At 70.9% G+C, this 451,178-nt stretch carries 434 protein-coding genes, 5 tRNA genes and 6 pseudogenes (2 of these 445 cut by a window edge); 212 read left to right on the top strand and 233 right to left on the bottom strand.

What is annotated here, in order from left to right; genetic code table 11:
• Both M8542_RS03660 and M8542_RS03655 read right to left on the bottom strand, forming a co-directional pair.
• Nucleotides 1-1,103: the 5' portion of a glycosyltransferase gene (locus M8542_RS03660; protein WP_257918522.1), read on the bottom strand. The gene continues 94 nt to the left of window position 1, outside the view; the window shows 1,103 of its 1,197 coding nt (coding positions 1-1,103); it begins with the start codon at nt 1,101-1,103; its stop codon lies off the left edge, out of view.
• 81 nt (nt 1,104-1,184) lie between these two features.
• Nucleotides 1,185-1,931, bottom strand: coding sequence for a thioesterase II family protein (locus M8542_RS03655; protein ID WP_257918521.1), 747 nt, complete (start codon nt 1,929-1,931; stop codon nt 1,185-1,187).
• 209 nt (nt 1,932-2,140) lie between these two features.
• Between M8542_RS03655 and M8542_RS03650 the strand changes: the two genes are divergently transcribed.
• The 15 genes and pseudogenes from M8542_RS03650 (at nt 2,141) to M8542_RS03580 (ending at nt 20,222) form a co-directional block, all read left to right on the top strand.
• Entirely contained in the window at nt 2,141-2,353 is a 213-nt protein-coding gene (locus M8542_RS03650) for a DUF5988 family protein (protein WP_257918520.1), read from the top strand.
• 146 nt (nt 2,354-2,499) lie between these two features.
• Nucleotides 2,500-4,191: a flavin monoamine oxidase family protein gene (locus M8542_RS03645; RefSeq protein ID WP_257918519.1), complete on the top strand. Its 1,692-nt coding sequence runs from the start codon at nt 2,500-2,502 to the stop codon at nt 4,189-4,191.
• Between the two features lie 359 nt (nt 4,192-4,550).
• A complete protein-coding gene (locus tag M8542_RS03640; RefSeq protein ID WP_257918518.1) occupies nt 4,551-4,814 on the top strand; it encodes a hypothetical protein in 264 nt (87 codons plus the stop codon).
• Nucleotides 4,815-4,846: 32 nt separating this feature from the next.
• On the top strand, nt 4,847-4,993 hold the full coding sequence (locus M8542_RS03635) for a hypothetical protein (RefSeq protein WP_257918517.1): 147 nt from the start codon (nt 4,847-4,849) through the stop codon (nt 4,991-4,993).
• A 4-nt stretch (nt 4,994-4,997) separates the two neighbouring features.
• The gene (locus M8542_RS03630) at nt 4,998-6,170 is read left to right on the top strand and encodes a sensor histidine kinase (protein ID WP_257918516.1); all 1,173 of its coding nucleotides are present in this window, start codon (nt 4,998-5,000) and stop codon (nt 6,168-6,170) included.
• Entirely contained in the window at nt 6,167-6,844 is a 678-nt protein-coding gene (locus M8542_RS03625) for a response regulator (protein WP_257918515.1), read from the top strand. Before M8542_RS03630 ends, M8542_RS03625 begins: the two co-directional genes overlap by 4 nt.
• Nucleotides 6,845-7,022: 178 nt before the next feature.
• Nucleotides 7,023-7,745 carry a PIG-L deacetylase family protein gene (locus M8542_RS03620; protein WP_257918514.1) on the top strand — a complete coding sequence of 241 codons (723 nt, stop codon included), beginning with the start codon at nt 7,023-7,025 and terminating at the stop codon, nt 7,743-7,745.
• Nucleotides 7,746-7,781: 36 nt separating this feature from the next.
• Nucleotides 7,782-9,029 (top strand): nucleotide sugar dehydrogenase, encoded by a 1,248-nt coding sequence (locus M8542_RS03615; protein ID WP_257918513.1) that lies wholly within the window; start codon nt 7,782-7,784, stop codon nt 9,027-9,029.
• A gap of 1,185 nt (nt 9,030-10,214) precedes the next feature.
• Nucleotides 10,215-12,932 (top strand): ATP-binding protein, encoded by a 2,718-nt coding sequence (locus tag M8542_RS03610; RefSeq protein WP_257918512.1) that lies wholly within the window; start codon nt 10,215-10,217, stop codon nt 12,930-12,932.
• 463 nt (nt 12,933-13,395) lie between these two features.
• Nucleotides 13,396-13,707: pseudogene (locus M8542_RS03605) on the top strand (transposase); the annotation flags it as partial.
• A gap of 302 nt (nt 13,708-14,009) precedes the next feature.
• Nucleotides 14,010-14,681, top strand: coding sequence for an ABC transporter ATP-binding protein (locus M8542_RS03600; protein WP_257918511.1), 672 nt, complete (start codon nt 14,010-14,012; stop codon nt 14,679-14,681).
• Complete coding sequence (locus tag M8542_RS03595; protein ID WP_257918510.1) at nt 14,678-15,841, top strand: ABC transporter permease; 1,164 nt, start codon at nt 14,678-14,680, stop codon at nt 15,839-15,841. Before M8542_RS03600 ends, M8542_RS03595 begins: the two co-directional genes overlap by 4 nt.
• A 53-nt stretch (nt 15,842-15,894) precedes the next feature.
• A complete protein-coding gene (locus tag M8542_RS03590; protein ID WP_257918509.1) occupies nt 15,895-16,440 on the top strand; it encodes a hypothetical protein in 546 nt (181 codons plus the stop codon).
• 38 nt (nt 16,441-16,478) lie between these two features.
• Nucleotides 16,479-16,943 (top strand): VOC family protein, encoded by a 465-nt coding sequence (locus M8542_RS03585; protein ID WP_257918508.1) that lies wholly within the window; start codon nt 16,479-16,481, stop codon nt 16,941-16,943.
• A 75-nt stretch (nt 16,944-17,018) separates the two neighbouring features.
• Complete coding sequence (locus M8542_RS03580) at nt 17,019-20,222, top strand: NACHT domain-containing protein (protein ID WP_257918507.1); 3,204 nt, start codon at nt 17,019-17,021, stop codon at nt 20,220-20,222.
• Here M8542_RS03580 and rdgB read toward each other — a convergent pair.
• From rdgB to M8542_RS03555, 5 genes are read right to left on the bottom strand one after another with little or no spacing between them, the layout of a single operon-like run.
• Nucleotides 20,219-20,827 (bottom strand): RdgB/HAM1 family non-canonical purine NTP pyrophosphatase, encoded by a 609-nt coding sequence (gene rdgB / locus M8542_RS03575; RefSeq protein WP_257918506.1) that lies wholly within the window; start codon nt 20,825-20,827, stop codon nt 20,219-20,221. The two genes, M8542_RS03580 and rdgB, sit on opposite strands and share 4 nt — an antisense overlap.
• Nucleotides 20,824-21,600 carry a ribonuclease PH gene (gene rph / locus M8542_RS03570; RefSeq protein WP_257918505.1) on the bottom strand — a complete coding sequence of 259 codons (777 nt, stop codon included), beginning with the start codon at nt 21,598-21,600 and terminating at the stop codon, nt 20,824-20,826. The genes rdgB and rph overlap by 4 nt, the downstream gene beginning before the upstream one ends.
• Nucleotides 21,601-21,624: 24 nt before the next feature.
• A complete protein-coding gene (locus M8542_RS03565) occupies nt 21,625-22,392 on the bottom strand; it encodes an MBL fold metallo-hydrolase (RefSeq protein WP_257918504.1) in 768 nt (255 codons plus the stop codon).
• A gap of 29 nt (nt 22,393-22,421) precedes the next feature.
• Nucleotides 22,422-23,228: a glutamate racemase gene (murI, locus tag M8542_RS03560; protein WP_257918503.1), complete on the bottom strand. Its 807-nt coding sequence runs from the start codon at nt 23,226-23,228 to the stop codon at nt 22,422-22,424.
• Nucleotides 23,225-23,875, bottom strand: coding sequence for a rhomboid family intramembrane serine protease (locus M8542_RS03555; RefSeq protein ID WP_257918502.1), 651 nt, complete (start codon nt 23,873-23,875; stop codon nt 23,225-23,227). Before M8542_RS03555 ends, murI begins: the two co-directional genes overlap by 4 nt.
• Before the next feature lie 94 nt (nt 23,876-23,969).
• On the opposite strand from M8542_RS03555, the gene M8542_RS03550 reads away from it, so the two are divergent.
• Nucleotides 23,970-24,821 (top strand): arylamine N-acetyltransferase family protein, encoded by an 852-nt coding sequence (locus tag M8542_RS03550; protein ID WP_257918501.1) that lies wholly within the window; start codon nt 23,970-23,972, stop codon nt 24,819-24,821.
• Between the two features lies 1 nt (nt 24,822).
• Here the strand turns inward: M8542_RS03550 and M8542_RS03545 are convergent, their stop codons facing one another.
• Complete coding sequence (locus tag M8542_RS03545; protein ID WP_257918573.1) at nt 24,823-25,539, bottom strand: aspartate/glutamate racemase family protein; 717 nt, start codon at nt 25,537-25,539, stop codon at nt 24,823-24,825.
• Between the two features lie 10 nt (nt 25,540-25,549).
• Here M8542_RS03545 and M8542_RS03540 point away from each other — a divergent pair, with 10 nt between their 5' ends.
• Complete coding sequence (locus M8542_RS03540) at nt 25,550-26,377, top strand: MBL fold metallo-hydrolase (protein WP_257918500.1); 828 nt, start codon at nt 25,550-25,552, stop codon at nt 26,375-26,377.
• 1 nt (nt 26,378) lies between these two features.
• On the opposite strand, the gene M8542_RS03535 is transcribed toward M8542_RS03540, so the two are convergent.
• From M8542_RS03535 to clpS, 6 genes are all read right to left on the bottom strand, one after another.
• On the bottom strand, nt 26,379-27,329 hold the full coding sequence (locus M8542_RS03535) for a PLP-dependent cysteine synthase family protein (protein ID WP_257918499.1): 951 nt from the start codon (nt 27,327-27,329) through the stop codon (nt 26,379-26,381).
• Nucleotides 27,330-27,332: 3 nt separating this feature from the next.
• Nucleotides 27,333-27,605 carry a MoaD/ThiS family protein gene (locus tag M8542_RS03530; RefSeq protein ID WP_257918498.1) on the bottom strand — a complete coding sequence of 91 codons (273 nt, stop codon included), beginning with the start codon at nt 27,603-27,605 and terminating at the stop codon, nt 27,333-27,335.
• A gap of 65 nt (nt 27,606-27,670) precedes the next feature.
• Nucleotides 27,671-28,078 (bottom strand): M67 family metallopeptidase, encoded by a 408-nt coding sequence (locus M8542_RS03525; protein WP_257918497.1) that lies wholly within the window; start codon nt 28,076-28,078, stop codon nt 27,671-27,673.
• A 64-nt stretch (nt 28,079-28,142) separates the two neighbouring features.
• Nucleotides 28,143-29,123, bottom strand: a complete 981-nt coding sequence (locus M8542_RS03520) for a P1 family peptidase (protein WP_257918496.1) — start codon at nt 29,121-29,123, stop codon at nt 28,143-28,145.
• Nucleotides 29,120-29,677: a DUF2017 domain-containing protein gene (locus M8542_RS03515; protein ID WP_125313000.1), complete on the bottom strand. Its 558-nt coding sequence runs from the start codon at nt 29,675-29,677 to the stop codon at nt 29,120-29,122. The genes M8542_RS03520 and M8542_RS03515 overlap by 4 nt, the downstream gene beginning before the upstream one ends.
• The gene (gene clpS / locus M8542_RS03510; RefSeq protein ID WP_257918495.1) at nt 29,674-29,973 is read right to left on the bottom strand and encodes an ATP-dependent Clp protease adapter ClpS; all 300 of its coding nucleotides are present in this window, start codon (nt 29,971-29,973) and stop codon (nt 29,674-29,676) included. The genes M8542_RS03515 and clpS overlap by 4 nt, the downstream gene beginning before the upstream one ends.
• Nucleotides 29,974-30,047: 74 nt before the next feature.
• Here clpS and M8542_RS03505 point away from each other — a divergent pair, with 74 nt between their 5' ends.
• Genes M8542_RS03505 through M8542_RS03495 form a run of 3 tightly spaced genes read left to right on the top strand, consistent with a single transcriptional unit; the run spans nt 30,048 to nt 32,589 of the window.
• The gene (locus M8542_RS03505; protein ID WP_257918494.1) at nt 30,048-31,349 is read left to right on the top strand and encodes a nicotinate phosphoribosyltransferase; all 1,302 of its coding nucleotides are present in this window, start codon (nt 30,048-30,050) and stop codon (nt 31,347-31,349) included.
• Nucleotides 31,350-31,363: 14 nt separating this feature from the next.
• The gene (locus M8542_RS03500) at nt 31,364-31,942 is read left to right on the top strand and encodes an isochorismatase family protein (RefSeq protein ID WP_257918493.1); all 579 of its coding nucleotides are present in this window, start codon (nt 31,364-31,366) and stop codon (nt 31,940-31,942) included.
• Nucleotides 31,939-32,589, top strand: a complete 651-nt coding sequence (locus M8542_RS03495) for a bifunctional 4-hydroxy-2-oxoglutarate aldolase/2-dehydro-3-deoxy-phosphogluconate aldolase (RefSeq protein ID WP_257918492.1) — start codon at nt 31,939-31,941, stop codon at nt 32,587-32,589. Before M8542_RS03500 ends, M8542_RS03495 begins: the two co-directional genes overlap by 4 nt.
• Nucleotides 32,590-32,651: 62 nt before the next feature.
• On the opposite strand, the gene M8542_RS03490 is transcribed toward M8542_RS03495, so the two are convergent.
• Complete coding sequence (locus M8542_RS03490; RefSeq protein WP_308210235.1) at nt 32,652-33,269, bottom strand: choice-of-anchor P family protein; 618 nt, start codon at nt 33,267-33,269, stop codon at nt 32,652-32,654.
• Between the two features lie 208 nt (nt 33,270-33,477).
• Between M8542_RS03490 and M8542_RS03485 the strand changes: the two genes are divergently transcribed.
• The 3 genes from M8542_RS03485 (at nt 33,478) to M8542_RS03475 (ending at nt 36,596) form a co-directional block, all read left to right on the top strand.
• Nucleotides 33,478-34,065, top strand: coding sequence for a biotin transporter BioY (locus M8542_RS03485; RefSeq protein WP_257918490.1), 588 nt, complete (start codon nt 33,478-33,480; stop codon nt 34,063-34,065).
• Between the two features lie 81 nt (nt 34,066-34,146).
• A complete protein-coding gene (locus tag M8542_RS03480; protein ID WP_257918489.1) occupies nt 34,147-36,195 on the top strand; it encodes an ATP-dependent DNA helicase in 2,049 nt (682 codons plus the stop codon).
• Between the two features lie 59 nt (nt 36,196-36,254).
• Entirely contained in the window at nt 36,255-36,596 is a 342-nt protein-coding gene (locus tag M8542_RS03475; protein WP_086672538.1) for a hypothetical protein, read from the top strand.
• Here M8542_RS03475 and M8542_RS03470 read toward each other — a convergent pair.
• From M8542_RS03470 to ctaD, 4 genes are all read right to left on the bottom strand, one after another.
• Nucleotides 36,593-36,997 (bottom strand): OsmC family protein, encoded by a 405-nt coding sequence (locus M8542_RS03470; RefSeq protein ID WP_257918488.1) that lies wholly within the window; start codon nt 36,995-36,997, stop codon nt 36,593-36,595. The genes M8542_RS03475 and M8542_RS03470 overlap by 4 nt on opposite strands.
• Nucleotides 36,998-37,013: 16 nt before the next feature.
• The gene (locus M8542_RS03465) at nt 37,014-37,793 is read right to left on the bottom strand and encodes a peptidyl-tRNA hydrolase (protein ID WP_257918487.1); all 780 of its coding nucleotides are present in this window, start codon (nt 37,791-37,793) and stop codon (nt 37,014-37,016) included.
• The gene (gene serB / locus M8542_RS03460) at nt 37,790-39,019 is read right to left on the bottom strand and encodes a phosphoserine phosphatase SerB (protein ID WP_257918486.1); all 1,230 of its coding nucleotides are present in this window, start codon (nt 39,017-39,019) and stop codon (nt 37,790-37,792) included. Before serB ends, M8542_RS03465 begins: the two co-directional genes overlap by 4 nt.
• Before the next feature lie 116 nt (nt 39,020-39,135).
• Entirely contained in the window at nt 39,136-40,926 is a 1,791-nt protein-coding gene (gene ctaD / locus M8542_RS03455) for an aa3-type cytochrome oxidase subunit I (protein WP_257918485.1), read from the bottom strand.
• Nucleotides 40,927-41,060: 134 nt separating this feature from the next.
• Here ctaD and M8542_RS03450 point away from each other — a divergent pair, with 134 nt between their 5' ends.
• A complete protein-coding gene (locus M8542_RS03450) occupies nt 41,061-41,873 on the top strand; it encodes a phosphotransferase (protein WP_257918484.1) in 813 nt (270 codons plus the stop codon).
• Here M8542_RS03450 and M8542_RS03445 read toward each other — a convergent pair.
• Nucleotides 41,861-42,622: an alpha/beta fold hydrolase gene (locus tag M8542_RS03445; RefSeq protein ID WP_257918483.1), complete on the bottom strand. Its 762-nt coding sequence runs from the start codon at nt 42,620-42,622 to the stop codon at nt 41,861-41,863. The genes M8542_RS03450 and M8542_RS03445 overlap by 13 nt on opposite strands.
• On the opposite strand from M8542_RS03445, the gene M8542_RS03440 reads away from it, so the two are divergent.
• A complete protein-coding gene (locus tag M8542_RS03440; protein WP_257918482.1) occupies nt 42,621-43,163 on the top strand; it encodes a GNAT family N-acetyltransferase in 543 nt (180 codons plus the stop codon). The two genes, M8542_RS03445 and M8542_RS03440, sit on opposite strands and share 2 nt — an antisense overlap.
• On the opposite strand, the pseudogene M8542_RS03435 reads toward M8542_RS03440, so the two are convergent.
• Both M8542_RS03435 and M8542_RS03430 read right to left on the bottom strand, forming a co-directional pair.
• Nucleotides 43,164-43,468: pseudogene (locus tag M8542_RS03435) on the bottom strand (Rv1322 family protein).
• 365 nt (nt 43,469-43,833) lie between these two features.
• A complete protein-coding gene (locus M8542_RS03430) occupies nt 43,834-44,958 on the bottom strand; it encodes an alkaline phosphatase family protein (protein WP_257918481.1) in 1,125 nt (374 codons plus the stop codon).
• 45 nt (nt 44,959-45,003) lie between these two features.
• Between M8542_RS03430 and M8542_RS03425 the strand changes: the two genes are divergently transcribed.
• Nucleotides 45,004-45,216, top strand: coding sequence for an FmdB family zinc ribbon protein (locus tag M8542_RS03425; RefSeq protein WP_257918480.1), 213 nt, complete (start codon nt 45,004-45,006; stop codon nt 45,214-45,216).
• Here M8542_RS03425 and M8542_RS03420 read toward each other — a convergent pair.
• A complete protein-coding gene (locus tag M8542_RS03420) occupies nt 45,213-46,331 on the bottom strand; it encodes a trans-sulfuration enzyme family protein (RefSeq protein WP_257918479.1) in 1,119 nt (372 codons plus the stop codon). The two genes, M8542_RS03425 and M8542_RS03420, sit on opposite strands and share 4 nt — an antisense overlap.
• Before the next feature lie 58 nt (nt 46,332-46,389).
• Between M8542_RS03420 and M8542_RS03415 the strand changes: the two genes are divergently transcribed.
• The gene (locus M8542_RS03415; RefSeq protein ID WP_257918478.1) at nt 46,390-46,863 is read left to right on the top strand and encodes an Lrp/AsnC family transcriptional regulator; all 474 of its coding nucleotides are present in this window, start codon (nt 46,390-46,392) and stop codon (nt 46,861-46,863) included.
• Here the strand turns inward: M8542_RS03415 and M8542_RS03410 are convergent.
• Nucleotides 46,860-47,390, bottom strand: coding sequence for a P-loop NTPase family protein (locus M8542_RS03410; protein WP_257918477.1), 531 nt, complete (start codon nt 47,388-47,390; stop codon nt 46,860-46,862). The genes M8542_RS03415 and M8542_RS03410 overlap by 4 nt on opposite strands.
• Nucleotides 47,374-47,838: an Lrp/AsnC family transcriptional regulator gene (locus M8542_RS03405; protein ID WP_257918476.1), complete on the bottom strand. Its 465-nt coding sequence runs from the start codon at nt 47,836-47,838 to the stop codon at nt 47,374-47,376. The genes M8542_RS03410 and M8542_RS03405 overlap by 17 nt, the downstream gene beginning before the upstream one ends.
• 93 nt (nt 47,839-47,931) lie before the next feature.
• Here M8542_RS03405 and M8542_RS03400 point away from each other — a divergent pair, with 93 nt between their 5' ends.
• From M8542_RS03400 to tsaA, 3 genes are read left to right on the top strand one after another with little or no spacing between them, the layout of a single operon-like run.
• Nucleotides 47,932-48,771, top strand: coding sequence for an LLM class flavin-dependent oxidoreductase (locus M8542_RS03400; protein WP_257918475.1), 840 nt, complete (start codon nt 47,932-47,934; stop codon nt 48,769-48,771).
• Nucleotides 48,768-49,193: a nucleoside deaminase gene (locus M8542_RS03395; protein ID WP_257918474.1), complete on the top strand. Its 426-nt coding sequence runs from the start codon at nt 48,768-48,770 to the stop codon at nt 49,191-49,193. The genes M8542_RS03400 and M8542_RS03395 overlap by 4 nt, the downstream gene beginning before the upstream one ends.
• Nucleotides 49,190-49,600: a tRNA (N6-threonylcarbamoyladenosine(37)-N6)-methyltransferase TrmO gene (gene tsaA / locus M8542_RS03390; RefSeq protein WP_257918473.1), complete on the top strand. Its 411-nt coding sequence runs from the start codon at nt 49,190-49,192 to the stop codon at nt 49,598-49,600. Before M8542_RS03395 ends, tsaA begins: the two co-directional genes overlap by 4 nt.
• On the opposite strand, the gene M8542_RS03385 is transcribed toward tsaA, so the two are convergent.
• From M8542_RS03385 to M8542_RS03350, 8 genes are all read right to left on the bottom strand, one after another.
• Nucleotides 49,601-51,367: a 3-hydroxyacyl-CoA dehydrogenase family protein gene (locus tag M8542_RS03385; RefSeq protein ID WP_257918472.1), complete on the bottom strand. Its 1,767-nt coding sequence runs from the start codon at nt 51,365-51,367 to the stop codon at nt 49,601-49,603.
• Nucleotides 51,368-51,486: 119 nt separating this feature from the next.
• The gene (gene dhaM, locus M8542_RS03380; RefSeq protein ID WP_257918471.1) at nt 51,487-52,158 is read right to left on the bottom strand and encodes a dihydroxyacetone kinase phosphoryl donor subunit DhaM; all 672 of its coding nucleotides are present in this window, start codon (nt 52,156-52,158) and stop codon (nt 51,487-51,489) included.
• Nucleotides 52,155-52,784 carry a dihydroxyacetone kinase subunit DhaL gene (dhaL, locus tag M8542_RS03375; protein WP_257918470.1) on the bottom strand — a complete coding sequence of 210 codons (630 nt, stop codon included), beginning with the start codon at nt 52,782-52,784 and terminating at the stop codon, nt 52,155-52,157. Before dhaL ends, dhaM begins: the two co-directional genes overlap by 4 nt.
• Nucleotides 52,784-53,785 carry a dihydroxyacetone kinase subunit DhaK gene (dhaK, locus tag M8542_RS03370; protein WP_257918469.1) on the bottom strand — a complete coding sequence of 334 codons (1,002 nt, stop codon included), beginning with the start codon at nt 53,783-53,785 and terminating at the stop codon, nt 52,784-52,786. Before dhaK ends, dhaL begins: the two co-directional genes overlap by 1 nt.
• A gap of 67 nt (nt 53,786-53,852) precedes the next feature.
• A complete protein-coding gene (locus M8542_RS03365) occupies nt 53,853-54,860 on the bottom strand; it encodes a DUF3558 domain-containing protein (protein ID WP_257918468.1) in 1,008 nt (335 codons plus the stop codon).
• Between the two features lie 47 nt (nt 54,861-54,907).
• Nucleotides 54,908-55,192 carry a hypothetical protein gene (locus tag M8542_RS03360; RefSeq protein WP_257918467.1) on the bottom strand — a complete coding sequence of 95 codons (285 nt, stop codon included), beginning with the start codon at nt 55,190-55,192 and terminating at the stop codon, nt 54,908-54,910.
• A gap of 10 nt (nt 55,193-55,202) precedes the next feature.
• The gene (locus tag M8542_RS03355) at nt 55,203-56,900 is read right to left on the bottom strand and encodes a sodium:solute symporter family protein (protein ID WP_257918466.1); all 1,698 of its coding nucleotides are present in this window, start codon (nt 56,898-56,900) and stop codon (nt 55,203-55,205) included.
• A 188-nt stretch (nt 56,901-57,088) separates the two neighbouring features.
• Nucleotides 57,089-57,865 carry a hypothetical protein gene (locus tag M8542_RS03350; RefSeq protein WP_257918465.1) on the bottom strand — a complete coding sequence of 259 codons (777 nt, stop codon included), beginning with the start codon at nt 57,863-57,865 and terminating at the stop codon, nt 57,089-57,091.
• 406 nt (nt 57,866-58,271) lie between these two features.
• Between M8542_RS03350 and M8542_RS03345 the strand changes: the two genes are divergently transcribed.
• Nucleotides 58,272-59,102 carry an NmrA family NAD(P)-binding protein gene (locus M8542_RS03345; protein WP_257918464.1) on the top strand — a complete coding sequence of 277 codons (831 nt, stop codon included), beginning with the start codon at nt 58,272-58,274 and terminating at the stop codon, nt 59,100-59,102.
• Here the strand turns inward: M8542_RS03345 and M8542_RS03340 are convergent.
• Both M8542_RS03340 and nucS read right to left on the bottom strand, forming a co-directional pair.
• Nucleotides 59,092-59,286, bottom strand: a complete 195-nt coding sequence (locus M8542_RS03340) for a DUF1653 domain-containing protein (RefSeq protein ID WP_257918463.1) — start codon at nt 59,284-59,286, stop codon at nt 59,092-59,094. The genes M8542_RS03345 and M8542_RS03340 overlap by 11 nt on opposite strands.
• A 1-nt stretch (nt 59,287) precedes the next feature.
• A complete protein-coding gene (gene nucS / locus M8542_RS03335) occupies nt 59,288-59,947 on the bottom strand; it encodes an endonuclease NucS (RefSeq protein ID WP_014467679.1) in 660 nt (219 codons plus the stop codon).
• Nucleotides 59,948-59,983: 36 nt separating this feature from the next.
• Between nucS and M8542_RS03330 the strand changes: the two genes are divergently transcribed.
• Nucleotides 59,984-60,529 (top strand): NUDIX domain-containing protein, encoded by a 546-nt coding sequence (locus M8542_RS03330; RefSeq protein ID WP_257918462.1) that lies wholly within the window; start codon nt 59,984-59,986, stop codon nt 60,527-60,529.
• Here M8542_RS03330 and M8542_RS03325 read toward each other — a convergent pair.
• The 4 genes from M8542_RS03325 to M8542_RS03310 all read right to left on the bottom strand — a co-directional run bounded on the left by M8542_RS03325 (nt 60,501) and on the right by M8542_RS03310 (nt 63,270).
• Nucleotides 60,501-60,965, bottom strand: coding sequence for a DUF2867 domain-containing protein (locus M8542_RS03325; protein ID WP_257918461.1), 465 nt, complete (start codon nt 60,963-60,965; stop codon nt 60,501-60,503). The genes M8542_RS03330 and M8542_RS03325 overlap by 29 nt on opposite strands.
• Nucleotides 60,962-61,462 (bottom strand): TetR/AcrR family transcriptional regulator, encoded by a 501-nt coding sequence (locus M8542_RS03320; protein WP_257918460.1) that lies wholly within the window; start codon nt 61,460-61,462, stop codon nt 60,962-60,964. Before M8542_RS03320 ends, M8542_RS03325 begins: the two co-directional genes overlap by 4 nt.
• Before the next feature lie 75 nt (nt 61,463-61,537).
• On the bottom strand, nt 61,538-62,311 hold the full coding sequence (locus tag M8542_RS03315) for an enoyl-CoA hydratase-related protein (RefSeq protein ID WP_257918459.1): 774 nt from the start codon (nt 62,309-62,311) through the stop codon (nt 61,538-61,540).
• On the bottom strand, nt 62,308-63,270 hold the full coding sequence (locus M8542_RS03310) for a GlxA family transcriptional regulator (protein ID WP_257918458.1): 963 nt from the start codon (nt 63,268-63,270) through the stop codon (nt 62,308-62,310). Before M8542_RS03310 ends, M8542_RS03315 begins: the two co-directional genes overlap by 4 nt.
• Before the next feature lie 72 nt (nt 63,271-63,342).
• On the opposite strand from M8542_RS03310, the gene M8542_RS03305 reads away from it, so the two are divergent.
• Complete coding sequence (locus M8542_RS03305; RefSeq protein WP_257918457.1) at nt 63,343-63,879, top strand: cysteine hydrolase family protein; 537 nt, start codon at nt 63,343-63,345, stop codon at nt 63,877-63,879.
• Here the strand turns inward: M8542_RS03305 and M8542_RS03300 are convergent.
• From M8542_RS03300 to M8542_RS03285, 4 genes are read right to left on the bottom strand one after another with little or no spacing between them, the layout of a single operon-like run.
• Entirely contained in the window at nt 63,872-65,887 is a 2,016-nt protein-coding gene (locus tag M8542_RS03300) for an ethylmalonyl-CoA mutase (RefSeq protein WP_257918456.1), read from the bottom strand. The genes M8542_RS03305 and M8542_RS03300 overlap by 8 nt on opposite strands.
• Nucleotides 65,888-65,935: 48 nt before the next feature.
• On the bottom strand, nt 65,936-66,484 hold the full coding sequence (locus M8542_RS03295; RefSeq protein ID WP_257918455.1) for a hypothetical protein: 549 nt from the start codon (nt 66,482-66,484) through the stop codon (nt 65,936-65,938).
• Complete coding sequence (locus tag M8542_RS03290; protein WP_257918454.1) at nt 66,477-67,046, bottom strand: hypothetical protein; 570 nt, start codon at nt 67,044-67,046, stop codon at nt 66,477-66,479. The genes M8542_RS03295 and M8542_RS03290 overlap by 8 nt, the downstream gene beginning before the upstream one ends.
• A 56-nt stretch (nt 67,047-67,102) precedes the next feature.
• Nucleotides 67,103-67,624: a PH domain-containing protein gene (locus tag M8542_RS03285; protein WP_257918453.1), complete on the bottom strand. Its 522-nt coding sequence runs from the start codon at nt 67,622-67,624 to the stop codon at nt 67,103-67,105.
• A 71-nt stretch (nt 67,625-67,695) separates the two neighbouring features.
• Between M8542_RS03285 and M8542_RS03280 the strand changes: the two genes are divergently transcribed.
• From M8542_RS03280 to M8542_RS03265, 4 genes are all read left to right on the top strand, one after another.
• Complete coding sequence (locus tag M8542_RS03280) at nt 67,696-67,965, top strand: hypothetical protein (RefSeq protein ID WP_257918452.1); 270 nt, start codon at nt 67,696-67,698, stop codon at nt 67,963-67,965.
• Nucleotides 67,966-68,066: 101 nt separating this feature from the next.
• On the top strand, nt 68,067-68,690 hold the full coding sequence (locus M8542_RS03275; RefSeq protein WP_257918451.1) for a LysE family translocator: 624 nt from the start codon (nt 68,067-68,069) through the stop codon (nt 68,688-68,690).
• Nucleotides 68,690-69,313: a LysE family translocator gene (locus tag M8542_RS03270; RefSeq protein ID WP_257918450.1), complete on the top strand. Its 624-nt coding sequence runs from the start codon at nt 68,690-68,692 to the stop codon at nt 69,311-69,313. Before M8542_RS03275 ends, M8542_RS03270 begins: the two co-directional genes overlap by 1 nt.
• Before the next feature lie 32 nt (nt 69,314-69,345).
• On the top strand, nt 69,346-69,960 hold the full coding sequence (locus M8542_RS03265) for a LysE family translocator (protein WP_257918449.1): 615 nt from the start codon (nt 69,346-69,348) through the stop codon (nt 69,958-69,960).
• Here M8542_RS03265 and M8542_RS03260 read toward each other — a convergent pair.
• Genes M8542_RS03260 through M8542_RS03250 form a run of 3 tightly spaced genes read right to left on the bottom strand, consistent with a single transcriptional unit; the run spans nt 69,957 to nt 72,380 of the window.
• A complete protein-coding gene (locus M8542_RS03260; RefSeq protein ID WP_257918448.1) occupies nt 69,957-71,147 on the bottom strand; it encodes an alpha/beta hydrolase family protein in 1,191 nt (396 codons plus the stop codon). The genes M8542_RS03265 and M8542_RS03260 overlap by 4 nt on opposite strands.
• Nucleotides 71,144-71,962 (bottom strand): NmrA family NAD(P)-binding protein, encoded by an 819-nt coding sequence (locus M8542_RS03255; protein ID WP_257918447.1) that lies wholly within the window; start codon nt 71,960-71,962, stop codon nt 71,144-71,146. Before M8542_RS03255 ends, M8542_RS03260 begins: the two co-directional genes overlap by 4 nt.
• Entirely contained in the window at nt 71,955-72,380 is a 426-nt protein-coding gene (locus M8542_RS03250; protein ID WP_372508465.1) for a nuclear transport factor 2 family protein, read from the bottom strand. The genes M8542_RS03255 and M8542_RS03250 overlap by 8 nt, the downstream gene beginning before the upstream one ends.
• A gap of 94 nt (nt 72,381-72,474) precedes the next feature.
• On the opposite strand from M8542_RS03250, the gene M8542_RS03245 reads away from it, so the two are divergent.
• The gene (locus M8542_RS03245; protein WP_257918446.1) at nt 72,475-73,068 is read left to right on the top strand and encodes a TetR/AcrR family transcriptional regulator; all 594 of its coding nucleotides are present in this window, start codon (nt 72,475-72,477) and stop codon (nt 73,066-73,068) included.
• A gap of 1 nt (nt 73,069) precedes the next feature.
• Here the strand turns inward: M8542_RS03245 and murA are convergent, their stop codons facing one another.
• Nucleotides 73,070-74,344 (bottom strand): UDP-N-acetylglucosamine 1-carboxyvinyltransferase, encoded by a 1,275-nt coding sequence (gene murA / locus M8542_RS03240; protein ID WP_257918445.1) that lies wholly within the window; start codon nt 74,342-74,344, stop codon nt 73,070-73,072.
• Between the two features lie 61 nt (nt 74,345-74,405).
• Between murA and M8542_RS03235 the strand changes: the two genes are divergently transcribed.
• Nucleotides 74,406-74,981 carry a cob(I)yrinic acid a,c-diamide adenosyltransferase gene (locus tag M8542_RS03235; protein WP_257918444.1) on the top strand — a complete coding sequence of 192 codons (576 nt, stop codon included), beginning with the start codon at nt 74,406-74,408 and terminating at the stop codon, nt 74,979-74,981.
• Here M8542_RS03235 and aroA read toward each other — a convergent pair.
• The 14 genes from aroA to M8542_RS03165 form a co-directional block, all read right to left on the bottom strand.
• Complete coding sequence (gene aroA / locus M8542_RS03230; RefSeq protein WP_257918443.1) at nt 74,978-76,216, bottom strand: 3-phosphoshikimate 1-carboxyvinyltransferase; 1,239 nt, start codon at nt 76,214-76,216, stop codon at nt 74,978-74,980. The two genes, M8542_RS03235 and aroA, sit on opposite strands and share 4 nt — an antisense overlap.
• A gap of 10 nt (nt 76,217-76,226) precedes the next feature.
• Complete coding sequence (locus M8542_RS03225; protein ID WP_257918442.1) at nt 76,227-76,547, bottom strand: putative quinol monooxygenase; 321 nt, start codon at nt 76,545-76,547, stop codon at nt 76,227-76,229.
• Between the two features lie 52 nt (nt 76,548-76,599).
• Nucleotides 76,600-77,034: a DUF2550 domain-containing protein gene (locus M8542_RS03220; RefSeq protein ID WP_257918441.1), complete on the bottom strand. Its 435-nt coding sequence runs from the start codon at nt 77,032-77,034 to the stop codon at nt 76,600-76,602.
• 25 nt (nt 77,035-77,059) lie between these two features.
• A complete protein-coding gene (locus M8542_RS03215) occupies nt 77,060-77,425 on the bottom strand; it encodes a F0F1 ATP synthase subunit epsilon (RefSeq protein ID WP_257918440.1) in 366 nt (121 codons plus the stop codon).
• Between the two features lie 114 nt (nt 77,426-77,539).
• Nucleotides 77,540-78,967 (bottom strand): F0F1 ATP synthase subunit beta, encoded by a 1,428-nt coding sequence (atpD, locus tag M8542_RS03210; RefSeq protein WP_086672640.1) that lies wholly within the window; start codon nt 78,965-78,967, stop codon nt 77,540-77,542.
• Nucleotides 78,967-79,908: a F0F1 ATP synthase subunit gamma gene (locus M8542_RS03205; RefSeq protein ID WP_257918439.1), complete on the bottom strand. Its 942-nt coding sequence runs from the start codon at nt 79,906-79,908 to the stop codon at nt 78,967-78,969. Before M8542_RS03205 ends, atpD begins: the two co-directional genes overlap by 1 nt.
• Nucleotides 79,909-79,919: 11 nt before the next feature.
• Nucleotides 79,920-81,560, bottom strand: a complete 1,641-nt coding sequence (gene atpA / locus M8542_RS03200; RefSeq protein ID WP_257918438.1) for a F0F1 ATP synthase subunit alpha — start codon at nt 81,558-81,560, stop codon at nt 79,920-79,922.
• A 57-nt stretch (nt 81,561-81,617) separates the two neighbouring features.
• Nucleotides 81,618-82,442, bottom strand: a complete 825-nt coding sequence (locus M8542_RS03195; protein WP_257918437.1) for a F0F1 ATP synthase subunit delta — start codon at nt 82,440-82,442, stop codon at nt 81,618-81,620.
• A 6-nt stretch (nt 82,443-82,448) separates the two neighbouring features.
• Entirely contained in the window at nt 82,449-83,009 is a 561-nt protein-coding gene (locus M8542_RS03190) for a F0F1 ATP synthase subunit B (protein WP_257918436.1), read from the bottom strand.
• A gap of 30 nt (nt 83,010-83,039) precedes the next feature.
• A complete protein-coding gene (locus tag M8542_RS03185; RefSeq protein ID WP_257918435.1) occupies nt 83,040-83,297 on the bottom strand; it encodes an ATP synthase subunit C-like protein in 258 nt (85 codons plus the stop codon).
• A 55-nt stretch (nt 83,298-83,352) separates the two neighbouring features.
• A complete protein-coding gene (gene atpB, locus M8542_RS03180) occupies nt 83,353-84,138 on the bottom strand; it encodes a F0F1 ATP synthase subunit A (RefSeq protein WP_257918434.1) in 786 nt (261 codons plus the stop codon).
• A gap of 511 nt (nt 84,139-84,649) precedes the next feature.
• The gene (locus M8542_RS03175; RefSeq protein ID WP_257918433.1) at nt 84,650-85,087 is read right to left on the bottom strand and encodes a Cg1360 family ATP-synthase-associated protein; all 438 of its coding nucleotides are present in this window, start codon (nt 85,085-85,087) and stop codon (nt 84,650-84,652) included.
• A gap of 49 nt (nt 85,088-85,136) precedes the next feature.
• Entirely contained in the window at nt 85,137-86,294 is a 1,158-nt protein-coding gene (locus M8542_RS03170) for a glycosyltransferase family 4 protein (protein ID WP_257918432.1), read from the bottom strand.
• Nucleotides 86,295-86,367: 73 nt separating this feature from the next.
• On the bottom strand, nt 86,368-87,018 hold the full coding sequence (locus tag M8542_RS03165) for an L-threonylcarbamoyladenylate synthase (RefSeq protein WP_257918431.1): 651 nt from the start codon (nt 87,016-87,018) through the stop codon (nt 86,368-86,370).
• Between the two features lie 764 nt (nt 87,019-87,782).
• Here M8542_RS03165 and M8542_RS03160 point away from each other — a divergent pair.
• A complete protein-coding gene (locus tag M8542_RS03160) occupies nt 87,783-89,756 on the top strand; it encodes a M6 family metalloprotease domain-containing protein (protein WP_257918430.1) in 1,974 nt (657 codons plus the stop codon).
• A 40-nt stretch (nt 89,757-89,796) separates the two neighbouring features.
• Here M8542_RS03160 and M8542_RS03155 read toward each other — a convergent pair whose 3' ends face one another.
• On the bottom strand, nt 89,797-90,138 hold the full coding sequence (locus tag M8542_RS03155) for a hypothetical protein (RefSeq protein ID WP_257918429.1): 342 nt from the start codon (nt 90,136-90,138) through the stop codon (nt 89,797-89,799).
• A gap of 185 nt (nt 90,139-90,323) precedes the next feature.
• A complete protein-coding gene (prmC, locus tag M8542_RS03150; RefSeq protein ID WP_257918428.1) occupies nt 90,324-91,190 on the bottom strand; it encodes a peptide chain release factor N(5)-glutamine methyltransferase in 867 nt (288 codons plus the stop codon).
• 231 nt (nt 91,191-91,421) lie between these two features.
• On the opposite strand from prmC, the gene M8542_RS03145 reads away from it, so the two are divergent.
• Genes M8542_RS03145 through wsfD form a run of 3 tightly spaced genes read left to right on the top strand, consistent with a single transcriptional unit; the run spans nt 91,422 to nt 94,324 of the window.
• Entirely contained in the window at nt 91,422-92,414 is a 993-nt protein-coding gene (locus M8542_RS03145; RefSeq protein ID WP_257918427.1) for a glycosyltransferase, read from the top strand.
• On the top strand, nt 92,411-92,842 hold the full coding sequence (locus tag M8542_RS03140) for a GtrA family protein (RefSeq protein ID WP_257918426.1): 432 nt from the start codon (nt 92,411-92,413) through the stop codon (nt 92,840-92,842). Before M8542_RS03145 ends, M8542_RS03140 begins: the two co-directional genes overlap by 4 nt.
• Nucleotides 92,843-92,860: 18 nt before the next feature.
• Nucleotides 92,861-94,324, top strand: a complete 1,464-nt coding sequence (gene wsfD / locus M8542_RS03135; protein WP_257918425.1) for a glycan biosynthesis hexose transferase WsfD — start codon at nt 92,861-92,863, stop codon at nt 94,322-94,324.
• A 16-nt stretch (nt 94,325-94,340) separates the two neighbouring features.
• Here the strand turns inward: wsfD and prfA are convergent, their stop codons facing one another.
• Together prfA and rpmE are read right to left on the bottom strand one after the other, a co-directional pair.
• Nucleotides 94,341-95,411 carry a peptide chain release factor 1 gene (gene prfA / locus M8542_RS03130; protein WP_257918424.1) on the bottom strand — a complete coding sequence of 357 codons (1,071 nt, stop codon included), beginning with the start codon at nt 95,409-95,411 and terminating at the stop codon, nt 94,341-94,343.
• Between the two features lie 79 nt (nt 95,412-95,490).
• Nucleotides 95,491-95,721, bottom strand: coding sequence for a 50S ribosomal protein L31 (rpmE, locus tag M8542_RS03125; RefSeq protein ID WP_086840656.1), 231 nt, complete (start codon nt 95,719-95,721; stop codon nt 95,491-95,493).
• Nucleotides 95,722-95,940: 219 nt separating this feature from the next.
• Here rpmE and M8542_RS03120 point away from each other — a divergent pair, with 219 nt between their 5' ends.
• Nucleotides 95,941-96,444, top strand: coding sequence for a CHAP domain-containing protein (locus M8542_RS03120; protein WP_257918423.1), 504 nt, complete (start codon nt 95,941-95,943; stop codon nt 96,442-96,444).
• A gap of 53 nt (nt 96,445-96,497) precedes the next feature.
• On the opposite strand, the gene rho is transcribed toward M8542_RS03120, so the two are convergent.
• The 6 genes from rho to argS all read right to left on the bottom strand — a co-directional run bounded on the left by rho (nt 96,498) and on the right by argS (nt 105,301).
• On the bottom strand, nt 96,498-98,450 hold the full coding sequence (rho, locus tag M8542_RS03115) for a transcription termination factor Rho (RefSeq protein WP_257918422.1): 1,953 nt from the start codon (nt 98,448-98,450) through the stop codon (nt 96,498-96,500).
• A 401-nt stretch (nt 98,451-98,851) separates the two neighbouring features.
• A complete protein-coding gene (gene thrB, locus M8542_RS03110) occupies nt 98,852-99,736 on the bottom strand; it encodes a homoserine kinase (RefSeq protein WP_257918421.1) in 885 nt (294 codons plus the stop codon).
• Nucleotides 99,737-99,839: 103 nt separating this feature from the next.
• Nucleotides 99,840-100,898, bottom strand: a complete 1,059-nt coding sequence (gene thrC / locus M8542_RS03105; RefSeq protein ID WP_257918420.1) for a threonine synthase — start codon at nt 100,896-100,898, stop codon at nt 99,840-99,842.
• Nucleotides 100,895-102,205 carry a homoserine dehydrogenase gene (locus M8542_RS03100; protein WP_257918419.1) on the bottom strand — a complete coding sequence of 437 codons (1,311 nt, stop codon included), beginning with the start codon at nt 102,203-102,205 and terminating at the stop codon, nt 100,895-100,897. Before M8542_RS03100 ends, thrC begins: the two co-directional genes overlap by 4 nt.
• Before the next feature lie 6 nt (nt 102,206-102,211).
• Nucleotides 102,212-103,642, bottom strand: coding sequence for a diaminopimelate decarboxylase (lysA, locus tag M8542_RS03095; protein WP_257918418.1), 1,431 nt, complete (start codon nt 103,640-103,642; stop codon nt 102,212-102,214).
• A 3-nt stretch (nt 103,643-103,645) separates the two neighbouring features.
• Nucleotides 103,646-105,301, bottom strand: a complete 1,656-nt coding sequence (gene argS, locus M8542_RS03090; protein WP_257918417.1) for an arginine--tRNA ligase — start codon at nt 105,299-105,301, stop codon at nt 103,646-103,648.
• A gap of 254 nt (nt 105,302-105,555) precedes the next feature.
• Between argS and M8542_RS03085 the strand changes: the two genes are divergently transcribed.
• Together M8542_RS03085 and M8542_RS03080 are read left to right on the top strand one after the other, a co-directional pair.
• Nucleotides 105,556-106,359 (top strand): thioredoxin-like domain-containing protein, encoded by an 804-nt coding sequence (locus M8542_RS03085; RefSeq protein ID WP_257918416.1) that lies wholly within the window; start codon nt 105,556-105,558, stop codon nt 106,357-106,359.
• A complete protein-coding gene (locus M8542_RS03080; protein ID WP_257918415.1) occupies nt 106,356-107,069 on the top strand; it encodes a DUF305 domain-containing protein in 714 nt (237 codons plus the stop codon). The genes M8542_RS03085 and M8542_RS03080 overlap by 4 nt, the downstream gene beginning before the upstream one ends.
• Here the strand turns inward: M8542_RS03080 and fxsT (M8542_RS03075) are convergent.
• From fxsT (M8542_RS03075) to M8542_RS03060, 4 genes are all read right to left on the bottom strand, one after another.
• Nucleotides 107,066-109,483 (bottom strand): FxSxx-COOH system tetratricopeptide repeat protein, encoded by a 2,418-nt coding sequence (gene fxsT / locus M8542_RS03075; RefSeq protein WP_257918414.1) that lies wholly within the window; start codon nt 109,481-109,483, stop codon nt 107,066-107,068. The two genes, M8542_RS03080 and fxsT (M8542_RS03075), sit on opposite strands and share 4 nt — an antisense overlap.
• Before the next feature lies 1 nt (nt 109,484).
• Nucleotides 109,485-109,823 (bottom strand): RIP homotypic interaction motif-containing protein, encoded by a 339-nt coding sequence (locus tag M8542_RS03070; protein WP_257918413.1) that lies wholly within the window; start codon nt 109,821-109,823, stop codon nt 109,485-109,487.
• Between the two features lie 69 nt (nt 109,824-109,892).
• On the bottom strand, nt 109,893-110,813 hold the full coding sequence (locus M8542_RS03065) for a cation diffusion facilitator family transporter (RefSeq protein WP_257918412.1): 921 nt from the start codon (nt 110,811-110,813) through the stop codon (nt 109,893-109,895).
• Between the two features lie 154 nt (nt 110,814-110,967).
• A complete protein-coding gene (locus tag M8542_RS03060; protein ID WP_257918411.1) occupies nt 110,968-111,387 on the bottom strand; it encodes a MarR family winged helix-turn-helix transcriptional regulator in 420 nt (139 codons plus the stop codon).
• A 106-nt stretch (nt 111,388-111,493) separates the two neighbouring features.
• On the opposite strand from M8542_RS03060, the gene M8542_RS03055 reads away from it, so the two are divergent.
• Nucleotides 111,494-112,330, top strand: coding sequence for an SDR family oxidoreductase (locus tag M8542_RS03055; RefSeq protein WP_257918410.1), 837 nt, complete (start codon nt 111,494-111,496; stop codon nt 112,328-112,330).
• Here the strand turns inward: M8542_RS03055 and M8542_RS03050 are convergent.
• The gene (locus M8542_RS03050; protein ID WP_257918409.1) at nt 112,327-113,433 is read right to left on the bottom strand and encodes an epoxide hydrolase family protein; all 1,107 of its coding nucleotides are present in this window, start codon (nt 113,431-113,433) and stop codon (nt 112,327-112,329) included. The two genes, M8542_RS03055 and M8542_RS03050, sit on opposite strands and share 4 nt — an antisense overlap.
• A gap of 150 nt (nt 113,434-113,583) precedes the next feature.
• Between M8542_RS03050 and M8542_RS03045 the strand changes: the two genes are divergently transcribed.
• Nucleotides 113,584-113,656, top strand: a tRNA-Arg gene (locus M8542_RS03045).
• Nucleotides 113,657-114,335: 679 nt separating this feature from the next.
• Here M8542_RS03045 and M8542_RS50565 read toward each other — a convergent pair.
• Nucleotides 114,336-114,980: pseudogene (locus M8542_RS50565) on the bottom strand (recombinase family protein); the annotation flags it as partial.
• Nucleotides 114,981-115,331: 351 nt separating this feature from the next.
• Nucleotides 115,332-115,802: an NsdA family TPR-like regulatory protein gene (locus M8542_RS50790; RefSeq protein WP_504970524.1), complete on the bottom strand. Its 471-nt coding sequence runs from the start codon at nt 115,800-115,802 to the stop codon at nt 115,332-115,334.
• A gap of 401 nt (nt 115,803-116,203) precedes the next feature.
• Between M8542_RS50790 and M8542_RS03035 the strand changes: the two genes are divergently transcribed.
• Nucleotides 116,204-116,803, top strand: coding sequence for a hypothetical protein (locus M8542_RS03035; RefSeq protein WP_257918408.1), 600 nt, complete (start codon nt 116,204-116,206; stop codon nt 116,801-116,803).
• Between the two features lie 18 nt (nt 116,804-116,821).
• Nucleotides 116,822-117,385: a sigma-70 family RNA polymerase sigma factor gene (locus tag M8542_RS03030; RefSeq protein WP_257918407.1), complete on the top strand. Its 564-nt coding sequence runs from the start codon at nt 116,822-116,824 to the stop codon at nt 117,383-117,385.
• A 105-nt stretch (nt 117,386-117,490) separates the two neighbouring features.
• On the opposite strand, the gene M8542_RS03025 is transcribed toward M8542_RS03030, so the two are convergent.
• From M8542_RS03025 to M8542_RS03000, 5 genes are all read right to left on the bottom strand, one after another.
• The gene (locus M8542_RS03025; protein ID WP_257918406.1) at nt 117,491-117,865 is read right to left on the bottom strand and encodes an STAS domain-containing protein; all 375 of its coding nucleotides are present in this window, start codon (nt 117,863-117,865) and stop codon (nt 117,491-117,493) included.
• A gap of 51 nt (nt 117,866-117,916) precedes the next feature.
• Complete coding sequence (locus M8542_RS03020) at nt 117,917-118,660, bottom strand: ATP-binding protein (protein ID WP_257918405.1); 744 nt, start codon at nt 118,658-118,660, stop codon at nt 117,917-117,919.
• Nucleotides 118,661-118,703: 43 nt separating this feature from the next.
• On the bottom strand, nt 118,704-119,498 hold the full coding sequence (locus M8542_RS03015) for an ATP-binding protein (protein WP_257918404.1): 795 nt from the start codon (nt 119,496-119,498) through the stop codon (nt 118,704-118,706).
• Between the two features lie 299 nt (nt 119,499-119,797).
• Nucleotides 119,798-119,944: a DUF6307 family protein gene (locus M8542_RS03005; protein WP_257918402.1), complete on the bottom strand. Its 147-nt coding sequence runs from the start codon at nt 119,942-119,944 to the stop codon at nt 119,798-119,800.
• A 90-nt stretch (nt 119,945-120,034) separates the two neighbouring features.
• Nucleotides 120,035-120,247: a hypothetical protein gene (locus M8542_RS03000; RefSeq protein WP_257918401.1), complete on the bottom strand. Its 213-nt coding sequence runs from the start codon at nt 120,245-120,247 to the stop codon at nt 120,035-120,037.
• 316 nt (nt 120,248-120,563) lie between these two features.
• Here M8542_RS03000 and M8542_RS02995 point away from each other — a divergent pair, with 316 nt between their 5' ends.
• Nucleotides 120,564-121,739 (top strand): N(5)-(carboxyethyl)ornithine synthase, encoded by a 1,176-nt coding sequence (locus M8542_RS02995; protein WP_257918400.1) that lies wholly within the window; start codon nt 120,564-120,566, stop codon nt 121,737-121,739.
• On the opposite strand, the gene M8542_RS02990 is transcribed toward M8542_RS02995, so the two are convergent.
• Complete coding sequence (locus M8542_RS02990) at nt 121,714-123,189, bottom strand: sensor histidine kinase (RefSeq protein ID WP_257918399.1); 1,476 nt, start codon at nt 123,187-123,189, stop codon at nt 121,714-121,716. The two genes, M8542_RS02995 and M8542_RS02990, sit on opposite strands and share 26 nt — an antisense overlap.
• A 171-nt stretch (nt 123,190-123,360) precedes the next feature.
• On the opposite strand from M8542_RS02990, the gene M8542_RS02985 reads away from it, so the two are divergent.
• A complete protein-coding gene (locus tag M8542_RS02985; protein WP_257918398.1) occupies nt 123,361-124,227 on the top strand; it encodes a nitroreductase family protein in 867 nt (288 codons plus the stop codon).
• On the opposite strand, the gene M8542_RS02980 is transcribed toward M8542_RS02985, so the two are convergent.
• Nucleotides 124,224-124,904, bottom strand: coding sequence for a response regulator (locus M8542_RS02980; RefSeq protein ID WP_308210232.1), 681 nt, complete (start codon nt 124,902-124,904; stop codon nt 124,224-124,226). The genes M8542_RS02985 and M8542_RS02980 overlap by 4 nt on opposite strands.
• Nucleotides 124,905-124,996: 92 nt before the next feature.
• Here M8542_RS02980 and M8542_RS02975 point away from each other — a divergent pair, with 92 nt between their 5' ends.
• Complete coding sequence (locus tag M8542_RS02975) at nt 124,997-125,671, top strand: BON domain-containing protein (RefSeq protein WP_257918397.1); 675 nt, start codon at nt 124,997-124,999, stop codon at nt 125,669-125,671.
• 346 nt (nt 125,672-126,017) lie between these two features.
• Here the strand turns inward: M8542_RS02975 and M8542_RS02970 are convergent, their stop codons facing one another.
• The 5 genes from M8542_RS02970 to M8542_RS02950 all read right to left on the bottom strand — a co-directional run bounded on the left by M8542_RS02970 (nt 126,018) and on the right by M8542_RS02950 (nt 129,963).
• Nucleotides 126,018-126,674 (bottom strand): phosphoribosyltransferase, encoded by a 657-nt coding sequence (locus M8542_RS02970; RefSeq protein WP_257918396.1) that lies wholly within the window; start codon nt 126,672-126,674, stop codon nt 126,018-126,020.
• A gap of 134 nt (nt 126,675-126,808) precedes the next feature.
• Nucleotides 126,809-127,555 (bottom strand): GAF and ANTAR domain-containing protein, encoded by a 747-nt coding sequence (locus tag M8542_RS02965; protein WP_257918395.1) that lies wholly within the window; start codon nt 127,553-127,555, stop codon nt 126,809-126,811.
• 42 nt (nt 127,556-127,597) lie between these two features.
• Nucleotides 127,598-128,323 carry a GAF domain-containing protein gene (locus M8542_RS02960; RefSeq protein ID WP_257918394.1) on the bottom strand — a complete coding sequence of 242 codons (726 nt, stop codon included), beginning with the start codon at nt 128,321-128,323 and terminating at the stop codon, nt 127,598-127,600.
• Nucleotides 128,324-128,506: 183 nt separating this feature from the next.
• Nucleotides 128,507-128,953 (bottom strand): DUF5994 family protein, encoded by a 447-nt coding sequence (locus M8542_RS02955; protein ID WP_257918393.1) that lies wholly within the window; start codon nt 128,951-128,953, stop codon nt 128,507-128,509.
• Nucleotides 128,950-129,963, bottom strand: a complete 1,014-nt coding sequence (locus M8542_RS02950; RefSeq protein WP_257918392.1) for an acyl-CoA desaturase — start codon at nt 129,961-129,963, stop codon at nt 128,950-128,952. Before M8542_RS02950 ends, M8542_RS02955 begins: the two co-directional genes overlap by 4 nt.
• Nucleotides 129,964-130,215: 252 nt before the next feature.
• Between M8542_RS02950 and M8542_RS02945 the strand changes: the two genes are divergently transcribed.
• A complete protein-coding gene (locus M8542_RS02945; protein ID WP_257918391.1) occupies nt 130,216-130,641 on the top strand; it encodes a DUF6292 family protein in 426 nt (141 codons plus the stop codon).
• A gap of 193 nt (nt 130,642-130,834) precedes the next feature.
• Nucleotides 130,835-131,935, top strand: a complete 1,101-nt coding sequence (locus tag M8542_RS02940; RefSeq protein ID WP_257918390.1) for an AI-2E family transporter — start codon at nt 130,835-130,837, stop codon at nt 131,933-131,935.
• Nucleotides 131,936-132,278: 343 nt separating this feature from the next.
• Here the strand turns inward: M8542_RS02940 and M8542_RS02935 are convergent, their stop codons facing one another.
• Entirely contained in the window at nt 132,279-133,004 is a 726-nt protein-coding gene (locus M8542_RS02935) for a hypothetical protein (protein ID WP_257918389.1), read from the bottom strand.
• Nucleotides 133,001-133,636, bottom strand: a complete 636-nt coding sequence (locus tag M8542_RS02930; protein ID WP_257918388.1) for a RapZ C-terminal domain-containing protein — start codon at nt 133,634-133,636, stop codon at nt 133,001-133,003. Before M8542_RS02930 ends, M8542_RS02935 begins: the two co-directional genes overlap by 4 nt.
• 296 nt (nt 133,637-133,932) lie before the next feature.
• Here M8542_RS02930 and M8542_RS02925 point away from each other — a divergent pair, with 296 nt between their 5' ends.
• From M8542_RS02925 to M8542_RS02895, 7 genes are all read left to right on the top strand, one after another.
• Entirely contained in the window at nt 133,933-134,655 is a 723-nt protein-coding gene (locus tag M8542_RS02925) for a zinc ribbon domain-containing protein (protein WP_257918387.1), read from the top strand.
• Nucleotides 134,656-134,695: 40 nt separating this feature from the next.
• Nucleotides 134,696-135,301 (top strand): toll/interleukin-1 receptor domain-containing protein, encoded by a 606-nt coding sequence (locus tag M8542_RS02920; protein WP_257918386.1) that lies wholly within the window; start codon nt 134,696-134,698, stop codon nt 135,299-135,301.
• Nucleotides 135,302-135,340: 39 nt separating this feature from the next.
• Nucleotides 135,341-137,521: a hypothetical protein gene (locus M8542_RS02915; protein WP_257918385.1), complete on the top strand. Its 2,181-nt coding sequence runs from the start codon at nt 135,341-135,343 to the stop codon at nt 137,519-137,521.
• Entirely contained in the window at nt 137,518-138,525 is a 1,008-nt protein-coding gene (locus M8542_RS02910) for a hypothetical protein (RefSeq protein ID WP_257918384.1), read from the top strand. Before M8542_RS02915 ends, M8542_RS02910 begins: the two co-directional genes overlap by 4 nt.
• Nucleotides 138,526-138,843: 318 nt before the next feature.
• On the top strand, nt 138,844-139,485 hold the full coding sequence (locus M8542_RS02905; RefSeq protein WP_257918383.1) for a tetratricopeptide repeat protein: 642 nt from the start codon (nt 138,844-138,846) through the stop codon (nt 139,483-139,485).
• A gap of 248 nt (nt 139,486-139,733) precedes the next feature.
• Nucleotides 139,734-139,904, top strand: a complete 171-nt coding sequence (locus tag M8542_RS02900; RefSeq protein ID WP_257918382.1) for a hypothetical protein — start codon at nt 139,734-139,736, stop codon at nt 139,902-139,904.
• A 53-nt stretch (nt 139,905-139,957) separates the two neighbouring features.
• Nucleotides 139,958-141,724 carry an HEXXH motif domain-containing protein gene (locus M8542_RS02895; protein ID WP_257918381.1) on the top strand — a complete coding sequence of 589 codons (1,767 nt, stop codon included), beginning with the start codon at nt 139,958-139,960 and terminating at the stop codon, nt 141,722-141,724.
• A 304-nt stretch (nt 141,725-142,028) separates the two neighbouring features.
• Here the strand turns inward: M8542_RS02895 and fxsT (M8542_RS02890) are convergent, their stop codons facing one another.
• Genes fxsT (M8542_RS02890) through M8542_RS02880 form a run of 3 tightly spaced genes read right to left on the bottom strand, consistent with a single transcriptional unit; the run spans nt 142,029 to nt 148,962 of the window.
• Complete coding sequence (fxsT, locus tag M8542_RS02890; RefSeq protein WP_257918380.1) at nt 142,029-146,432, bottom strand: FxSxx-COOH system tetratricopeptide repeat protein; 4,404 nt, start codon at nt 146,430-146,432, stop codon at nt 142,029-142,031.
• Complete coding sequence (locus tag M8542_RS02885) at nt 146,429-147,469, bottom strand: AAA family ATPase (protein WP_257918379.1); 1,041 nt, start codon at nt 147,467-147,469, stop codon at nt 146,429-146,431. The genes fxsT (M8542_RS02890) and M8542_RS02885 overlap by 4 nt, the downstream gene beginning before the upstream one ends.
• Nucleotides 147,466-148,962: a VMAP-C domain-containing protein gene (locus tag M8542_RS02880; RefSeq protein WP_257918378.1), complete on the bottom strand. Its 1,497-nt coding sequence runs from the start codon at nt 148,960-148,962 to the stop codon at nt 147,466-147,468. Before M8542_RS02880 ends, M8542_RS02885 begins: the two co-directional genes overlap by 4 nt.
• A gap of 374 nt (nt 148,963-149,336) precedes the next feature.
• On the opposite strand from M8542_RS02880, the gene M8542_RS02875 reads away from it, so the two are divergent.
• Nucleotides 149,337-149,612: a YggT family protein gene (locus M8542_RS02875; RefSeq protein WP_257918377.1), complete on the top strand. Its 276-nt coding sequence runs from the start codon at nt 149,337-149,339 to the stop codon at nt 149,610-149,612.
• Here M8542_RS02875 and M8542_RS50235 read toward each other — a convergent pair.
• Nucleotides 149,609-150,253, bottom strand: coding sequence for a TetR/AcrR family transcriptional regulator (locus tag M8542_RS50235; protein WP_257918376.1), 645 nt, complete (start codon nt 150,251-150,253; stop codon nt 149,609-149,611). The two genes, M8542_RS02875 and M8542_RS50235, sit on opposite strands and share 4 nt — an antisense overlap.
• A 121-nt stretch (nt 150,254-150,374) precedes the next feature.
• Between M8542_RS50235 and M8542_RS02865 the strand changes: the two genes are divergently transcribed.
• The 3 genes from M8542_RS02865 (at nt 150,375) to M8542_RS02855 (ending at nt 152,983) form a co-directional block, all read left to right on the top strand.
• Nucleotides 150,375-151,565, top strand: coding sequence for an FAD-dependent monooxygenase (locus M8542_RS02865; RefSeq protein ID WP_257918375.1), 1,191 nt, complete (start codon nt 150,375-150,377; stop codon nt 151,563-151,565).
• Between the two features lie 69 nt (nt 151,566-151,634).
• Nucleotides 151,635-152,621 (top strand): MCE family protein, encoded by a 987-nt coding sequence (locus M8542_RS02860; protein WP_257918374.1) that lies wholly within the window; start codon nt 151,635-151,637, stop codon nt 152,619-152,621.
• 23 nt (nt 152,622-152,644) lie between these two features.
• Nucleotides 152,645-152,983 (top strand): YciI family protein, encoded by a 339-nt coding sequence (locus M8542_RS02855; protein WP_257918373.1) that lies wholly within the window; start codon nt 152,645-152,647, stop codon nt 152,981-152,983.
• Nucleotides 152,984-152,992: 9 nt separating this feature from the next.
• Here the strand turns inward: M8542_RS02855 and M8542_RS02850 are convergent, their stop codons facing one another.
• A complete protein-coding gene (locus tag M8542_RS02850; RefSeq protein WP_257918372.1) occupies nt 152,993-153,724 on the bottom strand; it encodes a class I SAM-dependent methyltransferase in 732 nt (243 codons plus the stop codon).
• Nucleotides 153,724-154,641 (bottom strand): proteasome assembly chaperone family protein, encoded by a 918-nt coding sequence (locus tag M8542_RS02845; RefSeq protein ID WP_257918371.1) that lies wholly within the window; start codon nt 154,639-154,641, stop codon nt 153,724-153,726. The genes M8542_RS02850 and M8542_RS02845 overlap by 1 nt, the downstream gene beginning before the upstream one ends.
• Nucleotides 154,642-154,818: 177 nt before the next feature.
• Here M8542_RS02845 and M8542_RS02840 point away from each other — a divergent pair, with 177 nt between their 5' ends.
• The 7 genes from M8542_RS02840 (at nt 154,819) to M8542_RS02810 (ending at nt 159,816) form a co-directional block, all read left to right on the top strand.
• Nucleotides 154,819-155,331: a PH domain-containing protein gene (locus M8542_RS02840; RefSeq protein ID WP_257918370.1), complete on the top strand. Its 513-nt coding sequence runs from the start codon at nt 154,819-154,821 to the stop codon at nt 155,329-155,331.
• Between the two features lie 74 nt (nt 155,332-155,405).
• Nucleotides 155,406-156,866, top strand: coding sequence for a PH domain-containing protein (locus M8542_RS02835; protein WP_257918570.1), 1,461 nt, complete (start codon nt 155,406-155,408; stop codon nt 156,864-156,866).
• Nucleotides 156,867-156,947: 81 nt separating this feature from the next.
• Entirely contained in the window at nt 156,948-157,643 is a 696-nt protein-coding gene (locus tag M8542_RS02830) for a 3-keto-alpha-glucoside-1,2-lyase-like domain-containing protein (RefSeq protein ID WP_257918369.1), read from the top strand.
• A gap of 110 nt (nt 157,644-157,753) precedes the next feature.
• Nucleotides 157,754-158,539, top strand: a complete 786-nt coding sequence (locus M8542_RS02825; RefSeq protein ID WP_308210234.1) for an IclR family transcriptional regulator — start codon at nt 157,754-157,756, stop codon at nt 158,537-158,539.
• Between the two features lie 31 nt (nt 158,540-158,570).
• Nucleotides 158,571-159,074: a GNAT family N-acetyltransferase gene (locus tag M8542_RS02820; RefSeq protein ID WP_257918367.1), complete on the top strand. Its 504-nt coding sequence runs from the start codon at nt 158,571-158,573 to the stop codon at nt 159,072-159,074.
• A 119-nt stretch (nt 159,075-159,193) separates the two neighbouring features.
• Complete coding sequence (locus M8542_RS02815) at nt 159,194-159,400, top strand: hypothetical protein (RefSeq protein ID WP_257918366.1); 207 nt, start codon at nt 159,194-159,196, stop codon at nt 159,398-159,400.
• Nucleotides 159,400-159,816 (top strand): VOC family protein, encoded by a 417-nt coding sequence (locus M8542_RS02810; RefSeq protein ID WP_308210233.1) that lies wholly within the window; start codon nt 159,400-159,402, stop codon nt 159,814-159,816. The genes M8542_RS02815 and M8542_RS02810 overlap by 1 nt, the downstream gene beginning before the upstream one ends.
• A gap of 168 nt (nt 159,817-159,984) precedes the next feature.
• Here the strand turns inward: M8542_RS02810 and M8542_RS02805 are convergent, their stop codons facing one another.
• Nucleotides 159,985-161,253: an aminotransferase family protein gene (locus tag M8542_RS02805; protein WP_257918364.1), complete on the bottom strand. Its 1,269-nt coding sequence runs from the start codon at nt 161,251-161,253 to the stop codon at nt 159,985-159,987.
• Nucleotides 161,254-161,513: 260 nt separating this feature from the next.
• Between M8542_RS02805 and M8542_RS02800 the strand changes: the two genes are divergently transcribed.
• On the top strand, nt 161,514-163,481 hold the full coding sequence (locus tag M8542_RS02800) for an NPCBM/NEW2 domain-containing protein (protein ID WP_257918363.1): 1,968 nt from the start codon (nt 161,514-161,516) through the stop codon (nt 163,479-163,481).
• Here M8542_RS02800 and M8542_RS02795 read toward each other — a convergent pair.
• From M8542_RS02795 to M8542_RS02770, 6 genes are read right to left on the bottom strand one after another with little or no spacing between them, the layout of a single operon-like run.
• A complete protein-coding gene (locus tag M8542_RS02795; RefSeq protein ID WP_257918362.1) occupies nt 163,471-164,148 on the bottom strand; it encodes a GntR family transcriptional regulator in 678 nt (225 codons plus the stop codon). The two genes, M8542_RS02800 and M8542_RS02795, sit on opposite strands and share 11 nt — an antisense overlap.
• A gap of 4 nt (nt 164,149-164,152) precedes the next feature.
• Nucleotides 164,153-164,938 (bottom strand): SDR family NAD(P)-dependent oxidoreductase, encoded by a 786-nt coding sequence (locus tag M8542_RS02790; protein WP_257918361.1) that lies wholly within the window; start codon nt 164,936-164,938, stop codon nt 164,153-164,155.
• A 1-nt stretch (nt 164,939) separates the two neighbouring features.
• Nucleotides 164,940-166,640 carry a hydantoinase B/oxoprolinase family protein gene (locus M8542_RS02785; protein ID WP_257918360.1) on the bottom strand — a complete coding sequence of 567 codons (1,701 nt, stop codon included), beginning with the start codon at nt 166,638-166,640 and terminating at the stop codon, nt 164,940-164,942.
• The gene (locus tag M8542_RS02780) at nt 166,637-168,658 is read right to left on the bottom strand and encodes a hydantoinase/oxoprolinase family protein (RefSeq protein ID WP_257918359.1); all 2,022 of its coding nucleotides are present in this window, start codon (nt 168,656-168,658) and stop codon (nt 166,637-166,639) included. The genes M8542_RS02785 and M8542_RS02780 overlap by 4 nt, the downstream gene beginning before the upstream one ends.
• On the bottom strand, nt 168,655-170,277 hold the full coding sequence (locus M8542_RS02775; protein WP_257918358.1) for a thiamine pyrophosphate-binding protein: 1,623 nt from the start codon (nt 170,275-170,277) through the stop codon (nt 168,655-168,657). Before M8542_RS02775 ends, M8542_RS02780 begins: the two co-directional genes overlap by 4 nt.
• A 44-nt stretch (nt 170,278-170,321) precedes the next feature.
• Nucleotides 170,322-171,500: an NAD(P)/FAD-dependent oxidoreductase gene (locus M8542_RS02770; RefSeq protein WP_257918357.1), complete on the bottom strand. Its 1,179-nt coding sequence runs from the start codon at nt 171,498-171,500 to the stop codon at nt 170,322-170,324.
• A gap of 80 nt (nt 171,501-171,580) precedes the next feature.
• Between M8542_RS02770 and M8542_RS02765 the strand changes: the two genes are divergently transcribed.
• The 6 genes from M8542_RS02765 (at nt 171,581) to pqqB (ending at nt 175,969) form a co-directional block, all read left to right on the top strand.
• Complete coding sequence (locus M8542_RS02765) at nt 171,581-172,945, top strand: WS/DGAT/MGAT family O-acyltransferase (RefSeq protein ID WP_257918356.1); 1,365 nt, start codon at nt 171,581-171,583, stop codon at nt 172,943-172,945.
• An 81-nt stretch (nt 172,946-173,026) separates the two neighbouring features.
• Complete coding sequence (gene pqqA / locus M8542_RS02760) at nt 173,027-173,140, top strand: pyrroloquinoline quinone precursor peptide PqqA (protein WP_372508461.1); 114 nt, start codon at nt 173,027-173,029, stop codon at nt 173,138-173,140.
• Between the two features lie 3 nt (nt 173,141-173,143).
• Nucleotides 173,144-173,827: a pyrroloquinoline-quinone synthase PqqC gene (gene pqqC, locus M8542_RS02755; protein WP_257918355.1), complete on the top strand. Its 684-nt coding sequence runs from the start codon at nt 173,144-173,146 to the stop codon at nt 173,825-173,827.
• Nucleotides 173,824-174,090 (top strand): pyrroloquinoline quinone biosynthesis peptide chaperone PqqD, encoded by a 267-nt coding sequence (gene pqqD / locus M8542_RS02750; RefSeq protein WP_257918354.1) that lies wholly within the window; start codon nt 173,824-173,826, stop codon nt 174,088-174,090. The genes pqqC and pqqD overlap by 4 nt, the downstream gene beginning before the upstream one ends.
• Nucleotides 174,081-175,145, top strand: a complete 1,065-nt coding sequence (gene pqqE / locus M8542_RS02745; RefSeq protein WP_257918353.1) for a pyrroloquinoline quinone biosynthesis protein PqqE — start codon at nt 174,081-174,083, stop codon at nt 175,143-175,145. Before pqqD ends, pqqE begins: the two co-directional genes overlap by 10 nt.
• Nucleotides 175,142-175,969 (top strand): pyrroloquinoline quinone biosynthesis protein PqqB, encoded by an 828-nt coding sequence (gene pqqB / locus M8542_RS02740; protein WP_257918352.1) that lies wholly within the window; start codon nt 175,142-175,144, stop codon nt 175,967-175,969. The genes pqqE and pqqB overlap by 4 nt, the downstream gene beginning before the upstream one ends.
• Here pqqB and M8542_RS02735 read toward each other — a convergent pair.
• On the bottom strand, nt 175,966-176,910 hold the full coding sequence (locus tag M8542_RS02735) for an aldo/keto reductase (RefSeq protein ID WP_257918351.1): 945 nt from the start codon (nt 176,908-176,910) through the stop codon (nt 175,966-175,968). The two genes, pqqB and M8542_RS02735, sit on opposite strands and share 4 nt — an antisense overlap.
• 102 nt (nt 176,911-177,012) lie before the next feature.
• Between M8542_RS02735 and M8542_RS02730 the strand changes: the two genes are divergently transcribed.
• Together M8542_RS02730 and M8542_RS02725 are read left to right on the top strand one after the other, a co-directional pair.
• The gene (locus M8542_RS02730) at nt 177,013-177,522 is read left to right on the top strand and encodes an ArsR/SmtB family transcription factor (protein ID WP_257918350.1); all 510 of its coding nucleotides are present in this window, start codon (nt 177,013-177,015) and stop codon (nt 177,520-177,522) included.
• A 35-nt stretch (nt 177,523-177,557) separates the two neighbouring features.
• The gene (locus M8542_RS02725) at nt 177,558-178,790 is read left to right on the top strand and encodes an MFS transporter (RefSeq protein ID WP_257918349.1); all 1,233 of its coding nucleotides are present in this window, start codon (nt 177,558-177,560) and stop codon (nt 178,788-178,790) included.
• Here the strand turns inward: M8542_RS02725 and M8542_RS02720 are convergent.
• Genes M8542_RS02720 through M8542_RS02705 form a run of 4 tightly spaced genes read right to left on the bottom strand, consistent with a single transcriptional unit; the run spans nt 178,768 to nt 181,862 of the window.
• Nucleotides 178,768-179,214 (bottom strand): MaoC family dehydratase, encoded by a 447-nt coding sequence (locus tag M8542_RS02720; RefSeq protein ID WP_257918348.1) that lies wholly within the window; start codon nt 179,212-179,214, stop codon nt 178,768-178,770. The genes M8542_RS02725 and M8542_RS02720 overlap by 23 nt on opposite strands.
• A gap of 23 nt (nt 179,215-179,237) precedes the next feature.
• Nucleotides 179,238-179,495, bottom strand: coding sequence for a hypothetical protein (locus M8542_RS02715; RefSeq protein WP_257918347.1), 258 nt, complete (start codon nt 179,493-179,495; stop codon nt 179,238-179,240).
• 58 nt (nt 179,496-179,553) lie between these two features.
• On the bottom strand, nt 179,554-180,936 hold the full coding sequence (locus M8542_RS02710; protein ID WP_257918346.1) for an amidase: 1,383 nt from the start codon (nt 180,934-180,936) through the stop codon (nt 179,554-179,556).
• Nucleotides 180,933-181,862, bottom strand: coding sequence for a D-2-hydroxyacid dehydrogenase (locus tag M8542_RS02705; RefSeq protein WP_276585891.1), 930 nt, complete (start codon nt 181,860-181,862; stop codon nt 180,933-180,935). The genes M8542_RS02710 and M8542_RS02705 overlap by 4 nt, the downstream gene beginning before the upstream one ends.
• Before the next feature lie 173 nt (nt 181,863-182,035).
• Between M8542_RS02705 and M8542_RS02700 the strand changes: the two genes are divergently transcribed.
• The 3 genes from M8542_RS02700 to M8542_RS02690 are packed head-to-tail and all read left to right on the top strand — an operon-like array spanning nt 182,036 to nt 184,303.
• On the top strand, nt 182,036-182,776 hold the full coding sequence (locus M8542_RS02700; RefSeq protein ID WP_257918344.1) for a maleate cis-trans isomerase family protein: 741 nt from the start codon (nt 182,036-182,038) through the stop codon (nt 182,774-182,776).
• 59 nt (nt 182,777-182,835) lie between these two features.
• Nucleotides 182,836-183,582: a maleate cis-trans isomerase family protein gene (locus tag M8542_RS02695; RefSeq protein WP_257918343.1), complete on the top strand. Its 747-nt coding sequence runs from the start codon at nt 182,836-182,838 to the stop codon at nt 183,580-183,582.
• 1 nt (nt 183,583) lies between these two features.
• On the top strand, nt 183,584-184,303 hold the full coding sequence (locus M8542_RS02690; protein ID WP_257918342.1) for a GntR family transcriptional regulator: 720 nt from the start codon (nt 183,584-183,586) through the stop codon (nt 184,301-184,303).
• A 202-nt stretch (nt 184,304-184,505) separates the two neighbouring features.
• Here the strand turns inward: M8542_RS02690 and M8542_RS02685 are convergent, their stop codons facing one another.
• From M8542_RS02685 to M8542_RS02675, 3 genes are all read right to left on the bottom strand, one after another.
• Nucleotides 184,506-184,961 carry a DUF4262 domain-containing protein gene (locus M8542_RS02685; RefSeq protein ID WP_257918341.1) on the bottom strand — a complete coding sequence of 152 codons (456 nt, stop codon included), beginning with the start codon at nt 184,959-184,961 and terminating at the stop codon, nt 184,506-184,508.
• 61 nt (nt 184,962-185,022) lie between these two features.
• Nucleotides 185,023-186,081 (bottom strand): tartrate dehydrogenase, encoded by a 1,059-nt coding sequence (locus tag M8542_RS02680; RefSeq protein WP_257918340.1) that lies wholly within the window; start codon nt 186,079-186,081, stop codon nt 185,023-185,025.
• The gene (locus tag M8542_RS02675) at nt 186,078-187,541 is read right to left on the bottom strand and encodes an NAD-dependent succinate-semialdehyde dehydrogenase (protein ID WP_257918339.1); all 1,464 of its coding nucleotides are present in this window, start codon (nt 187,539-187,541) and stop codon (nt 186,078-186,080) included. The genes M8542_RS02680 and M8542_RS02675 overlap by 4 nt, the downstream gene beginning before the upstream one ends.
• Before the next feature lie 92 nt (nt 187,542-187,633).
• Between M8542_RS02675 and M8542_RS02670 the strand changes: the two genes are divergently transcribed.
• Nucleotides 187,634-188,890 carry an aspartate aminotransferase family protein gene (locus M8542_RS02670; RefSeq protein ID WP_257918338.1) on the top strand — a complete coding sequence of 419 codons (1,257 nt, stop codon included), beginning with the start codon at nt 187,634-187,636 and terminating at the stop codon, nt 188,888-188,890.
• Nucleotides 188,891-188,892: 2 nt separating this feature from the next.
• Entirely contained in the window at nt 188,893-189,390 is a 498-nt protein-coding gene (locus M8542_RS02665; RefSeq protein ID WP_257918337.1) for a DUF3830 family protein, read from the top strand.
• 541 nt (nt 189,391-189,931) lie between these two features.
• Here the strand turns inward: M8542_RS02665 and M8542_RS02660 are convergent.
• Nucleotides 189,932-190,753 carry an aldo/keto reductase gene (locus M8542_RS02660; protein ID WP_257918336.1) on the bottom strand — a complete coding sequence of 274 codons (822 nt, stop codon included), beginning with the start codon at nt 190,751-190,753 and terminating at the stop codon, nt 189,932-189,934.
• Between the two features lie 154 nt (nt 190,754-190,907).
• Between M8542_RS02660 and M8542_RS02655 the strand changes: the two genes are divergently transcribed.
• Together M8542_RS02655 and M8542_RS02650 are read left to right on the top strand one after the other, a co-directional pair.
• Nucleotides 190,908-191,339 carry a hypothetical protein gene (locus M8542_RS02655; RefSeq protein WP_257918335.1) on the top strand — a complete coding sequence of 144 codons (432 nt, stop codon included), beginning with the start codon at nt 190,908-190,910 and terminating at the stop codon, nt 191,337-191,339.
• 142 nt (nt 191,340-191,481) lie between these two features.
• Nucleotides 191,482-192,663, top strand: a complete 1,182-nt coding sequence (locus M8542_RS02650; RefSeq protein ID WP_257918334.1) for a hypothetical protein — start codon at nt 191,482-191,484, stop codon at nt 192,661-192,663.
• A 322-nt stretch (nt 192,664-192,985) separates the two neighbouring features.
• On the opposite strand, the gene M8542_RS02645 is transcribed toward M8542_RS02650, so the two are convergent.
• A complete protein-coding gene (locus M8542_RS02645) occupies nt 192,986-193,672 on the bottom strand; it encodes a hypothetical protein (protein ID WP_257918333.1) in 687 nt (228 codons plus the stop codon).
• A 29-nt stretch (nt 193,673-193,701) separates the two neighbouring features.
• Between M8542_RS02645 and M8542_RS02640 the strand changes: the two are divergent.
• Nucleotides 193,702-194,086 (top strand): annotated as a pseudogene (locus M8542_RS02640) (alpha/beta hydrolase family protein); the annotation flags it as partial.
• Nucleotides 194,087-194,090: 4 nt separating this feature from the next.
• Here M8542_RS02640 and M8542_RS02635 read toward each other — a convergent pair.
• Nucleotides 194,091-194,966 carry a LysR family transcriptional regulator gene (locus tag M8542_RS02635; protein WP_257918331.1) on the bottom strand — a complete coding sequence of 292 codons (876 nt, stop codon included), beginning with the start codon at nt 194,964-194,966 and terminating at the stop codon, nt 194,091-194,093.
• A 76-nt stretch (nt 194,967-195,042) separates the two neighbouring features.
• On the opposite strand from M8542_RS02635, the gene M8542_RS02630 reads away from it, so the two are divergent.
• The 8 genes from M8542_RS02630 to M8542_RS02595 all read left to right on the top strand — a co-directional run bounded on the left by M8542_RS02630 (nt 195,043) and on the right by M8542_RS02595 (nt 203,125).
• Nucleotides 195,043-195,393 (top strand): hypothetical protein, encoded by a 351-nt coding sequence (locus M8542_RS02630; protein ID WP_257918330.1) that lies wholly within the window; start codon nt 195,043-195,045, stop codon nt 195,391-195,393.
• The gene (locus M8542_RS02625) at nt 195,390-196,949 is read left to right on the top strand and encodes a multicopper oxidase family protein (RefSeq protein ID WP_257918329.1); all 1,560 of its coding nucleotides are present in this window, start codon (nt 195,390-195,392) and stop codon (nt 196,947-196,949) included. Before M8542_RS02630 ends, M8542_RS02625 begins: the two co-directional genes overlap by 4 nt.
• Nucleotides 196,950-197,038: 89 nt before the next feature.
• Nucleotides 197,039-198,424: an FAD-binding oxidoreductase gene (locus M8542_RS02620; RefSeq protein ID WP_257918328.1), complete on the top strand. Its 1,386-nt coding sequence runs from the start codon at nt 197,039-197,041 to the stop codon at nt 198,422-198,424.
• Nucleotides 198,421-199,980 (top strand): acetolactate synthase large subunit, encoded by a 1,560-nt coding sequence (locus tag M8542_RS02615; RefSeq protein WP_257918327.1) that lies wholly within the window; start codon nt 198,421-198,423, stop codon nt 199,978-199,980. The genes M8542_RS02620 and M8542_RS02615 overlap by 4 nt, the downstream gene beginning before the upstream one ends.
• 43 nt (nt 199,981-200,023) lie before the next feature.
• A complete protein-coding gene (locus tag M8542_RS02610) occupies nt 200,024-200,830 on the top strand; it encodes an SAM-dependent methyltransferase (protein WP_257918326.1) in 807 nt (268 codons plus the stop codon).
• Entirely contained in the window at nt 200,827-201,630 is an 804-nt protein-coding gene (locus M8542_RS02605) for an SAM-dependent methyltransferase (protein WP_257918325.1), read from the top strand. The genes M8542_RS02610 and M8542_RS02605 overlap by 4 nt, the downstream gene beginning before the upstream one ends.
• 2 nt (nt 201,631-201,632) lie before the next feature.
• Nucleotides 201,633-202,322 carry a histidine phosphatase family protein gene (locus M8542_RS02600; RefSeq protein ID WP_257918324.1) on the top strand — a complete coding sequence of 230 codons (690 nt, stop codon included), beginning with the start codon at nt 201,633-201,635 and terminating at the stop codon, nt 202,320-202,322.
• The gene (locus M8542_RS02595; protein WP_257918323.1) at nt 202,319-203,125 is read left to right on the top strand and encodes an SAM-dependent methyltransferase; all 807 of its coding nucleotides are present in this window, start codon (nt 202,319-202,321) and stop codon (nt 203,123-203,125) included. Before M8542_RS02600 ends, M8542_RS02595 begins: the two co-directional genes overlap by 4 nt.
• On the opposite strand, the gene M8542_RS02590 is transcribed toward M8542_RS02595, so the two are convergent.
• Together M8542_RS02590 and M8542_RS02585 are read right to left on the bottom strand one after the other, a co-directional pair.
• Nucleotides 203,122-204,537, bottom strand: a complete 1,416-nt coding sequence (locus tag M8542_RS02590) for an MFS transporter (protein ID WP_257918322.1) — start codon at nt 204,535-204,537, stop codon at nt 203,122-203,124. The genes M8542_RS02595 and M8542_RS02590 overlap by 4 nt on opposite strands.
• 101 nt (nt 204,538-204,638) lie before the next feature.
• Nucleotides 204,639-205,106, bottom strand: coding sequence for a DUF3761 domain-containing protein (locus M8542_RS02585; protein WP_257918321.1), 468 nt, complete (start codon nt 205,104-205,106; stop codon nt 204,639-204,641).
• Nucleotides 205,107-205,187: 81 nt separating this feature from the next.
• On the opposite strand from M8542_RS02585, the gene M8542_RS02580 reads away from it, so the two are divergent.
• From M8542_RS02580 to M8542_RS02565, 4 genes and pseudogenes are all read left to right on the top strand, one after another.
• Nucleotides 205,188-206,243 (top strand): sensor histidine kinase, encoded by a 1,056-nt coding sequence (locus tag M8542_RS02580; protein WP_257918320.1) that lies wholly within the window; start codon nt 205,188-205,190, stop codon nt 206,241-206,243.
• A 7-nt stretch (nt 206,244-206,250) separates the two neighbouring features.
• A complete protein-coding gene (locus M8542_RS02575; RefSeq protein WP_257918319.1) occupies nt 206,251-206,916 on the top strand; it encodes a response regulator in 666 nt (221 codons plus the stop codon).
• 113 nt (nt 206,917-207,029) lie between these two features.
• Entirely contained in the window at nt 207,030-209,081 is a 2,052-nt protein-coding gene (locus M8542_RS02570; protein ID WP_257918318.1) for an MMPL family transporter, read from the top strand.
• Nucleotides 209,082-209,129: 48 nt separating this feature from the next.
• Nucleotides 209,130-209,261, top strand: a pseudogene (locus M8542_RS02565) (IS481 family transposase); the annotation flags it as partial.
• A 57-nt stretch (nt 209,262-209,318) separates the two neighbouring features.
• Here M8542_RS02565 and M8542_RS02560 read toward each other — a convergent pair.
• The 4 genes from M8542_RS02560 to M8542_RS02545 form a co-directional block, all read right to left on the bottom strand.
• Complete coding sequence (locus M8542_RS02560; protein WP_257918317.1) at nt 209,319-210,503, bottom strand: RNA polymerase sigma factor; 1,185 nt, start codon at nt 210,501-210,503, stop codon at nt 209,319-209,321.
• Nucleotides 210,503-210,862 (bottom strand): YciI family protein, encoded by a 360-nt coding sequence (locus M8542_RS02555; protein ID WP_257918316.1) that lies wholly within the window; start codon nt 210,860-210,862, stop codon nt 210,503-210,505. Before M8542_RS02555 ends, M8542_RS02560 begins: the two co-directional genes overlap by 1 nt.
• 22 nt (nt 210,863-210,884) lie before the next feature.
• Nucleotides 210,885-211,280 (bottom strand): DUF6069 family protein, encoded by a 396-nt coding sequence (locus M8542_RS02550; protein WP_257918315.1) that lies wholly within the window; start codon nt 211,278-211,280, stop codon nt 210,885-210,887.
• A 92-nt stretch (nt 211,281-211,372) separates the two neighbouring features.
• On the bottom strand, nt 211,373-213,706 hold the full coding sequence (locus M8542_RS02545) for a GH92 family glycosyl hydrolase (RefSeq protein ID WP_257918314.1): 2,334 nt from the start codon (nt 213,704-213,706) through the stop codon (nt 211,373-211,375).
• Between the two features lie 104 nt (nt 213,707-213,810).
• Between M8542_RS02545 and M8542_RS02540 the strand changes: the two genes are divergently transcribed.
• Nucleotides 213,811-214,398, top strand: coding sequence for a flavin reductase family protein (locus tag M8542_RS02540; protein WP_257918313.1), 588 nt, complete (start codon nt 213,811-213,813; stop codon nt 214,396-214,398).
• An 88-nt stretch (nt 214,399-214,486) separates the two neighbouring features.
• Here M8542_RS02540 and M8542_RS02535 read toward each other — a convergent pair whose 3' ends face one another.
• Together M8542_RS02535 and M8542_RS02530 are read right to left on the bottom strand one after the other, a co-directional pair.
• Nucleotides 214,487-216,673, bottom strand: a complete 2,187-nt coding sequence (locus M8542_RS02535) for a 3-hydroxyacyl-CoA dehydrogenase NAD-binding domain-containing protein (RefSeq protein ID WP_257918312.1) — start codon at nt 216,671-216,673, stop codon at nt 214,487-214,489.
• Between the two features lie 8 nt (nt 216,674-216,681).
• Complete coding sequence (locus tag M8542_RS02530; protein ID WP_257918311.1) at nt 216,682-217,893, bottom strand: acetyl-CoA C-acetyltransferase; 1,212 nt, start codon at nt 217,891-217,893, stop codon at nt 216,682-216,684.
• 149 nt (nt 217,894-218,042) lie between these two features.
• Between M8542_RS02530 and M8542_RS02525 the strand changes: the two genes are divergently transcribed.
• On the top strand, nt 218,043-219,221 hold the full coding sequence (locus M8542_RS02525; protein WP_257918310.1) for a TetR/AcrR family transcriptional regulator: 1,179 nt from the start codon (nt 218,043-218,045) through the stop codon (nt 219,219-219,221).
• Here the strand turns inward: M8542_RS02525 and fxsT (M8542_RS02520) are convergent, their stop codons facing one another.
• Entirely contained in the window at nt 219,222-221,714 is a 2,493-nt protein-coding gene (gene fxsT / locus M8542_RS02520) for an FxSxx-COOH system tetratricopeptide repeat protein (RefSeq protein ID WP_257918309.1), read from the bottom strand.
• Between the two features lie 574 nt (nt 221,715-222,288).
• Here fxsT (M8542_RS02520) and M8542_RS02515 point away from each other — a divergent pair.
• Together M8542_RS02515 and M8542_RS02510 are read left to right on the top strand one after the other, a co-directional pair.
• Nucleotides 222,289-224,121, top strand: coding sequence for an HEXXH motif domain-containing protein (locus tag M8542_RS02515; protein WP_257918308.1), 1,833 nt, complete (start codon nt 222,289-222,291; stop codon nt 224,119-224,121).
• A 64-nt stretch (nt 224,122-224,185) separates the two neighbouring features.
• Nucleotides 224,186-224,917 carry a hypothetical protein gene (locus M8542_RS02510; RefSeq protein WP_257918307.1) on the top strand — a complete coding sequence of 244 codons (732 nt, stop codon included), beginning with the start codon at nt 224,186-224,188 and terminating at the stop codon, nt 224,915-224,917.
• Between the two features lie 6 nt (nt 224,918-224,923).
• Here M8542_RS02510 and fxsT (M8542_RS02505) read toward each other — a convergent pair whose 3' ends face one another.
• The 4 genes from fxsT (M8542_RS02505) to M8542_RS02490 form a co-directional block, all read right to left on the bottom strand.
• Nucleotides 224,924-229,135 (bottom strand): FxSxx-COOH system tetratricopeptide repeat protein, encoded by a 4,212-nt coding sequence (gene fxsT, locus M8542_RS02505; protein WP_257918306.1) that lies wholly within the window; start codon nt 229,133-229,135, stop codon nt 224,924-224,926.
• 1 nt (nt 229,136) lies between these two features.
• The gene (locus M8542_RS02500; protein ID WP_257918305.1) at nt 229,137-230,186 is read right to left on the bottom strand and encodes an AAA family ATPase; all 1,050 of its coding nucleotides are present in this window, start codon (nt 230,184-230,186) and stop codon (nt 229,137-229,139) included.
• Nucleotides 230,170-231,672 (bottom strand): VMAP-C domain-containing protein, encoded by a 1,503-nt coding sequence (locus tag M8542_RS02495; RefSeq protein ID WP_257918304.1) that lies wholly within the window; start codon nt 231,670-231,672, stop codon nt 230,170-230,172. The genes M8542_RS02500 and M8542_RS02495 overlap by 17 nt, the downstream gene beginning before the upstream one ends.
• A gap of 95 nt (nt 231,673-231,767) precedes the next feature.
• On the bottom strand, nt 231,768-232,685 hold the full coding sequence (locus M8542_RS02490) for an effector-associated domain 2-containing protein (protein WP_257918303.1): 918 nt from the start codon (nt 232,683-232,685) through the stop codon (nt 231,768-231,770).
• 118 nt (nt 232,686-232,803) lie between these two features.
• Between M8542_RS02490 and M8542_RS02485 the strand changes: the two genes are divergently transcribed.
• From M8542_RS02485 to M8542_RS02475, 3 genes are all read left to right on the top strand, one after another.
• Nucleotides 232,804-234,009: a low temperature requirement protein A gene (locus M8542_RS02485; protein ID WP_257918302.1), complete on the top strand. Its 1,206-nt coding sequence runs from the start codon at nt 232,804-232,806 to the stop codon at nt 234,007-234,009.
• A 100-nt stretch (nt 234,010-234,109) separates the two neighbouring features.
• Nucleotides 234,110-235,405, top strand: coding sequence for an acyl-CoA dehydrogenase family protein (locus tag M8542_RS02480; protein WP_257918568.1), 1,296 nt, complete (start codon nt 234,110-234,112; stop codon nt 235,403-235,405).
• A gap of 18 nt (nt 235,406-235,423) precedes the next feature.
• Entirely contained in the window at nt 235,424-236,629 is a 1,206-nt protein-coding gene (locus tag M8542_RS02475; protein WP_257918301.1) for an acyl-CoA dehydrogenase family protein, read from the top strand.
• Between the two features lie 93 nt (nt 236,630-236,722).
• Here M8542_RS02475 and M8542_RS02470 read toward each other — a convergent pair whose 3' ends face one another.
• The gene (locus tag M8542_RS02470) at nt 236,723-237,337 is read right to left on the bottom strand and encodes a hypothetical protein (protein WP_257918300.1); all 615 of its coding nucleotides are present in this window, start codon (nt 237,335-237,337) and stop codon (nt 236,723-236,725) included.
• A 215-nt stretch (nt 237,338-237,552) separates the two neighbouring features.
• Here M8542_RS02470 and M8542_RS02465 point away from each other — a divergent pair, with 215 nt between their 5' ends.
• Nucleotides 237,553-237,750: a hypothetical protein gene (locus tag M8542_RS02465; protein ID WP_257918299.1), complete on the top strand. Its 198-nt coding sequence runs from the start codon at nt 237,553-237,555 to the stop codon at nt 237,748-237,750.
• Between the two features lie 3 nt (nt 237,751-237,753).
• Complete coding sequence (locus M8542_RS02460) at nt 237,754-238,614, top strand: peptidoglycan recognition protein family protein (protein ID WP_257918298.1); 861 nt, start codon at nt 237,754-237,756, stop codon at nt 238,612-238,614.
• Here M8542_RS02460 and M8542_RS02455 read toward each other — a convergent pair.
• The 3 genes from M8542_RS02455 to M8542_RS02445 form a co-directional block, all read right to left on the bottom strand.
• Nucleotides 238,603-239,664, bottom strand: coding sequence for an alpha/beta fold hydrolase (locus tag M8542_RS02455; protein WP_257918297.1), 1,062 nt, complete (start codon nt 239,662-239,664; stop codon nt 238,603-238,605). The two genes, M8542_RS02460 and M8542_RS02455, sit on opposite strands and share 12 nt — an antisense overlap.
• A gap of 112 nt (nt 239,665-239,776) precedes the next feature.
• The gene (locus tag M8542_RS02450) at nt 239,777-240,622 is read right to left on the bottom strand and encodes an SDR family oxidoreductase (RefSeq protein ID WP_257918296.1); all 846 of its coding nucleotides are present in this window, start codon (nt 240,620-240,622) and stop codon (nt 239,777-239,779) included.
• A 59-nt stretch (nt 240,623-240,681) separates the two neighbouring features.
• Nucleotides 240,682-241,194 carry a GNAT family N-acetyltransferase gene (locus M8542_RS02445; RefSeq protein ID WP_257918295.1) on the bottom strand — a complete coding sequence of 171 codons (513 nt, stop codon included), beginning with the start codon at nt 241,192-241,194 and terminating at the stop codon, nt 240,682-240,684.
• Between the two features lie 147 nt (nt 241,195-241,341).
• Between M8542_RS02445 and M8542_RS02440 the strand changes: the two genes are divergently transcribed.
• The 3 genes from M8542_RS02440 to M8542_RS02430 are packed head-to-tail and all read left to right on the top strand — an operon-like array spanning nt 241,342 to nt 243,560.
• Nucleotides 241,342-241,872 carry a YbaB/EbfC family nucleoid-associated protein gene (locus tag M8542_RS02440; protein WP_257918294.1) on the top strand — a complete coding sequence of 177 codons (531 nt, stop codon included), beginning with the start codon at nt 241,342-241,344 and terminating at the stop codon, nt 241,870-241,872.
• A 15-nt stretch (nt 241,873-241,887) separates the two neighbouring features.
• Nucleotides 241,888-242,223 (top strand): hypothetical protein, encoded by a 336-nt coding sequence (locus tag M8542_RS02435; RefSeq protein WP_257918293.1) that lies wholly within the window; start codon nt 241,888-241,890, stop codon nt 242,221-242,223.
• Nucleotides 242,220-243,560, top strand: coding sequence for a hypothetical protein (locus M8542_RS02430; protein WP_257918292.1), 1,341 nt, complete (start codon nt 242,220-242,222; stop codon nt 243,558-243,560). Before M8542_RS02435 ends, M8542_RS02430 begins: the two co-directional genes overlap by 4 nt.
• A gap of 1 nt (nt 243,561) precedes the next feature.
• Here M8542_RS02430 and M8542_RS02425 read toward each other — a convergent pair whose 3' ends face one another.
• The 4 genes from M8542_RS02425 to M8542_RS02410 form a co-directional block, all read right to left on the bottom strand.
• Nucleotides 243,562-244,716: an acyl-CoA dehydrogenase family protein gene (locus M8542_RS02425; RefSeq protein ID WP_257918291.1), complete on the bottom strand. Its 1,155-nt coding sequence runs from the start codon at nt 244,714-244,716 to the stop codon at nt 243,562-243,564.
• Nucleotides 244,713-246,698, bottom strand: coding sequence for an acetyl-CoA carboxylase biotin carboxylase subunit (locus tag M8542_RS02420; protein ID WP_257918290.1), 1,986 nt, complete (start codon nt 246,696-246,698; stop codon nt 244,713-244,715). The genes M8542_RS02425 and M8542_RS02420 overlap by 4 nt, the downstream gene beginning before the upstream one ends.
• A 5-nt stretch (nt 246,699-246,703) precedes the next feature.
• A complete protein-coding gene (locus M8542_RS02415) occupies nt 246,704-248,317 on the bottom strand; it encodes a carboxyl transferase domain-containing protein (protein WP_257918289.1) in 1,614 nt (537 codons plus the stop codon).
• 127 nt (nt 248,318-248,444) lie between these two features.
• A complete protein-coding gene (locus tag M8542_RS02410; protein WP_257918288.1) occupies nt 248,445-249,257 on the bottom strand; it encodes an SGNH/GDSL hydrolase family protein in 813 nt (270 codons plus the stop codon).
• Between the two features lie 267 nt (nt 249,258-249,524).
• Between M8542_RS02410 and M8542_RS02405 the strand changes: the two genes are divergently transcribed.
• Nucleotides 249,525-250,115 (top strand): SACE_7040 family transcriptional regulator, encoded by a 591-nt coding sequence (locus M8542_RS02405; RefSeq protein ID WP_257918287.1) that lies wholly within the window; start codon nt 249,525-249,527, stop codon nt 250,113-250,115.
• A 46-nt stretch (nt 250,116-250,161) separates the two neighbouring features.
• The gene (locus tag M8542_RS02400) at nt 250,162-250,659 is read left to right on the top strand and encodes a hypothetical protein (RefSeq protein ID WP_257918286.1); all 498 of its coding nucleotides are present in this window, start codon (nt 250,162-250,164) and stop codon (nt 250,657-250,659) included.
• Here the strand turns inward: M8542_RS02400 and M8542_RS02395 are convergent.
• A complete protein-coding gene (locus M8542_RS02395) occupies nt 250,656-251,297 on the bottom strand; it encodes a TetR/AcrR family transcriptional regulator (RefSeq protein WP_257918285.1) in 642 nt (213 codons plus the stop codon). The two genes, M8542_RS02400 and M8542_RS02395, sit on opposite strands and share 4 nt — an antisense overlap.
• A gap of 69 nt (nt 251,298-251,366) precedes the next feature.
• Here M8542_RS02395 and M8542_RS02390 point away from each other — a divergent pair, with 69 nt between their 5' ends.
• The gene (locus M8542_RS02390; RefSeq protein WP_257918284.1) at nt 251,367-252,269 is read left to right on the top strand and encodes an AurF N-oxygenase family protein; all 903 of its coding nucleotides are present in this window, start codon (nt 251,367-251,369) and stop codon (nt 252,267-252,269) included.
• Nucleotides 252,260-252,478 carry a hypothetical protein gene (locus M8542_RS02385; RefSeq protein WP_257918283.1) on the top strand — a complete coding sequence of 73 codons (219 nt, stop codon included), beginning with the start codon at nt 252,260-252,262 and terminating at the stop codon, nt 252,476-252,478. The genes M8542_RS02390 and M8542_RS02385 overlap by 10 nt, the downstream gene beginning before the upstream one ends.
• Here the strand turns inward: M8542_RS02385 and M8542_RS02380 are convergent.
• The 3 genes from M8542_RS02380 to M8542_RS02370 form a co-directional block, all read right to left on the bottom strand.
• On the bottom strand, nt 252,406-253,065 hold the full coding sequence (locus M8542_RS02380; RefSeq protein ID WP_257918282.1) for a DUF2306 domain-containing protein: 660 nt from the start codon (nt 253,063-253,065) through the stop codon (nt 252,406-252,408). The genes M8542_RS02385 and M8542_RS02380 overlap by 73 nt on opposite strands.
• 76 nt (nt 253,066-253,141) lie before the next feature.
• Complete coding sequence (gene metX / locus M8542_RS02375; RefSeq protein ID WP_257918281.1) at nt 253,142-254,248, bottom strand: homoserine O-acetyltransferase MetX; 1,107 nt, start codon at nt 254,246-254,248, stop codon at nt 253,142-253,144.
• Nucleotides 254,245-255,555, bottom strand: a complete 1,311-nt coding sequence (locus tag M8542_RS02370; protein WP_257918280.1) for a bifunctional o-acetylhomoserine/o-acetylserine sulfhydrylase — start codon at nt 255,553-255,555, stop codon at nt 254,245-254,247. The genes metX and M8542_RS02370 overlap by 4 nt, the downstream gene beginning before the upstream one ends.
• Nucleotides 255,556-255,715: 160 nt before the next feature.
• Between M8542_RS02370 and rdmE the strand changes: the two genes are divergently transcribed.
• The gene (rdmE, locus tag M8542_RS02365; RefSeq protein WP_257918279.1) at nt 255,716-257,242 is read left to right on the top strand and encodes an aklavinone 12-hydroxylase RdmE; all 1,527 of its coding nucleotides are present in this window, start codon (nt 255,716-255,718) and stop codon (nt 257,240-257,242) included.
• On the opposite strand, the gene M8542_RS02360 is transcribed toward rdmE, so the two are convergent.
• Nucleotides 257,239-257,859, bottom strand: coding sequence for a class I SAM-dependent methyltransferase (locus M8542_RS02360; protein ID WP_257918278.1), 621 nt, complete (start codon nt 257,857-257,859; stop codon nt 257,239-257,241). The genes rdmE and M8542_RS02360 overlap by 4 nt on opposite strands.
• 51 nt (nt 257,860-257,910) lie before the next feature.
• Between M8542_RS02360 and M8542_RS02355 the strand changes: the two genes are divergently transcribed.
• Nucleotides 257,911-259,458 carry a PucR family transcriptional regulator gene (locus M8542_RS02355; RefSeq protein ID WP_257918277.1) on the top strand — a complete coding sequence of 516 codons (1,548 nt, stop codon included), beginning with the start codon at nt 257,911-257,913 and terminating at the stop codon, nt 259,456-259,458.
• Between the two features lie 151 nt (nt 259,459-259,609).
• Complete coding sequence (locus tag M8542_RS02350) at nt 259,610-260,521, top strand: zinc metalloprotease (protein WP_257918276.1); 912 nt, start codon at nt 259,610-259,612, stop codon at nt 260,519-260,521.
• A 402-nt stretch (nt 260,522-260,923) separates the two neighbouring features.
• On the opposite strand, the gene M8542_RS02345 is transcribed toward M8542_RS02350, so the two are convergent.
• Nucleotides 260,924-261,859, bottom strand: coding sequence for a zinc-binding dehydrogenase (locus M8542_RS02345; RefSeq protein ID WP_257918275.1), 936 nt, complete (start codon nt 261,857-261,859; stop codon nt 260,924-260,926).
• Nucleotides 261,860-262,032: 173 nt separating this feature from the next.
• Here M8542_RS02345 and ald point away from each other — a divergent pair, with 173 nt between their 5' ends.
• Nucleotides 262,033-263,148: an alanine dehydrogenase gene (gene ald, locus M8542_RS02340; RefSeq protein WP_257918274.1), complete on the top strand. Its 1,116-nt coding sequence runs from the start codon at nt 262,033-262,035 to the stop codon at nt 263,146-263,148.
• 1 nt (nt 263,149) lies between these two features.
• On the opposite strand, the gene M8542_RS02335 is transcribed toward ald, so the two are convergent.
• From M8542_RS02335 to M8542_RS02325, 3 genes are read right to left on the bottom strand one after another with little or no spacing between them, the layout of a single operon-like run.
• A complete protein-coding gene (locus M8542_RS02335) occupies nt 263,150-264,262 on the bottom strand; it encodes an acyltransferase family protein (protein ID WP_257918273.1) in 1,113 nt (370 codons plus the stop codon).
• Between the two features lie 45 nt (nt 264,263-264,307).
• Nucleotides 264,308-265,663 carry a sensor histidine kinase gene (locus M8542_RS02330; RefSeq protein WP_257918272.1) on the bottom strand — a complete coding sequence of 452 codons (1,356 nt, stop codon included), beginning with the start codon at nt 265,661-265,663 and terminating at the stop codon, nt 264,308-264,310.
• On the bottom strand, nt 265,656-266,321 hold the full coding sequence (locus M8542_RS02325) for a response regulator transcription factor (RefSeq protein WP_257918271.1): 666 nt from the start codon (nt 266,319-266,321) through the stop codon (nt 265,656-265,658). Before M8542_RS02325 ends, M8542_RS02330 begins: the two co-directional genes overlap by 8 nt.
• 341 nt (nt 266,322-266,662) lie before the next feature.
• Here M8542_RS02325 and M8542_RS02320 point away from each other — a divergent pair, with 341 nt between their 5' ends.
• From M8542_RS02320 to M8542_RS02305, 4 genes are all read left to right on the top strand, one after another.
• Nucleotides 266,663-267,685: an ABC transporter ATP-binding protein gene (locus M8542_RS02320; RefSeq protein WP_257918270.1), complete on the top strand. Its 1,023-nt coding sequence runs from the start codon at nt 266,663-266,665 to the stop codon at nt 267,683-267,685.
• The gene (locus M8542_RS02315; protein ID WP_257918269.1) at nt 267,685-268,572 is read left to right on the top strand and encodes an ABC transporter permease subunit; all 888 of its coding nucleotides are present in this window, start codon (nt 267,685-267,687) and stop codon (nt 268,570-268,572) included. Before M8542_RS02320 ends, M8542_RS02315 begins: the two co-directional genes overlap by 1 nt.
• A 94-nt stretch (nt 268,573-268,666) precedes the next feature.
• On the top strand, nt 268,667-272,413 hold the full coding sequence (locus tag M8542_RS02310) for an ABC transporter ATP-binding protein (RefSeq protein WP_257918268.1): 3,747 nt from the start codon (nt 268,667-268,669) through the stop codon (nt 272,411-272,413).
• 212 nt (nt 272,414-272,625) lie between these two features.
• A complete protein-coding gene (locus M8542_RS02305) occupies nt 272,626-273,129 on the top strand; it encodes a DUF4291 family protein (protein ID WP_257918267.1) in 504 nt (167 codons plus the stop codon).
• On the opposite strand, the gene M8542_RS02300 is transcribed toward M8542_RS02305, so the two are convergent.
• A complete protein-coding gene (locus M8542_RS02300; protein ID WP_257918266.1) occupies nt 273,126-273,398 on the bottom strand; it encodes a hypothetical protein in 273 nt (90 codons plus the stop codon). The two genes, M8542_RS02305 and M8542_RS02300, sit on opposite strands and share 4 nt — an antisense overlap.
• A 258-nt stretch (nt 273,399-273,656) precedes the next feature.
• Here M8542_RS02300 and M8542_RS02295 point away from each other — a divergent pair, with 258 nt between their 5' ends.
• Nucleotides 273,657-277,355 carry a multifunctional oxoglutarate decarboxylase/oxoglutarate dehydrogenase thiamine pyrophosphate-binding subunit/dihydrolipoyllysine-residue succinyltransferase subunit gene (locus tag M8542_RS02295; protein ID WP_257918265.1) on the top strand — a complete coding sequence of 1,233 codons (3,699 nt, stop codon included), beginning with the start codon at nt 273,657-273,659 and terminating at the stop codon, nt 277,353-277,355.
• A 52-nt stretch (nt 277,356-277,407) separates the two neighbouring features.
• Here M8542_RS02295 and M8542_RS02290 read toward each other — a convergent pair whose 3' ends face one another.
• Nucleotides 277,408-278,022, bottom strand: a complete 615-nt coding sequence (locus tag M8542_RS02290) for a hypothetical protein (RefSeq protein WP_257918264.1) — start codon at nt 278,020-278,022, stop codon at nt 277,408-277,410.
• Between the two features lie 83 nt (nt 278,023-278,105).
• On the opposite strand from M8542_RS02290, the gene M8542_RS02285 reads away from it, so the two are divergent.
• The 3 genes from M8542_RS02285 to M8542_RS02275 are packed head-to-tail and all read left to right on the top strand — an operon-like array spanning nt 278,106 to nt 280,259.
• Entirely contained in the window at nt 278,106-278,624 is a 519-nt protein-coding gene (locus M8542_RS02285) for a GNAT family N-acetyltransferase (RefSeq protein WP_257918263.1), read from the top strand.
• Between the two features lie 10 nt (nt 278,625-278,634).
• Nucleotides 278,635-279,615 carry an LLM class flavin-dependent oxidoreductase gene (locus tag M8542_RS02280; protein ID WP_257918262.1) on the top strand — a complete coding sequence of 327 codons (981 nt, stop codon included), beginning with the start codon at nt 278,635-278,637 and terminating at the stop codon, nt 279,613-279,615.
• 41 nt (nt 279,616-279,656) lie between these two features.
• Complete coding sequence (locus tag M8542_RS02275; protein WP_257918261.1) at nt 279,657-280,259, top strand: LysE family translocator; 603 nt, start codon at nt 279,657-279,659, stop codon at nt 280,257-280,259.
• On the opposite strand, the gene M8542_RS02270 is transcribed toward M8542_RS02275, so the two are convergent.
• The 4 genes from M8542_RS02270 to M8542_RS02255 are packed head-to-tail and all read right to left on the bottom strand — an operon-like array spanning nt 280,256 to nt 283,555.
• Entirely contained in the window at nt 280,256-281,128 is an 873-nt protein-coding gene (locus M8542_RS02270; RefSeq protein ID WP_257918260.1) for an ABC transporter substrate-binding protein, read from the bottom strand. The two genes, M8542_RS02275 and M8542_RS02270, sit on opposite strands and share 4 nt — an antisense overlap.
• Nucleotides 281,125-281,808, bottom strand: coding sequence for an ABC transporter permease (locus tag M8542_RS02265; RefSeq protein WP_257918259.1), 684 nt, complete (start codon nt 281,806-281,808; stop codon nt 281,125-281,127). The genes M8542_RS02270 and M8542_RS02265 overlap by 4 nt, the downstream gene beginning before the upstream one ends.
• Nucleotides 281,805-282,473, bottom strand: coding sequence for an ABC transporter permease (locus M8542_RS02260; protein WP_257918258.1), 669 nt, complete (start codon nt 282,471-282,473; stop codon nt 281,805-281,807). Before M8542_RS02260 ends, M8542_RS02265 begins: the two co-directional genes overlap by 4 nt.
• Nucleotides 282,470-283,555, bottom strand: coding sequence for an ABC transporter ATP-binding protein (locus M8542_RS02255; RefSeq protein ID WP_257918257.1), 1,086 nt, complete (start codon nt 283,553-283,555; stop codon nt 282,470-282,472). Before M8542_RS02255 ends, M8542_RS02260 begins: the two co-directional genes overlap by 4 nt.
• Nucleotides 283,556-283,647: 92 nt before the next feature.
• Here M8542_RS02255 and M8542_RS02250 point away from each other — a divergent pair, with 92 nt between their 5' ends.
• The gene (locus tag M8542_RS02250; RefSeq protein ID WP_257918256.1) at nt 283,648-285,054 is read left to right on the top strand and encodes a bis-aminopropyl spermidine synthase family protein; all 1,407 of its coding nucleotides are present in this window, start codon (nt 283,648-283,650) and stop codon (nt 285,052-285,054) included.
• Nucleotides 285,055-285,102: 48 nt separating this feature from the next.
• On the opposite strand, the gene M8542_RS02245 is transcribed toward M8542_RS02250, so the two are convergent.
• Nucleotides 285,103-286,284 (bottom strand): NAD(P)-dependent malic enzyme, encoded by a 1,182-nt coding sequence (locus M8542_RS02245; protein ID WP_257918255.1) that lies wholly within the window; start codon nt 286,282-286,284, stop codon nt 285,103-285,105.
• Nucleotides 286,285-286,640: 356 nt separating this feature from the next.
• Between M8542_RS02245 and M8542_RS02240 the strand changes: the two genes are divergently transcribed.
• The 3 genes from M8542_RS02240 to M8542_RS02230 all read left to right on the top strand — a co-directional run bounded on the left by M8542_RS02240 (nt 286,641) and on the right by M8542_RS02230 (nt 288,217).
• Nucleotides 286,641-287,246, top strand: coding sequence for a dTDP-4-dehydrorhamnose 3,5-epimerase family protein (locus M8542_RS02240; protein WP_257918254.1), 606 nt, complete (start codon nt 286,641-286,643; stop codon nt 287,244-287,246).
• A 63-nt stretch (nt 287,247-287,309) separates the two neighbouring features.
• Nucleotides 287,310-287,786: an SRPBCC family protein gene (locus M8542_RS02235; protein WP_257918253.1), complete on the top strand. Its 477-nt coding sequence runs from the start codon at nt 287,310-287,312 to the stop codon at nt 287,784-287,786.
• Nucleotides 287,783-288,217 carry a MarR family winged helix-turn-helix transcriptional regulator gene (locus tag M8542_RS02230; protein WP_257918252.1) on the top strand — a complete coding sequence of 145 codons (435 nt, stop codon included), beginning with the start codon at nt 287,783-287,785 and terminating at the stop codon, nt 288,215-288,217. Before M8542_RS02235 ends, M8542_RS02230 begins: the two co-directional genes overlap by 4 nt.
• Here the strand turns inward: M8542_RS02230 and M8542_RS02225 are convergent.
• Entirely contained in the window at nt 288,207-289,817 is a 1,611-nt protein-coding gene (locus M8542_RS02225) for a GMC oxidoreductase (protein ID WP_257918251.1), read from the bottom strand. The genes M8542_RS02230 and M8542_RS02225 overlap by 11 nt on opposite strands.
• A gap of 137 nt (nt 289,818-289,954) precedes the next feature.
• Here M8542_RS02225 and M8542_RS02220 point away from each other — a divergent pair, with 137 nt between their 5' ends.
• Nucleotides 289,955-290,623 (top strand): hypothetical protein, encoded by a 669-nt coding sequence (locus tag M8542_RS02220; protein ID WP_257918250.1) that lies wholly within the window; start codon nt 289,955-289,957, stop codon nt 290,621-290,623.
• Here the strand turns inward: M8542_RS02220 and M8542_RS02215 are convergent.
• Nucleotides 290,620-291,093: a hotdog fold domain-containing protein gene (locus tag M8542_RS02215; RefSeq protein ID WP_257918249.1), complete on the bottom strand. Its 474-nt coding sequence runs from the start codon at nt 291,091-291,093 to the stop codon at nt 290,620-290,622. The two genes, M8542_RS02220 and M8542_RS02215, sit on opposite strands and share 4 nt — an antisense overlap.
• 82 nt (nt 291,094-291,175) lie before the next feature.
• Between M8542_RS02215 and M8542_RS02210 the strand changes: the two genes are divergently transcribed.
• The gene (locus M8542_RS02210) at nt 291,176-291,766 is read left to right on the top strand and encodes an acid phosphatase (protein ID WP_257918248.1); all 591 of its coding nucleotides are present in this window, start codon (nt 291,176-291,178) and stop codon (nt 291,764-291,766) included.
• 1 nt (nt 291,767) lies between these two features.
• Nucleotides 291,768-292,250 carry a GNAT family N-acetyltransferase gene (locus tag M8542_RS02205; protein WP_257918247.1) on the top strand — a complete coding sequence of 161 codons (483 nt, stop codon included), beginning with the start codon at nt 291,768-291,770 and terminating at the stop codon, nt 292,248-292,250.
• A gap of 142 nt (nt 292,251-292,392) precedes the next feature.
• Here M8542_RS02205 and M8542_RS02200 read toward each other — a convergent pair whose 3' ends face one another.
• Nucleotides 292,393-292,863 carry a hypothetical protein gene (locus tag M8542_RS02200; protein WP_257918246.1) on the bottom strand — a complete coding sequence of 157 codons (471 nt, stop codon included), beginning with the start codon at nt 292,861-292,863 and terminating at the stop codon, nt 292,393-292,395.
• Between the two features lie 312 nt (nt 292,864-293,175).
• Between M8542_RS02200 and M8542_RS02195 the strand changes: the two genes are divergently transcribed.
• A complete protein-coding gene (locus M8542_RS02195) occupies nt 293,176-294,102 on the top strand; it encodes a diacylglycerol/lipid kinase family protein (RefSeq protein WP_257918245.1) in 927 nt (308 codons plus the stop codon).
• A 274-nt stretch (nt 294,103-294,376) separates the two neighbouring features.
• A complete protein-coding gene (locus M8542_RS02190; RefSeq protein ID WP_072481920.1) occupies nt 294,377-294,631 on the top strand; it encodes a WhiB family transcriptional regulator in 255 nt (84 codons plus the stop codon).
• A gap of 319 nt (nt 294,632-294,950) precedes the next feature.
• Here the strand turns inward: M8542_RS02190 and M8542_RS02185 are convergent, their stop codons facing one another.
• Both M8542_RS02185 and M8542_RS02180 read right to left on the bottom strand, forming a co-directional pair.
• Nucleotides 294,951-296,471 (bottom strand): sensor histidine kinase, encoded by a 1,521-nt coding sequence (locus tag M8542_RS02185; protein WP_257918244.1) that lies wholly within the window; start codon nt 296,469-296,471, stop codon nt 294,951-294,953.
• A 4-nt stretch (nt 296,472-296,475) separates the two neighbouring features.
• Nucleotides 296,476-296,688 (bottom strand): biotin/lipoyl-binding carrier protein, encoded by a 213-nt coding sequence (locus M8542_RS02180; protein WP_257918243.1) that lies wholly within the window; start codon nt 296,686-296,688, stop codon nt 296,476-296,478.
• Nucleotides 296,689-296,788: 100 nt separating this feature from the next.
• On the opposite strand from M8542_RS02180, the gene M8542_RS50560 reads away from it, so the two are divergent.
• Entirely contained in the window at nt 296,789-296,863 is a 75-nt protein-coding gene (locus tag M8542_RS50560; RefSeq protein ID WP_370444718.1) for a 50S ribosomal protein bL37, read from the top strand.
• Nucleotides 296,864-296,926: 63 nt separating this feature from the next.
• Here M8542_RS50560 and rsrA read toward each other — a convergent pair whose 3' ends face one another.
• A complete protein-coding gene (gene rsrA, locus M8542_RS02175; protein ID WP_257918242.1) occupies nt 296,927-297,247 on the bottom strand; it encodes a mycothiol system anti-sigma-R factor in 321 nt (106 codons plus the stop codon).
• Complete coding sequence (locus tag M8542_RS02170) at nt 297,244-297,867, bottom strand: sigma-70 family RNA polymerase sigma factor (protein WP_257918241.1); 624 nt, start codon at nt 297,865-297,867, stop codon at nt 297,244-297,246. Before M8542_RS02170 ends, rsrA begins: the two co-directional genes overlap by 4 nt.
• A gap of 193 nt (nt 297,868-298,060) precedes the next feature.
• Between M8542_RS02170 and ybaK the strand changes: the two genes are divergently transcribed.
• On the top strand, nt 298,061-298,537 hold the full coding sequence (gene ybaK / locus M8542_RS02165) for a Cys-tRNA(Pro) deacylase (protein WP_257918240.1): 477 nt from the start codon (nt 298,061-298,063) through the stop codon (nt 298,535-298,537).
• Nucleotides 298,538-298,676: 139 nt separating this feature from the next.
• Here the strand turns inward: ybaK and M8542_RS02160 are convergent, their stop codons facing one another.
• Both M8542_RS02160 and M8542_RS02155 read right to left on the bottom strand, forming a co-directional pair.
• Nucleotides 298,677-299,285 (bottom strand): alpha/beta hydrolase family protein, encoded by a 609-nt coding sequence (locus M8542_RS02160; protein ID WP_257918239.1) that lies wholly within the window; start codon nt 299,283-299,285, stop codon nt 298,677-298,679.
• Nucleotides 299,282-300,040, bottom strand: coding sequence for an SOS response-associated peptidase (locus M8542_RS02155; protein WP_257918238.1), 759 nt, complete (start codon nt 300,038-300,040; stop codon nt 299,282-299,284). Before M8542_RS02155 ends, M8542_RS02160 begins: the two co-directional genes overlap by 4 nt.
• Before the next feature lie 109 nt (nt 300,041-300,149).
• Here M8542_RS02155 and rsgA point away from each other — a divergent pair, with 109 nt between their 5' ends.
• The 3 genes from rsgA to M8542_RS02140 all read left to right on the top strand — a co-directional run bounded on the left by rsgA (nt 300,150) and on the right by M8542_RS02140 (nt 302,970).
• Nucleotides 300,150-301,172 carry a ribosome small subunit-dependent GTPase A gene (gene rsgA / locus M8542_RS02150; RefSeq protein WP_257918237.1) on the top strand — a complete coding sequence of 341 codons (1,023 nt, stop codon included), beginning with the start codon at nt 300,150-300,152 and terminating at the stop codon, nt 301,170-301,172.
• 102 nt (nt 301,173-301,274) lie between these two features.
• Nucleotides 301,275-302,165, top strand: coding sequence for an SCO4651 family lipoprotein (locus M8542_RS02145; protein ID WP_257918236.1), 891 nt, complete (start codon nt 301,275-301,277; stop codon nt 302,163-302,165).
• A 70-nt stretch (nt 302,166-302,235) separates the two neighbouring features.
• A complete protein-coding gene (locus M8542_RS02140; protein ID WP_257918235.1) occupies nt 302,236-302,970 on the top strand; it encodes an SCO4651 family lipoprotein in 735 nt (244 codons plus the stop codon).
• Between the two features lie 485 nt (nt 302,971-303,455).
• Here M8542_RS02140 and M8542_RS02135 read toward each other — a convergent pair whose 3' ends face one another.
• Together M8542_RS02135 and M8542_RS02130 are read right to left on the bottom strand one after the other, a co-directional pair.
• Nucleotides 303,456-303,947 carry a DUF6912 family protein gene (locus M8542_RS02135; RefSeq protein ID WP_257918234.1) on the bottom strand — a complete coding sequence of 164 codons (492 nt, stop codon included), beginning with the start codon at nt 303,945-303,947 and terminating at the stop codon, nt 303,456-303,458.
• Entirely contained in the window at nt 303,944-305,350 is a 1,407-nt protein-coding gene (locus M8542_RS02130) for a WS/DGAT/MGAT family O-acyltransferase (protein WP_257918233.1), read from the bottom strand. Before M8542_RS02130 ends, M8542_RS02135 begins: the two co-directional genes overlap by 4 nt.
• Before the next feature lie 34 nt (nt 305,351-305,384).
• Between M8542_RS02130 and M8542_RS02125 the strand changes: the two genes are divergently transcribed.
• Nucleotides 305,385-306,146, top strand: a complete 762-nt coding sequence (locus tag M8542_RS02125; RefSeq protein WP_257918232.1) for a TrmH family RNA methyltransferase — start codon at nt 305,385-305,387, stop codon at nt 306,144-306,146.
• Nucleotides 306,147-306,152: 6 nt separating this feature from the next.
• On the opposite strand, the gene M8542_RS02120 is transcribed toward M8542_RS02125, so the two are convergent.
• Nucleotides 306,153-306,527: an HAD-IA family hydrolase gene (locus M8542_RS02120; RefSeq protein WP_257918567.1), complete on the bottom strand. Its 375-nt coding sequence runs from the start codon at nt 306,525-306,527 to the stop codon at nt 306,153-306,155.
• A 199-nt stretch (nt 306,528-306,726) separates the two neighbouring features.
• Here M8542_RS02120 and M8542_RS02115 point away from each other — a divergent pair, with 199 nt between their 5' ends.
• Nucleotides 306,727-307,182 (top strand): Rv3235 family protein, encoded by a 456-nt coding sequence (locus tag M8542_RS02115; RefSeq protein WP_257918231.1) that lies wholly within the window; start codon nt 306,727-306,729, stop codon nt 307,180-307,182.
• A 177-nt stretch (nt 307,183-307,359) separates the two neighbouring features.
• Here the strand turns inward: M8542_RS02115 and M8542_RS02110 are convergent, their stop codons facing one another.
• From M8542_RS02110 to mtrA, 7 genes and pseudogenes are all read right to left on the bottom strand, one after another.
• Complete coding sequence (locus M8542_RS02110; RefSeq protein ID WP_257918230.1) at nt 307,360-308,562, bottom strand: cytochrome P450; 1,203 nt, start codon at nt 308,560-308,562, stop codon at nt 307,360-307,362.
• 424 nt (nt 308,563-308,986) lie between these two features.
• Nucleotides 308,987-311,539, bottom strand: a pseudogene (secA, locus tag M8542_RS02105) (preprotein translocase subunit SecA); the annotation flags it as partial.
• Nucleotides 311,540-311,744: 205 nt separating this feature from the next.
• The gene (gene hpf, locus M8542_RS02100) at nt 311,745-312,431 is read right to left on the bottom strand and encodes a ribosome hibernation-promoting factor, HPF/YfiA family (protein ID WP_257918228.1); all 687 of its coding nucleotides are present in this window, start codon (nt 312,429-312,431) and stop codon (nt 311,745-311,747) included.
• A 984-nt stretch (nt 312,432-313,415) separates the two neighbouring features.
• Nucleotides 313,416-313,781 (bottom strand): ComF family protein, encoded by a 366-nt coding sequence (locus tag M8542_RS50555; RefSeq protein ID WP_372508457.1) that lies wholly within the window; start codon nt 313,779-313,781, stop codon nt 313,416-313,418.
• 594 nt (nt 313,782-314,375) lie between these two features.
• Nucleotides 314,376-316,085 carry an LpqB family beta-propeller domain-containing protein gene (locus M8542_RS02090; RefSeq protein WP_276585760.1) on the bottom strand — a complete coding sequence of 570 codons (1,710 nt, stop codon included), beginning with the start codon at nt 316,083-316,085 and terminating at the stop codon, nt 314,376-314,378.
• A gap of 59 nt (nt 316,086-316,144) precedes the next feature.
• Nucleotides 316,145-317,869 carry an MtrAB system histidine kinase MtrB gene (mtrB, locus tag M8542_RS02085; protein ID WP_257918226.1) on the bottom strand — a complete coding sequence of 575 codons (1,725 nt, stop codon included), beginning with the start codon at nt 317,867-317,869 and terminating at the stop codon, nt 316,145-316,147.
• Between the two features lie 7 nt (nt 317,870-317,876).
• Nucleotides 317,877-318,554, bottom strand: a complete 678-nt coding sequence (mtrA, locus tag M8542_RS02080) for an MtrAB system response regulator MtrA (protein ID WP_005150760.1) — start codon at nt 318,552-318,554, stop codon at nt 317,877-317,879.
• Nucleotides 318,555-318,843: 289 nt separating this feature from the next.
• Here mtrA and M8542_RS02075 point away from each other — a divergent pair, with 289 nt between their 5' ends.
• From M8542_RS02075 to M8542_RS02065, 3 genes are read left to right on the top strand one after another with little or no spacing between them, the layout of a single operon-like run.
• Entirely contained in the window at nt 318,844-319,629 is a 786-nt protein-coding gene (locus tag M8542_RS02075; protein WP_257918225.1) for an IclR family transcriptional regulator, read from the top strand.
• A gap of 33 nt (nt 319,630-319,662) precedes the next feature.
• The gene (locus M8542_RS02070; RefSeq protein WP_257918224.1) at nt 319,663-320,502 is read left to right on the top strand and encodes a hypothetical protein; all 840 of its coding nucleotides are present in this window, start codon (nt 319,663-319,665) and stop codon (nt 320,500-320,502) included.
• Nucleotides 320,499-320,810 carry an ArsR/SmtB family transcription factor gene (locus M8542_RS02065; RefSeq protein WP_257918223.1) on the top strand — a complete coding sequence of 104 codons (312 nt, stop codon included), beginning with the start codon at nt 320,499-320,501 and terminating at the stop codon, nt 320,808-320,810. Before M8542_RS02070 ends, M8542_RS02065 begins: the two co-directional genes overlap by 4 nt.
• On the opposite strand, the gene M8542_RS02060 is transcribed toward M8542_RS02065, so the two are convergent.
• Nucleotides 320,807-321,775 (bottom strand): helix-turn-helix transcriptional regulator, encoded by a 969-nt coding sequence (locus M8542_RS02060; RefSeq protein WP_257918222.1) that lies wholly within the window; start codon nt 321,773-321,775, stop codon nt 320,807-320,809. The two genes, M8542_RS02065 and M8542_RS02060, sit on opposite strands and share 4 nt — an antisense overlap.
• 64 nt (nt 321,776-321,839) lie before the next feature.
• Here M8542_RS02060 and M8542_RS02055 point away from each other — a divergent pair, with 64 nt between their 5' ends.
• The 3 genes from M8542_RS02055 to solA all read left to right on the top strand — a co-directional run bounded on the left by M8542_RS02055 (nt 321,840) and on the right by solA (nt 325,525).
• Nucleotides 321,840-322,289, top strand: coding sequence for a hypothetical protein (locus tag M8542_RS02055; protein ID WP_257918221.1), 450 nt, complete (start codon nt 321,840-321,842; stop codon nt 322,287-322,289).
• Between the two features lie 84 nt (nt 322,290-322,373).
• Entirely contained in the window at nt 322,374-324,398 is a 2,025-nt protein-coding gene (locus tag M8542_RS02050; protein ID WP_257918220.1) for an FAD-dependent oxidoreductase, read from the top strand.
• The gene (solA, locus tag M8542_RS02045; protein ID WP_257918219.1) at nt 324,395-325,525 is read left to right on the top strand and encodes an N-methyl-L-tryptophan oxidase; all 1,131 of its coding nucleotides are present in this window, start codon (nt 324,395-324,397) and stop codon (nt 325,523-325,525) included. The genes M8542_RS02050 and solA overlap by 4 nt, the downstream gene beginning before the upstream one ends.
• Here solA and M8542_RS02040 read toward each other — a convergent pair.
• The 3 genes from M8542_RS02040 to M8542_RS02030 all read right to left on the bottom strand — a co-directional run bounded on the left by M8542_RS02040 (nt 325,514) and on the right by M8542_RS02030 (nt 327,563).
• Nucleotides 325,514-326,146 (bottom strand): dTMP kinase, encoded by a 633-nt coding sequence (locus M8542_RS02040; protein WP_257918565.1) that lies wholly within the window; start codon nt 326,144-326,146, stop codon nt 325,514-325,516. The genes solA and M8542_RS02040 overlap by 12 nt on opposite strands.
• Nucleotides 326,147-326,235: 89 nt before the next feature.
• On the bottom strand, nt 326,236-326,991 hold the full coding sequence (locus M8542_RS02035; protein WP_257918218.1) for a hypothetical protein: 756 nt from the start codon (nt 326,989-326,991) through the stop codon (nt 326,236-326,238).
• Nucleotides 326,988-327,563 carry a papain-like cysteine protease family protein gene (locus tag M8542_RS02030; RefSeq protein WP_257918217.1) on the bottom strand — a complete coding sequence of 192 codons (576 nt, stop codon included), beginning with the start codon at nt 327,561-327,563 and terminating at the stop codon, nt 326,988-326,990. The genes M8542_RS02035 and M8542_RS02030 overlap by 4 nt, the downstream gene beginning before the upstream one ends.
• 247 nt (nt 327,564-327,810) lie before the next feature.
• Between M8542_RS02030 and M8542_RS02025 the strand changes: the two genes are divergently transcribed.
• Nucleotides 327,811-328,809, top strand: coding sequence for a hypothetical protein (locus tag M8542_RS02025; RefSeq protein WP_257918216.1), 999 nt, complete (start codon nt 327,811-327,813; stop codon nt 328,807-328,809).
• Nucleotides 328,810-328,834: 25 nt separating this feature from the next.
• Here the strand turns inward: M8542_RS02025 and M8542_RS02020 are convergent, their stop codons facing one another.
• The 5 genes from M8542_RS02020 to ahcY all read right to left on the bottom strand — a co-directional run bounded on the left by M8542_RS02020 (nt 328,835) and on the right by ahcY (nt 331,998).
• Nucleotides 328,835-329,215, bottom strand: a complete 381-nt coding sequence (locus M8542_RS02020) for a YjdF family protein (RefSeq protein WP_257918215.1) — start codon at nt 329,213-329,215, stop codon at nt 328,835-328,837.
• Between the two features lie 131 nt (nt 329,216-329,346).
• Entirely contained in the window at nt 329,347-329,688 is a 342-nt protein-coding gene (locus M8542_RS02015) for a VOC family protein (protein WP_257918214.1), read from the bottom strand.
• Nucleotides 329,685-330,134 carry a type II toxin-antitoxin system VapC family toxin gene (locus M8542_RS02010; protein WP_308210231.1) on the bottom strand — a complete coding sequence of 150 codons (450 nt, stop codon included), beginning with the start codon at nt 330,132-330,134 and terminating at the stop codon, nt 329,685-329,687. Before M8542_RS02010 ends, M8542_RS02015 begins: the two co-directional genes overlap by 4 nt.
• Entirely contained in the window at nt 330,128-330,415 is a 288-nt protein-coding gene (locus M8542_RS02005; protein WP_086677687.1) for a FitA-like ribbon-helix-helix domain-containing protein, read from the bottom strand. Before M8542_RS02005 ends, M8542_RS02010 begins: the two co-directional genes overlap by 7 nt.
• A gap of 110 nt (nt 330,416-330,525) precedes the next feature.
• Nucleotides 330,526-331,998: an adenosylhomocysteinase gene (gene ahcY, locus M8542_RS02000; protein WP_257918212.1), complete on the bottom strand. Its 1,473-nt coding sequence runs from the start codon at nt 331,996-331,998 to the stop codon at nt 330,526-330,528.
• 92 nt (nt 331,999-332,090) lie between these two features.
• Here ahcY and M8542_RS01995 point away from each other — a divergent pair, with 92 nt between their 5' ends.
• Nucleotides 332,091-334,349: a hypothetical protein gene (locus tag M8542_RS01995; protein WP_257918564.1), complete on the top strand. Its 2,259-nt coding sequence runs from the start codon at nt 332,091-332,093 to the stop codon at nt 334,347-334,349.
• 42 nt (nt 334,350-334,391) lie between these two features.
• Here the strand turns inward: M8542_RS01995 and M8542_RS01990 are convergent, their stop codons facing one another.
• From M8542_RS01990 to M8542_RS01980, 3 genes are all read right to left on the bottom strand, one after another.
• Nucleotides 334,392-335,048: an LPXTG cell wall anchor domain-containing protein gene (locus M8542_RS01990; RefSeq protein ID WP_257918211.1), complete on the bottom strand. Its 657-nt coding sequence runs from the start codon at nt 335,046-335,048 to the stop codon at nt 334,392-334,394.
• A gap of 261 nt (nt 335,049-335,309) precedes the next feature.
• Entirely contained in the window at nt 335,310-336,836 is a 1,527-nt protein-coding gene (locus tag M8542_RS01985; protein WP_257918210.1) for an amino acid permease, read from the bottom strand.
• Nucleotides 336,837-336,938: 102 nt separating this feature from the next.
• Nucleotides 336,939-337,856: a cation diffusion facilitator family transporter gene (locus M8542_RS01980; protein ID WP_257918209.1), complete on the bottom strand. Its 918-nt coding sequence runs from the start codon at nt 337,854-337,856 to the stop codon at nt 336,939-336,941.
• A gap of 135 nt (nt 337,857-337,991) precedes the next feature.
• Between M8542_RS01980 and M8542_RS01975 the strand changes: the two genes are divergently transcribed.
• Entirely contained in the window at nt 337,992-340,913 is a 2,922-nt protein-coding gene (locus tag M8542_RS01975) for an AfsR/SARP family transcriptional regulator (protein ID WP_257918208.1), read from the top strand.
• 632 nt (nt 340,914-341,545) lie between these two features.
• Here M8542_RS01975 and M8542_RS01970 read toward each other — a convergent pair.
• The 6 genes from M8542_RS01970 to M8542_RS01945 all read right to left on the bottom strand — a co-directional run bounded on the left by M8542_RS01970 (nt 341,546) and on the right by M8542_RS01945 (nt 346,652).
• Entirely contained in the window at nt 341,546-342,022 is a 477-nt protein-coding gene (locus tag M8542_RS01970; RefSeq protein ID WP_257918207.1) for a hypothetical protein, read from the bottom strand.
• Between the two features lie 180 nt (nt 342,023-342,202).
• Nucleotides 342,203-343,432, bottom strand: coding sequence for a mannose-6-phosphate isomerase, class I (gene manA / locus M8542_RS01965; protein WP_257918563.1), 1,230 nt, complete (start codon nt 343,430-343,432; stop codon nt 342,203-342,205).
• Between the two features lie 54 nt (nt 343,433-343,486).
• Nucleotides 343,487-344,581, bottom strand: a complete 1,095-nt coding sequence (locus tag M8542_RS01960) for a serine/threonine-protein kinase (protein WP_257918206.1) — start codon at nt 344,579-344,581, stop codon at nt 343,487-343,489.
• On the bottom strand, nt 344,565-344,786 hold the full coding sequence (locus M8542_RS01955) for a Trm112 family protein (RefSeq protein ID WP_257918205.1): 222 nt from the start codon (nt 344,784-344,786) through the stop codon (nt 344,565-344,567). Before M8542_RS01955 ends, M8542_RS01960 begins: the two co-directional genes overlap by 17 nt.
• 76 nt (nt 344,787-344,862) lie before the next feature.
• Nucleotides 344,863-346,218: a phosphomannomutase/phosphoglucomutase gene (locus M8542_RS01950; protein ID WP_257918204.1), complete on the bottom strand. Its 1,356-nt coding sequence runs from the start codon at nt 346,216-346,218 to the stop codon at nt 344,863-344,865.
• An 80-nt stretch (nt 346,219-346,298) separates the two neighbouring features.
• Nucleotides 346,299-346,652: a DUF3499 domain-containing protein gene (locus M8542_RS01945; RefSeq protein WP_033261311.1), complete on the bottom strand. Its 354-nt coding sequence runs from the start codon at nt 346,650-346,652 to the stop codon at nt 346,299-346,301.
• Nucleotides 346,653-346,731: 79 nt separating this feature from the next.
• Here M8542_RS01945 and M8542_RS01940 point away from each other — a divergent pair, with 79 nt between their 5' ends.
• Nucleotides 346,732-347,196 (top strand): metallopeptidase family protein, encoded by a 465-nt coding sequence (locus tag M8542_RS01940; protein WP_257918203.1) that lies wholly within the window; start codon nt 346,732-346,734, stop codon nt 347,194-347,196.
• A 264-nt stretch (nt 347,197-347,460) separates the two neighbouring features.
• Here M8542_RS01940 and M8542_RS01935 read toward each other — a convergent pair whose 3' ends face one another.
• Both M8542_RS01935 and M8542_RS01930 read right to left on the bottom strand, forming a co-directional pair.
• Nucleotides 347,461-350,733: a glycosyltransferase family 2 protein gene (locus tag M8542_RS01935; protein ID WP_257918202.1), complete on the bottom strand. Its 3,273-nt coding sequence runs from the start codon at nt 350,731-350,733 to the stop codon at nt 347,461-347,463.
• Nucleotides 350,734-350,867: 134 nt separating this feature from the next.
• On the bottom strand, nt 350,868-351,155 hold the full coding sequence (locus M8542_RS01930) for a WhiB family transcriptional regulator (protein WP_257918562.1): 288 nt from the start codon (nt 351,153-351,155) through the stop codon (nt 350,868-350,870).
• Nucleotides 351,156-351,416: 261 nt separating this feature from the next.
• Between M8542_RS01930 and M8542_RS01925 the strand changes: the two genes are divergently transcribed.
• Nucleotides 351,417-352,178 (top strand): site-2 protease family protein, encoded by a 762-nt coding sequence (locus M8542_RS01925; RefSeq protein ID WP_257918561.1) that lies wholly within the window; start codon nt 351,417-351,419, stop codon nt 352,176-352,178.
• Between the two features lie 28 nt (nt 352,179-352,206).
• Here the strand turns inward: M8542_RS01925 and M8542_RS01920 are convergent, their stop codons facing one another.
• The 3 genes from M8542_RS01920 to mshB are packed head-to-tail and all read right to left on the bottom strand — an operon-like array spanning nt 352,207 to nt 354,207.
• Nucleotides 352,207-352,986 carry a hypothetical protein gene (locus M8542_RS01920; protein ID WP_257918201.1) on the bottom strand — a complete coding sequence of 260 codons (780 nt, stop codon included), beginning with the start codon at nt 352,984-352,986 and terminating at the stop codon, nt 352,207-352,209.
• Entirely contained in the window at nt 352,979-353,368 is a 390-nt protein-coding gene (locus tag M8542_RS01915; protein ID WP_257918200.1) for a hypothetical protein, read from the bottom strand. The genes M8542_RS01920 and M8542_RS01915 overlap by 8 nt, the downstream gene beginning before the upstream one ends.
• Nucleotides 353,365-354,207 carry an N-acetyl-1-D-myo-inositol-2-amino-2-deoxy-alpha-D-glucopyranoside deacetylase gene (gene mshB, locus M8542_RS01910; RefSeq protein ID WP_257918199.1) on the bottom strand — a complete coding sequence of 281 codons (843 nt, stop codon included), beginning with the start codon at nt 354,205-354,207 and terminating at the stop codon, nt 353,365-353,367. The genes M8542_RS01915 and mshB overlap by 4 nt, the downstream gene beginning before the upstream one ends.
• 125 nt (nt 354,208-354,332) lie before the next feature.
• Between mshB and M8542_RS01905 the strand changes: the two genes are divergently transcribed.
• Nucleotides 354,333-356,114 carry an ABC transporter ATP-binding protein gene (locus M8542_RS01905; RefSeq protein WP_257918198.1) on the top strand — a complete coding sequence of 594 codons (1,782 nt, stop codon included), beginning with the start codon at nt 354,333-354,335 and terminating at the stop codon, nt 356,112-356,114.
• A 266-nt stretch (nt 356,115-356,380) separates the two neighbouring features.
• On the opposite strand, the gene M8542_RS01900 is transcribed toward M8542_RS01905, so the two are convergent.
• The 7 genes from M8542_RS01900 to M8542_RS01870 all read right to left on the bottom strand — a co-directional run bounded on the left by M8542_RS01900 (nt 356,381) and on the right by M8542_RS01870 (nt 363,198).
• Nucleotides 356,381-356,983 carry a DUF4232 domain-containing protein gene (locus tag M8542_RS01900; protein ID WP_257918197.1) on the bottom strand — a complete coding sequence of 201 codons (603 nt, stop codon included), beginning with the start codon at nt 356,981-356,983 and terminating at the stop codon, nt 356,381-356,383.
• Nucleotides 356,984-357,009: 26 nt separating this feature from the next.
• Nucleotides 357,010-357,498 (bottom strand): DUF4232 domain-containing protein, encoded by a 489-nt coding sequence (locus tag M8542_RS01895; protein ID WP_257918196.1) that lies wholly within the window; start codon nt 357,496-357,498, stop codon nt 357,010-357,012.
• Between the two features lie 131 nt (nt 357,499-357,629).
• Complete coding sequence (locus M8542_RS01890; protein ID WP_257918195.1) at nt 357,630-360,179, bottom strand: CHAT domain-containing protein; 2,550 nt, start codon at nt 360,177-360,179, stop codon at nt 357,630-357,632.
• Nucleotides 360,180-360,228: 49 nt separating this feature from the next.
• A complete protein-coding gene (locus M8542_RS01885) occupies nt 360,229-360,492 on the bottom strand; it encodes an Imm1 family immunity protein (protein WP_257918194.1) in 264 nt (87 codons plus the stop codon).
• Between the two features lie 32 nt (nt 360,493-360,524).
• Nucleotides 360,525-361,010, bottom strand: coding sequence for a hypothetical protein (locus M8542_RS01880; RefSeq protein WP_257918193.1), 486 nt, complete (start codon nt 361,008-361,010; stop codon nt 360,525-360,527).
• The gene (locus M8542_RS01875) at nt 361,007-361,582 is read right to left on the bottom strand and encodes an RNA polymerase sigma factor (RefSeq protein WP_308210230.1); all 576 of its coding nucleotides are present in this window, start codon (nt 361,580-361,582) and stop codon (nt 361,007-361,009) included. Before M8542_RS01875 ends, M8542_RS01880 begins: the two co-directional genes overlap by 4 nt.
• Nucleotides 361,579-363,198 carry a S8 family serine peptidase gene (locus tag M8542_RS01870; RefSeq protein WP_257918191.1) on the bottom strand — a complete coding sequence of 540 codons (1,620 nt, stop codon included), beginning with the start codon at nt 363,196-363,198 and terminating at the stop codon, nt 361,579-361,581. The genes M8542_RS01875 and M8542_RS01870 overlap by 4 nt, the downstream gene beginning before the upstream one ends.
• Before the next feature lie 185 nt (nt 363,199-363,383).
• Here M8542_RS01870 and M8542_RS01865 point away from each other — a divergent pair, with 185 nt between their 5' ends.
• On the top strand, nt 363,384-366,536 hold the full coding sequence (locus tag M8542_RS01865; protein WP_257918190.1) for a SpvB/TcaC N-terminal domain-containing protein: 3,153 nt from the start codon (nt 363,384-363,386) through the stop codon (nt 366,534-366,536).
• Between the two features lie 63 nt (nt 366,537-366,599).
• On the opposite strand, the gene M8542_RS01860 is transcribed toward M8542_RS01865, so the two are convergent.
• Nucleotides 366,600-367,481 carry a sigma-70 family RNA polymerase sigma factor gene (locus M8542_RS01860; protein ID WP_257918189.1) on the bottom strand — a complete coding sequence of 294 codons (882 nt, stop codon included), beginning with the start codon at nt 367,479-367,481 and terminating at the stop codon, nt 366,600-366,602.
• Nucleotides 367,482-367,636: 155 nt separating this feature from the next.
• Here M8542_RS01860 and M8542_RS01855 point away from each other — a divergent pair, with 155 nt between their 5' ends.
• Nucleotides 367,637-370,429, top strand: coding sequence for an alpha-L-fucosidase (locus M8542_RS01855; RefSeq protein WP_257918188.1), 2,793 nt, complete (start codon nt 367,637-367,639; stop codon nt 370,427-370,429).
• Here M8542_RS01855 and M8542_RS01850 read toward each other — a convergent pair.
• On the bottom strand, nt 370,418-371,038 hold the full coding sequence (locus M8542_RS01850) for a hypothetical protein (RefSeq protein ID WP_257918187.1): 621 nt from the start codon (nt 371,036-371,038) through the stop codon (nt 370,418-370,420). The genes M8542_RS01855 and M8542_RS01850 overlap by 12 nt on opposite strands.
• Before the next feature lie 67 nt (nt 371,039-371,105).
• Between M8542_RS01850 and M8542_RS01845 the strand changes: the two genes are divergently transcribed.
• Nucleotides 371,106-372,281: a DUF2716 domain-containing protein gene (locus M8542_RS01845; protein ID WP_257918186.1), complete on the top strand. Its 1,176-nt coding sequence runs from the start codon at nt 371,106-371,108 to the stop codon at nt 372,279-372,281.
• Here M8542_RS01845 and M8542_RS01840 read toward each other — a convergent pair.
• Nucleotides 372,270-373,502, bottom strand: a complete 1,233-nt coding sequence (locus tag M8542_RS01840) for a S53 family peptidase (RefSeq protein WP_257918185.1) — start codon at nt 373,500-373,502, stop codon at nt 372,270-372,272. The genes M8542_RS01845 and M8542_RS01840 overlap by 12 nt on opposite strands.
• 267 nt (nt 373,503-373,769) lie before the next feature.
• On the opposite strand from M8542_RS01840, the gene M8542_RS01835 reads away from it, so the two are divergent.
• Nucleotides 373,770-376,094: a chitobiase/beta-hexosaminidase C-terminal domain-containing protein gene (locus M8542_RS01835; RefSeq protein WP_257918184.1), complete on the top strand. Its 2,325-nt coding sequence runs from the start codon at nt 373,770-373,772 to the stop codon at nt 376,092-376,094.
• 72 nt (nt 376,095-376,166) lie between these two features.
• On the opposite strand, the gene M8542_RS01830 is transcribed toward M8542_RS01835, so the two are convergent.
• Entirely contained in the window at nt 376,167-377,132 is a 966-nt protein-coding gene (locus tag M8542_RS01830) for an erythromycin esterase family protein (RefSeq protein WP_257918183.1), read from the bottom strand.
• Between the two features lie 29 nt (nt 377,133-377,161).
• Between M8542_RS01830 and M8542_RS01825 the strand changes: the two genes are divergently transcribed.
• Nucleotides 377,162-377,848, top strand: a complete 687-nt coding sequence (locus M8542_RS01825; RefSeq protein ID WP_257918182.1) for a TioE family transcriptional regulator — start codon at nt 377,162-377,164, stop codon at nt 377,846-377,848.
• On the opposite strand, the gene M8542_RS01820 is transcribed toward M8542_RS01825, so the two are convergent.
• The gene (locus tag M8542_RS01820; RefSeq protein WP_257918181.1) at nt 377,837-378,691 is read right to left on the bottom strand and encodes an ion transporter; all 855 of its coding nucleotides are present in this window, start codon (nt 378,689-378,691) and stop codon (nt 377,837-377,839) included. The two genes, M8542_RS01825 and M8542_RS01820, sit on opposite strands and share 12 nt — an antisense overlap.
• A 157-nt stretch (nt 378,692-378,848) precedes the next feature.
• On the opposite strand from M8542_RS01820, the gene M8542_RS01815 reads away from it, so the two are divergent.
• The gene (locus tag M8542_RS01815; protein ID WP_257918180.1) at nt 378,849-379,640 is read left to right on the top strand and encodes an SMODS-associated NUDIX domain-containing protein; all 792 of its coding nucleotides are present in this window, start codon (nt 378,849-378,851) and stop codon (nt 379,638-379,640) included.
• Here M8542_RS01815 and M8542_RS01810 read toward each other — a convergent pair.
• The 5 genes from M8542_RS01810 to M8542_RS01790 form a co-directional block, all read right to left on the bottom strand.
• Complete coding sequence (locus M8542_RS01810; protein ID WP_257918179.1) at nt 379,635-381,362, bottom strand: reverse transcriptase domain-containing protein; 1,728 nt, start codon at nt 381,360-381,362, stop codon at nt 379,635-379,637. The two genes, M8542_RS01815 and M8542_RS01810, sit on opposite strands and share 6 nt — an antisense overlap.
• Before the next feature lie 145 nt (nt 381,363-381,507).
• Nucleotides 381,508-382,374: an alpha/beta fold hydrolase gene (locus tag M8542_RS01805; protein WP_257918178.1), complete on the bottom strand. Its 867-nt coding sequence runs from the start codon at nt 382,372-382,374 to the stop codon at nt 381,508-381,510.
• A gap of 145 nt (nt 382,375-382,519) precedes the next feature.
• Nucleotides 382,520-382,596 (bottom strand) — tRNA-His (locus M8542_RS01800).
• Between the two features lie 76 nt (nt 382,597-382,672).
• Nucleotides 382,673-382,744, bottom strand: a tRNA-Glu gene (locus M8542_RS01795).
• A 5-nt stretch (nt 382,745-382,749) separates the two neighbouring features.
• Nucleotides 382,750-382,823: transfer RNA gene (locus M8542_RS01790), tRNA-Arg, on the bottom strand.
• 424 nt (nt 382,824-383,247) lie between these two features.
• Here M8542_RS01790 and M8542_RS01785 point away from each other — a divergent pair.
• The 3 genes from M8542_RS01785 to M8542_RS01775 all read left to right on the top strand — a co-directional run bounded on the left by M8542_RS01785 (nt 383,248) and on the right by M8542_RS01775 (nt 387,122).
• Nucleotides 383,248-385,215 (top strand): hypothetical protein, encoded by a 1,968-nt coding sequence (locus M8542_RS01785; RefSeq protein ID WP_257918177.1) that lies wholly within the window; start codon nt 383,248-383,250, stop codon nt 385,213-385,215.
• Nucleotides 385,216-385,323: 108 nt separating this feature from the next.
• Nucleotides 385,324-386,190, top strand: coding sequence for a type IV toxin-antitoxin system AbiEi family antitoxin domain-containing protein (locus tag M8542_RS01780; RefSeq protein ID WP_257918176.1), 867 nt, complete (start codon nt 385,324-385,326; stop codon nt 386,188-386,190).
• Complete coding sequence (locus M8542_RS01775) at nt 386,187-387,122, top strand: nucleotidyl transferase AbiEii/AbiGii toxin family protein (RefSeq protein WP_257918175.1); 936 nt, start codon at nt 386,187-386,189, stop codon at nt 387,120-387,122. Before M8542_RS01780 ends, M8542_RS01775 begins: the two co-directional genes overlap by 4 nt.
• Nucleotides 387,123-387,164: 42 nt before the next feature.
• On the opposite strand, the gene M8542_RS01770 is transcribed toward M8542_RS01775, so the two are convergent.
• A tRNA-Thr gene (locus M8542_RS01770) sits at nt 387,165-387,237 on the bottom strand.
• Nucleotides 387,238-387,407: 170 nt separating this feature from the next.
• On the opposite strand from M8542_RS01770, the gene M8542_RS01765 reads away from it, so the two are divergent.
• From M8542_RS01765 to M8542_RS01750, 4 genes are all read left to right on the top strand, one after another.
• Nucleotides 387,408-388,907 (top strand): threonine/serine exporter family protein, encoded by a 1,500-nt coding sequence (locus tag M8542_RS01765; protein ID WP_372508456.1) that lies wholly within the window; start codon nt 387,408-387,410, stop codon nt 388,905-388,907.
• A gap of 82 nt (nt 388,908-388,989) precedes the next feature.
• The gene (locus M8542_RS01760; protein ID WP_257918173.1) at nt 388,990-390,429 is read left to right on the top strand and encodes an alpha,alpha-trehalose-phosphate synthase (UDP-forming); all 1,440 of its coding nucleotides are present in this window, start codon (nt 388,990-388,992) and stop codon (nt 390,427-390,429) included.
• Between the two features lie 38 nt (nt 390,430-390,467).
• Complete coding sequence (otsB, locus tag M8542_RS01755; protein ID WP_257918172.1) at nt 390,468-392,999, top strand: trehalose-phosphatase; 2,532 nt, start codon at nt 390,468-390,470, stop codon at nt 392,997-392,999.
• An 85-nt stretch (nt 393,000-393,084) separates the two neighbouring features.
• On the top strand, nt 393,085-393,612 hold the full coding sequence (locus M8542_RS01750; RefSeq protein WP_257918171.1) for a hypothetical protein: 528 nt from the start codon (nt 393,085-393,087) through the stop codon (nt 393,610-393,612).
• Here the strand turns inward: M8542_RS01750 and M8542_RS01745 are convergent.
• Together M8542_RS01745 and M8542_RS01740 are read right to left on the bottom strand one after the other, a co-directional pair.
• The gene (locus M8542_RS01745; protein ID WP_257918170.1) at nt 393,590-393,826 is read right to left on the bottom strand and encodes a DUF397 domain-containing protein; all 237 of its coding nucleotides are present in this window, start codon (nt 393,824-393,826) and stop codon (nt 393,590-393,592) included. The two genes, M8542_RS01750 and M8542_RS01745, sit on opposite strands and share 23 nt — an antisense overlap.
• A 13-nt stretch (nt 393,827-393,839) precedes the next feature.
• Nucleotides 393,840-394,658 (bottom strand): helix-turn-helix domain-containing protein, encoded by an 819-nt coding sequence (locus tag M8542_RS01740; RefSeq protein ID WP_257918169.1) that lies wholly within the window; start codon nt 394,656-394,658, stop codon nt 393,840-393,842.
• Between the two features lie 119 nt (nt 394,659-394,777).
• Between M8542_RS01740 and M8542_RS01735 the strand changes: the two genes are divergently transcribed.
• Both M8542_RS01735 and M8542_RS01730 read left to right on the top strand, forming a co-directional pair.
• A complete protein-coding gene (locus M8542_RS01735; RefSeq protein ID WP_257918168.1) occupies nt 394,778-395,344 on the top strand; it encodes an ArsR/SmtB family transcription factor in 567 nt (188 codons plus the stop codon).
• Nucleotides 395,345-395,363: 19 nt separating this feature from the next.
• On the top strand, nt 395,364-396,638 hold the full coding sequence (locus M8542_RS01730) for an alpha/beta hydrolase family protein (RefSeq protein WP_257918167.1): 1,275 nt from the start codon (nt 395,364-395,366) through the stop codon (nt 396,636-396,638).
• Here M8542_RS01730 and M8542_RS01725 read toward each other — a convergent pair.
• Together M8542_RS01725 and M8542_RS01720 are read right to left on the bottom strand one after the other, a co-directional pair.
• Entirely contained in the window at nt 396,635-397,228 is a 594-nt protein-coding gene (locus M8542_RS01725) for a C39 family peptidase (RefSeq protein ID WP_257918166.1), read from the bottom strand. The genes M8542_RS01730 and M8542_RS01725 overlap by 4 nt on opposite strands.
• Nucleotides 397,229-397,324: 96 nt before the next feature.
• A complete protein-coding gene (locus M8542_RS01720) occupies nt 397,325-398,002 on the bottom strand; it encodes a contact-dependent growth inhibition system immunity protein (RefSeq protein WP_257918165.1) in 678 nt (225 codons plus the stop codon).
• A 56-nt stretch (nt 398,003-398,058) separates the two neighbouring features.
• On the opposite strand from M8542_RS01720, the gene M8542_RS01715 reads away from it, so the two are divergent.
• Both M8542_RS01715 and M8542_RS01710 read left to right on the top strand, forming a co-directional pair.
• Complete coding sequence (locus tag M8542_RS01715) at nt 398,059-398,652, top strand: RNA polymerase sigma factor (RefSeq protein WP_257918164.1); 594 nt, start codon at nt 398,059-398,061, stop codon at nt 398,650-398,652.
• On the top strand, nt 398,645-399,694 hold the full coding sequence (locus M8542_RS01710) for a hypothetical protein (protein WP_257918163.1): 1,050 nt from the start codon (nt 398,645-398,647) through the stop codon (nt 399,692-399,694). Before M8542_RS01715 ends, M8542_RS01710 begins: the two co-directional genes overlap by 8 nt.
• On the opposite strand, the gene radA is transcribed toward M8542_RS01710, so the two are convergent.
• Nucleotides 399,695-401,053, bottom strand: a complete 1,359-nt coding sequence (gene radA / locus M8542_RS01705; RefSeq protein WP_257918162.1) for a DNA repair protein RadA — start codon at nt 401,051-401,053, stop codon at nt 399,695-399,697.
• 39 nt (nt 401,054-401,092) lie between these two features.
• Nucleotides 401,093-401,749, bottom strand: coding sequence for a hypothetical protein (locus tag M8542_RS01700; RefSeq protein WP_257918161.1), 657 nt, complete (start codon nt 401,747-401,749; stop codon nt 401,093-401,095).
• A 275-nt stretch (nt 401,750-402,024) separates the two neighbouring features.
• On the opposite strand from M8542_RS01700, the gene M8542_RS01695 reads away from it, so the two are divergent.
• From M8542_RS01695 to M8542_RS01620, 16 genes are all read left to right on the top strand, one after another.
• Nucleotides 402,025-402,516 carry a CarD family transcriptional regulator gene (locus M8542_RS01695; RefSeq protein WP_004559016.1) on the top strand — a complete coding sequence of 164 codons (492 nt, stop codon included), beginning with the start codon at nt 402,025-402,027 and terminating at the stop codon, nt 402,514-402,516.
• A gap of 53 nt (nt 402,517-402,569) precedes the next feature.
• Nucleotides 402,570-403,175 (top strand): IspD/TarI family cytidylyltransferase, encoded by a 606-nt coding sequence (locus tag M8542_RS01690; protein ID WP_257918160.1) that lies wholly within the window; start codon nt 402,570-402,572, stop codon nt 403,173-403,175.
• Complete coding sequence (ispF, locus tag M8542_RS01685) at nt 403,172-403,639, top strand: 2-C-methyl-D-erythritol 2,4-cyclodiphosphate synthase (RefSeq protein WP_257918159.1); 468 nt, start codon at nt 403,172-403,174, stop codon at nt 403,637-403,639. The genes M8542_RS01690 and ispF overlap by 4 nt, the downstream gene beginning before the upstream one ends.
• Nucleotides 403,640-403,667: 28 nt before the next feature.
• Nucleotides 403,668-404,063 carry a PPOX class F420-dependent oxidoreductase gene (locus M8542_RS01680; RefSeq protein ID WP_257918158.1) on the top strand — a complete coding sequence of 132 codons (396 nt, stop codon included), beginning with the start codon at nt 403,668-403,670 and terminating at the stop codon, nt 404,061-404,063.
• A 10-nt stretch (nt 404,064-404,073) separates the two neighbouring features.
• The gene (locus M8542_RS01675; protein WP_257918157.1) at nt 404,074-404,460 is read left to right on the top strand and encodes a PPOX class F420-dependent oxidoreductase; all 387 of its coding nucleotides are present in this window, start codon (nt 404,074-404,076) and stop codon (nt 404,458-404,460) included.
• 22 nt (nt 404,461-404,482) lie between these two features.
• Nucleotides 404,483-405,169 (top strand): HAD family hydrolase, encoded by a 687-nt coding sequence (locus M8542_RS01670; RefSeq protein ID WP_257918156.1) that lies wholly within the window; start codon nt 404,483-404,485, stop codon nt 405,167-405,169.
• A gap of 43 nt (nt 405,170-405,212) precedes the next feature.
• A complete protein-coding gene (gene cysS / locus M8542_RS01665; RefSeq protein ID WP_257918155.1) occupies nt 405,213-406,601 on the top strand; it encodes a cysteine--tRNA ligase in 1,389 nt (462 codons plus the stop codon).
• 28 nt (nt 406,602-406,629) lie between these two features.
• Complete coding sequence (rlmB, locus tag M8542_RS01660; protein WP_257918154.1) at nt 406,630-407,586, top strand: 23S rRNA (guanosine(2251)-2'-O)-methyltransferase RlmB; 957 nt, start codon at nt 406,630-406,632, stop codon at nt 407,584-407,586.
• A gap of 53 nt (nt 407,587-407,639) precedes the next feature.
• The gene (locus tag M8542_RS01655; protein ID WP_257918153.1) at nt 407,640-409,076 is read left to right on the top strand and encodes an MBOAT family O-acyltransferase; all 1,437 of its coding nucleotides are present in this window, start codon (nt 407,640-407,642) and stop codon (nt 409,074-409,076) included.
• A 20-nt stretch (nt 409,077-409,096) separates the two neighbouring features.
• Complete coding sequence (locus tag M8542_RS01650) at nt 409,097-409,459, top strand: hypothetical protein (RefSeq protein ID WP_257918152.1); 363 nt, start codon at nt 409,097-409,099, stop codon at nt 409,457-409,459.
• 4 nt (nt 409,460-409,463) lie between these two features.
• A complete protein-coding gene (locus M8542_RS01645; protein WP_257918151.1) occupies nt 409,464-410,069 on the top strand; it encodes a histidine phosphatase family protein in 606 nt (201 codons plus the stop codon).
• A 73-nt stretch (nt 410,070-410,142) separates the two neighbouring features.
• On the top strand, nt 410,143-410,715 hold the full coding sequence (locus tag M8542_RS01640) for a transglutaminase domain-containing protein (RefSeq protein ID WP_257918150.1): 573 nt from the start codon (nt 410,143-410,145) through the stop codon (nt 410,713-410,715).
• Between the two features lie 183 nt (nt 410,716-410,898).
• Entirely contained in the window at nt 410,899-411,912 is a 1,014-nt protein-coding gene (locus tag M8542_RS01635; protein ID WP_257918149.1) for a hypothetical protein, read from the top strand.
• A 2-nt stretch (nt 411,913-411,914) separates the two neighbouring features.
• Nucleotides 411,915-412,553 (top strand): hypothetical protein, encoded by a 639-nt coding sequence (locus tag M8542_RS01630; RefSeq protein WP_257918148.1) that lies wholly within the window; start codon nt 411,915-411,917, stop codon nt 412,551-412,553.
• Between the two features lie 73 nt (nt 412,554-412,626).
• Nucleotides 412,627-413,298 carry an HD domain-containing protein gene (locus M8542_RS01625; protein WP_257918147.1) on the top strand — a complete coding sequence of 224 codons (672 nt, stop codon included), beginning with the start codon at nt 412,627-412,629 and terminating at the stop codon, nt 413,296-413,298.
• Between the two features lie 76 nt (nt 413,299-413,374).
• Nucleotides 413,375-413,761: a hypothetical protein gene (locus tag M8542_RS01620; RefSeq protein WP_257918146.1), complete on the top strand. Its 387-nt coding sequence runs from the start codon at nt 413,375-413,377 to the stop codon at nt 413,759-413,761.
• Here M8542_RS01620 and M8542_RS01615 read toward each other — a convergent pair.
• Nucleotides 413,758-414,408, bottom strand: a complete 651-nt coding sequence (locus M8542_RS01615) for a class II aldolase/adducin family protein (protein WP_257918145.1) — start codon at nt 414,406-414,408, stop codon at nt 413,758-413,760. The genes M8542_RS01620 and M8542_RS01615 overlap by 4 nt on opposite strands.
• Before the next feature lie 178 nt (nt 414,409-414,586).
• On the opposite strand from M8542_RS01615, the gene M8542_RS01610 reads away from it, so the two are divergent.
• Complete coding sequence (locus tag M8542_RS01610; protein ID WP_257918144.1) at nt 414,587-414,805, top strand: hypothetical protein; 219 nt, start codon at nt 414,587-414,589, stop codon at nt 414,803-414,805.
• Nucleotides 414,806-414,900: 95 nt separating this feature from the next.
• On the opposite strand, the gene M8542_RS01605 is transcribed toward M8542_RS01610, so the two are convergent.
• Nucleotides 414,901-415,827, bottom strand: coding sequence for a coiled-coil domain-containing protein (locus M8542_RS01605; RefSeq protein WP_257918143.1), 927 nt, complete (start codon nt 415,825-415,827; stop codon nt 414,901-414,903).
• Nucleotides 415,828-416,002: 175 nt separating this feature from the next.
• Between M8542_RS01605 and M8542_RS01600 the strand changes: the two genes are divergently transcribed.
• The 3 genes from M8542_RS01600 to M8542_RS01590 are packed head-to-tail and all read left to right on the top strand — an operon-like array spanning nt 416,003 to nt 419,653.
• Nucleotides 416,003-417,175, top strand: a complete 1,173-nt coding sequence (locus tag M8542_RS01600; protein ID WP_257918560.1) for a DUF445 family protein — start codon at nt 416,003-416,005, stop codon at nt 417,173-417,175.
• 59 nt (nt 417,176-417,234) lie between these two features.
• Nucleotides 417,235-418,407, top strand: a complete 1,173-nt coding sequence (locus M8542_RS01595) for a DUF445 domain-containing protein (protein ID WP_257918559.1) — start codon at nt 417,235-417,237, stop codon at nt 418,405-418,407.
• A gap of 37 nt (nt 418,408-418,444) precedes the next feature.
• A complete protein-coding gene (locus M8542_RS01590; protein ID WP_257918142.1) occupies nt 418,445-419,653 on the top strand; it encodes a DUF445 domain-containing protein in 1,209 nt (402 codons plus the stop codon).
• A 446-nt stretch (nt 419,654-420,099) separates the two neighbouring features.
• Here the strand turns inward: M8542_RS01590 and M8542_RS01585 are convergent, their stop codons facing one another.
• From M8542_RS01585 to M8542_RS01575, 3 genes are read right to left on the bottom strand one after another with little or no spacing between them, the layout of a single operon-like run.
• Nucleotides 420,100-420,975 (bottom strand): metal ABC transporter permease, encoded by an 876-nt coding sequence (locus tag M8542_RS01585; protein ID WP_257918141.1) that lies wholly within the window; start codon nt 420,973-420,975, stop codon nt 420,100-420,102.
• A gap of 3 nt (nt 420,976-420,978) precedes the next feature.
• Nucleotides 420,979-421,824, bottom strand: coding sequence for a metal ABC transporter ATP-binding protein (locus M8542_RS01580; protein WP_257918140.1), 846 nt, complete (start codon nt 421,822-421,824; stop codon nt 420,979-420,981).
• A gap of 2 nt (nt 421,825-421,826) precedes the next feature.
• Nucleotides 421,827-422,732: a metal ABC transporter solute-binding protein, Zn/Mn family gene (locus M8542_RS01575; protein ID WP_257918139.1), complete on the bottom strand. Its 906-nt coding sequence runs from the start codon at nt 422,730-422,732 to the stop codon at nt 421,827-421,829.
• A 177-nt stretch (nt 422,733-422,909) separates the two neighbouring features.
• Between M8542_RS01575 and M8542_RS01570 the strand changes: the two genes are divergently transcribed.
• The 5 genes from M8542_RS01570 to M8542_RS01550 all read left to right on the top strand — a co-directional run bounded on the left by M8542_RS01570 (nt 422,910) and on the right by M8542_RS01550 (nt 427,062).
• Complete coding sequence (locus tag M8542_RS01570) at nt 422,910-424,010, top strand: LacI family DNA-binding transcriptional regulator (RefSeq protein ID WP_257918138.1); 1,101 nt, start codon at nt 422,910-422,912, stop codon at nt 424,008-424,010.
• 89 nt (nt 424,011-424,099) lie between these two features.
• On the top strand, nt 424,100-424,591 hold the full coding sequence (locus M8542_RS01565; protein WP_257918137.1) for a beta-class carbonic anhydrase: 492 nt from the start codon (nt 424,100-424,102) through the stop codon (nt 424,589-424,591).
• Between the two features lie 236 nt (nt 424,592-424,827).
• Nucleotides 424,828-425,157: an aldo/keto reductase gene (locus tag M8542_RS01560; RefSeq protein ID WP_257918136.1), complete on the top strand. Its 330-nt coding sequence runs from the start codon at nt 424,828-424,830 to the stop codon at nt 425,155-425,157.
• A gap of 9 nt (nt 425,158-425,166) precedes the next feature.
• A complete protein-coding gene (locus M8542_RS01555; protein WP_257918135.1) occupies nt 425,167-426,042 on the top strand; it encodes an iron-sulfur binding domain-containing protein in 876 nt (291 codons plus the stop codon).
• A 63-nt stretch (nt 426,043-426,105) separates the two neighbouring features.
• The gene (locus tag M8542_RS01550) at nt 426,106-427,062 is read left to right on the top strand and encodes a peptidoglycan recognition protein family protein (protein ID WP_257918134.1); all 957 of its coding nucleotides are present in this window, start codon (nt 426,106-426,108) and stop codon (nt 427,060-427,062) included.
• 28 nt (nt 427,063-427,090) lie between these two features.
• Here M8542_RS01550 and M8542_RS01545 read toward each other — a convergent pair whose 3' ends face one another.
• Nucleotides 427,091-427,837: an alpha/beta fold hydrolase gene (locus M8542_RS01545; protein ID WP_257918133.1), complete on the bottom strand. Its 747-nt coding sequence runs from the start codon at nt 427,835-427,837 to the stop codon at nt 427,091-427,093.
• A 75-nt stretch (nt 427,838-427,912) separates the two neighbouring features.
• Between M8542_RS01545 and M8542_RS01540 the strand changes: the two genes are divergently transcribed.
• Nucleotides 427,913-429,319, top strand: coding sequence for a M1 family metallopeptidase (locus M8542_RS01540; protein WP_257918132.1), 1,407 nt, complete (start codon nt 427,913-427,915; stop codon nt 429,317-429,319).
• Here M8542_RS01540 and M8542_RS01535 read toward each other — a convergent pair.
• Nucleotides 429,305-430,687 (bottom strand): AAA family ATPase, encoded by a 1,383-nt coding sequence (locus M8542_RS01535; protein WP_257918131.1) that lies wholly within the window; start codon nt 430,685-430,687, stop codon nt 429,305-429,307. The two genes, M8542_RS01540 and M8542_RS01535, sit on opposite strands and share 15 nt — an antisense overlap.
• 51 nt (nt 430,688-430,738) lie before the next feature.
• On the opposite strand from M8542_RS01535, the gene M8542_RS01530 reads away from it, so the two are divergent.
• Both M8542_RS01530 and M8542_RS01525 read left to right on the top strand, forming a co-directional pair.
• Nucleotides 430,739-431,050, top strand: a complete 312-nt coding sequence (locus M8542_RS01530; protein WP_257918130.1) for an antibiotic biosynthesis monooxygenase family protein — start codon at nt 430,739-430,741, stop codon at nt 431,048-431,050.
• A complete protein-coding gene (locus M8542_RS01525; protein ID WP_257918129.1) occupies nt 431,043-431,861 on the top strand; it encodes an SIR2 family NAD-dependent protein deacylase in 819 nt (272 codons plus the stop codon). The genes M8542_RS01530 and M8542_RS01525 overlap by 8 nt, the downstream gene beginning before the upstream one ends.
• On the opposite strand, the gene M8542_RS01520 is transcribed toward M8542_RS01525, so the two are convergent.
• Together M8542_RS01520 and M8542_RS01515 are read right to left on the bottom strand one after the other, a co-directional pair.
• A complete protein-coding gene (locus tag M8542_RS01520; protein WP_257918128.1) occupies nt 431,815-432,909 on the bottom strand; it encodes a hypothetical protein in 1,095 nt (364 codons plus the stop codon). The genes M8542_RS01525 and M8542_RS01520 overlap by 47 nt on opposite strands.
• Nucleotides 432,910-432,934: 25 nt before the next feature.
• A complete protein-coding gene (locus M8542_RS01515; RefSeq protein WP_257918127.1) occupies nt 432,935-433,894 on the bottom strand; it encodes an endonuclease/exonuclease/phosphatase family protein in 960 nt (319 codons plus the stop codon).
• 228 nt (nt 433,895-434,122) lie between these two features.
• Here M8542_RS01515 and M8542_RS01510 point away from each other — a divergent pair, with 228 nt between their 5' ends.
• A complete protein-coding gene (locus tag M8542_RS01510) occupies nt 434,123-435,100 on the top strand; it encodes an ATP-binding cassette domain-containing protein (protein WP_257918126.1) in 978 nt (325 codons plus the stop codon).
• Nucleotides 435,097-435,903: an ABC transporter permease gene (locus M8542_RS01505; RefSeq protein WP_257918125.1), complete on the top strand. Its 807-nt coding sequence runs from the start codon at nt 435,097-435,099 to the stop codon at nt 435,901-435,903. The genes M8542_RS01510 and M8542_RS01505 overlap by 4 nt, the downstream gene beginning before the upstream one ends.
• A 95-nt stretch (nt 435,904-435,998) precedes the next feature.
• Here the strand turns inward: M8542_RS01505 and M8542_RS01500 are convergent, their stop codons facing one another.
• The gene (locus M8542_RS01500; RefSeq protein WP_257918124.1) at nt 435,999-439,163 is read right to left on the bottom strand and encodes an AfsR/SARP family transcriptional regulator; all 3,165 of its coding nucleotides are present in this window, start codon (nt 439,161-439,163) and stop codon (nt 435,999-436,001) included.
• A gap of 150 nt (nt 439,164-439,313) precedes the next feature.
• Between M8542_RS01500 and M8542_RS01495 the strand changes: the two genes are divergently transcribed.
• The gene (locus tag M8542_RS01495) at nt 439,314-440,747 is read left to right on the top strand and encodes a M1 family metallopeptidase (protein WP_257918123.1); all 1,434 of its coding nucleotides are present in this window, start codon (nt 439,314-439,316) and stop codon (nt 440,745-440,747) included.
• An 86-nt stretch (nt 440,748-440,833) separates the two neighbouring features.
• Nucleotides 440,834-441,463: a pyroglutamyl-peptidase I gene (gene pcp / locus M8542_RS01490; protein WP_257918122.1), complete on the top strand. Its 630-nt coding sequence runs from the start codon at nt 440,834-440,836 to the stop codon at nt 441,461-441,463.
• A gap of 279 nt (nt 441,464-441,742) precedes the next feature.
• On the opposite strand, the gene M8542_RS01485 is transcribed toward pcp, so the two are convergent.
• Nucleotides 441,743-442,411: an Ig-like domain-containing protein gene (locus M8542_RS01485; protein WP_257918121.1), complete on the bottom strand. Its 669-nt coding sequence runs from the start codon at nt 442,409-442,411 to the stop codon at nt 441,743-441,745.
• A 160-nt stretch (nt 442,412-442,571) separates the two neighbouring features.
• Between M8542_RS01485 and M8542_RS01480 the strand changes: the two genes are divergently transcribed.
• From M8542_RS01480 to M8542_RS01470, 3 genes are read left to right on the top strand one after another with little or no spacing between them, the layout of a single operon-like run.
• On the top strand, nt 442,572-442,955 hold the full coding sequence (locus M8542_RS01480; protein ID WP_257918120.1) for a hypothetical protein: 384 nt from the start codon (nt 442,572-442,574) through the stop codon (nt 442,953-442,955).
• Between the two features lie 4 nt (nt 442,956-442,959).
• Nucleotides 442,960-444,021 (top strand): hypothetical protein, encoded by a 1,062-nt coding sequence (locus M8542_RS01475; protein WP_257918119.1) that lies wholly within the window; start codon nt 442,960-442,962, stop codon nt 444,019-444,021.
• Nucleotides 444,014-444,481: a YbaB/EbfC family nucleoid-associated protein gene (locus M8542_RS01470; RefSeq protein ID WP_257918118.1), complete on the top strand. Its 468-nt coding sequence runs from the start codon at nt 444,014-444,016 to the stop codon at nt 444,479-444,481. Before M8542_RS01475 ends, M8542_RS01470 begins: the two co-directional genes overlap by 8 nt.
• Nucleotides 444,482-444,485: 4 nt before the next feature.
• Here the strand turns inward: M8542_RS01470 and M8542_RS01465 are convergent, their stop codons facing one another.
• Nucleotides 444,486-446,198: an Hsp70 family protein gene (locus tag M8542_RS01465; RefSeq protein ID WP_257918117.1), complete on the bottom strand. Its 1,713-nt coding sequence runs from the start codon at nt 446,196-446,198 to the stop codon at nt 444,486-444,488.
• A gap of 167 nt (nt 446,199-446,365) precedes the next feature.
• Nucleotides 446,366-448,924, bottom strand: a complete 2,559-nt coding sequence (locus M8542_RS01460; RefSeq protein WP_257918116.1) for an ATP-dependent Clp protease ATP-binding subunit — start codon at nt 448,922-448,924, stop codon at nt 446,366-446,368.
• Nucleotides 448,925-449,276: 352 nt separating this feature from the next.
• Between M8542_RS01460 and M8542_RS01455 the strand changes: the two genes are divergently transcribed.
• Nucleotides 449,277-450,125, top strand: coding sequence for a (2Fe-2S)-binding protein (locus M8542_RS01455; RefSeq protein ID WP_257918115.1), 849 nt, complete (start codon nt 449,277-449,279; stop codon nt 450,123-450,125).
• Here the strand turns inward: M8542_RS01455 and M8542_RS01450 are convergent.
• Complete coding sequence (locus M8542_RS01450; protein WP_257918114.1) at nt 450,035-450,604, bottom strand: TIGR03086 family metal-binding protein; 570 nt, start codon at nt 450,602-450,604, stop codon at nt 450,035-450,037. The genes M8542_RS01455 and M8542_RS01450 overlap by 91 nt on opposite strands.
• On the opposite strand from M8542_RS01450, the gene M8542_RS50230 reads away from it, so the two are divergent.
• A protein-coding gene (locus M8542_RS50230; RefSeq protein WP_257918113.1) for a helix-turn-helix domain-containing protein crosses the window boundary here: on the top strand, nt 450,551-451,178 show its 5' portion. Its footprint extends 323 nt past the window's final position; the window shows 628 of its 951 coding nt (coding positions 1-628); it begins with the start codon at nt 450,551-450,553; its stop codon lies beyond the right edge, outside the window. The genes M8542_RS01450 and M8542_RS50230 overlap by 54 nt on opposite strands.

Raw genomic sequence — 451,178 nt, 5'->3', positions numbered from 1 at the left:
GCCTGGACCGCGCCGTCGCCGAGCAACGCCGTGACGGTCTCCGCGATAGCCTCGCCGCTCTCCTGCGGCACCTTCTTGCCCAGGCCCATCTTCTCGGCGCGCGTCGCGTGGTACTCCTGGTCGCCCATCAGCGGCAGCCCGGCCATCGGGACACCGGCGCCGACCGCTTCGCGGGTGCTGTTGTAGCCGCAGTGGGTCAGGAACGCCTGCGCGCACTGCAGCAGCAGCGGCTGCGGGATCCAGTCGTAGAGGTGGACGTTGGCGCCCACCGGCACCTCGACCGGGTAGCCGCCGGTGGCGACGACCGCGTGACAGTCCACTTCGGACAGTCCGGCGACGATCGCGGCCAGCGGCGTCGCGGCTTCGGGCGAGTGCTCGTCGGCCGCCACACCCTGTTCGCGGATCGTCTTGACCATGCCGAGCGTGGTGCCGATCGACGCGATCACCAGCGGCTTGTCGCCGGAGAGCGCGGCGACCTCTTCGGGCAGCCGCAGGTTGCGCTTGACGTCGAGGGGCTGCCGGTAGGCGAACGCCTGCGGCGGACCGTAGTTCGCGAACGAGTAGCGGTGCGGCATGCAGTCGATGCGGCCGTTGCGGTAGATGGCGTCGCGATCGGTGCTTTCGGGCAGGCCGACCTCGCGGCGGCGCTCGTTCAGCAGCGGCAGCAGGCCGTCCGGGTCGAGGGTGTTGCCCGCGCCCGAGGGCACCGACAACAGCGGGACGTCGAGGGCCTCGGCGATCAGGCAGCCCGACAGCTCCGAGCCGTCCCGCAGCACGAGATCCGGGGCGAAGTCCTTGGCGAGCGGGAACGTCTTCTCGTAGGCGTTCGTCACGTGCTTCTCGCCGGCGAAGGAGATCATGTCGAGGCGCTCGTCCGGCACCCCGCCGTTGTGCCGCTCGGAGTACGCGCGGATGTTGAGGATGACCTCGCCGAGGTCCGGCATGGTCACCCGGACGTCCACGGGCTCGCCGTCGTAGGTCTTCACCAGGTAGTCCGAGGTGGCGACGAGGACTTCGTGCCCCGCCTCCACCAGGCCCCTGGCGATCGGGAGCATCGCCCTGGCGTGCGAGGGCGAGCCGGTCACTGTGCACAGAACTCGCACGGTCAACACCTTCCATTGTGGATCGCCGGATGCTTCGGACACTAGGGAGGCGGCGACCGCGGCGACAACCCTTAGCCACCCCTAGGCGGCAGCGCGTTCCCGCAGGCCGGGGCGCAGAAGCGCGACGATCCCGGTGCGGTGGTGGTCGAGGTAGAAGTGCCCGCCGCGGAAGGTGTGGAGCGTGAACTCCCGGCGCGTGTGCTGCTCCCACGCGGCGATCTCGGCCACCGTGACGCGCGGGTCTTCGGTGCCGGTCAGCGCGACGATCGGCACGTCGACCGCGGCGCCCGGGGTCGGCTCGTACGTCTCGACCGCGCGGTAGTCGGCCCGGATCGCCGGCAGCACCATGCGCAGCAGCTCGTCGTCGCCGAAGAGCGTGGCGTCGGTGCCGGCCAGCGCCCGGACCTCGCGGATCAGCTGGTCGTCGCCGAGCAGGTGCGACGTGCCGCCGCGGTGCGCCGACGGCGCGGCCCGGCCGGAGACGACCAGCGCGGCCGGCGGCACCCGGCGCGCCACTTCGAAGGCGATCGTCGCGCCCATGCTGTGCCCGAAGAACGTCATCGGGCGGTCGCCGCCGGCCAGCACGGCGGCGATCTTCTCGGCCAGCTCCTCGATACCCGCGGCAAACGGTTCGGCCCGCCGGTCCTGCCGGCCCGGGTACTGCACGGCGACGACTTCCGCCGGGCCGCCCGGTTCGGCCGCGAACGCCTTCGCGAGCGGGTAGAAGTAGCTCGCGGAGCCCCCGGCGTGCGGGAAGCACACCAGCCGGTGGCCGTCGCCGGGCCGGTCGTGGAACGTGCGGAGCCAGCTGCTTTCGGGCACGGTCATCCCCTTCTCCCAAGGCCTTTCGGAGCAGATTCGCAAAGCCCGCACACCGGGGACAACCCCTATCGCACCCTGCGCGACCCCTGTCCGGCGCCATTCCGGAATAGGAGCCGCCCACCTTGACACGACGATCGGCCGTCCGGCACATTCGAGAGACGCAGAACACATTCCGCGTTTCATTCCCGGTACCGAAACGACACGGAGGACGACTCATGTCGAAAATAAAGGTCACGCTTTCCGGCGGCCCCACCGAGCTGATCGAGCGGCACCGCGAGTGGACGGTCGGCGACATCGCCGACGTCGCGAAGGTGAGCTTCGGCGCGGGCTACGAGCACTTCACCCACGAGGGCGAGTTCACCACCACGACCGGCGGCGCCACCCAGCCGGTGTTCACCTGGTGCGGCCGCACGCGGGTCGCCGAGTGATCCGCTAGGGGTGCCCAGGGGTATCCGGCCAACGGCGTCCGCGATTACCTTCGGCACGGGCACGATGTATCCGTCCGTTCTCATCGCAATTGTCTCGTGCTCGGCCACCGCATTCGACCCCGGCCCGCAGAAAGGCACGATCGCGCATGACCACATTTCCACTCGAGCGTCCGCGGGAGAACGGGACGCTGTCCGGTCCGCTGACCATGTTCGGGCCGGACTTCCCGTTCGCCTACGACGACTGGATCGGCCACCCGGCCGGGCTCGGCACCCTGCCGCCCGCGGTCCACGGCACCGAGGTGGCCGTGGTCGGCGGCGGCATCGCGGGCCTCGTCGCCGCACACGAGCTGCTCCGGCTGGGCCTGCGCCCGGTCGTCTACGAAGCCGAACAGCAGCTCGGCGGCCGGATGCGGTCGGCGGCCTTCGACGGCCACCCCGGTTCGGTCGCCGAGCTCGGCGCCATGCGGTTCCCGGTGTCGGCGACCGCGCTCTACCACTACATCGCCGAAGCGGGCCTGAGCACCAAGGCGTTCCCGAACCCGCTCGGCCCGGACACCCCGAGCACGGTCGTCGACCTCGAAGGCGAACGCCACTGGGCCCGCACCGCCGCCGACCTGCCGTCGATCTACCAGCAGGTGTCCGACGCCTGGGACAAGGCACTGCAGGAGAACGCGGAGCGCTCCGCGATCGAGGACGCCATCCGCCGCCGCGACGTCGGGACCATCAAGGCCATCTGGAACAACCTGGTCTCCCGGCTCGACGACCAGTCCTTCTACGAGTTCCTGGCGAACTCGACGTCGTTCTCCTCCTTCCGCCACCGCGAGATCTTCGGCCAGGTCGGGTTCGGCACCGGCGGCTGGGACACCGACTTCCCCAACTCGATCCTGGAGATCCTGCGGGTGGTGTTCAGCGGCGCGGACGACGACCAGCGCAGCATCACCGGCGGCTGCCAGCAGCTGCCGGAACGGCTCTGGACCCACCGCCACCACGGCGTCCCGCACTGGCCGGCCGGCACGTCGCTGGCCGACCTGCACGGCGGCCACCCACGGCCGGGCGTGGCGCGCCTCGAGCGCGACGGCGACGAGATCGTCGTCCGCGACACCTGCGGAGACGTCCGGCGGTACCCGGCGGTCGTGTTCACCCCGCACGTGCGGCTCCTGCTGACCCGCGTGCGCACCGACGAACGCCTGCTTCCTAGTCCACTGTGGACGGCGGTCGAGCGCACGCACTACATGGGCTCGTCCAAGGTGTTCGTGCTCACCGACCGGCCGTTCTGGCGGGACACCGACCCCGGCACCGGCCGCGACACGCTGAGCATGACGCTCACCGACCGGGGCCCGCGCAGCGTCTACCTGATGGACGACGGCCCGGACCGCCCCGGCGTGATGTGCTTGTCCTACACCTGGAACGACGACTCGGCCAAGCAGGCCACCCTCGACGACGACGAGCGGATGGACAGCATCCTGGCCGCGCTCGAGCGCATCTACCCCGGCGTCGACATCCGCGCCCGGCTCGTCGGCCCGCCGATCACCGTGACGTGGGAGAACGAGCCGAACTTCAACGGCGCGTTCAAGGCCAACCTGCCCGGCCACTACCGCTACCAACGGCGGTTGTACACCCATTTCATGCAGCAGGAGATGTCCCCCGAACAGCGGGGTTTCTTTCTCGCCGGAGATGACATATCGTGGACAGGCGGTTTCGCGGAAGGCGCGGTGACGACGGCGCTGAACGCGGTCTGGGGCGTTTTGAACCACCTCGGCGGCACCACGGTTCCGGGCAATCCGGGACCGGGCGACCTCTTTTCCGAACTGGCCCCGGTCGACCTGCCGATGGACTGATTTTCGAGCAAGAACGCAGCGAGAACACAGCCACCCCGGAGCAGGCGCTCACTCCCCCGGCGCCCGGTCCAGGGAGTATGACAGCGGCCGGGCACGCCACGCGCGTGCTCGGCCGCTGTCTTTGCGTCCAGCCCAGCATATGCGCAGGTCAGCGCGGTTCGAGTGGACCGGCTCCACCCGACGGACGAGGCCGGCCGGGCCCCACCCGGGCACCGGACCTCCACCCGGATCTCCACCGTGCGGAGGTCCTGCTCCACCCGGGTGGACCACTAGTGTTCCTCCTGTCGGAAGCAGTCGGAACCGGCGCGGAGAACACCCGGAAAACGGGTAGGACACAGTTATCACGGAGGTAATTCGCCATGGGTGAAGTCATCGGTTTCATGCTGCTCCGGTTCGCCATGATCGGCGGCGGAATCCTGTTGCTGCTGCTGGTGCTGGGCGTTGTCGTGATGGCCCTCAAGAAGACGGGCCGGTTCGACCAGGCGAAGTCGATGGTCGAGCCCGTCGTGCGCAACAAGCTCAACAAGAGCAGCGGTTACAAGGGCGCGCTCGGCACCAAGGCGCTCGACTACCTGAGCGAGCGCGAAAAGCAGGGCAACGTCAAGCACAAAGACGCGGACTGACCAGAAGAACCGGTTGATCGGAGATTTTCACGATGGACACCACGACCGTGCTCGCGGACACGAGCTTGAGCGACGTCATGGACATCATGCTGCACCGCTACCTGATCATCGGCGGGATCGCCCTGCTCGCGATCCTGTTCCTGGGCGTCATCGTCCTGATGTTCAAGAAGAAGAGCTAGGACCATGGCGGGGCCGGGCGACGAGGACACCGAACTGGGGCTGGCCGAACGGGTCGCGCCGGGGTGGCTCGTCGTCCAGGTGGTCAGCACGCTGCTGCTGTTCGGCGCGCTGCTCACCGCGCGGGCGACACCGCTGGTGTGGACGGTCTGCGGCGCGAGCTTCCTGTGCTGGCTGGTCTTCGCGCTGACCGATCGTTCGATGCCGAGGCTGTCGACCGCCTCGCTGGCCCTCAGCTCGTTCCTGCCCGCCCTCGTGGTCGGGTGGAGCACGGACGGCACGGCCATCCTGATGGCCGGCGTCCCGCTCGGGGTCTTCGCCGCCCTCGCCGGGGTGAGCGCGAACCTCATCATCGCCTTCGCCGGGTTCGAGATCGCCGTGGAGGTGGCCGGCTGCGCGCTGGCCCGCGAATCCTGGGTGACCATGCTCGGCTACGCCGTCGTGATGCTGATCTCGACCCTGTTCGGGTTGAACCGGCGGCAGTACCAGGTCCAGGCGCACCAGGCGGAACTGCTGCTGGAGCAGACCCGCCTGATGCACGACGAACACGCCAAAGCCGCGGCGCTGCAGGAACGCACCCGCATCGCGAGGGAGATCCACGACGTGCTGGCCCATTCCCTCGGTGCGCTGAGCGTGCAGCTGGACCTCGCCGAGGGCCTGCTGAGCGTCAAAGGCGACCGCGAAGCCGCGCTCGAACGGCTGCGCCGGTCCCGGCGCCTGGCCAACGAAGGGCTCAACGAAGCCCGGCGCGCGGTGGCCGCACTGCGCCGCAACGCCCCGCCGCTGCCGGAGTCGCTGCGGGAGATGGCCACCGAGCACGAACACGACCACGGCGTCCCGGTCACGTTCGAGACCACGGGCGAGCCGCGGCCGATCCGGCCGGAGACCGCGATTTCCCTGCTGCGCGCGGGTCGCGAGGCCCTGACGAACGCGGCGAAGCACGCGCCCGGCGCCCCCATCGGCATGGTGCTCGGCTTCTCGGCGGCGAAGGTGACCCTGTGCGTCCACAACGAACAGGTGCCGTCGCCGCGCGAACCCGTGGCCGACTCCCCGCCGTCGGGCTACGGGCTCGTCGGGATGGGTGAACGGCTGGCGCTGGTCAGCGGCTCCCTGGTCGCCGGGCAGCCGGAAGACCCGGCCCGCGGCGGCTGGCTGGTCACCGCCGAGGTCCCGGAATGAGCGCACCGGCGATCCGCGTGATCGTGGCGGACGACCAGCAGATCATGCGCGAAGGCCTGGTCGCGTTGCTCGACCTGATGGACGGCATCGAGGTCATCGGCAACGTCAGCAACGGCGAAGAGGCGTTGCGCGTCATCGCCCAGGACCCGCCGGACGCCGTCCTGATGGACCTGCGCATGCCGGTCCTCGACGGCATCGAGACCACCCGGCGCATCGCCGCCGAGCACCCCTCGGTCGCGGTGCTGGTGCTCACCACCTACGTCGACGACGAGTCGATCGCCGCCGCGCTGCACGCCGGGGCCAAAGGGTACGTCACCAAGGACGCCGGCCGCGAGCAGATCGCGGCCGCGTTGCGCGCGGCCGCGGCGGGTCAGATCACCTTCGACGCCGCGGTTTCGCAGCGGCTGGTGGCCGCGCTCACGCAAGACACACCGACGATTCCCGCGGCGCGGGGCAATCCCTCTTCCCGCACCGGCGCTCCCGGCCTGACGACACGCGAGTCCGAAGTGCTCTCGCTCATCGCCCGCGGCCTGAGCAACGCCGAGATCGCGGCGGCCATGCTGATCGGCGAAGCGACCGTGAAAACGCACGCCAACAATGTTTTCATGAAAATCGGCGTGCGCAACCGCAGTGAAGCCGTGCGGTACGTCTACCAGCACGGACTCGCCGACTGAATAAGGGGCCCGCTAGGGGTCACCGAAACGCGGCAGGGGTTGTCCGCCCACCAGCGCCTAACTAGCCTTTCGATCGAACGGTTTCCCGGAATTCCCGGAAATCGCACCGACCGCGTTCCCGCATTCGAAGCCGGGACGAAACACGGGGTGCGTCCGCGAGACGAAAGAGTCGGCGCAGATGAGCAACGAGAGTTCAGCACATCCCTTCGGGCTGGCGGCGGGCGACCAGGTGCTCGTCGTCGCCCCGCACCCGGACGACGAGACCATCGGCCCCGGCGGCACCCTCGCGCGGCTCGCCGCCGCCGGCATCGGCGTGCACGTCCTGTGCGTGACCGTGCGCGCCGCCAAGATGTGGGGCTCCCACAGCGACCCGAACACGCGCCTGGCCGAGTTCGAAACCGCGTGCAAGGCACTCGGCGTCACCACGCAGACCATCGCGTGGGTCGACGAAACCGGTGAGCTGGACATCACGAGCAAGCAGCGTGACCTGGTCAACCTCATCGAGTCCCACGACGAGTGCTCGCTGTCCGCAGTGCGCCCGGAAGCGCTCGTCATCCCGGCCGCCGGCGGCTACCACCAGGACCACCAGGCGGTGTTCCGGGCCGCGTTCGCCGCCGCGCGCATCCACGGCCCCGGCCTCAAGCCGACGCCGCGGATGGTGCTCGGCTACCGCGGCGTCGAGGACCGCTGGTCGGCCGACTCGGAACCGTGGTGGGTGCACGTCGACATCTCCGCTCACTGGGGCGACAAAGAAGAAGCGCTGCGTGCGTACGGCACGCAGATGCGCCCGGGCCGCCAGCCCCGCTCCCTCGCCCACGTCCGGACCATCGACGCCGCCACCGGCGGTTCGCACTGCTGGGAATACGGCGAGTCGTTCGTCCCGTACCGGCTGTCCTGGTAACCGACCTCAACACAGAAAGAATCCGAGGATATCGCCATGGCTGACACCGATCGGCATATCGTAATTCTGGGGATCGGGTACACCGGTCTGCCCTTGGCTGTCGCGCAGGCGCGCCTCGGCCGTCAGGTCACCGGCTTCGACATCAGCGCCGAGCGCGTCGAAGCCGTCAACGCGCGACGGTCCCCTGTGGACACCGTGCTGGACGCCGAACTGTCTGAAGTGGCCGGGAACCTCCGCGCCACCCTCGACCCGGCCGCACTGGCCGAGGCCGACGTCGTCGTCGTGTGCGCGCCGACGCCGGTCAAGGAGGACGACCAGCCCGACCTGGCGCCGCTGGAGTCCGCGGTCGCCACCGTGCGGGACCACCTGAAGCCGGGCCAGCTGGTGATCGTGGAGTCCACGACCTACCCGGGCACGACCGACGCGTTGCTGCTGCCCATCCTGGAGGAGTCGGGCCTGGTCGCCGGTGTCGACTTCGACCTCGCCTACTCCCCCGAGCGCATCGACCCGGGCAACGCGAAGTTCGACCTGAGCAACACCCCGCGGCTCGTCGGCGGGCTGACCGAGCGTTCGCGCGACCGCGCCGCGGAGTTCTACCGCGGCGTCACCCTGGTGCACCTGACCAAGGGCATGCGCGAGGCCGAGGCCGCGAAGATCCTCGAGAACACCTTCCGCCAGGTGAACATCGCGCTGGTGAACGAGTTCGCCCAGCTGTGCCACAGCATGGAGCTCGACGTCTGGGACACGATCCGTGCCGCGGCCACGAAACCGTACGGCTTCAAGGTGTTCTGGCCGGGGCCGGGCGTCGGCGGGCACTGCATCCCGGCCGACCCGCTGTACCTGGTGCACCACGCCACCACGCTCGGCCTGCGGTTCCGGATGGCGGAGACGGCCAACGACGTGAACAAGGGCCAGCCGCTGTGGGTGGCCGACCGGGTGTGCAAGCACCTGGAGAACAGCTCCATCGCGGTCGACGGCGCCAAGGTGCTGGTGCTGGGCGTCACCTACAAGCCCGACATCGCCGACACCCGCGAGACGCCGGCCGAGCCGATCATCGCGCAGTTCCGCGACCGCGGCGCCGAGGTTTCCTTCCACGACCCGTACATCGACGTGTTCGCCGGCCTGCAGTGCGTCCCGGACCTGGCGGCGGCGCTCGCCGGCGCCGACCTCGTCGTGCTGCTGCAGCCGCACCGGGAGTACAGCGCCGACGTGCTGGCCGGGGCGGCCCGGCTCTTCGACACGACCGGCGCGGCCGCGACCGGCGCCGCGGTGACCAGCCTGTAGCCCGTTTCCCCCGGAAGACCGTCTTGACAGCGTCGAACGCTGTTCAAGGCGGTCTTTTCGCGTTCGCGGCCGGTGTTTCGCGTTCCGACGACACGGTCCGGTGACCGGGATGCGCCCTCGACCGGCCCGAAACGCGGCACCGGCCCTTTTGACCTGGCGCGACCGGCGGGCCCGGCCGGCCCCGGGTGGAATTCCGATCGGCCTATAGGTATAGACCTTCCCGCCCAGTGGGCCACGGGGCCATTCCGGCGCCTTTTCCCACCGTTCTCTTTCCGGTCACCCGGTCGTGACACCGCCCCGCCGGACGTCACCGGAAAACCGGCCGCCATTCCGCCGTGCGGGTGGAGACACCCCGAGGGCCTCGCCGAGCCGGTACCCGTTTTGCCCGGTTCAGGGGGGTCCGTGCGGACCGGAACCCCTACTCGACCCCTATCGTCCACGGCTGTTGACGGGGGAGACCCACTTCATCCCAACCCGTGCGGGGTGGAGACCCCCGGACCGCCCCGCCGGGCCAGGTGGAGCGCGGTTCTAGTCCGATCAGGTGACGGCACATGACACCCAGTCAGAGATCCGCCTCCGACGGTGACCGCACATGTGGCCTCCGACCTGGAGATCATCTCGCTTTCGGCTGACCGCGGCCGCTTTCCACCTCTGCTCGCCTGCCGGCCGCCACCACTCTGCGTGGTCTTCGCCGGAGCGTCGACCACGGAGCGCGCCAGTTTAGGCCGAACGAGTTAGACCCTCAATCGATTCCGACCCGATGTCCGATTTAGCCCATTCATGCGGCGTGCCCCGGTCGTGCGATCTGCATCCCTCCGTGACGGAGCTGCCACCAACCGTCAGAATCCGGGCCGGACTGACGCTCCGGAACCGGTTTTTCACTCGTATGGGTGATTGAGGGCCTGGGTCGCGCTTCGAGAACCGAGCGAAAATCGAATGGTTTTCACCCTGGTGAATGCGGTGCGCGAGGGGTCCCGACCCCGGCTCTCCACTCCTCCACCTGCGCTGGTCAACCCGTGCCGGGGCGGCTACGTTTGTTTTTGCCGAAGAGCACACGGTTGATGGTGACCGGCTCTTCGTCACCGGAAGTAACTGGGGATAGCAAGCTACGCCGAAGGGTCGTCACTGGGGTGGTCACACACCTTCGGCGGGGAACATCACTGGGGTGATAGACAGATGGCTTTGGTGGAACGAGAAAAGGTTCTAGACAGTCTGATCGAGCTCCTCGACGAAAGCCGCGGCGGCAACGGGGTCGTCGCCCTCCTGACCGGGGGCGTCGGCAGCGGGAAGACCAGCCTGCTCCGCCGGTTCTCCGAACGGGCCGCGGACTCCGGGGCGCTGGTGCTGAGCGCCTGCGGGTCCTTCGCGGAAGAAGACGTCCACCTGGGGATGCTGGACCAGCTGTTCGGCAACCCCCTGCTGCCGCCGGAGACGGTGACGCAGGCCCACCGGATCATGGCTTCGGCCGCCGACGCGGATTCCAGCAGCGGCCTGCGCTTCGACGCGCGCGTCGCCCACGGCATCTGCGTGGCGCTGCTGGAGCTGTCGAAGGAGCGGCCGCTGGTCGTCCTGGTCGACGACATGCAGTTCGCGGACCGCGCGTCGCTGCGGACGCTGCTCTACATCCAGCACCGCATCGGCGTCTCGCGCGTGCTGATGATCCTGACCGAGTCCGCCAGCGCGCGGCCGGCCCGCTCGCGGCTGCACTCGGAGATCATCCGGCAGCCGCACGCGCGGCACCTGACCCTGCCGCCGCTGTCGGTCGGCGGCGTCGCGCAGGTGCTCGCCGAGCGGCTCGGCGCGGACACGGCCGCCCGGCTGGCCGGGGCGTGCCACCGGCTCACCGGCGGCAACCCGCTGCTCACGCACGCCCTCGCGGAAGACTGCGACCAGGCGGGCGCCACGGAGCTCACCGCCGGCGTCGCGTACGAACACGCGGTGCTGAGCTGCCTGCACCGCAGCCCGGCGCACCTGGTGCGGACGGCACGGGCGGTCGCGGTCCTCGACGGCCACGGCGGTGCCGAGGACCTGGCGCAGATCCTGCGGATGGACCAGGCCAAGGTGACCGCGGCGCTGAACACGCTCGAGCACAGCGGCCTGATCGAGCACCACCGGTTCCGCCACGAGCGGGCCGCGCGGGTTGTGCGGGGCGAGCTGCCCGAGGACGAGGCGCGGGCGTTGAACCTCGAGGTCGCCCTCCGGCTGCAGCAGCAGGGCAAGCCGGACACCGTCGTCGCGAACTACCTGCTGCGCGGCGGGACGACCGAGTCGTGGGCCCTGCCGGTGCTCTGGGGCGCCGCGCAGGAAGCGTTGCGCGACGACCGCGTCGACGACGCGGTGGCGTACCTGACCCTGCCGAAGCAGGAGAGCATGACGCCGCGCGAGGCGGCCGCGTTCACCGCGCGGCTGGTCCAGATCCAGCACCGCACGAACCCGGCGGCCGCGGCGATGCGGCTCGGCGCGCTCGGCGAGTCGTTCGACCAGGGGCACCTGAGCACGCCGAACACCGCCGACTACCTCTATTCGCTGCTGTGGCACGGCCGGCTCGACCGGGCCACCGCGGTGCTGGCCGAGCCGAGCGCGGAGTGCTTCGCGGGCAGCCAGTGGGTGCGCGTCTGGTACCCGGGGGTGGCGGGCGAACGCCCGGCTTCGGGCCGCTACGAGAGCACGTGCTCGAGCCAGGCCCTGGCGCTCTCGCTGTCGTCGAAGTACCGCGAGGAAGCGCTCGCGGCGGCCGAGCAGGTGCTGGAGAGCTGCTGGCTGATCGAGGTGCCGCAGCTGGAGGAGGTCGTCGCGGCACTGCAGGCGTTGATCCTGGCCGGCGAGCCGCACCGGGCGGACCGCTGGTGCGACGAGCTGCTGAAGATGAAGGCGGTGCACACGTCGCCGACGTTGCGGGCGGTGATCACCGACGTCAAGGCCGGTGTCGCGCTGCGGCTGGGTGACCTGAACGCGGCCGAGCGGTGCGCGCGGCAGGCGTTGTCGATCCTGCCGGCGCAGAGCTGGGGCACGATGGTGGGGCTGCCGCTGGCGCACCTGGTGGACGCGCTGACCCGGATGGGCCGCTACGAAGAGGCGGCGGCCGAGCTCAAGCGCGACATCCCGGTGGCGGTGCGGCGCACGGCGTTCTGGCTGCAGTACCTGACCGCCCGCGGCAACCACTACCTGGCGACCGACCGGCTCCACGCGGCGCTGGAGGACTTCGCGACGGTCCGTACCTTGGCGATCCGGTGGGACCTCGACCACCCGGAGCTGGTGCCGTGGCGCTTGAGCGCGGCGAAGGCCCACGCCCGCCTCGGGCACGCCGACCAGGCCCGCAAGCTGTTGCGGGAGCAGCTGGAGCGGTGCGGCGAGGAGCGCGTCCGGGCGTACGCGGTGTGCCTGCGGGCGCTGGCGGAGGTGAGCGAGTTCAAGGAACGTCTCCCGATGCTCCGCAGGGCGGCAGAGCAGCTCCAGACCTGCGACGACCGGTTCGAGCTGGCGCACGTGTTCGCGTCGCTCAGCGAGTGCGCCCAGATGCTGGGCGACTACAACCGGGCCCGCACGGCCCAGCGTCGCGCGGTCCAGCTGGCCAAGTCCTGCGGCGCCGAGCCGCTGTGGCGAAGCCTGACGCCGGCGGGCGCCCCGGCGGTCACGGACGCGCCTTCGCCGCCCTCAGATGATTCTTCGTCCGCGTTGAGCGCGGCGGAGCAGCGGGTGGCGTCGCTGGCCTCGCTGGGGCACACGAACCGCGAGATCGGGCGGAAGCTGTACATCACGGTGTCCACTGTGGAGCAGCACCTGACCAGGGTGTACCGCAAGCTGAACATCAACCGCCGGACAGAGCTGCCGAGTGGCCACCGCTGGCTGTCCCACGCCGGCGACGTCGACCAGATGCCGCGCCACGAAGTAGCTTCCTGGTAGTCCCGCACCGAAAGACAGGCCCGCAGCTCCCGTAGCTGCGGGCCTGTCCCGCTTCACCGCCCGCAAGTCCCGCCCAATCACACGTGATGCCCCGCCAATCACGCGAGATGCCCGCCGAATCACGCGAGATGCCCCGCCAATCACGCGAGGTACCCGCCTGCTCACGCGAGTTCCGCCCCCAATCACGCGAGACTCGGCTCTGATCACGCGAGTCCCGGCCCCGATCACGCGAGTCCCGGCCCTGCTCACGCGAATTCCGTACGGAAGCACCGGAACTCGCCCGCCCGAGCCGAACCTCGCGCCATCCGCGCCCAATCTCGCCCGCCCCGCGGGCGAACCACGCGCACTTCTAGGCCAAAGCCACGTGATCGGAACCGAGACTCGCGTGTTTGAGGCCGGAACTCGCTCTCCCCGGGGGACTGTAAAACGAGCGGTGTAACTCCCGATCATGGAAGTGCACCTGATGACCGACATGATGTCCGGCGTGGAGAACGCTGAGGACTCGAAGTCCGAGACGGGGCTGGACGGCCTGGACGAGCAGCTCGTCGCGCAACTGGTCAGCCGCGCGAAGGCCAGCGGACTGCAGCTGACCGGCGAGGGCGGGGTGCTGGCGCAGCTGACCAAACGGCTGCTCGAGTCCGCGCTCGAGGGTGAGATCACCGACCACCTCGGCTATGACAAGCACGACCCGGCCGGCCGCGGGACCGGCAACTCACGCAACGGCACCCGCGCCAAGACGGTGCTCACCGACGTCGGCCCGGTGAGCACCGACGTGGCCGGGACACCGGAGGGCGGACCGCAGGGGCCGCCCAAGGTGAACGTCACGATCACCCCGGACGACCCGAAGTCCGTCGCGGACCTCGACTCCGCGTCGGTCCAGGTGCGGATCGCCACCGAGACGCACGCGGGCGTGCTCGCGGTGCCGGTCGGCGCGCTGCTGGCGCTGCGCGAAGGCGGGTACGCCGTGCAGCTGCCGGACGGCACGCTTCGCGCGGTCAAAACCGGGATGTTCGCGCGCGATCTGGTCGAGATCAGCGGCGCGGGGATCACCGAAGGCCTGACCGTGGTGACGACGTCGTGACACCGGTCCTGGCCCTGCGCGGGGTGAGCAAGCGCTATCCCGGGGACGTCGTCGCGCTCGACGACGTCACCCTGACCGTGGCCGACGGCGAGCTGCTGGCCATCGTGGGCCCGTCCGGCTCCGGGAAGTCGACGTTGCTGCACATCGCCGGCACGCTCGACCGGCCGACGTCCGGGACGGTGGTCGTGGGCGGCGACGACGTCACGACGTTGTCCGACCGGCAGCTGTCCGCGCTGCGCGGCCGCCGGCTCGGGTTCGTGTTCCAGCAGTTCCACCTCACCGACGGGCTGTCCGCCGTGGACAACGTGGCCACCGGCCTGCTGTACGCGGGCGTGCCGCGCCGCCGCCGTCGGCCGATGGCGGTGGAGGCGCTGGGCCGGGTCGGGCTCGCGCACCGCGTGGCGCACCGGCCGCACGAGCTGTCCGGCGGGGAACGCCAGCGCGTCGCGATCGCCCGGGCCGTGGTCAACGACCCGGCGCTGGTGCTGGCCGACGAGCCGACCGGCGCGCTCGACACCGCGACCGGCCACGCCGTGCTGGACCTGCTGACCGGGCTGCACGCCGAGGGCACGACGATCGCCGTCATCACCCACGACCGGGACATCGCGGCCGGGCTGCCCCGGCGCGTCGAGTTCCGCGACGGCCGGATCGTCGGGGATTCGGCGTGACGCCCGCCGACGTGCTCGGCGTGGGCCTGCTCGGCATCCGGACCCGGCCACTGCGGGCGGTGCTCTCGGCGCTGGGGATCGCGCTCGGCATCGCCACGTTGATCGTGGTCACCGGGATCCCGGCGTCGAGCCAGGCGGCGCTGCTGGACCGGCTGACCGCGCTCGGCACGAACACGCTGCGCGCCGAACCGCAGCCGAACCAGACACCGCCGGTGGTGCTGCCGGAGTCGGCGCTGGGAAGCGTGCGGCGGATCGGCCCGGTGACGACGTCCGCGGTGGTGGCGAACACGCACGCCGTCGTCCGGCGCTCCGACCGCGTCGACCCGCAGGACGGCTCCGGGCTTTCGGTGCTGGCCGCCTCACCGGACCTCCTGGCCGCGCTCAACGGCACCGTCCAATCAGGACGGTTCAGCCCGGCGGACCTCCCGGTGGTGACCCTGGGCTACGTCGCCGCGGCCCGGCTCGGCATCCCGCGGGTGGTGCCGGGACAGCCGCCGCCGGTCGTCCTGATCGGCACGACCTGGTACACGGTCACCGGCGTGCTCGCGCCGATGCCCTTGGCGCCGGACGTCGAACGCGCGGTGCTGGTCGGCTGGGGCTCGGCGAAACGGTTCCTGGGCTTCGACGGCCACCCGACGGTGGTGTACGTGAAGGCGCGCGAGGACGCGATCGACGACGTCCGGGCCGTGCTGCCGGCGACGCTGAATCCGTCGTTCCCGGGGCTGGTGCAGGTGTCACGGCCGTCGGACGCGCTGGCCGCGAAACAGGCGACGCAGACGGCGTTCTCCGCGTTGTTCCTCGGGCTGGCCGGGGTCGCCCTGCTGGTCGGCGGGGTCGGCGTCGCCAACACGATGTTCGTCTCGGTGCTGGAACGCCGTCGCGAAATCGGCCTGCGGCGGGCGCTGGGCGCGACGCGCGGGCACATCCGCGACCAGTTCCTCACCGAAGCGGTGGCGCTTTCGGGCCTCGGCGGGCTCGCCGGGACGGCGCTCGGCGTGCTCGTGACCTTGGGCTACGTGACCTACCAGGGCTGGCCACCGGTGCTCCCGCCCGCCGCGGTGGCGGGCGGCGTGGCCGGGGCGCTGGTGGTGGGGGTGCTGGCGGGGCTGCACCCGGCGCTGCGAGCCGCGCGGATGCCGCCGACGCAGGCGCTGGCATGAGTCGCTCACGGCGTCCTGACGAGTTCCTGAAAAGCGGCGGTCATGCTTCCGTCATGGCTCTTCGCTGGTTGGTGCTTCCCGTCATGGCCTTGGGTTTGGCCGCGTGCTCGTCCCCGCCTCCGGCTCCGCCGCAGGTGGCTTCGCTTTCCACGCCTGCGTCTTCTTCCTCTTCTGCGGCTGCACCTTCGACGGACGCGGACGGCGGCCGCCCCCGCCACCGCGTCGACGAGACGGCGGGGGAGTCCCAGCGCCTGATCGAGCCGTGGCGGACGTGCATGAAGGACCACGGCGCGGACGTCGACACGCAGCCGAACTCCATCGAGGGCGCGAAGAAGTGGAGCGCGGACCACAAGGACGCGGGCGACGCGTGCCGGTCGAAGCTGCCGCTGCTGCCGTGGGGCATGGACCGCGAGAACCCCGCGTACCAGGACAACATGCACAAGTGGGTGCAGTGCATGAACGACAAGGGCATGCACGTGGTGGAGACCCCGGACAACGACGAGTCCCCATGGACGTACGGCAGCGACTCCCAACCGCCGAACGCGGACAAGATCGAGCACGACTGCGAAGTGGCGATCCTCGGCCCGAGCGACAAGTGACTTGACCTCCAGCAACCTGGAGGTTCCAGCATGGGGACATGACCGATTTGACGAGGGGCGTCACCGAGCTGGTGCTGGAAGCCCGCGACCTCGAGGCGTCCGAACGCTTCTACACCGAAGTCCTGGGCCTGCCGGTGGTCCTGCGCTGGGAAGGCCCGGCGTGGCAAGGTCGCGAAGCGGTGTGGGTCCAGTCCGGCGAGCAGACGCGGATCGGGCTCTGGAAGCCGTTCACGGGCATCGCCGGCGCCCGTCCGGGAACGCACGTCCACTTCGCGATGACGGTGGCGGAGGACGACTACGCGGCGGCGGTGGCCAGAGCCCGCGCCGCCGGAGCCGGAGTGGACGAGGTGTACTTCGGCGACGACCCGGCGGCCCCGGGCCAGCGCTCGGCGTACGTCACGGACCCGGACGGCCACGTGGTGGAGCTGTGGACCCGCGACGTCGCCACCCAGGTCGACGCGGGCCCGCCGCACGCCGTGACGCCCGGCGTCTTCGGGGTCTAGGTTCCACCCGCTTGCAGGCTTGCCCCCGCTCCGCCCGCCCGGAAACATCCGGCGGTCTGAGGGTGGGAGGACGCCGTGACGAGCCTGGAAGGCCCGGCCCTGAAGCTGGGCGGGAAGATAGCCACATCCGCGGCAAAATCGTGGTTGCAACGGCGGAAGGCGACGTTCGAACGATCCGCCGACCTGAGCGAGCTGGCCGCCGCGGAGCTGAAGGGCCCGCTCGAACAGCGGAAGCTGGAGAACCTCGTCCAGCACATCGGGACGCAGGTCGCCGAGCAGCTGGAGCAGGTCCTGGCGGACCGGTTCGCGACGCTGCCGCGGAACGAGATCGACGCGGCCTTCCTCGCTGTCGAAGACGCGTTGACGAAGACCGACCTGTCGGACGAGGCGTTCCTGGCCACGGACGCGGACCCGGAGCAGCTGGCCAGGAAGATCCGCGGCGAGCTCCCCGACCTCGCGGCCGAGCGGGAGCTCGCGCCCAAGGCGGCGGCGCTGTACGAGCTGGCGCTCGACCAGGCGTGCCGCCACCTCGTGCAGGTGGTCCGGCATCTGCCGTCGTTCCAGCCGCGGGCGCTCGCCGAGGTACTGGCCCGGCTCGGCCGGCAGAGTGACCAGCTCGAAGAGCTGCTGGCCCGGGTGCCGAAGACGAGCCTGGCGGCCCCCGAGGGCGTCGACCACGACGCCGAGTTCGAGACGAGCTACCTGAACCTCCTCGCCCACGACCTCGACCGGCTCGAGCTGCTGGGCCTGACGATGGACGACCAGCCCGCGTTGCCCCTGACGGTCGCGTATCTGAGCCTGAGCGTCTCTCCCGAAGGCGAGCCGCGGCGGGCCGAGCGCCGGATGGACGAACTGTGGTTCGAGAAGCGGCAGAACCGGATGGGCAGCGCGAACATGCGCGTCGAAGCCGCGCTCGGCGGGACGAGCCGGGTGCTGGTGCGCGGCGAGGCCGGTTCGGGCAAGACGACGCTGCTGGACTGGCTGGCGGTGACGGCGGCGCGCCGCGGGTTCACCGGCAAGCTCGACGGCTGGAACGGCCGCGTGCCGTTCCCGATCCGCCTGCGCAGTTTCGCCGCCGAGCCGTTGCCGCGGCCGGAGGAGTTCGTCGGGCACATCGCGCCGGTGCTGGCCCCACCGGAGGGCTGGGCCCGCCGGGTGCTGACGGCCGGCCGGGCCATGGTCCTGGTCGACGGCGTCGACGAGGTCGGCGCCGGGCACCGCCGCGAGGTCAAGGCCTGGCTGCGGGAGCTGGCACTGGCGTTCGAGGGCACGTTGTTCGTGGTGACGTCCCGAACGGCGGCGGCGGACCAGCGCTGGCTCGCCCAGGAGGGCTTCGACTGCGTCCTGCTGGAGTCGATGAGCGCGGACGACATCGAGGCCCTGGTGACCCGCTGGCACAAGGCGGCGACGGCGGGCGGCACGGTCCGCCCGGGTACCGACCTGCCGTCGATCCAGCGGCGGCTGCTCAACCAGCTCGACAGCCGGCCGCACTTGCGGACGTTGGCGGCCAGCCCGTTGCTGTGCGCGATGCTGTGCGCGTTGAACCTGGCTCATCGGTCGGAGCTGCCGCGCGATCGGATGGATCTGTACCGCAAGGCGTTGTCGATGTTGCTGCACCTGCGGGACGCCGAGCGGCACATCGGCGTGCTCCTCACCCAAGCGCAGAAAGAAGTCCTGCTGGGCGACCTGGCTTGGCGGCTCACCCTGGCGTCGAAGGTGGAGCTGCCGAAGGACCGGGTGCTGTCCCACATCACGCGCCGGCTGCCTTCGCTGCCGCACGTCGACCACACGCCTCAGGAGGTGCTGGACCACCTGCTGGAACGCAGCGGAGTGCTACGCGAACCGGTCCGTGACCGGGTCGACTTCGTGCACCGGACGTTCCAGGAATGCCTGGCCGCCAACGAAGCCACCGAGCAGGACCACCTGGAGACGTTGATCGCGAAGGCCCACCTGGACACGTGGTGGGAGACGTTCGTGATGGCGTGCGGCCACGGCAAACACCACCAGGTGGGAACGTTGCTGACCGGGATCCTGGACCGGGCGGACGACGAGCCCCGCCACGCCCGCCACCTTCGTCTGCTGGCAGCGGCGTGCTTGGAGACGGTCAGCAACACTTCTCCGGACGTGCTCGCCCGGGTCGAGGCGGTGATCCGGGAGCAGCTGACGCCGCCGCGGAGCCTGCGGGAGACGCGGTCCTTGGCGTCGATCGGGCATCGGGTGTTGCGGTATTTGCCGGAGAGTCTGGAAGGGTTGTCGGACGCTGTGGCGGCGGCGTCGGTGCGGGCAGCCGCGCTCACTGCCGGAGACGATGCGCTGGGGCTGTTGCGCAGTTATGCGCAGGACTCACGCGCGGCCGTGCAGGAGCAACTGAGCCAAGCTTGGCAGTACTTCGATCCGGAACGTTATGCCGCCGATGTCTTGGCCGACTCACCGCTGGTGCACGGCAAGATCCGGGTGGAGGCGGTGCGATTCCTGCCTCACGTCGGTCACCTGAAGAACCTGACCAGGCTGAATGTCAACCTGCCTTCCTCGGAAAAACAGGCCGACCTCAGCGCGTTCACCGGCCTGCCGTGCTTGACCGCCATCCAGCTCGACTGCCATTCCGACAGCATCATCGACGTCACCCCTCTCGACGAACACCGGCGACTCACCACTGTCTCCCTCTTCTTCGCCGGCGGGTTCACCCACGTTCGACGTCTGAAGAGCTTGGAACACTTGACTTATCTCAGCCTTCTGGCCGGTGTTCCCGCCGAGTGCGACGTCGATGCGCTCGGAGAGCTGACCAAGTTGGAAGGGCTTTCCATCAACCAGTTGTACGGCGTGCACGACTTGGCACCGCTCGCCGCACTGACCGAGCTTCGAGCACTCAATATCGGATCGTTTCCCGCGGACCTGCTGGTCGACTCGGCTCCGCTGAGCACCCCGACCCGCGTCTCGCTCTACTGCCCGCAACGGGAAGACGGCAAGGAAGTCACCACCGCAGCAGTGCGCAACTGCTTCCCTGGGGTAACCGAACTGAAACTCTACGGTCAGGCGAGAGCGGATCTACAACCGTTGTCCGACCTGCCGCTCGAGACGATCAAGCTCGTGCTGACGGAGGTGCCCGACCTCCGCCCGCTCACGGCCATCACCAGCCTCCGGGCCGTCGTGCTCGACCGGCTCACCACTGCCGTCGACCTCAGTCCGCTGGCCGACCTGAACCTCACCATCGAGTCGACCGACACCCGGCTCCTCGGCACCGAAAAGCTCGGCCCGGGAGTCAAGCTGATCGTCCGCTAACCCTCCGCCAGCTCCCGCAACGCCGGCAGCAGCGCCCGCAGCGCGAGCCCCCGGTGCGACTGGGCGTCCTTTTCGGACGGCTCCATCTCCGCCGACGTCCGGGACTCGCCGTCCGGGACGAAGATCGGGTCGTACCCGAACCCGTTCACACCGCGCCGCGAGCGCACCAACGACCCGCGCCACTCACCACGAACCACAGTCTCTTCACCAGACACCAGCACCAAAGCCGCAGCACAAACGAACTGCGCCCCGCGCCGCTCGTCCGGGACATCCCCGAGCTGGGCCAGCACGAGGTCCAGGTTCGCCTCGTCGTCGCCGTGGCCACCCGACCAGCGCGCCGACAGCACCCCCGGCATCCCGTTCAACGCGTCGACCGCGATCCCCGAGTCGTCGGCGATGGCCGGCAGCCCGCACGCCGCCACCGCGTCGCGGGCCTTGGCGACCGCGTTGCCCTCGAAATCAGGCGCGGTCTCCGGGGCCTCCGGAAACGCGGGAACATCCGACAGCCCGATGACCTCCAGACCGGAGATCCCCTCCGAAGCCAGGATCCGCCGAAGCTCGCCGAGCTTCTTCGCGTTACGAGTAGCCAGAAGCAGCTTCGTCACTTCGAGCCCTTCTTCTTGTCCGGACGCGGCTCCGGCAGCTCGCCGGGGTACGGCAGCGCCAGCGCCTCGTTCTGCAGCCGCGTCAGCTCCGCACAACCCGCCAGCGCGATGTCCAGCATCTGGTCCAAAGTGGACCGTGCGAAGGTCGCGCCCTCGCCGGTGCCCTGGACCTCGATCAGCGTGCCCGCGTCGGTCGCGACGACGTTCATGTCGACCTCCGCGCGCGAGTCCTCTTCGTAGGGCAGGTCGAGCCGCACGCGGCCGTCGACCACGCCGACGCTCACCGCCGCCACCGAAGACGACAGCGGCTGCGGGTCGTTGAGCCGGTTCGCCGCGCCCAGCCACGTGATCGCGTCCGCCAGCGCCACGTACCCGCCGGTCACCGCGGCCGTGCGGGTGCCGCCGTCGGCCTGGATGACGTCGCAGTCGATGACGATCGTGTTCTCGCCCAGCGCGGCCAGGTCGATGCAGGCCCGCAGCGAACGGCCGATCAGCCGGGAGATCTCGTGCGTGCGGCCGCCGATCCGGCCCTTGACCGACTCGCGGTCACCACGCGTGTTGGTCGCCGACGGCAGCATCGCGTACTCGGCCGTCACCCAGCCGAGGCCGGAGCCGGCCCGCCAGCGCGGCACGCCTTCGGTGACGCTCGCCGCGCACAGCACCCGCGTGTTGCCGAATTCGACCAGCACCGACCCCGCCGGCCACTGCTGGAACCCCCGGGTGATCTTGATGTCACGGAGCTGGTCGTCGTTCCTGCCATCTTTTCGAGCCACGGGGAGCACTCTAGAACCGGGGGTTCACACGTCGTAGACGGCACCCTGCTTGACGACCTCGGCCCCCGGGAACTCGACCGACGCCTCACCCAGAACCGCGCCCGCGTCCGTCCACGGCGCGATGTGCGTCAGCAGCAGCCGCCCGACACCGGCGTCGCGCGCCAGCTCACCGGCCTGCTTGCCCGACAGGTGCACGCCGGCCGGCCGTTCCGCCGAATCCGTCCACGACGCTTCGGCGAGCAGCAGGTCGACGCCGTCGGCGAGCTCGTTCAGCGCCCGGCACGGCCCGGTGTCGCCGGTGAACGCCAGGATCCGGCCGCCGTAGGAGATGCGCAGGCCGTAGGCCGGGGTCGGGTGGTCGACCTCGAGCGCGAGCACGTCGAACGGGCCGATCCGGAACGGCTCGGGCCGCAGCGGCAGGAAGTCGTAGACGTCGGAGAGGTCGGTGACGGCCCGCTCGGTCTCGTTGGGCGCGTATGCGTTCGCCAGGCGGGTCGGCGCGTCCGGCGGCGCGTAGAGCGGCAGCAGCCGCGGGCGCGCCGGGTAGGGCTTCGCCGGGTGGTAGCGCCGCAGGACGGTGAGTGCGCTGACGTCGGCGCAGTGGTCCGGGTGCAGGTGCGTGAGCACCAGGGCGTCGAGGTCGAACGGGTCGGCCACGGCCTGCAGCTGCGCCAGCGTCCCGTTGCCGAGCTCGAGGCCGAGCAGGAACCCTTCGGCCTCGACCAGGTAGCCGGACGCGGCGGTGTTCGGCCCGGGGATGCTGCCGGAGCACCCGAGGATGGTCAGTCGCACTTCGACACCCTAAGCGCCCGTTGTCCCGATCACGCGGTGGTGGGAGTCAGAACACCCGGGGCGAACCCCATGAACCGCGCGGCGAGCCGGGCGAACGGCTCGGCCGACCCGGTGGCCAGGAACTCGTGCCGCGGCGGGGTGTCCCGGGCCGTCAGCAGGTCCCGTTCGGTGAGCACCCGCACGAGGTCTTTCGCGGTCTCCTCGGCGCTGGAGACGAGCGTGACCTCCTGGCCCATCACGATCTGCAGCACGCCCTGCAGGAGCGGGTAGTGCGTGCAGCCGAGCACGACCGTGTCGACCTCGGCGTCGAGCAGCGGCTGCAGGTAGCCCTGCGCCAGCCCGAGCACCTGCCGCCCCGAGGTGATGCCGCGCTCGACGAAGTCCACGAACCGCGGGCAGGCGACGCTGGTGAGCGTGATGCCGGGCGCCGCGGTGAAAGCGTCTTCGTAGGCGCGCGAGCGCACCGTGCCCTCGGTGCCGATCACGCCGACCCGGCCGGTGTGCGTCGCGATGACCGCGCGCCGCGTGGCGGGCAGGACGACCTCGATCACCGGGACGTCGTAGCGCTCGCGGGCGTCGCGCAGGCAGGCCGCGGACGCCGTGTTGCAGGCGATGACCAACGCCTTCACGCCGCTTTCGACGATCTCGTCGAGCGCCGCCAGCGCGTAGCTGCGGGCGGTGGCGATCGGGAGCGGGCCGTACGGGTTGTGCGCCGTGTCGCCGACGTAGCGGAGCTGTTCGGCGGGCAGCTGCTCGAGGATCGCCCTCGCGACCGTCAGCCCGCCGACGCCGGAATCGAACACGCCGATCGGGGCATCAGCGGGCGGAGACGTCACACCCCGAGGTTACCCGGGGTCGCCGGCTCGGCTTTCCGGGACTTCCCGGTGCGGCTCGTCAGCCACGCCGCGAGGACACCGGCCAGCGCGCCGAAGACGTGCCCCTGCCAGGAGACGCCGGGGTTGCCCGGCAGCAGCCCGGCGAGCATCCCGCTCCACACGCCCAGCAGGACGACGGCGACCAGGATCTGCCCGGCCGCGCGGTTGAAGATGCCGCGCACCAGCAGGTAGGCGAGCCAGCCGAAGGCCAGCCCGGACGCGCCGACGGTGACCGTGTTCGCCGGCCCGATCAGCCACACGCCGAGCCCGGAGACCACCCAGATGATGGCCGTGACCAGCGCGAACCGGCCGATCCCGGCGGCCATCGCGAGGAAGGAGAACAGCAGCACCGGCACCGTGTTGGCGAACAGGTGCGACCAACCGGCGTGCAGGACCGGCGCGAACAGCACGCCGTCGAGGCCGGAGAGCCTGCGGGAGACGATGCCACCCTGGTCGAGGTCGCCGGGCAGGATCACGTCGACCAGCTCGACCAGGTACAGCAGCAGGGTGAACGAGAGCGCCACGATCGCGGCCGCCTTGGGTTTCGGCGGCAGCACGCGCTTGGCGGCGTCGGTTTCCGGGGCGGGACTCACGGGCGAAGTGCTCACGCCATCGACGCTACGTCAGCTCCCCGGCGCCGCGCCTCGGGTGAAATCCCTGATCCGGCGTTTTTGTCGGTGCCCGCCGCTAACGTTTCCGGCCATGGGGAACTTGGACGTCACGGGATACCTGGCGCGGCTCGGGCTCGAGGCCGAGCCGCCGAGCGCGGCCGCGCTGCGGCGGCTGCACGCGGCACACGTCGAGCGCGTGCCGTACGAAGCGCTGGAGATCCAGCTCGGCCGGCCGACGCCGCTGGCGCCGTCGGCGTCGCTGGCGCGGATCCTGCGCGGCCGCGGCGGGTACTGCTACCACCTCAACGGCGCGTTTTCGGAGCTGCTGCGCGAGCTCGGCTACCCCGTCACGAGGCACCTCGGCGGGGTGCAGGGCGGCGCGGGTGACGCGCCGAACCTCGACCGCAACCACCTGGCGCTGACCGTCGCGGCGCTGCCGGACGAGCCGGCGACACCGTGGCTGGTCGACGCCGGGCTGGGCGACGGCTTCCACGAGCCGCTCCCCCTACGGGAAGGCACCTACGTCCAGGGCCCGCACACCTACCGGCTGCGGCGCTCGGAGGTGGCGCCGGGCGGCTGGCGCTTCGACCACGACCCGGCAGGCAGCTTCGTGGGCTTCGACTTCGCGCCCGGGGTGGCGGAGCTGCCCGACTTCGCGGAGAAGCACGCGTGGCTGTCGACCTCGCCGGAGTCCGGCTTCGTCCGCGTCTGCGTGATCCAGCGGCGCGACGCGGCGGGCGTCGACACGCTGCGGGCGCTGACGCTGAACCGCCATGGCGCCAAGGAGCTGGTGGAGTCCCCCGAAGCCTGGTGGACGGCCGCGGCGGACGTCTTCGGCATCACTCCGGACCTGTTCACGGCCGAGGAGCGGGCGCGGCTGTGGCGGCAGGTCGTCGCGCAGCACGAGGCGCACACGAGCGAGGGGCCGGTGGTCGCGGTGTGACTCAGGCGGGCGGCCGGGGCAGCTCGGCGGCGCCCAGCGCGAAGTCGACGGCGGCCTCGGCGTGCAGGCGGGTGGTGGGGAAGGTCGGCACCGGGCTGTCCTCGGGGCCGACCAGCAGCTCGATCTCGGTGCAGCCGTAGATCACGCCCTCGGCGCCCGCTTCGGCCAGCCGGGCAATCACCCCGCGGTAGGCCTCGCGCGACTCGGGCTTCACCACGCCGAGCACCAGCTCGTCGTAGATGACGCGGTGGACGAGGTCGCGGTCCTCCTCACCGGGCACGAGCACGTCGAGGCCGTGCGCGGCGAGCCGGTCGCGGTAGAAGGGCTGCGCCATGGTGAACCCGGTGCCGAGCAGCCCGATCCGCCGGATCCCGGCGGCCGTGACCGCGGCGGCGGTGGCGTCGGCCAGGTGCAGCAGGGGGATGCCGAGCCCGTCCTCGAGCCGGTCGGCGACCTTGTGCATGGTGTTGGTGCAGAGCACGACGAAGTCGGCGCCGGCGGCTTCCAGCGCGCGAGCGGCCCGGTTCAGCTCGGCGCCGGCCTCGTCCCACCGGCCGTCGGCCTGCATCGCCTCGATGGCGGCGAAGTCGACGGAGTAGAGCACGGTGTGCGCGGAGTGGAACCCGCCGAGGGCGTCCTTCACCCGTTCGTTCACGAGCCGGTAGTACTCGGCGGACGACTCCCAGCTCATGCCGCCCAGCAACCCGATGACCTTCATAGTGGTCAGCATGCCCGAACTCCGCACGGCCTTCGCCGGGGTGTCGACCGTCCTGGTCACCGACGGCACCTCGAGCGTGCTGGCCGACGGCTTCTTCTCCCGGCCGTCACTGCTGAAGATGGCGACCCGCGTGGCGCCGGACCGCGGCCGGATCGACGACGCCCTGCACCGGCTCGGCGTCACGAAGCTGGACGCCGTCCTGGTGGCGCACTCCCACGTCGACCACGTCCTCGACGCTCCCGTGGTCGCCCAGGCGACCGGCGCCACGCTGGCCGGCTCGTCCTCGACGCGGAAGGTCCAGGAGGGCTACGGCCTGGCCGCCGAGCCGTTCGAGGAGCTGGTGCCGGGCCGGCCCGTGGAGTTCGGCGCCTTCACCGTCACGCCGGTCGACGCACTCCACAGCGCCGGCGACCGCGTCCCCGGCGAAATCACCGAGCCCGTCCGGCTGCCGGCCAGGGCCAAGGCGTTCAAGACCGGCCGCTGCTACTCGTTCCACCTCGCCCACGCGGCGGGGAAAGTCCTGGTCCACGCGTCGGCGAACTTCGTGCCCGGCGCGCTGGCCGGCTACCGCGCGGACGTCGTCTACCTCGGCATCGGCGCCGTCGGCAAGCAAACCGAGCGGTGGCGCGAAGAATACTGGCGCGAGACGGTCGGCGCGGTCCGGCCGAAACGGGTCCGCCTGATCCACTGGGACGTCTTCTGGCGCCCGCTGAGCAAGCCGCTGAAGCGGCTGCCCAAGATGTTCGACGACCTGGGCGAGACGATGGCCACCTTCGAGCGGCTGGCCGAGGCCGACGGTGTCGACCTCGCCCGGCCCGAACTCTGGAAAGCGGAGTGACTCAGGCCCAGAGCTGCCCGTCGAGCCGCTCGGCGGCTTCGTCGAGCGAGCCCGCGTAAGCCCCCGTCGACAGGTACTTCCACCCGGCGTCCGCGACGACGAAAGCCACGTCGGCGGTCTCGCCGCGAGCCGCGGCCTTCTCCGCGACGGCCAGCGCCGCATGCAGCACCGCGCCCGTCGAGATGCCCGCGAAGATGCCTTCGTGCTCCAGCAGTTCCCGGGTCCGGCGCAGCGCGTCGTAAGCGCCCACGGAGTACCGGCCGTTCAACACCGAGGCGTCGTACAGCTCCGGGACGAACCCCTCGTCGAGGTTGCGCAGGCCGTACACCAGCTCGCCGTAGCGCGGTTCGGCCGCGATGACCTGGACCTCGGGCTTCGCCTCGTGCAGGTACCGGCCGACCCCCACCAGCGTGCCGGTCGTGCCGAGGCCGCCGACGAAGTGCGTCAGCGTCGGCAGGTCCTTGAGCAGCTCGGGCCCGGTGCCGCGGTAGTGCGCGTCGGCGTTGGCCGGGTTGCCGTACTGGTAGAGCATCACCCACTCGGGGTTCGCCTCGGCCAGCTCCTTCGCCCGCCGGACGGCCTCGTTCGAGCCGCCCGCGGCCGGGGAGAACACGATCCGCGCGCCGTAGGCCTGCAGCAGCTGCTTGCGCTCGGTCGAGGTGTTCTCCGGCATCACGCAGACCAGCCCGTAGCCCTTGAGCTTGGCGGCCATGGCCAGCGAGATGCCGGTGTTGCCCGACGTCGGCTCCAGGATCGTGGAGCCGCGGCGGAGCTTGCCTTCACGCTCGGCGGCTTCGATCATGGCCAGCGCGGGGCGGTCCTTGATCGAGCCAGTCGGGTTGCGGTCCTCCAGCTTCGCCCACAGCCGCACGTCGTGCGTGGGCGAGAGCCGGGGCAGCCCGACCAGCGGGGTGCCGCCGAGCGCGTCGAGCAGGGACTCGAAGCGAGCCATCGATCAGCCACCGGCCACGGCGGGGAGGATGGTCAGGGTGTCGCCGTCCTTGACCTCGGCCTCGAGCCCACCGGAGAAGCGGACGTCCTCGTCGTTGACGTAGACGTTGATGAAGCGGTGCAGCTTCTCCTCCTTCACCAGGCGGCCCTTGATGCCGGCGTGGCGGGACTCGACGTCGTCGATGACCTCGAGGACGGTCGCGCCCTTCGCCTCGACGGACTTCTCGCCGCCGGTGTGGGTGCGCAGGATCGTCGGGATGGAGACGGTCACGGCCATGGGTTTCTACCTCCGGTGGGTTCTTAAACGCAGACGCCGATGGCGCGGCGGTTTATTCCGAGGGGTCAGTCGACGATCTCGACCGGCTCCTCGGTGATCTCGGCGTCCACGATCCGGTACGAGCGGAACTCGTGCACTTCGGGGTCGCGGGTGGAGACGAGCACGTAGTGCGCGCCCGGCTCGGCCGCGATGTTCGCGTCGGTCCGCGACGGGTAGGCCTCGGTCGCGGTGTGCGAGTGGTAGATCACCACCGGCACTTCGTCGTTCGCGTCCATTTCGCGGTAGAGCTTCAGCAGGTCGCCGCTGTCGAACTCGTAGAACGTGGGTGAGCGCGCGGCGTTCAGCATGGGGATGAACCGCTCGGGCGAGTCGGACCCGTCGGGCCCGGCGATCACGCCACAGGCCTCGTCGGGGTGGTCACGACGGGCATGGGCGACGATCTCGTCGACGAGGTCACGGCGGATCCGGAGCACATCCACATCTTAGGTGGTGGACACAAGCTGTCCAGATCGTGAGACATAGCGCTCACCAGGGAATTCAGGCGAAAGCTTCCGGCCACACGTCCCGGTACGCCGGCACCCCGCCGGCCGTGGTCGCCGCGAGCAGCCCGTGCACCATCGCCCGCGCGAACACCCGCGCCGCCGCCGAGCACAGCGCGTCCAGCCCCGCCGCGCGCGCCGCCGGGCCGAACGGACCGCTCGCCTCCGGCAGCGCACGCGCGCCCGTGGCCAGCGCGAACACCGTGTCGCCGTCGAACATCGTGTGCGCCGGGCGCACCGCGCGCGCCAGCCCGTCCTGGGCCGCGACCGCGATCCGCCGGGCCTCGGCCTTCGACAGCGCCGCGTCCACCGCGACCACGCCGATCGTCGTGTTCAGGTCGGTCGCGCGAGACGGCAGGTCCGCGGGCCGCGAAGGCCACGTGACGCCGAAGTCGCCGTGGTCGGCCGCGAAAGCGCGCCCCGTCGAGAGGTCGACGGCCTCGCCCGCCGCGTTGACCGCCGCGATCGCCCCGACGGTGTACTCGCCGACGACCTCGCCGGCCGAGCCGATGCCGCCCTTCAAGGACCCGACAGCGGCACCCGCGCCCGCCCCGACCGTCCCCGAGGCGAAGGACTCCGAAGCCGCTTCGCACGCCGCGTACCCGAAGGACGCGTCCGGCCGGTTGCCCCACTCGCTGCGCGGCAGGTCGAACAGCACCGCCGCGGGCACGATCGGCACGACCTCGTGCGGTTGCGTGCCCACCGGGAAGCCCAGGTTCCGCTCCGCGAGCCACCGCATGACGCCGTCGGCCGCGGCCAGCCCGTAGGCCGAGCCACCCGACAAGCAGACCGCGTTGACCCGCTGCACCAGGTTCTCCGGCTCCAGCAGGTTCGTCTCGCGGGTGCCGGGCGCGCCGCCGCGCTGGTCGACCGCGCCGACCGCGCCTTCGGGCACCAGGACCACCGTCGTGCCGGTGGCCCAGCCGTCCCCGACCCGCTCGTGGTGCCCGACCAGCACGCCGGGGACGTCGGTGATCATCCGGTCAGCGCCTGGATCAGCGTCTCCTGCACCCAGGTCAGCCAGTGGTAGACGCCCAGGTGCGGCGCCCGCGGGTCGTCCTCGGGCAGCTCGTCGGGCATGTCCTCGGTGACGTCGAGCGCGGTGCCCAGGGCCAGCCGGACGTCGTTGAGCGCGCCCAGCCAGGCGTCGGCCTGCTCCTCGGTCAGCCGGACGTGACCACCGTCGCGGGGCAGCGTGTCGAGCACGATCTTCGCCACGCCGACCTTGATGTCGAGCAGCTCCGGCTCGTGCAGCGAGCGCATCGCCGACGCCGAGTCGAGGTCTTCGCGGGTCGGGTTGTCCGGGTCGAGCTTGTGGAAGTCCGGGAGCAGCCGCGAGAGCACCGGGTCGTCCGGCGACTCGGTGGGCCCGGTGCGGATGCCGGTCAGCTCGGCGAGCTCGTCCTGCGGCGCCTCCTCGGCGCGCGCGGTGAGCATGTCCTCGAGCTGGCTGACCAGCCCGCGCAGCACCGCGGCTTCCTGCTGTTCGAACCCGGCGTGGATGACCGCGCCCTTGCGCCGCCACCCGTTCACGAGGTCTGCTCCATCGTGGCCCACAGGCCCGCCGCGTGGAGTTTCGCCACGTCGGTCTCCACCTTCTCCTTCGAGCCGGACGAGACGATCGCCTTGCCCTTGTGGTGCACGTCGAGCATCAGCTTGGTGGCGTGGTCACGGCCGTAGCCGAACAGCTTCTGGAAGACGTACGTCACGTACGACATCAGGTTGACCGGGTCGTTCCACACCACGGTCCGCCAGGGTGTGTCCGACTCGGCGACCTCGGCTCCGGCCGGCTCGACCTGTGTCTGCTCGGCTGCGACAGGCAAGGACATGCACCCCATGGTGTCACGGAGCCGACAGGGTACGCCGCGCCAGGTCCGGCCATGTGGGTGAATAGGCTGACCCCATGGGTTCACCGGAGCCGGCCACGACCAGCACTGCGCTGCTCACCGACCACTACGAGCTGACCATGCTGGGCAGCGCGCTCGCCGACGGCACGGCCGACCGGCCCTGCGTCTTCGAGGTGTTCGCCAGGAGACTGCCGGACGGGCGCCGCTACGGCGTCGTCGCGGGCACCGCCCGCGTCCTCGACGCGATCGCGGACTTCCGCTTCACCGACGCCGAACTGGCGCAGCTGGAGGCCACCGCGGTCGTCGACGACACGACGCTGTCCTGGCTCGCCGGCTACGAGTTCTCCGGCGACATCGACGGCTACGCCGAGGGTGAGCTGTACTTCCCCGGCTCGCCACTGCTCACCGTCACCGGCTCGTTCGGCGAGTGCGTGCTGCTGGAGACGCTGGTCCTGTCGATCCTCAACCACGACAGCGCCATCGCGTCCGCGGCCGCCCGGATGTCCGGCGCCGCGCACGGCCGGCCGATCATCGAGATGGGCGGGCGCCGCACGCACGAGTACGCCGCCGTCGCCGCCGCGCGCGCCGCCTACCTGGCCGGCTTCGCGACGACGTCGAACCTCGAAGCCGGCCGCCGCTACGGCATCCCGACCCGCGGCACCGTCGCGCACGCCTTCATGCTGCTGCACGACAGCGAGGAGGCCGCCTTCCGCGCCCAGGTCGAGAAGATGGGCGCGGACACGACGCTGCTGGTCGACACCTACGACATCACCGCCGGCATCGACGCCGCGGTCCGCGTCGCCGGACCGGAGCTCGGTGCGATCCGGATCGACTCGGGCGACGTCGGCCCGCTCGCCCGCCGCGCCCGCGAGCAGCTGGACGCCCTGGGCGCGAAGGACACCCGGATCGTCGTGTCCGGCGACCTCGACGAGCACGCCATCGCGGCGTTGCGCGCGGAGCCCGTCGACGCGTACGGCGTCGGGACGTCGGTGGTCACCGGCTCGGGCGCGCCGACCGCCGGGATGGTCTACAAGCTGGTCGAGGTGGACGGCAGGCCGGTCGCCAAGCGCAGCGCGCACAAGGAGTCCCGCGGCGGGCGCAAGTCCGCGCTGCGGCGCCACCGCGGCACCGGGACGGCGGTCGAGGAGGTCGTCTGGACCACGGCCGGGAAGGCGCCGGAGCCGGAGGCCAACGACCGCCCGCTGCAGATCCCGCTGATCCGCGCTGGCCGCGCGGAGGCGGACCTGCCTACGCTCGACGACGCGAGGCAGCGGCTGCGCCGCGGCCTGGTCAGCCTGCCGTGGGAGGGCCTGAAGCTCTCGCACGGCGAGCCCGCTATCCCGACCCTGTTTCTCTGAGAGGGAGTTCGACCATGGGGACCGCCCTGATCGTGGTGGACGTGCAGAACGACTTCTGCGAAGGAGGTTCGCTCGGCCTGCCGGGCGGGGCCGCCGCGGCCGCCGCCATCTCGAAGCAGGCCGCCGAGGGCGGGTACAGCCACGTCGTGGCCACCCGGGACAACCACATCGACCCGGGCGACCACTTCAGCGACACCCCCGACTTCAAGGACAGCTGGCCCGTGCACTGCGTCGCCGGCACGCCGGGCGCGTCGTTCCACCCCGCGCTCGACGTCGTCCCGATCGGCGAGGTGTTCTCCAAGGGCGAGTACAGCGCGGCGTACTCCGGCTTCGAGGGCGCGGCCCGCGACGGGAAGTCCCTGGAAGCGTGGCTGCGCGAGCACGACGTGACCGACGTCGACGTCGTCGGCATCGCGACCGACTTCTGCGTCCGCGCGACGGCGCTCGACGCGGCGAAGGCGGGCTTCGGCGTGCGCGTGCTGCTGGACCTGACGGTCGGTGGCTCGCAGCCGACGGTGGACGCGACGGTCGAGGACTTCGACAAGGCCGGCGTCACCCACACCGGCACGGCGTTCGTCGGCTCGCCCGCGTGAAGGACATCCGGGCCGCGCTGGCGGAACACCGGCTGGTCGCGATCCTGCGCGCCGCCGACGCGGGGCGGTTCGCCGACGCGGCGATGGTGCTGCACGCCGCGGGCATCCGCCTCCTCGAAGCGACCCTGACGACGCCCGGAGCACCGGCCGCGATCACCGCGCTGCGGCTGGCGCTGGGCGAAGACGCTCTGGTCGGCGCGGGCAGCGTCCGCGAACCGTCCGATGTGGACGTCGCGGTCGACGCCGGCGCGGCGTACCTGATCACGCCGACGGTCAACCCGGCGGTGCTGGAGCGCGCGGCGGAGCTGGACACGCCGGTGATCTGCGGCGCGCTGACGCCGACGGAGATCGACCAGGCGTGGCGCCTCGGCGCGGCGGCGGTCAAGGTGTTCCCGGTGGCGGCGGTCGGCGGCGTCGCGTACTTGCGCGCGGTGCGGGCCCCGCTGCCGGACGTCCCGCTGGTCCCGACCGGCGGCGTCCACCTGGCCGACGTCGAGAGCTACCTGCGCTCGGGCGCGATCGCGGTGGCGGCGGCGACGCCGTTGCTGGGCGACGCGCTCTCGCCGAGCGGCAGCCTCCCGGACCTCGCGGCCCGCGCGGGCGAGTTCGTCGCGGCGGCCGCGCGCTTCAAGACCGCCAAAGCGTAACTTTCCCTACGAAAGCTCCGCTTTGCGCCGCAAAGCGGAGCTTTCGTAGGGAAAGTGCCGCGCTACTTCTTGCCGAACGGGTCGCAGGCCGCCGTGCCCAGGTAGATGTCCCCGCTCGCGGGGCCGCCCTGGGGGAACAGCACGATGTGCAGTGCGTGCGTCACCATGCTGCCGTCAGGTGGCTGGGGCGTCACCGTCTCGTTGAGGATCACCGTCGCCAGCGCGGTGCCCGCCGGGCCGCCGGGGATGACGATCCGGTCGTTCGGCGGGATCTGCGCCGGCACCGCGATCCCCTCGACCGCGCCGATCGACACTTCACCGCCGCTGCCGGTCGCGTTGGTCGCGCACTTCGCCGAATAGGTGCGGACAGTGAGCACCGGGCCGCCGAAGCGCTTGAGCACGGTGGCCTCGAACCGGTGCCCGGACGCCTGCGCGACCGACACGTCGCCGGTCCGCCCGCACCCGGTCTCCCCGGTGCCGAACGTGGCGATGTCGCCCGTCGCACCTCCAGGCGTCCGATCGCCGTACGGGCCGTCCGCGGTGCATTTCGCCAGCTCACCGGTGACGACGTGCTCATTGTCGAGCAGCACGTCGAGCGAGCCGGAAGACGCCCATCCGGTGGACGTCACCGGCGCCGCGGCGACCAGGAGCGGGGCCGCGAGCGTCGTCACCGCCAGCACCCGGAATGTCCTCTTCCTGGCGTTTCGCATGCACCGGCCTCCACGGTTGTCGTGACAGTTCGTAGTTACCCTCTTCGTCATCGGCAGGCGCGCCGGAACCCCTGATCGGGTCCACCCGGACGAGTGGCCGGTGACGAAGGCAACTTCCCGGGTTCGCGGCGTGGTAACGAGCGTTAACGTCGATCGTCCGCACACCCAGGGAGGTTTCGTGTCTTCGCTGTCCTTCGCCGGCAAGCGGCCGGTGCTGGCCGATCTCGTGCCCGGCTCGCTCGTCCGGGACATCGCGCTCGTCGCCGGCGGCGCCGTGCTCACCGGCGCCGCCGCGCAGCTGACCATCCCGGTGCCGGGCAGCCCGGTGCCGATGACCGGCCAGACGTTCGCCGCGCTGCTCGTCGGCGCGTCGCTCGGCATGTCGCGCGGTGCCGCGTCGATGCTCGTCTACCTGCTCGTCGGAGCGGTTGGTGTGCCGTGGTTCCAGCACGGCACCGCGGGCCTGTCCGGCGCGAGCGCCGGCTACATCGTCGGGTTCGTCTTCGCCGGCGCGCTCGTGGGCGCCCTGGCCGGCCGCGGCGGCGACCGGACGCCGGTGCGCACCGCGGGCACCATGGTGCTCGGCAACCTCGTCATCTACGCCTTCGGCGTGCCGTGGCTGATGGCGTCGACCGGCTTCGACCTGTCGACGGCGTTCGCCAAGGGCGTCACGCCGTTCCTGGTCGGGGACGCGATCAAGATCGTCGTCGCCGCCGGGTTGCTGCCGCTGACCTGGAAGCTGGTTTCGGGCCGCACCGAAGACTGACGGCCTCGGTGATCCGGCGCGAGTGGCCCGTTCGCGACGGATCACCGATCCTGTCGGCCCCGGCGGCTAATGTGTGTCGCTGTGCCCGCCCGAACTGATTTCCCCGGCGTCCTCGAACTCCTCACCCACGCGGTGGAGTCCGTCGGTGGTGCCGAACGCCCAGGGCAGGTCGAGATGGCCGACGCCGTCGGCCGCGCCATCCGCACCGGCGAGCACCTGGCCGTGCAGGCCGGCACCGGCACCGGCAAGTCGCTGGCCTACCTCGTCCCCGCGATCCGCCACGCCGTCGAGAAGGAAGCCACCGTCGTCGTCTCCACGGCGACGATCGCGCTGCAGCGCCAGCTCGTCGACCGCGACCTCCCTCGCCTGGCGAAGGCGCTGAAGAAGCCACTCGGCCGCGAGCCGACCTTCGCGATCCTCAAGGGCCGTCGCAACTACATGTGCCTGCACCGGCTGGATTCCGGCGCGCCCGACGAGCCGGAGGACGCCCAGCTCTTCGACCCGTTCGCGGTGTCGCGCCTCGGCAAGGAGGTCACGCGGCTGCGGGAATGGGCGTCCGACACCGAAACCGGCGACCGCGACGAGCTGGTTCCCGGTGTCACCGACCAGGCGTGGCGCCAGGTGTCGGTGACCGCGCGCGAATGCCTCGGCGCGTCCCGCTGCCCGATCGGCACGGACTGCTTCGCGGAGAAGGCCCGCGCCGAGGCCGGCCGCGCCGACGTCATCATCACCAACCACGCGCTGCTCGCGATCGACGCCCTGCAGGGCTACCAGGTCCTGCCGGACCACGACGTCGTGATCATCGACGAGGCGCACGACCTGGTCGACCGGGTCACCTCGGTCGCCACCGGCGAGCTGACCAGCGCGATGTGCGCGTCGGCCGCGCGCCGCTGCGGCAAGCTGATCGACGCCGACGTCGCCGACGGCCTGCTGGAGGCGGGTGACGGGCTGGCGCTGATCGTCGACGACCTGCCCCCGGGCCGGATGGACGAGCTGCCGAGGCCGCTGAAGGGCGCGATCCCGGCGGTCCGCGACGCCGCGCACGCGTGCATCACGGCGCTGGGCTCGGACCGCAAGGAAGACGTCGAAGGGGCCACCGCGCGCAAGCTGGCGCGCTCGCTGCTCGACGAGGTGCACGACACCGCGGTCCGGCTGCTGGAGGCGTTCGACGACGACCAGGCCCACCAGCGCGACGTCGTCTGGCTCTCGGGCGACAAGTACTCCTCGAACCCGCGGCCGCCGGCGCTGAAGGTGGCGCCGCTGGGCGTCGCCGGGCTGCTGCGCGAGCGCGTGTTCAACCAGCACACGACGATCCTGACGTCGGCGACGCTCACCCTGGGCGGCACGTTCGACACCATGGCGCGCCAGTGGGGGCTCCCGCCGGGCGCGACCCGCGTCGAGAAGGCGCCGGGCGCGGCGACGGACAAGGAAGCGCCGTCGGACGACTCCGGCCCGAAGTGGACCGGCCTGGACGTCGGCTCGCCGTTCGACCACAAGCGCAACGGCATCCTCTACCTGGCCAAGCACCTGCCGCCGCCGGGCCGCGACGGCCTCGCTTCGTCCACAATGGACGAACTGGCCGAGCTGATCGAGGCCGCGGGCGGGCGCACGCTGGGCCTGTTCTCCTCGATGCGGGCGGCCAAGCAGGCGGCCGAGGAGATGCGCGGGCGCCTCGACTTCCCGATCCTCTGCCAGGGCGAAGACGCGACGTCGCTGCTGGTCCAGAAGTTCTCCGAGGACGTCCGCACGTGCCTGTTCGGCACGCTGAGCCTGTGGCAGGGCGTGGACGTGCCGGGGCCGTCACTGCAGCTGGTGGTGGTCGACCGGATCCCGTTCCCGCGCCCGGACGACCCGGTGTCCTCGGCCCGGCAGCGCGCGGTGGAAGCCCGCGGCGGCAACGGGTTCCTCACCGTGGCGGCCACGCACGCGGCGCTGCTGCTGGCGCAGGGCACCGGCCGGCTGCACCGCTCGGTCAGCGACCGCGGGGTGGTCGCGGTGCTGGATTCGCGGCTCGCGAACGCCCGCTACGGCGGATTCCTCCGCGCGTCACTGCCGCCGTTCTGGCCGACGATGGACCCGAAGGTGGCCCGCGACGCCCTGCGCCGGCTCGACGCAGCCGCGCCCGCGTGACGCGGTCCACAACACCGACCGGTACGGTGAAGCAACCGAAGCAATAAAGGGAGCACCGGTTGACCCAGGATTCGTCCAGCGCACAGTCCCGGACCGTCAGCGTCGACGACACCGGCGTGCGGCGGCGGCTCGCGGACGGCAGCGAAGAAGCTGTCACGTGGGCCGGCCTGTCGTCGGTGATGGTCCGGGTGATCCCCGACGGCCCGTGGAACGAAGACGTGTTCTTCATGCTGGTGGGCACCGACGGCAAGGGCACGGCGGTGCCGAGCGGAGACCCGGCGGCCGACGCGCTGATCGAGCGGCTGCAGGCCCTGCCCGGCTTCGACAACGAGAAGTTCATCGAGGCCATGACGACCGACGCCGACCAGGCGTACGTCGTCTGGGAATCCAGCGAGAACTAGGCCTCCGGGAAGCTCTCCGTCACCGGAATCCCCTTCTTGAGCGTCCGGCTCACCGTGCACAGCCGCTCGATCGCGCGGTCCACGGCGCCGGCCAGCGCCTCCCGCTGATCCGCCGCCAAAGTCGACACGTCGACATCGAAAGCCACGTGCATGGCGTCCAGCTCCGAAGCATCCTCACGCCGGTCGGCTGTCACGGTCACGCGGAACTTCGCGTCTTCGCCGATCCGCCGGGTGATCAGCTGCTCTGCGGTCACCGCGCTGCAGCCCGCGGCCGCGATCTGCAGCAGCTCGGCGGGTGAGAACGCCCCCTCGGCGTCCTTTCGGCCCAGCCGGACCTCGGCGCCGCGGTCGTTGCGCCCGACGAACGTGTGCTCGCCCTCGCGCTCCACTTCCAGTCCCATGCCCGCTCCAACCGGCTCAGGAAGCCCCTTGTTCCGGCTCCCACTGCGCGAGCACGGTGAGCGTGCCCGGGTCGACTTCGGTGAACCCGGCGTCCCGCACGGCGACGACGCGGTCGCGCCGCCACGCCCCTTCGGGATCGTCGCCCGGATGCAGTTCCTTCCACCGCGCGACGCTCGGGGTGCGCACGGCCGTCCGGTAGCCGTTGGCGGCCCACTCGGTCCGCTCGGCGTCGCCCAGCAGCGCGGCGAGGATCATCGTGGCGTGGCCGACCTGCGCGGCGGCCTTGCCGACGGTCATCGGCACGTGCGGGTTGAGCAGCAGCAGCGGCACCCCGCCGGGCACCGGGCCCGGCTCGTCGGGCGGCAGCTCGCTGCCCGAGATCTGCAGCCGCGAGACCTCTTTGGGCGTCTCGACGACCAGACCGGGCACGAGGGCACGTGCCTGCGCACCCTCGACCTCCACGGTGATTCCCGGCAGGTCCTGGACGGCGGCCCAGTGCGTGCCCCGCGCCCGCCGCGCGACCTTGCGGATCCGGTTGTCGAGCCACGCGTGCATCGGCTCGGCCCACTCGCCGCCGGGCTCGGCGCGCTCGTCGAGGCAGACCGCCAGCGCCGCGGTCGCCGCCGCCTCCAGCAGCGGCGTGCGGCCCGGCGGCTCGGCCCGTTCGATGCGCAGGATGACCGGCATCGCCCGGACTTCCTCCGGAAGCTCGTCCGAGGTGTCCGACGTGTCTTCGGCCGGGAGGCCCAGCCAGTAGGCGTAGCGGGCGCCCAGGGGGTCGAGAACGCTGCTCACGGACGCATCAGCTCGAGGCCGTCGGCCGCGTCGGCCGCCTCGACCTCGCCGCGGGTCAGGCCGAGCACGAACAGCACGGCGTCGAGGTACGGGTGCGACAGCGCGGTGTCGGCCACCTCGCGCAGCGCGGGCTTGGCGTTGAACGCGACGCCCATGCCGGCCGCGGAGAGCATGTCGATGTCGTTGGCGCCGTCCCCGACCGCGACGCACTGCTCGAGCGGGATGTCGTACTCCGTGGCGACGCGGCGAAGCACCTTCGCTTTACCCGCGCGGTCGACGACCTCGCCGATCACCTTCCCGGTGAGCTTGCCGTCCACGATCTCCAGCTCGTTCGCCGCCGCGAAGTCGAGCCCGAGCTCCTCCACCAGGCTGCCGATGACCTGGGTGAACCCGCCGGAGACCACCCCGGTCTTGAAGCCCATCCGCTTGAGCGTGCGGATCGTCGTGCGGGCGCCCGGCGTCAGCTCGATCGACGCGGCGACCTCGTCGATCGCCGTGGCGGGCAGCCCTTCCAGCAGCGCGACCCGGCGTTCGAGCGACTCCGCGAAGTTGAGCTCCCCCCGCATGGCGGCCTCGGTGATCTCGCGGATCTCCGGTTCGACGCCGGCGTGCGCACCCAGCATCTCGATGACCTCGCCCTGGATGAGCGTCGAGTCGACGTCGAAGACGACCAGCCGCTTCGCCCGGCGCGTGATCCCGGCCCGCTCGACGGCGATGTCGACCCCCGCCTCGACGGCGGCGTCGGCCAGCTCGGAGCGCAGTGCGGTGTCGGCTTCGGGCGTGTCCCGCTCGACCGAGACGTACAGCTCCAGCCCGGTGACCGGGTAGTCGGCGACGCTGCGGATCGCGTCGATGTTGACCCCGAGCGACGCGAGCCGGCGCGCGACCTCCGAGAAGCCGCGCGCGGTGACCGGGCGGCCCAGGATGACCAGCACGTGCGAGGAGTCGCGGCGGCCCAGCGCGAACGGGTCGTCGCCGATCGCCGCGCCGATCTTGACGTCGACCTGCATGCCGACGGACGCCATCGCCTGCTCGACCGACTCCTGCAGGCCCTCGGGATCGCGGTACACCCCGGCGAGCACACCGAGCACGAGCTGCCCGCGGATGACGACCTGCTCGACGTCGAGCACGTCGACGTCGTGGCGGGTCAGCACGGCGAACAGCACGGACGAGACACCCGGCTTGTCAGGGCCGGTCGTCGTGATCAGGACGGGGGTCTGGGTCACTGGTCATCCCTCGTTCGGCAACGCTGCACGATCAGTCTGCCGGTCCGGACGCGGACATAAGTAGAGCGCGTGCCCGGCTTCACAAAAGCCGGGCACGCGCTCACTCGATCAGGTTCCTACTTGTCGTCGCCCTGCTCGCTCGCGTTGTCCCTGGAGTGGTCTCCCGGGATCACCGCTTCGGTGAGCACCTGCGACGGCGCCGCGTGGCTGAGCTCCTTCTGCTTGCCGAAGAAGCCGATCTCGCCCTCGCTGTGGATGCGCTCGATCATGTGCGGGTAGTGCAGCTCGAACGCGGGCCGCTCGGAGCGGATCCGGGGCAGCTCGGTGAAGTTGTGCCGCGGCGGCGGGCAGGACGTCGCCCACTCGAGCGAGTTGCCGTAACCCCACGGGTCGTCGACCGAGACGATCTCGCCGTACCGGTAGCTCTTGAAGACGTTCCAGATGAACGGCAGCGTCGAGGCGCCGAGGATGTACGCGCCGATCGTGGAGATCGTGTTCAGCGTCGTGAAGCCGTCACTGGTCAGGTAGTCCGCGTACCGCCGCGGCATGCCCTCCGCGCCCAGCCAGTGCTGGACGAGGAACGTGCCGTGGAAGCCGATGAACGTGGTCCAGAAGTGCCACTTGCCGAGCTTCTCGTCCATCATCCGGCCGGTGATCTTCGGGAACCAGAAGTAGATGCCGGCGAAGGTGGCGAACACGATCGTGCCGTAGAGCACGTAGTGGAAGTGCGCGACGACGAAGTAGCTGTCCGACACGTGGAAGTCGATCGCCGGCGCGGCCAGCATGATGCCGGTCAGGCCGCCGAAGAGGAACGTGACGATGAAGCCCATCGAGAAGATCATCGGCGTCTCGAAGGACAGCTGGCCCTTCCACATCGTGCCGATCCAGTTGAAGAACTTCACGCCGGTCGGGACCGCGATCAGGAACGTCATGAAGGAGAAGAACGGCAGCAGCACGGCGCCGGTGGCGTACATGTGGTGCGCCCACACCGCGACCGACAGCGCCGCGATGGCCAGCGTCGCGAAGACCAGGCTCTTGTAGCCGAACATCGGCTTGCGGCTGAAGACCGGGAAGATCTCCGACACGATCCCGAAGAACGGTAGCGCGACGATGTAGACCTCGGGATGGCCGAAGAACCAGAAGAGGTGCTGCCAGAGGATCACGCCGCCGTTTTCGGGGTCGAACACGTGCGCCCCGAGGTGCCGGTCCGCCAGCAGGCCCATCAGGGCCGCGGTCAGGATCGGGAAGGCGAGCAGGATCAGGATCGACGTCACCAGGATGTTCCAGGTGAAGATCGGCATCCGGAACATCGTCATGCCGGGCGCGCGCAGGCAGACCACGGTGGTGACCATGTTGACCGCGCCGAGGATGGTGCCGAGACCCGAGACCACCAGGCCGGAGATCCACAGGTCCGCGCCGACGCCCGGCGAGTGGATCGCGTCCGACAGCGGGGTGTAGGCGAACCAGCCGAAGTCGGCGGCGCCACCCGGGGTCAGGAAGCCCGAGAGCACGATCAGGCCACCGAAGAGGTACAGCCAGTACGAGAACGCGTTCAGCCGCGGGAACGCGACGTCCGGCGAGCCGATCTGCAGCGGGAGCACGAAGTTCGCGAAGCCGAAGAGGATCGGCGTCGCGTACAGCAGCAGCATCACCGTGCCGTGCATGGTGAACAGCTGGTTGTACTGCTCCTGGGAAAGGAACTGCTGCCCGGGCCGCGCCAGCTCGGTGCGGATCAGCATGGCCATCGCGCCGCCCGCCATGAAGAAGGCGAACGACGTGACCAGGTACATGATCCCGATCTGCTTGTGGTCCGTGGTGCGGAACAACCGCAGCAGGTACGAACCCTTGACCGACTCGTGCGCGGGGTACGGGCGCGTCGCGATCGGCTTGGGGGCTACGGCCGTCACTCCTGCCTCCAACACTGAAACCTCGTGGTGGTCATCGTCCGGCCGCCGAGGTGGGCGGAGCCCGGTTCAGCGGTCATGGAGGATCGTAGCCCTCGTCACCGACAGTCGCGCGCACCGGCTGGCAAGATCGGGCCGTGGCCGACGAATACACGCGGACCGCGGTCCGCGCGGCACTGGCCGTGACCGCCCGGCTGGGCCTGCCCACCCGGGCGCCCGCGGTGCTGCACGAACGCTCGAACGTGCTGGTGAGGCTGGGTCCGCTGGTCGCCAGGGTGCCCGGTACCACCCGCCTGGCACGCCCCGGTCCGGCCTGGCAGGAACGGGACCTGGCGGTCTCCCGGTTCCTCACGGAACGTGGTGTGCGCGTCGTTACACCGGCCACGGATCCCCCGGCCGGACCGCATTTCGCCGAGGGTCTCCCGGTCACGCTCTGGAACTGGACGCCGCACGATCCGGACCACCGGTACGCACCGGACGTCGTCGCGCGCTCGCTCGCGGGGGTGCACGCGGCACTGCGGGAGTTCCCCGGCGAGCTGCCCCGGCGCGGCCCGCTCGACGACCTGGCGCGCATCTTCGACCGGCACGACCTCGACCCCCGGTTGCGCGCCGAGGCGGACCGCCTCGGCGCGCTGCTGCCGGACGTCGCCGTACAGCCGCTGCACGGCGACGCGCACCCGGGGAACCTGATCGCCACGCCCGAGGGCCCGTGCTGGCTCGACTTCGAGGACACCTGGCGGGGTCCGCTGACCTGGGACATCGGGATCCTCGCCCGCCAAGGTGGTCCCGAGTACCTGGCCGCGTACCCGGCTTCCGTGGACGAAGACGCCCTTCGCGTGTGTACGCGACTGAGGGAGCTGTACTCGGTCGTGTGGCACCACGTCATCGCGATCAGGTTCCCGGACCGCCTCGACGGCGCCCGCTCGGCGCTCGCCGCCTACTTCTCGTGAGTGGCGGGGTACCAGGACAGGATCGCCTCGACCACGCCCGCCGGGTCCTCCAGCGGGGTCAGGTGGCCGACCCCGGGGAGCACCACGAGCGTCGCGCCGGCCACGGCTTCGACCATCTCGCTCGCTGCCGTCACCGGCGTGATCGGGTCCTCTTCGCCGACGACGACCAGCGTCGGGACCTTCGCGTCGCGAAGCAGCTCGAGTGAATCAGGGCGCGTGCGCAGCGCGAGAGCCGTCCAGGAGATCCCCTCGGGCGGCTGCGACTCGATGATCTCCCGGACGGTTTCGACGATGTCCGGGCGCTGCTCACGGGTCGACCCGGCCAGCAGGTTCGGCAGGTTGGCCTCGGCCAGCCAGCCCTGGATGCCTTCGTCGTCGACGCGCTTGGCGACGTCCAGCCGGCTCTGCGCGGCTTCGGGGGTGTCGGGGGTCGCCTTGGTGTCGATGAGCACGAGCCCGCCGACCCGCTCGGGCGCCAGCCGCAGCACGGCCATCGCCAGGTAGCCGCCCATCGAGCAGCCGCCGAGCACGACCCGGTCGAGCTCCAGGCGGTCGAGCAGGGCGAGGACGTCCCGCGCGGCGTCTTCGAGGCTCGGCTCGCGGCCGGACTCCGGCAGCGGCGAGCGACCGAGCCCGCGCTGGTCCGGTGTGATCACCCGAAGGTGTGAAGCGAGGGGCTCGCGCACCGCGTTCCACATGCGGGCGTCCAGGGGAAAGGCGTGGAGGAGGACCAGCGGCAGTTCGGTCATGCGGGCCATTTTGTCGGACCCCCGCGCTAGCTTCGCCTCCGTGTTCACCGACATCGAAACCGACCGGCTGCTGCTGCGCCCGCTCCACGAGGCGGACCGGCAGGCGATGGTCGACATCCACACCGATCCCCGCACCAACCGCTTCCACCCGGACCCGCCCGACGTCCCGCGCGCGTCGGCGATGTTCTCGGACTGGCTGGCGCACTGGGCCGAGCACGGCTTCGGCTACCCGGCGGTGACCGAGCGCGGCGGCGCCGCCGAAGTGCTCGGCATGTGCGGCGTGCGGGTGCGGGAGTTCCACGGCGAGAAGGTGCTCAACCTCGGCTACCGGTTCCGGCCGTCGGCGTGGGGCAAGGGCTACGCGGTCGAGGCCGGCCTGGCGGTCCTCGAGTGGTGCGCTCGCGAGCTGCCGTCCGTGCCGGTGCTGGCGAGCGTGAGCGTCGACAACAAGCCGTCGCTGCGGGTGGCGGAGCGGCTCGGCTTCACCGACTACACGGAGGAGGTGTACGAGGGCGCGCTGTCCCGGCACTACCGGCGCTGATCAGCGGCGGCGCTGCGGCCGCCGGCGGGCGCGGGCTTCCCAGCAGGCCCGGTGCCAGTGCCGCCGGTCGGCGACGGACCCGGTCTCGTCGGCGGGCCAGACGACCAGGTGCGGCGTGCCCGGCCGGATCTCGTGGTCGCAGCCGGGCAGCGGTAGGTCTTGGTGGCCTGCGACCCGGGCACGGTCCGCACGAGCCAGTCCCCGTCGGCCCCGGCCTCGGCGCGGGCCCACCCGGTGGCGGCGCCGAGCGCACGGTCGGCCGGCCCACCGGCCTCCCGCCGGCCGGGACGATTACGTCGAGGCACCCCCGAACGGTATCTGCCCACCCACCCAAGCCGACCCGCCAGGCACGCAACCCGACCGCCCAGGCACGCGAACCGACCGTCCGGGCACGCGAGTCGACCGTCCGGGCACGCGAACCGAACCTCCAGGCACGCAAGCCGACCGTCCGGGCACGCGAACCGAACCTCCAGGCACGCAAGCCGACCGTCCGGGCACGCGAACCGAACCTCCAGGCACGCAAGCCGACCGTCCGGGCACGCGAGTCGACCCGCCAATCACGCGTGATGCCTCCCCGATCACACGCGATGCCCCTCCAATCACGTGTGATGCCCCTCCAGACACACGTGATGCCCGCCGGGGCCGGGCCCGCGCGACCCGCGACCGGCACCTACCCCTGCGCTAGGGCCAGCGGGACCAGCTGCTCGGCGGTGGTCAGCGACCCGTGCTGCCCGACCAGCGACGTCTCGATGGCCTCGGCGAGCCCCCGCACCATCCCGAACCGCCCGCGGGCCGCCGCGACGACGTCGCCGATCCGCGGGCGCACCCGGTCGCTCACCGTGGGCCCGAACCAGCCCTCGGCGACGGCTTCCTCCCGCGACCGCACCCAGGCCCGCTCGCCCAGCACCGCCCGCCAGGCCGCGAGGACGTCCGCGGCCGCGCCCGGCTCGGCGTAGACGTGCCGGGCGCGCACCTCTCCCCCGAACGCCCGGACCCCGGACAGCAGCTCGGGGACGTCCTCGAGGTCGAGCTTGTCCTCGACGGTCACCATCCCGTGGTCGGCCACCACGGCGAGCAGCGCGCCCGGCGGCAGACCGTCCACAAGGGACTCGACGAGCCGGTCCACCTGGCGCAGCTGCATCCGCCACGCCGGGGTGCCGGGGCCGTAGACGTGCCCGAGCAGGTCGAGTTCACTGTGGTAGGCGTAGCAGAACGCGCGCCCGTCGAGCACCGACAACGTCCGCGCGGCGAGGTCGCCCAGCGCGTGCACACCGGCGTACCGCGCACCACCCTGGGTGGCCGAGGTCAGGGCCGTGTCGCGGAACTTGGCCGAAGACACCACCACGGCGTCGACGCCCGCCGCGGCGGCTCGCTCGAACGTCGTCGGCAGCGGCTGGACCTCGCGGGGCGGCAGGGCGCCGCGGAGGTCGGCGCCGTCGTCGTGGCTGCACCAGCGCAACGCGTTGAGCACGCCCGTGCCCGGAACTTCGAAGGTGTAGCCGACCATCCCGTGCTCACCGGAGGCGAGCCCGGTGCCGATCGCGGCCACGCCGGCCGCCGTCGTCGACGGGAAGCCCACGCGCAGCGACTCCCGGGCGAGCTCGGTCAGCACCGGGGCGTCCGCGGCGTGCTCGGCGAGCAGCTCCCAGCCGAGCCCGTCGACGAGCAGCACCGCGGCACTGCGCGCCTCCGGCAGCGCCAGGGTGTTCGCGAAGCCGGGCACCCCCAGTGCGGCGAGCAGGGACGGGACGACCTGGCCGAGGTGCGCGACGTCGGCGAGTGAAGGCGGCTGCACCTGCCCACCTTCCCATCCACCCCGCGCAATGGCGATAATCGCGGCATGCCGACCTACGCCTACCGCTGCCGCGAGTGCACCGAGACCTTCGAGCTCCTGCGCCCGATGAGCGAATCGAGCGCGCCGGCGGCCTGCCCGGACGGCCACACCGACACCGTCAAGCTGCTGACCACGGTCGCCCTCACCGGGGCCGCGAGCGGTCCCGCGGTCCCGGCGGGCGGCGGCGGTGGCTGCTGTGGTGGCGGCTGCTGCGGCTAAACCGCTTTCAGCGCCTGCTCCAGGTCGGCCCACAGGTCCTCGACGTCCTCGAGGCCGGCCGACAACCGGATCAGCTGGTCGGACACGCCGGCGTCGCGGCGGTCGTCCGCGTCGACGATCCGGTGGCTGATCGAACCCGGGTGCTGGATCAGCGTGTCGACGCTGCCGAGGCTGACGGCCGGCGTGATCAGCCGGACGGCGCCGATCAAGGCGTGCGGGTCGCCGTCGACCTCGAACGCCACCAGCGGCCCGCCGACGCGCGGGTAGTGCACGGCGGTCACAGCCGGGTGCTCGGCGAGGCGCGCGGCCAGCGTCGCCGCGGTCGCCGAAGCGGCGTTCACCCGCAGCGGCAGCGTGGAAAGCCCGCGCAGCAACAGGTATCCGGCGAGCGGGTGCAGCACGCCGCCGGTGGCGAAGCGGATCTGGCGCAGCCGCGCGGCTTCCGGCGCGTCGCAGGCGACGATCCCGCCCATCACGTCGCCGTGGCCGCCGAGGAACTTCGTCGCGCTGTGCAGCACGATCCGCGCGCCGTGGCGGCCCGGGCGCTGGAGCACCGGCGTGGCGAACGTGTTGTCCACCAACAGCGGCACCTCGCCGCAGGCCGCCGCCAGCGAGGCGATGTCGGCCTCGGCGAGCGTCGGGTTGGCCGGCGTCTCGACGAACACCAGGCCCGTGTCCGGCCGGATCGCGGCGGCGACCGCGTCCGGCGCGGCCCAGGTGACCTCGGTGCCGAGCAGCCCGGACTCGAGCAGGTGGTCACTGCAGCCGTACAGCGGGCGCACGGCGACGACATGCCGCTTCCCCTGCGCCACCGCGGAAAGCAGGCAGGCCGACACGGCGGCCATGCCACTGGCGAACGCGACGCCGTGCTCGAAGCCCTCGAGCTCGGCGAGCGCCCGCTCGAAGCGTTCCACGGTGGGGTTGCCCACCCGGCCGTAGATCGGCGGGCCGTCGAGCTCGCCCCCGGCGGCGAACTCGTCGATCCGGGCGGCTTCGGCGGCGCTGTCGCGTGACGGGTAGGTCGTGGACAGGTCGAGCGGAGCCGCGTGCACGCCGAGGTCCGTGAGATCGTCACGGCCGGCGTGGACAGCTCGGGTGCGCAGCGAGGAAGTCATGACGGCATCGTCGAGCTTTCACCGGATGCGGGGCAACAGTCTCGGATATCATTCGCCGATGGCCGATTCCGTCGAACTCAGTCCGGTGGACCTCAAGATTCTGCGCCTGCTGCAGAACGATGCCCGGGTCACCAACAAGGACCTCGCGGCCGCGATCGGCATCGCGCCGTCGACGTGCCTGGACCGGGTGGCGCGGCTGCGCGAAACCGGCGTGATCACCGGGCAGCACGCCTCGGTCGACGCGGCGAAGCTCGGGCGGCCGCTGGAGGCGTTCCTGTTCGTCCAGGTCCGCCCGCACCGGCGGCCGCTGGTCGACCCGTTCGTCGAGCACCTGCTGTCCCTGCCGGAGGTGCGCGCGGTCTACCACCTGACCGGGCCGGACGACTTCCTCGCGCACGTGGCGACCAGCTCCGCCGGCGAACTGCAGCGCCTGGTCCTCGACGAGCTGACGGCACGCGACGAGGTCGCCCGGGTGCACACGAACCTGGTGTTCCAGCACTGGAGCGGCGGCCCGCTGCTGCCGCCGGGCTAGCCTCCCAACGTCGCGAGCCAGCGGCGGGTCTCCCGCGCCGACGTCAGCCGGACGACCGCGGGCCCCGGCGGCGAGGCGGCCCACTCCCGGATCCGCGCCCGCTTCCGCGCGAAGGACGCGAAGTGCCACCGGATGATCGAGTCCGCGGAGAACATCTGGCGGAACGACTCGACGTTGCCGTTGCAGATCCGCTCCCGGGTCAGCGAGCGCAGGGCGGTCCGGCGCACCAGCCGGCCGAGCGAAAGCCAGCGCGGGTAGTCGAGCCCCACGATGAGCTCCGCGCGGGGCAGCACGATGTCCTTCCACCTGCTGTACGCGGCGTCGAGGACCCACCGCTCCCCGGCGCACACTTCGGCGATCCGGCGGGCCTGCTCCTCGTCCGGCACCGCGACCCAGCCCGGCAGCCAGGTGAGGTCGTCGGCCGAGACGTAGGGCAGGCCCGTGCGCTCGGCGATCCGGGCGGCGAGCGTCGACTTGCCCGAGCCGGTCACGCCGTAGACGAGGACGCGGTCAGGCACCGAGGTCACCGGCGGGCTCCCGCGGGCCCCGGTAGGGCAGGGTCTGGCTGTAGACGACGTTGGTGGTCGTGCTGCCGAACTGGGCCAGCTCGTCCATCGTGTGCTCGAGGTGTGCCATGGACGCGGCCGCGATCTTGAGCGTGTAGCAGTCGTCTCCGGTGGTGCGCAGGCATTCGAGGATCTCGAGGCGGTCGGCGAGCAGCTTGTGCAGCGGCTCGTGCCGGCTGCCCGGGTACTTGAGCCGGACGACGGCGAGCACCGGGTAGCCGACCTTGCCGAGGTCGACGTCGGCGCGGTAGCCGGTGATCACGCCCGCCGCCTCGAGCCGGCGGAGCCGTTCGGTCGCGGCGGAGGCGCTGAGGTTCACGCGGCGGCCGAGCTCGGTGAGCGGCAGCCGGGCGTCGCGCTGGAGCTCCACCAGGATGGCCCAGTCCGTCTGATCGAGACTCTCGGTCATGAGGCGAATCTACCGCGAGATCCACGGCCCAAGCCGTCGAACGCCGTGATCGTTCCCTTCCGATCAGGGCTGCGGCCTCGATAGCCTTGCCCGGTGAAGATCGGCGTGAACGTCCCCAACTTCGGCCCCGGCACCGACCCGGGCGTGCTGCGCGCGTGGGCGCGGACGGTGGAGGGCCTCGGCTTCGACCTGCTGATGGTGTCCGACCACGTCGCGATCACGCCGGACGTCGCCGGTCAGTACCCGGCGCCGTTCTACGAGCCGTTCACGACGCTCTCGTGGCTGGCCGGCGTCACCGAGCGGGTGCGGCTGGGCACCACCGTGCTGGTGGTGCCGTACCGGCATCCCCTGCTGGTGGCGCGGATGGCGGCGAACCTGAACGCGCTGAGCGGCGGCCGGCTGGTGCTCGGCGCCGGCATCGGCTGGGCCAAGCAGGAGTTCGACGCACTGGGCGTGCCGTTCGAGAAGCGCGGCAAGCTCACCACCGAGCACCTCCGCACGATCCGCGCGGCCTGGGCCGACCAGGACGACTACCGCGCGGGCCCGATCCCCCTGTGGCTCGGCGGCCACAGCGACGCCGGGCTGAGGCGGGCCCTGGAGCTCGGCGACGCGTGGCACCCGCTCCGGCTCACCCTCGACGGCTTCCGGGAAGGCCTGACCCGCCTGGAAAAGCTCGCCGGCGACCGGCCGGTGCCGTCGTTCGCGCCGCGGATCCTCCTGCGGGTGACCGAAGCCCCGGTGACCGGGCCGGCGCGCCGGGCCGGTGAAGGCACGCTCGACCAGGTCCTCGACGACCTGGCCCGGCTGCGGGCGATGGGCGCGGAGACCGTCGTGCTCGACCCGTTCGACTCGGACCCGGCCGAAACCCTCCACCCGGAGGTGGCGTGGCGGGACCTCGCGGCGGTGGCCGCGTCCTGGAAGGAGATCCGGTGAAGGACACCGAAGAAGCCCTGCTGCGCCGCGCGATCGAGCTGGCCCGCGAGGCCCGCGAGGAGCACGGCAACCCGCCGTTCGGCTCGTTGCTGGCCGACGCCGACGGCAACGTCCTCGCCGAGGACCGCAACACGTCGTTGACCGACAACGACATCACGGCGCACCCGGAGCTCAAGCTGGCCCGCTGGGCAGCACAGCACCTGACTCCGGAGACCGCGGCGGCGACCACGATGTTCACCAGCACCCAGCCGTGCGGGATGTGCACCGGCGCGATCGAACGCTCCGGGCTGGGCCGGGTCGTGTACGCGCTCTCGTCCGAGCAGTTCCTCACCCTGCGCCCGCCGGTCACCTGGGGCTACGAGCAGGACGGCCCGGCACTGTTCGACGAGGCCCGCGTCCCGGTCGAGGGCTACTACCAGTGACGAGCTACGAGGTGCGTCCCGTCGCCCGCGTGGTGTCGCCGCTGACCGACCGCGGCACGGCGCCGAAGCAGGGCGACGAGGGCGCGCCCCCGGCTCGCGTGGTGTTCGCCCCGGAGTACCGAGCGGCGGCGGCCGACCTCCGCCCGGGCGATCGCCTGGTCCTGCTGACCTGGTTGCACGAAGCCGACCGCGAAGTCCAGGCGGTGCACCCGCGCGGCGACCCGGACCGCCCCAGCACCGGGGTGTTCTCGACGCGCTCGCCGGACCGCCCGAACCCGATCGGCCTCCACACGGTCACGGTGACGGCGGTCGCGGACGGCACCCTGACGGTGACCGGTCTGGAGGCGATCGACGGCACGCCGATCCTGGACGTCAAGCCCGTCCTCGGTGCGGTGCGCGACCGCTGATCAGTAGTCCTTGAACCCCTTGCCGGTCTTCCGCCCCAGCCGGCCCGCCGTCACCAGGTGCTCCAGCAGCGGCGCCGGCGCGAAGCCCTCCTCGCGGAATTCGTTGTACAGCGTCCGCTGGATGGCCAGCGACACGTCCAGGCCGACGACGTCCAGCAGCGCGAACGGGCCCATCGGCAGGCCGCAGCCCACCTTCATCGCGGTGTCGATGTCGTCCGCGCCCGCGTAGTGGGCCTCCAGCATCTTCACCGCGTCGTTCAGGTACGGGAACAGCAGCGCGTTGACGATGAAGCCCGCGCGGTCTCCACAGTGGACAGCGTGCTTGCCGACCGCGGCGCAGACCGCGCTCGCGGTGGCCACCACGTCCGGGGCCGTCGCGATCGTCGAGACCACCTCGACCAGCTTCATCACCGGCGCCGGGTTGAAGAAGTGCAACCCGATCACGTCGGACGGCCGGGACGTCGCCGCCGCGCATTCGATCACCGGCAGCGAAGACGTCGTCGTCGCCAGCACCGCGCCCGGGCGGACCACCTCGTCCAGCGCCGCGAACACCGCCTGCTTCACCGACAGCTCCTCGGCCACCGCTTCGACGACCAGGTCGACGTCGGCCAGCGCTTCGAAGTCGGTCACCGGGGTGATCCGCGCCAGCGCCGCGGCGGCGTCCTCTTCGGACAGTTTGCCCTTGACCACGGCCTTGTCGAACGACTTCTTGACGCGAGCCACCGACGCCTGCGCCTTCTCCAGGCTCCGGGCGCGCAGCACGACGTCGAGACCCCGCTTCGCGAACACCTCCGCGATGCCGGTGGCCATCGTGCCCGTGCCGACCACGCCGACGCGGGCAACCGGCCGCGCGCCCGATGCGTCCACAGTGGACGCGACGTCGGCGGCGACGACGTTCGGCGAGTCCGGGCCGTCGTAGGTGTAGAAGCCGCGGCCGGTCTTGCGGCCGAGCAGCCCGGCCGTGATCATCTGCTTGAGCAGCGGCGCCGGCGCGTGCAGGCGGTTGCGCGACTGGTGGTACATCGTGTCGAGGATTTCGTACGCGGTGTCGAGCCCGATCAGGTCGAGCAGCGCGAGCGGGCCCATCGGGTAGCCGCAGCCGTAGCGCATCGCGGCGTCGAGGTCCTCGCGCGTGGCGTAGCGCTGCTCGTACATCCGCACCGCGTGGTTGAGGTACCCGAACAGCAGCGCGTTCGCGATGAACCCGGCGCGGTCGCCGATCACCACCGGCACCTTGCCCAGCCGCTCGGCGAACGCGACCACCTCGGTGACCACCTCCGGCTCGGTCACCACCGTCTTCACGATCTCGACGAGCTTCTGCACCGGCGCCGGGTTGAAGAAGTGCATGCCGACGACCTTGCCGGGCCGCGTGGTGTGCACGCCGATCTCGGTGATCGACAGCGACGACGTGTTCGACGCGAACACGACCTCGGGCCGGGTGATCTTGTCCAGCTCGGTGAAGACGTCGGCCTTCAGCCCCAGGCTTTCCGGGATCGCCTCGATCACCAGGTCCACATCGGACAGATCGGAAAGCGAGGTGCCGTACCGGATCCGGCCCAGCAGGGCGTCACGCCCCGGCGCGTCCAGCTTTCCGCCCGCCAGCGCGCGCTCGGTCGAGTGCTCCAGGTGCCCCCGGCCCCGGGCGACCCCCGCCTCGTCGAGCTCGACCGTGACGACGTCGAGCCCGCTGCGCGCGAGCACTTCGGCGATCCCGGCCCCCATCGTGCCCAGGCCGACCACACCGACCGTCGAGATGTCCCGCGCCATCGAGGCCTCCAGAGATGTTACTCGCTGGTAATTGGCCACGACTCTGCCACACGGAACCGCCGGAAGCCCAGACGGAATCGAGTCAGTACCGCGCAAGTCACCCGGTCGGCGACCCCGGTTCACTCGCCGAAATTGCCGTCCACCAGCTCTTTCGCCTTGTCCAGCGCGGCGGACGCCTGCGGCCCGCGCGCCCGCACGCGGATCCGGTCACCCTGGCGGGCGCCCAGCGACATGAGGGCCAGCACGCTGTGCCCGTCCGCCTCCTGGTCGCCGAGCCGCACGCTGACTTCGGCGTCGAACGCGCTCAGCGCGCGCACCAGCACCGCGGCCGGCCGCGCGTGCAGCCCGACTTCGTTGTGCAGCACCAGTTCGACCTCGTCGCCCCCGGCGGTCGCCTCCGCCGGCTCGAGGTCCTCGGGCAGCCCGGCCGCCGCGGCGGCCTCCGCCACGGCCTTGCGGTCCTGCCCCGCCTGGGCCGCGACCGCCGCCGCGATCGCGCCCTCCACCAGCGGCCCGTCCGCGACCACCGCCGCCGACGGGTCGGCCAGCGACTCGACGGCCAGCTCGGCGGTCATCTGCGCGCTGCCGAGGTCGTAGAGCAGCACGACGCCGGCGCCGGAGTCCGCGCGCTGGGTGGCCGCGACGACCTCGTCGTAGTCCGTGCCGATCGACCCGTCGGAGAGGCCGCCGGCCGCCACGATGGTGACGTCCGGCGCCATCTGGGCGGCCAGCTCGGCCAGGCCTTCCGCGAGCTTCGAGCTGTGCGAAACGAGCACGATGCCGACGCTCACCGGGCGGCCTCCGCGAACGCGCGCAGCAGCAGCGCCGACGACCGCGCACCGGGGTCCATGTGCCCGACCGCGCGCTCGCCCAGGTAGGACGCGCGGCCCTTGCGCGGCACCAGGTCCACTGTGGACTCCGCGCCGCGGTCGGCCGCGTCGGCCGCCGCGGTCAGCACCGCGGCGACGTCGCCGCCGTCCTCGGCCGCCTTCTCCGCGGCCGAGACCGCGGGGATCAGGGCGTCGACCATGGTCGCGTCGCCGCCCACGGCCTTGCCGCGGGCCTGGACGCCTTCGAGCCCGGCGCGCAGCGCGTCCAGCAGCGCCGGGACGTCGAGATCGGCTGCGGTGCCGAGCTTGGCCGAGGCACGCAGGAAAGCCGTGCCGTACAACGGGCCCGCCGCCCCGCCGACCTTGGAGATCAACGTCGTCGCGACGAGCTTCAGCACCCCGCCGGGGGTGTCCGGAACCGCGGTGTCGAGCGCGGCGACGACGGCGGTGAACCCGCGGTTGAGGTTCTCGCCGTGGTCACCGTCACCGATCGCGCGGTCGAGGTCGACCAGCTCGGCGCGGTGCTCGGCGACCACGGCCGCCGCGGCGCGCACGGCGGCCGCGACCCCGTCGGACTTGCAGGTCATCAGAGCCCCCACCGCAGGGCCGCGGTGTTGACCGGTGCGTCCCAGAGCTCGGTCAGCTCGTCGTCCAGTTTGAGCAACGTCAGACTCATCCCCTGCATCTCGAGGCTGGTGATGTAGGGCCCGACCAGCCGGCGTTCGACCACGATCCCACGCTCGGCGAGCAAGCGCTCAGCGATGCCGTGGGCCAGGTACAGCTCGACGAGCGGGGTGGCGCCCATCGAGTTGGTGAACAGCAGCACGCGGTCGCCGCTCTCGAACGGCAGGTCCGAGGCGACGGCCTCGACCAGGCGCGCCACCAGCGCGTCGGCCGGCTCGAGCGGGATCCGCTCGCGGCCGGGCTCGCCGTGGATGCCGATGCCGAACTCGATCTCGCCGTCGCCGAGGTCGAAGCTCGGGGTGCCGGCGTGCGGCACCGTCGGCGCGGTCAGCGCGACGCCGATCGAGCGCACCTGCCCGATCACCTTCTCCGCCAGCGCGGTCACGGCGTCGAGCGAGTCGCCGCGCTCGGCGGCGGCGCCGGTGATCTTCTCCAGCAGGACGGTGCCGCCGACCCCGCGGCGGCCCGCGGTGTAGGTCGAGTCCTTGACCGCGACGTCGTCGTCGATCACGACGCTGCGCACCTCGAGGCCCTCGGCGGCGGCCAGCTCGGCGGCCGTCTCGAAGTTGAGCACGTCCCCGGTGTAGTTCTTCACGATGAGCAGGGCGCCCGCTTCACCGGTGGTCGCGGTGACCGCGGCCTGCACGGCGTCGGGCGTCGGCGAGGTGAACACGGCACCCGGCACGGCGGCCGCGAGCATCCCCCGGCCGACGAACCCGCCGTGCAGCGGCTCGTGCCCGGACCCGCCGCCGGAGATGACGGCGACCTTCCCCGCGACCGGCGCGTCGGCGCGGACCACGACGTCGGGATCGGTCTGGACGCGGAGGATGTCGGCGTGCGCGGCGGCCAGGCCCCGCAGCGACTCCGCGACCACGTTCGCCGGATCGTTGATGATCTTCTTCACGGCAGCCTCCGGCACATCGGCGGGTGGGGTGTCACCTTCCTACCTCGCCGCGCGGGCGGGCGCCAGGTCAGGCTTTCGGCAGCTTCGTGACCACGTTCTTCGCGACGGTGACGGCCTTGCCGCACGGGTCGTCGGCGTCCGGGTTCCCGCTGGTGTTCCGGTAGTCCACTTGGGCCAGCTCGACGTCGTCGCCCTGCCACGGCCGGTGCTGCCACTCGACCTGGCACTCCGACGCGCTCCCGGTCCCCTTCTTCTGGAACCCGGTGACGCCGCCGCCGAGGTCCACCTTGGAGTATCCGTCGCCGACGATCGGGGGCAGGCCCGGCAGGAACTCGACCGTCACGGTCGGGTTCCGCCCGCGGTCACCCGTCCAGTCGCACGAATGCAGGCCGGACGGCGCGGCCTTCGGCGACGGCGCCGCCTGGGCGACCGTCGCGGAGTCGGCCATCGCGCACGGGTCCGCGACGAGCACCGTGCCCGGCGGCGTCGAGTACTTCTCCGGGGAGCTGTGCAGCTTCTGCACGATGGCGTCCATCAGGGTCTGCCCGGCCCGGCAGGGGTCACCGGCGTAGGCGACCGTCAGTGTCAGGGCGCTGTCGGGGTTCAGCGACGTCATCGCCGCGACCGTGCAGTCGGTGTCGTCGGTCTTGTCCACGCGCAGCGGCAGCCCGCCGACCTGCCCGGTCGTCTTCTCGGCGTTCGGCAGCAGCGTGTCGCCGAGCTCGAAGTCGAACCGGATCTCCTTGCCCCCGGGGTCCTTCGCCTTGTTCGAGCACTTGCCGAAGGAGATCGACGACGGCGACGGGTCGTCCTCGGCGGTCCCGATGCCCAGCGCGCCGAGGGCTTCCTTGCTCAGGAACGGGCACGGCTTGACCGTGCGCAGCACGTTCGCCGCCACGGCGGCGTCGGTGATCGGGCCGTCGGAGACCTGGCCGGTGCCGGCCGCGGCGGGCACCGTCGTGCGCGCGAAGTTGGACCGGCCGAGGTCCTGCCCGCACGCGGTCAGCGGCAGCGCGAGGGCGGTGACCAGCAGGAACAGCTTCGGGAGACGGCGTCGCCGAACATCAAGGAGCACGCGGAGCACGGTAGCCGCACCCGCGCTCCGCTGTCCGGACAACCCGGCTATTCGGCCGCGGCCGCGGCTGTGTCGTCGCTCTCGGGCTCGGCCGGCACGACCAGCGGCCGCGCCTTCGCCCAGATGATGAACAACGCGGCCACGACCAGCATGCCGATGCCGGCCCACAGGTTGATGTTGACGTCCGCGGCCTTCTTGATCTCCTCGTCGGAGGTGAAGGCGGCGCCCATGACGGTCAGGATGACGCCGTAGACGCCGATGAGCAGGGCGATGATCAGCCGGATGTCGAAAGCGCCCGCCTTCCGCGGCCGCGCGCCGGACTCGGTAGCCATGACGGACCTCCTAGAAGATGGCGTTGAGGGCGATGGTCAGGATGAGCACGATGCCCGCGAGCAGGCCCGGCTTGCGGTACCAGCCCGCGTTCTCGCCGGTGTCGTCGTGCTTGCGCGACTCCTTCGGCGTCAGCGAGTAGACCAGCCCCACCAGCTCTTCGTCCGGCTTCGGCTTGGTCGCCAGCGACACCAGGACGCTCACCAGGATGTCGACGACGAACGCGGTGCCCGCGGCGACGAAGCTCGTGCCCTGGCCTTCGAGGCCGAGCACCCCGGCCTGCGACAGGCCCCAGACGGTGATCGCGGACGCGGTGCCCAGCACCAGGCCGCTCCAGCCGGCCTGCGGGGTCATCCGCTTCCAGAACATGCCCAGGATGAACGTCGCGAACAGCGGCGCGTTGAAGAACGAGAACAGGTCCTGCAGGTAGTTCAGGATGTTGCCGGAGTTCGACGCGATGAACGCGGTGCCGATGGCGAGCACCGTGCCGACCGAGGTCACCACGCGCCCGAGGCGCAGGTAGTAGCCGTCCGGCTTGTCCTTCTTCACGTACGTCTGCCAGATGTCGTAGGTGAAGACGGTGTTGAACGAGCTCAGGTTCGCCGCCATGCCGGCCATGAAGGACGCCAGCAGACCGGCGATCGCGATGCCGAGCATGCCGTTCGGGAGCAGGTCGCGCATCAGCAGCAGGAGCGCGTTGTTGAAGGTGACGCCGCTTTCCGCCGTGCCGCCGTCGAGCAGGACCTGCTTGTCCTGCACGTACTCGTGCACGCTGACCGCGGCGATCATGCCGGGGATGATCACGATGAACGGGATCAGCATCTTCGGGAACGCGCCGATGATCGGGGTGCGCCGCGCGGCGGACATGCTCTTCGACGCCATCGCGCGCTGGACCTCGACGAAGTTCGTCGTCCAGTAGCCGAACGACAGCACGAAGCCCAGACCGAACACGATGCCGAGAATCGACAGGAGGTTGTTGCCGAAGCCGGTCAGGTTGTCACCGGGCCACGAGTGCAGCTGCGCGGTGCCGCCCGGGCTGTTGGTGACCTTGTCGACCAGGCCTTCCCAGCCGCCGACCTTCACCAGGCCGATGATCGTCAGCGGCACCAGCGCGATCACGATCACGAAGAACTGCAGGACCTCGTTGTAGATCGCGGCGGAGAGGCCGCCGAGCGCGGTGTAGGAGAGCACGATCACCGCGGCGATGATGATCGACACCCAGATCGGCCAGCCCAGCAGCAGGTTGACCACGCTGGCCAGCAGGAACAGGTTCGCGCCCGCGATCAGGATCTGAGCGGCGGCGAAGCTGATGCCGTTGACGAGGTGGGCCGGCTTGCCGAAGCGCCGCCGCATGAACTCGGGGACGCTGCGGACCTTGGAGCCGTAGTAGAACGGCATCATCACGATGCCGAGGAACAGCATCGCCGGGATGGCACCGATCCAGAAGTAGTGGAACGTCGGCAGGCCGTACTGGGCGCCGTTGGCCGACATGCCCATGACTTCGACCGCGCCGAGGTTCGCCGAGATGAACGCCAGGCCGGTGACCCAGGCGGGCAGCGAGCGGCCCGACAGGAAGAAGTCGAGACTGCTGGACACCTGACGTCGTGCCAGGTACCCGATGCCGAGTACGAGCACGAAGTAGAACGCCAACTCGATGTAGTCGATCGCGCTCGCGTCGAGTCGCAGGTTCGCATCGGCTAGGACGAGCACCCGACCCACCTCTTTTCAAACTGGACAACAACCCACAGGAATCACCACTGTCCTGTCGGATCCGGACAGTACTGCATGGATTCAGGGTCGGCACGCTGACCTGTCCAAAGTGGTCAGAAGGCGCGTCTCCCCGGCCCTTGAGCTGGGGAAACGCGCCCTCTGTCACACGCCGCGGGAGCGGGAGTGGATCACCGGTCGGTCGGCACCGCGATCTCGCCTTCTTCTTCGATCAGCTTCGCGAGCACCGCGTCGGGCAGGTACGTGCGGTGCGGGAAGCCCGGGCCCCACGAGTTGAGCAGCGGCACGGCGCCGAGCTCGTCGGCCCGCGGGTTGGCGAGCACGGCGTGCACGTCTTCGACCGACTTCGCCCAGCGGAACGCCTTGATGCCCTGCTTGGCCTCGGGCACGTACTTCTCGCGGGCCTGCCAGTCGTCGTCCTTGTGCGCCTCGTCCCACACGACGTGCCCGGACTCCTTGAGCACCTCCGCGGCAGCGCGTACCGACGTGCCGTTGTCGTCGCCGGGGTTGGTCTCGGGCCACTCGTCGCGCTTCTTGGCCGTGTCCCACAGCCAGCGGGCGGTGTACTCACTGCCGTTGAAGATCGACATGCACCGCGACCAGCCGAAGCCGACGCAGGCGCCTTCGCGGCCCTGGTCGTAGAAGGCGTACCAGGCGTCGGTGTCCGGGGTGCCACCCGGCTCGAGGCAGACGCAGTGCCCGCCGCGGATCCGCCCGAGCTGGGCGACGCCGCCCTTGGCGATGAAGAACTCGCCGGAGGTCTCGTCCTGCTCCGGGGTGTCGAAGGCGGAGTACCAGTTGACCCCGATGACCACGGGCGCCCGGGTGGGCCGGTCTTCGTCGGCCAGCGCGCTCAGCGGATATCTTTCGACATGCCGCCAGTCGTCGGGAATGAACCGGCCGAGCCGCGGGTCCGCCGGATCGGAACCGAGTGGGCGATAACGCATGAGATCCTCCTTCGTGCAGGCGAAAAAGCGCGCACACCGGCCGGCTGGCACACGCACACCGAGCTCGAAGGCGGACTGAAAACGTTGGCACGACGAAGAAAGACGGCCGAGCGCACCACCCTCCGGCCACACCGGAAGCACCGGCGGAACCCCTCGGAATAAGTGTGCCACGACTGCGCCCACCGAGATCCCGAACTCACCCGAACAGCGCATAACGGCAGGTCAGAAAGGATCCGATCACTGCGCGACGACGTATCGGGTCAACGATTTCCTTGCGGAGGAATCAGCGGGGAATGAGATACGGAAATCCGGCATCGATTCGGTATCGGCCGGCTCGGCGCCCGCCGCGGCCGGTTTCTGTCGGTGGTACCTGGCAGACTCCGGCCCGACGACCGGAGGAGGCTGGATGATCCTGGTGACCGGCGCGAGCGGCACCGTCGGCTCGGCCCTGCTCGCCGAGCTGCGTGCACTCGGCGCACCCGCGCGGCCCGCGTACCGCGACCCCGCCCGGGCGGGTGACGGCGCGGTGGTCCTGGACCTCGCCGACCCGGCGGGCTTCCCCGCCGCGCTCGAGGGCGTCGACGCGATGTTCCTGCTGGCGCCGACGAACCCCGCGCAGACGGCGCTGGAGCTCAGCGCGGTCGCGGCCGCCCGCGCGGCCGGGGTGCGCGTGGTCAAGCTGTCGGTCTGGCGGGCCGACGAGGGCCTGACCCCGATCGCGCGGCTGCACCGGCCGGCCGAGGAGGCGCTGGCCGCGTCCGGCCTGCGCTGGACGTTGCTGCGCCCGAACTTCTACCTGCAGAACTTCCTCCGGCAGCCCACGATCCGCACCGAAGGCGTCTTCTCGCTGCCGCGGATCGAAGCCCCCATCAGCTTCGCCGACACCGGCGACATCGCCCGCGTCGCGGCCCGCGTCCTGACCACCGACGGCCACGACGGCCGGGTCTACGACATCACCGGTCCCGAAGCCCTCACCTATGCCGAGGCCGCCGACCGGTTCTCGGCGGTGCTCGGCAAGCCGGTCCGCTACCTCGGACCGCCGGACGAAGAAGCCCGCGCGGCGATGCTCGCGCGCGGCCTGCCGGAGTTCCAGGCGGACGCGCTGATCGAGGTCGCCCGCGCCTACCGCCACGGCGGCGCGGAGCGGGTCACGCCGGTGGTCGGCGAGCTCACCGGCCGCCCGGCCACCACGTTCGAGGAGTTCGTCCGCGCGAACCGGGCGGTCTTCAGTCCGTGACGCGCCGGAAGCGGGGCACCCCGCCGACCTTCTCGGCGAACATCGCGAGCGGACGCACCCACAGCCCCCGGGCGCCGTACAGCGCGCGGTACACCACGAGCTCTTCCTCGGTTTCGCTGTGCCGGGCCACGCCCAGCACCTCGTACTCGCCGCCCTTGTAGTGGACGTACCGGCCGGGCTCCACGTCAGAACAGCCGGAACTCGTCGGACTCGATGCCGCGCAGCTCGTCGTAGTCCAGCGTCAGGCAGCGAATCCCGCGGTCCTCGGCCAGCGTCCGGGCCTGCGGCTTGATGATCTGCGCCGCGAACACACCCTGCACCGGCGCCAGCAGCGGGTCGCGGTTCAGCAGCTCCAGGTACCGCGTCAGCTGCTCGACGCCGTCGATCTCGCCGCGGCGCTTGATCTCCACCGCCACCGACTTGCCGTCGGCGTCGCGGGCCATGATGTCCACCGGGCCGATCGCCGTCGGGAACTCGCGGCGGACCAGCGTGTAGCCGTCGCCGAGGGTCTTGATGTGCTCCGCCAGCAGCTCCTGCAGGTGCGCCTCGACGCCGTCCTTCTGCAGGCCCGGCTCCGCGCCCAGCGCCTGCGAGTAGTCGTGGAAGACCTCCTCGATGGAGATCACCAGCTTCTCGCCCTGCTTGTTCTCGACGATCCAGAGCTTGCCGTCCTCGATCAGCCAGCAGGGCGGGCTCATCCAGTTCAACGGCTTGTACGCGCGGTCGTCGGAGTGCACCGACACCGAGCCGTCGGACTTGACGAGCAGCAGGCGGGTGGCCATCGGCAGGTGGGCGGTGAGCCGGCCGGCGTAGTCGACCTGGCACCGCGCGATCACGAGACGCACCCGAGGAGGGTAGGACAGGTTGGGGATACTGGACGGGTGGACCCCATTCAGCGTGTCGCGTCCCGCGAGGTGTACCGGAACAACTGGATGACCGTGCGGGAGGACGACATCCGCCGCCCTGACGGCTCGGCCGGCATCTTCGGCGTGATCGACAAGCCGCCGTACGCGCTCGTCATCGCCCAGGACGGCGACCGGTTCCGGTTGGTCGAGCAGTTCCGCTATCCGCTCGGCGAACGGCGCTGGGAGTTCCCGCAGGGCACCGCGCCCGACCGCGAAGAGCTGCCGCCCGCCGAGCTCGCCGCCCGCGAGCTGCGCGAGGAAACCGGGCTGAGCGCCGGTTCGATGGTCGCGCTCGGCCGGCTCGACGTCGCCGCCGGGATGAGCAGCCAGCGCGGCTGGGTGTTCCTCGCGACCGAGCTCACCGAGGGCGAGCCCGAGCGCGAGCAGGAGGAGCAGGACATGCGCAGTGCCTGGTTCCCCCGCGCGGACGTCGAGAAGATGATCCTGGCCGGCGACATCACCGACGCGCAGTCGATCGCCGCGTGGGCGCAGCTCATGCTCCTCGAGCGGCACCGGCCCTGAGCATGCTTCTTATCCCCAGGTGGTGGAACGGCTTGATCAGCGCGAGGTAGGCCCGCCCGACGCGGTTGTGGAAGTGCACGATCGTGCCGAGCCGGAAACCCCGGGGCACCGCTTCGACCGTCAGGTAGCCGTTCAGGTGGTTGTCGTCGATGCCGAGGACGAGGTACCGCTCCGGCTCACCGGCCCGGACGGTGAAGAACGCGACCCGGTCGCCGGGCGCGAACCCGACGTCGTCCGGCCGAAGCTTGCCGAAGCGCGGGACGGCCGCCGTCCGCAGCCGCAGCGCCTTCGCGAGCAGGACGCGGACGCCGAACAGGGCCTTCATCCAGGCCGGCGACCAGCTGAACATGCCCGCGACGAACTCACGCAGGCTGTTCTCGCTTTCGATCTCCTTGAATTCGACGTAGTCGGCGCCTTCGGCGAACGGCTCGGTCATTTCCTTCTCCCCAGTACGAGTTCCAACGCGTTCTTGAGCTGCCGGCCGGACGGCGGCGGCAGCACCTGCCCCGCGCCGACGACGACCAGGAACAACGCCAGCGCCAGGTCGGCGTCGCCGCTGATCTCGGTCAGGTAGGCCAGCCGGGTCCGGTCGACGCGCTCCTGGACCGCCCGCGCTTCGGCGTCCTGCAGGGCCCACGCCCGCACGGCGATCTCCAGCTCCAGCCACCGTCCCGGCGCGAGGACGAGCTTCAGCAGCGCGTCCAGCCGATCACCGCCCGCCGCTTCGGCCTGCTCGACGAACCGTGTCGTGCGTTCGGCTTCGAAGTGCTCCAGCAGGGCCGTGCGGAAGCCGGTCATGCCCTTGAAGTGGTGGTAGAAGGAGCCCTTCGACAGGCCGAGCCCGTCGGCCAGCCGCTCGATCGTCACCGCCGGCGCACCCTGCTCCGCCAGCAGCGCCAACCCCGCGTCCAACCAGTCCCGCTTGCCCGCCATGCCTCGACCGTACCATACGGTATGGTATGGCGAGCGGGCAGCGCAAAGCGGAACTTTCCCTAGGAAAGTGCCGCCTCAGTCGGGCCAGGAGGGCTTGCGCTTCTCCAGGAAGGCCGCCATGCCCTCGCGGGCGCCGGGCAGCTGCGACGCCGAGGCCATGACCTCCAGCGCGATCGCGTACGCGTCGGCCTCGGGCCGGTCGAGCTGGGCGTACAGCGTGACCTTGCCCATCGTCTTGCTGGCCCGGCTGCCGCGCGTGGCCCGGCCCAGCAGCTCCGCGACGGCGTCGTCGAGCTGCTCGTCCGGGACGACGCGGTTGACCAGGCCCCAGTCGAGCGCGGTGGGCGCGTCGACGACGTCGCCGGTCAGCGCCAGCTCCATCAGCCGCTTGCGGCCGATCGAGCGTGCCACCGGGACCGCCGGGGTGTGGCAGAACCAGCCACCCTTGCCGCCGGGCAGGGCGAAGCCCGCGGACTCGGCCGCGACGGCGAGGTCGCACGACGCCACCAGCTGGCAGCCCGCCGCCGTGGCCAGGCCGTGCACCCGCGCGACGACGACCTGCGGCACCGACTGCATGGTCTTCATCAGGTCGGTGCAGAGCGTCAGCAGCTCGCGCACGCCCATCAGGTCCCGCGCGGCGACGTCACCGAAGTCGTGCCCGGCGGAGAACACCGGCCCGGCGCCGGCCAGCACGATGCCGGTCGCGTCGGACGTCCCCGCCTCGTGGAACGCGGCGAGCAGCTCGGCCAGGTGGTCCGCGGACAGCGAGTTGCGCCGCGCCGCGCGGTTCATGGTGATCGTGACGGTGTCGCCGTCGCGCTTGACCAGGATGTGCTCGTACTCGGTCATGCCTCGACGGTAACTCTTCGGAACGTGCGCCGATAGCTGTCCGGCCCGACGCCGACTTCGGCGTGCATCCGGCGGCGCAGGTTCGCGGCCGTGCCCAGGCCGGAGCGCTGCGCGACGCGCTCGACCGGCAGCTCCGTCGTCTCCAGCAGCCGTTGCGCCAGCCGGACGCGCTGCACGCGCAGCCACCGTCCCGGCGTGCTGCCGGTGGCCGCGGCGAACTCGCGGTGGAAGGTCCGCTCGCTCATCCGGGCGTGCCCGACCAGGTCTTCGACGCCGATGTCGTCGCCCAACCGGGCCAGCGCCCAGTCCATTGTGGACGCCATGCCGGGCTGCGCGGCCGCCGGCGGCACCGGGGTGTCGACGTACTGGCGCTGCCCGCCCTCCCGCACCGGCGGCATCACCAGGCGGCGGGCGAGCGCGGCGGCGACGTCCGCGCCGTGGTCGCGCCGCACCAGGTGCAGGCACAGGTCGAGGCCGCCGACGACGCCCGCCGACGTCAGGACGCCGCCGTCGTCGGTGTAGAGCACGTCGCGCCGCAGGTCCGCCAGCGGCGCGACGCGGGCGAGCGCGTCGAGGTCGCGCCAGTGCGTGGTCGCCGGGCGGCCGTCGAGCAGCCCGGCGGCGGCGAGGGTGAACGCGCCGGAGCACAACCCGGCGACGGTCCGGCCGTCCCGGTGCGCCCGCCGCAGCGCGGTCACCGCCGCCGGGGGCACCGCGGCCAGGGGGTCGTCGCGGCCCGGCGCCAGCACGAGGTCGCAGCCGTCGAGCCCGGTGAGCCCGTGCGTCGCCGCGACGTCCCCGAACGGCGACACGGGTGTGCGCACCCGGCCCGCACTGCACAACCGGACCGTGAACGGGCCGATCCCGCTGTCGGTGCGGTCCTGGGCCCAGACCTCGCCGATCACCGCGAGGTCGAACATCCGGGTGCCCGGCAGGAGCAGAACGCCGATGGTGCGCATGGCAGAAAAGTATCGCATCGCGCGTCTTCTGCCACTCCCCCGAGACCCCGCACGCGCGCGAAACTCGAGACCATGACGGCACTCATCCTGATCGACGTCCAGCGCGGGTTCGACGACCCGGACCACTGGGGCCCGCGCAACAACCCCGGCGCCGAAGCGAACATGAAGGCACTGCTCGACGCGTGGCAGGAGCGGCGGCTGCCGGTCGTGCTCGTGCACCACGACTCCACGAAACCGGACTCGCCGCTGCGGCCGGGACAGCCGGGCAACGACTTCAAGCCCGAACTCGACGGCGCACGCCCGGATCTGGTCTTCGGCAAGCAGGTCAACTCGGCGTTCCTCGGCGATGTCGACCTCGACGCGTGGCTGCGCAAGCGCGGCATCACGAGCTTCGTCGTGGCCGGCATCCAGACAAACTTCTGCTGCGAAACCACCGCGCGGATGGGCGGAAACCTCGGCTACGACGTGACTTTCGCCCTCGACGCGACGTTCACCTTCGACCTGCCGGAGGTGACCGCCGACGAGCTGTACCGCGTCACGGCGGCGAACCTGGCCAACCAGTTCGCCACCGTGAAGTCCACGAAGGACATCCTGGCCGGGCTCAGCTGAGCCCGTTGCGCTCCCGGACCAGCGCGACGATGCCGGCCATGATGTCGGTCAGCTCGTAGTCCTTGGGCGTGAACACCCGCGCGATGCCGCGCTCGGTCAGCAGCGCGGCGTCGTCGGGCGGGATGATCCCGCCGACGATCACCGGGACGTCCCCGGCGCCCGCCGCGCGCAGGCCGTCGACGACGTGCGGGACGACCTCGAGGTGCGAGCCGGAGAGCACCGAAAGCCCGACGACGTGCACGCCCTCCTGCACCGCGGCCGCGACGATCTGTTCGGGCGTGAGCCGGATGCCCTGGTAGACGACCTCGAAGCCGACGTCGCGCGCCCGGACGGCGACCTGCTCGGCGCCGTTGGAGTGCCCGTCGAGGCCCGGCTTGCCGACGAGGATCCGCAGCCGTTCGCCGAGTTCCGCTTCGGTGGCGCGGACGAGCTCCCGGACGCGCTCGATCTGCGGGTCGCCACCACCACCAGGGGCGGCGGAAACCCCGGTGGGCGCCCGGTATTCGCCGAACACCTCGCGCAGCGCGCCGGACCACTCGCCGGTGGTCACGCCGGCCCGCGCACAGTCCACAGTGGCCTCGAACAGGTTTTCCGTGGTGCCCGCGCGCTCCTTGAGCGTGGCCAGCGCCCGCTCGACGGCATCGCTGTCGCGCTGGGTCCGCCACTCCTCGATCGCGGAGACGGCGGCCTTCTCGACGGCGGGGTCGATCGTCTCGATCGCCTTCGCGCCCTCGGCCTGCAGTGGCGACGGCTCGGTCGTGTCGAACTTGTTGACGCCAACCAGGATCCGCTCGCCGTTCTCCATCCCGCGGCGGTACTCGGCCAGCGACGCGACGAGCTGCGACTTCATGTAGCCGCTCTCGACCGCGGCGACCGCGCCGCCGAGATCCTGCACTCGGGCGATCTCCTCGCGCGCGCCGGACATGATCTCGTCGACCTTGGCCTGGATGACGTGCGAGCCGTCGAAGATGTCCTCGTACTCGAGCAAGTCCGTCTCGAAGGCGAGCACCTGCTGCATGCGCAGAGCCCACTGCTGGTCCCACGGCCGGGGCAGGCCGAGCGCCTCGTTCCAGGCCGGCAGCTGGATCGCGCGGGCGCGCGCGCCGCGGGAGAGCGACACCGCGAGCATCTCCAGCACGATCCGCTGGACGTTGTTCTCGGGCTGGGCTTCGGTGAGGCCGAGCGAGTTCACCTGGACGCCGTAGCGCAGGCGGCGCGCCTTCGGATCCGTCACGCCGTACCGGTCCCGCGTGATTTCGTCCCAGAGCGCGGTGAACGCGCGCATCTTGGACATCTCCTCGACGAACCGCACACCGGCGTTGACGAAGAACGAGATCCGCGCGACGACCTTGGCCATGTCGGCCTGGTCCACCTGCCCGGAGTCGCGGACGGCGTCGAGCACGGCGATCGCGGTGCACAGCGCGTACGCGACTTCCTGCGTCGGCGTCGCCCCGGCTTCCTGCAGGTGGTAGCTGCAGATGTTGATCGGGTTCCACTTCGGCACGTGGTGCACGGTCCACGCGATCATGTCGGTGATCAGCCGCAGGCTCGGCCCCGGCGGGAAGATGTAGGTCCCGCGGGACAGGTACTCCTTGATGATGTCGTTCTGCGTGGTGCCGGCGAGCTTCGCCAGCACCTCGTCGACGTCCCGGCCTTCGGCTTCGGCCTGCTCGCGCGCCACGGAGACGTACAGCGCGAGCAGCCACATGGCCGGCGCGTTGATCGTCATCGACGTGTTGGCTTCCGCGAGCGGGATGCCGTCGAAGAGCCGGCGCATGTCCCCGATGTGTGACACCGGCACGCCGACCTTGCCGACCTCACCGCGCGAGAGCTGGTGGTCCGGGTCGTAGCCGGTCTGGGTGGGCAGGTCGAAGGCGACCGAGAGACCGGTCTGCCCCTTGGCGAGGTTGCGCCGGTAGAGCTCGTTCGACGCGGCCGCGGAGGAGTGCCCCGCGTACGTACGCATCACCCAGGGGCGATCCCGCTCGTGGTCGGATGGGTACGGCACTGGGCACCTCCGGCGGTGGACGTTTCGTCGAGTGTACCGGCCGGTAACTTACGGTGGCAGTGGAATCGAACACGTCCGGGTGGTCTGGCGGGCCCGCGAGTCGGCGATGAGGCCGGCGACGCGCTCGGCGTCCGGGAGGAGTTCGAGGCACGGGACGAACCTGGTCAGCACGCGCGCGTGGAGCGCCCAGCGGAATCGCTCGCGCCGACGGTGGATCATCGCCGCGACCTCGCTGAAGACGATCGTGTCGAGGTGACGCGGGCCGGGGACGAGCAGTGGGCGCCCGAGCGCGCCCAGGTAGTGGGCGCGCTCGCGGCGCCACGGCCAGGTGCGCGCGACCAGCAGGCGCCGGCTGGTCACGCGGTAGCTCGTCGAACGCCGGACCAGCCGGGTGACGACCAGCGTCGTGAACCAGAGCAGGCCCACCATCGGGAAGATGATCGTCCACCCGGGGCTTGCCGGGGTCAGCGCGATCGGCAGGCCGATCAGCTCGAAAACCGTCCCCCAGATGACGAGAGACCACTCGCCGTAGGTGAGCTTGGGGCGAGCGGGCGCGCCGGACCAGCGCAGCTGTTCGCCCGGCAGCAGGTCAAGCATCGAGGGGCCGGCCTTGGGCCTCGGCGATCAGCTCGCGCACCTGACCGGCGTCGGGGATGCCGCGGAACTCCACGCGCCGCGGGGACAGCGAGCCGTCCGACGGCGGCGTTCCCGGCAGTGGCCGGGAGAACACCGCCATGACGCGCGCCGCCGGATCGGGCCAGCCGAAGGACAACGTGCCGGTTCCCTCCCGGCCCTCGCGCAGGGACGGGACCGGCACCAGCGCCAGGTAGTCCCACCGCACCCGGCGCCACGGCCGTTCGTGCACCGCCAGCACCCGCAGGGTGGTGACGAAGTAGGTGGTCGAGCGCGCCATCCGCTGGCGTCCCAGGAGCAGCGCAGCGGCGGGCAGCAGGCTGAACACGAGCAGCACCGGCAGGAAGTACACCATCGGGTTCTGCCGGGCGAGCGTCGCGGCGAACAGCACGCACAGCAGCGCCGTCCACACCCCGAGCACGCCCAGGATGAACCATTCTTCGAAACGCAGGGGGTGCCGGCGTGGCCGTCCCGACCACAGCACCCGCTCACCCGGCATCAGGACATTCGTCGGCAGGTCCAACACGCCTCCGCTCCCCCATGTGGACAAAGGGGACACGCGTGGTGGAGCCGGGTGGTTGCCTAAGCGGCCGAAGTGTCCGGCTCCGGAGGTGCCTGACGGGCCTTCGCCTCGTCGATGGCCTTGGTGAGCAGGTCGCGGACGCGCTTCGGCTCGCCGACGCCCATCAGCGTCACCGAGCCGGACTCCGCGAAGGTGAGGGTGCCGGTGCGCGACGGCCCGGGCTTGAGCACCGGCGCCGACAGGCCGGCCAGCTCGCTGGCGCGTTCCTTCTGGCGGAACAGCCCCGTGCGCGCGATGACCCGGCTGTCGGTCACGGCGTACGTCGTGCGCCCGAGCGCGAGGTAGCGGACGGCTTCGCGGCCGACGGCGCCGTAGAGGCCGATCACGAGAACCACGACGGCGGCGGCCATCGCGGGCCCGGCGGGTTCGGTCGTGAGCAGGAACCAGAGCGCGGCGACGGCGAGGACGAGTCCGGCAGGGGCGATCACCCCGTCGGCGGCGACGTAGAGCGGACGCTGGACCGGCTCTCCCGCCCAGAGCACGCGCTCACCGGGTAGAAGATCGATTTCCCCTGCTGACATGGCCGAACACTACTCCGCGGGGGTGCCCTCCGCCGAGCCCCGAGCGCGCTGCACGTGCTCGAACACCCTCTGTGCGTGATCGATCGCGCGGAGCGTGGGACCGCCCCTCCTCGTCGCTGTGGACGACGATCCGCCGGTCGGTCACGAAGCACTCGACGAGGTCGGCCTGCCGCCGCCGCGAGTACTCGGACCAGCCCGCCGACGCGATGCCGGCCACCGCGAGCACCGCGGCCGGGGTCGACTGCCCGAGCGCCACGAACACGACGATCGCGACGACCCAGCCGAACGTCAGCGACACCAGGACGGCCGTGTTCCGCCAGAGCAGGTTTTCGCCGTCCTGAAGGGCGAGTTCCCCTCGGTGCACGGCCACGAGCCACGCGGCGAACGGTGTGACGGAAATCCGCGAGACCGGACCGATATCCGTCGGTTAGCGTGGGCAGCCGTGACGTGGAGTGTGTACGGGAGTTACCTGGTCATCGTGGTGCTGATCGTGCTGGCGCCGGGACCGGACACGATGGTGATGCTGAAGAACGCGCTCTCCGGCGGGTTCCGCGGCGGGCTGCTCGCGTCGCTCGGCATCTTCGCGGGCAACGCGGTGCAGGGCAGCGCCGCGGCGCTCGGGCTGGGCGTGCTCATCGCGAAGTCGCAGCCGGTGTTCCTGGCGCTGAAGTGGGTCGGCGCGGCGTACCTCGTGTTCCTCGGGTTCCAGGCACTGCGCGGGGCGTTCCGCGGCAACTACGACGTCGTCGAGCAGGCCCAGCGCCGCCGCGGCGGCGGGTTCCGCCGGTTCCGCGAGGGGTTCCTCTCGAACATCACGAACCCGAAGGTGCTGGTGCTGTACCTGTCGGTGCTGCCGCAGTTCCTCACCCCGGCCTCCACGCTCGGCGACTCGCTGGTGCTGGCGTACACGGTCGCGGTCCTGGGCGGGGCGTGGCTGCTGGTGCTGCTGCTGTTCGTGCACCGGGTCCGGGCGTGGCTGGGCCGCCGCCGCGTCCGCCGCACCCTCGACGGCGTCACGGGCACGGCCCTGCTCGGCTTCGGCGCGGCGTTGGCCCTGGAGTCCTGATGACGTGGAGCACGTACGCGGCGTTCGCCGGGATGATGGGGTTCCTGGCGATGATGCCGGGCCCGGACACGATGGTGGTCCTGAAGAACGCCCTGACCGGCGGCGCCCGCGGCGGCGGCTGGGCGTGCGCGGGCATCAGCGTCGCGAACTTCCTCCAGGGCACCGCGGTGGCGTTCGGGCTGGGCGCGGTGATCACGCGATACCAGCCGTTGTTCCTCACGGTGAAGTGGCTCGGCGCGGCTTACCTGGTGTTCCTGGGTTTCCAGGCGTTGCGGGGAGCTTGGCGCGGGGACTACGAAGCGTTGGACGGCGTTCGCCAGGCGCGCGGCTCCCACGGGCGGCGGTTCCGCGAAGGCTTCCTCTCCAACATCACCAATCCCAAGGTGATCGTGCTGTACCTGTCGGTGCTGCCCCAGTTCTTGACCCCGGCGTCGACGTTCGGCGATTCGCTGCTGCTGGCGTACACGGTGGCGGCGCTCGGGGTGGTGTGGCAGGTGCTGTTACTGCTGTTCGTGCGCCGCGTGCGGGGCTGGCTGCAGCGCCGCCGGGTCCGGCGGGCCATGGACGGCGCGACGGGGATGGCGTTGGTGGGTTTCGGCGCGGCGCTGGCTCTCGAAGGCTGAGACCGCCGCCGCTCCCGGCCTAACCTGGCGTCATGACCTGGGGAACCTATGGCGCGTACGTGCTCTTCGTCGTGCTCGTGCTGATCGTGCCGGGACCGGACACGGCCCTCGTGCTCAAGAACTCGCTCGCCGGCGGCCGGCGGGGCGGGGTGCTGACCGCGCTGGGCATCGGCTCCGGGAACCTCGTCCAAGGCGTCGCCGCCGCGCTGGGGCTCAGTGCCCTCGTCGTGCGGTCCGAGCCCGTTTTCCTCGCCCTGAAGTGGGCCGGCGCCGCGTACCTCGGCTACCTCGGGGGCAAAGCCCTCGTCGCCGCGTGGCGCGGGAACTACCGCGCCCTCGAGCGGGCCGCACCCACCGGCGGCCGCCGGTGGCGCGAAGGCTTCCTCGGCAACCTCACTAACCCGAAGGTCCTCGTCTTCTACCTCTCGATGCTCCCGCAGTTCCTCACGCCGGACTCGACGCTCGCGGAATCCCTGCTGCTCGCCGGTACCGTCGGGGTCCTCGCCACGCTCTGGCAGCTCGTCATCGTCGCCGGCGTGCACCGGATCCGCCACTGGCTGCGGCGGCGCCGGGTCCGCCGGACGATGGACGGCGTCACCGGCGCCGCCCTGCTCGGGTTCGGCGCGGCGTTGGTGGTCGAAGGCTAGAGCGTGCGGTCCAGCCAGTCGTAGATCCGGCCGGCCGCCAGGCGCTGGGCTCCGACGTGGCAGTGCGCGTCCGCGCCTTCCTCCGCCGTGAAGGTCAGCAGCGTCTTCGGGGCGTTCAGGTGGTCGTACAGCCGGCGCGGCTCGGTCTCCGTCTCGCCGGCGAAGAACAGGTCGTCCGCCGCTTCGCAGACCAGCGTCGGGCACGTGATCTTCTCCGCGACGCCGCCCTCCAGCGTGTACTCGAGGTACTTCGCGACGAACTCGCGGTCGGTCGCCGCGCCCAGGACGTAGCGGCCGTGGTCGCACGCCCAGCGCAACGTCGAGTTCGCCTCGCGGCCCGCCGCCAGCAAGGCGTCGAACTCCGGGTCCTCCGGGGCGTTCGCGCGGCGGACGATTTCCGTGCGGTCCCACGGCAGGGCGCCGGTCACCGCGGCGCCGGCGTCGTAGACACCGTCGACCGCGACGACGGCCGCCAGCCGGGGCTCGAACGCCGCCGCGCGCGGAGCCAGCATGCCGCCGAGGCTCACGCCCAGCAGCGCGATCCGCGAACTGTCGACGCCGTCGAGGCCGAGCGCGAAGTCGACCACCGGGGTGACGACGTGCTCCCAGTCCGGGCGGAACACGAGCTCGTCGTGCCGGATCGCGCTCGGCTGGCCGGGGCCGTCGAACGTCAGCACGTGGTAGCCGTGCTCGGCGCCGGCCGCCGCGCCCATGTAGTGGCATTCCTCGGCGCTGCCGTCGAACCCGTTGTGCATGATCAGCAGCGGCTTCGGGCCCGCGCCCGGCGCGCGGTAGAAGTAACCGCGCAGAACCGTTCCCCCGTACGGGATTTCGACCGGCTCGGCGACGCCCGCACGCCGGAAGCACTCGACACTGCGGTCGTACGCCGACGCGATCCGCGGGTCCGCCGGGTCGCCGTGCAGGAAGAACTCCGACGAGAAGTAGTACGTCGACGCGCGCAGCAGCAGGTCCCGCGCCGTGACCGGGCCGGCGTCGGCCGCCTCGGCGTAGAGCCGGTCCGCCATCGCGCGGTAGGCGTCGTGCCAGCTGTCGTAGTCGCCCGGCGTCACCGTCGACGCCGCCGCGACGACCTCGCCGAAGTCCGAGCCGCCGTAGGACGCGTGGCCGAACAGGCGCAGGGTCTCGAACCAGAACTGCGGGTCCTCGGTGAACATGATCTGCTTCATCGGATTTCCTCCTCGACGAACGTGGTGAACGAGCGGGCGGGCCGGCCGGTGAGCTGCTCGACGGCCGGGGTGACGCGGTCTTCGGTGCCGCGGCGGATGTCCTCGTCGAGCGCGGCGAGCACCGCGGCGAACTCCGCCGGAACCCCCGACGCGGCCACGCGGGCCGCGAAGTCCGCGGTGCTCACCGCGCGGTGCCGCACCGGGCGCCCGGTGTGCGCGGCGATGATCGACGCGGCTTCGGCGTAGCTCACGGCCGAGGGACCGGTCAGGACGTGTTCGGTGTTGTGCGGTTCGGGATCGGTCAGCGCGCGGACGGCGACCGCCGCGATGTCGCCGGCGTCGACGAACGCGATCCGCGCGTCGCCGGTGGCCGTGACGATCTCGCCGTCCCGCACCCCCTGGGCGACCAGGTGCTCGCCGGTGAAGTTCTGCATGAACCACGACGGCTTCAGCACGGCCCACTCCGGCGCGGCGCGCACGAGCCGTTGCAGCTCGCCGAGCCCGGGCGTGTCCGCCGTGACGGCCGACGAGCTGAGCAGGACGAACCGGCGGACACCCGCCGCCAGCGCGTCGGCGAGGAACGGCGACACCAGCCCGGCCGGCTCGGCCTCGCCGATCGGGGCGACAATGTATACAGCGGATACATTGCGTACTGCGTCGCCATGGGATGCGCGGTCGGCCCAGTCGAACCGGACCTGACCGGGCTCGCCGGGCTTGCGCGTGGCCGCGCGTGCCGCGAATCCCGCGTCGCGCAGGCCCGCGACCACGCGGCTCCCGGTGGTGCCGGTGCCGCCGAGGACCAGGACGTCAGCCACCGAAAGCCGCCGTCAGCTCTTCGACGCCACCCAGGATCTCCGCCGCGGCGAGTGGGCTCCAGTAGTCGCGGTAGTGCCGGATCTCGCCGTTCCCGCCGGTGATCACCGCGACGTAGGAGAGCTCGTACGGCTTCCCCGAAGCCACCACGACCCCGGCGACCGTGAACTCGGCGACGACCACGGCCGGGTCGGTCGTCTCGTGCACGGTCTTCGCGACGACCTCCCGGATGTCCAGCAGGTTCGGGTAGTCGCGCAGGTATTCGGTGATCGCTTCGCGCCCCTCGACGCGCTTCGGGTAGCCCGGGCCGGCGAAGGGGAACTCGAGGACGCCGTCGGTGGCCCACAGCCCGGCGAACCCGGCCATGTCGTGCTTCAGCAGCAGGTCGATCCCGTGATCGACGAGGTCTCGCAGCTCCATCGGAGCCTCCTTGAACGTTTGGACGAGACGGTGCCGTCCCGACGTCAATATAGACGGGACGGTACCGTTCCGTCCACCCGCTACACTGCTGTCCATGGCACGCACCCCGACCGGCGCCGCGGTCCTCCAGCCCGAGGTCACGCAGGCGATCACCGACGCCGTCCTCCACGAGCTCGCCGAGCAGGGCTACGGGCGGCTGTCGATGGAGGCCGTCGCGAAACGCGCCGGCGTCGGCAAAAGCGCGCTCTACCGGCGGTGGCGGTCGAAGGACGAGATGATCGCGGCGGTGGTCACGGAGTTCAGCGTGACGCGCGCGGCGGAGGCGGACACCGGCTCACTGCGCGGTGACCTGCGCCAGACGATGCAGTCACTGATCGACTGGCTGACGCACCCGCTGTTCTCGCGGATCCTGCCGGACCTGGTCGCGGAGGACGCGCGCAACCCGGACCACGGGCGCGACACGCGCGAGAACATCGGCGGGCCGCGGCGCGAGGTCGGCGAAGCGATGCTGCGCCGCGCGATCACACGCGGCGAGCTGCCCGAGGACCTGGACATGGAAATGGCGCTCGACGTGCTGGCGGCGCCGATCTACTGGCGCCTCGTGGTCCGCCGCGCCGAAGCGGAGCCGGACTACGTCGAGCGGCTGGTGGCCTACGCCCTGCGCGCGCTCAGCGCGCAGGGCGGGTGATTCACGTCCGGTCGGGCTCGCCGCTGACCCGCTCGATGCGGGCGCCCAGGCGGTTCAGGTTCTCGACGAAGTGCGGGTAGCCGCGGTCGATGTGGAAGACGTCCCAGACCTCGGTGACGCCGTCCGCGCACAGCCCGGCCAGCACCAGCCCCGCGCCGGCGCGGATGTCGGACGCCCAGACCGGGGCGCTGGACAGCCGGGAGACGCCGCGGACCACCGCGTGGTGGCCGTCCGTGCGTGCGTCGCCCGACAGGCGGATCATCTCCTCGATGAACCGGAACCGCGCCTCGTAGACGTTCTCCGTGATCATCGACGTGCCTTCGGACACCGCCGAGAGCGCGACCGCGAACGGCTGGAGGTCGGTCGCGAAGCCGGGGTAGGGCAGCGTCACCCAGTCGACCGCCTTGGGGCGCTCGGGCTGGACCACGCGGAAGCCCTTGTCGCCGAACGTCTCGACGTCCGCGCCGGCCAGCTGCAGCTTGTTCAGCACCAGGTCGAGGTGGTGCGGGTTGACCCCGCGCACGGTGACGTCGCCACGGGTCATCGACGCCGCGAACGCCCAGGTCGCGCCCACGATCCGGTCGCCGATGACGCTGTGGGTGGTCGGGTGCAGCTGCTCCACGCCGTGCACGGTCAACGTCGACGTGCCGGCGCCGTCGATCTTCGCGCCCATCTCGGTGAGCATCGTGCAGATGTCGACGATCTCGGGCTCGCGCGCGCAGTTGTCGATGACCGTGGTGCCCTCGGCCAGCACGGCCGCCATCAGGATGTTCTCGGTCGCGCCGACGCTCGGGAAGTCCAGCCAGATCTGCGCGCCGACCAGCGTCTCGGCCTTCGCGACGACGCAGCCGTGCTCGATCGTGCTCGTCGCGCCCAGCTTGCGCAGGCCGTTCTGGTGCATGTCCAGCGGGCGCGAGCCGATCGCGTCGCCGCCCGGCAGCGCCACGACGGCCTGCTTCAGCCGGCCGACCAGCGGGCCCAGCACGCAGACGGACGCGCGCAGCTTGCCCATCGCCGCCGAGTCCGCGCGGTGCGACAGCTCGGCCGGGGTGGTGATGGTGGCGGTGTCGCCCTCGATGACGACCTCGCAGCCGACGCTCCGCAGCACGTCGCCCATCAGCGGGACGTCGAGGATCTGCGGGCAGTTCGTGATGGTCGTCGTGCCTTCCGCGAGGAGGGCCGCGGCCATCAGCTTCAGCACGCTGTTCTTGGCGCCGACCACGTCGACCTCGCCGACCAGCCGGGCTCCGCCATGCACGTCGAAGTGCTCGCTCATGGCCGCCAATCATGCCCTCTCGCCCGGATTCGGCCCGGGCGGGGGCCGCTATGGTGGGTTCATGGTCGTTCGCATCAACCGCGTCTACACGAAGGTCGGCGACAGCGGCACGACCGCGCTCGGCGACGGGTCCCGCGTGCCCAAGACGTCCCCGCGCCTGGGCGCGTACGCCGACACCGACGAAGCCAACTCGGTGCTGGGCCTGGCGATCGCGATGGGCGGTCTCCCCGGCGAAATCGCGGACGTGCTGCGTACGGTGCAGAACGATCTCTTCGACGTCGGCGCGGACCTCTGCCTGCCGATCTCCGACGACCCGCCGTACCCGCCGCTGCGGATCACGGAGAAGTACGTCGAACGGCTCGAAGGCTGGTGCGACGAGTTCAACGAGCGCCTGCCGAAGCTGACGTCGTTCATCCTGCCGGGCGGCACGCCGGGCGCGGCGTTCCTGCACCAGGCGCGCACGGTGTCGCGGCGGGCGGAGCGCAGCGCGTGGGCGCTGCACGAAGCCGAGCCGGAGACGACGAACCCGGTCGCGGTGAAGTACCTCAACCGGCTCTCGGACCTGCTGTTCATCCTCGCCCGGCTGGCGAACCCCGAGGGTGACGTGCTGTGGCAGCCGGGCGGGCAGCCCGCCTAGATCCCCCAGCTCTCCCGCAGCGACCGCAGGGCCTGGTGGAAGCCCGGGAACGTCTTCTTCACGCAGTCCGGATCGTCCAGCGTGATGCCCTCGGTCAGCAGGCCGGTGATGCTGAACGCCATCGCGATCCGGTGGTCGCGGCGGCACTTGACCTCCGCGCCGGTGGGCGTGCCCGGCTGGATCTCGATCCAGTCCCGGCCCGTCTCGACCTCGATGCCGAGCGCGAGCAGGTTCTCCTCGCACGCGTCGAGGCGGTCGCACTCCTTGATGCGCGTGTTGTAGACGTCCTCGATGCGCACCGGCCCGGACGCGAACGGTGCGATCGCGGCCAGCGTCGGGACGGTGTCGGAGATGTCGCGCATGTTCACCGTGACGCCGCGCAGGCCGTCCGACGGGCCCGCGACCGTCACCGAGTCCTCGGCCAGCTCGACGTGCGCGCCCATCTCACGCAGCACGTCGGCGAAGCGCACATCGCCCTGCAGGGCCGACGAGCCGAGGCCGGGGATCGTCACCGTGCGGCCGGTGACGGCCGCCGCGGCCAGGAAGTAGCTCGCCGTCGACGCGTCGGGCTCCACCGGGTAGTCGCAGGCCTGGTACGGCTGCGGCGGGACGACGAACGTCTTGCCCTCGCGCCGGACGTCGACGCCGAAGCGCCGCATCATCTCCAACGTGATCTCGACGTACGGCACCGACACCAGGTCGGTCACCGTGATCCGCAGGCCTTCCGCGGTCAGCGGCCCGACCAGCAGCAACGCCGTCAGGAACTGCGACGACAGCCCCGCGTCCAGCGTCAGCGAGCCGCCCTTGACGCCGTTCGCGCGGACGGTCAGCGGGTGGTGGCCCGGCTCGCCGTGGAAGGTCAGGTCGACGCCCAGCTCGGCCAGGGCGTCGGTCAGCGGGCCGAGCGGGCGGCGGCGCATCTGGTCGGAGGCGTCGAAGTGGAACGTCCCGGCGCCGGCCGCGGCCAGCGCGGGCAGGAACCGGGCCGTCGTGGCGCCGTCGCGGCAGAAGACGTCGGCTTCGGCGACGCCGGGACCGGCCGGGCGGCCCTCGATGGTCCACGCGCCCGGCTGCCGGTCGACGCGGTAACCCAGCTTGACGAGCCCCTCGGCAAAGCCCTCGGTGTCGTCCGAATGCAGGGGACGGCCGAGGGTCGTGGTGCCGTGCGCGGCGGCGGCCAGGAACAGGCCGCGGGCGGTGACAGACTTGGAGCCGGGGATCTCGACGAGGGTCACGGACCCCAGTTTAGTGGGGCTGGATCTCGGCCATCGGGCCCCAGTCGGAGGCGTCCTGGACGTTGATGATCTGCGGGTGGTCGCTGATGTAGGCACCCAGGTTGGCGACGGCCCACTTGAAGTGGTCGGACCCGACGTGCGCGACCGCGGCGTCCTGGCCCTCGAAGCCCTCGACCAGCACGTAGGTGTTCTTGTCCTCGAGGCTGCGGGACCATTCGAAGAACCGGTTGCCCGCTTCGGCACGGGTGTTCTTGGTGTAGTCCGCGACGATGTCCGGCCAGTTTTCCGCGTGCTCCGGCTTGACCGGGAACTTGACCACGATGAAGATCATGCGCTCAACCGTAGGCCAGATCAGCGGGCGTGGCTGTCCCAGTTTGAGACATTCAAGAGGCGCGCGGGAGGCGTCGCCCGGGTGGGGCGGATTCGAGCCAGGAGAGAAACCCGGTGAGCGCGCCTGGCCCCATGGCGATCTCGATCGCCTCCTGGGTCTCGGACTCGCAGCGCAGCACCGTCGAGCCCTCGGGCACCGCGTACGCCTCGCTGCCGGACGGGTCACGGCGGTCGGCGATCTGCATGCTTTCGCGCTGGAAGACGCGGTCCGGCCCGGTGCGCAGGCTCCACACCCGGTACCAGACGAACTCGTCACCCTCGTAGCGGCCCAGCCCCAGGTGCCAGCTGGACCGCGCGGCGTCCGGACGCCACCGCAGCGCGACACTCACGCCGCCACCGCGGCGCATCCGGATCCACCGCTGGCCGTACCAGGCGACCAGCACGGCGAGCACGATCAGGAGCCCGACTACCACCACGGTGATCTTCACGGCCCGGCTCCTGCCCGTCTCCCGCTCAGGCCGACTGACCTGCCGCGCGGAGCTGGGCCGAGGCCCTTGCCCGCTCGGTCTCGTCGTCGGCGCTCAGTGCCGCCTTCGCCGCGTCGACGTCGATCTCGTCGGACAGTTCGGCGCTCTCGGCGAGGACGCTCACCCCGGTGCCGGTCACGGAGAGGAACCCGCCGTGGACGGCCGCGCAGACCGTCTCACCGTCGGTGGTCGTCACCTTGACCACGCCACCCTCGACGAGCTGCCCGAGCACGGGTTCGTGGCCGGCCATGATGCCGATCTCGCCCTCGGTGGTCTGGGCCACCACGAATGTGGCGGTACCCGACCAGAGACGGCGCTCGACGGCCACCAGCTCCACGGACATCTCAGCCACGTAGCACTCCTTAGCTCGGGGTGTTACTCCCGAGTGTAATAGGTCTGTCTGGAGCTATGAGAACGGCGGGGGCGCGAGTCCACAATGGACACTGCCCCCGCCGTCGTCAGGACATCACTTCTTGGTGATTTCCTTGTACTTCTTCTCGAGGTCTTCGAGGCCACCGATACCCAGGAACGCCTGCTCCGGGTAGTGGTCGAAGTCACCCTTGGTGATGCGGTCGAACGACTCGATGGTCTCCGACAGCGGCACCGTCGAGCCCGGGATCTGCGTGAACGCCTCGGCGACCAGCATGTTCTGCGACAGGAACCGCTCGATGCGGCGCGCGCGCTGAACGGTCAGCTTGTCCTCTTCCGAGAGCTCGTCCATACCGAGGATCGCGATGATGTCCTGCAGCTCCTTGTACTTCTGCAGGATCCGGATGACCTCGGAGGCCACGCGGTAGTGGTCCTCACCGACGATGGCCGGGTCGAGGATCGTCGACGTCGACGCCAGCGGGTCCACCGCCGGGAAGATGCCCTTCTGGAACACCGACCGGGAGAGCTCGGTGGTGGCGTCCAGGTGGGCGAACGTCGCGGCCGGGGCCGGGTCGGTGTAGTCGTCCGCGGGGACGTAGATCGCCTGCATCGAGGTGATCGAACGGCCTCGGGTCGAGGTGATCCGCTCCTGCAGCTGCCCCATCTCGTCGGCCAGCGTCGGCTGGTAACCCACGGCCGACGGCATGCGGCCCAGCAGGGTCGACACCTCCGAGCCGGCCTGGGTGAACCGGAAGATGTTGTCGATGAACAGCAGCACGTCCTGGTTCTGGACGTCGCGGAAGTACTCCGCCATGGTCAGCGCGGACAGCGCGACGCGCATGCGGGTGCCCGGCGGCTCGTCCATCTGGCCGAAGATGAGGGCGGTGTCGTTGATGACGCCGTCCTCGGACATCTCCAGGAAGAGGTCGTTGCCCTCACGGGTGCGCTCGCCGACGCCGGCGAACACCGAGGTGCCACCGAAGTTCCGGGCGACGCGGGTGATCATCTCCTTGATGAGCACCGTCTTGCCGACGCCGGCACCGCCGAACAGGCCGATCTTGCCGCCCTGGACGTACGGGGTCAGCAGGTCGACGACCTTGAGGCCGGTCTCCAGCATCTCCGTCTTGCCTTCGAGCTGGTCGAAGGACGGCGCGCTGCGGTGGATGCCCCAGCGCTCGAGGTCGTCGCCGTAGCCGGGCTCGTCGAGGCACTCGCCGAGCGCGTTGTAGACGTGACCCTTGACCTTGTCGCCCACCGGGACGGTGATCGGCTTGCCGGTGTCGGTGACCTCGGCGCCCCGGACCAGGCCGTCCTGCGGCTGGAGCGAAATGGTGCGGACGAGGTTGTCACCCAGGTGGGAGGCGACCTCGAGCGTCACGGTCTTGCGCAGCTGCTCGAACTCGATCTCGACCTTGAGCGCGTTGAACTGGTCGGGCACGGAACCGCGCGGGAACTCGACGTCGACGACCGGACCGGTCACCGACACGATGCGCCCCTTGGCGCGCGGGGCTTCAGTACTGGTCATCAATCATCACTTCCTGCTGCGGTGAGCGCGTTCGCGCCACCGACGATTTCGGAGATCTCCTGGGTGATCTGCGCCTGGCGGGCCTGGTTCATCTCCCGCGTCAGGTTGCCCACCAGTTCGTTCGCGTTGTCCGACGCGGCCTTCATCGCGGTCCGGCGGGCGGCCAGCTCGGACGCCGCGGACTCGAGGAACGCCGCGTAGAGCCGCGTGTTGATGTACTTCGGCAGGAGCGCGTCCAGCAGCTTGTCGGCACTCGGCTCGAACTCGTAGCTGGGGAGGAGCTCACCCGCGGGCTTCTCCTCCTCGCCGTCGGTGTACTCGACCTCGAGCGGCGCGACGCGCTTGGCGACCGGCCGCTGGGTCAGCATCGACACGAACTCGGTGTAGACGATGTGGATCTCGTCGACACCCGTGATGCCGTCGGCGTTGCCGTGCGCGTCGTCCGCGCCGAGCATGAACGACTCCACCAGGGCGTCACCGGCGGCGACCGCGTCGGTGTACCCGGGCTGGTCGGAGAAGCCCGTCCAGCTGTCCACGACCGGGCGGTCGCGGAACCGGTAGTAGTTCAGGCCCTTGTTGCCGGTGACGTAGACCTCGGGCTCCTTGCCCTCGTCACGGAGGAGGGCGAGCAGCTCTTCGGTCGCGCGCAGCACGTTGGAGTTGTAGCCACCGCACTGACCCTTGTCACTGGTCACGACCAGGACGGCGGCCCGCGTCGGGTTCGGGCGCTCGACCAGCATGGGGTGGTCGAGGTTGGCCGCCGCACCGGCCAGCGCCGAGAGCACCTTGGTGATCTCGTCCGCGTACGGCCGGGAAGCGGCGACCTTCGCCCGCGCCTTGGTGATGCGCGCGGTGGCGATGAGCTCCATCGCCTTGGTGATCTTGCCGATCGACTTGGTCGCCTTGATGCGCGACCGGAGTTCCCGGAGTTGTGCGGCCATGAGCTATCAGCTCACTTCTTCGGGGCGGGCTTGTTGACCTTGACGGTCTCGTGCCCGACCTTGTCGGCGTCCATCGCGTCGGCGTCCGCCTCGACCAGGGCCTTGCCCTCGGAGGTGGTGAACTCCTTCTTGAACTCGTTCACCGCGTCGACGACGGCTTCGCGGGTCTCCTGCGGGAACTTGCCCGACTCGCGGATGCCCTTGATCAGGTCGGCGTGCTTGCGGCGGGCCGAGTCGATGAACTCGTGGTTGAACCGGCGCACGTCCTCGGTCGGGACCGAGTCGTAGTGCCCGTTCGTGCCCAGGTACACCGTGAGGACCTGCTCCTCGACCGGGATCGGCGAGTACTGCGGCTGCTTGAGCACCTCGTACAGCCGGGCACCGCGCTCGAGCTGCGCCTTCGACGCGTCGTCGAGGTCCGAGGCGAAGGCCGCGAAGGCCTCCAGCTCGCGGTACTGCGACAGGTCGATCCGGAGCGAGCCCGCGACGTCCTTCATCGCCTTGACCTGCGCGGCGCCACCCACGCGGGACACCGAGATGCCCACGTCGATGGCCGGGCGCTGGCCTGCGTTGAACAGGTCCGACTGGAAGAAGCACTGGCCGTCGGTGATCGAGATGACGTTCGTCGGGATGTAGGCCGACACGTCGTTGGCCTTCGTCTCGATGATCGGCAGCCCGGTCAGCGAGCCGGCGCCCAGCTCGTCCGAGAGCTTCGCGCAGCGCTCGAGGAGACGGGAGTGCAAGTAGAAGACGTCGCCCGGGAAGGCTTCACGGCCCGGCGGGCGGCGCAGCAGCAGCGAGATCGCGCGGTAGGCGTCGGCCTGCTTGGTCAGGTCGTCGAACACGATGAGGACGTGCTTGCCCTCGTACATCCAGTGCTGGCCGATGGCCGAGCCGGTGTACGGCGCGATCCACTTGAAGCCGGCGGAGTCGGACGCGGGGGCCGCGACGATGGTGGTGTACTCCAGCGCGCCGGCGTCCTCGAGGGACTTCTTCACGGCGGCGATCGTGGAGCCCTTCTGGCCGACCGCGACGTAGATGCAGCGAACCTGCTTCTTCGGGTCGCCGGTCTCCCAGTTGGCCTTCTGGTTGATGATCGTGTCCACGGCGACGGCGGTCTTGCCCGTCTTGCGGTCACCGATGATCAGCTGGCGCTGGCCGCGGCCGATCGGCGTCATCGCGTCGATGGCGGTGATGCCGGTCTGCAGCGGCTCCGAAACCGGCTGGCGCTCGACCACCGAAGCGGCCTTGAGCTCCAGCGCGCGGCGGTCGGAGGTCTCGATGTCGCCGAGGCCGTCGATCGCCTGGCCCAGCGGGTTCACGACGCGGCCGAGGTAGCCGTCGCCGACCGGCACCGACAGGACCTGGCCGGTGCGCTTGACCTGCTGGCCCTCTTCGATGCTTTCGAAGTCACCGAGGATCGCGGCACCGATGGAACGCGCGTCCAGGTTCAGCGCGACGCCGAGGACGCCGCCGGGGAACTCGAGCAGCTCGTTGGCCATGGCCGAGGGCAGGCCCTCGACGTGGGCGATGCCGTCACCGGCGTCCACCACGATGCCAACTTCTTCCCGGCTCACGTCCGGGGCGTAACTCGAGACGTAGTTCTCGATCGCGCTACGGATCTCATCCGAGGAGATCGTCAGCTCGGCCATGTCTTTCCCGCTCTCGCTTCGTTCTTGCCAGTATGCAAAGTCTTGTGTGACCTGGGGCTATGCCCGGGCCAGCCGCCTGCGCAACGCGGCCAGCTGACCTGCCGCGCTCCCGTCGATGACCTCGTCGCCGACGCGGACGACGAGCCCGCCGCCGAGCTGCGGGTCGACCTCGACGTGCAGCGCGATCGGCCGCCCGTAGATGTCGTTGAGCTTCGCCGCCAGCTGGGCGGTCTGCTCGTCGGACAGAACGTTCGCGCTGGTCACGTAGGCGACCGACCGCTGACGGCGTTCCGCGGCCAGCTTGACCAGGTGGTCGAGCCCGACGCCGACGCCGCGGCCCTTGGCCCGGCGCACGACCTGCTCGACGAGGGTCTCGGTGACCACGTCCACCTTGTCGGCGAACAGCCCGCGCACCAGGGTGCGCTTGGCGTCGGCGGGACCGGTCAGGTCCGACAGCGCGGTCTCGAGCTCGGGGTGGTTGGCCACGACCCGGGCGACCTGGAAGAGCTGGGCCTCGACGGTGTCGACGTTCCCGGTCTTCTCGGCCGCGGTGAGCAGCGCCGAGCGACCGACCGACTCGAGCCCGTCGGTCAGCTCACGGGGGCTGGACCAGCGGCTGCCCGCCACGGAGTCGAGCACCTTCAGGGCCGGTTCGGAGAGCTTGCCCTCGAACAGCCGGCGCACCAGCGCGGTGCGCGCCTCCGGCGTCGTCGAGGCGTCGCTCACCGCCCGGCGCAGGCCGATTTCCCGGTCCAGCAGGTCGACGACCGAGAGCAGCTCGTCGCCGACCGTGGCCGCGTCGGCTCCCGCGTCGGCCAGAACCTCGCCGAGGCGTTCCTCGGCGAGGCCGAGCGCTTCACGGCTCGCAGCATGCAGCGTCATCTCTGGTTACTTCCCCGCTCCGTTGGAGGCACCGGCGGTGTCCAGCTCCGCGAGGAACCGGTCGACGGTGCCACGACGGCGCGCCTCGTCTTCGAGCGACTCACCGACGATGCGGCTGGCCAGCTCCACGGCGTTGCGGCCCATGTCGGCCCGCAGCTCGGCGATGATCTGCGCCTTCTGGGCCTGCAGCTGAGCCTGGCCCTGGGCGACGATCCGCTGGGACTCGGCTTCGGCGTCGGCCCGCAGCTCCGCCTTGATCTGCTCGGCTTCGAGCCGGGCGTCGTCGCGGATCTTCGCGGCTTCGGACCGGGCTTCGGCCAGCTGGGCCCGGTACTTGGCCAGGGCCTCTTCCGCCTCGGCCTGGGCCTTCTCGGCCTTCTCGATGCCACCCTCGATCTTCTGCGCACGCTCTTCGTACGCGGCCTCGAAGCGAGGGACGACGTACTTCTTGAGGATGAACAGCAGGATGAGGAAGGCGACGATGCCGAGGATCACTTCCGAGATTTCGGGAATGATCGGGTTGTGCGTTTCACCCTCTGCGGCGAGGACCAAAGCACTGTTCAGCACGGCGTCTCCTTAAAGCGATGAGCCGAGGACTCAGGCGGCGGAGGCGATGAAGTAGATGACGATGCCGATCAGGGCGAGCACCTCGGTAAGCACGAAGGTGGCGTAACCGATGCCCTGGAGCTTGCTCTGCGCCTCCGGCTGACGCGCGGTGCCGTTGATGACGGCGGCGAAGATCAGACCCACACCGATGCCCGGGCCGATCGCGCCCAGGCCGTAACCGATGGCGGCGAGACCGGGGTTGATGTTGACGGCCTGCTCCGCGGCCTGGGCCAGAACGATGTTGCTCACGTGCATTTCCCTTCACTTCGGTCCACGCGCTCGCGTGGATCGGGGGCTTGTGTTCTCAGTGCTCCGACGCCAGCGCGGCGCCGATGTACCCGGCCGACAGCAGGGCGAAGATGTAGGCCTGCAACACCTGGATGAAGGCCTCGAGGAAGGTCAACCCGATGGCGAACAGCCACGCCACCAGCGAAACCGGCTTCAGCGCCCAGCTCGACGTCTCGGTCAGCAGGAAGGTGCCGCCGAGGGTGAACACCGCCAGGATCAGGTGACCCGCGAACATGGCGGCGAAAACACGGATGGCGAGCGTGATCGGGTTGAGGAAGAACTTCTCGGCGAACTCGATCAGCGCGAAGAGCGGGAGCACCGGGCCCGGCACACCGGGCGGGGCGAGCTCCTTCTTGAGGTAGCCGCCCAGGCCGTGCCGCCGGATGCCGACGGAGTGGTACACCGGGTAGACCACGAGGACCGACAAGGCGATCGGGAAACCGAACCGCGCCATGGTCGGGAACTGCAGGACGGGAATGACCCCGTAGAGGTTGTTCACCAGGATGAAGGTGAACAGCGCGAAGATGACCGGGACGAACCGCTTGAAGTCCTTGCTACCGATCTGTTCGCGCGCGATGTTGTTGCGACTGAAGTCGTAGATCGACTCGGCGACGAACTGCCCCTTGCCCGGCACGACCTTCAGCTTGCGGGTCGCGAGCAGGAAGTACGTCGCGATGATCACAACCGAAAGCACGACGAGCAGCATCGGCTTGGTGACGATGCCGAACAACGGCGGCAACTCGAAGCTTTCGGCGCCGGGCGGCGCGAACACCGCGCCCTCGGCCAAAACCAGCGCGCCCACTGGGCTCCTTCCGGTTCTCCCGGCCGGCGTTCACTCCGCCGGGGGAATCGTCACGATCTGGACTTAACGTACCCGATACGCATCGGGCCGCTGGAGGCGGCTACCCCACCGTCCGCAGAACACGCCTTCACGTTCTGCACACGGGGTTGTCTCGCGTGAACACTGCCCTGCGGTCTACTTCGGACCAGCGGCGGAAGAGGCGGAACTACACGGTCGCCACACTGCTGATCGCGGTTCGTCTTAGGGAGCGTGCGGCCGAGGCCGCCACCCTTGACGCGGACCATACCAGCAGGTCAATCCGTGCCGTACAGGCGTACTCCATACCAACCGATCAGCCCAGGACTTAGGTCCCGGGTGGTCCCGGGACCCAGGTCCGGAACCGGTCGGGACCAGTCCCGGATCGGTGCAGGCGGGCCCACCCGAGGGGTCCCGGCGCCCCGTTCGCGAACCACGGGACGTGACGCCGGTCACACTCGTCCGGCCGTACCTCGGCTCACCGTGGGTAGCGGCGTCAGGAGGGGACGATCGTCGGGATCTTGGTCTTCCGGAAGGCCGCGAACTCGGCCCCGGCGGCCACCAGGATGGCGACGATCATGGTGATCCCGAGCGACATCGGGTGCAGGGCGGTGACGCCCTTCAGGAGGGTCAGCGCGCCGAAGAGGACGATGACCTTCACGACGTACCCGGTGAGCGCGACCACCATGACGAACATCGGGTCGAGCCCGGCGCTGAAGCGCATCATGCCCAGCGTCGAGAGCGACGCGAGCATCGCCAGCACGGCGCCGACGAGCGAGCCGAGGAAGCCGTGCAGGCCGTTGAGGATGCTGAAGAGCACGATGCACAGGAGCACGGCGGGCGTGGTCACCAGCAGCGAAGCCCGCGTCATCGCCCGTGCGGCCTCGATGACCGGCTTGGCGTGCGGGTTTTCCTGGGTTTCGGTCTCGCTCACAGCTGGCTCCCTGCTCGGTTCGACTCCCGAGTGTAGAGAACGCGGCGCGTCAGGTCCCCGGCTGGTTGCGGGAGCGCAGCCGCGGCACGATCGACACGAGCACCGCGAACACCAGCCCGGCCCCGATGATCCACAGCGCGGCGGCGTCGTCGAAGAGCGTCACCGACACCGCGCCGAACGCGAGGATCCCGGCCCACAAGTAGATGAGCAGCACCGCGCGGCGCTGCGAATGCCCGATCTCCAGCAGCCGGTGGTGCAGGTGCATCTTGTCGGCCGCGAACGGGCTTTCGCCGCGGCGAGTGCGCCGGATGACCGCCATGATCAGGTCCAGCAGCGGCACGAACAGCACCGCCGCGACGACCACCAGCGGCGAGAGCAGCGCGATCGCGTCCTTGCCGCTGAACTGCGGGTACGGCACGCGCCCGGACGCCGACGTCGTCGCGCCCGCGAGCATCAGGCCGATCATCATCGACCCGGAGTCGCCCATGAATATCTTGGCGGGCTGGAAGTTGTAGGGCAGGAAACCCAGACACGCTCCCGCGAGCGTGGCCGCGATCAGCGCGGGCGGGTAGGTGCCGACGTCACCGCCGGAGCTGTCGAGCAGGCCGAGCGAGAACGCGCACGTCGCGGCCGCGGCGATGAAGCCGAGGCCGCCGGCGAGCCCGTCGAGGCCGTCGACGAAGTTCATCGCGTTGACCATCACCACGACCATCACGACGGTGAGCAGCGCGCCCTGGTTCTTGTCGAGCACCAGCACCGAGCCGAACGAGCCGCCGGTGCCGCCCCATGGCACCCAGAACGACACCCACTGCACGCCGAAGATGACCAGGATCCCCGCGCACATGACCTGGCCGGCCAGCTTCGTCCAGGCGTCCAGCTCGAAGCGGTCGTCGAGCGCGCCGATGAGCGAGATGACCCCGGCGGCCAGCAGCACGCCGACCGAGTCGAAGGAGGCGTCGAAGCCGTGCGACAGCGCGGGCAGCTGGTGCGCCAGCCCCATCGCGCCGGCGACGCCGAGGAAGATGCCGATGCCGCCCATCCGCGGGATCGGGGCGACGTGGACGTCACGCGCCCGCGGGTTGGCGATCGCGCCGACGCGGATCGCGAGCCGGCGCACGACGCCGGTGAGCAGGTAGGTCACGGCCGTCGCGGTCAGCGCGACGAGGATGTATTCCCGGATGGGGAGGAGACCGGATGTGGGCGGCACGGGGTGTCACGCTCGCGGGGTCGGGGTCACCCGCGACACGCTATCGTGCCGCGGATCTTGCCGTGATCCGGCTTCAGGCCAACGATTCCGCGGGCACACCGAGCACCTCCGCGACCGCCGCCTTGCTCACCGCGCCCTCGCGCAGCACCACCGGCTCGGCGCCGGTGAGGTCCACGATGGTCGACGCGACGGGCTCGCCGCTCGACCCGCCGTCGAGGTACACCGCGACGGAGTCGCCGAGCTGTTCCTGCGCCTCCTGCGCGGTGCTGGCCGGCGGCCGCCCGGAGACGTTCGCACTCGAGACGGCCATCGGGCCGACGTCGCGCAGCAGTTCGAGGGCCACCGGGTGCAGCGGCATCCGCAGCATCACGGTGCCGCGGGCGTCGCCGAGGTTCCACTGCAGACTCGGCGCGTGCGGGAGCACGATCGAAAGGTCGCCCGGCCAGAAGGCTTCGACGAGCGCCCGAGCCTGCGGCGGCACGCCGAGCACGAGGCCGTCCACAGTGGACCAGGAGCCGACGAGCACACCGACCGGCATGTCCGGGCCGCGGTTCTTCGCACGCAGCAGCGCCTGGACCGCGCCGGCGTCGAAGGCGTCGGCGCCGATGCCGTAGACCGTGTCGGTCGGCAGGACGACCAGCCTGCTCGACCGCACCGCGCCCGCGGCCGCCGCCAGTCCGTCGGCCCGGGACTCCCGCTTGCTGCAGTCGTAGACCACGCTCATGGTGGCCAAGAGTAGTCCGGCCGCCGGAGCGGGCGTTCGCCGCGTCACACCGGGTCGGCCTGGCTCGGTCCTGGGTCGGCGCGGCTCGGTCCAGGGGTGCGCGGCTCGGCGCGGGGTCGCTCCATGGTGGGCGCGGCTCGGTCCCAGGTAGAGCGCGGGTGAGCGCGGCTCGGCCCGGGTCGGCCCAGCGTGAGCGCCAGCCAGCCCCGGTGAAGCGCGGCTCGGTCCCGGATGAGCGCGCGCCGGCGCGGGTCTATCCCGGTGAAGTGATGCCCCTCCAGACACACGCAAGTCCCGCCCAATCACACGCGATGCCCCGCGCGGCTCGCTCCCGGGTGAGCGCGGCTCGCTCCCGGGTGAGCGCGGCTCGGTCCGGATGGGCGCGGCTCGCTCCCGGGTGAGCGCGGCTCGGTCCGGATGGGCGCGGCTCGCTCCCGGGTGAGCGCGGCTCGGTCCCGCGCGAGCGCGATGGCGCGGGCCTCACGGTGGCGGCGGGCGGCTCGCCAGACCTGTCAGCCGCCGCCGGGCCCGCGGGGGCGCCCCCGTTTTCCACGCTACCGGCGCGCACCGACGGTTTCCGGCGTTCCCGGCGCGCGTGACCGGAGTTGTCCACAACACCGCTCACCGGTGGACAAACCGGCCAGACTTTCGTCGTGGGGCAAGCGGGTAAACCTCGCCGCGAGGCAGAACCGGGACAGCGTGGCTCAATACGGTCGATCACCGGGAACCACCATCCCCGTGGGTTCCCAGTGAAGGAGCCGCAGATGCGCCCCAGAACCCCGAAAGCGCTCGCCCTGCTCGCCGCGGTCACCGTTCTCACCGGGCTCGGCGCCGGCACCGCCGCCGCCGAGCCGCTGACCCGTGGCTGGCCGGCCCCGATCGACGCCGCGCACTGGGAGAACCAGGACCACATGACCTGGTCCGACTACAAGAAGGTGCCCGGCACCAACTGGGCGGACCCGAACCTGAAGCCGACGCAGCGCACCTTCAAGGGCGCCGTCGTCCTCGCCGACTACCCGGACCAGGACTTCGTCGTCACGCAACCGGCGAACTCGACGGTGTTCGGCAACCCCGCGCCGAGCGCCGCGAACATCCCGCGGGCCGGTGTCGCGCAGTACTACCAGGACTTCCTCAACAAGCCCGAGGCCCTCAACAACGGGCACACCATCAACGAGTACTGGATGGAGGACTCCGGCGGCCGCTTCGGCGTGCAGCTGACCGCGTTCGGGCCGTACCGGATGCCCGGGCAGTCCTACGAGTACGGCATGGAGTTCCAGCCGAGCGCGTGCCCGCCCGGCGCGAACTGCGACCGGGACATCCGCAAGGACGCCGGCGACGCCTGGCGTGCCGACGTCGGCGACACCGCGAACCAGTTCGACTTCGTCTTCTACCTCTCCGCCGGCCAGGACGAGAGCTCGACCTGGCAGGAGTTCGGCGAGATGAAGTTCGGGACCAAGGAGAGCGTGCCGGACGCGTTCGGCCCGCCGAAGCACGACCTGCCCAACTACGCGGCGACGCGGTACGTGCCATGGACGTCCTGGAAGTCGGCCGCCAGCATCTGGCCGAACGCCGAGGACGGCAGCTCGGTGCAGGCCGAGAGCTCGGGCCAGTCGACCTACGCCCACGAGTTCAGCCACATCCTGGGCATCGGCGACAACTACAACAACCCGTTCGGGAACCCGCCGTCGCGCAGCTACAGCGGGCCGTGGGACATGCTCTCGCGCGGGACGTTCAACGGGCCCGGCGGCCCGCACACCCGCTGGCAGATCCCGGCGACGCAGGGCAGTTCGATGGGTGCCCAGCACCAGCTCCGCAACAAGCTGAAGCTCGGCATCGTCGACCCGGCGGACGTCCTGCAGCTGGACCGCGACGCGCTGGCGACCACCGGCCCGGTCTCGGCCCGGCTCACCGCACGGGAGACCGAGGCCCAGCCGGGAGCGTTCACCGGGCTGAACATCAAGCTCACCGGCGGGGACAAGGCGCCGAAGTGCGACCGGGCGAAGGACCCGTTCTGCGACGGCGGCGGCTACGACAACTACACGCTCGAGGTCGTCGACCGGATGGGCTCGGACTCCTTCGCGCCGGACTCCGGCGTGCTGATCACCAAGACGAAGAACAAGGACAACGCCCCCTTCGACTGGGTGATCGACGCGAACCCGCAGGACATCGGCATCACCGACTACACGAAGCCGGACGGCACGCCGGTCAAGATCACCATCGGTGACTACCGGCAGCTCAACGACGCCCTGTTCAAGGCGGGCACGGAGGCGTCGAGCCCGTACGAGTACACCGACCAGGCGAACCGGCTGAAGTTCCTGATCACCGACCTCGCCCGGGACCGCCACGGCGTCCTGTCGTACACGGTGACGGTGGCTTCGCTGGACGGCTCGGGCAGCCAGGCACGCGGCGCGGCGCTGACCCCGGCGCTGCCGGCGTTCGCCCGCGGCGGCCTCGCGACCTGCGACTTCGGCCTGCTCAACACCGGTTCGGCCCGAGGCGCGCAGGCGCCGTACGACACCGACACCTACCGGCTGAGCGTGTCGACCGACGCCCGCGGCTGGCAGGTCCGCCTGCCGAACGAGCTGGCGACGGCGAAGTTCGGCGGGCGCGTGAAGGTGCCGGCCTTCGCCCTGCGGAAACGCGGCGCGGACTTCACTGCCCGGGTGAAGCTGACGGCGACATCGGTGAGCGACCCGTCGAAGACCGCGACGGCGACCTGCACGGCGTTCGGCTTCTGACGTGAAACCGGCGGGGGCCGCGGCCCCCGCCGGCTTCCGGTCACTCCGAAGGGGCGGCTTCAGCTTCTTCGACCATCTCGACGAGCTCGGCGATGTTTTGCCGCGCGCCCTCGTCGCCGGGGAACCACTCTTCGACCGCGGCCGGCAGCTTCTCCCGGATCACCCTCATGATCTCGGCGCCCTGCGCTTCGGAATAGCTGCTCAGCGAGAGGAACGCGTAGTTCCCGGCCACGAAATCCCGTAGGTCCGCGGCCAGCTCGGGGTCCTCGACCTCGTCCGCGACGAACTCGAGGACCCGGTGCAGCATGCCCCGGGAGGGCGACCAGTCGAGGAAGCCCAGGTCGCGCTTGCCCCGCGGGTCGATTATGAAGTCACCGGACACGACTCACCTCAGGATGAACACGAACGGCTCGAAGGGCTGGTGAACCCCCTCTTGACGCGGGTCTCCGCGCTCGATCGACCTCGGGAGCCGGACTCGGAAACCGGCCGCTCGTTCTACCCGGCGATCAACTACGCCACCAGAGCCGTTCGGGGTAGCGAGCCCCCGGCCCGGCGAAGATCACACGCTCAGCCGAGCCTGCGTGCCGTCACGAACCGGGCCCGGCCGGTCAGGTCCGCGTGGTCCTCGACGCCCGTCAACACCCGCCGCGCCCGCACCAGCGCCGGCACGGCCGAACCGTGCGTGTCGTCGTGCTCGATCGCCAGCCCTCCCCCCGGCCGCAGCAGACGTGCGCCCGCCGCGATCGCGTGGCGGATCACCGCCAGTCCGCTCTCCTCCGCGAACACCGCTCGCGGGGGGTCGTGCTCCGCGACCTCCGGCGGGACCGGTGTGCCCTCCGGGACGTAGGGCGGGTTGCACAGCACCAGGTCGACGAGGCCGTCGAGCTCGGCGAACATCGTCGGGTCGCCGATGTCGCCCGAGTACAGCCGGATCGGCGTGTTGCCCGCGTCGGCGTGCACGTCCGCGTTGTGCCGCGCCCAGGCCAGGGCCTGCGGGTCGACGTCGACGGCGTACACCACCGCGTCGGGACGTGCCTGCGCGACCGCGAGCGCGAGCGCCCCGGAGCCGGTGCAGAGGTCGACCACGACCGGGAACTCCCGGCCCTGCAGGAACTTGACGCCCCACTCGAGCAGCAGCTCGGTCTCCGGCCGCGGCACGAACACCCCGGCGCCGACCGCGACCGTGATTTCGCCGAGCGCGGCCCAGCCGGTCAGGTACTGGAGCGGGATCCGCTTCGCGCGCTGCTGGACGAGCTGGCCGATGGCCTCGATCACCGGCGGGTCGACCAGGGGCACCATCGGCAGCCGCCCGCGTTCGACGCCCAGCACGTGCGCCGCGATCACCTCGGCGTCGAACCTCGGTGAGGCGACGCCGGCGCGCTCGAGAATCCGGGTGGCCTCGATGATGGCCAGGCGCAGCGGCTGCCGATTCACTCGTCGTCCTTCACCTCGTCGAGCCTGGCACACCAGGCGGAACTCCCCCGTCAGGACACGCGCCGGTCCTACGCCGTCCAGCGTATCGAGGTGGTCTGCCCGGCCCGGAGCTGACACGTGTGACAAACACCCGCGAAACAGCTGTCACGGCCAGAATGGAACCCGCAACCGTGGTGGCGAGGTCGCGCCCGGTTCCTAAGATGACGGTGACACCGACCCCCGGGAGTGCCAGTGCCGACCGAGCCGACCGAGCGCCGCCGGGTCGCGTTCATCTTCCCGATCTACGACGAGGAGGGGAACGTCGACCTGCTGCACAAGACGGTCGACCAGGTCACCGCGCCGCTGGCCGGCCGGTACGAGTTCAGCTTCGTCTACGTCGACGACGGCAGCCGCGACGACTCCCTGGCCCGGCTCACCGAGCTGGGCGAGCGCGACCCGCGGGTCACCGTCGTCGAGCTCTCCCGCAACTTCGGCCACCAGATGGCCGTCACCGCCGGGCTCGACCTGGTCGACGCGGACGCCGCGATCATCATGGACAGCGACCTGCAGGACCCGCCGCGGGTGGCGCTCGAGCTGATCGAGAAGTGGGAGCAGGGCTACGACGTCGTCTACGCGCAGCGGCGGTCGCGCCGGGACTCGGCGTTCAAGCGGTTCACCGCGAGCGCGTTCTACTGGTTCCTGCGGAAGATGGCCGCGGTCGACATCCCGAAGAACACCGGCGACTTCCGGCTGATCGACCGCAAGGTCGTCGACGAGCTGCGCAAGTACCGCGAACGCGACCGGTTCCTGCGCGGCCTCGTCAGCTACGTCGGCTTCAAGCAGACAGCGGTGCTGTTCGACCGCGACCAGCGCCACTCCGGCGCCACCGGCTACCCCCTGACGAAGATGCTGCGCTTCGCCGCCGACGGCATCCTCGGGTTCTCGACCACGCCGCTGCGGATGATCACGCGGATGGGGTACCTGATCTCGATGCTGAGCTTCCTCGGCGTGCTCTACGTCGTCGGGGTGAAGCTGTTCGCGCCGGAGACCGCGGTGCCCGGCTGGGCGTTCATCACCATCGCGATGTTCTTCCTCGGCGGCATCCAGATCATCATGCTCGGCGTGCTCGGCAGCTACATCGGCCGCACGTACTCCCAGGTGCAGAACCGGCCTTTGTATACAGTGTCGTCAGTGCGTACCGGAGTCCCCGAGTCCGCCGATGACCGCCGGAGCGCCACGCGATGAGACTCGTGACAGCCACCCAGGTGCGCTTCGGGATCGTCGGGATCGCGAACACGCTCGTCGACGCGCTGGGCTACGTGCTCCTGGCGACGCTGGGCGTGCCGATGTTCGTCGCCAACTTCATCTCGACCACCGCGGGCATGCTGCTGTCGTTCACGCTGAACCGGAACTTCACGTTCCGCGCGAAGGACGGCGACATCCGGCGTCAAGCGCTGCTGTTCTTCGGGGTGACCGCGTTCGGGCTGTGGGTGGTGCAGTTCTTCGTCATCTGGCTGGTCGGGCGGCTGTTCCCGGGGATCAACCTGCTCGTGCCGAAGGGCGCCGCCATCGTCGTCGGGCTGTTCTGGAACTACCTGCTCTACCACTACGTCGTGTTCCGGCACCGGCCCGTTTCGCCCGTTCCCGGTGCAGCACCCGCCGACTCTGCGTGATCTCGTACGCTGTTCCGAGTGCGATTCCGTGAACTGCGCTTCGGCTTGGGCGTCTTCGTCCTTTCCCTGGGCGTCCTGCTGGTCCGGTTCCTCGTACCGAGGCCGGTCGGGATGGCGGACAACGGCGACGGCTGGCGCCTGCTGTGCGACCTCGGCGGCCGGCACCCGGAGCTCAAGTCCGAGTTCTTCGTCCACTTCAGCTACGGCCCCGGTTCGGCGTGCAAGAGCGACTACATCTCGAGCCAGGCGTGGCTCGACTGGGCGGCGAGCAAGCTCGGCAAGGTGCTCGGCTCGTCGGCGGAGTTCAACCTGCTGGTGCTGGGCGTGATCACGTGCGTGCTGGTCGCGGTCGGGGTCGCGGCGACGGTGCTCGGCCTGGAGCTGAGCCGCCGCAACCGCGTCATCGCGGCGGTGTTGCTGCTGCTGGTGATGGCCGACTCGGCGTTCTTCGGCTACTTCGCGTCGGTGCTGAGCGAGGGCGCGGGGTTCCTGGGGATGCTGCTGACGGCCGGCGGCCTGCTGCTGATGCACCGCACCGGCGCGTGGCGCTATTGGGGCGCGGCGCTGACCGTGGTGGGCGCGTTGATCGGCCTCAACGCGAAGTCGCAGACGCTGCTGCTGATCCCGCTGTTCGTGCTGGCGCTGGCACTGGTCAAGCCGCTCGGCAAGCGCGGCTGGGCGCGGTGGCTGCTGCCGCTGGGTGTGCTGGTGATCGTCGGCGCGGGCACGGCGGCGGTGCAGTCCCACGGCGACCCGGCGAACGCCGAGTACCGCGAAGCGAACATGTACCACGTGGTGTTCGACAGCATCGTGGACGGCAAGCACGACACGGATGCCGACTTGGCGGCGCTGGGCCTGCCGCAGAGCGCGAAGAAGTTCATCGGCACGGGCTGGTGGGCGGCGAGCCCGTGGACGGACGCGGACTACAACGGCTTCCGCGACAAGATCAGCCGCCGCAACGTGGTCAAGTACTACGCGGGCCACCCGGAGCGCACGCTGCAGATCCTCCAGCAGGGCGCGGTGGACACGCTCACGGCCCGCCCCGCGCGTCTGGGCAGCTTCGCCGAGTCGGCCGGGTTCCCGCAGATGGCCCAGGAGTACCGCGTGCCGGTGTTCTCGGGGCTGTCCGCGCTGGCGGCGCCGCTGGGGCTGTACCTGCTGGTGCCGTTCTGGCTGCTGCTCGCCTGGGCGGGCGTGCGCGCGTTCCGCCGTCAGCGGCGCGAGTACGGGATCCTGGTGTTCTTCCTGCTGCTGTTCGCCGTCGGGCAGTTCGGGCTGTCCGCGCTGGGCGAGGGCGTCGAGGGCGTGAAGCACCAGCTGCTGACGCTGTTCCCGACCGTGCTGGCGTTCGTGTTCGCGGTGCTGAGCTTCTTCCCGAAGCCGGCGCGGCCCGAACCCGAGCCGGCCGAGGTCCCGGACGAAGAGCCGGTGACCGAGGTGTTCGACGCGTTCCGGGAGCCGGAGAAGCCCGCCGTCCGCTGAGACGGCGGGCTCGGCGTCAGCCGGCCGACTCGGCCAGGCGCTCCTCGCGGTCGGCGTTGGCCAGCGCGTCCAGGACCCCGTCGAGCTCGCCGTCCAGGACCTGGTCCAGGTTGTACGCCTTGTAGTTCACCCGGTGGTCCGAGATGCGGTTCTCCGGGAAGTTGTACGTCCGGATCCGCTCCGACCGGTCGACCGTGCGGATCTGCGACTTGCGCGCGTCGGACGCCTTCGCCGCCGCCTCTTCCTCCGCGATCGCCTGCAACCGGGCCTGCAGCACCTGCAGCGCCCGGGCGCGGTTCTGGATCTGGGACTTCTCGTTCTGGCACGACACGACGATGCCGGTCGGCAGGTGGGTGATCCGGACCGCCGAGTCCGTCGTGTTCACGCTCTGGCCGCCCGGGCCCGAAGACCGGAACACGTCGATGCGCAGGTCGTTCGGGTCGATCTCGACCTCGACCTCCTCCGGCTCCGGGTAGATCAGCACCCCGGACGCCGACGTGTGGATGCGGCCCTGGGACTCCGTCGCCGGCACGCGCTGGACGCGGTGCACGCCGCCCTCGAACTTCAGGCGCGACCACACGCCGTCGACCACCGCTGACTTCGTCTTGATCGACACCGTGACGTCCTTGAAGCCGCCCAGGTCGGAGTCGACCGAGTCGAGGACCTCCGCCTTCCAGCCGTGGCGCTCGGCGTAGCGCAGGTACATCCGCAGCAGGTCGCCGGCGAACAGGGCCGACTCCTCGCCGCCCTCGCCGGACTTGATCTCCATCACGACGTCGGAGCCGTCGTACGGGTCGCGCGGGAGCAGCAGCTCGGTGAGCTTCGACTCCAGCTCCGGGATCTTCGCCGACAGCTCTTCGGCTTCCGCCGCGAACCCGGCGTCCTCGGAGGCCAGCTCGCGAGCGGCGGCGAGGTCCTCGCGGACCGTGTCGAGCTCCTGGACCGCGCGGACGACCGGCGTCAGCTCGGCGTAGCGGCGGCCGAGCTTGCGGGCGATCGCCTGGTCGGCGTGCACCGCCGGGTCGGCGAGCTGCGTCTCCAGGTCCGCGTGTTCGGCGAGCAGCCCCGCGAGCGAGCTCGAATCCACCTCAGTCACCTCTCAGCCCAGGATGAAACACAAAGAACGGCGCCCACCCGGAAGTACCGGATGGGCGCCGTGGAAAGAGCTACTTGGCGTCGGCGTCCTTCTTCTGCCGCTTGCCGTAGCGAGCCTCGAAGCGCGCGACCCGGCCACCGGTGTCCATGATCTTCTGCTTGCCCGTGTAGAACGGGTGGCAGTTCGAGCAGATCTCGACGTGGATGTTGCCGCTGGTCTTGGTGCTGCGCGTGGTGAAGCTGTTGCCGCAGTCGCAGTTCACGTTGGTGACCACGTACTCGGGGTGAATACCGCTCTTCATGGTGTCCTCTCTCGTTGGCTCCGGGTCCCCAGTCGATCCCACGGGGTGAACCGGCGCCGGACTTCAGCGGGTAATTCTGCCAGACGGGCAGACGGTGACTGGAACGCACCCCGCTGACCAGCTATTCCCAGTGGTTGAACCGTCAAGTTTGTATGGATCTTGTACACCGGTGACGCACCCTGGCGAGCCTTCGTGATTCTCTCACCGCCAGGAGGAGCAATGCGAAAGGTTTTCACAACGCTGGCCGCGGCCGCCGCCCTCGGCACGGCCGCGCTGGTGGCGGCGCCCGTCGCGAACGCCGACGTCACCACCGCCGACACCCATCCCGAGCTCGCGACCTTCACCACCGCGCCCGCCGCGTCGATCCAGGCCGCGGGCGACGGCACCCCGGCCGGCGCGGTCCAGTGGTACAAGAACCACCAGGGCAGCACCGCCTACCAGGGCCTCTGCGAGAAGGCCGCCGAGAACGCCTACGGCACCACCGGCGTCTGGGCCTCGGCGAACGCGCACTGGAACGGCGCGAGCCCGAAGCACACCACCGGCACCCCGCCGGCCGGCTCGTTCGTCTACTGGAACATCAGCGCCTACGGCCACGTCGGGATCGCCGACGGCAACGGCGGCTTCTACGCCTCCAGCGTCGGCGGCGCGATCGGCCACGGCTCCAGCGTCAGCTACTTCACCAACTACCGCGGCTGGACACCCGGCGCGGTCCCGCACCAGTAACGACGAAAAGGCCCTCCCGGCGAACCGGGAGGGCCTTTTTCGCGGAACGAGACTCAGTCGTCTTCGCCGCCGCCGAGGGCGGTCTTCGAGACCTGCATGAGGAACTCGACGTTCGTCTTCGTCTTGCGCAGCCGCGAGATCAGCAGGTCGATCGCCTGCTGCGAGTCGAGCGCGTGCAGCACCCGGCTCAGCTTCACGGTCACGGCCAGCTCGTCCGGCGAGAGCAGCAGCTCGTCCTTGCGGGTGCCCGACGGGTTGACGTCGACGGCCGGGAACACGCGGCGCTCGGCGATCTTCCGGTCCAGCTTGAGCTCCGCGTTACCGGTGCCCTTGAACTCCTCGAAGATGACCGTGTCCATCGTCGACCCGGTCTCCACCATCGCCGTGGCGAAGATGGTCAGCGAGCCGCCGTTCTCGATGTTGCGCGCCGCGCCCAGGAACCGCTTCGGCGGGTACAGCGCGGTCGAGTCGACACCACCGGACAGGATCCGGCCGGACGCCGGGGCCGCCAGGTTGTACGCGCGGCCGAGACGCGTGATCGAGTCGAGCAGCACGACGACGTCGTGGCCCATCTCGACCAGGCGCTTGGCCCGCTCGATCGACAGCTCCGCGACCGAGGTGTGGTCCGACGGCGGCCGGTCGAAGGTCGAGGCGATGACCTCGCCCTTCACCGAGCGCTGCATGTCGGTGACCTCTTCCGGACGCTCGTCGACCAGGACGACCATCAGGTGGCACTCGGGGTTGTTCGTCGAGATCGCGTTCGCGATGTCCTGCATGATCGTGGTCTTACCGGCCTTCGGCGGCGACACGATCAGGGCACGCTGCCCCTTGCCGACCGGCATGATCAGGTCGATCACGCGGGTGGTGAGCTTGTGCGACTCGGTCTCGAGGCGCAGCCGCTCGTTCGGGTACAGCGGGGTCAGCTTGGTGAAGTCCGGACGCCGCTTGGCCTCGTCCGGCTCCAGGCCGTTGATCGAGTCGACGCGCACCAGCGGGTTGAACTTCTGCCGCTGCTGCTCGCCCTCGCGCGGCTGGCGCACGACGCCGGTGATGGCGTCACCGCGGCGCAGGCCGTACTTGCGGACCAGCGACAGCGAGACGTACACGTCGTTCGGGCCGGCGAGGTAGCCGGAGGTGCGCACGAACGCGTAGTTGTCGAGCACGTCCAGGATGCCCGCGACGGGCAGCAGGACGTCGTCCTCGCGGATCTCGGTGTCCGGCGAACCGCCGTCACGCTGGCCGCCGCCACTGCCCCGGCGACGGCGGTCGCGGAAGCGACGGCCGCGACGGCCGCCTTCCTCGTCGTCGTCCGGCTGCTGGTTGCGGTTGTCCTGGCCGCCGCGGTTGCCGCCGTCCTGCTGCTGGTTGCGCTGGCGGTTGCCGTCCTGGCGGTTGTCGTTGCGACCGCCGCCCTGGCCCTGCTGACGGTCGCGGTTGCCGCCGCCCTGGCCCTGCTGGCGGTCGCCGCTCTGCTGGCGGTCACCGCCGCCCTGGCCACCCTGGCCGTCGGGCGACCCGGCGGCGCGGTTCGAGCCGCGGCGACGCCGGCTGCGGCCGCCTTCCTCGGGCTGACCGTCCTGGCCCTGCTGGCCGTCCTGCTTGTCCGAACGGTCCTGCTGCGGGCGCTCGGCCTGCGGCTGGGTGTCGGCCGGCGCGGGAGCGGCGGCCTTCGGCTCCGGCTTGGTCTCGACCGGGGCGGCGGGCGCCTCGGCCTTGGGCTCGGCCTTCGGGGCCGACGCCTTCACCGGCTCGCCGACGCCCTCGAGGGGCAGCGTCTCGGCGGCCGGACGCTTGCGGGACTTGCCCTGACGCTCACGGATCGCGGCGATCAGGTCGCCCTTGCGCATGCCCGTCGTCTCGCCGACGCCGAGCTCCCCAGCCAGCGAACGCAGTTCCGCCACGGTCTTCCCGGTCAACCCGCCGACCGTCTTCTTGGGAGCGGGGGTGGTGCCGTTCGACTCCGCGGCGCTGCTACCCACGTCGCTCAAAAGATCGGTGTTGCTCACACATGTCCTTCCTGACCGATCCACGCCTCCAGGCGGATCAGCGGACTGCCGCTCGCTTCTGATCGCGAACCGGCGTAACTGCCCCCCGATACGGGAGATGAGCTCTTCGGCCGTGCGGAACACAGCTGGAGCGCCTCCACCACAGGGGTTTGCGTCCTCCATTCGGAGGATGCGGAATCCGACACCGCCGAGACCGGAAACCCGCCTACGTCGCTCCGCGTTACCCCGCTTGCCAGGCGGTGCGGATTCGGCGGATCAACGAAGGATGCGATCCCAGAGGACCGGCATCGGGTGCGGAAACGCACGGTGATCGAACGCCCCCGAGGGTAGACCGCGCGGGTGCCGGGTGCAACAACCACCCCCCGCGTGGCGGCCCCTACCGCGGGCACGTGACCCAGCCTTTACTGAGCCGCAACCTGCACACCCGCCAGATCCACGGGCAGTTCGAGGACGTCGAAAGCTTCAACGCCGGGCACTGGCGGCAATATTCCCGTCGTGGTCAGCGCGAGCACCGTCGGTCCGGCGCCGGAGACCGCGGCGGCCACGCCCTGTGCACGGAGCGTCGCCACCAGCTCGGTGCTCGCCGGGTAGGCGGGCGCGCGGTAGTGCTGGTGGAGGCGGTCTTTGGTGGCTGCGAGCAGCAGCCGGGGCTCGGCGGTCAGCGCGTGCACGGCGAGCGCGGCGCGCCCGGCGTTGTGCGCCGCGTCGGCGTGCGGCACGGTCGGCGGCAGCAGGCCGCGCGTCATCGCGGTGGCCGAGCGCTCCGCCGGCACGGCGACGACCGGCCGGATCGACGGGTGCGGCGTGAGCCGCTCGGCGTGGAACTCCGCGCCTTCGCACCAGGCCAGGACGAGCCCGCCGAACAGGCTCGCCGCGGCGTTGTCGGCGTGGCCTTCGAAGCCGGCGGCCAGCTGCAGCGCGCCGAACGGGTCGAGGTCGCGGCCCGCCAGCGCGTACCCGGCGGCGACGCCGGACACCACCGCGGCCGCGGACGAGCCGAGGCCCCGCGCGTGCGGGATCGCGTTGGCGCAGCGCAGGTGCAGGCCCGGTGGCTCGACGCCGAGGTGCGCGCAGGTCCTGCGGATGGCGCGCACGACGAGGTGCGTCTCGTCGGTGGGCACGTCGGCGACCCCGCCCGCGCCGGCGTCGATCACCTCGACCTTGAGCCCGCCGTCGGTGACCTGCACCTCGACGACGTCGTACAGGCTCAGCGCCATGCCGAAGGCGTCGAAGCCCGGCCCGAGGTTCGCGGTGGAAGCGGGAACGGTGATCTTGAACGCGGTCACCGGAGCGCCCCAATGTGGCCTTCGGTGCGTGAGACGCACCCAAGGTGGCCTTCGGTGCGCAAGACGCAACCAAGGCCACATTGGGGCGCTTGCGAGCCGGGGGTCACCGCAGGTCCAGGGCCGCCGCGACCGCCGACGGGTCGACGGCCAGCGGCTCGACCTCGACGTTGCCCGCCAGCGCCGTCTGCGGGTCCTTCAGGCCGTGCCCGGTCACCGTGCAGACCACGCGGGACCCGCGCGGCAGCCTGCCGTCGGCGGCCGTGGCCAGCAGGCCGGCCACGCTGGTGGCCGACGCCGGCTCGACGAACACGCCCTCCCGCCCGGCCAGCAGCCGGTAGGCCTCGAGGATCTTCTCGTCGGTGACGGCTTCGAAAAGCCCCTCCGACGCGTCCTTCGCCGCCACCGCGGCGGTCCACGAGGCCGGGCTGCCGATCCGGATCGCGGTCGCGATGGTGTCCGGGTCGCGCACCGGCTCGCCGTGCACGAGCGGCGCCGCGCCGGCCGCCTGGAAGCCGAACATCCGCGGCGTGTTCTTCACCACACCGTCGGCCGCGTACTCCGAATAGCCCGCCCAGTAGGCGGTGATGTTGCCCGCGTTGCCGACCGGCAGGCAGTGGATGTCCGGCGCTTCGCCGAGCACGTCGCAGATCTCGAACGCCGCGGTCTTCTGCCCCGCGATGCGCACCGGGTTCACCGAGTTGACCAGGGTGACCGGGTAGTCGTTCGCGGTCTTGCGGGCCAGCTCGAGGCAGTCGTCGAAGTTGCCGTCGACCTGCAGGATCCGCGCGCCGTGCAGCACCGCCTGGGCGAGCTTGCCCATCGCGATCTTCCCCTGCGGCACCAGCACCGCGCAGGTGAGCCCGGCGCGGGCGGCGTAGGCGGCGGCCGAGGCCGACGTGTTGCCGGTCGACGCGCAGATCACCGCCTTGAGCCCGCTGGCCAGCGCGTGCGTGATGGCCACGGTCATCCCGCGGTCCTTGAACGAGCCGGTCGGGTTCGCGCCCTCGACCTTGAGATGGACGTCGCAGCCGGTCACCTCGGACAGGTGCCGCGCGGGCAGCAGTGGCGTGTTGCCTTCCCCGAGCGTGACGACCTGCGCCCCGTCCGGGACCGGGACGCGGTCCCGGTACGCCTCGATGATCCCCGGCCAAGCGTTGCTCACTGGTCTTCGCCTTCCACGCGCATGACGCTGACAACTTCGTGGACGACGTCGAGCTTCGCGATCTCGTCCACAGTGGACTGCAGGGCCGCGTCCGGCGCCTGGTGGGTCACCACGACCAGGCTCGCGCGGTCGCCGACGTCGCTCTGGCGCACGGCCGCGATGCTCACACCGTGCCCGGCGAACGCCTGCGCCACCTGCGCGAGCACACCGGCGCGGTCGGCCACGGAAAGGCTTACGTGGTAACGGGTCGGCGTCTGCCCCATCGGCCGCACCGGCAGCGCCGCGTGCGCGGACTCCCGCGGGCCGCGCCCGCCGGCGACGAGGTTGCGGGCCACCGCGACGAGGTCGCCGAGCACCGCGCTCGCGGTCGGCGCGCCGCCCGCGCCCTGGCCGTAGAACATCAGCTCGCCCGCCGCGTCCGCTTCGACGTAGACGGCGTTGAACGCGCCGCCGACGCCTGCGAGCTGGTGGCTGCGCGGGATCATCACCGGGTGCACGCGGGCGGAGACCGACTCGACGCCTTCGTCGTCGGTCACGCGTTCGCAGATGGCCAGCAGCTTCACCGTGCGGCCGAGCATGCGGGCCGCGGCGAGGTCGGCCGCGGTGACGTCGGCGATGCCCTCGCGGTGCACGTCCGACGCCGTCACGCGGGTGTGGAAGGCCAGTGACGCCAGGATCGCGGCCTTGGACGCGGCGTCGTAGCCGTCGACGTCCGCGGTCGGGTCGGCCTCGGCGTACCCGAGCCGGCTGGCCTCGTCGAGCGTCTCGGCGTAGCCGGCGCCCGTGGAGTCCATCGCGGACAGGATGTAGTTGGTGGTGCCGTTGACGATGCCCATCACGCGGGTGATCCGGTCCCCCGCCAGCGACTCGCGCAGCGGGCGCAGGAGCGGGATGGCGCCGGCCACCGCGGCCTCGAAGTACAGGTCGACGCTCGCCGCGTCGGCCGCTTCGAAGAGGTCGGCGGAGTGCTCGGCCAGCAGCGCCTTGTTGGCGGTGACGACCGACTTGCCGGCCTTCAGCGCGGCGAGCAGCCAGCCGCGCACCGGCTCGATGCCGCCGACCAGCTCGACCACGACGTCGACGTCGTCGGACGTGACGAGCTGCTCGGCGTCGGCGGTCAGCAGCTCGGGCGGCAGCTCCGGGTGCTTGTCCGGGCGGCGGACCGCGATGCCGGCCAGCTCGACCGGCGCGCCCGCCCGCGCGGCCAGCTCGCCGGCCTGCTCGGTGAGCAGGCGGGCGACCTCGCCGCCGACGGTTCCGCAGCCGAGCAGCGCGACCCTGATCGGATTCCGTTCCGGTGCAGACACTGTTGCTCAGACCTCCAGGCGCAGCATGTCGTCGGTCGTCTCCCGCCGCAGCAGCAGCCGCGAGCTGCCGTTGCGCACGGCGACCACGGCCGGGCGCGGCTGCCGGTTGTACGTGCTCGCCATCGAGTAGCAGTAGGCGCCGGTCGCCGCGACCGCCAGCAGGTCGCCGGGAGCCAGCGTGTCGGGCAGCCAGCAGTCTCGTACGACGATGTCGCCGGACTCACAGTGTTTTCCCACGACCCGGGACAGCACGGCCTGCACCGGCTGCTCGTTGTCGCCCGCGGAGCGGGAAACCAGCCGGACGTCGTAGACCGCGTCGTAGAGCGCGGTGCGGATGTTGTCGCTCATCCCGCCGTCGACGCTGACGTACCGGCGGACCGCGTCGTCACCGAGCGAGACGTCCTTGATGGTGCCGACCTCGTACAGCGTGACCGTGCCGGGCCCGGCGATCGCGCGGCCGGGCTCGCCGGCGATCCGCGGCACCGGGAGGCCCGCGTACGCGCACTCCTTGCGGACGATCTCGCGGATCTGCGTGATCATCTGCGCGGGTGGCGGCGGGTTGTCCTTCTCGGTGTAGGCGATGCCGAAGCCACCGCCGAGGTCGACCAGGCTGAGCTGGTCGAGCAGCTCCGTGCCGTGCTCCTTGGCCAGGTCGGCGAGCAGTCCGACGACGCGGCGGGCGGCGACCTCGAAGCCGTCGGCGTCGAAGATCTGCGAGCCGATGTGGCTGTGCAGGCCGACGAGCTTGAGCGACCGCGCGTTGAGCACGCGGCGCACCGCCTCGGCGGCGTCGCCCGACGCCAGGGAGAACCCGAACTTCTGGTCCTCGTGCGCGGTCGCGATGAACTCGTGGGTGTGCGCCTCGACGCCGACCGTGACCCGGATCAGCACCGGCTGCACGACGTCGTGGCGGGCGGCGAGGTCGGCCAGCCGGGCGATCTCGTAGTAGGAGTCGAGCACGATCGTGCCGACCCCGGCGACGACCGCGGCCTCGAGCTCCGCGGGCGACTTGTTGTTGCCGTGGAAGGTGATCCGCTCGGCCGGGAAGTTCGCGCGCTGCGCCACGGCGAGCTCGCCGCCGCTGCAGACGTCGAGGCTCAGCCCCTGCTCGGCCACCCAGCGGGCGATCTCGATCGAGAGGAACGCCTTCGACGCGTAGTGCACGAGCGCCGGGTCGTCGAACGCCTCGGCGTAGTCCGCGCAGCGCGACTTGAAGTCGGCTTCGTCGACCACGAACAGGGGTGTGCCGTGCTTTTCGGCGAGTTCTCGGACGTCGACGCCGGCGATCCGGACGACGCCGTCGCCGCCGCGGAAGGTGTTGCGGGGCCACACCTTCGCGGGCAGCTTGTCGAGCTCTTCGGCCCCCGACGGCTGGAGCCCGGAGGTGTCGGCGTGGGGGTAGACGTCGGCGTGCCTGGGGCCCGCGGGGTGCGCCATTTCTTACATCCGTTCCGGAGCGGAGACACCGAGGAGCGCGAGGCCGTTCGCCAGCACCTGGCTGGCGGCTTCGCAGAGCGCGAGCCGGGCGTGCGTCAGAGGGGTCGCCTCTTCGTCGCCCATGGGCAGCACGCGGCCCACGGTGTAGAACTTGTGGTAAGCGCCCGCGAGTTCTTCGAGGTAGCGCGCGATCCGGTGCGGCTCCCGCATTTCGGCGGCGCGGCGCACGGTTTCCGGGAACTCGCCGATGGTGCGGATCAGGTCGCCCTCGGCGGGCAGGGTCAGCAGTCCGAAATCGACGTCCGAACCGGACTTGATGCCGAGATCGGCGGCGTTGCGCTGCAGGGACGCCAGCCGCGCGTGGGCGTACTGGACGTAGTAGACCGGGTTGTCGTTGGAGTGCTTGCGCAGCAGGTCCAGGTCGACGTCCAAAGTGGAGTCCACGGAGTAGCGGATCAGCTCGTAGCGGGCCGGGTCGACGCCGACGGCCTCGACCAGGTCCTCCATGGTGATCACGGTGCCCGCGCGCTTGGACATCCGCACCGGCTTGCCGTCGCTGACCAGGTTGACCATCTGGCCGATCAGCACCTCGACCGTGGCCGGGTCGTCGCCGAACGCGGCGGCGGCGGCCTTGAGGCGGGCGATGTAGCCGTGGTGGTCCGCGCCGAGCATGTAGATGCACAGGTCGAAGCCGCGGTTGCGCTTGTCCTTGAAGTAGGCCAGGTCGCCGGCGATGTAGGCCGGGTTGCCGTCCTGCTTGATGACGACGCGGTCCTTGTCGTCGCCGTACTCCTTCGACTTCAGCCACCAGGCGCCGTCTTCGAAGTAGAGGTTCCCGGAGTCCTTCAGCTCCTGGACGGCGGCGGCGACCGCGCCGGACTCGTGGAGCGAGTTCTCGTGGAAGAAGACGTCGAAGTCGGTGCCGAACTCGTGCAGGCTCTGCTTGATCTCGCCGAACATCAGGTTGATGCCGATCCGGCGGAACGTCTCGTGGCGCTGCTCTTCGGGCAGCGACAGCGCGCTCGGCTCGGCCTTGATGACCTCGGCGGCGATGTCGTTGATGTAGCCGCCCGCGTAGCCGTCCTCCGGCGCGGGCTCGCCCTTCGCGGCGGCGATCAGGGACCGGACGAACCGGTCGATCTGGGCGCCGGCGTCGTTGAAGTAGTACTCGCGGGTGACCTCGCCGCCCTGCGCGCCGAGCACGCGGCCCAGCGCGTCGCCGACCGCGGCCCAGCGGGTGCCGCCCAGGTGGATCGGGCCGGTCGGGTTCGCCGAGACGAACTCGAGGTTGATCTTCGTGCCGGCCAGCGCGTCACCGCGGCCGAACGCGGCGCCGGCGTCGAGCACCTGGCGCACGATGTCGCCCTGCGCGGCGGCGGCCAGGCGAAAGTTGAGGAAGCCGGGGCCGGCCACCTCGGCGGAGGCGACGCCGTCGTCGGCCGAAACCGCTTCGGCGAGCGCCTCGGCGAAGTCGCGCGGTTTGAGGCCGGCCTTCTTGGCCACCTGCAGGGCCAGGTTCGTCGCGTAGTCGCCGTGGTCGGGGTTGCGCGGGCGTTCGATGGTCACCTGCTCCGGCAGCACGGCGTCGTCGATGCCGCGTGCGGCGAGCACCTGCACGGCGGAGCTGCGGACCAGGTCGGCGAGAGCGGCGGGAGTCACTCGTCGAATTCTAGGTGTGCCCTGGTGGGGCGCTCGCAGCGGTCTCGGCAAGGTCACGACACCCGCTCTTCGGGGGTCCGGGTGGCGGAGCCCCCGGCCCGAGGCGAAGCCTCGGTTGACACAGCATCCGCGTGAGGCGTTAACGGTGATCAGACGGCCGGTCTCTACACTGGCCCGGGCGGGAATCCGTCCGCAGCCACCAGAGGGAGAACGCGGGAGCCATGGCGAACGGGACAACTCGGAAAAAGGGTGCGGTGAAGGCGGCCCGCGGCTCCGTGGTGAGCAAGAAGGGCACGCCCTGGGGCACGATCATCGCCGTCGTGGCCATCGTCGCCCTGCTCGGCGCCGTGATCACCTACTACATGGTGAAGTCCGCGCCGAAGCGTGACCAGGCCGGCCGCGAGGCGGCGGCCGCCTCGTTCGCGCCGACCGCGTCCGACCCGGACCCGTCCAAGCGCATCCCCGGCGTGGTGACGGCCAACTACACCGGCAGCGTGCACGTGCTGCCGACCGAGCGCGTCGCCTACGACAAGACCCCGCCGTTCGGCGGCCCGCACGACCAGACGTGGGCCACCTGCACCGGCGTCGTGTACCCGACCGCGGTCCGCACCGAGAACATGGTGCACGCGCTCGAGCACGGCTCCGTCTGGATCGCCTACAACCCGCAGCAGGTCACCGGCGACGCGCTGAACCTGCTGAGCGTGCGCGTCAAGGACAAGCCGTTCACGATGATGTCGCCGTACCCGGGCCTCGACAAGCCGATCTCGCTGCAGTCGTGGGGGCACCAGCTGAAGCTGGACGACGCCAACGACGCCCGCATCGACGAGTTCATCGCGGCGCTGCGGAGCAACCCGAACGGGGTGTACCCGGAGGTCGGCGCGTCCTGCGACGCGGTCCCGGGCTCGTTCGACCCGGACAACCCGCCGCCGTTCGACCCGTCGAAGCCGGGTCCGGACGCGAAGCCGATGGACTACAAGGGCAGCGCCCAGGCCCAGGGTGAGCAGGGCATGCCGCAGTCGGCCCCGGCGTCCGCCCCTTCGGCCACTCCGACCAAGTGACGTCCGAAGCCGACCTCGACACCGAAGAGGTCCCCGAGCAGCCGACGTGGTCCCGCTGGGTGATCATCGGCGGCGCGCTGCTGGCGGTCCTGCTCATCGGCGGCGCGGCGGGCATGTTCCTCACCCGCGCCGTCGACGACCCGGGGTCCACCGCGACCCCGGCCCGCGGTTCGGTCGAGGTCGGCTTCGCCCAGGACATGTCGACGCACCACCTGCAGGCGGTCACGATGGCGGGCATCGCCCGCGACCGCACGACCGACCCGCAGATCAAGCAGCTGGCGTTCGACATCGAGCGCACGCAGCTCGAGCAGGTCGGCCGCATGAAGGGCTGGCTCATGCTGTGGGACCAGCCGGAGCAGGCGATCGGCGCCCCGATGGGCTGGATGACGGAGCCGATGCAGGGCCACGGCGGCATGTCGGCGCCGTCGTCGGTGAACCCTTCCGGTGGAGCGCTGATGCCGGGCATGGCGACTGACAAGGAGCTGTCGAAGCTGCGCTCGTTGTCCGGGCGGGAGTTCGACGTGTACTTCCTGCAGTTGATGCTGCGGCATCATGAGGGTGGGACGTCGATGGCTCAGTATGCCGCGGCGCATTCTTCGCTGCCGGCGTTGAAGGCGTTGGTGAACAGTATTCTGATTTCGCAGGGTGCGGAGATGGACCAGATCAAGCTGATGCTTTCCGGGCGCGGAGCCCAGCCACTGCCGGCTTAGGTTTCCTCTTCGACGGCGGCAAGCGCCACGGCGGATTTGCGAGTATCAGGGTGGTCCTCGCCAAGCACTCGTTCGCGACGGGCGAGAACATCTTGGTGTATTTCGCGGGAACGCTCGTTTTCACCGAGATTCTCGAGGCTGACACCGAGGTTGTAGCCCGAAGCGAGTGTATAGGGATGGTCCTCGCCCAAGATGCGTTTGCGCCGGGCTAAGGTGTCTTTGTCGATCTCGTAGGCCGCTTGGTGTTCGCCCAGCTCAGCCAAGCAGATCGCGAGATTGTTGGCCGAGACGAGCGTATCGGGATGGTCCTCGCCGAGAACACGTTTACGACGAGCGAGGATGTCTTCGCCGAGCACATGAGCACGCTGCAGATCGCCCAGATGTGTGAGGACGGCAACGACGCCGTTGGCCGCGGCCAGGGTGGCACGGTGGTCCTGCCCGAAAAGCCGCCTGCGGCGTCTGAAATTGTCTTCGATCAGCTCAAGGGCCTGCTGGTATCGGCCGAGATCGGCGAGCAAGGCCGCGAAGTTGCTGGCGGAGATCAGGGTGCTGAGGTGATCATCCCCATTCAGGTCCCGGCTTGACTCGTAGCTCCGTTTGCTTAAGGGCAGCGCACTTCGGCAGTCACCTCGGCTGCGAAAGTAGGAAGACGTGCAGTCGAGGATTTCGACGACTGTTCCAGTCGCGGCTTGAACATCGCGCGAAGCATCGGTCACAGCGAGGAAATGAGGCAGCAACGATCGCCAAAGCGGCCATGACGGCGGGTTGTTCCAGGGATCTTCGGGGCGCCCCGCATTCATCGCTCGGACAACTGTCGCGGACCAGCCATCATCCTTGGTGCGGGCCCGCAGCAACGCCGCCGGAACCCGGTGCAGCTGCACCGTGGTGGCCGTGACATCAGCCATGCCACGCACCCTCAACACACCCATCACATCCGCGAACGCCAGCGGATCACCCACGACAGCCGCCAGCTCATCAGGCCCGTGCTTCAACAAAGTCAGCGGCACAGGCTCCGGAGCCAACCAAGCGACAAACGTCAACGCAAGCAACGCCGCAGGATGATCCTGCCCCAACTGCTCGAACGACAAAGTCCAAGCCGCAGCCACCGAAGTCGGATACCCGTTGGTCTCCTCATGCCGATCCAGCAACTCCTCGGTCCGCTGCGCCAGCAATCCGAGATACGTATCCGCCGACCAGCCGTTCCCGGCGAGCAGCCAAGCCGCCTGGTCGACAGCCAGCGGCAGGTCACCGAGCGCGTCGGCCATCCGATCGGCGTCCGCGTCCCCCAGCGAGGGCAGCCGCGACTGCAGCAGCTGCACCGACTCCGACCGCGCGAACTCCCGCACCGGCAACGCCGTCGCGATCCCCGCCCAGTTCGGGTTGCGCGACGTGATGATCACGTGCCCGTCCCCGCCCGGCAGGAACGGCTGCAGCGCCGCCGCGTTCACGGCGTTGTCGAAGACCAGCAGCCACCGCCCCCGCGTGCGCAGCACGCCCCGCAGCCGGGCCAGTGCCGTGTCGGTCGAGTCCTGGTCCGTCGTCAGGTCGAGCGTGCGGGCCAGGTCGGCGAGCCGGCCCGCGATCAGGTCCGGGTCCTCCGACGGGACCCACCACGCGACGTCGTAGTCCCCGCTGAACCGGTCGGCGTACACCGACGCCACCGTCGTCTTGCCGACGCCGCCCATGCCGTGCACCACCGCCGGCTCACCGGCGCACAACGCCGAGCGCAGCCCCGACAGCAGCTGCTCCCGCCCGGTGAACTCCACCGTCCGCGCCGGGATGCCCCAGATCCGGCCGGCCGGCATCGACGCCTGCTGCGACCGCGGCAGCTCGGTCAGCGCCTGCAGGAGCGCCGTCTCCAGCTGGTCGGGCGAACACACCGTGGTGACGGTGAGCCCGCTCTCCAGCAACCGCTGCCGGAACGCCTCCTGCCGGGGCCCGTGCCGCAGGTCCCGGAACAACGCGGCCGGCCCCACCGTCTCCTCACCGACGACGAACACCAGCCGCGGCATGCCGTGGTCGGTCGCCGTCTGGAACTCCTGCTCCGTGTAGGAGACGTCGCGCACCAGGCTGCCGTAGTGGAACCCGGCGATCAGCACGTAGACGTCCGCCTCCGCCAGTTTCTCCTGGTCCACCTGCTCCGGCGAGACGTTCCGGGCCGTGAAGTAGGCCATGTCGGCCACCGCGTCACCGGCCCGCGCGACCGCCGACTCCGCCGCCGCCACGAACGAGCGTGGCTCCGGCAACGCGCGCAGCTCGCTCGTGTGGCTCAGGAACACCCGCCGCGCCGACGGTTCGCGTTCCGGCCACAGCGACCCCCACGCGACCCGCGGGTGGACGTGCAGGGTGTTGCCGTCGCCGATCTGGACACCGCGGCTCCCGGTGACGTGGATCCGCGGCGCGTCCGGGGGCACGTCAGAAGTTCAGGTTCATCGTGTTGCCGTCACCGATCTGCACACCCTTCGAATCGGTGACCGTGACGTTGTACTTCCCCGCGCGAGCGCCGTCCGGGTCCACCTCGCGCAGCACGGCCCGCGCGGCCTCGACCACCTCTTCGGTCACCTCGGCCGAGGACAGCTCCTCCGCCAGCTCGTCGGGGTCTTCCGGCAGCTCGTCACGCCCGACGAGGCGCAGCACGCCGGACTTCAAGCCCGCGTACGCGTCCTTCACCGCCGCTGTCGCCGTTTCCTTCGCACCCGCGGCCGCGCCCGCCGCCAGCGCGGTCACCACCAGCTCCACAGCCTCGATCGCCACCGCACACTCCCGCCGTCGTTTCCCCGGAGGAGTCTCCCGGAGCCGGACCGGTGTTACCGATCCGGCGGGTCACCACGAGAGCTCTTGGCACCGCCGGGCGCACTGCGGCGCCTCGACCTGCAGCGTCGCGTGCTCGATCGCGTAGCGCGACGCCAGCAGGTTCTGCGCTTCGGTGAGCACGTCCGACTGCTGCGCGGGCGGCGCGAGGGTCAGGTGCGCCGAAGCCACCTCCATGCCCGACGTCAGCGTCCAGACGTGCAGGTCGTGCACGTCCGCGACGCCCGGCAGCGCGGCCAGCTCGGCGTTGATCGCGCCGACGTCGACGCCCTGCGGCGCGTGCTGGAAGAGGATGCGCAGCGCGCGGCGGGCCAGCGTCCACGTGCGGGGCAGCACGAACAGCCCGATCGCGACACCGATGATCGGGTCGGCGTAGCGCCAGCCCGTCAGCAGCGTCAGCGCGCCGCTGACCAGCACACCGACCGAACCGATCAGGTCGGCCAGCACCTCGAGGTACGCGCCGCGGACGTTGAGGCTCTCCTTCGCGCCCGAGCGCAGCACCGCGAACGACACGATGTTGGCCGCGAGGCCGGCGGTCGCGGCGAGCAGCACCGGCAGGCCGGGCACCGCCGGCGGGTCGCTGATCCGGCCGATCGCCTCGAACAGCACGTACCCCGCGACGCCGAACAGCAGGACGGCGTTGGCCAGCGCGGCCAGCACCTCGGCGCGGTAGAGCCCGAAGGTGCGGCTGACCGTGGGGCCGGAGCGCCGCGCCAGGACGATCGCGGCCAGCGCCATGCCGACCCCGAGCACGTCGGTGAACATGTGGGCCGCGTCCGAGATCAGGGCCAGCGAGCCGGTCGTGAAGCCGACGACGAACTCGAGCACCATGAAGCCGGCGCCGATGGCCAGGGCGATGGTCAGGCTCCGCACGTACCGGCCCGACGCGCTCGCCGGCGCGCTCGTGTGCCCGTGTCCGTGGCCGTGTCCCATTCCGCCTCCGTTCGCGGTGCGCTGTCGAGGCCAAACATATAGTCGGATGCGCATATGTGCAATAGAGGGCAGCCTAAGTTCACTCTCCCGAAAGCTACTCCGCGGGCGAACGGCGACCAATCCACCAGGCGGGGTTTCCCGCCAGGCGGACCTGTCACGCTTCGACGTCGACCATGCGCGTCAGCAGGTCGCGCAGCTGAACGCGGTCCGCGGGGTCGAGCGCGGCCAGCGGCTCGGCGGCGAAGCCCAGCGACCGCCGGAAGTTCCGGCCCAGCACGGCGCCCGCGGGCGTGGCCACGATGTTCTTGATCCGCCGGTCCCGCTGGTCCGCCCGGCGCTCGACGAGCCCACGCGCTTCGAGCCGGTCGATGATCCCCGTCACGTTGGACCGCTCGGAGTTCAGCTTCTCGGCGATCCGGTGCATCGGCAGCGGCTCGTCCAGCGCCTGGAGCACCTTGGCCTGGACCGTCGTCAGCCCCTGCGCGGCCGCCGCGGACTCGTAGGAGTCGACGAACCGGTCGACGATCCGCGCGAGCAGGGCGACGACCTCGTCGGTGATCGGGTCAATGGTCATCGACCTAGTGTAAGCCGATAGTTGACTGCATGAACCATCCATGCCTATAGTCGTTTTAGTTCACTACATTAACCATAACCCACCTGAACCACATCGAGGTCCCGCCATGAGCAGCACCCGCGTCGCCCTGATCACCGGCACGTCCACGGGCATCGGCCTCGCCACGGCCGTCCAGGCCGCCCGCGCGGGCTTCACCACGGTCGCCACGCTGCGCGATCCCGCCCGGGCCGACCGCCTGCGCGAAGCGGCCGCCGAAGCCGGCGTCGAGCTGGACATCCGCCCGCTGGACGTCACCGACGCCGCGTCGGTGCGGGCTGCCTTCGAGGGCGTCCTGGCCGACTACGGCCGGCTCGACGTCCTGGTCAACAACGCCGGGGCGGGCCACGTCGGCACGATCGAGCAGGAGCCGGTCTCCGCGGTACGCGCGACCATGGAGGTCAACTTCTTCGGCGTCGTCGAGACGACGAAGGCCGCGATGCCGGCGTTGCGCGCGAGCGGCGGCCGCGTGCTCACGGTGACCAGCATCGGCGGCGCCGTCGGCCAGCCCTTCAACGAGGCCTACTGCGCGGCGAAGTTCGCCGTCGAGGGCATGATGGAGTCCCTCGCGCCGGTCGCGGCGGCCCAGGGCGTCACGGTGTCGGTCATCGAGCCCGGCGCGGTCGCGACCGAGTTCGTCAGCAACATCGGCGTCGACGAACGGCTCTTCGCCGAAGCGGGCCCCTACGCGGAGTCCCTGCGGAAGTACATCGCGAACGTCTCGAACTCGTTCGAGGGCGCGCAGACGGCCGACGAGGTCGCTGCGGTGATCCTGGCCGCGATGACGGCGGACACGCCCGCGTTCCGCATCCAGACGTCGAAGCAGGCCGAGGAGTTCACGGGGCTCAAGTTCGCCGACCGCGACGGCTCGGCCGTGCAGCGCCTGACCACCGGCTGGCTCGCCTAGCGCACCAGCCGGAAGAACCCGCGCACCTGGTCGACGAACAGCCCCGGCTGTTCGAGCGCGGCGAAGTGCCCGCCGACGGGCAGCTCCTCGAACCAGCGCAGGTCGGTGTAGCGCTGTTCGGCCTGCCGCCGCGACGGGCGCACGATCTCCTTGGGGAACACCGAAACCCCGGCCGGGACGTCCACAGTGGACTGGACGGTTTCCCGGTTCTCCCAGTACATCCGCGCCGACGAGGCCGCCGTGGCGGTGAACCAGTAGACGGAGATGTCGTCGAGGATCTTCCGGCGGTCGACGGCGTCTTCGGGGTGGCCCTTGTTGTCGGTCCAGGCCCAGAACTTCTCGGCGATCCAGGCGGCCTGGCCGGCCGGCGAGTCGGTCAGGCCGTAGCCGAGCGTCTGCGGCCGGGTGCCCTGCTGACCGGAGTAGCCGCTGCCGGTGCGCCGGAACTCCTCGAGGTCGGCGAGGGCCTGACGCTCCCGCGGCGTCGCGTCGTCCCGGTCCAGCCGCACGGGCGCGAAGTTGACGTGCACGCCGGCGAGCCGCTCGGGCGCGACGGAGGCGAGGGCGTTGGTGATGGCGGCGCCCCAGTCGCCGCCCTGCGCGCCGTAGCGGTCGTAGCCGAGCTCCCGCATGAGCTGGTCCCACAGCGAAGCGACGCGCGGGATCTTCAGCACGGGCTTGTCACTCCACCCGAACCCGGGCAGCGACGGCACGACGACGTGGAAGGCGTCGGCGGGGTCGCCACCGTGCGCGGCGGGGTCGGTGAGCGGGCCGAGGACGTCGAGGAACTCGAGCACGGACCCGGGCCAGCCATGGGTGAGCACGAGCGGCAGCGCCCCGGGTTCAGGCGAGGTGAGGTGCACGAAGTGCAGCCCGACCCCGTCGATTTCGGCCCGGAACTGCGGGAAGGCGTTGAGCCGCGCGGCGAACCCGAAGTCGTACTCCTCACCCCAGTCCCGGCAGAGCTCCCGGACGTAGGCGAGCGGCACCCCCTGAGACCAGTCCCCGACGGTCTCGCGCTCGGGCCACCGAGTCCGCCGAAGCCGCTCCCGCAGGTCGGCGACGTCGAGCTCGTCGAGAGACACCTGGAACGGCTTGACCATCTCGGCTCCTTCGGGCGGGGCCCACCACGCTAGCGACGCCCCCGCGAAAGGATCAACTTCATCGCCTTGACCTGCGGGTTCGTGGATGTGACCACCTGCGCGCGGGGGTGCCGGGAGATGCGCTAAGCTTTCGGAGTCGCCCAGCGATGGGCCCTCGTAGCTCAGGGGATAGAGCACTGCCCTCCGGAGGCAGGTGTCGCAGGTTCGAATCCTGCCGAGGGCACCGCAAGGATGGGAACGGGAGAGATGTCGGACATGACATCCTCCCCCTTCTTGTTTTCACGGTTTCGCCGTTCGAGCCGCCTGTCTCGGTCGAACGGCAAGATGGTGGCTTCGTGGGCAGCCTGGCGTGCCGCCGCGACAGTCGGTCCGAGCAAGGTGACCGTGCACTTCACCCGGTTGGTGCTCTTGCAGTAGCGGAGTTCGAGCCGGAGCGCTTCGAACAGCCGCCGGGCGACGTCCTCCGGTAGCTCCTCTACCTGAACCTCCCCCATTGGCAAGGCGTCAAGCAGGTCGGGGTTGACTGTCTGCTGATTCTGCTCTTCGGCTTCGGCGAGCTGAGCTTCGAGCTGACCTTTGCGTTTGTGAAGAGTGTCGCGCTCGTCGTTGACCTCGTCGACGAGGTCCTTGGTCGGCCTGTCGAACAGAGCCAAGCTGCGGACGAGGTTCTTGATCATGCGCGTGGTGTCATCGATCTCCCGGCGCAAGGCGTCGATGCGCTGCTGCCGCTCCTGCTTCGCGGCGGCACCGAGTTCTCGGGCGGTGTCGCCCAGCAGACTGCGACGGTAGCTCCCGAAGATGTGAGCCGACAGGAACTCGTTGAGCTTGGCGACGATCGCGTCTTCGCGGATCCAGAAGCTGCCCGCGGCGGGGTGCCCCTCCGGGACGTAGCCCTTCTTCGGCGCGCACACGTAGTAGGCGTGCCCACGGCGGGTCTTGCCGTTCATGCGTCGGCCGCAGCCGCCGCAGAACAGGTAGGTGCGCAACAAGTAGCTGCGTTTGGTCTGAGGATGCTTGACGTTGGTGTTGCTGGTGCTGCGGGACCCGAACCGGTGTTTGCTGATTTCCTGGGCCTGCAGCCAATCCTCCAACGTGACGAGAGCTTCGTGAACCGGCTGCGCGGACCAGATCCACTCCTCGACAGGATTGAACTGGTTGCCGCGGGACTTGCGGCCGCGCACGTTCCACACCATGTGCCCGGTGTACTTCGGATTGGTGAGGACGTCGCGCACGTTCGAGGAAGTCCAGTGGCCGACAGCGCGTTTCGGGTCGACCGGAACCGGCGGTGGGTAGGTGGCGGGGTCGCGGTTGAGCCGGTCCGCGATCGCCTGGTAGCCGAGGCGTTCAGTGATCCGCCAGTGGTACGCCTTCCGCACCGCGGGCGCCTGCGCGGAGTCGACTTCGAGGAACGTCTTCTTGGCGCCCTTGGCACGCTTGGCAGGGACCGGGTGCGGGACGTGCCGGGCGCGGTAGCCGTAGCAGGGCTTGCCGATGTTGTAGCCGGCCTCGGTGTGGACGGCGTAGCCGTCCCACGACTTCTCCAGCATGTCGACGACGTAGAACTCGGACAGGGTCTGCTTCACGCGCCGCGTGAGCAGCTGGGTGGCCCGCTTGGGTTTGCGTCCGTCCACCAGCCCGAGCTGGAACGGTTCGTCGGAGGCCAGGAGGCGCACTCCGGCCTGTTCCAAGCGGTGCTCGATGGTGGTGCTGTAGTACATGTGCCGGGCAGCTTCGCTGCGACGACCTCGCGGATGTCGCGTACGGCAGGCACCGTAGCGAACGCCCCTGCTTCCCGGTGGAAGTCCCGGAGCTTGACTCGACTCGGCCGTACGTCCACGGCGCAACGTCAGGCAGGGCCATGCCGATCAGCTCGGCGGCGCGTTCCGGCTCGCGGGTGATCAGGTGGGCGCGAGCGAGCCCCACGAGGTCGAAGGCGCGGTTGCGGACCCGATCGGGATCGCGCAGGGCGATCGCGCAGCCGATGCAGTCCTGGGCGTGGGCCGCGTGCAGGGGGCGTGTCGGGATAGGTCGCGGTGGCGGGCGCCGATGACACCCATCAGCTCGGCTTCGTCCAAGCTCCGGACCGAGGGGGTTGCTGCGTCGCCGTCCCGGAGCCCCTCGCTGAAATAGTCCTCGGCAAGCCGGACGGACCGCCGGAACGCGGGCGCGTCACCGAGTTGGGCGTGCGCCCATGCCTCGCGGGTGGCCAGGACAGCGCGCAGCCGTGGGCTGGCCGTCCGGCGCGTGGCGTACTGCGCCAGCTGCACGACCTCGAGACCGTCGGCCGGCCGGTCGAGGGCAAAGCACTGCCTGGCCAGCGAGGCGAGAGCGACCGCGGCCAGGGCGTCATCGCCGGCGACGTGGGCCAGCTGAGCCGCCAGCTTGAAGTAGCGCCGCGCCGTACGCAGCTTCCTCCGGCCGAGCCGAGCAGCGGATGTGGGCGTACTGCGTGACCGAGCGGGCCAAGAGCCCCACGCCGACCGGCGCGGAGCTGGATCGGATCGCGGGCACGAACAACCACAGCCGCAAGGTACTGCGCAGGTGGAGGCAGGCCGGGCACCTGGTGCCCGTCCGGTCCGGTGCTCACTTCCCGGCTACCCCGCCGGAACCCCGGCCCGGCCCCGGCTGCGGCAACCGAAGAGACCAAGCTCGTTTTCCTCCCGGGGCGTAGACTGCCTGCGGCGCCCCAGCCCCCGGCGATCCTGTTTCCCCGTTACCGGCTGCGTCAGCCGGCGACCGAACCGGACATGAGGGCACGATGGTGGGGCGCGTGGCGGCGGTCGGTCTGCTCGGTCCTGCTTGCGCCTTGGCCACGATCGGTGCGCTGGCCCTGCCGTGGGACGTCCTGGCCGGCTGGCTGCTGCTCGGCGGCAGCGCCGGGCTGCTCGTGGCTTTCGTCGTCCCGCTGCTCGCGCGCGGCGATGCCGGGAGGAGCGGGCCTGAGCTGCCGGTGGGCCTGGCGACCGCCGCGGCGTTCGTTCTGTTTTGGCTGATCGTCGCCGGCCTGCGGACAATCGTGGGTGGTGGCCTCACGGTGGCGATCGTGGTCCTGTTCGTCGTGGCCGGCTTGGGTGCCGGTTACCGTTACCTGGCCACGTTGCCCGCTGCGGCCGAGCCGGCCGGATCTTCGGTACCACGGGCCGTCCCGGTGGCCGAGATGGCGACCGACGAGTTGTGCCTGGCTTGGCGGCGCAGCTACTTCCTCCTGCTCCTCGCCGCCGATCTGCAGGCGCGTCGGCTCGTCGTCGAGCGCCGGCAGGTCTTCCTCGACGAAATCGAACGACGGGACCGCAGCGGGTTTCTCCGCTGGCTGGCCGACGGCGCCCGGGCCGGCGGTGATCCCGCTCCGTACCTGACCACCCGGACCTGACCGACCGAAAGGCTCACCATGGCGATGGTCGACGGCGCGCTTCTCGCTTCGGCGATGTCAGGTGATCGCGCCGCGACCGAGGCGCTGCTGGGCTGGCTGCGCCCGGGTGTGCTGCGGTACTGCCGGGCGCGCCTGGGAAGCCGGTGCTACCGGGACAGCGACGCGGACGACTGCGCGCAGGAGGTGCTGCTCGGTGTGCTCGGTGCGCTGCCGGGTTATCGCTACGGTGCTGCCCAGTTCATGAGCTTCGTCTACGGCGTCGCGTCGCACAAGGTCGTCGACGCTCACCGCCGCCGGGAAAGCGATGCGAGCCGCCCGGTTTCGCAGTTCGCCCCGCTGACTTCCGACCGGCCGGGGCCGTTGCGCCAAGTCGAACACCTCGAACTGTGTCAGCGGATCGGCTTCCTGCTGGCCCTGCTGGGGCCGGAACAGCGCGATATCGTGGTGCTACGGGTCATGCTCGGCCTGTCCGCCCGGGAGACGGCTGCCACGCTCGGCGTCGCCAGTTCGGGCGCCGTACGCGTGAGCCAGCACCGCGCTCTCACCACGTTGCGCCAGCATCTTGCCGCACCGATCCGGTGACGCGTTCACCCGGCAACGGTGTCGCTTTCAGGACACCTTCGGCAAAAGCCGCTCTCTCGTCGAGATCGTGGCCGGGCGGCTGAAATCGCCCGGGCCGGCCTCCGCTCAGCGGCCGGTCCCATCCGGCAGGGCCGGGTAGACCGCCAGCACCTGGTCCGCTTTGGTGAGAGTGATCATTCGCAAAGGCTCGCCGGCTGCGAGCACTCTCAACCTTGTGCGGTCCTCGGCGGCGCGCCGGGCATCGAGCAGGACGTGCAGGCCGGTCACGGACAGGAAGCCCACCCCCGTCAAGTCGATGACGACGTCGGCCGGCTGCTGGGCGACGGCGGCCGTGATCACGTGGGCCAGTTGTGGCCCCGTGCGCAGGTCGACGGTGCCCTCGGCGATCACCACCGGCACTACGCCGAACCGGCGCACCGACAGCACCAGGTCTTCCCGGAGGCCGTCCGGTCCGCCGGGATCGGAATCGCGACGTGTCACGCGGATATTTTCGCCCGGGCACACGGTGTGGCGCACCCCCGACGCGAGGTTTTAAATGCGGCTTGCGGAGGCGAGTGTCGCCCACACCACCTTTCCGCCCGACCAGCGCCGGCTGCTTCCCCACGCCGTCGCGGTTTGGGTGACGATCCGCAGGCCGATGCCCGGGTCGCGCAGGCCGGATCGCTCCAGGAGGATCGCCGGACCGGCGTGCTCGTCGGCGACAGCGATGGTGAACAGGCCCCGGCGCAGATCGAGCCGCACGTCAGGTGCGGACCTGGTGTGCCGGAGCGTGTTGTCGACGAGCTCGCCCACGACCAGGAGCCCGTCGTAGGCCAGCTCGGGCACGCCCCAATCCGTGATGCGGTCCCGGAGGAACGTGCGAGCGAGCTCCGGCGCGTCCTCGGTGCGGGGGAACTTCCGCTGGGCCCATCGGCGGGTGGGGATCTCCTGGCTGTTTTCGGCGGTCTCGACGTCGTCACAGACCGCGACAAGGCGGTCGGTGCCGTGGCCGTGGAAGGCGTGCAGATGCACCCGCTGACGGGTGACCAGGGTGAACGGGATGCCAGGCCAGTGCCCGATCCGGCGGGCGACCAGGGGGAAGACGGCGGCGGGGGACAGTGCGTCGATGACCAGCCCGTCGACGTCGGCGATCAGCCCGGGCGGGCCGTCGGCGGCCACCTTCAGCAGGCCGTCACGCAGAAACCGGTAACCGGAGAGGTCGAGTTCCCCGGTGACGGTGACCAGGGTGCTGGCGAGCCGAGGAGCAGGCGCCAGGGTGATGCCGACGGCGATCACGGCACCGGTTCGGCGGCACGCCCCCGCCGCTTCCGATTACCCGTCACGGGTGGCGCCGCCATACCGGCCCGGACTCCCGGGGATCGCGCACTTCGGCGATCGGGTGTCCCCGCCGGTTCGGCAGCAGGACGGCCCAGACGACCTTGCCGCCGGCCCAAGACGGGCTGCATCCCCAGCAGTGTGCGGTCTGGGCGACCAGCCGGAGTCCGAGACCGTTCTCTCTGGGGCGCTCGCGCAGGACTGCCCGCCGCGGGTCGTCGTCGGCGACCGCGATGGTGAAGGTGTCCGGGCGCAGCTCGAGCCGCAGCCGGGGGTGCGATGTCGTGTGCAGGATCGCGTTCTCCACCAGCTCGGTCGCGACCAGGAGAGCGTCGTCGACGTGCCGGCGCACGTTCCACTGCGCGCAAGTCCGGCCGACGAACGCCCGGGCGATCGCGGAGGCGTGCGGCGATGCGGCCAGCAGCTGCACCGCCCGCCGGCGGGAAGGGCGCTCGCGTGCCTGTTCGGCCGCGAGGACGTCGGCGTGGACCGGCACCTCCGCTCCGCGCGCCGCCAGCTGGGCCACGTGATCCGCGCGGTCGGTGACCACCGCGAACGGAAGCCCGGGCCAGTCGCCGATCCGCAGCGCGATGACGGTGAACACACTCATGAGGCTGTCGTCGTCGACGTCGAGACCGTGAATGTCGGCGATGACGCTCTCCGGCGCGTCCGTGGCCAGCTTGAGCACGCCGTCACGCAGCTCCCGATAGCCGGCCTCGGTCAAGGCGCCGGTCAAGGTCGCCACGGTCGACTCCGCCCGGTAATGCGGCACCAGGTGCAACCCGGTTTCACCGGTCATGTACCCGCCTCGCTCCCGCGACGCCACCCGCGGTCATCGGCCCGGGAGCGATGCTCTCCCGACACGCCGTCGGCGGCTTCCAGGCCGAGCACGGCGAGCAGCGAAGCGCAATCTTCGGCGTCGCTTGCGGCTGAGGCGACCAGCCGGGCACCGCGATACCGCTGTTCGGGCGTGAGCGCCATGGCGCCGGTCTCTTCGGGTGGTATCGCGACGCGCCTCATCGGTTGCGCAACAGACACTGAGGCGCCGGTACCCCTGAATTCGTGGCGGTCACCAGTCACCACCACGAACGAGTGCGTTCACCGGATCTTCTCGGGGATCTCTTCGAGCGTCCGCAGCAAGCGGATCGCCAGCTTGCGGGCTTCTTCGGCCGACAGCGGCGAATTCTCCTTCACCGTGTTCTCGACGAGGTTCACCCGCTGCTCGTAACGGGACACGAAGTCCATGTCTGACCTTCTTCTCTCTCGATGACATCCGGTGGTGGGAGGTCCGGCTCGATCAGATCGGGAAAAGCACTTCGTCCCGAAGGACCGATGTCACCGCCGGGCGCGGCCGGACGGGTCGTACGCCCGCTTGCCGGGCGCGGCGGACCGGCGCTGCGGCAAGCGTTCGGTCTCGTCTCCGGAAGCGGGGGCCGGGGTGTACACCGGCTGGCGGAACAAGCTCCCGTACCGGCTGTCCTGGGGTGTGGTGAGCGTTCCGGGACGGGGTTGTTCCGCGATGGGATGGCTGAACAACGAGCTGTCCATGGTGGGAGTACTGATCAGGAAATCCTTTCGGGTACGCCGCCGGAGGGCGGCGTCGGAAGTGCGAGCGGCGGGCCGGGCCGCGGAACAGCTCACCGAGCGACGTGCCCGGGCTTCAGCGCGGCAGTAGTTCGGCGAGGGTGGCTTTCGGGTCCGACGGCATGTCGGTGCTCCCGTCCCCGGCCGCTGGCAGCGCCGGATTGGGGCCGAGGACGGCGCAGGTTCGACCACTTGCGCGCGAAATGCTCTCGGTCAACACCCAGCGTACATGACGGCCGCGCTGGGTGTGTTAAGACTGGGTTCTAGCAAAGGGGCCCTCGTGGACCAGCTCAGTCTCGGCGTCGTCGCGCGTTCCCGCAAGGAGAACGAACGGCGGCTACCGATCCACCCACACCACCTGGACCGGATCGACGCCGATCTCCGGAAGACCATCTACCTCGAACACGGGTACGGCGTACCTTTCGGGGTGCCCGATGAGCAGCTGGCGCGCGCGGTCGCGGGACTGCGCACGCGCGAGCAGCTCATCGCCGAGTGCGAGGTGGTCCTGTTGGCCAAACCGCTGCGGGAGGACGTCGCGGAACTCCGGGAAGGCCAGGTGCTGTGGGGCTGGCCGCACTGCGTGCAGGACGCCGAGCTGACCCAGCTGGCCATCGACCGGCGGCTGACCGTGATCGCGTTCGAAGCCATGAACCACTGGCGGAGTGACGGCTCGTTCGGGCTGCACGTCTTCCACAAGAACAACGAACTGGCCGGCTACTGCTCGGTCCTGCACGCCCTGCAGCTGATCGGCTCGACCGGCGACTACGGCCGCCGCTTGCGGGCGGTGGTGATCGGCTTCGGCGCGACCGCGCGCGGCGCGGTGACCGCGCTGAACGCCCACGGAGTCCACGACGTCGAAGTCCTCACCGCCCGCGGCCTCAGCGCGGTCGGCTCACCGATCCATTCCGCGACGATGGTCCACTTCGACCACGACAAGAACCACCCGGGCGACCCTCGCCGCAGCCACGCACACACCAGCCACGGCCGGGTGCCGCTGGCCGGGTTCCTCGCCGAGCACGACATCGTCGTCAACTGCGTGCTCCAGGACACCGAAGCGCCGCTGACCTTCCTCATCGAGGACGACCTCGCCGCGTTCACCCCCGGCAGCCTCATCGTGGACGTCTCCTGTGACGAAGGCATGGGCTTCAGCTGGGCGCGGCCCACCACGTTCACCCGGCCGACCTTCCAGGTCGGCCACGGCGTCACCTACTACGCCGTCGACCACAGTCCCTCCTACCTGTGGAACTCGGCGACCTGGGAAATCAGCGAAGCGCTGCTGCCGCACCTGCGGACAGTCCTTTCCAGACAGTCCACTTGGGACGAAGACGAAACGGTGGGACGGGCCGTCGAGATCCGGGACGGCACGATCCGGAACCCCGCGATCCTCTCTTTCCAGCAACGCGCCACGGAATACCCGCACGTGCTGCGGCTCAAGGCACCGGAACCGTCCACCTGAGACAGGTACCACCGTCGGCCGGGCGTTCGAGCCGCAACGACCCGCCCGCTTCCGCGGCCCGCCGCTCGAGGTTGCGCAGCCCGCTGCGCGCCACGGCTTCCGGTATCCCGATCCCGGTGTCGTAGACCTCGACGACCAGGTCCCCGGCCACGGACACGGTGACCGCCAGCTCCGCGGCACGCGCGTGCCGCAGGACATTGCTGACCGCTTCGCGCACCACCGCCTCGGCGTGCTCGGCCAATCCGGCGGGCACCCGGTCGAACGCTCCGGACAGCCGCACTGTCGTGCGGATCGCCGAGTCGGCGGTCGTCTCGGTGATCGCGTTCTGCAGGCGGGCCCGCAGGCCCCACCCGGCTCCCGGCCGGGCGTGCAGGGCGAAGATCGCGCTGCGGATCTCTTCGATGACGTCCTGGAGCTGGTCGATGTGCTGGGTGAGCCGGGCGGTGACCGCGGGCGAGTCCGTCCGGCGGCGGGTGCCCTCGATGCCCATGCCGACCGCGAACAGCCGCTGGATGACGTGGTCGTGCAGGTCCCGGGCGATCCGTTCGCGGTCCACCACGACGTCGAGCTCGCGGCGGGCGGCCTGGCTTTCGGCGTCCCGCAACGCCAGCGCGGCCTGGTCGGCGAAGGCGGACACGAGCTGGAGCTCGTGCTCGTCGAAACCCGGTGCGCCGGAAGCGCGGATCGTCAGGAGCACGCCCGCGGTGGACTCGCCGGAGCGCAACCGCACCGCCAGCGCCGGCCCGAGGTCCGTGCCCAGGCCGTACGCCAGGTTCGGGACGTTGCGCGGGACGTGATCGCGCAGCACCGCACCCGAGGTCGACTCGTCGAGCGGGATCCGGCGGCCGGTCAGTTCCTCGGCGTCGGGGCCGGCGCACACCGTGACGACCAGTGCCCCATCGGGCGGCACGGGCAGTGCGATGAGCGCGTCCTCGGCGCCGGTGAGTTCGGCGGCCCGGCTCGCGACCAGGCGCAGCACCGTGTGGACGTCGGTGCCGCCCAGGAGCTCGGCGGAGATCTCCCCGGTCGCTTCCAGCCACCGCTGCCTGCTCCGGCTCTCCTCGTAAAGCCGCGCGTTGTCCACCGCGATCCCGGCCGCCGCCGCCAGCGCGACGATCGCCCGTTCGTCGTCGGCGGTGAAGGCCTGCTCGCGGCCGAGGTGCAGCCGGCCGAGGACCGCGCCCCGGACCACGAGCGGGACGTCGAGGACAGCCGGCATCGGCGGGAGGCGGCGCGGGATGGCGTCGTCGATGCCCGTGGCGGCGAACCCGGTGGTCCGGCCGTCCTCGTCGAGCAGGGTCAGCGCGCCGCAGCGGACGCCGACCAGGCCGGCGGCGGCGGTGACGATCCGGTGCAGCGTGGTCTCGAGCTCCAGACCGGCGGAGAAGGCGAGCATGGCCGCCGGCAGCGCGTCCATCCGGTCCCGGCCCGACGTCGTTTCCCCGGGCATGCCACCACAGTGGCACGCCCGCCCGGCCCGTGGCGGGATCCGGGGGAACCGAACCACGTTCGCAACCGGCGACCTTCGCCCGGCCACGGGTGCCGTTCGGCCCTTGGCCCGCGCCGGTGTCCGGGCGGACGGTGGCGGGACAGCCAGGAACCCAGCAGTTCGGAGCCGTCCATGAAGACCGGTGTCATGCCCGTCGGGCACCTCAGCGCGAGCCAGATGCGATCCGTGCTCCTCGCGGCCACGGCTCCGCCGCCGCTGCGCCGCGGGCGGCCTTGGCGGTTCCAGTGCACGCCGGATGGTGTCGAGCTGTACGCGGATTCGCTCTCCACCGGTACCGACAGCGACCAACGGGAACGCATGCTGGACTGCGGGGCCGCCCTGCTGAACCTGCGGCTGGCGATCAAGGCGGAAGGCAGCCACGCCGACGTGCGGCTGTTCCCCACCGCGGACCGGCCCGATCTGCTCGCCGTCGTGCGGCCGAACGGCTACGAGACGATCGCCCCGGAAGACCGGGAACTCGTGGGGGCCATCGCCGGCCGGCAGAGCAACCGGCGCCCGTTCACCGCCGCCCTCGTCCCCGACGCGGTGCAGCGGGAGCTCCGGCGGGCGGCCGAAATGGAACGCGCGTGGCTGGCCACCATCACCGACGACCAGGTGCCCCAGCTGCGCGACATCATGCACCGCATCGAAGTCCCTCCGGCGCGGCCCGGCCCCGGTGGTGGGAACGACCTCGACGTCGAACCGGGCCGGCTGGTCGTGGTCATCGGCTCGCTGCGCGACACCACGCTCGGCCGGCTCCAGGCCGGCCAAGCCCTGCAGCGGGTTCTGCTGACCGCCACCGCCGCCGGGCTCTCGGCGGCGCTCTCCTCGCAGGTGATGGCGGTCCCGGCGACCCGGCGCGAGCTGCGGCAGCTGCTCGGCGGCGGGCTGTGGCCGCAGATCATGCTGCGTCTCGGTCACGGCACCGCCGTTCCGTCCCCCACGCAGACACAGCTCGAAGACGTCGTGATCAGCGACGCGCACCCGTTCGGCCGTTAACCGGCCGGACGCCGCTGCGCGCCGTGGATCCCGGTGACCAGAACCGCCGCCTGGGACCGGCGCTCCAGCCCGAGCTTCGCCAGCAGGCGGGACACGTAGTTCTTGACGGTCTTCTCGGCCAGAAACATCCGCTCGGCGATCTGCCGGTTCGTCAGGCTCTCCCCCAGCAGGTCCAGCAGCACCAGCTCCTGCTCGCTCAACCCCGCCAGCGGACCCGGTTCCCCGGTCTTCGCGCGCAGCTCGGCCACCAGCGCGGCGACCGCCCGGCCGTCCAGCAGGGTCTCACCCGATCCCACCCGGCGAATGGCGTCGACCAGCTGCAACCCCTTCACGTCCTTGATCACATAACCCTCGGCACCGGCCAGGACCGCGTCGACCATCGAATCCGAGTCGGTGAAGGAGGTCAGCATCAGGCACCGCAGGCCAGGCAGTAGCGCGCGCAGGTCGCGGCACAATTGCACCCCGTTGCCGTCGGGGAGCCGGACGTCCAGCACCGCCACGTCGGGGCGCAGCGCGGGCACCCTGGCCAGGGCTTCGGCCACCGACGAAGCCTGCCCGACGACGCTCAGGCCGGGTTCGTCGCCGACGAGTTCGGCAACCCCGCGCCGCACGAGTTCGTGGTCGTCGACCAGGAAGACCGTGATGACGGGCAGAGCGCGCTGCGGGCTGTCATCCACCACCCCAGGCTACGCCCGTCGCGCCGAAGGGCCCCCGGACAGAGGTCCCGCGACTCTAGGCCGCGGGGCGCCGGGCGGACCACGGTGGAGGAATGACACAGATCCAGCACCGGCCCGATCACCACCTCAAGACGGCCGTCACCGACGAACTCGCCTGGACCCCCAGTGTCAACGCCGAAGGAATCGCGGTGAGCGTCGACGGCGGTGCCGCGACGCTGGCCGGACACGTCGGCACCTATCCCGAGAAGGAAGCGGCCCTGCGCGCCGCGACCCGGGTGCACGGCGTGACCACGACCGTGGACCGGATCCTCGTCCGGCACGGCCACGCGACTCCGGCCGACGTGGATCTCGCCCGCGAAGCCATGGCCGTGTTCGACCGCCGCACGGTTCTCGTGCCGAAGAACTCGGTGCAGGTCGACGTGCGCGACCAGGTGATCACCCTGCGCGGGTCGGTGGACTGGCACCACGAGCGCGAAGCCGCCCGCCGGGCGGTGGCCGCGCTCCCCGGCGTCAGCGGAGTGCGGAACCTGATCACCCTGCGGCCCGCAACGGGAGTGACCGCGGCCGAGACCAAGGCACAGATCCTCGCGGCGCTGGCCCGGCACGCGCCGGGGTCCGCGCAGCACGTCGAGGTCGCCATCGACGACGGCCAGGTCACCCTGACCGGTGCCGTCCGCACCCCGGCCGAACGCCGGTCGGCCGAGCACACCGCGTGGTTCGCCCCCGGCGTGACCGCGGTCGACAACCAGGTGCAGCTCTCCGGCTGAGCCTCCGCCCCGGCACGAGTCGCGAATTCTGGAGCACGCCGAAGGCGAATCTCTCGCCGCCGCGGTCCAGCCGAAACCGGCCACCGCCGCGACCGGTCCCCGGACTCCGCGGTGTTCTGTCCGAAAAGGACAGCACACTGTGGACCCGGACCGCGCACCGGATCCGTGAGGAGACGTCATGACCACCGCCAGCCCGCCGGTACGACTCCTGCTCCCGGACGGCGAAGTCGCTCTCGACGCAGCTGTCCCACAGCTCCGGCGTTGAGGTGTGCGTGCAGCCGTTCCCGGATCCCGTCGTTCCCGGCGTGCGATCACCACCCCGGTCGCGGCGACTCCACCGTCGACGTCACCGCGGCACCTCGGTCGGCAGGCGGGGTTCGCGGTGCAGGAGTTCGAGCGCGTCGGTGTCCGCGACCGCCGGGAACTTCCGGTAGCTGTTGCGCACCGCGTGCAGCCAGGGCAGCGGGCGCAGGCAGACGAACTGGTCGACCTCGCGGGCGAGCCGGTCGAGGACGGGCGCCGGGGCGACCGGAACCGCCAGCACGATCCGGCGCACCTGGCGGGCGCGCAGGACGCGGATCGCCGTGTGCGCGGTCGTGCCGGTGGCGGCGCCGTCGTCGGCGAGTACCACCGTCCGGCCCGCGATCGGCACCGGCGCGACGTCACGCCGGTAGACGGCGACCCGCCGGGCCAAGCCGTCCCGTGCCCGGTCGGCGAGCCGGGTGAGCCCGTCCGCCGAGATGTCGAACCGGCGGATGGCGCCGTGGTCCCAGACGACCAGGCCGCCCTCTCCGACGGCGCCGAGCAGCACCGGTGGCGGTCCGGCGGCCTCGATCCGTGAGGTGAGCAGGATGTCCAGCGGCGCCCCGAGGACGTCGGCGATCTCGGCGGCGACCACGAGGCCGCCCTCGGACAGGCCGAGGACCACGGCGCGGTCGCCGCGCAGCGGGCGCAGGCGAAGGGCCAGTCGTTCGCCCGCCTCCCGGCGATCACGGAACCGCATAGGGCACTCCTGCCGTCGGGAGCCGGTCGGCCGTCTCCCAGCATGTCCGCACCGCGTCCGCGGGCGGGAGGGCTGTTGGTCACTCACCAGCGGACCGTTCGGCACCTTTCGCTCGACAGTCCACAAAGGATTGCTCAGCGCGGGCGGCTCACCGTCGAGGGCGCCAGCACGACCGTGGGTGCGAGGTCGCGGTCGGCCAGGGCGCGGGCCACGTCGCTGAGCCGGCGGTTGTTCCGCCGGGCGTAGCCGCGCAAGGCCGTGAACGCCGCGTCCATGCTCAGCTGCCCGCTGACGGCGAGCACGCCCTTGGCCTGCTCGATGATCACCCGGCTGTTCAACGCGGTCTGCAGCTGCTCGGAGAGGAGCTCGCCCTGGCGGAAGGCCCGTTCGTGGAGGATGCCGATGGTCGCGGTGTCGGCCAGCCCTTGCGCCAGTGCCACGTCGTCGGCCGACAGCTCACCCGGGGAGTGCCCGAAGAGGTTCAGCGCCCCTACCGTCTGCCGGCGCAGCCGCATCGGTACCGCGTGCACCGACGCGAACCCGTCCCTGGCCGCCTCGGCCGCGAACCGCGGCCACCGTGCCGCCGCCGCGGCGATGTCGGCCACCAGGACCGGAGTGCTGGTGGTGAAGCACTCGACGCACGGCCCCTCGTCGATGTCGAGCTGGAACAGCTCCAGCAGCCGTGCCTGTTCGGTGGACGAGGCCAGCACCTGCAGCCCGCCCCGCTCGTCGGCCAGCGTCAGCCCGGCCGCCGCGACGTCGAGCAGCTCCACGCACTGCACCACCAGCGTGTGCAGCAGATCCGCGACGTCGTAGTCGTCGACCAGCGTGTCCGCGAGTGCGACGAACGCCCGCGTCACCTGTCGTTCACGGTCGGGCATGCCCACCATCTCCTGAATCGTCAGCTGCCTTCATGGTGATCCTCACCGGAACTCCTCGTCCAATCGCAGCCGCCCGCCGACGATGTCGGCCGCAACTTCCCCCAGGGAACGCCCGTGGCCGAACGCGTAGGCCCGCAACCGGGCCAGCGCGGCCGAGGCGGGCAGGTCCAGGTGCGCGATCAGCATCCCGGTCGCCTGGTGCACCTCCCGGAACCGCATCCCCGCGCCTTCCATCCACCGCCCGTCACCGTCCAGCCAGCGCTCGCCCCCGTCCCGCAGCCCCGACAAGGCGAGCGCCGCGATGTCGGCCACCTGCAACGCCGTCGACAGGTCGGTGGCGTCAAGCGAGCCCGGTGTCGAGCGGTAGGTGTCGAGGGTCGCCACCCGCACCGCCCCGATCTGCACCGGGAACGTGAACAACGCGGCCACCGGCTGCGCCGCCGCCTCCGCGGCGAACACCGGCCACGCCGGCGGCGGCCCGGCGGCCAGATCGGGCACCAGAACCGGCCCGCCCGAGGTCTGGGCCTCGAAACACGGTCCTTCGCCGAGGGAAAACTGCAGCTCCGCCAGCGCCATGCTCACCGCGTCACTGGCGTAGACGATCTCGCGGTGCCCGGCGCCGGCCACCACCGACACCGCCGCTCCGTTGACCGGTAACAAGCGCACACACGCCCGGCACACCCGGCCGACGACGTCGACCCCGCTGCCGGGCCCAGCCTCACCCAGGGCGGCCAGCACGCTCGCGCGCAGGTCCTCGACCTCAGCCACCGCGAACCCACCACCGGCGAGCTCCGCGTTCCGGCATCCGGTTCCTTCCGGGTCGGTGCTCGTGATCGCCACACCAACACGGACACCGAGTCCGGATCAGCGCCGCTGCCGCGGCTGCGTGCACCGAGCGTACCCACCCGGCCATCAGGGCACCCGGCGAGCGGACCGGGTGCCCTGATGGCTTCACGTGGTCAGGGACGGCGCGGCATCGCGGCCGGCGTGCCTCGCCCCGGCGAGAATGTCCTCGGCACTGGCGTTGGTGTCCGGGTCAGCGGCCGTCCGCAGGGCGGCGGTGGCGTCGTCGCGTGCGGTGTCCGGCGCCACGACGAGCAGGATCAGGCGCCGCTGTTGCGTGCCGATGAGCGCGAGGGTGTCCGCCTGCATCGAGTGGAACCCTTCCAACCGGACGATACGGCCGTCCACCACAAGCTTGCGGTGGGCGATCTCCCAGCCGTCGCCCAGCGCGTAGCTGATCCGCTCGACGTCGCCCACCTGCTCGTGCACCGCCGCGAGGACGCCGGGGAACTCGGCGACGGCGTCGCGGGAGCGCGGCCACCACGCGCCGTCGACGTACCCGCCGCCGGCGGCCGGTTTCAGCTGCAGACGGACCTCGTCACCAACGGCGGTCACGACCGGCTCCGGTCCGGGGTCTCGACGAGCAGACCGCGTTCCGGCTTGCCGAACCCGCGGGGCGCCACGGAGTAGCCGGGGTTGAGCTTGCGGGCCAGGCGTTCGGGCTTGGGCCAGCGGACATCGTTGGCCCAGCTGACCTTTTCGAACAGCCAGATCAGGCGCGCGGACATGTCGAGCTGGCCGCGGCGGACGCCGTGGCGGGCGCCGGTCGGGTCGGCGTGGTGGGAGTTGTGCCACGACTCACCCATGGAGGCGATGGCCAGCGGCCAGAAGTTCGCGGACTTGTCGCGGGCGGCGTAGGGCCGGTCACCGATCAGGTGGCACAAGGAGTTCACCGACCAGGTGACGTGGTGCAGCACGGCCACCCGCACGAGGCTCGCCCAGAAGAACGCGGTCAGCGCGCCCCACCAGGACATCGTCACCAGGCCGCCGAGCACGGCCGGGGCCAGCAAGGTGACGACGGTCAGCGCCGGGAACCAGCGGTCGATCCGGGCGATGTCGCGGTCGGCGAGCAGGTCGGGGGCGAACCGCCGCGCATTGGTCTTCTCCCGGTCGAACAGCCAGCCCATGTGGGCGTGCCAGAAACCCTTCGCGAGCGCGGCGGCCGAAGTGCCGTAACGCCACGGGGAATGGGGATCACCCTCGCGGTCGGCGAAGGCGTGGTGGCGGCGGTGGTCGGCGACCCAGCCGATCACCGGCCCCTGCATGGCCATGCTGCCGGTGACGGCGAGCGCGATCCGCAGGCCGCGGTTCGCCTTGAAGGCGCCGTGGGTGAAGTAGCGGTGGAAGCCGATGGTGACACCCAGGCCGGTCAGGAAGTAGAACCCGATGGCCAGGGCAACGTCGGTCCAGCCGAGGCCCCAGCCCCACGCGAACGGCACCGCGGCGGCCAGCGCCAGCAGCGGCACGACCGCGAACAGCTTGACCAGGAAGGTTTCGGTGCGGGACTTTTCGCCCGCGAGCATCGGCTCCGCGGTGTTGGGTGGCCGTTGCAGCGTCTGTGTCATATCGATCGCTCTTTTCCGTGACGTATCTGGCCGCCAAGGTCCGGGGCGATCAAATTCCGGGTAGCCCGCTGACGGCGGCCTAAACCGGGGATGGTGGAGGTTGCCGGAACGTCCTGCCCGCCGCATGAGCGGAGCAACCAATATCTATAACGCACGAGCCGCCGGAATCGTTCCCGTACAGGTGCCCTTTCGAAGGCCGACCGGCCCGGGCCCATCCGGCACGCCCATTGGCGGCCCTCTAGCGTGGCGGTCATGGAACACCCCGAACCCGACGCCCGAACGCTCGAGCGCGCCCTCGGCGAGTACGTGCGGGCGGTGGCGTCCGTGGTCGGTGTCCCGGACGAAAGCACCACGGTGGAGATCAGCGACACCGCCACCGCCTACCTCGGGCTGCCGCTGCGGTGGCCCGACCGGCCCGGTCACGACGTCATGCTGGTTTGGAACGAACGCCGGGGGTGGTCCCTCGCGGTGGAAACCGACCCCGGCGCGGCCGCGGTCGTCCTCGCGCACCACGGCGACGACCTCGTCCCCACCCCGGACGCGGTGGCCCGGTTCGTCGCCGACACCGCCGCCGGCCGTCCCCCCGGCCAGGCGTCGGCCGGACCGGCTGCAGACGTGTCCCGCCGCGTGCTGGCCGAGCGGCTGCGGCCCTACCTCGGCGACGCCCCGAACGGCTGACCGCGGTCCGGCTCCCGTGGTTCTCCGCCGGCCCGCGGGGGGCATCCGCCCGGCGGTATGCTCGGAAAACAGCGCCCAGACCCCGCTCTCACCTCGACCGGCCTCATGCCCGGTCATCGCCAGGAGCAGGTTCTTCATGAATTCCCCCTCATCACCACGCGCTGATCCGCAGAGCGGCCCCGGGGCTTTTCCGGTGCCGTACGGGCTCCGCGTCGCGGCCGCGGTCTCGTGGCGCCTGCTGGTCGTGGCGGCGGCCCTGACCGTCCTCGGTTTCGTGGCCACCCGGCTGGCCTCGGTGGTCGTCCCGGTCGCGGTGGCATTGCTGCTCGCCGGGCTGTTCTCGCCCGCCGTCACCTGGCTCGCGGCCAGGAAGGTCCCGCGCGCACTGGCCACCGCGATCGTGCTGATCGTGGGCATCGCGCTGGCCGGCGGGATCGTGACGTTCGTCGTCATCACCGTCACCGTGGGCATGCCCGCGCTGATCGACCAGATCACCGTGAGCCTGACCGACCTGCACACCTGGCTGCGGACCGGCCCGCTGCACTTGAGCCAGGGTCAGCTCGACGACATGCTCGGCAACCTGACCGCCATGCTCGGCCGGAACAAGTCCGTGATCGCCTCGGGCGCCCTCACCACCGCGGTCACCGTCGGGGAGCTGCTCGCCGAAGCCCTGCTCACGGTGTTCTGCCTGATCTTCTTCCTCGCCCAGGGAAACCCGATCTGGGCGTTCCTCGTCCGGGGCGTACCCGCTCGGCTGCGCGAGCGCGTCGACATCGCCGGGCGCAGCGGGTTCACCACCCTGGCCCACTACGTCCGCGGCACAGCCGCCGTCGCGTTCGTCGACGCCGCCGGCATCGGCCTCGGTCTGGTGATCCTCGGGGTCCCTTTGGCGGCTCCGCTGAGCACGCTCGTCTTCCTCGGCGCGTTCATCCCCGTCATCGGCTCGGTGATCGCCGGCGGGATCGCCGTCCTCGTGGCCCTGGTTGCCAACGGAGTCTGGACGGCCGTCATCGTGCTCGCCGTCGTCGTCGGTGTGATGCAGGTGGAAAGCCATGTCCTGCAACCGCTGCTGCTCGGGCGGGCCGTCCGGCTGCACCCCCTGGCCGTCGTCCTCGCCCTCGCCGTCGGGCTCGTCACCGCCGGGATCGTCGGCGCCCTGCTGGCCGTCCCGCTGCTCGCCGTCTTCAGCTCGGGCGTGCGCAGCCTGACCACCCGGCCGGAGAACCGCTCGCCTGCGGGAGCCGACCATCCTGCCGATCCGGAGGACCATGCCCTGGGTTCCGGCGACCGATGACGTGCACGCCGCCGGGCGGGTGGTCTATTGAGGACAGTCAGAAGCCGGCGGCTTGGCCTGGCGCCGGACGGAGTCTCCCACCCCTGGGCAGCCGGTCGATGCCCGTCCGCCGAGCCTCCCTCCGGGGACAAGCGACGAGGTGGTGACTGATCAGCAACAGTGCTCGCCACGCCGGGCCTGCCTCGACCGCGGTTATCCCGTCGAACAGGAAGCGACCATCCGAGCGGCGCTCAACGCAATCCTCGGATCATGACTGCCGTCCTCGACACCTGGGATCGACAGCGGGCGCCACCAGCGGTTCGGCGTACACCGGGACACCGATCCGAGACCTCCCGGTAACCAATCACGGATGGCAAGTCGCACCTGCCGGCGCGTTCTCCAGCCGCACCACCGCAACAAGATCCCGCGACGTCACCGCGCCGACCCGAAGCTGCTTCCGCAGATTCTCCGCGGAGATCGGGCGCCGGTAACGCCGCCAGTGTTCGGCGTCCGCCTGCCGGGCGCGCTCGACGAGTTCCCCGCGGAGGTCGGCGCCTCCGCGTGCCATCGGTGCCTCGTGCTTGTCGCATTGCGGGTGTGCCGAATCCGGTACGTCCTGCTCGAGGCTGCCATTCACCAGGCTTCTGGGAGAAGACCCGGCTACCGGCGACGATCGCAGATCGGCACTCGCCGCGGCCAGCGCACGAAGGAGGCCCGGACCAGCTTCTGCCCAACCGATCAGCAGGAGCGGGCCGACCGAGTCGAACGCGGCCTTACCCCACTGACCAGCGAACACCGGGTCGGCGACGTTCAACAGCAGGGTCACGGCGCTCGCTGCTAGCAGCAGCCGCCGCGCCGACCGCAACACATCATCGCCGGCCCCGGACAGGGCCAGATGCCGCGTACCGACGAGCAAACCCAGCACCGTCAAGTCGACAGCGGGTGCCACCAGCGGCGCCACGAACACCGGCACCTGCAGCTTCAATGCCAGGTTCAACACATTCCCGAACCCGAATAGAAAGGTGAGGCCGATGACCAGCCCCATCGTGGTCGTGACGAACCTGGCAACTGCCTGCGAGCTGGCGTTCACGTCGAACTCCCGCCGGTGGCCGGAAGCTCGAAGCTCGCCTCGACCACCAGAGTGCCTACGTAAAGTCCCTGGTCAGACCCGTTCCCATCCTTCGGCAATCCTGCCGAGGGCACACTTACTTCTCGTTCCTCATCGGCGCGGCCGATTGTTCTCGACACCACCGGGCGGCGAATGTCGCGGTGGTAGACCCCGGCAGCGACGTCCCGCTGGGCCAGCACCAACGCCAGCGCTTCGGCGACGACCACCGATCGGTGCCGCCCACCCGAGCAACCCACCGTCACCTTGACCGTGTCGGGCCTCGCCACGATGACCAACGCCGCGATGGCCGCAGCCTGCGCTCTCACGAACTCGATCGCGCCCGGCCGCGTCAGGACGTTCACACGGACCGCGTGGTCACGGCCGGTTCCGTAGCGCAGTGCCGGGGGCACGTGGGGATCCCGCAGCAGCTCCCGCAGGTCGATCACCAGGTGCGGCGTGTCGACGACGAGTGGCCGGGCCGGCCGGTGGAGGAAGCCGAAGCTCTCGATCACCACCTGGGTGCGGACCATCGGCTCGGCCGGGACCGCCCGGAGACCGAACTCGCCCGCCGGCTCGGTGCCCGGCCAGCGGACGTCGAACAGGGTCAAGTCCAATTCGCACTCCTTGCCGGCACCGAGCGATATAGGTCGCTCGGCGAACTGTGAACGTAACCGCTCATCGCCTTTTGTCCAAGAAATTTCCAAGATCTGTCAACTTTTCATTTCCCGAGATCGAACCGTTGCCGATAAATCCTGTCACAATGGTCGCGAGCGGTAACGCCGCAAATGGCTGATGAGACTTCGAACGTGGCAACGTACTCAGTGAAGGGCGAGCACACCATGGCTGTCACCTGCTGGTCCGGGCAGCGCGCCGCGAGGACCGCGGACCGGTTGCGGCGGCCGGTTCGGCCATGATCCTCGAATTCCCCGCCGAACACCCCGTCCTCGAAGACCTCTCGCTGGAAGCGCTGCCTCCCGCGCCCGCGCCGGTCCTGATGCCGAGCGCGCCACCGCCTCCCGAGCCGGCGCCGGCGCGCCCGAAGCCGAACGAAGCACCCCAGTTCAAGACGGCGGCCGGGATCATCGCGGCGGCCGTCGTCGTCACCATCGTCCTGGTCGTCACCATCGTCGCGACCACCAAACGCACGCCGCCCGGCGGAACCGGCGACGTCGCCGCTCCCGGCACGACGACCTCGGTCGAGACCGCGACGGCAGCCGACCCGACGACGACCACCGCTGAGGCGACGACCGAAGATTCGGCCCGCAGTCTGCTCGAAGCCGAGGTCGCCCAAGATCGCCCGCAGGTCGAAGCGCTCGTCGAGTCCTGGGTGCCCCAGCTCTCCTCGAAGCGGCTCGGCCTCGTCGCGGACGGGACCAGCTACGACAACCGGGCGATCTGGGCGAACTTCACGAACCTGCGGGCGCAGCACCCCGGCGCGCTCCTGCTGTGGTCCGGCGACTACAGCAGCTTCCGCCAGCCGGACTTCTGGGTCACGGTCGTGCCGCAGTCCTACGGCAGCGGAGAGGCCGCGAACAGCTGGTGCGACAGCACCGGAATCGGCAAAGACGACTGCTACGCGAAACGCATCACCCACACCGGCGGATCCGCGGGCAGCACCGTCCTCCGGAAATAACGGCCGCCGATTTCCCGGCAAGAAACGGAGCGAGTGTCCGGTGACCCAGGTCTTCCTCAGTTATCGCACCACTGACGAGCCCTTCGCCGTGGCTTTTCTCGACCACGAGCTGACGCGCGAGTTCGGCCCGGGCGCGGTGTTCTTCGCCTCCCGGTCGATCGACCTCGGCGCCGACTGGGAACCGGCGATGTTCGCGGCCGTGACCGCCTCCGACGCCGTCCTGGTGATCATCGGGCCGCGCTGGCTGACGGCGGCCGACAAGAACGGCCGGCGACGTCTCGACGACCCGGACGACTTCGTCCGCCGGGAAGTCGAGCTGGGGCTCCGGCTGAACAAGCAGGTCATCCCGGTGCACCTCGAACGCCGCCACCCGCTCGACCGCACCACGCTGCCGGAACCCCTGTGGGACCTCGCCGCCAAGCAGAGCACGGTCGTCGCGTTCCGCAACAGCGAACCCGACATCGGACGGCTCGTCACCCGGTTGCGCCGGCAGATCCCGGGGCTCCGCCCGGCGCGGCCCGCCACCAGCCCGGCGAACGACCACAGCACGCACAACACGGTTCACGGCCCGGTCCACGGCACCGTCTTCCAGACCGGCAAGCAGATCGGGGGCATCTTCTTCGGTGGCCCGCCCGCCGGCACCTGACCGATCTCCACGCCTGCGTGAAGCCAGAGGAGTGACCGCATGGTCGACGAAAAGCCGCCCAGCCCACCGGACAAGCCGCCTGCCCAGCCCCCGCCCGCGGCCGCGGGAACGCCCGCCGCGCCCAAACCCGGCGAGAGCCCGGCGGCCAAGACCGAAGAGAAGCCCGACGACAAGGCGCAGGCCCGGCAGCCGGACGCCGAGCGAGACTCGGCGGTGCGGAACCTCCAGGCCGAGGCCGCCAAGCTGTCCCAGACCGAGATGGGCCGGTACCTCGCCCGCGGGATCACCCAGTTCAACGCCGAGACGATCACCATCTTCGCGGGTCCCTCCGAGGAAGCACCCGCCGACGGGCAGCGGTCCAGGCGCCGGCCGGGGCGGCTGCGCTACACCGAGCGGGACCTCGAAGAGGCGACGACGTCGTTCGTCGAACCGCCCGGCTTCCGGGACGAGCTGGACCTGCTCGCCGACCGGAACCTGGTCGTCCTGGCCGGCCCCGTCCACACCGGCAAGCGGACCCGGGCCCTGCAGCTGCTCAAGACGAGCATGCGGGACGCCGGCCTCGACCAGGCCGTCGAGGAGGTCCCCGCGTCGGTGCTCACCAACCCGATGTGGCGGGTCCCGCGCAAGGACACCGGGTTCGTCGTGTTCGACGAACCAGGCCGCAAGGACGCCTTCACCGCCGCCAAGATCAGCGAGGAGTGGCTGCGGAACACCGCGCAACGGCTGCACGAAGCGAACAGCTACCTGGTCGTGGTGACCGGCCCGCCGGCCGGATCGCTCGCCGAGGCCCCCAACCGCGCCGAGTTCGTCCTGGACGAGTGGGAGCTGCCCGACTCCGTCGAGATCCTGCAGCGCCGCCTGCGCGACACGGTGCCGTCCGAAGCCGACGAGCTGATCGAGCGGCTCGCCGGCACCGAGCTGCCCGAAGTGCTCGCCGAGCGGGACAACCCCGCGTTCGCGGTCCGCGCGGCGACGGAGGTGCTCGAGAGCCATCGAGCCGGCCGCAGTCTCGAAGAGACCGCGGCGAAGCTGGGCAACGCCGAAGGCCTGGTGCACGAATGGCTCAGCCGCGACCCGGAAGCGAAGGACCTCTCGCTGGTGGTGGCCACCGCGGTGCTGGACGACACCGGGTACCTCAAGGTGGCGGACGCGGCGGTTTCGCTCTACCAGCGGCTCAGCGGCGGCGGCAACGCGCCGATCTCCTTGCGGTACACCCAACGGCTGCTGGCCGACCACACCTGGCTCCAGCTCGTGCCCGCCGAGGACCGGCGGCGCGCCCCGGTGATCCGGTTCCGGCACCCGCGGGTCCGGCCGGCGGTGCTCGGCATCGTCTGGTGCGGCTACGACGGGGCCCGCGCCAAGATCCTCGACTGGCTCAAGGAGCTGGCCACCCACGCCGACGTCGAAGTCCGCGCGGGGGCCGCGCAGGCCATCGGGGTCCTGGCGCAGCAGGACTTCCAGCACGGCGTGCACGAGTACCTGCAGCCGTGGGGGCGGGAGAGCTCGACGCTGCTGCGGCAGACGGCGGCACAGGGGTTGAACGTCGCCGGCGCGCTCGGGGACGAGCAGACGGCCTGGTCGGTGCTCGAGGACTGGGCGTCGGCCGCGTACTCCGAGAACACGGAAAACCTGTGCACCACAGCGGCTCTCGCGGCCGGTGGCCCCCTCGGCATCCGGAAACCGTGGCGGGCACTCGGCGTGCTGCGCGATTTCGTCGTCTGCGAGGGCAAGTGGGACGTGCTGTGGGCGGTGGCCGCCAGCGCCCGCGCCGTCTTCGGCGCCGGTCGCGGCCGTGAGGTGCTGGAAGCGCTGTACGAGTGGACGGAGCCGGGCACCGAGACGGACACGCTCGTCAAGGCCCTGCTCGTGTTCACCTGCGTCGTCCAGCCCGACACCGACGAAAGCTGGCCGGTGGTGCTGCGCACGGCGGACGAGAACCGCGACCTCGTGTCCCTGATGTGGAGCCGGGCGATGGCGAACCGGTTCGTCCGCGAGGCGGCTCTCGACGGACTGCGTGCCTGGGTGCGGCGGGCCGACGACCACCCGGACGACCACGCGGTCGTGCTCGGGCTCGTCGCGGACATCTCGGACGAGAGCCCGGGCGACAAGAACCGCGTCCGCCACGCGCTCAGCCAGTGGGCGCAGGACCGTTACCGGCCTTCGGTCGCCGCGGCGACGTTCTACGACTTGATGGACGAGGCGGAAGAAGAGGTGTCATGAACCTGACCTACAACCCGATTCTCGGGCGCACCGAGGTGGCCCGGCGCTGGTTCCGCTCGGCGTCGCCGTCGCCCGAGCTGGGCACGGCACACGTGCTCATCCGCACGGCGGCGGAGCCGATCGTGGTGTGGCACGGGCACCCCGGCCCGGTCGAACGGCTCGGTGAGCACCGCCGGTACGTGATCGACGTCGCCAACCACCGCCTCTCGTTCACGGTGCGGGCGGCGAGCGCCGAGGCGGTGTTCCCGTTCGCGGTGCGGGTGGACCTGGCGTGCCGGGTGCTCAACCCGCTCACCATCGCGCGGGACAACGTCCAGGACATGACCGCGGCGCTGCTCCCCTCGCTCTCCCGCGAGATCCGGGACACCGCGGCCCGGTTCGCGGTGCTACGCCCCACGGACGCGGCGCGGGCGATCGAGATGCGCCTGAGCTCGGCCCACCCGTCTCCGGACGTGGAGCTCGGCGGGTACTCGGTCACGGTGGAGCCGGTGAACACGCAGGGCGTGGTCGAGGCCAAGCAGGAGCTGGGCGTCCAGGAGCTGCGGCGCAAGGAGATGCGGGACGTCTCGCACGGCAGCCCGGAGGAGCAGATCGCCCAGCTGCTCGCCACGAACAACGGCGACGTCCGCGAGGTGCTCGAGTACCTGAGCAGCGAACGCAACACCGAAGCCGAGATCAAGCTCAAGGCGCTGCAGATCGCGATGGGCGGGAACCTGGAGGACATGGACGTCGCCGAGGTGCACCGCACCGCGTTCGGCAACCTGTTCGGCGGGAAGCACACCGGCTTCGACGGCAAGCGGGAGAGCATGCGCGAACGCGTCGAGCGGCGGACGAAGGCGGCCATCGAAAGCCGTCCGGTCGTTTCCGAGGCGGCCGAGCCGGCTTCGAACGACAAGCCGGCGGGAGCCCTGCCGGACAACGCACCGGCGGACAAGGCACCGGCGGACAAGGCGCCGTCCGCGGCCAACGGGTCGTCCGGTGCCGAGCCGTCCGGCGACGCCTGACCACGGGAGCGACGTAAATCGCCTGGTCAGGCCCGTTCCCGTCCGCTGGTGGCCCGGCCGGGGGCACCCCCGTTCGACCAGCCCCTGCCGGCGAGCTGCCGCAGGGGCTGGTTCACGTCCACGGCGGAACGCGGCATTCGCATAATCCGAGTCACCCGGAATTCGGCTTGTCACCCATTCGTGGTGATCGGCAAGCGGCTATCCTCCCATTCGCGCGAAGCGTCCGGCATCGAATAGGCCGGGGTGCCGTCGCGGACTGGGGTCGCCGGGATTCGCCGGCTGCGTGAAGGGGGTCGTGCCATGCTGAACGGACCACGGGTGGATCTCACCGAATTCATCAGCGGGCTGATCGGACCGGGACGAGGTCAGGACGCCTACGAACGCGGTGACTACACGGCGGCCGCTCATCAGTTCGAAGCCATCGCGCGAGCCACCGCGGAACGGGAATCGGCGGCCTATTACGGACTCGCCGCGCGGTGCTGGATTCGCTGCGAAAAGAAGGACCACGCGGTGCGGGTGTTGCGAATGGCCCGCGGCGAAGCGGACGTGCTGGCCCCCTTGATCGTTTTCCAGCTCGGCCTGCAGGGGGACGAAAACTCCCCGCTCTCCGGGCCGCGGACGGTGTCCCGGGACACCGAACAGCGCCTGGCCTACGAAGCCCTCGTGGAGGCCGGGCACCACGACTTCGGCCCCCGGGCGACCGTCAACCTCGCCGCGCTGGAATACCGGATGGGGAACCGGGCCCTCGCGCAGCAGCTTTTCGAACGGGCACTCGCCGGCACCTCCCGCATCGCGCGCGTTCAGGCGGCTTACAACTTGGGCGCCTTGGCGGACGAACGCGGACACCGCGCACAGGCGAGACGCTATTACCTGAGAGCGGTTTTCTCGGGCGGCGACCGCGGCTTTTCCCAGCGCGCCTTGCGCAAGCTCGTCCGGAAACCGGCGAACCGGCGGAAGTAACCGGGAGAACTCCGCCCGACTCGGACATTTCCCACGAGAGCGGACCGGCGGAGGTCGTCGCAGCCCGGCCGTGGCCGGCTGTCCCGTGCTCGACGCCCCGGGCGGCCGCGGCCACCCCCGCACGTACCACGAACTGTGACCACCGCCACTGCGGCCGGCGCCACCACCCCCTACGCCCGGCGGTTCCCGCGGGGGCTGATCGTCGGGCATAATGGAACACTGCGTCCGCGATAGGGAGGCTGGTCGACGTGCGGTCAACCGATTCAGAGGTCCCCACGGAATTGCTCGATCTCACCCGTGTTTCCCTGCGGGACCTTCCCACGCTCCGCACCCCGTCGCTGAACACGGCAATCAGAAAAGTGTTCGACCACTCGAAAAACATCGACGTCGACGAGGTGCAGGGGCAGATTTCCTCCTGATCCGGGCGAATGAGCCCGCGGCTGGAATTCGCAGCAGAAGGAGCACGCACCGGATGCAGGCCGAACTACTCCGGCACCAGCTGCCACTGCCGTTCTTCGCCCAGCTCTCCGCCGGGCCGGCGTCGCCGGCGGTCCTCGGGCGGCTGCGGGCCGGGCAGCTCAGCCGGCGGAAGCTGCAGCTGCGTGCGCTGACGGAGTTGCTCGACCTCGAGCCCGACGCCGGCGAAGGGCCGGAAACCCCGGCGCACGCCTGGTCCGTGCTGGTCACCGCGGAGCGCCGGCACCCCGAAATCGTCGAAGAGCTGCTGCTGCACCCATCGGCCGGGGTGTGGCTGACCCGCACGCTCCGGACGCTGTCCGGCGCCGCCGTCGACAGCACGCCGCTGAGAACCGACCTCGGCTACCTCTCCTCGATCGCCGCCGCGGCGGCCCTGCGCTGCGGCGTGGCCTGCACCATCAGCGTCCCGGTCGTGCACGGCGTGGCCACTTTCCCGACGGTCGGCCAGGCGAAACCGCCGTCGAGCCTGCCGGTCGGCAGCGCGAACCTCGAAGTGACGCCGGGCGGAACGGGCACCTTGCGCGCACGCTCGGCGATCACCTTCTCGCCGGCTGAGGCGAGCCCCGGGTTCGTCCCGGTCAACCGGCACACCGTCGAGTCGGGCGGGCTCCGGCTGTCGGTGGAGATCGACGACCGGGGGCCGTACCGGACCTTTTCGACGCCGATCGCCCCGCGGCCACTCGATCCGCTCGAATACGCCGAATGGACCAAGCTGCTCGACGAGGCCTGGCAGATCCTCACGTCGGACCACCGCGGGTTCGCCCGGGAACTGTCGAGCGGAATGACGACTCTCGTGCCGCTCGAAAACGACGCTTCGTTCGCCGGCGCGTCTTCGTCCGTCGCGTTCGGGGCGATCGCGATGACCGCCAAGTTTTCCGCGGTCGATCTGGCGGAAGCACTCGTCCACGAATTGCAGCATTCGAAGCTGAACGCCCTTTTCGACCTAGTCGAACTGCTGGACCCGGATTTCGGCGAGCTCCTGCACGCGCCATGGCGCGAAGATCCACGCCCCGCGAGCGGGCTCCTGCACGGCATCTTCGCCTTCGTGACCGCCGTGGAGTTCTGGCGGGTCCGGCTCGCGAAGGACGAGGACGACAGCCGGTACGCCCAGTTCCACTACGCCCAGCGGCGTCGGCAGGTCCGGCACACGGCCACCGTGCTGCTGGGTTCCCGGGCGCTGACCGGGCTGGGCCGCAGCTTCGTCGAATCGCTGTCCGACCGGCTCGCCGCGGCCGAAGGGGCGCCGGTCGCCGCCGAGATCCAGGACGCGGTGACCATGGTGGCCGACGAGCAGCTGGCCACCTGGCGCCTGCGGCACCTGCGTCCCGACGACGACTGGGTGAGCGCCGCCGCCGAGGCCTGGCTGGCGGGCGAAGAGCCGCCGCGGGCCGGTCCCGCGTCTGTCACGCCGTGGCGGCGGTCGCTGACCGGGTCCGCCCGCGTCGACCTGGTGAAGCTGCGGCACCTGGGCTACCCGGTGCGGCCCGCCCGCCGGCGCGAGCTTTCCGCGGCGGATCTGGCGTACGTGCACGGCGAGTGGCACGAGGCCCAAACCGCGTACGTGACGACGATCCGCGCGACACCCCAGGACGACCAGGCGTGGCTCGGCCTGGGCCTCGCCGCGGCGATCGGGCCCGGCGGGCACCGGAACGCGATGCTGACGGCGCCGCACCTGGTGCTGGCCGTGCGGGACCGGCTGCTGAGCCGGAACCACCCTTGCGATCGGCCGGTGGAGCTGGTCGCGTGGCTGGGCCGCGCCTGAGTCCGTCGGATCAAGTCGGCTCGCCGCGACCGAACCACACCACCCGGGCCCGCCGGGTGGAGTCGGCCGCTGGGCGTGGCTGGGCTGCGCCTGCCGGGTGAGGCCGGCGCGCTGGGCGTGGCCGAACCACACCACCCGGCCCACCGGGTCAGCGGCGAACGCGGGCAAAGAGTCGGCCCGACGAACGCGACCGGACCGCACAGCCCGCCAACCGAACCGCGGACCCGGCAAGGTCAACCCACCGCGACCGGCCGAACCACACCACCCGGGCCCGCCGCTCAGCGACGGACCCGGGCGAACCAGCTCAGAGCTGCATGGTGTCGGTGTCGCAGTTGGCCCGCTCCGACTTGACCGCCGCGGCAACAGCCTGGTGCCGGTCGCCGAGGGCCTTGCGCAGACCGGCCAGGGTGTTCGTGTGGAGGATTGCCGCTTCGTCGTCGCGGCCCATTGCGCGCAGGTCGATCGACAGGTTCACCGCGATCGCCAGCGTGGCCGGGTGGTCCTTGCCGAGCACCCGCCCGGACCGCTCCAGGTTGGCGACGTCGAGCTCGTGCGCCCGGGTCGTGTCCCCGAGGGCCGCGAAGTCGCTCGCCAGGTTGGTGACGCACACCATCGTGGACGGGTGGTCGTCGCCGAACACCTTGCGCAGCGCGGCCGCCGACCGGTCGTCGAGGTCCCTGGCCTGCTCGACGTGGCCCATCAGCCGCAGCGTGATGCCCAGGTTGATCGCCGCCACCAGGGTGAACGGGTGCTCCTCGCCGTGGGTTTCGACGAACAGCCGGTGGCTCGACTCGCCGAGCTTGCGGGCCTCGGTCAGGTCGCCGAGGTGCCGCAGGTCGGCCGCCATGCACGTCTCCGACGTGATGGTGTCCAGGTGCTCGTCGCCGTGGCGGCGCCGGTAGCGCTCGACGCACTCCTTGGACAGAACGAACGCGCCGTCGTGGTCACCCGCCTTGCGCCGGGCGACCGCCAGGTTGCGCATCGCGCCGATCGTGCGGGGGTGGTCGGCGCCGACGACCTCGCGCTGCCGGATCAACGTCTCTTCCTGCAGCTGGCACGCTTCGACGTACTGACCGCACTCGCGCAGGTCCATCGCCAGCGCGTTCAGGGTCATGAAGGTGTCGATGTGCTCCTCGCCGAGCACGATCTTCTTGCGCCGCCAGACGTCTTCGTCGATGTCCTTGGCCTGGAAGAACCGGCCCACGAGCCGCAGCGTGCTCGCGAGGTTGTTGCCCGCGGCCAGTGTCGCCGGGTCGTCCTCGCCGAGGACCCGCCGCGAGCGCTCGAGGATGTCCTCGCCCATCTCCAGCTCGCGGTCGAACCGGCCGAGTGACCGCATGTCCTGGCGCACGGTGTTGGCCACGCTGAGGAAGAGCTCGTTCTCCTCCCCCAGCGTCTCCTTCACCAGCTGGTAGGTCCGGCTGTTGAGCTCCCGCGCCTCCTCCATGCGGCCGAGCCGCCAGAGGGAGACACCCTGCAACCGGGCCATCGACAGCGTGTCGGGGTCGCTCTCGCCGAACATGGCCTGCCACTTGGTCAACGCCTGCTTCGACGTCTCGCGGGCCTGTTCGTAGTCGCCGTAGCTGACGAGGTAGCGGACCAGGTTGACCATCATCCGGCGGACCCACGCGTCGGACTGGCACTCCATCATCCGCGACACCATCGCGTGCGGGAGCAGCTCCGAGTAGGTCTTCCAGTTGGCCGAGTTCTCCGGGTCGTTCGGGTCGCCGTGCACCAGCAGGATGTGCACGGCGTGCCGCAGCTCGTCCTGCTCGGCCTCGTTCAGCTGGTTCTTCAGCACGGTCTGGACCAGCCGGTGCAGCTGGAGGGTGTTGCTGCGGTGGTCCAGCCGCGCCAGGCTGTACCGGCTGATTTCGCGGATCGCGAGGTTGAGCCGGATCGGCTGGCTGAGCGCGTTGCCGAGGTCCTCGGGCACGGGTGCGTTGCGGACCGCCGTGAACAGGCTGCGGGAAATCGGCTCGGGGCCGAAGAACGCGCAGACCTGGAGCAGCTGCAGCGCCGCGGGGTGCGACGCGCGGAGCTTCGCCAGCGGGACGTTCCACGCCGCGGCCACCGAACGCTGGTAGTCCGAGGAGACCTCGAACTCGGTCAGCTCGGCCAGGTTCTGGTCCAGCAGCTGGAGGTATTCGACGACCGGCATGCCCGTCTGCGCCCGCCAGGCCGCGGCCTGCTCGATGGCCAGCGGCAGGTCGCCGAGCGCTTCGGCGAGCTCGTTGGCGTCTTCTTCGGTGATTTCCCCGCCGGCCCGCCGGAGCAGTTCCTTGCTTTCTTCGCGGGTGAAGAGGTCGACCTCGACCGTCCGGGCGACACCGGACCACTGCGAGTTCCGCGAAGTGACGACGATGTGCCCGGTGTGCCCGGAAATGGCCGGGAAGAACGGGCTCACGACGTCCGGGCGGTCCGCGTTGTCGAACACCAGCAGCCAGCGCCCGTACGGTTCGCCCTTGCGCAGTGCTTCGAGCACGCTCGGCACCGCCGCGTCCGCCGTGCCGGGGACCTGCAGCCCGAGGCGCTTGGCCAGTTCGACGAGGCTGCTCGAAATCTGGGACGTGTGCTCGGCCGGGATCCACCAGATCACGTCGTACTCGGTGGCGTGCCGGTAGATGTATTCGACGACCGTCTGGGACTTGCCGACACCGCCCATGCCGTGCAGTGCCTCGGGTAGCACCGCCGTCGCCCCGCCGGCCTGCACGAGCCGGTCCCGGAGCTGCTCCAGGAGGTCGACGCGGCCGACGAAGTCGGGGTTGCGCAACGGGATCGTTCCCCAGATCTGCGGCCGTACCCGCGGCTGCGGACCCGCGGCCGAAATCGGCGAAGCAGGAGTGGTCACGGCGTCGTCTCCTCCGGAAGGGGCGGTGGTACCCGCGGGTTCACCCGGCGAAGTGCGGGTGTCGGTCGTGGTCAAGTTCTGGTCCTCGCGATCGTGGCGGCCGTTCTGAATTGATCCAGAAACAGTGTTTCGCACCACAGTAGAGCCTGGGCCCGAAGGCGCAAGATCCGCCTCGAGCTTCTTCGCGCGCCGCGCGTAGCGGCCCGAGAGCGCCCGGAAAACCGCTTCCTGAACGCGCAGGTAAGGCAGGTTTTCCGGCGATGCCTCAAGTCGGGACGTCGCGTCCGGATCGTCGACGGCGTCGCGGTAGTTCCGCAACGCGGCGATGCGGGCGCCCGCGTAGTTGCCGAGAACACGCGCGACGCGCACGGTCGTGTCCCGCCGTTCACCCGAAAGGAGCTCCGCCCGAATTCCGTCGCGGAATTCGAACGTCACTTCGGAGGGATCCGCGGAATCGGCGTTGCGCGAAACCCGCTGGAGCAAGCCGCCGAGCAGGACTTCGGCCAGCGCCGGCAGGCCGGAGCCCGGCAGGAGCACCCGCTGGACCAGCCGCATGATCGGCAGGTTCAGCGGCGCGGCGGCGAGCAGGCCGGCCAGCTGGAACGCCTGGGCGGAGGCGTAGGTCCGGAAGCGGAGCACCTGGCTGCGCGGGGTCAGCTCCTCCGGCGGCTCGGCGGGACCGCCGGCCGCCAGCCGCTTGCGGTGGTCGCGGTGCGCGAGCACCGCCGTCGTTTCGATCGTGGTCGCCGTCGAAACGAGCTTCGCCCAGTCGCCGAGCCAGGATTCGGACAACGTCAGCACGGGCACCGGGACCGCGCCCTCGGCCACCGCCGGCGCGACGTCGCCGCCCGCCTCGCGGGGTCGCACGCGCAGCCGCCGGTTGGGCACGCCGGGCGCTGTCGCCGACAGCCGGAGCCGGCTGGGCGAAAGCCCGCCCCATGTCCACAGCCGTTGCGGCAGCATGTGCGCGACCGCCACCGGCATCTGCTCCGACCAGCGCGCCAGCATCTCGTGGGCCACGCCGTCGTGCCAGTTCGCGCCGATCGCGTCGGTCAGCACGATGACCATCCGGCGGCCGGTGGGGTCGGCCAGGTCCCGGGCGCGGTAAGCGGCGCCGCCGGGCCCTTCCGCGCGCAGCACGGGATCGCCGGTCGACGGCGCCGAGCTGTCCAGCAGGTGCACCCGGACGTCCCGGAAGGCGCCCTGCCGGCGCGCGAGGTTCCGGAACTCGCCGACCGTGTGCTGCCAGATCTCCATGGACGGCGCGGTGTCCACCACCAGCGACAGCTCGAAGCGGTGCCACCGGTCGGGTTTCCACACCGGCAACCACAGACCGTCGTCGGCCGCTTGGACCGCGGTCCGCTCTTCGTCGAGCACAGTGGCCCACGGCGAAGGCGAAGCCCGCATCAGCGGCCGCAGCGCCCGGCTGATCTCCCGGGCGTGCGGCAACGCGGGCGCGGTCGGCCAGTTCAGCGGCGCCGCCTCGCGGCCGTCGTCGGCCGTCACCCCTGCGGCGCGGACGAACCGGGTGGGCCCCGGCAGCCAGTCCTGCCAGCCGAGCGGCGGCACGTCGGCCTCCGCCAGGTCGCCGGGTTCGGGCCGGACAGCGCCGGCCGGCTCGTCGGTCGCGGGGCGATCGGACCCGGGCGGCGGCTGGTCCGCGTCGTCGAGCACCGGCTTCTTCTTCGCCGGCTTCGGGGGCTTGGCGGGTTTGGCGGGTTCCCTGGCCGAGCGCGGCGTCCCGAGCCGGGTGGCCAGCCACAGGACGTCACGCAGCTCCCGGAACGTCAGGTCGCGGCTGCGCAGGGAAGGCTCGGGGGTTCCGGGCGCCGGCGGCTCGTCGGCGGGCGTGGTCATTCCGACTCCAGCGACGACAGCGGGTGCCAGATCGCCTCGAGCAGGTCCTTCCAGTCGTCGTCGGTCTGGTACGCGCCGGACGTCGCGAGCCGCGCGGCGAGGTGGACCGCGTTCAGCAGCTGGTCGGACGCCAGGCCGCCGACGCGTTCGCTGCGCTCGAGGAACTGGTCGATGATCAGCCGGATGTCGAGGCCGTCGGTGTCGCCGAACTGGGCCGCCACCATCAGGCCCAGTTGCTCGAACGTCGGCGGGCGCATTTCCAACCGCAGGCACCGGCGCAGGAAAGCGGGCGGGAACTCCCGTTCGCCATTGCTCGTGAGAATGACGATCGGAAACGCGTTCGGCCGGACCCGGCCGTCTTTCACGGTCGCCGATCCGCCGCGATCGTGCGTGAGCACCGTGACTTCCGGCTGCTGTTTCGCGAGCCGCACGAGTTCCGCGATTTCGTATTCGCCGTCCTCGAAGACGTTGAGCAGATCGTTCGGCAGGTCGATATCGCTCTTGTCCAGTTCGTCGATCAGCAGGACGCGCGGTTTTTCGAACGGCAGCAATGCGGTGCCGAGCGGGCCGAGGCGGATGTAGTCCCCGATGTTCGTCCGTTCGGCGAGGTGCGCGCCCGCGGCCTGGACGCGGCCGATGGCGTCGTAGAGGTAGAGGCCGTCCTTGAGCGTGGACCGGCTCGAAATCGGCCATTTCAGCACCGGGCCGAGCCCCAGTTCGGTGGCCACCAGATAGGCCAGGCTCGACTTCCCGGTGCCCGGGCGGCCGGTCACGAGCAACGGCCGGCGCAGGTGGATCGCCGCGTTGACCATGGCGACTTCCTGCTGGTCCGCGACGCGCGGCTGGGCGCGCAGCCGCCCGATGCGGCGGCTGCCGTCACCGCCGTCGTCGTCCGGGCGGGTGACCGGGCCCTCGCCGTCGAACTCGCGCCAGGGCGGCGGGCTCGGCAGCGAAACCGCCGCCGGGTCCGCCGGGAGCCCGGTGCCGCGGTAGACCCGCCAGTCTTCGGCCTCGTTCGCCGATTCGGCATTCGTCATGCGGTGGGCACCGCCTCGGGCGCGGCCGGGCGCTGGGGCACGACGATGCGTTCCGGATCGTCGTAGAGAATCGCCAGCCTGCTGCCGACGTGGGTGCCCTCCGGTCCTTCGGCGAAAGCGGACAGCCTGATCAGCCGCAGGCGCTCCAGCAGGTGGTGCGGGTCCTCGGCGTGCAATAACTCTTTCACGGTGTGGGAAAATTCCTCCGAACGGCAGTCTTCACGATGCCAGACCATGATGGGAAACCCCGCGCGGAGCCCGACCGCGATTTCGTCGCTTTCCACGGTGAACGGCCGGGGCGGCTCGCTCAGCACGAAGGCGACGAGGTTCGGTCTCGCTTCGAAACGGGACGTGAGTTCACGCAGGTTCCGCGTCTCGCCGCGCAGGCTCCAGAACCCGGAGTCGAGCGCGATCGGGCCGCCGCCACCCGCCTGTGCCTTGAGCTCCTTCCACCGGACGAACCAGGCGCGGTGCCACTTGCGCGCCTTCATGCGTTCCAGACTGCGCACGCCCAGCGGGAAATGGCAACCGAGTGGTTCGGGCATCGTCGTGTCCGCCTCCCACTGCCACTGGTCGACGTCCAAATGGAGCAGGTCCCGCGAAAGGATGAAGTCCAGCCGGATGTCCGGGTCGTAGGGCGCCCATTCTCCTTCGACCTGTTCGGCCAGCACGGCGACCTGGTACTTCACCTCGTCGAACCGGCCGACGAAGTCGCGGCCGCGCTCCGGGAACCAGCCTCCGGAAACGTCGAGCTGGCGCCAGTGCGAGAGCCGGTAGCGATCACCTGTCGGCCCTTCGGGCTGCAAGAGGAAAACCAGGTACGCCTCGGCTCGCGGCTTCGGCGGATCGACCGATCGGGCCACTCCCTTGACCCGGCCGCGAAACGCGCGGAGCTCGGCGGTCAGGTTCATCCGATCGGTTTTGTCCTCGACCCAGCGGCGGATCTCGGAAGCCAGGTCGAACCGGACGCGGGCCGCGATCAGTTCGACGAACATCAGGCTCTTCGGCAACCCGTCCGGGCCGGCGTTCAGCGTCTCGAGGCGCAGGAACGCTTCCTCGAGCGACGCTTCGGGCGGCAACGGCAGCGCGCCGTCGCCACCGACCAGGCCGTGCAGCTCCGCGACGTCGGCGACCGCGACCCCGGACAGCAGGCCGAACAGCTGCCGCCGTTCCTCGGCCGACCAGCCTTCCAGCGAGCTCATGTCGCCGATGAGCTGCCGCACGGACGTCATCGCGATGGTGCCCGGCTCGATTTTCTCGAGCACGGCCAGCAGGGCGGTCAACCCGTCCGGCCGCTGGCGGCACGCCTCCACGATTGCGAACAAATGGAGGTTCGTCTGCGGGTATTCGGTAACCGGCAACGAATAGCCGAGTTCGTCGGAAAGGATCTGGAGCACGAGCCGCCTGCTGTTCAGATCGACCAGGCACGAGACCCGGTGCAATGCTTCGACGAGTGACCACAGGACACCCCCACCCGGTGCCTCACCCGCCATCGCAAGCCCTCCGCCGCACTATGGGGACAGGCCGACCATGGTAGCGAGGTTCGGTAACGGCTCATAGCGCGGACAACGCATCCGACCGGGCGAACCCGGAAATCGTCGCTGACCAGCGACGATTCACCGGTTCGGGGCAATACGCCGAATGCGTGACGGCCTTTGTCCGCTCCCATTCCCCGCGTGGATGATCATTTTCCGGACTCGGCGGACAACGCTTCGAATGCGCTGTCGACCGCGGGGCCAGGGCCGTTGGGTCGGTGCCCACGGACCGGGCTGTGCGCCCTCGTTCCTGTCGAAAGGCTGTGAATCGGACAGACCCGGCACTCTCCGCGACGCTCGCGCGTTGTCCGGGCAGGGAGAACGGAGGAACCATGGGTGCGTTGGGGACACTGCTCGGCTTCGCGCTGAGCCTCTACCTGCTCGTGCTGATCGCGCGGATGGTGCTCGACTGGGTCGGGATGCTGGCCGACAGCCCGCCGTGGGCGCGGCGCGCCCGCAGCCTCGCCTACTCGGCCACCGAGCCGGTGATCGGGCCGGTGCGGCGCGTGGTGCGACCGGTGCGGATCGGCGGGATCTCGCTCGACCTGGCCTTCACGCTGGTCTTCATCGGGGTCGTCGTGCTGCGTGGGATCGTCTTCGCCCTCTAGGCGCGGAAGCCAGCGGACAGCCGGTCGATGCCGCGTTCGAGCTCCGCGCGCACGCCGCGCAGGTCGATGCCGTCGGGGTCGACGAGCGCCTGGATCGAGATCCCGCGCAGCTGGGCGAGCAGCGCCGAGGCGTAGGCGTCCGCGTCGCGGACACCGGTGATGGTCCCGTCCGCGACGCCGCTGGCCACGGTCTGCGCGATGGCGAACCGGAACCGGCGGTCGGCCTCGGTCAGCGCGCCGCGCATGGCCGAGCTTTCGGCCGCCGCGTCGCCCCAGAGCGCCAGGAACGCCTGGTTGAGCGTCGGCATCGTCTCGATGAGCTCGAAGATGATGTCGAGCAGGGCGCGCAGCATGTCCATCGGCGTCGCGGTCGCCGCGCCGGTGCGGGCCGCGACCGCTTCGCTGTAGGCGTTGGTGAACTCCTCGACGGCGTGCTCGACGAGCCGCTGCCCGAGCCCGTCCTTGTCGCCGAAGTGCTGGTAGATCACCGATCGCGCGTAGCCGGAGCGGGCGCAGACGCTGCCGAGCTTCAGCCGGCCGAAGCCGTCCTCGGCGATGAGGTGCGCGGCGGCGTTGAGGATGCGCGCCTCGACGTGCTCGTCGCCATCCTGCTGGATCCGGCCTGCGGCGGACTGGTCCACCGCGTCATGCTAACCACTCGAAACCCCCACCACCGGCCGAACGGTCAGCGAACCGTGCGAGAACCGTCAGCGCCGCCGCGCAGTCTCGGGTCAGCCACCACCGACCCGAGAGGAACCTCCGATGACCGCCAAGACCGTGCTCGTGTCCGGAGCCAGCATCGCCGGCCCTTCCGCGGCCTACTGGCTGCACCGCCACGGCTACCGCGTGACCGTCGTCGAAACCGCGCCCGAGCTGCGGCCCGGCGGCCAGGCCGTCGACTTCCGCGGCGAGCAGGTGAAGCTCCTGCGGGCCATGGGCGTCCTCGACGACATCCGGCGGCACGAGACCGCCATGGGCGACCAGACCGTGCTCGGCCTCGACACGCGCCCGGCGCTGACCGTGCCCGGCGCCGCCTGGAGCGGCGAGGTCGAGATCCTGCGCGGCGACCTCGCGCGGATCCTCTACGACCACACGAAGGACTACACCGAATACGTCTTCGGCGACCGCGTCACGAGCCTCACCGAGACCGCGGACGGCGTCGAGGTCACCTTCCGCCGCGGCGCGCCGCGCAAGTTCGACCTGGTCGTCGGGGCCGACGGCGTGCACTCCGGGGTGCGGGCCGCCGCCTTCGGACCCGAAGAAGACTTCCGGCACGACCTCGGTTTCGGCATCGCCGGGTTCACCGCGCCCAACCACCTCGGCCTCGACCACACCAGCGTCATGTACAACGAGCCGGGCCGCGGCCTGACCGTGGGCAGCCACCGGCTGCCGGACAAGCTGCACGTCGCGCTGGTCTTCGCGGCCGACGGCGTCGAGTTCCGCCGCCGCGGCGCCGACGAGCAGCGCGCCTTGGTCGCGCAGCTGTTCGCGGACACCGGCTGGGAGACCCCGCGGCTGCTCCAGGCCTTGCCGGCGGCGGACGACCTCTACGTCGACTCGATCAGCCAGATCCACCTCGACCGCTGGTCGACGGGCCGGGTCGTGCTGCTCGGCGACGCCGCGTGGTGCGCGGGGCCGGGCGGGTCCGGCACCGGGCTCGCGATGATGGGCGCCCAGGTGCTGGCCGGCGAGCTCGCCGCGGCCGGCGGCGACCACGTCACGGCGTTCGCGAAGTACGAACAGCGGCTGCTCAAGCCGGCCACCGTCGGGCAGAAGAACGGCAAGGGCTCGGGCAACTTCCTCGCGCCGCGCACGGCCGCGAAGATCCGCAGCCGCAACCGCGCCTACAAGATGATCAGCACGCGACTGTTCGGCCGGGTGTTCAGCTGGATGACCGACCGGGCGGCCAACGCGCTGGAGTACCGCGAGTACCCGGCGCTGACCGCCGCGTGAGGCTAAGATCTTCGTCTCATCGGGGGACTCGGGTGGCGGCCCGGCGTGACGTGCGTCACTCTTGACGCCATGTCAATACGCCGGGCCCCGGAAACCGCGGTCAGGACGGCGCTCGCCGGGCTGACCGTGCTGACCCTGGCCGTGGTCACGGCGCTCAACGTCCGCGCGCTGCCGGTGATCGGCGACGGCACGACGTACTCCGCGGAGTTCACCGAGGCGGCCGGCGTGTTCGAGGGCAACGACGTCCGCGTCGCCGGGGTCGAGGTCGGCCGGGTTTCGGACGTGCGCCTGAGCGGCGACCACGTGCTGATTTCGTTCCGGGTCAAGGGCGCCTGGCTCGGCGACACGACCGGCGCGGCGATCCGGCTGAAGACCGTGCTCGGCCAGAAGTACCTCGCGCTCGACCCGCAGGGGAATGGGACGCTCGACCCGGTAAAGCCGATCCCGCGGTCGCGCACCACCGTTCCCTACGACATCCTCGAAGCGTTCGGGCAGCTTTCGTCCACTGTGGACAAGATCGACACCGCGCGGCTGGCGAAGAGCTTCGACACGCTGTCGGCGACGCTGGCGAACACCCCGCAGAGCGTCCGCGCCGCTCTGACCGGGTTGTCCCGGCTCTCCGACACGCTCGCCACGCGCGACAGTCAGCTCGCCACCTTGCTCGGCAACACGCGGGTTGTCTCGCAGACGCTCGTCGACCGCGACGCCGCCGTCCAACGGCTCCTGACCGACGGGAACCAGCTCCTGGCCGAGGTGAGCGACCGCGAACAGGCGATCACCAGCCTGCTCGACGGCTCGCGGCGCCTCGCCACCGAGCTGTCCGGGCTGATCGACGACAACACCGCCCAGGTCGGCCCGCTGCTCACCCAGCTCGACCAGCTGACCTCGATGCTGCAGCGCAACCAGAACTCCCTCGCGGACGGGATCCGGAAGTTCGCGCCGTTCATCCGGCTGGGGGTCAACATCGCCGGCAACGGCCGGTGGATCGACGGCTACCTGTGCGGCCTGCTCCTGCCGTCGTTCGGCCCGCTCAACGAGGAAGGCTGCCACGGCTGAGCCGCGCGTGGCATGCTCGCGCCATGCGATACCTGCTCCTGCTGTGCGGCGACGAAACCGCCGCGGCGGCGGCCGGGCCGGAGATGGCGCGGCGCTGTCACGGTTGGGCGGAAGAGGCCGAGCGCCAGGGCGTCCGGCAGGCCGGCACGGGCCTGGCCCCGCCCGCCGAAGCGAAGACGATCCGGGTGCGGGACGGCGAAGTGCTGCTGACCGACGGCCCGTTCGCCGAGACCAAGGAGCAGATCGGCGGCTACAACGTCCTCGAGTGCGCGGACCGCTCGACGGCCGTCGAGGTCGCTTCGCGGCACCCGTGGGCCGAGGTCGGCACGCTCGAGCTGCGCGAGATCCCGGACGTTCCGTGATCTCCACCGTCAGGACAGGATGAGCCGGAACCCCGCGTCCCACTCCGGAAGGTCGAGCAGCTCCGCGTGCTCGGCTTGCCAGCGACCGGAGTCCAGATCCGCCCGCAGCCGCGCGATCCCCCGGTCGACCGCGACCGGAGACGTCTGCGCCAGCGCCGAGCACGACTGCCGCACCGCCGGATCCAGATAGGCCTCCGGCCGGCGCCAGTACGCCGGGAAGACGCCGTCGGTGAAGTCCCACGGCACCGGCAGCTCGATCACTGAAGACGCGCCCAGGAAGGCCGCGATTTCCGGCGCCGACGGACGCGCGGACTCCAGCGCCGCGACCTCCGGCACGTACTCCCGCACGAGCCAGAAGTCGTTGTGCAGTGCGGTGTCGTAGGCCAGGACGACCTGGCGGGCCGACACCCGGCGCAGCTCGTCGAGGCCGCGACGCCAGTCACCCCAGTGGTGCACCGTCAGGACGGCCAACGCGGCGTCGAACGCCGAAGCGGCGAACGGCAGCGCCTCCGCGACCGCCCGCACGACCGGCGCCGCGCCGGGACGCCGTTGCCGGATCATCTCCGCCGACGGCTCCACCGCGACGACCCGCCGGCCGGGCGGCTCGTAGGACCCCGTCCCGGAGCCGACGTCGAGCACGGACCCCGCGGTGCCCAGCGCGTCGAGCACCGGGGTCAGCCAGCGCGGGTCGGTGCGCCTGCCCAGCGCGTAGCCGACGCCGATCTCGTCGTAGCGCGTCATCAGCGCTCGGGACCGTCGCCGCCGTTCTGCTCGGCCAGGAACCGCTCGAACTGCGAGCCCAGCTCCTCGGCCGTCGGCATGTGCTCCACCGATTCCGCCAGCAGCGAACCGCGCTCGGAGGCCTCGATGAACGTGTCGTACTGCCGCTCCAGCGCGCGGACGACGTCGGCGACCTCGTCGGACTCGGCGACCTGCCGGTTGATCTCGGCGTCGGCCAGCTCGGCCGCCGCGCGCAGCTCGCCCTCGGCCAGGCTCAGCCCGGTCGAGCGGCCCAGCGCGTCGAGCACCACCAGCGACGCGGCCGGGTACGTCGACTGCGCGAGGTAGTGGGGCACGTGCGCGGCGAACCCGAGCGCGTCGTGGCCCCATTCGCCGAGCCGGTACTCCAGCAGCGCGGCGACGCTGCCCGGCACCTGCAGCCGGTTGGGCAGCGGCTGGTGCTCGCCGACGAGGTCCTTGCGGGTGGCGTGCGCGGTGACGCCGAGCGGGCGCGTGTGCGGTGCGCCCATCGGGATGCCGTGGAAGCCGGCGGTCAGCCGGACACCCCAGCGTTCGACGAGGTTGCGGACCGCGGCGCAGAACCGCTCCCAGTCGTGGTCCGGCTCCGGGCCGGAAAGCAGCAGGTACGGCGTGTCGTCGGTGTCGTGCAGCAGGTGCACCACCAGCTCCGGCGCGTCGTAGTCCTCCCAGTGGTCGACCGCGTAGGTCATCGTCGGGCGCCGCGAGCGGTAGTCGATGAGCCGGTCGACGTCGAAGCGGGCGACCACCCGGTGGTCACCGCCCAGGAGGTGCTCCGCCAGCAGACGGCCCGTCGAGCCGGCGTCCATGAACCCTTCGAAGTGGTGCAGCAGCACCGCCCCCGTCAGGTCGGGGACGTCCGAGTCCACCTCGTACAGGTCGTCGGGATCGAATCCCACCGGATCCTCCAGCTTTCCGACACGTATGTGAATCCTTCAAGCACAACACACCCCGACGGCGAATCCATTCCTCCGACGGTGTGGCCGATCGTAACGGCTCGCGATCGAAGCCGGACCGGATCGGCATCGTGACACTTGTCGTGGGCGGACAAGCCGCCGATCGGGCACGCTTGAGGCGTGAGCGAACACAGCACGAACACAGTGGCGTTGCGGTTGCGGCCGCCCGCGCACCGGGTCAGCCGCCGGGCCATCGGCTACTGGACGGCGACCGCCGCGATCCTCTGGGTCGTGCTGATCGGGATCCAGTCGGTCATCGTCGCGACCAGCGACGACGCGCCGGCGTTCCTCACCGTGACGCTGGTGGTCTCCTGCGTGCTCGGGCCGCTGCACCTCGTCGTGATGCCGCAGTGGCGCTACCGCGTGCACCGCTGGGAGGTCACCGGCGAAGCCGTCTACACGCAGGCGGGCTGGCTGAAGCAGCAGTGGCGGATCGCGCCGGTCTCGCGGATCCAGACCGTCGACATCGAGCGCGACCCCTTCGAGCAGCTCTTCGGGCTGGCGAAGATCACCGTGACCACGGCGTCCGCGGCGGGCCCGCTGCGCATCTCGGGACTCGCCCACGACCACGCGCTGGCGCTGGCCGACGAGCTGACGAAGACGACCCAGGCGGTCCGAGGGGACGCGACGTGAGCAGCCCCCAAGCCGTCGTGACCTCGCCCGGCGAAGGCACGCAGGACGCGCCGTGGCACCACCTCGACCGGCGCATGCTGCTCATCCGGCCGGTGCTGGACCTGGTGCGGTCGCTGCCGGTGCTGCTGGGCGCGCTGCTGTTCGGCCACGGCGAGCCGTGGCAGTGGATCGGCCTGGTCTTCACCGCGATCGCCGTGTTCACGGGTGTCTCGCACGTGCTGACCTCGCGCTACCGGATCACCGCGACGCAGGTCGAGTGGCACACCGGGGTGCTGCTGCGCAAGCAGCGGGCCATCCCCCGCGACCGGATCCGCACGGTCGACGTCACCTCCGAGCCGAAGCACCGCCTGTTCTCCCTGGCCGCGGCGCGGATCGGCACCGGGCGGCACTCGCACGGCAAGGGGCCGGGCAAGGACGAGCTGGTCCTCGACGCCGTCACCGTCACGGAGGCGCAGCGGCTGCGGACCCTTCTGCTGCACCGCAAGGCGGAAGTGGTCTCGGAGGAGGCCGCCGCGCCGCCCGAGCAGCTCGTCGCCGCCGTGGACAAGAAGTGGCTGCGGTACGCGCCGTTCACGCTGTCCGGGCTGGCGGTGGTCGGCGCCGCCGTCGGCACCGTCTACCACTTCGCGCACGAACTGCACTTCGACCCGGTCCAGTTCTCGCTGGTCCGCACGGTCGTCGGGCACTTCGCCGACACCCCGACCTGGCTGAGCCTGGTGCTGGCCGCCGCCGGGTTGCTGGTGCTCGTCTCGCTGCTGTCGGTCGGCGGGTACGTGCTGTCGTTCTGGAACTTCCGGCTCACCCGCGAACCCGCGGGCACGCTGCACATCCGGCGCGGGCTGATCACGACCCGCTCGGTGTCGATCGAAGAGGACCGGCTGCGCGGTGTGGAGATCCGCGAACCGCTGCCGCTGCGGCTGGCCGGCGGCGCCCGCTGCGTCGCCATCGCCGGCGGCCTGCGCGAGGGCAAGGGCGCGGACAAGAGCGGCGGGCTGCTGCTCCCGCCCGCGCCACTGGCGAAGGCGCACGAAGTCGTCGCGGAGGTCCTCGGCGAAGACCCGGTCGCGACGCCGCTGACGCGGCACCCGCGCCGGGCGTTGTACCGCCGGATCTCCCGCGCGGTCACCGGGGTGCTGCTCCTGGCTGCCGCGCTTTACGGCCTGGCGTGGCTCGGCGCGCTGCCGGACTGGCCGTGGCAGGTCGCGCTGGTGCTGCTGCCCTTCGCCGCGCTCGTCGGCTGGGACCGTTACCGCGGCCTGGGCCACGCGTTGACCGGCCGCTACCTGGTGACCCGCTCGGGTTCGCTGGACCGCGGCACGGCGGCCGTCCGCTGCGACGGGATGACCGGCGTCGTCGTCGAGCGCTCGTACTTCCAGCGCCGGGCCGGGCTGGTCACGATCATCGCGCCGGTCGCCGCGGGCAAGGGGCACTACCGGGTCCTGGACGTCGGCGAGTCCGCCGGGCTCGCGCTCGCCGACCAGGCCGTGCCCGGTCTGCTGACGCCGTTCCTGACCGGTCAGCGGGACCGCGGTTGACGCCTGACCCGCGCCGCTCGTAGCGTGAAATCCGCCGTCCGAACGTAGCTGCCCATCACGTTCGTCGAGAGGACGGCAGGAATGTTCCGGAAGCTCCTTGGTGTGCTGGCCGCGGGAATCGTCGTGGCTTCGGGGTTCGCCCCGGCCGCGCAGGCGGCGGACAACCCTTACGGTGACCCGAATCTGGTGCCGATGTTCGACGGCACGTCGTTGAGCGCTTGGACGTCGTCCAAGGCCGGCTTGTGGTCGGCGAAGAACGGCGTCATCCACGGGAATGGCACCGCGCGCGGCTGGTTGTACTACACCAAACAGCAGGTCGGCACGTTTCGGTGGATATTCAATGTCCGGCAGGTCAAGGGCAACCACAAACCGACCGTGCTGATCTGGGGCACCACCGACCCGATCCGCGACGCGCTGAGCGCCATCCAGTTCCAGCCGCCGAACGGCGGCCACTGGGACTACCGGCCGGGCCACAACGACGGCGGCGGGAAACTGTTCACCCAGCTGCCGCACAGCACCATCGACATCAAGAAGTGGGCGCAGTGCGAGCTGATCGGCAACGCGACCACCGGCGTCGCCCGGATGGCGTGCTGCCCGCTCACCGGAACGGCCGTGACCTGCAAGGGCGTCGAAGTGCTGCGGTTCACCGACCGGACCGCCGGCCGCGTCGGCCCGCTCGCGCTGCAGGTGCACAACTCCGGGATCCAGGACGAGTACCGCGGGCTCTACGTCGAGTCACCGGTCGTGACGAAACCGGACGAGTTCCTCACGCTGTGACCCGCGATTCCGCTCGAATGGCGGAATGCTGGCCTTCCTTTCACGCAACGTGCTAATTTATTCACCCCGTGTGATAGCGAAGGTCGTTTTTGTCTCACCGAGAGGTCATGATGACGCCTGCCGTCAGTGCCGTCGACGGTTCCGCCACCACTTCCCCGCGCCGCACTCCCGGAGCCAGCAGTTCCCGGAAGGTCCTCCAGCTGCTGCTCGCCTTTTCCGAAAGACGCTGGGAAGCCAGCGTGGCCGAGCTCGCCGCGACGATCGGCACCCCGGTCGCGACGACCTACCGCTACGTCGCACTGCTGAAGGAGCTGCAGCTGCTCGAGGAGGGCCGCGCCGGGCACTACCACCTGACGAGCCAGGTGATGCCGCTGGCGCGGGCCGCCCAGCTGGCGAACGACCTCGTCCGGCTCGCGAAGCCCGCCATGGAAGAGGCGGCTCGCGAGCTCGGCGAGACGGTGATGCTGTTCCAGCAGTTCGGCGACGCCGCCGTGTGCGCCGACCGCGTCGAGTGCGACCGCGCCATGCGGTTCACCTTCGAACCGGGGCATTCGCTGCCGCTCGGCCTCGGCGCGTCCGGGAAGATGCTGCTCGCGCTGCTGCCCGAGATCGAACGCGACCGGCGGCTGCAGCCGATCGTCGAGCAGCGCGGCCCCATCGTGCGGGACGAGCTGAAGCACGCGCTGGAGAACCGGTATTCGGTCAGCTCCGGGGAGATCGACGAGGGTGTCTGGGCGTGTTCGGTGCCGGTGCTCGCCTACGGCAGGCGGCCGACGGTGCTGACCATGGCCGGCCCGGCGGCCCGGATCACCGATGAGGCGCGGGACGGCGCGATCACCGCCCTGCAGGAGTACGCGATCCGCATCCAGCGCACGATTTCGTCTTATTCGCTGTGAAAACCGCGCGCGGGCGCGTACGAATGCGTTCGTGATCCGGCTCGCGCGCCCCGACGACCTGCCCGCGTTGCTCGACATCGAGCGCGAAGCGGGTGAGACCTTCCGCGCGCTCGACATGGCGGCGATCGCGGACGACGACCCGGGCTCGGTGGCGGAGCTGGCGGTGTACCAGGCCGACGGGCGCGCCTGGGTCGACGTCGACGACACCGACCGGCCGGTGGCGTACCTCATCGCCGAGGTCGTCGACGGGCACGCGCACGTCGAGCAGGTCTCGGTGCGGCCTTCGCACGCGCGACGCGGGATCGGCGGCGCGTTGATCGACACGCTCGCCGAGTGGGCGGCTTCTCGCGGGTTGCGGGCCCTGACGCTGACGACGTTCGCGGCCGTGCCGTGGAACGCGCCGTACTACGAGCGGCTGCGGTTCCGTGTCCTGGCGGACGTCGAGCTCGGCGCCGGGCTGCGGGCGATCCGCCGCGCGGAGGCCGCCCGCGGCCTGGACGCCTGGCCGCGGGTGGCGATGATCCGGCCACTCTGAGTGGCTCTCACCTGCGCGGGGGATCCGGTGGCGCAGCCTGTCGAACATGTGTTCTACTGTGCTCGCCGGCCTCGGAGGGGGAAGCTCCTGGGCCGGCCCACAGACTTCGGGAGGTTGATGTGGCGGTCAAGATCACCCACCTGACGAACGGCCAGCAGGTGCGGTTCGCCAACGCCGACGGCGCCCGCCGGTACGCCGAGATCATGGGCGGCGGCGTGGACAAGTGGCGGTTCACGGTCGTCCCGGTCGCCGTCGAGGACCCGATGGCGCGAAAAATGTCGGACTCGGTCGTTAACGTGCCCGTATGGCGCATGACTTCCAGGTAGTGGTGGACACAGCCGACCCGCATGTGCTCGCGGACTGGTGGGCGGAGACGCTCGGCTGGCCGGTGGAGCCGACCGACGAGGACTTCGTCCGCGAGATGGTCGCGAAGGGGTACGCGAAGGAGGAAGAGACCCGGACGTATGGCGGGAAGCTCGTGTGGCGCACGGGAGCGGCGATCCGCCACCCGGACTCGCCACCGGAGGGTCCACCCCGGCGCGTCCTGTTCCAGGAGGTCCCGGAGCCGAAGACGGTGAAGAACCGCCTCCACCTCGACGTGTGGGTGGGCGCGGACAACGTCGAGGCAACGCTGGAAAAGCTCAAGTCCCGCGGGGCAACGTACTTGTGGCGCGGCCGGCAGGGCCCGCACAGCTGGGTGACGATGGCCGACCCGGAGGGCAACGAGTTCTGCATCTCATGAGCCGAACCCAGTGAGTTCCGGCTCGAATCACGCGAGTTCCGGCCTCGATCACGCGAGTTCCGGCTCCGATCACGCCGGGCTCGTGTGGTCCGCGGCGCGGTGCACGTCCGGAACGACCCTTTCCTGCCGTCGGAGGACAGGAAAGGGTCGTTCCGGCCGTCGGCAGCCTCAGCGGTCGGCGGCCAGCCGGTCCAACGCTCGCGGCAGCGCCGCGGCCAGCAGGTCCAGCTCCGGCTCGGCCGCGACCAGCGGCGGCGACACCGCGACACCGCGGCCCAGGTTCCGCACGATCACGCCCTCGTCCCGGCACGCGCGCTGCAGCTTCACCGGCGCGCCCGGGTCGGCGTCCATGACCTCCGCCGTCAGCTCCACCGCGGCCAGAAAGCCCAGGCCCGCCCGGACTTCGGCGACCAGCGGGTGGCCGGCGACCCCGGAAACCGCGTCGGCCAGTGGCTTCTCCAGCTCGCGCCCGCGTGGGATCAGGCCGTCGCGCTCGTAGATGTCCAGCGTCGCCAGGCCGGCGGCGCAGGCCACCGGGTGCCCGGCGTAGGTCGCGCCGTGGCGGAAGATCGGGGCGCCCGGCTTGCCGGTGAAGAACGGCTCGGCCACCCGCGGCGCCACGATCAGCGCGCCGAGCGGGATCGTGCCGCCGGTGATGCCCTTCGCCGTCGTGATCATGTCGGGCTGGACCGTCCAGCGGTCGATGCCGAACCACGTGCCGAGCCGGCCCCACGCCGCGATCACGCAGTCGGCGACGAACAGCACGTCGTGGCGGCGGCAGATTTCCGCGACGGCCTCGATGTACCCGTCCGGCGGCAGCAGCACGCCACCCGCGCCGATCACCGGCTCGCAGAAGAACGCCGCGACGCGCGACGCGCCCACCCGCTCGATCTCGGCTTCCAGCGCCGACGCGCTGTCGTAGGGAACGTGCGAGAACTCCGGCGGCTGCGGGCCGACCCCGGCGGCGTTGGCCGGGATCCCGCCGACGGCCGTGCCGAAGCCGTGGGTGCCGTGGTAGCCCTGCGACCGGCCGATGACGTGCACCTTCTCCGGCCGTCCGGTCTGCGCGAAGTACGCCCGCGCGAGCTTCACGGCGGTGTCGATGACGTCCCCGCCGCCCGAACCGAAGAAGACCTTCGACCCCGGGGTCGGCGCCAGGCCGGCGACGCGGTCGGCGAGCTCGAGCGCCGGTTCGTTGGCGTTGTAGCCGAACAGGTTGTACGAGTCGAGCGTCTGAAGCTGCTTGGTGACGGCTTCGGTGATCTCGGGGCGCCCGTGGCCGAAGTTGGCGTACCAGAGCGACGCGGTGGCGTCGAAGTAGCGGCGGCCCGCGTCGTCCCAGACGTAGGAGCCCTCGCCGCGGGTGATGACCATCCGGTCCCCGTCGACCGCGCCCATGTCGGCGAACGGGTGCCACAGGGCGTGCTGTGCTGACATCGGTCCTCCTCAGTGCCTCCCCCATCCCTACCAGGGCGTCGCGGCGAGCGCGAACACTCCATCGTGCACAGTCCGCGGTTCCGCCCACGCCGGTCCGGCCAACGGGACTGCCTCTCACCCACCGCCAGACATCGGAGGGATTCCCGCTCACCGGCACGCGAACCGCGGGTAGTTCCTACTAACGGACGTAGACATCCGACCTCTCTCGGGTGTTTGTTGTTGAGTGAGTTTGTGCAGAGTTGCGCACTCCTGGAGGGATCATGCGTTTTCTCGTCGGGCTGGCGGCCGCCGTCGTGGTCGCCGCGATCGCCACTCCCCCACCCGCCCGAGCCGCCGAGCCGGCCCCGGCCACCGACGCGCAGCAGCCGGGGCAGCTGCCGCCGATGGGCTGGAACAGCTGGAACAAGTTCCACTGCGACATCAACGAAGAGCTCATCCGCGAGACGGCGGACGCCATGGTGAGCTCCGGCCTCGAGGCGGCCGGCTACCAGTACGTCAACATCGACGACTGCTGGGCCGAGCAGAACCGCACCGCCGACGGCAAGCTCGAGGCCAGCCACACCCGCTTCCCCAGCGGCATCAAGGCACTCGCCGACTACGTCCACGACCGCGGCCTCAAGCTCGGCATCTACACCAGCGCCGGCACGCTGACCTGCCAGAAGACCATGCCCGGCGGCCTGGACCACGAGGACGTCGACGCGCAGACGTTCGCGGACTGGGGTGTCGACTACCTCAAGTACGACAACTGCAACAACCAGAACCGCCCGGCGATCGAGCGCTACACGAAGATGGGCGAGGCGATCAAGAAGACCGGCCGGCCGATCCTCTACGCGCTCTGCGAGTGGGGTCAGAACCAGCCGTGGCTGTGGGGCAAGGACGCCGGCGCGCAGGTCTGGCGCACGACCGGCGACATCAGCGACAGCTGGAGCAGCATGACCGGGATCCTCGACAAGCAGGTCCCGCTCGTGGGCTACTCGGGCCCGGGCGGCTGGAACGACCCGGACATGCTCGAAGTCGGCAACGGCAAGATGACGACCACCGAGTACCAGGCGCACTTCGCGTTGTGGGCGTTGCTGAACGCGCCGCTGCTCGCCGGCAACGACCTGCGCTCGATGTCCGACACGACGAAGAAGATCCTGGCGAACAAGGACATCGTCGCCCTGGACCAGGACTGGGCGGGCAAGCAGGGGTACCAGCTGCGCGACGACGGCGACACCGAGGTCTGGACCAAGCCGATGTCGGACGGCTCGGCGGCGGTCGTGCTGTTCAACCGCGGCCTCGCCGCCGCGCCGATGTCCGCGACCACGACCGAGCTCGGCCTCGGCAAGGCCCGCGACTACCGCGTGCGCGACCTGTGGAGCGGCGCCGAAACGGAGACCACCGGCACGCTCCGGGCGTCGGTCCCGAGCCACGGCGCCGCGGTGTTCCGCGTCTGGCCCGCGAAGTTCCCGAACGCGGCGCCGCTGTCGACGCTCACCGTGCAGGCGCCCGACTTCGCCGACGCGGCCAGGCCGTTCACCGCGACGCTGAAGCTGACCAACGACGGCAGCACCCCGCTGGTCGCCGCGCAGGTGAAGCTCACCGCGCCGGCCGGCTGGCGGCTCGACGGCCGCGGCGACACCCTCGTCCCGGCGGTGGCGCCCGGCCGGTCGTGGCAACGGTCGTGGACCGTGCGGCCGGCCGCACCGAGCGGCGACCACGTGACCCTGACCGCGACGGCGAGCTACTGGACGGCTTGGGGAAAGCGTTCTCTCGCGGCCGACGGCGGCGCGCCGGTCGTCACCCCACCGGCACCCGGGGTGACACCGCTGTCGAAAGCGACGTGGCTCTCCGCGGAGAACGGCTACGGCCCGGTCGAACGCGGCACGAGCAACGGCGAGTCCAAGGCAGGAGACGGACACAAGATCACCATCGGCAAGGTTGCCTACGAAGACGGCCTGGGTGTCCACGCGCCATCGCGCATCCGGTTCTACCTCGGCGGCGGCTGCACGACGTTCGGGGCGTTCGTCGGCCACGACGACGAAAAGGCCAAGGGCAGCGTCGCGTTCCAGGTCCTCGGCGACGGCAAGGAACTCACGGCGACCGGCGTCCTGACGGCGGGCCTGCCCGCGCAGCAGCTGACGGCGAACCTGGCCGGGGTGCGGGTGCTCGACCTCGTGGTCACCGACGGCGGGGACACCAACGACTCCGACCACGCCGACTGGGCGGACGCCACGATCACCTGCTGAGCTTCAGCAGCAAGGTCTCGGCCTCGCGGAGGTAGCGGTCCAACGCCGTCTCCGCGAGGTCGAACCGGCCGCGGCGCAGGTCGGCCAGGATCCGCTCGTGGCTGTCGAGGAACGGCTCGTAGAACTCGCGGGTGTTCTCGTTGAGGACGAAGAACAACCGGGTCTCGGCGAGCACCTGGCGCATCGTCGCGGAGATGCGCTCGCTGCCCGCCAGGTCGGCCAGCGCCTGGTGGAAGTGGATGCTCGCGGTGCCGACCGCCGGCCAGTCCTCGTGCCGTGCGGCCGCACGGCCGTCTTCGAGCGCTCGCTCCACAGCGGACAGTTCCACTGTGGACAGTTCCGCCGCGCGCCGCAGCGCGCCGCATTCGGTGGCGCGCCGGACGACGTAGAGGTCTTCGATGTCCTCTGTGGTCAGTTCGCGCACGAACACGCCGCGGTTCAGCTCGTGCACCGCCAGCCGCTCGTGGGCCAGCAGCTGGAACGACTCGCGCAGCGTGTTGCGCGAGACGCCGAGCGCCGAGCTGATCACCGGCTCCGAGAGGCGCTCACCGGGGGCGAAGACGCCGTCGGTGATGTACTGGCGCAGGATCGCGGCGACCCGCTCGGCCGTCCCGCTGCGTTCCAGCTGGTGCCGCTCGCTCGAAAGCCCCGAGGCGTCGACGGACACGGCGCTACCTGACGCCGAGTTCGAAGTCGAGGCTGTAGCGGTTGCCCGGCATCGCGCCCGCGGCCTTCGCCCCGTCGATCGGCAGCACGACGCCGTTGATGAACCGGGACTCGTCGCTCGCCAGGAACACCACGGCCTTCGCGACCTCCCACGCCTCGCCGACGCGCGCGGCGGGCGTGCTCGCGACCAGCTGGTGCTGCTTGGTCTCGAACTCCTCCGGCGAGTTCAGGGTGCTGCGCAGCATGTCGGTGTCGATCGCGCCCGGGTTCACCGTGTTCGCGCGGATGCCCTGGTGCGCGTGCGCGACCGCGATCGACTTCGTCAGCCCGACCAGCGCGTGCTTGGTGGCGTTGTACACCGGGTCGCCGGGGCGGCCCATCACACCGCCGTTGGACGACGTCGTGACGATGCTGCCGGCCTTGCGCTCGATCATGTGCGGCAGCACGGCACGCGTGCCGAGGAACGCGGCACGCACGTTGAGCGCGAAGATGTTGTCGAACTCGGCCAGCGTGGTGTCGGCCAGCGGCTTGCCGAGGTGGATTCCGACGTTGTTGAACAGCACGTCGATCCGGCCGGCTTCGGCGATGACACCGTCGACGAACGCCGCCACGGCATCCTCGTCCGTGGCGTCGACGATGGCGTGCCGGTAGCCCTCGATCGCTTCGGCGGGCTCGCGGATGTCGGAGGCGAACACCGTCGCGCCCTCGGCGAGGAACTCCTTCACCGTGGCGAGGCCGATGCCCCGCGCGCCGCCGAAGACGACCGCCACCTTGCCGGCCAACCGACTCATGTCACTTCCCCGCTCTCAGTCGTGCTGTCTGCGCTTCGTCCACCGCGTAGTCCTCGGGCAGCCGGACCAGCGCGTCCGGTGCGCCGAGGTACCGCACGGCGACTTTGTATACATTGGATGCCGTGTCGACCGAGACGTAACCGTCGACGACGTCGGCGAGCACCGCCGCCACCGGACGTTCGGACGGCGTCCCGTACCCGCCGCCACCGGGCAGCGTCACGTCCACGACGGCGTTCCGCGCGAGCGTCACCCGGCTCTTGGCGGGCAGGTCGTCCCCTTCGCGCAGGCCGAACCGCCCCGCCGAGCCCGGGCCGCCACCGGCGACGCCGGACGCCGCGGCCCGCACGCGGTCGACGTTCCCGTTGACGCTCCAGGACTCCCCGTCGCGCAACGCCATGGTCGTCACCTGGCCGAGGCCGCCGCGCCACCGGCCGGCGCCGCCGGAGTCGGCGCGCAGCTCTCGCGAGCACTGGATCAGCGGCGCCATCGTCTCGATGACCTCGGTCGGTGTCGAGCGCAGGCCGCTCGGGAACCCCGTGGTGTTCAGGCCGTCCTTGTCCGCCCGCGCGCCCATGCCGCCGGTCTGGAAGACGTTGAGCATGAACCCCGGACCGCGCCAGATGGTCATCCACAGCGCGTCCGCGCTCGGCGCGATCGCGGCCCCCGGCAGCGCGCCGATCAGCAGCGACGGCAGGAAGTGCCCGATCAGGTGCCGCGACGCGACCGGCGCGGGCGGCAGGCAGTTCAGCACGGAACCTTCGGGCGCGCTGACGCGCACCGGCCGGAACGATCCCGCGTTGTGCGGCACCTCCGGCGAGATCGCGGCCTTGACCGCGAACGACGCGTACGCCCGCGTGTAGTTCAGCACGACGTTGATCCCGCGCCGGCTCTGCGGCGACGAGCCCGCGAAGTCGAGGTGGATCTCGTCCCCGGTCACCGTGGCCGTCACGCGCAGGACGACCTCTTCGTCGTCGAAGCCGTCGGTGACGATCTCGTTGGTGTAGACGCCGTCCGGCAGCTCCCGCAGCGCGTCGCGCAGCGCCTTCTCGGAGCGGTTCATGATCTCGGCGGCGATGGCGTCGAGCGAGTCGAGACCGAACTCGTCCAGCAGCTCCAGCAGGCTGGCCGCGCCGACCTCGTTGCCGGTGACCTGCGCGTACAGGTCGCCGATGGTCTCCTCCGGCGTCCGGACGTTGGCCCGGACGAGCCGTTCCAGGTCAGCGTTGACGACGCCCGCGTTCAGGAACTTCATGATCGGCAGGCGCAGGCCCTCTTCGAAGACCTCGTGCGCCTCGGCGGACACCAGCCGGCCGCCGATGTCCGGCGCGTGGCAGCACGAGGCGAACCACGCGACGAGCCTGCCGCGCAGGAACACCGGGGTCGCCACCGTGATGTCGTTGATCTGCCCGGCGGTCTGCCACGGGTCGTTGGTGAGCAGCACATCGCCGGGTGCCAGGGTCTCCGGTGGGTAAGCGGCGACGAAGTGGTGCATGCCGGTGGCCATCGCGTTGATGTGGCCGGGCGTGCCGCCGACGGACTGGCCGATCATCTCGCCACGCGAGTCGAACACCGCGCACGCGAGGTCGAGCGACTCCCGCACGACGGCCGAAAAGGCCGTGTTGACCAGCGCGTTCTGCTGCTCGGCGAGGATCGAGTGCAGCCGGTTGCCGAACAACCCGACGACGATGGGATCGGTGCTCACACCGTCACCTCGAGCGCTGCGTCTTCCCGGACGACGCAGCGCGCGCCCGGCGGAACGACCACAGTGGACTCGCGTTCCTCCACGATGGCCGGTCCCGCTACGCGCGCACCCGGCGTCAGGAGGTACCGGTCGAACACGGCCGTGTCGACAAATCCCCCTGCCGAGGGGAAGTAGGCCGGGCGGGTGCCCTTGCGTGCGTCACCACCGGCGGCCTGCGTGGTCAGCCGCAGCGTGACGGCCGGCGCGGGCCCGCTCGAGACGACCCGCCAGTTCAGCACCTCGACCCCGACCTCGGGTCCGGTGCGCTGGTAGAGCGCGCGGTAGGTGGCGGTGAACTCGTCGATCAGGGTCTCGGGCCAGCGGCCGCCGCGCACCGGCACGCGGATCTCGTAACCCTGCCCCGCGTACCGCATCTCGGCGATCCGCCGGTGCGTCACGTCGTCCACTCCGGACTTCGCGAGCAGCGCGGCGCCCTCGGCTTCCATCTCGGCGAAGAGCGCGTCGACCTGCTCCCACGCCAGATCGTGCACGGCCGCGCGGGCCGAGCGGACGAAGTCGAACGCGAGCGGCGCGGTCAGGAACCCGGCCGCGCTGAGCACTCCGGCCGCGGGCGGCGCGACGACCGACGGCGCGCCGAGCGCCCGCGCGACCCCGACGCCGTGCACCGGGCCCGCGCCGCCGAAGGTGTACATCGGCAGCTTCGCCGGATCCTGCCCGCGCTCGACGGCGTGCACCCGGGCGGCGTTGGCCATGTCCTCGTTGACGCTCGTGTGGATGCCCCACGCGGCCTCTTCGACGCTCACCCCGAGCGGCCCGGCGATCCGGTCGCGGATGGCGTCGCGGGCGGCCGCCGCGTCGAGTTCCATGCCGCCGCCGAGGAAGTAGCCGGGGTCGAGGTAACCGAGCACGAGGTCGGCGTCGGTCACGGTCGGCTCGGCGCCGCCGCGGCCGTAACAGGCCGGGCCGGGCTCCGAGCCTGCCGAGTCGGGGCCGACGGTGAGCAGCCCGAGCGCGTCGATCCGGGCGATCGACCCGCCGCCGACGCCGATCTCGATCAGGTCGATGACCGGCACCTGCACCGGCAGCCCGGACCCGGGGAGCAGCCGGTACTTGCGGTCCACCTCGAACTGGTGCGTCACCAGCGGCGCGCCGCCGGCGATCAGGCACAGCTTCGCCGTGGTGCCGCCCATGTCGAAGGCCAGCAGGTCGGGCGGTCCGATCGCGGCCGCCGCCAACGCACCGCCGGCCGGACCGGACTCGAGGATGCGGATCGGGTGCCGGGCCGCGGTGTCCACCGTGGCCAGACCGCCGTTGGACAGCATGATGTGCGGCGCCCCCGGGATGCCCAGCCGACGCAGCCGCTGTTCGAGATCGTGCAGGTAACGCTCGGTCAGGCCCTGGACGTATACATTGGATACGGTCGTCGACATCCGCTCGAACTCGCGGATCTCCGGGACGACGTCGGACGACAACGCGACCCGCAGTCCGGGCGCCACTTCGGCCAGGATCTCGGCCACGCGCCGCTCGTGCGCGGGGTTGGTGAACGAGTGCAGGAAGCAGACGGCGACCGCCTCGATCCCGCGTTCGGCGAGCTCACGGCCCAGCCTCGAGACGTACGGCTCGTCGAGTGCGGTGCCGACCGACCCGTCGGCGAGGACGCGCTCGGGAACGTCGAAGCGCAGGTGCCGCGGAACCAGTGGTGCGGGCAGCTCGATGTGCAGGTCGTAGAGCTCGTACCGGTGTTCGCGGCGCATCTCCAGGACGTCGCGGAAGCCGGCGGTCGCGAGCAACGCGGTCCGCGCACCCTTGCGCTCGATCAGCGCGTTCGTCACCAGCGTCGTCCCGTGCACCACCTGCTCGACGACAGCCGGGTCCGTGAGCAGCGCGGCCAGGCCCTCCTCGACCGCGCGGGCCGGCTCGTCGTGCGTGGTCAGCACCTTGCCGACGGCGGCGATCCCGGTGGCGTCCACCGCGCAGAGGTCGGTGAACGTGCCACCGATGTCGACCCCGATCCTCACTTGCGGTACCACCGCGGCGAAGTGTTCAGCGGCGGCTTCAGCTTGGCCTTCACGACCAGGACGTTCGGCTCGTCCGACTCGACGAACTCGCCGAGCAGCCGCCGGAACGCGCGCCCGAACCCGGACACACGGTCCGCGTGCACGCCGAAGGACCGGGCCAGCCCGACGAAGTCCGGGCTGTCCCAGTCGACGCCGCGGTGCGGCAGGCCCTCGCGGTCCTGGTCGTAGCGCAGCATCCCGTAGCCGCCGTCGTCGACGAGGACGACCGTGACCGGCAGCTGCTCCTGCGCGAGCGTCGCCAGATCACCGGCGGCGTAGAGGAACCCGCCGTCGCCGGTGATGCAGATGGCCCGGCCGGCGCCGGCCGCGGCGGCGCCGAGCGACGCCGGGAAGCCGTAGCCGAGGGTGCCCCAGCCCATCGGGTAGGCGAGCTTGCGCGGCGCGCGCACCCGGTGGAAGCCGCCGACCCAGTACCCGGCGACGCACATGTCGGACACCACCACGGCGTCGCGCGGCAGCACCTCGTCCAAAGTGGACAGGAAGTCGAGCGCCTGCGGCTCCTCCTCGCGGATGCGCTGGCGCACCTTGCGGCCGATCGCGGCCAGGCGGGTCGCCGTGTCGTGCAGGCCCGGCCGTTCCTTGGGCAGCAGCCGTTCGACGATCGCGCGCGCGTCGCCGACCAGCGTCAGGTCGGGCGGGTAGTTCTTCGCCGCGTCGTCGGCGTCGACGTTGACCGCGATCAGCGTCGGCGGCTTCGGCATGGCCCAGTTCTGCGTCATCAGCCCGTCGAAGTCCGTGCCGACCGCGAGGACGACGTCGGCTTCGTCCCACAGCTGGCCGACTTCGGGAGTGTGCACCGGGTTCGGCGCCAGGCAGGGGTGATCGAGCGGCAGCAGGCCGCGGGCGGCGAACGTGGTGAGCACCGGCGCGGCCAGCTTGTCCGCGAGCACGCCGATCGCCTCGCCCGCGCCCGAGCGCAGCGCGCCGCCGCCCGCCCAGATCAGCGGGTGCTTCGCGTCGGACAGCAGCGCTTCGGCGCGCGCGAGGTCGGGGACGTCGCCGTCGGGCTTGCGGTGCGGCGCGGGCGGCCGCCGGTGCGGCACGGTCTCGCGCAGGTAGTCGGTGGGAACGCCGAAGTAGACCGGGCCGCTCTGCGGCTCCAGCGCGAGCCGCGCGGCGCGGTGCACGGTGGTGCCGATCTGGTCGGCGGCCCGCACGGTGAAGACCCCTTTGGTCACCGGCGCGAACATCGCCTGCTGGTCGGACGTCTCGTGCAGCACACCGCGGACGACACCCGGGCGCCGCATCTTCGACGGGATGTCGGTGGCGATGATCAGCACGGGCGCCGCGGAGGCCATCGCCTCGCCGACCGCGCCGAGGGTGTTCGCCGCGCCGGGACCGGTGGTGACGAGTGCGACGCCGAGCTTCCCGGTGGCGCGCGCGTAGCCGTCGGCGGCGTAGCCCGCGGTCTGCTCGTGCCGGACCCCGACCACCTTGATGTCCGTCTGGGCGAGCGCCTCCCACAACGGCAGGTTGTGCACTCCCGGGAGCCCGAAGACGATCTCCGTCCCGAGCGCTTCCAGCGCGTCCACCAGCTCCCGAGCACCACTCACAGCCACGGCGCGGATACTGCCAGATCGTTCAACGATCTGGCAATCAACCCCTAGACGATGTGCCGCTCCACCGGTGCGGTATCGACGGTTTCGAACCGCCGGACGTCCAGCGCCGCGATGTCCACGGCGGTCGGACGGCCCAGGTAGAGGTCCCGGACCAGCTCGCCGGCGGCCGGGCCCATCTGGAAGCCGTGTCCCGAGAAGCCGGTCGCGTAGAAGAACCGCGACACCAGGACGCTTTCCCCGATGATCTGGTTGCGGTCCGGCGTCGTTTCGTACAGCCCGGCCCACGTCGCGCGGATGCCGGCGTCGAGCACCGCGGGGATCCGCCGGCCGGCCAGCTCGGCCAGCCGCGGCAGCCAGTCGCCGGCTTCGTAGCGCGTGTCGAAGCCCGGGAAGCCGTCGTCCTCGCTGAAGGACATCGCCAGGCCCGGACCTTCGCGGTGGCAGTAGAACGCCGACGGCAGCTCGATGGTGAGCGGGACCCGCTCGGGCAGCCCGGCCACCGGCCCGGTGAACACGACCTGCCGCCGGAAGGGCCGGACCGGCAGGTCGAGCCCGGCCAGCTCGCCGACCTTCCCCGACCACGCGCCCGCCGCGCACACGACCGCGCCGGTCCGGACGAACCCCGCCGTCGTGTTAACGCCCGCTAACGTGTCCCCGTCGCGCTCGATGCCGGTGACCTCGACGCCGGTACGCAGCTTCGCGCCGCACGCGCGGGCCGCCTTCGCATACCCCTGGACGACCGCGTCCGGCGTCGCCTTCGCGTCGTCCGGCGACCAGAGAGCGGCCACGATCCCGTCCGTTCGGAGCAGCGGGAGGACGCCGGCCGCCTCCGCGGGATCGAGCAGGTGGCTGCGGACGCCGTACTCGCGCTGCAGCTCCGCGGAATGTCCGATTGCGGTCACGTCCGCCGGGTCGGTGAGCAGGTAGAGGTAGCCGTCGCGGCGGAAGTCGATCTCGACGCCGAAGTCGCGCGAGAAAGCGCTGTACGCGGCGAGCCCGCGCAGGCCGAGCTCGACGTTCACACGGCTGGTGAACGACGACCGGATGCCGCCCGCGGCCTTCGCCGTCGAGCCTTCGCCGAGCCCGCCGCGCTCCAGCAGCAGGACGTCGACCCCGGCTTCCGCCAAGCGGAACGCGCAGCTCACGCCGATCACACCGCCGCCGATCACGACGCACTCGGCCATCGGTGGCAAGGACGTTTCCCCGGGCCCGCGGACGGTCATACTCGCCAATGTAGAACGTGATCCACCCACGGCCGTCGAGCGCGTACAGTCGGCGTGCCGAGTGCGGAAGGTGATGTCCCATGGCGATGATGCCCGTGACCGACTCGATGTTCCTCCTGGTCGAAACGCGCGAGCATCCGATGCACGTGGGCGGCCTGCAGCTGTTCAAGAAACCCGACGGCGCCGGCGACGACTACCTGCGCGACGTCCGTCGTTCGCTGCTCGAGTCGGACAACATGCGCTCGGTGTTCCGGCGCCGCCCGGCCCGCCCGGTCAACACGATGGGGCACGTGGCCTGGCGAGCCGAAACCGACCTCGAGCTCGACTACCACTTCCGGCACTCCGCGCTGCCGCAGCCGGGCCGCATCCGCGAGCTGCTCGAACTGACCTCGCGCTGGCACAGCACGCTGCTCGACCGGCACCGCCCGCTCTGGGAGACGCACCTCATCGAGGGGCTCGCCGACGGCCGGTTCGCGGTCTACACCAAGGTCCACCACGCGCTGATGGACGGCGTCTCGGCGTTGCGGCAGCTGCAGGGCACGCTGTCGGACGACCCGGGCGACCTGGACTGCCCGCCGTGGTGGGGCACCCGCCGCAAGCCCGGCGGAGGCCGCGTCAAGAGCCCCCGCTCGTTCCTGGAGACCGCCGGCAAGACCGTCAACCAGCTCGCCGGGCTGGCGCCGGCCGCGATGAAGGTCGCGCGGGAGGCGTTCAGCGAGCACACCGTGACCCTGCCGGGGCAGGCGCCGCGGACGATGTTGAACGTGCCGATCGGCGGCGCGCGGCGGTTCGCGGCGCAGTCGTGGTCGCTCGACCGCGTCCGCAAGGTGGCGACGGCCGGCGGGGTGTCGCGCAACGACGTCGTGCTCGCGATGTGCTCGGGCGCGCTGCGGGACTACCTCATCGAGCAGCGCGCGCTGCCGGACGCGCCGCTGATCGCGATGGTGCCGGTGTCGCTGCGCCGGCAGAACGACCCGGGTGAGGCGGCGGGCAACAACATCGGCGCGCTGCTGTGCAACCTGGCCACCGACCTGCCGGACGCGGGCAAGCGGCTCGTCACGATCCACCAGTCGATGCGCAACGGCAAGCGGCTGTTCTCGGAGCTGACGCCGTTGCAGACGCTGCTGCTGTCCGGGATCAACGTGGCGCAGCTCGGCATCTCGCCGATCCCGGGCGTCGTCAACAACACGCGGCCGCCGTTCAACCTGGTGATCTCCAACGTGCCCGGGCCGCGCAAGCAGATGTACTGGAACGGCGCGCAGCTCGACGGCATCTACCCGGCGTCGGTGCTGCTCGACGGCCAGGCCGTGAACATCACGCTGACCAGCAACGGCGACAACCTCGACTTCGGCGTCACCGGCTGCCGCCGCAGCGTGCCGCACCTGCAGCGGATCCTGACCCACCTCGACACCGCGCTGGTGGAGCTGGAAGCCGCCGTCAAGTAGCCCGCTGACCGGCACCGCACTGCGCCATCGGAAGGAAACTTTCCGAATTGGACTGGCCAGCCCGATCACCTCGCTCCTACCGTGGCGGTTCACGGAAAGGAGCACGACATGACCGAGGTGTGGACGACTCCCGACTTCGTCGAATACGAAACTCCCATGGAGGTGACCGCCTACGCGGCTCGCCTGGCGGACTGACCGATGCCCGTCGAGCCGCTCGCGGAAAGCGCATTCATCGGGGCCCTGCGCGGTCTTTCGGACCGGTACTGGGGCACGCACCCGTTCCACCGCCGGCTGCACGCGGGCGAGCTCGACGAGCACGAGCTGCGGGTCTGGGCGGCCAACCGCTGGTACTACCAGAGCCGGCTGCCGCAGAAGGACGCCGCGATCATCAGCAACTGCCCGCTGCCGGAGATCCGCCGCCAGTGGCTGGACCGGATCGTCTACCACGACGGCGCGCACGCCGGCACCGGCGGGATCGAGCGGTGGCTGCGGCTCTGCGAAGCCGTCGGCCTGGCGCGGGACGAGGTCCTGGCCGAGCGGCACGTCGCACCCGGCGTCCGGTTCGCCGTCGACGCGTATGTGAGCTTCGCGCGCACGAAACCGTGGTGGGAGGCGGTCGCGTCCGGGCTCACCGAGATGTTCGCCGGGCACCTGATGCAGCAGCGCGTCGCGGACATGCTCGCCCACTACTCGTGGATCGCCCGCGAAGACCTCGCCTACTTCACCAACCGGATCGACAAGGTTTCCGGCGAAGGCAAGGACACCTTGGACATCGTCGTCCGCCACTGCGTCACGCGCGAACAGCAGGACCGCGCGATCGCCGCGCTGTCGTTCAAGTGCGACGTGCTGTGGTCGATGCTCGACGCGATCGAGCGCGGATGATCGCCGTCGGCTCGGTGCCCCGGCTGCGGCGCGGCGTCCGGCTGAGCTTCGACCACGTCCGGGAAACGCACGTGCTGCTGTTCCCCGAGGGAGTCCTGGTGCCGAACACGACGGCGGCCGCGGTGCTCGAGCTCTGCGACGGCGCGCGGACCGTCACCGACATCACCGAGATCCTGGGAAAGCGCTTCACCGGCGTCCGCGAGCAGGACGTCCTCGACGTGCTGGCCCGGCTGGGCGAGCGGCAGGTGGTCGCGTGGACGTGACCCCGCCGCTCGGGCTGCTGGCCGAGCTGACCCACCGGTGCCCGCTGCACTGTCCTTATTGCTCGAACCCGCTCGAGCTCGTCTCGCGGGCCGCGGAGTTGTCCACTTCGGACTGGATCTCCGTGTTGTCGCAAGCGCGTGAGCTGGGTGTGCTGCAGGTGCACATGTCCGGTGGCGAGCCGTTGGCGCGGCCGGACCTGCCTTCGTTGGTCGAGCACGCGAGCTCGCTCGGTTGCTACGTCAACCTCGTCACCTCCGGGCTCGGGCTGACCGAAGCACGGCTCGACGACCTGGTTTCCCGCGGTCTCGCGCACGTCCAGCTGTCGGCGCAGGGCGCGACGCGGGAGCGTGCCGACCTGCTGGCCGGCGCGAAGGCGTTCGACCGGAAGCTGGCCGCGGCCGCGCTGGTCAAGGAATCGGGGCTGCCGCTGTCGCTGAACGTCGTGCTGCACCGGCGCAACCACGACCAGCTCGCCGCGATCATCGAGCTGGCCGAGCGGATGGGCGCGGACCGCCTGGAGCTGGCGAACACCCAGTACTACGGCTGGGCGTTGCGCAACCGCGAGGCGCTGATGCCGACGCCCGCCCAGCTCGCCGCCGCCGAGCCGGTGGTGCGCGCGGCCGTCTCGCGGTTGCGGGGCACGATGGAGATCGTCTACGTCGTCGCCGACTACCACGAGCCGTACCCGAAGCCGTGCATGTACGGGTGGGGCGCGCGGCAGCTGACCGTGGCGCCGGACGGGACCGTGCTGCCGTGCCCGGCGGCGTCGGCGATTTCGACGCTCTCGCTGTCCAACGTCCGCGACACCCCGCTCGCCGAGATCTGGTACTCCTCGTCGTCGTTCAACGCCTACCGCGGCGAGGACTGGATGGCCGAGCCGTGCCGGACGTGCGACCGCCGCGGCGTCGACTTCGGTGGCTGCCGCTGCCAGGCGTTCCTGCTCACCGGCGACGCCGCGGCGACCGACCCGGTGTGCTCCCGGTCGCCGCAGCGGTCGGTCGTCGACCTGGTTCTGGCGCGGCCGCCCGAGTCCGAGCTGGTGATGCGCCGGTGAAGGTGATCCTGCTCGGCACCGCGGCGGGCGGCGGGTGTCCACAGTGGAACTGTGCGTGCCGCCTGTGCACGGCCGGGCTCCCGCCGCGCACGCAGGACTGCGTCGCGGTCAGCGCGGACGGCGCCGGCTGGTACCTGCTCAACTGCTCACCGGACATCCGGGCGCAGATCCTCTCGACGCCGGCGTTGCGCGCGGGGCCGGGGCCGCGCGAGATCCCGGTGCGCGGGGTGCTGCTCACCGACGCCGAGCTCGACCACTCGATGGGCCTGCTGATGCTCCGCGAGGCCGGCAGGCTGCCGGTGTTCGCGCCGGACGCGGTGTCCGACGCGTTGTCGCCCTTCCGCGCGATCGTCGACGGCTACGGCGGCTGGACGGCTCTCACGGACTTTCCCGGGCTGGCGGTCTCTTCGCTGCCGGTGAGCGACAAGCGGCCGAAGTACGTTTCGGCCACCGGGCCCGGTCCGTGGGTGGTCGCCTACCGGATCACGGATCTCTCGACCGGCGGTTCGCTGGTGTACGCGCCGTGCCTCGCGAGCTGGCCGGCCGGGTTCGACGACTTCGTCGCGGGTGCTTCGCTCGTGTTGCTGGACGGAACGTTCTACGCGCCGGACGAGATGGCGGGCGTCGGCGGCCCGGACCAGCTCGCGATGGGGCACCTGCCGATCACCGCGAGCCTGTCCCGGCTCGCCGGCCGGCCCGGCCGCTGGGCGTTCACGCACCTGAACAACACGAACCCGGTGCTCGACCCGGCGTCGCCCGAGCACGCGGCCGTGCTTTCCGCCGGCGGGCTGCTCCCGGTGGACGGCACCACGTTCGAGTTCTAGGCGATCCCTTCCGGCGCGGCGCCGGCGACCTGGACGGCGTCGGCGGTGATCCGGTCGATTTCGGCCAGGTCATCGGATGTCAGCTCGACGTCCGCGGCCGCGAGACTCGCCTCGATGTGCCTCGGCTGCCGCGCGCCGACGATCGCGGCGTGCACTCCGGGCCGGGCGAGCGTCCAGGCGATCGCGAGCTGGCCGACCGCGAGCCCGCGCTGGGCGGCGAACGCTTTGAGCTCGTCGACGATCTTGAGGTTGCGGCGCAGGTTGTCGCCCTGGAAGGCGCTCGACTTGGAGCGCCAGTCGGTGGTCTCGAACGTCGTGTCCGGGGTGAGCGCGCCCGTGAGCAGGCCACTGCCGAGCGGACTGTATACAAAAACGCCGATGTCGTGGTTCTTTGCATACGGCAGTGGATCGGTCTCGATCCCGCGGCGGAACAGGTGGTAGGGCGGCTGCAGGGTCTCCGCCGCGCCGAAGTCCGCGAGCTGTTCCGCGTTGTAGTTCGAGACGCCGACGTGCCGGATCTTGCCGGCGTCGACGAACTCCCGCAGCAGCCCGGCGACGTCCGCGGCCGGGGTGTCCGGGTCGGGCCAGTGCACCTGGTAGAGGTCGATGTGGTCGACGTCGAGGTTGCGCAGGCTCTGGTCGAGCCCCTGGGTGAGCCAGGCGCGGCGCGAGTCGCGGGGCCGCTGCGCGCGCGGGTTGATGCCGCCCTTGGTGGCGAGAACGACGTCGCCCTGGTTCTTGAGAGCGCGCCCCAGCAGCACCTCGGCCCGGCCGCGGCCGTAGGCCTGGGCGGTGTCGAAGAAGTTCACGCCGAGGTCGCGCGCGTGGTGGACGGCCGCGATCGCGGTGTCCTCGTCGAACGCGCCCCAGTCGCCGCCGAGCTGCCAGGTGCCGAAGGCGATCTTCGACACTTCCAGGCCGCTGCGGCCCAAGATCGTCATACGCATACGTCCAGCACAGCACAGACATCGGACGACCGGGGCGATCTTCCCGTCCAACGAGACCCCCAAATAACTCTTTGACGGTCGTGGCAGACTGGCCGCATGCCCCACGATCACCTGCGCGTTCTGGCGCACCCGCTCCGCATGCGAATGCTGTCGCTGTTGACGGGCACGGCGATGAGCGCGGCCGAGGCCGCGCGCGAGCTGGGCGAAACGCAGGCGAACATCAGCTACCACCTGCGGCGCCTGCACGAAGCGGGCCTGGTGGAGGTGGCGGAGGAAGTCCACATCCGCGGTGGCCGCGCAAAGCGCTACCGCCACGACCCGGACTCGGGCCGCCGCGTGACGAGCCGCGACCCGGTCGAGAAGCAGCTGCTGACGAAGGCCATCGCGGGCGAGCTGCTGCGCCGGGCGTCGCAGCGCGCACCGGACCGGCCGGCCTCGCTGACGGACGCCGAGCTCTGGGTGGACCCGGAGGTGTGGGCCCGGCTGCTGAAGCAGGCATCGGCACTGAGCCAGGAGCTGCACGACGCGGCGCGGGCACCGCGAACACCGGGGACGGTGCGGGTCAGCGCGAGCATGGCGCTGTTCGAGCTGGCCGAATCCCCCTGAGCACTCTTCCCGTCCCCCCGAACCCGGAGCCGCCCATGGCCACCCCACTGCTCGTGCCGCTGCGAGAACCCCGCTTCCGCGCCCTGGTCACCGGGCGCACCTTCGCCGACTTCGCCAACGCCGTCGCGCCCTTCGCGCTGGCCTTCGCCGTCCTCGACCTCACCGGTTCCGCCGTGGACCTCGGGATCGTCGTCGGGGCGCGGTCGATCGCCAACGTGCTGCTCGTGCTCTTCGGCGGGATGCTGGCCGACCGGCTGCCCCGCTCGGTCATCCTGCAGGGCACCGAAACCGCAGCCGCCCTCACGCAGGCCGCGATCGCCGTCAGTGTCCTCGGTGGCTTCGCTTCCGTTCCGCTGCTGGTCGGGCTCAGCCTGGTCAACGGCGCCGTCTCGGCGATCTCGCTGCCCGCGGCCGCGTCGCTCACACCGTTGACCGTGCCCGCGCGGCTGCTCACGCCGGCGAACGCGCTGGTCCGGCTGCTGTCCAACACCGGCCGCATCGCCGGCGCCGGGCTTGCCGGCGTCCTCGTCGCCTTCGCCGGGTCGGGCTGGGCACTCGCCGGCAACGCCGTACTCTTCCTCGCCGCCGCCGTGTCCTACCACCGCATCCGCCTGCCGCGCGGCGAGCGGATCCCGGGCCGCCGCCCGCTCGGCGAGCTCGCCGAAGGCTGGCGGGAGTTCAGCTCCCGGCCTTGGGTGTGGCTCGTGGTGCTGCAGTTCATGGTCGTGAACGCTGTGACCGCCGGCGCGCTGAGGGTGCTCGGCCCGCTCGTCGCCGACGACACCTTCGGCCGCACCGGCTGGGGCCTCGCCCTCGCCGGGCAGACAGCCGGCTCCCTGCTCGGCGGCGTCATCGCCGCACACTGGCAACCCCGGCGGATGCTGCTGATCGGCGTCGCGCTCGTGACGGTCGACGCGCTGCCGATGCTGGTCCTCGGCGAAACGCCCTACCTGCTGCCGCTGCTGTTCGCGATGTTCCTCACCGGTATCGCGATCGAGCAGTTCGCGGTCGCGTGGGACGTCTCGCTGCAGGAGCACATCCCGCCGGAGAAGCTCGCCCGCGTCTACTCCTACGACATGCTCGGCTCGTTCGTCGCGATGCCGCTCGGCCAGATCGCCGCGGGCCCGCTGGCCGAGCACGCCGGCCGCGAGGCGACGCTGCTCGGCGGCGCGGCCCTGGTCATCGGCGCGACCGTGCTCGTCGCGAGCCACCCGCAGGTGCGGCGCCTGGTGCGCCGCGAACCCGTCAGCCCGGGCGCACCAGGATGAGGTTCAGCAGGCTCGCGCTGAACACGACCGCGTCCTCGGCGCCGACGAACTCGACGCGCGTGCGCACCAGCCCCCGGTCGGGCTTCGACCGCGATAGCCGCGCCTCGGTGACGGTGGCGCGCAACCGCAGCACGTCACCCGGCCGCACGGGCCGCGGCCAGCGCAGCTCGTCGACACCCGGACTGCCCAAACTGGACACAGTGGACAGGTAGTTGTCGGCGTAGAGCCTCATCATCAGGCTCGCGGTGTGCCAGCCGCTGGCGATCAGCCCACCGAACGGGCCGTCCGCCGCCGCGACCGGGTCGGTGTGGAAGACCTGCGGGTCGTAGCGCCGGCCGAACTCCAGGATGTCGGCCTCGGTGACCTCGACGGTCCCGCAGTCGTGGGTCGCGTCCGGGACGTAGTCCTCGAAGTACTTCGTCATGGCCGCAGCGTGCCACCCGCGCGCTACCGGCCGACGCGGGGCTCCGGGGTCAGGTCGCGGCTGCCGTCGAGGCGCCACCAGCTCTCGAGCGTCTCGCGCAGTGCCTTGAGCAGCTCGCCGCCCATCTCCAACGGGACCATGACCGCTTTGCCGTCGTCCACCCGGAGCGCCGCCGTGAGCCGGTCACCCCGCTCGACCAGGCCCACCACCACGCGGGTCGGCTCGCCGGTCACGTCGACGGTCGGAATGGCGCGCTCGTACCGCCAGCCTTCAGCGTTCACCCGGCCGAGGTTGGCACAGCTTTCCCCGCCGCGGCCGGGGTTTCACCCTCACGTGTGGTCAGGCGGGCGCCCAGGGCCGGACTTCCTCCAGCAGCTTCGCCACCGCCAGCACGAGGTCGTCCGAGTGCCGCGGCCCGACGATCTGCAGGCCCACCGGCAGCCCGGTCGACGTCGTCCCGGCCGGCACGCTGATCGCCGGCTGCTGGGTCATGTTGAACGGGTAGGTGAACGGCGTCCACTCCGGCCACTCGCTCAGCCCGCTGCCGGGCGGGACGTCGTGCCCGGCCTCGAACGCGGGGATCGGGATGGTCGGCGTGATCAGCACGTCGTAGCGCGTGTGGAAGTCGCCCATCAGGATGCCCAGCGCAGCGCGCTCGGCGGTCGCGTCGAGGTAGTCGCTCGCCGACCACTTCCGGCCGAGCTCCCAGACCTTCCGCAGGCCCGGGTCGGTGTGCTCTTCGGACCCGGGCGGGAACGAGCCGAGCAGCTTCGCCGCGCCTGAGGACCAGAGGATGTCGAACGCCGGCTTCGGGTCGGCGAAGCCGGGGTCGGTCTCCTCGATGCGCAGTCCGGCGTCGCCGAGCGCACGCACCGCCGCCGCGACGACCTCGGCCACCTCCGGGTCGACGTCGACGTAGCCGAGCGTCGGCGAGAACGCGGCGATCAGCCCGCGCACGTCGCGGCGGACCGCCTCCCGGAACGAGCCGACCGGCGGCGCCAGCGCGGCCGGGTCCCGGTGGTCCGGGATCGACAGCACGTCCAGCAGCAGCGCGGTGTCGTCCACCGACCGCGCCATCGGGCCGGCGTGCGACAGCGGCCCGAACGGGCTCGCCGGGAAGAGCGGGATCCGGCCGTGCGTCGGCTTGAGCCCGACGATCCCGCAGAACGACGCCGGGATCCGCACCGAGCCACCGCCGTCGGTCCCGACGGACAGCTCCCCCATCCCCGCCGCGACGGCCGCGGCGCTGCCGCCGCTCGAACCTCCCGCGGTCTTCGACGGGTCGACGGGGTTGCGCGTGATGCCGCACAGCGGGCTGTCGGTGACGCCCTTCCAGGCGATCTCGGGCGTGGTCGTCTTGCCCAGCACCACCAGGCCGGCTTCGCGCATCCGCGCGGCGACCGGGCTGTCGACGTCCCACGGCTGGTCCGGGCTGATGCTCTTCGAGCCCCGGACGGTCGGCCACCCCTGCGTCAGGAACATGTCCTTGATCGACGACGGCACGCCGTCGAGCCAGCCGATCGGGTTGCCGTCCCGCCAGCGCACCTCGGACGCCTTGGCCTGCTCCAGCGCACGGTCGGCGTCGACGAGGCAGTACGCGTTGCACTCGCCGTCGCGGTCTTCGATGGCCTGCAGCGCGTTCTGCGTCGCCTCGATCGGTGAAAGCTCACCGGTCGCGTAGGCGGCGACGAGCTCGCTGGCGGTCAGCATCCTGTCGTTCATCCGGCTCCCTGGTTCCCCGACGGCACGTAGCCGAGCGACTTGTCGACGACATTGCGCAGCGGCTCCCCAGCCTGCCAGCGGCGGAAGTTTTCGGTGAACACCTCGACCAGTGTGTTCCGCCAGCCGAGGAAGTCCCCGGACATGTGCGGCGAGAGCAGCACGTCCGGCATGGTCCACAGCGGGTGGTCCGACGGCAGCGGCTCGGTGTCGAACACGTCGAGCGCGGCGCCGGCGATGGCCCGGTTCTCGAGCGCCGCGACCAGGTCGGACGTCACGACCAGCTCACCCCGGCCCACGTTCACGAACCGCGCCGACGGCTTCATCGCGGCGAACGCGCGCGCGTCGAACATGCCCTTGGTGTGCTCGGTCAGCGGCGCGACGGCGACGACGTAGTCGGCGTCCGGCAGGAACTCGGACAGGCGCGCGGACTCGTGCACGACACCGAAGTCCGGGTCGCCGGTGCGCGCCCGGCGCCCGGCGCCACTCACCCGCAGCCCGGCGGCGCGCAACAGCCGCGCGATGGCCCGCCCGATCGGCCCGGTGCCGACGACCACCACCTCGCGCCCGGCGACCCGCTCGGTTTCGCGGTGCAGCCAGCGGCCTTCGCGCTGCAGGTCGTGCGACCGCGCGAAGTCCTTCGCGAAGGCGAGGACGACACCAAGCACGTACTCCGCGATGGCGCCGTCGAAGACCCCGCGCGAGTTGGTCAGGACCACTTCGCTCTCGATCAGCCCGGGGAACAGCACCGGGTCGACGCCCGCACTCGCGATGTGCAGCCAGCGCAGGCGATCGGCGGCGTGCCAGGCGCCCGGCACGGCCGTGGAGAGGAAGTCGTAGACGAAGAGCGCGTCGGCTCCGGACAGCGCTTCGGGCAGTCCCGCCGCGTCCGTGTAACGCACGACCGCCCCGGATTCGACAGCACGCATGTCCGGTGGGCGGTGCTCGCCACAGAGCACCGCCAGGACCGGGGCTTCCTGGATTTCCGCGGCGACCACGTTGACACGGTAAAAGTCACTCGTATGATTGTCAACAATCCGAGGAACGACCCCCGGAGCACCGGACGTGTCATCAAGTACAGACGTATTCCGGAGGCTGAGCCTTGGATTTCGACTTCCTGGCGTTCGACGGCCCGCTGGCGCAACGCGGCATCGGGGTGATCGCGCCGTTCGACCTCGCCCTGGAGCGCGAGCTCTGGCGCTGGGTGCCGATGGAGGTGTCCCTCCACCTCGCCCGGACGCCGTACGAGCCGGTGCCGGTCAGCATGGAGATGGCGCGCCTGGTCAGCGACAGCCACCACCTGGCCAGCGCGACCCGCGACGTGCTGCACGTCGAACCCGAGGTCGTCGCCTACCTCTGCACGTCGGGCAGCTTCGTCAACGGCGTCGACTACGAGCGCTCGCTGACCAAGGCGATCTGCGACGCCGGCGCGCCGGACGCCGTCACCACCTCGGGCGCGCTGGCCGAGGTGCTGCACCAGCTCGACCTGCACCGCGTCTCGGTGCTGACGCCCTACGACGGCGACCTCACCCAGGCACTGCACGACTTCCTCGCCGAGCTGAACGTCCGGACCGTCGCCAGCGATCACCTCGGGCTGGGCGGCGGGATCTGGAAGGTCAGCTACCGGACCATCGCCGAGCGCATCCTCGCCGCCGACCACGGTGAGGCCGAAGCGATCTTCGTCAGCTGCACCAACCTCCCCACCTACGACCTGATCGAGCCCCTGGAAGCCGCGCTCGGCAAGCCGGTGCTCACCGCCAACCAGCTGACCATGTGGGCGTGCCTGCGCCGCATGAACCTGCCCATCGTCGGACCCGGAAGGTGGCTTCGTGACGTGTCGTGAAGGTAGTCCTTGACCATCCCTCTAGGATTGTCGACAATTTGCGTCTCTCCGGAGGTTCCGTGACCACGATCGGCTTCATCTACCCCGACCACGCGGCCGAAGACGACTACCCGCTGGCCGAGCAGCTACTCGGCGGCGCGGCCGTCGACGAGGGCGACATCCGGCTGGCGGTCGAGCACATCTACGGCACCGACAAGCACGCGGTCGCCGAACTGCTCGACCTCGGCAGCGAAACCCGCCTCGCCGACGGCGCCACCCTGCTGGGCAAGCACGAGCCGGACGCGGTGGTCTGGGCGTGCACCAGCGGCAGCTTCGTCTACGGCTGGGAGGGCGCCCGCGAGCAAGCCGACCGCCTCGCCGCCGTCGCCGGGGTGCCGGCCTCCAGCACCTCCTTCGCGTTCGTGCACGCCGCGCACGCCTTGGGTGTCAAGCGGGTCGCCGTGGCCGCCAGCTACCCGGACGACATCGCCCGGCTCTTCGTCGACTTCCTCAAGGCCGGTGGCATCGAGGTGGTCGCGATGGCCAGCGCCGACATCATCACGGCCGCCGAGGTGGGCGCGATGTCGTCGGAAGCCGTCGTCGAGCTCGCCGTGCGCCACGATCACCCGGACGCCGACGCGGTGCTGGTGCCGGACACCGCGATGCGGACGCTCCAGGAGATCAACATCGTCGAAGCCGCGCTGCGGAAGCCCGTGCTGACCGCGAACCAGGTGACCGTCTGGGAGGGCCTGCGCCTGACCGGGCAGCACCGGCTCGTCCGCTCGCTCGGCGCGTTGTTCCGGCAGCTGCCGGACGGGAGCGCCTGAGATGGCGATGCCCCCGGGCATGCTGCCCGAGATCGAACCCGTCAGCCGCGAGTCGACGGCCGCGGTCATCGCGCGCCAGCTTCGGGACGCGATCATGACCGGCGCCCTCCCGCCCGGGACCCAGCTCGGCGAAACCGAGCTGGCGTCCCGGTTCCAGGTGTCACGGGGGCCGCTCCGGGAAGCGATGCAGCATCTCGTCTCCGAAGGGCTCCTCCGGAGCGAGCGGCACCGCGGGCTCTTCGTCATCGACCTCGAGCCCGGGGACGTCTACGACATCTACGCCGCCCGCTGGGCCATCGAGCGGGCCGCCATGCTGCGGGCCCTCCGTGGCGGGGACCGGGACCGGATCGCCGACGTCCTCGAGCGGACCGTCGCCGAGATGGCGACCGCCGCCAGCGAGGACGACCCCACCGCGCTCTCCACCGCCGACCTCAGGTTCCACGAGGCCCTCATCGACGCTTCCGGCAGCAAGCGGCTCGTCCGGATGGCCCGGACCCTCCTCATCGAGACCCGGATGTGCCTCACCGCGCTTCAGAGCACTTACCAACGGGTCGAGGAGCGCGTCGACGAGCACACAAAGCTCATCCAAGCGCTTCGCGACGGCGACGAGGAGACCGCGCTCGTCCTCCTCGAGGCCCACATGGAGGACGCTGTCCAGCGGCTCGCGCCGGGGACGAGCCTCACCGGAGGTCACGCTCCGCCAGTGCCGGGCAACGCGTGAGCGGAGTTCCGGCAGCCGTTTCTTGAGGCCCGACACGCGTTCCCGGAGCTCCGACACGCGTGACGGCCCGATCCGCACCCGGATCCGCCGGAACCGTTCGCGCACCTCTTCGGACGGCTCGGGTATCCGCAAGGACGACACGCGAGCGTGCACGGCAGGCACCGGGATCGGGAAGCAGTTCGCCGGCCTGGTGCACCCACAGCTAATCGCCATGGCGCACCCCCAGCACCGGCTGGCCGCCACGGTGGTCGGCGGACCACGGGAAGCGACCCTGCGCGTCCGCGTGGACCAGTTGCAGCGCAGAGATTTCCTCGCCGTACAACGCCGCCGCGAACAGCAGATGCGCCGACGGCTCCGCGAGCGGGACGGCCTCGATCAGCGGGCCGCCCCGCAACGGGATGCGTTCGCCGGGCGTGGGTGGTGACTCCTGCAACGAGTGCGCAGCCAGGTTGTTGAGCAGCTTCGCCGCCACGAGCACGGGTAAGCCCGTGACGACCAGCTCCGGCTTGCCGTACTCGCTCAGGCCGATCGTGTAGGCCCACGGCGGGTCCACCCCCTCGCCGTCGACGCCCTGCACGAGCCAGCCACGCTCGGCCACGCCTTCGCGCAGCCGGGCCAGGTACCCGGGTCTGTCCGGGTTTTCGCACTGCCGGCACATCGGTGCCTCCTCCCCCTCGGTGGGTTCGTGAGCCACCGTGCCGGAGGGCACCGACAAAAACTCAGCCCAGCGTTTCGGCCACCGCCGTCCCGAGCCGTTCTGTGCTATCCGTGCCGCCGAGGTCCGGGGTGCGCACGCGGCCGTCGTCGAGCACGCGGTCCACCGCGGTGCGGATCGCTTGCGCCGCAACGGTTTCGCCGAGGTGTTCGACGAGCATCGCGGCCGCCAGGATCTGCGCCACGGGGTTGGCGATCCCCTGCCCGGCGATGTCCGGGGCGCTCCCGTGGACCGCCTCGAACATCGACGGATGTTCACCCGATGGGTTGATGTTGCCGGACGGCGCCATACCGAGCCCGCCGGTGATCGCGGCCGCCAGGTCGCTCAGGATGTCGCCGAAGAGGTTCGACCCGACGATGACGTCGAGCCGGTCCGGCGCCTGAACCATCCGCGCGGCCAACGCATCCACGTGCATCTGTTCACTGTGGACATCCGGGTACCCGGCCGCGACCTCGGCGAAGATCTCGTCCCAGAACGGCATCGAGTGGATGAGCCCGTTGGACTTCGTCGCCGAGCAGACGCGCGAAGACCGCGTCCGCGCCAGTTCGAACGCGTACCGGATGATCCGTTCGACGCCGACGCGCGTGAAAACCGACTCCTGCAGCACGAACTCGTCCGGCCGGCCGGCGTTGTGCCGCCCGCCGATCGCGGAGTACTCCCCTTCGGAGTTCTCCCGGACGATGACCAGCTCCAGCTCCTCGGCCTTGCGCCCGGCCAGCACGGACGTCGTGCCCGGCAGCAGCCGCACCGGGCGCAGGTTGACGTACTGCTGGAACGCGCGCCGCAGCGGGATCAGCAGGCCCCACAGCGAAACGTGGTCCGGGACGCCCGGGAAGCCGACCGCGCCGAGCAGGATCCCGTCGAACGCCGAGAGCTGCTCGACGCCGTCGTCCGGCATCATCGAGCCGAGCTGCGCGTAGCGCTCGCAGCTCCAGTCGAACTCCGTCCACTCCAGCGAGAAGCCGAAGCGCGCGGCCGCGCGGTCGAGGACCTTGTGGGCCTCGACCGTGACGTCCACGCCGATCCCGTCGCCCGGGATGCTCGCGATGCGGTAGGCCGTCACAGGGCCACCGCGATGTACTTGGTCTCCAGGAACTCTTCGATGCCGACCGTGCCGCCTTCGCGGCCGAGGCCGGACGCCTTGATCCCGCCGAACGGCGCCGCCGGGTTCGACACGATGCCCTGGTTGAGCCCGATCATCCCCGCCTCCAAGGCTTCGGAGACCCGCAGCGCGCGCTTGAGATCACTGGTGAAGACGTAGGAAACGAGGCCGAACTCGGTGTCGTTGGCCTTCGCGACCGCCTCTTCCTCGGTGTCGAACGGCGTGATCGGGGCGACCGGCCCGAAGATCTCTTCGTGCGTCAGCCGCGCCTCCTGCGGGACGTCGGTGAGCACGGTGGCCTGGTAGAAGTGGCCCGGCCCGTCGACGCCCGCGCCGCCGGTGAGCACGCGCGCACCGCGGTCGGTGGCGTCCTTGACCAGTTCGGTGACCTTGTCGACGGCCTTGTCGTCGATCAGCGGGCCGACCACGACGTCCTTCTCGGTGCCGCGGCCCATCGGCAGCGCCTGCATGCGCTCGGTCAGCCGCCGCGAGAACTCCTCGACGACGCCGCGCTGCACGTAGAACCGGTTGGCCGCGGTGCACGCCTCGCCGATGTTGCGCATCTTCGCCTGCATCGCGCCGTCGATCGCCGCGTCCATGTCGGCGTCGTCGAAGACCAGGAAGGGCGCGTTGCCGCCCAGTTCCATCGACGTCCGGAGGATCTTGTCGGCGCACTGTTCCAGCAGCTTCCGGCCGACGCCGGTGGAGCCGGTGAAGGAGAGCTTGCGGGCGCGGCCGTCGCGGATCAGCGGCTCCATCACGCCGCCGGAGTCGCTGGTCGTGATGACGTTGAGCACGCCTTCGGGCAGTCCCGCCTCGGCCAGGATGCCGGCCAGCGCGAGCATCGACAGCGGCGTCTGCGCGGCCGGCTTGATCACCGACGTGCAGCCCGCGGCGATCGCCGGCCCGATCTTGCGGGTGCCCATCGCCATCGGGAAGTTCCACGGCGTGATCAGCAGCGTCGGGCCGACCGGCTGCTTCGTGATGAGGAACCGGCCCACGCCGTTCGGAGCGGTCGCGAAGCCGCCGTCGATGCGGACGGCCTCCTCGGCGAACCAGCGGAAGAACTCCGCGGCGTAGGCGATCTCACCCTTCGACTCGGCGAGCGGCTTGCCCATCTCGAGGGTCATGAGCAGGCCGAGCTCTTCCTGGCGCTGCATCAGCAGCTCGTAGGCCCGGCGCAGGATCTCGCCACGCTCGCGGGGCGCCATCTTCGCGAAGTCCGCCTGCGCGGCGACGGCGGCGTCCAGCGCGGCGACGCCGTCCGCCGGGGAGGCGTCGGCGACCTGGCACAGCTCCTTGCCGGTGGCCGGGTCGACCACCGGGAACGTCTTCCCGGACCGGGCGGCGACCCACTTGCCGCCGATGAACAGTTCCTTGCCGACCGCGTCGACGACGCCGGACTCGGTGCTCGCGCTCATCCCGACTGCTCCTCACGTGTTGTCCCGAGGGCCATGCTATGGATATTGTCAACAATCGACAACCCGCTCAACCGACCTAGGAGCACGCTGCCATGGCCCAGCTATCTCCGCTGCTCAAGCAGGCAACGCCCGTCGTGGTCGACCACGGTGAAGGGGTTTACCTCTACGACGTCGACGGCAAACGCCACCTCGACTTCACCGCCGGCATCGGCGTCACGAGCACCGGGCACTGTCATCCCCACGTCGTGGCGGCCGCGCAGGAGCAGATCGGCAAGCTCGTCCACGGGCAGTACACGACGGTGATGCACCAGCCCCTGCTCGAGCTCACCAAGCGCCTCGGCGACGTCCTGCCGAGCGGCTTGGACTCGCTCTTCTACTCGAACTCCGGCAGTGAAGCCGTCGAAGCGGCGTTGCGGCTTTCGCGGCAGGCGACGAAGCGCCCGAACGTCATCGTCATGCAGGGCGGCTTCCACGGCCGGACGGTCGCGGCGGCGTCCATGACGACGTCCGGGACGCGGTTCAGCGCCGGCATCGGCCCGCTGATGGCGGGGGTGCACGTCGCGCCGTTCCCGTACGCCTACCACTACGGCTGGGACGAGCAGACCGCGACGAAGTTCGCGCTGCGCGAGCTCGACTACCTGTTCCAGACGGTCAGCGCGCCGAACGAGACCGCCGCGATCTTCGTCGAGCCGGTGCTCGGCGAGGGCGGCTACGTCCCGGCGAACACCGAGTTCATGGCCGGCCTGCGCGAGCGCGCCGACCGGCATGGCATCCTGCTCGTCCTCGACGAGATCCAGACCGGCTTCGGCCGCACCGGGAAGTTCTGGGGCCACGACCACTTCGACGTCCGCCCCGACATCGTTCTCATCGCGAAGGGCCTGGCGAGTGGCTTCCCGCTGTCCGGCATCGCCGCTTCGCAGGAGCTGATGGCGAAGGCGCTCCCGGGTTCGCAGGGCGGCACGTACGGCGGCAACGCCGTCTCGTGCGCCGCGGCGATCGCGACGCTCGAGGTCATCCAGCGGGAGAACCTCGTCGAGAACGCCGCCGAGCGCGGCCGGCAGCTGCTCGAAGGCGCGCGGGTGATCGCGGACAAGACGCCGGCGATCGGCGAGGTGCGCGGGCTCGGCCTGCTGGTCGGCTCGGAGTTCACCACCGCCGACGGCGAGCCGGACGCGGCCACCGCGGCCGCCGCGCAGCAGACGGCGTCGAAGAACGGGCTGCTGCTGCTCACCTGCGGGCCGTACATGAACGTGGTCCGGATGGTGCCGCCGCTGATCGTCAACGCCGAGCAGGTCGACGACGCGCTGCGCACCTGGGGAGACGTCGTCGCCTCGGTCACGGGGAGCTGAGCATGGCCCGGTACATCACGATCACCCTCGACAAGCGCGGGGTGTCCTGCCGCGCCCGGCTGCTCGACGACGAGGCGCCGCGCACCTGCAAGGCGGTGTGGGACGCGTTGCCGCAGAGCGGTTCGGCCTACCACGCGAAGTACGCGCGCAACGAGGTCTACACGCTCGTGCCGCCCTTCGCGGAGCCGAAGCCCGGGCGGGAGAACCCGACGATCACGCCGATCCCCGGCGACGTCGTGTACTTCGGCTTCGAAGCCTGGGAGATCGGCAACCCCGCGTACGGCTACGAGGACGACAGCGAGGCGCACGGCGACCAGGGCGCGACCGACCTCGCCATCTTCTACGGGCGCAACAACCTGCTGATCAACGGCGACGCGGGCTGGGTGCCCGGCAACGTGTTCGCCACGATCGAGGAGGGCCTGGCCGAGATGGCGGCCGCCGCGCAGGACCTCTGGCTGCGGGGTGTCGAGGGCGAGACGCTCTCCTTCGCCCGAGCCTGAATCCCTTGTCCGGCAACGGGACGCCGGGTGCGATCACGCACCCGGCGTCCCGTTTTTCGTGTCCCGAGCCACTCGAAAGAGTGATCGTCGGGAGTTCACCTTTCGTAGCCGGTGATCACCGGATCGAGCTACGCGATTACCCGGGATGCCGGATCAAGGTCGAAATCACCCACAGTGACTTTTTCCCTTCTCGCTACCCAGAGTGGCTGACCGTCGAAACGGGCACCCCGGCGTCGAACACGAAGGGATTACGTGTTTAGCATGGGAAGATTCCGCGGTGCCCGATTCGCCGGGAAATGGCTCTTTGACAGGCCGCCAGCACGGTGAAAACCTGATCCCGCTCCCCACCCGGGAGCATCTCCAGGGAATCACGAAGTAATCATCAAGGAGCCCTTCCATGCAGATGTTCGCTCAGCACGCCCACTACTGCCACGACATCATCTCCGGCGCGCTGGCGCACCTGGCGCACGTTCTCGGCTGGCTCGTCTGATCCAGCGCGGAACTACGGGCCCGGCCGCGGGAAACCGCGGCCGGGCCGTTTTCACGCCAGCTCGGACAACCGCGTGAAATCGTCTTCGGAAAGCGCGACTTCGGACGCCGCGCAGTTTTCTTCGAGGTGTGCGAGCGAAGACGTGCCGGGAATGGGAACCACCACCGGCGACCGGCGCAGCAACCACGCGAGGGACACCTGAGCGGGTGTCGCGCCGAGACCGGCCGCGACCTTGCCGAGCACTCCACCGGCCGTCGCGTGGTCACCCCGCGCGATCGGCAGCCACGGGACGAACGCGATCCCCTCGCGCTCGCAGTGATCCAGGACGTCGTCCGACGCGCGGTCGGTCAGGTTGTAGCGGTTCTGCACGCTCGCGATGGGCGCGATCGCCCGCGCTTCGGCCAGCTGCGCGACGCTGACCTCGGACAACCCGATCCGCGCGACCTTGCCCTCGTCCCGCAGCCGGGCGAGCGCGCCGATCTGGTCGGCGAGCGGCACCAGCGGGTCGAGCCGGTGCAGCTGCAGCAGGTCGAGGCGGTCGACGCGCAGCCGTCGCAGCGAAAGCTCTACCTGCTGCCGCAGGTATTCGGGACGGCCGAGCGGCACCCACTCGCCACGGCTCGGACGCGCGTGGCCGCACTTCGTCGCGATGAACAGCCCGTCGTACGGGTGCAGCGCGTCGGCGAGCAGTTCCTCGTTCAACCCCAGGTCGTAGGCGTCGGCGGTGTCGAAGAAGGTCACCCCGAGCTCGGCCGCGCGCCGGGCGACCGCGGCGGCGCCGGGGCGCACGTGGTCCCATTCGGTGAGCCGCATGGCGCCGAATCCCAGCCGCCGCACGGAAACGCCGTCTTCGAACGTGTACGTCGATGTCATGGCGACAGCTTCACCCCGGCCGGCATCACCCACCAGAGATTTAGCCTGAGCTAAATCCTGCTGTGTAATCGCCTGATCACAGGTTTCACCCGGATTTCATCGCCCCTCCCTAACGTCCTCGACGCAGTGATCAACTGACGGAGGGGACTGCGCAATGAAGAACCTGAAACGGCTTTCGCTGATCGGCGCGGCGGTGGCCGCGCTCGTCACGGGGTTCGCCGGGGCGCCGGCCGCGCACGCCGAGGGCGCGCACTACTACATCCTGATCGGCGGCACCTGCAACGGGAACGCCGACCAGTACCAGGAAGCGTGGCTGCGGGGCGGGATCCGCAAGGTGGTGAACTACCCGGCCGGCGCGTCCGGGCTGCCGGGACCGTGCGGGCAGACGCCGATGGACCAGAGCGTCGCGATCGGCCGGGAGGAGGCCAAGCGCGTCGTCCAGGAGTCGTTCGACGCGGACCCCGGCGGCGAATTCTTGTCTGCGCCTGGAACTGGCTGGCGCTCGGGGTGTCATCCTGACTGCTCCTGCTGGTCAGCGGCTCGGCGGAGGGCTTGTGCCGAGGTCGTTGGCGGGTTGCTCGTTTAGCCCTGGGATGTCGCGCGCGATGTTCGGGGCAAGTCGATGCCCTGGTCCCAGGGACGTGCATTGATCGTCTAGGCGCCCGAGGCCTGCTGTGGCAGTTGATGTTTCGGGCCCAGTCCCGTCTTGGTCAGTGTAACCTGCACGCATGGCGGACAGCTATGACTTCCAGCCCTCTATTCAGCTGGTCGAACAGGCCATACGCGCGTGGATCGTGGATTCGGAGACGTCCCGGCTCAAGCAGCTCCTGCGAGTTGACACAGCCGAGGTCAGCGTGCCGGACGAGCTGTTTGCACAGTACGCCAGAGATGCGCCGGACGATCGCGTCTTGAGCGAGATCTTGCGTAGTGCGACTGCCAAGGCGCGAGCCGACTGGCATGCGGCGGCACCGACATTCTGCGACGAGATGGTGGCACAGCCCGACTATGACGTGCCCTTTATGTGGCTGGCGAAATTCTTGAAGCAGAGTGGTGATACCGAGCTTGCGGTCGCACTGCTCAGGTATGCGGCGACGAGATGTCGCCGTAAGTCCATCCTGCTGTCGCGTGCGGGCGAGTATCTGCTTTTTGCGGGCAGGACACGGGAATCCGTGCATGCTTACGCGCAGTCGATCGCGGGGATGGTGGCGCCGCCTCAGCCTGGTCAGTTCGAGCAGCAGCGGTCGTTCTTGTGCATGGCTGAGTTGCTCGAGGTGTTTGAGGACGTCCGGGGGTGGCGCTGGATACGACGCCAAATCCAGGAAACCGTCCTCGGCGAGGAATTCGCGCGCACCTTTCGCGACGCCGCCTTCCAGACATCGACGTCGGAACGGGAGCAGCTTCTCCGCGAAGTTCCGTTGATCAGCCGTCGACTTAGGCAGTTGTTTCCACGTGAGCCACTGGCCGTTGTCCCGGAAATTCGCCAGCCAGCTTCGTGGCTCCGTGACCGCCGTGAGCAGCGCACACGGCAACTGATGGTCCGAAGCTGGGCGGGGCGGATCGCGGCGAAGCGTGACGCCAACCCGCCGCTGCCGACAGGATTGGAGTCCGCGGCCCAACGCGTCGCCGAGTTGGCGGTCGCCGATCACCGCGCCCACCTCGCCTTGACAGATAAGCAGCGGAAACAGTGGCACGATCGGCAATATCTCGATCACCTCGCAGGCAGTGGGGAGCAACCGGAGAAGCATCTGCGGGCAGTGGTCGAACTTCGCGCGATAGGACATCAATTGGACAAGGGCGGTGGCATCAATTTGATGATCGCGGTCGCCGAGCGCGCCGAGGTCCTGGCCGGCGCAAACATTCTCCGAGACATCGAAATCTGTTGGGACGGAATCGGCGACTGGATGGGCTGACGTCCTCGCGACATCGTCGGTTCGACGCATGGCAGGGTGCGGGTGGTCGTCTGCCGATCGGAATGAAGAGCCTGCGGCGGCGGTCGGCCGAACTGGGTGGATGGCGAACGCGGCCGCCGATGCGCCCACGATTCCTCGGCGCGTAATCCCATGCGATTCAGCGCACGGGACGAATAGCGCGAATCGTGGAACTCGCTGACGAGTGGCGTGATAGTTTTCTTTGGTGGTTCCTCGTACCTCGATACTGAAGCCTATTCGCAGTTCGATAAGTCGAACGTTCGAGGTCGTCATTTCGGAACCTTCCGACGGTCAGCGGCTCGCGTCAGAGCTGGGATGCCGAGGCTGACGGCGGGTCGTCGGAGCTGGCGTTGGGTGTCGTCGCGCTTGGCTCGTAGGAAGGTGAGGCAGCCGTGCCCTGCCCGTTACCGGCTTGGGTTCCAACGGGCTCAAGTGGGCCAGCGCGCGACGGCGTTGCGGCGAGGACGGCACCGGATTGACCACCGGTCCGCGACCGTGATGGCCGTGGTATTCGTAGAACCCGCTCACCGAGGACAAGGCGTGGTTGATCGTCGTGCGGGCATAGCCCGGCCGCCAGCGTCGGCTTGCCGGTCCTCGGATTGATCCCGCCAGGCCCGCTGGTACCTGGTGCGCTCCGTCGGCGCTGCGGGTTCGGCGCGGTACGCAGCCAGCCGACCAGCACGGCAACCTCTGCCTCGGTCGCCTTCTCCCAGGTCACGCCGAGCAGCCACAGCATGCGGAACCACCGCAGCAGGCCGAACGCGTAGCTGCGGCCGCTCAATGGGCTGGCGTCGCCCAGAGCCAGGTCGCGCAGGTACTCCGTGACGTCGACGATCTCGACGCCCGCCGAGTCCAGGACGACGAACGGTGGGTGGATTCGCTCCACTTTGGTTACTGATCCGACTAGGGGCACGGACGCACGGCCTTCCATGAGCTGACGACGAAGGTCCACTGGCTTCTCCTTGATCACGACGTGAAGCGCCATGATCAACCAGTGGGAGATGGTGCAGATAACTGAGCACCATCGTCGGGTACTCGCAGGGCGCGATCGTCGCGAACTTCGTGCTGAACGACGTCGCGGACGTCGTGAACGTCGACCGCAGCCACTTCAACGCCAAGCTGTACGCCGACCCGATGCAGCCGGTCGGCCCGCCCGGACGCGGGATCAGCGCGGTCGTCCCGCAGGGCGCGGGCGCGCCGTCGCCGTTCGGCGGGTACGTCTCGTTCGGGCCCGGCCGGACGGACTTCGGTGGCATCCCGTACATCCGCTACTGCATCCAGACCGACGGCGTGTGCTACGTCGAACGCCCGATCATGGCCGACACCCGTCGCCGACGGGGTCTACACGAACTCGTCGATCGAGCTGCCGCGCCAGGACTGCCGTCCGCCGTGGCCGATCGGCTGAGCTCCTACAGCCGGCCGAAGTGGCCGGCCGCGAAGTCGGACAGCCGTCGCGCCGCGACCGACAGGTAGGCGTCCTCGCGCCAGACCAGGTTCAGGATGCGGTGACAGTCCGGGACGTCGAGGTGCAGCCAGACACCCGGGATGTGGGTGACGGAACGCGAGAACGCGGGCACCAGGCCGATGCCGAGGCCCGCGCTGATGAGGTCCCCGGTCGCGCCTGGCTCGTCGCTCTCGCAGGTGTAGTAGGGACGCAGGCCGGCCGCCGCGAACAGGCGGTCGGCCAGCTCCCGCGGCCAGTAGCCGGGGCGGGTGGTGACGAACGGTTCGCCCGCGAGGTCCGCCATCCCCGCCCGCTTCCGCCCGGCGAGCCGGTGCCCGACCGGCACGGCGAGCAGCACCTCTTCGCGCAGCAGCTCCCGCGAGCGCAGGTCCGGCCCGGGCAGGGGCTGGGACGCGAAGCAGAGGTCGACCTCGCCGGCGCGCAGCTGGTTCGCCATCTCCGTGGCCGAGGACTGGTAGAGCCGGATGTCGACGCCCGAGTGCGCGGCGCGGAACTCGGTGATCAGCCCGGTGAGCGTGAGCAGGGTTTCCGCGGCGACGGCGACGCTGCCGTGCTCGAGCCCCGCGGCATCGGCGAGCTCACGGCGGGCGTCGTCCAGCTCGGCCAGCACCCGGTCGACGCGGCGGAGGAAGCCGGCGCCGAACCGGTTGAGCCGCAACCCGCGGCCTACCCGGTCGAACAGCGGGACGCCGAGGTCGGCCTCGAGCCGGGCGATCGCGCGGCTCAGCGAGGGCTGCGCGACGCGGAGTTCCGCGGCCGCCTGGCTGAGGTGCTCGCGACGGGCGACGGCCTGGAAGTAGCGAAGCTGAAGCAGGTCCATTCATAGCCCTGACGTCATGACTCGATGTCGATTCCGGTCTTGGACAGCATAGAACGACGGTCCTAGCGTCGATCGTGTGATCAAGACAGAAGGGGTGGTGCGCGGGTTCGTCACCCTGCACGCCATCGCGATCTTCGGCCAGCCGGTCTTCGCGGGCAGTTACCTGGTCGGCGACTACGGCATGCTGGCGCTGCACCGCTTCGGCGCGAACCTCGTCTTCGCCGTCGGGCTGGCGCAGCTGCTGCCGACGGCGTGGCTGTGGTGGCGCGGCGGGCCGCGCTGGCCGTTCCTGGCGAGCCTGCTGCTGGTGCTCGGCGAGACCGCGCAGTACTTCGCCGGGATGGCCGGCGCGCTGGACCTGCACGTCCCGCTCGGGGTCGCCCTGGTGACCTCGGCCGTGGTCATGCTGATCGCGGTGTGGCGATGAGCGGACTGTCCCGGCGCCGGTTCCTGGGCCTGACCGGCGGCGCGGGGGTGGTCCTCGCGGCCGGGCTCGCCGGGCCGCGGCTGCTCGGCCGCGCCGCGGCCACCGGGGAACTGCTCACCAGCGAAGTGCCCCTGCCCGCGCCGTTCCAGGTCCCGCTGCCGCTCCCCGCCGTGCTGCGGCCGGTCGCCCGCGACTCCGGCGCCGACCACTACGAGATCGTCCAGCGGCCGGCCACCGCGGAGATCCTCCCCGGCCTGCGCACGCCGATCTGGGGTTATCAGGGGACCTTCCCGGGGCCCACGATCGAGTCCCGACGCGGCCGGACGGCGATCGTCCGGCACCGGAACGAGCTCCTGGTCCCGACCGTGGTGCACCTGCACGGCGGCCGCACACCCCCGGAGTCCGACGGCTACACCACCGACCTCGTGCTGCCGGCGGGCGGCTGGCGCGCGACGCACTCGGGCATGCTCGACCCGGACGCGAAAGTCACCCGCGGCGTGCGCGACTACGTCTATCCACTGCGGCAGCGCGCCGCGACGCTCTGGTACCACGACCACCGGATGGACTTCACCGGCCCGGCCGTCCACCGCGGCCTGGCCGGGTTCCACATCGTGCGCGACGCCGAAGAGGACGCGTTGCCGCTGCCGCGTGGTGAGCGGGAGCTGCCGCTGATGATCACCGACCGCGCGTTCGCCGCGGACGGTTCGATGCGCTACCCCTCGCGCGACTCGACGTTGAGCACCGTGCCCGGGGTCGAGGAGCCCTACGTCGCGGGCGTGCTCGGCGACGTCGTCCTGGTGAACGGCGCGCCGTGGCCGATCGCCGAGGTGTCCGCGACACGGCATCGGCTGCGCGTGCTCAACGCGTCCAACGCGCGCCGCTACGACCTCGCGCTCGACCCGCCGCCACCCGGCGGCCCGGCGTTCACGCAGATCGGCTCGGACCAGGGCCTGCTCGACGCGCCGCGCGCGCACGACCACCTGCCGATCGCGCCGGCCGAGCGATACGACCTGGTCGTCGACTTCGGCCGCTATCCCGTGGGCACCGAAGTCACGCTGCTCAATCGGACAGGCTCGGGGAGCACCGCGTACGTCATGCGGTTCCGCGTCGCGCGTCGCGGCGCCGAGGACAGCCACATCCCGGACCGGCTGAGCGTGCTCGAACCGCTCAATCGGACACAGGCGGGAGTGACGCGGGAGTTCTCCTTCCGCGGCGCGCCGTCCGGGGACGGGCACGGCTGGCTGATCGGCGGGCAGCCGTACTCGCCGTCCCGGATCGACGCGCGGCCGCGGCTCGGCGACGTCGAGGTCTGGCGGTTCGTCGCGGACCTGCACCACCCGATCCACCTGCACCTCGTGCAGTTCCGGGTGCTTTCGCGCGGCGGCCGCGAGCCCGGGCCGTTCGACGCCGGGCTCAAGGACACCGTCGATCTGCGGCCGGGCGAAGCCGTGGAGGTGATCGCGCGCTTCGACGGGTACCGGGGGCGCTACATGTTCCACTGCCACAACGCGGAGCACGAAGACATGGGCATGATGGCCAACTTCGAGACCCTCTGAGCCGAATGTGAAAAACCTTCATGGCGGCGTACCGGCGGTACGTACTACGCTGCGGTAACCACAGCAACGGCGCGGAGGAGAGGCTGTCGATGGGCGACGTGGCGGCACGGCTGGCCGAGATCGTCGGGGACAAGAACCTGCTGACCGGCGAGGCGATTTCCGAGGACTACGCGCACGACGAAGCGTTGACCGCGGAGCCGCAGAAGCCCGCGTACGTCGCGAAGCCGGCAACCCCCGAAGAAGTCGCGGAGCTGCTTAAGGCCGCTTCGGAGTTCAACGTCCCCGTCACCGCGCGAGGCTCCGGAAGCGGCTTGTCCGGCGCCGCGCGGCCGCGCGCGGACGGCCTGGTGATCTCCTTCGAGCGGATGAACGCGGTGCTCGAAGTCGACACCGGGAACCACGTCGCCGTCGTGCAGCCGGGCGTCACGCTCGCCGAGCTCGACGCCAAGACCGCCGAAGCGGGCCTCTCCTACACCGTCTACCCCGGCGAGCTGAGCGCGAGCGTCGGCGGGAACGTCGGCACCAACGCCGGCGGGATGCGCGCGGTGAAGTACGGCGTCACCCGCAACAACGTCCTGGGCCTGCAGGCCGTGCTGCCGACCGGCGAGATCCTCCGCACCGGCGGCAAGACGTCGAAGGTATCCACCGGATACGACCTCACCCAGCTGATCATCGGCTCCGAAGGCACCCTCGCGCTGGCCACCGAGATCACCGTCAAGCTGCACCCGCGGCTCACGCACGGCGCCACGGTGCTCGCCCCGTTCGGCGACCTCGCCCAGGTGATGGCCGCTGTGCCGGCGATCCTCTCCAGCGGGCTCGCGCCGCACATCCTCGAGTACATCGACAACCTGACGATGGCCGCCATCGTCTACAACGAGAAGCTCGAGCTCGGCGTCCCGGACAAGATCCGCGAAACGTGCGAGGCCTACCTGGTCGTCGCGCTGGAAAATCGCGAGGGCGAACGGCTCACGGAGGACGTCGAGACCGTCGGCGAGCTGCTCGGCGAACTCGGCGCGGTCGATGTCTACGTCCTCGAAGGGCCCGCCGCGCGCAAGCTGATCGAAGCGCGTGAAAAAGCCTTCTGGACCGCGAAGGCGGCCGGCGCCGACGACATCATCGACGTCGTCGTGCCGCGCACCGCGATGCCGGAGTTCATCGCGAAGTCGCGCGAACGGGCGATGGCCGCGGGCGGCGGCGCGCTCGGCTGCGGCCACGCCGGCGACGGCAACGTCCACTTCGGCATCTTCTGCAAGGACGCGGGCAAGCGGAAGCAGCTGCTCACCGACATCTTCGCCCACGCCATGGAGCTCGGCGGCGCGATCTCCGGCGAACACGGCCTCGGCCGCACCAAGGCGCCGTACCACCAGGACCTCGAAGATCCGGCGAAGCTCGAATTGATGCGCCGGATCAAGCAGAGCTTCGACCCCGCCGGGATCCTCAACCCCGGCGTTCTCTTCCCCGAAGGAACCGCATGAGCGAGCTGAACGGCGCCCAGTCCCTGATCCGCACGCTGGTCGACGCCGATGTCGAAGTGTGCTTCGCGAACCCCGGCACGTCGGAGATGCACTTCGTCGCCGCCCTCGACTCCGTGCCCGAGATGCGGGGTGTGCTCGCGCTGTTCGAGGGTGTCGTCACCGGCGCCGCGGACGGGTACGCGCGCATCGCGGACAAGCCGGCCGCGACACTGCTGCACCTCGGCCCGGGCCTCGGCAACGGCTTGGCGAACCTGCACAACGCGCGCCGCGCGAACACGCCGATCGTCAACGTCGTCGGCGACCACGCGACCTACCACAAGCAGTACGACGCGCCGCTGGAGTCGGACATCGAGGCCGTCGCGGGCTCGCTGGAAGGCTGGGTGCGCCGCTCGGAGCACACGAAGGACGTCGGCGCGGACGCCGCCGCCGCGGTCGCCGCCGCGCAGGACGCGCCCGGCCGCGTCGCGACGCTGATCCTGCCGGCCGATGCTTCGTGGGGTGAGGGCGGCGAGACGTGCGCGCCGATCCCGCCGCGGGTGCCGCAGGCCGTCGACGCCACCACCGTCAAGGACGTCGCCGCGGTGTTCGGCGCCGGCGAGCCGGTGGCGCTGCTCGTCGGCGGGAGCGCGTGCCGCGAGGAGGGCCTGCGCGCGGCGAGCCGGATCGCGGCCGCGACCGGCGCGAAGGTGTTCGTCGAGACGTTCCCGTCCCGGCTCGAGCGCGGCGCGGGCCTGCCGGCGATCGAGCGGCTCGGGTACCTCGCCGAGCAGGTGACCTACCAGCTCGACGGGATCAAGCACGTCGTCGTCGCGGGGACGAAGGCGCCGGTGTCGTTCTTCGCCTACCCGGGCAAGCCGAGTGATCTCGTGCCCGAAGGCGCGCAGGTGCACACGCTTGCGTCCGTCGGCAAGGACGTCACGCGCGCGCTGAACGAGGTCGCGGACCTCGTCGCCGCGGACACCGAGCCGGTGCTGCAGGAGGCGTCCCGGCCCGCGCTGCCGAGCGGCCCCCTGACGCCGCAGAACTGGGTCGACGTCATCGGCGCGCTGCTGCCGGAGAACGCGATCATCGCCGACGAGGCCAACACGTCCGGCCTGCTGCTCCCGACCGCGACGGCCGGCGCCCCGCGCCACGACGTCCTGACGCTCACCGGTGGCGCCATCGGCTACGGCATGCCGGTGGCGACCGGAGCTGCCGTCGCGGCGCCAGACCGGCCGGTGCTGAACCTCCAGTCGGACGGCAGCGCGCTGTACACGATCTCCGCGCTGTGGACGCAGGCTCGGGAGAACCTGAACGTCACGACGGTGCTGCTCAACAACCGCGCGTACGCGATCCTGCGGCTGGAGCTGCAGCGCGTCGGGGCGCAGGGCGGGCCGAAGGCGAACGAGCTGCTCGACCTTTCGCGCCCGGACATGGACTTCGTGAATATCGCGGAGGGCATGGGCGTCCCGGCGACGCGCGCGACGACCGCCGAGGAGCTCGCGGAGCAGCTGCAGCGGGCGTTCGCCGAGCCCGGCCCGCACCTCATCGACGCGGTGGTGCCGCCCCTGCTCTGAATCGGACTATTCTCCCCGCACACCCTCGACCCGGGAGCGGCGGATGAGCGAAGACGAACACGCGAAGCGGGGCATCGACCTCGAGAGACCGAACGCGGCGCGCGTGTACGACTACATGATCGGCGGCGAGCTGAACTACGCCGTCGACCGGATGTTCGCCGACCGGATCCTGGGGGTGCTGCCGAACGCGCGGCACATGGCGCTGGTCAACCGGGCGTGGTTGCGCCGCGCGGCGAAGTTCGCCGCGGAGCAGGGCGTCCGGCAGTTCCTCGACATCGGCTCCGGGATGCCGACGGTCGGGCACGTGCACGAGGTCGTCCAGGCCGTCGACGCCACTGCACACGTTGTATACGTCGACAACGAACCGATCGCGGTCGCGCACAGCGAGATCGTGCTGGAGGACAACGACAACGCGGCGATGGTGCAGGCCGACGCCGAGTATCCGGACGAGGTGCTGGAGCACCCGACCACCCGGGCGATGCTGGACTTCAGCGAGCCGGTGATGGTGATCATGGCGGCGTTCGTGCACTTCATCCCGGATTCACGGGACCCGGCCGGCCTGATCGGCGCCTACCGCGACGTCCTCGCGCCGGGCAGCTACCTCGCGCTGTCGTCGGGCACGTGGGAAGGCCAGGGCGAGGAGTCGCAGCGTTCGGTTTCGCTGTACGAGAAGAGCGGCACGCCCCTGACCCTGCGGTCACCCGACGAGCTGCGGGCGCTGGTGAAGGGTTTCGAGATCCTGCCGCCGGGAGTGGTGTTCACACCCGAGTGGCGTCCGGACGAGCCGCTCGAGGACCCGCCGGAGCTGTCGGGCGGGCTGGCGCTGGTGGCGCGCAAGGAGCGCGGATGACCGACGAGCACGCGCCGCGCGGGATCGACTTCGACAAGCCGAATGCGGCGCGCGTCTACGACTACCTGATCGGCGGCAAGCTGAACTACGCCATCGACCGGATGTTCGCCGAACAGATCCTGGCCGTGCGGCCGGAGTCGCGCGACCTGGCGCTGCTGAACCGGCGCTGGCTGCGCCGGGCCGTGCGCTTCGGCGCCGAGCAGGGAATCCGCCAGTTCCTCGACATCGGCTCCGGGATGCCGACGGTCGGGCACGTGCACGAGGTCGTCCAAGCCATTGACGCCACTGCACACGTTGTATACGTCGACAACGAACCCGTCGCGGTCGCGCACAGCGAGATCGTGCTGAAGGGCAACGACAACGCCGAGATGGTCCAGGCCGACGCCGAGATCCCCGCGGACGTGCTCGAACACCCGACGACCGAGCGGCTGCTGGACTTCGACCGGCCGCTGATGGTGATCATGGCCGCGTTCATCCACTTCGTCCCGGACTCGCGCGACCCCGCCGGCCTGGTCGCGGCCTACCGGGACGTGCTCGCGCCGGGCAGCTACCTGGCGCTGTCGTCGGGCACGTTCGAGGGGCAGGGCGAGGAGGTCCGCCGCGCGGCGGAGATGTACCAGAAGAGCGGGACCGAGGTCGTGGCGCGGTCGAAGGCGGAGCTGGCGGCCCTGCTGGACGGCTTCGAGCTGGTGCCGCCGGGGATCGTCTTCACCCCGCAGTGGCGGCCGGACGACCCGGCCGAAGTGGGTGCGCACCCGGAGCTGGCGAGCCAGCTGGCGCTGGTGGCGCGGAAGGTCTAGCGATGCGCTGGGTGTACGTCGTCGCTCATCCGGAGGCCACGCACCACGTCGAGCGCCGGGTCGGCGGGTGGTTCGACTCGGCGTTGACCACGCGTGGCCGGGTCGACGCGCAGGCGATCGCGGAGCGGCTGCGGGAGCTGATCCCGCCCGCGGCGCGCGTCGAGCTGTACAGCTCCGACCTCCGGCGCACGGTCGAGACCGCTTCGCCGATCGCGAGCGTCTTCGGGGTCGACGCCGTGCTCCTGCCCGAACTGCGGGAGAAGTCCTACGGCATCGCGGGCGGACTACCGCAGTCCTGGCTCGACGAGCGGTTCGTCCCGCCGCCGGCCACGGGCGAGCGGCTCGACCACGACGAGGGGATCGAGGGCGCCGAGACCAAGCTCGAGTGGGTGACGCGCGTGTACCGCGGCATGGACCGCGTCCGGGCCGGGACCGCCGAGCACCAGGTGATCGTCACCCACGGCGGCTCGCTGAGCTGGGTCGTCGCGGCGTGGCTCGGCCTGCCCGTCGCGGCGTGCGCGCACGCCGCGTTCCGCTCGAGCGCCGGGGGCATCACGGTGCTGGGCGAGGACGACCGCTTCCACAACCGCACGCTGCACACGCTGAACGACGTCGATCATCTGGTGACGACGCCGCTGCCCTGGGTGTCCGGCTATTCTCGCGGCAGACCTGACTCCGGGAGCGGCGGATGAGCGAAGACGAGTACGCGCGGCGGGGCATCGACCTCGACAAGCCCAACCCCGCGCGGGTGTACGACTACATCCTCGGCGGCGAGCTCAACTACGCCGTGGACCGGATGTTCGCCGAGCAGGTGCTCGCCGCGCAGCCGAACGCCCGCGAACGCGCGCAGCTCAACCGCCAGTGGCTGCGCCGGGCGATCCGGTTCGGGATGGACCACGGCATCCGGCAGTTCCTCGACATCGGCTCGGGCATGCCGACCGTCGGGCACGTCCACGAGGTCGCGCAGGCGATCGACCCGACCGCGCGGGTCGTGTACGTCGACAACGAGCCCGTCGCGGTGGCACACAGCGAGATCGTGCTGGAGGACAACGAAAACGCGGCGATGGTGCACGCCGACGCCGAGTTCCCGGACGACGTCCTCGAGCACGACACCACCGAGACGATGCTGGACCTGGACCAGCCGGTGATGGTCGTGATGGCGTTGTTCGTGCACTTCATCCCGGACGAGCGCGACCCGGCCCGGCTGGTCGCCGCCTACCGCGACGCGCTCGCGCCCGGCAGCTTCCTCGCGCTGTCGTCGGCGACGCCGGAGCAGCAGAGCGACGGCACCGCCCGCGCGGTCGCGATGTACCAGAAGAGCGCGAACCCCGTGACGCCGCGCACCGCGGACGAGCTGCGCGCGCTCGTCGACGGCTTCGAGATCCTCGACCCGGGCGTCGTGTTCATCCCGCAGTGGCGGCCCGACGACCCCGCGGACGTGCCGGCGAACCCGGCGGAGTGCGGCGGGCTCGCGCTGGTGGCGCGCAAGAACTAGCCGACACCCACCAGCTCGGGCGCCACCTTCGTCTTCGGGACCAGCGCCGCCAGCAGCACGCCCGTCAGCGCGGCGAGCGCCGCGACCGCGAACGTCGCGCGGAAGCCGAACAAGGACGGCACCGACAGCCCGCCGACGGTGATCGTCAGCTGGGCCAGCATCGCCGCCATCACCGCGCTCGAAATCGCCGTGCCGACCGAGCGCATGAGGGAGTTCAGGCCGTTCGCGGACGCGGTTTCGGTGACCGGCACCGAGCCCATGATCAGCGCGGGCATCGCCGCGTAGGCGATGCCGACACCGGCGCCGATGATGACCGACGCCGTGATGAGCTCGAACGCGTTGTCCATCAGCACGATCGCGAACACGTACCCGACGGCGATCACCAGCGCGCCGCTCATCAGCGTCGGGCGCGGGCCGAGCCGGGTGATGAGGCGCGCCGACACCGGCGAGAGCAGCATCATCACGAGGCCGTTCGGCGCGAGGGACAGCCCGGACTCCACCATGGTCTGGCCGAGCCCGTACCCGGTCGACGCCGACGCCTGCAGCAGCTGCGGGAACGACAACGCCATCGCGTACATCGAGAACCCGACCATGATCGACGCGAGGTTCGTGAACAGCACCGGCCGGCGCGACGACACCCGCAGGTCGACCAGCGGGTCGCGGCGCCGCAGCTGGTAGGCGCCCCAGCCGAGCAGGATGACGACGGCCGCCGCGGCGAGCCCGAGCGTCGGCGCGCTGGTCCAGCCCCACGTCGCGCCCTTGACCACCGGCAGCAGCAGGCAGAGCAGCCCGGCGGCCAGCCCGAACGCGCCGAAGTAGTCGAACGGCGCGGGCGTGCGCACCGGCGACTCGGGCACGAACTTGGCGATCAGCAGCACGAAGACGAGCCCGAGGCCGGCGGCCATCCAGAAGAGGACGTGCCAGTCGGCGTTCTCCGCGACGACGGCCGCGACCGGCAGCCCGATCGCGCCGCCGACGCCGAGCGTCGCGCTCATCAGCGAGATCGCGCCGCCGACGCGTTCGGGCGGCAGCTCGTCGCGCATGATGCTGATGCCGAGCGGGATGACGCCCATCGCGCAGCCCTGCAGGCCGCGGCCGAGGATGTGCAGCGCCAGCTCGCTCGACGTCGCGGACACGACGGAACCGGCGATGAGCAGCGCGAGGCTGACGAGGATCATCCGCCGTTTGCCGTAGAGGTCACCGAGCCGCCCGCTGACCGGCGTGATGACCGACGCGGCCAGCAGCGTCACGGTGACCACCCACGACGCGTCGGCCGGCGAAGCGTTCAGCAGCCGCGGGAACACCGGGATCAGCGGCACGACCAGCGTCTGCATGAACGAAGCGACGAGCCCACACGCCGCGAGCACCACGACGATCGCCCGCGCGGACCGCCCGGGACCGGACACCAGCACACCCCCAGTGTGAAATCAGTGCAGTGTGAAATTAGTACGCATCATGCAACTTCATGCACTGTACCTACGGGATGGCGGGTTTCCGACCGATCGGGGATTCGTCACAACCAGGTGCGGACCCCGCCGTGGCCGGAGCAGGTGCCCGAGCGGTGCTGGCTGTAGCTGTAGGTGCCGTCCTTGCACTGCGCGGTGGCGCCGGCCGGGTTGTCGCTGGGCCGGTGGACGCAGTTGCCGCTCGAGTTGACGTAGTAGTCGCCGCCGCACGTCGCGGGCTTCGGCGCGGCCTGCGCAGTGGTCTTCGGCGCGGCCTTCGGCTTGGCGACCGCGGTCGTCTTCGGTGCGACGGCCTGCGCCTGCGTCGAGGTGACCGGCGCTTCGGAAGTGGTGACAGGTGCTTCGGTCGTGACCGGGGCGGCCGAGGTGGGCGTTGTAGAAGTGGGCGTTGTATACGAAGTCGACGGTGCATCCAGAACCCCGACATTGCCCGGCGCCTTCGACGGCACCGTGCCGACGCCGCAGCCCGCGACCAGCAGGCCCGCGGCCAGGATCCACCCCAGTTTCTTGCTCACGAGAACTCCTTAGCAACACGAATCAATGCCGCCGTAGTCGCTGGCCCGGAAGCGTTTGTTACGCCACTTAGACTCGGACGTATGCGGCGTTACCTACCCGAGTCCGCGGTCACCGTCGCGGTGCTCGTCGGGTCGTTGTTCGCCGTGCTCAACGACGGGGCCAAGCCTCCGCACCACGCCGTCGCCGGGTGGGTGCTGACCGTTCTCGCGTGTGCCGCGATCTTCTTCCGGCGGCGGTACCCGCTGAGCGTCGCCGGGTTCACGCTGGCCTGCTGCGCCCTCTACTACCCGCTCACCGATCCCGACGGGCTCGTCCTGCTCGCCTTCGCGTATGCGTTGTATACAGCCGCGGCGGCGGGGCGGATCCGGGGTGCCGCGCTGCTCGTCGTCGCCGCGATGGCCGGGGTTGCCGTCGGAGAAATCAGCTCGCGGAGCGGGCGGCACGTCGACAACTTCGCGTTCTTCCTGATGACCGGCTGGTTCGTCGCGCTCGTCGCCGGGGGCGCCGTCGCGCACTACCGCGCCGAGGCCGAGCGCACCAAGGAGGCCGAGGCGCGGGCGCGCGCCACCGACGAACGCCTGCGCATCGCCCGCGAGCTGCACGACGCGCTCGGGCACCACCTGGCGCTGATCAACGTCCAGGCCGGCGCCGCGCTGCACCGGCGTGATCCCGGGCAGGCCGAGGAAGCCCTCGGCGCCATCAAGGACGCCAGCAAGACCGCGCTCCAAGAGCTGCGCGCGACACTCGGCATGCTCCGCCAGACCGAGCCGGGCCTGTCGCGGGTGGCCGAGCTGGCCGAGTCGGTGGGCGCGTCCGGGCTCACCGTGCGCACCGAGATCGACGGCGTCGCGCGGGAGCTGCCGCCGGACGTCGAGCACGCCGCCTTCCGGGTGGTCCAGGAGGCACTGACGAACGTCGCGAAGCACGCGGCCGCGAAGACCGTCGTCGTCCGGCTCGGCTACCGCGCCGACGAACTGTCCGTGCAGGTCGACGACGACGGCCGCGGTGGCGACGCCCCGCAGGGCAACGGCATCCGCGGCATGGCCGAACGCGCGCGGGCGCTCGGCGGCGAGGTGACCGCGTCGCCGCTGGAAAACGGCGGCTTCCGCGTGCGCGCGCGGCTGCCGGTGCGATGATGAGCCGATGATCCGGGTCCTGCTCGTCGACGACCAGCGGCTGGTCCGCGCCGGCTTCCGGTCCATTTTGGACGGCGAGGAGGACATCACGGTCGTCGCCGAGGCCGCTGACGGGCGCGAGGCGCTGCAGGCCGCGCACGAGCACCGGCCGGACGTCGTGCTGATGGACATCCGGATGCCGGTGCTCGACGGCCTCGCCGCCACCCGGCACCTCCTCGAAGACCCGGGCGTGCGCACCAAGGTCGTCATCCTCACGACGTTCGACCTGGACGAGGACGTCTACGGCGCGCTGCGCGCGGGCGCCAGCGGGTTCCTGGTCAAGAACACCGAGCCCGAAGAACTGATCCACGCCGTACGCGTTGTATACCGTGGCGACGCACTGCTCGCGCCGTCGATCACGCGGCGGCTGATCTCGGAGTTCGCCGCGCGGGTCACCCGGCCGTCGCCGCCGGCGGCGCTCGACCGGCTCACCGACCGCGAACGCGAGGTGCTGTCCCTGGTCGCGGCGGGCCTGTCGAACGACGAGATCGCGCGGGAGCTCACCCTCAGCCCGGCGACGGCGAAAACGCACGTCAGCCGCATCATGACCAAGACCGGCGTGCGTGACCGCGCCCAGCTCGTCGTGCTCGCTTACGAGTCCGGCGCGGTCACGCCGCGCTGGCTGACCCCCTAGCCGTACTCCCCCGGCAGTACGGGAAACGCCTTAGGGGACAACGCCGGGAGCACGGCAAGTGTCCTCCGCCGCGCGACGCGCGGTAGTGCCCTCGCCGCGAATCCTTGTCCCCCATGGACACCATCACTCGCCCCACCGGGGGAAGCCTGGCGAGACTGGCCTGGTGGGCGCAACGCCACCGCTGGCTAGCCGTCGCGCTCTGGGCCCTGGTCCTCATCGGCGTCACGTTCACCGCCCGCCTCACCGGCGACGCGTTCCACGACGACAACTCGCTGCCCGGCACCGAATCCCAGCAGGTCGTCGATCTGCTGGCGGGCACCGCGCAGTCCGGCGCGAGCGCGCAGATCGTGCTGAAGGCCGACGGCGGGCTCCCCACGCAGCGCGCCGCGGTCGAAAACATCCTGGGAAATGTCCGATTGCAGCCGCACGTGCGGTCGGTGACCGAGCCGACGCTGTCGTTTGACGGCCGGATCGGCTACGCCACCGTCACCTTCGACGCGGCCTCGACCGACCTCCCGTACGACGACATCGTGAAGTTCGCCGACGCCGCGAAGCCGGCAGGTCCGGTCGAAGTGGCGCTCGCCGGGGCTCCGGTCGAACGGATTTCCGGGGGCGGCGGGCCCGCGGAAGGCGTCGGGCTGCTGGCCGCGCTGGTCATCCTCGTGTTCCTGTTCCGCTCGCTGCTCGCGGCCGGGCTGCCGGTGATCACCGCGGTGTTCGCGGTGGGCAGCACGCTCGGCGTGATCACGGTCGTCTCGCACTACGTCGACATCGCCAGCTACACCTCGCCGCTGATGATGCTGGTCGGGTTCGGCGTCGGCGTCGACTACGCCCTGCTGATCTTTTCCCGCTACCGCACCGAAATCCTCGCCGGCCACGACCGCGACGCGGCCGCCCGGCGCGCCCTCGACACCGCCGGCCGCTCGGTGCTGTTCGCCGGCACGACGGTGATCATCGCGCTGCTCGGCCTGCTGGCGCTCGGGCTCGGCGGGTTGCGCGGGGTGGCCGTGGCGGTCGCGCTCACCGTCCTGATGACGATGCTGGCTTCGGTGACGCTCCTGCCCGCGCTGCTGTCGTTGTTCGGCAGGCGGCTCGAACGCGGGATCCGCAAGCACGCCGCGCGGCGAGAGCACGGCAAGGCGTGGCGACGCCTCGCCGACGCCGTCCAGAAGCGGCCCGCGGCTCCGCTCGCGATCGGGCTGCTCGTCCTCATCGGGCTCTCGCTGCCGGCCGCGGGCCTGCGGCTCGGGTTCGCCGACGCGGGCACCGACCCGGCGGGATCGACGACGCGGCAGGCGTACGACCTGCTGGCCGAGGGCTTCGGGCCGGGCTTCAGCGGCCCGCTCGCGGTCGTCACCGAAGACGGCGACCCCGGCGCGCTGCAGCAGAAGCTCGCGTCGACACCCGGGATCGCGCAGGCGTTGCCGCCGATGGGCCGGACCGTCCTCGCGTTCCCGACGACGTCGCCGCAGGACACCGCGACCGCCGACCTCGTCACGCGCCTGCGGACCGACGTCCTGCCCACGCTGCCCGGCCACTACCTCGTCGGCGGCTCGGTGGCGGCCGCCACGGACTTCGCCGGCGCCGTCGCCGACCGGCTGCCGCTGTTCGTGCTGGTCGTCGTCGGCTTGTCGGCGCTGCTGCTGATGGTCGTGTTCCGGTCGATCCTCATCCCGCTGAAGGCGGCGCTGCTGAACCTGCTGAGCATCGGCGCCTCGCTCGGCGTCATGACGCTGGTGTTCGGCGACGGCTGGTTCGGCGCGCAGCCCGGCCCGATCGAGGCGTTCGTGCCGGTGATGATCTTCGCGATCGTCTTCGGGCTGTCGATGGACTACGAGGTGTTCCTGGTGTCCCGGATGCACGAGGAGTGGCGGCGCACCGGCGACGCGCGGCTGGCGGTGCGCGAAGGCCTCGCCTCGACCGGCGGCGTGATCACCGCGGCCGGCGCGATCATGGTGCTGGTGTTCGGCGCGTTCCTCCTCGATCCGTCGCGGATGCTCGCGCAGTTCGGGCTGGGCCTGGCGGTCGCGGTGCTGCTGGACGCGCTGGTGATCCGCTGCCTGGTCGTCCCGGCGATCATGCGGCTGCTCGGCGCGCGGGCGTGGTGGCTGCCGCGGTGGCTGGACCGCCGGCTGCCGCACGTCGCGCTGGAACCCCAGGTGTAAGGCCTGATCCCACGAACGCGGTTGGCTCGCCTGATCGTCGAGCAGGGCGGTCGGCAGCAGGGAGCCCGCAACAAACGAGCCACTCCCGGCTTGCCGCGCAACGCCTATCGCAGCCCACGCACCGGCACCGCGTTCGTGCGCACGGTGCTCGACGACCACTCCCGCGTCGCCTGCGCCGAATCCACGCGGACGAAACCGCCGCCACCGGTCATCCGGCTGACCAACGTCGCTGGAACCCTAGGTCAGGCGCGCCCGCCGCGTTTCCAGGAACGTCCGTTCGGCGTCGTTGGTAGCCAAGGTGATCGCCTCGGTGTAGGCGGCCTCGGCCTCCGGCGTGCGGCCGAGGCGGGCGAGCAGGTCCGCGCGGGTGGCGGGCAGCAGGTGGTAGCCCGGCAGGTCCAGGTCTTCGATCGTGGCGAGCGCGAGCGCCGGGCCGTGCACCTCGGCGACGGCGACCGCGCGGTTGAGCGCCACGATCGGGGTCGGGGTGTGCCGGAGCAGCTGGTCGTAGAGCGCCAGCACCTGCGTCCAGTCGGTCGCCGGGCCGTCGGTGTGGACGGCGTTGATCGCGGCCTGCAGCTGGTAGGGCCCGGGCTGGTTGCGGCGCAGGCACCGGCGCACCAGCTCGTGCCCTTCGGCGATCAGCTCCCGGTTCCACCGCGTCCGGTCCTGCTCGGTGAGCACCACCAGCTCGCCACCGGGCCCCACCCGCGCCGGCCGCCGGGCTTCGGTGAGCAGGAGCAGCGCCAGCAGCCCGAGCACCTCCGGCTCGTCCGGCATCAGCTCGGCGAGCGCCCGCGCCAACCGGACTGCCTCCAGGCACAGGTCCGTCCGCAGCAGCTCCCCCGACGTCGACGTGTACCCCTCGTTGAACACGAGGTAGAGCACGGTGAGCACCGAGCTCAGCCGGTCGGGCAGCTCGGCGGCGGCCGGCACACGGTACGGGATGCCGGCGTCGCGGATCTTCTTCTTCGCGCGGACGATCCGCTGCGAGATCGTCGCTTCCGGGACCAGGTAGGCGCGCGCGATCTCCGGCACCTCAAGCCCGCCGAGCAGGCGGAGGGTCAGCGCGGTCCGCGCGAGCGGCGACAGCGCCGGGTGGCAGCAGGTGAAGATCAGGCGGAGCTGGTCGTCGCGCACGGGTCCCACCTCCTGGGGTTCGTCGGGTTGCTGCAGCAGCAGCGCCTGCGCGTGCCGGGCCTCGCGGGTGGACTCCCGGCGCAGGCGGTCGATCGCCCGGTTGCGGGCGGTGGTGACGATCCACGCGCCGGGGTTGGGCGGCAGCGCGTCGTCCCACTTCGTGACGGCGACGGCGAACGCGTCCTGCACGGCCTCCTCGGCGAGCCCGATGTCCCCGAGGAGGCGCGTCAGCGTGGCCACGCACCGGCCGTACTCGGCGCGGTAGATGCGGTCCAGGTCCATCAGCGCCGGCGCGAGCCGTCGTCGAACGGGCGGACCTCGATCGGCTGCCCGCAGGCGGCCGCGCACTTCCCGGCCCAGGCCAGCGCCTGGTCGAGGTCCTCGACCCGGATCACCCAGAACCCGCCGAGCTGTTCCTTCGTCTCGGCGAAGGGTCCGTCGGTGAGCGTGGTCGAGCCGTTGTCCACCCGGACGACGGTGGACGCGTCCGAGTGCTCCAGGCCGCCGACGAACACCCACGAACCGGCGGCCTTCATCTCCTCGGTGACCCGGCCGGTCCGCGCCATCTGCGCCCGGACCTCTTCTTCCGGTTCCGGCGGGGCGCTCTCGTCGAACTGGACGGCGAGCAGGTACTGCTTCATGGCGGAGCTCCTTCGAGGCGGATCAGGCGGGCAGGCGGCGGGCGAGGGCCGGGATCACGATCGTGGCAGCGACCAGGTGCGTCAACACCAGCAGCCCCTTCGTGGTCACGGTCGCGTCGGCGAGCGCGTCCGGGACGAGGGACAGCGCGGTGAGCACGAGCGTGGTGCGGACGAACGCGGGACGCGGGTGGCGGGCCACGCGGGCCAGGACCAGGGCGAGCACCAGGCCGGCCACGGCGCAGATCGCGGTGAGCACGGCGAACCCGGACGCCGGGATCGGCGCGCCGTCGACGACGGCGCCGATCCCGGCGAAGTCACCCGCCGCGGCGATGGCCGCGGTCGCGGCGGCGGCGCCGGCCGTGGCGGCCAGACCCCGGGTGATCAGCGGTTTCGCGGGAGCGTGGGTGATGACGGACATCGGAGTCCTCCGGTGCGTGACGACCGGCCCGGTGCCGGTCTCTCACCTGGGCTACGAACGAGCCCGGCGCCGTTCGACACCCCGCGGAAAATTCAGCTCCCCCAGGTCGTCGGGGTCTCGGACAGGCGGACGTCGAGACGCCCGCCGTGCAGGAAGGAGGCGTCGAGCTTCCAGTCCCGCTGCGGGCGGCCGTCCCGCCGGACGTCCCGGACGTACGTTCCGCTGCCCGACGTCGTGATCCGGATCGGCGCGCCCGCGGCCGGGCGGATCACCGCGGCCGGGAACAGCGGGCTCGACAGCAGCAGCTCCCCCGAGCCCGGCGTGCGCGGGTAGATCCCGAGGGCGGCGAAGACGTACCAGGCGGACATCGTGCCGAGGTCGTCGTTGCCGGGCAGGCCGGCCGGGCCGGTTTTGTATACATTGGATACGAGCTGCCGGACGGTCTCCTGCGTCTTCCACGGCTGCCCGAGCTCGTTGTACAGCCAGGGTGCGTGGATGTCGGGCTCGTTCGTCGGGTCGTACTTGAGCGGGCCGCCGCCCTTGAGCTGCCAGTTGCCGCTCGCGTCGTGGAAGAACCCGTCGAGGCGCGTGACGGCGGCCGCCTTGCCGCCCATCGCGTCGGCGAGGCCGGAGACGTCCTGCGGGACCATCCAGGTGTAGGCCGCCGCGCTGCCCTGCGCGAAGCCGCGGTCGCTCGCCGGGTCGAACGGCGTCACCCAGCTGCCGTCGACGTTGCGGGCCTGCGTGTACCCGGTGGCCGGGTTGAACACGTTGCGCCAGTACGCGCCCCGGGCCCGCAGCTCCGCAGCCTCGCGAGTGCGGCCCAGCTGCTCCGCCCAATGTCCGATTGCGGAGTCCGCGACGGCGTCTTCGAGCGTCTCGGCGGCGCCGCCCCAGCAGTGGCAGACGTCGTTGGGCGCGTAGTGGGACGTCAGGTACTGCGCGAGGTTCGGCCGCTGGCCGACGCACTGGCCGGGACAGCCGCCGTCCTGCAGCCCTTCGGGACGCGGGACCGTCGCCTGCCGGTAGAGCGAGTCGAACGCGCCGCGGTAGTCGAAGTTGCGGACGCCCATGGCGTAGAAGGTCGCGAGCGTCGCGGCCGACGGGTCGCCGGTCATCACGTGCGTCGCGCCGTTGACGTGCACCCAGCGGTCCCAGACGCCGTCGTTCTGCTTCGCGTAGTTGTAGAGCGACTGCGCGAAGTTCCCGGCGACGCGGGGTTCGAGCAGCGCCAGCAGCTGCACCTGCGCGCGGTACTGGTCCCAGCCGGAGAAGTTCGAGTACTGCGCGTCCTGGCCGCGCTCGACGCGGTGCGGCTGCCGGTCCATCCCGAGGTACTGGCCGTCGACGTCGCTGACGAGGTTGGGCTGCTGCAGGCTGTGATAAAGCGCGGTGGTGAAGGTGATCCGCTGGTTGGCCGTGCCGCCGGCGACGTCGATCCGGCTCAGCTCGGTGTTCCAGGCTTTCTTCGTCCGATCGGCGACTTTGTATACATTGGATCCCACCGGCTGCTCGGCGCGCAGGTTGCGTTCCGCGCCTTCGAGCGACACGTAGGAGATCGCGAGCCGCAGCGTGACTTTGCTGCCGGGGGCGAAGGAGACGTAACCGCCGGAGCCGCGGCCGGCGCGGTCCTTGCCGGTCGCGTAGCCCTCGCCGCCGGTCTGGTCGGTGCCGCCGGGCTGCAGGGTCGCGTCCTTCCACGTCCCCGTGCCGGTGACGGGCCGGTCGAACTGCGCGGTGAAGTACAGGCGGTAGTACGACTTGCGGTTGTTGACGCCGCCGTTCGCGCGGCGGCCGCAGAACGCGCCGGTGAGGACCGACCCGGTGACCCGTCCGTGTGCGGCGTCGATGTGGGTCTCGGCGTCCTCGCTGCCGTTGAGGGAGTTGGACGTCCGGAAGAGCAGGTTCGCGGGCTTGCCTTGCGGGAAGGCCAGCGTGCCGAGGGCGGTCCGTTCGGTGGCCGCGACGTCGGTCGTGACGCCGTTGGCCAGGCCGAGGCGGTAGCGCCCCGGCGTCGCCGCCTCGTCGGCGTGGCTGAAGTCGCTCGCGTAGATCGCGTCGGTGGTGTCCGCGCTCGGTGAGGAGGTGACGTCGCCGGTGAACGGGAGAATCGGCACGTCCCCCGCCGCGCCGGGGTTGCAGCCCGCGCCGTTGACGTGGGTGAGGCCGAAGCCGCGCAGGCGGGTGGTGTCGTACTGGTAGCCGTTGGCCGCGCCGGTCGACGTCTGGTCGCCGCGGGTGCTCGTCGGGCTCCAGGAGAGCATGCCGAACGGCGCGGTGGCGCCGGGATAGGTGTTGCCGTCCCCGGCGGAGCCGATCAACGGATCGACGAAGTCGGCAGGGGTCAGATCGGCGGCGGTTGACATCGTTGTCAACGCGGAGGCGAACAGGGCGGCGGCCACTGCCACCGTGACGGGACGGCGCATGGGCGGAGATTAACCGGCTCCAGTGGCTTTCCGGCGAACTCGAGTGGACAGGCTGCCGGACACTTCGGCGCCCGGCGAACCCTCCGGCTCCTAGTTTCGCGGTCATGGAGATCAAGCCGCGCATCCTGTACATCGGCACCCCGGTGGTGCTGCTGAGCACCGAGAACGACGACGGCAGCCCGAACCTGGCGCCGATGTCGTCGGCGTGGGCGCTCGGCTGGACGGTCGTGCTCGGCCTGGGCGTCGACGGCCAGACCGCGCACAACCTCCGCGCGCGCCCGGACGTCGTGGTCAACCTGCCCGGCCCGGACCAGTGGGAGGCGGTGGAGCGCCTGGCGCCCCTGACGGGCCGCGACCCGGTCCCGGCGGCCAAGCCGGCGTTCCGCCACGAGCGCGCGAAGTTCGAGGCCGCGGGGTTGACGCCGCTGCCGTCGCGGAGCGTGCGCCCGCCGCGAGTGGCGGAGTGCCCGCTGCAGCTGGAGGCGCGGGCGTCGACCGTGCAATCGGACACCGCCGGGGAGTTCCTGATCGTCGAGGCGCGGGTGCTGGCGGTGCACGCGGACCCGGCGCTGGTCGTCCCCGGCACCGAGCACGTCGACCCCGGGGCGTGGAGTCCGCTGGTCTACAACTTCCGGCATTACTTCGGCCTCGGCGCGGAGCTCGGGCACAGCTTCCGGTCGGAAACGCCGTGAGGAGGCGCCGCACACCCGAGAGGCGGCTCGTCGTGAAATGACGAAAGCCGTCACCGGACTCCCGGTGACGGCTTTCGTCAGTCAGCCCTTATTCGTAGATCTCGCCCTTGGCGGCCTTCTCCACCAGCGACGCCGGCGGCTCGAAGTGGTCGCCGTACCGGGCGGCCAGCTCGCGCGACCGGTCCACGAAGCCCTGCAGGCCACCCTCGTACTGGTTGATGTACTGGATGACACCGCCGGTCCACGCCGGGAAGCCGATGCCGAAGATCGAGCCGATGTTGGCGTCCGCCACCGACGTCAGCACGCCTTCGTCGAAGCACTTCACCGTCTCGAGCGCCTCCGCGAAGAGCATCCGCTCCTTGAGGTCCTCGAACGGCACCTCGGTCGAGCCGGACTTGAACGCGTCGCGCAGGCCCGGCCACAAGCCGGTCCGCTTGCCGTCTTCTCCGTAGGAGTAGAAGCCCGCGCCGGTCGAGCGGCCCTTGCGGTCGTACTCGTCCAGCATCCGGTCGATCACGGCCTCGGACGCGTGCGCCTTCCACGTGCCGCCCGCGGCCTCGATCGCCTCGCGGGTCTCCTTGCGGATCTTGCGCGGCAGGGTCAGCGTCAGCTCGTCCATCAGCTGCAGCGGCGGCGCCGGGTAGCCGGCCTGCGAACCCGCCTGCTCGATCGACGCCGGCTCGACGCCCTCGCCCAGCGCGGCGACGGCCTCGTTGATGAACGTGCCGATGACGCGCGAGGTGAAGAAGCCGCGGCTGTCATTGACGACGATCGGGGTCTTCTTGATCTGCAGCGTGTAGTCGAAGACCTTCGCCAGCGTCGCCGGCGACGTCTTCTCGCCGCAGATGATCTCGACCAGCGGCATCTTGTCCACCGGCGAGAAGAAGTGGATCCCGATGAAGTCCTCGGTGCGCTGCACGCCCTCGGCGAGCGTGGTGATCGGCAGCGTCGAGGTGTTGGAGCCCAGCACCGCGTCGGCGTTGACGACGCTCTCGATCTCGCCGAACACCTTGTGCTTCAGCTCGACGCTCTCGAACACGGCCTCGATGACGAAGTCGACGCCCGCGAAGTCGGCCGGGTCACCGGTCGGCTTGATCTTCGCCAGCAGCGCGTCCGACTTCTCCTGCGTGGTCTTGCCGCGCGAGAGGGCCTTCTGCTCCAGCTTCTCCGCGTAGCCCTTGCCCTTCTCGGCCGCCTCCTGCGAGACGTCCTTGAGGACGACGTCGATGCCGGCCTTCGCCGACACGTACGCGATCGCGGCACCCATCATCCCGGCGCCGAGCACACCGACCTTCTTAGCGGTGTACTTCTCGAAGCCGTCCGGCCGCGAACCACCCGAGTTGATCGTCTGCAGGTCGAAGAAGAACGCCTTCGTCATGTTCTTCGAGACCTGGCCGGTGGCGAGGCTGATGAAGTAGCGCGTCTCGATCAGGATCGCGGTGTCGAAGTCCACCTGCGCGCCCTCGATCGCGGCGGCCAGGATCGCCCGCGGCGCCGGCATGTTCGCGCCCTTGATCTGCTTGCGCAGGTTGGCCGGGAACGCGGGCAGGTTGGCCGCGAAGCTCGGGTTGGACGGCGTGCCACCCGGGATCTTGTAGCCCTTGACGTCCCACGGCTGAACGCCGCCTTCGGGGTTCGCCTTGATCCACGCCTTCGCGGCGGGGACGAGCTCCTCGACGGTGTCGACGACCTCGTGCACCAGGCCCAGCTCCAGCGCCTTGCGCGGACGGTGGCGCTGGCCCTGCAGCAGGACGTTCAGCAGCGCGCTCTGGATGCCGAGCAATCGGACAGTGCGCACGACACCGCCGCCGCCGGGCAGCAGGCCCAGCGTCACCTCGGGCAGGCCGATCTGGCTGCCCTTGGCGTCGGCGGCGATGCGGTGGTGCGTCGCCAGCGCGATCTCGAGGCCGCCGCCGAGCGCGGCGCCGTTGATCGCCGCGACGACCGGCTTGCCGAGCTGCTCGATCCGCCGCATCTGCCCCTTCATGAGGCTGGACGACTCGGTGAACTCGACCGCGTTCTCCGGCTTGGCCTGGATGAGGTCGTTCAGGTCGCCGCCGGCGAAGAACGTCTTCTTGGCGGACGTGATGACGACGCCGGTGATGGCGTCCTTCTCGGCCTCCAGGCGGTCGACCGTGACACCGAGCGACTCGCGGAAGTCGGCGTTCATCGTGTTCGCCGACTGCTTCGGGTCGTCCAGGGTCAGGGTGACGATGCCGTCGGCGTCCTGCTCCCAGCGGATGGTCTTGCTCTCGGCCGCGTTTTCGTTAGACACAGTGGTCCTCACACCCGCTCGATGATGGTCGCGACGCCCATGCCGCCGCCGATGCACAGGGTCACCAGGGCGCGGCGCGCCTGGCGGCGTTCCAGCTCGTCGACCACGGTGCCGACCAGCATCGCGCCGGTGGCGCCGAGCGGGTGGCCCATGGCGATCGCGCCGCCGTTGACGTTGACCTTGTCCTCGTCGAGGTGCAGGTCCTTGATCCACTTGAGCACGACGGACGCGAACGCCTCGTTGAGCTCCCACAGGTCGATGTCCTCGGGCTTGAGGCCCGCGGTCTTGAGGACCTTCTCGGTGGCCGGCGTCGGGCCGGTGAGCATGATCGTCGGCTCGGAGCCGATCGACGCGGTCGCCACGATCCGGGCGCGGGGCGTCAGCCCGAAGGTCTTGCCGATCTGCTCGGAGCCGACGAGCACCAGCGCGGCGCCGTCGACGATGCCCGAGGAGTTGCCGCCGGTGTGGACGTGGTTGATGCGCTCGACCGAGTGGTACTTCTGCAGCGCGACGGCGTCGAAGCCGCCCAGCTCGCCGATGCCCGCGAAGGCCGGCTTGAGCTTGCCGAGGCCCTCGACGGTGGAGCCGGGGCGGCGGTGCTCGTCGTGGTCGAGGACCGTGACGCCGTTGATGTCCTTGACCGGGACGACGGACTTGGCGAAGTAGCCGCCGGACCAGGCCGCCTCGGCGCGCTCCTGCGAGCGGACGGCCCAGCGGTCGACGTCCTCGCGGGAGAAGCCCTCGATGGTCGCGATCAGGTCGGCGCCGGTGCCCTGCGGGACGATGTAGTTGTCGTACGCGGTGGCCGGGTCCATGAACAGCGCGCCGCCGTCGGAGCCCATCGGCACGCGCGACATCGACTCGACGCCGCCGGCGATGACCAGGTTGTCCCAGCCGGAGCGGATCTTCTGGGCGGCGGTGTTGGTGGCCTCCAGGCCGGAGGCGCAGAAGCGGTTGAGCTGCACGCCGGCGACGGTCTCGGGGAGACCGGCGTTCAGCGCGGCGGTGCGCGCGATGACCGCGCCCTGCTCGCCGACCGGGGAGACGACGCCGAGTACGACGTCGTCGATCACCGCGGGGTCGAGGTTCGGGTGGCGGACCTTGAGCTCTTCGATCAGGCCGACCACCAGGTCGACCGGCTTGGTGCCGTGCAGGGCACCGCCCTTGTTCTTGCCGCGAGGCGTGCGGATCGCCTCGTAGATGTAGGCCTCGCTACTCACAGAACAACTCCTCGCGAGCGTGTGGGACGTCTTCGTACCGTGACCGACGATACCGGCCAGTAGTGCTAATGGCCATTAACATATCGTCGGATAACCCCAAGGTGTCAATGGGTTGCGAGTGTGCCGTTAGCCGCTATCGTCGACTCACCATGACCGACTCTGTGCGAAGTGCGCGCCCTCGCGACCGCAAGGCCCAGCTGGCCGCGGTGGCGGCGGAGCTGTTCCGCGCCCGCGGCTTCCCCGGGGTCGGCATCAAGGACATCGCGGACGCGGCGGGCGTCACCGGCCCGGCGTTGTACCGGCACTTCGCGGACAAGCAAGCGATCCTGGCCTACGTCGTCCTGAGCGGCTTCGAAGACCTGGAAGCGGCGACGGCGGAAGCCCTGTCGGATGGAATTCCCCCCGCCGACCAGCTGGAATCCCTGCTGGGCCGGCTGGCGACGCAGGCCGTCGAGCGCCGGGAGATCGCGGCGCTGTGGCGCTGGGAAGGCCGTCACCTCCCGAAGGAGGACCAGCGGGAGATCGCCCGCCGCTCGACGCTGGCGCTGACCGCGTGGTCGAAGGCGCTGCTCAGCCGGCGCCCCGAGCTGGCCGCCGAGGACGCCGAACTGCTGTGCTGGGCGGCGCTGTCGGTGTTCGGCAGCGTGTCGGTCCACCACACGTCCGTGGCCCGCCGCCGGTTCGCCGCGCTGCTGGTCGAGCTGGCCCTCGATGTGCTCAACGCCACACTGCCGACACCGGCGCCGCGCACGGAACCACCTTCGCTCCGCCTCGGCACGCCGTCACGCCGCGAGCAGGTCCTGGCGGAGGCGACGGCGCTGTTCGCCCAGCGTGGCTTCCACGACGTGAGCATGGAGGACATCGGCGCGGCGGCGGGCATCGCGGGCCCGAGCGTCTACCGCCACTTCCCGAGCAAGGCGGCCCTGATGGTGGCGATCGGCCACCGGGCCGCGGACCGGCTGGCCCTGGCCGCGGAGCGAGCGCTGCAGGCCGCGGACGAGCGTTCGGCGCTGTGCCGCCTGGCGGCGTCGTACGTGCACACGATCCTGAACACCCCGGAGCTGCTGGTGTCGTTCTCGGCGGACCGGGTGACGATGCCGGACCGCGACAAGGCGGACCTGCTGCGCGTCCAGCGCGACTACGTGGCCCAGTGGGTGACGCTGCTGTCCTCGGTGCGCCCATCGCTGCCGGCGCGCGAAGCGAAGATCACGGTCCACGCGGCGCTGACCATCGCGAACGACCTGGCCCGCACGCGCCGGCTGGCGAGCAGGCCCTGCTTCGAAGCCGAGCTGACGACGTTGCTGCAGACGGTGCTGGGCGTCGGGTAGTCACAGGGGCAGTGGATCGATGTCGCAGTCGGCGCGGACCTCCCGCGCCGCCTGGGCCGTGGCCGGATGGGTGTCACCGAGCATCAGCCGATAACGCATCAGCACGTCTTCGTACAGCCGATCGGCGTCTTGGCCGAGGGCTCGCAGGTCCAGGCACCGGTTCAGCTGGACGGCCAACGTGGTCGGGTGGTCAGGACCCAGCACCCGCCGCGCCCGCTCCAGCGCCTCCTCGTCACGCGCGGCGGCCTCCTCGACCCGCCCGAGCGCGAACAGATCACTGGCGACGTCGATGGCGCACACGATGGTGTGCGGATGATCCGGGCCGAGGTGCGCGCGGAACCGTTCGAGCGACCGTTCGTCCAGCCGCAACGCGCTGGCCGGGTCACCTGACAGCCGAAGGGTGACACCGAGATCGACCGCGGCGGCCAGCGTGTGGGGGTGGGTCTCACCCAGGCTGTCGTCGTAGTGGTCGAAGACGTCCTCGCCCAGCGCACGCGCCTTGTCGAACTGCCGTGAGTGGCGCAGGTCGATCGAGTGCCCGAGCGCGCAGGCCAACGAGAGCGGGTGGCGGTCGCCGTAACGCGTCCGCAGCCGCCGCATCGCATCGACGGACAGCTCACGGGCCCTCTCGTGGTCGCCGTCCTTGCGGGTCGCGACGGCCAAGTGGTGGTAGCACAGAAGCGTGCCGGCACTGTCGCTGCCGCGGATCTGTTCGATTCGCCTCGCGATGTTCTCCTGTTCGATCCGTGCCCAGGGGTAGTCGCCGAGCTCCCGCTGAGCGACTACCAGCAGCACCTGGGTGGCGATGGTCGCGGCGTTGTCGGAGCCGAGAACCTCGCCCCGCCGGGTGTAAGTCTCGTCGGCAAGGTCCCGCGCCCGGTCGTACTCACCGGTGAGCAGCAGTGCGTTGACGCACTCGTGCGCGACCGCGAGCGTGATCGGGTCGTCCTGGCCCAGCAGTTCCTGTGCCTTGCGGTGAAGCTCCTCCGCCAGTCCGCGGGAGGCCTTGAAGTCACCTTCGGCGACCAGGATCTTCACTTTGGTCAGCCGCGCGTGCAGCGTTTCTTCGTCGTCCGGGCCCAGCACCTCCGAATACCGGGTCAACGTGCGCTCACTCGTGATGGCGGCATCGGCGTACCGGCCCACCGACCACAGGTAGCCGGCCAGCCGCTCGGACATCCGCAGTTCCGGCGGTGAGTACTCATCCCGCTCTTGCCGGTCCTGTTCCCAGCTGTGAACGGCGTGCTCGGCCAGGTCCAGCGCCCCCTGGTGATCACCCCAGTGGTGCAGGAACTCGGCCATGTTGACGACCAGGTTCCGCACCCACTGGTCGGCGCACTCGACCAGTTCCGCGGCGTAGACGTGCGGCAGCACCTCCAGGTAGCTCGGCCAATGCCGGGGAGCTGTCGGATCGTTGGGATCCCGGTACGCCAGCAGCACGTGCACGCCGTGGCGCAGCTCGCGCCGGCGCGGCTCGCTCATGCGGTTGCGCAGCATCAGCCGGACGAGCCGATGCAGAAGCAGCGTGTCGTTGCCGTGGTCGATCTTCGCGAGGCCGAAGCGGTTGATCGCCCGGATCGCCCGTCCGAGCCGAAGGGGGTCCTTCAGAGCGGCATCGAGTTCGGGAGCCACCAAGACGCCGCGGGCCCCGATCAACAGGCCACGAGCAATCGGCTTCGGCGCGAAGAACGCGCAAAGCTGCAGCAGCTGGTGGGCGGCCGGGTCGGCTGACGCGAGCGCGTCGAACGACACGTTCCACGCCGCGGCGACCGCGACTTCGTAGTCCAGCGGCGTAGCCGATTCGAGGAACTCCACGACCCGCTTGTCGAACAGCCGCAGGTACTCCGCGGCCGGCATGCCGATCTCGGCCAGCCACGCCGCGGCTTGTTCGATCGCGAGGGGGAGGTCACCGAGCTTCTCGGCGATCCGGTCGGCGTCTTCCTCGGTCAGCTTCGGACCGCGCCGGCTGAGCAGCAGCGTGCTTTCTTCCCGTGCGAAGACGCCGACTTCGAGTGGCCGGGCGACGCCGGCCCAGCCGGGGTTGCGGGACGTCACCAGGATCTCGCCGACGTTGGAGGCCGGGAAGAACGGCCGGACGAGATCCGGGTCCTCGGCCGAATCGAACACCAGAAGCCAGCGGCGGTACGGCCTGCCGACCCGCAGCGCCTCGAGCGCGGCAGGCACCGCGGTGATCGCTTCGTCGGCACCGGAGAGGCTCAGGCGCTGGGCGAGTTCCGTCAGGGACGCGCGGATCTCCGACTGGTGCACTGCCCGGATCCACCAGACGATGTCATAGTCGGCGAGGTGCCGGTAGATGTGCTCGACGGCCAGTTGTGTCTTGCCGATCCCGCCCATGCCGTGCAAGGCAGTGGCCCCCGGTGCGAGGTACTCCGACAATCGGGCGAGCACGTCGAAGCGACCGGTGAAGTTGGGGTTGCGCGGCGGAACCGCCCCCCAAACGGGCGGCGCGTCCACGTGGCGGTCCTCGGGCATGATTCGATGCTACGGAAGATCGGTGGTCCGACCATCCACCGAAATTGTGTTTTCGACGCCGGTGTCCGCTTACTCAGCGGTCAAGTTGCGAATTCACCGAATACCGGCCACTCGGCAAACCGGTAGCGCTTCGATGAAGTGCCCGCTACAGAGCGTGTCTTGCTTCTCGAATGCCGAACACCACCGATCACGGGATCGAACAGGGGTACGATGAACCTTCTGGGGCTCACCGACACCCGCAATACCCGCACCACCAGGCCAAACCGCGAATCCGAAGGTGACACGACCGGGCGAGCCGCCACCGTGATAACTTACGCCCGCCTCCAACCGGGCACTCCTATGACGAGGGGAAAAATTCGCGATGCGATCGCCGGGTGGCAGCGGACAGCCGGGGATCAAATCCGAACTCCTGGACGTGAGTGCCGTGCCGCTGTCAGAACTGCGGGTACTCGACGCCGCCACGCTGCGCTCTTCGTTGCAGTACGTCGTCGAGCGGACCGGGCACATCACCGTGACCGCAAGTGGGAGCCAGGGCGCCAAAAGGGTGGAATGACCCTGCTCCGGAAGGGTTCCCATGTCCCCATCGCGTAGCACCCCAGCCGAACTCACCGTGCACACGCTGTCCTGGCCGGACTTCGATTCACTGGCCCAGGGCGCGAGCGGTGCCGACGGTGTCCGCGCACTCCGAGCCGCTGAGCGCAGCCGTCGGCTGCTCCTGCTGCGTGGCCTGGTCGACGACAGCCTCGATCCTCGGCTCCATGCGCCACTGGCCTCACCGGATGGGGCGTGGGACCTGCTCGCGAGGGCAGAGGAAGCCGCGCCCGAAGCGGTCGAAACCGTCATCGCGCACCCGTACACCGGAAGCTGGGCGGGGTACACCACCAGGCTGATCCACCAGGGTCTCACCGGAACGTGTCCACTGTGGATGCACGTCGGGCACCTCCACGCACTGGCGGCGGCCGCCGCGGTTCGCGCCGGCCTCGAATTCCACGCCCGGGTCCCCATGTGGAAAGGGCACGTCTCGCTGCCCTCACTGGGTTCCGCCCATTTCCCCGGCGCGCCGGAATTCGATTCCGCCGAAATCCGCGGCCACTCCGGCACGGCCGAAATCCGCTGGCACGACGCGGTCGTCCGGATTCCGTTCCCGTCGCGGGAGGAAACGGCCGGGTGGTCGCCGCTCAGGACGTGGGACTTCGAAGCCGACGGCAAACGGCTGACGCTGACGATCGACGACCTCGACCCCTACCGCGGCCTCTTCACCCCGCTGACGCCCGACCGGCTCGGCGACGAGGACCTCACGATCTGGCACGGCAAGCTCACCGAAGCGTGGCGGCTGATCGCCACGCACACCCCGGAATTCGCCGACGCTCTTTCGGCCGGCCTCGACACGATCGTGCCGGAGCCCCCGTTCCCGTTCCGCCTGCCGAGCGCGTCCACGGGAGAAGCGTTCGGCAGCGCGATCATCTGCCGTCCCGAAGACGCGGTCACCCTGGCCGCTGCGCTCGTGCACGAGTTCCAGCACATCCGGCTCGGCGGGCTGCTGCAGCTCGTCCGCCTGCACGACGACGACCGCACCGAACGGCTTTACGCGCCGTGGCGCGATGATCCGCGTCCCCTCGGCGGGGTCGTGCACGGGGTTTACGCGTTCTTCGGCGTTTCGGTGTTTTATCGCGCGTACTGCGCGGCCAACCCGGACGACGAGGCGTCGGCGTTCGAGTACGCGCACTGGCGGGGCCAGGTCTGGCGCACGCTCGAAACCATCCGCGAAGACGCGGCGTTGACCGACGCGGGACGCCGGTTCCTCGACCGGATCGCCGCGGAAATGCGCGAGTGGCACGACGAACCGGTGCCGGCGGCCGCGCGCCGCCGAGCCGACACGTTGGCCGCCGACCACTACGCGGGCTGGCGGTCGCGGCACCTGCGTCCGGCCGAGGAGACGGTCACGACGCTGCTCCGGGCTTGGCGATCGGGCACACCGTGCCCACCGGTGTCCCCGACCGGACACGAAACCCTGGACACCAAACCGGACGGCGACTGGTCGGACGCCCGCTCCGACCTGATGCGCGTCCGCCTCGGCAAGGACGGCGAAGCCGCCGTGCGAAAGGCCTGGCCCCGAATCGAGGGCGGCCTCGAGCCGGACGCGGCGTTCATCAACGACGACGCCGAGAGCGCGGTGTCCGGGTACCGGGCGGAGCTGAGCCACGACCCGGACAGCCCGTCGGCGTTGGTCGGCTTGGGCCTGGCGTTGCGTGACGTCGATCCGTTGGCGGCAGAGGCGTTGGTGACGGTGCCGGAGCTGGTCCGCACGGTGCACCGCGCCGCTCGCACGTCGGCGACCGCGGTGCCTTCTGTGGAGGAACTCGCACGCTGGCTGCGAAGTGGGGTCACCACCATCCCTCCGAAGTGAGCGGTGCTACTGTCCGGGCCAGCCGAGTTCGGCCTTGTGACTGATTAGCCATTAGGAGCAAGCAATGCCGGTAATCCGCGAAGGCAAAGGCGAGAGCCGTCAAAAGGTTTGGTCCGGCACCATGGCTGACCTCAAGAGGACCGGCACCGAGGTGAATCGAGTTTGCCAAGACGTCTCGGAAATAATCCGCGTGCCGTCAGCCAGCGTGGAAAACAAGTTGGTTCCGCCATTCGAGGTGGAAATAGAGCTCGACACCGAGACTCTCCGAGGGACTCTCGACGAGGTCTTCGATGAGGCGGACCCGAAGCGGATGCAGGCGGTCCGGTTCGTCGGCAGGTCACCCGCGATCGAAGCAACGCTCGTCGAGCTTTCGATCGAGATGCGAGGCCGGCGCGAGGATGCGGTCGAACTGTCGGTCAAGCCGATGAACGCCGTCACGGCCGAACTGATCCGCACCAGGCTCGAAGGCCGGATCAAGGCCCACAAGCCGAGATGGTCGTTCATGCTGAAGCCGATCGGGTGGGTCCTGTTCGCCATCTACTGGATATTGCTCCCCGCCGGCACCGTTTCCGTGGCATTCGCGCAAAGCGCAACCCTTCTCACCACGGCGACGGCGGGTACCATCACGACTGTCTTTTTCAGCGCGACTCTGGTTCACGCCCACAATTACATTTTTCCGCAGTTCCACCTCAAGGGGAACGACGGCTTCTCGCGCGTCAACCGGATATTTCTTGAGATGTTTCCGCTCGGAATCTCCATCGTGAGTGTGCTCTTCAGCGTCCTGCACAAAGGCTGAAGCCGGTCAAAGCGGCGTCGGATCGATGTCGCAGCCGGCCCTCGTAGCCTGTTCCGCCGCCGTTGCCGCCGGGTGGCCTGCCCGCAACGCTCGTCGGTAACGCGCCACCGCGTCCTGGTGCAGTGACAACGCCTCCCTGATCCGGCCGAGCCGCTGGAGGTCCAACGCGCGGTTCAGCTGGGCCGCCAACGTGATCGGGTGGTCCTCGCCGAGGACGCGCCGGGCGCGGTCGACGCTGTCCGTGTCTCGCATCAACGCCCGCTGGACCTCGCCGAGTGCGAACCAGTCGTTCGCCAGCTCGATCCCGGCCGCCACCGTGTGCGGGTGGTCGGGGCCCAGCAGGTTGCGCAGCCGCCGGAACGCGCTTTCGCCGCACTCGTGGGCCGCGACCGAATCACCCAGCTGCCGCAGCGTGACGCCGAGGCCGACCTCGGCGACCACCGTGTGCGGGTGCCCGGGGCCCAGGCTGCCCCGGTAGAGGTCGACGGCCTGCTGGCCCAGCTGCCGGGCCGCGGCCAGGTCGCCCGCGTGGCGGAGGTCGATCGCGTGGGCCAGCGCGCACGGCAACGTGTTCGGATGGCTTTGCCCGTACCGGAACCGGAACCTGTCCAGCGCGCTGCGTGAAAGCGCGTACGCCAGCGTGTGGTAGCCGTCCTTCCGCTGGGCCACCGCGAGGTGGTACTCGCGGCGGACGACCCCGGCGTTGTCTTCGCTGAACAATCGCCGGACGCGTTCCACCGTCTTCTGCAGCTCGATCCGCGCGAAGGTGTAGTCACCGAGCTCGCGGCGGCAGATCGCCAGGATGTTCAACGTGCTGATGGTGGCGGTGTTGTCGTAGCCGAGCACTGCCGTGCACCGCTCGTACGTTTCCTCTCCGATCCGGTGCGCTTCGGCGTACTCACCCGTCAGCAGCAGGGAAACGACGAGGTCGTGCGCGGCCGTGAGCGTCTTCGGCTCGCCGGGACCCAACGCCCGCGAGGCCTCGTAGTAGGTCGCCAGGTTCAGTTCCTTCGCACCCGCGAAATCCCCGCGCGCCTTCAGCACCACGGCGACCGAAAGCTGCGCGTTGAGCGTCTGCTCCGACCGCTTGCCGCCCGCGTCCTTCTGCTGGTACAGCAGCAAAGTCCGATTGTTGATCTTCTCGGCTTCTTCGTACCGGCCGAGCACCCACAGGAAGAACCCGAGCCGTTCCGACGCCTCCAAGGTCAGCGCGTTCTCTTCGCCGAACTTGACCGACCACGCCTGGACCACCTTCTCCGCCAGCGCCGTCGCGCCGCTGTGGTCCCCCCAGTGGTAAAGGAACTTCAGGAGGTTGATGACCAGCTCGCGGACCCAGTCCTCGTCGCAGCCGATCAGCTCGGCGGCGTAGATGTGCGGCAGCACCAGCTGGTACTGCGGCCACAGCCGCGCCGACGCCGGGTCTCCGGGGTCGCGGTTGGCCAGCAGCAGGTGCGCCCGGTGCCGCATTTCCTCGCGGTGGGTTTCGCTCATCCGGTTGCGCAGCACCAGCTGCACGAGCCAGTGCAGCAACAGCGTGTCGTTGCTGTAGTCGAGCCGGGCCAGCCCGAGCCGGTTGACGTCCCGCAGCGCCTGCTCCAGCAGCGTCGGGTCGTGCATCGCGGCGTCCAGCTCCGGCGCGACCGACACCCGGTGGACACCGGTGAACAGGCTCCTCGAGATCGGCTCGGGCGCGAAGAAAGCACAGATCTGCAGCAGCTGGTGCGCGGCCGGGTTGCGCGTGCCGAGCTCGTCGAACGACACGTTCCACGCCGCCGCGATCGCGACCTCGTACTCGGTCGGCGCGGCCGTGGCGAGGATTTCCGCGACCTTCTGGTCGAACAGCTCCAGGTAGTCCTCGACCGGCATCCCGGTCTCCGCGCGCAGCACCGCGGCCTGCGCCAGCGCGAGCGGCAGGTCACCCAGCTTCTCCGCCAGCCGGTTGACTTCCTCGTCGCCGAGCCCGGGATCGCGGTTGCGCAGCAGCTCGATGCTTTCGGCGTGGTCGAACAGCCCGACCTCGACCGGCTCCTCGACGACCGCGCGCCACCCGGGATCCCGGGAGGTGACGATGATTTCGCCCGGCCCACCGGTCGGGAAGAACGGCAGGATGCTCTCCGGCCCCTCCGCGGAGTCGAAGACCACCAGCCACCGCCGGTACGGCCGGCCCTCCCGGAGCGCGTCGACCGCCGCGGGCACGGCGGTGACGGTCTCGCCCGCGCCCGGCAGCCGCAGCTGCCGCGCCAGTTCCGTGAGCGACGCGCGGATCTGCGTCTCCTGCGCGGCACTGATCCACCACACGAGGTCGTACTGACGCAGGTGCCGGTAGAGGTACTCGGTGGCGATCTGCGTCTTGCCCAGCCCGCCCATGCCGTGCAGCACCGCGATGCCGACTTCACCGAGCCCGTCTTCGAGGGCCTGCAACAGGGCCTGCCGGCCGATGAACGCCGGGTTGCGCGCCGGCACCGCACCCCAGACGGCGGGCGAGTCCGTCGTCAGCTCCCGGACCCGCCGGAGCGAGTCGGCGGCCTCCTCGCGGACGTTCGCGACCATCGACTCGCTCGCCGTGCGCGGGGCGGGCTCGGCCCCGGCTCGCGCGGTGCCGGACAACTGGCGCTCCAAGCCCTGCAACCGCTCGGCACGCGCCGCATACGGGCCGGACAGGGCCCGCATCACCACGCGCTCGAGGACGACTTCGCCGGCGAGGCCGGGGTCCGGGATCGGCGTGCGCTCGGGGTCCTCCAGCGCGTCGCTGATCCGCAGCAGCACCGGGTGCCGGTCCCCGAACTCCCGCCGGGCCGCGACGACGACCTGGGCGGTTTCCGAGCGGCGGCCGGCCGCGAGCAGGGCTTCCCGGACCGCCGCGGAGAACTCGAAGACGACGTCTTCCCCGTCCTGGTCGCCGTCGAAGGTCGACGGGGTCTGCAGCAGGCCGCTGGTGAGGACCTCGGCCAGGTCCGCGCTCCCCGCTTCCGGCACCAGCTCGGCCTGGACGAACCGGGCGATGGGCAGGCTCACGGGCACCGCGGCCAGCAGCGTCGCCAGCCGGAAGGCCGGTTGCGATGCGACCCCGTGGAAGAGCTTCACCCGTTCCTGGGCCGTCGGCTGCGTCCCCGTCTCTTCCCACCACGAAACCGCGGGCTCCGGGTGGTCCCGCGCCAGCAGGACCATGGCGGGCACCGGATCCGGCTGCGCCCGGGTGACCAGCCGGGCCCACCAGCCGAGCCAGCGCGCGTCCAGCTCCACCACCGGCACCGGCACCACGCCCGCGGGCTCGGGATCCTCACCGGTCACCCAAGCGTCCGGCAGCTCCACGCCGTAGCGACGGTTGGGCCGGAACGGCCCCGGTGTCGTCAGCCTCGCCTGGTGCAGGGGCAGACCGCCGCGGCCCCACAGCCGCCGCGGCAGCATGTGCACGACGGCGACCGGCATCACCCGGGCCCACTGCGCGAGCAGCGGCGAGACGAGGTCTTGGCGCCACGACTCGCTCGCGCCGTCGGTCAGCACGAGCAGCACCCGGTTCCCCGACCGGTCGAGCAGCTCCCCCGGACGCCGTTCCGACGCCCCTGGTGTCCCGCCGCGCAACACGGGAACGCGGATCCCGTCTTCGGCGCGGCCTTCCGTCTCCAGCAAGCGGATCTGGACGGAGCGGAACGCGCCGAGCTGCCGGAGCACGGCGAGGAACCCGCCGACCGTCGGCTGCCACAGCGCCATCGACGGGCTCGAGTCGACCACGACCGTCAGGTCGAGCCGGCGGACCAGCCCCGGTTTGGTGGCCGGCAGCCACAGCTGGTCGTGCATCGCGCGTTCGGCGGTCAGGTCTTCGTCGAGGACGACGTCGTCCTCGTGGAGCGAGCGGCGGGTGAGCTTGAGGGGCCGGAGCGCGCGCACGATGTCGGCCGCCCCGTGCAACACACCTGTCGCACCCACGCGGCTCCCGGGCCCCGATGTGTGCAAGGTCCCCGCCTCGCGGGAGAACCCGGCGACGAACCGTTCGGCCGGTTCCCCGGTGGCCGCCGGATCCGCGGCCGGGAGGTCCGGCGGGGGTTCCGGTGGTGGGCCGGCGTCCTCGTCCTCGTCGCCGGGGGCGCCGGGCGAGCCGGCATCCGGGCGGGCACCCGGCTCGGCGCCGTCGATCACCGCGGCGAGCCAGAGCGCGTCGGCCAGCTCGCTCCAGCTCAGCCCCCGCACGACCGGCACGTCCGGCGGTTCCGCCGCCATGTCAGGGGACCGTGGGGTTGATCTGCCGCCAGAGCGCGTCCAAGAGCCGGTTCCAGGACGGGCCGTTCTCCTGGTAGGCGCCGGAAGTCGCCAAGTGGACCGCCTCCATCAGCTTGTCCGAGGGGAGACCACCCGTCGCCACGCTGCGCAGCGAGAACTCCTCGATGATCCGCGAGCGCAGCTCGTCGGCGGGGTCGGGCAGGTGGGCGGCGACCATCGCGGTCAGCTGCTCGATGTCCGGCGCCTTGGTTTCGTAGTGCAGGCAGCGGCGCAGGAAGGCGGGCGGGAAGTCGCGTTCGCCGTTGCTGGTGATGACCACGATCGGGAAGGCGGAGCAACGCACGCGGCCGTTCTCGATTTCGGCCGTGCCCTCCGGATCGGCCGTGAAGACCTCGATCGTCGACGTCCGGCGGGCCAGCCGGACGAGCTCCGGGATGCTGAACTCGCCGTCCTCGAACAAGCTGAGCAGGTCGTTGGGGAGATCAGCTTCGGACTTGTCGAGCTCGTCGATCAGCAGCACCCGGGGTGCGCGCCGCGGCAGGAACGCGGTGCCCAGCTCACCGAGCCGCACGAACTCGCCGATGGCTGGCTCGGTCCCCTGTTCCCCGGCCATGGCCGCCCGCGCGCCGGCCGCCGCCTGGGCGCGGCCGATGGCGTCGTAGCCGTACAACCCGGTTTTGACGGTGGTGTGCGAGGCGATCGGCCACTGCAGCACCCGGCCGAGGCCGAGTTCCCGGGCGATCTTGAAGGCGAGCGTCGACTTCCCGCTGCCGGGCCGCCCGGTGACCAGGAGCGGGCGCCTCAGGTAGATGGCCGCGTTGACCATATTGACTTCGTCGGGATCCGGACGCGGCACGGAAAACGCGCTCCGGCCGCCGAGCCGCCGTTCCATCTCGCCGTCGTCCGGCGGCACCACGTCGGTTTCGGGGCGCCTTTCGCTGCGGAAGTTCCGCCACGGCGGCGACACCGGCACCTCCACCGTTCCCGAGGCCGGGGGAATTCCGGTGCCGTGGTAGATCCACCACTGCGGTGGGTCAAGAGGCTCGTTCATCGGGGGTCCCCGGCCGGTACGGCGCGCCGTCGAGGAAAACGAGCCGGCTCGGGTCGTCCCAAAGGATCACGAGATTCCGGGCGATGCGCAGATCGACGGGGATCGTGGTATTCCGGAATGCGGCTCGCCGCGAATCCTGGACGCGCGCCGGAAGATCGCCGAGACCACCGTTGCCGACGAGCCACGTGACCACCTCACGTAAGAGATCCAGCGAAGCCTCGGGGTGCCATAGTAGTGCGGGCAGACCCGAGCGCAATCCCGCGGCGAGCTCGTCTTCCCCGGGCCGGGGCCGTGATGGCGGCGCCGCGGCGAGCACCATCATCACCCATTGGACATCACTGAGGATGGCGTCGAGCCGATGCCGTTCACCGGTGTCTTCGGTCCGGCAGAAATACACCCGATCAGCCGAGGGATCGGTCATCAGCGCTTCCCAGCGTATTCGCCAAGCCCGGTGCCATTGCCGCGAACGCATCCGTTCCAGCGAACGGACGACGATCGGGTAATCGAGGAAAAGCGGCCGCGGATCACCGGTTTCGTGTTCCTTGCACCAAAGGTGCACGGGCAGGTTCAGCAGCGGACGCGGGAGCACGAACTCGAGCGCGACCTCGCCGGGGAATTCCGACCACGCGCGCTCGGCGTCGACGATCAGCGCGTCGACGTGGTGCTCGAGCTGGTCCCCCTGGACCGTGACGGTGCCGCCGCGGGCCGGCGGCCATTCGGCCGGGTCCTCTTGGCGCCAATGCGAAACGACGTGCAGGTCCGCGTCGATCGCGTCCTGCTGCACGACGATCATCAGGTGCAGCCGCGAAACCGCGGCCCGGTCCGGCTCCCGGTCCGCGCGCAGCTCGGCGAGCCCGGCCTCGGCCTGCAGCCGGCGCGCCTGCGCGGTGTTCCAGTCCCGCAGCTCGTCACCGATGGTGCCACCGCAGTCGGCGGCGACGAATTCGACGAACGCCAACGCCGGCGGCAGGCCGTTCGCCGGGGTGTTGAAATCGAGGAAAGCGCAGAACGCGCCCCACGCGTCCCGGACTTCCCGTGGCGGGACCGCGGTTCCCGCAGCGCGGCGGGTGAGCACGGCCAGCCGCGCGGGCACCAGCCCGGACAGGATCGAGCGGAGCCGCATGAGCTCCGTTTCCGGGAGCAGGTCGTGGGTGCGCGGTTGGTGGACCAGCCGCCGCACCCAGTCCGATTCCGGGGACTCGGGCCGCATCAGGCGCACCGCGTCGGCGAGCGCGTTCAGCCCGCCGTCGGTTTTCGCGCAGGCGTTGATCACCTCGATGAGCTGGTCACGCCCGGTCGCCTGTTCCGGAATCGTCAACGGGAAACCGAGGTTGTCGTGGATCAGGTCGAGCAACAGCGCCCGGCTGGCCGGTTCGATCCCCAGTCCAGCGGCGGCCAGGACGTTCACGAGCGCTTCGCGGACCGCGAGCCGGGTCCCCGGCCAAGCCCGGAATTCCCGCCCGTGCGGATTCTCGCCCGACAACACGACGAACCACCTCCCCCGCCGCGGTGTGCCCGGGAGTCGTGAGTTTACCTATCCGCGGTCGCCACCGAGGGGCCAAAAACTGGACACCGCGGATTTCAGGACCAGCTCCCCGTGCCCGGCGGCCAGTTTTCGACGATCTCGGCCAGGTGGGCGACTTCAGGGGATTCCGGATCGATGGTCCGGACCACATCGAGCAGGCAGTCCAGCCCGCCGTCGAACCGGAGGCACGTCCTGGCCAGCGCGATCACGTGCAGCCGGTCCTGGGCCTGGTGGGGCACCTGGTCGGCGATCTCCCGGCGCGGGAACATCTCCAACAGCAGCCGGCGGCTTTCCGCGTCACGCAGGCAGGGCACGGCCATCATGGCGTTGACCAGCGCGAGGAAATCCGCCGCGGGGCGGCGGACGTGCGGGAGCTCCGGCGGCGCCGCGCCCAGCAGCGCGGCGCCCAGCAGCCGCAGCCAGGCGACCGTGGTGGTCTCCTTGACCGCGACCTCGATCCGCCGGTAGTCACCGGGGGCCGCCGCCGGGTCCTGGAGCACGACGTCCTGGAAGAACGTGTCGGACGCGATCAGCGCGAGGTTCGCGCCGGTGGCTTTCTGCGCGGCCTTGGCCGCCGGCGCGTCGAGGACGCGGAAGGTGAAGCTCACCGCCTTGCTGACCGAGCCGTGGCTTGCCTGCTGCACTTCGCCGGCGTTCAGGGCCAGGCGCAGCTGGATCCGCGCGGGCCGGGAGTGGACGGCGTTGTAGCGGCGCAGTTCGGCGTGCATCCGCTCGGGCAGCTGCGCGACGAGGTCCGCCTTCGCGATCTCGGGCGGCAGGAGGATCATCGCGCCGTCGCCGGTGTTCTCCACGAAGCACACGTCCCACGGGATGCCGGTCTCGGCGAACGTGCCTTTGAGGACCGACCACAGACCCTCGTGCATCTCGTGCAGGTGAGCCATCGTGCGGCCCGGGTCGTTGTAGCCGGCGATGTCGACGGCCATGATCGTCCGGTGCTGCGCAGAGGAATGCACGAACCACCTCCCCACGTCCCGGCTCCATTGTCCCAGACACATGCACGCTCGGCCATGTTCGCGCAGGGCGTTACGGCGAACCGGGAACTCTCTGACCTGCTTTCGTCCATAATTCGGCGTGCCCACGAGACGCCTGCACCTGGTGAGCGCGGATGAGGACCACCGCGTTTCGACCATCGAACTGTTCTTCGACCTCGTCTTCGTCTACGCCATCACCCAGACCACCCAGCTGATGGCCGACCACCTGAGCCCCGCGGGGGTGGGGCAGGGGCTGGCCATGCTCGCCGTCCTGTGGTGGTGCTGGTGCAGCTACGCCTGGCTCGGGAACACCATCCACGTCGACCACGGGGTCGCGCGGCTGGCGATGTTCGGGGCGATGGGCGTGATGTTCCTGGTCTCGCTGACCATCCCCGAGGCTTTCACCGACTTCCCTGGAGGGCTGTTCGCGCCGGTCTTCTTCGTCGTCTGCTACGCGCTCGTGCGGCTGCTGCACCTGGTCGCCTACCTCGGCGCCGCGCGGCACGACGCCGGGTTGCGGCGGGTGCTGCTCAAGATGTTCGCCGGCCTGCTGCCGAGCGTCGCGCTGCTCGGGCTGGCCGCGTTCCTCAGCGGGCCGTGGCAGCTCGGGCTGTGGGTCGTCGCGCTGCTCGCCGACTACCTCAACGTCTACTTCACCGGGCCCGAGGGCTGGCGGCTGAACTCGCCCGCGCACTTCGCCGAACGGTTCGGGCTGATCGTGATCATCGCGCTCGGCGAGTCGATCGTCGCCATCGGGATCGGGATCGGCGCGCTGCCGATGTCGTGGCTCGTCGCCGGGGCCGCCGTGTGCGGGCTGGCGCTCGCCGCCGGGATGTGGTGGACCTACTTCGACGTCGTCGCGCGCGTGTCCGAGCACCGGCTCACCCAGGCCACCGGCATCGAGCGCGCGAAGCTCGCCACCGACTCCTACACCTTCCTGCACCTGTCGCTGATCGCCGGGATCGTGCTCGTCGCCCTCGGCCTGAAGAAGTCGTTTGTATACATTGCCGACACTGCACACCATTCGCCGGGCGAAGCACTGCACGGCGTGCCGATCTGGACGTTGACCGGCGGGCTCGCGGTGTACCTGATCGGGCTGAGCGCGCTGCGCAAGCGCAACCTCGGCAGCTGGAACCACCAACGGCTGGTCGTCGCGGTGCTGCTGGTCGCCGCGACACCGCTGCTCGAGCACGTGCCCGCCGCCGCGCTGCTGCTCATCGTCGCCGGGCTCGTGCTCGGGCTCATCACTTTCGAGCGGCTTCGGTTCGCCGAATGGCGCAGAAAAGTGCACACCGCGCACTCGTAAGAGACCCCACACTGGCGCGTTGCCGTCTCCCGGGTTAACCTACTGACGAGTAGGTAACGGGATGGAGGGCCACATGGCTGCGCCAAGGAAACGGGACGCGATGGGCTGGGGACTGTCCGCGCTGACCCGGCTGGCCGGGAGCAAGGTCGTCGACCGGTCAGGGCTGCGCAAGCCCATCGAAGGCCTGGTCACGGCGGGGACCCGCAACGGCTTCCGCGTCGCCGGCGCGGCGACCCGGTCGTTCAAGTCGGCGCGGAAGCTGGGCCAGCCCGCCCGGCTCGCGCCCGCCGAGGACACCGGGCTGTTCGACCTCACCCCGAGCGAAGACCAGCAGCTCATCGTCGAGACGGTGACCGAGTTCGCCGCCGAGCAGCTGCGCCCGGCCGCCGCGGACGCCGACGCCAAGCTCGAGGCGCCCGAAGGCCTGCTGAGCCGGGCCGCCGAGCTGGGCATCAGCCTGGTCGGCATCCCCGAGGAGCTCGGCGGCGTCGGCGCCGAGCGCTCGGTCGTGACCAACGCGCTCGTCGCGGAGGCGCTCGCGCACGGCGACCTGGGCCTGGCCGTCGCCGTGCTCGCGCCGTCCGCCGTCAGCACCGCGCTGGTCAGCTGGGGCGACGAGCAGCAGCAGGCCGACTACCTGCCCGCGTTCGTCGGCGAGAACGTGCCCGCCGCGGCACTCGCGCTGCAGGAGCAGAAAGCGCTCTACGACCCGTTCAAGCCCGCGACGAAGGCGCGTCGCACGCCGAAGGGCTACCAGCTCGACGGCGTGAAGTCGCTGGTCCCGCGCGCGGCGCAGGCCGAGCTGTTCATCGTCTCGGCCGACCTCGAAGGCCGCGGCCCGGCGCTGTTCCTGGTCGAGTCGTCGAACGCCGGGGTGACCATCGAGGGCGAGCCGGCGATGGGCCTGCGCGGCGCCGCGACCGGCAAGCTGCACCTTTCGAACGTCGCGCTGCCCGCGGGCGCGCTGCTGGGCGGCGGCAAGCTCGACGTCTTCACCGACCTCGTCCGGCTCTCGCGGCTGGGCTGGGCGGCGCTGGCCGCCGGCACCGCGAAGGCCGTCCTCGACTACGTCGTGCCGTACGTGAACGAGCGCGTCGCGTTCGGCGAGCCGATCAGCCACCGGCAGGCCGTGGCGTTCTCCGTCGCGGACATCGCGATCGAGCTGGAGGGCCTGCGGCTGGTGACACTGCGTGCCGCGGCGCGGGCCGAGCAGGGCAAGCCGTATGCGCGGGAGGTCGCGCTGGCGCGCAAGCTGGCCACGGACAAGGGCATGCAGATCGGCAGCGCGGGTGTGCAGCTGCTGGGCGGGCACGGCTTCGTCAAGGAGCACCCGGTCGAGCGCTGGTACCGCGACCTGCGCGCCATCGGCGTCATGGAAGGCGCCGTCCTTCTCTAGGCTTCGGAAAGGCCACTCATGATCAACCTGGAAGCTCCCAAGAAGGCCGGCGCCCTGATCAACCAGGCGTACCAGGCCGCGGCCGAGGTGTTCCGGCCGATCTCGCGCAAGTACGACCGCGCGGAGCACACGTACCCGAGCGAGCTGGACATGTTCGCGGCGCTGCTGGACGGCTTGAATTCGTCCGGCGAGGGCGGCGCGGGCGCGGCGGGCGTCCGTCGTTCCGGTTCCGACAACGCCGCCAAGGGAAACCGCAACGGTGCCAACCTGAACGTCGTCCTCGGCACGATCGAGATGTGCTGGGGTGACGTCGGCCTGCTGCTGTCGATGCCGCGCCAGGGCCTCGGCAACGCGGCGATCGGCTCGGTGGCGACGGACGAGCAGCTCGAGCGCTTTTCCGGCATGTGGGCGGCGATGGCGATCACCGAGCCGTCGTTCGGTTCGGACTCGGCGGCGGTCAGCACGACGGCTCGCCTCGACGGCGACCACTACGTGCTCAACGGCGAGAAGATCTTCGTGACGTCGGGCGAGCGCGCGGACGCGGTGGTCGTGTGGGCGACGCTGGACAAGTCGAAGGGCCGCGCGGCGATCAAGTCGTTCGTGGTGGAGAAGGGAACGCCGGGCTTCGAGGTGGTGCGCGTCGAGCACAAGCTCGGCATCCGCGCCTCGGACACGGCGGTGCTGCGCTTCGAGAACTGCCGCGTGCCGGCGGAGAACCTCCTGGGCACCCCGGAAATCGACACGGCCAAGGGCTTCGCGGGCGTCATGCAGACGTTCGACAACACCCGACCGCTGGTGGCGGCAATGGCGATCGGCGTCGCGCGGGCGGCTCTCGACGAGACACGTCGGATCTTGACTGACGCCGGCGTCACGATAGATTACGACCGCCCGGCCAATTCGCAGCACGCTGCTGCGGCTGAGTTCCTTCGGCTCGAGGCGGACTACGAGTCGGCGTACCTGCTGACGCTGGAGTCCGCGTGGATGGCGGACAACCGCAAGCCGAACTCACTGCAGGCTTCGATGGCGAAGGCCAAGGCGGGGCGGTCGGTGGTGGAGATCGCGCTTAAGTGCGTCGAGCTGACTGGGGCTTATGGTGAGGAGTCCTTGCTCGAGAAGTGGGCTCGGGATGCCAAGATTCTCGATATTTTCGAGGGGACGCAGCAGATTCAGCAGCTGATCGTGGCCCGCCGGATTCTCGGGAAGTCGAGCGCCGAGCTGAAGTAGTTGTGAAGTAACGGAAAGCCGCCCGGTTGCTTGCCCTTCTCGGGGCTCTGCGACCGGGCAGCTTTCGTGTCGACGGGGGGCGGCGTCCTCGCCTTATTCGAACAGGCTGGGCGGGTTCCCCTTCCGCTCGACGACGGTACGAACATGATGCTCCCACCTCTTGACAATCCTATCCCACTCGACAGAATCCAAGTAAGACGAAGAGTCGTCGTCCAGATCGAACTCCGGGGCATAAAGCCCGGTGACACCTTTTTCCAGGATCCCGTCGGCCGCGACACCGCTCTCGCGCATGATCAGGATCGGAAGACCCAGCTGATACGCCATTGCCGGCTCGATGTGGACCCAAGGGGTACTCAGCCACACACCTTCCAGAGGAACTTCCGATATCCCCTCGACATCTGCGCGGAAGTTTCCAGTACCCGAATCCACATAAATCCTCCTGAAAGCCACCGCCAAAAGACCGTGAGACTCGAACATCAGACGCCGCACAGCCTTCAGGGGCGCATCCATGTCATAGTCGGTCACACCCAGGGTTCTCGGGAAGAATCCACGCCTTTTGAGATCTCGCGACAGATCTCGGATGAAATCCATCTGCCTGGAGTTGTACGGCTTCGGATAACTGAAGAAGACAGAGGTGCCGAATCCCGCATCCGGCTCGAGATAACGCGAGCGGCCATCGCCACTGAAATTGCCTTGGTTCTCGATCATCGATCAGCCCACCGAGCCGATCCAGCACGCTGCAACGTGCGCCCCACTCGATGCGCGATTTCTTCCGGACAGTCGGCCACCAGGTAACACTAGCAACAAGACACAGCACATCTCTTCGCCTCGATCCAGTTCGGCGGAGGGCGTCCCGAGCACCAGCCACGATGAGCTGCTGAAGCAGGTCACCCACGGTACCCTCGGGGACAGGGAGGCCGACCGTGACCGACTTCATCGTTCACCAGCCCGACGACTCCACCCCCATCAAGACGCCTGAAGAATGGGCCGCCGCGAGATGGGACAAAGACCGGCAAAACCCGAAGACCCTCGACGAAGCGCGCGCAGCCCTAGCCGCCCGGATCGCCGCTCACGACGAACCCGAAGCCGACACTGGTGCCTACGACGCGCTGGAGGGCTGACCCGTGTATGTCCCCTGGCTGGTCGATGCCGCACGCAGCACCGGGTATCCCGTGGTCGAGGTGCCCGGGTGGCAGACCCGCGGCCACGGCGGCATGCGCGTGGTCGAAGGCGTTGTCGGGCACCACACCGCCACCGCCGACTCCGCTCCGGGCGACTACCCCTCACTCGACGTCGTCACCAACGGGCGGCCGGATCTTGCCGGGCCCCTCTGCAACCTCGGGCTTGGCCGGAGCGGCACCGTATACATTGTCGCCGCTGGATGCGCTTATCACGCCGGTGCTTCGCGGTGGCTCGGGTTTCTCGACCTCAACGACGAGTTCCTCGGCATCGAAGCCGAGTCCGCCGGCGCCGGGAGCTGGACCGCCGCGCAGCTCGACGCCTATCCGAAGCTCGTCGGCGCCCTGCTGCGGTACATGGGCCGCGGTGTCGAGCGCTACGCCGGCCACAAGGACGTCTGCGTCCCCGCCGGGCGCAAGATCGACCCCGTCGGCATCGACACCTCCTGGCTGCGTGCGCGCGCGGCCGGTGCCGGAAACCCAGTGGGTGTCGAAATCCTCGAACGCGTCACCATCACACCGTCGGACGCCGGTGAGCACGTCGCCCGCGTGTTCCTCTCCGGCAGCCCCGGCAGTGCCATCGTGGTCCGGCCCCGGCTGGCCGGTGATGGCTCCGCGCGGCCGATGTGGGTGTCGAACATCTTCGCCTGGGGTTCGGACCATGTGGGGGTCGGCCGCAACCCCGGGCAGCTCCCGGGATACGACCCGAAGCTGACGTCGCACCGGCGCTACGAGGTGCCGGGCGCCGTGTGGGCGGACATCCGCTACAGCGCGGCGGAACCGTTCGACATCGACCTAGTCGGCTGAGGCTTGGTCGTCGAGGAACTCGTCCAGGTACCGCCACGTCGTGCCGCGGGCCTTGCGGCCCGTCAGCACGCCCAGGTGACCACCCGGCGCCGTCTTGAAGCGGACTTCCGGGGCCTTGTCCAGCAGCTCCACCACGCGCTCCACCGACGGCCGCGGCGCGATCGTGTCGTTCTCGCCCGCCACCACCAGCGTCGGGACCCGGACCGACGACAGCGAGATGATGCGGCCGTTCAGGTCCACCTTGCCCTCCGCCAGGTCGTTCGTGCGGAACAACCGGTGGTACAGCTGACCGAACGTGCGGCCCGGGTAGGCGTACATGTTGCCCATGAAGTGGTCGACCGCCTCGATCTGCGCCAGGTAGTCCCGGTCGTCGAGGTGCGACAGGATCGCGATCGGCTTCGTGATCTCCTTGCTGATGCCCGTCGCGCGGAACACGCGACTGACCAAATAGGACGGTGCGCCGCCGAACGCGCGGTAGATGGGGGTCAGCAGGTGGCCGTTCGTCAGGTCCACCAGCGGGCGGAACGGCGCGACGATCGGGATCGCCGTGAAGTCCACCGGGGAGCCGATCGCCGTGATCGACGCGATCGGGAGGTCCGGCTGGTCGGCGTTCACCAGCAGCGAGAAGATCCCGCCCAGCGACCACGACACCAGGTGCACGCCCTGGCCGCCGTTGTCGGCGCTCACCTTGCGGATCGCGCGCGGCAGCACCTCGTCGATCCAGTGCTCGATGCCCAGGCGCCGGTCCGAAAACGCCACCATGCCGTAGTCGACCAGGTACGCGTTGCGGCCGCCGTCGACCAGGTGCTCGATGAGGCTGCAGCCGCGGCGCAGGTCGAAGCAGATCGCCGGCGCGGCCAGCGGCGGCACCAGCAGGATCGGCGGCCCGGACACCGGACGGCTGCTGTGCGTCATCCGGTACACCGAGCGGTTGGGTCCCTGGTCGATCAGCACCCGCGGCATCGGGCGCAGGTCGGCGACACCGCCGTGCAGCACCTTGCCGACCACGTTCGACGCGGCGGCGGCCAGCCGTGCGGGCGGTGAAACCATTTCGAAAGCCTCCTGCGACGTCCCCCGGGCACTTCCGGTCAATCTTGCCCGGTCACGCCGGTGGACTCAACACCGCCCACGTCCAAATCGGACAGTCGCTAGGCCGTCCGAGTTACTCCTGGGACGCCCCGGGCGCGCTTTCCGCCGCGCGCGCCTCGTAGTCCGCGCGGGCCGGGGAATGGGCCGCTGAAGCCAAAAGCCGGTCGGCTTTCAGCGCGCGGGCCAGCGCTTCACCGGCCCGGCGCGGCAGCAGCCGGGTGAGCTTGCCCATAGTTCCCACGGACCGGGGCACGAAGACCTCGAAACGAGGCTTGCGCAGCGTGGATACGATGGCGTCGGCCACATCTTCCGGGCGCGAGGACTTGAACAGCTTCGCCTCGCCGAGGCCGCTGGCCAGCTCCGTCCGGACGATCGCGGGCATCACACACGAGACGTGCACCCCGGACCCGTGCAGCTCGAGGTGCACCGCTTCGGACAGCCCGACGACGGCGTGCTTGGTCGCGCAGTAGGTGGCCGCGCCGGGGAAACCGGCCTTGCCCGCGAACGAAGCGACGTTGACGATGTGCCCGGACCGCCGCGGCCGCATCCGCTTCACCGCCTCGCGCGTGCCGTGGATGACGGCGTGCAAGTTGATCTCCAGCTGACGCCGGGTCGTGGCGTCGCTTTCCTCTTCGAGGAGAGCGAGCGGCATGATCCCGGCGTTGTTGACCAGCACGTCGATCCGGCCGTGCCGGCGCTCGACCTCGTCGAGGAACTCCGTGAAGCCGCGGATGTCGGTGACGTCCAGCGGCAGCGCCTCGGCGTCCAGCTCGCCGGCCGTTTTCTCGGCCCGGACCTGGTCGAGGTCGCCGATCACCACCTTCGCGCCCAGCCGGGCCAGCGCCGACGCGGTCGCCGCGCCGATCCCCTGCCCGCCGCCGGTGATGACGACGACCTTGCCCGCGAGCTCCTCGGCCATGGCGACTCCTTCGTCTGTTGGCACCGCGTCAACAGTGTCACCCCTGGCTCGCGATCGCGCTACCCCACGCGTTGCTCGAGGACCTGCCCGACCCACTCTTCGACGCGGAACTGGACGGTCGGCTCGAAGCCCTGGCTCTCGTAATAACGCTGCAGGTCACCGTCGCCGCCGGCCCAGCAGTCCACGCGCACGAGGTCGATGCCGCGCCGCCGCGCCTCGTCGAGCGCGTACTCGATCAGCCGCGCGCCGACGCGCTGCCCGGTGAACCGACGCGACGTGATCAGCAGCCGGACGTACAGCTCACGCTCATCGACCGGCGGCACGTGCGGGTCGTGCTCCTCCGAAACGATCAACGCGCCGGCCGCTTCGCCGTCGACCACCGCGACGCGCAGCCCGGGGTCGGCGGCCATGCCCTTGACCCGCTCGACGCGCTTCGGGACGCCGCTCCACGGCTCGGTCCCCCACTGCTTCGAGCTGCCGCGGGCGACCAGCCATTCGACGGCTTCGTCGAAGAAGCCCAGCAGGATGTCGACGTCCCCGGAATCACCCGATCGGATGACGATGTTGTCCATGCCCTTGTTTACCGCACCGCGAGTACGCGCGGGCCGTCTTCGCCGATCCACACCGCGTTCAGCCCGCGGCTCGGTTCGTGTCATCCGAACTTCAGGGAGCGCTGATTGACTTCGTCCGTTCCCCACCTCTCTCGCGACGAGGACCAAGTGACACAGTCAGTGCCCCCGGGCGATCCGTTGGCCGCGTTCACCGTCGAACTCGAGGAAATCCAGGCAAAAGCCGCAGCCGCACAGGAAGCGCTCCGCGCCGCCACGGCCAGCGTGCAGTCGCCGGACGGCGCGGTCTCGGTGACCGTCGGCCCCAGCGGCGTGCTGCAGGACCTCCGGTTCGGCCCCCGCGCGTACGAACGCCCGCCGCAAGCCTTGTCCGGCTTGGTGATGCAGCTGATCGGCCGCGCGCAGCAGAAGGTCTCGGCCCAGGTCGCCAGTGCGTTCGACGGCATGGTCGGCGAGAGCTCGGCCGCCCGCGAACTGCTGGACGAGTTCCTGCCCGCGCCCGAACCGGACGCGGGACCGCCGCCTGACAAGAGCGACGTGTTCATGCCGGAGCAGGAAGCCGAAGACCGGCCGCCCGCGCCCCCGCACCGGCAGCCGCCGCCCCCGCCGCAGCACGGTCCGCCGCGGCGTCGTCCCCGGCCCGACCCGGCCGAGGACGACGGCGAAAGCAACCCCTGGTAGCACGGAGGAGAACCGGTGGTTTCCGGAGAAGGTTTCTCGGTCGACCCGGCCGAGCTGCAGAAGTTCAGCCAGTTCCTGTCCGGCACGACGCAACCGGCGGTGCAGGACGCCGCGAACCGGATGCAGGCCGCGAACGGGTTCGACAACGCCGCGTTCGGCATCCTGCTCGCCCAGGTGCTCGCCGTGCCCTCGCGGATCACGATGGGTGTCATCACCGGTGAGATCACCAAGCTCGTCGGGGACATCGGAAAGTCGGCCGACGACGTGAAGAAGGCCGCCGACACCTACGCGACCCACGACTCGAACACGGCCAAGGGTTTGAGCACCTTCGAGACGGAGCTGGGCAAATGACCGTCCCCATCACGTCCGCGAACTCGACGACCGGCGCCGGCGTCTTCGACAGCTGGAAGCAGGTCGGCGACTCGATCGGCAAGGTCCAGACCGAGCACGGCGGCGACCTCGCCGCCGTGAGCGTCGAGCTGGGCATCAACGTCGTCAGCGCGGTGCTCGACACCGTCGCGTTCGCCATGGACCCGCTGGCCAAGCTGATCGCGGCGGGCCTGGGCTGGCTGATCGAGCACGTCTCGTTCCTGAAGTGGCCGCTCGACCAGGTCGCGGGCAACCCCGCGGAGGTCACGAAGGTCGCCAACGAGCTGCACAAGATCGGCGAGTCGCTGCGCAACACCGGCACTTCGCTCGACGACACGCTCAAGGCCACGATCACCCAGTGGCACGGCCAGGGTTACGACAGCTTCAAGAAGTCGATCGACGACCGGAAGGGCTGGATCGACGCCAACGGCAAGGCCGCCGACGTCGCCGGCTACATGGTCGAGACCACCGGGGCGCTGATCGGCGCGGTCCGTTCGCTGCTGCGCGACATCATCACGACGATCCTCGGCGACATCATCTCCACGATGCTGATCGCGCTCGCGCTCGCCATCCCCACCTTCGGCGCGTCGATCGCCGTCGGGGTGACCAAGTGCGTCGCGACGGTCTCGGTGCAGGTCGCGGCGATGATGGCGAAGCTCGCCAAGGTAGTCTCCTACGCCGGGCGCACGCTGGCCCGGCTCACCGGGCTGTCGAAGCTGGTCAAGGGAAAGCCGAGCACCTCGGGCGCGGGCCACGAGCTGACGCCGATGCCGCCGCCGGGCACCGCGATCACCCACGACCGTCCCGGCGGCGGTGCCACGCCGAGCACCCGGCCCCCCGGCGACGGCACGACCCCCAACTTCTCGCGGCCGCTGCCCCCACCGGGCACGGCCGTCACGCACGACGGTCCCGGCGGTGGCGCCACCCCGAGCACCCGGCCGCCGGGCGACGGCACCACGCCGAACTTCTCGCGGCCGCTGCCGAAGCCGCCGGAGCCGGCCCCCGCGCCCAAGCCGCCGTCGCCGAAGTCGCACCTGAGCGACCACGACATCTCGACGATCAAGAAGCACGAGGACTGGCTGAAGACCAAGTTCGGCGACAGCTACAAGAAGATGAAGTTCGTCGACGACTGGCTCAAGGCCAAGGCCCCGGACTACTACCCGATGCTGAAGGCGCTGTCCGACGCGAAGAGCTCGAAGAACTTCGTGGGCTGGGCGGGCAAGGACATCGTGCAGGTCGACCGCGGCCTGACCGACATCCAGATGCAGGCGGAAGCGGCCTGGGCCGAGGAAGACAAGAAGCAGCAGCAGCCGCAGTAGGTCAGGCGACGCCGAGGTGCCGGGAGATCAGCATCTTCTGCACCTCGCTCGTCCCCTCGCCGATCTCGAGGATCTTGGCGTCGCGGTAGAAGCGGCTCACCGGGAACTCGTTCATGAAGCCGTACCCGCCGAAGATCTGGGTCGCGTCGCGCGCGTTGTCCATCGCCGCGTTCGACGCGACCAGCTTCGCGATCGACGCCTCCTTCTTGAACGGCTCGCCGCGCAGCATCTTCGACGCCGCCTGGTAGTACGCCAGGCGTGCGGTGTGCGTGCGGACCTCCATGTCGGCGACCTTGAACTGGATCGCCTGGTACTCGCCGATCCGCTTGCCGAACGCGACGCGGTCCTTCACGTACTGCAGGCACTCGTCGACGCACCCCTGCGCCAGGCCCACCGACAGCGCGGCGATCGCGACGCGGCCTTCGTCCAGAATGGACAGGAACTGGGCGTAGCCGCGGCCACGCGTGCCGACCAGGTTCTCCGCCGGGACGCGGACGTCCGAAAAGGACAGCTCGTGCGTGTCCGAGCAGTTCCAGCCGACCTTGGAGTACTTCGGCGCGACCGCGAAGCCCGGCGTGCCCGACGGGACGATGATAGCCGAGATCTCCTTGCGGCCGTTCTCCATCACGTCCGTCACCGCGGTGACCGTGACCAGGCGCGTGATGTCCGTTCCCGAGTTCGTGATGAACGCCTTGCTGCCGTTGATGACCCAGCTGTCACCGTCCAAAGTGGCGCGGGTGCGGGTCGCGCCCGCGTCCGAGCCGCCACCCGGCTCGGTCAGGCCGAAGCCACCCAGCGCGGTGCCCGCGCACAGCTCGGGCAACCACTTCTCCTTCTGCTCCTGGGAGCCGAAGCGGAAGATCGGCATCGCGCCGAGCGAAACCCCGGCCTCCAGGGTGATCGCGACCGACGAGTCGACCCGCGCCAGCTCTTCCAGGGCCAGGCACAGCGCGAAGTAGTCGCCGCCCATGCCGCCGAACTCCTCGGGGAAGGGCAGGCCGAACAGGCCCATCTCCCCCATCTTCGCGACGATCTCGTACGGGAACTGCTCCTTCTCGTACAGCTCGCCGATGACCGGCGCGACCTCGGCGTGCGCGAAGTCCTCGACGGTCTTGCGGAGGGCTTCGTACTCCTCGTCCAGGCGGAAGTCGATCACTGCTGCTCCTCTTGGGGCTTCACTACGGCAAGGGTTTCGTCCAGCGCGACCTGTTGGCCGGCCCGGACGGGGAGTTCGCTGACCACGCCGTCGATCGGCGCGGTGACGGTGTGCTCCATCTTCATCGCCTCGACGACCAGCAAGGGCGTCCCGGCCTTCACGACGTCGCCCGCGGCGACCTTGACCACGAGCACGGTGCCCGGCATCGGGCTGGTGACTGGTCCGGCGCCCGCGGCCTCACCGCGCGACGAAAGCACGAATTCCTGCTCCCCGAAGGGGAAGCTCAGCCCGTCGCGCGCGAGCCAGACCGTCCGGTCCGGACCGCAGGCCTGGCGGTAGCGGTCGAACCCGCCGGCGTGCCGGATCTCCAGGACGTCGCCGTCGCGGCGGGCCGAGACCTCGACCGGCTCGCTGTCGTCGACCTGGACGGCGGCCGCGGACGGCGTGCCCTGCACCCGGACCACCGCGCGCGCCTGGCCGGACTTCAGCCGGAAGACGACCCCGCCGGAGCCGCCCATCCGCCAGCCGTCCGGCACGTCCCACGGGTCCACAGTGGACCCCGACGGCTGCAGCTCCAGGAACCGGTCGAGCGCGGCCGCGACGAAGAACTCCGCGGGCACGTCGGCGGAGACCAGCTCGGCCAGCCGGCGGTCGACCAGCTCGGTGTCGAGCCGGCCTTCCCGGACGTCGGGGTCGGCCAGCAGCCCGCGCAGGAACGCCGTGTTGGTGCCGACGCCCAGCAACGCCGTGTCGGCCAGCGCCAGGTCCAGCCGGTGCAGGGCCGCCGACCGGTCGGGCCCCCACGCGATCACCTTGGCGAGCATCGGGTCATAGTTCGAACCGATCACCGCCCCCGGTGTCATCCACGAGTCGACGCGGACGCCGTCGCCCGCCGGCTCGTGCACCGCCAGCACCGTCCCGCCGGTCGGGATGAACCCGCGCGCCGGGTCCTCGGCGTACACGCGCGCTTCGACCGCGTGTCCGTTGAGGACGACGTCTTCCTGCTGGACGGCAAGGGGTTCCCCGGCCGCGACCCGGACCTGCCACTCGACGAGGTCGAGGCCGGTGACCAGCTCGGTGACCGGGTGCTCGACCTGCAGCCGGGTGTTCATCTCCATGAAGAAGAACTCGTCGGGGTTCTTCGCCGACATGATGAACTCGACGGTGCCCGCGCCGACGTACCCGACCGAGCGCGCGGCTTCGGCGGCCGCCGAGCCCATCTTCTCGCGGGTGGCCTCGTCCAGCAGCACCGACGGCGCTTCCTCGATGATCTTCTGGTGCCGCCGCTGCAGGCTGCACTCGCGCTCGCCGAGGTGGATGACGTGGCCGTGCTTGTCGGCCATGACCTGGATCTCGATGTGCCGCGGGGTCATGACGAACCGCTCCATCAGCAGCGTGTCGTCACCGAAGGAACCCTTGGCCTCGCGACGCGCGGACTCGATCGCCGCGTCCAGCTCTTCGGGCGCCTGGACGAGCCGCATGCCCTTGCCACCGCCACCGGCGGACGGCTTGAGCAGCAGCGGGTAGCCCACCTTCGCGGCGGCGGAAGCGAAGTCCCCGTCCGGAATGTCCACATCGGACGCGCCGGGCACGACCGGGACGCCGGCCTTCGAGACCGTCGCCTTGGCGCGGATCTTGTCGCCCATCGCGTCGATCGCGGCGACCGGCGGGCCGATGAACACGAGCCCGGCGGCCTCGCAGGCGCGCGCGAACTCCGCGTTCTCCGCCAGGAAGCCGTAACCCGGGTGCACGGCCTGTGCACCCGACGTCACGGCGGCGTCCACAATGGCCGGAATGGACAGGTAGCTGCGCGCGGCCTCCGCCGGGCCGATGCGCACGGCGGTGTGCGCCTCCCGGACGTGCCGCGCGTCGGCGTCGGCGTCGCTGTACACCGCGACCGCGCGGATGCCGAGGTCCCGCAGCGTGCGGATGACCCGGACGGCGATCTCGCCCCGGTTCGCGACGAGCACTGAGTCGAACATCTGCCTCACATCCGGAAGACGCCGTAGTTGACATCGGCCAAGGGCGCGTTGGCCGCGGTCGAGAGGGCGAGGCCGAGCACCGTGCGGGTGTCCGCCGGGTCGATCACGCCGTCGTCCCACAGCCGCGCCGTCGAGTAGTACGGGCTGCCCTGCGCCTCGTACTGCTCGCGGATCGGGTCCTTGAACGCTTCTTCGTCCTCAGTGGACCACTCGCCGCCGCGGGCCTCGATGGAGTCGCGGCGGACCGTCGAGAGCACCGACGCCGCCTGCTCGCCACCCATCACCGAGATCCGCGCGTTCGGCCACATCCAGAGGAACCGCGGCGAGTACGCCCGGCCGCACATCGAGTAGTTGCCGGCGCCGAAGGACCCGCCGATGACGACGGTCAGCTTCGGCACGCGCGCGCAGGCCACCGCGGTGACCATCTTCGCGCCGTGCTTGGCGATGCCGCCGGCCTCGTACGCGCGCCCGACCATGAAGCCGGTGATGTTCTGCAGGAACAGCAGCGGGATCGAGCGTTTGTCGCACAGCTCGATGAAGTGCGCGCCCTTCATCGCGGACTCGGCGAAGAGCACGCCGTTGTTGGCGACGATGCCGACCGGGTGGCCGTGGATCCGGGCGAACCCGGTGACCAGCGTCGAGCCGTACTCCTTCTTGAACTCGCCGAAGCGGCTGCCGTCGACGATCCGCGCGATCACCTCGCGCACGTCGTAGGGCGTGCGCGGGTCGGTCGGGACGACGCCGTACAGCTCGGCGGGGTCGACGGCCGGGGCCTCGGTCGGCCGGACGTCCCACGGGCGCGGCGTGCGCGGCCCGAGCGTCGAGACGATCTGGCGGACGATCCGCAGGGCGTGCGCGTCGTCGTCGGCCAGGTGGTCGGTGACGCCGGACTGGCGCGAGTGCACGTCGCCGCCGCCGAGCTCCTCCGCCGTGACGACCTCGCCGGTCGCCGCCTTCACCAGCGGCGGGCCGCCGAGGAAGATCGTGCCCTGGTTCCGGACGATCACGGCCTCGTCGCTCATCGCCGGGACGTACGCGCCGCCCGCGGTGCACGAGCCGAGCACCGCCGCGATCTGCGGGATGCCGCGCGCCGACATCGTCGCCTGGTTGTAGAAGATGCGGCCGAAGTGTTCACGATCCGGGAAGACCTCGTCCTGCCTGGGCAGGAACGCGCCGCCGGAGTCCACCAGGTAGACGCACGGCAGGTTGTTGTGCAGCGCGACCTCCTGGGCGCGCAGGTGCTTCTTCACCGTCATCGGGTAGTACGTGCCGCCCTTGACGGTGGCGTCGTTCGCGACGACCACGCACTCACGGCCGGAGACGCGCCCGATCCCGGTGATGATCCCGGCGGACGGCGCCTCGTCGTCATACAGTCCGTTCGCCGCCAGGGGCGAGAGCTCCAGGAACGGCGAGCCCGGGTCCAGCAGCGTGTCGACGCGGTCGCGCGGCAGCAGCTTGCCGCGTTCGACGTGGCGGGTGCGTGACTTCTCCGGCCCGCCGAGCCGGGCGCTCGCCAACCGTTTGCGGAGGTCCTCGACCAGCTCCGCGTGGGATGTGGCGTTGCGGGCGTAGGCCTCGCTGTCCGGGGCAGCGGTGGTCCCCAGTGCCGGCGTGTCCATGGGCTCCCTCGAAGTTAGCGGTCGTTAACCTCCGCCTCGATGTTAGCGACCGCTAACGTGGGTGTCCAGTCGCCGGAACGCCGGAGAGGCCACCCCGGCGCACCGGGCTGGCCTCTCCGGACGTGCTTCAGCCGATCGCCGCGCGCAGCGGGGCGTAGTAACCGCCCGACTGCCCGGCCACGGTCGGGTGGTAGGACTCGACCACCGGCCAGGTCAGGCTGTGCAGGTAGTCGTCGGCCGACGAGCAGATGTTGTGCCCGGCGAACGACGGCCGGACGTCGACGAACGTCGCCCCGGCGGCCGCGGCGCGCTGCTGGATGACCGACGCGAGCGTGTCCGCGCCGGAGTTGATCGCCGAGCGCTTGGTGTCGCTCAGCCCGACCCAGCAGGAGCCGGGCACGGTGTAGAAGCGCGGGTAGGACAGGACGACCAGGCGCGCGCCCGGCGCCTTCGCCTTGATCGCGTTGTAGGTGTTGGTGAGCAACGCCGGGAGGGTGTTGTTCACGTACGTCTTGGCCGTGTTGACCCGGTTCACGCAGGCCGAGTCGCTGTTGAGCGTGCAGGTGGTGATGACGTCGGTGAAGCCGGCGTCGTTGCCGCCGACCGTCACGGTGACGAGGTTGGTCCCCGAGGGGATCGAGTTGGCCTGGTTGATCACGTCGCCGGTCTTCGCCCCGGAGCAGGCGAGGAACGAGAACGACGTGCCGCTGTGGGCGTTGGCCCACAGCTGCGAGTACGCCTTGGCGCTGCGGTAGCAGCTCCCGGAACTGCCGTAGCTGCCGGCTCCGGTCCCGGAGGAGTAGGAGTCGCCGAGCGCGGCGTAGACGGTCCCGGCGGCGTGCGAGACGCCGGCGACCGCGAAGGTGGACAGGACGACAGCCCCCAGGGCTGTGCCGAACCGTTGGAGAAGACGCAGGGATTTACCGGTGGGAACAGCCATGGTCACTCCTTTGTGACAGAGCCGACCCGAATAGGACAGCAGGTGGAGACCCCACAAGGAACCCCTGGTTACCCGTAAGTAACCCACACGGCCCACACCGGAAGGCGGGAACAGTGTCAGCGGTCGCCGACCCGGGAACCCCGACGCCTTTCGGCGAGGCTGGAGCACTCGGCGTTGCCGCGGTCGCAACCCGGCTCAACCGGCCCGAAAGCGACGAACACGGGAACGGTGTTAGCGGTCGCTAACTTCCCGCTCTAATATGGCCGGATGCCGGCCAACTCCACGCCACTCGTGACGGGCGAGAAGGCGAACAGACGCGAACAGATCCTCGCCGCGGCCGCCGAGCTGTTCGCCCACCACGGCTTCCACGGCGTCGGGATCGACGACATCGGCGCCGCGGTCGGCATCTCCGGCCCGGCGCTCTACCGGCACTTCCGCAGCAAGGACGCGATCCTCGGCGAGATGCTGAACTCGATCAGCCGCTACCTGCTCGACGGCGGCACGGCGTGGGCGAGCAGGCCCGGCTCGCCGGACGACACGCTGACCGGGCTCGTGGCGTTCCACGTCGGGTTCGCGCTCGCGCACCCGGCGCTGATCACCGTCCAGGAGCGCAACCTCGCGAACCTCACCGACGCCGACCGCAAGCAGGTGCGCGCGCTGCAGCGCCAGTACGTCGAGGTGTGGGTCAACGCGATCCGCGAAGCCATGCCGGAGCTGGAAGAACGGCAGGCGCGATCGGCGGCACACGCCGTGTTCGGCTTGATCAACTCGACCCCGTACAACCGCCATCTCGGTGATGGCGAACTCGCCGAACTGCTCAGCCGGCTCGCGCTGGGTGCCCTCCGCGCGGCCGGATGACCGACCCGGATCAAGGTATCCCCACGACCGCCGTCGCTGGTGTTTGATGGGGCACGTGGATGCGGACTGGAACGAGCGGCTCGTCGAGAAGGCCCAGCGCGCGCTGACCGCGCTGAGCGTCGGTGACGACGCCGAGGCCCTCGTCGAGATCGCCCCGACGGCCGTCGAACCGCAGGCCCGCGCGGACGAGACGAAGGCGCTGATGCTGCTGCTGTTCGGCGAGTGCAGCGCGATGGTCTCCACCCTCGGCGACGGGGGCAGCGCGCCGGTCAAGGTCCAGGTCTTCGACGAAGACGGCGAAGAGGTCTCGATCGACCAGGCGGACCCGCCGGTGCGCACCGCGGTGCGGACGCTGCTGGCGGAGGTCCACGGCAACACCGAGGCCGCCCAGGAGCAGGTGGAGATCGCCCTGGCCAACGCGGCGCCGGACGAGGTCGACAGCCTGGTGCTGCAGGCGCTGCGCTGGACGATCCGGCTGTCGGTCGAATGCCTGGACCGCGACCTGCCGGTGGCCCCTTGGATCTCCGAAGCGGTCTCCGACTAGCGCCCCGGACCAGCCGGCCGCAAGGAGCGGACGATCGGGGCCAGGTACAGCTCGGCCACCCGGCGGCGCTCGACGTCGTCGTCGACCGGCAGGACCGTCTCCGGGGTCAGGACCAGCGACACCACGATGCGGATCAGCAGCTCCGCCATCCCGTCGACGTCCTCGGCGGGCAGGCTCAGCCGGCCCGCCGCGATCTCCGCGTGGAAGTGCGCGCCGATGCGGGTGCGCGCCGCCGCGAACAGGCCGCCCGCCTGCACCGTCAGCTGCGGCAGGATCAGCTCCGGCTCGGTGCGCAGCAGCCGGTTGAGCAGCCGGTGCCCGCGCAGGTACCCCAGGGAGAAGCTCAACCCCTCGATGAGCTTCTCCTCCGGGGACCCCTGCGCCTCGACGACGTCGTCGACCTTCGTCAAGAACCGCTTCATCTCCCGCAGCACCAGCGCGTTGAGCAGCTGGTCCTTCTTCGGGAAGTACCGGTAGATCGTCACCCGCGAGAGGCCGACGCGGCGTGCCACGTCGTCGACGGTGAACCGGCGCAGCCCGAAGTCCTCTGCCTGGGTCAGCGCCGCGCCCATGATCCGTTCCGCGGTCTCGTCACCGGGGAGGTCGGCTTCGAGGGCGTGCTTCAGGAGATCGCGCATGCGGTGACTTTACAACTTGACGAAGATTGTTTCATGCGTTCTAGTGTTACACGACACAGGGAGGTTCGCATGGGCGACCGTGAGGCGACGGCCGAGAGGCTGCTCAAGTCGAGCGCCCGGCTCTCCTACGACCCGGACGTCGACGTCCACTGGGCCGCGCCGCTGAACGAGGACCAGTTCTTCATCCCCGAAAAGCTCGTCTCGCTCTACGGCACGCCGGTGTGGGACACGCTGAGCCGCGCGCAGCGGATCGAGCTGTCGCGCCAGGAGCTCGTGAACACTGTCAGCGTCGGGATCTGGTTCGAGCTGATCCTCATGCAGATGCTGCTGCGCGCGTCCTACCGCCAGGACCCGACGACCCGGCACGTGCACTACGCGCTGACCGAGGTCGCCGACGAATGCCGGCACTCCACGATGTTCGCGACGCTGATCGAGCGCGTCGACGGCCGGCCGTACCGCAACAACCGCTGGCTGCAGCTGAGCGCCCAGGCCCTCCCGGTGATCCTGCGCGGGCCCGCGATGTGGGTCGCGACGCTGATCGGCGAGGAGATCTTCGACGCGCTGCAGCGCGAGCACCTCGACGACGAGTCGGTGCAGCCGGTGGTGCGCGCGGTGATGCGGATCCACGTCACCGAAGAGGCGCGGCACGTCAAGTACGCGCGCGACGACCTCGTCCGGGAGCTCGCGAAGGCGCCGTGGTGGCGCAAGGAGTTCGCGCGGGTCGTGGTCGCGGTCGGCGCGCTGCTGATGTCGCGGCTGCTCTCGCGGCCCCGGCAGTACCTGCGCGCGGGGATCGACCCGGGTGTCGCGGTGCGGGCGGCGCGCCACAGCGCGCACCGGCGGGAGACGCTCACCTTCGGCGCCCGGAAACTGGTGCGGTTCCTGCGGGACAACGACCTGATCGGCGGGCCGAGCGCGGTGCTGTGGCGCCGGGCCGGGATGCTCGAGGCGGAGGGGAAGTCATGGCACTGAAGGATCTGCTCGCCGTCGGCACCGGGCGGCTCGCCGACCGGATCACCACCGCAGGCGACGAAGCCGGCGAGCGCGCCGACGACGTCGCCTGGCGGCTGGCGAAGCTGTCCGACCGGGCGGCCGAACGCGTCGGTGACTACGCCGCCGGCGCGTCCCGCCGGGTCGCGAACCGCTTGGTGCGCCTGGGCGAGCGGGTCGCCGGCCGCTGACGCAGCAGGATTTCGACGACGGCCAGGTTCACGACCCAGCCGAGCGTCTGGCCGATCGGGATCAACGTCGGCGCGCTCGCCGGGTCGACCCCGCCGAACGGGACCTGGACCAGCAGGAGCACCGGCACGAGTACCCGTGACGTGACGGCGAGGAACGTCAGCGCGTAGTTCCGCAGCATCCAGGCCCGGTGCGCGGCGAAGTCGCGCCGCCGCGCCGCCCGGTACGCGAGAGCGCCGGTGACCAGCCACAGGACGCCCGCGGTGGTCAGGCCGAGCTGCGTGACGAGCCGGCCCGACCAGAGCGCGACCGGGATCGTGGCCAGCCCCGAGGGCAGCACCCCGGCGAAGAGGTAGAGCCGGCCCAGGGTGCGGTGGACCCGCCGGCGCGCCCGGATCTTCGGCACGAACTGCAGCGGGCCGAGCACCAGCGCCACCGCGGCCGTGAAGATGTGCGCCACCAGGACCGCGTACTGCAGGCTGCTGCGCACCGAGAGCCGGCTGTCGTCGATGTCGAGGCCCAGGTACGGGTAGACGAGCACCGCGCCGAACCCGAGCGCGACGGCGAACACCAGCCAGGTTTTCCGCATGCCGCCACGATCCCGCGGCGACCCGGTCGCGGTCATCCGCCGGAGAGCGGCGCGTGGCCGTACGCCCGGGGACGTACTAACCCAGCAGCGCCTTGACCAGCGCCGCGATCTGGCCGGTCTCGATGAGGAACGAGTCGTGGCCGTAGGGCGAGGAAACCACCGACGGCTCCGGCGTTCCCGGGATCCCGGCCGCGATCTCCGCCGACTGGTACAGCGGGTAGAGCCGGTCGCTGTCGACGCCGCCGATCACCGCCCGGGCCGTCACCCGGCCCAGCGCCGCCGCCACGCCGCCGCGGTCGCGGCCGACGTCGTGGGTGTTCATCGACTCCGTCAGCACCAGGTAGCTGTTCGCGTCGAACCGGCTGGCCAGCTTGGCCGCGTGGTGGTCCAAATAGGACTCGACGGCGAACCGCCCGCCCCGCAACGGGTCCTCGTCGCCCTGGTACGCCCGGCCGAACCGCTCGGCCAGCTCCGGCTCGCTGCGGTAGGTGACGTGCGCGATCCGCCGCGCGACGCCGAGCCCGGCGTGCGGCCCCGCCGGCGCGGCGTAGTAGTCACCGCCGTGGAAGAACGGGTCCGCCCGGATCGCGTGCAGCTGCGGCGCCGCCCAGGCGATCTGCTCGGCCGACGCCCGCGCGGTCGAGGCCAGCACCAGCACCGACGCCACCCGCGGGGGCAACGTCACCGCCCATTCCAGCGCACGCATCCCGCCCATGGACCCGCCGACGACGGCAGCCCAGCGCTCGATGCCCAGGTGATCGGCCAGCACCGCTTCCGAGGCCACCTGGTCCCGCACGGTCACGACCGGGAACCGGCTGCCCCACGGCTTGCCGTCGAAGTCCGACGAGGGGCCGGTCGAGCCCTGGCAGCCGCCCAGCACGTTCGGCACCACAACGAAGAACTCGCTGGTGTCCAAGGCTTTCCCGGGCCCGATCAGCCCGTCCCACCAGCCCGCGCTGGGGTGACCCGGCTCGGCCGGCCCGGCCGCGTGGCTGTCGCCGGTCAGCGCGTGCTCGACCAGGACGGCGTTGGACGCGTCGGAGTTCAGCGTCCCCCACGTTTCGTAGGCGAGGGTGAACGACGGCAGCACGCCACCGGCCTCCAGCGCGAGCGCGCCGGGGCCGGTGACGAACTCCCGGCGGCCTGGCGGGTCCCCGACCCGCCAGGCACCGGTAACGGTCACAGTTCGGCCTTCGCCGCCCGGAATCCGGCTTCCAGGTCGGCCTTGAGGTCCTCGATCCCTTCCAGCCCGACGGCGATCCGGACCAGGCCCGGCGTGACGCCGCTGGCGAGCTGCTCCTCGGCCGAGAGCTGGCTGTGGGTGGTCGAGGCCGGGTGCACGATCAGGCTGCGGACGTCGCCGAGGTTCACCAGCTGGCTGTGCAGCTCGGTGCCGTCGACGAACTTCCGGCCCGCCTCGACACCGCCGCGCAGGTCGAACGACAGGACGGCGCCCGCGCCGCGCGGCAGGTACTTCTGCCCGGCCTCGTAGAAGGGGCTCGACGGCAGGCCGGCGTAGTAGACCTTCTCGACCTCGTCCCGCTGCTCCAGCCACTCGGCGAGCGCCTGCGCGTTCTGGACGTGCCGCTCGATGCGCAGCGACAGCGTCTCGATGCCCTGCAGGATCAGGAAGCTGTTCAGCGGCGCGATCGCCGCGCCGGTGTCACGCAGGATCTGGACGCGGGCCTTCGCCGCGTACGCGCCGGGGCCGAGCGCCTCCCAGTACTTCAGGCCGTGGTAGCTCGGGTCGGGCTCGGTGAAGCCCGGGAACTTCGCCGGGTCCTTGCCGAAGTCGAACGTGCCGCCGTCGACCAGCACGCCGGCGATCGTCGTGCCGTGGCCGCCGAGGTACTTCGTGGCCGAGTGGATCACGACGTCGGCGCCGTGCTCGATCGGGCGCACCAGGTACGGCGTCGGGATGGTGTTGTCGACCAGCAGCGGGACGCCGGCCTCGTGCGCGGCGTCGGCGACGCCGCGGATGTCGAGGACGTTGCTGCCAGGGTTGGCGAGCGTCTCGGCGAAGAAGAACTTGGTGTTCGGCCGGACCGCGGCCCGCCACTGCTCGAGGTCGTCCTGGTCGTCGATGAAGGTGACCTCGACGCCGAGCTTCGGCAGCGTGTAGTGGAAGAGGTTGTAGGTGCCGCCGTAGAGCGACTGGCTCGAGACGAAGTGGTCACCCGCGCCCGCGAGGTTGAGGATCGCCGCGGTGGTGGCGGCCGAGCCGGACGCGAACGCCAGCGCCGCGACACCGCCTTCGAGCGAGGCGACGCGCTGCTCCAGCACGTCCTGCGTCGGGTTCATGATCCGCGTGTAGATGTTGCCGGGCTCGGCGAGGCTGAACAGGTCGGCGCCGTGCTGGCTGTCCCGGAAGACGTACGACGTCGTCTGGTAGATCGGGGTGGCCCGCGCGCCCGTGGCCGGATCCGGCGCGGCGCCCGCGTGGATCTGCCTGGTCTCGAAGGACCACGCCGAGGTGTCGTCCGCGCTCATCGGTTTCTCCTTGCGGCTCAAGGGGTCTGTTGGTCCGAAGTTACTTCGGCCGAACGGAGTACCCAACCGTTCTCAAGTCCTGGGAGCCTACCTCCTTGCTCCACGGATATCTCTGTGGCTAAGATATCTTATCAGGGAGATTCACAGACAGGGAGGAATCATGGAGGAGCGGACTCAGGTCCTGGTCGTGGGGGCCGGGCTGGGCGGGTTGTCGGCGTCGTTGTTCTTGGCTCGCGAGGGAGTGGACGTCCTGACCGTCGAACGGCACGCCGGGACGTCGGTCCACTCGCGGGCCGCCGGGCAGAACTGGCGCACGATGGAGTTGTTCCACTGGGCAGGAATCGACCGCGAGGTCCTCGAGGTGAGCCCGCGGGCGTCGCAGGGGCTGCGGATCACCGTCGCGACCAGCCTCGCCGGGCGCGTGCTGCACCGGCTGCTGGAGGACGGCAGCGAGTACGACATCTCGGCCTCGACGACGATGCCCGCCGGCATGGCCGGGCAGGACGTCGTCGAGCCGATCCTGCTGGCGCACGCGGAGAAGGCCGGTGCGCGGGTGCGGTTCCGGACCGAGCTCGTCGACCTGACGCAGGACGACGACGGCGTCACCGCGACGCTGCGGCACCGCGACTCCGGCGAGGAGACGGTGGTGCGCGCGGACTACGTCGTCGCCGCCGACGGCGGCCGCAGCGGCATCCGGGGCCGCCTCGGCATCGGGACCACCGGGATGGACGCGCTGAGCCACTGCCTCGGCGTGGTGTTCGACGCCGACCTCGGCGACCGCGTCCGGCCCGGCGTGACGGACCTGTTCTACCTGCAGCACCCGGACTTCACGGCCGGGCTGGTCAACACCGACGTGCCGAACCGGTACGTCTTCGCGCCGGACTACTTCCCCGCTCGCGGCGAGTCCCCGGCGGACTTCCCGCACGACCGGCTGGTCGCGATGATCCGCAGCGCCACCGACCTGCCGGACCTCGAGCCGCGGATCGTGTGGACGGGTTCGTGGGAGGTCGCCGCCCGGCTGGCCGACCGGTTCCGGGAAGGCCGCGTCTTCCTGGTCGGCGACGCGGCGAAGGTGACCCCGCCGACCGGCGGCCAGGGCGGCAACACGGCGGTCGGCGACGGCGCGGACATCGCGTGGAAGCTCGCCGCGGTGCTGCGCGGCGACGCGGGCCCGGCACTGCTCGACACGTACGAGGCCGAGCGGCGGCCGATCGCGCGGATGATCATCGACACCTCGCTGCACAACATGAAGCAGCGGATGCACCCCGGCCTGGACGTTTCGGGGATCACCCCCGCCGAGGACCCGCTGAACGCCGTCCTCGGGTTCCGGTACCGCTCGTCGGCGGTGCTTTCGGAGGAGCCCGACGACGGCGCGCGCGTCGAGGACATCCACGCGCCGACCGGCCGTCCCGGCTTCCGCGCGCCGGGACTGGCGTCCACTTTGGACCTGCTGGGGCGGTCGTGGGTGCTGCTGTGCGCGGGCGACGGCTGGGGCCCGGCCGCGGCCGAGGCGGGCATCGACTGCCACGTCGTCGACGACCAGCTGTTCGCCGCCCGCTACGGGCTTTCGACGGGCGGCGCGTCGCTGGTGCGTCCGGACGGCGTGGTGGCGTGGCGGGCGCCGATGTCGGTCGACGACCCGGCGGGCGAGCTGCGGCGGGTGCTGGACGCGGTGTTGTCGCGCTAGGCGCGGCCGAGCACCCAGTGGAAGGTGGCGTCGCCTTCGGGCTCGCGGATCGTCACCGGCTCGTCGACGACCAGCGTGAAACCGGCGGCTTCGAGGAGCCGCCGGTTCTCCGCCGGCGCGTGGCTGCTGAAGAACATCGGCGTCCCCAGCCAGTCGTCCTCGACGCCGTTCGCCTCACTGCACCCCAGCGCCGCCAGGAACCACCCGCCGGGGCGCAGCCAGCGCGCGATCCGGCCGAAGAGCGCGCCCTGCTCCTCGCGCGGGACGTGCAGCACCGAGTAGAACGCCGTGACGGCGTCGAAGCTGCCGTCCGGAAAGGACACCGCGGTCATGTCCGCCTGCTCGAACCGCGCGCCCGGGACGTGGCGCCGCGCGAGGGCGAGCTGCGTCGCCGACACGTCGACGCCGAGGACGTCGTGGTGCTCGGCCAGCAGCGCTGTGCTGGGCACGCCCGCGCCGCAGCCGAGGTCGAGCACCCGCGCGCCGTCGGTGAGGCGGCCGCTCAGCTCGGCGAGGAAGCGCTGCCGCGGGTCGTCCGTGATCCGGGCGCTCCACTCGAGGTACCGCTGCGCCGAGCTGTCGTAGCCGGCCTCGACGATCTTGCGTGCGTCGCTCACCGTTTCGACCCTAGGCGAGCCGTCCAGCGGTTTCTCGGCCAGAATGACGTCGTGGTCTCGGTGCGCAATGTGGTCGACCGGGTGGGGCCGACGCTGCTCCACGCACTCCAGGTGCCCGAGGACCCGCCCGCCGTCGCCGACGTCGTGATCGCCGAGCCCGGCGGGGCCGTCGCCGCCGGGGACCTCGTGCTCGGCGTCGCCACCACCGGTCCCGAAGACGCCGTCCAGCTCGTGAAGCAGAGTGCCGAGCAGGGCGCTGCCGCCGTGCTGCTCAAGCCGCCGCTCGCCGCGAAGCCGGCCGTCAAGCGGGCCGCGAAGGCCAGCGGGATCGCGCTCGTCCAGGTGCACGCCGCGACGTCGTGGGCCCAGCTCGTGTGGCTGCTGCGGACCGTCCTCGACGCCCTCGCCGACGAGTCCGAAGACCTCGACCCGGGCTCCGGTGACCTGTTCCGGCTGGCCGACGCCGTCGCGTCCGTCGTGGACGCGCCGGTGACCATCGAGGACACCAACTCGCGCGTGCTCGCCTACTCCGCGCGTCAGGACCTCACCGACCCCGCACGCGTCGCCACGATCATGGGCCGGCGCATCCCGGACGACGTGCTCGCGCGGTTCCGCTCGCGCGGGGTGTTCCGCGAGCTGTCGCGCGGCCGGCAGACGATCTTCGTCCCCGCGCAGCGCGACGGCACGCTGCCGCGGCTGATCGTGCCGATCCGGATGGGGGGCGAGCTGCTCGGGTCGATGTGGGCGGTCGTCGCCGGGCCGGTGTCCGACGAGCGCGCGGCCGCCTTCGCCGACGCCGCCCCGGTCGTCGCGCTGCACCTGCTGCGCCGTCGCGCGCACACCGACGCGCAGCGCCGCGCGTCCGCCGAGCTGCTGCGCGGGGTGCTCGAAGGCCGGGCGAACCCGCGCAAGGCGATGGCCGAGCTGGACCTGTCCGACGAACCGCACCGCGTGGTCGTCATCGAGGTGACCGGCGGCGACGGGCGCGACGCCGAGGGCCTGCGGCTGGCCCTGCTCGAGCGGATCTCCCAGGGCATCGGGCGCCGTCCGGTGGCGACCGAGCTGGGCGGGCTGCTCTACGCGGTGGTCCCGGACCGGCCGGGCCCCGGCGGCTGGACGGAGCTGCGCGACGCGCTGGCGACGACGGCCACCCGCCGCGGCGGCGCCCCGCGAGCCGCGGCCGGGGCGCCCGGCGAGATCGGCGACCTCTCCGCGTCGCGCCTCCAGGCCGACGAAGCCCTCGGCCTGCTGCGTGCCGAGCTCCTCGAGGAGCGGGTGATCACGTTCGACGAAGCCTGGACGGCGTTGACGCTGCACCGCGGCGCGACGGCGGCGGCCGGCGCGAGGGTGGCGGAGCTCGGCCCGCTGGGCGCCCTGCGCGCGCACGACGAATCGGGCAAGGCCGGTTACGTCGAGACGCTCTACGAATGGCTGCGCCACCCCGGCGACCCGCGCGCGGCGGCGCGCGAGCTGCGGATCCACCCGAACACGTTGCGGTACCGGATGCGCAAGCTCCTCGAGCTGGTGCCGCTGGACCTCGACGACCCCGACGTCCGGCTGGCGTTGCTCACCCAGCTGGTGGCGCTGCGCTGGAGCTGACTGCGCCGTTCGCCGCATGCGCTGCTCCGCATGGATCGCGCCGATCGTTCGGATTGTCCTTTCCCGCCGAAAGAGGGTGGATTCCGGTGATCGCCTGACGCATTTTTCTTCGCAGCACCCGGGGTAGCCGGGTCGGTGCAGAGGAGTGTCCATGAGCAGTTCGGAGCGGTTTCGCAGGGCCGTCAAGCTGGGTGCGGTGTCCGCGCTCTCCCTCGTCGCCCTGGTCGTCCCGGGCACCACGGCCGGGAGCGCGGTCGCCGCGCCGTCGGGCGACTGCTTCACCCCCACCCAGTCCGCGGACCGCAGCAAGGACGGTCACGCCGACAGCCTTTCGCCGGCCGAAGCGGCCCGCGTCGAGGCGGACATGCAGGGCAGGCTGGCCGGCAAGCGCACCGCGCTCGCCGCGGCGGCGGTGTCGATCCCGGTCTACTTCCACGTGATCACCAGCGGCTCGACCGGCAACCTCCCGGCTGCGACGATCACCAAGCAGATCTCGGTGCTCAACAGCGCGTACGCGAAGAGCGGCTACAGCTTCTCGCTGGTGAGCACTGACTACACGAACAACTCCAGCTGGTACAACGGCATCACCGACGGCACGTCCGCCGAGCGCAACATGAAGAACGCGCTGCACAAGGGCGGCAAGAACGCGCTGAACATCTACACGGCCAACCTCGGCGACGACCTCCTCGGCTGGGCCACGTTCCCGTGGAACTACACCTCCGCGCCGAAGATGGACGGCGTGGTGATCCTCGACGAGTCCCTCCCGGGCCGCTCGGCGACGAACTACAACGAGGGTGACACCGCCACCCACGAAATCGGCCACTGGATGGGGCTGTACCACACGTTCCAGGGCGGCTGCTCCGGTTCGGGCGACTACGTGTCGGACACGCCGGCCGAGGCAACGGCGACGTCGGGCTGCCCGGCGAGCAAGAACACCTGCTCGGCGGCGGGCAACGACCCGATCCACAACTTCATGGACTACAGCTACGACTCCTGCATGTACGAGTTCACCGCGGGCCAGACCACGCGGATGAACAGCTCCTGGTCGGCCTACCGGGCCTGATGCTTTCGCCGTGGAGGGCACTGGCGCCCTCCACGGCTTTCAGCCGGCCTCGTAGCTGAGGTCCGTCGCGACCAGCCGCGCCGGGCGCAGGTGCACCCAGAGCGTGTCGGCGTTGTCGTGCGGGTACACGATCTCCGCGTTGTCCACAGCCCGCGCCGAATGTGGACAGATCTCTTTCCCTCACCCGTATATCGGCCGAACTGTCGGGCACCGGCGATAGACTGAGCGGGGCTCGTCCCCCAGGGATGGGTGGGGCGCGGTGTTCCGGCTCCGCGGCCCACAGCTGGGCGACGACACCGTCGGGCCAGTCTTCGAGCGCCGTCGTACCCGGTGGGTCGCACGGTCGGTCCGTCCGTCGCGACCCGCGCGGTCAGGGGCCCCGCAGAACCCCGTCGAACCCGCTCATGCCACCAGCAGCGTCTTTCCCACCGTGGCACGGGATTCGATCACCGCGTGGGCGTCCGCCGCCTGCTCCAGCGGGAAGCGCTGCCCGATCACCGGGACCAGCCGGCCCGCCGCGGCCTCCGCCAGCGCCGACTCCGTGAACCCCCGCAGCTCCGCCGGGCTGCCGATCGAGCGCACCAGGGAAACCCCGCGCGCCGCGGCGTCCACTTCGGACACTTCCGCCCACGAACCGCCGGCCAGGCCGTAGCTCGCCATCCGGCCGCCCGGACGCAGCAGCCCGAACGCCGTCGTGCCGATCGCCCCGCCCACGCCGTCGAAGACGACGTCCACCTCGCCGACCGAAGCCGCCCAGTCGGCGCGTAGGTAGTCGACGACGTCATCCGCGCCCACCACCGAAGCCACCTTCGCCGGCCCGCCCGCCGCACCGACCACCGACGCGCCCGCCGCCTTCGCCAGCTGCACCAGCAGGCCGCCGACACCGCCCGCCGCCGCCTCCACGAGGACCCGGTCGCCGGGGCGCACCCCCGTCGCGTGCACCAGGCCCGTCGCGGTGCGGCCGTCCGCGAGCAACGCCGCCGCCGCGTCGAGCGACAACGCGTCCGGCACCGCGAACACCGACTCCGCCGCGACCGCGACCCGCTGGGCGTACCCGCCGGACCCGCCCGTCGACGTCACCACCCGCTGCCCGGTCAGCGCCGGATCGACCCCTTCGCCGACCCTGCTGACCACGCCGCCGACGCCGTTGCCCGGGATCATCGGCGGTGTCGCCCGGAACGGGCCGGGAGCGCCCGCCCGGAACTGCGTCTCCACGAACGTGATGTTCGCGAACACCACCTCGACCAGCACCTGGCCGGGCCCGGCGACCGGATCCGGCGCCTCCCCCGGCACGAGCACCTCGGGCCCGCCGAACTCCCGCAACCACACAGCTCTCATGGCGCCACGCTGCAACCTCGAGTGGGATCGAGGTCAACACACTTGTTCGCACGGAACTACGAATACGGCCGAGAAATGTCCGCGCAGCACGATGACACCGCCGTCCGGGTGGCTCACCGTGAGTGGCACCACCGCACCGATTTTTCGACGCAGACCGACCCAGGAGGCCGTCCGTGCGCATCGCTGTTCCCCGTGAAATCAAGAGGCACGAGTACCGGGTCGCGCTGACCCCGGCCGGGGTCCACGAGCTGGTCGGCCGCGGGCACGACGTCTTCGTCGAGACCGGTGCGGGTGTCGGCTCGTCCATCACCGACGACGAGTACGTCGCCGCCGGCGCGAAGATCCTCGCCACCGCCGACGAGACCTGGGCCGAGGGCGAGCTCGTCCTCAAGGTCAAGGAGCCCATCGCCGAGGAGTACCCGCGGCTGCGGCGCGACCAGGTCCTCTTCACCTACCTGCACATCGCCGCCGACCGGCCGCTGACCGACGCGCTGCTCGCCGCCGGCACCACCGCGATCGCGTACGAGACGGTGCAGACCGCGAACGGCGCGCTGCCGCTGCTCGCCCCGATGTCCGAGGTCGCGGGCCGGCTGGCCCCGCAGGTCGGCGCGTTCTCGCTGATGAAGCCCAGCGGCGGCCGCGGTGTCCTGCCCGGCGGCATCCCCGGTGTCCACCCGGCGCGCGTCGTCGTCATCGGCGGTGGCGTGGCCGGCCTGAACGCCGCCCGCGTCGCGCTGGGCCTCGGCTCGGACGTCGAGATCCTGGACACCAACGTCGACCGCCTCCGCCAGATCGACAACGACTTCGGCGGCCGCATCCGCACGGTGACGTCGAACCGGCTGTCGGTCGAGGAGTCCGTGCTGCAGGCCGACCTGGTGATCGGCGCGGTGCTGGTCCCGGGCGCGAAGGCGCCGAAGCTGGTCTCGAACGAGCTCGTGTCCCGCATGAAGCCGGGCAGCGTGCTCGTCGACATCGCGATCGACCAGGGCGGCTGCTTCGCCGACTCGCGCCCGACCACGCACGACGAGCCGACCTACACCGTGCACGAGTCCGTCTTCTACTGCGTCGCGAACATGCCGGGCGCGGTGCCGCGGACGTCGACCTACGGCCTCACGAACGTCACGCTGCCGTACGCGGTCCAGCTGGCCGAGCACGGCTGGAAGGCCGCGCTGCAGGCCGACGCCGCGCTGGCCAAGGGCCTCAACACCCACGACGGCAAGCTGACCAACGGCCCGGTCGCGGTGGCCCACGAGCTGCCGCACACCCCGCTGGACACCGTCCTCGCCTGAGCTATCCCACCCGAGCGGGCCCCTGTCGTTCCACGGCAGGGGCCCGCTCCCCTTTCGCCACCAGCCGCCGCCCGAACGCGATCGCGGGCTGCTCGACCCACTTGCGCAGGGCGCACGCGAAGAGCAGCGCGACCGCGGACGTCGCGGCGGCCTTCACCAGACCGGTCGGGAACAGCAGGCCGGTCACGCCCGCCGCGCCGGTCTGCGCGAGGTAGAGCGCGTAGGACCGGTCCCCGACGAAGGCGAGCGGCCGGCTCGAGAGCAGCCGCCGCACCGGCCCCTGGCCGAGCACGGCCACGAGCAGCAGCGCCGCGCCCACCGCGTAGACCGGCACGACGAACTGCCAGTTCCCGCCGAGCGCCTGCCCCAGCGGCTTGACCGACAGCTGCAGGGCGACGAACCCCAGCGCGACCAGCACCGCCGCGGCCGGGCTGGTCAGCGGGCGCAGCACCGCGAACCCGCGCGGGTGGTGCAGGGCGAGCGCGAGCAGGCAGCCGACGACCAGCGAGCCGTAGTGCACGCTCAGGCTCGCCCACTGGTGCGCGGGCGCCAGCGGCAGCACGCCGAGCACGAACCCCAGCGCGCCCGCGCCGATCAGCACCCGCAGCGCGGTCCTGCCGGACTTCGCGAACGACGTCAGCACGAGCAGCGCGGGCCAGACCAGGTAGAACTTCTCCTCCACGCCGAGCGACCACGACGTCGGGTACGGCGTGTTGAAGTCGACGACCTCGTTGAAGAACGTCAGGTAGTACGGCATCGCGTCCGACAACCGGCTGCTGCCGTAGGTACCGGCGAGCGTGACCGCCACCGCGGTGAGCCCGAGCAGCAGGAAGTACACCGGCATGATCCGGAAGACGCGCCGGACGTAGAAGCCCCGCAGCGAGATCCGCCCGGTGCGGTCTTCTTCGCGCAGCGCCAGCGTGGTGATGAGGAAGCCGGACAACACGAAGAACAGCTGGACGGCGATCCAGCCCTGCAGCCGGTCGACGACCGGGCCGCCGTAGTGGAAGAACACGACGGCGAGCGCGGCGAGCGCGCGCAGTCCGGTCAGGCCGGGGAACCACGACGACGAACGGTAGGCGGCGTGGTCGAGGGGCCGCCAGGAGATGATCATGCGCGCAGCGTCGGATCCGGACGCTGAACGCAGCCTGAAGCCGGCTTAAGAAGTCTTCAGCTCCGGGAGCCGGACGACGAACCGGCTGGCGCCCTCGAGCGCGGCCGTGCCGCCGTGGGCGCGTGCGATGTCCGCGACGATCGCCAGGCCCAGGCCCGATCCGCCGTCGTCGCGGGCACGGGCGTCGTCGAGGCGGACGAACCGGTCGAAGACGCGCTCGCGGTCCGCCTCGGGCACGCCGGGCCCGTCGTCGGTGACCGAGAGCACGACCCAGCCGTCCACAGCGGACACCTCGACGGCCACCCAGGACACCGCGTGCCGCCGGGCGTTGTCGACGAGGTTGCGGACGAGCCGTTCGAGCCGCGAGCGGTGGCCGCGCACCACGGGCGTCCCGCGCACCTCGACGTCGACGGCTCGCCCCGCCACGGCCGCGTCGACCACTTCGGACAGTGCGACGGGTTCGAGGCGGTCCGGCCCGGCGTGGTCGAGCTTGCCGAGCAGCACGAGGTCGGCGACGAGGTCCTGGAGCCGGGTGACGTCGAGCAGCGCGTTCTCGCACGAGTGCCGCCAGTCGAGGCGGTCGGGGTGGGCCAGCAGCACTTCGAGCTGCGTCCGCAGGGAGGCGAGCGGGGTGCGCAGCTCGTGCGACGCGTCGGAGGTGAACCGGCTCTGCCGCGTGACGGCCTCGTCGAGGCGCGCGAGCATGGTGTTCATCGTGCCGGCGAGGCGGGCGATCTCGTCGCCGGTGCGCGGGTCCGGGACGCGGCGGCTCAGGTCGTGCGCACCGATCTCGGCGACCTCGCCGCGGATGGCCTCGACCGGGCGCAGCGAGCGCCGGACGGCGAGCCACGCGATGACCCCGATGAGCAGCGCGACCGCCGGGACCCCGAAGGTGAGCACGGTGCGGACGGAGTCGACGGCGGCCTGGCCTTCGGTGTCGATCGCGGCGCCCGCGTAGACGTCGTACTTGCTGTCACCGCTGTTCGCGTGGACGACGTGCACGGTGACGTACTCGTCGACGTCCCGCAGCTCGGGAGCGCAGCCGACGGACGCCTGGTCGGCCCGGTCGATCTGGTACGGCGCGAGCGTGACATCCACGTCGTAGGCGGCGAGGGTGCCCTCGCGCAGGACCGGGCAGGACACGACGCTCTTGCCGGTGCGGTCCTTGACCTCGTAGATCGAGTCGCGCACGAGCAGCGTCAGGTCGGCGGGCTTCGCGCCGGTGTTCAGGAGCTGGACGATCGCGTCGGCGTGGGCGTCGGCGAGCTGCGTGGCGGCGCTCTCGAGCCGGCCCTGCGCCTGGAGGACGAACCACACGGAGACCGCACCGAGCGCCGCGGCCGAAGCGGCGAACGCCGTCACCGCGACGCGGAAGCGGGTGGTGCGCAGGAAGCTAGGCACCGGAGGTCGCCACGAGGTACCCGGCGCCGCGGACGGTCCGGATGGTTTCGGTGCCGAGCTTGCGCCGCAGCGCGCTGACGTGCACCTCGACCAGGTTGGCGGTCGCGGAGGCGGCGAAGTCCCAGAGGTTGTCGAGCAGCTCGGCCTTGGTGACGACCTGCCCCGGCCGTTGCATGAGGTAGGCGAGCAGAGCGAACTCCTTGCCGGTGAGGGCGATGTCGGCGGTCCCGCGCCGGCAGGTCCGGCCGGCCTGGTCGAGCTCGAGGTCCCCCAGTCTGAGGACCCCCGGCCGGGTGGCCCCGCCGCGGCGGATGAGGGCGCGCAGGCGGGAGAGCAGGACGCCGTAGGAGAAGGGCTTGGGGAGGAAGTCGTCGGCGCCGGTGTCGAGGGCCTCGATCTCGTCGTCCTCGCCGTCCTTGGCGGTGAGCATGAGGATGGGGGTGCTGTCGCCCTGGTCGCGCAGCCGCCGGCAGACGCGGTAGCCGTTGAGGCCGGGCAGCATGATGTCGAGGATGATCGCGGCGTAGGGGTGTTCGGAGGCGTGCCACAGCGCGTCCCGCCCGTTGTGCGCGACATCGACGGCGTAGCCCTCGGCACTGAGCCCGGCCCGCAGCGCTTCGGCCAGCCGCCGCTCATCCTCGACGAGCAAGATCCGCATCGCGTCACGATGCCACAGGCCCGGGAACGTAAGCGGCGACCCGCTCAACCAGCCTGGGGGTCACTGGGAGCGGGTCGCCACTTACTAGCTTAGAGGTGTCAGCCGGACTTTGCGCCACCGGGTCGGCAAGTCGAATGAATTCTTTACCGAGTTGATCTGCCACTGACAGCTCGCCCGGCCGAAATCCTCAGGTCAGCGCACTTTCGACACCACGCAGAGCCACGACGACCCGTAGCGGAAAGTGACGAAGGTCGCTCCCCGCGGGTTCGGCCGTTCCCTGCGCGCGGGCGGCGTCGGTAGGGCAGGATGACGCCGCATCAGCGGGAACGTTAGGGGACGGTATGCACGACGGCAGTGGCCGGATAGTGGTGCAGAACCTGAGCAAGCAGTTCGGCGCGGTGAACGCGGTGCAGAACCTCAGCTTCACGGTCGAACCGGGTTCGGTGACGGGCTTCCTGGGCCCGAACGGCGCCGGCAAGACGACGACGTTGCGCATGCTGCTCGGCTTGGTGACGCCCACGTCCGGCGCCGCGACGATCAACGGACGGCCGCACTCGCAGCTGGGGAACCCGGCGCGCGTGGTGGGCTCGGTGCTGGAGAACGAGGGGTTCCACCCGAGCCGCACGGCGCGCAACCACCTCCGGGTGTACGCGGCGGCCATCGGCGTCCCGGACCGGCGCGCCGACGAGGTGCTCGGCCTGGTGGGCCTGGGCAGCGCCGCGGACCGCAAGGCCGGCGGGTTCTCCCTCGGCATGCGGCAGCGGCTCGCGCTCGCGACGGCGTTGCTCGGTGACCCGCAGGTCCTGGTGCTCGACGAGCCGACGAACGGCCTCGACCCCGAGGGCATCCTGTGGCTGCGGAACTTCCTGCGTTCCTACGCGCGCGAGCAGCGGCGCACGGTGCTCGTGTCGAGCCACCTGCTGAACGAGGTCGAGCAGCTGATCGACCAGGTCGTCATCATCAGCCAGGGGATCACCCGGTACTACGGCCCGCTCGACCAGCTGCGCAAGAGCCAGCAGTCGCGCGTGCTGGTGCAGCCGGCGGACCCGGCCGCGCTCGTGAAGACGTTGCAGGAGAACGGCATCCAGCAGGTTTCGCCGACGCCGGACGGCCGGGTCGCGGTCGCCGGGTCGAGCGTCCAGCAGATCGGTGACCTGGCCGCGAAGGCCGGCATCGCGGTCTACGGCATGCAGGAGGACCACGCCGACCTGGAGCGGATGTTCTTCCAGCTGACGCAGGGCCAGTACACCGGCGGGCCGGGTTACCAGCCGCAGCCGCAGTACCAAGGTCCGCCACCGCCGGGGTACCCGCCGTCGGGGCCGCAGCAGCAACAGCAGCAGCACTGGGGAGGTCCGCAGCGGTGATGGGGAACCTGATCAAGGCGGAGTTCCGCAAGACGCTCTCGCTGAAGACCTGGTGGGTGCTGCTGATCCCGCTGGTGCTGGTGGCGTTCTGGCTGACCTTCGCGTGGGGCAGCCTCACGAACGACTTCGCGGACTTCCTCGGCGGCAAGGACGCCCGGCAGGTCAGCGACATGATCGGCCTCGACCCGAACAAGATCCCGGTGGGGCTGCTGGCGCTGGCGCACGGCGTGAACATCGCGCAGCTCGTGCCGGCGCTGTTCGGCGTCTTCGCGCTGGCCGGCGAGTACCGCAGCAAGACGATCACGACGACCTTCCTCACCGCGCCGAACCGGATTTCGGCGCTGACCGCGAAGATGCTCACCTACGCCGCGTGGGGTGCCATCTACGGCCTGGTCAGCTTCGGCGTCTCGGCGGTCGCGGTGATGACCTCGGTCGACTCGGGCCGCTGGCCCAGCACGGGGCAGTGGCTGGCCGCGCTCGGCGGGACGGTGCTGGCCGCGGTGCTCGTGACGTTGTTCGGCATCGGGTTCGGCGCGGTGCTGCGCAGCGTGCCGCTGGCCGTCGTGCTGCTGGTCGTGTGGTTCCTGATCCTGGAGAACGTCCTGGTGATCGCGTTCTGGGCCTGGGGCGATGTCCGCATCCTCGGCGGGATCCTGCCGAACGGCACCGCGAACGGGATCGTCGGCGGCATCGCGGCGGACGCCTTCGGGTTCAACTCGCTGGACCTGCCGAGCAGCGTGGACTCCGGCTCGCAGCTGGTGCTGCAGCTCACCGCGAGCGCGCCCGGCGTGCTTTCGTGGTGGGCTTCGGCGCTGATCTTCTTCGCGTGGACGATGGTGTTCTTCGGCCTCGGCTGGGCGGGCAACCAGCGTCGCGACATCACGTAGTCCGGCCCGTCCGAGAAGGCCATCCCGCAGCTCGGGGTGGCCTTTTCGGCGTTATGGGAAATAAATTGTCGGTGGCGGCGCTTAGTGTTGGAACGTGACCATCGCTCCGCCCCGCTCCCGTCAAGAGCTCCCACCCGCCGAGACCGTCGGCTGGGTCCGCCGGCTGTCCGCCGCGGCGTGGGAGCATCGCGCGCTCGTCGTGCTGTCGCTGCTCGCCGCCGTGCTCAGCGTCGGTGTGCAGGCCGCCAGCCCCCTGCTGGTGCGCTCGGCGGTCGACGACGCCGTGGCGGGGCAGACGGGCGCGCTGCCCGGCATCGCCGTCTTCCTGGTCGCCCTGCAGCTGGTGGCGTTCGGCACCGCGTTCATGCGCCGGTACTTCGGCGGGAAGCTGGCGCTCGACGTCCAGCACGACCTGCGCCAGCGCGTGTTCAACGCGGTTTCGCGGCTGGATGGTGGCAAGCAGGACGCGCTGCGCACCGGCCAGGTGGTCTCGCGCGCGATCTCCGACCTGCAGCTGGTCGTCGGGATCCTCATGCAGATCCCGCTGTCGTTCGGCTCGGTGATCTTCGCGGTGCTGTCGTTCGCGGCGATGCTGTGGATGTCGCCGGTGCTGACGCTGATCGCCCTGGTCGTCACCCCCGCGGTCGGCATCGTCATCGCCCGCAGCCGCAAGCGCCTCTTCCCGGCCACCTGGTCGGCGCAGCAGCGCGCGGCGGACGTCGCGCAGCAGGTCGAGGAGACCGTCACCGGTGTCCGCGTGGTCAAGGGCTTCGGCCAGGAGACGCGGGAGGTGTCGAAGCTCGAAGGGACAGCGCGCACGCTGTTCGCAGAGCGGCTTCGCGCGGCGAAGCTGGCCGCGGTGCCGACGGCGACCACGGCGGCGCTGCCCGCCGCCGGGCAGGTCGCGGTGCTCGGCATCGGCGGTGTCCTCGCGCTGAACGGCTCCATCACGCTCGGCACCTTCCTCGCCTTCGCGACCTACCTCGCGACGCTGATCGGCCCGGCCCGGATGCTGTCCGGCCTGGTCGTGCAGGCCCAGCTGACCCGCGCCGGCGCCGAGCGCGTGTACGAGCTGATCGACGCCCAGCCGGAGGTCGTCGACTCCCCCGACGCGCGGCTGCTGCCGAGCGGGCCGCTGGGCGTCGAGCTCGAAGACGTCCGGTTCGGCTACACCCGCAGCGAACCGGTGCTGTCCGGCCTTTCGGTCACCGCGAACCCGGGCGAGACGCTGGCGCTGGTCGGCACCGCGGGCTCGGGGAAGTCGACGATCTCGTTGCTGCTGCCCCGGTTCTACGACGTGCACGCGGGCTCGGTGCGCGTCGGCGGCCTCGACGTCCGGGACGTGCCGCTGCGGCAGCTGCGCCAGGCGATCGGCGTGGTGTTCGAAGAGGCGTTCCTGTTCTCCTCCTCGATCCGGGACAACATCGCGTACGGCCGTCCCGACGCGAGCGACGAGGAGATCTTCGCGGCGGCGCGCGCGGCGGAAGCGGACGAGTTCATCCGTGACCTGCCCGAGGGGTACGACACGCTGGTCGGCGAGCGCGGGCTCACGCTCTCGGGTGGTCAGCGGCAACGGCTCGGGCTGGCCAGGGCCCTGATCACCGACCCGCGGATCCTGATCCTGGACGACGCGACCTCGGCCATCGACACGGTCACCGAGGCGGCGATCCACGACACCCTGCGCTCGGTCACCGCGAGCCGCACGACCCTGCTGATCGCGCACCGGCGCTCGACCTTGGCGCTGGCCGACCGGATCGCGGTGCTCGACGAGGGCCGCGTCGTCGACGTGGGCACCGAGGCCGAGCTGATGGCGCGCTGCCCGCTGTTCCGCGAGCTGGTCGCCGGCCCGGGCGACGACGTCGAAGAAAAGCACCGCTGCGAGGGCCTCGACTGCGGCCCGGCCGGCGTCACACCGGCGCTGTGGCCGCGTGACGAGAGCCGCGACGAGGTCGACGACCTGGCCGACGCCGCCCGCCTGCGCAGCGGCAACGTCAACAGCAGCGGGTTCGTCGGCGGGGGCGGCGGCCTCGACGTGCCGCCGACGCCGGAGCTGATCGAGGGCGTCCGGAAGCTGCCAGCCGCCGACGACGAGCCGCGGCTGTCCGATGTGGACGTCACCGCGCCCGACCCGGAGTTCCGGCTGGCCCGGCTGCTGCGGCCGGTCCGCTGGCCGCTGGCGGTGGTCATCGGGCTGGTGGCGGCCGACGCGCTGGCGTCGATCGCGCTGCCGGGGCTCTACCAGTTCGGCGTCGACCACGGCGTCCGCGCGGGCGTGGAGTGGATGATCTGGCTGGCCGCCGGGATCGGCGCGGCGGTGATCGCGGCCGACTGGGCGGTGGTGTTCGCGCAGACGCGGCTGACCTCGCGGGTCGGTGAAACAGTCCTGTACGCGCTGCGCGTCCGCAGCTACGCGCACCTGCAGCGGCTCGGGCTCGACTACTACGAGCGGGAGCTGTCCGGAAAGATCATGACCCGGATGACCACGGACGTCGACGCGCTGTCGACGTTCCTGCAGACCGGCCTGGCCACCGCGGTGGTCAGCGCGCTGACGCTGGCGGGCATCACGGTGGCGCTGCTGGTCACCGACGCGGGGCTGGCGCTGTACGCGCTGGCGATGGTGCCGGTGCTGGCGGTCGCGACGGTGATCTTCCGGCGGGCGGCGTCGAAGGCGTACAACGAGGCCCGCGAGCGGGTCAGCCTGGTCAACGCGGACATGCAGGAGAACATGAGCGGTCTGCGCGTCGCCCAGGCGTACACGCGTGAAGACCGCTCGGCGGCGGCGTTCGCCTCACGCAGTGACGACTACCGCCGCTCGCGGCTGCGGGCGCAGCGGTACGTCGCGACGTACTTCCCGCTGGTCGCGCTGATGTCCGACCTGGCGACCACGACGGTGCTGGTGGCGGGCGCGAACCGCGTCTCGGCGGGCACGCTTTCGGCCGGTGTGCTGCTCGCGTTCCTGCTGTACCTGCAGCAGTTCTTCTCGCCGATCCAGCAGCTGTCGGCGGTGTTCGACGGCTACCAGCAGGCGCGCGTCGGCCTGAACCGGATCGGCGACCTGCTGCGCACCCCGACGTCGGTGCCGGCGGCGGAAAACGCCGTGGCGGTGCCGGCGCGGCTGCGCGGCGAAGTCTCCTTCAAGGAGGTCGAGTTCTCCTACACCGGCGCGGAGGCGAAGGCGCTGGCGGAGTTCTCGCTGGACGTCGAGGCGGGCGAGACGGTCGCGCTGGTCGGCGCGACGGGCGCGGGCAAGTCGACGGCGGTGAAGCTGGTGGCGCGCTACTACGACGTCACGGGCGGCGAGGTCCGGATCGACGGCACGGACGTCCGCGAGTACGAGCTGGCCGGGCTGCGGCGCCGGATGGGCGTGGTGCCGCAGGAGGCGCACCTGTTCTCGGGCACGGTGGCCGACAACGTCCGCTACGGCCGCCCGGCGGCGTCCGACGCGGAGGTGGAGGCGGCGGTCCGGGCGGTGGGCGCGTTCGACGGCGTCGCGGCCCTGCCGGCAGGCTTCCTGCAGCCGGTGGGCGAACGCGGCCGGTCGCTGTCGGCCGGTCAGCGCCAGCTGGTGGCGCTGGCCCGCGCGGAGCTGGTGGACCCGGACATCCTGCTGCTCGACGAGGCAACCGCCGCCCTCGATCCCTCCACCGAAGCGGCCGTCCTGCGCGCGACGGAGACGGTCTCCCGCCGCCGCACGACATTCGTGGTGGCCCACCGCCTCGCGACCGCGGCCCGCGCGGACCGAATAGTGGTCCTGGACCACGGCGGCATCGTGGAAACCGGAACCCACGAAGAGCTAGTGGCCGCCAACGGCCACTACGCCCGCCTCTGGGCCCTGGGCTGACCGTGCTTGAAGGGTCGACACGCGTGATCAGGAGGTCGACACGCGTGTTTGAGAGGTCGACACGCCGGCCCGGCCCGGCTCCGCCGTGTCGACCCTCCAATCACGCGAGTTGACCCTCCAATCACGTGTGATGCCTCTCTGATCACGGGTGATGCCCTCTTGCGCACGAAAGTTCGTGGCCGGGCGGCTGGGGCGCTGGGAGCATGGCGGGCATGTTCGAAGAGAAGCGGGTGCCCGACCGGCAGGTGCGTGCCGCGCAGACCGAGACGACCGTCCGGGTCTACCAGGCCTGCTCTCCCGCGGTCGCCGACGCCGCGCTCGACAAACAGACCTTCGCCGACCTCGACGGCACCGTCTGGCTCGACCCGTCCTTCCGCCTGGCCGCCTACCACAGCGGCAACGGGAGCAAGCCCGGCCACGAGCGCGTCCTGGCCGTCGACCTCACCCGCGACGGCTTCGAGTGGGCCTTCTCGCACGAGGGCCCGGTCCTCATCCAGTGGGACGCCGAGCGAGACCTCGACCACACGGCGCTGAACTTCCAGGCCGTCCGCCTCGGCCTCACCGGCGAAGCCCTCGACCGCTACGCCGGCGGGTGGATCACCGCCATCACCGACGTCACCCCGGTCATCCGGGACATCGCCGGTCTCCTGGCCACCGACCAGCTGCACAAGGCGGTCAAGCTCGTCCCCCATGAGCCGCCGTACCCGCTCGGCTAGGGCAGCGCCCGCCACTTCAGCGAGCCCAGCCCCGCCGCCTCGACGTCGGACCGCGAGGCCCACCGGAACGTCCCCGGCCGCACGTGGACGCCGGCGCCGACGAGCCAATCCGGCTCGTCGGGCTCGACCCACTCCATCTCCTCGAAGTCGGCCAGGGTGGGCCACACGGCCGCGCACGAGTCGCACCTCAGGACGACCGTGCCGGACTCCGTCACCAGCGGCCGCACCAGGCCCTGGTCCCAGAACGAAGGACATTCGACCAGCCACATCCACCCAGGAGAACCCGCCGCGGTGAACGCCCGACGGCAACCCCGGGAACCCCCGAAAAAGAGCCCGCGAACCCTGTACCGGGTCCAGTGCTTAAGGTTCCCTTAGCACATCTTGATCGAGTCAGTGACCGATCCCCTAGTGCGCCACGCCTCACACAGGCCGGTTCCATCACATCGCGGTCACCGAGGGGGTTAGCCTGGTAGGCGCATCAGCGGATTCATGATCGAGATCGAGACGGATAGAGGCGAGCCCCAGCCGTGTCCAGCAGCAGCCCTGCGTCACAGTTCGGCCCCAACGAGTGGCTGGTCGAAGAGATGTACGACCAGTTCCTCGCCGACCCTTCTTCAGTCGATGCCGCATGGCACGACTTCTTCGCGGACTTCAAGCCGACGCAGAGCGCCCAGGCCAAGGCGGACACCGCCCGGCAGCAGGCCGACGCCAAGCCCGCCACCAACGGCCAGGCCTCGCAGCCGTCGCCGAAGGCGGTGCAGAACGCCGAGTCGGCGGCCAAGCAGGCGGCGACCAAGCCCGCCCCCGCGAAGCCGGCGCCGGCCAAGGCGGCTCCCGCGAAGCCGGCCGCCAAGGCCGAGCCGAAGGCCGAAGCGAAGAAGGACGAGCCGGAGTCGAAGCAGCTGCGCGGCGCCGCGGCGGCCATCGCGAAGAACATGGACGCCTCGCTGAGCGTCCCGACCGCCACCAGCGTGCGCGCGGTCCCGGCGAAGCTGATGGCCGACAACCGCATCGTCATCAACAACCACCTCAAGCGCACCCGCGGCGGCAAGATCTCCTTCACGCACCTCATCGGCTACGCCATGGTGCGGGCGCTGAAGAACTACCCGAACATGAACCGGCACTACCAGCTGATCGACGGCAAGCCGTTCGCGATCACGCCGGAGCACGTGAACTTCGGGCTCGCGATCGACATGAAGGGCAAGGACAACTCCCGCACGCTCGTCGTGGCCTCGATCAAGGGCTGCGAGGACATGACGTTCCTGCAGTTCTGGCAGGCGTACGAGGACATCGTCAAGAAGGCCCGCAACAACAAGCTCACCGCGGACGACTTCTCCGGCACCACGATCTCGCTGACCAACCCGGGCGGCATCGGCACCAACCACTCGGTGCCGCGCCTGCAGGCCGGCCAGGGCGCCATCATCGGCGTCGGCGCCATGCAGTACCCGGCGGCGTTCGAGGGCACCAGCGAGAAGACGCTGGTCGACCTCGGCATCAGCAAGATCATGACGCTGACCTCGACGTATGACCACCGCATCATCCAGGGCGCGGAGTCCGGCGAGTTCCTCAAGCGCATCCACCAGCTGTTGCTCGGCGAAGACGGCTTCTACGACGACGTCTTCACCAGCCTGCGCCTGCCGTACGAGCCGATCCGCTGGGTCGCCGACATCCCCGAGGGCCCGGTCGACAAGACCGCCCGCGTGATCGAGCTCATCGACGCGTTCCGGATGCGCGGTCACCTGATGGCCGACACCGACCCGCTGAACTACCGCCAGCGCAGCCACGCCGACCTGGACGTCCTGTCCCACGGCCTGACGCTCTGGGACCTCGACCGCGAGTTCCCGGTCGGCGGCTTCGCCGGCCAGGAGCGGATGAAGCTGCGCGACATCCTCGGCGTGCTGCGCAACTCGTACTGCCGCACGGTCGGCATCGAGTACACGCACATCCTCGACCCCGAGGAGCGCCGCTGGATCCAGGAGCGCGTCGAGATCCCGCACGAGAAGCCGGACCCCGCGGTCCAGAAGTACGTGCTCTCGAAGCTGAACGCCGCCGAGGCGTTCGAGACGTTCCTGCAGACCAAGTACGTCGGCCAGAAGCGCTTCTCGCTCGAGGGCGGCGAGACCGCGATCCCGCTGCTCGACACCCTGCTGGACAAGGCCGCCGAGCACGAGCTCGACGAGGTCGTCATCGGCATGCCGCACCGCGGCCGGCTGAACGTCCTGGCCAACATCGTCGGCAAGCCGATCAGCCAGATCTTCCAGGAGTTCGAGGGCAACCTCGACCCGGGCCAGGCACACGGCTCCGGTGACGTGAAGTACCACCTCGGCGCCGAGGGCAAGTACTTCCGCATGTTCGGCGACGGCGAGACGAAGGTGTCGCTGACCGCGAACCCGTCGCACCTGGAGACCGTGGACCCGGTGCTCGAGGGCATCGTCCGCGCGAAGCAGGACCTCCTGGACAAGGGCGGCGAGGGCTACACCGTGCTGCCGGTCCTGATGCACGGCGACGCGGCCTTCGCGGGCCAGGGCGTCGTCGCCGAGACGCTGAACCTGTCGCTGCTGCGCGGGTACCGCACCGGCGGCACCGTGCACGTGATCGTCAACAACCAGGTCGGCTTCACCACCGCGCCGGAGCACTCGCGCTCCTCGCAGTACGCCACCGACGTCGCGAAGATGATCGGCTCGCCGATCTTCCACGTGAACGGCGACGACCCCGAAGCCGCGCACTGGGTGGCCAAGCTGGCCGTCGAGTACCGGCAGGCGTTCCACAAGGACGTCGTCATCGACCTGATCTGCTACCGCCGCCGCGGCCACAACGAGGGTGACGACCCCTCGATGACGCAGCCGGCGATGTACGACATCATCGACACGAAGCGCTCGACGAGGAAGACCTACACCGAGTCGCTGATCGGCCGCGGGGACATCTCCGTCGAAGAGGCCGAAGCCGCGTTGCGCGACTTCTCGAGCCAGCTGGAGCACGTCTTCAACGAGGTCCGGGAGCTGGAGAAGCACCCGGCGAAGGCGAGCCCCTCGGTCGAGGAGGAGCAGCAGGTCCCGGCCAAGGTCGCGACGGCGATCACGAGCGAGACGCTGGAGCACATCGGCGACGCGTTCGTGAACGTGCCGGAGGGCTTCACGCCGCACCCGCGCGTCAAGCCGGTCATGGAGCGCCGTCACAAGATGTCCCGCGAGGGCGACATCGACTGGGCGTTCGGCGAGCTGCTCGCGTTCGGGTCGCTGGCGATCGAGGGCCGCCTGGTGCGGCTGTCCGGCCAGGACTCCCGGCGCGGCACGTTCACCCAGCGGCACTCGGTGTTCATCGACCGCAAGACCGGCCAGGAGTACTCGCCGCTGCAGAACCTGGCCGAGGGCCAGGGCCGCGTGATGATCTACGACTCGGCGCTGTCGGAGTACGCGGCCGTCGGCTTCGAGTACGGCTACTCGGTGGCCAACCCCGAGTCGCTGGTCATGTGGGAAGCGCAGTTCGGTGACTTCGTCAACGGCGCGCAGACCGTCATCGACGAGTACATCTCCTCGGGCGAGGCCAAGTGGGGCCAGCGCTCGGACGTCGTGCTGCTGCTGCCGCACGGCCACGAGGGCCAGGGCCCGGACCACACGTCCGGCCGCATCGAGCGGTTCCTCTCGCTGTGCGCGGAGGGCTCGATGACGGTGGCGGTGCCGTCGACCCCGGCGAACTACTTCCACCTGCTGCGCCGGCACGCCCTCGACGGCATCCAGCGCCCGCTGGTCGTCTTCACGCCGAAGTCGATGCTGCGCAACAAGGCCGCGACGTCCCCGACGGACGACTTCACCGGCCAGAGCCGGTTCATGTCGGTCATCGACGACGTCACGCCGGACCCGTCGAAGATCCGCAAGGTGCTGCTGACCTCCGGGAAGCTGTACTGGGAGCTGGTGGCGGAGCGGACCAAGCGCGAGGCGCACGACGTCGCGATCGTGCGGATCGAGCAGTACTACCCGCTGCCGAAGAAGAAGCTGGCGGCGGCGCTCGAGCGCTACACGAACGCGGCCGAGGTCGCGTGGGTCCAGGAGGAGCCGGAAAACCAGGGCGCGTGGCCGTTCTTCGGCCTGAACCTGCCCCGGAAGTTCCCGGAGCTGCTCTCGGGCCTGCAGGTCGTGTCGCGCCGTCCGATGGCGGCGCCGTCGGCCGGCTCGTCGAAGGTGCACGAGGTGGAGCAGAAGGCGCTGATCTCGAAGGCGTTCGACTGATCGCTTGACCACGAAGGCCCCCGCGCTGCCGGCGTGGGGGCCTTCGTCGTTCTCACCGCAGGGACGCCGAAGCCGCCTCCGCGAGGCTGCGCGCGGTCCGGCGGCACTGGTCGGGCACGTCCAGGGTGACGAGCACGGTCACGTCGACGTTGCCCTGGTAGAAGTGCACACCGCAGCGCGGAGCGGCGAGCTCGACGTCGGCCGCTTTCGTCGCCCGCCCCAGCCCGGTGGTGATCGGCTTGCCGCCCACCGCGACAGCCCGGTCGTAAGCCGCGGCGGCGTACCGGGTGCCCGCGCCCGGCTCGTCCGACTTCGCCAGGTCCATCGTCACTTCCGCGGCCGGCGCCCAGGCACAGCTCACGCGGACGAGTTCGAGCTCGTCGTCCGAGGCGGTGCCGGGGGTCGGTGGGCCGTCGCGCACGAGCGGCGGCGGGTCGGGCACGTGGCCGCCGACTTCGGCGCAGCCCGGCAGCGCCGTGTACCGGTCCGGCTCACCCGACACGAGTTCGTCGTCCTTGGCCGTCAGCAGGAAGACCGCGCCGATCCCCAGCCCGGCCAGCACGAGGATCCCGACGGCCACGAGCACCACGAGCAGCACCGTCTTCCCGGACCTCGGCGGCGGGTAGCCGGGGTAGTCGGGAAACGGATACTGCGGTCCTTGCTGCACGAATCGGACACTAGGCCATCTCCGGGGGCAAGGCACCCGAAACCGATTGCCGACCGGCGCCGGTTCGCGGCAAGGTGTCGACCATGCTGATCCGCCGCGAAACCCCCGCCGACCGGAAGGCCATCCACACGATCCACAGCGAAGCCTTCCGGCGCGAACCCGGCGTCACCCCGGTCGAGGCGCCGCTGGTGGACGAGCTGCGCGCCGACGGCGACCTCGTCGACGCGCTGTCGCTGGTGGCGGTCCGCGGCGGCGAGCTGGTCGGGCACGTCTGCTGCAGCCGGGCCCGCGTCGGCGAAGACACATCGGCCGCGACCGGCCTGGGTCCGCTCGGCGTGCTGCCCGCGCAGCAGGCGACGGGCGTCGGCTCGGCGCTGGTGCACGCGGTGCTCGGCGCGGCGGACGCGCTGGGCTTCGGCGTCGTCGTCCTGCTCGGCAACCCGGCGTACTACTCGCGGTTCGGCTTCGTCACGGCGTCGACGCTCTCGATCGCGGCGCCGGACCCCGCCTGGGGCGAGCACTTCCAGGCGCGCACGCTCACCGGCTACAAACCCACGCAGGCGGGCGCGTTCGAGTACGCGCCGGCGTTCTCCCGGATCTGAGGAGCCTCGTTTGTATACACCGCATACGTCCGTCGGCGTCCGCATCAACCGCGAGCAGCACCCGTCCCGCCTGGTCGAGCTGGCGAGGCAGGCCGAGGCCGCGGGCCTCGACGAGGTCTGGCTGGTCGAGGACTGTTTCTGGGCGGCCGGGATCGCGACGGTCGCGACGGCGCTGGCGGTGACGTCGACGATCAAGGTGGGCATCGGCGTGCTGCCGGCGGTGGCCCGCAACCCGGCGATCGCGGCGATGGAGCTGTCGGCACTGGCGGAGCTGCACCCGGGCCGCCTGATCGGCGGCTTCGGCCACGGCGTGCCGTCGTGGATGCGCCAGATCGGCGCGTACCCGGCGTCCCCGCTGGCGGCGCTGGAGGAGACGCTGGTGGCGGTCCGCCGTCTGCTGGCGGGTGATCGCGTGTCGGTGGCGGGCCGGCACGTCGACCTGGACGAGGTGGAGCTGGTGTTCCCGCCGGCGTCGGTGCCCCCGCTCCTGGCGGGCGTCCGCCGCCCGAAGTCCCTGGCGGTGGCGGGCGCGTCGGCGGACGGCACGATCCTGGCTGAGCCGTCACCGCCGGAGTACGTCCGGACGGCTTTGGCGGGCATCGCGCCGGGTCGCGCGGTGGAGGGCGCGCCACCGCACCACGCGGTGGTGACGTACAACTGGCTGGCGCTGGGTGACGTCGAGCGGGCACGGTTGACGGTGGCGGAGTCGCTGACTCCGGGGGCGCGCGTGCAGGTGGCGGATCTGCCATTCGCTTCGGAGCTGCTGGCACTGGTGGATTCGGCGTCCACTGTGGACGAACTGGCGGCGGGGCTGCGTCCCGAGTGGATCTCGCGGCTGGCGATCTGCGGGGAGCTGGCCGAGTGCGTGGCTTCGGTGCGGGCACTGCACGAGGCCGGGAGCGGGTCGGTGGTGCTGCTGCCGTTGCCGGAGGAGCCGCCGGAGCGGGGCATCGAGGACGCCGCCCGCGTGGCGGCGGCCCTGCGCGGCTAAAAGGAGTGTGTGCGGGCCCGGCCGCGTGTCAGGATCGGCTCATGCCGGTCGACCCGCACCTTCTCCTCGCCTTCGTTCTCACCACGATCGTCGCGATGGTCACTCCGGGGCCCGACATGCTTTTCATCCTCGGCTGCGGCATGCGTGGCGGCCCGAAGGCCGGGCTGCTCGCCACCGCCGGGGTCGCCACCAGTGAAGCCATCCACGTCGCCGTCGCCGCCGCTGGGCTGGCCGCCCTCTTCGCCGCCGTGCCGGTCGCCTTCACCGTTGTCCGCATCGCCGGCGCCGGGTATCTCATCTACCTCGGCGTGCAAGCCATCCGGAACCGCAAGCCGCTCGTCGAACGGCGCAGTGACCGTGCCTACCTCAGTGGCCTGCTCACCAACCTGCTCAACCCCAAGATGGTCACCTTCACCATCGCCTTCCTCCCGCAGTTCATCGACCCCGCGCGCGGGCACGTCTGGCTGCAGTTCGCGATCCTCGGCGCCATCATGATCGTCTTCGAGTTCCTCGTCGACGGCGCCGTCGGGGTCCTCGCCGGGCGCGTCGGCGGGTGGGTGCGGCGCAAGCGGAACCAGCGCCGGATCGAGATCGCCACCGGCGGCGTCTTCATCGGCCTCGGCGTGAAGCTCGCCCTCGACTAGCTGCGGGCCAGGAAGTCCTCGGCGATGTCCAGCGGGTTGCGCTTCTTCTCGGTGAACTCGACGTTCAGCTGCGTCAGCCGCTCGGTGGTCAGCGCCGCCGAAACCCGGTTCAGCGCCGCCGCTTCAGCCGGCGACAGCGTCCCGCGCGCCACCAGCGGCACGATGTTCTGCGCCGGGAACATGTTCTTGTCGTCCACCAACGGCACGAACCCGTTCGCGGCGATCGTCGACGACGTGCTGAACAAGTCCGCCACCTGGACGTCACCCGACTTCAGCGCCGCCACCGTCACCGGGCCGCCTGTGTCCGTCGTGCGGATCTCCTTGAACTCGCAGCCGTAGAGCTTCTTGATCTGGTCCTTCCAGCGGCTGCTCCACTGGCCCGGCCCGCCGAACACCAGCTCGCCGCAACGCTTTCCCAGGTCCGAGAACGTCTTGACACCCGAGGCGGCCAGCTGCGGCCCGACCACCAGCAGGTCCTTGTCCTCCGCCGGCGCCTGGTCCAGCACCTCGAACCCGGCCGGGACCTTCTGCCGAAGCTGCGCGTAGACGTCCTGCGACGTCGTCGCGGACGTCTCCTTGTCGAAGTACCGCAACAGGTTCCCGCTGTAGTCCGGCACCACCGACAGCGACTTGTCCTGCAGGGCCTTGACGACGACCTCGCGGCTGCCGACCGGCGGCCGGACGGTCACGTTCGACGCACCGGCGTTGCGCAGCGCGCCGGCGTAGATCTGGGCCAGCAGCAGGCTTTCCCCGACGTCGGACGCGCCGATGATGATGTCGCCGTTCGACCCGCCCTCGCCGCCGCCCGCCAGCGGGTTGCCGCAGCCCGCGGCCAAGAGCAGCACAGCGGCCGCCAGAAAACGCTTCACGCCGTCACCTTCTTCACGGCCGCCGCGAGCCGGACGCCCCGGGGCACCAGCGCGCGGTTCAGCAGCGCGAACAGAACGTCGAGCACGATGGCGAGCAACGTCGTCAGCAACGCGCCCGCGATCACTTCGGAATAGTCCAAAATGGCCAGTCCGTCGAGCAGGAACCGGCCCAGGCCACCGAGTCCGACGTACGCGGCCACCGCGGCGGTCGCCACGAGCTGCAGCACGGCGTTGCGGATGCCACCCAGCACGAGCGGCAGCGAGATCGGCACCTCGACCTTCCAGAGCCGCTGCCAGCCGGTCATCCCGATGCCCTGCGCGGCGTCGACGACACCGTGGTCGGTCGCCTGCAGCCCGGCGTAGGTGCCGGCCAGGACCGGCGGCACCGCCAGCACCACGAGACCGATGATCGTCGAGGTGACGCTTTCGGTGAAGAGTAGGAACAGGAACGTCACGAGCCCGAGCGTCGGCAGCGCGCGGATCACGTTGCCCGCCCCGACCAGCACGACACCGCCGCGGCCGGTGTGACCGACGAACAGTCCCAGCGGGACCGCGATGACAAGAGCGATCACCAGCGACAACGCGACGTAGCCGAGGTGCTCCAGCAGCCGCTGCGGGATGCCGTCGGGCCCGGACCAGTGCGCCGGGTCGCCGAACCAGTGGAAGAGGTCGGTGATCATGCGGCGCTCACCCGTTCCCACGGCGTCAGGAGGTTCCGGATCCCGACCAGGATCAGGTCGACGACCAAGGCCAGCACCAGGGTCAGGACGATGCCGACGACGATCGGCGAGAAGTATTCGCGTTGGAAGCCGTCGGTGAACAGCACGCCGAGGCCGCCGGTGCCGATCAGCGCGCCGACGCTGACCAGGCTGATGTTGCTGACCGACGCCACCCGCACGCCGGCCGCGAGCACCGGCACGGAAAGCGGCAGCTCGACGGCGAAGAACCGCCGCACCGGCTTGTACCCGACCGCGGTCGCGGCGGCGATCACCGGCGGCGCCACCGCGTCCAGCGCGTCGAGCACCGGGCGGACCAGCAGCGCCGTGGTGTAGATCGTCAGCGCGACGACGACGTTGACGCTGTCCAGGATCTTCGACCCGATCAGGCCCGGGATGACGACGAACAACGCGAGCGACGGGATCGTGTAGAGCAGGTTGGCCAGCACCATCAGCACCTGCCGGGCGGGCGGCCAGCGGTGCCCGAGCCAGCCGGCCGCGACCGCGAGCACGATGCCCAGCACCAGCGGGAGCAGCGCCAGGTAGACGTGGTCACCCAGGTCGCCGAGGATTTCGGCACGCGTGTTCCCGCTGCTCAGGTACTGCCCGAGCTCGTCGAAGAAGCTCATGACGCCTGCGGGGTCGCCTCGATCACGTCCAGCACTTGCCTCGCGACCACCCCGCCGAGCACGCGGTGCTCTTCGTCGACGACCACGCCGAGGCTGGCCGGCGAAGACAGCGCGGCATCGAGCGCGCCGCGGATCGGCGTGCCGTGGATCCACAGCGAACCGCCGGCGACGAGGTCGTCTTCGGACAGTGCGCCGTCCACAGTGGAGTTCGGGGGCAGCCAGCCGCGGGGCTGCTTGTCCGCGTTGACCGCGAGCCGCCAGCCGTCGGTCGCGGAGACCGTGGCGCCGATCTCGACCAGCGCCAGCTCCTTCACCTCGACGCCGTCCGCGGAGAGGAAGGACAGGCCGCGGTAGCCGCGGTCGCGGCCGACGAACGACGCGACGAAGTCGTCGACCGGGTGGCGCAGCACGTCGGCGGGGGTGCCGTACTGGGCGAGCTTGCCGCCGACGCGCATCACCGCGACCTTGTCGCCGAGCCGGACGGCCTCGTCGATGTCGTGGGTGACGAACACGATCGTCTTGCCCAGCTGCGACTGCAGCCGCAGCAGCTCGTTCTGCAGGTCCTCGCGCACGATCGGGTCGACGGCGGAGAACGGCTCGTCCATCAGCAGCACCGGCGAGTCGGCGGCCAGCGCGCGGGCGACGCCGACGCGCTGCTGCTGGCCGCCCGAGAGCTGCGCCGGGTACCGCTTGCCGAGCTCGGCCGGCAGGCCGATGGTCTCCAGCAGCTCGGCCGCCCGCTTGCGCGCCTTCGCCTTGTCCCAGCCCGAGAGCAGGGGCACGGTGGCGATGTTGTCGAGCACTGTCCTGTGTGGAAAGAGACCGGCGTGCTGGATGACGTAGCCGATGCCGCGGCGCAGCAGCGCCGGGTCGCCCTCGGCGACGTCCTTGCCGTCGAGCAGCACCTGGCCGCCGGTCGGCTCGACCATCCGGTTGATCATCCGCAGCGACGTCGTCTTCCCGCAGCCGGACGGGCCGACGAACACGGTGATCGTGCCGTCTTCGACCGTCATGTTCAGCTTGTCGACGGCGACCGTCCCATCCGGATACTGCTTGGTCACGTCGCGGAATTCGATGGTCACTGCCCACTCCCCATGTCCGGTGCAACCGACCGTAGCCCAGTCGGCAGCCGTTGGCACGGTGTTCCGAACGGTGGTGACTAGGCTCAAGGCCCGTGAAGTCCCTCGACGACGTCCTCGCCGCGCACGGTGTCGGCGTCCGCCCGTTGTACCGCGTCATCGACCTCCTGCGCACCGGCGACCACGACCTCGCCGAGCTGGTGCGGCTGTCCACGGCGCCGCGGCGCAGCGTGGAGGACGTCCTGAACGCCCTCGGCGACGACCTCGACCGCAGCGGCGACCGGCTGCGGATCGCCCCCGGCGTCGCCGCGTCGTACCTGCAGTACAGCGCGCCGCGCTACGCCGACCCGCTCGACGAGGCCGTCGCGGGCCACGAGCTGCTGCCGAAGGTCGCCGAGTGGGTGGCCGAGGTACCGTCGCCGCTGGCCGCGCTCGACCACGTGCAGGCGACGCCGGAGACGGTGCTGCGCCGCGCGCTGTGGCTCGACGCGCACTACGACCTCGCGTCGGCGCGGCTGCTGTTCCTCGGCGACCACGACCTGACGTCGCTGGCGGTGCGCGCGGTCTGCCCGGCGGCCTCCTTGACGGTCGTCGACCTCGATGAGCGCGTCCTCGCCTACCTGGACGACCGCGGCGGGCGCGAGATCGCGACCGCGCACACGGACCTGCGCGTCGGGCTGCCACCGGCCCTCGCCGGCCGCTTCGACCTGGTGTTCAGCGATCCGCCGTACACCCCGGAAGGCATGGGCCTGTTCGCCGCGCGCGGCGTGCAGGCACTGCGGGAGCCCTCCGAGGGCCGGCTGTTGTTCGCCTACGGCTACAGCCCGCGGCACCCGGCGCTGGGCGCGCAGGTGCAGCGCTCGCTGGCGACGCTCGGGCTGACGTTCGAGGCGATCCTGCCCGGCTTCAACCGGTACTTCGGCGCGCAGGCGATCGGCAGCGCGGCGGACCTGTACGTCTGCCAGCCGACGGCGAAGGCCAAGAAGGTGCGCAGCGGCAAGGCGATCTACACGCACGGCCCGCAGTCGGTGGAGGCGGCCGGGACGAAACCGGCGTTGCTGGAGAAGCTGAAGGAAATCGCCGTCGCGGGCGGGCTTTCGCTGGAGTCGCGGCCGGTGGACTGGTCGATCTCCGGACCCGAGGGCGACGCGGTCGCGATGGACCTCTCGGCGGACCCGGGCCCGTGGCTGCTGCGGACGCTGCTGGGCACGAACGCCCGGCGGCTGGCGCTGCTGGTGCCGAACGCGCACCCGGACCTCGCGGACCAGGCGTCCCAGGAGGCGCTGGCGTCCCTCATCCGGGGCAAGTACGCGCTGCGTTACCTGCGCAGCACACCGGACAACCGGCACGCGGTGGTCGTCGCGGACGCGGTGGAGCAGCAGGACGAGGTCCTCACCCGGGCGCATGCCCGCCTGGCGAACGTCTCCCTCGACGTCCCCGACGACCTGGTGGACCTGCGCCTGGTCGACGTCCCCCGCCACCGCCTGACTGAGCTCCTCTGAGACGCCGAAAGCGGCACTTTCACGTGAAAGTGCCGCTTTGGCGCCGGGTCAGTCGGTGACGCCGTCGGCCTGAGCGGCCTTCGCCACCGCGGCCGCGACCTCGGGGGCCACGCGCGGGTCGAGCGGGGACGGGACGATCCGGTCCGGACCCAGGTCGTCCATCGCCACCGAGACGATCGCCTCGGCCGCGGCCAGCTTCATGCCCTCCGTGATCGCGCGGGCGCCGGAGTCCAGCGCGCCGCGGAACACGCCGGGGAACGCCAGCACGTTGTTGATCTGGTTCGGGAAGTCGCTGCGGCCGGTGGCCACGATCGACGCGTACCGCGCGGCCACGTCCGGGTGAACTTCCGGGTCCGGGTTGGACAGTGCGAACACGATGCCGCCGCCCGACATCCGGCCCAGCAGGGCCTCGTCGATCGTCGCGCCGGACAGGCCGAGGAACACGTCCGCGCCCTCGAGCGCCTCCGCGAGCCCGCCCTTCAGGCCGGCCTTGTTCGTGGTCGCGGCCAGGCGTTGCTTGACCGGGTTCAGGCCCTCGCGGCCTTCGTGGATGATGCCGCGCGAGTCGAGGACGGTGACGTCCCCGATGCCGGCTTCCTGCAGGATCCGGGCGCAGGCGACCCCCGCCGCGCCGGCCCCGGAGACGACCACGCGCTGGTCGGCGATCGCCCGGTCGAGCACCAGGTTGGCGCCGCGCAGGGCGGCCAGCGTGACGATCGCCGTGCCGTGCTGGTCGTCGTGCATGACCGGGCAGTCCAGCGCCTCCTTGAGCTTGTCCTCCAGCTCGAAGCAGCGCGGCGCGGAGACGTCCTCGAGGTTGACCGCGCCGTAGGACGGCCGCAGCCGCACCATCGTCTCGACGATCTCGTCGACGTCGGTGGTGTCGAGCACCAGCGGGATCGAGTCGAGCCCGCCGAAGGTCTTGAACAGGACCGACTTGCCCTCCATGACCGGCAGCGACGCGCTCGCGCCGATGTCGCCGAGGCCGAGCACCGCCGTCCCGTCGCTCACCACGACGACGAGCCGGTCCGCCCACGTGTACCGCTTGGCCTTGGCGGCGTCCTCGGCGATCGCACGGCTCACCTTCGCCACCCCGGGGGTGTACGCGATCGAAAGGTCACGCGGGCTGGAAATGGGGCGGGTGGCCGCCACCGAGAGCTTGCCGCCCTCGTGCCCGGTGAAGATCTCTTCGTCGGTGACCGGCGCGCCGGCGCCGGTGGGGTCGCTCATGGGCTTTCCTGTCGTCGTTTCCGGCATTCGTCCTGAGGGAATGACAGAACTCGCGGTTCGAACCTGTGTCACGTGAATTACTCCTGGGCATGCGAGCTGGGACCACGGCTACAGGGGACACCGTGGTGATTCCCGGCACGGCAGCCCAGCGCGGTAGCGCCGGCCTGTCGGCGAGGCGTCACGTCGGCCATCGGTGCCGTGGGTCTGGCGATGGCCGCGGACGCGGCGGTCCGTTCATTGTGACAGGTCTTGTCCGGCAGGTGACCCCTCGGTGCGGTTCATGTCACATCCCCCGACATTTCCGGCAATTCCCAAGACGTCCGTCCGGTTTTGTTGGCGGCGGATATGGTGACGGCATGCAATTCCGGCAGCTGAGCGTCCCGGACGCCTTCGAGTTCTTCCCCCGGGCGTTCCCCGACGATCGGGGCCTGTTCGTCGCCCCCTTTCAGGAGGACACCTTCCGCGAAGCGGCCGGGCACCCCCTGCGGCTCGGGCAGTCCAACCACAGCGTTTCGCGGCGCGGCACGATCCGCGGCATCCACTTCGCCGACACCCCGCCCGGCCAGGCCAAGTACGTCTACTGCCCGCGCGGCGTCCTGCTCGACGTCGTCGTCGACCTGCGCGTCGGCTCGCCGACGTTCGGCGCGTTCGAGGCGGTCACGCTCGACTCCAGCGAGTACCGCGCCGTCTACCTCGCCGAGGGCCTCGGCCACGCCTTCGTCGCCCTCGAAGACGACACCGTGATGGCCTACCTCTGCTCCGAGCCGTACAACCCGACGGGTGAGCACGCGATCACCCCGCTCGACCCGGCGCTGAACCTGCCGTGGCCCGCCGACATCGAGCTGATCCTGTCCGACAAGGACCGCGACGCGCCCACCCTGGCGGAGGCTCGCGAGCAGGGCTTGCTGCCGACCTACGCGGACTGCGTCGCGTACTACGACAAGCTGCACCTGGCGAACTGACCACCACCGCCCCGGTCGTCCGACTGCTTGCGAATTTACTAAGCGTGCATATAGTCTGCCCGCATGACACTTTACGAGTACGAGCACACCGAGACCTCCACCGCGCCCGCCGCCGCGATCTGGCCGCTCTGGGCCGACACCGCCCGCTGGCCGGAGTGGGACGCGGGCGTCCGCTCGGTGGTCCTGGCGGGGGCGTTCACCGCCGGGACCAGCGGGACGATGACGATGGCCGGGATGCCGCCGATCCCGTTCACGCTGACCGAGGTCACCGACGGCCGGAGCTTCACCGACGAGACCCGGCTGCCCGACGCGTTCCTGCGCTTCGAGCACGTCCTGACCGACGTCGAGGGCGGCACGCGGATCACCTACCGCGTCACCGTCGACGGGCCGGAGGGGTTCGGCCCGCAGGTCACGTCGGACACTCCCGACGCCATGCAAGCGCTTGCGCGACTGGCCGAGGCAAGCACCTCCGGGGGTCCGGGTGGCGGAGCCCCCGGCCGGGGCGAAGCCCCGTATGACGAGGCAAGCTTGCGAGCATGACCGCCCCGGAGTCCCGCCTGCCCGGCCCCGAACGCAGCCCCGGCTTCCTGCTGTGGCGCGTGACACTGGCCTGGCAGCGGGCGATGCGGGCCGCGCTGGCGCCGCACGACCTCACGCACGTCCAGTTCGTGCTGCTGACCACCACGTGGTGGCTCACCCGCTCGGGCGAGCCGCCGACCCAGCGGCAGCTCGCCGAGCAGGCCGGCACGGACACGATGATGACCAGCCAGGTCGTCCGCAAGCTGGCCGATCGCGGCCTGCTCGCCCGTGCCGACGACCCGGCCGACGCCCGCGCGAAGCGGCTGGAGGTCACGAAGGCCGGACTGGACCTGGTCGCGAAGGCGCTGAAGGACGTCGAAGCCGCCGACGCGTCCTTCTTCGCCGCCACCGACGACGGCTTCGTCGAGTCGCTCGCCAGGCTCAGCCCGTGAAGTCCTCGGCCAGGACGCGCTCGATGTTGCGCTCGGCCAGCGCCGTGATCGTCACGAACGGGTTGACGCCGGTGCTGCCCGGGATCAGCGAGCCGTCCGTGACGTACAGGTTGCGGTAGCCCTCGACCCGGCCGTAGTCGTCCGTCGCTTCGCCGAGCACCAGCCCGCCCAGTGGGTGGTAGGTGAAGCGGTTCTCGAACGGGCGCGTGTCGCCGAACAGGTCGTGGCGGTAGATCGTCCGGTTCGCCCGGTTGATCTTGTCGAACAGCGCCTTCGCGGCGTCGATCGACGGCTGCCCCTGCGACGCCGCCCAGTGCAGCTTCGCCGAGTCGGTCGCCGCGTCGTAGGTGAAGTGCCCGCGTTCGGGGTTCTTCGTGATCGCGAGGTACAGGCTGACCCACGTCTCGAGCCCGGCCGGCACCGGCGCGATCTCGGCGAAGGCCGGGTGCACCGGGTCGGCCCAGTTGTCGATGCCGAGCGCGGGCATGCCCGACTGCAGGCTGCCGGTGGTGTCCCAGACGTGGTTGGCGCGCCCGCACATGACGTTCCCGTTCGTCCCCCAGCCCTGTCCGATTGCGGCGTTCAGCCTGGGCAGGCGCCCGGTGTCGCGGGCGCGGAGCAGCAGCTCGGTCGAGCCGACGCTGCCCGCGCCGAGGAACAGCGACTTCGTGGTGACGTGCTGGGTGCCCAGGACCGTGCCGCGCTCGTCGATCTCCCGCACCACCAGCGTGAACGTGCCGTCCGGCTGCCGGAGGATCTCGCGGACCTCGGACAGCGCCCGGATGGTCACGTTCCCGGTGCCGAGCGCGGCGGCCAGGTAGGACTGGTCGAGCGAGCGCTTCCCGTGGTTGTTGCCGTAGATGACCTCGGACGCGTCCGCCGAGCGCGGCACCTCGCCCGCTTCCTCGCGCCGTAGGTAGTCGACATTGTATACAGTGGATACGAACGTGGTGGCGAACCCGGCTTTGCGCGCGGCCTTCCGCGAGACGCGCGCGTACTGGTAGGAGCGGCACGTCTCGAACCAGTCCGGGTCCACGACGTCCACGCCGAGTTCGGCCCGGGCTCGCGGGAAGTAGCGGCCGTACATCTCGTCGGCGTCGACCCGCGGCAGGATCTCCTCGAAGTAGGACCGCTTCGGCGTCACCGCCATCGCGCCGTTGACCAGCGAGCCGCCGCCGACGCCGCGGCCGAGGTAAACCCCCATGTCGCCGTAGCCGACCCGGTCGAGCACGCCGGCGTGGCGCGGGATGTCGCGGTTGGCCAGGTCGAGCCAGAGGAACGACGCCAGCGGCGCCTCGGTGCGGCCCTTGAACCACATCGCCCGCTCGTCGGGCGCGAGCATCGAGCAGAACACCTTGCCGTCGGCGCCGGGGCTGTTCCACAGCTTGCCCATCTCGAGCATCAGCGTCGGGATCCCGGCCTCGCCGAGCCGCAACGCCGTGACGGCGGCGCCGTAGCCGGTGCCGATGACCACTGCCGGCGAGTACGCCGGGAGCGGCGTGGCGGCCGCGGGCCGCGTCGAGACCGTGGTCAGCCCGAGGGCGGCGGCGGAGTTCAGGGCGGCGAGGCCGAGGAACCGGCGGCGGGAGAAGGCAGACATGGACCCGAGCATGCCCGAGTTCAGTAAACGGCGTTAACTAAATGAAACGTGTCTCACCCGGTTGAGGGAAATCCGAGGGCTTCCCCTGGGGGCGATCCCGGATGTCCGCGGCCCGCGGCGCGAGCAAGCTCACCGGCATGAAACTTCTCGCACTGGGGGCAGCCGCGGTCGCCGCGGCCGCACTGGGGGTCGCGCCCGGGACGGCGTCCGCGGAAGAGCTGCCGGTCTTCGACTTCACCGACTGCCCGGCGCCGCCCGCGAACGCCGACCCGGGCACGTGGCGCTGCGAAGCCTTTGTCTCCCAAGGAAAGCTGACGATCGGCGACCGGGTGATCCCGCTCGGCGAACTGCGACTCACGTTCAGCGAAGGCCGCGTGAACGGCGAGTACGCGCAGGTGTTCGGCTCGCTGCGACACGCGCCCGCGCGCGTCCCCGGCCTGGCCGGCGCGACGATCCAGCTGCGCTACGGCGGGTACTCCGACTTCCACAGCGACGACGTGCGCCGCGGCGAGCTCGACGTCTACGCCGTGCTGCGGCACCCGTTGCTGCGCAAGGGCTGCAGCATCGGCACCGCGGCGAAGCCGCTGCACACCGTCGTGCACGACGACCCGGCCGTCCCGCCGCGGATCATCTCGGAGAACCCGCGGACGGCGTTCTCCGGCGTCGTCGACCCGGACCTCGCGCTGCCCGGGACCACCGGCTGCGGTGCCCTCGGCAAGCTCGCCGACCGGCGCCTCGGCCTGCCGTCACCAGCCGGCGAGAACGCGTTCCACCAGGCGTCGTACGTGCGGTACAAGCAGCTCTAACGCTTCTTCGGCGTCACCCAGATCGTGATCGTCCCGGTGACCACCGGTTTGCCGTTCGTGTCCGAAATGGTCACCGGGACGTCCAGTTCGACACCCTCGTCGCCGAACTCGGGCAGCCCGGGCAGCGACGCCACCGCGCGCAGGCCCGTCTCGGCCTTCGCGACGTACTGGACGTTCATGCCCTTCGGCAGCCAGCGGTGCGTCGGCGGGACGGTCGCCTCGGCGAGCATGCCCATCGCGATCTCGGCGAGGTTGCAGGCGGCGATGGCGTGGAACGTGCGGATGTGGTTGTAGACACCCCACCACTTCGGCGCGGTGACCTCGCAGTGGCCCGGCCGCAGCTCCCGCACCGACGGCAGCACCGTGCGGAAGTACGGCACGCGCACGCACATCGCGGCGCTGAACAGCTGTTTTCCGCCCGGCTTCGCGGCCAGCTTGTGCCACAGCGCGAACGTCGGCGTCTCGGTCATCGCCCCTCCTTGAACTAAGCTACTGGCCAGTAGCTAAGCAGGCGACCTGCCGCCGCGCAAACGGCCGGTTATATTCGCCCGCGTGGCGAACCGTCTCTTCCTCCTCCGGCACGGCCAGACCGAATGGTCGCTGAACGGGCGGCACACCGGCCGCACGGACATCCCGCTGACCCCGGCAGGCGAGGGCCAGGCGCTCGCCGCGGGCGGCACGCTCCGGACGCTGGTCGGCGGGCCGTCGCTGGTGCTCTCGAGCCCGCGCTCCCGCGCGCTGCGGACCGCCGCGCTGGCCGGGCTGCGCGTGGACGAAGTCACCGAGGACCTCGCCGAGTGGGACTACGGCGACTACGAGGGCGTCACCACGCCGAAGATCCGCGAGACCGTGCCGGGCTGGACGGTCTGGACGCACCCGATGCCGGGTGGCGAAAGCGTTTCCGACGTCTTCGACCGCGCGGACCGCGTGCTTTCGCGAGCGCGTCAGGACATCGAAGCCGGCGACGTGATCCTGGTCGGGCACGGGCACTTCAGCCGCGTGCTGGTGGCGCGCTGGCTCGGCCTCCCCGCCACGGCCGGGGTCCACTTCGGACTGGACGCGGCCGGCATCGCGGTGCTCGGCGACGAGCGCGGCGAGCCCCAGATCGAACACCTCAACCTGCCGCCCGCCCTGGAGGACTGAAGTGCCCGACGACCGCATCCGCCGGATCCGGCCCGACGACGTCGAGGCCGCCGTCGCCCTGGCGTACGCGCTCGCGGACTACGAACGCGCGCCGGACGAGTGCCACCTGACCGCGCCGCAGCTGCACGAGGCACTGTTCGGCGACGCGCCGAAGCTGTTCGGGCACGTGGCCGAGGTGGACGGCGAGGTCGTCGGCTTCGCGGTGTGGTTCCTCAACTACTCGACCTGGCGCGGCGTGCACGGGATCTACCTGGAGGACCTGTTCGTCCTGCCGTCCCACCGCGGCTCCGGCCTGGGCAAGGCCCTGCTGGCGGCGCTGGCGGCGGAGTGCGTCGCGAACGGCTACGCCCGGCTCGAGTGGTCGGTCCTCGACTGGAACCCGGCAACCCAGTTCTACAAGGCACTGGGCGCGGTCCCGATGGACGAGTGGACCGTGAACCGCCTCACCGACGAACCCCTGAAGGCCCTGGCCGCGGAGGCGTAACCCGCGTGATCGGAGCCGTCATCCGCGTGATCAGAGCCGGATCTCGCGTGATCGAGGCCGTAACTCGCGAGATCCGGCGCTGATCACGCGAGTTACGGCTTCGATCACGCGAGTTACGGGCCTGATCACGCGAGTCCCGGGTTCAGTCTTCTTCGTGGCCTTCGCGCTCGGCGCGGCGGCCGGCCAGGCCGCCGCGTTCGGCGGCTTCCGTTTCCGTCTCGCCCTCGCGCAGGCCCAGCGCCCACTCTCGCGACGGGCGCCGGAACAGCAGCACCAGCGCGACGATCCCGAGCAGCGCGACCGGCACGCCCCAGACCGGCTCGCCCGACGGGCCGAGCAGGTACCAGCCGAGGCCGATCACGATCAGCGCGATCACCACCCCGGGCGAGCGGGCCCACGTGTGCCCCAGCACCAGCCCGGCCGACGCGGCCAGGAACGCCAGCGCCACCACGATGAACGTGCCCGACTCGACGAAGACGTTGTTGCCCGGCTGAGCCGGCGCGCCCAGGCCCTTGACCAGCACGATCACGCCCAGCACCAGCAGGGCGAGCGACGGCACCGCGGTGACCGCGCCGGCCAGCCGGACCTCACGGGGTGCGGGCGAGAGCTTCACAGCGGGCCTTCCGGGAGATCTTTCGCGGGGACACAGTGGACCCCCACCAGGGCGGGTCACCGTGCGTGAGCTGATTCGATCGTATGCCACCCGGTCGGCCGTTTTCCCGGGGCCGCCCGGGCCCTGAGAATCAAGGTGTCGTCGATGAGCGGGCGGTCGGCCCGGGTGCACTTGTCACGACGCGCGGACACCCGCACGTGAAGGAGGACCGCCCGCCACAGGGTCTCGAAGGTGCTGTTCCCCGGGGTTGCGCCCGTCACCATGGGCCGCCGGAAGGTTCTCGGACCGCCGGAAGTCACCTACTCTGCGGTGGTGCGCGCAATCCTCGTCGTGAACCCTCAGGCCACCTCGACCACCGCCGGTGGCCGGGACGTCCTGGCGCACGCGCTCGCCAGCCAGGTGAAGCTCGACGTGGTCGAAACCGACTACCGCGGGCACGCCATGGCCGTCGCGCGCTCGGCGGCGCGGGACGGGATCGACCTGGTCGTGGCCCACGGCGGCGACGGCACGGTCAACGAGGTCGTCAACGGCCTGCTGGCCGATTCCGACGGCGATCCCACGCAGATCGGACGTGTCCCGGCGCTCGGTGTCGTCCCCGGCGGCTCGGCCAACGTCTTCGCACGCGCCCTCGGCATCTCCTCGGACCCCGTCGAGGCCACCCACCAGCTGCTGCACGCGCTGGAGCACGAACGCTCCCGCCGGGTCGGGCTCGGCCTGGCCGACGGGCACTGGTTCACCTTCAACGCCGGCCTCGGCTGGGACGCCGACGTCGTCGGCCGCGTCGCCAAGCGCCGCGGCAAGCAGACGACCGCCGGCCTCTACATGCGGGCCGCCGTCCGCTCCTACTTCCGGCCGCCGCTGGGCCGGCCGGCCCTCACGATCCGCATCCCGGGTGAGGAACCCGCCGAAGCGCTGACCGCTTTCGTGTCGAACACCGATCCGTGGAGCTACCTGGGCGAGCGTCCGGTCCACCTCAACCCGGGTTGCTCGTTCGAGACGGGATTGGGTTTGTTCGCGTTGAACGGTCTGGGGTTGCCCACGGTGTTCAAGCATGTACGCCGTGCTTTGGCTACGAAGAGCAACCAAAAAGGCAAGCGTCTCGTGCGTCACGATGACCTGCCGATGATCCGCATCGACGCAGCTGAACCGGTAAACTTCCAGGTGGACGGCGACCTCGTCGGCCAGCGGACCCGAGTGGAGTTCTTCAGCGTCCCGAGTGCACTCACAGTAATCGTGTGACGACTGAGCCTCTGATCGCTTGCGGCAAAGTGCAACCTGCCGTTCGTCGACGCAGAAGCTCCACTCAGCGCATCAGCCTTCCGTCAGGCGGGCTGTTTCGGAGAGAAACCGCAGGTCAGAAGCGTCGCTCGGCCGGGTGAGCTGACTCACCGATCTTCAGGAAACCCTTGTCGAAAGCAGTGCTTCGTGAAAGCATTCACAAGCACCCGAAAACACGACCGCCATTGACGACTGTGGCGCGGCCCTCCCGCGCCATATGAAGGAGCTCACGAACATGGACTGGCGCCACGACGCGGCCTGCCGAGACGAGGACCCCGAGCTGTTCTTCCCGGTGGGAACCAGCGGTCCTGCTCTGTCGCAGGTAGCTCAGGCGAAGGCCGTGTGCCACCGCTGCACCGTCGCTTCCGACTGCTTGGCCTGGGCTTTGGCCAGCGGCCAGGACGCGGGCGTGTGGGGCGGCATGAGCGAGGACGAGCGACGCGCGCTCAAGCGCCGCCGTACGCACATCGGCACGCGTACCAACGCCTGAAGTTCTACACAGATCCACCGTTTCACCCGAGCCGAGTAGGAACTTCACCCGGCGGGCATTCCTGTGCCCACGCCGTCTGTGGTGATACCTACCTGACTCAAGTTTAACAACCGAGGCGAAACCACCCGAACACGGGTGCGCTGAAACCTCACCGGGACTTGCTTTCCGAAGCAGGACAGTCCTCCGCAAAACGTTGAACGGCCCGGCACCGCATGCACCAGGTGCCGGGCCTTCAGCGTGTTCACCCCTCCGCGACCGCACCCGATCACGTTCACCACAACGGGAATGCCCGGCGGTGATCGAGTCCAAACGCGACTGTCTACAAGCGACGCGAAAGAGGGATGCGCAGCGCGGCTTCGGTTCCGGTCACCCGGGTCGACGACGCCTCGGTGCGCACCTTCCGCAGCGACAGCGAGCCGCGCAGTTCGGACTCCACCAGCGTCCGCACGATCTGCAGGCCGAGGCCGTCCGAACGCTCCAGCGAGAAGCCCGACGGCAGGCCGCGCCCGTTGTCGCGGATGACGACGTCGAGCCAGCGCGCCGAGCGCTCCACGATCAGCTCGACCTTGCCGGACCGGCCGGCCGGGAAGGCGTGCTCGACGGCGTTCTGCACCAGCTCGGCCAGCACCATCACCAGCGGCGTCGCGATCTCCGCGACGACCACCCCGAACGAGCCCGTCCGCTTCAACCCGACCTGCGACTCCGCCGTGGCGACCTCGCCGACCATCGGCAGCACGTTGTCGAGCAGCTTGTCGAGGTCGACGCGCTCGTCGACGGAGATCGACAGCGCCTCGTGCACCAGTGCGATCGACGTCACCCGGCGCACCGACTCGGCCAGCGCGAGCCGCGCCTCCTCCGACGTCGTCCGCCGGGACTGCAGGCGCAGCAGCGCCGCCACCGTCTGCAGGTTGTTCTTCACCCGGTGGTGGATCTCGCGGATCGTCGCGTCCTTCGACAGCAGCGCGCGGTCGCGCCGCTTCACCTCGGTGACGTCGCGGACCAGCACCAGCGCGCCCGCCGCCTGCCCGGCCGGCCGGAGCGGCAGTGCGCGGAACAGCACGACGGCGCCGCGTCGCGAGTCAGCCTCCGTGCGGCTCGACGGCTTCCCGTCGAGGGCCTCGATGATCCGGTGCGACACCTCGGTCGCGTCGAACGGGTCGCGGATCAGCGACCGCGTCAGCGGCGCCAGGCGCGTGCCGACCAGGTCGGACTCGTGGCCCATCCGGTGGTAGGCGGACAGGCCGTTCGGGCTGGCGAACACCACGGTGCCGCTCGAGTCGAGCCGGATCAGCCCGTCGCCCACCCGCGGCGAGGTGTGCGTGTCGGTCGCGTTGCTGCCGTTCGGCGGGAACGTGCCGTCGACGATCATCTGGCACAGGTCGCCGGCGCTGCCCAGGTAGGCGATCTCCAGCGGCGACGGCACGCGCGGCGCGGCCAGGTTCGTCTCGCGGCTCATCACGGCGATGACGGTGTCGTGGAAGCGCACCGGGATCGCCTCGCGCCGCATCGGCAGGTCGCGGTACCAGTGCGGGTCTTCCTCACGGCAGATCCGCACCTCGCGCATGGCCTTCGCCAGCTGCGGATGCTCCTCCACGGTGAACCGGGTGCCGACGACGTCCTCGGGGTGCGCGGTGGGCGCCGTCGTCGGGCGTGCGTGCGCGACGCAGACGAAGTCGCCGCCGTCGGGCTGCAGCTCCTCGGTCACCGGGACCCAGAGCAGGAAGTCGGCGAAGGACAGGTCGGCCAGCAGCTGCCACTCCGCGACGACGGTCTGCAGGTGGTCGGCGGCCTCCCCGGGGAGGCCGGTGTTGTCGGCGAGCAGTTCGGCGAGCGTGGACACGGGACTACTCGACCACCCCGAGCAGGTCACCCTGCTGGACGAGGTCGCCCTGGCGGACGGCGAGGCGCGCGAGCGTGCCCGCACCCTCGGTGACCACCGGCAGCTCCATCTTCATCGACTCCAGGACGAGCACGGTGTCACCCGCGGCCAGCGCGGCGCCGGGCTCGGCGACGACCTGCAGCACGGTGCCGACCATTTCGGCTCTGATCTCGGCCATCGACACCCTCCTCGCGCTCGCCCGGACCACCCCATCCAACCAGAACGGGACGTCATGACACACTTGAGAGGTTGACCAGCTTTGACGACGAGGAGTGAACATGTCGAAGCGCGCCCGCAAGCGTCGCAGCCGGAAGAAGAACGCCGCGAACCACGGTGGCAAGCCCAACTCCTGAGCCGGCGCCGGCACGCAAAAGGCCCCCGCACCGAAGTGCGGGGGCCTTCGTCGTGCTCAGGCGCTACTCGGACCGCTGCTCGAGCGTGATCTCGGTGCGTTCCACCGTGACACCGCCGCGCGTGGCGACGGTCTGGCGGATCGACGCGCGCAGCCGGCTCTTCAGCTCGGCCGGGGCGTGGTCGCCGCCGCACTTGCGGGCCAGGAGCTGCTTGATGTGCTCGTCGATGCCGTACTCCTCGAGGCACGGCGGGCAGTCGTCGATGTGGGCGCGCAGGGCGGCGTCCCGCTCGGGGCTGCACTCGCGGTCGAGCAGCAGGTAGATGTCGGCGAGCGCCTCTTCGCAGCGGACCTTGTCGGACGCGCCCTCGCACATGTCGTTCATCGCCCCGCCACCTCCTCCTTGGCGCCGCGGATGAAGCCACGCTCGCGGGCGACGTCGGCGAGCAGGTCGCGCAGCTGGGCGCGGCCGCGGTGCAGGCGGGACATCACGGTGCCGATGGGGGTGTCCATGATCTCGGCGATCTCCTTGTAGGCGAAGCCCTCGACGTCGGCCAGGTAGACGGCCAGCCGGAACTCCTCGGGCAGCTTCTGCAGCGCGGCCTTGACGTCGGTGTCGGGCAGGTTGTCCATCGCCTCGACCTCGGCCGAACGCAGCCCGCTGGAGGTGTGGCTCTCCGCCTTGGCGATCTGCCAGTCGGTGATCTCCTCGGTGGGCTGCTGCACCGGCTGCCGCTGCCGCTTGCGGTAGCCGTTGATGTAGGTGTTGGTGAGGATGCGGTACATCCACGCCTTGAGGTTCGTGCCGGCCTTGAACGACGCGAAGGCGGCATACGCCTTGAGGTAGGTCTCCTGGACCAGGTCCTCGGCATCGGCGGGGTTGCGGGTCATCCGCATCGCGGCCGAGTACAGCTGGTCGAGCAGCGGCATCGCGTCCCGCTCGAAGCGCTCGGCGCGCTCGGCCTCGGTCGCTTCTTCCGACGCTGGGTTCTGCGTGCTCGGCAAACCGGTCCCTTCCCGCTCGGCGTCGATGCGCGTGCGCGCATACGGCGACGTCGAGTTTACGCGGGGGCCGGGCACACCGCGGTTCGCCGGTGCCTCAGGGCGGCGACGGCTGCGAGAGCGTGTGGTGGCGAGCGTTGTGGTCACGACCCGTACAACCGATCGGGTGGGGCGCGCATTCCCTAGACTGCGGCGCATGGCTGGCAAGGGCACCCCGGCGACGGCGGTTCTGACGAAGCAGAAAGTGCCGCACACGCTGCACGCCTACGACCACGACCCGCGCGCGGAGTCGTACGGCCTGGAGGCGGTGGAGGCCCTGGGACTGGACCGGGCCCGGGTGTTCAAGACGCTGGTCGCGGAGGTGGACGGCCGGCTCGTGGTGGGTGTGGTCCCGGTCACGGGCCAGCTGGACCTGAAGGGTCTGGCGGCCGCGGCAGGCGGCAAGAAGGCGAAGATGGCCGACCCGGCGGCGGCGCAGCGAGCCACCGGGTACGTGCTGGGCGGGATCTCGCCGCTGGGCCATCGGAGCCGGCTCCCGGTGGTGATCGACGCGTCGGCGCCGACGTTCGAAACGGTGTTCTGCTCGGCCGGGCGGCGGGGGTTGGAGATGGAGCTGGCTCCGGGTGATCTGGTCCGGCTGGCTTCGGCAGTGGTGGCGCCGATCGCCGCCTGAGCTGGGGAAATGCGGCCCAGGGCCACCCCGGACAGCCCCCGCCCATCCCGGGGGGCGTCCCTAGTCCAGCGTATCGGGCCTGGGGCCGAAAAAACCCAGCCGCGCGAATCTGTGGACAACCGAAGCCGATGTGGACAACTCAGGCCAGCGGACGCAGCACCCGAGACAGCCACTCGGTAGCCGCCCGCGACACCGTCTCCAAATCTTTCGACAGGCTGTGGTCCCCATCCACCAGCACGATCTCGTGGTGCGGCCCGGCCGCCGGCCGCCCGAACGGGTCCCGCTCCCCCTGCACCACCAGCACCGGGACCTCGACCGCATCCAGTTCCGGCTGGCGGGTCTTCTCCGGCCTGCCCGGCGGGTGCTCCGGGAACGCCAGGCACAGCACCGCCACCGCCTGCCCGGCCGACGCTGTCCGGCAGGCCACCCGGGCGCCCGACGAGCGGCCGCCGAAGACGAACGGCAGGGAGTCGAAGCGCTCCGACAGCTCGTCCGCGATCGTCAGCCAGGCCGTGTCCAGCTGGTTCGCCGGGGCCGGCGCGCGGCGGCCCGCCACCCGGTAGGGCTGCTCGACCAGCGCCACGTGCACGCCAGCCATCCGGGCCGCGCGCGTCACCGCCACCAGGTCCTTCGCCCCGAGGCCGCCGCCCGCGCCGTGGCCGAGCATCAGCACCGCCTCGCCCTCCTCGGCGCAGTGCAGGTACACCCGGGCCGGGCCGTACGCGGTGTCGATCGCCAGGGCCGTCATGACTTCGGCACGTCGAACAGCGCGTCTTCGTTCGCCGGGTCGACGCGCTCCAGCAGCTCGGGCCCGTTGTTGCGGACGTTGTTGACCAGCGTCGAGATCGGCCGCAGCTCCAGCGACTCGACGATGTCGTCCGGCGTCGGCACCAGCAGGTCCTTGACGTCCTCGCGGTCCGGGTCCAGCCAGCCGTCCCAGTGCGCCTTGGGCACGATCAGCGGCATCCGGTGGTGGACGTCGGTGAGCTGCCCGGCGGCGTCGGTCGTGATGATCGAGAACGTGATCAGCGGCGACGCGTTGTCGTCGTCCTTCGGCCGCCAGCTCTCCCAGATGCCGCCGAACGCGATCGAGGAGCCATCCGGCTCCGTCATGTAGAACGGCTCCTTCTCCTTGCCCGTGCGGCGCCACTCGAACCAGCCGTCGGCGGGCACCAGGCAGCGGCGCGACACCAGCGCGCGGCGGAAGGCGGGCTTCTCGGCGGCGGTCTCGGCGCGCGTGTTGATCATCCGCGAGCCGACCGACGGGTCCTTCGCCCAGAACGGCACCAGGCCCCACTTCATCATCCGCAGCGACCGCTGGGCGGGCTCGTCCTCGAGGACTTCGCCGTCGTCGTCGCGTGGGTGCCGCTGCACGACCGTGACGACGTTCTTGGTCGGCGCGACGTTGTGGTCCGCACGCGCGTGGCCCTCGGTGAGGTCGATCGCCTCGAACTCCTCGATCAGCTTCGCCGGGTCCTTCGTAGCGGCGTAGCGGCCGCACATGAGCAACCTCCTCTGCCGGACAGGACGCCATCGTTACACGCAGGCCAGGGCCCTGGCGAGCGGCGTGGGATCATTCGGGTGGACACCGGAGCACGGGAGGACGGCGGGGTTGGCGCGCAACGACTGGAGCAAGCTGGACGAGTCCGACGTCCGCGTGCGTCCGGGGAAGGGCACCCGCCCCCGCAGCAAGCGCCGTCCCGAGCACGCCGACGCGGTCAACGCCATGGTCATCGGCAAGGACCGCGGCCGCTGGACCTGCGCGATCGACGCCGATCCCGACCGGGTGATCACCGCGATGCGGGCCCGGGAGATGGGCCGGACACCGGTGGTCGTCGGCGACCGGGTCGGCGTGGTCGGCGACGTCTCGGGCAAGCCCGACACCCTCGCGCGGATCATCCGCGTCGACGAGCGCACCAGCTCCCTGCTGCGCACGGCCGACGACACCGATCCGTACGAACGGCTGGTCGTGGCCAACGCGGAGCGCCTGCTGATCGTCACCGCCCTCGCCGACCCGCCGCCGCGCACCGGGTTCATCGACCGCTGCCTGGTCGCCTGCTACGCGGGTGGTGTCGAGCCCGTGCTGTGCCTGACGAAAGCCGACCTCGCCAGCCCGGACGAGCTGCTCGCGGGCTACGCCGGCCTCGACATCCCGGCGATCGTGACCCGCTACGACGAAGAGCCCGAAGGCCTCGCGGAGATGCTGAAGGACCGCGTGACGGCACTGGTCGGCCACTCCGGTGTCGGCAAGTCGACATTGGTCAACCGCCTGGTCCCGGACGCCGACCTGGCCGTCGGCGTGGTGAGCGGGGTCGGCAAGGGACGGCACACGTCCGTCGCGGCGGTGGCGCTGCCGCTGCCGGACGGCGGCTGGGTGATCGACACGCCGGGTGTGCGCTCGTTCGGGCTGGCCCACGTCACCGCGGACGACATCGTCGACGCCTTCGAGGAGTTCGCCGAAGCCGCCGAGGAGTGCCCGTCGGGCTGCGGGCACCTGGGCCCGCCGGAAGACCCGGACTGCGCGCTCGACGACGTCGTCACCGAGGGCCGCGCCGGCGCCGAGCGGCTCACGTCGCTGCGGCGCCTGCTGGCCTCGCGCGGCGGCCACGACGTGACCCGGGCCACGGACGCCTGAGGCAACCGGGAACCGACTCCGCATCGTCACCGTCCCAGAGGTAACCATTCGCCCGATCGGGCGATAGTCCGAGCGGAAGATCCAACTCCTGAGGGGATTTCGATGCGCAAGACCACCCTGGTCGCCGCGAGCGCCGCGGCGTTGGCCCTGACGCTGTCGGCATGCAGTGGCAACACGTCCGGCACCGCCGAGCCGGCCGCCGCGGGCAGCCAGACCCAGGCCGGCGGCAGCGGCCTCGCCTCGCCGTTCACCGACGCGATCCAGCTGGCGTCGGCGTCCAAGCAGGGCACCGAGAAGTCCAAGTCGGCGAAGTTCACCATGGAGGGCTCCGCCGCCGGTCAGAGCATGAGCGCGACCGGCGCGATGGCCATCGACGGCGCGAACACCAAGTTCTCGATGACCAGCACCGCGGCGGGCCAGACCACCGAGATGCGCCTGGTCGACCAGGTCATGTACATCAAGCTGCCCGCCGACCAGCAGGCGCAGATGGGCACCGACAAGTCGTGGGCGAAGATCTCGTCCGAGGGCACCGACCCGATCTCGCAGGCCATGGGCAGCGCGCTGACGCAGACGGCCGACCAGAGCGACCCGAGCAAGATGCTCGAGCAGATCTCGAAGGCGGGCCGGATCATCTCGTCCGACCAGACCGAGCTGAACGGCAAGCAGGTCAACCACTACAAGGTCGAGCTGGACGTGGCCAAGGCCGTCGACCAGTTCGCCGGTTCCGCGCCGGCCGCGACCCGGGACAAGGTCGCCGGGATGCTCAAGGGCAAGGACATCAAGATCCCGGCCGAGCTGTGGCTGGACAAGGACAACCTGCCGGTGCAGGTGACCATGGACCAGGGCCCGATGATGCAGGCGCTGGGCGCGCCGGCGGGCGACGCGAAGTTCACGATGAAGTACAGCGACTGGGGCACCCAGGTCGACGTGACGGCCCCGCCGGCCGACCAGGTCGTCGACCTCGGCGAGCTGATGAAGAAGGCCGGTCGCTGACCGGACGACGCTGAGTAGCAGCGGCTCCCCCGAACGGGTTCGGGGGAGCCGCTGTGTTTTTGTTGGCGCCATGCGCAAAGCCGTCGTGCTGCTGCTCGTCCTGCTCGCCGGCTGTTCCGGCGCGCCACCCCCACCGGCGTTCCCGGACGCGCGGGCCCTGGCCGACGCCGCCACAGCGGCCACGACGAGCGCCGGCTCGGCGAAGTTCGGCACGGACGTCGCGGTGGGGTCCGTCCGCTCGAAGGGCCAGGGCCAGGCCCGCTTCGGCGCGGGCGGAACGGCACAGGTGATGACGACGGACTTCCTCGGCGACCCGCTGGAGCTGCGGCAGGTGGCGGGCAAGCTGTACGCGAAGGTCCCGGAGGGCTCGCGCGACGAGGTGGGCACGGGCAAGCCGTGGGTGGCGGTCTCCCCGGACGGTAACGACCCGTTCTCCCAGGTCCTGGGCGGCAGCTTGACGCAGCTGGCGGCCCAGAACGACCCGGCGCACACCCTGGGCGAGATCCGCACGGCGGGCACGATCGTCTCGTCGGAGCGCACGGAGCTGAGCGGGGTGGCCGCGGAGCACTACCGGGTGGAGCTGGACCTCGCCCGGCTGGGCGGCGACCTGCCGGCGGGGCTGCCCCCGGAGTCGACGGGCAAGTTCCCGGTGGAGCTGTGGCTCGACGACACGCACCGGCCGTTGCAGGTGGTGCTGGATCTTTCGCCGATTCTTCAGGGGGCGGAGGCTCGGATCACCACGCGGTACAGCGAGTGGGGTGGGCCGGTGGACGTGCAGGCGCCGCCTCCGGGTGAGGTGGGGTAGTCAGGTCCGCCTTCGTTCGAACGGCGACGGATTTGCGGTGTCGGTGATCGGGACGACGGGGCGCGCAGGCTTTTGGCGGCGGGCACGAGGTGCGTGGGCCGGCCTGGGATGCCTCACGCGCACCCGTCCGTCGAGGCGGCGAAGTGCGCCGGTGGAGCCGGGTGACTTGCCCTCTGATCCCGCCCTCTGGGCCTACACGGCCACGGCCGGCGCTGAAGGGTGAGCTGGGAGGGCCCTGCCGAAGTGGCTGGTTCGCGGATGCCGCTGACGTGGTCAGCGGATGCCCACGACCAAGCCGATGCCGCTGTAGCGGGGCGAACGCGCGTCCCCGAACCCGGACGGGTTCACTGCGGGCCGGCCCCCAGCCCCAAAAGACATCCCCCGCCCATCCCCGGGGGGCGTCCCCAGTCCAGTCTACCGGCCACCCCCCACGCGAACCCGCACTCAAGCCGAGTTGTCCACAGGTTGACCCACCTGTGGACAACTCAGAGGAGCTCCAGCAAGAACGGCAGTTCCTGCGGCGCATACCAAGCCAGTTCATGATCCTCGGCATCCCCGAGCGTGAACTCCGCATCGGGGTCACCTAGATCCGCCGCGTCGATCACCGCCGCGGCCGCCGACACGGCCTCGGCCGCCTCCGAAGCGTCCACGTGGATCGCCGCGACCAGTTTCAGCGGGATCGGGCCGCCGATTCGGACCACCGGGGCGTCCAGGTCCGGGCGCAGCGTCACGCCTTCCACGTCCGCCGAGACCACCACCCGGCGGGGCTCGCCCTTCTCCTCCGCCGCGATCAAGCGCAGCGACGCCCGGGCCGCGTCCAGCAACGCCGCGTACTCCAGCTCCTCGTCCGAGCCCGACGAGTACGCCTCGCGCAACGCCGGTGTCAACGCGAACGCCGTTCCGCTGCGGGCGCGGAACTCCCCCGACGATTCGAGGTCGCGAAGCATCGCGATGGTCGCAGGCAGATAAACCCTCACCAGTGCGCACCCTTCAGCTCTTCCAAGGACTCTTCGATCATCCCGGCCACCAGATCGACGTCGAACGCGGCCTTGCGGTCGCCGTTGAGTCCGAAGTAGACGCCGCCGTGGTAGGACGTCACCCCGATCGCCAGGGCCTGGGTGCGCATCAGCGGCATCACCGGGAACATCTCGACCAGTCTGGCCTCTCCCGCGTACATCGGCATCTGCGGGCCCGGCGAATTGGTCACCATCACGTTGAAGATGCGCCCGGACAGCGACCCCGCCGCCCGCGCGCCCAGCGAATGGAGGGTGGCCGGCGCGAAGCCGCCCACCTTGAGCAGCCCGCGCGCCGCCACCGAGCGGCCCGAGTCCAGGTGCTCGGCCATCGCGTGGCCGATGTGCTGCAGCCGCAGCACCGCGTTCGGCTCGCCGACCGGCAGGTCCACCAGGTATGCCGCCACCTGGTTGCCGACCAGCGCCGGCGTCGAGTACTCCGCCGTCTCCGCGTCGCGCACCGCCAGCGGCACCAGCGCGCGGACCGTCGTGTTCGGGGTCAGCGTCTCCTCGCGCGACAGCAGCCATTCGCGCAACGCGCCGGTGACCGCCGCGAGCACGACGTCGTTGACCGTGCCGCCGTGCGCCGCGCGGATCTTGCGGAAGTCCTCCAGCCGCGTGCGCACCGCCGCGAACACCCGGCCGCCGGACACCCGGACGTTCAGCGGGCCGGACGGCGCCGGGCGCACCAGCGTGCGCAGCGTCGACGCCACGCCGCCGACGGTGTCGGCGAGCTTGCCCGCCGCCGCGACCGCGTCGTTCGCCGCCGACCGGACGTTCTCCACCACCTCGCCCGGCCGCTGGACGCCCTCGCTGACCGCGTCCAGCACCAGCTGGGTGCGGCTCGGCTCGCGCCGCGGCGTCCAGATGTCCTCGAACGGCTCGGGCTCGGCCGGCGTCGGGTCGAGGATGAGCTGGCCGAGCTCGATCGTGCCGACACCGTCCACAACGGACTGGTGGGTCTTCGTCACCAGCGCCACCCGGTCGCCGGCCAGCCCCTCGATGAAGTAGGCCTCCCACAGCGGCCGCTCGGGCGCCAGGCGCCGCGACATCAGCCGCGCGACCAGGTCGAACAGCTGCTCGTCGCTGCCCGGCTGGGGCAGCGCCGAGCGCCGGACGTGGTAGTTCAGGTCGAAGTCGACGTCGTCCACCCACACCGGCCGCGCCAGGTGCCCCGGCACCTCGAGGACGCGCTGCCGGTACCGCGGCAGGTACGCCAGCCGCGCCCCGACGAGGTCGAGCAGCTGCGCGTAGCTGAACCCGGACCGCGGCCGTTCGAAGATCGCCACCCCGCCGACGTGCATCGGGGTCGCGTGGTCCTCGACGTAGCGGAACGAGGCGTCCAGCGCGGACAGGCGGTCGGGCATGAGCCGATCCTTACACAGTGCGAGACTGCCCGGTGTGGGTGATGACTCGACGATTTCGCCGAAGGACCGCTTCCTGACCGTCTACGGCCGGAAGCCGGTGCTGGAGGCGCTGGCGGACGACGGCCTGCGCGTCGACAAGGTGATCCTGGCCGACACCGCCCGCGGCCCCGGCGCGACCGAGATCCAGCGCGCGGCGAAGGCCGCCGGCGTCCAGGTGCAGCGCGCGAGCGCCCATCGGGTCAAGGTGCTCGCCGGCAACGGCAAGCAGGACCAGGGCGTGCTCGCCGACGTCGTCGCGCCGCGGATGCGCTCGCTCGCCGCCGCGCTGGCCGACCGGCGGCCGCCGTCGCGGGTGCTGCTGCTCGACGGCATCACCACGCCCGCGAACGTCGGGATGATCCTGCGGACGGCGACGGCCGCCGGGCTCGACGGCGTGATCGTGCCGCGCCGGGGCGTCGCGGCGCTGGACCCGCTGGTGGTCAAGGCTTCGGCCGGGGTGGCGTTCCGCGCCCCGGTGCTGCGCTGCGGTTCGGCGCGCGAGGCCGCCGAGATGCTCACCGAGGCCGGCTACGGCCTGTACGCGCTGGGAGCGTCGGCGCGCACCACGGTGTTCGACGTCGACCTGCCGCAGCGCGCGGCGTTCGTGCTCGGGGGCGAAACGGCCGGCGTCGGCGCCGAAGTCGGCGAGCTCGTCACCGACTGGGTTTCCATTCCCATGCCGGGTGACGTCGAGTCGCTGAATGTCTCGGCCGCGGCGGCCGTCCTGTCGTTCGAACTGGTCCGCCGCGCGCGCTGAGGCGTTTCACGAGTCCGGGAACAACACGCCGAGTTCGGTGAGCGTCTCCTCGACCGACCGGTGGTGCACCCCGACCATGCCCGCTTCGACGGCGCCGCGGACGTTCGCGCCGGAGTCGTCGACGAACGCGCAGCGCGTGGCGGGCAGGCCGAGCCGGTCGGCCGCGATCCGGTAGACCTCGGGATCCGGCTTGGCGACGCCGACTTCACCGGAAAACACCAGCGCGTCGAAATAGTCGAACATGGTCTTCTTGATCTCGGCCGACGCCCCGGGAGCGTTGGACAGCAGCGCGGTGCGGACGCCTCGCTCACGCGCGGTCAGCAGGTAGTCGTACAACCGGCCGGCGTCCGGATCGGTGAGAACTCCGGCGAAATCGACCAGCAACCCTTTCAGCACCCCGCACACCATAGCCGTGGGGCCGACGCGGTGTCGCGCATGATCGGCCCTTAGCGCGGTGCCGCCGGAGAATCCAGGGTTTCGGCGGTTCTCCCCCTTATCGGGCGATTCCGGTCGCCTTTCGCGGCCGTTCCTCCCTCCAAGCGATGGCGACGGTGAAATGCCGCGCCCGGGAGGGGAGAAAATGACCGAGGAACACCGCTTGCGAACACTGAACCACTGCGAATCGGCCCGCCGGGCGGACCGGCAGGCGGCGCCGCCCACGCGGGAGGACCACCGGCTCGACACCCGGTGGCCGGCGCCGAGACACCTCGGGACGAGCGAAGTGGGCCGCCTGCTGAACATGCTGCTGGAGGCCTACGACGGCCGGCGTCCGGTGCCGCAGATCCGCGGTCTGGTGGCGCCGGAGGTCTACGCGGGACTCAGCGGGCCGCACCTGGCCCGGCCGCGCCACCGGACGCAGAGTGTCCACACGGGCACGCCGGCGCCGGACGTGATCGAGGCGTGCGCGCGCGTGGAGGCGGACGGCCGGTCGTTCGCGCTGGCGGCCCGGTTCACCCGGACCCCGGTGGGCTGGCAGTGCGTACGCTTCGCGCTCCTGAAGCCGCCTGAGCAGCGGTCTCAGCGGGCCGCGGCGTGACACGCGCCGACTCGACCCGGGCGCCGCCGCCTCAAGCGCCCCAATGTGGCGTTGGGTGCGCTGGACGCACCGAACGCCACATTGGGTGCGTTCGATGCACCCAACGCCACATTGGGTGCGCTCGATGCACCCAACGCCACATTGGGGCGCTCTTGGCCGGCCGTCGTGGGTGGCGGGTCAGGGGCGGCCGGTGGTGACCGGGAGGGTTGCCAGGCCGCGCAGGGTCGTTGTCGCGTTCCACTTCGGACCGGCCGTCAGCCGCAGCTCGGGAAGGCGGCGGGCCAGCTCTCGGAACACGATGCGGCCCTCCAGCCTCGCCAGGGGCGCGCCCAGGCAGAAGTGGATCCCCTGGCCGAACGCCAGGTGCCGGCCCGGGGTGCGGGCCGGGTCGAACGTCTCCGCGTCCGGGACCGCCGCCGGGTCGCGGTTGGCCGCTCCGATGAGGACGATCACCTGGCTGCCCGCCGGCACCGTCAGACCGCCGAGGGTCGTGTCGCGCAACGCCAGCCTCGCCGTCAGCTGGACCGGTGAGTCGTAGCGCAGCACCTCCTCGACCACGCCCTCGGGCGCCGCCGTGCCGAGGCCGCCGTGGCGGAGCAGTGCCAGGACGCCGTTGCCGATGAGGTTCGTCGTCGTCTCGTGGCCGGCGATCAGCAGGAGCGTCAGCGTCACCAGCAGCTCGCCCTCGCTGAGCGCGTCACCCGCGTCGGACACCGCGACCAGCGCCGACAGCAGGTCCTGCCCCGGCTCGCGCCGGCGCCGGTCCGCCAGCTCCCGGAAGTACGCGACGAACGACTGGCGCGCACGGACCGCCGGCTCGATCGTCTCCGGGCGCTGCAGGAACGGCGGGTCCAGCGCCCGCGCCATCGCGTGCGACCACTCCGCGAACCGCTCGCGGTCGTCGAGCGGCACCCCGAGCAGCTCGGCGATCACCTCCACCGGCAGTGGCTTCGCGAGCGCCGTCATCAGGTCGAACTCGCCGCGCGCACGCTCGATGAGCGACGCGGTCAGCTCCTCGATCCGCGGCGCGAGCTGCTCGACCATCCGCGGCGTGAACGCCTTCGCGACCAGCCGCCGCAGCCGCGTGTGGTCGGGCGGGTTGAGCGACAGGAACGCCCGGACCACGCGTCCCGACTCGTCGACCGGCTGGTCCGGGAGCCGGTCCGCCGGGTCCAGGTACTCCGGTTCGGCGTGCCCGAACGCCGGGTCGCGCAGCACCTGCGTCGCCTCGGCGAGACCGCTGACGGCGAACATCCCCTCGGCCAGCGCCGCGACCGGGAACCGCTCGCGCCACCGCCGGTAGTGCGGGTACGGGTCCGGCCGCCGCTCGGCGCCGAACAACGCGAAGAACTCCTGCGGATCCGCCTCGACCACGCTCACCGGTCGTCCCCCATCCCTGCACGGAAAAACGACGGGGCCGGGGCACCCGCGGAACCCCGCGCGCACCCCGGCCCCGGTTGCGTCAGCGACGCGGGCCCTTCTTGCCCTTCTTCTGGGCGTCGCGCTGCGCGGCCCGGCGGTCACGGCGGGTTCCCCCACCGGCACCGCCCGCGGCCTGCGCCCCGCCGTCGGCGTGGGACTCGACCTCGCCGTCCTCACCCGGGCCCGACAGCGTCACGCCCGGCTGCTGGCCACCGCCGCCGAGGCCCTTGCCGCGCAGTGCGGCCGGGACGGACTCGGTGTCGGTCGTCGGCGGCTGCGGCGGCGCCGGACGGGCGTGCCGGCCCTCCGCCTGGCCGTTGCCGTTGCCGTTGCCCGACGCGACGCCGGTGGGCAGCGCGGCGGCGGCTTCGGCGGGCGGCGCCTCGGCGCGCTCGACCTGCAGGTTGAACAGGAAGCCGACGGCCTCCTCCTTCAGCGAGTCGAGCATCGCGCGGAACATGTCGAAGCCCTCGCGCTGGTACTCGATCAGCGGGTCGCGCTGCGCGAGCGCCCGCATGCCGATGCCCTGCTTGAGGTAGTCCATCTCGTAGAGGTGCTCGCGCCACTTGCGGTCGAGGACCGTCAGCATCACCTGGTGCTCCAGGGTCCGCATGCCCTCCGGGCCGACGAGCGCGTTGATCTCGGCTTCGCGGTTGTCGTAGGCGTCGCGGGCGTCCTGCAGCAGCGCCTCGCGGAGGCCGTGCGCGTCGAGGTCGCCGTCTTCCATCAGCTCGTCCCAGTCGAGGCTGACCGGGTAGAGCTGCTTCAGCGCCGTCCAGAGCTTCTCGTGGTCCCAGTCCTCGGCGTAGCCGCTGGAGGTCGCACCGTCCACATAGGCGTTGACGACGTCCTTGAGCATGCCCTCGATCTGGTCGCGCAGGTTCTCGCCGGCGAGGACGCGGTGGCGCTCGGCGTAGATCACCTTGCGCTGCTCGTTCATGACCTCGTCGTACTTGAGGACGTCCTTGCGCTGCTCCATGTTGATCTGCTCGACCTGGGTCTGCGCGCTCTTGATGGCCTTGGAGACCATCTTGTGCTCGATCGGCACGTCGTCGGGCAGCCGCATGGTCGTCATGACGCGCTCGACCATGGTCGCGTTGAAGCGGCGCATGAGCTCGTCGCCGAGCGAGAGGTAGAAGCGGGACTCGCCCGGGTCGCCCTGACGACCGGACCGGCCGCGCAGCTGGTTGTCGATGCGGCGCGACTCGTGCCGCTCGGTGCCCAGCACGTACAGGCCGCCTGCCTCGCGGACCTCTTCGCCTTCGGCCTTCGACTCCGCCTTGACCTGCTCCAGGACCTCGGGCCACGCGGCCTCGTACTCCTCGGAGTGCTCGACCGGGTCCAGGCCGCGCTCGCGCAGCACCTGGTCGGCGATCAGGTCGGGGTTGCCGCCGAGCACGATGTCGGTACCGCGGCCGGCCATGTTCGTGGCGACCGTGACGGCGCCCTTCTGGCCGGCGCGCGCGACGATCAGCGCCTCGCGGTCGTGGTGCTTCGCGTTCAGCACCTCGTGCGGGACGCTCAGCTTCACCAGCAGCTTCGACAGCCGCTCGGACTTCTCGACGCTCGTCGTGCCGACCAGGACCGGCTGGCCCTTCTCGTGCCGCTCCGCGATGTCCTCGGCGACCGCCTCGTACTTGGCGTCCTCGGTCTTGTAGATCAGGTCCGCCTGGTCGACGCGGATCATCGGCCGGTTCGTCGGGATCGGCACCACACCCAGCTTGTAGGTCTGGTGGAACTCCGCGGCCTCGGTCTCGGCCGTACCGGTCATGCCGGACAGCTTCTCGTAGAGGCGGAAGTAGTTCTGCAGCGTGATCGTGGCCAGCGTCTGGTTCTCGGCCTTGATCTCGACCTTTTCCTTGGCCTCGATCGCCTGGTGCATGCCCTCGTTGTAGCGGCGGCCGACCAGGATGCGGCCGGTGAACTCGTCGACGATCATGACTTCGCCGTTGCGGACGATGTAGTCCTTGTCCTTGTGGAAGAGCTCCTGGACCTTCAGCGCGTTGTTCAGGTAGCCGACCAGCGGGGTGTTCGCCGCCTCGTAGAGGTTCTCGATGCCGAGCTGGTCCTCGACGAACCGGACGCCCTTCTCGGTGACGGCGACGGTGCGCTTCCGGACATCGACCTCGTAGTGGTACTTCGAGTTGATCAGGTTCGTCTTCTCGGTGCGCTCGCGCGACCCCATCGTGGTGGTGTCGATGCCGTTCATCAGCGGCGCGAGCCGGGCGAACTCGACGTACCAGCGCGAGGACTGGTCCGCCGGGCCCGAGATGATCAGCGGCGTCCGGGCCTCGTCGATGAGGATCGAGTCCACCTCGTCGACCACGGCGAAGTTGTGCCCGCGCTGCACGCAGTCGTCGAGGCTCCACGCCATGTTGTCGCGCAGGTAGTCGAAGCCGAACTCGTTGTTCGTGCCGTAGGTGATGTCGGCGTTGTACTGGGAGCGCCGCACGTCCGGCTGCTGCTCCGACAGGATGACGCCGACCTCGAGGCCGAGGAAGCGGTGGATGCGGCCCATCCACTCCGAGTCGCGCTTGGCGAGGTAGTCGTTCGTCGTGACGACGTGGACGCCCTTGCCGGGGATGGCGTTGAGGTAGGCCGGGAGGACGCAGGTGAGCGTCTTGCCCTCACCGGTCTTCATCTCGGCGACCTGGCCGAGGTGCAGCGCCGCGCCGCCCATCAGCTGGACGTCGAAGTGGCGCTGGCCGAGCACCCGCTTGGCCGCCTCCCGGACGACCGCGAAGGCCTCCGGCAGCAGTTCGTCCAGGGACTCGCCGTCGCCGTTCCGCTTGCGGAACTCCTCGGTCTTGGCCCGCAGCTCGGCGTCGGTCAGGTCCTTGACGTCGTCTTCGAGGGTGTTGATGTGATCGGCGATGTTGCGCAGCCGCTTCACCATCTTGCCCTCACCCGCGCGGAGCAGGCGGTTCAGCACCATCCGGTCGACCTCACTAGCTGATCATGAGTGCGCCCAGGCCGGTCCCGGGCAGGTTTTCCCGCGGCGGCCGCCGTGGTCGGCGCCACCGTCCCACCCCATCGTAGGGAACAGGGGCGCCGGTGTGCACACGCCGTACGTCCTGACATGCGGGTGGCCCGCACGCGAGCGCGTGCGGGCCACCCGTGAAGGCCTCCTTCAGTCCGGCTCAGCCGAGCCGGATCACGCCGTAGTCGAAGCCTTTCCGCCGGTAGACCACGCTGGGCCGGCCCGCGTCGGAGTCGTTGAAGAGGTAGAAATCGTGGCCGACCAGCTCCATCTCGTAGAGAGCCTGGTCCACCGTCATGGGCTCCGCGGTGTGCTGCTTCTCGCGAACGACGCGACCGGGCTGGTGACCCAGGTCGTCGTCGGCCCAGCTCTGCTGCTGGGGCAGGTGGATCTCTTCGGCACTCGCGAAGCCGTTCGTCTGCGGTTCGGCTTCGGGTGCGTCCAACACCGCGGTCTGCGCGGCGGGACTGGCCGCGGCCGGGGATCCGCCACCCGGCAGGGCCGAGGTCGCCTCGGCGACCGATTCCGGGCGACTGCGCCCGTAGTGCACACGCCTCCGGTCGTGCGTCCTCCGCAGCCGGTTTTCCAGCTTGGTGACTGCGGAATCAAGCGCTGCGTAGAAGTCGGCGGCACACGCTTCAGCGCGTACGGCCGGGCCCCGCCCCTTTCCGGTGATTTCGACGCGCTGGCAGCTCTTGGCCTGGCGTCGGTTGGGTTCGTGGAACAGTTCCACGTCGTACCGGATGACTTTCCTGTCGTAGCGCTCGAGCCGGGCCAGCTTCTCGCTGACAAGCGCCCGATAGTGGTCGGGCACCTCCACGTTGCGGCCCTTGACGACGATGTCCATACACGACCTCCCTCGCTTCGAAAACTGCGAGCTGTTGAGTTCACACACGGCGCCGGTATTGCGGGGACAGAAGCCCGGATCGCGGGCTGAGAAGGAACTCGGGTGCGGTTCACGACGTCTCGTGCCGGTGCCCGAGCGCGGACTCAGCGCACCTCCGGCGCCAGGGACATGGGCTCGTCACCTCCCTGCCTGCGGGGATTGCTGATTGCGGAGCACGTTAGCTTCCTCACGCCCGTTACAACAGCCCCCGAGCCGGGGGATGTCGGGGAATGAGACTCCGTCACCCCGCGCAGTGAGCGGGGGGTGAACACCAGAAAACACCCGCTGGTCGGACGCGGTGCACGCTGCGTGCTTTCACACGGACGGCGCATCGCCGACTGCTGGTGGACGCCGAGGGTGACGGCCCGGCCGCCCGCAGCCGCCACCCCGGTGGAGTGGTGTGGCGGCCGAGTGGTCGTGATCGACTCCCTCATGCCCGGACAACGGCCGCGAGGCCGCTCGCGTTCCCGGCTGACGTCACCCTTGTAGGTGACGTCGGGGTCACCCGGGTGCGAGTCGTGTGGTCGGGGGCCTTTCTTCCTTCGGGTTGGTGCTGGTGGGGCGGGTTGGGCTCCGGGGTGTGGGCGGGTTTCTTGTGGCTGGTTGGTTTCGGGGCTTGGTTTGGTTTCTCGGGGTGGATTTCGGGTGGCCGCTGGGTGCGGGTGGGCTCGGTGCCTTGGCCGCGGTCGTGCTTGGTGGCTCGACCGGGTGAAGTGGTTCCCGCGGAGTGGGCCTCGGGCGGCGGGTGGGTGCGGCTGGGCCTCGCGTGGCCGCTGGGCGCGGGTGGGCTCGGCACCCAGGCCGCGGCCGCGCTGGTGGCTCGACCAGGTGAAGTGGTTCCCGAAGGGCGCTTGGCGCTGACTTGGCCAACTGGTCTCGCGGGCCACGGGGCGCTTGGCGAACTGGTTCCCACAGGCCGCCGCGTCGTGCCTTGCCGAGGCCACGTCAGCCGGCCGTGAGGAGGGTCAGCACCGCCGCCACCTCGACTCCCTCCGCCCCCAAGGCGTGTACGCAAGCCGCTGCCGTGGCTCCGGTGGTGATCACGTCGTCCACGACCACCACCGGGATTCCCGGGGGTGGGCGGCCGGCCGGTCTGAAGCGGAGCCGGCCGGCCAGGTTGGCCGCCCGTTGCGCTCGGTCGAGGCCGACCGCGTCGCGGGCTCCGCCGGCCAGCTCCAAGGCCGGGGCCACCGCCACTTCGAACCCTCGCTCGGCCAGCACTTTCGCCGCTTCCCTGGCCAGGCGTTCGACGTGCGGCCCACCGCGCACCCGCGCCGCCGACGGACGGCTCGGGGCCGGCACCAGGCACATCGCCCGGACCGGACTGGCCGCGCGGCCGGGGACACCCGCGCGAACCGGAGTGCACTCGCGGACTGGAGAGCGGACCGGGGAGGCGCGCTCACCCACCGAAGCGCCAGGGCACGCAAGGGGCGCGAAGTGCGCCGAGGCAACCGGGGCACCGGGCGATCGCCTCGGGAAGGCGGGCTCACCGGCCGAAGCGCCCAAGCCGGCAGGAATCGTGGGCCGCACCGCAACACCACCACACCCCGCGGAACCGGTTCCCCGCAACGGCAACACAGCCAACGCCCCGGCCAAGGCCCGCCCGAGCGAAGGCGCCAGATCCCGCCGCCCGCGCTCCTTGTACGCGATCAACAACCGCCGCCCCACCCCGCGGTACCGGGCCAGCGCGAACACCCGCACCAGCCCCGCCGTCGGCAGCCGGACCACCTCCGCCGCCGAGCCCCACACCCCTTCGCAACCCGCGCAGCACGGCGCCCCGCGCGCCCCGCAGGCCGCGCAGCGACTGGGTACCAGCAAATCGAGCAGTCTCTTCAGCACACGGACAGTGTCACCACCGGCACCGACAGTTTCGAACGTCCGGACGTCACCCGGAAGCGTGAAACCTCAGCCCGGGTAGAACGGATCCGCGTCCTGCATGGAGTGCGGCAACGGACGCCAGACCTCGCCCAGCACCGAAGCCGTCCAGAGGCCGCTCGCGTCCGCCACCACGATCGGACGGCCCGGGGCCGCCGTCACGCCGTGGACCTTCGGGGTCAGGTTGGAGCTGTTGAACGCGTCCAGGCGCTGGCCGTCGACCAGGACCCTCACCACCGGCTGGGACGGCGACGACGTCACCGCCACCAGGGTGTCCTGCGTGATCCAGTCCACGTCGGCCACGTCCGTGACGTCGTGGGGCTGGAGGTGACGGGGCTCGCGCAGGGCCACCGAATCACCGGTGCCGACCACCGACGCCACCCACAGCTCGCCGTCGATCACCGCCGCCACCCGGGCGCCGTCCCGCGAAAAGCGCAGCTCCGTGATGCCGCCCTGCTGGACCAGGTCCGTCGCGTTGACCGTCAACGCCGTCCACTGGCCGTTGGGGTTCAGCACCATCCGGCCCACCGTCAGGTGGTCGGCCACCGTCCACACCTCGCCGGTGCCCGGGCGCCACGTCGGGCGGCTCAACGTCGTTCCGCCCAGGTTGACCAGCGGCAGGTCGTGCCCGAGGTCGCCGATGCGCAGGCGGACCTTGCCGCCGTCGCGCTCCACCACCGCCAGGCGCTTGCCGTCGATCGACTGGGCCGCGCTCACCACGTCGTACTCGCCGCTGCCCGCCGGGCCCGGGACCGGCGCGCCGTCGCCGAGGGAACGCACCCGGCCGCCGACCGTCATCAACCCCAGCAGGTCCAGGCTCGGCGACAGCGTCGCGCCGTACGCGGGCAGCTCGTTCGACCGCCAGTCCGGGTGGTTCGGCACCAGCGCCGCGCCGTCGGCGAGGATCCGGATCCGTGCCGATGTCACGTACTGCAGCGTGAGGACGATTTGCGCGGCGATCAGCTTCCGGGTGTCGTCGGGCACCCCGGACACCCCGGTCAGCGGCACCACCAGCGTGCCGTCGTCGAGGCTCTTGACGTTCGTGTCGATCTCGACCGGCTCGCCGAGCAGGTTCTTCACCGACCCCGCCAGGCTCGTCGACGGCCCGTTGACCAGCAGGTCCATCACCCGGCTCGGCAGCCCGGACTGCGGCTTCGCGATCACGTAGCGCCGGTCGGGGACGAACGTCGCCGACGTCTCCGAGTAGAAGCTGACCGGCACCGCGGTGTAGTTCTCGCTGAAGTCGGACTCGGTCGCGTACAGGTCGGCGGGCGGGTCGACGATCCGCCACTGACCGCCCGCCTGCTTGCGCACCTTCACCTTGAGCAGCGCGGAGCTGTAGTCCGGCACGAACGCGTTGCTCTGGTCCAGCGTGCCGATGTCGATCCCGCGCACGTTGACGACCAGCGTGTTCGGGTCCGGCTGCGGATCGGTGTCGTAGACCGTGCCGAAGGTGTCCTGGATGATCGTCAGGCTGCGGCTGGGCCGCCACCCCGCCCGGCTCTGGTCGTCGAGGTAGGCGCGCGCCGCCGCGTTGCCCTGGCCCGGCTTCAGCGTCGCGCCGATGAAGCCGCGGACCAACGTCAGCGGGTCGATGTCCTTGGCCGGCTCGGGGACGACGTCGCCCGAGCCCTGGCCCTGGCGTTCGCCGGAGACGACGACGGGCTGGGATTCCAGCGGCACGTTCGCGCACCCGGCCACCAGAACCAGGCACAACAAAGCAAGCGCAAGCCGTTTCAACCGGGGCTTCGCCCCGGGCCGGGGGCTCCGCCACCCGGACCCCCGAAAAGCCTGTTCGTTCACTGCCCGATTTCCTCACGTTCGGCGAAGATCGCCTCCGGCGCCGGCGTGATCTCGATCAGGCCGAGCGGCACCTCGGTCTGCGCGCGGTCGGGCGGCGGCAGCACCAGCGGCGGGTCGCCGGCCGACACTTCCTGGCGGCGCGGCAGGACGAGCCGGAAGCAGGCGCCGTAGCCCGGTTCGCCCCACGCGTCGAGCTCGCCGCCGTGCAGGCGGGCGTCCTCCTGGCTGATCGCCAGGCCGAGCCCGGTGCCGCCGGTGCGCCGGTTGCGCGACGGGTCGGCGCGCCAGAACCGGTTGAACACCAGGTCGGCCTCGCCGGGCCGCAGGCCGACGCCGTGGTCCCGGACGGTCACCGCGACCGCGGTCTCGTTGGCCCCGACGGTGAGCACCACCGGCTTGCCCTCGCTGTGGTCGACGGCGTTGCCGAGCAGGTTCCGCAGGATCCGTTCGACGCGCCGGGCGTCGACCTCGGCGATGACCTCCTCGTCGGGCAGCACCAGCTCCACCGAGCTGCCCGCGTTGCCGGCGATCACCCGCACCTGCTCGACCGCGCGGGTGGCGATCGGGCGGACGTCGATGAACTCCGCGGCCAGCTCCTCGACACCGGCGTCGAGCCGGCTGATCTCCAGCAGGTCGCCGAGCAGCGACTCGAACCGGTCGAGCTCGTCGACCAGCAGCTCGGTCGAGCGCGCGAGGCCGGCCGGGAACTGCTCGCGCGACGCGTGCAGCACGTCCGCGGCCATCCGCACGGTGGTCAGCGGCGTGCGCAGCTCGTGCGAGACGTCGGAGGTGAACCGGCGCTGCAGCCCGCCGAACTCCTCGAGCTGGCGGATCTGACGCTGGATGCTGGCGGCCATCCCGTTGTAGGACACCGCGAGCTTCGACAGGTCGTCCTCGCCGAGCACGGCCAGGCGCTGGTCGAGGTCGCCGCCGGCGAACTGCTCGGCGGCCGCGGCGGCCTGCCGGACCGGCCGCACCACCTGCCGGGTCACCAGGTTCGTGATGCCCGCCAGCAGGAGCAGCAGCACGAGCCCGCCGACGAGCAGCGTGTTCTGCACGGTCGCGACGGTGTTCTGCTCGGTCGTCAGCGGGAACAGCAGGTACAGCTGCAGCGGGCTGGCGACGGTGTTGAGCGGCGTGCCGACGATCAGGTACGTCGTGCGCCCGCCGCCGTCGTCGGGGACGGTGTGCTCGAGGAAGCTCATCTCGTTGGCTTCGACGAACTGGCGCAGCCGCGGCGGCACGTCCTGGAACGGGCCGGCCGACGAAGGTTTGTCACCGGACTGGTCGTGCCCGCCGCTGGCGAGCACCGGGATGAACGTGCCGGCCGCCGAACCGGCCGCTTCCTGGCTGGTCGGCGTGATCGCGATCTTCTTGAGCGCGTTCGCGAGCCGGTTGGTCAGCGCCTCGTCGGTCTCGGCGCCGAGACCGACCAGCTCACCGGCCGCCGTCTCCGCGGCCGCGCGGGTCTGCGCGATGGCGGCCTCGCGCTTGGTGTCCAGCAGCCGCTCGGTGATCTGGTTCTGCAGCACCATGCCCAGCACGAAGACCACGGCCGAGGACAGCGCGAGCGTCGACACCGTCACGCGGAACTGCAGGGAGTGCTTCCACAGCTCGTTGAACGCGACCGCGCGCCGGCGCGCGAAAACGACGACACGCCGCACCAGGCGTGCCGTCGTACGCGCGAACGCGGGGATCCGTCTGCCGGGATCCGTGGTCATCGAACGATCACGGCGGGCCGGCCTTGTACCCGACTCCGCGAACGGTCAACACCACCTCGGGGTGTTCCGGGTCCTTCTCGACCTTCGAACGCAGGCGCTGGACGTGCACGTTCACCAGCCGGGTGTCGGCCGCGTGCCGGTAGCCCCAGACCTGCTCGAGCAGCACCTCGCGGGTGAACACCTGACGCGGCTTGCGGGCCAGCGCCACCAGCAGGTCGAACTCGAGCGGGGTCAGCGGGATGGCCTTGCCCTCGCGCGTGACCTCGTGGCCCGGCACGTCGATCGCCAGGTCGCCGATGGTGAGCGACTCCGCGGGCTCGGCCTCGGTGCGGCGCATCCGGGCCCGGACGCGCGCGACCAGCTCCTTCGGCTTGAACGGCTTCACGACGTAGTCGTCGGCGCCGGACTCCAGGCCGAGCACGATGTCGACGGTGTCGCTCTTCGCGGTGAGCATGACGATCGGCACCCCGGACTCGGCGCGGATCGCCTTGCAGACGTCGATCCCGTTCATCCCGGGCAGCATCAGGTCGAGCAGGACGAGGTCGGGCTTCAGCTCGCGCAGCGCGGGCAGCGCGCGCGAACCGTCGGCGACCACCGCCGTGTCGAACCCCTCCCCACGGAGCACGATCGTGAGCATCTCCGCCAGGGCGGGGTCGTCGTCGACCACGAGAACGCGTGCCTTCATGACCACATATTCGCACTAGTTCCGACGCCCGCACGCACGACCCGCGTGTTTGACCACCAGAAAGATCAAGATCGCGAGGGCCGCCTGCTCCATCCGGGTGCCCCCACCGGGGGCTTCGGCCGGTCCGCGGGGGCCGCGGGAGTTCCGGTGCGGCCCCCGCGGACCTGCGGGCGAGTTCGGGGAAACGGCCGGCCGGCCGGCTCGGCAGAGCGGGAAAGCCGCGCTTCGCGTGTCAAGAGATTCGCCCACTCAGCCGATAGGAATGCCGCGAAACGGATAGTGTTGCGCTATGCGGAACCAGGACTCGGGAAACGCAACTCAGAGCCAGGTGCAGTCGGTCGACCGCGCGATCAGCGTGCTGGAGCTGCTCGCGCGCAACGGCGAAACCGGCATCACCGAGATCGCGGGCGAGCTGGGCGTCCACAAGTCGACGGCGTCCCGGCTGCTCAGCGTCCTGGAGTCCAGAGGCCTGGTCGAGCAGCTCGGCGAACGCGGGAAGTACGCCATCGGGTTCGGCATCGTGCGCCTGGCCGGCGCCGCCACCGGCCGGATGGACCTGGCGAAGCTCGGCCGCACGAGCTGCCTCTCGCTCGCCGAAGAGCTGGGCGAAACCGTGAACATCGCCATCGCCGACGACGGCGTCGCCATCAACATCAGCCAGGCCCGCGGCTCGGCGGCGATCACCACGCAGAACTGGACCGGGCAGCGCACCCCGCTGCACGCGACCTCCAGCGGCAAGATCCTGCTGGCGTACATGGGCGACTCCGAGCGCAAGCGCGTGCTCAAGCGGAAGCTGGAGCAGTACACGCCGCGCACGACGGTCGAGCCGGACGAGCTGCTGACCGAGCTGGAGCGCGTGCTGGAAGACGGCTACGCGGCCTGCTACGAGGAGCTCGAGCTCGGCATGCACGCGGTCGCCGTGCCGATCCACGGGCCGGGCGGGGACGTCGTCGCCGCGATGAGCGCGTCCGGGCCGTCGTACCGGCTCTCGAAGCAGCGGGTGAAGCAGATCGTGCGCCCGATGACCGAGGCGGCGGACGACCTCTCCGCCCAGCTGGGCTACTTCCGGGAGTAGCCGAACATCCGGATATCCGGATATGTTGTCGGCATGCGTGTTCTCGTGATCGGCCGTGGCCCGGTGGCCCGGGTGCTGGTGACGTCGATGGCGCCGGCCCACCAGGTGACGCTGGCGGTGCGCGAGCCGGCCGCCGGTTCCCTGCTCGTGGAAACCCGTCGCCTGCGCGGGGCCCGGCGCGTCGAACGCCGGGTCGGCCTGACGCCGGCCGATGGCCCGGCCCAGGACTGGGACGTGGTGCTCAGCACGGCGTCGCCCATCGCGCCGGAGGTGGCCCGGCTGCTCGGCGCGTCCGGCGCGGTCGTCGCGGTCACGCAGGTGCCGTCGGAGGTGGCGCGGCTGCGTGAGCTGGCCGGTGACCGGCCGTGGGGGCTGGTGGTTCCCGAGTTCTTCGCGGCCGAAGACTGGTGGTGGCAGCCGGGGCGGTTCCGGTTCACGACCACCGGCCCCGAGGTGCTTCGTACGTTGGTCGACAACGCGCGGAGCGCACCGCTCGCCGCGCCGCTGGTGTCCGCGGCGACCATGATGCCCGTGGTGGCCGGGCTGCAGGCCGCGGACTTCGACGTCGTGACGGCCCGCCGGGCTTCGCGGCAGGCGGCGAACGCCGCAACCCAGGCCCGGGCCGCGGTCGCGGCGGAGTTCGGGGCCAGGCCCCCGAGACCGGTGCGCCCGGTCGCGGTCCGCGCCGCGCTCGCGGTGCTGCCGCGCTTGGCGCCGTTCGATCTGCCGCAGTACCTGCGAAACCACTTCGGCGGGCACCGCGCGCAGACCGTCCGCATGCTGCACGACTGGATCGAGCTGGGCCGGCGGCACGACCTCCCGACCGACGGGCTCGAAGGGCTGCTCCCCTCGACGGCGGAGGTGGCCGAATGATCCGCGAAGCGCTCACCACCGCGTTGCCGGTGCTGCGGGCCCTCGGGGAGGAGACCCGGGTGCAGATCGTGGGCGTGTTCCTCGAGCGCGGCGGCGCGGCGACCGTCGGCGAGGTCCAGTCGGCGCTCGGGCTGCCGCAGTCCACGGTGTCCCGGCACCTGCGGATCCTCCTGGACGCGCGGCTGCTGGCCGTCACCCGGGCCGGCGCGCAGCGGGTCTACCGCCTCGCCGTCCCCGCCGACGCCCTCGACGCGCTCGACACGCTCGTCGGCGAAGTGCGCCGGTGCCAAGCGGAACCCCACGGCTAGGGGTACAGCCGCGCCATCGCCCGGATCGTGGCCCCCATGTGCGCCACCAGGTCCGCGGGCGCCAGCACCTGCGCGTCCGCACCCAGCCGCAGCAGCCCGGCGGCCGCGTGGGGCACGCTCTCCAGCGGCACGCGGGCGCGGCGCCAGCCTTCGGCGTCCTCGGGTTCGAGCGTGCGGGCGACGAGCCGGGCGGCCCGCGGGCCCAGGATGTCCGGCAGGGCCTCGATGCCCGCCGGCGTCAGCCGCACGATGGCGGTCTCGCCGGTTTCGCCGTCCTCGTAGCTTTCGACATTGGCACGCCAGAACTCGGCGAGGTCGAAGCCGTCGGGCCGGGTGAAGGTCTCTTCCAGCGGCGTCAACCGCTCGATGTTCGCGACGCGGTAGGTGCGCACGCGCGGCCCGGCGACCAGGTACCAGACGCCCGCCTTGAGGACCAGGCCGAGCGGGCGCAGCCGCCGCGTCACCACGCCGGGCTCCGGGGACCAGCGGCGGTAGCGGACTTCGACGACCTTGTCCTGCCACAGCGCTTCCGCCGCGGCCAGCAGCTGCGGCACGGGCTCGGCCTCGCGGTACCAGCCCGGCGCGTCGAGGTGGAAGCGCTGCCGGATCCGCACCGACGCGTCCCGGTACGGCGTCGGCAGCGCCGCCATCAGCTTCAGCTCCGCCGCGGCCACCTGGGCGCCCAGGCCCAGCTCGGCGGCCGGCTGCGGCAGGCCGGTCAGGAACAGCGACCCGGCTTCGCCCGCGGTCAGCCCGGTCAGCCGGGTCCGGTAGCCGTCCATCAGCTGGTAGCCGCCGTCCGGGCCGGTCTCGGCGTAGACCGGCACGCCCGCGGCCGCGAGCGCCTCGACGTCGCGGTAGACCGTCCGCGGCGTCACGCCGAGCTCGGCCGCCAGCTTGGCCGCGCTCATCCGCCCGCGGTTCTGCAGCAGCAGAAGCAGGGACACCAGCCGGCTCGCACGCACGTCGCGAAGTCTGCCAGCTACCACTGACAGAAGATGTCAGTGGTAGCGCCCCAAGATCACCGCCATGAACGACTTCGACTTCCTCATCGGCTCCTGGACCGTGACGAACCGGCGGCTCGGCAAGCTCCTCGTGGGCAGTGCCGACTGGAGCGTCTTTCCCGGCACGACGACCTGCTGGTCGCTGTTCGAGGGCGGCGGCAACATGGACGAGATCGTGTTCCCGACCCTCGGCAGCCGCGGCTGCACCCTCCGGCTCTTCGACGTCGAGCGCGAGGAGTGGTCCCTGCACTGGGCCAACAGCCGGACCGGGCTGCTGCAGCCCCGGGTGGTCGGCACCTTCGCCGGGGGCCGCGGCGACTTCTACGGCGACGACGAACACGAAGGCACGCCGGTCAAGGTGCACTACGCCTGGACCGGCACGACCACCGACACGCCCCGGTGGGAGCAGGAGTTCTCCGCCGACGGCGGCAAGACCTGGGAGTCCAACTGGGTCATGGACTTCGCCCGGGCGTGAGCACCTTTTCGGGCGCTTGACAGCGCGTCGCGCATGACGCACTTTGTTGCCGAAGACGCAACTTCGTCGCCCGGGAGGAACCCGATGGCAGGACGTCCCCGGGTGGCCGTCATCGGCGCCGGCCTCGTCGGCTGCGCGCTGGCCGACGAGCTGACCGAGCTGGGCTGGACCGACGTCACCGTGCTGGGCGGCGGCGACCCCGCGGACGTTCCGGGGCTGGTGTTCCGGACGCACGAGGACCGCACGCTGACGGAGTTCGCGAAGTACACCGTCGCGAAGTACGCGGGCCTCGACGGCGAGTGGTGCTTCAACCCGGTGGGCAGCCTCGAAGTCGCGACGACGCGGGAGCGGCTCGAGGAGCTGAAGCAACGGCACGGCTGGGCGACGTCGTGGGGCGTGCGGGGGTTCCTGCGCACGCCCCACGAGTGCGCTGACCTGCACCCGCTCGTCGACGGAACACGCGTCCTGGGCGGGCTCCACGTCCCCGGTGACGGCCTGCTCCACGCGCGCCGCGCGGCCGAAGCCCAGGCGCGGCGGGCGAAAGCGCGGGGTGTGCGGTTCGCCGGCGAAGACGTCTTGGCGATCGACACCGCGGGCGGGCGGGTCACCGGCGTCGTCACCACGGCCGGCCGGTTCCGCGCCGACGTCGTCGTGTCGTGCGCCGACGCCGGGAAGCTGGTCGGCCTGAACTTGCCGCGGGCGACGCTGACGCACGACTACGCGATGACGCCGCCGCTGCCGGGACTCGAGGGGCGCAACGACGACCACGTGCAGGCGGGCCTGCCCGTGCTGCGGCACCTCGAATCCGGGATGTACGTCCGCGAGCACGTCGACCGGCTCGGCGCCGGGATCACCGCGGACGCCGGCCTGGTGCCCGCCCTGCGCGACGCCGAAACCGTGTCGACGGTGGTGGTGCCGGCCGGGCAGCCGCTGATCGGCGAGCACCCGTCGCTCGACGGTTTCTGGGTGGCCGAGGCCGTCCGGGCCGAGCACTCCGCCGGCGTCGCGCGGGAACTGGCGCGCTGGCTCGTCGAGGGGCAGCCGGCGCTGGCCCTGCACGGCTGCGACCCGGCCCGGTTCGTCCCGGGACCGGCGCGGCACAGCCCCTTCCACGAACGCCAGGCCGCGCTGGGCGCGCGCTTCGGCTCCGCCGGCGGCTGGGCGCGGCCGGAGCGGTACTCCTCCGACGTCGGCGCGGAGGTGGTCGCCGCTCGCGAGCGCGTCGTGGTGGTCGACCTGACGTCGGTGCCGCGGCTGGCCGTCACCGGGCCCGGCGCGCTGCCGTTCCTGCAGGCCATGACGACCGGCGACGTGGCGGATCCGGGCACCGTCACCGAAACCCTGCTGCTGAACGAAGCCGGCGGCGTGCGTGGCTGCCTCACCGTGGCCCGGCTGGGCGCCGACCGGTTCCACGTCGGCGCGAGCAGCCGCCTGGACTTCGACTGGCTGCGGCGGCACCTGCCCGGCGACGGGACCGCGCAGCTGCACGACACCACGCCCGGCACGTGCTGCCTCGGCGTCTGGGGGCCGCGGGCCGGTGAGGTCCTACCGGAACTGTCCACAACGGACTTCTCGGCCGCGGAGACGTACCTCGGCGACGTCCCGGTCGTCGCGTTGAGACTGTCCACTGTGGGCGAACCCGGCTGGGAGCTGCACACGACCGCCGACCTGGGCCGGCACCTGTGGGACACCCTCCGGGACCGCGGTGTGGTCCCGGCCGGCCACCAGGCCTTCACGAGCTTGCGGCTGGAGGCGGGCGGGCGCGTCGCGGGAGTCGACTTCACGACCGAGCACAACCCCTACGAGGCCGGGCTCGGGCACGCGGTCCGCTTCGACAAGGGGTACTTCCTCGGCCGGGACGCGCTGACCGGGCTTTCGGCGGCGACCGTGAGCCGTCGCCTGACCCGGCTGACGGCCGGAAAAGTGTTGCTGGGCAAGGAACCCGTGTACGTCGAAGGGCAGCCGGCCGGGTACGTCACCAGCGCCGGCTACGGCTACACCGCCGGCGAAACCCTGGCCTACGCCTGGCTTCCGGTGGAGCACAGCACGCCGGGCACCCCGGTGGAGATCGAGCACTTCGGCACCCGCGTGCCCGGGAGGGTCTCATGACGCACTACGACGTGATCGTGCTCGGCCTCGGCGGTGTGGGCAGCGCGGCGGCGTACCGGCTGGCGCAACGCGGGCAGCGCGTGCTCGGCCTCGACCAGTTCGCGCCGGTGCACAACCGCGGGTCCAGCCACGGCGGTTCGCGGATCACCCGCCAGGCCTACCTCGAAGGCCCCGAGTACGTGCCGCTCCTGCTGCGCGCGCACGAGCTGTGGGCCGGTCTCGAGCGGGACAGCGGACGCCGGCTGTTCACCCCGTGCGGTGGGCTCATGGTCGGCACGGCCGGGTCGCGGACGATCACCGGCAGCCTCGCCTCGGCGCGGGCGTTCGACATCCCGCACGAGCTGCTCGACGCCGGCGAGCTGCGGCGCCGGTTCCCGACCACGGCCCCGGTGGCCGACGAGGTGGGGTTGTACGAGCCCGGCGCCGGGCTGGTTTCCCCCGAGGGCAGCGTCGCCGCGCACCTGCAGCTCGCCGCGCGGTGCGGCGCCGAGCTGCACCACGAGGAGAAGGTGTTCACCTGGAGCACGATGGCCGGCGGCGTGCGCGTCGGGACGTCGCACGACTACTACACGGCCGACCGGCTCGTGCTCTGCCCCGGAGCGTGGGCCGGTGAGCTGCTGCGCGGCTTCGGCGTCGAGTTCACCGTGCGGCGGCAGGTGCAGTACTGGTTCGCGCCGTCGGGCGGGGTCGAGCCGTTCCGGGCGCATCCGGTGTACCTGTGGGAGGGCGACGGCTACACGTTCTACGGCTTCCCGGCGCACAACGCGGCCGCGGACGGTGTGAAGGTCGCGTTCCACACCGGCGGCCGCCCGTGCACCGCCGACGGCATCGACCGGACGGTGTCCGCCGACGAGGTCCACGAGATGGCTTCCGTGGTCAAACGGCACCTCCCGACGCTGCCCGGCGCGTTCCTCCGCGCGGCGACGTGTCTCTACACGAACACCGCCGACGAGAGCTTCGTCGTCGCACCGCACCCGGACGAGGAGCGCGTGGTGCTCGCGTGCGGGTTCTCCGGCCACGGCTTCAAGTTCGTCCCGGTGCTCGGCGAGATCCTCGCGGACCTGGTGGTCGACGGACGCACGGCGCACCCGATCGACCGCTTCGACCCCGCGCGGCTACGCGGTTAGCAGCGACTTCGCGAGCGCCTCGAGATCGACCCCGGCGACGCCGTCCAGGACGTGCCAGGGCGCCAGCCAGCCCGACGCGGCCAGCTCGTCGTAGACGGCCGCGCACCGGCGCTGCAGGCCGTCGTCGGTTTCGAAGGCGTCGCGCTCGCGGTCGGCTTCGGCCGCGGCCCGGCGTTCGGCGCGCTCGGCCGCCACCGCGGGCGCGACCCGCAGCAGCAGGTGCGCGTCCGGGCGAGGCAGGCCGAACCGGCCGACCTCCAGCTCCCACACCCACTTCACGACTTCGCCGGCGGCGTCCTGCCGCAGGCGCGCGGCCGCGTACGCGGCGTTGGAGGCCACATAGCGGTCGAGCAGGACGACGTCGTGCGCATCCCGCAGCGCCCGGATCTCGTCGGCGGCACCGCTGCGGTCGAGCGCGTAGAGCACGGCCATGCCGTACACCGAGTCGGCGAGGTCGCCGTGCCCGCGGTGCAGTGCCTCCTTGACGAGGTCGGCGTGCAGACTCTTGCCGTAGCGCGGGAACGCCAGCGACGCCACGCTCGCGCCCTTCGCGTTCAGCTCCGCCGTCAGCCCGTCGGCGAGCGTGCGCTTGCCCGCGCCGTCGAGCCCTTCGATGACCACCAGTCGACCCACGGGGAGTCACAGTACTGAGGTGGTGGACCGGCGGGCTCGGTGGAAGGGGATCGACGCCGAGCCCGCCGGTTCGTCTGTCAGGCGGAGATCCGCCTCAGGTGCAGCAGGTAGCCGGCCCCGCTGATCGCCAGGACGCCGACGAGGATCAGCAGCGGCACCCAGCCGGTGTCGTGGCCCGACGGCGCCGGTCCGCCGTCGCCGCGGGGCATCACCTGCGACGTCGCGTCGTAGCCGCCGGCCTCGCCGTCGAGGGCGTAGGCCGAACCCGGGAGCTTGTCCCCGTAGCGCTGCGAGACGGTGCGCTGGTAGTCGGCGACCGTGACGGTCTTCGGCTCCGACAGCGACGTGAGGCGGCCGTCGCGCACCGCGTACCAGGCGTCGACCTGCGGTTCGTGCAGCAGCTGGGCGTCCGGGGGCAGCTTGCGGGCGTACGCGCCCTCGACGTCACCCGAGGCGATGTTGCCGACCTGCCACACGCCGTCGTCGCCACGGACCGACCAGAGCGTCGCGGTCCGGCCGTCGGAGGCCTGGGCCGGGACGGCGAAGTAGGCGAAGTCGCCCGGCGCCGCGCCCGGCTTGCCCACGACGAAGTCCGGCGAGAGCTCGTAGACCGGGTAGGCGTCCGGCGCGATCCGGACCGAGACCGGCCCGCGGGCGTCCGGCGCCTGCGCGAAGAAGCGCACGAGGGTGTCCTGGAGGCCTTCGGTCGCGGCGTGCGCCGCCACGGCGTCGGCGCTGCTGATGCCGGCGGCCTGGGCCGCGCCTGACACCGGGGCCGTCATCAGCAGCGCCGCGCCGGTCAGCACGGCGAGGACCAACGCTCGCCTGCTCATCGGGCGATCCCGGTGAGCGTGTGCGTCCAGGTGAACGACGGGTTGTGCGCGTAGTAGCCGTAGGTGGACCAGTTGTAGCGCTTGGCCGGCCCGGGATCACCCCAGAAGACCCAGTCACGGCTGTTGTCGTAGCCGTAGACGACGTGCGCGTGGCCGCCACCCGAGCGGTAGCCGACCCGCGTCTCGACCGGCCGCTTGGCGGCGGTCTGCTGCCGGACGTCGGCGTAGGAGATGGGCCGGTCGAGGTAGCGGCCCGGCGAGCCGAAGCCGAGCTTCGCGAACGCGCGCTGAGGGCCGGCGAGGGTGCCCGGCAGGTTCGCGCAGTCCTGACCTGTTTCGCCGCGAGCGAGCTGGCAGAAGCGCGTCTGGCTGACGGCGGCGCCGTGGAAGGCCGCGATCGTGGCGCCGGAGCCGGCCCAGCACCATTGGTTCTTCTGCTGGAGCTGCATGACGATCTGGTCGTGGTACGTCGACGGCACTCCGGGCGCGGCTCCGGCGGTGACCGGCGCGACCAGGCACAACAGCAGGCTCACAGCCAGTACGGCGTGGACCCGGCTCGACTTCACCAGCACGGACGGCCTCCTGCTCGAACGTGGGCGAACCAGCGGTGGTCACAACGGTGAACAACGTGGTCACAAGGAGCAAGAACGCCATCCGGCTGAACGGACCGTTCCGGGTCACAGCCGGAACGCGGAACAGTCACCATCACGTGGCCAACCACCCTGAACGGGGGTCGGCACCAACACCCTACGCTGCTAACGTGAACGTTCCGCGGTGTTCACGCCCAGCGCACACACTGGTCGGGTGAAGGGACGAGCGGTGGCACAAGACGGGAACCTCCCACTGATCATCGATGGCGCCCGCACGAGCCGGGCCTCGGTCGCCGAACTGCCCAAAGAGCTGACCGAGGCACTCCGCACCGGCGAGTTCCACCACGCGCTGAGACTGGCCATCGCCTACCGCGGCCTCTCGCTGGCGCGCCTGCGCGCGCACCTCGCGCTGCGCGGCGTCCAAATCGGACAGTCCACGCTGAGTTACTGGCAGCGCGGCCTGCGCCAGCCCGAGGTGCCCAAGGCGCTGCCGGCGGTCCGGGCCCTGGAATCGGTCCTCCAGCTGCCCGCCGACGCCCTCGTGGTGCTCATCGGGCCGCGTCTGGTCCGCCGCGGCCACCAGCCGGCGGCGTCGTTCCACGACCTGCGTTCCGGTGACATGGGGTCGATCGTCGAGGACCTGCTGGCCGAGCTGGGCGCGTACCCGTCGTCGAACCACTACAACGCCGACCTCGAGCTGCTGTCGGTGCACGACACGATCACGTTCGACGCCGAACACCGCCAGGTCAGCCTGCGCACGCGGCTGGTGACGCGCGCCCGTCGCCACGGCCCGGACCGGTACCTGACGGTCTACAACGGCGACCCGGGCTGCCGCATCGACGACGTCGAGCTGATCACCGACGAGGGCTGCCGGGTGGGCCGGATGCGCCGCAACCCGGACGCGGACACGATGGCGACGGAGCTGTTGTTCGACCGCAAGCTCGCGGAGGGCGACATCCACGTGTTCTGCTTCGAGGTCCGCGACGACTCGGGTTCGGCGTCCCCGGGCTACTACCGGATGCTGCGTGACCGCTGCGCGAGCTACCTGGTCCAGCTGCGCTTCGACCGCAACGCGCTGCCGGCGCGGTGCACGCGCCAGGTCCGGGCGCGCGACGACGCCCTGCCGGTGGTGGCGGAGGAGCTGGCGTGCGACATGGGCGGCGTGAGCAGCGCGTTCTTCAACGACGCCGGCCCCGGGCTGGCCGGCGTCGCGGTGGAGTGGAACTAGCGGCACTTTCACGTGAAAGTGCGGCTCATCGGCCGCGGTGCTTGCGCTTCGCCTTGGCTCGTGCGAGGGCCCGGCGGCGCGTCGCCTCGGCGGCGGCACGGCGTTTGCGGGCGGCTTTGTTTTCGCCGGCCCGCTCGGCGACGGCGTGCTTCAGCGCCCGCTGGGCGGCGGTGCCGATGCCCTCGCCTTCATAGCTGCGCTTCCGATCCACCGGCACCGGCGGGGCTTCGCGCGCTTCGTCGGCCAGCCGGACGAAGTCGCGTCCGGCCGCGAAGGCGGCCAGCTCGGCGTTGTTCGGCTCCGCGCCGAAGACGTGCCGCGCGGCCCTGACCAGGCCGTCTTCGTGGATTTCGTAGACACCGACCCAGAACTGGCCGTTGTGGTACAGCGTGAACACCCCGCTCATCGGGAAACCTCCAGGCGTGACGGATCAGCCTGGCGTCACCGGTTTCCCAGGTGGGACAACGAGCCCTTCGCGGGGCCGCCCGGACTACCTACCGGGCCGTGAGGTTCGTGAAGCCAAGAACGGGCTCGAGGTTACGCGGGTCCGCCGCCGATGCCGAGCTCGTTTCCCTCGGGGTCGCGGTAGATGATCTTGCGGACGCCGTTGTCGTAGGTCTCGCGGTCGGCGGGTTCGATGCCGCGCGCGGAAATCCCGGCGACGCGCTCGTCGAGGTCGTCGACGAAGAGGGTGTGCATGGCAAGGCCGGCCCGCTCTGGCCGAAGCACGACGTAGACCGAGCCGTGGTCCGTGACCTGCCAGAGGGCTTCGGTCTCGTGCACGACGAACGTCGGCGGGGAGCCGAAGAGGCGCTCGTACCAGGCGAGGGCGGCGGGGTAGTCGCGGACGGCGATCCCGGCGAAGAGTTCGACGGTCACAGCACCTCGAATCCGTTGGCCTTGGCGGCATCGGCCTGCCGCTCGTCCCGGGTGACGAAGGTGACCGGCTCGCCACCGGTGAGTTCGGCCGTGGAGTGCATCGCGACGGCGATGTGGATCGCGTCCAAGGTGCGCACCGGGTAGTTCTCGGTGACCAGCCGGCGCGCGGCGGGAATGACCCGGCTCGGGTCGAACGGAATGAGCACCAGTTCCCCATCCGGGGAGGCGAGGTAGTCGAAGTGCGCCAGCATCGCCGCGGGATCGGGAATTCGGCCGGTCCGCTTGGCGGCCGTCACGGCACCGGCGAACTCGATGCGGGTGAAGTCGCTGCTCACCACCGGGGAATCCCCTTCAAGGAGAAGCTCGCGGAACTTGTCGTGCTCCGGCTCGTCCGCCAGGTAAGCCGTGACCAGCGCGCTGGTGTCGACGTACAGCACGGTCACCACTCCCCTCGGGTCCAGTCGAGCGCTTCGCTCACAGCTGTGCCCCAGCCCCGGGACAGGTCTTCGAGTTCATCCAGAGTCGGCACGTGAGCCGGTGGCTCCACGTGCACAACCTTGCCTTCGGCGATCAGCCGCCGCTTCCACTCCGCTCGAGTTTCGGTCTTCGCCACAACGCCCCTCAACGCTTCCGTGACCAGGTCGTTCATGCTGCGCCCTTCGGCTTCGGCTCGCGCCTTAAGCCGGGCGTGCAGCTCGTCGTCGATCCTCGTGATCAACTGCTTCACCCCACGATGATAGCACGTCACCCGATTGAGCTATCACTGTTCAAAAGGCAAAACAAAGGGCCGCCCCGAACACTTTCGGGGCGGCCCTGAACTGCTAAAACGCGGAAATCTCAGTACCGGTAGTGCTCCGGCTTGAACGGCCCCTCGACATCCACATCGATGTACTCGGCCTGCTCCTTGGTCAGCTTCGTCAGCTCCCCACCCAGCGCGTCGAGGTGGATCTTCGCGACCTTCTCGTCCAGCTTCTTCGGCAGCCGGAAGACCTCGTTGTCGTACTCCTCGTGCTTGGTGAACAGCTCGACCTGCGCGATCACCTGGTTGGAGAAGCTGTTCGACATCACGAACGACGGGTGCCCGGTCGCGTTGCCCAGGTTCAGCAGGCGGCCCTCCGACAGCACGATGATCGTGTTGCCGTTCGGGAAGATCCACTCGTCGACCTGGGGCTTGATGTTGATGCGCTTGATGCCCGGGTAGCGTTGCAGCCCCGCCATGTCGAGCTCGTTGTCGAAGTGGCCGATGTTGCCCAGGATCGCCTGGTGCTTCATCTTCGCCATGTGCTCGACCAGCACGACGTCCTTGTTGCCGGTCGTCGTGATGACGATGTCGGCCTCCGGGAGCGCGTTCTCGAGCGTGCGGACCTGGTAGCCGTCCATCGCCGCCTGCAGGGCGCAGATCGGGTCGATCTCCGTCACCACCACGCGCGCGCCCTGGCCGCGCAGGGACTCCGCCGCGCCCTTGCCGACGTCGCCGTAGCCGCAGACCACCGCGACCTTGCCGCCGATCAGCACGTCCGTGCCGCGGTTGATGCCGTCGATCAGGGAGTGGCGGATGCCGTAGCGGTTGTCGAACTTCGACTTCGTCACCGCGTCGTTGACGTTGATCGCCGGGAACAGCAGCTCGCCGGCCGCCGCCAGCTGGTACAGCCGCAGGACGCCGGTCGTGGTCTCCTCGGTGACGCCGCGGATGCCCGCGCCGATCTTCGTCCACTTGTCCTTGTCCGAAGCGACCGACGCGCGCAGCAGCTCCAGGAACACGCGGAACTCGTCCGAGGTGTTCTCGTCCGGGGTCGGCACGACGCCGGCCTTCTCGAACTCGGTGCCCTTGTGCACCAGCATCGTGGCGTCACCGCCGTCGTCGAGGATCATGTTCGGACCCTCGCCGTCCCAGGTGAGCATGCGCTCGGTGCACCACCAGTACTCCTCGAGCGACTCGCCCTTCCAGGCGAACACCGGGACGCCCTTGGGCTCCTCGGGCGTGCCGTGCGGGCCGACGACGATCGCGGCGGCCGCGTGGTCCTGCGTCGAGAAGATGTTGCACGACGCCCAGCGCACCTCGGCGCCCAGCGAAACCAGCGTCTCGATCAGCACGGCGGTCTGCACGGTCATGTGCAGCGAGCCCGACACCCGCGCTCCACGCAGCGGGTAGACCTCCGCGTACTCGCGCCGCAGCGCCATCAGGCCGGGCATCTCGTGCTCGGCGAGGCGGATTTCCTTGCGGCCGAACTCCGCGGCCTCGAGGTCGGCGACGGCGAACTCGATGCCATTGCGGGTCTCGTGCCGCTTGGCAACGCTTTCGGGGGTCATAGTGGCGATTCCTCCAAGACTCGGCGACACCGGAACACTACCGTTGTCCGCTCGGCTTCCCCTAGGTTGGTTAGGAGACCCTTACCGTGCCCATGCCCGGCCCGGACACCCGCGTCGTCGAAATCCGCGTCGCCGGCCTCGTGGGCACCAGCGGCGAGACGCTGCTCGACGCGGTGTCCACCGTCGACGTCGCCGGCGACGGCCTGGGTCGCGTGATCCGCCCGGCCGACCGCTTGCGGCGGCCGGCGCCCGGGCCCGTGCTGCCGGCACTGGGCCGGTCGATCCCGCGGACCCTCGAAGGCTACCTGTGGCACGGCATGACGTCCGGGGGCGCCGCGAAGGCCACCTGGGCGCTGCTGTTCCCGTTCTCCCTGGCCAACGTCGCCTTCTGGATGCTCCCGCCGGCCGAGCCGGGCCGCCGGCTCCCCCGCGTCCTCGGCGCGGTGTGCCGCGGTCTGCTGCGGGTCGGCGCGCTGCTGCTCACCATGCTGCTGATGGGCCAGCTCGCCGCGATCGCGCTCGACCTGTTCGCCACGCAGTGCCTCGCGCCCGGCTCGGGCTGCCTGCCGGTGGTCCCCGACGTCCTGCGCTCGGTGCCCGCCCGGATCGCGGTCGGCGTGCTGCCCCTGCTGGTCGTGATCTTCGTCCTGCACCGGATCTCGTCGGCGACCTGGGCGGTGCACGCCGAAGGCGGCCTGACCGACGGGCCGCTGCGGCTGCGGACCGACCCGGAAACCCCGGCGCTGCGCTGCCTGCACACCGTCGCGGCGCTGGTCTCGGTCGCGTTGCTGCTGCTCGGTGGCCCGTTCCGGGTGCCTGGCGACGTCTTCGGCCTGGTCGCCTGGATCGTGACGCTCGCGCTGGTGCTCGCCACCGTCGTCGCGGCGGCGATCGGGGTCGACACCGGCCGGTTCGCCCGGCCCGGCGTGCTCGCGTTCGCCGTGCTGCTGGTCGTCGTCGCCGCGGTGCGGCTGCGGCCCGGCCCGGGTCCGCTGCCGGGCACCAACGGCGTCGTCGAGGGGCTCGGCGCGGCCCTGGTCGCCATCACCGTGCTGTTCGCGTTGTTCCTCGTCCCGGCCGCGCTGCTGGCCCGGCCCGGCTGGCGGCACAAGCCGCGGCGGCTGCGGCCGTGGCTGGGCGGCTGGGCGGCCGCCCCGGTGCTCGCGCTGGCCGGCCTGCTCGGCGGCGGGTTCGGCGCCGGGATGGCCGAGGCGTTGCGCCGGCTTTCCGGCGCGGAGCTGCTCCGGGTCCCCGACACCTACGTGCTGGTCACCGTGCTGTGGGGCGCCGGGCTGGCGCTGGCCGCGGTGCTCGCCGTGCTGGGTTTCGCGGTCGCCGTCCCGCTGCGCCGGCTGCGCCGCGGCGTGCCGGAGATCGTCGAGCTGATGGAGCACGACGAGCGTCAGGAGGCGCAGGCCGCGGCGGCGTGGGCGCGCTCGGCGTGGGAACGGCGGCACCTGCACCACCTGGCCCTGACGGTGGCCTCGGCGATGTCCGTCGGCGGCGCCGCCCTGCTCGTGCTGCGGTTCGGGTTCGGGCTCGTGCCCGGCTGGTTCAAGCCGCTGTCCGCGATCGGCGTGTTCGCGCTCGGCGCGCTGGCCGCGGGTCTGCTGCGCGTGGTCTACACGGCGGCACGCACCCCGCAGCGCAGCCGGCACCTCGGGGCGCTGGCGGACCTGGTCTGCTTCTGGCCGCGGGCGGCGCACCCGACCGTGCCGCCGTGCTACGCGCTGAAGGTCGTCCCGGAGCTGGCCGCGCGGGCCCGCGAGCACCTCGCCGAGCCGGGGACGCGCGTGGTGCTCTCGGGCTACAACCTCGGCAGCCTGCTGACGGTCATGGCCGCCGCCCAGCTCGCCGGCGAGCTGCCGGAAGCGGACCTGGAACGCGTCGGCGTCCTCACCGCCGGCTCGCCGCTGCAGTGGGGCTACCAGCGTGCTTTCCCGGCGTTGCTGCCCCAGGAAGCGCTCGAAACGCTCTTCGCGGACCTGGACGGCCGGTGGCGAGCGCTGTGCCGCGGCACCGACATCTTCGGCGGCGGCGTGACGACCTGGCGGCACGAAGTCTCCGACCGGCAGCTCTTCGGCGTCGGCTACCAGCCCGAAGGCGGCGTCGGGCCGTTGAAGGCGAAGGCCGACCGCAACGGCGTCCTCATCCTCGGCGGCGACCACTGGCTCCCGGACCCGCTGCGCGGCCCGACCGGGCGGCACCGCTGGGCGCCGGGCGTGCTCAAGCACCAGGACTACGTCGTCGACGCGGAGTGGGACCACGCCGTCGCGATGGCCGCCGGGCTCGGCAAGCCTTCCGGCGGTGAGCAGGGCCTGCTCTTCGGGGACTTCCCCCCGAAACAGTGAAGGCCCCTCGCCGGGGCGAGGGGCCTTCAACCGGTCAGAACGTCACTCGGAAGCCTTGCGGCGGAACTTCAGCAGGGCGAGCAGGCCGCCGCCGCCGAGGATCAGCAGCGCGGCGATCCAGACCAGCCACATGTTGTCGAAACCGGTGTTGGCCAGGCCGCCACCGGTGCCCGACTCGTTGCCCGCCGGGACGGCGGCCGGAGCGGTGGTGGAGGTCGGCGCGACGGTCTCCGAGGACGCCGGAGCGCTCGGCTTCGTCGTCTCGGTCGGCTTCGAGGGCGTCGTGGTCTCGGTCGGCTTCTCGGTCTTCTTGCCGCAGAGGTACCAGTGATCGATGTCGGCCTGGTGGCCGTTGCGGCTGAACGGCGCGCGGAGGTCGGTCCACGGCGCGGTCTTCTCGAGGCCCTTGGCGCCCGGGGTGTAGTCGTTGAAGCCGTCGTCGCCGCCGACGACGACGATCCGCGTGACCGTGACGCCCTCGTTCACCTTGGAGATGTTCAGGCGGTTCTTGACGATCTTGAACTCGACGTCGCTCTGCTTGAGGTCGGTGCCCTTGGCGCACGGCGTCGCCTGGCCCGGCGTCGGGTGCGGGCGGTTGTCGTCACTGTGGCAGGCCAGCGCGGAGCCGGCGGTGCCGATGAGAGCAGCGGTGGTCAGCGCCATGACGGCCACAGCGCCACGGAAGGTACGTCTGCGCATAGAGAACTCCTGTAACCGGCGGGGAGAGAGCACTAGCGAAATCTGGGGTCGCGAAGCCACCGAACGTGCGAATCACGCTGCTGTAATTCACCCGTCAGTGGCACGCGAAGGATCGAAAGGTATCGCACGTCACTCAGCCCGCTACACCGGGTCCCCTTTTAAGCACGAAACGCAAGATCGTCCGATGTGAAGTCCACCGAAAAAGCCCCGCCGACCTGCGCGAACGCGGATCGACGGGGCTTCCCGTTCGAGTGGGTGACGCTAGGCGTCCGGCGCCTTTACGGGCTCGTCGAGCCCGTCGGCCTGACGCTTGCCGAGCAGCGAATGCCGGCGGCTGTAGCCGAAGTAGATCAGCACGCCCAGCACCATCCAGGCGACGAACCGCAGCCAGGTCAGCACGGTCAGGTTCAGCATCAGCCACAGGCAGGCGAGGATCGCCAGGATCGGGATCAGCGGCACCAGCGGCACCTTGAACGCGCGGGGCAGGTCGGGCCGCGTGCGGCGCAGGATCAGCACGCCCGCGGACACCAGCACGAAGGCGAACAGCGTGCCGACGTTGACCATCTCTTCGAGCTTGTCCGCCGGGAAGAAGCCGGCCGCGAGCGCGACCAGGCCGCCGACGATGAGCGTCGCCCGCTTCGGCGTGCCGTGCTCGCCCGTCTTGGCCAGCCCGCGCGGCATCAGGCCGTCGCGCGACATCGCGTAGATGATCCGGACCTGGCCCAGCATCAGCACCATGACGACGGTGGTCAGGCCGGCCAGCGCGCCGAAGGAGATGATGTTGGCGGCCCAGTCGACGCCGTTGGCGGAGAACGCCGTGGCGAGCGTCTTGTGGCTGCCGTCGCCGGCCGAGGTGGCCAGGTCCTTGTACGACGTCATGCCCACGACGACCAGCGACACCGCGACGTACAGCACGGTGACGATCGCCAGCGAGCCCATGATCCCGCGCGGAACGGCCTTCTGCGGGTTCTTCGTCTCCTCGGCGGTGGTCGCGACGATGTCGAAGCCGATGAACGCGAAGAACACCAGCGAGGCGCCGGCCAGCAGGCCGAAGACGCCGAACGAGCTGCTCGCGCCGCCCGCGATCAGGGAGAACAGCGACTGGTCGACGCCGGTCTCACCCGAGCCGCCGGTCGAGCCCGGCGGGATGTAGGGCGAGTAGTTGGCGCCCTTGATGTAGAAGATGCCGAGGATGATCACGAACAGCACGACGGCGACCTTGATGCCGGTGATCACCATCGAGACCCGCGAAGACAGCTTCGTGCCGACGGCCAGCAGCGTCGTCAGGATCGCCACGACGACCAGCGCGCCCCAGTCGACGGTCACGCTGCCGATGTCGAACGTCGTCTTGGTGCCCTTGCCGAAGAGGTAGCCGAGCACCGTCTCGAGGTAGACCGACCAGCCCTTGGACACCGCGGCCGCGCCGACCGCGAGCTCGAGGATCAGGTCCCAGCCGATGATCCACGCCATGAACTCGCCGAACGTGGCGTAGGAGAACGTGTACGCGCTGCCCGCGACCGGCACGGTCGAGGCGAACTCGGCGTAGCACAGCGCGGCCAGCGCGCAGGCGATCGCGGCGAACACGAACGCCAGCGAGACCGACGGGCCGGCGTAGTCGCCGGCCGTGCGCGCGGTGAGCGTGAAGATACCGGCGCCGATGACCACCGCGACGCCGAAGACCGTGAGGTCCCACGCGCTCAGGTTCCGTCTGAGCTTCGTGTCCGGCTCGTCGGTGTCCGAAATGGACTGTTCGATCGATTTAGTGCGCCACAAACCCGTTCCGGGCACCGTTGACCTCCTGCGGCTGGCCTGCATGTATCGCGGTAGGTCACCCTATCGGGTCAAGTGCGTGACGGCTCGCCGAGCGCTCCCGAGCCGATCTTGGAACCACTACTTCGCGAGGCTGCGGTCGAGGTCCGGTTCGAGGTAGATGAGCTTCGCGACCGGCACCTTGGCGCGCACGCGGGCTTCGGCGTCGTCGATGGCCATGGCCAGCTCGGCGGTGTCGAGGCCCGGCACCATCGCCAGCTTCGCCGCGACGAGCAGCTCGTCCGGGCCCAGGTACTGGGTGCGGATGTGGATGACCCGCTCGACCTTCCCGGCGGCGAGCTCGTCGACGATCGTGGCGAGGACGCCTTCGTTCGCGCCTTCGCCGATGAGCAGGCTCTTCATCTCGACGATCAGGATGATCGCGATCACCCCGAGCAGCAGGCCGATCCCGAGGGTGCCGACACCGTCCCAGACCGGGTTGCCGGTGATGACCGACAGCCCGACGCCCAGCAACGCGAGCACGAGGCCGATCAGCGCGCCGGCGTCCTCCAGCAGGACCACCGGCAGCTCGGGTTCCTTGGCCTGGCGGATGAAGCCCCACCAGGTGGCGTCGCCCTTGATCTTCTTGGACTCGCCGACGGCGGTGTAGAAGCTGTAGCCCTCCAGGCCGACCGCGACGAGGAGGATGATCACCGCGACGATCGGCGCGTCGAGCGGCTCGGGGTGGCCTATCTTGTGGATGCCTTCGTAGATCGCGAAGGCCGAGCCGAGGGTGAAGAGCATCAGCGCGACGATGAAGGAGTAGAAGTACCGGTCCCGGCCGTAGCCGAAGGGGTGCTCCTTGTCGGCGGCGCGCTTCGACGTCTTCTGGCCGAGCAGCAGCAGGCCCTGGTTCGTGGTGTCGGCCAGCGAGTGCACGGACTCCGCGAGCATCGACGACGACCCGGTGACGAGGAAGCCGACGAACTTCGCGGCCGCGATCCCGGCGTTCGCCCCGAGCGCGGCGATGATCGCCTTGGTTCCGCCTCCAGCTGACACGACCGCTCCCTGGTTACGTTCCCGATTTGCCGGTTTGGAGCCTAGAGGACCCTGATCGGTTCCCGCGCCGCACCGCCCGTTTTCTGTCGTACCCCTTCGCTACGGTGGACCGCTCGGACTCTGGGGAAGGTGGCCATGGCTCACTTCGGCGTGCTCGGGCCGCTCACCGTCGAGGAGCCGGCCGGGCACTGGGTCGCGCTGCGCGGCGAGCGCCAGCGCACGCTGCTCGCCGTGCTGCTGCTGAACGCCAACCAGCACGTCCACGTCGACGTGCTGGTCGAAGCGCTGTGGCCGGACCGGCCGCCGAAGTCGTGGACCTCCAACCTGCACACCTACCTCTCGCGGCTGCGCGACCGGATCCCCGGCCTGCGCGTCGAGCACGGGCCGCCCGGCTACCGGCTCTGCGCCGGGACCGGGGAGCTGGACCTGCTCGCCTTCCGCGCGGCCGTCGCCGAGGGGCGGCAAGCCGGGGACGCCGCCACCGCGTCGCGGCACTACCGGCGGGCGCTCGCGCTGTGGCGCGGGCCGGTGCTGGCCGGGCTGCACGTCCCCCGCCTCGACGCCGACGTCGCGCGGCTGGAATCCGAGCGGCTGGCGGTGTTCGAGGACTGCGTCGACGCCGAGCTGACCGCGGGGCGGCACGGGGAGCTGACCGGTGAGCTGCAGGCGATGATCACCGAGCACCCGCTGCGCGAACGGCTGGCCGCGCAGCTGATGATCGCGCTGCACCGGGCCGGGCGCCAGGGCGACTCCCTCGAGATCTACCGGCGGCTGCGGGCCACGCTCGTCGAAGAGCTCGGCGTCGAACCGGGCGCCGAGGTGCGCCGGGTGCACGCGGCCGTGCTGCGCGGGGAAGACCCCGTCCCGCGGATGCCCCCGGCGGTCTGGCCGGTGTGCCAGCTGCCGCCGGACATCGCCGACTTCACCGGCCGCGACGCCGAGATGGCCGAGCTCACCCGGGTGCTGGGTGGCGGCGCCGGCGTCCCCGTGGCGGTGCTCAGCGGCGAGCCGGGCGCGGGCAAGAGCACCCTGGCCGTGCGGGCCGCGCACCGGGTGCGCGCGCGGTTCCCGGACGGCCAGCTGTACGTGCCGCTCGCCGGCCGCGACATCGGCGACGTGCTGGCGGACCTCCTGCGCGCGCTGGGCGTGCCCGGCCCCGCGGTCCCGGACGACGTGGGTTCGCGCGCGGCGGTGTTCCGCGGCCGGCTCACCGACCGGCGGGTGCTGGTGGTGCTCGACGACGCCGCCGACCCCGGCCACGTCCGCACGCTCCTGCCGGGCACGCCGGGCTGCGCGGTGCTCGTCACGAGCCGGCGCCGGCTGAGCGGGCTGGCGGGCGCGCACCGGCTGCCGTTGGGGCCGTTGTCCGACGAAGACGCCGCGTCGCTGCTGAACCGGCTGGCGGGCACGCGGGTCGAGCGGGAGCGTGCCGACGCCGGCCGGATCATCGCGGCGTGCGCGCGGCTGCCGCTGGCCCTGCGGATCGCGGGCAGCCGGCTGGCCATCCGCCCGCACCTGCGGCTGGCCGAGCTGGCCGACCGCCTCGAGGACGAGGTCCGGCGTCTCGACGAGCTGACGGTGAGCGACCTGGCCGTCCGGAGCAGCATCGCGTTGAGCTACGAGGGGCTGCGGCCGGCCACGCGGCGGGCGTTCCGGCTGCTCGGCCGCTGCCGGCTCGCCGACCTGCCGGCCTGGGCCGTCACGACGTTGATCGACGCCCCGGACGCCGACGAGGCGGTCGAGGAGCTCATCGAAGCGAGCCTGCTGGAGGCGCACGGCCCCGACCCGACGGGCGAAGGCCGCTACCGGATGCACGACCTCGTCCGGCTGTACGCGGCGGAGGGCCCGGCGCCGGAGGGCGGCGCTTCGACGGTGCTGGCGGCGACGTTCGCCCTCGCCGACGCGGCGGCGGCCCGCCTGCCGCGCACGGTGCCGATGCCGGCGCCGGCCCGGGAGCCGCTCGCGCAGCCGTTGCCGGAGGAGCTGGTGGCGCGGCTGCTGGCGCGTCCGGACGACTGGTTCGACGCCGAGCGCGCGAACCTCGTGCGGCTCATCGGCACGCTCGGCGCGCGGGACGCGTTGCTGCTGCTCGACCGGCTCAGCGTCCACCTGTACCTGCACGGCCACTACGCCGACATGCGCGCGGCGTACGAGACGGTGCTGGCCGCGGCGGGCGAAGACCGTCCTCTGGCCGCGCTCGCCGAAGCGAACCTGGCGTTGCTGCGCCACGCCCGTGGCGAGTACGAGGAAGCCGCGGTCCGCTACCGCGCGTGCGCCAAGGAGCTGGAGTCGCACGGTGACCACCGCGCACACGCGTGGGTGACGGCGAACCTGGCGCACTGCCTGATCGGCCTCGGCCGCGCGGAGGAGGCGCTGAGCACGGCGGCGCACGCGCGGGAGCTGTTCACCGGTCCGGAGCCGGTCTTGGTGCGGGCCGCGGAGTCGGCGGCGTTGCTGCGGCTCGGCCGGGTGACCGAGGCCAGGGAGGTGGACCGGGCGGCCCTGACGTCGGCGCGGGCCACGGGCGACCCGCAGCAGATCAGCACGGCCCTGCACGGGTTCGCGTGGTCGTCGCTGCTGACGGGCGACCAAACGCAAGCGTCGGCGGCGATCGAGGAGTCGGTGACGCTGCTGCGCGGCACGGTGGCACGGTCGGCGCTGGCGAAGTCGTTGCGAACGCTGGGCGCGATCGCGGCGGCGGACTCGCGCGAGCACGCGATGGCGGCTTTCGGCGAGGCGCGAGAGCTGGCCAGGGCGTTGGACGAGCGGCCGCGAGAGCTGTCGTGCACCCGGGCCCTGGCGGCCGGCTGGATCGGCGAAGGCCGCGCGGCACAGGCGATCCCGGTGTTGCGAGCGTGTCTGGAGGAGTTCCGCGAGATGGGCGGCAAGTCGGCGACGGGCCTGACGTGGCTGGTCCTGCGGCGGGCGTACGAGGCCACGGGCGATGCGGTGGCGGCGGGGGAGGCGATGAGGGAGGCGGCGAGGTTGATGGATCCACGGGACGCCAGCGCGGCTGCTTTGCGGCGGGTGCTGCTGGCGTTGACGGAAGCGGCTTGACGGTTCGTGGCGGCTCGCCGGGCGGGCCGGTACGAAGGACGCCGCAGCGGCCGGCCGGCCGGCCGGCACTGACCGGGCCCGGGGTGCCCCGCAGCCCGCGCCAGCCCACGCGTCGGCGCGGCGGGCCGGAACGGGCTTCGCTGCAGCGACCGGGCCGAGGCGCGCCGCAGCCTCGCCAACCCACGCGTCCGCGCAGCGGCCCGACACAAGGCCCGCCCCCGCCCGCCGAGCAGCCGGGCCGAGGTCCCCCGCAGCCTCCCCAACCCACGCACCCACGCAGCGGCCCGACACAAGGCCCGCCCCCGCCCGCCGAGCAGCCGGGCCGAGACGCACCGCAGCCTCCCCAACCCACGCACCCACGCAGCGGCCCGACACAAGGCCCGCCCCGCCCGCCGAGCGACCGAGCCGAGGCGCACCGCAGCCTCCCCAACCCACGCACCCGCGCGGCACACCGGCCTCCCCGACCGGCGCCCCGAAATCCGCGAGCGCGGAACCCGGTGCGTGCCCCTCACCCGCACCGAATCCCCGCCACCCCAAGCGACACACAGCGAAACAGGGTGGTGCCGCCCCCTCGCGGCACCACCCCAAGCCCACGGACGCCGGGCCCCGCGACCGGCGTCACCCCCAGCGGGCTACCGACCCTTGCGGGCCTTCGCGTACCGGTTGACCGGTGGCAGCCACGCCAGCACCACGACCAGCAGCGCCGTCGCCAGGGTCAGCCACGCCACGCCGCGGATCGCGGCCGTGCCGCCCTCGATGTCCGTTGCCAAGCGCAGGGCCACTCCCGCGTTCGTCAACGCCGCCAGCGTCAGCAGCACCCGCACCCACACCGCTCCCCGCAGCGCGAGCAACCCCCAGAACAGCAGCACCACGCCGAAGAACACGGCGACGCCGCCGCGGACCGCGAGCGTGCTCTGGACCTCGTCCAGTGCCGCCTCGAACAGCGCGCCGCCGTCGGCCCGCACCGCGTCCGCCGACGCGCCCGTGATCGACGCGATCGTCTCCGCCGCGACGCCGGCCGCCATGTCACGGCCGCCGGTGAAGAACAGCACCCCGTCGACGATCGCGGCCAGCGCCGACACGACGGCCACCCCCACCAGCGCGAGCAACGCACCAGGCCGGGACGGAGCCGCTACCGGGGCGGGCTGGGGAAGCCCGATAGCGGCGTCGGGATAGGAAGTCACAAGCTCGTTCTCCTCGAAAATCGACGCGTTGGGGCGTAACAACCACCCCTACGAGCGATAGTGGAGAAGAGCACCACACGGAACGCACACAGAACCGCGGGAAACTCAGTCCTCGCAGGTTCCCGCGGTCGCCCGGAACAGCTGGGACCGCGCGCCGTCCAGCGGGCGCACGCGCACCGGCGGGTCCGCCGCCGGCAACCACACCGACTGGCCGCGCCGCAGCTCGACCTGCTCGCCCTCGTCCGCCGTCACCAGCAGGTCGCCCGCCGTGCACAGCAGGATCTGCGGGCCCACGCTGTCGACCGCGATCTCGTCGTCCTCGCCCGCCGCCCATTCGACGCGCGACAGCTCGAACTCCGGCGCGTCCGTGCGGTACACCGACAGCCTGTCCCCGCTGTCGCCGCACTGCACCGGCATCTCGCCGCACGCGAAGTCGACCACGCGCAGCAGCTCCGGCACGTCCACGTGCTTCGGCGTCAGGCCGCAGCGCAGGATGTTGTCCGAGTTCGCCAGGATCTCCACGGCCGTGCCGTGCAGGTACAGGTGCAGGTTGCCGGCCGGCAGGTAGATCGCCTCGCCCGCGCGCAGCGTCAGCCGGTTCAGGAGCAACGCCGCCAGCACGCCCGCGTCCCGCGGGTGCGCCTCGCCGAGCTCCAGGATCGTCCGGCACTCGACCGCGAACTCGCCGTGCTCCTGGACGTGGCGGACGCACGAGTCCAGCACCTCCGGCAGCAGCGAGTCGAGCGCCGACTGCGGCAGCGTGATCCACGTCGTGAACAGCGCCCGCAGCCCGGACGGGTCCGGCTGCGCCTCGATCAGCCCGGTGTACTTCGCCAGCCCGGGCGTCTCGATCGCCTTCAGCAGCTTCACCGTGCGGTCCGGGGCGCGGAACCCGGCCAGCGCGTGGAACTCCGTCAGCGCGCAGACCAGCTCCGGCTTCGCCGTCGGGTCCGGGTAGTTGCGGTTCGCCGCGTCCCGCGGGATGCCCAGCTGCTCCTCGCGGGCGTGCCCCTCCGCGGCCTGCGCCGCCGACGGGTGCGCCTGCATCGACAGCGGCTCTTCGGCGGCGAGGATCTTCAGCAGGAACGGCAGCCGCCCACCCCACCGCTTCGCGCACCGCTCGCCCAGCTGCCCCACCGGGTCGGCGTCGACCAGCTCCAGCAGGCTCCGCTCGGTCCCGTCGGGACCGATGACGTGCGACGGGTCGCCCGGGTGGGCACCCATCCACAGCTCGGCCTCGGGGTGCGGCGCGGGTACCGGCCGGCCCAGCAGCTCGGGGATCGCCGTCCGCGATCCCCAGGCGTAGGGCCGCACCGCGTTGCGCAGCAGCTCCACTGTCACCTCAACTCCACTCCTTCGGCACCGGCCGCGACCGGTGCTCGGCGGGTCTCACGCCGTCGCGGGGGCGAAGCGGCCCGCGCCGCCGATGCTGCCCGCCGCCAGCCCGAGATAGACCGCCGCCAGTTCGAACCGCAGTGCCAGCACCGCGGCCCGCACGATTTCGTCGGCCTCGATCTCCTCGGCCGGGGCGATGACGTCCGCACCGGGCAGCAGATCCTCGGCCTGGTAGCGCGCCGCGTCCGTGGCCGGACCGGTTCGCACCGAGAGGAGCAGCACCCGGGTCGGGATGTCACCAGAGGGATCGTCCGGATCGGCGAAGATGTCACGCTCCCGGCCGCCCGATTGTGCCGCCCGCCGCAACGCGGGACGCGCAAGAGCCTGCCGATAGTCTTCAACGTCACACACCGTGGCCGCATGGGCGGCGAACGCGTGCGCTGCGTGCTCGCCGACGGCGACCGCGACCGGGTCCAGCCCCCACAGCAGCGGCACGCGATCGGCGACCCGCAGCGCGAGCGCCTTGGCCGGGTTCGCGAACGACTCCCGGGCCAGGTAGTCCTTTTCGGCTTCCAGGTCGAGCTGGTCGGCCAGCGCCTGGACGTCGGAGACGAGCAGGCCCAGCGCGTTCGCGGTGAGCAGCCCGGCGGCCAGGCCGCGCGGGAACGCCAGCTCCGGCGGCACCGGGATGCGCGGCGCCAGCAGCAGGCCCTTGCCCGCCACGGCGGCCGCCACCGGGCCCTCGGCCGGCGCCGAGAGCACCACCGAAGCGCCGTAGCGCGCGGCGCGCTCCAGCGACGCGGCGAGCTCGCGGTCACCCGGGTCGTCGGTGTGCGCGAACACGACGTCGAGCGCGCCGATCCAGCTCGGCACCACCTCGGCGACGACCACCGGCACCGGGCACGACGGCGTCAGCAGAGCGGCCAGCAGCCGGGTGAGCGTCCGGCTCACGCCGGGCCGGTCGATCAGCACGAGCGCGCGCGGGCGGCCCCGGTCGAGCCGATCGGACAGCTCCAGCTCGGCCGCCAGCTCCGCGGTCGCCCGCACCTGGGCGCCGGCCATCGCGGCGGCCCGGAGCAGCCCCGAGCTGTCGGCCTCGGCCAGCCGCCCGGGGTCGTCGAGCAGCGAGTCGTCAAGCACTGTCGGCATCGGAGTTTCCGGATTCGCCGGGCAAGGTCGCTTCGTCGAGCAGCAGCACCGGGATCCCGTCACGGACCGGGTACACCCGGCCGCATTCGGTGCACGTCAGCGCGTCGGCCTCGGGGTCGCCCGGCGCCCCGGGGCGCAACGGGGCGTGATCGGGCGACGGGCACGCCAGGATCTCGAGGAGCTGGGCGTCGAGCGTGATGGCCATGGTTCCTCCATACCACGCAGAGGGGTGTGATGAAGGGCACCTTCCGGACACGGTTGCGCCCTTCATCGTGGACTTCTCAGCTGCGGATGATCGCGAGTACTTCGTCCACCAGCCCTTGCACGGCTTCGGCGTTCGCGGCTTCGACGTTCAGCCGCAGCAGCGGTTCGGTGTTCGACGGGCGCAGGTTGAACCAGGCGCCGCCGGGCAGCTGCACGGTCAGGCCGTCGAGCTCGTCGATCTCGACGCCGGAGCGGGCGCCGAAGGCGTCCTTGACGGCCATCATCTTCGCGACCTGGTCGTCGACCGTCGAGTTGATCTCGCCCGAGGCCGCGTAGCGCGAGTACGCGCTGGTCAGCTCGGACAGCGGGCCGTTCTGCTCGCCGAGCGCGGCGAGCACGTGCAGGGCCGCCAGCATGCCGGTGTCGGCGCGCCAGAAGTCGCGGAAGTAGTAGTGCGCGGAGTGCTCGCCACCGAAGATGGCGCCGGTGCGAGCCATCTCGGCCTTGATGAACGAGTGCCCGACGCGGGTGCGGACGGGCTTGCCGCCGTGCTCGGCGACGATCTCCGGCACGCCCTTGGACGTGATCAGGTTGTGGATGATCGTCCCGCCCGGGTCCTTGGCGAGCTCGCGGACGGCGACCAGCGCGGTGATCGCGCTCGGCGAAACCGGCTCGCCGCGCTCGTCGACGATGAAGCAGCGGTCGGCGTCGCCGTCGAACGCGACCCCGGCGTCCGCGCCGACCTCCCGCACCTTCGCCTGCAGGTCGACGATGTTCGCCGGGTCGAGCGGGTTGGCCTCGTGGTTCGGGAAGCTGCCGTCGAGCTCGAAGTACATCGGGACGACGTCGATCGGGAGCCCGTCGAAGACGGTCGGGACGGTGTGCCCGCCCATGCCGTTGCCGGCGTCGACCACGATCTTCAGCGGCCGGCTGCCCGACAGGTCGACGAGGTTGCGCAGGTAGGCCGCGTAGTCGGCGAGGACGTCCCGCTCGCTCGCGGTGCCGCGCTGGCCCTCGAAGCCGGGCACGCCCTGCTCGACGGTGTCGCGGATCTCGGCGAGCCCGGTGTCCTGGCCGACCGGGGACGCGCCCGCGCGGCACATCTTGATGCCGTTGTACTTGGCCGGGTTGTGGCTCGCGGTGAACATCGCGCCCGGCAGGTTCAGCGAGCCCGACGCGAAGTACAGCTGGTCGGTGCTGGCCAGCCCGATGCTCACGACGTCGAGGCCCTGCGAGGTGACGCCGTCGGCGAAGGCCTCCGCCAGCCCCGGCGAGGAGTCCCGCATGTCGTGGCCGATCACCACGGCCGGCGCTTCCGGCTTGATCAGCAGGGCGAACGCGGCGCCGAAGTCGCGGACCAGGTCCGCGTCGAGCTGCTCGCCGACCACGCCGCGAATGTCGTAGGCCTTCACGATGCCCGAAAGGTCTGGCACGCCGTCTCCCCGCGAATAGTCGTCCCGGCGCCCGCTGCGCCGCGCGGAAAGCCTACCGGCGAGGTGACCGGGTTACGCGCTCAGGCGCGACCGGGCAGGACCCGCAGGTGGCCGCGGCGCCCGGAGGGGCCTTCCGGCTCGGGCGCGGGAGCGGGCTTGTCGGACCGGCCGGCCTCGCGCACGGCCTCGGCCAGCGCCGTCAGCTCGTCGGCCGACGGGTCCGGCGCGGCGAAGGCGCCTTCGTGCCGGACGACTTCCCAGCCCTTGGGCACGGTCAGCCGCAGCGCGTGGGCTTCGCAGAGGTCGTACGAATGGGGCTCGGACGCGGTGGCCAACGGGCCGACAACGGCGGTGGAGTCGCTGTAGGCATACGTCAGCGTGGCCACTGCCGGCTCGAGGCAGCCGGTACGCGAACACTTCCGTACGCTCCGCACGATCCGAAACGATAGCGCGTCGCCGCAAGCTAGGAGGAGCGACACGCGCTGCGACCCGCCGACCGCATAGACTTCCGGGGTGGCGACGGCTCGTGACTACCGACAGCGGCGGCGCCTGCGAAGGGACCGGCACGGCCGGGGCCTGCGCGGGACGCTGTACCCGGCGACCCTGCCCGCCGCCGCGAGCCGCGCGGAGCGGTTCGACGCGCTGGTGCTCGACGCGCTGGAGCCGATCGAAGCCCGCTGGCGTCACGAGCTGACGAAGCTGGACGTGGCGGTCGACGACGTGCCGGAGGTCCGCGAGAACGGCCGTGCGCCCGCGGACGGCGTGCTGCACGACGGCGCGGTCCCGCTGTCGCGCCTGGTCCCGGCGGGCGTGGACCGCACGGGGATGCCGACGCGCGCCCGGATCGTGCTGTACCGGCGGCCGCTGGAGGCGCGCGCGAAGGATCCGTCCGAGCTGGCGGACCTGGTGCACGACGTGCTGGTCGAGCAGGTGGCCGGGTACCTGGGCGTGGAGCCGGACGTCATCGAAGGCGAGTGACGCCGGCCGGATCCGCTCTTCCTCGGGTTCCAGGGCAAAAGAATGTCCTCGCCGGACGGGCAGGCTCTGGGATGGCCACCAGTAGCGCTGTCCCCTCACTTTTGCGAGGTGGGCCGCGGGGTGGTCATCCCGTCGCCTGATCGAGGCCTATCACGTTGAGCCGGGCCCGCAAGCTTGCGCTGTCTTCTGCTTTTGGTCTGTGGTTGCGGGCCCGGCTCAACGTGATTTTCTGGCCTCAGGCGACGGGATGACCACCCTGCTCCGCTACTGGGGCAAGCCCCGGCGCCGGGCCGGGACCGCCGTCAGGATTGTGAACAGCACCGCCGCCAGCTGGGCCAGCAGCAGCAGGTTCCGTTCCGTGCCCGGGTACTCCACCGTCACCTCCGACGTCGTCGGCGGCACCGACACCGCCACCTGGTGGCCCCAGGCCGGGACGATCGGCACGCTCTTGCCGCCCACCGAGGCCTTCCAGCCCGCCTCCTGCTCCGCCGCCAGCACCAGGAGCCGGCCGGTCGGGCCGTCCGACACCCGGACCCGGACCTCCGGCAGGCCCGCCTGCACCGGCGCCACACCCGGCGTGTTCCCGGGTGCGCCGCCGCCGGTCACCGCCGCCTTCGCCTGTTCCGGCGAGATCAAGATCACCTGGCCGGCCGGCGGGAGCAGCCTCAGCACGCCCCGGCCGTCCGACGTCGGGGCGGCCACCGAGACCAGGTCCTTCGCCAGGGGGACGTACGCCTGCGGGTCGACGCCCACGGGCAGCACCACGAACTGCACCCCCGCGGCGGCCGCGGCGGCGAACGCGCGCTGGACCGCCGCCCCGTCGCCCTGGCCGAGGTCGCGGCGCCAGCCCGCCAGCCGCGCCGGGGTGCCGGGCGTCGGCGCCAGTTCGTCGTCGCCGTAGTGGGGCAGGCGGCCGCCGATCTGGCGGGTCGCGTCGGGTGCCAGGTCGAGCACCGACCGGCCCGACGCCGCCAGCTCCGCCGACACCTCCGGCGCCAGTGCCGGCCGGCCACCGGCGTGCAGCGGGCCCTGGCTGCCGACCACCGCCGCGCCGGCCGCCAGCGCGGCGAACACGACGACCCCGGCCACCGCGAACACCTTCGGCAGCCACGTCGCCGGCACCCCGGCCGAGCCGCCGCGCTCCCACGAGCCGAGCACGACCCACAGCAGCCCCGCGCCGACGATCAGCAGCGGCACGCCCGCGTAGCCGTGCGCCGCGGCGCCGCCCTGCATCGGCGTCGCGGTCACCAGGCGCACCAGGACCAGCCCGCCCGCGCCGAGCGCCGCCAGCGCGAACCCGCCCGCCGCGAGCTTCGTCGGGCGCACGACCACCGCGACCAGCGCCGCGGCGATCACCGCGACGCCGATCGGCCACGCGCCCGGCCCACCCGGGTCGAGGCCCGCGAGGTCGGTGCCGGAGACCGCGGCCGCGGCCCCGCCGAGTCCCTGCACCAGCAGTTCGGGGTGCCGGAGCAGCACCGTCGGCCACGGCAGCAGCAACGCCAGCGGCAGCAGCACCACGATCCCGACCGACGCGATCCGCCGCGCCAGCCCGGTCGGCGCCGGCAGCACGACGAACCCGACGAGCAGCCCGGCGAGCGCGAGCCCGTGCGCCAGCGGCGAGAACGCGCCCAGCAGCGCCACACCGAACGCCGAGAGCGCGGAGATGTGCAGCCACCGCGTGTCCGCGCGGACCAGCAGCCCGGCGATGCCCGCGGCGACCGGCGGCAGCACCAGGTGCACCACGACGACGTCGAGCCGGCCCTGCGCCACCCCGGCGGTCGCGGCCGGCAGCAGCGCGTACGTCGCGGCGACGACCGCTCGCACCCAGCGGCGCACGCGAAGCCGCCTTGTGGCCGCGTACGCGCTCAGGGCGGCCAACGGGATGTCGCCGAGGAGCAGGACCGCGACGAGCGCGGCCGGGCCGCCGATCGGCGCGAACACCGCGCCGAGCGTGCCGAGCACCGGCAGCGTCGCCGACGCGGGCGCTCCGGTGCCGCCCGCGATCGCGTGCCACGGCGTGAGGTACGACGTCCAGAGCTCGCCCAGCCCGCCGACCGGCAGCAGCTTGCCGCCGGCGAGGTCGAGCCCGAGCCGCGCGCGGTTGACGAACAGCCCGAGCGCGGTCATCACGACGAGCAGCACCACCGGCGGCGCGAAGATCGTCGCCGCGAGCACGCGGCGCCGGTTCACCTCGACGAAGACGAGCTCCGGCTCTTCCGCCGGCTCCTCGGTCTCGGAAACCGGTTCGGGCACCGGGGTTTCCGGCAGCGCGACGGCGACGAGCGTGCCCGGCTTGCGGAGCCCGGACCCGCGCGAGCTGAGCCCACGCAGCGCCCCCGCCGGCAGCGCGTCGGGCCCGACCGGACGGGTCTCACGCGCGTCGAGTGCTTCCGGCGTCACCCAGGCGGACTCGGTTTCGACGGTCTCGGGCACCCGGCCGAGCGCGACGTCTTCCTCGACACCGCGGCGCACGAGGCCGACGACACCGGCGCGGACGGCGTTGCGCAATCTCGTCAGGCGGCCGGTGAAGAGCCCGCGAACGGTGCCCGGCCGCGGATTCCGCCGCCGGAGCGCCCGCGCGGCGCGCAATCCGCCGCGTCCACTGAGGAGGTACGTCGCGGCGCCGAACTCGGCTCGCGCTTCGCCGGTGCGGCGCAGCAGGACGAACGCGAGCGCGCGCAGCAGGGACAGCAACGGGAGCCGGATCAGGCCCAGCCAGAAGGAAACCGGCGAGCAGTTCACCAGGAACACGCGCAGCCCGTGGGCGCGGTTCGCGGCGGCGAGCGGGGTGGTGACGGCGTCGGCCGCGCGTTGCCCGGTGGTGACGGCGCGGGCGTGGCGCACCCGCGCGGTCGGCACGGAGAGGACGAGGCCGCCGGCGGCGTTGGCGCGCCAGCCGAAGTCGAGATCCTCGCGCAGCAACGGGAATCCGGCATCGAAGCCGCCGAGGTCGTCCCAGGCGTCGCGGCGCACGAGCGAGCCCGCGCTGGGCACGGCGAGCACCTCGGCGGGCTCTTCGCCGAGGGCGGCGATCTGCTGGCGGTGGCCGGAGGCGTCGGTGGACAGGCCCGCTTCGACGATCAGCCGCGGGTCGGTCCAGTCGAGGCCGAGCGCGCCGAGCACGGTCGCCGACGGGGATTTGGTGGCCACGCGCAGAAGTTCTTCGAGGCAGTCGGGCTCGGGGGCGCAGTCGTCGTGGAGCAGCCAGAGCCAGGAGCCGGGATCACCCCAGCGTTCGGTGGCGTGCCCGACGGCTTCGACGACCGCGGCGGCGAAGCCGGTTTCGCTCGAAAGGGTGATGACACCGGACAGCACGGGGGCCGCGTCGGGCCCGGGATCCTCGGCGGCCTCGGCGAGCAGCCGCGCGGTCGCGTCGGTGGACCCGGTGTCCACGGCGAGCACGTGGCGGGGCCGGAGGGTGCTGCGGCGCAACGAAGAAAGCGCCAGCGGTAGCCAGTTTTCGCCGTTGTGACAGACCACAATGGCCAGAACGGGCGCGGTGCGCAGGGCGGGCGGCGCGGCGGTGCGGGGCAACGAAGACTCCGGATCAGGCGGCGGATCGGTGCGGCCACCCTACGGCCCCGCTCCGTCACCCGGTGGTGAACCCACGCCGAGTGTTCACCTCGTGGAATCACCGGTGACACGACGCATCACCGGTGATTCCCCCTCTAAATCGCGCGTTTCTTCAGCTTGCGGCGCTCCCGCTCGGACAGACCGCCCCAAATCCCGAAGCGTTCGTCGTGGGCCAGCGCGTACTCAAGGCACTCGTCCTTGACCTCGCAGCCCAGGCAGATCCGCTTGGCTTCGCGGGTGGAGCCGCCCTTCTCGGGGAAGAACGCCTCCGGGTCCGTCTGCGCGCACAGAGCGCGTTCCTGCCAATCCTGCTCTTCCTCGGTGGCATCGATGAGCTCGGTGAGATCTCCCAGAGCCTGCTCCGGGATCTCGCCCCAACCCATGACGTGCCCCCATTCCTTCCCATCGGCTTCCAACCGCACGTCCGCCTCCTCGCTCCCTAGCACTCCCCAGGCTGGCGGTGGTGAAACGACACTCGCCGTCCCCTCGACGACGAATGACATCACTGTGATTACACCCGTGTAGTGCGGTCAGGTCAAGCGGAGTAGCGAGTTCGGGGGACCCTTCGGCCCGATCGCGCAAGGGGACACGCCGGTAACTTCACACCGGGCATACGGAAGACTGGAAGCGTGCAGAAGTCAGCAGTGCGCCCCAGCCCGGTCTTCCTCGGCATCCTCGCGCTCACCGTGGCCGGTGGCGCCATGGCCGCGTTCGGTGACATCAACAGCGTTTTCCTCCGCGACCGTGATCCACTGCTCATCGCCGGCGTGGTGATCTTCGTCGCCGCCGGCTGGGTGGCGTCGCTGTCGCTGCACGAGTTCGGCCACGCGATGGTCGCCTACCGCGGCGGCGACTACAGCGTCGCCCACAAGGGTTACCTGACCCTCGACGTCCGGAAGTACACCGATCCGGTCCTGTCGATCGTCCTGCCGCTGGTCTTCCTCATCATCGGCGGCATCCCGCTCCCGGGCGGCGCGGTGTGGATCAACCGCGGCGCGCTGCGCTCGCGCGGGACGTCGTCGTGGGTGTCGCTGGCGGGCCCGCTGAGCAATCTCGCGGTCGGCGCGGCGCTGGCGCTGGTCGTCTCGCTGGTGCCGATGGCGGGCGGCCTGGTGATCGCGATGTCCTACCTGGCGCTGCTGCAGATCGTGACGTTCATCCTGAACATCCTCCCGATCCCGGGCCTCGACGGCTGGGGCGCGATCGAGCCGTACCTGCCACCGCAGGCGCGCGAGCTGGGCGCCAAGGTCCGCCCGTGGGCGCCGATCATCCTGTTCGCCATCCTGTGGTTCATCAAGCCGGCGAACGCGGCGCTGTGGGAGGGCGCGTACGCGCTCTTCGGCGCGTTCGGCGGTTATGTGGACGGCGCGCAGATCGGCTTCAGCGTCTTCCAGTTCTGGAACTGAGGTTCGCGTCGGGCGCCGCGCGGGAAGATCACGTGCGGCGCTCGGTCAGCCACAGGTGCGCCCGCTTCCAGACGACGCGCAACCCCGACCGCTCCCCGAGGTAGTCCCCCGCCGCGCCGACGACCGGCAGCATGCCGAGCGCCCGGTGCACGAAGTTGCCCCGCGGCCGCTTCTCCAGCTCGCCCGTGATGCCCAGCAGGCCCCGGCCGAGGCGCCAGAGCGTGCGGCCCGCGGCCTTGATCGTCGCCTTGCCGTGCTTCTTCTCCGACGCCGTCAGGTCCTCGGTCAGGCGCGCGGCTTCGTCCGCCTCCGCCGCCTCGTCGTGCTCCGGGTGCCGGCCCGCCGCGAGGTCCGCGTCGATGTCCCGCTCGAACAGCACCCACGCGATGAGCCGCACCCGCGTGCCGACGTCCGTGACGCCGTACTCGCCCGCGATCGCGCACAGCAGCAGCCCCTGCGACGCCGCCCCCAGCGCGTCCTGCACCGGCAGCCGGTCGGCCAGCGCGCCGCCCAGGCCCGGGATCGACGTCAGCAGCGCCGTGAACCGGCCGACGCGGTTCATCCACCAGCTCGACCGGTCGTAGCCCGTCATCCGCGCCCACGCCGCCGTGCCGGGCACCTTCACCGACGTCACGCCGTGGATCAGCTTCGCCTTCAGCCCGGACTCGACCTCGGCCAGGTCGTCGGCCGCGCGGGCCTGCAGGCCGAACGGGTCGGACTCGCGCAGCGCGTCGAGCATCGGCCCGCACGCCCGCACGAACGGCCGCAGCACGGCCACGACCTGCTTGTCGGAGATCGCCTCAGCCACGTCCCGGTTTCCTTCCCGCCGCCTGGCCCAGCCCGCCGCCGAGGGCCAGCGCGCCGGGCAGCGCGCTCGCGCCCAGCAGCACCAGCGCCCGCCAGTCCTGGATCAGCACCACGTCGCCGCCCGGGCCCAGCAGGCCGAACCCGAACACGACGACCACCCACACCGCCAGGGGTACCCACGAAAGCCCGGGCCGCACCAGCTTGCCCGTCGTCGCCACCAGCCACGGCGTGGTGACCGCGCCGACCAGGACCGTCACCGGCACCGGGACCACGCCGATCCGCAGCGGCAGGAAGAACAGCTCGACGATGGCCAGCACCACCGTGTCGAGGGCGAGCAGCACCAGCAGCAGCACCTGGCCCGTGGTCAGCCGCTCCACGGTCACAGCCCGCCGAACAGGTCGTGCCCGGCGCCGTCGGCCGGCCCATGCGCCAGGACGTAAGCGTCCCGGCCGAGGATCGGCTGGGCGATCTCGTTCGTCAGCGCGAAGTACGGGACGTCGTCGTCGACCACGGTCAGCTGGGTCGCGTGCGCGCGCAGCGCCGCCAGCTTCGCCGGGAGGTGCGCGGCGACGTCGAGGACGGTCGTGACCTCCTCGTCGGGCGTCGTGGGCAGCTCGTCTTCGGCCGGCACGCGGAACACCCGCTCGCGGTCACGCAGCGCGACCAACCCGGCGCGCACGGCGTCGCGCGAAGCGACCGTGTGGAACACCCGCCGCACCGACCGGGCCCGCGGCGCCGCGGCCATCGTGATCTCGTGGGCGCGGATGTGGTCGGGGTGGCCGTAACCGCCGAAGGCGTCGTAGGTGACGACGACCTGCGGCTCGAACTCGTCGAGGACCTCCGCCAGCTGCGCGGCCTGCTCCTCGGCGCGTCCCCCGGTGAACGCCCGGGGGTGCGACGCCGACGGCGTGCCCGCCATGCCCGAATCACGCCACCGCCCGAGTCCGCCCAGGTAACGATGCTGTGACACCCCCAGCGCGGCACACGCGGCCCTCAGCTCGGTGACCCGGTAACCACCGAGCTGGTCGGCCGCCCCGGCCCGCAGCCCGGCCAGCTCGGGCAGGCCGGCCATGATCTCGCCCTCTTCGCCCAGCGTGCAGGTCACCACCGCCACTTCGGCGCCTTCGGCGGCGTATCGTGCGATCGTGGCGCCGGTGGTGATGCTCTCGTCGTCGGGATGGGCGTGGACGAGCAGCAGCCTGCGCGGTAGCGGGGAGATCACGGGTTGAGCGTAATTCCCGTGCTCCGACCATAGTCGGGGACACCCTCGGTTATCCTCGCGCGAGTCGCGGCGTAGGAGGAACACCGCCGCGTCGCGATTGTCTGTACCCCCACGAAGGGCATCTGGTGAGCACTGAAGCAACCTCGGCGGACGTCGCCGGCGTGTCAGGATCGGTCCTGTCCATCTCCGACCTCAGCGTGTCGTTCCAGACCGAGGACGGCGTCGTCAACGCCGTCAAGGGCATCGGGTTCGACGTCAAGCCCGGCGAGATCGTCGCCGTGGTCGGGGAGTCCGGGTCCGGCAAGTCCGTCACGTCGATGTCGGTGCTGGGCCTGCTGCCCAAGACCAGCAAGATCGCCGGCGAGCTGCGCCTCGGCGAACGGAACCTGGCCAGCCTCTCCGAGAAGGAGAAGCAGAAGATCCGCGGCAACCAGATCGCGATGATCTTCCAGGAGCCGATGACCGCGTTGAACCCGGTCTACACGGTCGGCTGGCAGCTGCGCGAGGCCCTGCGCTCGCACCAGGAGATCTCCAAGGCCGCCGCCGACAAGCGCGCGGTCGAGCTGCTCGACATGGTCGGCATCCCGAACCCGGAACTGCGGTTCAAGCAGTACCCGCACCAGCTGTCCGGCGGGCTGCGCCAGCGCGTGGTCATCGCCATGGCGATCTCGTGCGACCCGAAGGTCATCATCGCCGACGAACCGACCACCGCGCTCGACGTCACGGTCCAGGCGGAGATCCTCGGCCTGCTGCGCAAGCTGCGGGACACCCTCGACACCGCGATCGTGCTGATCACGCACGACATGGGCGTCGTCGCCGACATGGCCGACCGCGTCATCGTGATGTACCAGGGCGAGATCGTCGAAGAGGCGCCATCGCGCGAGCTGTTCGCGTCGCCGAAGGAGGACTACACCCGCCGGCTGCTCGCCGCGGTGCCGGTGCTCGGCCAGCGCCCGGAGGGGCGCCGCCTGCTCGACGACGCCGGGATCGCCTCCGACAGCACCGAGGCGGCCAAGATCGCCGAGGAGATCCGGCTGGCCGACGCCGAGCTGGAGGCCGTGATCGAGGAGGCCGCGCCGGCCCTCGAGATCAAGAACCTGGTGCTCGAGTACCCGGGCCGCCGCGGCCAGGCCAAGAACCGCGCGGTGGACGACGTCTCGCTGACCATCGCCAAGGGCGAGATCGTCGGCCTGGTGGGCGAATCCGGTTCGGGCAAGTCGACGGTCGGCCGCTGCGCCGTCGGCCTGCTGCGTGCGACCCAGGGCACGATCGCCATCGCGGGCAAGGACATCACCACGATGTCGGCGAAGGAGATCCGCCCGCTGCGCCGGTTCTTCTCGATCGTGTTCCAGGACCCGGCGTCCACGCTGGACCCGAAGATGACGATCGGCGAGTCGATCGCCGAGCCGATGGTGCTGCACAAGGTGCTCTCCGGCAAGGAGCTCTCGGCCCGCGTGCGCTCGCTGCTCGACAAGGTCGAGCTGGGCGGGCACTACATGAACCGCTACCCGCACGAGCTCTCCGGCGGCCAGCGCCAGCGCGTCGCGATCGCCCGCGCGCTGTCGCTCGACCCGGCGCTGCTGATCGCGGACGAGCCGACGTCGGCGCTGGACGTGTCGGTGCAGGCCCGCGTGCTGGACCTGTTCCTCGACCTGCAGCAGTCGCTGCAGTTCGCGTGCCTGTTCATCAGCCACGACCTCGCGGTGGTCGACCTGCTGGCCGACCGCGTCGCGGTGATGCAGCACGGCAAGCTCGTCGAGGTCGGCACCCGTGACCAGGTGCTGCACTCGCCGCAGCAGGAGTACACGAAGCGCCTGCTGTCGGCGGCGCCGGTGGCCGACCCGGTGCTGCAGGCCGAGCGCCGCGCGGCCTGGGAGGCCGGCAAGCTCGCCCCGGTCGCCGACTGAGGTTCCCGACGCAGGAAGGCCGCCACCCGGCTCGGGTGGCGGCCTTCCGCCGTTCCGGGGCCGGTTCACATGCGCCCCAATGTGGCGTTCGGGGCGGCGGACCCCCCCACCCCCCCCAAGGGGGCGGCCCCCGCCCCCCCCCCCGCCCGGCCCCCCCCCCCCCCCCCCCCCCCTGGGGGGGGGGGGGGCCGCCCCCCCCCCCCCCCGCCACATTGGGTGCGCTCAACGCACCCAATGCCACATTGGGGCGCTTGGGGCGGGGCCGGTCAGGCGGGGTCGGCGAGGATGCCGTTCACGTACGAGCCCGGGTGGGTGGCCGCGTCCTGGCGCAGGACCGGGAGGTCCGACGGCCAGTCCGCGGTCAGCGGCTGGGTCGAGCCCGGCGGGATCGTGTTCAGGTGGGTCGGCGTCCAGGTCGGCTCGCCGTCCGCCGGCTTGAGGACCGTGATCGTCGCCGACGCGGTCGTGCCCGCCGTGACCTCGTTGTACTTCACGCCGTTGTTGATGCGCGGCAGGTGGTACACCGCGCCGAACGTCGCGTCGTCCGGGCCGACGAGGTCCACTCCCGGCACGCCGTACAGGCCGCACGTGTGGTCCGTCGTGTTCCGGAAGGTCAGCGGGATGTCGTACTGACCCGGCGCGTCGTTCTTCTCGGCCGGCTTGCCCAGCAGGACCTCCAGGTCCGCCGTGGTGCACCGCGGCGTCTTCGTCGACGCCGGCGCCACGCCACCCCCGGCCCCGCCGGCCGCCGGGGCGGAATCAGCCACCGGAGCCGGAGCCGCGGCCGGAGCAGCCGCCGTCGAAGTGCCGCAAGCTGCCAGCGCGAAGGCCCCCGCCGCCGTGCCGATCCCCACCAAGATGCGCTTCATGACATTCCTCCCTGTGTCCGGAAAACTCAGCTGACCGGCGTGACCTGGACGTTGTCGCCCTTCAGCGGCTCCCCAGCCGGCCAGGCGACGCTCACCGGCTGGCCGAACGGGCCGGTCGGCAGGTCGAACGTCACGAACTCCGGCGTGGCCGACGGCGCCGCCGCCGAGCGCTGGATGACCCGCGACTCCGCCGGGTGCCCGGCACGCAGGTTCACCGGGACGGACTCCGAGTTGTCCGGCGACGTCGTCACCGGCAGCTGCTGCCCGCCGGCCAGGAAGGACACCGCGGTCGGCGCGCCCTCGAGCTTGCAGTTCGTCGTCGGCGAGGCCGCGGTGTAGGTCAGGACGAAGGCTTCGTGCCCGGCGGCGCCCGACGGGTCCGGCGTGACGCTCACGTTCACGTCGGAGGCGCCGCACGGGGTGTCGCTCGGCATCGCGTTCGCGGCCCCCGTGGCCAGGAACAGCCCACCGGCCGTCAGGCCCCCGACGATCAGCGCGGTAGCGGTTCGCTTCATGGTGATCCTCCCTCGTTCCGTGATCAACTGGACTCACCAGGGAAGATGCCCAGCACCCCCACGGGGATGCGCCGGGATGGGGTCGATCACCCGAAAGCAACCCACCGGACGGTCAGACGTCAAGACAGATGTCAACCACGGCCGAAGCAGACGAACGGCATCAGCGGTTCCGCCCGCGCGGCGTCGGCCAGGGCACGCGCAGGGGGCGTGCCCGCCGACAGCGCCCGGTGGTAGGCCAGCATGACGCCGCCGGCGGTCCGGTCGTCGACCCGCGCCACGCTCGAGACCACCGTCCGGCTGCCGCCGTAGAGCAACGCCGCCGTGAACCCGAGGACCTCGTCGCCCGCGCGGACCACCGCCTGGCCGACGTCGCAGGACGACAGCACCACCTGCTCCGGCGCGGTCGCGAGCTGCTGGACGTCGTAGGCCATCAACGGCCCGTCGGCCAGGTTCAGCCGGGAGAACAGCACGTTCTCCTGCTCGTGGTGACCGTGCGCGGCGAAGTGCGCCAGCCGGCAGCCGTCGAACGCCTTGAGCGTCGCCGCGACCGTCGCCTCCGGGCCGGTCAGCACCTCGGCCTCGGGGTAGAACGGGGCCAGCGCCGAAATCTCGGCGTCCGCGTGGGTCAGGTCCGAGCCCGCGACGAGCAGCGGCGCACCCTCGGCCCGGCGGGGCCGGCGACCCGCGTCGAGCCAGGCCGACGACGACGGCGTGACCGTCACCGGCCGCCCGCGCACCGTCGGCAGCAGGCCCCACGGGATCGCCGACAGCGCGCCGGTCGGCACGACGACGACGTCGAGGTCGCCCAGCCGGGAAGCCAGCGGCGCCAGCAGGATCCCGTCGAGCGCGGTGACCTGCGTCCGCACCGACGCGCGGATGACCTGGTCGAGGCGGGCCGGCAGCTGGCGCCCGCACAACGCGTCGAGGTCGCTGTGCAGCCGCGCCACCGGCTCCGCCACCGCCGACGCCGGGCCGAGCTCGACCAGCGCGACGCGGTGGTCCGCGATCACCTGCGCGCACAACGCGCCGCGGTCGGCGAGGAAGCACACCATCGCGCTGCCGGTCTCGGCGAGCTCGTCGCCCACCTCGCGCAGCTTCGCCTCCGGGTGGTCCTCGCCGGCGCCCTCGGCCTGCCAGCCCTTCGCGCGGATTTCCCGTTCCAGCGCGGCACACCGCTTCACGGCCTGGGCGTCCGGCTTCCCGGACAGCTCGCCCGCGCGGATCTGCATCGACAGGAACCGCAGCTCGGCGACGGCGTCGACGGTTTCCGGGTGCGCGGGCGGGCGCACCGGCCGGAACCGGAACGCCTGCGCGCGAGACCGGTCGAGCCACCGGAACACGACGCCGGGCGAGCGCTGGGCCAGCGCGGCGGCCAGGCCGGCGTCGGCGAGCTCCTTGCCCAGCGACGTCGTCCCGGTCTGCAGGTCGATGCTGCCGAACCGGCCGCGGTGCCGTTCGAGCTGGGTCAGCCCGGCCCGCGCGTTCGTGAACGTGGTGCGCCGGTCGCCGGTCGCGGCCCCGAGCTCCGCCAGCGCGAGCCGGCGGACCAGGCGGTTCTCCAGCGGGGCGGTCCGGCGGTCGCGCGGGGCGATCCCGGCGCGGACGCCGTCGAGGTCGCCCAGCGCGATCCGGGCCCGCGCGGCCAGCAGGGCCGCGATTTCCGCGTCGTTGCGCAGGCCCAGCCCGGTGAGCCGGTCGGCCAGCGCGGTCGCTTCACCGGCGACGCGGGCGATCCGCCGGCCGGCCGCGAAGTCCGCGCGCAGCACGGTCAGCTGGGCCACCGCCGCCCAGGTTTCGTTGCCCCGGCGGCGAAAGCGGCGCTCGGCGCGGACCGCCCAGCTCCGCGCGGCCGACGGTTCGCCGCCAGCCAACGCGGTCAGGGCCCGGGTCAGCTCGGCTTCGGCGTGCTCCTGGTTCATCCGCAGCCGCGGGAACTGCTCGAGAGCGGCGTCGAGCTCGGCCGCGGCTTCCTGCGGGAGCCCGGCGGCGAGCAGCGCCCGCGCCTTGTCGACGGCCAGCACCGGCAGCATCCCGACGCTTTGGCGCGCGTAGAACCCGCTCGCCGCGTCGAAGTCGCGCAGGGCGCCCGGGATGTCGCCGGTCAGCACGCGCGCCTGGCCGCGGCCGTGTGCCGCCTTCGCGAAGATCCGCTCCAGGCCCTCTTCCGACGCCTGCCCGGCGCCGATCTGCTCGCACTGGTCGAGGTCGGCGAGCGCGAGCCGGACGCGCCCGGCGTACTGGTGCAGCATCGCGCGGTTGAGCAGCGTCCTGGCGAGCACGACGAACTCGCCGGCCTGGCGCAGCAGCGGGATCGCTTCGTCGAAGCACACCAGGGCTTCGTCCATCCGGCCGATCAGGATGAGCACCAGACCCCGTTGCTGGCGCAGGATCCCGCGTCCGGCGGCCGACACGAGGACGTCGGCTTCATCGAGCAGCGCGAGCCCGCGGGCGCTGTTGCCCAGCGCGGTTTCGACGGCCGCGTACGTGCCGAGGACGCGTGTCGCGAGGTCGGGCCAGGCCGGCCATTCGGCGGGTGGCGCGGTCGCGGGCAGGCCCAGCAGCCGCGCGGCGGACCGGATCAGGCGGCCGCCGACCACCGGCTGGCCGTTGTTGGTCGCCGCGACCGCACGCCGGTGCAGATCGCGCACCCGGTCCTCGACGACCTGCGCAGACGCCGCCACGGGGCTGCCCTTCCGGCCGGGACCGTCCCCCTCGGCCGAGAAGGGCGGGTCACAACCGTACCTCCGACGCGGTGTCGTCCAAGAACATCTCGCCCGGCGAACTACTCTCCGGGCCGATCGGCGACCAGTCCGGCCGGAACACTCCGGTTTCCAGGAACGCTCGCGCTACCCGCCGGACTTCGTCCATCGTCACTTGGTAGCCGGCCGGGATTTCCCGCGCGTGTGCCATGTAGTCGTAAATGACGTACCGGGCCGGCTCTTGCCAGGCTGGCGAGAGCTTGCGCAGCGTCGTGCGGACGCCGGCCGCCGGCACGCCGATTCCGTCGGAATCCGTTGCAGGGCGGGTCACAACTCGATGGCCGGCGTGCTCACCGTCCTCGACCGCCCGAGCGTGCGCACGAGGACCTGCACCATCCCGTGCGGCACACCGTTGACGGCGAACCGGCCCTCGGCGTCCGAGGTCGTCGTGAGCGGTCCGTCGGCGGTGCGGATCTCGATCGGGTGCTCGGCGGGTGGGGTGAGCCAGCCGTCCAGGCGGATCGTACCCGTCGTCTCCGGGCTGACGTTCACCATGATGGTGAGGCTTTCGCTGTCGAAAGTGATGAGTCTTCCCTGCTCGGCGGCGCTTCGCGCGCTCGCGAGCTCCTCCTGTTCACGAATCCGCATCACTTCCAGGTCGACGTCCTCCAGTGCGATCGCGAACCGGATCTGCTCCACCAGCGTGTCGGGCATCGGGTCGGCGTCTTCCCACAGCTCGCGCAATCCGGCCAGCAGCCGGAAGTCGAGCTCGTCCAAGGGCTCGTTCGCGCCGGGTGGTTCGACGGTGGTCACAGCCAATCTCCTTCGCCGTTGGCGAGTAGCTGCTCGCGCAGGCGCGCGAGGCAACGTCCCCTGGTCGGGCCGATACTCCCCCTCGGCATTCCCAGCCGGGCGCCGACTTCGGCGTAGTCCGGCCGGTGCACGAACGCCACGATCCGCAGCAGGCTGCGGCAGCGTTCGGGCAGGTTGTCGACCGCGCGCCACAACCGCGCGCGCTGGTCGTCACGCAGCACCCCCTCCTCGGGTGCCGGCACTGCTTCGGAAAGCCGCTCCGGGAGCTCCGGCAGCGGCCGTTCCACCTGGCGTTTTTCCCCAGCCCGCCAGGCTTCCCGCTTGGTGACGGTGATCAGCCAGCCGGTCAGCGCGACCGGCGAGCGGATCTCCGCGAACGAGCCGAGCAGCCGCAGCCAGGTCGTCTGCACGACGTCGGCCGCCTGGTCGGCGTCCAGGCCCTGGTCCCGCGCGACCTGCCAGAGCAGCGGCGTGAGCAGGGAAACCAGTTCGTCCAGCGCCGCGCGGTCGCCCTCCCGCGCGGCGTCGAACAAGGCCGCTACGCGGCTGTGGTCGGTCTTGGCCACGGTCACAGCGAGCCCAGCGCGGCCCAAGCCCGCTTGACCACGGTGTCGCGGTCCACCGTGTGCAGGTCCCCGGCCTGCAGAAGCGCCTTGGCCAGTTCGGCGGCGGCGAGCGGCGCGGCGAACGACGTCCCGTCCCAGACGGCGAAGCCGGCCGAGTAGTCGTCCGGGTCGAAGGAGCTGCGGCCCCGCTCGGGCACCTCGTGGTCGGCGGCCGCGGTGCCGCGGACGTCGGCCGGGAACGTGCTGACGACGCCGGCGCCGGTCGCCCAGCAGCGCACCCACGGGCCTTCGTTGGAGAACAGCGCCCGGCTCGCGCCGAGGTCCGGGTTGAGCGCGCCGACGCTGATCACCTGCGGGCCGCAGCCGCTGCCCAGCGGCTGGTCGGCGAAGGCGGCCGGGTAGAAGCGGCGGGTCGTGGCGTCGTTGCCCGCGGCGGCCACGACGAGCACGCCGAGGCCGAGCAGCTCGGCGATGACCGCGGCGAACTTGCCGGTGAAGGCGACGTCCACCGGGTCTTCGAGGTAGTAGCCCAGCGACAGCGAGACGATGTCGACCAGGTCCTGCGGCCGGTTGTTCGCCTGGGCGTTCCGCACGCGGTCGGCGAGCAGGTGCAGCGCCAGCAGCACATCGGCTTCGTAGGCGACGCCGTCGCTGTGCACGACGCGGATCGCGAGCGTGTCGGCTTCGGGGCAGGCCTGGCGGATGATGCCGGCGATGAACAGGCCGTGTCCGGTGTCGGTGTCGACGTCGCCGATCAGCGGCTGCCCGGTCGACGGCGCGTCCCAGTAGTCGGTCAGCAGCTGCGTGGGCACCGTGCTGGACGCGAGCTCGGCCTGCAGGATGGCGTCCTGGATGTCCGGCGCCACGGTGAGGCCGGTGCCGGCGGGCGGCGGGGCGGTGCGGTCGGCGAGCCCGAACCAGCGGTGCGGGCCGATGCCGGTGTCGAGCACCGCGATCACCGGCCTCCGGTGCGCAGGCTTCTTGCTGCGGAAGGGTGGTTCGGCGGCGAGCGTGACCGGGATCCGGTTGGCGCCGCGGGTGCGCCCGTACGAGCTGCCGGCGCCGAACCCGCTGGTCTCCCAGAGGGTGCCGCCGAGGCCGCTGGTCTCCCACGGCACCCCGCCGAACACCGGCGAGGTGAAGAGCAGGTGCTCGACGGACATCTCGGCGACGACGTCCGGGTCGATCTCGGGCTTTTCCCCCGAAGCGGCGGACCGCAGCAGCTGCAGGGCCTTCCAGCAGTCGACGACGACCGGCTCCGAGTCGTCGCGGACGTGCAGCAGGGCCCGGACGGGCAGGTCGTCGGACTGCCGCACGCGCTCCTTGCCGGAGTCGCCGCGGTCGGCCGGGGCCGCGTAGATGCCGATGCGGGCGAGCACCCGGTTGATCGCGGCCAGCGTCTCCTGGTCACGCAGGTAGCGGGCGGGGAGCAGGAAGGTGCCCGGCCGGTACACGGTCGTGCGCGGCACCGGCTGCCCGGCGACGACCACGGCGGTCGCCGGGTCGAGCACCCGCGCGCCGTGGCGGTCGAGCACCTGTCTGGGCGGGGCCGGGAGCTCGTTGAGCGTGCTCGCGTCCTCCGCCGCTTCCGCGGTCTCGTCCCGCACGAACTTGACGACCATCGGGTCCACCCTCCGCCATTGATCACTGATGGCACTCGGGAAAGACCCGCGGGCCGACACTGGGATACGACACGGACATCACGACTGGGTAACGAAGACGGCAATCGGGTGAAGACGTATCTGCGCGGCCTGTCTCACCCACCTGGCCGCCGAGAGGTCACGAACCCGAGTCGGGGGAGATCAGCATGGTTCCGCTCCGGTCGAGCGCGCAGGAGGCAGGCCGTCCCGCCCCCGTCCGGGGACTGGGTGGCGCGTTCACCCCGGAACCCGCCACCGGCGGCGGCAGCTTCACGGTGCCGCTCGACCTGCCGCCCGGCCCCGGCGGCAGCGCGCCCGCGCTGGCACTGCGTTACACCACCGGCGCGCCGAACAGCCCGTTCGGCGGCGGGTTCGCGCTGCCGCTGCCGCACGTCCGGCTGCAGGCCGGGCGCGCGCGCTCGGGTGCCGAGGGCCGGCTCACCCGCCGGGGCGACGGCTTCCTGCTGACCACCCGATCGGGGCTCCGGCACTTCCTCGGCCCGGCCGAGGGCGGCGGTGTGGCCTGCTACCTCGACCGGACCGAGGACCCGTTCGGCGACACGGCGGTGTTCGGCTGGGCGCACCACAGCGGGCAGGCGTATCTCGCGAAGGTCGCTTATGGACCGTACGAAGTGGACTTCTCCTACGAGCCGCGGCCGGACGTGCTGCGCTGGGGCCGCGGCGGCACCCTCGTCACGACGGCGTTGCGCTGCACCCGGATCGAGCTGCTGGTCCCGGGCACCCCGCGGCCGCTGGTCCGCCGGTGGCGGCTGGGCTACGACGAGGACGACGTCACCGGCGCCTCGCTGCTGTCGTCGGTCGCGCTCACCGGGTTCGACGCGCACGGCGCCGAACTGGCCGCGCCGGTGCTGCGGCTGGCCTACGCCCGCACCGAACCGCCGGCGCCGCAACGGGTCCAGCTCGCCGCGAAGGCCCGGTCCGGCGGCGGCGTGCTGCTGCTCGACACCGACCCGATGCCCCACCACTCGCTCGCGGCCGGCGACCTTCCGCGGGCCGGCGGGCTGAGCGAGATCGACAACGGGCTCGGGCTGCTCACGTCGGTCGAGTACGAGACCGTCGAGACGCTGCCGGTGGTCCGGCGCGTCTCGCGGCGCGAGGCGGTCACCGGACAGCTGGGCGTGACCGAGCTCGAGTACCACGACAGCCGGGGCGCCGGCTTCGGCCGGGTCGTCCAGGACGACCTCGGCGACGAGTACGCGCCGACGCTGCGGACCATCCGCTGGTTCGGCGACGGCGGGCTCCTCGACCGGGAAGAGGTCTACGGTCTCGACGGCTCGGCCGAGCAGGACCGGCCGTACCGCCGGGTGACGCACTCCCGACGTCCACAGTGGACACGTTCGGTCACCACCGTGTTCGAGCGCCGGGAGCGGCCGGTGTCGGTGACCACGACCGAGACCCGGTTCGACGCCGCCGGGAACCCCGCGCGGGCGGTCGTGACGACCGAGCGGCCCGGGCACGCGCCGGTCGTCCGCGAGACGCACACGACGTACGCGACCGACCCGGACCACCGCTTCACCGCGTTGCCATCCCGAATCCGCGAGCTCGACGGCGCCGGAAAAGTGTTGTCCGACAAGCTGTTCCGCTACGACGAACGCCCGGACGGCGGCGCCGGCTCGCACGGCCTGCTCACCGCGCGCGAGGAGCTGGTGCTCACCGACGCGCTCGCCGCCGACGTCTACGGCCCGATGCCGCCGGACTTCCGCCACCACGGCTACCACCGCCGTCCCGGCGAGGACGGCTGGTGGGTCACGACGTTCCACGGGCGGCTCGACACCGTCACCGGTCTGCGCACGACGACGACCACGCCGCTCGGGCACCTGCACGAGGTGCGATACTCGGCCGACCGCTGCTTCCCCGAGGTCGCCACGGACCCGCTCGGGAACGTGACGGTCACGCGCCACGACGTCCGCACGGCGCGGGTGTGCGAGGTGACCGACCCGGCGGGCGCGGTGACGACGGTGACCCACGATGCGCTGGGCCGGCCCGAAACCGTCGTCCGGCCGGGTGACACGGCGGACCTGCCGACCGTCCGGCACCGCTACGACCGGACGCGGGTGACCACCGAGCAGCGGGCGGTGTCGGGCGAGGCCGAGGTGCTGGTGACGACCGAGGTCCGCGACGGCGACGGCCGGCTGCTGGAGCGCCGGCACGCCGAGCTGCTCGGCGACGTCGTCGACGAGCACCACGAGTACTGCGCACGCGGGCTGGTCTGCCGGACGAGCCGGGCGTTCCGCGACGGCGGGCCGCGGTCCGAGCCGGCGGAGTTCCGCTACGACGCGCTCGGTCGTCCACTCGGGACGTCCACTTCGGACACTTCGGGCACTTCGGCGCCGGGTGTCCGCGACCTGCTCGGCCGGGAGCTGCGCGGTGCGGATGGCGTCGTGCACGCGCTGGACGCCGGCGGCAACCCGGTGGAGTCGCGGACCGCGGGCGGGCACACGGTGTACCGCGTGCACGACGCGAACGACCGGGTGGTGGCGGTGCTGGTCGACGACCCGGGCGGCACGCCGGTCACGACGTTCACCTACCACGACGGCGGGCTCCCGCTGCCGCTCGAAGCGGGCCCGCACAGCTGCGGGCGGCTGGTGCGCGTCGCCGACGAGTCGGGCGTGACGCTGTTCGGCTACGACGCGCTCGGCAACCCGGCGGGCAAGCGCTGGCGCCCGGCGCACGTGGCCGTCGAGTACCGGCTGGACGTGGTGCGCCGTGCGGACGGCCGGCTGTCGGAGGTGACCTACCCTGACGCCGGCGACGGCCGGCTGACGGTGCGGCACCAGTACGACGAGGTCGGCCGGCTGGTGAGCGTGCCGGGGTTCGTGGACGCGGTCCAGTACGACCTGCTCGGCCGCCGCACGGCGGTGCACTACGAGAACGGCGTGAGCGAGCACTTCGCGCCGGACCACGTGGTGACGGGACCGGGCGGGCTGCTGCACGTGGTCGGGCCGGGGCTGCCGAAGGCGCCGGAACGGTTGCCGGGCAGCGAAATCCGCGACGCGTTCGGCCGCCTGCGCGGCGTCCACGGCGACGACGGGGTGAACGCGCTGTACGGCTACGACCACACGGGCCGCCGCGTCCGGACGCTGATCACGAACGGCACGCAGATCCGCGAAGTCCTGACCCCGGACGAGCTGTACGCGCTGGAGGACGGCGAGCTGGTGATCGTGGTGGCGGGCACGGTCCGCCACCACGCGGACGGCCACCGCGAGTACCTCCACTTCGACGACCGCGCGGAGATCGCGCTGGTCACCGACGAGACCGGCGCGGTCGTCAAGCGCCCCAATGTGGCCTTCGGTGCGTGAGACGCACCCAATGTGGCCTTCGGTGCGTCAGACGCAACCAAGGCCACATTGGGGCGCTTGAGATCAGTCCAGGACTGCCAGGTCCAGGTGCTCCAGGCGGGCCGGGTCCGCCAGGATGTCGATCTCCACGATGCGGCCGCTCGCCACCGTGAAGCCCAGCACCGAGAACGGGCGGCCTTCGCGGGTCGCCACCACGCCCGCCGCGCCGTTGACCAGGGCCCGGCGCACCACGCCGCCGCCCGCGCCCAGGCGGGAGAACGTCAGGGCCTGGCCCGCGACCGCCGCCGCGCCGCGCACCTCCACCGAGCCGCCCGCCGACGGGCCGCGGTCCGCGCGCAGCACGACCTCCGGGTCCAGCACCGACACCAGCGCCTCGAAGTCGCCGCCGCGGGCCGCGGCCAGGAAGGCGTCGACGACTTCGCGTTGCCGGGCGAGGTCCGGGTCCGGCGCCACCGGCGCGCCCTGCACCCGCCGCCGGGCGCGGCTCGCCAGCTGCCGGGTCGCCGCCTCCGAGCGGCCGACGATCGACGCGATCTCGCCGAATGGCATCGCGAACATGTCCCGCAGCACGAACGCCAGCCGCTCGCCGGGGGTGAGCGTGTCGAGCACGACCAGCAGCGCGAGCCCGACCGAGTCCGCCATCAGCGCTTCGTGCTCAGGGCCGGCCTCTTCGCGGCTGATGATCGGGTCCGGCACCAGGACGTCCCACGACTCCTCGCGCCGGGCCTTGCGCGAGCGCAGCATGTCGAGGCAGACCCGCCCGACGACCGTCGTCAGCCAGCCGCCGAGGTTTTCGACGGCGGCCGAGTCGCTCCGGCTCAGCCGCAGCCACGACTCCTGGACGGCGTCCTCGGCCTCGGTCAGCGACCCCAGCATCCGGTAGGCGACGGACCGCAGGTGGTCACGGTGGGTCTCGAAGCTGCGGGCCAGCAGGTCGTCGGTCACGGGGTCGTCCTTTCGCGGAGCGGTCACCACCTTGACGCGGCCTACGACGAAGATGTGACAGATCGGACGACTGTATCCCGCTGATCGGCATCTTTCCTTGACGTACGATATATGACAGCACAATCATCGGACCTCTCCGGACGAAGGAGTGGCCCATGAGAGTCCGTGCCTGCCTCGCCGCGGTCGTCGTGCTGCTGGCGACCCTGGTCACCCCCGCACACGCCGAGCTGTTCAACCCGCGCCAGGACTGGCTGCGCGCGTCGACGGCCGGGCTGTTCCTGCACTGGGGCATGTTCACCGCGCCGCGGCACACCGACTGCGCCGCCTGGGAGCACGACGTCACCGCCGGCGGCTGGACGCCGGACTACTGGATCGACGAGGCGACGAAGCTCGGCGCGTCCTACGTCGTGCTCACCACCTTCCACAGCCGCCTGGGTTACGCGCGGCCGTGGCCGTCGAAGATCCCGGGCAGCTGCTCGACCCAGCGCGACTTCCTCGGCGAGCTGATCGCCGCGGGCCAGGCCAAGGGCGTCCGCGTCATGCTCTACATGACCGACGATCCCCAGTGGCACAACGAAACCGGCCACGAGTCGCTCGACTCGGCCGCCTACTCCGCCTACAAGGGCCACCCGGTCGACCTGACGACGCGGCCCGGCTTCGGCGAGTTCAGCTACGACCTGTTCGACGAGGTCATGGACCGCTATGCCGGCCTCGCCGGGTTCTGGATCGACAACGACAACGAGTACTGGGAGCAGCACGGGCTCTACGAGCACATCCGCGAGAAGCGGCCGTCCTGGCTGCTGAGCAACAACAACGAAGACACGCCGATCATGGACACGGTCAGCAACGAGCAGAAGACCGGCATGACCCCGTCCTACGACTACCCCCAGGCGATCTACACGCCGATGCCGCGGCTCACCGAGGCCGACTACAAGCTGCCGACCAACGGCGACTGGTGGTACAGCGGCGGCGACCAGGCCGTCGACGTCCGGCTCTCCACCGGCCGCTACATCACGAACGCGGGCTCGTCGATCAAGTCGCTGATGGCCGAAACCGCCATGCTGAACGGGAAGTTCCCGCCGCAGCAGGAAGCGTTCAACAACTTCATGGCGTCCTGGACGCAGCCGATCAAGAAGACGCTGACCGGCACCGAGGGCGGCGGCTACATGTACGGCGGGATGCAGCCGGGCTTCTGGAACGACGGCGCGCACGGCGTCATCACCGTGCAGGGGAAGACGCAGTACGTCCACGTCGTCACGAGGCCGTCGACGAACCTGGTCCGCCTGCGCGACAACGGCTACCGCGTCACCGGAGTGTCCGATGTGCGCACCGGCAAGCCGATGCGCTTCGCCCAGTCCGGCGGCTATCTATCCATTTTGGACATCAAGGACTGGGACCTCTACGACACGGTGTTCGAAGTGGACACCGCCGGGCAGCAGTACTTCTACGACAAGAGCCTGATCAAGGCGACCGCGTCGGCGAACGCGTCCTCGGCGGCGAACCTCGTCGACGGCAGCTACCTGAACTACTGGGACGCGGGTGGGCAGCAGCCGGTGTCGGTGACGCTGGACCTCGGCAAGAAGCGGTCCACGGCCTACCTGGCCGTGCACGAGCGCGAGTCGTCGCCGACGGCCGCCCGGGAGTCCTTCGGCCGTGCCGAGGATTCCGCGCGGATCAAGGACTACCGGGTCCACGCCAGCGACGACGGGAAGACCTGGCGCACGGTGCGCACCGGCGCCCTGCCGAGCACCCGTGGCGTCCAGTTCATCGACGTCGGCGAGGTGCACGCGCGGTACCTGCAGCTGGAAGTGCTGAACACGTGGTCCGGCCCGCAGGCCAAGCCGTTCTACCACCAGCTCGCCCTCGACGAGATCGACGTCGCCTACGGCTACCCGGACCCGCGCGGCGAGGTGCCGCTGGAGGCGGAGTCGTGGCGCAACGGCTTCGAGGGCGCGGCGACGCCGGTGTGGTGCGAGGCGTGCTCGGGCACGAACGCGGTGACCGGCCTCGACCACGGCGCGGTCGTCTTCCGGGACGTCCAGGCCGCGGGCCCGTCGCGGCTGCAGCTGGACACCGCGGGCCCGGGCACGCTCTCGGTGAGCGTGAACGGCGCCGCACCGGTCACCGTCGCGGCTCCGGGGGCGATCGCGGTGCCGACGAACGCCGGGGCCAACACCATCAAGGTGTCCGGCACGGCCGCCCTGGACCGGATCGCGGTGGCGCCGCTGCCACCCGAGTCGGCCACCCCGAAGACGACGCTGACCGTCGAACCCGCCGGTGTGCAATGGGTTTCGCCAGGGCAGCAAGTCTTGAAGATCACCGCCTCGCTGCGGCTCGACGTCGACGACCCGGTCGACCAGGTGTCCCTGGCCCCGGTCGTCCCGGCGGGCTGGACGCTCCAGGGCGCGCCGGTGACCGCGGCGAACCTGCGGCTCGGCCAGGTCCTCAGTGGATCGTGGACGGTGACCGCCCCGGCGGCCCAGGACGTCACCATCCCGGTGACGGCGAACTTCACGACGCTCGGGCGGGCGAAGTCGGTCAGCAAACCGGTGCCGGTGCGGCAGCGGCCGGCCGATCGCGTGTTCATGCGCGAGGCGGAGGATTCGGCGAACGACATCGGCGACGCCGGTGTCACGAGCTGCTCGCCTTGCTCGGGCGGGCAGAAGGTGCGCAACATCGGGCCGGGCGCGGCGGTGACGTTCCCCGGCGTGCTGGTTCCGGCGGGCGGTCAGTACCGGCTCTACCTGGACTTCACCGTCAACGGCGACCGGTCGTACTTCGTGTCGGTGAACGGCGGCGCGCCGGTGGAGGTGAAGGTCAGCGGCGTCGGGAACAACACCCCGTACACCACTTCGGTCCCGGTGACGCTGACCGCGGGCGCCAACACGATCCGGATCGGCAACGACCGGGCCGGCGCGCCGGATCTGGACCGGATTTCACTGGGTTAGCTCGCGCAGCACCCGGGCCGGGTCGATGGCGACGGCCGGGCCCGGGTCTTCGCCGGCCGCACTCCAGGCGACGGAGACCCACAGCTCGGCGTAGTCCCCGCGCTCGACGCCGGGCAGCTGCCAGGTGAGCCGCGCACCGTCGAGCTCGACGGCGCCGGCCAGCTCCCCCGACCAGTACGGCGGCACGTGCCGCCCTTCCCGGGAACACCGGCGCAGCTCCTCGACGCCGGGGCCGCCGACGCTCACCACGGCATCGGCGGTCTTGGCGGTGAAAGCGCCTTCGCCGGCCTCGACGTCCTCGGGTGCCCCGCCGAGCTCGGCCTGGACGACGAACTCGCTGAGCGCTTCCCGCGCCAGCACCCGGAAGACGACGGTCTCGCGGGTGATCCCGGGCTGCTCAGGGGCGGTGGCCCCGGAGAGCACGTCGAGCCGGACGGACTGGTGGCGCCACCGGCACAGCCGCGCGCCGGAGCCGAGCCCCCAGGTGTGTTCGGGTCTCGCGGGCACGTCCCAGCCACTGACGCGCACGGCGAACCGCACCTCACCGACCGGGGTGACGACGTCGAGGGCCCGCGGCGGAGTCCGCGACAGGACTTCGGTGTCCAGCATGCAGTCATCGTTACCCCGCGGCGGGGGCCCGCAAGCGAAGGTCACCCGTCCGTGGAAGATCGGGCGCATGGAAGAGGCACTGAACCGGCTGCGCACCTGGGTGCCGGAGTTGCCGCCGGTGGGTGCGGTGATCGAGCGGGACGGACCGGTCGTCCGGACCCACTACGGCACCCACGGCGAGGTGAGCCACGGGCCGTTGCCCGAGAGCGACCTCGACGCGCTCGTCGCCCGGCAGGTCGAGGCGTTCGCCCGCCGGAACGAGCCGGTGCTGTGGCCGGTGTACGGCTACGACACCGGGCTTTCCGAGCGCCTGCGCGATGCGGGCTTCACGGCCGAGCCGGCGCGCGCGGTGCTGGTCCGTCCGATCGGGACGGAGCCGGTGGACTGGCCCGACCGGGTCGAGGAGGTGTGGCTCCACGCCCGGTCCGCGGCGACCGGGCCCCACCGCCGCCCGTACGCCGAGTTCGCCGCCGACGGGAGCCACCTGGACCGCTCGGCCGAAGTCGCGTCCGACGCGGCCGGGAACGTCGCGTGGGGCCGGGCGGTCGATGAGTTCATGGTGCTCGACGGTGTCACCGGCCCCGGGTTCGCGGCCGCGCTGGCCGCCCGGGACTGGCGCAACCCGCAGCGTCCTGCCTTATGGCGCCACCCGGACGTGCGGTACTTGCTCGTCGAGGCCACCGGCGACCTGCGAGCCGCGTTCGAAGCGGCCGGCATGCGCGCGGTCACCACGGTCACCCGCTTCCACCGGCCGTCTCCCGGCGAGCCCGCGCGCACCCGCCCGGTGCGGCAGCTGTCCGCCGAACCGGAGCACGACGAGATCTGGGCGCGGTTCCGCGAACGGTTCGCCTTCCGGCCCGACACGAGAGTGTTCCCCGGCATCACCGAACCGCCGGGCTCGGCGACCTGGCGCGTCGGCGACCTCGACGACGCCCGGCTGGACGCCCTCTCCGAAATCGTCCACAAGGGACTCCGCGCCATCGGCGAGGAACTCTACTGGCTCGACTGGCAGCACGTCGGCTACCGCTTCGACCCGGCTCGGGTCGGCGGCGCCGGACCGCGGTGGCCCGGCGCCGTCTTCCCGGACGGTGACTACTTCGGCTACCTCACGTCAGACCTCCGCCTGGGCACCTTCGGGCACCCGTGGGAAGAAACGGTCTGCGTGTGGGGCGAGCTCCGGACGCGGATCGACGTCGAGCTGACCGCCGCGATCGGAGCGCCGCTCCGGCGGTCAGAACCCTGACGTGCCGTTCGGCGTGCCCAGCCCGGTCGGCCCGTCGTAGCCGGGGCCGGCCGTGCAGAGGTACGTGCCGCCGCAGCTGCCGTTCGAGCCGGACGTCACGTCGTTGAGCCCGCCGGTGTGGGCGTACGGGTACGACCCCGACGTCACCGAGTTGCCCGCCAGCGCGTACACGCTCGCGATCACCGGCGACGACAGGCTCGTGCCGCCGACCTGCACCCAGCCGTCCGCGCCCTGCGCGAGGCCCAGCGACAGCAGCAGGTCGCAGAACGACGAGCTGCCGCAGCTGTTGTACGTGTCGTACACGCCGAGGCCGGTGGCCGGGTCCGCGACCGCCGAGACGTCCGCGACCGTCCGCTTCGCGCACGCCGTGTCGTGCTGCCACGACGGTTTCGCCTCGAGGGTGGAACAGCCGCTGCCGCTGCCCTTCCACGTCGTTTCGGTCCAGCCGCGCGAGGTGCTCGCCGACTTCTTCAACGTCGTGCCACCCACCGCCGTGACGTACGGCGAGGACGCCGGCCAGCTCACGCCGTAGCCCGAGTCGCCCGAAGACGCCGTCACCGCGATGCCCGGGTGGTTCAGGTGCGCGTCCGCGGCGAGGATCGTCGAGTCCTCGGTGCCGCCGTAGCTGTTGGAGATCGCCACCACGCCCGGCGTCGCCGCGGCCGTGTCGACCGCCGTCATCAGCGGGTCGGTGTCCGGGGAGTCGGCCTCCACCAACAGGATCTTGCAGTCCGGGCAGGTCGCCGACACCGCGTCGAGGTCGAGGCTGATCTCCTCGGCCCAGCCGTAGTCGGGCGCGGGCAGGGGGCTCGCCGCGCCGTTCTGGTTGACCTTCTTGAAGCAGCCGTTGGCCGTCGTGCACGGCGAAAGTCCCCGCGCGGCGCGGAACTTCGCCAGGTCCGCCTCCGCCGTCGGGGCGTCCTGAGCGTCCACAATGGCCACGGTCTTGCCGTTCGAGTGCAGCCCACCGAGGTTGTACGCGGCCTGGATCTCGGCCGGCCCGTAGCCGACCGGGGTGGCGTTGAGCAGCGGGCCGTTGCCCTTCGGGGACCGGATCGCCTTGCCGAGGCAGTGCAGCTTCCCGGAGTTGGCACAGCCGAAGTTGACGACACCGCCGCTCGTCAACGGGGCAGCGGAGGCGGGGACGGCGGCGGCGACCGAAAGCGGAGCCGCCACGAGACAGAAGACGATGAGAGATCGGAACAGCCGCGAACGGGCCATGCTACTCCTCGGTAGGGGGACCGGGTGTGGCACGGGATCGTCGCATGTCACTCGTTCGTGGTCACCCGCTTGACGGGTGTTTCTCGGTTCAGTCATTCGCCCACCGCGCACTCAACCAGACAAGTGGTCACGAACTCCCTCACCCGGTCGAGCTATTGGTCCAGACAAATGTTATGCAAAAGTGACTTTTGACCCGCTGATCGGGAGCTACTTTGTTGTGACTCGCAACAAATGCTCGTGGATCCCCAACGGCGGAGGTGTCACGGCGTGAACCGGACCTTGGACAAGCTTCGACGACGCGGCCCGAGGCTCGCGCTCGTCGCATCCGCGCTGCTGGTGGCGGCCGGGCTCAGTGCCCCCGCCGCGCTCGCCGCGGACGACTACACCCAGAGCGTCACGCAGCTGAGCTCGACGCAGCTGCAGCTCAACTTCACCCCGACCACCCCGGCGCTGTACGTGGACGTCCACTACACCGGCGTGCCGGGTGTCGGCCAGCAGAACGTGCGGATGGTCAACGGCTCCGGCACCTGGCGGACCACCGTCAGCGGCCTGAGCACCGGGAACACGCTCGACTACTGGTTCACCTACGAGAAGAGCGGGCCGCAGTACGACACCCCGCACTTCAGCTACACCGTGGGCGGCAGCTCGACGACGGTCGCGGCGCCGACGTTCAGCCCGCCCGGCGGCACCTACTCCGCCGGCCAGACGGTGACGATCAGCAGCGCCACCTCGGGCGCGACCATCCGGTACACAGTGGACGGCTCGACACCCACCGCGTCTTCGACGCTCTACAGTGGACCGATCAGCGTGCCGAACTCGCGCACGGTCAACGCGATCGCGCTCAAGTCCGGCTCGACGACGTCGGCGGTGTCCAGCGCGACCTACACGATCGGCACCCAGGCGGGCTGCCCGACGCAGTCGGACACCCCGAACTTCGGCCCGAACGTGCGGATCTTCGACCCGGGCATGTCGGCGGCGACGATCCAGGCACAGCTCGACACCGACTTCAACAACCAGAAGGACACGCTGACCGCGCAGATGGCGGACCGGCGCGTCGCGCACCTGTTCAAGCCGGGCACCTACAACAACGTGCACGACAACGTCGGCTTCTACACCTCGGTGGCCGGCCTCGGCCAGAACCCGGGTGACGTCCTGATCAACGGCGACGTCACGGTCGACGCCTTCAACGCCTCCGACAACGGCGTCGCACTGCAGAACTTCTGGCGCTCGGCGGAGAACATGGCCGTCAACCCGTCCGGCGGCAACGAGCGGTGGGCGGTCGCGCAGGCCGCGCCGTTCCGCCGGATGGACGTCCGCGGCGGGCTGCAGCTGTACCCGGCGAGCTACGGCTTCGCCAGCGGCGGCTACATCGCGGACACGAAGGTGGCCGGCCAGGCCGCGTCGGTGTCGCAGCAGCAGTGGTACACCCGCGACTCGCAGCTGGGCAGCTGGAACGGCGGCGTCTGGAACATGGTCTTCTCCGGCACCAGCGGCGCGCCGGCGACCACGTTCCCGAACCCGCCGGAGACGACGCTCGCGACGACCCCGGTCTCGCGCGACGTGCCTTACCTCTACGTCGACGGCACCGGCAAGTACCGCGTGTTCCTGCCTTCCCTGCGCACCAACGCGTCCGGCCCGAGCTGGGCGAACGGCAGCACGCCCGGCACGTCGGCGCCGATGAGCCAGTTCTACGTCGTCAAGTCCGGCGACACGGCCGCGTCGATCAACAACGCGCTCGCCGCGGGCTGCAACCTGTTCTTCACGCCGGGCGTCTACCACCTCAACCAGACGCTCAACGTGACTCGCGCGAACACGACGATCCTCGGCATCGGCTACCCGACGCTGGTGCCGGACAACGGCGTCAACGCGATGCAGGTGTCCGATGTGGACGGCGTGCGGCTCAAGGGCCTGCTCTTCGACGCCGGCACGACGAACTCGCAGGCGCTGCTCACCGTGGGCCAGTCCGGCTCGTCGGCGTCGCACGCCTCGAACCCGACGACGGTCCAGGACGTGTTCTTCCGGATCGGCGGCGCGATCGCCGGCAAGGCGACGAACAGCCTGATCGTCAACAGCGCCAACACGATCATCGACCACATCTGGGCCTGGCGCGCCGACCACGGCAACGCGGGCACGTACGGCTGGAACACGAACACGGCCGACACCGGGCTCGTGGTGAACGGCGCGAACGTGACGGCGACCGGCCTGTTCGTCGAGCACTACCAGAAGTACCAGGTGATCTGGAACGGCCAGGGCGGGAAGACGATCTTCTTCCAGAACGAGATGCCCTACGACGTGCCGAACCAGGCGTCGTGGAACGCGCCGTCCGGCGTCGCCGGGTACGCGGCCTACAAGGTGGCGTCGAACGTGACGTCACATGAGGCGTGGGGGCTCGGGAGCTACTGCTTCTTCGACACGAACCCGGCGGTGTCCAGCTACCACGCGTTCGAGGTGCCGAACACCAGCGGCGTCCGGTTCCACAGCCTGCTGTCGGTGTCGCTCAACTACCGCGGCACGATCACGCACGTCATCAACGACACCGGCGGTGTCACGCCTTCGGGCACGGTGCCGGTGAACGTGGTCAGCTACCCGTAATCGGTCTGCCGCAGCCGGTCGTGAGTGTTTAGGGCGGTTCTAACCGCCCTAAACACTCACGACCGTTGGGGTTCAGGCGACGTGCAGGATTGCGTCGGCGGCGTCGAGTAGCTCCCGGGTGAGCGGCGCGTACCGGTAATCGGCGTCCGCCCGGGTGCGGCCCGCCGGGAGTTCGGTGGTCAGCCGCCAAACGTCGGTGCCGCGCTGCAGGTGGCCTTCGTAGGTGGCGGGGTCAGGCTCGCCGAGGCCGAGGGCCTCGCTGTGGCCGAGGCTGCCGGCGATGAAGGCGTACCGGTCGCCGAGCCGCGACGCGACCATCGCCCCCGCCGCGGCCCCCAGGTGGCCGTTGTGCGCGAACACGAACGTCCGGCCCGGCTGCGAAGCGTGGATGTCCAGGAGGTTCCGGGCCATGATGACCGCGCGGGCGCCCGCGAGCCGCGCGATCCGCGTGTCCTGATCGCCGGGCAGGGCCGACGCCGCGTGGTAGCGCAGCAGGTCGAGCCCGGCGGTGGCGTGGATCCTCGCGACGCGTGCGGCCGGCTCGACGCGGGCGTCGAGGGCCATGAGCAGGTCGTCCGCGATGACACGCAGCTCCCGGGCTTCGGGTGACGCGCCCGGTGACGCGGCCGGGTCGAGGATCGCTTCGGATCGGCTCCACCGCTCGTCGTCGCCGGTCAGGGCCGCGATGTCGACGTCGATGCGCAGGAAGTCGCGGGCGTGTTCGAGGTAGGTGCGCGGGCTGGGCGCGCTGAACATCTCGGTGGGGGCGTCGAAGCCGTGGAAGGTCAGCGGCTCTTCGGCGGTCTCGTTGTACTCGCGCAGCCACGCGAGCAGCTGCTGGTTGGCGGGCAGGTCGCCGAAGCCGTGCGTGAACTCGCCGTCGAGCGCGGCGACGCGGTCGGTCTCCAGCGCGATCGAGCGGAAGCCGTGCTCGGCGAGGCGGGCGAACAGCTCGTTGCGGATGCGCGCGAAAGCCGGCTCGAAGTGCGTCGGCTCACCGAAGGCGAGCAGTTCGGCCGTGAAGTCCGTGAGGTCCATGTGGTTGAATCGTATCCTTGAACACTCGGTTGAGACCTGCTGACCTCGCCCGTGAGCACGGCATCTCCACGCAGGCGGTCCGCAACTACGAGCAGGACGGCTTCCTGCCGCCGGCCGCGCGCACCCCGAGCGGCTACCGGGTCTACACGGAAGTCCACGCGTCGGCACTGCGTGCGTTCCTCGCGCTCGTCCCGGCGTACGGGCACGCGACGGCCGGCGGAATCATGCACGCCGTCCACGGCGACGACCTCGGCCGCGCGCTGACGCTCGTCGACCGCGGCCACGAGCAGCTGCTGCGCGACCGCGAAACCCTCAACTCGGTGCGGACGGCGATCGGCGACCTGACGTCCGGGGCGCCGGAGCCGACCGCGACCGCGTGGCCGATCGGCGACCTCGCCCACCGCCTCGGCCTCACCGCGGCGACGATCCGGGCGTGGGAACGCGCCGGCATCCTGACGCCGTCACGCGACCCGGCGACCGGCTACCGGGTGTTCCGGGCGGCCGACATCCGCGACGCGGAGCTGACCCACCTCCTGCGTCGCGGCGGCTATCCGCTGGCGCACATCGCGACGGTGGTCGGCCAGGTCCGCACCGCCGGCGGCACCGAGTCCCTGGTGGACGCCATGGAGACCTGGCAGGAAAGGCTCAACGCGCGGGGCGTGGCCATGCTGACCGCGGCCGGGGTGCTCGGCGAGTACCTGCGGTCACGGCCGTGACGGCGGGTGCAGCCGGTCGTATTCGAGGGCGGCGGAGTGCTGGGTGCGGACGCGCAGGGACTTTTCCTTGTCCTCGTCGTCGACCTCGTTGAGGCCGAGCTGCACGGCCAGCCGGATCTGCTCGCGGTTGTCGCGGACGACGGTGGAGAAGAAGTCGTCGATCCGCGGGTCGAGCAGCACTTCGAGCAGCACGCGGAAGGAGGTGTCGACGACCGTCCGCACGATCTCGTCGTGGAACGGGAGCCGCTTGAGCTTCCCGAGCTGCGGGTCTTCGGCGATCTTCTCGGCGATGATCGTGCGCAGCTCTTCCTTGTTGGCGCCGAGCGACTTGGCGAGGTTTTCGGGGTAGTTGCCGGTTTCGAGCACCTTGACGACCTCATCGAGCACGGCGATGGTCACCGGCTTCTTGATGGCCTTCACGATCGGCTCGGACAGCTTGTCGACGAGCCGGTAGGTGAACTGCTCGCCGACGGCCCGGTCCGCGGCCCGCCCGATCCGGACGAGCAGCAGCACGACGCTGACGAACTTGTGCGCGGCCATGGCCGGGTGCGCGACGGGGATCATCGCGAACAGCTCGTACCAGTTGCGCACGAGGAACTTCCGGGCCCACCGGCGTTTCCGCCACCGCCACAGGAACTCGAGGAGGAACACCCCACAGATCCCGCAGTCGACGTAGAAGATGACGAGGCCGACGTCCCGCGCGGGCGGGCTGAGCACCATGAACCCCAGCAACCCGACCGACCCGGCGGCGAGGAGAAGCATGATCCAGTCATCGGCCCGCACGTTCCCGGGCAGGATCCCGCTGTTGAGCTCCGGCTCACGGGCGTCACGAAGGGTGGCCATGCCCGATGATGGCACAGCCAGACCAGCAGCACTGATCCTGCGCCCGCCACGACCCGCTACAATCAGTACCAAGAATAAATTTTGCCGTAGCTTGTGTAGCTAAATCCTCCCCCCAACAAGCTTTAACTTCCGATCAGTCCGCGAAGCTAGGAATACTATGAGAATACTCTTCTATCTAGCCATCATGATTTGCGCAGCCGTGCTTCTATTGTTCGTCAGCAATGCGACGGCGGTCAGCTTGCTGACCGGCGTAATTGCAGCACCTGTCGTCGCGCTAATCGACTATTTTCTGATCAACCGAAGCAGTATAAACATTTTATTCGCATCCGTCCGCCACCGGAAGACACTGGTCAGAGTATCCGTTTCTTACATGATTAGGATAAAGTCGAGGGGCGAGTATCTTCTCATTCAAGGATCGCGTTATCCGGATCAATTCCAACCAATTGGCGGGGTCTACAAGTACAACCCCAGCGCTCGGGATAAGTTTACCAGATGGGGGATACAATCGGATAACCTTCTGCCAATCGACGAAACCAGCAACGACGACCTAAGAATTCGCGTTCCGGGTCGTCACCTGCGAGCTTTTGTGGCATGGTTAAAAACGGGCGAGAACCGGGAGATAGGCGCTATCCGTGAATTCCATGAGGAGTTGATTTCGACTCAGATTGCAAGCGGCTTGAGCCTATCAGATCTACGATTTGATTACATCAAGCAGCATATTCATCCGATCAGATACTCCGACTACGCTCAATCCTATGAACTCCTAATAGCAGATATCTTCGAATTTGAACCAAGAGGTGGAATCGAGGTCTTTAGGCAGAATTTGAGCAAGACCGCATCCGATCAAGATATCATCTGGGTCGACAGGGACCGTATTACTCGGCGAGGCGCAGAGCCCGGTAAACCTCACACCGTCAAAATTGCTCAAACGGCGGAATGGATATTATGATGACCGCTTGATTGGAACCGTTGTGTAAGGACGAACGAGAGACGGCAACCTCGCAGCACTCTTCAGGTATTCAACAGCTTGCGCCATACCAATCGACCTCGACGTCAAAACCGAACAAGTAGAATCATCGAGGTGCCCGACGCGGCGAAGACCGGTTGCATATGCTCGTTGAAGCCCAGTTCCCGTCTCGCGACGGGCTTCATTTCGCAACCACGCCAAGTCTTCGGGCAAGCCACCTAAAGCTAAGACGTTCGCAGCAACTCCACGGAGATAGTCTGGCTTGTGCCGATCTTTAGTCAGGTTACGAGCGCTGTCTACCCAAAGCTTTGGCATATCACCGCTAAATTCGAGCATCGCAGCAAATAGATAAGCTACAAGATAGTCATCGCGATAGACGTCCCTATTTGAAAGGTATTCCGTCAAGCCATCCCTAACGTACCCCTTATCGATATATCCAGATAAATAGTCGCCAACAATAGATGCCACTGGCGCCAAGACTTCCAAGTTATCCAGAACCAGTTTGCAAACATTTTCATCTCGCAGAAAGGCTAGCCGCCATAAACTGAATCGCGCTCCACGCGCGTCGACTCTACCCTTCTCAGCCAGGGAGTCTTCAAGAATTTTTCTAAGTAGCCTAACCGCCCGAGAGCCCTGCCGCGTGTCCAAAAGATATTGGGCAATCTCGCGCTCGGAGTCAAGGTCGACCTTCCGGGCAGCATCACCGTGCAGGACCACCGTTTTGACGGAGCTTACTATCAGTCCACGCTGCCTGCATTCAGCACCGAATCTACGCATCGCCCTAGTTAACTCGTCTCGCGTCTGACCAACGATACGCACGTCATCCATGTATCGCGAGTACTTGAATCCCTCTCTGATCATCGCAGCATCAACAGGCGCTAGATAGAAGTTGCCAAGGATTCGAGAAACGTCGGGCCCCTGCGGTAATCCCTGACCGGGAGCATTAGACCAAGCCGAGAGGTACGCGCCGAGGGCGCATCTTATATCTTTCGACACTCCAATCATTGACAGCTCGCCCAAAAGTATTTCATGGCGAATGCAGTCGAAGTAAGAGGATAAATCCGTCTTCACTAGCCAATCGTTGCCCGCTCGTGCCGAGGCTCGAACATACTTAGTCCACTTTTTCCACTGCCTTACCCCTTTGCGCAGTAAGGTATTTTCTTTTCTGGCTAGCCGCGTCAACTTTTCGGTCTGTCGATTTTTTTCCTGCGAATTGTATCTTGAAGAAAAGACCACGCCCATCAGGGTGTCATCTAGCTTTTCGGCAAATGTGCCGACTACTGCATGGTATGCAATTCGGTCTTCCAGTGTCAACAAGTGACCTGTTCGCGCGAAAAATTCTGCCTTTGGTATCTCAATTTCGACAACAGGGTCAATAATTCCAGCGTCGAACTTTTCTCGAACGTTTTCGAGTAGTTTACCTCGATCGGACAGTTTATCTTGAAATCGCAGGATGTCCGGGAACCAGATCTCGATGAAATCTGTCAACTCAAGCTGCAATAACGCCCTCTCGAAGTCCGGAACAGTTTCTATATCAGGTGCACGATGCTGCAGATAACCCGATCCTTCTATTCGGGCATCTTGAATGAGCCAACCAGATTCCGTCCAGCTGGCAGGCAAGACCCCGGAGGCGCACCATCGTCGAATCTTTCTCCGGGATTCTCCGAGTAGATAGGCTGCTTCGTCGACGGTCAAAAGCCTCATTCGCGCCCTCGGCAAATAATCAAGCTCCGACAATTGGAGCTCTCACACGAGGGATTCTTAACCGAGGCCATACGAGCGTTATATCATAGCCGTTAGACTTCAGAACCAACAGTGCGACCAAAGAGCTGGATAAGCACTTGGTCTGTCACTGTTCCAGCACCTCCCGCAGCTTCTTGGCGAAAGCCTCCGGCTGCCCGGCGTAACCGAACTCCCCACCCAGGAAACCCCCGTGGTGACTCGGGAACACGACAGCCTCCTGCCCCAGCACCGCGGCGGTCGCGAGAGCCGCCCGCCCGGTCATCACCTCGATCGACTCCTCACCCACCGCGATCACGACCCGGCTCGACGCCGCACGAAGTGTCTCGACGTCCAGCTCGTACGCCGAGACCGCCACGGACCGGTCGCTCATCAGCGGGTCGTCACGGCGGCCGTCGTCTTCCGATGGCATGCCGAACTGGGCCGGGTCGGCCGGGGGCTGGGCGAAGTAGTCCTCGGTGAACTCGCCCTGCCACGACGTCATCGCGATGAACGCGGCCATGCCCGCGCCGAAGCCGTTGGCCTGGTAGGCATCCCGGAACCCCTGGCCGGCGCGATCGGCCGCCGCGGCGTCCGGCAGTACGCCGACCAGCGGTGGCTCGTGCGCGACCAACGTGCTGACCTCGGCCGGGTGCGCGGTCACCAGCGCGAGCGCCGCCACCGCGCCACCGCTGCTGCCGAAGACCTCGACCGGGCCGGCGCCCAGCGCCTGGATGACGGCGTGGATGTCTTCGGCCTGGACGGCGGGCACGTGGTCCACCCGGCCGTCCTTCCGGACGCTGCGGCCGAGCCCCCGCGGGTCGTAGGTGACGACCGTCCGCTCGGGGAAGTGCGACGCGAGCACGCCGAACCCGTCGGCCGTCATCGGCTGCCCCAGCATGACCAGCGGCGGGCGCGGGCTTTCGGCGGGCGCCGGGCCGTGCACGTCGTAGACGATGTCGGCCTCGGGTGTGGCCAGAGTGTGCGTTGTGGACACGGTTCCTCCCCGGTTCAGGACTCCTGCGGAGCTTAAACCGGGGCACCGACAAAACGGGCGGGTTCCGGTTTCTCGGTCGCGCGCCGTGGTGTCGATCCACGTCGGCGAAGCTTATGAGGCTTCGCTGGTTGCCGAACCGCGCGCGTGGGGTGGCCGGCCGGACTCGCACCGGCTTCGCCCGGGGTCACAGCCCGGGGCCTCGTCTCCTTCGGCTTCGGCCACAGTGGAAGACGTGGGTGTCGAACCCACCGAGGTGATCTTGCAAAAATCGCCCGCGCTCCGGCGCGTCTCCCGGGAGCAGCGCGTCCGGGAGTCGAACCCGGGTCCCCCGGGTGAGAACCGGGGATCCGTTCCACTGGACCAACGCGCCAAGCGTGTCCCCGGCAGGAGTCGAACCTGCGACCCGCGGCTTCGGAAGCCGCCGCTCTGTCCTGCTGAGCTACGGGGACTGGACCCCGGCCGGCAGCCGACCGGGGGCGCACTCGCGTCCACCGCATTGATTGCGACGAAGACGAGCGCAGGGAAAAAGTATTTAAAATGCGCACGACAAAATGAAGAAAGCCGCCCGGATCGGTTTCCCGACGGGCGGCTCCCGGACCGTGACGCTCACGTCACGGCGGGGAGCCCGCGCGAAGTTCCCGCAGGTGGCCGAGGTTCGACACCCGCGCGGCAGCGGCGTGCCAGTGCAGCTGCCGCCTCCGCATGCGCGTCATGACCACTCCTCGGTTCGTTTTGGTGTGTCCCCATTAAAACCCACCCGGCGAACCGCGTCAACGAATTATCGGAATCGCGTTTCATCGGAATTTCATCGGACCGTGCCAGCCTGACCGCCGTGCGTGACCGGACCCCCGAGACCACCGAGGTGATCGACTGATGTCCCCCGAGCAGCGTCGCCGGCTCGTCATCGCCGCGGCCGCGGTGGCACTCGTGCTCGCCTTGGTCGTCGGATTCCTGGTGTGGCCCACGGATTCGAGGGAAGCCGGTTCGGCGTCGACAGCATCGCCCGCCGAGGTCGGCGCGGCGGCGGCCGACGCGCTCGCCGCCTGGCCGGCGGCGGCGCTGGCGGTCTCGTACTGGCCGTCCCAGTCCGCCGAGGACGAAACGCCGGTCACCGAGGCCGACCTGACCGTCACCGCCGACGGGAAGGCGGCCGGCACGTTGCGGGAGCCGGAGGTCGGGACGGCGCAGGCGGCCTGGTCGTCGGGCGATCTGTACCTCAACGGTGACGCCGAGTTCTGGGCGGCGCAGGAGCCGCAGCGCGCGCACGACCTGTCGTCGGCGGGCCGGTGGGTGAAGCCGGAGAAGCGTTCCGGCTACTACCTGCTCGACTCCTTCGGGGTCGACGCCGCCACCCTGACCCCGAAGGCGCTGGCCGATCTGGTGCGCGCGATCACCAGTGACCCGTCGGTGGAGCAGGCCGAGCCCCAGCCGGTCGAGGGTGGCCGCACCGCCACCGCGTACACGGCCGACGACTGGACGGTGCTGATCGAGGACGCCGCGCCGCGCACCGTGCTCGGGCTCGGCGGGAACCCGCACTCCAGCGAGAGCACGGTCCACCCCGCCGCGTGGCACCCCACGACCCCGGCCATCGCGCGTCCGGCGGTCCTCCGGCCGGCCCAAGACGAGCCCGACGACCACTACAGCAGCCCCTACCTGTCGGTGCGACCGCGACCGGCCGACCCCGCGAAGGCGGCCGAGGTGCCTTCGACCGTCGCCGGCGCCGCGTCGGCCGCCACCCCACCCGGCCCGGACTCCGGCGAATCCGCGACGAAGAAGGGCCCCGACTTCCAGGTCGACGAGGACAGCCCGGCCCTGTGCGACAAGCCGACCTGCGTGCACGTCTTCCAGGTCACGAACGCCGGCAGCGAGGCGGCCGACGCCACCCTCTACACCAATGACCCGGGTTCGCCGGGACAGCCGAACCCGCTCGGCACCCTCAAGCCCGGCGAGTCGCGGTCGGTCACGTTCAGCCACGGGAACCTCGCCCGCCCGGGCCAGACGGTGAACTACACGGTGAACGTCTGGGTGTATTCGTCGGCGCTGTACGGCCCCGACCCGGAGGTGCCGACGCGCCTGCGCGACCGGGGCCTGGAGCCCGACAAGCAGTCGGAGCTGAGCAGCGTGGACGCCCCGCTGCGGCCCGCGGCGACCCGGCTGCTCGACGCGATGACCAGGTCCGTCCCGCCGTCGGACCCGGGCGCGGGGAACATCAACGCGTCGGCGTTGAAGGCACTGGACAACGCCAACCGCCTCAAGCGGCTGCCGCTGCTGGCGAAGGTCCTCGACTCCGGCCGCCTGCAGAACCCCGACGACCTGCGCCGGCTGGTCGCCGAGAACAACACCATCGGCAAGTACCGCGAACTGGAGCAGGTGGCGCACCTGCTCCAGGCCGACCCGACGGCGCGGGTCTGGTTCAACGGCAAGTACCCGGCCCCGGACGGCGAGTACAAAGCCGACGCGATCTACACGGGCACGGAGAACGGAAAGCCGGTCCGGCGTTGCGTCCAGATCAAGACGGGCCTCGGCGAGCGCAGCCTGACCCGCAACCTCCGCGACGGCGCGGAGCAGCTCAACGGCCAGAAGACGGACTCGGACGAGCTCTGCCCACCGGGCTTCGAGCGCGTCTTGCAGGTCTACCTCGAGCCCACGGTCGGCGTGGCTCTGCACGACGCCACCCGCGACGCGCTGGAGGCGTACTTCAAGGACAAGCGGCGCCAGCAGTTCCGCCAGAACATGTGCGACGAGAATGGGAAGGTGCGGGTGGACCGGTTGGTGGTGATCAACTCGGTGGGCGTGCACCAGTGGACCGACTTGAGGAACAGCCTCGGCATCCCCTGCTGAGCGAGGCAGCGGCGCACGCCGACTTCAACGGCAAAAGTTTCCACCAAGTCCGACGTTAGTTACACCTAGAGTGTAAGCAACGACGGTAACTGAGGTAATATTTGCCGTATGAAGATGGAGCAGGCATTCGAGCTGCTCAGCGCTTTCACGGCCGAGCAGTGGGGCATGGTCACCAGCCGGCAGGCCAAGGGCCTGGGCGTCGATGCCGTGACGCTGCACCGGCTGACCAACGCCCGGTTCCTCGAGAGCGTCCGCCGCGGTGTCCACGCCGCGACCAGCGCGGCGGCCGGTCCGGCCCGCGAAGAGCAAGCCGTGTGGCTCGCGCTCAACCCGGCCACGCCCGGCTGGGAACGACCGCTGCTCGACCCGGACGGCGGCGTCGTCTCGCACCAGTCCGCCGCCCGCCTGCACGGCCTCGGCGAGCTGGTCAACAGCCGGCTCACGTTCACCGTGCCCAAGCGCCGCGACGTGCGCGACTCCGACGTGTGGACCAAGAAGGCATCTCTCGCCGAAGAAGACGTCATCGTGCTCGACGGCCTGCCTGTCACCACCGCACTGCGCACGGTCTGTGACCTGCTCGATCAGCACATCGACGGCAGCCACATCGCCACGATCATCCGCGAAGGCGTCCAGGCCGGAAAGCTGCGGCTCGACCGGCTCGCCGAGCACATCGCTCCCTACGCCCGCCGCTACGGGGCGCGGCCGGGGGACGGGGAAGAACTCCTGGAAAACCTGCTGTCCCAGATCGGACTTTCCATCGCCGATCTCGCGGTCCGCCCGACTCCGGCGGCAACCGAAGCCGGGCTCGCCGCCCTGGTGAAGGAGCTGAAGGCCATCCGAGAACAACCTGTCACCCGGCGGCAGCGCAAGGGCGTCGAACTCTTGCGGGAGGCGCTGCGCGACGCCGGAGTCAGTGACGCCGCCAAGGTTCTCCTCGACCTCGCGAACGAAGCTGACGACGAGGCGGAGGCATGAAGCCGAAACCACCGTCGAGTTCCCCCGCCGCGTACAAGGCGTCGGTCAACGCGTTGGCCAGGCAGGAGTCCGGTCGCTGCGGAACGCCGGTCGGCGAACTGGTCGAACTGCACTACCACCGGCGCCTGCTCGCCCGCGTCTTCGCGGCGGAGGGCGAGAGCTGGGTGCTCAAAGGAGGCCAGTCCCTGCTCGTCAGGTGGCCGAACAGCCGGCACTCCACCGACATCGACCTGATCAGCCGCCAGAACACCATCGATGCCGCCGTCGACAGCCTCATCACCGCGGTCTCTGTCGACCTCGACGATCCCTACGACCCGCTCGTCTACCACCACACCAGAACCGACAAGGTCCCTGACATGGACCGCCCGACCCGGAAGGTCTACTTCGAAGCCAGGATCGGCCTCACGAGGTTGGCGCGGACGAGCGTCGACGTCGTCACCGAAGGAGTGCGCCCGCGCGGATCGGTCGTCGTCGAGCCGTTGCCCGCCGCGTTCCCGAGCGGGTGCACCACCTGGCCCGAGATCCGGGTGTACCCGCTCGAAGACGTCGTCAGCGACAAGATTTGCGCTCTCTACACCGGGTACGGCGCCGACGGGGCCGGCACCTCGACCCGCTACAAAGACCTGGTCGACCTCGTCCTGGTCGCGGTGAAGAGCGCGCTGCCCGCCGAACTCACCCACCGATTCGTCCACCTCGAAGCCGAGCGTCGGCGGAACGAGGGCACGCCGGTCCGCTTCCCCGACCGGTTCAGAGTGCCCGCCGGCGACTGGCCCCGCGGGTACGCCCGCGCCGCGGCCGGCGTCGGCGCGTTGCCCGCGGACCTTCGGACACTCGACGGTGCGCACGGGCTGGCCGACGCCTTCATCAGCCCGCTCCTGCAGCCGAGTTCCCCAGCCGGAGCTTGGCGCATCGGTGAACGGGTCTGGCGCTGACGAAAAAGCCCCCTGCCGGCAGGGGGCTTTTCAGGTCTTCGGAGCCGCCAAGGGGGCTCGAACCCCTGACCTTCTGTTTACAAGACAGATGCTCTACCAGCTGAGCTATAGCGGCCTGACGCCAACGACGCCAACCCCAGTGTATCGGCCACCCCCGGCGATCTTGCCGACAGGCAGGATCCCCTGCTCCAGGCCACTATGGAGCAACGTGGTGCACGCCACTGCAACAGTCCGCACACATGCGTCGATGGTCCGGGCGAGAGGACTTGAGCGAGGAGGTGGATCTTGAAGATCAACGAGCGCACCAACGGGGGCCGGACCAGTAGATGGCCCCTTTTGGAACCGCCCGTGCAGCGGCCCAAGGTCCACACCCCGAGCCTGCTGCGGCGGCGGCCTTGGCACGTGCTCGAAGCTCCCACCGGGGAGTTTCCCGCCGTCGACGCCGAAGAGGCCATGGGGCCTCAGCTGCCCGACGAGGCCACCGTCAACTTCGTGCTCGACCTCTCCCTTCGCCTCGGTGAAGTGCAGATGGCCAGCGGGGCCGGCGCGTCCGACGTCACCGCCACCATCATCGCCATCGCCGGGGCGCTCGGGCTGCCGCACTGCGAGGTCGACGTCATCTTCACCTCGATCACCGTCACCTGTCACCGGGGCAGTGAGCTCTCGCCGATCACCGCGCTGCGGGTCGTGCGGAGCCGGAGTCTCGACTACACGCGGCTGACCGAGACCGAGAAGCTCATCCGGCAGATCGTGCGCGGGAACGTCGGCGCCGAGCAGGCGCAGACCGAGCTCGAGCGGATCACCTCCGCGCCGCACCCCTACCCGCGCTGGACCGCGACGCTCGCCTGGGGTGGCCTGGCCGCCTTCATCACCATCCTGCTCGGCGGCGGCTTCGACGTCGCCCTCGTCGCCTTCGTGATCAGTGCCGCCATCGACCGGCTCGGGCGGCTGCTCAACCGGTACTCCCTGCCCTTCTTCTTCCAGCAGGTGGTCGGCGGGCTGTTCGCGACGCTCTCCGCGATGGCCATCGTGAGCAGCGGCATGATGACCACCGACAGACCGACCCTGGTCGTCGCCGCGGCCGTCACCGTGCTGCTGTCCGGGCTGTCCACCGTCTCGGCCGTGCAGGACGCCATCACCGGCTACAACGTCACCGCGGCCGGGCGCACCATGGAGACCGCGCTGATGTCGGCCGGCCTGATCGCCGGGGTCGTGCTGGCCCTGAGGATCGCCGTGCTGCTCGAGCTGCCGCTCACGCCGCTGCCCGAGATCACCGGCTCGACGCCGCAGCAGCTGCCGCTCATCGTGCTCGGTGGGGCCGGCGCCTCCGCCTGCTTCGCCCTCGCCTCCTACGCGAAGCTGCGCGCGACGCTCGTCGCGGCCGCCGCCGGGGCCATCGGCGCCGCCGTCTACGGCTCGCTCATGGTCGCCCAGCTCGACGGCGTCAGCTCGTCCGCGGTCGCCGCGACGCTGGTCGGGTTCTGCGGTGGCGTGCTCGCGCGGCGGCTCGGCGTCACCCCGCTCGTCGTCGCCGTGTCCGGGATCACTCCGCTGCTTCCGGGCCTGTCGACCTACCGTGGTCTGTACCAAATCGGCGTCGAGCCCGGCGGGAACATCTCGACCCTCATGACGGCCGTCGCAATCGGGCTTGCGCTGGCAGCGGGCGTGGTACTCGGCGAATGGCTCGCCCAGCCGGTGCGCACCGGCCTGGGCAGGCTGGAGCGCCGGTTCGCCGGACCACGCATGGCTGGTCCGCTCGAGCCGACCGAAAGAAGCTTGGAGTAACGCTGCGGTCACCGGCTGTTCATCGCTCACGCGATAGGGTTTCACTCTGGGGCCGCGACCCAGGACGCGAGGAGCAGCGACAGTGACTGAACAGGAGAACGGGAACCAGGCCGACTTCGTCGTGGTGGCGAACCGGCTACCGGTCGACCTCGAGCGCACCACCGACGGCGAACGCCGCTGGACGGCCAGCCCGGGTGGGCTCGTCTCCGCGCTCGAGCCGTTCCTGCGGTCGCGCAAGGGCGCCTGGGTGGGCTGGCCGGGCATCCCGGACGTCGACGTCGAGGAGTTCGACGACGACGGTCTCGTCCTGCACCCCGTCTCGCTCAGCGCCGACGAGGTCCGCGACTACTACGAGGGCTTCTCCAACGCGACGCTCTGGCCGCTCTACCACGACGTCGTCGAGCGGCCGGTGTTCGACCGCGTGTGGTGGAACAGCTACGTCAAGGTGAACCGCCGCTTCGCGAAGGCCAGCGCCGAGGTCGCCGCCCAGGGTGCGACGGTCTGGATCCAGGACTACCAGCTGCAGCTGGTGCCGGCGATGCTGCGCGAGCTGAGACCGGACCTGCGCATCGGCTTCTTCCTGCACATCCCGTTCCCGCCGGTCGAGCTGTTCATGCAGATGCCGTGGCGCGCCGCGATCATCCGCGGCCTCACCGGCGCCGACCTCGTCGGCTTCCACCGCCCCGGCGGGGCGCAGAACTTCCTGTGGCTGTGCCGTCAGCTGATCGGCCTCGAGTCGACGCGCGGCGCGGTCGGCGTCCGTTCGCGGCCGGGCACCATGCAGGTCGGCGACCGGACCGTCCGCGTCGGCGCCTTCCCGATCTCCATCGACGCCACCGGTCTCGACGCGCTCGCCCGCACCAAGGGCGTCCAGGAGCGCGCGGCGCAGCTGCGGCGCGACCTGGGCAACCCGAAGACGGTCCTGCTCGGCGTCGACCGCCTCGACTACACCAAGGGCATCGACCTGCGGCTGCAGGCGCTGCACGAGCTCCTGCACGAGGGCCGGCTGCAGCCCGACGACGTCACGTTCGTCCAGCTCGCCACCCCCAGCCGCGAGCGCGTCGAGCACTACCAGCGGATGCGCGGCGAGATCGAGCAGATGGTCGGCCGGATCAACGGCGAGTTCGCCCGCGTCGGTCACCCGGTCGTGCACTACCTGCACCAGTCGGTCGACCGCACCGAGCTGGCCGCGTTCTTCTCCGCCGCGGACGTCATGGTCGTGACGCCCCTGCGTGACGGGATGAACCTCGTCTGCAAGGAGTACGTGGCCGCCCGGCACGATCTCGGGGGCGCGCTCGTGCTGTCGGAGTTCGCCGGCGCGGCCGCCGAGCTCTCTAGCGCATTCCTCGTCAACCCCCACGACCTGGACGGGGTGAAGGACGCGCTAGTGGCTGCCATTACGCTCGACCCCGCTGAGGGCCGTCGCCGGATGCGCGCCATGCGTCGCCAGGTCCTCACCCATGACGTCGATCGATGGGCGCGCTCGTTCCTTCAGGCTTTGGGCACCGAGGCGGTCGACTGACATAGTCCCCCGACCCTGCACGCTCCTGAGGAGGAGTGTTGACTGCCGAGGCCCTGCCCGCCGAGCTGCGGCGCGCGATCGTGCAGATCGCCCGTACTCCGCGTCTGCTGGTCGCCTGCGACTACGACGGCACGCTGGCACCCATCACGCTCAACCCGGACGAGGCACGCCCGCTGCCCGAGTCCGTCGGGGCCCTCAGATCGCTCGCCGGTCTGCACGAGACGACCACGGCGGTCATCTCGGGACGCGCGCTGCGTGACCTGGCGACGCTGTCGCGGCTGCCGTCGGAGGTGAACCTCGTCGGCAGCCACGGCTCGGAGTTCGACATCGGCTTCATCCACGCGCTCGACGAAAAGGCGCGGGAGCTGCACCGGCGGCTCGAGTCCGAGCTGGAGCAGCTCGTGCTCGACGTCCCGGGCGTGTCGCTCGAGGTCAAGCCGGCGAGCATCGCGGTGCACGTCCGCCGCGCCGAGCACGAGGCCGGCCGGCGCGTGCTCGCCGCCGTCCACAACGGACCGTCCACTTGGGAGGGCGTGTCGACCACCGACGGCAAGGAGGTGGTCGAGCTCGCGGTCGTCCAGACGGACAAGGGCCACGCGCTCGACATCCTGCGCCACCAGGTGGGCGCCACCGCGGCGATCTTCCTCGGCGACGACGTCACCGACGAGAAGGCCTTCGCCCGCCTGTCCGGCCCGGACCTGGGCATCAAGGTCGGCGACGGCGAGACCCTGGCCGGCTTCCGCGTGCCCGACACCGTCGACGTCGCACTGGTGCTGGCGTTCATGCTCGAAGAGCGCCGGAACTGGCTCTACGGTGAGTCGGCCCCACCCATCGAGCGGCTGTCGATGCTGGCCAACGAGCGCTCGGTCGCGCTCGTGACGCCGGACGCCAAGCTGACCTGGCTCTGCCACCCCGGGCCGGACGCACCCGCGGTGTTCGCCGACCTGCTCGGCGGTGAGGGCGCGGGGCACTTCTCCATCAAGCCGCACCGCAACGGCCTGCCGCTGGGCCAGCGCTACCTGCCGAACACGATGACGGTCGAGACGCGCTGGTCGCGTCTGCTCGTCACCGACTACCTCGAGCCGGAGAGCCCGCAGCACCGCACGGACCTCGTCCGGGTGATCTCGGGCGAGGCGCAGGCGGACGTCACGTTCGCGCCGCGCCCCGAGTTCGGCGGCGTGCCGGTGAAGCTGGAGATCACCAAGGGCGGCCTGAAGGTGCTCGGCACGTCCGAGCCGTTCGTGCTGTACGCGCCGGGTGTCGAGTGGACAGTCACCTCCGACGGCCTCAACGACACCGCTACCGCGCTGGTCCAGCCGACGCCGACCCAGCCGGTCGTGCTGGAGCTGCGCTGCGGCACCACGGACCTCGGCGAGCACGAACTGTCCGAAGTGGAACGCCGGGACCGCGCGGGCCGCTACTGGAGCGACTGGACGTCGAAGCTGCAGCTGCCGAAGGTCCAGACCGATCTGGTGCTGCGCTCGGCGCTGACCCTGCGCGGTCTGGTCAACACCGACACCGGCGGCGTGCTGGCGGCCGCGACGTCGTCGCTGCCGGAGGAGATCGGCGGCGTCCGCAACTGGGACTACCGCTACTGCTGGATCCGCGACGCCGCGATGACCGTGCGGGAGCTCGTGCACCTCGGCTCGATCGAGGAGGCCGAGGGCTACCTCAAGTGGCTGCACGGCGTGCTCGCCACGCTGGCCGGCCCCGAGCGGCTGCACCCGCTGTACACCTTGGCGGGCAGCGTGATCGGCGCCGAAGCGGTCATCGAGTCGCTGCCCGGTTATGCCGGTTCTCGCCCGGTTCGCGTCGGCAACCTGGCGAACCACCAGGTGCAGCTGGACGTCTTCGGCCCGGTCGTCGAGCTGGTCGGCACGCTGGCCGCGGCGCGCGGTGACCTGCGTGACGAGGACTGGCAGCTGGTCCGCGCCATGGCCGAAGCCGTGACGCGCCGCTGGAACGAGCCCGACCACGGGATCTGGGAGGAGCGGCACGTGCCGCGCCACCGGGTCTACTCGCGGGTGATGTGCTGGGTGACCATCGACCGCGCGGTCAAGCTGGGTCAGCAGTGGGGCCGCGGCGTGCCCGGCGCGTGGCCGGCGCTGCGCGACCAGATCTCCCGTGACGTGCTCGAACACGGCTGGAACGACGAGGTCCAGGCCTTCACCACGGCCTACGACGGCACGGACCTCGACGCGGCCTCGCTGTTCGTCGGGCTCACCGGGCTGATCGACCCGGCGGACGAGCGCTTCCAGCAGACGGTCACCGCGATCGAGGCGGAGCTGCGCAGTGGGTCCACTGTGTACCGGTACCGCCGCGACGACGGCCTTCCCGGTGGTGAGGGCGGTTTCCACATCTGCGCGGCGTGGCTGATCGAGGCGTACCTGCTCACCGGGCGGCGCACCGAGGCGCAGGAGCTGTTCGACCAGATCGTCGCGGCGGCCGGCCCGACGGGGTTGCTGCCCGAGCAGTACGACCCCATCGCGGAACGGTCCCTCGGCAATCATCCGCAGGCCTATTCGCACATCGGGCTGATCCGGTGCGCCAACTTGCTCGCGGCGAGTTAGCCCTTTCGTACTGAAGTGCCGTCAAGGCCACCTTGCGGGCGTCCGACGCCCGTAAGGTGGCCTTGAGGGCTTTCGGAGGTGAACCGTGCAGGGGACTTTCGGCCAGGTCGAGTTCGTGCCGCTGCCGCCCCGGTTCGCCGACCGCGTGCGGTGGGGCTCGGTGGTCGTCGGGTGCTCGATGATCGCCGGCATGGTGCTGCTGTTCGGGCTCACGACGTTCCTGCAGGGGATCGTCCACGGCCACGCGTTCCCCGACACGCTGGTCGGGAAGGCCGCGGCGGTGCTGCCGCCGCTGGGTGTGCTGGCGATCGCGGTGCTGGTCCTGTCGTCGAGGCGCTGCCTGCGCGGCGACTACCTGGTGGTCGCGAGCGCCGCGTCGGCCCGCAACGCGCTCGTGTTCACGTACGTGCTGACGCTCGTGCTGGTTCTCGGGTCGTTCGCGGTGCCGATCGTGTTCCGGGTGTGGCGCGACACGCCGCAGTTCCGGGCGCCGGACCTGCTCACGACGTTCTCGACGCTCGCCTTCGCCACCATGGGCTTCCTGGCGGGGATGTTCTACGTGCGGCCGTCGGTGCAGACGCTCCGGAAGTTCAGCGATCACCCGATTTGGTGAGGAAGGCCGACCAGGCGGCGGCGCTCAGGTGGAGTTCGCCCTGGGGTGCCTTGGAGTCCCGCACGGCGACGGGCGCACCGAAGGAAACCTCAACACAGTTGCTGTTGTTGCCACTGGTGCTGTGGCTGCTCTTAATCCACACCTCGACGCAGTCGCTGCCCGCGCCGTCGGTGCTGTAGCTGCTCTTGAACCACCGTGCGTCTACAGTGGACACCGCAGCCTCCCGATCAGAGCCGTTCGATCAGCGCGATCGAATCCTCCGCGTCCAGGGCCCGATCGGCGAAATCCTTGAACGCCAGCTTAGCAGCGGAGACCTCCGCCTCCTTCTCAACGTGAACCGAGCCGAAGATGTGCTCAACGTAGGCGATGTCCGGCTCTTCCGAGTCATCGAAGCTGGCCACGATGAGATTGCCGTTCTGCCCCGCGTAAGCGCCGACATCCTCCGGCACGATCTGCAAGGTCACGTTCGGCTGCCGCGCGCGCTCGACCAGGTGCCGCAACTGCTCCTGCCGTTCGGCCCGCCCGAGGATGGGCTTCCGCAGCGCGTACTCGTCGATGATCGCGTGGAGCTGCAAGATCGGCTCATCGGTGAGCCGCAACTGCCGCAACAAGCGCACAGTGACCTGGTTCTCGAGCACCTTCGGCTTCATCTGCACGCGCGCCGCGGCGAAGACCTCGCGCATGTACGCCTCGGTCTGCAGCAGTCCGGGGATGTAGCCGAACTGGAACACCTTCACCTTGCTCGCCTCGGCCTCGATGGGCAGGAACCCGCGATTGCCCACCCCGTAGTGGTGCCACCAGCCCTTCTCCTTGGCGCGGTCGTAGGCCGAGATGTACTCGTCCCAGTCCGAAACGATCACGTTGTAGCGATCGAGCAGCGCGCGGAAGTCGTGGTAGGGCGGCAGGTAGCCCATCTCGATCCGCGACACCTTGCTCGTCGACATGCGCAGCGGCTTGCCGGCCTCGTCCTGGGTCATGCCGAGCCGTTCGCGCATGCGCTTGAGCTGGCGCCCCATCTGCCGGGCGGGCAGGTTCGGCTCACCCACGTCGTCTGACCCCTCGGAACCACATGGGCACGGATAGTAAGGCCCGGGTCCGGCGATCTGGGATTCCCGCATACACAGATTTCTTTGCACACTTTCCTTTGCACAGCTACAGTGGCGTCATGACCAGCGCTCCACCACCGGAAGAGCTCGATCCGGACGCCCTCAAGGCCGTCACGCACCCGTTGCGCCGCCGGATACTCGGCGTGTTGTCCGCGGGCCCGGCCACGGCCACGAAACTCGCCCAGGCCCTGGGCGAGAACACCGGCGCGACCAGCTACCACCTGCGGGAGCTGGCCCGGTTCGGGTTCGTCGAAGACGTCCCGGAGCTCGCGCGGGGCAAGGAACGGTGGTGGCGGACGCGGCCGCGGGACATCCGCTGGCCGCGGCGCAGCTCGCAGAGCGCCGAATCCCGGGTGCTGTTCGACGACATGCACCGCCAGGGGTTCGAGGACGACCTCGAAAAGCTCAACCGGTTCGCGGAACAGCGCGACGAGCTGCCCGGCGACTGGCCGGACGCGCTGCTCTACGCGCGGGGCGGCACCTGGCTCACCGCCGAGGAGCTGAAGCAGTTCTGGGACGACTACATGGAGCTGTTCCGCCGGTACTGGCGGGCCGAGGACGACCGGTCACCGGAGGCGCGGCGCGTGCTCGTGCGCCTGCTCGCGTTCCCGGAACCAGGGGAATGACCATGACAGGGGGATCCACATGCGCACTGGGGCGCTACTACTGGCCGGGGTGATCCTGGCCCTTTCGGCACCACCGGCGTCGGCCGCGGACGGCTCGGACGTCACCTTCACGAACGGCGGCGTGACGTTGCACGGCACGGTCGTCGCGCCGCCCGGCGGGTCGAACCTGCCGGGCCTGGTGATGGTCCACGGCTCGGGGGAACACAGCCGCGAGGACTACCGCGACCAGGCGGAAGCCTTTGCGCGGCAAGGCATCGCAACGCTCATCTACGACAAGCGGACCGAGGGGTACTCACAGTTCTCGCGGTCGTACTCGACCCTCGCCGACGACGCGCTGGCGGCGGTCGAGGCGTTGCGGAAGCGGCCCGAGGTCGATCCGGCCCGGGTCGGCGTCTGGGGGTTGAGCGAAGGGGGCTGGGTGGCGCCGCTGGCGGCTTCCCGGTCCGCGGACGTCGCTTTCGTGGTCACGCTGGGCGCGAACGGCGTCGAACCGTCGCGGCAGCAGGCGTGGGCTATCGAGAACCAGCTGCGGCAGCTCGGCATGACCGGCTCGATGGTGCGGATGGCGTCGTCGACGATGATGCGCCAGCTGGTCGGCAGCGGGGTGTTCCCGGAGGCGTACTACGACCCGGTGCCGGTGCTGAAGAGCCTGCGGCAGCCGGTACTCGGGTTGTGGGGCGCGAAGGACGTCCTGACGCCGCCGGGCGAGGCCGTCCGGATCTTCCAGGCCTCGGTGGCGCACCACACGCTGCGGGTCTTCCCGGACGCGCAGCACCAGCTGCGCCGCACGACCGACGGCTACGACAAGCTGCCCGGCTACGCGCCGGGGTACCTGGAGCTGGTGGGCACGTGGGTGCACGACCTGCCCACGGCCTCTTCGGCGGATGCGCCACCTTCGCAGGACCGCCCGAGCAGTTCCGTGTCCCCGCTCTCCTGGTACGAGTCGACGTGGCTGCAGCTCGCGGCGCTGGTCGTGCTGCTGGGGACGTTCGGCTTCGGCCTGTTCCGCCGCCCGGGCCGCCGGCTGGCGGTGACCGGGCTGGTGACGGTGCTCGGCTTCCTGGTCGTCGACGTGCTGATCCAGACGACCATGGGCAAGGGCCTGGGCCCGGTGGTCCTCGGCCGGCCGCTGCCGTGGCTCGCGCTGCAGCTGCCGTCACTGGCCACGGTGGCGGCGGCGATCGGCACGGCGGTGGCGTGGTGGCGCACTCGCACCCCACGGCTGGGCGTCGTGCTGGCCGGCGGCGTGGTGTTCGTCCCGTGGGCGGTTTATTGGGGCCTGCTGGGGATCTAGGCGGCGTAGCCCTTCGGCGGGATCAGCGTCGCGAGCTGGTCGAAGGTCAGCCAGTAGAGCTGGTTCCCGCCGAAGCTCGCCGGATCGGCGATCTTGACGGTCCGGTCCGAGCTGTCGTACCCGATGATCGTGAAGTAGTGGTAGATCGTGTAGTTCGGGTAGCCGGGCGGGTGGTTGTTCGCGGGCGCGACGATGTTGGCGACGATCGGGTAGCCGTTGTCGATGTCGAGGGTGATGTCGCGCCAGAGCAGGTCGCGCTGGGCCTGGGTGGGCGGGTCGTTCGGCATCTCCTTGGTCTCGTACCAGGAGGTGCCGAGGTCGGCGTTGAGGACGCCGGTGACCTGCCCGACCCAGTCGGTGCCGTTGGTGGTGGTCCCGAGCTGCGAAGCGAGCGTCGCCTGGCTCGGCAGGTTGCCGGTGCGGGCGGACATGGCGATCCGGGTGGCGGCGGGACCGCACCAGTAGCCGGTTTCCTGGACTTGGTACTGAACGTTCAGGACGGCTTCGGTGGTGGCTTCGGCCACGGCGGGCAGGCCGACGAGCCCCAGGGTGGCGATGAGCGTGACGAATCCCAGGCGGAACCTACGCATGACGATCCTTCCCCAGTTGCGGCGTCAGTCGGTCAACGCCTCACCGGGATGATCGCGGTGCGGGGCGCGCCGTGTCTCTCACCCCACCCGGATGGATCACGCCGAAAGGCGGTCCCGGACCCGGCCGAGCCAGTCGAGGCAGGTCAGGCCGTCGACGGCGGGGTCGTACATGGCCCAGCCCTCGACGACCCAGATCCGGTGCGCGACGACGTCGTCCAGGCCGGCGGCGAACAGCGCGTCGAGTTCGGCCAGGACGGCCGTTCGCCGGTCGTCCTGGCCTTCGACGTAGGCGTCGACGACGCCGAAAACCGTGTCGGCGACCAAGTCGTAGTCCTGGTGGAAGTGCCCGGCCAGGTCGGCGAGCGCGGCGAAGGAAGGCGTCGCCTCGACCGGGAGCGCGCTGGTCCTCGCCTGCGCCTGCCGGGCGAAGGTCCGCCACCCGTCCTGCCGCGTCGCGACCACGTCGGCCATGACGGTCTCCGAAGCGGCCAGCTCGGGGTAGCCGAGGACGAACTCGTACCCCTCGCCGCGCCCGGCGCGCCAGTCTTCCGGGACCGCGCTGTCGAGGACCTCGAACACGCTGGTCGCGTACCACTCGGGGGCACGATCGTCGTTGCGGACCAGGAACGCCGGCCCGTTCCGGAACAACGCGAACCCGTAGACCTCGTACGCACGCCCCGGTGTCAGGTGGAACTCCGGCGGTCGGAGGTAGGTCAGGCTGTAGGCGGGCGCCACCCGTTGACCGCCGGATCCGGCGGTGCACTTCGCGATCATCGAAATCCCCCTATGTTGATCGTGAACGCTCGCGCGCGCTGCGGGCAACTGGGGGCATGCAGGTGATCCACGAGGGATCGGAGATCTGGGGGCACGACCGCCCGGACCTGGGCGGACCCGAGCCCGGCCCGGCGTTCGGGCGGCTCTTCGACACCCATGCCGCCGCGCTGCGCCGGTACCTCGCCCGGCGCGTCGGGCCCGAGCCCGCGAACGACCTCGTCGCCGAGACGTTCCTCGTCGCGTTGCGGCGGCGCGAGAGCTACCGGCCCGAGCTCGGCACGGCCCGGTCGTGGCTCTACGGCATCGCCACCAACCTGCTGCGCCACCACGTGCGGTCCGAGCTGCGCGGCCTGCAGGCCACCGCGCGGCTCGCCCGCACCGGCGACCACAGCCACGCGGGCCACGACGGCCGCGTCGCCGAACAGGTCGACGCCCAGGTCCGCGCGGCCCAGCTCGCCGGCGCGCTGGCGAAGCTCAACCCGGCCGACCGGGACACGCTGCTGCTCGTCTCGTGGGCCGGGCTCGAACCGGCCGAGGTCGCCGAAGCCCTCGGCATCCCGCCGGGTACCGTCCGGTCCCGGCTGCACCGGATCAGACGCTGGCTCAGGACGAACGCCCCGGCTCAGGAGGAGGTGCAGGACCTTGCGTGAAGACAACGTCCGGAAGATCTGGTCCGACGCCGAGCTCGACGCGGCCCTGGCCGACCTGCACGACGACGTCGACCCCGGCGACGACCTCGCCTTCGCCCGCGCGTCCCTGATGGCCGCGGCCGGCGAACCCGAGGCGCCGCCGCAGCGTCGCCGCGGGAGCTGGCGGTGGATCGCGGTGGCCGCGGCCGTCGTCACTCTGGTGGGTGGGCTCGCGGTGGTGACCCAGCTGCGCTCGCCCGCTCCGGAGCCGGCTCAGCCCGCGGCGACGCTCCAGGACATCGACCGCCCGCTCGCCGCCGGCGAATTCCACTACGCGCAGCAGACCAGCTGGGTGCCCCAGCTGGTCTTCGGGTTCCCCGGCAGGCTCCAGCAGGTTGTCGAGCTGTGGATCCCGGCCGATCCGGCCGGCGTTTGGCACCGCCGCACCCGCTGGACGGGCGGGGTGACCGGGGTGGACCAAAACGCCCTGCCGAAGCTGCGGATCGACCGGAACCCCGTCGACGAGTACGGCCCGGCCGGCATCTTCCCCCAGCGGCCACCCATGAACTGGCTGGCCCCCGACGCGTCGTTCGTCGCGTCGCTCACCCCCGACCGCGCGCAGCTGGCCAAGGACCTGATGCGCGATGCCCGCGTGCCCGCCGAGGCGCTCAGGATGGCTCGTCCGGTGTTCGCGCTGGGCCTGCTCCGCAAGGAAGTCCGGCTGGCGCTGCGCGACACGATCAGCGCGTTGCCCGGGACCTTCACCATGGCGTCGCAGACCTCCGACGGCCGCCCGGCGACGGTTGTCGCTTCGAAGGAAACGGGTGAGCGCCTGTACTTCGACCCGTCGACGGCACAGCTGATGGCCGCGACCAACGGCGCTGTCGAAGTGACCACGAGCCGCCACGAGGCCCCGGTGAGCATGTCCCAGGCGCCGCCGAGCACCGCCGAGATCCCGGCCGCGGGAGGCCCGGTGTCCACGCAGTTCCCGCCGCCAACCCCGCAGAGCTGGAACGAGCCGGACTCGGTCTACTCCTACGCGATCACCCGCACCGACGGGTGATCAGCGGGCGTGACTGGCCGCGTTCAGCGCGTCCGCGACGTTCGCCACCTCCAGCACCCTGATCCCGGCCGGCGGCTTCCCCGAATCCGGCGGCACCAGCGCATGGGTGAAACCCAGCCGCGCCGCCTCCGCCAGCCGGCGGCCGACGCTCGGAACCCGCCGGATCTCGCCGGCCAGGCCGACCTCGCCGACGGACACCAGCCTCGGCGACAACGCGACGTCTTCGAACGACGACGTCAACGCCAGCACCAGCGCCAGGTCGATGCCCGGCTCGGTGATCTTCATGCCGCCGACCGTGGCCGCGTACACGTCCTTGTCGCCGAGCTTCAGGCCGCCGCGCTTCTCCAGCACTGCCAGTACCATCGCCACCCGCGCCGAATCCAGCCCGCTCACCGCGCGCCGGGGCTGCGGCGCCGACGTCGACGACACCAGCGCCTGGACCTCGCCCAGCAGCGGCCGCTTGCCCTCCAGCGACACGGTGATCGCCGTGCCCGACACCGCCTCTTCGGTGCGGCTGATGAACAGCCCCGACGGGTCCGGCACCCCGACGATGCCTTCTTCCTGCAGCTCGAAGCAGCCGATCTCGTCGGACGCGCCGAACCGGTTCTTGATGCCGCGCAGCATCCGCAGCGTCGAGTGCTTGTCGCCCTCGAACTGCAGCACGACGTCGACCAGGTGCTCCAGCACCCGCGGGCCGGCCACCGAGCCGTCCTTGGTGACGTGCCCCACCAGCACCACCGGCAGCCCGCGCTCCTTGGCCAGCGCGACCAGCCCGGACGTCACCGCGCGGACCTGCGTGACCCCACCCGGCGAGCCCTCGACCTGCGGAGAAGCCATCGTCTGCACCGAGTCGACGATCAGCATGCCCGGCTTGACGTCGTCGACGTGCCCGAGGATGGCCGAGAGATCGCTCTCGGCGGCCAGGTACATGAGGTCGTGGACGTTGCCCGTTCGCTCAGCGCGCAACCGGACCTGGCCCGCGGACTCCTCGCCCGTGACGTACAGGGACCGGTCGACCGTTTTCGCCCATTGGTAAGCGACTTCGAGCAGCAGGGTCGACTTGCCGACGCCCGGCTCACCCGCGAGCAGCACCACCGCGCCCGGCACCAGACCGCCGCCCAGCACCCGGTCGAGCTCCGAGACCCCGGTGCGGCGGGCGCGCGCCGCTTCGACATCGACCTCGCCGATGGGCCGCGCCGGCGCGCTCGGCGCCCCGGCCGCGACGCGCTGGATGGCCGGCTTGGCCGGCGCCCCGCGCTCCTCGAGCGAGCCCCATTCCTGGCACTCCGGACACCGGCCCAGCCACTTGGCCGCTTCGTACCCGCAGCTGCCGCAGCGGTAGATGGTCCCCTTCTTCACCCCGCGAGGCTATCGGCGACCACCGACAAAACCGGGGACCTACCCCTTGTCGTGCGCCGGCGCCGCGACCGGCAGCTCGACGGTGACCGGTCCGGCGTTCTTGAAGACGAACGTGACCTTGATGACCTGACCCGGCCACAGCGCCTGCTTCAGCGCGCCCAGCGTCACGGTGCCCTTGCCGACGGTCGCGGGGGCCGCGGTCGGCGTCACGCTGCTGCTCGGGGCCTCAGCGGAAGAGGACGAAGACGAGGTGCCGGTCGACGTCGACGGGGTGGCCGAGGACGACGAGGTCGGCGCGCCCGAAGTGGTGGCCTGCTCCTGGTTCGTGGACTCGACGGCGTCGTCCGGGCCGATCACCAGCGAGTGGCCGGCGACGATGTCCTTCGAGCCGCCGACGGTGGCCTGGGTGCCGTCCTCGGTCGTCACCGAGACGAGCGTGTCGTCCTGGGCGCCCTGGTTGATGATCGCCAGCGTCAGCGCCGGGGTCGAGCCGGCGGCGTAGCCCGGGCCGGAAGTCGGGTACTGCACCGCGGCGTCACGCAGGACAATGGTCTTGACCTGGGCATACGTGCCGTTGACGGCGGGCTGCTGCGTGTCGGTCTGGGTGATCTGGCCGGCCCCGCACCCGGCGAGCGCGAGCGCGGCACCGAGCGCCAGCACGCCCGCGCCGAGCACGCGACGATTCTGCAGCCTCACGTCGCAGTCCTTCCCTTTTCACGGCCTCGTCGCCCCGAAGACTAGCCGGGCGCGATCTCCCCCACCGAACCGGTCCGCGTTGCGCCCAAGATCAACCGTCCACAAAGGATTTCCCACCGCTTGGGGAAACCCGCCCGCATCACCTGCGTGAGCACGGGGGTCGGACGTTTGTCAACCCCCGCTCAGGCCGCTGACCTGCGAGGACGAGTCCGGCCCGCTAGGTGGGCGCTGGCGGACCGTGATAGGATGGAGTCAGCGAAAGGGGCAGAGGACACATGGTTTTCAAGGTCGGAGAGACCGTCGTCTACCCGCACCACGGTGCCGCACTCATCGAAGCCATCGAGACCCGCGTGATCAAGGGCGAGGAAAAGAAGTACCTCGTCCTCAAGGTCGCGCAAGGGGATCTCACGGTTCGCGTGCCCGCAGACAACGCCGAGATCGTAGGCGTGCGCGATGTCGTCGGGCAAGAAGGACTGGACAAGGTCTTCGACGTTCTGCGTGCTCCGCACACCGAAGAGCCCACCAACTGGTCTCGTCGGTACAAGGCCAACCTCGAGAAGCTCGCCTCCGGCGATGTGAACAAGGTGGCCGAAGTGGTGCGCGACCTCTGGCGGCGAGAGAAGGACCGCGGACTTTCAGCCGGCGAGAAGCGCATGCTGGCGAAGGCGCGGCAAATTCTGGTCAGCGAGCTCGCGCTCGCGGAGGGCACCGACGAGGACAAAGCGGAAGTCCTCCTCGACGAAGTTCTGGAAACCGCGACGGTCTGAGCCCAGGGCATCCCGCTCGACGGGCGAGTGGGTGCCTCTACGATCGCGAACCGATGAACGTCGTCGCGATCGTGACCGTCGTACACCGTGCCACCGACGGAGAGCTCGCTCTCACGCCGGTCCACGGTGAAGCGCTACTCACGCACACCGTGCGGGGGCTGCTGGACGTACCGGAAATATCTACGGTGCTCGTGGCGGCCCCCCAGCGGTGTGCGTCGTCGTTTTCCGAGGCGGTCGGTCACCTCGGGTGCCGGGTCGTGCCCGGCTCACCACGGGAAGCTCTCGCGGCCATCGAGTCCGAGCTGGCCCGTGATTCAGTTGTACTCCTCCACGACGCCCTGCGGGCCTTCATTCCTGCGCAGACGGTGCGTGACGTGATTGCCGCGGTCGGTGACCACCCGGTGGTGGTCCCGGTGCTGCCGATGGCGGACACGGTGAAGCTGACTTCGGCATCGCTCATCACCGGCACGGAGGACCGGAACCGGTTGCGCACCGCCCAGACACCGATCGGCTACCGGCTCTCGGCGTTCCGCCCCTGGGACGTCACCGGCGCGGCGACGGTGCCCGGCCACCCGGACGCGATGCGCGTCACAACGGATTTCGAGCTGTCCCTGGCCGAGGCGATCGCGGCGGCACCGAAGAACGAGGAGACGCTGTGAGGATCGGCAACGGGGTCGACGTCCACCCGATCGAGCCGGGCCGCGAGTGCTGGATGGCGGGCCTGCGGTGGCCCGGCGTAGACGGCTGCGCGGGTCACTCGGATGGCGACGTGGCCGCCCACGCCCTGTGCGACGCACTGCTGTCGGCGGCGGGGCTGGGTGACCTCGGCGCGGTGTTCGGCACCGGCGATCCCCGGATGGACGGCGCTCATGGGGCGGACATGCTGGTGGAGGTCCGCGGGTTGATCTCGGCGGCCGGGTGGCGGGTCGGGAACGCGTCGGTGCAGATCGTGGGTAACGCGCCTCGCGTGGGGAAGCGGCGGGAAGAGGCGCAGAAGGTGCTTTCGGACGCGGTGGGCGGCCCGGTGAGCGTGTCCGGGACGACGTCGGACGGCTTGGGTCTCACGGGCCGAGGCGAGGGGATCGCGGCCTTCGCGACGGCGCTGCTGCTGGCCGCGGAATAGCTCCACGCCGGGGCCCGTTCGGCGTGACATGGCCCTCACCCTCTCGGACGACGTCCGCGCGCTGATCGACGGCAACAACTTCGCCACCGTCGCCACCATCGACCCCGACGGCGCGCCGCAGACCTCCGTCATCTGGATCGGCCTCGACGGCGGCGACCTCGTCTTCAGCGCGACCGAAGACCGCCGAAAGGTCCGCAACCTGCGCCGCGACCCGCGCTTGAGCGTCTCCATCACCGACGCCGCGAACCCGTACCGCCACACGCAGCTGCGCGGCACCGCGACGATCACCCCCGACCCCGGCAAGACGCTCCCGAAGACCCTCAGCCACAAGTACCTCCGGCAGGACCCGCCGGCCGAGAGCGCAGACACCGAGCGCGTCATCGTCCGCCTGCACGTCGAGAAGGTCGCCGGGAACGTGAAATAGGGTCCGGACCATGTTCAACGAAGCCACCAAAGCCCTGCTCGACGGCCGCAACTACCCCGTCGTCGCCACCACCAACGCCGACGGCTCGCCGCAGAGCTCCGTCGTCTGGGCCAAGCGCGATGGCGACACCGTCGTCTTCGTGACCGTCCAGGGCCGGCGCAAGGAGCGCAACATCCGGCGCGACCCGCGTGTCTCGCTGTCCGTCTTCGACCTGGCCGATCCCGAGAACTACGTCGAGATCCGCGGCCGCGCCGAAGTCACCGCCGAGGGCGGTCCCGAGCTGAACGACGAACTCGCCCGCAAGTACACCGGCGACGTCTTCCCGCCCGAGCCGGCCGACGTCGTGCGCGTGCTCGTCCGCCTTGTTCCCGAACACATCACAGGGCATTCGGCCTGAGGGTCCCGATAGGCTGGAAACCATGACGATCAGGGCGGTGTTGTTCGACTTCTCCGGCACGCTCTTCCGGCTCGAGCAGGACGAGTCGTGGCTCACCGAGCTGACCGACCACGAGGGCACGCCCCTCGACATCGAGGCGCAGGCCGAGCTGATGCGGCGGATGACCGCCCCGGTCGGGCAGGTCGTCGAGCTCGACGCCGAGCACGTGCACGCCTGGCGGGAGCGCGACCGCGACCCCGTGCTGCACCGGAAGGTCTACCTCGAGGTGCTCAAGAAGTCCGGCGTGCCGCGGCCCGAGCAAGCCGAAGCGCTCTACAACCGGCTCATCGATCCCAGCCAGTGGACGCCGTACCCGGACACCGAAGCCGCGCTCAAGGCGGCGTCCGAGCGGGGGCTGAAGGTCGGCGTGCTCAGCAACATCGCCTTCGACATCCGGCCGGCCTTCACCGCCCGCGGGTGGGACGCCTTCGTCGACGAGTTCGTGCTGTCCTTCGAGGTCGGCGCCATCAAGCCGGAGCTGGAGATCTTCCGCAAGGCCGTGCAGGCCCTCGGCGTCCCGGCCACCGAGACGCTGATGGTCGGCGACAGCGAGGAGGCCGACGGCGGCGCCCGCGCGCTCGGCTGCGAGTTCGCGCTGGTCGACCCGCTGCCCACCACCGACCGGCCGGACGCCCTGCTCACGGCCCTGCGCACGCACGGCGTCGCCTGAGGGTCCGAGACATCCCTCACGCCCGACCCCGTACCCTTTCAGGGTGGCCCTTCACCTTTTCGACACAGCGACCCGGAGCGTGCGGGAGTTCCACCCCGTCCGTAGCGGAACGGCGTCGATCTACGTGTGTGGCGCCACCGTGCAGGGCGTGCCGCACATCGGGCACGTCCGCGGGGCCGTGAACTACGACGTCCTGCGCCGCTGGCTCGTCCACAGTGGACTGGACGTGCTGCTGGTCCGCAACGTCACCGACATCGACGACAAGATCCTCACCAAGGCCGCCGAAGCCGGCCGGCCCTGGTGGGAGTGGGCGGCGACGCACGAGCGCGCCTTCGAGCAGGCGTACGACCGGCTCGGCTGCCTGCCGCCGTCGGTCAACCCGCGCGCGACCGGGCACATCACCCAGATGGTCGAGCTGATGCAGCGGCTGATCGACGGGGGCCACGCGTACGCGACCGAGGGCGACGTCTACTTCTCGGTGAAGTCGTTCGACGACTACGGCAAGCTCTCCGGCCAGGTCCTCGAGGACGTCCAGCAGGGCGAAGCGCCGACCCGCGGCAAGCAGGACCCGCGCGACTTCACCCTGTGGAAGAGCGCGAAGCCGGGCGAGCCGTCGTGGCCGACGCCGTGGGGCCCCGGCCGGCCGGGCTGGCACCTCGAGTGCTCGGCCATGGCGACCGCGTACCTCGGCCCGGAGTTCGACATCCACGGCGGCGGGCTGGACCTGGCCTTCCCGCACCACGAGAACGAACGCGCCCAGTCGAACGCCGCCGGCGACCCGTTCGCCCGCTACTGGCTGCACAACGCCTGGGTGACCATGTCGGGCGACAAGATGTCGAAGTCGCTCGGCAACACCGTGTCGATCCCGGCGATGCTGGAGCGCTACCGCGCGGCGGAGCTGCGCTACTACCTGGCCCAGCCGCACTACCGGTCGAACATCGAGTACTCCGAAGGCGCGATCTCCGAGGCCGCGCAGGGCTACCGGCGGATCGAGACGTTCCTGCGTCGCGCCGCGCAGTCGGGCGAAGTGACGCTGGGCACGATCCCGGCCGAGTTCGCCGCCGCGCTCGACGACGACCTGGCCACGCCGCAGGCGTTCGCCGTGGTGCACAACACGGTCCGCGACGGTAACGCCGCCTTCGACGCGGGCGACACCTCCAAGGCACTCGAATTCGCCGCGGCCGTCCGCGCGATGACCGACGTGCTCGGCCTCGACCCGCTGTCCGCGCGCTGGTCCGAGGCGGGCGGTTCCGACACGCCCACCAAGGAAGCTTTGTCCCGGATCGTCGAAGGGCTGCTGGCCGAGCGCCAGCAGGCCCGGGCCGAGAAGGACTTCGCCCGCGCGGACGCCGCCCGTGACCGCCTCTCGCAGGCGGGCATCGTGGTGGAGGACACCCCCAACGGTCCTCAGTGGACAGTCAAGTCCGACTGATCCCGTTACAACGCAAGGAACTTTCACCATGGCAGGCAACTCGCGACGCCAGGGCGCGATCCGCAAGACGGGCACCAAGAAGGGTGCCGTCGTCGGCTCGGGCGGGCAGCGCCGCAAGGCCCTCGAAGGCAAGGGACCGACCCCGAAGGCGGAGGACCGGCCCGGGCACAAGGCGTACCGCCAGGCGAACGCGCAGAACAAGCGCGACCAGGCCCGCCAGAAGAAGGCCGACAAGCCGGAGCTGATCGCCGGGCGCAACCCGGTGGTCGAGGCGCTGCGCGCGGACGTCCCGGCGACCGCGCTGTACGTCGCGCTGAACATCGAGATCGACGACCGCGTGAACGACGCCGTCCGGCTGGCCGGCGACAAGGGCATCTCGATCCTGGAGATCCCGCGCGAGGAGCTGGACCGCAAGACCAACCGGGCCGTGCACCAGGGCCTGGGCCTGCAGGTCCCGCCGTTCGAGTACGCCCACCCGGACGACCTGATGGCGGCGGCGCGCAACTCGGGCGAGGTGCCCCTGTTCGTCGCGCTCGACGGCGTCACCGACCCGCGGAACCTGGGCGCGGTGATCCGCTCGGCGGCCGCGTTCGGCGCCCACGGCGTGCTGCTGCCGGAGCGGCGCAGCGCGGGCATGACGGCGGTGGCGTGGCGCACGAGCGCGGGCACGGCGGCGAAGCTGCCGATCGCGGTGGCGACCAACCTCACGCGTCAGCTCAAGTCGTGGGCGAACGAGGGCCTGATGCTGGTCGGCCTGGACGCCGACGGTTCGGTCGACATCGACTCGCTGGAACTCGCCGCCGACCCGCTGGTGATCGTGCTGGGCTCGGAGGGCCGCGGCCTGTCGCGCCTGGTCCGCGAGACCTGCGACGCGACGGTGTCGATCCCGATGGCGGCGGGCGTCGAGTCGCTGAACGCGTCGGTGGCGGCGGGCGTGCTGCTCGCGGAGGTGGCGCGGCGCCGCCGTGTCGCCGGTCGGGTCTGACACCACCACCCACTCGGGTTAAGGTCACCGTCGGATAAAACCGAGGGGACCCGATGTCGTTCGTTTCGCCACTGTTCCTGTGGTACTTCATGCCGGCGGTGCTCGTCGCCGTGCTGGTGTGCCCCAGGACGTGGCGCAACGGCATCGTCGCGGTCGGCAGCCTGCTGTTCTACACGATCGGCGCCGGCCCGTTCGTGTTCCTGCTGCTCGGCTGCATGGTGGTCAACTTCCTGGCGGGCCAGCTGCTGGCCCCGAACCCGTTCGACGTCGGTGGCGGCGCCCGGCGGCGCAAGATCCTCATCGCGGTGGTGTCGCTCGACGTCGCGGTGCTGCTGATCTGGAAGTACGCGGGGTTCGCGACGCAGCAGATCGCGGCGGTGGCGCACTGGTTCGGCGGCAGCGTGCCGGTGGCGAGCCTGGTGGTCCCGATCGGCATCTCGTTCTACACGTTCCACCACATTTCGTACGTGGTGGACATTTATCGTGGCGAGCGCCAGGCGCTGCGGAACCCGGTGGCGTTCGCGGCGTACATCGCGATGTTCCCGCAGCTGGTGGCGGGCCCGATCGTGCGGTACCGGGAGATCGCGGACCAGCTCCCGCAGCTCAGGTCCCACCGCCTCGACGACCTCGCGGCAGGCTTCCCGAGGTTCGCACTGGGCCTGTGCAAGAAGACGATCATCGCGGACTCGTTGAGCCCGTTGGTCGAGGCGTGTTTCAAGGTCCCCCCGGACCAGATGACGTTCGCGACGGCCTGGCTGGGCGCGATCGGCTACACGCTCCAGCTGTTCTTCGACTTCTCGGGCTATTCGGACATGGCGATCGGCCTGGGCCGCATGCTGGGCTTCCGGCTGCCGGAGAACTTCGCGAGGCCGTATTCATCGGTGACGATCACGGAGTTCTGGCGCCGCTGGCACATGTCGCTGTCCCGTTGGTTCCGCGACTACGTGTACATCCCCCTGGGCGGCAACCGCCACGGAGCGGCGCGCACCTACCGGAACCTGTGCATCGTGTTCGTGCTGACGGGCTTTTGGCACGGCGCGCAGTGGACGTTCCTGGTGTGGGGCTGTTACCACGGAGCGCTGCTGGTGATCGAGCGCAGGTTCGCACTGGACCTGGACCCGGCGGTGCGCTGGAAGCGCTACCTGCGCAGGGCGCTGACGATGCTGCTGGTGGTGTTCGGCTGGGTGTTCTTCAGGTCGGCGGACCTGCCCCACGCGCTGTCGATGATCGGCCACATGCTGATCCCCGACTTCGAGGGCCTGGGCGTGGGGGTCGAGCAGGCGTTCACGAACCAGCGCCTGGTGCTGCTGCTGGCGGCGTTGGCGGTGTTCCTGCTGCCGGCCCACCCGGTGACGGGCCCGCTGCTGGAGTCGTCGAGGAGCAAGCCGGCGACGGCGTTGCGCATCGGGGTGATGACGGTGGGCCTGGTGTACGCGGCGATCCTGATCGCGACGGGAACGTTCAGCCCGTTCCTGTACTACCAGTTCTGACCGGGGAGACGATCCAGACCATGACCGACCCCACGGACCTCGCCAAGGTCCCAGGCGTGATCCCCTACGTGGACCACCACAACGGCCCAAGACGCCTCCTCACCCTGGAAATCCCCCACCTCGGCTACACGGTCCACAACTACGCCCCGATAGCGAGCATCGACGGCCGCCAGTACGTGGTCTCCTGGGGCTCGCTCTCGTTCGAAATCCCCGCCGACCGGAACGTGCACATCAGCGTCCACCTCCACACGAACAGCGGCCGGGACCACACGATCACCCCGTTCGCTTCCCTGGTCCTGCCGCCCCACCCGGCGCCGATCCGGCTCATGGCCCAGTTCGTGCCGAGCCAAGGCCCCCAAGGCGCCCTCGTCCCCGTCGGCTGAACAAGTGCTGACCACCCGCTACCTCTTCCTCACCCGCCACGGCGAAGCAGCACCAACCGGCCACCTCACCGAAGCCGGCCGCCACCAAGCGTTCCTCCTCGGCCGACGCCTCCGCGACATTCCGGTCACCGCGATCCACCACGGACCACTCCCCAGGGCGACCCAAACCGCCGAACTCATCGCGGGCCAGCTCCCCGGCGTCCCGCTCCACGTCGACAAAGCGGCAGACGACTTCGTCCCCTACACGCCCATGCGCGAGGAGCTGCCCGAGACCTCCGGCGACCTCCTCCACGCCTTCGCCCGACAGCTCCCACCGGCAGACGAAGAGCGAGCCGCCGAAGCCGAGCGCAGGTTCACCGGGCCCGTGCCCGGCGCCGAGCCTCGGTACGAAGTGCTCGTCACGCACAACTTCCTCGTCGGCTGGCTGATGCGAGCCGCCCAGGACGCCCCGCCGTGGCGGTGGCTGACCTACAACCAAGCCAACGCCGCCCTCACCGTCATCCAGTACTCGCCGGGGCGGCCCGCGGCCCTGCTGACCTACAACGACGTCAGCCATCTGCCGGCGGAACTGCGCTGGACCGGCTTCCCGCCCGAGTTTTACCTTCCGTAACCGGCGAACGCGGAGCGTTGCCACCCTCGAAAAGCGCTCTCGCCCGAATGGGCCAGCCTGTCAGGATGGCCGGATGAGTCCCGTGCCCTCGCCGACGTCCGATCGGCTCAGTGCCTACCTCGCGTCGGACGCTGTCGTCGATCACGAGCACCCCTTGATCCGCGCGCACACCGACGCTCGACGCGGCACCGCCGAGGAGCGCGCGAGAGCCGCGTTCCTCTTCGTGCGCGACGAGGTCGAACACGTCATCGACGCGGGCGATCCGCGGGTCACCTGGCGGGCTTCCGACGTCCTGCGCGAGCGCGTCGGGATCTGCCACGCCAAGGCGCACCTGCTCGCGGCTTTGCTGCGGGCGCAAGGGATTCCGGCCGGCTTCTGCTACCAGGAGCTCTCCGCGCTGCACGGGCTGAATGCCGTGTACCTGCACGGCAACTGGGCCCGCCTGGACGCCCGCGGGAACCGCACGGGCGCCGGCGGGGAGTTTTCGCTCGACGAAGAGAAACTGGCCTGGCCGGTCGACGTCGCGCGCGGCGAACGCGACCTCCCGGAGATCCATCCGGCGCCCGCACCCGCCGTCGTGGATTTCCTGATGAGCAGCCGGCCCGGCCCCGGCTGGTACGAAACCGGCCTGCCGAAGACACTTTGACCATGGTTTTCCGCCGTTTTCCGAAAACCCGCCGACCCGGTTAATTATTGCCCAGAGTGACCTCTGTCCGTCAGCATTGTCCCCCGAACTTCTTATTTCGCGGGCCCGTCCAGGCGCGTAAAGTGACTCCCCGCGCTCGAACAGACACTTTACGCATTCGTCCGTTCGGGTGGTTCGAGGGAGGTGAAGCAAGTGGCCGCGGATGGCGGATCCCGCCGCCGTACCCCACTGCAGGAGATCTTCTGGACCAGGACGAGCTTGCTCCTCACGGTGCTCGTCGTCGTCGCCGGCCTCAGCCTGTGGCTCGCCGGCCTGATGGACCCCGGCACCGGGAAGAACCTGGTGACGTCGCTGGGCACCGGGACCCTGATCTCCGCGATCGTGGGGTTCGGCACCACCCTGATCACCGCGAGCGCCTCGCAACGGGCGCTCGTGACCCCGGTGATCGAAGAGAGCAGGCGCGCGCTGGAGGACCTCAGCGCCGAATACCGCGCGCTCAACAAGGAGTTCTTCCCCACCGACGTGTTCGAGGCGACCACCGATCCCGACCCGGCGTTCAACCGCGGGCTGATGGCCGACCTCAACGCGACCCGGCAGTACTTCTTCCGCGGCTTTTCCGGTCGGCACGCGGCCGCCCGCCTGCTGCTTTCCCGCACCGAACGGGAACTGCGGGCGATCATCGCCGACCCGCGTGACGCCAATTCGATCAGCGGGCGCGCCCGCTACCTGCTGCGCCGCGAAGCGGGCGACGTCGACTACGAACAGATCCAGACCCGGCTCGACGAAGAGATCCGGATCGGGCTCGTCGGCCTCTTCCTGGCGCGCGGCCACTGCGCGCAGGTCGACATCACCGTGATCGCCGACCCGCCGCTCGACCGGCTCGAGCTGTTCGACGACAGCGTGTGGCTGTCGCTCTACAGCGACGTCCGCGGCGCCACGAAGCTGTACCCGCGGTCCCTGCGGTTTTCGGAGGGTTCCTTCCTCTACAACATGGAACGCGCCGAGTTCCTGCGCGTCTCGCAGTCCCGGACCGGCCGCCACTTCCGCATCACGTCCGCGACGACGCGGCCGGATTTCCTGGCGCTGTTCGAAAAGATCACCGGATCCCCGTTGTCCGAGGAGCAGTTCCGCGAGCTGGAGGGCAAGTTCCACGCTTTCCGCACGGAGTTCTCCGAAGTCGCCGAGCTAGGGAGCTGACCTTGCTCACCCGCCTGTCCCCCCTGTCCGAACTCGCCGCGCGCCTGCGCGCGGCCCGATTCCCGCTGTCTTCGGACTGGCGCGCGGTCGACGACTGGTTCCGGCCCTGGGCCGCCCAGCCCGGCTTGCGGGAGGAGCTGCGCGCGCAGCTGCGCGCGTTGTCCACCGCGGAAGCCACGAAGGTGCTGCGCTCGTCCCGGGAAACGACGACGCACTTCGCCTGGTGCCTGCTCGATTCGCCCGCCGACCCGTTTTCCTTCTGGCTGCACGAATACAAGGCGCAGGAGGACTGGCGGGAGGGCTACGCGGATTCCGTGCACAACCACAGGTACCACTTCTGCACCACCATTCTCCGTGGTGACTACCGCCACGAGAAGTACGGCACGACGATCGACGCCGAAACCGGCTTGATCAGCTCCGCGCGGTGGCGGCGCAGCACGGTGTGCGGCGCCGGGACCTGCATCACCATGCTCGCCGACGAGTTCCACCGGATTCCCGAAGCGGCGAACGGGACGATGACTTTCCTGGTGAAATCACGCCCGGTGAGCAGCTTCAGCCTTTCTTTCGATCCCGCCACGGGAATCGGCCATCGTCACGTTCCGGTAGAGGCCCGATTGGGGGAATTGGCCGACCGCATCTAGCTACACACCGGCGTCAGCGGCGCTTACCATTACTCCACCCGTCTGAACACCACGGCCGGGATGGGAGAGGTGTATGCGCACGCAGGAAAGCACGATCGACCACGTGACCGTCGGCGCCGTCGAGAACCGGGTTTACCGGCTGTGCCACCAGTACGCGGAACGGCTGCAGTTCCACGGTTGGCACCACGTGAACTTCGTCCGCACGAAGGCAGCCGGCTTCGCCGAGCACAACGGCGCCGACCGCACCGTCGTGGAAGTGGCCGCGCTGGTGCACGACGTCAACTACCTGGTGCTCCGCAACTCACCCGCCGCGGCGGGCCGGAGCCTGCGGCTGGACATCCTCGCGGAGTGCGGGGTGGCGCCGCACGTGGCGCGGTGGATCGACGAGATCGTCGACGAAGCCGAGATGGCCACGCGCGGCCGCGACATTTCGCTGGAGGCGCAGGCCCTGAGCGACGCGGACACGCTGTTCAAGGCGCTGCCGGTGACGCCGGTGGTGCTCGCGCACCGGTACCTGCGCGAGAACGGGCTGAGCCTGCGCGAGCTGGCGCACAAGATCGTCGGCGAGCAGTGCGACGTCCACGACGAGGGGTACTACTTCTACAACCCCGAGGCGGCGGCGACGTACTCGCGCTGGGCGATGGCGAACCTCCAGCTGTGGCAGTGCATCAAGGAGGCGGTCGACGACCCGACGGTCGTGGAGCTGCTGGACGCGGTGCACGCGGTCGACGCGCTGGCGTCGTAGCCAATTTTTCGTGAATTCCCCCGCGGCGGCGCGGCGGGTTTTGGTAAGCAGGCGGCTCCGGAAGTGAGGAGTCCGCATGACCGACGGCCCAGGAACCGAGCCGAGCCCGCCGCACCCGGGCGCGGCTGGCCAGCCGCCCTACGGCTACCCGCCGCAGTACGGCCCCCAGCAGCCGTGGGGCGGTCCCGGCGGCCCGGTTCCGCCGGCGAAGGGGCCCGGCCTCGGCGTGGCCGCGCTGGTGCTCGGCCTGCTCGCGCTCGTGCTGCCGTTCCTGCCCGTGGACATGACCGGGTTCCGGGCGTACGTGGCGTTCCCGTTCGGGCTGGCCGGGCTGGTCCTCGGCGTCCTCGGCTGCATCGGACGGCGGAGCGGGAAGGCACTGGCCGTGATCGGCGCGGTCGTGTCGTTCCTCGCCCTGGTGGCCGGGATGATCATGGTCGCCAACCAGGTGGTCCCGCACTAGGTCTGGCCGTAGCCACGCAGCCGGTCGACGACGTTGGCCACCTCGGGCGGCGGCAGCAAGGCGGGCCGGCCGGCGCTCTGCGCGAGCAGCCACACGCGGCAGGCCCACTCGAGCTGCTGCGCCCGGTGGTAGGCGGCTTCGAGGCCGTCGCCGTAGGTGAGGGTGCCGTGGTTGGCCATGAGACAGCCACGGCGCCCTTCGAGCGCCTCGAGGACGGCCGAAGCGAGCTCGGGGGTGCCATAGGTCGCGTAGCGCGCGACGCGGACCGAGGGGCCGATCGTGGCGAGGATGTAGTGGATCGGCGGCACCTCCCGCACGAGCGTGGAGACGGCGGTGGCGTGCGGCGAGTGCGTGTGCACGACGGCGGTCACCGGCTCGCGGTCGGGATCGCGCACGTCCCAGTAGACGGACAGGTGCATCGGCAGCTCACTGGTCGGCTTGAGCGAGCCGTCGACGACCTGCCCACCGAGATCGACGACGGGGACGTCGGCGGGGTTCAGGCTGGAGTAGGCGACCCCGGTGGGGGTGACGGCGACGAGATCGCCGGCCCGCACGGAGACGTTCCCGGAGGTGCCGACGACGAGGCCGTCACCGACCATCCGCCGCGCGTAGGCGCAGACGGCAGCCCGCTCGGTCTCGAGGATCATGGGCGGGTCCCGTTCTGGTGGGTGATCAAGCAGCTGCCATGCAGACTGCCAGCCACCCGGGACCTTCGGCCACCTCCCCGACTGGGGGATTTACCCGGTTGGCGCACACCGGGTGGGCAGCAGCACTCGGATTCATCGGGGCTCTCGCAGGTAGCTGGGGCGGCCAGCTCATCGCCAAATGATCGCAACCCTCCTGAGCTGGGAAGGTAAGGCTCACGGTCTACTCGAGGACCCGTCCCGGACAGCCGAAGGCACCGAACTCGCGGAAGCCGCGGCGCGCGGCATCACAGACTCGATCTACGAGCTTGCCGAGACCTGCCGCACAGAACTCGACCTCGACGGCGAGCGCGCCCTCGCTCGGCAGGAGCCCACTCGCCCCGACGCTGTCCGGTCCTAGTCGGTGGACCACTGGCGACCGGTGGGCAACCACGTCCGCCGGAGTTGGCCCGGCGCCCCTCGAGGATCCGAGGGGCGCCGGCGTCTTGGGGAAGGTCAGGCCTTCGCGGGAGCGGCCGGAGCCGGAGCAGCCTTGGGCGAGGGAGCAGGAGCCGGCTTCCGGTCCCCGTTCTCCGCCGCAGCCGGCTCCGGAGCCAGCAACCGCATGGCCTCCTGCACCGCCACATCGGTGGCAGCGATCCGCTCGGCCACCTTCGACCGCAGATCGAGCGCCAGCTTCCGGTTCCGATCAGCGTCGGACTGCTGGGACCGAGCCGAAGCCAGCGCAGCCTCGGTCTCCTGCTTCTTCCGCGCGATCTCCTCGTCGAACGCCTTCCGCTTGCCCGTGTACTCGTCGTCGAAGGCCTTCTTCTTCGACGCCAGCTCCTCCGAAGCCACCCGGTCCGCTTCCTTGCGGGCGGCAGCCGCCGAAGCCTCCGCCGCCGCGTCCGCTTCCTTGCGGGCGCGGTCCGCCGCCGCCGCCAGCTCGACCCGCTTCGCGCCCGCCGCCGCGTTCAGCTTCTCGATCTCGCCCTTCGCCTCCGACAGCAGGCGGGCGCGCTCCTCTTCCGCGTCCTTCGCCAGCTTGTCGGCTGTGCGGCGAGTCTCGTGCCCGTACTTGTCCGCCTGCTCGCGGGTCGACGCCGCGTCCGCCTCCGCCGCGGAACGCAGGTCCGCGATCTCCTCCTCCGCGAGCTGCATCATCATCCGGACGCGCTCGGCCATCGCGCCGGCACCGGACGGGCTCGAGCTCATCCGCGCCAGCGCGGCCTTCGTCTCGGCCAGCTCCTTCTGCGCGTACGCGAGGGCCTTCGTCAGGTCCGCGGACGTCGCGACGGCGTCGTCGCGGCTGCGGGACGTCTCGCGGAGGTCCTTGTTCAGCTCGGCGATGCGTTCGTCGACCTGGCGCTGGTTGTAGCCGCGGACACCCACGGCGAACTGGGCGGTCTTCGGGGCGGACTGGGGCTTCTCAGGCGCGACCATCGCGCCACCTTAATGAGCCGGGGCCCGTCCGCACGTACCGCCAAACGGATGCATCACGGATATTGGAACCCCCGGTGACGCATGGCATCCTGACCGTGTCGACCAGCGGTCGAGCGAGGAGGCCATTGTGGACGTACTCGCCGACATCGGCGCGCACTGGCACGTCTACGCCACCATGCCGCTCATCGCCGCCCTGATCGGCTACCTCACCAAGCGCGTCGCCATCGAGATGATGTTCCGGCCCCTGGAGTTCACGGGCGTCAAGCCGTTCTTCGGCTGGCAGGGCGTCATCCCGGCGAACGCGCGGCGGATGGCCACCACCGCCGTCGACCTGCTGACCCGCCACCTCGTCGACCCGCGGGAGGTGTTCTCCCGGCTCGACCCCGATGAAATGGTCAAAGAGCTCGAACCGCCCCTGCTCAAGGCCGTCGAAGAGGTCACCCGGGAGGTCATGGAGACCTACCAGCCCAGGCTCTGGGAACTGCTGCCCACCCGCGCGCAGCGGCTGCTCGTCGACCAGGTCCGCGCGCAGGCGCCCGTCGTCGTCAAACGCCTTTTGCGAGAGGTCTCGACCAACATCGACGACGTCCTCGACGTCAACGACATGCTCATCGGCGCCATGGTCCGCGACAAGTCGCTGACCTGCCGGCTGATCCGCGAGGTCGCCGCGCCCGAGTTCAAGTTCATCGCACGCTCGGGCATCTGGTTCGGGTTCGTGATCGGGCTCGTCCAGTTCGTCGCGTGGGCGCTGACGAAGGAGCCGCTGATCATGCCGATCTTCGGTTTCGTCACGGGCTTCGTCACGGACTGGCTCGCGCTCAAGATGATCTTCTACCCGCGCGAGCCGCGCGGGTTCGGCTTCTTCCGCTGGCAGGGCATGTTCCAAAAGCGCCGCCAGGAGGTCGCCGCCGACTACGGCGCGCTGATCGCCGACGAGGTCCTCACCGTGCGGAACGTGATGGAGGCCGTGCTCACCGGGCCGCGCGCGGACAAGCTGTTCGCCATGGTCACCCGCGAGGTGCAGCGCACGATCGACGCCCAGGCGAGCATCGCCAAGCCGCTCGTCGCGCTGACCATCGGCGGCCGGCAGTACCAGGAGATGAAACGCGCGGCAGCCGCCAAAGCAATCGAGTTCCTCCCCGAAACGGTGAAACACGTCGAGAGTTACGCCACCGGCGCGCTCGACGTCCGCAACACGATCGTCGGCAAGATGCGGCAGCTGACGCCGCTGGAGTTCGAAGGCATCCTGCGTCCGGCCTTCAAGCAGGACGAATGGAAGCTCATCGCCGTCGGCGCGGTGATCGGCGGGCTGGTGGGTGAACTGCAGGTGCTGCTCCTGCTGCACTGATCACGGGCCGATACCGTGCGCGCGTGGACTTCGGCACGCACTGGCAGGTGTACGTCACCATGCCGTTCATCGCGGCGCTGATCGGCTACGTCACCAAGCGCGTCGCCATCGAGATGATGTTCCGGCCCCTGGAGTTCGTCGGCGTCAAACCGTTCGGCTGGCAGGGCGTGCTGCCCGCGAACGCCGAGCGGATGGCGGCGACGGCCACCGAGATGCTGACGACCAACCTCGTCGACCCCCGGGAGATCTTCGCCCGGCTCGACCCGGCGCAGGTCGCGAAGGAGATCGAACAGCCGCTGCTGCGGGTCGTCGAGGACGTCACGCGCGAGGTCATGGAGACCTACCAGCCCAGGCTCTGGGAGGTGCTGCCGAACAGCGCGCAGCAGCTGCTGCTCAAACGCGTCCAGGCCGAGGCGCCGAAGGCGATCACCAAGATCATGCGGGAGATCGCCGACAACATCGAGGACGTCCTCGACCTGCAGCACATGGTCGTGACGAACCTGGTCCGCGACAAGGCACTGCTCAACCGGCTGATCCGCGACATCTCCCGGCCCGAGATGCGGTTCATCGCCCGCTCCGGCATCTGGTTCGGGTTCAGTCTCGGCTGCGTGCAGCTGGTGGTGTGGGCGCTGACGAAGTCGCCGATCGTGCTGCCGCTGTTCGGCCTCGGCATCGGCTGGCTCACCGACTGGCTGGCGCTGAAGATGATCTTCCTGCCGCGCGAGCCGCGCCGGTTCTTCGGCGTCTACACCTGGCAGGGCGTCTTCCAGAAGCGCCGCGACCAGGTCGCCGCCGACTACGGCGACATGATCGCGCGCGAGATCATCACCATTCCCCACCTGCTGGAAGCGGTGCTGCGCGGGCCGAAGTCCGACAAGCTGTTCGCGATGATCACCCGCGAGGTGCAGAAGACGATCGACGCGCAGGCCAGCGTGGTCAAGCCGTTCGTCGCCATCGCCGTCGGCACGAAGAAGTTCCAGGAGCTGAAGCAGACGGCGGCGGCGAAGGCCGCGGAGCGCGTCCCGGAGACGATCCGGTACGCCGAGAACTACGCGATCAACGCGCTCGACGTGCGGAACACGATCGTCGACCGGATGCGGAAGCTGAGCGCGCTGGAGTTCGAGCAGCTGCTGCGGCCGGCGTTCCGCCAGGACGAGTGGAAGCTGATCGCCGTCGGCGCGGTGATCGGTGGTCTCGTGGGTGAGCTGCAGGTGCTCGCGCTGCTCGGCTAGCCGGTACGGTTCCGTTTCTCGGGATGAGGAGGTCGGGGTGGACGCTGTCCTGCACGACCTCGCGCTGCACTGGCCCCTGTACGCGGTGATGCCGTTCATCGCGGCGCTGATCGGGTACGTCACCAAGCGCGTCGCGATCGAGATGATGTTCCGGCCGCTCGACTTCGTCGGCGTCCCGCCGCTGCTGGGCTGGCAGGGCGTCGTCCCGAAGCACGGCGGGCGGATGGCGGCGGTCGCGACCGAGCTGCTGACCGAGAACCTGCTCGACCTGCGCGAGGTCTTCGGGAAGATCGACCCGGTCATCATCACCGCCGAGCTGGAGCAGCCGCTGCTGCGCGCGGTCGACCACATCGCGCGCGAGGTGCTCGCCGAGCACCACCCGCGGCTGTGGGAGGTGCTGCCGACGCTCGCGCAGGAAATGCTGATCAAGCAGGTCCAGGCGTCGGCGCCGAAGCTGGTCCGGGAGTTCCTCGACGAAGTCCGCGAGAACCTCGACGAAGTCCTCGACGTCCAGCACATGACGGTCCAGCGGCTGACCCGGGATCGCGCGCTGCTGGTCCGGCTGATCCGCGAGACGTCCCGCCCGGAGATGGCGTTCATCGCGCGGATGGGCATCTACTTCGGCTTCGGGCTAGGCCTGGTCCAGACGATCGTGTGGGCGTTCACGCGCGAGCCGCTGGTGCTGCCGATCTTCGGCGGCGCGATCGGCCTGTTCACCGACTGGCTGGCGATCAAGCTGATCTTCGTCCCCCGCGAGCCGGTCCGCGTGGGCCGGGTGATCTTCCAGGGCAAGTTCCAGCGGCGCCGCGCGGAGGTGGCGCGGCAGTACGGCGAGCTGATCGCGAACGAGGTCCTGACGGTCCAGAACCTCCTGGACGCGGTGTTGCGCGGCCCACGCGCGGATCGCCTGGCGGCACTGGTCGAGCAGATGGTGTCGGCCGCGGTCGACGCGCAGCTGCCGCTGTCGTTCGCGGTCGGGGGCACGCGGCTTCGCGAAATGAAGCACGCGGCGGCGTTGAAGGCACTCGAGCAGCTGCCTTCCACGGCGCGTTATGCGGAGGGGTACCTCACCGAGGCGATGGACGTCGCGAAGGTGATCGAGCAGCGGATGCTCGCGTTGACGCCACTGGAGTTCGAGGGGTTGCTGCGGCCGGCGTTCCGGCAGGACGAGTGGAAGCTCATTGCGGTGGGTGGGGTGATCGGGTTCGTCGTGGGTGAGCTGCAGGTCCTGCTGATGCTGGGCTGACTCGCCGACGACGCGGCCCCGCCCGTCCCTGGGGGGGCGTGCCCAGTCCCAGTCTATCGACGGGCGCCGACAGGAACCGCGAATCGGCGGAGATGCGGCTGAGTTGCCCACATTCGCGCGAGGGTGTGGACAACCGGCCTTCGCGCCATCACGACTGGTCTTGCGGGGACCGCGACACGGGCCTCGATGAGCCAGTACTTCGGCGCAGTACCGCAGTCCTGCGCCTGGCGGACGACAACGAGAGTCCACTTCGGATGCGCCGGCAACGTCACCTGGGCTCCGGACAAGGTCGACCTCGGCTACGGCAAGCCCGGTACCCACCAAGCCCTCACCGGCCCATCCGGGCCGGCAGGCGCCAAGGCACCCGACCTGGGCCGCTTACCAGGCCATCGGCTACCCGAACTCGGACAGCACCGCGAAGAGCGACACGCTCCAGGTGCAGTAGCTCAAGCCGCCGCGACGAGGGCAGGCTCCACCGCGCTCACCCTCGTCCGGCGGTCACGCTGCCAGGCGATCACCCGGCACACGACGTAGATCAGGAACGAAATCGCCGTCACGAAGGCGCTCACCGGGAGCCCCGGCGCCAGCGAAAGCACGATCCCCCCGAGCGCCGACACCTCCGCGAACACGACCGACAGCACGGTCGCCTTCCACGGTGACGCCGTCACGCGCGCCGCCGCCGCGGCCGGCGTCACCATCAACGCCACCACCAGCAGCGATCCGACGACCTTCACGCTCAGCGCCGTCGAAACCCCCACCAGCAGCGCGAACACCACGGTCAGCGTCTTCACCGGCACTCCGCGCGCCACGGCCACGTTCCGGTCCACCGAGGCGAACAACAGCGGCCGGTACACCAACGCCAGCACCGCCAGGACCACCACCGACGACACCACGAACAACGTCAGGTTCGTCGAGTCGATCGTGATGATCTGGCCGGTCAGGATCCCGAACTTGTTCCCGGACCGTCCTTTGTAGAACGACAGGAACAGCACGCCCATCCCGAGGCCGAACGACAGGATCACGCCGATCACCGAGTCGCGGTCGGCGTCGCGGGCGCCCAGGATGCCCAGCAGCAGCGCCGCCACCACCGCGCCGATCAACGCGCCGTACTCCACGCCGATCCCGAGCAGCAGGGCCGCCGCGCCGCCGGTGAACGCCAGCTCCGACGTCCCGTGCACCGCGAACGACATCCGCCGCATCACGATCAGCGGGCCCAGCACCCCCGCCACCAAGCCGAGGATCAACGCGGCCAGCAGGGCCGTCTGGACGCCGGGAAGCTCGGTGATCAGCTCCCACGTCTTGCCGAAGTCGAACAGATCCAAGACTCAGCCCACTTGCTCTTCGACGTCGTGTTCGTGGTGGTGCGGCTCTTCCTCGCACAACGCGCTCTGCGCGCCCGCGATGTGGATCTGACCGCCGACCTTCAACACCTCGACGCGGGTGCCGTACAGCTCCGACAGCGTCTCGGTGGTCATGACCTCGTCCGGCTTGCCGATCCGGAACGAGCCGTTGACCAGGTACAACACCCGGTCGACGAACGGCAGCACCGGGTTGATCTCGTGCGTGACGAACAGCACCGCGGTGCCGGCCGCGCGCCGCCGGGAGTCGATCAGCTCGCTGATCGCGCGCTGGTGCGCCAGGTCCAGGGACAGCAGCGGCTCGTCACACAGCAGCACCTCGGGGTCGCCGACCAGGGCCTGCGCCACTCGCAGCCGCTGCTGCTCACCGCCGGACAGGCGCCCCACCGGCTGCTTCGCGTAGCGGGTCGCGCCCACCTCTTCGACGGCCGCCGCGACGCGACGGCGTCGCGCCGCCATGCCGAACAGGCCGGGGCCCCAGCGGTGCCCGTCGAGGCCCAGGCCGACCAGGTCGACGCCGCGCAGCGTCAGCGACTCGTCGATCGCGCGCTGCTGCGGGATGTAGCCGACCTTGCGGTTCGCGCCGCCCGGGCGGCCGCCGGCGATCTCGACCGCGCCCGCCGACAGGCCCTGCATGCCGAGCAGCGCCTTCAGCAGGCTGCTCTTGCCGGAGCCGTTCGGGCCGAGCACGGCGAGGAACTCACCCGGCTCGACGACGAGGTCCAATCCCGACCAGAGCGTGCGGGGACCGAAGGCGAGGCCCGCCCCGCGGACCCGGACCGCGGGGCGTACGTCGTCTGAGACGGGAGGCATGGTTACTTCAACGCTCCTGCCAGCGCGTCTACTTCCCCGGTCATCCAGCCAATGTAGTCGGTCACACCCTGGGGCAGCGTCTCGGTCACGTCGACGACGCCGATCCCGGCGGCCTTCGCCTGCCCGACGACGTCCTGGGTCAGCGGCGTCACCGTCTGCGCGTTGTTGATCAGCGCCTTGACCTGCTTGGTGGCGATGAGCTGCTTGTACTCGTTGACCGCGCCGGCCGGGACGTCGGTGTCGTTCTCCACGGCGTCCGAAAAGGCCTTCGGCGTCGCGTCGGTCAGCTTCGCGCTCTCGAGCAGGTAGTGCGCCACCGGCTCGGTGACGACGACCTTCGCACCCGGGTGGGTGGTGCCGAGCTCGCCGAGGCGCTTCTCCAGCGCGTCGACCTTCGCCTTGAACGCCGTCGCGTTGTCGGTGAACGCCTGCTTCGACGCCGGCTGGAGCTCACCCAGCTGGGCCGCGACCTGGTCGGCGACCTTGCCGACGCCCGGCAGGTCGTACCAGACGTGCTCGTTCTCGTCGCCGGTCGCGGCGATGTCGTAGGCGACGAGCTTCTTCGCGTCGCCGGCCTGGCCGGTGAGCTTGTCGAAGAACTCGTCGTAGCCGCCGCCGTTGGACAGCAGCAGCTTCGCGTCCTTCGCCGCGAGGGCGTCGTCGGCCGTGGTCTCGTAGGAGTGCGGGTCGGCCGACGGGTCGTGGATGACCGACTTGACCTCGACCTTGTCCCCGCCGACGGCGCTCACGACGCTGCCCCAGACGTCCGTCGAGGCGACGACCTTGATCTTGTCCGAGCCACCGGACTGCCCGCCGCCGTCGGAGGTTCCACCGGAGCACGCGGCCAGCGCGAACAAGGACAGGGCCGAAGCGGCGGCGAGCACGCTCCTGGTGCGGCGGGAACTCATCTGAAGACTCCTGCAGACGCTAATGGAAACCGTTGTCAGATTCACCTTACCCCATCCGGATGACTTCCTGGCCATCCGATCCCGGTTTGGTGTATGCGAGTTCATGCATGCGGATCGAGACATCGACCACCCGGGGTGTCTCTTCAAGAAAGTCATCTGAACCGTTACGGTTTGCTGATGGGACGTCCTATTCGCACCCGGAGGCAGGCGACACTGGCGTCGCTCGCGGCAGAGCTCGGTGTGTCCAGGACCACGGTGTCCAACGCCTACAACCGGCCGGACCAGCTCTCGCCCGAGCTGCGCCGCCGCGTTCTCGAGACCGCGCGCCGGCTCGGCTACCCCGGTCCCGACCCGGTCGCCCGCTCCCTGCGCACGCGCAAAGCCGGCGCCGTCGGCCTGCTGCTCACCGAGAACCTCTCCTACGCCTTCCGCGACCCCGCCGCCGTCGGCGTGCTCGAAGGACTGGCCCTGGCCTGCGAAGACGCCGGTGTCGGCCTGCACCTGGTGCCCGCCAGCCCGGGCCGGGAGGACGTCGCCGCGGTGCACCGCGCGGGCGTCGACGGCTTCGTCGTCTACTCGGTGCCGGACGACGACCCGCACCTGGCCGCCGTGCTGGAGCGGCCGGTGCCGACGGTGATCATCGACCAGCCGAGCATCGAGGGCATCGACCGCGTCGGCCCGGACGACGCGTCGGCGGTCGGCAAGATCGCCGAGCACCTCGTGACGCTGGGCCATCGCCAGGTCGGCGTCATCTGCATGCGGCTCGCACGTGAGCGCAACGACGACTTCGTCTCGGCCACCCGGCAGAGCGGCGCGCACTTCCACGTCCAGCGCACCCGGCTGGAAGCGCTCGCGGTGGCGTTTTCGGCCGCGGGTGTCGACTGGGCGGGCGTCCCGGTGGTCGAGCGCTTCGACCACACGGTGGACGACGGCGCGTCCGCCGCCCGGCAGCTGCTGGACGCGTACCCGCAGATCACGGCCGTGATCTGCACCTCGGACATCCTCGCGCTCGGCGCCATGGCCGAGGCCGAGCGGCGGGGGCTGCGGGTGCCGCAGGACCTGACGGTCACCGGCTTCGACGGCATCGCCGAAGCCGAGCGGATCGGCCTGACCACGGTCCACCAGCCGGTGCTCGAGAAGGGCAAGACGGCGGGCCGGCTGCTGCTCGGCTCGGCCGAGCGGAGCGCGCCGAAGGTGATCACGCTGCCCACCGAGCTGCGCATCGGACGGACGTCCGCGCCGCCGCGGACGGTCGAGGAGCCCTGGTTCGGCGGTTAAACCCGTCGTGACATAGCTCGTAGTGCATTGCCCGATCGGGCTCGGGCCGGTGGAATGGGAGGGATACGCCACCGGCCGGAAGGTGACCGATGACCTCGATCGATGTCCTCCTCAAGCGCAACCAGGAACTCGGCGACGCGACGCCGGGCGACCGCTCGTCGGCGAAGCCGTCGCTGCAGGTGGCCATCCTGACCTGCATGGACGCCCGCATCCGCGTGTTCGAGGTGTTCGGCCTGCTCCAGGGCGAGGCGCACGTGCTGCGCAACGCGGGCGGCGTCGTCACCGACGACATGATCCGCTCGCTGGCGCTGTCGCAGCGCAAGCTGGGCACGCGCGAGGTGCTGGTGGTCCAGCACACGGAGTGCGGCCTCTCGACGGTCACCGAAGACGACTTCAAGGACGAGCTGGAAGAGGCGACGGGGCTGCGCCCGACGTGGGCGGTCGAGGCGTTCCGCAACGTCGAGAACAGCGTCCGGACGTCGGTGGAGCGGGTGCGGCGGAGTGCGTACCTGCCGCACACGGACAACGTGCGCGGGTTTGTGTACGACGTGAAGACGGGCAAGCTCACCGAGGTCAAGTAGGCCCGGGGCCACGCCGCTGGAGCCGAGTTCCGCGGTGACCTGGACGTTCGGTGGCCGGACGGTCGACCGCGACCGGGCGGTCGAGGTGCTGCGCCGCGGGGTCCAGCTGGGCGTCGACCACATCGACACCGCCACGTTCCGCTTCTCCCGGCTGCGTTCGGCCAATGAGCTGAGCGACCGCGCGCTCGCCCGTACCCCGATGACCCGGTCGTCGCCTCCCAGGGCGGAACCGCGCCGTGATCCCGGTGGCCATGGCGCTCGCCGGCCCAGCCGAGCGAAGACGGCGAGGGAACCTGCGCCGACTCTTCGCCATCGCGGGCGCGGGCCGCGAGGCGGGCGCCGTCGGCGGCGAACACGCGGAGGTGCTCGCCATCGCGAAGGCGCACGAGGCGAGTGCCGCGCAGGTCCGGTCGGCTTGGCTGCTGCACCGGGGCCCGCACGTCCTCGTCATCCCCGGCACCGGCGACCCCGGCCACCTGGCCGACAACGTCGCCGCCGGCCGGCTGCGGCTCACCGAAGACGACCTCGCCCGCCTCGACAAAGTCCACCGCGAAGAGCCGGGTTAACCTCAGCTCGTGTCCGTTGACGCCGAAACCCTGCTCGACTGGTTCGCCACCCACGGCCGCGACCTGCCCTGGCGCGAGCCGGAGTGTTCGGCGTGGGGTGTGCTGGTCAGCGAGATCATGCTCCAGCAGACCCCGGTCGCCCGCGTGCAGCCGATCTGGCACGAATGGATGGCGCGCTGGCCGGTGCCCTCGGCGCTGGCCGCGTCCTCCCAAGGTGAGGTCGTGCGGGCCTGGGGCAAGCTCGGCTACCCGCGGCGGGCGTTGAGGCTGCACGCCGCCGCCGGGGTCATCGCGCAGGAGCACGGCGACGTCGTGCCGTCCGATGTGGACACCCTGCTCGCGCTGCCCGGGATCGGGGCCTACACCGCGCGGGCCGTCGCCGCGTTCGCCTACGGGCGGCGGGCGCCCGTCGTCGACACCAACGTGCGGCGGGTCGTCGCGCGGGCCGTGCACGGGGCCGGGGACGCCGGGCCCGCGTCGAACACCCGCGACATGAACGACGTCGAAGCCCTGCTGCCCGCCGAAGACGCGCCCGCCGCGAAGTTTTCCGCCGCGATCATGGAGCTCGGCGCGCTGATCTGCACCGCACGCACCCCGCGGTGCGCGGATTGCCCGATTTACGGCGAATGCGCGTGGCAGCTGGCCGGCAAGCCCGAGTACGCCGGCCCGGCCAAGCCCGTGCAGAAGTTCGCGGGCACCGACCGGCAGGTCCGCGGGCTGCTGCTGGACGTCCTGCGCGGCAGCGAAGGCCCCGTCGAGAAGGCGCGGCTGGACCTGGTGTGGCACGACGGCGGCCAGCGCGACCGCTGCCTCGACTCCCTGCTCGTCGACGGCCTGCTGGAGCAGACCAGCGGCGGGCTCTTCGCTCTCCCGGGCGAACACTGACGCGTTACGACCAAAGTTGGTCAATAGTTGTCATCGGCGCGAAGCGGAGCTACCTTTTCCCGCATGGTCACTGTTGACCGCCGGACCCTGTTCAAAGCGGGGATGACCGCGACCGCGGCCGGCGCACTGGGGATGACGACCACGGGTACGGCCGCCGCGGCCGTGCCGGCACCGACGATCCACGGTTGCGCCGAGTGGGGCGCGCGGCCCGCCAACGGGCCGATCGTGGTGGAGAACCACAAGCCGACCTACATCGTGGTCCACCACGCCGTCGATCCGCCGATGAACAACGACTTCTCGCTGGCGCGCGCGTTCTACGTCGCGAAGTTCATCCAAGACCTGCACATGGACAAGAACGGCTGGATCGACAGCGGCCAGCAGTTCACGAACAGCCGCGGCGGGTTCGTCACCGAGGGCAGGCACCGCAGCCTGGAGATCCTGCGCGGCGGCACGCAGCACGTCCAGGGCGCGAACGTCGGCAACCACAACAGCGAGGTCATCGGCATCGAGAACGAGGGCCTGTACAGCACGGTCGACGTGCCGCAGGCGCTGTGGGACTCGCTCGTCGGCCTGGTCGCCTACATCGCGCACCAGTACGGCATCGCGCCCGAGTTCATCAAGGGCCACCGCGACTTCAACTCGACCGAGTGCCCCGGCACGGTGCTCTACAACCGGCTGCCGGAGCTGCGGACGGCCGTCGGCCGCGTCCTCGGCGTCTCGGTCGCGCGGGCCGAGGCCGAGTGGCCGCTGCTGAAGCCGGGCGACACGGGCCGTCAGGTGCAGCTCGCCCAGCAGTTCCTGCGCTCGTCCGGGTTCGGCGTGCCGACCGACGGCGTCTTCGGGAAGTCCACAAAGGACGCGGTAGCCGCTTTGTCCGCTCGAGCCGGGCTGCCGCGCCACACGTGCACCGCGACCAAGGTGACCGACGAAACCGGCTTCCTCGGCGCGGACGTCTGGCCGCTGATCGTGCCCTCGGACCGCTCCACGGCGGCCTGGCGAGCAGACCTGACTCGCGCGTAAGCGGCACTTTCCCTACGAAAGTGCCGCTTCAGCGACCGAGAATCTGGCTGAGGAACGCTTCGATCGCGCCCCGGTAGATCTCCGGGGCTTCGTCGTGGGGCAAGTGGGCCGAGCCCGGCACCACCAGGTGCTTCGCGCCCGGCACCCGGTCCGCCAGCATGGCCTGCTGGCCAGGCGGCATCGCCGTGTGCTCGCCTTCCAGCACCAGCAGCGGGCACCGGATCTTGTCCACAGTGGACCAGTAGTCGACGCGGCCCCACTCGGCGGCGATCACGTACAGGTCGGCCAGGTCGGCGACCAGGTGGAACCCGTCCGCCCGCTCCTCGACGCAGTCCGCGAAGTACTCGCCCGCGGCGCCGAAGAACTCGCGGACGTGGTCGAGCGACTCCCACGGCACCGGCCAGCTCTCGAAGTAGCCACGCCAGGTCTCGACCGTCCGGCCGCGCTGGTCCGGCGCGAAGTCCTCCGACACGACCGCGCGCACCAGCTCCGGGTGCCGCGCCGCGGTGGCCCACGCGTGCAGGCCGCCCATCGAATGCCCGATCAGCACCGCCGGGCCGGCGTCGAGGGTCCGCAGCGCCGCGGCGACGTCTTCGGTGAACTGCCCGGTCGTCCACGGCCCGACGCGCGGCGCGTTGCCGTGGCCGCGCGCGTCGAGGCCGTACACCGCGCCATAGGGCCGGAGCCACTCCGCGACCCGCCGCCACGTCCGCGCGCGGCCCATCAGGCCGTGCAACAGGACGATCGGCACGCCGCTGCCGCCGAAACAGAGCACGCGGCCACTTAATCACATCGTGCCTGCTCCGGAACGTGACCGAGTGATCGCTTTCCATCACCTATGGTGGTCACCATGCGCCGACGACTCACCGCCCTCGCCGTCTGCGCCGCGGTCGTCCTCGCCGCGGCGTGCAGCGGTGACGCCGTCACGGGCGCCCCGGCGCCGCCGCCCATGCACCCCACACCGGGCGCGGCCGGCGCCGGTGATCCGTATTACCCCGAAGACGGCAACGGCGGTTACGACGCCCTCGGCTACCAGGTCGGCGTCGCCTACGACCCGCCGAGCGGCCACCTCGACGGCGACACGACCGTCACCGCGAAGGCGACCCAGGACCTCAGCCGCTTCGACCTCGACCTGCGCGGGCTCGACGTCCACAGCGTCGAGGTCGACGGGCAGCCGGCGCGGTTCACCCGCGAGAAGGCGTTCGAGCTGGTGGTGACGCCGCCGGCGCCGATCCGCGCCGGGACGACGTTCCGCACCCGCGTCCGCTACGGCGGCGACCCGGCGAAGACGCCGCACGAGGGCGGCAGCGAGAACGGCTGGCAGCACTCGGCCGACGGCGGCGCGTACATGGTCGGCGAGCCGCACTCGGCGGCGTTCTGGTTCCCGGTGAACGAGACCCCGCGCGACAAGGCGACGTTCACGCTGACCGCGCGCGTCCCGCCGGGCTGGACGGTGCTCTCGAACGGCCGCGAGGGCCCGCCGGGCACCTGGACCGAGCCGAACCCGGTGGCGAGCTACCTGACGACGCTCGCGATCGGTAAGTTCAGCGTCGACAAGTCGACTTTGCCGGACGGGACCCCGGTGGTCTCGGCGTACGCGCCGGGCGCCGAAGCCCACCGCGCGGTCGGCGACCGACTCCCCGAGGTGCTGACGTTCCTGACCGGCAAGTTCGGCCCGTACCCGCAGTCGGCCGCCGGCGGGATCTACCTGAACGAGGACATCCACTTCTCCCTGGAGACGCAGACCCGGCCGACGTACGCGAAGTGGGCCGACCTGCCGACGCTGGTGCACGAGAACGCCCACCAGTGGTTCGGCGACTCGGTCTCCCTGAAGGACTGGTCGGACATCTGCCTGAACGAGTGCTTCGCGTCGTACGCGCAGTGGCTGTGGGCGGAGCGCGAAGGCCAGAACCTGGACGACCGCTACCGCGCGGCGATCGAGATCACCCACGGCAGCACGGACTTCTGGGCGCAGAAGCTGGTCGGCATGGGCCAGGGCCACGAGTTCGAGGGTGTCTACAACAAGGGCATCCTGGCGCTGCACGCTTTGCGCCGCGAAATCGGCGACCCGGCGTTCGACCGCCTCCTGCACGACTGGCCGGCCCGCTACCGCCACGGCAACGCCGGCTGGGCCGACTTCGAGGCCATGGCGGCGCAGGTCAGCGGCAAGAACCTGCGGCAGTTCTTCGACGCGTGGTTCCGCGGCACGACGTTGCCCGCGGATGCCGATCTCTACCCGGGCTCACTGCGGAGCTGAGCTCCCCAGCAAGGACCGCGTCAACGCACTCCGCGCATCCTGCATCTCCCGCAACGCCGCCGAAAGCTCCTCGTCACCCACCACGACGTCCTCCTCCGGCCGGGCCGCCAGCGCCAGCAGCGAAGCCCGCCGCAGCAGCTCCTTCGCGAACGACGCCGTCACGCCCTCCGTCGCGGCCACCACCGGGGCCAGGTCCGCCGTCAGCTTCAGCCCGCGCGCGTACAGCCGCAGCAGTGCTTCGCGGCCCGCCGCGTCCGGGAGCGGGATCTCCACCGCCAGGTCCACCCGGCCCGGGCGGTCGGCCAGCGCGCGCTCCAGCTCGCTCGCGCGGTTGGTCGTCAGCAGGAACGTCACGTCGGCGTCGCCGCCCACGCCGTCCATCGCGTCGAGGAGCGTGAACAGCAGGGGCTGGACCTGCGGGCCGTAGCTGCGGTCCTGGGCGATCAGGTCGACGTCCTCCAGCACGACCACGCTCGGCTGCAGCCGCCGCGCCAGCTCCGCCGCCTTCGCCACGAACCGCATCGCCGTGCCGGTCAGGATGACGACCGTCGTCTCCGGCAGGCGGCCCATCAGGTACCGCACCGTGTGCGTCTTGCCGGTGCCGGGCGGGCCGTGCAGCAGCAGCCCGCGCTTGAGGTGCTGCCCGGCGGCCAGCAGCCGCTCGCCGTGCCGCGCGATGCCGATCGTGTGCCGCTCGATCGCGTCGAGCACGCCGTCCGGCAGCACGACCTCGTCGCCCCGCAGCCGGGGCCGCGGCAGGAACGTCAGCAGCTCGTTGCCGCGGTTCTCGCTGGTGCCGAAGGCCAGGACCTGCCCGCGCAGGAGGTCGTGCTCGACCATCAGCCGCTCGACGCGGTCGCGTGCCCCGGTGGCGATCACCCGCGACGTCGCGAGCACCTCCAGCCGGCACTGTTCCTGCCCCCACTGCGGGTTCGCGCCCCGCACCGCGAGCAGCACCGGCTCACCGCCCGGCGCGTACGTGCCGACGAGCCCGAGCTGCACCGCTTCGGTCGCGGTGTCCGGGCCGATCGCCGTCGTCGTGTAGTCGACCGAGCCGAGCTCGTACATCCCCTGCTTGCGGGCGATGGCGAGCATCCCGATCAGGTCCTCGTGCGTGCGCTGGCCACCCGCGATGCCGAACCAGTCGACCGCCGTGCCGTGCTCGGCCAGGTAGGCGTCGACGCTGCGCTGGATGTTCGCGTGCTCCCACATCGCCCAGTTGCGGGTCACCACCACCACGTCCGACAGCGGCGCCCCCAGGTGCCCGGTCACCCGCTCGATCAGTTCGCTGCCCCGCTCGCCGGCGACCTCGCCGGCGGCGGCGTGGACGATCCGGGCCAGGTCCGCCGCAAGCTCCGCGCTCCCCATGGGATTCACAGTGGCACGGATCACAGTGCCCCGACAACTACGCTGGGACCCATGAGTGTCGTGAAGATCAACGCGATCGAGGTTCCCGAAGGCGCCGGACCGGAGCTGGAGAAGCGGTTCGCCGCGCGAATGCACTCCGTCGACCAGCAGCCGGGCTTCCTCGGGTTCGAGCTGCTGCGCCCGGTTTCCGGCGAGACGCGCTACTTCGTCTACACGAAGTGGGAGACCGAGGAGCACTACCAGGCGTGGGCCAAGGGCGGCCCGGCCGCGGCGGCGCACTCCGGCGAGCGGGCCAAGCCGGTGTCCACCGGCGCCAACCTGCTGGAGTTCGAGGTCGTCCTCGGTTCGCAGCCGGGTGAGTGACGCGCTCGAGCGGGCCGCGGAGCTCCTGACCGGCGCCGGCGCGCTGCTGATCTGCGCCGGCGCCGGCATGGGCGTCGACTCCGGGCTGCCGGACTTCCGCGGCGGCGAGGGGTTCTGGCGCGCGTACCCGCCGTATGCCCGGCTCGGGCTGCGGTTCGAGGAGCTGGCCGACCCGCGGCACTTCGCCGACGACCCCGAGCTGGCCTGGGGCTTCTACGGGCACCGGCTGGCGCTGTACCGGAAAACGGTGCCGCACCAAGGGTTCAGCCTGCTGCTCGGCTTCGCCCCGGAAGTGCGCGTGTTCACGTCCAATGTGGACGGCCAGTTCCAGAAGGCGGGCTTCGAGCACGTCGCCGAAGCGCACGGCTCGATCCACCACCTCCAGTGCCTTTCCGGGTGCACCGATCAGATCTGGCCGGCCGCCGAAGACGTCGTCATCGACCCCGAAACCATGCGGGCCGTGCCGCCGCTGCCGGCGTGCCCGCGGTGCGGCGGACTCACGCGGCCCAACATCCTGATGTTCGGCGACTTCTCGTGGGTGCCGGACCGCAGCCAGGCCCAGCTCGACGAGCTGACCGCGTGGCGCCGGACCGCGCGCGACCTGGTCGTGGTGGAACTGGGCGCGGGCCAGGCGGTCCCGACGGTCCGGCGTTACAGCGAGCTGGCCAGCGCCGCGACCGGCGCGTTGATCCGGATCAACCCACGGGAGCCGGAAATCCGGCACGGCCGCGGGGTGTCGATCGCGGCCGGTGCGCTGGAGACGCTCACGAAGCTGGCCGCAGCCACAGATCCCGGTTCCCGGCGAGCATGACCCGGCCGTCGGTCAGCGTCGCGGCCACGCGCACCGGGGACTCCGCGCAGCCCAGGTCGCCGCGCTGCCAGCCCTGACCGGCCCGGACCAGCACCGCCGAACACGAGCGCGGGCGCGCGTTCACCGGCACCTGTTCGAACGTCCGCGTCGCCAGGACGGGATTCCCGTGCGCGTCCAGCGTGCCCGCCACCACCCCACCGGGACCCGGTATGTCCACTGTGGACCAGGCGCCCGGCTTGCCGGTGACCACGAACGGTTTCTGCGTGTGGCCGTCCGTGGTCTCGCCGTAGAGCAGCCACTGCCCGGCGACCGGCAGGATGCCGTATACCAGCGTTTCGTCCGACGGCGTCGCCGGCTCCGACAGCGTCCAGCTGCCGCCGCCGTCGTGGGACGCCCAGAGCTGCAGCCGCGGGTTCGAATAGCCGGCCGCGAGCAGCTCGGATCCGGCCGCCGCCACCGAGTTCGGTCCGTTCGCGCCACCCACGCCCGGCGCGAGCGGCAGCACGACCGTGCGTTCCGTCCTGCCCCCGTCGTCCGACACCCAGGCCACCGGCCGGGTCGTCTGCCCGTCGAGGAACGCCGTCCCGACCGCCACCAGGTTGCCGCCCGAACGCGCCAGCGCCCGCACGTCCCGCCGGCCACGCAGTTCGCCCAGCTCCGTGACGGTGCCGCCGGTGTCCCGGTGCGAGAACTTCGTGCGGACCCCGGACACCGAACCGTCCGGCTCCGGCACCGCGGCGATCGCCGGCAGGCCGCCGCCGATCGGGCCGATCCGCAACGCCGCGCAGTCCGCCCCACCGGTCCAGTTCACGTTGAGCATGCGGTTGCCGGTCGCGTAGTCGCCGATGCCGAGCACGCAGCCGCCCACCGGGACCAGGCCGGTGAGCCCGCCGGTCGTGGGAATCCAGTCGGTGTCGGACGGGAACTCCACCGCGCCCGCGTGCGCGGCGAACCCCAGCGCGCTCTTCGGGCCGTCGTCCGCCGGGGCCGCCGTGGACTGACCGCAGGCGGCGGCCAGCAAGACCAGGGCGAGCACGAGTCTTCGCATACCGGTCAGCCTGCCAGGAACACGGTCACGGCAAGCGCACTTCGGCGAACACCGCCCGGTGATCGCTGCCCGCGACGCCGAACACGCGGTAGTCCAGCACCGCCGCCCGGTTGTCGACCGCGAGGTGGTCGATCGTCACCACCGGCGACGACGCCGGCCACGTCGGCGTCAGCCCCGAGCCGCGGGCCTCCGCCGCGTCGTTGTAGCCGCGGGACAGCACGGTCCGGTACGCCGCGTGGTCGAGCGTCGCGTTGAAGTCGCCGGCCAGGATCCGCAGGCCGTGCTCACCGGACGCGCGCGAGAGGTCCTTGATCTCGCGCTCCCACTGCGGGGTGTCGACGTCCGGGGAGATCGGGTGGACGGCGACGATCTCGGCCACCACGCCGTCGCCGAGGTCGGCCTGCGCGCCCGGCTGCTTGGCCGCCGAGTCACCGGTCAGGTTGACCTCCTTCAACGGGAACCGCGACACGATCCCCGAGCCGAACGCGCCGGGCGCCGGGTGCAGCACCCGGTACGGCAGCGCCTGGAACAACCCGGCCGCGGTCAGGCCGTCGACCGCGCGGGGCGTCAGCTCGACCAGGTTCAGCACGTCGATCCGCTGCTCGCGCACCAGGTCGACGACGGCCTTCGGCTCCGCCTGGCCGTAGAGCAGGTTGGAGGCGAGCACCCGCAGTGTCTTGCCGTGCACGTCCCGTTGCTCGCTCGCCGACAGCCGGGGCGCCACGACGACGGCCAGCGCGACCGCCAGCAGCAGCGCGATCCCCCCGATCCACCAGCGCCGCAACACCAGCGCCAGCACGCCGGCCAGCACGCCCGCGGCCGCCACGAACGGCGTCAGCGCCAGCGCGATCAGCGTGTACCAGTCGCCGTCGTAGCCGATCAGGCGCAGCGCGGCGACGCCGGCCAGCGGCACCAGCGGCACCACCAGCAGGGCCGTGACCAGCGGGTTCTTCCGCCGGACGCGCGTCTCTTCCGCAACGGTCATGTGCCGAGTATGCCGAGGTGATCGCCGGGCGGCCCGGGCACCGACAACTCCTCCACAAGATCTCCACCAGCGCCTGCCAGCCGCTGCCAGCGCGCTGTGCGTGCGCTGCCAGCGCTGTCCGCCAAAGTCGTCGTCAGACAGCGACAGTGTTTTCTGGGGCCCAGCCCCAGACCCCGGGCCGGGGGCGAGCCCCCTGGACCCCCAAAGGCAGTTGGAGGAGGAACGCCCATGTCGCACGCGATCCAGGCCGAGGGCCTGGTCAAACACTTCGGGGACACCAAGGCGCTCGACGGGGTGGACCTCGAGGTCCCGTTCGGGCAGGTCGTGGGGGTGCTCGGGCCGAACGGCGCGGGCAAGACGACCGCCGTCCGCATCCTGGCCACCCTGATGAAACCCGACGCCGGCAGAGCCACCGTCGGGGGCTTCGACGTCGTCACCGACCCGGTGCGGGTCCGCAGCCTGATCGGCCTGACCGGGCAGTACGCGTCGGTCGACGAGGACCTCAACGGGATCGAGAACCTCGTCCTGATCGGACGGTTGTACGGCCACTCGCGCGCCCAGTCCAAGGCGAAGGCGGTCGAGCTGATCGAGCGGTTCGAGCTGACCGCCGCGGCCAAGCGGCCGGTGCGGACCTACTCCGGCGGCATGCGCCGCCGGATCGACCTGGCGGCCAGCCTCGTCGGCGGGCCCGAGGTGCTCTACCTCGACGAGCCGACCACCGGGCTCGACCCGCACGCCCGCAACGAGGTCTGGGACGTCGTGCGCAACCTCGTCGCCGAGGGCGCGACGGTGCTGCTGACCACGCAGTACCTGGAAGAGGCCGACCAGCTGGCCGACAAGATCACCGTGTTCGACCACGGCCGCGTCGTCGCCGACGGCCGCGCCGACGAGCTCAAGCGCCGCGTCGGCGGGCAGACGCTGCAGGTCCGGCCGACCCAGCTGTCCGACATGGACGCCGTCAACCGGATCCTCGGCGACCTCTCCGGCGTCCGGCCCACCCGCGACGACGCGACCGGCCTGCTCACCGCACCGGTCAACGACCCCGTCCTGCTGTCCACTTTGGTCCGCAAGCTGGACGAAGCCGGGATCACCGCCGACGAGCTGGCGCTGCGGCTGCCCAGCCTCGACGAGGTGTTCCTCGCCCTCACCGGGCACACCGCCGAACAGACCACTGAGGACAAGACCCTCGAAGGGAGCCTGGCATGACGACGCTGGCGCTCGACCGCCCGGCCCCGCCGCGGCACATCAGCCCCGCCAAAGGGTTCCAGCACGCGCTTTCGCTGGCGTGGCGCGGCATCCTGAAGATCCGCAAGAACCCCGAACAGCTCGCCGACGTCACCCTGATGCCGATCATCTTCCTGGTGATGTTCGTGTACCTGTTCGGCGGCGCGCTGTCCGGCTCGACCGACGCCTACCTGCAGCTGGTCGTCCCGGGCATCATCGTGATGAACATCCTGCAGGCGTGCCTGACCGTGGGCACGAACCTCAACACCGACATCACCAAGGGCGTGTTCGACCGGTTCCGCAGCATGCCGATCGCCCGGTCGGCACCGCTGATCGGCGCGGTGCTCGCCGACGTCGTGCGGTACGTCGTCTGCCTGACCGTGCTGATGGTCGTCGCGACGATCATGGGCTACCGGATCGCGACCAGCCCCGGCGAGTTCGTCGTGGCGATCCTGCTGGCGCTGGCGTTCGGGCTCTGCTTCTGCTGGGGCTCGGTGTTCGTCGGCATGGTGATGAAGTCGCCGGGCGCGGCGCAGGCCCTGATGTTCGTCTTCATCATGCCGCTGACCTTCGGCAGCAACGTGTTCGTGCAGACGTCCACGATGCCGGGCTGGCTGCGGGCCTGGGCGGACATCAGCCCGGTCAGCCTGATGGCGAACGCGTTGCGCGGCCTGATGAACGGCGGCCCGGTCGCCGGCCCGCTGGCCGGGGCGCTGGCCTGGATGGCCGGCGCGGTGGTCGTGTTCTTCCCGCTGGCCACTTGGGCGTACCGCCGGCGGGTGTGATGGGGGGACGGCGCCGGTTCACGGGGGTGACCCGCGCCAGCAGGTCGTGAGTGTTCAGGGCGGTTCTAACCGCCCTGAACACTCACGACCTTTTTTCAGTCCAGTTCGGACAGCAGCCAGGCGATGATGTCCTTTTTGGGCACCGCGCGCGCTTCTTCGTACCGCGCGTCGTAGTCCGGCACGGCGGCGCGCAGGTCTTCGATGAGCGCGCGGACCTCGGGGCTGCCGCGGTCGAGCCGGCCGCGGATGGCGGCCGACGCGGCGAGCACCCGGACCGCCGTCTCGGGCCGGCCCTGGTGCGCGCGGACGATCGCCAGCAGTTCCACCGCGCCGGCCAGGTCGGGCATGTCACCACGCGCGTTCGTCGCCCGGATCGCGACGGCGGCGTGCGGTTCCGCTTCGTCCGCACGGTCCTGCGCCAGCAGGATCCGCGCCTCGAAGGCGTGCACGAACTCGTCGCCGATGCCGCCGGGGAACCAGTCGTCGCCACCCATCGCGGCCACCCGGTCCAGGCCGGCCCGCGCCTCGGCCAGCCGGCCCGTGCGCAGCAGCAGCTCGAGCCGGCCGAACATCAGCATCGCCTGCTGCTGCGGGTTCATGATGTCGGCGCCGTAGCGCTCCGCGGCTTCCTGGTCGCGCCACGCGCCTTCGAAGTCCCCGGTGCGCGCCCGTTCGACGGCCAGCCGCCACCAGTGCTGCACCGCGTCTTCCTGCGAGCGCAGCTCGATCGAGAGCGCCAAGCCACGCTGGTAGGTCTCGATGGCCTTGGCGCTGTCGCCGTCCTGCGAAAGCGCGTACGCCTTGAAGCTCAACGTCATCGCGATGCCCCAGCGGTCGCCGACCGCTTCGAACCCGGCGTGGGCCAGCTCCCGCGCCCGGTCCGCGCCTTCGACGTCGCCCGCGTCGTCGAGCAGGAAGCTTTCCACCCAGTGCGCCCCCGCGCGGGTCCAGCCGTCCGCGCTCCGCCCGGCGCGCGCCACCTCGCGGGCGGCGATTTCGCGGTCACCACCGAGGAAGGCGAGCATCGGCAGGGCCACCGCGAGCCCGGGATAACGCTCCACGGCGTTGGTGCGCGCGCATTCGTCGACCAGCCGGAGGATCTCGTCCTGGTCCGAGCGCACCGGGATCGCGTCCATCAGGTAGACGAGCGCCCGGTAGGACGCCGAGACCGCCGGTGGCAGCCGGTCGCCGAACTCGAGGGTCTCGCGGATCAGGCCGCCGACCCGGCCACCCTGGCCGAGGATGGTCAGGTACCAGAACATGCCGTCCAGCAACGCGACCGCGTTGTCCACATCGGACATCTCGATCGCGCCGCGCAGGGCCGCGACCATGTTCGCGCTCTCGGTCTCGTACTGGTCGATCGCGCCCAGCTGGTCGGCGGTGCGCAGGACCGGCTCCAGCCGCTGCGCGAGCTCGGCGTAGTACGCGGCCATCGCCCGGCGGATCCGGTCGTGCTCACCCGACTCGACGAGCCGCTCGGTGGCGTAGGCACGCAGCGTTTCGAGCATCCGGTAGCGCGGCTCGCCCCGGCCGGTGTCCACGGTGTCCACAATCGACTTCTCGACCAGGCTGCCGAGCACGTACGGCACGTCGGCGGCCGGCAGCAGCTCGTCCGCGCAGACGGCCTCGATCGGGCCCGCCTCGGCGCCGCCGGCGAACACCGCGAGCCGCCGCGCCAGCACCAGCTCGGCTTCGGTCAGCAGGTCCCAGCTCCACTCGACGACCGCGCGCAGCGTCCGCTGCCGCGGCAGCGCCGTGCGGCTGCCCGAGGTGAGCAGCCGGAACCGGTCGCCGAGCCGGCCGGCGATCTGGGCCACGGTCATCGACCGCAGCCGCGCCGCGGCCAGCTCCAGGGCCAGCGGCATCCCGTCGAGCCGGCGGCAGATCTCGCCGACGTGGTCCACAGTGGACTCATCGAGCACGAAGTCGGGACGGACGGCGGCCGCCCGATCGAGGAACAGCCGCGTCGAGTCGAGCTCGGCGGCTTCGGCGGGCGCGGCGCGTTCGGCGGGCACCGGCAGCGGGCCGAGCGGGCACAGGGTTTCGCCGGTGATGGCCAGCGGCTCGCGGCTGGTGGCCAGGATCCGCAGCCGCGGCGCCCGCTGCAGCAGCTCGTCGGCGAGCCGGGCGGCCGCGTCGACGACGTGTTCGCAGTTGTCCAGCACCAGCAGCGCTTCCGCACCGCCGAGCACCTCGACCGCCTGCTCCAGCGGGTCGAGCGGCCGGCGGTGGACGTCGGTCTCGGTGCTGCGGATGTCGCGGACCTCCAACGCGCCCAGCAGCGTGCCCGCGAGGTCGTCCGGGTCGCGGACGCCGGCCAGCGCGGCGAACCAGACGCGGCCGTGCTGCTGGGCCGGGTGCCGCGACGCCGCTTCGGTGGCCAGCCGGGTCTTGCCCGCCCCGCCCGGGCCGATCAGCGTGACGAGCCGGGCCCCGCCGAGCAGCTCGGCCAGCAGCTTGAGCTCGTCTTCGCGGCCGACGAAGGTGGTCAGCCGGGTCGGCAGCCGGTCGGTCACCGGCGACGGCGGCGCGAACTCGCCGCGCAGCGCGGCGAGGTGGATCTCCCGCAGCTCGGCCGACGGGTCGACACCGAGCTGGTCGGCCAGGGTGCGGCGGAGCGTGTCGTAGACGGTCAGCGCCTCCGACTGCCGCCCGGCCGCGCACAACGCCCGGATCCGCAGCCCGGCGAGCCGCTCGCGCAGTGGTTCGGCCTCGGCCGCGGCCGACAGGTCGGCGAGGACGTCGGCGTGCTCGCCCAGCCGGATCAGGGCTTCGAACCGGTCCTCGGCCGCTACGGCCCGCAGGTCGGTGAGCCGCCGGGCGGGCGCGGGCGCGAACGGCGCGTCGAGGACGTCGGCGAGCGCGGCGCCCTGCCACAGCGCGAGGGCTTCGGCGAGCAGCTCGGCCGCGTGCGTGTCCCGGCCCGCGGCCAGCTCGCGGCGCCCTTCGGCGGCGAGGCGTTCGAAGCGCTCGGCGTCGACGTCCTCGCGGGCCAGCCCGAGCCGGTAACCGCCCGGCCCGGATTCGACCGCCACCGGCAGGGCCTTGCGCAGCCGCGAGACCAGGGACTGCAGGGCGTTGGCCGCGTCGGCGGGTGGCTCGCCGCCCCAGAGCCCGTCGACGAGGGTGTCGGCCGGCACGGCCCGGCCGGCGTCGAGGGCGAGCCTGGCCAGGAGCATGCGCAGGCGGGCGCCGCCGATGTCGATCGGGGTGCCGTCGTCTCGGGTCGCCCGCAGCGGGCCCAGCAGCGCAACGCGCATGCGTCCAGCTTTCCAGACGGCGACCGGGTGGCGGGGCGGGCCGACGGAAGTGCTGAATATCCGGACAAATACGACGCGCACTGCCGAAGGATGCAGTGCTGGCGATACGTTGCGGGACGAGGTCCAACCCCCAGACGGACAGGAGCCTTCATGAGGGGACAGAAAACGGTCGTGCTCGCGACGGCCGTCGTCACCAGCCTCTGCCTCGGCACCGGCATCGCGGCCGCGGGCGACGGCTGGGGCTCCGGCAAGCCCGGCAGCGACGGCGCCGGCGACAGCTACTACCCGCAGGACGGCAACGGCGGCTACGACGTCGCCGACTACAACCTGAAGGTGACCTACGACCCCGCGTCGCACCAGCTCACCGGGCTGCAGGACATCTCCGCCCGCGCGACGCAGGCGCTCAGCTCGTTCAACCTGGACCTGCGCGGCCTGACCGTCGACTCGGTGAAGATCGACGGGCGCGACGCGAAGTTCAGCCGCACCGGGGACCACGAGCTCGTGATCACGCCGGCGCGCACGCTGCGCCGCGGCGAGCGCTTCGAGGCCAAGATCGCTTACCACGGCGTGCCCGCGCCGATCGACGACCCGGCGCTCGGCAACAACGGCTGGCAGTACGCCCAGGCGGGCGGCGCGTTCGCCGCCGGCGAGCCGAAGTCGGCCACGACCTGGTACCCGGTCAACGACACACCGCTCGACAAGGCCACGTTCCACCTCGCGATCACCGTGCCCGACGAGTGGGGCGTGATCGCCAACGGCCGCGAGAAGCCGTCGATCAAGACCCCGAAGGGCACCACGCACGTCTGGGCCGAGGAAACGCCGATCGTGCCGTACATGACGACGGTCGCGATCGACAAGTGGACCTTCGACCGCCAGAAGCGCAAGGACGGCACCCCGATCGTCAGCGCGTTCGCCCCCGGCGTCCCCGACTCGACGAAGCAGGCCGAAGCGCGGCTGCCGGAGATCCTCGACTTCCTCGAGTCGAAGTTCGGCAAGTACCCGATCGACGCGGCGGGCGGCATCTTCCTCAACGAGCAGATCGGCTTCTCGCTGGAGACGATGAGCCGGCCGATCTACTCCGCGGGCTGGGCCGGCACGGTGCCGACGATCGTCCACGAGAACGCCCACCAGTGGTACGGCGACTCGGTGGCGGTCGAGCACTGGAAGGACGTCTGCCTCAACGAGTGCTTCGCGTCGTACGCGACGTGGCTCTGGGACGAGGCGCAGGAGGGCGTCGACCTGAACAAGCAGTACGCGGACGACGTCAAGAAGGCGTCGACGGCGTTCTGGAACGGCAAGCTCTACGACATGGGCGCCGGCAACGAGTTCACGTACGTGTACTCGAAGGGCCCGATGATGCTGCACGCGCTGCGCAACTACGTCGGCGAGCAGGCGTTCTCCCGGGTCCTTTCGACCTGGCCGGCGCTGCACCGCAACGGGAACGCGAGCATGCAGGAATTCCAGCGCTACACCGAGAAGGTCGCGCACAAGAACCTCCAGGGGTTCTTCGACGCGTGGGTCTACGGCGCCGGCAAGCCGGCCGACCAGTACCTCTTCCCGGGTGGTCTGAAGCCCGCCGCCTGAGTTCGACCCTTCGTGAGGGCCACCCTGCCGTCGTAGGGTGGCCCTCACGGCGTTCGGCGTTCGGCGTTCCGGTTCGGGGAGGGTGCATGGCCAAGGTGCTGTTGACGGGGTTCGAGCCGTTCGGCGGCGAGCCGGTGAACCCGTCGTGGCAGGCGGTTTCCCTGGTCGGCGCCCGCCGCGACGACGTCGCCGCGGTGGAGCTGCCGTGCGCGTTCGAGGCGTCGCTGCCGGCGTTGCGGGCCGCGGTCGAGGAGCACCGGCCTTCGCTGGTCGTGTGCGTCGGCCAGGCGGGTGGCCGGCTCGAGGTGAGCTTGGAGCGCGTCGCGATCAACCTGATCGACGCCCGCATCCCGGACAACGCGGGCGCGCAGCCGGTGGACGTCCCGGTGGTGCCCGGCGCGCCCGCGGCGTACTTCACGTCGTTGCCGGTGAAGGCGTGCGTGGCGGCGATCCGCGCGGCGGGCGTCCCGGCGGCGGTCTCCCACACCGCGGGGACGTACGTGTGCAACCAGGTGTTCTACGGCCTGCGGCATCATTTTTCCGAGTTGCGCGGCGGTTTCGTGCACGTCCCGTTCAGCCCGGAGCAGGTCGCGGCGTCGGGCAAGCCCGGCGCTTCACTGGGCGTGGACCGGGTGGCGGTCGCGCTGGAGGTCCTGGTGGACACGGCGCTGAAGACGACGGAGGACCTGGCCGTCACCGGCGGCGCGGAGCATTGACCTTTCCTCTGCCGCGGGTTCGAGAGCAAAAGAATGTCCTCGCCGGACGGGCAGGCTCTGGGATGGCCTCTCTCTTGCCGCTGTCGCCTCACCTTTGAGAGGTGGGCCGCTGGGTGGTCATCCCGTCGCCTGATTGAGGCCTATCACTTTGAGCCGGGCCCGCAAGCTTGGCCTCTCGTCCTGCTCTGGGCGGGTGGTTGCGGGCCCGGCTCAAAGTGATTTCACGGCCTCAGGCGACGGGATGACCACCCGGCTCCTTCATGGGGCGTGCGCGCCCGGCTAGCCGCCGCGGCCGGTGAGTTCGACGAACGCCGCCGGGCCCGGGACGTTGTGCCGCACCGTCAAATCCGCCACCCGATCACCGACGCCGAGCGGCGTGAAGCGCACCACCAGCGTGCACCGCCTGCCTGGCACCACATCGCGGCCGACGCACGCGCTTGCGTCCACCGCGAACTCGGCGTCGTCCAGCTCGGCTCCGGTCACCCGCAGGGCACTCGCGCCGACGCTGCGGACCGCCACCGTGCACGTCGTCGTCGTGCCGACCGGGGTGGTGCCGCACGTGACCGATGCCGGGACGAGCACCCGCGGTGCCGCGTCACCCGCGTCCGGCACCACCGGGAACGTCGCCGGGCGGCCGCGGGCGAGGTCGAGCACCGTCACGCCGGTGACCGTCAGGGTCAACGCGCCCGCGGCCAGCAGCACGATCGCGATCGCCTTGATGCCGCGCGCCGCGCTGGCGTCCTTGGCCGTGAAGCCGCCGGCCGCGAGGACCGTGACCAACAGCGTCGAAATCAGCGTCGCGTTCGGGCCGGCGCCGATCGCGGCCGGGACCAGCGCGCCGAGCAGCGACGCCGCGACCGTGACGCCGAAACCGGTCCAGGAGAAGCGTTTCGCCTCGCGCAGCCGCGTCCGCACGGTCGGCGCGCGAGGCTTCGTGACGGTGCTCATGCAGGTAAGAGCGCCGGCCGTCGCGGGCAGGTACGAGATTCGCCCGTTCGGCGGTACGGCGGCCCTCCCGTGATCTGGGGCACACCACCCGCGAATCACCCTGCCGGGCGATCGAACGGTGTTTACATGGCGGGACGCCCGCCCGAACAAGAGGTGAACGATGATCGGTTTCGAGACCGACCTGCAGGATCTCCGGGACTCCGCCCGCGCGCTGCTGGAGGCCGCGGGGGCCGCGGAAACCGCGTCCAATGGCCTGCGCGGCCAGGACGTCCCGCTGACCTCGGACGGCGGCGGCGGCCTCTTCGGCGGCATCACCGGGATGCTGCCCGCGCACAACGCCTTCGGGCGGTCGCTGGGCATGCCGGTGGTCGCCAAGGCCTACAACGACCACCTGGCCAAGATCCAGAAGCTGGTCGCGCAGCTGCACGAGACCACGCAGGACACCGGCCGCGCGCTGATGTCCGTCGCGGACCTGTACGAGCAGGCCGACGAAGACGCGAAGCAGCGCGTGCACCGCGCGGCCGCGAACCTGGAAGGGAACTGAGGGCGTGGACGGCTACTTCGACACCGGGCTCGACGCCCAGCCGATGTCCGGCGGCGACGACCGCCGCGCGGAGCTGCTCGAAGGCGTCTCCGACGACCTGCGCGACGGCGCGAACGACGCGCTCACCGGCCTCGAGATCCTCAAGTACACCGACTGGATCTTCGGCGTCGCCCGCCCGGACGACAAGGGTTACGCGGAGATGCAGGACGACATCGCCGCGTACTACCGCGAGTTCTCCGACGGCGACATCGACCACGAGTCGACCGGCGGCCTGCAGCACATGATCATGCAGCACGACGCGATCTGGAAGCAGCTGCAGCGCGACTCGAAGCCGAAGCTCGACGACGCCCGCCAGTTCCTCACCGAGTGGCGTGGTTCGGCGGCCAACGAGGTCAAGGCGTACCTCAACGAGCTGGCCGACACCTTCACGGCGGTCACGTCGAAGATCACCGTGCTGGAGAGCGACCTCGTCGCGGCCCGCGAAGCGATCGCGTCGGCCCGCCAGGACCTCAACAGCCTCGGCACGACGTTCCGGCAGACGGCCGAGGACTACCAGAAAGCGAAGGAACGCCAGCGCGAGGCCGCGGCGTCGAAGGTGCTCGCGGCGACGTTCGCGGGCGCGGTCGCCGGGCTGCTCACGGTGGCCACCGCGGGGGTGGGCGCCGCGCCCGGCGCGGCGCTGTTCACCGCGGCCGACGGCGCGCTGATCGCCGGCAACGCCGCCGGTGGCGCGATCACCGCGGTGGTGTCCAACCAGGCGGAGATCGAGGGCGACAACGCGTTCGACCTCTACGGCAGCTTCATCAAGAGCGCGGACAAGATCCGCGACGCCGCCGGCGAAGCCGCGCAGAGCCTGGCCGACCGCGTCAACGACGAGGCCGTCGACCTGCCGCCGATCCCCGAAGCGCCGGACGTCAGCCCGGGCTCGAGCTTCGACCCGAGCAACTTCGAGACCAGCCACACCTCTCGGCAGACGGAGAAGAACGTCCGTGACGAGAACGTCGACATCGGCCGCGACGGCGAGCTGTCGAGCGGGGCGACGCACGCGGGGAGGCTGGATGGCTGAGCAACCGGACCGCGAAACGCTGCTGGCCGAGCTGTCGGCGCTGACGGCGACGGCGACGTCCCCGGACGGCGTCGTCTCGCTGGCGGTCAACACCGACGGCGTGCTGACCCGGCTCCGGCTCGGCGACGCCGTCTCGGAGATGTCGCCGGCCCAGATCGCGGACACCGTGCTGCGGACGTACATCGAGGCGCAGCGTGAGTCGGCGAAGCGGACCGGGCAACTGCTGGCGCCCCTGGGCACCGGCGGCTACCTGATGGACCGGCTGCGCTGGCGGGTGGAGTTCGAGCCGACCCCGCTCCCCCCGGCCCCGGCCGCGGCGCCGCGGCCGGGGCCGGCCGAGCGGGACGACGTCGTGCTCAAGGACCGGTCCGAGGACGCCCCGCCGGCCGCGCCACCGGCCGGCCCGGTGGCCGACGACGACTACTACGGCCGCGGCCCGCGGATGGACCAGGCGTGGTGAGCCGTCAGGCCGGCTTGAGGTCGCTCTCGAAGTAGGCGGGCAGGTCGGCGGGGCCGGCGATCGAGAAGTAGAGCGCGGCGGCCTGGCGGTCGTCCGCGCCGAACAGGATGACCGACGTGACCTCGCCGGCCCCGGCGAGGTACCGGCCGTGCAGCCCGCCGCCGTCCCAGGTGCCGCCCTTGAGCTCCCCCTGGCCCATCTGCACCTTCGCGTTCGCCTCGAGGTCGGCCATGGTGATGCCCTGGTAGTAGGCGACGACGTCACCCTTGCCGAGCCCGCAGGAGACCGCGATCTTCGCGTGCACCATCTCGCCAACGGAGTCGGCGTGCACGCAGGTGGCGTGGTCCGGGACGGTGCCGGCGAGCGCCCGCAGGCAGGGCGTGAACCCGTCGCGGTCGCGGTCCGTCGTCGTCGTGCAGTCCACTGTGGACTGGGCGGCCGATTCACCGCGGGTGGTGAGGACGACGACGGTGACGACCACCGCGACGACCACGAGCGCGGCGAGCGCGATGAGCCACGGCTTGAGGTTGCGCCGCGGCTTCGCGGGCGGCGGTGGCGGGGCGTACCGCGGCAGCCGGACGGCCTGCTGCGGCCACGCCGGCGGTGGCGGCGCGACCGGCGGCCGGACGGGCGCGAAGGCGGGCACGGTGAGGTCGGTTTCGCCGCCGAGGGGCACGTGCTGCAGGCCGAACGCGACGGCCGTCTCGGGCTGGTCCTGCGTGGTCGGCACGACGCCGAGCTGACGGCCGAGGAGCGTGGCCAGCAACGGCATCCGGCTCGGCCCGCCGACGAGGTAGATGCCGCCGAGCTGCGCCGGGGTCAGGCCGGCGCGGCCGATGGTCGCGCCGAGCAGCTCGGCGCTGCGCAGCAGGCTGGGCCGCACGAGCGCTTCGAGCTCGTCGCGGCTGACGAGGACGTCGCCGAACGGCTCGGGCATCGGCACGTGGGTCCGGGTGTGCCGGGAGAGGCTTTCCTTGGCGTCGCGGACGTCCTGCAGCAGCGCGCGCCGGTTGCGGCGGTCGGCGGTGGACTGCGGGCGCAGCAGGCGTTGCCACTGCGCCGGGTCGGCGTGCGAGACCGAGCGGCCGATGTGGACGAGCAGCGCCTGGTCGATGTCGAGGCTGCCGAGGTCGGACAGGCCGTCTTCGGCGAGCACGGCGAAGCCCTGCGTGCTCACGCCGACGACGGCGCAGTCGAAGGTGCCGGCCCCGAGGTCGTAGACGCCGATCGGGCCGTGCGCGGAGTTCCCGAGACTGGCGTAGTGCGCGGCAGCGGCCACGGGCTCGGGGATGAGCCGCACGTCGAGCAGCCGGGCCTTGGCGGCGGCGGTGCGGATCGCGCCCTGCCGCGTGACGCCCCAGCCGGCGGGGTGCGAGATCCGCGTCTGCGCGGGCGGGCGGCCGAGCTGCCGTTCGGCTTCCTCGCCGAGCCGCCGCAGGACGGCGGCGAAAGCGTCGGTGAGGTCGACCCGGGTTTCGCCGAGCTGGATGACGCCCTCGTCGATGCGGCGCTTGGGGTTGGGTTCGAACCGGCTGGGATCGAGCCGGGCCCGCCGCTCGGCGTCCTGCCCGACGACGAGCAGCCCGTCTTCGCCGGCGAAGACGGCGGAGGACATGGTGACCGACCCGTCGACCTCGATGGCCCGCGGCCCACGTCCGAAGGCGGAGAGAACCCCGACGGTGCTGGATGTCCCGAAGTCGATCGACAGCACGTCCACGCGGTTTCCCCTCCCAAGGCCCGCGGGCATCGTCTCATGCGCCCCAATGTGGCCTTCGGTGCGTCAGACGCAACCAAGGCCACATTGGGGCGCTCGGGGTCAGGACAGCGGAAAGGGCGGCTCCCCGACCGGGGAACCGCCCTTCCTGCGTGCTGCTCAGCCGGCGATCACTCGCCTTCGGCTTCGCCGCCCTGCTCTTCGTGGCCCGCGCCGATGCTGACCGGCGGGGCGTCCGGGACCGACGACGGCTTGCGCTCACCGCGGAAGGTGAAGTGCGCCTGGTCGTCCTTGTCCTCGGGGTTGCCGCTCCAGCCTTCGACGTCGACCAGGATGATCTGGCCGGGCTCGACCTCGCCGAAGAGGATCTTCTCCGACAGCTGGTCCTCGATCTCGCGCTGGATCGTCCGGCGCAGCGGGCGAGCGCCCAGCACCGGGTCGAACCCGCGCTTGGCCAGCAGGCCCTTCGCCTTCGACGTCAGCTCCAGGTCCATGTCCTTGGCCTTGAGCTGCGTCTCGACGCGGCCGATCATCAGGTCGACCATCTCGATGATCTGGTCCTGGGTCAGCTGGTGGAACACGATGATGTCATCGATCCGGTTCAGGAACTCCGGGCGGAAATGCTTCTTCATTTCCTCGTTGACCTTTTGCTTCATCTTCTCGTACCGGTTCGTGGTGTCGTTGGCACCGGCGAACCCGAGGCTGACGGACTTGGAGATGTCCGACGTGCCCAGGTTGGACGTGAAGATGAGGACCGTGTTCTTGAAGTCGACCGTGCGACCCTGACCGTCGGTCAGGCGGCCGTCTTCCAGCACCTGCAGCAGCGTGTTGTAGATCTCCTGGTGCGCCTTCTCGATCTCGTCGAACAGCACCACCGAGAACGGCTTGCGACGCACCTTCTCCGTCAGCTGGCCGCCCTCTTCGTAGCCGACGTAGCCGGGAGGGGCACCGAACAGCCGCGACGCGGTGTAGCGGTCGTGGAACTCACCCATGTCGATCTGGATGAGCGCGTCGTCCTCGCCGAACAGGAACGCCGCCAGCGCCTTCGACAGCTCGGTCTTACCGACACCGGACGGGCCGGCGAAGATGAACGAGCCCGACGGGCGCTTCGGGTCCTTCAGACCGGCACGCGTGCGGCGGATCGCCTGCGAGACGGCCTTGACCGCGTCCTCCTGGCCGATGATGCGCTTGTGGAGCTCTTCCTCCATGCGCAGCAGCCGGGTGGTCTCCTCCTCGGTCAGCTTGAACACCGGGATGCCGGTCCAGTTGGCCAGCACCTCCGCGATCTGCTCGTCGTCGACCTCGGCGACGACGTCGAGGTCGCCGTCCTTCCACTGCTTCTCCCGCTCGCCCTTCTGGCCGAGGAGGGTCTTCTCCTCGTCACGCAGGCGGGCGGCCCGCTCGAAGTCCTGCGCGTCGATCGCGGACTCCTTGTCGCGGCGGACGTTCGCGATCTTCTCGTCGAACTCGCGCAGGTCCGGCGGCGCGGTCATCCGGCGGATGCGCATCCGGGCGCCGGCCTCGTCGATCAGGTCGATCGCCTTGTCCGGGAGGAACCGGTCGTTGATGTACCGGTCCGCCAGGGTCGCGGCGGCGACCAGCGCCGAGTCGGTGATCGAGACGCGGTGGTGCGCCTCGTACCGGTCGCGCAGGCCCTTGAGGATCTCGATCGTGTGCTCCAGCGACGGCTCGCCGACCTGGATCGGCTGGAACCGGCGCTCGAGAGCGGCGTCCTTCTCGATGTACTTGCGGTACTCCTCGAGCGTGGTCGCGCCGATCGTCTGCAGCTCACCGCGGGCGAGCATCGGCTTCAGGATCGAAGCCGCGTCGATCGCGCCCTCGGCGGCACCCGCCCCGACCAGCGTGTGCAGCTCGTCGATGAACAGGATGATGTCGCCGCGGGTCTTGATCTCCTTGAGCACCTTCTTCAGGCGCTCTTCGAAGTCACCGCGGTAGCGCGAGCCGGCGACCAGGGAGCCCAGGTCGAGGGTGTAGAGCTGCTTGTCCTTGAGCGTCTCGGGCACCTCGCCCTTGACGATGGACTGCGCCAGCCCCTCGACGACGGCGGTCTTGCCGACGCCGGGCTCGCCGATCAGGACCGGGTTGTTCTTGGTCCGGCGGGACAGGACCTGCATGACCCGCTCGATCTCCTTGCCGCGCCCGATGACCGGGTCGAGCTTGCCCTCGCGGGCGAGCACGGTCATGTTGCGGCCGAACTGGTCGAGCACCAGCGAGGAGGACGGGGTGCCCTCGCCGCGGCCGCCGGAACCGGTCTCGGTGGATTCCTTGCCCTGGTAACCCGAGAGCAGCTGCAGCACCTGCTGGCGGACCCGGTTGAGGTCCGCACCCAGCTTGACCAGGACCTGCGCGGCGACGCCTTCGCCCTCGCGGATCAGGCCGAGCAGGATGTGCTCGGTGCCGATGTAGTTGTGGCCGAGCTGCAGCGCTTCGCGCAGCGACAGCTCCAGCACCTTCTTCGCCCGCGGCGTGAACGGGATGTGCCCGCTCGGCGCCTGCTGACCCTGGCCGATGATCTCTTCGACCTGCTGGCGCACGCCCTCCAGGGCGATGCCCAGCGACTCCAGCGCCTTGGCGGCGACACCCTCACCCTCGTGGATCAGACCCAGGAGGATGTGCTCGGTGCCGATGTAGTTGTGGTTGAGCATCCTGGCTTCTTCCTGAGCCAGAACGACCACCCGCCTCGCGCGGTCGGTGAACCTCTCGAACATGTGCACTCCCTCGACTGCTGCGCCGGCGGCCCGTTATCCATCGTGCTTTCACCGCGATGGATTCAGCACCGTGAGACCACTCTAGTAGCCAAGCGGTCGCGCTGGCGTACCACTACGGCTCTTCGTGGCCTTTTCCGCACCCGGACGTGCGTTCCTCCGGGTGCGCCCATCTTCAGGTTGCCCTGCACCTTTACGTCGAGCACAACGAACGGGCGGCCGCTCGGATTCCGCCGTTCGCGCGGTGTCCGCTCACCGCGAACAGCCCGCACCCTGGGAGACCCGGCGGCGACGACCACCCGATCGGCGGATCCTGTTAGGTTAGGCACGCCTAATCACAATCGGGAGGACGGCGGTGAACCAGCAGCGCACCCGCGAACTCGGCGACGGCCTGAGCGCGTCGCTGCGGCGCCTCGCGCTGCGCCACGACGTCCCTTCGGGCTGGACCCGCTGCTCAGCGGCCCTTTCGGACCTGGACGAGTGGCGGACGCGGCTGTCGGGCTGGCTGCTGCGCGAGTTCGACGAAGCGCCGTCCCGGACCGCCGACGCGTACCTGGTCGCGTGGTACCTGCACGTACCCGCACAGGTGGGCGCACAGCTGCTGCACCACGAGCGGCGGGTGCCCTCGCTCCGGCCCGAAGACCTGGCCTTCCACCTGGGCGACGGCCAGCCGTACCCGGACGGCCTGGCCGTGCTCGGCACCGGTTTCTGCTGCCTCCCGACCGACCCCGCTTCGGCCACCTCGGGCGCGACGACGGTCCGCGACGAGCGAGCGCTGGCGGCGGTCCTGCGCGCCCGCTACACGGCCCACGCGGCCCGGTTCGTCCAGGCGTATGGACCGCTGAGCCGCTTCGGCCCCCGAACCCTCTGGGCGGCGGCGACGGACGCGCTGGAGAACGCGCTGTGGAGCGCAGGCCGGGAGGGCGGCACGCCGTCGGCCGAGGGCGCGGGCATGGCCGACGCGGCGCTGGTGCTCGACGCGCGGTACCCGCCGCTGACCTCGGCGTCGACGTTGCGCCTGGTCGAGCGCCAGTGGACCCGCCGTCGGCAGAACTGCTGCTTCTCGTACCTGCTCCCGGGCGAGCAGGAGTGCGACGGTTGCCCGCGAACGGCTCAGCGCGGCCAGGCCGGATCGCGCCCGGCGGCACCGAGCGCCCGCTGCAGCGGCAACGCCTCCCCCGACACATCGACAGCCGGGCCGTAAACACCCATCGACCGCGCCTGCTCACCCATCGCGACGGCCGACTCGAACACCGCTGTCGCCGTCTCCGGCGGGCACCGCAGCTCCTGGCCGCTCGCCCGGGCCAGGTCCCAGCCGTGCAGGACGAACTCGCCCAGCACCATGTCGCCGACCACCGACGCCGGCATCCGCGCCGTGCCCAGCGTCGTCTCGCCGGCCCAGGCCGACGGCGTCCCGAAGACGTCCACCAGGGTCTCCGTCTGCTTCTCCAGCGCCGCGAGCCAGTCGTCGCCGACGAGTCCCGCGTCCGCCTCGGTCGCGGCCGGCGACGGCGGGTCCTCTCGCCGTCCCGCGGCGGCGAGCCACGGGCCCCAGTAGAGAAGGTGGTTGAGCAGTCCGCGGACGTCGTAGCCGGAGCACGGCGTGGGGGCGGACAGGTCGGTCACCGCGTGGGCGACCCGGAGGAACTCGGCCGCGGCGGGCCGGACGAGCGAGGCAGTCATCCCGCGATCCAACCCGGGAGCCGCGAAGCCGTCTTGAAGAAATGCGACAGCTACCGTGAGCGCGTGGGCGAGCACCGGATCCCGCGCGGCATCGTGGCCGAGGCCACGGCGCGCACGATGTTCACGCTGACGCGGCACGCGCCGGCCCCCGAGCTGGCCGAATTCGTCGACTACCACTGGGTGCTGCGCTGGGACCTGCGCGGCAAACCGGCCCACGAACAACGCGTGCTGCCGAACCTCGCGGTGCACGTCACGTTCTTCCCCGGCGCCTCCGGCGTCCACGGCCCGGGCCGTGACGTCTTTTCCCACCGCCTCGAAGGCCGCGTCCAAGGCCTCGGCGTGCGTTTCCGGCCGGGTAGCTTCCGCGCGTTCCTCGGCCGCTCGGTGAGTGACATCGCCGACCGCGCTGTCCCGCTCACGGACGTTTTCGGGCCAACGGCGATCGACGCCGCGGAATCGGTGCGGACCGCGGCCGACGACGCGCAAATGGTCCGTGCGATCGACAACTTGCTGATCGCAAAACCGGTGCGCCTGTCCCCGGCCGCGCGCCGAGCCGTCGAGGCCGTCGAATCAA

The sequence above is a fragment of the Amycolatopsis iheyensis genome (genome assembly GCF_024703995.1).
Classification (GTDB): Bacteria; Actinomycetota; Actinomycetes; order Mycobacteriales; family Pseudonocardiaceae; genus Amycolatopsis; species Amycolatopsis iheyensis.
The sequence above is the reverse complement of the archived record's forward strand: the minus strand, read 5'-3'. Positions and strand labels throughout refer to the sequence as shown.

What these genes read in the sequence shown, in the direction of transcription:
- M8542_RS03655 (WP_257918521.1), bottom strand. Translation starts at nt 1,931, where the DNA reads ATGACCGTGCCCGAAAGCAGCTGGCTCCGCACGTTCCACGACCGGCCC.
- M8542_RS03650 (WP_257918520.1), top strand. Translation starts at nt 2,141, where the DNA reads ATGTCGAAAATAAAGGTCACGCTTTCCGGCGGCCCCACCGAGCTGATC.
- M8542_RS03645 (WP_257918519.1), top strand. Translation starts at nt 2,500, where the DNA reads ATGACCACATTTCCACTCGAGCGTCCGCGGGAGAACGGGACGCTGTCC.
- M8542_RS03640 (WP_257918518.1), top strand. Translation starts at nt 4,551, where the DNA reads ATGGGTGAAGTCATCGGTTTCATGCTGCTCCGGTTCGCCATGATCGGC.
- M8542_RS03635 (WP_257918517.1), top strand. Translation starts at nt 4,847, where the DNA reads ATGGACACCACGACCGTGCTCGCGGACACGAGCTTGAGCGACGTCATG.
- M8542_RS03630 (WP_257918516.1), top strand. Translation starts at nt 4,998, where the DNA reads ATGGCGGGGCCGGGCGACGAGGACACCGAACTGGGGCTGGCCGAACGG.
- M8542_RS03625 (WP_257918515.1), top strand. Translation starts at nt 6,167, where the DNA reads ATGAGCGCACCGGCGATCCGCGTGATCGTGGCGGACGACCAGCAGATC.
- M8542_RS03620 (WP_257918514.1), top strand. Translation starts at nt 7,023, where the DNA reads ATGAGCAACGAGAGTTCAGCACATCCCTTCGGGCTGGCGGCGGGCGAC.
- M8542_RS03615 (WP_257918513.1), top strand. Translation starts at nt 7,782, where the DNA reads ATGGCTGACACCGATCGGCATATCGTAATTCTGGGGATCGGGTACACC.
- M8542_RS03590 (WP_257918509.1), top strand. Translation starts at nt 15,895, where the DNA reads ATGGCTCTTCGCTGGTTGGTGCTTCCCGTCATGGCCTTGGGTTTGGCC.
- M8542_RS03585 (WP_257918508.1), top strand. Translation starts at nt 16,479, where the DNA reads ATGACCGATTTGACGAGGGGCGTCACCGAGCTGGTGCTGGAAGCCCGC.
- M8542_RS03550 (WP_257918501.1), top strand. Translation starts at nt 23,970, where the DNA reads ATGGGGAACTTGGACGTCACGGGATACCTGGCGCGGCTCGGGCTCGAG.
- M8542_RS03545 (WP_257918573.1), bottom strand. Translation starts at nt 25,539, where the DNA reads ATGAAGGTCATCGGGTTGCTGGGCGGCATGAGCTGGGAGTCGTCCGCC.
- M8542_RS03540 (WP_257918500.1), top strand. Translation starts at nt 25,550, where the DNA reads ATGCCCGAACTCCGCACGGCCTTCGCCGGGGTGTCGACCGTCCTGGTC.
- M8542_RS03535 (WP_257918499.1), bottom strand. Translation starts at nt 27,329, where the DNA reads ATGGCTCGCTTCGAGTCCCTGCTCGACGCGCTCGGCGGCACCCCGCTG.
- M8542_RS03530 (WP_257918498.1), bottom strand. Translation starts at nt 27,605, where the DNA reads ATGGCCGTGACCGTCTCCATCCCGACGATCCTGCGCACCCACACCGGC.
- M8542_RS03520 (WP_257918496.1), bottom strand. Translation starts at nt 29,123, where the DNA reads ATGATCACCGACGTCCCCGGCGTGCTGGTCGGGCACCACGAGCGGGTC.
- clpS (WP_257918495.1), bottom strand. Translation starts at nt 29,973, where the DNA reads ATGTCCTTGCCTGTCGCAGCCGAGCAGACACAGGTCGAGCCGGCCGGA.
- M8542_RS03505 (WP_257918494.1), top strand. Translation starts at nt 30,048, where the DNA reads ATGGGTTCACCGGAGCCGGCCACGACCAGCACTGCGCTGCTCACCGAC.
- M8542_RS03500 (WP_257918493.1), top strand. Translation starts at nt 31,364, where the DNA reads ATGGGGACCGCCCTGATCGTGGTGGACGTGCAGAACGACTTCTGCGAA.
- M8542_RS03470 (WP_257918488.1), bottom strand. Translation starts at nt 36,997, where the DNA reads ATGGGACTGGAAGTGGAGCGCGAGGGCGAGCACACGTTCGTCGGGCGC.
- M8542_RS03440 (WP_257918482.1), top strand. Translation starts at nt 42,621, where the DNA reads ATGCGGGCCATTTTGTCGGACCCCCGCGCTAGCTTCGCCTCCGTGTTC.
- M8542_RS03445 (WP_257918483.1), bottom strand. Translation starts at nt 42,622, where the DNA reads ATGACCGAACTGCCGCTGGTCCTCCTCCACGCCTTTCCCCTGGACGCC.
- M8542_RS03425 (WP_257918480.1), top strand. Translation starts at nt 45,004, where the DNA reads ATGCCGACCTACGCCTACCGCTGCCGCGAGTGCACCGAGACCTTCGAG.
- M8542_RS03420 (WP_257918479.1), bottom strand. Translation starts at nt 46,331, where the DNA reads ATGACTTCCTCGCTGCGCACCCGAGCTGTCCACGCCGGCCGTGACGAT.
- M8542_RS03415 (WP_257918478.1), top strand. Translation starts at nt 46,390, where the DNA reads ATGGCCGATTCCGTCGAACTCAGTCCGGTGGACCTCAAGATTCTGCGC.
- M8542_RS03405 (WP_257918476.1), bottom strand. Translation starts at nt 47,838, where the DNA reads ATGACCGAGAGTCTCGATCAGACGGACTGGGCCATCCTGGTGGAGCTC.
- M8542_RS03385 (WP_257918472.1), bottom strand. Translation starts at nt 51,367, where the DNA reads ATGGCGCGGGACATCTCGACGGTCGGTGTGGTCGGCCTGGGCACGATG.
- dhaL (WP_257918470.1), bottom strand. Translation starts at nt 52,784, where the DNA reads ATGACCTGCAAGTCCGACGGGGTCGCGGCCGCCGTGCGCGCCGCGGCG.
- M8542_RS03360 (WP_257918467.1), bottom strand. Translation starts at nt 55,192, where the DNA reads ATGGCTACCGAGTCCGGCGCGCGGCCGCGGAAGGCGGGCGCTTTCGAC.
- M8542_RS03350 (WP_257918465.1), bottom strand. Translation starts at nt 57,865, where the DNA reads ATGCGTTATCGCCCACTCGGTTCCGATCCGGCGGACCCGCGGCTCGGC.
- M8542_RS03345 (WP_257918464.1), top strand. Translation starts at nt 58,272, where the DNA reads ATGATCCTGGTGACCGGCGCGAGCGGCACCGTCGGCTCGGCCCTGCTC.
- M8542_RS03325 (WP_257918461.1), bottom strand. Translation starts at nt 60,965, where the DNA reads ATGACCGAGCCGTTCGCCGAAGGCGCCGACTACGTCGAATTCAAGGAG.
- M8542_RS03320 (WP_257918460.1), bottom strand. Translation starts at nt 61,462, where the DNA reads ATGGCGGGCAAGCGGGACTGGTTGGACGCGGGGTTGGCGCTGCTGGCG.
- M8542_RS03315 (WP_257918459.1), bottom strand. Translation starts at nt 62,311, where the DNA reads ATGACCGAGTACGAGCACATCCTGGTCAAGCGCGACGGCGACACCGTC.
- M8542_RS03310 (WP_257918458.1), bottom strand. Translation starts at nt 63,270, where the DNA reads ATGCGCACCATCGGCGTTCTGCTCCTGCCGGGCACCCGGATGTTCGAC.
- M8542_RS03305 (WP_257918457.1), top strand. Translation starts at nt 63,343, where the DNA reads ATGACGGCACTCATCCTGATCGACGTCCAGCGCGGGTTCGACGACCCG.
- M8542_RS03295 (WP_257918455.1), bottom strand. Translation starts at nt 66,484, where the DNA reads ATGCTTGACCTGCTGCCGGGCGAACAGCTGCGCTGGTCCGGCGCGCCC.
- M8542_RS03285 (WP_257918453.1), bottom strand. Translation starts at nt 67,624, where the DNA reads ATGTCAGCAGGGGAAATCGATCTTCTACCCGGTGAGCGCGTGCTCTGG.
- M8542_RS03270 (WP_257918450.1), top strand. Translation starts at nt 68,690, where the DNA reads ATGACGTGGAGCACGTACGCGGCGTTCGCCGGGATGATGGGGTTCCTG.
- M8542_RS03265 (WP_257918449.1), top strand. Translation starts at nt 69,346, where the DNA reads ATGACCTGGGGAACCTATGGCGCGTACGTGCTCTTCGTCGTGCTCGTG.
- M8542_RS03260 (WP_257918448.1), bottom strand. Translation starts at nt 71,147, where the DNA reads ATGAAGCAGATCATGTTCACCGAGGACCCGCAGTTCTGGTTCGAGACC.
- M8542_RS03250 (WP_372508465.1), bottom strand. Translation starts at nt 72,380, where the DNA reads ATGGAGCTGCGAGACCTCGTCGATCACGGGATCGACCTGCTGCTGAAG.
- M8542_RS03245 (WP_257918446.1), top strand. Translation starts at nt 72,475, where the DNA reads ATGGCACGCACCCCGACCGGCGCCGCGGTCCTCCAGCCCGAGGTCACG.
- murA (WP_257918445.1), bottom strand. Translation starts at nt 74,344, where the DNA reads ATGAGCGAGCACTTCGACGTGCATGGCGGAGCCCGGCTGGTCGGCGAG.
- M8542_RS03235 (WP_257918444.1), top strand. Translation starts at nt 74,406, where the DNA reads ATGGTCGTTCGCATCAACCGCGTCTACACGAAGGTCGGCGACAGCGGC.
- M8542_RS03225 (WP_257918442.1), bottom strand. Translation starts at nt 76,547, where the DNA reads ATGATCTTCATCGTGGTCAAGTTCCCGGTCAAGCCGGAGCACGCGGAA.
- atpD (WP_086672640.1), bottom strand. Translation starts at nt 78,967, where the DNA reads ATGACCAGTACTGAAGCCCCGCGCGCCAAGGGGCGCATCGTGTCGGTG.
- M8542_RS03205 (WP_257918439.1), bottom strand. Translation starts at nt 79,908, where the DNA reads ATGGCCGCACAACTCCGGGAACTCCGGTCGCGCATCAAGGCGACCAAG.
- atpA (WP_257918438.1), bottom strand. Translation starts at nt 81,560, where the DNA reads ATGGCCGAGCTGACGATCTCCTCGGATGAGATCCGTAGCGCGATCGAG.
- M8542_RS03195 (WP_257918437.1), bottom strand. Translation starts at nt 82,442, where the DNA reads ATGACGCTGCATGCTGCGAGCCGTGAAGCGCTCGGCCTCGCCGAGGAA.
- M8542_RS03165 (WP_257918431.1), bottom strand. Translation starts at nt 87,018, where the DNA reads ATGAGCGTGGTCTACGACTGCAGCAAGCGGGAGTCCCGGGCCGACGGA.
- M8542_RS03160 (WP_257918430.1), top strand. Translation starts at nt 87,783, where the DNA reads ATGCGCCCCAGAACCCCGAAAGCGCTCGCCCTGCTCGCCGCGGTCACC.
- M8542_RS03140 (WP_257918426.1), top strand. Translation starts at nt 92,411, where the DNA reads ATGAGACTCGTGACAGCCACCCAGGTGCGCTTCGGGATCGTCGGGATC.
- rpmE (WP_086840656.1), bottom strand. Translation starts at nt 95,721, where the DNA reads ATGAAGAGCGGTATTCACCCCGAGTACGTGGTCACCAACGTGAACTGC.
- M8542_RS03120 (WP_257918423.1), top strand. Translation starts at nt 95,941, where the DNA reads ATGCGAAAGGTTTTCACAACGCTGGCCGCGGCCGCCGCCCTCGGCACG.
- lysA (WP_257918418.1), bottom strand. Translation starts at nt 103,642, where the DNA reads ATGGCGCACCCCGCGGGCCCCAGGCACGCCGACGTCTACCCCCACGCC.
- M8542_RS03065 (WP_257918412.1), bottom strand. Translation starts at nt 110,813, where the DNA reads ATGGGACACGGCCACGGACACGGGCACACGAGCGCGCCGGCGAGCGCG.
- M8542_RS03060 (WP_257918411.1), bottom strand. Translation starts at nt 111,387, where the DNA reads ATGACCATTGACCCGATCACCGACGAGGTCGTCGCCCTGCTCGCGCGG.
- M8542_RS03055 (WP_257918410.1), top strand. Translation starts at nt 111,494, where the DNA reads ATGAGCAGCACCCGCGTCGCCCTGATCACCGGCACGTCCACGGGCATC.
- M8542_RS03050 (WP_257918409.1), bottom strand. Translation starts at nt 113,433, where the DNA reads ATGGTCAAGCCGTTCCAGGTGTCTCTCGACGAGCTCGACGTCGCCGAC.
- M8542_RS03030 (WP_257918407.1), top strand. Translation starts at nt 116,822, where the DNA reads ATGGCGATGGTCGACGGCGCGCTTCTCGCTTCGGCGATGTCAGGTGAT.
- M8542_RS03015 (WP_257918404.1), bottom strand. Translation starts at nt 119,498, where the DNA reads ATGACCGGTGAAACCGGGTTGCACCTGGTGCCGCATTACCGGGCGGAG.
- M8542_RS03005 (WP_257918402.1), bottom strand. Translation starts at nt 119,944, where the DNA reads ATGGACTTCGTGTCCCGTTACGAGCAGCGGGTGAACCTCGTCGAGAAC.
- M8542_RS03000 (WP_257918401.1), bottom strand. Translation starts at nt 120,247, where the DNA reads ATGGACAGCTCGTTGTTCAGCCATCCCATCGCGGAACAACCCCGTCCC.
- M8542_RS02990 (WP_257918399.1), bottom strand. Translation starts at nt 123,189, where the DNA reads ATGCCCGGGGAAACGACGTCGGGCCGGGACCGGATGGACGCGCTGCCG.
- M8542_RS02985 (WP_257918398.1), top strand. Translation starts at nt 123,361, where the DNA reads ATGAAGACCGGTGTCATGCCCGTCGGGCACCTCAGCGCGAGCCAGATG.
- M8542_RS02975 (WP_257918397.1), top strand. Translation starts at nt 124,997, where the DNA reads ATGACACAGATCCAGCACCGGCCCGATCACCACCTCAAGACGGCCGTC.
- M8542_RS02970 (WP_257918396.1), bottom strand. Translation starts at nt 126,674, where the DNA reads ATGCGGTTCCGTGATCGCCGGGAGGCGGGCGAACGACTGGCCCTTCGC.
- M8542_RS02965 (WP_257918395.1), bottom strand. Translation starts at nt 127,555, where the DNA reads ATGCCCGACCGTGAACGACAGGTGACGCGGGCGTTCGTCGCACTCGCG.
- M8542_RS02950 (WP_257918392.1), bottom strand. Translation starts at nt 129,963, where the DNA reads ATGACACAGACGCTGCAACGGCCACCCAACACCGCGGAGCCGATGCTC.
- M8542_RS02945 (WP_257918391.1), top strand. Translation starts at nt 130,216, where the DNA reads ATGGAACACCCCGAACCCGACGCCCGAACGCTCGAGCGCGCCCTCGGC.
- M8542_RS02925 (WP_257918387.1), top strand. Translation starts at nt 133,933, where the DNA reads ATGATCCTCGAATTCCCCGCCGAACACCCCGTCCTCGAAGACCTCTCG.
- M8542_RS02915 (WP_257918385.1), top strand. Translation starts at nt 135,341, where the DNA reads ATGGTCGACGAAAAGCCGCCCAGCCCACCGGACAAGCCGCCTGCCCAG.
- M8542_RS02910 (WP_257918384.1), top strand. Translation starts at nt 137,518, where the DNA reads ATGAACCTGACCTACAACCCGATTCTCGGGCGCACCGAGGTGGCCCGG.
- M8542_RS02895 (WP_257918381.1), top strand. Translation starts at nt 139,958, where the DNA reads ATGCAGGCCGAACTACTCCGGCACCAGCTGCCACTGCCGTTCTTCGCC.
- fxsT (WP_257918380.1), bottom strand. Translation starts at nt 146,432, where the DNA reads ATGACCACGCCCGCCGACGAGCCGCCGGCGCCCGGAACCCCCGAGCCT.
- M8542_RS02885 (WP_257918379.1), bottom strand. Translation starts at nt 147,469, where the DNA reads ATGACGAATGCCGAATCGGCGAACGAGGCCGAAGACTGGCGGGTCTAC.
- M8542_RS02880 (WP_257918378.1), bottom strand. Translation starts at nt 148,962, where the DNA reads ATGGCGGGTGAGGCACCGGGTGGGGGTGTCCTGTGGTCACTCGTCGAA.
- M8542_RS02875 (WP_257918377.1), top strand. Translation starts at nt 149,337, where the DNA reads ATGGGTGCGTTGGGGACACTGCTCGGCTTCGCGCTGAGCCTCTACCTG.
- M8542_RS02865 (WP_257918375.1), top strand. Translation starts at nt 150,375, where the DNA reads ATGACCGCCAAGACCGTGCTCGTGTCCGGAGCCAGCATCGCCGGCCCT.
- M8542_RS02860 (WP_257918374.1), top strand. Translation starts at nt 151,635, where the DNA reads ATGTCAATACGCCGGGCCCCGGAAACCGCGGTCAGGACGGCGCTCGCC.
- M8542_RS02855 (WP_257918373.1), top strand. Translation starts at nt 152,645, where the DNA reads ATGCGATACCTGCTCCTGCTGTGCGGCGACGAAACCGCCGCGGCGGCG.
- M8542_RS02850 (WP_257918372.1), bottom strand. Translation starts at nt 153,724, where the DNA reads ATGACGCGCTACGACGAGATCGGCGTCGGCTACGCGCTGGGCAGGCGC.
- M8542_RS02835 (WP_257918570.1), top strand. Translation starts at nt 155,406, where the DNA reads ATGCTGCTCATCCGGCCGGTGCTGGACCTGGTGCGGTCGCTGCCGGTG.
- M8542_RS02830 (WP_257918369.1), top strand. Translation starts at nt 156,948, where the DNA reads ATGTTCCGGAAGCTCCTTGGTGTGCTGGCCGCGGGAATCGTCGTGGCT.
- M8542_RS02825 (WP_308210234.1), top strand. Translation starts at nt 157,754, where the DNA reads ATGACGCCTGCCGTCAGTGCCGTCGACGGTTCCGCCACCACTTCCCCG.
- M8542_RS02805 (WP_257918364.1), bottom strand. Translation starts at nt 161,253, where the DNA reads ATGTCAGCACAGCACGCCCTGTGGCACCCGTTCGCCGACATGGGCGCG.
- M8542_RS02800 (WP_257918363.1), top strand. Translation starts at nt 161,514, where the DNA reads ATGCGTTTTCTCGTCGGGCTGGCGGCCGCCGTCGTGGTCGCCGCGATC.
- M8542_RS02790 (WP_257918361.1), bottom strand. Translation starts at nt 164,938, where the DNA reads ATGAGTCGGTTGGCCGGCAAGGTGGCGGTCGTCTTCGGCGGCGCGCGG.
- M8542_RS02770 (WP_257918357.1), bottom strand. Translation starts at nt 171,500, where the DNA reads ATGACCGTCCGCGGGCCCGGGGAAACGTCCTTGCCACCGATGGCCGAG.
- M8542_RS02765 (WP_257918356.1), top strand. Translation starts at nt 171,581, where the DNA reads ATGGCGATGATGCCCGTGACCGACTCGATGTTCCTCCTGGTCGAAACG.
- pqqC (WP_257918355.1), top strand. Translation starts at nt 173,144, where the DNA reads ATGCCCGTCGAGCCGCTCGCGGAAAGCGCATTCATCGGGGCCCTGCGC.
- pqqD (WP_257918354.1), top strand. Translation starts at nt 173,824, where the DNA reads ATGATCGCCGTCGGCTCGGTGCCCCGGCTGCGGCGCGGCGTCCGGCTG.
- M8542_RS02735 (WP_257918351.1), bottom strand. Translation starts at nt 176,910, where the DNA reads ATGACGATCTTGGGCCGCAGCGGCCTGGAAGTGTCGAAGATCGCCTTC.
- M8542_RS02730 (WP_257918350.1), top strand. Translation starts at nt 177,013, where the DNA reads ATGCCCCACGATCACCTGCGCGTTCTGGCGCACCCGCTCCGCATGCGA.
- M8542_RS02725 (WP_257918349.1), top strand. Translation starts at nt 177,558, where the DNA reads ATGGCCACCCCACTGCTCGTGCCGCTGCGAGAACCCCGCTTCCGCGCC.
- M8542_RS02720 (WP_257918348.1), bottom strand. Translation starts at nt 179,214, where the DNA reads ATGACGAAGTACTTCGAGGACTACGTCCCGGACGCGACCCACGACTGC.
- M8542_RS02710 (WP_257918346.1), bottom strand. Translation starts at nt 180,936, where the DNA reads ATGAACGACAGGATGCTGACCGCCAGCGAGCTCGTCGCCGCCTACGCG.
- M8542_RS02705 (WP_276585891.1), bottom strand. Translation starts at nt 181,862, where the DNA reads ATGCGTGCTGTCGAATCCGGGGCGGTCGTGCGTTACACGGACGCGGCG.
- M8542_RS02690 (WP_257918342.1), top strand. Translation starts at nt 183,584, where the DNA reads ATGGCGATGCCCCCGGGCATGCTGCCCGAGATCGAACCCGTCAGCCGC.
- M8542_RS02685 (WP_257918341.1), bottom strand. Translation starts at nt 184,961, where the DNA reads ATGTGCCGGCAGTGCGAAAACCCGGACAGACCCGGGTACCTGGCCCGG.
- M8542_RS02675 (WP_257918339.1), bottom strand. Translation starts at nt 187,541, where the DNA reads ATGAGCGCGAGCACCGAGTCCGGCGTCGTCGACGCGGTCGGCAAGGAA.
- M8542_RS02670 (WP_257918338.1), top strand. Translation starts at nt 187,634, where the DNA reads ATGGCCCAGCTATCTCCGCTGCTCAAGCAGGCAACGCCCGTCGTGGTC.
- M8542_RS02665 (WP_257918337.1), top strand. Translation starts at nt 188,893, where the DNA reads ATGGCCCGGTACATCACGATCACCCTCGACAAGCGCGGGGTGTCCTGC.
- M8542_RS02660 (WP_257918336.1), bottom strand. Translation starts at nt 190,753, where the DNA reads ATGACATCGACGTACACGTTCGAAGACGGCGTTTCCGTGCGGCGGCTG.
- M8542_RS02655 (WP_257918335.1), top strand. Translation starts at nt 190,908, where the DNA reads ATGAAGAACCTGAAACGGCTTTCGCTGATCGGCGCGGCGGTGGCCGCG.
- M8542_RS02650 (WP_257918334.1), top strand. Translation starts at nt 191,482, where the DNA reads ATGGCGGACAGCTATGACTTCCAGCCCTCTATTCAGCTGGTCGAACAG.
- M8542_RS02635 (WP_257918331.1), bottom strand. Translation starts at nt 194,966, where the DNA reads ATGGACCTGCTTCAGCTTCGCTACTTCCAGGCCGTCGCCCGTCGCGAG.
- M8542_RS02625 (WP_257918329.1), top strand. Translation starts at nt 195,390, where the DNA reads ATGAGCGGACTGTCCCGGCGCCGGTTCCTGGGCCTGACCGGCGGCGCG.
- M8542_RS02620 (WP_257918328.1), top strand. Translation starts at nt 197,039, where the DNA reads ATGGGCGACGTGGCGGCACGGCTGGCCGAGATCGTCGGGGACAAGAAC.
- M8542_RS02615 (WP_257918327.1), top strand. Translation starts at nt 198,421, where the DNA reads ATGAGCGAGCTGAACGGCGCCCAGTCCCTGATCCGCACGCTGGTCGAC.
- M8542_RS02610 (WP_257918326.1), top strand. Translation starts at nt 200,024, where the DNA reads ATGAGCGAAGACGAACACGCGAAGCGGGGCATCGACCTCGAGAGACCG.
- M8542_RS02605 (WP_257918325.1), top strand. Translation starts at nt 200,827, where the DNA reads ATGACCGACGAGCACGCGCCGCGCGGGATCGACTTCGACAAGCCGAAT.
- M8542_RS02600 (WP_257918324.1), top strand. Translation starts at nt 201,633, where the DNA reads ATGCGCTGGGTGTACGTCGTCGCTCATCCGGAGGCCACGCACCACGTC.
- M8542_RS02595 (WP_257918323.1), top strand. Translation starts at nt 202,319, where the DNA reads ATGAGCGAAGACGAGTACGCGCGGCGGGGCATCGACCTCGACAAGCCC.
- M8542_RS02580 (WP_257918320.1), top strand. Translation starts at nt 205,188, where the DNA reads ATGCGGCGTTACCTACCCGAGTCCGCGGTCACCGTCGCGGTGCTCGTC.
- M8542_RS02575 (WP_257918319.1), top strand. Translation starts at nt 206,251, where the DNA reads ATGATCCGGGTCCTGCTCGTCGACGACCAGCGGCTGGTCCGCGCCGGC.
- M8542_RS02570 (WP_257918318.1), top strand. Translation starts at nt 207,030, where the DNA reads ATGGACACCATCACTCGCCCCACCGGGGGAAGCCTGGCGAGACTGGCC.
- M8542_RS02560 (WP_257918317.1), bottom strand. Translation starts at nt 210,503, where the DNA reads ATGGACCTGGACCGCATCTACCGCGCCGAGTACGGCCGGTGCGTGGCC.
- M8542_RS02555 (WP_257918316.1), bottom strand. Translation starts at nt 210,862, where the DNA reads ATGAAGCAGTACCTGCTCGCCGTCCAGTTCGACGAGAGCGCCCCGCCG.
- M8542_RS02550 (WP_257918315.1), bottom strand. Translation starts at nt 211,280, where the DNA reads ATGTCCGTCATCACCCACGCTCCCGCGAAACCGCTGATCACCCGGGGT.
- M8542_RS02545 (WP_257918314.1), bottom strand. Translation starts at nt 213,706, where the DNA reads ATGCGCCGTCCCGTCACGGTGGCAGTGGCCGCCGCCCTGTTCGCCTCC.
- M8542_RS02540 (WP_257918313.1), top strand. Translation starts at nt 213,811, where the DNA reads ATGGAGATCAAGCCGCGCATCCTGTACATCGGCACCCCGGTGGTGCTG.
- M8542_RS02525 (WP_257918310.1), top strand. Translation starts at nt 218,043, where the DNA reads ATGACCGACTCTGTGCGAAGTGCGCGCCCTCGCGACCGCAAGGCCCAG.
- fxsT (WP_257918309.1), bottom strand. Translation starts at nt 221,714, where the DNA reads ATGCCCGAGGACCGCCACGTGGACGCGCCGCCCGTTTGGGGGGCGGTT.
- M8542_RS02515 (WP_257918308.1), top strand. Translation starts at nt 222,289, where the DNA reads ATGTCCCCATCGCGTAGCACCCCAGCCGAACTCACCGTGCACACGCTG.
- M8542_RS02510 (WP_257918307.1), top strand. Translation starts at nt 224,186, where the DNA reads ATGCCGGTAATCCGCGAAGGCAAAGGCGAGAGCCGTCAAAAGGTTTGG.
- fxsT (WP_257918306.1), bottom strand. Translation starts at nt 229,135, where the DNA reads ATGGCGGCGGAACCGCCGGACGTGCCGGTCGTGCGGGGGCTGAGCTGG.
- M8542_RS02500 (WP_257918305.1), bottom strand. Translation starts at nt 230,186, where the DNA reads ATGAACGAGCCTCTTGACCCACCGCAGTGGTGGATCTACCACGGCACC.
- M8542_RS02480 (WP_257918568.1), top strand. Translation starts at nt 234,110, where the DNA reads ATGGGCTGGGGACTGTCCGCGCTGACCCGGCTGGCCGGGAGCAAGGTC.
- M8542_RS02475 (WP_257918301.1), top strand. Translation starts at nt 235,424, where the DNA reads ATGATCAACCTGGAAGCTCCCAAGAAGGCCGGCGCCCTGATCAACCAG.
- M8542_RS02470 (WP_257918300.1), bottom strand. Translation starts at nt 237,337, where the DNA reads ATGATCGAGAACCAAGGCAATTTCAGTGGCGATGGCCGCTCGCGTTAT.
- M8542_RS02455 (WP_257918297.1), bottom strand. Translation starts at nt 239,664, where the DNA reads ATGGTTTCACCGCCCGCACGGCTGGCCGCCGCCGCGTCGAACGTGGTC.
- M8542_RS02450 (WP_257918296.1), bottom strand. Translation starts at nt 240,622, where the DNA reads ATGGCCGAGGAGCTCGCGGGCAAGGTCGTCGTCATCACCGGCGGCGGG.
- M8542_RS02445 (WP_257918295.1), bottom strand. Translation starts at nt 241,194, where the DNA reads ATGGACAACATCGTCATCCGATCGGGTGATTCCGGGGACGTCGACATC.
- M8542_RS02430 (WP_257918292.1), top strand. Translation starts at nt 242,220, where the DNA reads ATGACCGTCCCCATCACGTCCGCGAACTCGACGACCGGCGCCGGCGTC.
- M8542_RS02420 (WP_257918290.1), bottom strand. Translation starts at nt 246,698, where the DNA reads ATGTTCGACTCAGTGCTCGTCGCGAACCGGGGCGAGATCGCCGTCCGG.
- M8542_RS02415 (WP_257918289.1), bottom strand. Translation starts at nt 248,317, where the DNA reads ATGGACACGCCGGCACTGGGGACCACCGCTGCCCCGGACAGCGAGGCC.
- M8542_RS02410 (WP_257918288.1), bottom strand. Translation starts at nt 249,257, where the DNA reads ATGGCTGTTCCCACCGGTAAATCCCTGCGTCTTCTCCAACGGTTCGGC.
- M8542_RS02405 (WP_257918287.1), top strand. Translation starts at nt 249,525, where the DNA reads ATGCCGGCCAACTCCACGCCACTCGTGACGGGCGAGAAGGCGAACAGA.
- M8542_RS02400 (WP_257918286.1), top strand. Translation starts at nt 250,162, where the DNA reads ATGGGGCACGTGGATGCGGACTGGAACGAGCGGCTCGTCGAGAAGGCC.
- M8542_RS02395 (WP_257918285.1), bottom strand. Translation starts at nt 251,297, where the DNA reads ATGCGCGATCTCCTGAAGCACGCCCTCGAAGCCGACCTCCCCGGTGAC.
- M8542_RS02390 (WP_257918284.1), top strand. Translation starts at nt 251,367, where the DNA reads ATGGGCGACCGTGAGGCGACGGCCGAGAGGCTGCTCAAGTCGAGCGCC.
- M8542_RS02385 (WP_257918283.1), top strand. Translation starts at nt 252,260, where the DNA reads ATGGCACTGAAGGATCTGCTCGCCGTCGGCACCGGGCGGCTCGCCGAC.
- M8542_RS02380 (WP_257918282.1), bottom strand. Translation starts at nt 253,065, where the DNA reads ATGCGGAAAACCTGGCTGGTGTTCGCCGTCGCGCTCGGGTTCGGCGCG.
- M8542_RS02370 (WP_257918280.1), bottom strand. Translation starts at nt 255,555, where the DNA reads ATGAGCGCGGACGACACCTCGGCGTGGTCCTTCGAGACCAGGCAGATC.
- rdmE (WP_257918279.1), top strand. Translation starts at nt 255,716, where the DNA reads ATGGAGGAGCGGACTCAGGTCCTGGTCGTGGGGGCCGGGCTGGGCGGG.
- M8542_RS02350 (WP_257918276.1), top strand. Translation starts at nt 259,610, where the DNA reads ATGAGCAGTTCGGAGCGGTTTCGCAGGGCCGTCAAGCTGGGTGCGGTG.
- M8542_RS02345 (WP_257918275.1), bottom strand. Translation starts at nt 261,859, where the DNA reads ATGAGAGCTGTGTGGTTGCGGGAGTTCGGCGGGCCCGAGGTGCTCGTG.
- M8542_RS02335 (WP_257918273.1), bottom strand. Translation starts at nt 264,262, where the DNA reads ATGATCATCTCCTGGCGGCCCCTCGACCACGCCGCCTACCGTTCGTCG.
- M8542_RS02325 (WP_257918271.1), bottom strand. Translation starts at nt 266,321, where the DNA reads ATGCGGATCTTGCTCGTCGAGGATGAGCGGCGGCTGGCCGAAGCGCTG.
- M8542_RS02320 (WP_257918270.1), top strand. Translation starts at nt 266,663, where the DNA reads ATGCACGACGGCAGTGGCCGGATAGTGGTGCAGAACCTGAGCAAGCAG.
- M8542_RS02315 (WP_257918269.1), top strand. Translation starts at nt 267,685, where the DNA reads ATGGGGAACCTGATCAAGGCGGAGTTCCGCAAGACGCTCTCGCTGAAG.
- M8542_RS02305 (WP_257918267.1), top strand. Translation starts at nt 272,626, where the DNA reads ATGTTCGAAGAGAAGCGGGTGCCCGACCGGCAGGTGCGTGCCGCGCAG.
- M8542_RS02300 (WP_257918266.1), bottom strand. Translation starts at nt 273,398, where the DNA reads ATGTGGCTGGTCGAATGTCCTTCGTTCTGGGACCAGGGCCTGGTGCGG.
- M8542_RS02285 (WP_257918263.1), top strand. Translation starts at nt 278,106, where the DNA reads ATGCTGATCCGCCGCGAAACCCCCGCCGACCGGAAGGCCATCCACACG.
- M8542_RS02275 (WP_257918261.1), top strand. Translation starts at nt 279,657, where the DNA reads ATGCCGGTCGACCCGCACCTTCTCCTCGCCTTCGTTCTCACCACGATC.
- M8542_RS02265 (WP_257918259.1), bottom strand. Translation starts at nt 281,808, where the DNA reads ATGATCACCGACCTCTTCCACTGGTTCGGCGACCCGGCGCACTGGTCC.
- M8542_RS02260 (WP_257918258.1), bottom strand. Translation starts at nt 282,473, where the DNA reads ATGAGCTTCTTCGACGAGCTCGGGCAGTACCTGAGCAGCGGGAACACG.
- M8542_RS02245 (WP_257918255.1), bottom strand. Translation starts at nt 286,284, where the DNA reads ATGAGCGACCCCACCGGCGCCGGCGCGCCGGTCACCGACGAAGAGATC.
- M8542_RS02240 (WP_257918254.1), top strand. Translation starts at nt 286,641, where the DNA reads ATGCAATTCCGGCAGCTGAGCGTCCCGGACGCCTTCGAGTTCTTCCCC.
- M8542_RS02235 (WP_257918253.1), top strand. Translation starts at nt 287,310, where the DNA reads ATGACACTTTACGAGTACGAGCACACCGAGACCTCCACCGCGCCCGCC.
- M8542_RS02230 (WP_257918252.1), top strand. Translation starts at nt 287,783, where the DNA reads ATGACCGCCCCGGAGTCCCGCCTGCCCGGCCCCGAACGCAGCCCCGGC.
- M8542_RS02225 (WP_257918251.1), bottom strand. Translation starts at nt 289,817, where the DNA reads ATGTCTGCCTTCTCCCGCCGCCGGTTCCTCGGCCTCGCCGCCCTGAAC.
- M8542_RS02220 (WP_257918250.1), top strand. Translation starts at nt 289,955, where the DNA reads ATGAAACTTCTCGCACTGGGGGCAGCCGCGGTCGCCGCGGCCGCACTG.
- M8542_RS02215 (WP_257918249.1), bottom strand. Translation starts at nt 291,093, where the DNA reads ATGACCGAGACGCCGACGTTCGCGCTGTGGCACAAGCTGGCCGCGAAG.
- M8542_RS02190 (WP_072481920.1), top strand. Translation starts at nt 294,377, where the DNA reads ATGGACTGGCGCCACGACGCGGCCTGCCGAGACGAGGACCCCGAGCTG.
- M8542_RS02180 (WP_257918243.1), bottom strand. Translation starts at nt 296,688, where the DNA reads ATGGCCGAGATCAGAGCCGAAATGGTCGGCACCGTGCTGCAGGTCGTC.
- rsrA (WP_257918242.1), bottom strand. Translation starts at nt 297,247, where the DNA reads ATGAACGACATGTGCGAGGGCGCGTCCGACAAGGTCCGCTGCGAAGAG.
- ybaK (WP_257918240.1), top strand. Translation starts at nt 298,061, where the DNA reads ATGGCTGGCAAGGGCACCCCGGCGACGGCGGTTCTGACGAAGCAGAAA.
- M8542_RS02160 (WP_257918239.1), bottom strand. Translation starts at nt 299,285, where the DNA reads ATGACGGCCCTGGCGATCGACACCGCGTACGGCCCGGCCCGGGTGTAC.
- M8542_RS02155 (WP_257918238.1), bottom strand. Translation starts at nt 300,040, where the DNA reads ATGTGCGGCCGCTACGCCGCTACGAAGGACCCGGCGAAGCTGATCGAG.
- M8542_RS02145 (WP_257918236.1), top strand. Translation starts at nt 301,275, where the DNA reads ATGCGCAAGACCACCCTGGTCGCCGCGAGCGCCGCGGCGTTGGCCCTG.
- M8542_RS02140 (WP_257918235.1), top strand. Translation starts at nt 302,236, where the DNA reads ATGCGCAAAGCCGTCGTGCTGCTGCTCGTCCTGCTCGCCGGCTGTTCC.
- M8542_RS02130 (WP_257918233.1), bottom strand. Translation starts at nt 305,350, where the DNA reads ATGCCCGACCGCCTGTCCGCGCTGGACGCCTCGTTCCGCTACGTCGAG.
- M8542_RS02115 (WP_257918231.1), top strand. Translation starts at nt 306,727, where the DNA reads ATGACCGAGGAACACCGCTTGCGAACACTGAACCACTGCGAATCGGCC.
- hpf (WP_257918228.1), bottom strand. Translation starts at nt 312,431, where the DNA reads ATGGACATCGTCGTCAAGGGCCGCAACGTGGAGGTGCCCGACCACTAT.
- M8542_RS50555 (WP_372508457.1), bottom strand. Translation starts at nt 313,781, where the DNA reads ATGTGCCTGGTGCCGGCCCCGAGCCGTCCGTCGGCGGCGCGGGTGCGC.
- mtrB (WP_257918226.1), bottom strand. Translation starts at nt 317,869, where the DNA reads ATGACCACGGATCCCGGCAGACGGATCCCCGCGTTCGCGCGTACGACG.
- mtrA (WP_005150760.1), bottom strand. Translation starts at nt 318,554, where the DNA reads ATGAAGGCACGCGTTCTCGTGGTCGACGACGACCCCGCCCTGGCGGAG.
- M8542_RS02075 (WP_257918225.1), top strand. Translation starts at nt 318,844, where the DNA reads ATGCGGAACCAGGACTCGGGAAACGCAACTCAGAGCCAGGTGCAGTCG.
- M8542_RS02070 (WP_257918224.1), top strand. Translation starts at nt 319,663, where the DNA reads ATGCGTGTTCTCGTGATCGGCCGTGGCCCGGTGGCCCGGGTGCTGGTG.
- M8542_RS02065 (WP_257918223.1), top strand. Translation starts at nt 320,499, where the DNA reads ATGATCCGCGAAGCGCTCACCACCGCGTTGCCGGTGCTGCGGGCCCTC.
- M8542_RS02055 (WP_257918221.1), top strand. Translation starts at nt 321,840, where the DNA reads ATGAACGACTTCGACTTCCTCATCGGCTCCTGGACCGTGACGAACCGG.
- M8542_RS02050 (WP_257918220.1), top strand. Translation starts at nt 322,374, where the DNA reads ATGGCAGGACGTCCCCGGGTGGCCGTCATCGGCGCCGGCCTCGTCGGC.
- solA (WP_257918219.1), top strand. Translation starts at nt 324,395, where the DNA reads ATGACGCACTACGACGTGATCGTGCTCGGCCTCGGCGGTGTGGGCAGC.
- M8542_RS02035 (WP_257918218.1), bottom strand. Translation starts at nt 326,991, where the DNA reads ATGAGCAGGCGAGCGTTGGTCCTCGCCGTGCTGACCGGCGCGGCGCTG.
- M8542_RS02020 (WP_257918215.1), bottom strand. Translation starts at nt 329,215, where the DNA reads ATGAGCGGGGTGTTCACGCTGTACCACAACGGCCAGTTCTGGGTCGGT.
- ahcY (WP_257918212.1), bottom strand. Translation starts at nt 331,998, where the DNA reads ATGACCCCCGAAAGCGTTGCCAAGCGGCACGAGACCCGCAATGGCATC.
- M8542_RS01995 (WP_257918564.1), top strand. Translation starts at nt 332,091, where the DNA reads ATGCCCGGCCCGGACACCCGCGTCGTCGAAATCCGCGTCGCCGGCCTC.
- M8542_RS01990 (WP_257918211.1), bottom strand. Translation starts at nt 335,048, where the DNA reads ATGCGCAGACGTACCTTCCGTGGCGCTGTGGCCGTCATGGCGCTGACC.
- M8542_RS01975 (WP_257918208.1), top strand. Translation starts at nt 337,992, where the DNA reads ATGGCTCACTTCGGCGTGCTCGGGCCGCTCACCGTCGAGGAGCCGGCC.
- M8542_RS01960 (WP_257918206.1), bottom strand. Translation starts at nt 344,581, where the DNA reads ATGCCGACAGTGCTTGACGACTCGCTGCTCGACGACCCCGGGCGGCTG.
- M8542_RS01955 (WP_257918205.1), bottom strand. Translation starts at nt 344,786, where the DNA reads ATGGCCATCACGCTCGACGCCCAGCTCCTCGAGATCCTGGCGTGCCCG.
- M8542_RS01930 (WP_257918562.1), bottom strand. Translation starts at nt 351,155, where the DNA reads ATGGGTTGGGGCGAGATCCCGGAGCAGGCTCTGGGAGATCTCACCGAG.
- M8542_RS01900 (WP_257918197.1), bottom strand. Translation starts at nt 356,983, where the DNA reads ATGAAGCGCATCTTGGTGGGGATCGGCACGGCGGCGGGGGCCTTCGCG.
- M8542_RS01895 (WP_257918196.1), bottom strand. Translation starts at nt 357,498, where the DNA reads ATGAAGCGAACCGCTACCGCGCTGATCGTCGGGGGCCTGACGGCCGGT.
- M8542_RS01870 (WP_257918191.1), bottom strand. Translation starts at nt 363,198, where the DNA reads ATGGTCGTCAAGTTCGTGCGGGACGAGACCGCGGAAGCGGCGGAGGAC.
- M8542_RS01865 (WP_257918190.1), top strand. Translation starts at nt 363,384, where the DNA reads ATGGTTCCGCTCCGGTCGAGCGCGCAGGAGGCAGGCCGTCCCGCCCCC.
- M8542_RS01855 (WP_257918188.1), top strand. Translation starts at nt 367,637, where the DNA reads ATGAGAGTCCGTGCCTGCCTCGCCGCGGTCGTCGTGCTGCTGGCGACC.
- M8542_RS01850 (WP_257918187.1), bottom strand. Translation starts at nt 371,038, where the DNA reads ATGCTGGACACCGAAGTCCTGTCGCGGACTCCGCCGCGGGCCCTCGAC.
- M8542_RS01845 (WP_257918186.1), top strand. Translation starts at nt 371,106, where the DNA reads ATGGAAGAGGCACTGAACCGGCTGCGCACCTGGGTGCCGGAGTTGCCG.
- M8542_RS01840 (WP_257918185.1), bottom strand. Translation starts at nt 373,502, where the DNA reads ATGGCCCGTTCGCGGCTGTTCCGATCTCTCATCGTCTTCTGTCTCGTG.
- M8542_RS01830 (WP_257918183.1), bottom strand. Translation starts at nt 377,132, where the DNA reads ATGGACCTCACGGACTTCACGGCCGAACTGCTCGCCTTCGGTGAGCCG.
- M8542_RS01820 (WP_257918181.1), bottom strand. Translation starts at nt 378,691, where the DNA reads ATGGCCACCCTTCGTGACGCCCGTGAGCCGGAGCTCAACAGCGGGATC.
- M8542_RS01815 (WP_257918180.1), top strand. Translation starts at nt 378,849, where the DNA reads ATGAGAATACTCTTCTATCTAGCCATCATGATTTGCGCAGCCGTGCTT.
- M8542_RS01810 (WP_257918179.1), bottom strand. Translation starts at nt 381,362, where the DNA reads ATGAGGCTTTTGACCGTCGACGAAGCAGCCTATCTACTCGGAGAATCC.
- M8542_RS01785 (WP_257918177.1), top strand. Translation starts at nt 383,248, where the DNA reads ATGTCCCCCGAGCAGCGTCGCCGGCTCGTCATCGCCGCGGCCGCGGTG.
- M8542_RS01780 (WP_257918176.1), top strand. Translation starts at nt 385,324, where the DNA reads ATGAAGATGGAGCAGGCATTCGAGCTGCTCAGCGCTTTCACGGCCGAG.
- M8542_RS01775 (WP_257918175.1), top strand. Translation starts at nt 386,187, where the DNA reads ATGAAGCCGAAACCACCGTCGAGTTCCCCCGCCGCGTACAAGGCGTCG.
- M8542_RS01735 (WP_257918168.1), top strand. Translation starts at nt 394,778, where the DNA reads ATGACCAGCGCTCCACCACCGGAAGAGCTCGATCCGGACGCCCTCAAG.
- M8542_RS01730 (WP_257918167.1), top strand. Translation starts at nt 395,364, where the DNA reads ATGCGCACTGGGGCGCTACTACTGGCCGGGGTGATCCTGGCCCTTTCG.
- M8542_RS01725 (WP_257918166.1), bottom strand. Translation starts at nt 397,228, where the DNA reads ATGCGTAGGTTCCGCCTGGGATTCGTCACGCTCATCGCCACCCTGGGG.
- M8542_RS01720 (WP_257918165.1), bottom strand. Translation starts at nt 398,002, where the DNA reads ATGATCGCGAAGTGCACCGCCGGATCCGGCGGTCAACGGGTGGCGCCC.
- M8542_RS01715 (WP_257918164.1), top strand. Translation starts at nt 398,059, where the DNA reads ATGCAGGTGATCCACGAGGGATCGGAGATCTGGGGGCACGACCGCCCG.
- M8542_RS01695 (WP_004559016.1), top strand. Translation starts at nt 402,025, where the DNA reads ATGGTTTTCAAGGTCGGAGAGACCGTCGTCTACCCGCACCACGGTGCC.
- M8542_RS01690 (WP_257918160.1), top strand. Translation starts at nt 402,570, where the DNA reads ATGAACGTCGTCGCGATCGTGACCGTCGTACACCGTGCCACCGACGGA.
- M8542_RS01680 (WP_257918158.1), top strand. Translation starts at nt 403,668, where the DNA reads ATGGCCCTCACCCTCTCGGACGACGTCCGCGCGCTGATCGACGGCAAC.
- M8542_RS01675 (WP_257918157.1), top strand. Translation starts at nt 404,074, where the DNA reads ATGTTCAACGAAGCCACCAAAGCCCTGCTCGACGGCCGCAACTACCCC.
- M8542_RS01670 (WP_257918156.1), top strand. Translation starts at nt 404,483, where the DNA reads ATGACGATCAGGGCGGTGTTGTTCGACTTCTCCGGCACGCTCTTCCGG.
- rlmB (WP_257918154.1), top strand. Translation starts at nt 406,630, where the DNA reads ATGGCAGGCAACTCGCGACGCCAGGGCGCGATCCGCAAGACGGGCACC.
- M8542_RS01655 (WP_257918153.1), top strand. Translation starts at nt 407,640, where the DNA reads ATGTCGTTCGTTTCGCCACTGTTCCTGTGGTACTTCATGCCGGCGGTG.
- M8542_RS01650 (WP_257918152.1), top strand. Translation starts at nt 409,097, where the DNA reads ATGACCGACCCCACGGACCTCGCCAAGGTCCCAGGCGTGATCCCCTAC.
- M8542_RS01640 (WP_257918150.1), top strand. Translation starts at nt 410,143, where the DNA reads ATGAGTCCCGTGCCCTCGCCGACGTCCGATCGGCTCAGTGCCTACCTC.
- M8542_RS01625 (WP_257918147.1), top strand. Translation starts at nt 412,627, where the DNA reads ATGCGCACGCAGGAAAGCACGATCGACCACGTGACCGTCGGCGCCGTC.
- M8542_RS01620 (WP_257918146.1), top strand. Translation starts at nt 413,375, where the DNA reads ATGACCGACGGCCCAGGAACCGAGCCGAGCCCGCCGCACCCGGGCGCG.
- M8542_RS01615 (WP_257918145.1), bottom strand. Translation starts at nt 414,408, where the DNA reads ATGATCCTCGAGACCGAGCGGGCTGCCGTCTGCGCCTACGCGCGGCGG.
- M8542_RS01610 (WP_257918144.1), top strand. Translation starts at nt 414,587, where the DNA reads ATGATCGCAACCCTCCTGAGCTGGGAAGGTAAGGCTCACGGTCTACTC.
- M8542_RS01605 (WP_257918143.1), bottom strand. Translation starts at nt 415,827, where the DNA reads ATGGTCGCGCCTGAGAAGCCCCAGTCCGCCCCGAAGACCGCCCAGTTC.
- M8542_RS01600 (WP_257918560.1), top strand. Translation starts at nt 416,003, where the DNA reads ATGCCGCTCATCGCCGCCCTGATCGGCTACCTCACCAAGCGCGTCGCC.
- M8542_RS01595 (WP_257918559.1), top strand. Translation starts at nt 417,235, where the DNA reads ATGCCGTTCATCGCGGCGCTGATCGGCTACGTCACCAAGCGCGTCGCC.
- M8542_RS01580 (WP_257918140.1), bottom strand. Translation starts at nt 421,824, where the DNA reads ATGCCTCCCGTCTCAGACGACGTACGCCCCGCGGTCCGGGTCCGCGGG.
- M8542_RS01575 (WP_257918139.1), bottom strand. Translation starts at nt 422,732, where the DNA reads ATGAGTTCCCGCCGCACCAGGAGCGTGCTCGCCGCCGCTTCGGCCCTG.
- M8542_RS01570 (WP_257918138.1), top strand. Translation starts at nt 422,910, where the DNA reads ATGGGACGTCCTATTCGCACCCGGAGGCAGGCGACACTGGCGTCGCTC.
- M8542_RS01565 (WP_257918137.1), top strand. Translation starts at nt 424,100, where the DNA reads ATGACCTCGATCGATGTCCTCCTCAAGCGCAACCAGGAACTCGGCGAC.
- M8542_RS01550 (WP_257918134.1), top strand. Translation starts at nt 426,106, where the DNA reads ATGGTCACTGTTGACCGCCGGACCCTGTTCAAAGCGGGGATGACCGCG.
- M8542_RS01540 (WP_257918132.1), top strand. Translation starts at nt 427,913, where the DNA reads ATGCGCCGACGACTCACCGCCCTCGCCGTCTGCGCCGCGGTCGTCCTC.
- M8542_RS01535 (WP_257918131.1), bottom strand. Translation starts at nt 430,687, where the DNA reads ATGGGGAGCGCGGAGCTTGCGGCGGACCTGGCCCGGATCGTCCACGCC.
- M8542_RS01530 (WP_257918130.1), top strand. Translation starts at nt 430,739, where the DNA reads ATGAGTGTCGTGAAGATCAACGCGATCGAGGTTCCCGAAGGCGCCGGA.
- M8542_RS01520 (WP_257918128.1), bottom strand. Translation starts at nt 432,909, where the DNA reads ATGCGAAGACTCGTGCTCGCCCTGGTCTTGCTGGCCGCCGCCTGCGGT.
- M8542_RS01515 (WP_257918127.1), bottom strand. Translation starts at nt 433,894, where the DNA reads ATGACCGTTGCGGAAGAGACGCGCGTCCGGCGGAAGAACCCGCTGGTC.
- M8542_RS01510 (WP_257918126.1), top strand. Translation starts at nt 434,123, where the DNA reads ATGTCGCACGCGATCCAGGCCGAGGGCCTGGTCAAACACTTCGGGGAC.
- M8542_RS01505 (WP_257918125.1), top strand. Translation starts at nt 435,097, where the DNA reads ATGACGACGCTGGCGCTCGACCGCCCGGCCCCGCCGCGGCACATCAGC.
- M8542_RS01500 (WP_257918124.1), bottom strand. Translation starts at nt 439,163, where the DNA reads ATGCGCGTTGCGCTGCTGGGCCCGCTGCGGGCGACCCGAGACGACGGC.
- M8542_RS01495 (WP_257918123.1), top strand. Translation starts at nt 439,314, where the DNA reads ATGAGGGGACAGAAAACGGTCGTGCTCGCGACGGCCGTCGTCACCAGC.
- pcp (WP_257918122.1), top strand. Translation starts at nt 440,834, where the DNA reads ATGGCCAAGGTGCTGTTGACGGGGTTCGAGCCGTTCGGCGGCGAGCCG.
- M8542_RS01485 (WP_257918121.1), bottom strand. Translation starts at nt 442,411, where the DNA reads ATGAGCACCGTCACGAAGCCTCGCGCGCCGACCGTGCGGACGCGGCTG.
- M8542_RS01480 (WP_257918120.1), top strand. Translation starts at nt 442,572, where the DNA reads ATGATCGGTTTCGAGACCGACCTGCAGGATCTCCGGGACTCCGCCCGC.
- M8542_RS01470 (WP_257918118.1), top strand. Translation starts at nt 444,014, where the DNA reads ATGGCTGAGCAACCGGACCGCGAAACGCTGCTGGCCGAGCTGTCGGCG.
- M8542_RS01460 (WP_257918116.1), bottom strand. Translation starts at nt 448,924, where the DNA reads ATGTTCGAGAGGTTCACCGACCGCGCGAGGCGGGTGGTCGTTCTGGCT.
- M8542_RS01450 (WP_257918114.1), bottom strand. Translation starts at nt 450,604, where the DNA reads ATGACTGCCTCGCTCGTCCGGCCCGCCGCGGCCGAGTTCCTCCGGGTC.